Genomic DNA, 461,373 nt, shown 5'->3' on the forward strand with positions numbered 1-461,373 from the left:
CCAGGATCCGCGGCGTTCGCTCACCACCCGGCTCGCCGATCGGAAACTTCTTGCCGTAGACATGACGAATGACGCCGGGCTCGACGATCTCCGCAGCCGGATAAAGCACGCACCCGATCGCACGCTCGGGCCCGAGGCGCACCCATTGCGTGCCACCCGGATCGACGCTCTCGAGCGTCGTGCCTTCGAACTCGCCCCCATGCCGATGGAAGTACCAATACGGAATGCCGTTGACGGCCGTGACGATGGCGGTCTTCGGGCCAAGCAAAGGCTGCATCGCCTCCACAACGCCCGGCACCGAATGGGCCTTGAGCGCCACGACCACGTAGTCCTGTTCTCCGAGCTCGCCCGGATCGGACGTCGAACGGACGTTGACGGTCCGCTCGCCCTCCTCCGTCCGCACCCGCACGCCGTTTTTTTGCATGGCGGCCAGATGGGGGCCGCGCGCGATGAAGCTGACTTCCGCTCCGGCTTCGGCAAGCCGGGCTCCCATGTACGCGCCGATTGCTCCAGCGCCATAAACGCATATCTTCATAGGGCTTTCCTTGGATGGTGAATCATGAAAGGGTCAAACCCGGCGGGCGGTCCGGTCCGGCTGGAAAGCGAATCCGGCGACAAGGCGCAGTGCCGCGCCATCGATTCGCGGTCCCAAATGGTGCAAACGATAGTGCGCGAGCCGATGTATCAGTGAAAGTCAAAGTTTTTTATCGTATGCATTCACGATCATCGATGTCGGCGGACGACAACCGTCTGGCGCAAGACAGGGTGCCGTGCCGGCGGTGCCGCCTCAGACCGCCAGGCGCTGCGGCACATGAATCTGGCGGTACAGGCCCCAGATCAGATCGAGCTGGCTGATGGTGCCGACGACGCGCCCCCGCTCGTCGACGACGCCTACGCGATCGCACGCATGATCGCGAAAATGCGGGGCCAACTGGGTGATCGGCGCGCCAGTGCCCACGGTGCAGGCGCACTCCCCCGTCTCGGCCCGAGCCGCGCGCGCGAGCGGCGCCATGATGTCGGCGCAGGTCAGCTCACCGGTGTCGGCGGCAAAAACAGCGGCCAGGCTGCCCGGCATCGGGCCCTCCACATCGCCTTCGCGCGGCGGGGTGCCATCGGCCCAGCCCATGCCCGTGAATGCGCCCGCGTTGCGGCGCCTGTCGAGCATGCGGCCGAGCCAGCGCCGCACGGACTGCTCCGCGCGCGTGATGTGATCCGGGTGGGGATAACGATGCCCCATGACGAAATGGAACATCAGCGCCGCGCCGAGCAGCGCTGCCGATTGCAAGGCGATCGGTATCACCGCGAAGCGGTAGCCGAGCGCGTGGATCGCAGGCCCGCCAAGCACGGCCGTCAGAGCGACGGCGCCGGAAGGAGGATGTACGCAGCGCAATGCGAGCATCAGGCTGATGGCCAGCGCGACAGCCGTGGCGGCGGCGAGCGCGGGCGCGCCGATCAGTTGCGCGCAGGTGACGCCGACGATCGCCGCCACGAGATTGCCGCCCATGATCGACCATGGCTGCGCGAGCGGGCTCTCGGGCACGGCGAACAGCAGCACGGCGGAGGCACCCATCGGCGCCACGAGCAGCGGAACCTCGGCCGAGGCACCCAACGCCAAATGGGCCACCCCGCTCGTGAAAGCGATGCCGAACAAGGCACCGAGACATGATCGAAAGCGCTTGCCGCTCGTGGCCGCTCCATTGCTCATCCAGGTCGCTCGTCGGAAATCGGGTTTGTCGGCGGCACGTTGTCGAGCCGCGCCTGCCTGTCACGCGAGGATACGAATGGGGCTCGGATTCCGACAGTCAAAGTTTTTTTTCGTACCGATAACGTGCTGCTTATGGCCCATAGGCGCTCGGCTCGTGCCGAACCGCTCGCCGTCGCCGAGTGTTGATTGACTCAGGTCAATCAAGCCTCCCGTCCTCTTCGATAACCTCAGTCGATATCCCGATCCTCTGCGGCCAACGCCGACACGGATGAGCGACTCTCTTTTTTCACGATCGACGGCGGCACCCCGGCCAAGCGTCGCGCTGCGAGCCGCGCCTTTCCGGGCCATCGTGGCGATCGCACTCGCCGTGACGCTCGGCGGCTGCATCTCGCTCGCGCCGCACTATGCCCGGCCGGCCATGCCCGTGCCCAACGCATGGCCGGCCGACGCGCCCGACGCACCTGACCGGAGCGCCACCGCAGCACCGCCCGATTGGCGCGAGTACTTCACCGATGCCACGCTGCAGCGTCTCGTCGGCAAGGCGCTCGAAAACAATCGCGATCTGCGCATCGCGTTGGCCCGCGTCGAGGAGGCGCGCGCGAGTTACGGCCTGCAGCGCTCCGCGCAGTTCCCGACGATTGCGGCGAGCGCCTCGTTTCTGCGCTTTCGCACGCCGGGCGGCCTGCTTATGCCGAATTCGATGACTGGCAGCCTCGTCAATGCCGGTTTCGCCGAAACCAGTTGGGAGCTCGATTTCTGGGGCCGCGTGCGCAATCTGAAGGAAGCGGCACTCGATGAATTTCTCGCGAGCGACGACGCACGCCGTGCCGTGACGGTAAGCCTGATCGAGCAGGTTGCCGATGCTTATCTCAGGCTTTGCGAATACGACGAGCGGATCGCGCTTACCCGCGCCACGGTCGAGAGCCGCGCCGAGTCGTTGCGCATTTTCCGGCACCGCTACGAAGTCGGCGCCATCTCGCGGCTCGATCTGACCCAGTCAGAAACGCTGCTCGAACAGGCGCAGATGCTCGCGGCTCAGCTCGAACAGGCGCGGGCGTCCGAAGCGCATGCGCTTGCGATACTGGTCGGTACCGACGGCGTCGAGCGCGAGCCGCGCGTGCCGGGACGACTCGACGATGCCGGCGCCATGCGCGAGATCTCCGCGGGCCTGCCTTCGGATCTGCTGACGCGCCGGCCGGACATCGTCGCCGCGGAGCGCCGCCTGCGCGCGGCGCACGCGAACATCGGCGCGGCGCGGGCTGCATTCTTTCCGCGCATCACGCTCACGAGCTCGATCGGCACAGGCAGCACGAGCCTCGACGGCCTCTTCCGATCCGGTACGGGCTCGTGGGCATTCTTGCCGAATCTTTCGCTGCCCATCTTCGACGGCGGGCGCAACATCAGCAACCTCGATCTCGCCAAGGCACGGCGCGACGAAGCGCTCGCTCAGTACGAAAAAACAATCGAATCGGCGTTTCGCGACGTGTCCGATGCGCTGTCAGCCAAGCAGTGGCTCGCCGCTCAGGTAGAGAGCGCTCGCGGCATCGTCGCTACGCAATCGGAGCGTGCCCGCCTCGCCAAGCTGCGCTACGACAGCGGCGCCACCCCGTTTCTCGAGGTGCTCGACGCGCAGCGCGATCTGCTCAATGCGCAACAACAGCTGATCCAGATGCGGCGTGCCCTGCTCTCGAGCCGAGTCGCGCTCTATGCCGCGCTCGGCGGCGGCGCCACGGCCACCGCGCCGGAGCACGCGCAAACCGCCGCCGCACGTTCACCCGCGACTTCAGACACCCCGCTGCCATGAGCCCTCACATCAAAAAATGGTTGCCCGCCCTGGCCGTGGCCGCCCTCGCCGCCGCGCTCGGCTATTTTGCGTACGTCCGGCTGCACGACACAGGGCCGGGCACCGCCTTCGCAAGCGGCAACGGGCGCATCGAGGCAACCGAGATCGACGTCGCTACAAAACTCGCCGGACGCATCGAGCATATCGACGTCGACGAGGGCGACTACGTGAAAGCCGGGCAGCGTGTCGCGCAAATGCAGGTTCAGGTGCTCGAGGCGCAGCTCGCCGAGGCCAAGGCGCAGCAGGCCAGAACGGTCAGCAGCGCTGCGAGTGTCGATGCGCAGGTCGCGCAAAGGAGAAGCGACAAAGTGGCAGCCGAGGCGGTGGTCGCCGAACGCGAAAGCCAGCTCGACGCTGCCATGCGCAAGCTCGCGCGCTCGGAGACGCTCTCGCGCGAAGGCGCGTCGTCGATGCAAGAGCTCGACGACGACCGGGCGCGCGTGCGTAGCGCACGGGCCGCCGTTGCTTCGGCAAAGGCGCAGGTCGGCGCCGCACAGGCCGCCATCGACGCCACGAGCGCGCAGCTCGTAGCCGCGCGTTCGGGGATCGAGGCCGCGCAGGCCACCGTCGCACGCGTCGAAGCAGACATCGACGACAGCCAACTGACGGCGCCGCGCGACGGCCGGGTGCAGTATCGCGTGGCCGAGCCCGGCGAGGTTCTCGGCGCCGGCGGCAAAGTGCTCAATCTCGTCGATCTGTCGGACGTCTACATGACCTTCTTCTTGCCGGAGACCACCGTGGGCAAGGTCGCGCTCGGCGCGCAAGCGCGCATCGTGCTCGACGCCGCACCCGAGTATGTGATTCCGGCCACGATCTCGTTCGTCTCGGCGACGGCGCAATTCACACCGAAAACCGTCGAGACCGCCGCCGAGCGGCAGAAGCTGATGTTTCGCGTCAAAGCCAAAATCAGCCGCGAGTTGCTGCTCAAACATCTGAAGCTCGTCAAGACGGGGCTGCCAGGCGTCGCCTGGGTGCAGCTCGATCCGAACGCGACATGGCCCGCGACACTTTCGATCAAGCTGCCGCGCTGACCGGGGCACAGGCCGGCGCGCCTGCCGTCGTTCGTCTGAGCGGCGTAAGTCTGCGCTACGGCAAGACGGTGGCGCTCGACGACGTCACGCTCGACGTGCCAGCCGGATGCATGGTCGGACTTATCGGCCCCGACGGCGTCGGCAAGTCGAGCCTGCTCTCGCTCATCGCGGGCGCGCGGGCGCTGCAGCAGGGGCACGTCGAGGCACTCGGCGGCGACATGGCGGCCGCGCGGCATCGCGACGCCGTGTGCCCGCACATCGCCTATATGCCGCAGGGGCTGGGCAAGAATCTTTATCCGACGCTTTCGGTGAGCGAGAACCTGCGCTTCTTCGCGCGGCTGTTCGGTCATTCGCCCGAGGAAGGTCGCCGGCGCACGGAAGCACTCACGCGCGCCACCGGCCTTCATCCGTTCCTCGACCGCCCGGCCGGCAAGCTCTCGGGCGGCATGAAGCAAAAGCTCGGCCTGTGCTGCGCACTCATCCACGACCCCGACCTGCTCATACTCGACGAGCCGACCACGGGTGTGGATCCGCTTTCGCGCGCACAGTTCTGGGACTTGATCGCCCGCATTCGCGGTGCGCGGCCCGACATGAGCGTCGTGGTCGCCACGGCCTACATGGACGAAGCGCAGCGCTTCGACTGGATCGTCGCGATGGACGCGGGCCGCGTGCTCGCGACGGGCACGCCGGCGCAGTTGCTCGAGCGCACGCGTTGCGACAATCTCGAAGCGGCCTTCATCGCGCTCTTGCCCGAGCAAAAGCGCGCGGGGCACCAGCCCGTGCGGATAACGCCGCTCGCCGCATCGGGCGATGCGGCCATCGCCATCGAAGCGCACGACCTGACGATGAAGTTCGGCGAATTCGTTGCGGTCGATCACGTCAGTCTGCGCATCCGCCAAGGCGAGATCTTCGGCTTTCTCGGCTCGAACGGCTGCGGCAAGACGACGACGATGAAGATGCTCACCGGCCTGCTGCCGGCCACGGAGGGCAGCGCCACGCTCTTCGGGCGCCCCGTCGATTCGCGCGACATTCACACGCGCACGCGCGTCGGCTATATGTCGCAGGCGTTTTCGCTCTATACCGAACTGACGGTCCGTCAGAACCTCGTCTTGCACGCACGCCTCTTCCACGTACCCGAAGCCGACGTGCCCGCACGGGTGCAGGACATGACGGCGCGCTTCGGCTTGCAAGACGTGCTCGACGCTCTGCCCGACAGTCTGCCGCTCGGCATGCGCCAGCGCCTGTCGCTCGCGGTGGCCATGGTGCATCGGCCCGAGCTGTTGATTCTCGACGAGCCCACCTCCGGCGTGGATCCGATCGCGCGCGATACGTTCTGGCAGTTGATGATCGATCTCGCGCGGCATGACCGCGTGACGATCTTCATTTCCACGCATTTCATGAACGAAGCGGAGCGCTGCGACCGCATTTCGCTGATGCACGCGGGGCGCGTGCTCGCGAGCGGCGAGCCGGCCGAGCTCGTTCGCCGCCGCCACGCCGCGACGCTCGAAGAAGCGTTCATCGGCTATCTGGTCGAAGCGGAAAACGCCTCCGCGGCACCGGACGGCCCGGACGGCGGCGCGGTGTTGCCGGTCTCGCCGCCGCACACCGCCGCCCAAGAGCCGCCGCATCGTGCCTTCAGCCTCGCCCGCGCCCTCACTTACACTTGGCGCGAATCGCTCGAGCTGCGGCGCGATCCGGTGCGTGCGGCACTCGCGCTGCTGGGCTCGCTGATTTTGCTGTGCGTAATGGGGTTCGGCATCAGTCTCGACGTCGAGGACCTGCGCTTCGCGGTGCTCGACCGCGATCAGACCGTGCTAAGCCAGGATTACGCGCTCAACCTGGCCGGGTCGCGCTACTTCATCGAGCAGCCGCCGCTCGCGGGTTACGCGGATCTCGACCGACGCATGCGCAGCGGGGAAGTATCGCTTGCCGTCGAGCTGCCGCCGCATTTCGGCCGCGACGTCGAACGCGGCGCGCCGGTCGAGATCGGCGTATGGATCGACGGCGCGATGCCGCAACGCGCGGAAACGATTCGCGGCTATGTCGTGGGCATGCACCAGTTATGGCTGCTCGAGCAGGCCAGGCACCGGCTCGGCGTCACGCCGCAGGCCCGGGTCGACATCGAAACGCGCTACCGCTACAACCCGGATGTCAAAAGCCTGCCCGCGATCGTGCCGGCCGTCGTGCCGATCTTGCTGCTGATGCTGCCGGCCATGTTGACGGCGCTCGCCGTGGTGCGAGAAATCGAGCTGGGCTCGATCGTGAACCTCTATGTCACGCCTGTCACGCGCACCGAGTTCCTGCTCGGCAAGCAATTGCCCTATGTCGCGCTCGCCCTCGTCAATTTCGTCTCGATGGCCCTGCTCTCCCGATTCGGCTTCGGCGTGCCGATCAAAGGCGACCTGCCGACTCTTGCGCTTGCGGTGCTGATCTTCAGCATCATCTCGACGGGCATCGGCCTTTTCGCGTCCACGTTCACACGCAGCCAGATTTCGGCGATGTTCTTCACGATGATCGGCACGCTCGTGCCCGCGGTGCAGTTCTGCGGCATGCTCAACCCCGTTTCGTCGATGGAAGGCAGCGCGCGCGCAATCGGCATGCTGTACCCGGCCACCTACATGCTGACCATCAGCCGCGGCGTGTTCGACAAGGCACTGGGCTTCTCGCAGCTGCAAGCCGAATTCTGGCCGATGCTCGCAGCCGTGCCCGTGATTCTGGGCGCCACGATCGCGCTCCTCAAGAAGCAGGAGAAGTAGCCATGCGCGCGCTCTCGAACGTCTACCGCCTCGGCGTGAAAGAACTCTGGAGCCTGCTGCGCGACCCGGTGCTGCTCGTGCTGATCGGCTACACGTTCACGGCTTCCGTCTACTTCGCCGCGACTGCGGAGCCCGATACGCTGCACATGGCGCCGATCGCGATCGTCGACGAAGATGCCTCGCCGCTTTCCGCGCGCATCGCGGCCGCATTCTTTCCGCCGCAGTTCAAAACGCCGCAGCTCATCACCCATGCGGAAGTCGACCGCGGGCTCGATACCGGCCGGTACACGTTCGCGCTCGATATTCCGCCGGACTTCCAGCGCGACGTTCTGGCTGGCCGGCCGGCACAGGTCCAGCTCAACGTGGACGCGACGCGCATGAGCCAGGCGTTCACGGGCAGCACCTACATTCAGCAGATCGTGAGCGGGGAAGTGGACGAATTTTCGCGCCGCTATCGCAGCAACGCGGCCTTGCCCGTCGATCTCGCGCTGCATACGCGCTTCAACCCGAATCTGGAGCGCGCGTGGTTCGGCTCGGTCATGGAGATCATCAACAACGTCACGATGTTATCGATCATTCTGACGGGCGCGGCACTGATTCGCGAGCGCGAGCACGGCACGATCGAGCATCTGCTCGTCATGCCCGTCACACCGGGCGAGATCATGGTGGCGAAGATCTGGTCGATGGGATTCGTCGTGCTGCTCGCGGCAGCTCTCTCGCTCGCCCTGGTCGTGCGGGCGGCACTCGACGTGCCGATCGAAGGGTCGGTTGCACTGTTCATGGCCGGAGCCGCGCTGCATCTGTTCGCGACGACCTCGATGGGCATTTACATGGCGACGCTTGCACGCAGCATGCCGCAGTTCGGCATGCTCGTCGTGCTCGTCATGCTACCGCTCGAATTGCTTTCGGGCAGTCTCACGCCGCGCGAAAGCATGCCGCGGATCGTGCAGGACATCATGCTCGCGGCACCGACCACGCACTTCGTCGAGCTGAGCCAGGCCATCCTGTATCGCGGTGCATCCTTCGGCGCCGTCTGGCAGTCGTTCGTCGCGCTGCTCGCCATCGGCTCCGTGCTGTTCCTGTTGTCGTTACGCCGTTTTCGCTCCGCGATCAGGCAAATGGCGTAACGATCCTCCGGCCGGAGCATTCTTATCCGCATTTATCCGCGCGCCTTCCTTTGTATCGGGTCGAACGACGGCGAAAAGGGTCGGACGCGTGACTTCAACTCGCGTATTCCCCGTTCAAGGGATTCCGATTCGCGACGTAAACAGAAGTAGAGCGAATTTTTCGAGCAAACTTCACCGTGATTCCGGCCCTTTTGCCGAAGCTTGGCGCACGCCTGCGCCAAGCTTCGTCCCGTTTCGACGTGAAGCGCGCGATCGGCTTTCATTGGACCTTTCCGCTATTCTCGGCAGTACTGATCGTGCTCGTCTGGGCAGTCACGCTTCATCTTATCGGGCTCGATCGCGCGCGCGCGTCGAATGCCGCGCGCGATTCGACGCGCATGCAGGCCGACATCTATGAAGCGCAGTTCACGCACAAGCTCGGCGCAATCGACGGGAAGCTAAAAACGATCCGCTATGCAGCGGCACTCAAGGGTGACAACGGCGCACTCGTCGATCTGACGCGTCAGCGGCTTTTACCGACCCAGCCCGAATTCGCAATCGGCATTGTGGACCGCAACGGCCGCCTCGTGGCAAGCACGCAAACGCATGCGATGGACGATCTCACGGGCCGGCCAGCGTTCGAGCGCCTGCGCCACGACGAAGCCGACCGCATCGTACTCGCCTACGAATCGGCGCGCGCCCGGCTGCTTTTCATGCGCCGTCTCACCGCCGACGGTTCGTTCGCCGGCGCAGCCGTCATCTCGGTTGACGCGCGCTATTTCGTGGGCGATTACGACGCGGCCCGCTTCGGTCGCGCCGGCATGCTGGCGCTGGTCGAGACGGACGGCACGCTCGTCATCGAGCGTGTCGGCGAGCGCATGCGTTCCGGCGTTCATGTGAACTATGCCGAGCTGGAAGAACGTATTGGCCAAAGCCCGCAGGCGCGCGACGCCCCGTGGATCACACCGTGGGACGGCATCGTGCGCTACGCCGACGTGCGGGCCGTACGGGGGCTGCCCCTCGCAATCGCAGTCGGCCTCTCGCGCGACGAGCAGCTCGCCGCCTGGCGCAGAAACTCGCGCGGGCGGCTCGAGGCAGCCGTCACCGCGAGCCTCATTCTGGCGCTCGCCGGCTGCGGACTCGGCCTGCTGACCTGGCAGCTCGCGCGGCAGCGGCACCGCGCACAGCGCGCGCGCGAAGCCTACCACGCAGCTTCCGAAGCGAGCCTCGACGCATTCTTCGTGCTGCGCAACCTGCGCGACGCGACGGGCCGCATTACCGATTTCGAACTCAGCGAGATCAATCGCCGCGGCATCGAACTGTGCGGCAAATCGAAGCAGACGCTCGTCGGCAGAACACTGAGCGGACTGCTGCCGCACGGGCGCGGGAATCCCGTCTTCGAAGACTGCCTCGGCGCGGCGCACGACAAAAGTGCCAGGGAGCGCGAGTGGGAAGCTTCGGGAAAGCGCACACACAAATGGCTCTATCGGCAGGTCGTCGGCGTCGAGGACGGCGTCGTGGTCATCGTGCGCGACATCACCGAGCGCAAGCGGGCCGAACTGCTCCGTACCGCGCAAGGCCGCGTGCTGGAGCTGATTGCCACGGGCACGCCGCTGCCGCTCATCCTCGCCGAACTGATCCACTTGGTGGAATCGCAGACGCACGAGATGGTCGGAGCGGTGCTCTTGCCCGACGCCGATACGCAGCATTTTCGCATCGCGGCCGGGCCTCACCTGCCGGCCCAGCATTCGCGCGCGCTCAAGACGCTCCAGTTCGGCGCCCACGCCAGCCCTTGTGGCCTCGCGCTGGCGAGCTTCGCCACCGTCGTTGTGGAGGACCTCGCGTGCGAGCAGCGGTGGCAGGATTATCGGGAACGGGTCACCTCGCTCGGACTGCGCGCGTGCTGGGCCCTGCCGATCATGTCGCAACTGGGTATTCCGCTCGGCGTACTGGCGATGTACGCGCGCCGCGCGTGCCGTCCGGCCGACACGGAGGCACAACTGCTCGCCGTCGCCACGCGCATCGCCGGCATCGCCATCGAGCGCGAACAGTCGGAGGAACGCATCCGCCATATGGCGACGCACGACGCGTTGACGGGGCTGCCCAACCGCACACTGCTCGGCGACCGTCTCGAGCAGGCGATCGCCCACGCGCAGCGCTACGCGCGGCAAGTGAGTGTCGTGTTCGTCGATCTCGACAACTTCAAGCTCATCAACGACAGCCTGGGCCACCAGGCCGGCGACGCACTGCTCGCCGCGGTCGCCCAGCGCATGCAGGCATCGCTGCGGGCGACCGATACCGTCGTGCGTTTGGGCGGCGACGAATTCGTAGTCGTGTTGTTCGACCAGGAACGAGGAGACGAATCGGTCGCACAAGTCCTCGAGCGGCTGCGCGCCAACATCGAGCGACCGCTCGAGCTCGGCGCGCAGACCGTATGCATGGCCTGCAGCATGGGCGTGGCCACCTACCCGCGCGACGGTACGACCTTACAGGCGCTGCTCGTGAATGCCGATGCGGCGATGTACCGCGCGAAGGAGGTCGGCCGCAACAATACGCAGTTCTATGCGCCGTCGATGAATGCCCAGTCCGGGCGCAAGCTCGTGCGCCTGGAAGCATTGCGCAATGCCGTGTCGAACGGTGAGCTCGTGCTGCTCTATCAGCCGCAGTTCGATTTGCGGTCGCGCCGCATGTTCGGCGTCGAGGCCCTGATCCGCTGGAACCACCCCGAATGGGGTCTGCTCCCGCCCGATCAGTTCATTCCGCTTGCCGAGGAAAGCGGACTCATCGTGCCGATCGGCAACTGGGTACTGAGCACGGCATGTCGCCAGAACAAGGTTTGGCAAGACGCCGGATTCCCGCCGATCACGATGTCGGTCAACATATCGGCTCGGCAGTTCCTCGAGCGCGATCTGGTCGAACGCGTCCGCCAAGTGTTGGACGAGACCGGGCTCGAGGCGAAGTACCTCGAACTCGAGCTGACCGAAAGTCTGCTCATGAGCAATCTCGACGATGCGATAGTCGCCATGCAGCGGCTACGCGACATCGGCGTCAATCTCGCCATCGACGATTTCGGCATCGGCTATTCGAGCCTCAGCGCGCTCAAGCACTTTCCCGTCGGACGGCTCAAGATCGACAAATCGTTCGTGCGCAATCTGCCCGAGGACGCGGACGACCGGACAATCGCGTTGTCGGTGATCTCGCTCGGTCACAAACTGAATTTGAAAGTGGTGGCGGAAGGCGTTGAAACGGCCGAACAGCTCGCATTCCTGCAGCACAACGAGTGCGATCAGATGCAGGGGTTCTTGCTGAGCAAGCCGATCGAGGCGAGCGAGGTCGTCAGGCTCTTCGCGGCCGAGCCGCTCGACCACGCGGCGCAGCCGGCCGGCGATGCGCTTGCGCCGTGAAGCCGTGCCAAGGCCAAGGCCAAGACCAAGACTGCGAAGCTGCGAAGGCGCCTGGAGCGAACCGCAGGGGAAACGGCCGCAGAAAAAAATAAAGCCCTGATTGCTCAGGGCTTCATTCTATTTTTCTGAACTGCTCGCCAACTTCGATTGGTTGGTGGTGGAGGTAAGCGGGATCGAACCGCTGACCTCTTGCATGCCATGCAAGCGCTCTCCCAGCTGAGCTATACCCCCGTTGCAGTACAGAAATGAGATTATAGAGAGCTGCTCAGACCTTGTAAATACCCTTTCTTCACTTTTCGGTCGATGCGCGAATCTCATACGTTCCTCGCGCATCGACGATGCGTCGACATCAGCCGGCGAGCCCTTTTTCGATCCGGCCCACGACGACCTCGCGCGGCAAAAGCGCGAGCACCGCGTCGATCGACGGTGTATGCGTCGTGCCGACGACGAGCAAACGAACCGGCATCGCGAGCTGCGGCATCTTGAGCTTGTGCGTACCCAGCGTCGCCTTCAACGCGGCGGCGATGCCTTCCTTGGTCCACTCCGCGGCGGCAAGCGCGGCAGCCAGCTCGGTGAGCGCGGGCCGTGCGGCATCGGTCAGATGCTGAGCGAGTGCCTCGGGCTCCGGTGCCGGCACGCGATAGAACATCGCCGCGTTCTCGACGATCTCCTTGATCGTCGAGGCGCGATCCTTCATCAGCGCGATGACGCCGTCAAGCGCGGGCCCGTTTGCGAGCGCGGCCTCGTCGATACCGAGCTCGGCGAAGAACGGCCGGGCAAGCTCGGCGAGCCGCGCATTGCCGGCTTCCTTGATGTAGTGATTGTTGAGCCAGTTAAGCTTGTTGTGGTCGTACTGCGCCGGCGACTTGCCGAGGTGTTCGAGGTTGAACCACTCGACGAATTGCTCCCGCGAAAAAATCTCGGCGTCTCCATGCGACCAGCCGAGCCGTGCAAGATAGTTGAGCACGGCCTCGGGCAGGTAGCCGGCATCGCGGTAGCCCATGACGCTCATGGCGCCGTGGCGCTTGCTCATCTTCTCGCCGGCTTCGTTGAGCACGGTCGGCAGGTGCGCGTAGACGGGCGGCTCGCCGCCAAGCGCACGCAGAATGTTGATTTGCCGCGGCGTATTGTTCACGTGGTCGTCACCGCGGATCACGTGCGTGATACGCATATCGAGATCGTCCACGACCACGCAGAAGTTGTAGGTGGGCGTGCCGTCGGGCCGCGCGATGACGAGATCGTCGAGCTCCTCGTTCGAGATCTCGACGCGGCCCTTGACCGCGTCGTCCCACGCCACTACACCCGTCAACGGATTCTTGAAGCGAATGACGGGCTGCACGCCCGCGGGCGGCTCGGGCAACGTCTTGCCCGGCTCCGGGCGCCACGTTCCGTCGTAGCGCGGCTTCTCGCCGGCCAAACGCTGCCGCTCGCGCAGTGCATCGAGTTCCTCGGTCGACATGTAGCACGGGTACGCGAGGCCCGCATCGAGCATTTGCGCCAGCACCTCGCGGTAGCGATCCATGCGCTGCATCTGCCGGTACGGGCCTTCGTCGAAATCGAGGCCGAGCCACGCCATGCCATCGAGGATCGCCTGCACCGCCTCCTCGGTCGAACGCTCCACGTCGGTATCCTCGATGCGCAGCACGAACGCTCCCTTCATCTTGCGCGCGAATGCCCACGGATAAAGGGCCGAACGAATATTGCCGAGATGGATGAAGCCGGTCGGGCTCGGTGCGAAGCGGGTACGGACGTTGGACATGAGCAGGTGTCAGGTGTCGCGCGGCAAGCGCGCAAGCGGGCGGACGAAAACGAAACCGCAATTATAACCGCCCTTAACCGCCCGGCCGGCGGCTGCCGCGGGCCGCCGTGCGCGGCCGCCCCGCCGCCCACCGACTCGCGGCCCCGTACGAAACGAAGGCATCCTCACCGCCGGCGCACTCCGTTTGCCTTATGATGTGCGCCGCGAGCCCGGCCTGCCGCCAGCCGTGTCGACCTGCAACGAGCGCAGCTGCCCGGCTTCGGCCCGCGCCGTCTCGGGCAGCACGCGCCCCAGCATGCGCGCACCTCGGGCATCGCATCGCTCTCGGAGATATCGTTGAAACCCTCTTCCCCTCGCCTGTCCCGCCGCAGCTTCTCCATCGCCTGCGCCTCCGCGCTCGTGAGCGCCTGCGCCTCGCCATCGAAGAACGGCGGTACGACCACCCCGGCCACGCCGCCCGTTGCCACCACGCCCGCGCGTCCGCTGCGCATCGCGTTCGCGCTCGGCGGAGGCGCCGCACGCGGCTTCGCGCATATCGGCGTCATCAAGGCGCTCGAAGCGCGGGGCGTGACGCCCGATCTGCTGTGCGGTACGAGTGCGGGGTCGGTCGTCGCCGCGCTCTATGCATCGGGCATGAACGGCATCGCCATCAACAAACTCGCACTGACGATGGATCAAGCGTCGATCAGCGATTGGGCCATGCCGTTTCGCGCCCGCGGTTTCCTGCAAGGCATCGCGCTGCAGAACTACATCAACACGACGCTCGGTAACCGCCCGATCGAGAAGATGGCGCGGCCGCTCGGCATCGTGGCCACCGATCTGCGCAACGGCCAGCCGATCCTCTTTCAGCGCGGCGATACCGGCACGGCCGTACGCGCCTCGTGCAGCGTGCCGTCGATTTTCGAACCCGTGAAGATCGGGGGGCATGAGTACGTCGACGGCGGGCTCGTGAGCCCCGTGCCGGCCGCGTTCGCGCGCAAGATGGGGGCCGACTTCGTGATCGCCGTCGACATCTCGGCGAACCCCGAGGCCGCGCTCACGCAAAGCTCGTTCGATATCCTGCTGCAGACGTTCACGATCATGGGTCAGACGATCAAGACCTACGAACTCGAGAAGTATGCCGACTTCGTCATCAAGCCGAATCTGGCCGCCATGAGCGGCAGCGACTTCTCTCAACGCAACGCGGCCATTCTGGCCGGCGAGGAAGCCGTCGCGCGCGTGTTCGGGCAACTCGAGCAAAAGCTGGCGGCCAGCCGCGCCCGCGTCGTCTGAAATGCCGAACAGCCGAACGCCGACAAGCCGTGTGCGCGGCCACAGGCCGCGCCGCTGCCGGGCGAGCGGGGGCGCCAGCCGGGCAAAGTCTGGCCCTGGGCGAATAACGCAAAAAAACCCGCCGCGTGAGTTCACACGCGGCGGGTTCGATCGTTCTTACCCTTGAAGACGCCCGAGACGGCTCAGTTGCCGGCGGTTGCGTCCATCGTCGCGCTTACGCGCTGACGCAGTTCTTCCGGTTTGAGCGGAACATGCGATTCGATACGGCGCGCGCCGGTGAAGCGCTTTTCCCAGTAGCGGTCGTCCATGTCGTCGACGCGAATCGTGCTGCCCGTCGAGGGCGAATGCACGAACTTGTTATCGCCGATATAAATGCCCACGTGGGAGAAGGTGCGGCGCATCGTATTGAAGAACACGAGATCGCCGGGCTTGAGTTCGCTCACGCGAACCTTCTCGCCCACACGGCTCATCTCTTCAGCGCGGCGCGGCAGCGCGAGGCCGAGCGTGTCCTGGAACACGTAGCGGACGAAACCGCTGCAATCGAGCCCGGAATCGGGGGAGTCGCCGCCCCAGCGGTAGCGCACGCCGATCATGTTGAGTGCGCCCACGACGACGTCGCCCGCCTTGCCAGCCATGCCCGAGAAAAAGGCCTTGGCACGACCGCCGCTCGTGGTCGGTGCGGTAGCAGACGAAGTATCGGAGGGCGAAACAGAGGAAAACGAGGTCGATTCGGCGCGGATGGCGGTGGCTGAGCTTTGCGACAACGTGTTCGCTTCATCGGCGAACGCACCGGCTGCTGCGCTCATCAAGACGCCAACGAACATTCCGGTGACGACGCGCGCGCAGGCCTTGGCAAAGTATCGGTGCTGCATCGGTCGGTAGGATTTGCTTAAGAATCAGGGGTTAAGCGAAAAGTTTGGACGATACTAGCCAGGATGTAACCAGTTGTCAAAACAAATTAAAAAAAACAATCGGGGTACCGTCATAATTGCTGCGAAACCCCTTGCATGCTGGCCGCGACGAGTCGTCGCGTATACGGATGCGATGGATCGGAGAATATTTTTCCGACGTCGCCTGTTTCCACGATCGCCCCCTCCTGCATGACCGCGACGCGGTGCGCCATCGCTCCGATCACCGCCAGGTCGTGGCTGATGAACACGAACGCCAGATTGTATTTGTGCTGCAGCGTGCTCAAGAGCGCAAGCACCTGCTGCTGGATCGACACGTCGAGCGCGCTCGTCGGTTCGTCCAGGACGAGCATGCTCGGCTCGAGCACGAGCGCTCGCGCGATGGCGATCCTTTGGCGCTGCCCGCCCGAGAACTCATGCGGATAGCGCGCGAGCGCCGAACGGTCCATCCCCACTTCGCGCAACATCGCGATCACCTTCTCGCGCCGGGCCGCCGCGCTCATTTGGGGCCGGTGCAGCGCCAGCCCTTCTCCGACGATGCGCTCGATGGTCTGGCGCGGCGAAAGGGAACTGAAGGGATCCTGAAACACCACCTGCATGTGCGAGCGCAGCGCACGCCGCTCGGCGCCCTGATAGCCATCGAGCGGCTTGCCCTGGAACGCGATCTGGCCGCCTGCCGTCCGCTGCAGGCCGAGCAGCGCCATGGCGAGCGTCGATTTACCCGAGCCCGATTCGCCGACGATGCCGAGCGTCTCGCCCTGTCGCACGGTCAGGCTCGCCGCCGAGACGGCCATGAAGCGGCCAGAGCGGAACCAACCGGCGATACCGGGCAGCGGCGTCGGATACGCGACGCTCACGTCGCGCGCCTCCAGTACGACCGGCGCGATCGGCAACACGGGTTGCACGGTCCGGCGCGGCCGGCTTTCGATGAGCCGTCGCGTATAAGGGTGCTGCGGGTCGCTGAAAATTTGCTCGGTGGGGCCGCTTTCCACCAGCACGCCCTGCTCCATGACAGCCACGCGCCCGGCAAAACGGCGCACGAGATTCAGGTCGTGCGTGATCAGCAGCACGGCCATGCCGCGCGAGCGCGCCTCTTCGCGCTGCAATTCCAGCAGCAGGTCGACGATCTGCTCGCGGATGGTCACGTCGAGCGCTGTCGTCGGCTCGTCGGCAAGCAGCAGACGGGGCCGGCAGGCGAGCGCCATCGCGATCATCGCGCGCTGCCGCTGGCCACCCGACAACTGATGCGGGTAGCTTTGCGCCCGCTGGGCGGGTTCCGCGATGCCCGTGCGCTCGAGCAACGCTACCGCGCGGCGGCGCGCCTCGGCCACGGCCACACCGTCGTGCGCGACGATCGTCTCCGCGATCTGCTCGCCCACGGTGTAAAGCGGATTTAACGCCGTCATCGGCTCCTGGAAGATCATCGCGATCTGCGAGCCCCGCAGCCCACGCATCTCGCGCTCGCTGATCGCGCTCAGATCCGTGCCTGCAAAGCGAATCGCCCCGCTCACCTCGGCATCGCGCAAAAGGCGCAGGATAGCCAGCGCGGTCACCGTTTTGCCGGAGCCCGATTCGCCGACGAGGGCCACGCGTTCGCCCCGAGCGATCTCGAGTGTGGCGTCGCGCACGGCCACGTGCTCGCCGAAGGCAACGCGCAAGCCCTCGATCGACAGCAGCGGCTCGGACGAGGTATCGCGCTCGGGCACGCCTGGCGGCATGGCGGCGGCGCTCATTGGTTGCCTCCGGCGCGCATGGCATCGGCGATGCGTGTATCGAGCGCATTGCGCAGCGCATCGCCCATGAATGTAAGCAGCAGCAGCGTGGCGACGAGCACGCCGAACGTCGAAAGCGATATCCACCAGGCGTCGAGATTGGCCTTGCCTTCGGCCAGCAATTCGCCGAGGCTCGGCGTGGGCGGCGGCACGCCGAGGCCGAGAAAATCGAGACTCGTCAACGCGAGGATCGACCCGCTCATTCGGAACGGTAAAAACGTGATGACGGGCGTCAGGCTGTTCGGCAAGACGTGTCGCCAGATGATCTGCCAGTTGTTGAGCCCCATTGCACGCGCGGCGCGAACGTAGTCCTGGGTCCGGTTGCGCAGGCACTCGGCGCGCACGTAATCGGCCAGGCCAATCCAGCCGAACAGCGAGAGCAGCACGATGAGCAGCAAGAAGCTCGGCTCGAAAATCGAGGCGAAGATGATGAGCAGATAAAGCTCGGGCATCGCGCTCCAGATTTCGATGAGGCGCTGCCCCACGATATCGATGCGTCCGCCGAAATAGCCCTGCACTGCGCCCGCCAGAATGCCGAGCACGCTGCCGATCAGCGTGAGGATCAGCCCGAACTCCACCGAGATGCGAAAGCCGTAGAGCAGGCGCGCGAATACGTCGCGGCCCTGCTGATCCGTGCCGAGCCAGTTCTCGCGCGAGGGCGGCGCGGGGTTCGGCGCCTTCGAGAAATAGTTCAGCGTGTCGTAGTAATAGCGGTTGGGCGGATAGAGCGCGAAATTGCCCGGCAGTTCGAAGCGGCGGCGCACATCCGGGTCGAGGTAGTCGGCCGGTGTCGGGAAGTCGCCGCCGAACGTCGTTTCGGCATACGTCTTCACGAGCGGGAAATAGAATGTGCCGTCGTAGCGCACGACGAGCGGCTTGTCGTTCGACCAAAGCGGCCCGGCGAGGCTCGCGGCGAACGCCACCAGGAAAATGACGAGGCTCGCGAAGCCGAGCCGCTGCGCGCAAAAGCGCCGCCAGATGCGGCGCATGGGCGACGGCGAGGCAAACGCATCGGCAATGTCGCCGCGCGGCTCGGCGTCGCTTCCCGTATGCGGACGGGCTCGGCTCATCAGCGCTCCAGTTGTTCGAATTGAATGCGCGGATCGACCCAGACGTAGCAGAGGTCGGAGACCAGCTTCGTCGCGAGCCCGATCAGCGTGAAGAGATAAAGCGTGCCGAGCACGACCGGATAGTCGCGCCGCACGACCGACTCGTACGACAGCAAACCAAGGCCATCGAGCGAGAAAAGCGTCTCGATCAGCAGGCTGCCCGTGAAAAAGGCGCCGATGAACGCTGCCGGGAAGCCGACCACGAGCGGCAGCATCGCATTGCGAAAGATGTGCTTCCAGAGCACCCGCTTTTCGCTGAGCCCCTTGGCGCGTGCCGTCAGCACGTATTGCTTTTTGATTTCGTCGAGAAAGGCGTTTTTCGTGAGCATCGTGACGACGGCGAAGCTGCCCACCACCGAGGCCGTGACCGGCAGCGCGATGTGCCAAAGATAGTCGGCCACCTTGGCGAGCGGCGAGAGCTGCGCGAAATTGTCGGAAACGAGGCCGCGCAACGGGAAGATCTGCAAAAAGGTCCCGCCGCCGAAGAGCACGAGCAGCAGCACGCCGAGCACGAAGCCCGGAATGGCATAGCCGACGAGCACGACGAGGCTCGAGGCGACGTCGAACGGGGAGCCGTTGCGAACGGCCTTGGCAATGCCGAGCGGGACCGATATCAGATAGGTGAGAAAGAACGTCCACAGGCCGATGCTGATCGATACGGGCAGCTTCGAAACGACGAGCGACCAAACGCTGCGATGATGGAAATAGCTCTGGCCGAGATCGAAGCGCGCGAAACGCGCGAGCATGAGTCCATAGCGCGTGAGCGGCGGCTTGTCGAAGCCGTAAAGCGCCTTCAACTGGGCGATCTGCTGGGCATCGACGCCGTTGTGCGCGCGCAGGCCGAAGGGCGGCGACTGCCCTTCCTGCGCCGCGCCCTTGCGCAGCTCATAGGCGGCCTGCTCCACGGGGCCGCCCGGCACGAACTGGATAACGACGAAAGTCACCGTCAGTACGCCGACGAGCGTCGGAATCATCAGCAGCAGCCGTTTGAGAATGTAAGCCCACATCAGCGTCTCGCCTCGTCGATTGCATGGTCGTGCGCACTCATCGTGCATTCACCGCGCGTTCACCGGCGCACCTGCCTGCGAAGCAGCGGGCGGCGCCCACCACCAGGTCGATACGATCCAGTCCTCGGCCGAATAGTACAGCGGGAGCCTGCCCGGGTAGCGCAGCTCGCGCTTGTAGGCCACGCGGTGCGTGGTGCTGTACCACTGCGGAATGATGTAGCAGCCGTTGATCAGCACGCGATCGAGTGCCCGTGCCGCGCTCACGAGTTCGTCTTTCGTCTGCGCGTGCACGAGCGAGCGCAGCAACGCGTCGACGGCCGGCGACTTGAGGCCCGACATGTTGTCGGAGCCCTCCTGGTCCGCCGACTGGCTGCCGAAGCGGGACACCTGTTCCACGCCCGGCACCTGCGTGCCCAGGTACCGCATGATCGTCATGTCGAAATCGAAGGCGTCGTAGCGCTTTTGGATCAGCGCAAAATCGACGACGCGGTACGACGCGCGAATGCCGAGCTTGGCGAGGTTGCGCATATAGGCCGTGATGACGGGCTCCATGGCCGCGCCCTGCCCCGAGTCCTCGAGGATCTCGAATGCGAACGGCTGGCCCTTCGCATTGCGCAGCGCACCGTCGCGGTAAGTCCAGCCGGCTTGCGCCAGCAATGCGCGCGCCTCGATCAGATTGGCGCGCAACGAGTTCGGCGGATCGGTGCTCGGCTGTGCCGGCATGGGCCCGAACACGGCCGGATCCAGTTGCGCACGCAACGGTTCGAGCCGCGCGAGCTCGCCCGGCGTGGGGCTCCCCTTCGCCTGCAGTTCACTGTCGGCGAAATAGCTGTCGAGCCGCGTGTACGCACCGAAGAAAAGCCTGCTGTTGAGCCACTCGAAGTCGAATGCGAGGTCGAGCGCGCGGCGCACGCGCACATCCTGGAACAGCGGCCGGCGCAGATTCATGACGAAGCCCTGCATCCCCGCGCCATTGTGCTGTCGAAACTCGCGCTTGACGAGCTCGCCGCTGTCGAAGCGCTTGCCGACATCGCGCCGCGCCCAGTTGCGCGCGATGTACTCGACGAGCGCATCGTACTCGCCGGCCTTGAACGCTTCGAGGCGCGCCGTGCCGTCTCCATAGAGCTTGTAGACGATGCGCTCGAAGTTGTTGGTGCCGACGCGCACGGGCAGCGCCGCGCCCCAATAAGACGGGTCGCGCCGGTAGGTGATCGTATGGCCCCCATCGTAATGCTCGATCAGATAAGGGCCGCTGCCGATGGGCGTCTCGAAGGCGAGCTGATCGAACGCAACGTGCGAGCCATCCGGGCGCAGCCCCCACTTGCGCGAGAACACCGGCATGCCGCCCGCGATCAGCGGCAACTCGCGGTTGGCCTGCCGGAATTCGAAGCGGATCGTGGCACGGTCCACCGCGACCGCGCGCACGATGTCGGCGAAGTAAGCGGCATACTGCGGCGCGGCCTTGCGGCTTTTCAACGTGTCGAAGGAATACTTGACGTCGTCGGCCGTCACCGGGTCGCCGTTCGAAAACCGTGCACGCGCGTTGATGTGGAAAGTGACCGACAGTCGGTCGGGCGCGATGCGGATGTCGTCGGCGAGCAACCCGTAAGCCGAGGCCACCTCGTCCGAGCTACCCGTGGTCAGGCTTTCGAACAGCATCCCGATACCCGGTGCGACGTTGCCGCGCATCGTGAACGGATTGAATTTGTCGAAGCTCGTCAAACGGTTCGGGTTGGCCAGCACGAGCGTGCCGCCCTTAGGGGCGTCGGGGTTGACGTAATCGAAGTGCTTGAACCCCGGCGGGTATTTCGGCGTGCCGAATTGCGCGATCGCATAGGCGGCATGGGCCGGTGACGGTGCACCGAACCAGCACACGCAGCATAGGGCAAGCAGCGCACGCAGCGTGGCGGTCCGTCGCGAAGGTTTCAGCATGGGCTCGTTCAGTCGGTCGGCAGTGGCATTGTCGCGATTCTAACGAAAAGCGACTCGTTGCCAACCCGCGTGCGCCCACGCTGGCCGCTAGAGTTCCCAGTCCTGCGGCAAATCGATCTGGCCGCGCCATCGTTCGAGGTTATCCGGGTCGCTCGTCTCCGACCTCGTCATCTCCTTCGCGATGAACTTGTGGATGGTCGGCACGCCGTTCCGAGTCTCGAGTACCTGTGTGGCCCGCACTCTGGGGCTGCCGCCGGAAAAGCCCAGGTCGAAATGAACGACTCGCCGCCGGCTCGGCCCCACCGCCAGACTTTCGCCGGCGCCGCCCCGGTTGCCGCCGCGCACGCCCATGCCCGGTCGGTCCGCGATGCGAGAATCCCACTCGAAGCCGTTGCGGGCGATCCAATGCTTCGCGTCTTTTTCACTCGCGGTGCGACGCAGATCGACGGGTGCCTTCCTATCGTCCTTCGCAGCGGTATGACGAAACTCGTTCCAATCCCTGAACGTGCGCGACGCTCGATGCCTTTGATACATGTCCGCGATGACATCGCCCCGATGCCTCCATCGATCGTCGAGCGCGTCGTACTCGAACCACTCGATCCGTTCGTTCCACTGCAGCGTGGGGCAATCGATGCCGTCGTCGGACGCGGAGCCAAACCCGCGCGACAAGACCTTGACCCGGGCGACAAACGCGAATACATGCCCGAATGGGCTCTCATTCGCGTTGCCGTACGGCTTGATATCCCCGATCGCGGTCCGCACAACCGTCATTCGCGCTTTCATCGCACTCCCTGAAGGGCGCCGCCGACGCATCCGTCCGCTTGTCGGCATGCCATGCCCGGCATGCTCTCGTTCGCTTCCGGCTGCGTCAACTACAAAGCCTGAACACGACCGGGCCGCGAGCGCACATACCGACCGAAAGCGGGCATGTGGATGGGCATGGGACGCATGGGTGGCAGGCATGTTACCCGCGCCCCACCGGAGGCTGGCTCTGGAGGTCTGCTAAACTGGAGCGTTATGCGTATTCGTACGCGCCCTGTTGTCAAGTTGCCACGATCGCCAGGACCGGAGCCGTTCCGGGTCCTGCACGGCGCCCCACACGCGAGTCGCGTCGGCCGTGCACGGCACCGCTCACATAGGAGAATTCATGGGCTTTCTCGCTGGAAAACGCATTCTGCTGACCGGTCTGCTCTCGAACCGCTCGATTGCTTACGGTATCGCGCAAGCCTGCAGGCGCGAAGGCGCCGAGCTCGCGTTCACGTACGTGGGCGAGCGCTTCAAGGACCGCATTACCGAGTTCGCCGCCGAATTCGACAGCGAACTCGTCTTTCCATGCGACGTCGCCGAGGATGCCCAGATCGAAGCGCTCTTCGCTTCCCTCAAAACGCATTGGGACACGATCGACGGGCTCGTGCACTCGATCGGCTTCGCGCCGCGCGAGGCGATCGCAGGCGACTTCCTCGACGGCATGACGCGCGAAAACTTCCGCATCGCCCATGACATCTCGGCATACAGCTTCCCCGCGCTTGCGAAGGCTGCCCTGCCGATGCTCTCCGACAACGCGTCGCTTCTTACGCTTTCTTACCTCGGCGCCGAGAAGGTCATTCCGAACTACAACACCATGGGCATCGCGAAAGCGGCGCTCGAGGCCTGCGTGCGCTACATGGCCGGCTCGCTCGGCGCGCGCGGCGTTCGCGTGAACGGCATTTCGGCCGGCCCGATCAAGACGCTCGCGGCGAGCGGCATCAAAAGCTTCGGCAAGATCCTCGAGTTCGTCGAGCAGAATGCGCCGCTCAAGCGCAACGTGACGATCGAACAAGTCGGCAATACCGCCGCATTCCTGCTCTCCGATCTGTCGAGCGGCGTGACGGCAGAGATCCTCCATGTCGACAGCGGCTTTCACGCTGTAATCGGCGGCATGACGGCAGGCGCAACGGAGTAAGGCCAGCCGATCCAGGTTAGCGGGATACGAAAACGCCCACCGGTCACAACAACCGGCGGGCGTTTTTCCATGTTCGGCAATGGCAGCCCGGCCTTGACGCTGATGCTATGTAGCCTGGACGCCGAGGACCCGGCGCCTGTTGCGCCGTATCAGTGCCAGCCGCGGCCGTGGCCATGTTCGTGACCCGGCGGCGGCCCCCAGCCCGGGCGGCCATGATGACGATACCAATCCTCGCGCGCCCAGTAGCGGCGCCCATCCCAGTACCGGTCGCCATACCAGCCCACGACAAGCGCGGGCGCGGGTGCGTAGACGACGGGCGGCGGGGGCGGCGGTACATAAACCGGCGCAGGTGCGACGTACACGGGCGCGGGTACGCCGATGTTTACTCCGACATTGACGCCGGCCATCGCCGCGCCCGATACACCGAACGCGACGGCCGCGGCCAGACCAGAAAGAATGCGTGCGTGTTTCTTCATGACAACGTATCCGTCCAACGGTAATTCGTTGGAGCGAATGTTACCGCAGCATCGATTCCGGCATATTTCATACTTGTAACTGTTGCTGCACGATATGGCAGCCCCCGTACGTAGCGGCCCAAAGTCCTGTCAGGCAACCGCAGGGTCGCCAAAACGCGCCTAGCCGGCAATGAAGCGCTCGTCGAGCGCCGCCAGCGCAAAGCGCCTCACATGCTCGACGAACGAGCGTGTCAGCAGCGCCGGCGGCCGTTGGGAAGGTGTCAGCACCGAGAAATCCGTCACGAGCAGCGGTTCGAAAGGCTTGAATACGACGCCACGGCCCCGATAGCTCCAGGCGGTGATCGCGTCGATCAGGGACACGCCCGCCCCCGCCTCCACGAACGCGCAGATCGACTGCGATACCTGCGTCTCCAACTGCAGTTTGACCGGCACCCCATGCGCCGCGAAAAGCGCATCGATCTGCAGCCGCGAATCGAGCGTGCGCGGGTGTGCCACGAAGCGTTCGCCCGCAAGATCCTGCGGGCGGATCGTATCGCGCGCGCATAGCCGGTGGCCCACCGGCATCGCGCAGACCATACGCGTCGAGATCAGCCGCTCCCCATGCGCGCTCGGGTGATTCATCGCCAGAATCGCGATCCCGACGTCGCAGCGCTGGCCGACCACCATGTCGACCACCGTGCGCGACGAATGAACGAGCAGCGAAACGTTCGCTTCCACATGCGTGCCCAGGTAATCGGCGATCGCATGCGGAAGGAACGCCAACGCAATGGCGGGCGCAGCCGCCACCTGCAGCGTGCCGCGCTGCAATGCACGGATTTCGTCCGCCGCGCGCGCAATGCGATCGAGGCCGACCAGCGAGCGCTGCACTTCCTCGTAAAGCGCCTGCGCCTCGACAGTCGGATGAAGCCGCCCCTTCACGCGCTCGAATAGGGCAAACCCCAAGGACTGCTCCAGATCGGCGATGAGCCGCGTCGTGGCGGGCTGCGAAATATGCAGCATCTCGCTTGCGCGCGTGACGGTCTGGCAAAGCATGACGGCGCGAAACGCCTCCAACTGACGCAGTTTCATCGCAGAACACTCCATAACGGAATGTTATTGTCTTCCCAAAAAAAACGATTTTCCAACTGTTTTTGGTCTTTCTATCGTTCGATTCAACCTGAACGCCCAGGCCATACGCGTGCCGCGAACGCATAGCGTTTTGTGTTCGCACAGGCGCCCTTTTCGATCTTGCAGGCAACCAGGAGCGCAACTTGAAGAAGACCAGTCCTGCCGCCGCGGCACTCGCGGCCGCGTTGGCCCTCGGGGTATCGAGCGCGTCGGCGCAACCCACGCTTTATGTCGGTTCGTATGGCGGCTCGACGCAAGCCGCGTTCGAGAAAAGCATCATTCCGCAATTCGAAAAGACGCACGACGTCAAGATCGTCTACGTGCCGGGCAATTCGACGGACACGCTCGCGAAGCTCCAGGCGCAAAAGGGCAAACAGGAATTGAACGTCGTGCTCCTCGACGACGGCCCGATGTACCAGGCCGTGCAATTCGGCTTTTGCGACAAGCTGGCCGACGCGCCCATCTATCGAGATCTCTATCCGATCGCCCGTATGAGCGATCGCGCCGTCGCGCTGGCCGCCGTGGCGACGGGCCTCGCCTACAACGCGGATGCGTTCCGAAAAGCGGGACTGCCGCCGCCTGCGTCGTGGGAGGTGCTGACCGATGCGCGCTACCGGCAGAAGATCGCAATACCGCCGATCTCGAACACCTACGGCCTGCAGACGCTGATCATGTTCGCGCGGCTCGCCGGCGGCGGCGAAACGAATATCGCCCCCGGCTTCGACGCGATGATCAAGCGCGTCGCGCCGAACGTGCTGGCCTGGGAACCCTCGCCGGGCAAGATGACCGAACTCTTCCAGAACGGCGACGTGACGCTGGCCGTGTGGGGCAGCGGCCGTGCGCAAACGCTGCAGCAAACGGGCTTTCCGATTCGTTTCGTCTACCCGAAGGAAGGCGCGATGGCGCTGCTCACGGCGGCCTGCCCGGTCGCGCAAAACAAGGAGCCGCAGCTTTCGCAGCAGTTCGTCCAGTACCTGCTCACGCCGGAGGTCCAGACCGTGCTCGCCGAAACGCAGGCATGGGGGCCGATGAACAGCACGACGAAACTGCCGCCCGCCGTGGCCGCGAAGGTGCCCTACGGCTCCGAGCAGATCGGCAAGCTCGTCAAGACCGACTGGGCCATCGTCAACGAAAAGCGGGCCCAGTGGACGAATCAGTGGAACCGCCAGGTCGAGCGCTGAAGTTCGCGCGCACGCCCTCCATTCCTTCACTGCCTCTCGATAACGGCGCCATGCCATGACATTTCTGCATCTCGAGAACGTTTCGAAGCGCTACGGCGAGTTTCACGCCGTCCAAGGCCTGTCGCTCGACGTCGAGCGCGGCGAATTCGTCTCGCTGCTCGGACCGTCCGGCTGCGGCAAGACCACGACGCTGCAGATGATTGCCGGCTTCGCCGCTCCGAGCGAAGGGCGCATCCTGCTCGATGGGCACGACATCACTTCGCTCGCACCCGAAAAGCGCGGCATGGGGGTCGTCTTCCAGAGCTACGCGCTTTTTCCCCACATGACCGTGGCCGAGAACGTCGGTTTCGGGCTCGAGATGCGCAAGATGCCGCGGCCGCGACGCGCCGAGCGCATTCGCACGGCGCTCGCCATGGTGCACCTGAACGGCCTCGAGGCCCGCTACCCGCGCGAGCTGTCGGGCGGCCAGCGGCAACGCGTCGCGATCGCGCGGGCGCTCGTGATCGAGCCGCGCGTGCTGCTGCTCGACGAGCCCATGTCGAATCTCGATGCGAAGCTGCGCGAAGAAATGCATATCGAGCTGCGTGCCATACAGCGTCAACTCGGCATTACGACGATTCTCGTCACGCACGATCAAGTCGAAGCAATGACGATGAGCGATCGCATCGCCGTCATGCACGGCGGGCGAATCGTACAGATCGCCGCACCATTCGATGCCTACGAGCGTCCGGTCTCGACCTTCGCCTCGACGTTTCTCGGCCGCACCAACGCGCTCGAGGGGAAGGTCGTCGAGCGGCACGGCCGTTGCTGCGTCGTGCGGCTCGGCGCCCAGCTAGCGCGCATCGCACACGGCGAGCGCGCATTCGGCGAGAACGTTCACGTCTATGTGCGCCCCGAGAAACTGCGGTTCGCATCGAACGGCGAAGCGGCGCTCGACGGACACGTTCGCACACGCCTCTTCCTCGGAAACCATTGGATGCTCGAAATCGACAGCGCGCTGGGCGTGTTCCGCATGAGCCAGCCCAACATCGGTCTGCCGCCGCCGATCGAAGGCGAAGCCGTTCGCATCGCCTGGTCCGACGAAGATCTACACATGCTCGACACGGAGGTCTCCCATGGCTGAACTCGCCCCGCGGGCCAATGCGCCGCACGCACGAGTGCACAACGCCGCAGACCTCGCCCGCGCGCGCGAGGCGCGCGCACCATGGCTGCTGGCCGCGCCGGCCCTGCTGCTCTTCCTGGGCCTGCTCGTCGTGCCGATGGCGCTCGTCGCGCTGCTGTCGTTCAACGCGTTCGACGGCACACTCGGAATCTTGCCGGCACATACCGCGGCCAACTATGTCGAGGTCCTGGGCGACCCGTATTACCACACGATCTTCGCACGCACGGCAGGGCTCTCGCTGCTCGTCACGGTGCTGTGCGCGGTGCTCGGTGTACCCGAAACGCTGATCCTCGCGCGTATGCGCGCGCCGTGGCGCGGCATCTTCCTGCTCGTGACCCTGGGCCCGCTTCTGATCTCGGTCGTGGTGCGCACCCTCGGCTGGGCGATCCTCATGGGCCGCGAGGGGCTCGTCAATCAGGTGCTCGCGGCGCTGGGCCTCATCGATTCGCCGCTGCAACTGCTTTTCACGCTCACCGGCGTCACGATCGCGCTCGTGCACGTGCTCGTACCGTTCATGGTGATCTCGGTTTGGGCGTCGATGCAAAAACTGGACTCGCAGATCGAACATGCTGGCCTGTCGCTCGGCGCCTCGCGCTTGACCGTGTTTCGCCGGGTCGTTCTGCCGCAACTGCTGCCCGGCGTGCTGTCGGGAAGCATCATCGTGTTCGCGCTCGCGGCCTCCGCGTTCGCCACGCCCTCGATCATCGGCGGACGCAAGCTCAAGGTCGTCGCCACCGCCGCCTACGACGAGTTCCTGAGCACGCTCAACTGGCCGCTCGGGGCCTCGATTGCGGTTTTGCTGCTGATCGCGAACGCCGCGATCATCCTCGGCTGCAATCGGCTCGTCGAAAAGCGTTTCCGCGCCGTATTCGAATCGTGAAAGGAGCCAACCCCATGCGCAGGAACGGAACGCTCTCGCTCGCTTATCACGCGCTTTTCATCGTATTCATGCTCGCGCCGCTCGTCGTCGTCATCGCGGTCTCGTTCACCGGCAAAGGCTTCATATCTCTGCCGACAGGCGGGTTTTCGCTGCGTTGGTTCCGCGCGCTGCGACACGCGGACGACTTCCTCTCCGCCTTCTGGCTGTCGATGAAGCTCGGGGCCGTGGCGGCAACCGTCGCGACCGCCCTCGCCGTACCCGCGGCGCTCGCGCTCACGCGCTATCGCTTCACCGGACGCAGCGCGCTCACGAGCTTCTTTCTGTCGCCGCTGATGATCCCGTACGTGGTGCTCGGCGTCGCCTTCCTGCGCTTTTTCACCCTCGCGGGGCTGACCGGCTCGTTCTTCTGGCTCATGCTCACGCATGTGGTGGTCGTCATGCCCTATGCGCTGCGGCTCGTTCTCGCCGCCGCCACCGGTCTCGATCGCGACGGCGAACGCGCGGCGCGCTCGCTGGGTGCACACCGCTTCACCGCGTTTCGCCGCATCGTGCTGCCCATGCTGTTGCCGGGCGTCGCGGGCGGCTGGATCCTCGCTTTCATCCAGAGTTTCGACGAGCTGACGATGACGATATTCGTCGCGACGCCGGGTACGACCACGCTGCCCGTTGCGATGTATAACGCCATCGCGCAGAACATCGACCCGCTCGTCACTTCTCTGTCGACCGTGTTGATCGCCGGCACGGTGTTGCTGATGATCGTGCTCGACCGGATGGTGGGGCTCGACCGTGTGCTGGCCGGCAAAGCTTGAACCGGATGACCATGACTGATGACGACGTGATCGTGGTGGGGGGCGGCCTGGTCGGCATGGCCCTCGCATACGGCCTTGCGCGCAGTGGCGCGGCCGTCACCGTGCTTGACGAGGGCGACGATGCGTATCGCGCCTCGCGTGGCAACTTCGGCCTCGTATGGGTACAAGGAAAGGGCTACGGCCTGCCCGAGTATGCGCGCTGGACGATGGCGTCGGCCCGCGCGTGGCCACACCTGGCCGCGGCACTGCTAGAGGAAACCGGCATCGACGTCCAGTTGCGGCAGCCGGGCGGATTCCATTTCGTCTATTCGGAGCAGGAAGCCGTCGAGCGCGAAGCGCGGCTCGCCTGGCTGCGGGCGCGGCTCGACGGCGACTACCCCTATCGAATGCTCTCGCCGGAGGCCCTGAAGACGCAGTTGCCGGCGATCGGCCCCGAAGTGCACGGCGCGAGCTACACGCCGATGGATGGCCACGTGAACCCGCTCAAGCTGCTGCGCGCACTTTACGCGGCCTGCGCCGCACGCGGCGTGCGCTGGGTACGCAACGAGCGCGTCCGGCAGATCGGAGAGGACGGCGGCACCTTCGTCGCCCACGGAATCGCGGGGCGCTGGCAAGCCCGCAAACTCGTGCTCGCGGCCGGCCTCGGCAACGCAACGCTTGCCGCGACGCTCGGACTGCATGCTCCGGTGCGCCCGAACCGGGGCCAAGTGCTGATCGGCGAGCGCACGCAGCCGTTCCTCGAATATCCGACCACCTACGTGCGACAGACCGACGAGGGCACGATCCAGCTCGGCGACTCGATGGAGGACGTCGGCTTCGACGATACGACGACGACGCGCGTTCTCGCGTCGATCGCGCAACGCGGCATTCGCAGCTTTCCGGTACTCGCCGGCCTGCGGCTCGTGCGCGCATGGAGCGCACTGCGCGTGCTCACACCCGACGGCTTCCCGATTTATCAGGAGTCCTCACGCTTTCCAGGCGCCTTTGTCGCCACCTGCCACAGCGGCGTCACGCTCGCGGCCGCGCACGCCCTGCGCGTGGCGCCGTGGATCGCGGGCGGCGACGCGCCCGATGAACTCGCCGCCTTCACCGGCGACCGCTTCATAAACCATCCAACGACTTTCGACCATGCCCACTAGCAGCCTCTTTCGCCGCCTGCAGCCGCAGGCCGGCACCGATCTGCCGCGCGCGACGATCGAACTCGACGGCGCCGTGCTCACCGTTCCGGCGGGCTGCAGCGTGGCTGCCGCGCTGTTGGCCGCCGGCGTCACGCGCTTTCGCACCACGCCCGTGACGGGCGCCGCGCGCGCGCCCTATTGCATGATGGGCGCGTGCTTCGAATGCCTGATGGAGATCGACGGCGAGCCGAATCGCCAGGCGTGCCTCGTGGAGGTGCGCGACGGCATGTCCATTCGCACGCAACACGGGGCGCGCAATCTCGCCTGGCACGCGGAGGTCGATCATGCGCGCTGATTTCGCCGATATCGTCGTCGTGGGCGGCGGCCCCGCCGGAATGGCCGCCGCCACACAGGCCGCCGCACTCGGCGCATCGGTCGTACTGCTCGACGAGCAGCCCACGCCCGGCGGCCAGATCTATCGCGCGGTGAAGGAGGCAAGCGCCGCGCGGCTCGATGTGCTCGGCCCCGACTATGCGGCGGGCCGTACGCTCGTCGACGCGTTCGAGCGTTCGCAGGCCACCCATATCGGCCGCGCGGCCGTCTGGCAGATCACCGCGCAGCGCACCGTGCACTACCTTCGCAACGGCGAGGTGGCGACGCTCAAAGCCGGGCGCATCGTGCTCTGCACCGGTGCGATGGAGCGCCCGTTTCCGATCCCCGGCTGGACGCTGCCGGGCGTGCTGACGGCCGGCGCAGCCCAGATTCTGCTGAAGACGGCCGATACGGTGCCGAGCGCCCCGGTCGTGCTGGCGGGCTGCGGCCCCCTGCTCTACCTGCTAGCCTCGCAGTATGTGCGCGCGGGCGTGCGAGTGGCAGCCATCGTCGATACGACCGACGCGGCCGACAAGCGCCGCGCGCTCTCGCATCTCGGCGGCGCGCTGGCTGGCTGGCGCTACCTTGCCAAGGGGCTTGCGATGATGCGCGAGCTCAGGCGTGCGGGTGTGCCGTTCCACCAGGGCGCGAGCGCGCTCGCCGTCGAGGGCGACGAGGGCGACGAAGGCAGCCGAGACGAAAAGGTCGCACGCGCATTGAGCTTCGTCGCGAACGGACGTCGCGAGCGCATCGAAAGTCCTGTGATCCTGCTGCATCAGGGCGTGGTGCCGAACACGCAGTTCACATGGTCGCTGCGCGCCGCGCACCGCTGGAGCGACAGCCAGTTGGCTTTCGTGCCCGTTACCGACGCATGGGGCGAACTCGATGTGCCGGGCATTCACGTGGCCGGCGATGGCGCCGGCATCGGGGGCGCTATCGCGGCCGCGCTCGGAGGCCGTATCGCGGCTCTCGGCGCCGGTTGCGCGCTCGGCCATGTCGATACACACATGCGCGATCGCCTGGCCGCCCCGCTGCGTCGCGCGCTTGCGCCGCATCTGCGCGTGCGGCCGTTCCTCGAAGCGCTTTATCGCCCCAAAACGGCGAACCGCATTCCCGCCGACGGCGTCGTGATCTGCCGTTGCGAAGAAGTGACGGCGGGCACGCTGCGCGAGCACGTGAGCCTCGGCTGCACCGGCCCCAATCAGGCGAAGTCGTTCGGACGCTGCGGCATGGGGCCGTGTCAGGGCCGGCTGTGCGGCCTCACGGTCACCGAAATCATCGCCGATGCACGCGGCGTTTCGCCGTCCGAAACCGGCTACTATCGCATCCGCCCGCCGATCAAACCGATCACGCTCGGCGAGCTGGCGCGCGAAGCATGAGCACGCGGGCGCCACGCCGGGGACCCGGCGGACTCGCCGACGGAGCCGACGTCGTCGTCATCGGCGGCGGTTTTCATGGCCTTTCGAGCGCACTGCATCTCGCGCGGGCCGGCGCTCGCGTGACCGTGCTCGAAGCCGAGTACTGCGGCCGCCACGCGTCGGGCGTCAATGCCGGAGGGGTCCGTACGCTCGGCCGCCATCTGGCTGAAATTCCACTCGCGCTCGAATCCCGGGCGTTGTGGCACCGGCTGCCCGAACTCGTCGGCGACGACTGCGGCTTCGTGTCGAGCGGCCAGCTGAAGGTGGCCGAAACCGACGCCGAACTCGGCACGCTGCGCCAGCGCGTGCACGATCTGCGCACGCGCGGCTACACGCACGAAACGCTGGTGGACCGCGCAACCGTGCGCGCATTGCTGCCGGCCGTCGCGCCGCACGTCACGGGCGGCATCTGGGTGCCCGACGACGGCCACGCGCTGCCGTTTCGTGCCGTCATGGCCTTTCGCCGCGCGGCTCAACGATCGGGCGTGCAAATACACGAGCAAACGCGCGTCGCAGGACTGGAGCACACGGGCGAGCGATGGCGGGTGAGCGCGGGGGAGCGCCGTTTCGAAGCGGAATATGTCGTCAATGCGGCCGGCGCGTGGGCCGGCGCGTTCGCCGCACAGGTGGGCGAACCCGTTCCGGAGGAGCCCGTTGCGCTGCTGCTCACCATCACGCACCGGGTGCCGGCTTTTTGCTCGCCGGTCGTCGGCGCGACCGGACGGACGCTCTCGTTCAAGCAGTTCGACAACGGCACGGTGCTGATCGGCGGCGGCCTGCGCGGACGAGTAGATGACCGGGCCCGCGCGGGCGATGTCGACTTCGGCCAACTCGCCATCAATGCACGCACGGCGCTTGCCCTCTTCCCGCATCTGCGCGGTGTTGGCATCAATCGTTCGTGGGCCGGCATCGAGGGCTTCATGCCGGACGGCATTCCCGTCATCGGTCCCAGCCGCCGCGCGCCCAAGCTCGTCCACGCGTTCGGGTTCTCGGCCCATGGATTCGAGCTTGGCCCCGTCGTTGGCCGTATCGTCTCGGAACTGATCACGGCGCGCGAATGCAGCTTGCCGATCGCACCGTTCGCAATCGAGCGCTTCGCCAGCACCGCCACCGCCTCACCCATCGTAAAACCGCAATCCTGAACGAGGAGCCTTGCATGACCGCAATTCACCGATATCAATCGAACGCCCGGCTGAGCCGGATCGTCGTGCACAACAACGTCGTCCATCTCGCCGGCACGACGGCGGGCGACCGCACCGGCGATGCCGAAGCGCAGACGCGCGATATTCTCGCGAAAATCGACGAATATTTGGCGAGCGTCGGCTCCAGCAAGTCACGGCTGCTGACGGCGCAAGTCTGGCTTCAGGACATCGATCGCGATTTCGCCGGCATGAACGCGGCGTGGGAAGCGTGGGTCGACCGTGAGGCCGTGCCCACGCGCGCCACCTGCGAAGCCCGGCTCGCCGCCTCGGACATCCGGGTGGAGATCATCGTTACGGCCGCGCTGAGCTGACGTCTCAGCGCGCGGACGGCCGCTCGCCGCGTGCGAGCGTCGCCGCATCCGGCTCGGGCGCCAGCTGCTTCGCGCCGCTCGTGCCCGCATCGGCAACCGCATCGGCAACCACATCGGCGCTCAGATCGCGCCCGCGCGTCTCGGGCAATATCCAGGCCGCGACCACGACGAGCAAATACGACACGCCCGCACACAGGCCCATTGCGGCGGCAAGGTCGAGCTTGGCGCTGAGCACGCCCACCATCGTCGGCATGATTGCGCCGATCGCGCGGCCGGCGTTACCGCACAACCCTTGCGCGGAGCCGCGAATCCGCGTGGGAAACAATTCGGCGATATACGCACCGGTACCGGCGGCCGTGCCCGATTGCAGCGTGCCGAGCACGAAGCCGAGCGCGAGCGTCATGCGCAGATCGATCGGCGCCAGCGTATAGACCGAAACCGCGATGGCCTGACAACAGGCAATGATCATGAAGGTGCGGCGTCGACCGAACGCATCGGCCATCCAACCGTTCAGGAACGCACCTGCGAACGAGCCGAGGATGTTGACGACGAGGTAGCCGCCCACGTTGCTGATCGACAGATGCAGCGCCATTTTCAGGTAGGCGGGCAACCACGTGATCATCACGTAATTGCCGCCGTAAATGCCGAATGTGAGCAGGATGGCCTTGAGTGTCGTCGTGCGCTGCGGCCCCGTAAAGACCTCCAGGATTCGAACCTTACCCGCATCGGCGGCTGCGGCCGATCGCGCCTTTGCAAACACCGGTGCTTCCTCGATGTTGCGACGAATCCAGATGACGAGGATGGCGGGCAGCACCCCGAGGCCGAAGAGCACGCGCCAGGCCCACGCGGGCTCGACATAGTTGAACAGCAAGGTGGAAAGCAATACGGCGATTGCATAGCCTACGGCCCATCCGGCCTGCAGCGCGCCCACTACCCGCCCGCGCACGTTGGGGCTGATCGTCTCGCTGATCAGCACCGCGCCTACGGCCCATTCGCCGCCGAAGCCGAGCCCCTGCAGGCTGCGCGTGAACATGAGCTGCCAAAACGAATCCGTGAATGCGGAAAGCAGCGTGAAGAACGAGAACCAGGCAATCGTCAGTTGCAGAATCCGCACACGTCCATAGCGGTCCGCCAGGATACCCGCGGCCCAGCCACCGAGCGCCGCCATCATGAGCACCGTCGTACCGAGCAGGCCCGCCTCGCCACGGCTCATACCCCACAGCGCGATCAGCGTGGGAATCGCGAGCGCGTACATCTGCGTATCCATCGCATCGAGCCCCCAGCCGCTGAAACAGGCCCAAAAGGTGCGCTTCTCGGGCTTCGACAACTGGGTGAACCACTTCAGCATCTCCTGTCTCCTCGTTTTCTTCTTGCGTATCCTCACGCGCGGCGGTGCCACGCGCACACTGAAATCGATTCTATGCGCCGGCGTGCCGAAGCCTCGTGCCATCCACTATTCGCGGCGTTCTCTTTTGTTTATCGGGGCATACGCCGGGCGCGAAAACGGGGTGTGCCTGCTCCGGGCACAGGGCCCGCTCGCGCTCACCGCAGAAAGCGGCTACCCTTATGACTTCGATGAATCCCGCTCTCAGATGATGGTCACCGATTCGCTCGGCGAACGATTGAAGGCGTCTGCGCGATGAACGGCGAACGCCTTGTCTATGTGATGGGCCCGTCGGGTGCCGGAAAGGACACCCTGCTGGAACATGTGCGCGCGTACACGCCGGCGCCCCGCGTGCTCTTCGCCCATCGCTATATCACGCGCGCGCGCAACCATCACGAAAACCACATCGAACTGAGCGAAGTCGAATTCGAGGCCCGCTCCGCGCTCGGGCTCTTCGCACTCGAATGGTCGAGCCATGCGCTGCGCTATGGCATCGGTATCGAGATCGATGCGTGGATGGACCGGGCATGCATGGTCGTCGTCAACGGCTCGCGCGCTTATCTTCCTGAAGCGCTCGCGCGCTATCCGCGCATGGCGGTGGTCCACGTCACCGCCGAACCACCGGTGCTCGCGAGACGGCTCGCCGCGCGCGGCCGCGAAACGGTGGATCAGATTCAAGCACGCCTTGCGCGCAGCGTGCCATGGGCAGTGCCCCCCGGCGCCACGCTCACGACGATCGACAACTCGGGCGCGCTCGACGATTCGGCTGCCGTTTTTCTCGACTTGCTGCGCAGGCTGGCTTAGGCCGCCCGCGTGCCGCCAGTCCTCGGCGCGACTCTAGCCGAGGTGCCGCTTTGCGCGGCGTTCGCAGCGAACCGCCGGCGCGTCCGCCTCATGCGTCGACGGCGCCGCGAGCGAGCGAAGTCGATGCCCGGTCCGGCTTGCTGCGAAACGCACGCCGATATTGCTGAGGCGACGTACCGACGACTCTCGCGAACCGCTCTCTGAACGTCGTGACCGAGCCGAACCCGGCTTCGCTCGCCACGCGCTCGATCGAGAACGAGGTGGTTTCGAGCAATTGCTGCGCCGTGCGGACCCGCGCGGTCTGCAGCCATTGCAGCGGCGAAGTGCCCGTTTCCGCGTGAAAGCGCCGCGTAAGCGTGCGCACGCTCATTGCACCGTGCCTTGCGATCGACTCGAGCGTGAGCGGCTGCTGGAGGTTTTGCTGCAGCCACTGCATGAGCGCATGCAACGCCGGCCCCCCGCGCGGCAACTCGCGCTCGGCGTACTGCGCCTGCCCGCCCTCTCGGGCGAGCGGTACGACAGCCCGGCGCGCCGCGTCGAACGCTGCGGCGGCGCCGTAATCGGCGCGAATCATATGAAGGCAGAGGTCGAGGCCGGCCGACGCACCGGCCGACGTGAGGATCTGGCCATTGTCGACGAAGAGCACGTTGGCATCCACGCACACACGTGGATAACGGCGCGCAAGCTCGGCTGCCGCCAGCCAGTGTGTCGTCGCCCGCAAACCGTCGAGCAATCCGGCGGCAGCGAGGACGAAAGCGCCCGAGCAGATCGAGGCGATGCGGCAACCGCGTGCGGCGGCGTCGCGCAACGCGGCCACGGTACGAGGCGAAAGCGGCATCGCCGGATCGAGCGTACCCGGCACGACGACCGTATCGGCCTCGCCCAGCGCACCGAGACGCCAGGCGGTATGAAGCTCGAAAAAACCACTGCGCACGACCGGACGCTCGCTGCAGACCCGTACGCGGTACGGGGCGGCGACGTTCTCGACTCGAACGTGCGAAAACGTATCGCAGGCTACGCCGAGGTCGAACGGGACGACATCGTCGAGCGCGAGAACGGCTATCGTGTGCATGGCGCGGGAGAGCGGTGGCCGGAATCCGTCGAAGTTTGGCATTCTAGCCAATGGACCGCCCACGCGCGAGCCGCCAGAATCGCCAGCATTCGCACGAGGTCCCCCAATGACGAAAGACGACGAAAAATCGCTGCGCATGCTGCAATTCGGTTCTATTCTCGAAGCAACCACACTGGCCGTGCTCGTGTGCGTTGCCGTTCCGCTCAAGCACGCGGCCGGCTATCCCATGGCCGTTTCGGTCATGGGGCCGATACATGGCATTGCGTTTATTGCGTACATCTGGGCGATCATCGTGACGGCTTCGGCCGGACTCTGGCGCCCGGCGGAGGTCTGGCGCCTCGTATTGTCGGCGCTCGTGCCCTTCGCGGGCTTCGCCAGCACGCAATGGATCGCACGCAAACGGAACTCGCGATGATCTATCTGCTCGTGAAAGTCGTTCACATCTCATCGGTCATGACGTTTGTCGGCGGCCTACTGGCGCTGTCCGTCGGCATTCGCGTGCAAAGCCTCCCATTGCAGCGCGCCCTGGGACGGTGGGATCGGAACGTCACTTCGCCGGCGCTTGGCCTCGTATGGGCGACGGGCATCGCAATGGTCGTGCTCGGCCATTGGTTCGGCGACGTCTGGCTTACGATCAAGTTCCTGCTGGTCACCGCACTCTCCGCTTTGCACGGAATACTTTCGGGAAAGTTGCGGCGCATCGAGCACGACGGTACCGGCGCAGTGCCACCGGCGTGGGCTGGCAAGACCGGGCTGCCGATCATCGCGGCTATCGCGGCCATCGTCGCGCTGGTCGTTTTCAAACATGTCTGAACCGATATCGATCGAATTCGGACTAATTCGAGCAACGCCTATTCCCGCATAAGAATTGACGGAATTGCCGATCAGAAAATCCTTACATTATCCCTGCCAGTTGACGTAGTACGCACGGCAATATGCATCGGAAGACCGGCGTACCGTGGCACGCCCGGCAACGGCGCTGGCGCGGGAGGGCCACGCATATGCCCGCCATGGAAAAATCGATCCGATGCGCAGCTTTTCTTTCCAAAAACCCTGGGATATATTTGCCGACTCTCGCGCTGTGCAGTTTCAACAGCCGATGAACCGTCCTGATGACCCATGTTTCATCGGGGATTCATAAAAACCGATAACAAAATTCCGCGGATCGATATGACTCCATTCAATTTGAAAGCCCTCGCGTGCACCGGCCTCGCCCTGCTCGCCAGCCAGGCGGCCTATGCGCAACATGATGAAGTTCTGCTGCGTCCGCTCGTCGAAAGCGCGGCTCAGCGGCTCGCCATCGCCCATGATGTCGCGTTGTCGAAATGGGATAGCGGCACGAGCGTGGAAGACCCGGCACGCGAAGCAGTGGTGATCTCGAAGGCCGTGGCCGAGGGCGGGCAAAGCGGGCTGCCGGCCGACGACGTCACGCGCTTTTTCAAGGCGCAGATCGAGGCAAACAAGGTCGTGCAGTACGGGTTGCTTACCACGTGGCGGCGCATCGGCTATGCCCCGCAGCATGCCCCGATCGACCTCGTGGGCACGATCCGGCCCGAACTCGACAGCCTGCAGACGAAGCTCATCGCCGAACTCGTCGAGGCCAGGCCCGTGCTCGAGGGTAAGGACTGCGCAACCGAGGTCGCCCACGCGGTCGGCCGCTACGCATTCGAGCATCAATATCACTTGAGCAATGTGCCGCTGATCGCGCTCGACCGCGCAATGGCGGGCTTTTGCCGCATCTACTGATGCATCTGGCCGCGCGACGCGCCCCTCGTCGGGCGCTCGGCGGCCAGAACCTCGGCGGCCCGTGCTCAGCGGCCCGTGCTCAGCGGCCCGTACAATAAGCGGCGAACGGCTTGCTCGTGACCTCGCAGGCCTTCGCGCCTTCGGCATGAATCGTCACGACCTGGCTCGTGCCCTCGTACCGGCAAACGAGGTACGGGTCCACGTCGGTCAGATCCCAGCGATCGGCGGTCTTGCCCGATATGGGGATCAGATCCACCTGCTTTTCCGGCGGGCCGTCGAATAGCGAAGCGTTGTCGAGCGCGTGTTCGTGCCCTGCCACCTTCAGCGAAGACGGACACTCGAACTTGTGCTTCGGGGCGGCACATGCCGCGGTGGCGAGCACGGCCCCGGCCAGGGCGGCCAGAACTTTACTGGACCACATGGTATTGGCTTCCATCGTCGACCGCGGAACCTTTGCCATCGCGAAAACGAATCGTCCGCTGATGCGGCGGCTGTTTCGTGCGCCCGTTCCATTGATCGAGCACGACAATGCCATCCGACGTCTGATATAGATAAACGGCCGCGTGACTCGTGCCATTCGTATGGTTTCCGTAATGACCGCTTTCGTCGAACGTCGCGATGATCGTACCGCGGGCCAGGCCGGCACCGCCCTTGACTTCGTCGCCGCGGCGCCATGCCGCGGTGGACGGGATAGTGACAACGGCATGCACGAACGTCACGCATTGGCCATTGCCGACGAGTCGCCCTGCGGTAACGAGATCGTTGGCCTTTTTTAAATCGGCAACGTACGGCATCGACTCCTCCTTGTTTCCAGCCGATTGCTTTTTGAAATTAACGTGCGCCGTATCGTATCAGCAATCGAATGACGATTGCGAGGCGGCGCGACGACACGACGAGGCCATTTAGAAGCCGGGGGAATGGACGTACCGGTCTTCTCTTGCATCGCCCATGCACCGCGAAACGCAGGGCACGATCGAATCGTTGCTCAGTTTTTCGCACTGCTCAGAAAGGTATCGCGGTGATCCGGAACGCCGGCGATGACGGTACTCCGGCAAGCGTCGCACAGGCCTGCCTCGCAAGAGGTCGCGACGGCAATCGCCTCGAGCGCGCTCATGAATCCTGCCCGTCCGCAAAAGCCCGGGTCGCTGCATAGCGAGTGTTTGCGCGAGAGTCCATCGCGCAGGTGAACATCGATATGCGCACCTGCCTCGCGCGCCGGCAGCGACGCCCCCGCCACCTCGCTTGCGAGCCGCAGCGAGACGACGGCGGATGCGGTGCGCTCGCGTGCGACCACGCGGGCCGCGACGAAATCGTCTTTCATTCTTTACGATCCGATTCGCGCGGTCAAAGAAAGCCGATCACGCGCCACCACAGCGCATTCACCGGCAACACGAAGAGCACGCCCAGCAAGGCGGTCCAAAGGCAATACCTGATTGCGGATGCGCGGTCCAGCCCTGCCATCTCGTTGCCGAACACGATCGGCGGAGACTGATAGGGAACGAACGTCGTGGCGTAGCCCATCACCTGCGAAAGCAACCCGGCTTTCAACTGCGCACCGTGTCCCAATACGCGCGATGCGAATGGAACGAAGATAGCGGGCTCGGCATTGGACGTGACGACGAAGCACAGCAAAATGGACGTCGCGCTCAATCCCAGATAGCCAACGAACGGGTTGTCCCGCAGCGACTCCAGCTCCGATGCGCCTGGAATACGAACGTCCAGGTGATTGACGAGCGCAGTGATGCCGATGATCGCGGCGATGAACCACAGCAAGTCCAGCTTCAGCGTGGCGGTAAAGCGCGCGAGGAGGCCCCTCGGCGAAGTCAGAAAATAGACGAGTGCGAAACCAAGCCCGACCCATCCGGGTGCAACGTGGTGAATCGAATCGGCGAACCACAGCGACAACGTGAGGCCAAGCAGCAGCATGACGTGAAGCTCCCGCTTCGATAACGGCTTTCGCATCTCCGCCTCACTCGCTGCGCCCACCGAATCGGCGAAGATCCGGTGAGAGACGAACACGAGTATCGCGCCGCGCACGATCGCGCCTGCCGGCAGGAAATACAGCAGATACTCGGAGAAGCTGAGGCGAATGCCATGTGACTGCTCGAGCACCCCGGCCATGATCACGTTGGGCAGATTGGCCGGCAACACGGCTGCCGCAAGCTCGTACGAGCCGACGATCACCAGCAGCAAAATGCCTCGCCGCCCGTTAGCCGACTGAGCCAGACGCACGGCGTCGCAGTAGCCGGCCGCGATCGGCACGAGGATAGCCACGCGCCCGAACGTCGACGGCATCACGAGCGACAGCAGAAAACTCAGCGCGGCGAAAGCAAGCAAGGCGCGCAGATACGAACTGCCGATGCACCGCGCGAGCAAGCTGCCGACGCGCGCGCTGAGACCGCTATCCTTGAGCGCAAACCCGATAACGGCACCGCTGAAAACGAGCCAAAACGCGCTCGACGCAAAACCGGAGAAGATCTCCGCCGCGGGCACGGACGTTATCGTGGCGGCCAGAAAAAAAAACAGCAGCGATACCAGCGCGCCTTCGATCAGCGACGTTGCCCACAGCGTGATGCAGACGAAGACGATCGCGACAATGCGCGCATCGTGCGGGGATAGCGCCCCGCGAAAGCTCAGCGCCGCGATCGCCGCGAGCCCTGCCGCGAGCAGGGCCACGATCGAGGCGTTTCGCTTGGGGAGACATCCGTACGTCGCGCTCAAGTCCATTGCGGAATCCGTCTGTTCAACCGCGCATGACCGGCGAGGTGGCCGGAATTCATCGTTCTTCTCCTGCGGCCGAGCGGGCCGGCAACCCCGTTTTCGTATGAAGCGCGCAGATGCCACTCGCACACTCCCTCTCTCCGGTAACAGAGCAGGCACCCATCATCCGTCTATTTATATAGACAACATGGGGCGCCGCCGACATCGATCGCGATGCCGGCATGTGCGCCCGCGCGTTCTTGGCTTGTTGTCCGTCGCGGGCCGAGTTCTCTCAGGTTCTACCGTTTGCGCCACGATACACGATACAAAAAAATAGACAAGAATTTCTTTATACGTCCGAGATCCCTCGAACGAGACCTCGACGGAGAGACGTTAGCAGCGCGGAGTATACTTATCTAAACAACGGAGGTTGCGAGCGTGACGAAACCCACCACGCGGAAAAAGCGGCCTCGCGGCGCGCGCTTCGATTTCGAAAGCATCGGCGAGCGGCTGCGGGCTTACCGGATGGCTGCGCAACTGCGCAGCGAGGAGGTGGCGGAGAAGCTGAATATCTCGCGCGCCGCCGTCTACAAACTCGAACGCGGCGAGATCGTCAAGATCGACACCCTCGAGCGCCTGGCCGCGTTATTCGGCGTATCGCTCGCGAATCTGCTGGGCGTGGAGGTCGAATATCACGATTCGGCGGTGAGCTACTTCGAACGAATGCGGCAACTCGAAAGCCGCTCGGCGCGCATCGTCGCCCATTTCGATCCGTTCTCGTTCCTGCTCACATCCGACGACTACGAAGGCTGGCTCAGAAAGATGCTCGAGGAGAGCGTTCCCCCGTCCGTCGACGATGCGCCCTGGCAGCAGACGCTCGAGCGCGTGATGACGATTCTGGCGGAGCGCAAGACCGCGTTCAGAACGGCCCGGCCCAATGTCACGAGCCTTATCGGCTTGCGTCAGATCGAGCAGTTCCTGCACCACGGGCTCGTCGGCCGGCTCGGCCTGCCGTCTGGCATTCAGCTCGAACGCAAATTGGCGGCCCGCCGCGAGGTGGCACAGATCGCCGAGATGCTCGAACGAGATCGGGAAGGCATCCGAATCGGTATCGTCAACGACAACATGCCGAGCGAGACCTTCCAGATTTTTGAAGGCGACGAGGAAACGTACGTCGCGGCCTCGCCTTTTCGGCTCGGCGAGTTGCCCAACATCCGCACCGGCATTGCCACGATCACGACGGCGCCCGACGCGCTCAGCATGTATCGCAAGATGATCGATCGCCTGTGGGCCGATGCGGCCAAAGGGCGGCAAGGCGCTGCGCTCCTGCGGGAGCTGCTGGATAAGGTCTGAGCGAGCCCGGAGAATACGTTCGCCGGGCCGTCATGCCGCCGTATCGCTTATTTCGCGACCGGCATCGTGAATTCGGCGCCCTTCGCGATACTGTCCGGCCAGCGCTGCATGATGCTCTTGTATCGCGTATAAAAGCGCACGCCCTCCTCGCCATACGCGTGATGATCGCCGAAGAGCGAGCGCTTCCAGCCACCGAAGGAATGCCACGCCATCGGCACGGGAATCGGCACGTTGATGCCGACCATGCCCACCTCGATTTGCCGGCCGAACGCGCGGGCGACGCCGCCATCGGTCGTGTAAAGCGAAACGCCGTTGGCGAACTCGTGCGCGTTGATCAGTTCGACCGCGCTGGCGAAGTCGGGCACGCGGATCACAGCCAGCACCGGCCCGAATATCTCCTCCTTGTAGATCTTCATATCGGTACGCACATCGTCGAACAGCGTGCCGCCTATGAAGAATCCGTCATCGTCGTACACGCGGTGCGCGCGGCCGTCGACGACGAGCTTCGCTCCCTCCTCCACGCCCGAAGCGATATAGGCGGATACCTTCGCTTTGTGCTCGGCCGTGACAAGCGGGCCCATTTCCGCGTCGGGGTTTTCGCCATTCTTGATGACAAGCGACTTGATGCGCGGGATCAGTTTCTCGATGAGCTTGTCGCCCGTGTTGCCGACGGCCACGGCAACCGATATGGCCATACAGCGTTCGCCGGCCGAGCCGTAGGCGGCGCCGATGAGCGCGTCGACGGCCTGATCGATGTCGGCATCCGGCATGACGACGAGATGATTTTTCGCGCCGCCCAGCGCCTGCACGCGCTTGCCGCGTTTCGAAGCTTCCGTGTGGATGTATTCGGCGATCGGCGTGGAGCCGACGAACGAGATCGCCGCGACGTCCGGATGCTCGATGAGCGCGTCGACAGCCACCTTGTCGCCGTTGACGACGTTGAATACGCCGTCGGGCAGGCCGGCTTCCTTCAGCAGCTCGGCGAGGCACAACGAGGCCGACGGGTCGCGCTCGGAGGGCTTCAGCACGAACGTGTTGCCGCAGGCCAGCGCGACGGGGAACATCCACATCGGCACCATCACCGGGAAGTTGAACGGCGTGATGCCGGCAACGACGCCAAGCGGCTGGCGCAGATTCCAGTTATCGATGCCGCCGCCGATCTGATCGGTGAAGTCGGTCTTGAGCAGGTTCGGGATGCCGCAGGCGAACTCGACCACTTCGATGCCACGAACGACTTCGCCCTGCGCGTCGGTGAATACCTTGCCGTGCTCGCGCGTGATCATGAGTGCCAGTTCGTCGTGATGCTGATTCAGCAGCTCCTTGAACTTGAAGAGTATGCGTGCGCGCTTGAGCGGCGCCGTTTCGCTCCATGCCGGAAAGGCTGCCTTGGCGGCTTGCACCGCGCGCTCGACCTCGTCGACCGAGGCCAGTGCGACCGAACCCGCCACCTGCCCCGTCGCCGGATTGAAGATGTCCTTGAAGCGATCGTTCGCCGGTGCGACGATTTGGCCGCCGATGAAATGACCGATCTGCTTGATAGCGAGGTTGCTGTTTTCGTTTGCTACGTTCATTGGGATACTCCGAATGCTTGTGTGTCCCGTCGGGACGGTCCATTCAATTCAGGCAACGTGACGCAGCGCGTCCCTCACCGTCGAGAAGATCTGTGCGATCTGCTGCTCGTCGACGATGAGCGGCGGCGAGAAAGCCAGGATGTCGCCGGTATAGCGCACGAGCACGCCCGCCTCGAAACATTTGAGGAACACCTCGTAGGCACGCGCGCCGGTTGCACCGGCGCGGGACTCCAGCTCGACGCCGGCCACGAGCCCCAGATTGCGGATGTCTTTTACGTGCGGGGCGCCGTGCAACTCGTGCACGGCGTCTTCGAATGCACCCGCGAGTTCGCTTGCGCGCTCGAAAAGTCGATCGCGCTTGTAAATGCCGAGCGTGGCGATGGCCGCCGCCGCCGCCGCGGGATGCGCCGTATAGGTATAGCCGTGAAAGAACTCGATCGCGTTCTCGGCGCCAGCGCCGATCACCGTATCGTGCACGACGCGGCTCGCGGCAACGGCCCCCATCGGCACGGCCGCGTTATTGATGGCCTTGGCCATCGTGAGGAGGTCCGGCGTGACGCCGAAGTATTCGCTGGCCGTCGGTGCGCCAAGGCGCCCGAATCCGGTAATCACTTCGTCGAAGATCAACAGAATGCCGTGCTTCGTGCACAGTTCGCGCAGCCGCTGGAGATAGCCCTTCGGCGGCACGATTACGCCCGTGGAACCCGCGAGCGGCTCGACGATGACAGCCGCGATGGTCGATGCGTCGTGCAACGCGACGAGCCGCTCGAGTTCGTCGGCGAGATGCGCGCCCCAGGTCGGCTGCCCGCGGGTAAAGGCGGCCTCGGCCACGTTCAGCGTATGAGGCAGGTGGTCCACGTGGGGCATCAGATTGCCGGAGAAGGTCTTGCGGTTCGCGAGGATACCGCCGACAGAGATGCCGCCGAAGCCCACGCCGTGATAGCCGCGCTCGCGCCCGATGAAGCGCGTACGCTGACCCTCGCCGCGGGCACGGTGATAAGCGAGCGCCATCTTCAATGCGGTGTCGACCGACTCGGAGCCCGAGTTCGTGAAAAAGATGCGATCGAGCCCCGCCGGCATGAATTCGGCCACCTTGCTGGCCGCTTCGAACGCGAGCGGGTGTCCCATCTGGAACGTGGGCGCGTAGTCCATCGTTTCGAGCTGCTCGGCCACCGCCTTCGCGATCTCCGAACGGCCGTGACCAGCATTGACGCACCAAAGCCCGGCCGTGGCATCCAGCACGGTCCGGTCATCGACCGTCGTGTAATACATGCCCTTCGCAGACTTGAAGAGCCGCGGTGCCGCCTTGAATTGCCGATTCGCCGTGAACGGCATCCAGAAGTTGGAAAGGTCGAGGCTGCTTTGCGTGTTGCTCATGACGTGGCTCCTTGAATATGGAGCCGACTCTATCGGCTTCGGGCGCTACAATCACTGGACAGAAAAAAGCTCCCCGTCAAACCGTGCTGACTTTCTCCTTCCAACTGTGTTGAAATGTTCAAGCTGAAGCTCTCTCGCTCCCGGAAGAACGAGGGCACGCTCGTCGATCAGATCGTCGCATCGATCAAGGAAGAACTCCGTCACGGAACCTATCCTGCCGGCACCGCGCTGCCTTCGGTGCGGGCCTTCGCCAAATCGCACGGACTGAGCACGTACACCGTTTCGGAGGCGTACCAGCGCCTCGTATCGCTGGGGTTGCTGATCGCCCGCGCAGGCGCCGGCTACCGGGTCGCGGCGCGTCCCGCCGCGGAGCCGGCGGCGCCAGCCTGGAATGCGCCGGCGCTGAACGCGGCCTGGCTTCTATCTGACGTATTCGCCGACCAGTCGGTGCCCATCAAGGCGGGCTGCGGCTGGATTCCGAACGACTGGGTCAACGAGAGCGGCATTCAGCACGCGCTGCGCGTCGTGAGCCGCGTGCCTGGGTCGCGCATCGGCGGTTACGGCCACCCGTACGGGCTCGCGATACTGCGCGAGCTGATCGCGCATTCGCTGCGGCGTTACTCGCTCGCGGTCGGCACGGCCGACGTGCTGCTGACGCAGGGTGTCACTCAGGCACTCGACCTGGTGGTTCGCACGCTGCTGCGGCCCGGCGATACGGTGGTGGTCGAAGACCCGTGCTACTGCAATCTGCTGCAGATTCTCAAGGTGGCATTCGTCGACGTCGTGAGCGTTCCGCGCACCGAGAACGGAATCGACTGCGCGCAGCTCGAGGAAATCGTCAAGCGGCACGGCCCGAAAGGCATCTTCGTCAACACCGTTCTGCAGAATCCATCCGGCACGTCGCTCACCGCGCAATCGGCATTTCGCCTGCTGCAGATTGCCGACCGGGAGGGGCTCTGGATCGTCGAAGACGACATCTCGCGCGAGCTCGCGCCGCCTGGGGCGCCCTGCCTGGCCGCGATGGAGGGGTTGCAGCGCGTCATTTATCTGTCCGGGTTTTCGAAGACGATCACACCGGCTATGCGCGTGGGCTATATCGCGGCCAACCGCGATCTCGTGGCCCGGTTCGCGCTGACGAAGATGGCCGTGGGCCTGACGTCCTCGGAAGTCACTGAGCGTGCCGTCGCCAACGTGCTTGTCGACGGCCACTACGAGCGCCACACGGCACACATTCGCGAGCGTCTTTTCAATGCGCACAATCGTGTCACCGAAGCGATGGCCGCCTCGGGGCTCGAGGTTTTTCACAGGCCGAATGCCGGGCTCTTTCTTTGGGCGAAGCTGCCTATCAGGCCCGAAGACAGCATTGCGGTGGCAAGCGATGCGCTGAGCCAGGGCATCTGGCTTGCGCCCGGCTCCTACTTCCGCCCCGGCGAGCGCGCATCGGAGTGGTTCAGGTTCAACGCGGCCACCTCCGATGTGCCGGCACTATGGGACTTCATGAAAGGGCTCGCCGGCCACGCGGCGGGCTGAAGGGCATTCCCGGTCCGGGCGAACTGCCGGGCCGCCAGCCGCGTCAGTGCAGCACTTTGGCGAGAAAATCGCGGGCGCGTTCGGATCGCGGCAGGTCGAAAAAGCGGTCCTTCTCGCAGTCCTCCACGATCGCGCCCGCGTCCATGAAGAGGACACGATCGGCGACCTTGCGCGCGAAGCCCATTTCGTGCGTCACGCAAACCATCGTCATGCCTTCTTGCGCCAGCTCGATCATCACGTCCAACACTTCGTTGATCATTTCGGGATCGAGCGCCGACGTCGGCTCGTCGAACAGAATGGCCGCCGGGTCCATCGACAACGCGCGTGCGATGGCCACACGCTGCTGCTGCCCGCCCGACATCTGCCCCGGGTACTTGTGCGCGTGCGATGCGAGCCCCACCCGTTCGAGCAGCATCATCGCCTTCGCATCGGATTCCTCGCGGGAGCGGCGAAGAACCTTCATCTGCGCCAGCGTGAGGTTCGCGAGAATGCTCATGTGAGGAAACAGTTCGAAATGCTGAAAAACCATCCCAACTCGCGTGCGCAATGAAGCGAGGTCCGCTTTCGATCGGCCAACGCTCACGCCATCGACGGTGATCGCCCCCTGCTGAAAGCCTTCCAGGCCATTGATGGTCTTGATGAGCGTCGATTTCCCCGATCCCGAAGGCCCACAGACGACCACCACCTCGCCTTTTTGAACGGCCGTTGTGCAGCGATCCAATACGCGATGCTGGCCGTACCACTTCGAAACATTGTCGATGTCGATCATGTTGCATTACCTGACAATAAAAGTTGCCCGACGGCGCACAGCGGCTCTCGTGCCGCCTAGTGACGACCCTGCAAGGCGAGGCGTCCTTCCAGCCGATTCTGAACCGCCGCCAGCAGCGAGCTCAGCACCCAATACAGCGCGGCCGCCGCGAGGTACAACGGCAACGGCTGAAACGTCGTTGCAATCACCTCCTGCGCGGAGCGAAGCAACTCCGTCACCGTGATCACGGAAACCAGCGACGTATCCTTGATCAGGCTGATCAGCGTATTGCCCATGGATGGCACCGCAAGACGCAGCGCCTGCGGGCCGACCACATATCTCAGCGTCTGGAAATAGGTCAGCCCCAGGCTATGCGATGCACTCCATTGGCCGCGCGGGATGCCGAGAATCGCGCCGCGCATGCTCTCGGAAAGATAGGCCCCCGCATTCAGCGTCAGTGTCAGGATGCCCGCAGTCGTCGGCGACAGCGAGACCCCGAGATCAGGCAAGCCGTAGTAGACGACGAACATCTGAACCAGAAGCGGCGTGCCGCGCATCACACTGACGTATGCTTGCGCGAGCCGGTCCAGGCCGCGATTGCCGCTGATTCGCAGTACCGCGGTGAACGCGCCTGCCGCGAGCCCGAAGGCCATCGCCGCAACCGCGAACTTCACGGTCAAAAGTGCCCCCATCATCAACACAGGGGCCGAATTGACCACCAATCCGAATCGATCCATCTCTCATCCTCCAGCGTACGACGCGCCTCTGGCTACCCAGCAATTCGTTAGTTACCCGCCGGACGACTGACATCCGCGCCGAACCACTTTTTCGAGATCGCGGCGAGCGTGCCATCGTTTCGCATCGACGTCAGCGCCTCGTTCACCGCGGCGGAGAACTTCGGATTGCCCTTTCGGAAGGGAATCCCGATTTCATCGCTGGTGTGCTTCAAAAGGCCGCCGCCGCGAATCGGTACGTTCGAGGTCTTGATGAGGTAAGGTACGAACAGGCGGTCGTTCAGGTAGGCATCGGCTCGGCCGCCCACGAGGTCGCTGAGCGCTTCGGACATGCCGGGGTAGGTCTGCACGATGATGCCGGGAACCGACTTGGCCAGGTCTGCGAAGTTCGAGCCGAGCGTGACCGCCACGCGCTTACCCTTCAGTTCTTCAAGACTTTGATACTCGGCCTTGTCGCCCTTTCTCTCGAGCACCTGAACTGCGGAGTATGCATACGGGGGGCTGAAATCCAGGGATTGACGGCGCTGCTGCGTAATGGTCACCTGATTCACCACCACATCGAATTTCCCGGCCTGCAAGCCGCCGATCAACCCCGATCACTCTCCCGTGTAGAACTCCGGCAAGACGCCCAGCTTTGTGGCCAGCGCCTTCGCGACATCGACGTCGAAGCCCTGCAGTTTCCCCTGCGAGTCGCGATAATCGAACGGAGGATACGTCCCCTCCATTCCGATCATCAATGTGCCGCGCGCCTTCACGACGTCGAGCAGGTCTTCTGCACAGGCAGCGAACGACGCGCACGCCGCCGATACCGAAAGGGCCGCGAAAAAAATCGCTTTCCGGATCTTCATGATTTTGTCTCCAACGTTATATGAATTGCACACTGGACAGACGAGCAACAAAATGCGTCCATCCGTGTGCGGTTACCACCGACACCCCGTCAAACGCTCGCATACCCGGTGATGCGTCGCGAGCGCTTCCCTTCGGACAACAGCCCCCTCACGAATCAATGCCGTGACCGTACACGGACGGCAGCCTGCCGCGCGGCAACGGTCAAACGCCGTATTCCTGCGCCCTTCCCTCAGCGCTCAGCCTTCCGTCAACGCCGCGGCGAGCCGGTTGATCGCCTCATCGACCGTGGCGCGAGGGCAGCCGAGATTGACGCGCATATAACCATGCCCTTCGATGCCGAACTTCTGGCCTTTGTCGAGCCAAAGCCTCGCCTTGGTCAGCATGAATTTGTCGAGTGCCTGGGCATCCAGCCCCAAGCCGCGGCAGTCCATCCAGGCCAGATAGAGCGAGTCCGCCGGCAGCACCTTGACCTTCGGAGTCATCTCGTTGACGGCTCGGCGAAAGTGAGCGTGGTTCACGCGCAGATAGCCCAACATCTGTTCGAGCCAGGGTTCACCGTGCGCATAGGCGGCCTCGGCCGCAACCATGCCGAGCGTATTCACCAGCGGGAACATGTTCCTGTCGTACTGGCGCAGCAGTTCGGCTCGCAAACGCCGGTTCGGCACGAATACGTTCGCGCTTTGCAGACCCGGCAGGTTGAAGGTCTTGCTCGGCGCCGTGCAGGTGATGCTGTTTTGTGCAAACGTCTCGCCAAGCGAAGCGAACGGTATGTGTTTCTTTGCCGGATTGACTATCAGGTCCTGATGAATTTCGTCGGATATGACGAGCACGCCATGTCGCAAACAGATCTCGCCCATCGTGCGCAATTCGCCCTCGGACCAGACGTTGCCCGTCGGATTGTGAGGATGGCTGAGGATGAAGAGCTTCGTGTTGTCGCGGATCGCCGCTTCGAACAGCTTTTCGTTGAAGCGGTAGCCCGTCTCCGTTCGTTCCAGCGGGGCGAACGTCAGATGACGTCCGTTCATCAACACGTCGTTATGGAAATGGGCATACACCGGAGGCTGGATCAGGACCGTGTCGCCCGGCGAGGAAAACGCCTGCACGGCAGTCTTCAACGTGGTGATGATGCCCGACGTTTGCACCACCCATTCCTTCGCGACGTCCCAACCGAACCGCTTGGCTTGCCAGCCGACGACCGCATCGAGATAACTGTCGGTTGCGCCGCCGGGGTACCCGAAGATGCCGTGCTCCATGGCCTCGTGCAGCGCGTCGATCACGGGCTGAGGCGCGCGGAAATCCATATCGGCGACCCACATCGGCAAGGGATCAGCCGCAGCTTCATCCGCCGAAAGCAATTTTTCCGCAATTGCCCATTTCATCGAGTTCGATTGCTTGCGATCGGCCACCTGATCGAATACGCAAACACTGCCTCCGGTCGAAGCGTCGTTTTTCATCTCTGCGGAGCATGCTTTAACGTTCACTATTTCTTCCTCGTCCGATATGAAGGCGCGCGCCGGGCGCGGCCTTGAATTCCGGTCAGAATAGCAACGCTTTTCCATGAGCATAAATGGTATATTTTCATCGTTCGATGAACGGAGATCATGAATGCTGGATCGCCAACAACTGGCCGTGCTGCTGGAAGTCGACCGGCTGGGGAGCGTCACCGCAGCCGCGGAGCGACTCAACGTTACCCAGTCGGCCCTCTCGCATATGGTTAGAAAAATGGAGGAGCAGCACGGCGTCCAGATCTGGACCAAGAACGGCCGTGCGCTTCGCTTTACCCAGGCCGGGGAATACCTGATCGCTTTGGCGCAGCGCGTGTTGCCGCAGATCGATCACGCCGAGCGCGTGCTCGTCGATTTCGCGCAGGGCCGGCGCGGCGCGCTGCGCGTGGGCATGGAATGTCATCCATGCCAGAAGTGGCTCTCGCGATTGACGCCCCGTTACCTCGCCGCCTGGCCGGACGTCGACTTCGATGTGCGCACGGCCTTTCGCTTCGACGGCGTTGCCGCACTCGCAGGCCATGAAATCGACTTGCTCGTGACGCCAGACCCCGTCGACTTGCCCGACATTCGCTTTACGCCCGTTATCGACTACGAACTCGTGCTCGTCGTGCATGAAGCCCATCCGCTCGCGGCACGCGCCTTCGCTCAGCCCCGCGATCTGCTCGGCGAGGAGCTGATCACCGTTCCCGTCAGCGAAGACAGGCTCGACATCTATACACGTTTCCTCATCCCCGCCCATTGCAAGCCGAAGAGCCACAGGACCGCGGAAGCGACCGATCTCATGTTGCAACTCGTCGCGGCGGGACGTGGTGTTTCAGTACTGCCCGATTGGCTCGTGCATGAAGAGGGGGCCGAGCTGCCGATTCGTGCGGTGCAGCTCGGCAAGCGCGGCATCGGCAAGAGCATCAATCTTGGGGTGCGCCGCGGCGAAGAAGCTATCGCGTACATTGCCGGCTTCGTGGCAATCGCGCGGGAGATGGGGGTCAGTCGGGCGTAATGGGCGTAATGGACATAATGGGCATGATGGGCGCGCTCCGCTGCAGCGGGCGTGCTTGCCCCGGCCGTCGTGGCCGAAACCGTCGATATCGCGGCCGCGCCACGGCCTCGGAGGGGACTAGGCGTCTTTTCTCATGACCAGCACCATCCGGAACTTGACATCGCCTCGCTTCACTCGCTGATAGGCAGCAAAGGCTTCTTCCAGTGGCATCGTCTCGATCATGGGCCGCACGTCTGTCAGTACGCTGAATCTCAGCGTCTTCTCGCTTTCATAGGGCGACCCCGTCATCGACCCCATGACGCTGCGTTCGCCGCGCACGAGTTGGCCCGTTGCGACCGGCAACGGGTCTTTTCCGGTACCGAGCACGATCAGCCTGCCTTGAGGCGCAAGGCCGCCCATCACGGCCGACACCGTCGCCGTATTGCCTATCGTCGTGACGATTGCCTGTGCACCGCCCATTTCCTTGAGTTTCGCCGCGCCGTCATGCTCGTTCGTATCGATGTAAGCATGGGCACCCAGCGCCAACACATCTTCCTCGATATCCTGACCGCGTCCGACCGCCACCACCTTGAAGCCCATTTTGCGAGCATATTGCACGGCCATATGCCCGAGTCCTCCAACGCCGAGTATCGCCACGAGATCGCCGGGCTCCGCGCCGGACTTCTTCAGCGCATTGAAGGTGGCCAAGCCGGCGCACAGGATGGGCGCGGCCTCCTGGGCATGGAGTTCGTCCGGAACGGAAACCAACCCTGTGGCGCGTGCCACCATCATCTCCGCATAGCCTCCGTCGCATGTCGCGCCCAGCACCGGCTGGTTAAGGCAAAGCTGGAATTGCCCGCGCCGGCATGCGTCGCATTCGTTGCAATGGCCGCCAAGGCGGCCCACGCCCACTCGCTGCCCTACGCTCCAGATTGCGGGCACCCCAGCGCCTATTGCGGCGATTCGGCCCACGACTTCATGGCCCGGTACGCGTGGCGTTGCCAACGTCGGATCGGCCCGTTCTATATCGGACGCATCGGCACCGCAAACGCCGCATGCTTCGACTTCGATCAAGACTTCACCCTGGCCAGGGGCCGGTATGTCACGCTCGACCAACTCCAGCTCGCCGGGCCTCGCCACCTGCATGGCCCTATAGGTACTTTTCACGTTCGATATCTCCGCTATCGTTTGTCCTGCAAGCCCATCCGCTTTTTTCGTACAGCATGCGGGCGATCGCATTACCGATGGGCCGCAATCGCATCGAACGAGGCAAGACCCGGCAACGCGCTCATGCCCGTGCTCGCCGCATCGATGGCGCCTGCCACATAGCCCGGAAACCGCAGCGACCACTCGCTTGCGACGCCGATCAGCACATGCCGCCAAACACCGGACTCGGCCATTGCCGCCGGCGCGGCCGGATGTTCAGGTCCCACGTCCCGATCGCTCCCGGTCGCTGTCAGCGGGTCCTCCGCCCAATCCTTGACGATTTCCACGCGAGGGTGCGACGCCTGTGCACCGAACATCCGCGCCAACTGCGCCCGGCATTGTTTGCGCAGTTCGTCGTCACTCAGGCGCCCGCGCGTTCGAGCAGGCAGCCCCAGAAAGCCAAATAGTGCCGCGTCGCCGCCGGGCATCGACGCGTCGTGAATCTCCGCCAGCGGACCAACGGCGCTTCGCGCCTCGCCGGAGAGGCCCCGATCTCGCCAGAACGAAGCGTCGTAGACGGCCACGTACTTGGCGTGGGGTGCCATCCACGTTGCAGTGTCGGTCCAGCCGCGCCACAACGCACTCGGCAACGCGGGCACGAATTCGATGGTGGCCGTCGCGAGCCGCGGCGGTATGGCAAGCAGTACCGCCGCGGCTCGATGAGTCGAGAACCGCCCTTGAGCATCCTCCGCGTCCAGTTCGATATGGCGCTCCATGCGGCGCACCTGCCGCACGTTCCGGCCGGTCACGAGCCGCCCCGGTGTCAGCGTCCGCTGCAAAGCAGCGATCAATGCGCCCATGCCCCCCTTGAGACGCATGGCGCGAGGCGACGATGCGTAGCCACGCATGCGCAAGGGCGGATCGTGCGGCGTGCGCTCGACGAGCATGTCGCCTTCCTCGTACTGCTCGAATCGTTCCAGGCCCAAGTGCGTCACCAGGCGGTCGAGCCTGGGTTGCAGATCCGGCCAGAACCATGCCGCCCCGAGGTCGAAGCGATTGAAGTCGTTCGACGCCGCCTCTGCCGCAAGCGGCGCCTCCGTGAAAGATGCCGAGACGATGCGCCCCCCCGTTCTCGCGCGAGCCTCCAGCAACATGTAATTCCGTATTCCCTGCTGCTCGAGGAGATAAGCGGCGTAAAGGCCGCTCAGACCTGCGCCCACGATGGCGATGCTGGTTGTCCCCATGCCTATGCTCCGAGTTCCTGGTCAACCACTTCGGTTGTCTTCAGATAAAGCGTGGCGCCGCGTGCGCCGGCCGAGATCATTGGCTGCGCCCCTCTTGGCGACCTGATCCAGCTGCCGCGCCCGTAGGATGCCGCCCCGATCAGCGCCTCTCCGGCCAATACCAGCAATTCGGTGCGGCGCCGCGAATCGGGCAACACGATTTCTCCGGGCGCCAGGCGCCGAAGGCAAACATGCTCCAGGTCGTTCGAGAACAACAGGCAGACGTCCTGGCCATGCGAACGCCGCCACGATGCCGGATGACGCGTATCGATCCGGACACTGCGACGCTCGTCGGGCAGCATTTGTCGAAGCTTGACGAAGATGACGGCGCCCTCCTCGCTGGACGGGCGATGACTCGATCCAGGCGGATTGCGTAGATACCAGCCGGCTGGGTAATGCGTGTCGCCCTCGGAGAAGACACCCGACAGAACCAAAACCTCCTCGCCCTCAGGATGGTTGTGCTGAGGAAAATGCGAATGAGGGAGGTAACGCACGATGCTGGTCGCGCGGGCCTCCTCTGTGCCGACGCGCTCCAGCATGACGCGTTCGACTCCCTTCTGTGGGGAGGCGATCCATCGGTATTCGCGCGGCGTAACGATCGCCCAGCGCGAGAAATCTGTGTTCACCAGCACGGCTGTCTTTGCCCGGAATGTCATGCGTCAAGGTCAGGGGCCGCTACTCGATTTTCCAACCGCCGGCAGCCGCCCCATTCCCGCTTACGAACCGGCCAGTTGCGCGTGCGCCTCAAGCACTCTCGCCGAATAGACCAGTGCGGGACCTGCGTTCAGCGCGATAGCCACGCCCAGCGCCTCGGCGATCTCCTCCAACGTGGCACCCTGCTCGACGGCCTTTTTCGTATGCACGGAAATGCAGCCATCGCATCGCGTGGTGACAGCCACCGCGAGCGCGATCAGCTCATGTACCTTCGGTTCCAGCTTGCCGCTCTTCGCCGCGGCGTTTTCGATCGTTGCGAGGCCTTGCACCACGTCCGGGTTCTTCCCCGCATATTCGCCTATCCGCCCGAGCAACGCGGCTCGGTAGCTGTTCCAGTCTTGCATCATTGCAGTGTCTCCTCGCGAGATCGATAAAGCTGTGTACGCCAACGACACTCCGCACGAGAGATTGGGCCACTAGATGGAGGCCTCGTGGCACGCGCCCGACACATCACAGGGAATATCGAAGGTCCAGAAGTAAAACTATCCGGCTGTGCAGCTACGCAGTAGACGTATTGCCAGACATCGCTTGCGGGATCGAATCAATCCGGCCGAACGATTGCATTTTTCGCGCGTCCCCGCCGCACGGCAAACCAGATAAAGTATCAGCATCGCAAAGAAAATCTATTCTGCCTATGAAATCCCCGGTTCATCTGAATGCGTTGCGGGCATTCGAAGCCAGCGCCCGGCATCAAAGCTTTTCCGCCGCCGCCGCGGAATTGAACGTCACGCCCGCCGCGGTGGGGCAGCTCGTGCGCACCCTGGAGGAATGGCTCGGTACAACGGTATTTCATCGCACGACAAGCGGGCGCAATCGCCTGATCGCTACCGAGGCGGCCGAGCGCGCTTTGCCCGACATCCGCGCGGGTTTCGACAGGCTCGCGATCGGGCTCGAGCGGCTCAAGGAGGGATCGGCCAGCGGGATGCTCACGGTGGCGGTCAGCCCCGCATTCGCTGCGAAGTGGCTGCTGCCTCGCATCGAGAGATTTCAGGCGGCGTGGCCCAACACGGACGTGCGTCTCGATACGAACCTGAAGCCTGTGGATTTCGTGGCTCAGCGCGTCGACATCGGCGTGCGCTACGGCACGGGAAGCTGGCCGGGACTGACCGCGGTCAGGTTGATGAGCGAGGAAGTCTATCCGGTGTGCTCGCCCAAGCTGTTGCTGAAGCGCGGCCGCCTACAAAAGCCAAATGGGCTCGCCCGCGAAACGTTGATCCACGATCTCTCGATGGACAGTCATACGGACTTTCCCACGTGGGATATGTGGCTGCAAAAAGCGGGGGTGACGAGCGTGGACACTAAACGTGGCATGAAGATCAACAACTCCGCCGCAGTCTTGCAGGCCGCCATCGAAGGCCATGGCGTGGCGCTCGCTCGCAGCGTGATGGCGAACGACGATCTCGCAACCGGGCGGCTCGTCCGGTTGTTCCCCGAGATCGAGTTCGCCTCCCCCATGGCGTATTACGTCGTATACCGCGCCGATTGCTCCGGCTTGCCGAAGCTCGTCGCCTTTCGCGATTGGCTGCTCGACGAGGCTGCCGCGTTACCGGGAGAACGCTCCCATTGAAAGCCCAAGTGCCGAACAGGATCGGCCCCCACTCCGGATATGGGCAGATCGTTTTCGTTCACAGAGTGCGATGCATCTTCCAGCGAAGCTTGATGCTCGCATACCGCGTTGCCTTACCTCGGCGGCCAGAAAGCGCTCCAGTTCTTCGCAGCCAGGCGGCAGCCCGGGTATCGGGCTGCCGCTCGAAGTTCGAGCGGCGTTACGCCGCAATGACTCGGGACACCTACTCGCTGCCAGAGAACGATCCGTTTTTGGCACGTAGCGCCGCCACCTCTTTCATCAAATTCGGGTCCGTGACGGGCGCGCTTCCAAAATACGGCATCTGCGAGAGATCTTGGGGCTTGCGCACACCTTCATGATGGACCGATGTACCGCCCGTCTGCAGGGCTTCCATATATCCAGGGCCATGATCCGTGCTGGTCAGACTTCCACCTGATTGGGTCTGATGCGTCGAGACGATCTTGGGCGACGGGAAGAGCGCGACCGTCTGCGTTTTTCCGTTCTTGACGCGCTCTTCGATCAAGGAAAACTCTTTTGTGCTGGCTGGAAGGCTCTCTGCCATCGTGTTTATCTTGTGAAAGGAGCCCGACTTTTTAAGTTGACTCAGTTGCGTTCGCAGTGCATGGATTTGAGGAGCGTGCATGAATAAATCCGCACCGAGCGGCGCGAAGTGCTTCCCGTTGTATAGCAGTTTGCTTAGGCCTTTTTTCATTGACTTTCTCTATCGGAAGGTAGCGAATCGGTAGAAAACGCGCGCCCGCTACCCGAAAAGCACGCGCTCTTGCAGGCGGGGAGGTTTCCATCGCGATACAAGTTTCGTGCCCGCGAAAGGGCATGGCAGAGTCCCTTGCGGAGCATATTGCAGCACGCGATGCATGCTCGCGGGTGGGGGCGAATTCACCCACCACGTGCAAGCGAAACTGCCCAGGGAAACCCTGCGATCCGCCTTTGCGGCAGGAGGCGCGAAGGATAGGAGGCGTTGGGGCGAACCGGCCCGTACGGGCGGATTTCTGCAAACGACCGTTTATAGCCTCAAAGCCGCCGTCAGCGATTGGCTACCTTCTCGCGCATCATGAGGCTCATCGCGACGAGCCCGGCGCAACCAAGCCGCGGCGCGGGACGGGAGTGGAGAAAACAATCGACGTGCGGGTCTCGCCGTAGCCGTTGATGGAGCCAAGAAAGCGCTCCAACTCTTCGAGGCTGGGAGACACCACGGTCACGATGTAGGAATCGGCGCCGGCGACGTGATGACATTCCAGCACCTCCGGGGCGCGGCGCAGCTTGTCCAGGAACGCCTTCTTGCCGGGTTGCTGTACGGTAATGCCAACGATCGCGCGCACGTGGTAGCCGGCCAGCTCGGGATCGAGTTCGGCGCCTATCGAGCGCACCACGCCGGACTCTTTCAACCGCTTGAGCCGCTCCACCGTGGCGGGCACTGACAAGCCGGCTGCCTGTGCCAGTGTCTTCAGCGGTGCGCGGCCATCCTCCTGCAACGCCATCAGCAGTGCCCAGGCTTTGGCATCGAGTTGAAGCGGTTCGGTCATGACGGCCTTTCACCTTAAAAATCGAAACCGGAATCGATTTTCGTTTGGCATTTCATTCTGTGCAAGCGAGATATGCAACAGGATAATCTCGGCATGGATACCATTTTGCCAACCCCTTTGCCCACGCTGTTCGGCCAATCGCTACTGATCGGCCTATCGATCGCGGCGCCTGTCGGACAAATCGGATTACTAGCGATCCAGCGCACGTTGCAACGCGGCCCGCGTGCCGGGCTGGCCACGGGCTTGGGTGCCGCATTCGCGGATGCCGTGTACGGTGCCATCGGGGCCTTCGGCGTCACCGGACTGATCGGCTGGCTGCTGAGCCTGAGGCTGTGGCTGGGGCTGTTCGGCGGCGCCTTTCTGCTATGGCTGGCCTGGCGCATCGCTACGCAGCCGGCCGCGCGCGGCATGGGCGACCACGCGCCGCCCGGCACCCTGCTGCACTACGTCGCGGGCACCTTCGTACTGACGCTGTCGAACCCCACCACCATCCTGTCGTTCATGGCGGTGTTCGGCGCATTGGCAGGACACGCGCCTACCACCTCGCCCTGGGTCATGATCGCGGGCGTTCTGCTGGGCTCCGCACTCTGGTGGTTGATCCTCTCGAGCTGCGTGGGCTGGTTGCGCGAGCGTTTCGACGCGCGTTGGCAACGCGCCGTCAACCTTTGCTCGGCCGGGATGCTGGCTGGTTTGGGGTTATGGCAACTCGGCCAGATCCTCGCCTGAAAGAAGGAAAATTCACCCATGTCGCCTCGTGTGCACGCCAGCCACCGGATCGTCGTCGACGCTCCGGTCGACAAGGCCTTCATGTTCTTCACGCCGGCGGGCGAAGAATGGTGGGTCGACGGCTGGAAACCAGCCTATGTCTACCCGCCTGACGGCCGCACCGAATCCGGCATGGTGTTCACCACCGGTGAGGGCGACGCGTTGACGATCTGGAGCCTGATCGACTTCGACCTCGAAGCGCACTGGTCGCGCTATTCGCGCTGCACGCCTGCGTCGCGCACGAGCATTGTCGACGTTCGTTGCGTCGCGCTCGACGACTCGCGTACGGCGGTGTGCGTGAGCTATACGGTCACTGCGCTCAACGCCGCGGGCAAAGCGGCGTTGAAAGATTTCGAAGGCGAGCGGTTCGCGGCGATGATCGACGATTGGGCAGACAAGATCGGGAAATGCCGCGAACGGCTGCTCGCCGCTTCGATCCGCTGAATCGTTCCGCCCCGGGCAGCGAGCAAGACAAAAACAGGGACGGGCCATGTCCCTGAAGCCGGAGCGACATGCTGCTAAGCTGGCGGCTGACTTCGAGAGGGAGCGAAACGATGTCGCAAAATCCGACGATTGCACTCGTTGGGCCAGGCGCAATCGGCACAACGGTGGCAGCAGCACTCCATGAGGTCGGACGCACACCGGCGATTTTCGGCCGCTCGCCGCTCGAACGCCTGGAACTTCGGTTCGATGGCGGCAATATCGTCGTGCCGGGGCCCGTGAGAACTGATCCATCCAAGGTCGAAAACACCTTCGATCTGGTTTTTGTTGCGGTGAAGTCGACACAAGTGGAGGCGGCCGCAGCCTGGCTTTCCGCTTTGTGCAACGAAACGACGGTGGTCTGCGCGCTGCAAAATGGCGTCGAACAGAAAACGCTTTTTGCGCCGTACGTGCCGGGCACCGTCCTACCCTCGGTGGTGTGGTTTCCCGCCGAGCGCGAACCTGACGGCTCGGTCTGGCTCCGAAGCAAAGCGCGCCTTACGCTGCCTGACACGCCTGAAAGCCGCATGGCCCTCGCGGCGTTGAGCGGCACACGATGTTCGGTGGATATCGCGGTGGATTTCACGTCTGTCGCGTGGCGCAAGCTCTTGCAAAACGCTGTCGCGGGTTTAATGGTTCTCGCCGGCCGCCGCGCGGGCATGTACTCGCGAGCGGACGTTGCTCAATTGGCGCTCGCCTATTTGCAGGAATGTCTCGAGGTTGCTCGCGCGGAGGGTGCAACCCTGGGTGACGAGGTCCCTCGACAGATCCTCGATGCATTCCGTGGTTATCCGGCCGATCTCGGCACCTCGATCCTCGCCGACCGACAGGCAGGCCGCCCGCTCGAATGGGATAGCCGCAACGGGATCGTGCAGCGACGTGGTCGATCTCACGGTATCCCTACGCCGATCAGCGATCTCGTCGTCCCGCTTTTAGCCGCGGCGAGCGACGGCCCGGGCTAAGATCGCTCCCGTCGATGTAATGGCGTTTTCGTTAAAGCACCGCGCCTATCCCGGAGTGGGTTATCCGCGCGCGCACGGCAGGTACAGACGCGCGGACTCCATGAACGTCCTGACTTGTCTATTCAGCACTACCGCTATTTAATTCATCCGACGAGCGTAAATCAGCGCCGGGCGAAAACGATCCCCGATATCTGAACGAATAACCGGCCTCCGACCGCGAGCGCCAGGCGCCCAATGCCTATCGAGAATTCCGGAGAATTACGGCATCCGCCCCACGGATCCCGGCTCTTCACGGGTCAATTAAACTCCCCATCGCGGTTATCAAAACCCGATCCAACATTTCAAAAAATCCTAAGTTCGAGGTTTTTTCCATGCTATGTTGTCTCGTCTCCGAGGGGCCGCATTCGCCGGACCATCAATGACTCGAAACGAATCCGGGTGCCGATGAGCATCCGGGTCGCCCCTTTTTGTTACAGCGCCAATCCCCCATCGCCCTGATGCAGTCCTTCGGCCAAGCCCAATAAAAAAGACGTCGTTTTTCACAGCCGCTAACGGAGTATGAAATCATGCGCATTTCCCCGCTCCCTCCGCTGCAGTGCCTGATCGCATTTGAGGCATCCGTCAGGCATGCCAGCTTTACGCGTGCCGCCGTCGAACTCAATCTGACGCAAAGTGCCATCAGCCGGCAGATCGGCCAGCTCGAGGAATTTCTCGGTCGAACCTTGTTTCTGCGCGAGCCGCGCGCCTTGCGGCTCACCGTCGCCGGCGAGCGCTACGCGAGCCGTGTCCGAACGCTGTTGGAGGAATGCTCCGAGGCGACGTTCGAAATCATGAAGCGCTATGGCGACTTCGACCTGTCGGTCGCCTGCTCGTCCGGCATCGGTATTTTGTGGCTGACGCCACGGCTCTGTGCGTTTCGCGCAGCCCATCCGAACGTCAACCTGCGCCTGATCGTGCGCGACAGCCTCGCCTCGCTTGCACCGTCCGAATTCGACGTCGGGCTCTACTATCTGCGCGACCGTTGCGAATCGCATCTGGATGCCGAGCGCCTGATCGACGAAGAGGTATTCCCGGTCTGTTCGCCCGACTACCTCGACGGCCGTCTGGTGTCGCCGGCAGAACTTCTCGAACACACGCTGCTGACTCATGAGGACCGCCAGCGGCCCTGGATGTCATGGGACGAATGGCTCGAACTAAACGGCGTGATCATGGCGAAAAAACCGAAAATCATCGCGGCGAACCACTATCCGCAGCTGGTCCAGATGGCTGTTTACGGTCAGGGCATCGTCCTCGGCTGGAACCGGCTGATCGATCAATACCTCGAGAAGCGGCAGCTCGTCAGGGCCACCCGCGAGACCGCTACCCACGGCGGCGGGTATTACATCGTCACGCCGCACGAACGCACCATGAATCGGGCCGCCACGTTATTTACGCGTTGGTTGGCACAGCAGCGCGCACCGGACGATCTGCGTATCAGCGCGTGACGCACGCATGCATCGAGCGCATGCCCCGATGCGAATTTTTCGTTTCGTTCCGAGTCCCCGCTCCACTACTATCGACTCTGAATTTTTCGTGACTCCGTCGCCCGCCTGCCGAGGCACCCGCTCCCTCGCGTGTGACAGCAGGCGCGGTGCACCGCACGCCGTAAATTCAACAGGAACGCCCGATCATGCGTGGAGCCCTTCTGACCGGCCAGCCGCATTTCGCGCAACGTGCGCAGGGGCCGCGCGCAATCGCGGCGGCGGCGCTCGGCAACGCATTCGAGTGGTTCGATTTCACCCTCTACGGATTCTTCGCGCCCATCATCGCGACGCTGCTGTTTCCAGCAGCTGACCGGCTGACGGCGCTGCTGCTTGCGGTGGCGACGTTCGGCGTCGGCTTCGTGATGCGTCCGATCGGCGGCATCGTGCTCGGGACCTTCGCCGATCGCAGGGGGCGCCGCCCCGCGCTGGCGCTGACTGCGCTGCTGATGGCGATCGGCACCGGCATGATTGCCTGCGCGCCCACCTACGCGCAAGCCGGCATCTGGGCACCGATAACCGTCGTGATCGCCCGGCTACTGCAGGGATTTTCGGCGGGTGGCGAAATGGGCGGCGCGACTGCCTACCTCACGGAAATCGCGCCGCCTGGAGCGCGCGCCTACTACGCAAGCTGGATCCAGGCTGGCGTCGGCCTCGCGATTCTGTGCGGCGCGCTGCTCGGTACGCTGATGACTACCGTACTCTCCGCCGATGCACTGCATGCGTGGGGATGGCGTGTGCCATTCCTGATAGGCGTACTGATCGGTCCGATCGGCTATGTGATCCGCAGCCGGCTCGACGAAACACCCGCGTTTTCCGCAATGGTCGCGCGCGCGCGCATGCACTCGCCGCTGGCCGACGTCGCGAAGCGCTACCGCCGCGAGACGCTCGTCGGCTTCTCGCTGGTGTTCCTCTGGACCGTCTGCTCCTACGTGCTGCTGTTCTACATGCCGACCTACACGTCGCAAGTCCTGGGGCTTGCCCCTTCTGCCGGGTTCGTCGCCTGTCTCGCCGGCGGGGCGACCTTGATGAGCGTCGCGCCGCTGGCAGGGCGACTCGCCGATCGTCATGGCGGCAAATGGATGATGGCCGGGGCCGCGTTCGCGATTCTCGTGCTCGCCTATCCGATGTTCGCATTCATCCACCGTACACCCACGATCGCCGCGCTGCTGGTGTTTCAGGTCACCTTTGGCGTGCTGATCGCCAGCTACACCGGCCCGATCCTCGCGGAATTCGCCAGGCTCTTTCCGACTGAGGTGTTGTCGACCGGGCTGTCGGTCGCCTACAACCTCGCCGTCATGCTGTTCGGTGGTTTCGCGCCGTTCTTCATCACCTGGCTGACTCATGCGCTCGATAACGCGCTTGCCCCCGCGTTTTACGTCATGGCTGCGGCGCTCGTGAGCTTCGCCGGCACATTGATGCTGCGCAAGCCCGCGTCAGATGCGACGCACGCCGGAGGCCGTTCATGGCTCTGATCGTTATTCGCGGCGGCAACGTACTCGACGTGGCGCGCGGGGAGTGGCTCCCCCACCACCATGTGGTCGTCGAGCGCGAGCGCATCGTCGAGGTGACGGACCGCGAGCCGAACTTCAGGGAGGCGCACGTCATCGACGCGCGCGGCAAGACTGTGATGCCGGGGCTCATCGACTGTCATGTGCACGTGCTCGCATCGCACGCGGATCTCGGCGCCAACGCGGCGCAACCCAACCTGCTCGCGGCAATGCGCGCGCTGCCGATTCTGCGCGCGATGCTGATACGCGGCTTCACGAGCGTTCGCGACGCGGGCGGCGCGGATGGCGGGCTTGCACGGGCGATCGCCATGGGTCTCGTGCCGGGCCCTCGCCTGTTCCCGTCGGGCAAGGCCCTCTCGCAGACGGGTGGCCATGGCGATTTCCTCGCGATGGGCGAGGCGGCTGCTCCCTGCAGCTGCCATGCGCGGGCGGGGGCTATAGCCCGCGTGGTGGACGGCGCCGACGCCGTACGACTCGCCGCACGGGAGCATATCCGCGATGGCGCCACCCAGATCAAGATCATGGCATCGGGGGGCGTTGCCTCGCCGGCCGACGAGATCGGTCACAGCCAGTATTCGGAAGCAGAGATTTGCGCGGCAGTGGAAGAAGCGCGAGCGGCCGGCACCTACGTGATGGCCCACGCCTACACCGGCGCGGCTATCGCACGCGCCGCCCGCTGCGGCGTGCGAACGATCGAGCACGGCAATCTCGTCGATGCGGCGGCGGCACAGACGATGCGCGAGCACGGCGCATTCGCCGTACCGACACTCGTTACCTACGAGGCAATCGCACGCAGCGGCGGGAAGGATATGCCCGCATCGGTACTCGACAAGCTCGCGACGGTACGCGACGCAGGACGGGCATCGCTGGAAATCTTTGCTCGCGCTGGTGTGCCGATGGGATTCGGCACGGACCTGCTCGGAGACATGCATCACCTGCAAGGCGAGGAGTTTCGGCTGCGCGCCGACGTACTGGGCAATCTCGAGGCGTTGCGCTCGGCCACCACGGTGGCGGCGCGCATCCTTGGCCGCCCGGAGACGCTCGGCACGATAGCGGCAAACGCGCAGGCGGACTTGTTGGTAGTGGACGGAGACCCGCTGGCGGACGTCGGCGTGCTCGCCGGCAACGGCGAGCGGATCGACTACGTGCTGCATGACGGCCGGGTGCAACGACACGGCGTGCCAGTGGAAGTCGATTGAAGGCCCGGGCAGCGCAAGCGGGCCGCTCAGAGACAAGGCGCGATGGACCGAAACGGGCCCATCGCGCCGGCAGGGTCCCGGCACCGCAGGCCCCCGCAGGGCGGGTCGGCGGTGCCAGGTCGGGCGGATTGCCGGGCTTCCCCCAGGGAAGATTGGGCGATCCTATTTCAGCGTCATCCTTCAAGGAGAAAGTCATGCGTATCAAGCGTTCGAAGCGCGTGTGTCTGATGAACGACGGTCTGTAATTCCGGCGTCTTCATCTTCCGCCCGAGCCGTCTCGCCGCCAGGCGAGCGGCTCCCACTCCGTACCGGCCCGCGCGCAGCGGCGGCCGCGCCCGAATGGAGAATCACCGTGATGCACATCACACGCCCCATGTTGCGCAGCGACAGTGCGATTCGCCGACTCGACGACCGCCTCGTCGTCACCTATCTCGACGAAGCCTACGAAATCGAATTCGACGATCCGGCTTCACTGCCGGCGACCGAGATTCTGCTGAGCCGCCTCGACGGCACGCGCACAGTCGACGAACTGTCTCGCGAAGCCGACGGCCTGCGTCCCGATCAGATCTCCACCACGCTGTCGATGCTCGACGGCAATTTTCTGCTCGGCGAGGGTGACAAGCCCGGCGCACCGATGTCCGGCCTCGCATTCGCACTGCATCTGGAAGACCTCTACTACAACCGCTGGATGGGACAGGACGGGGAGACCTCCCTGGTACGCGCGGTATTCGACGGCGAAGCCTCCCGTGACGTGCTGATCGGATGGGGCTTCGAGTGCTACCACGTGACCTCGCGCGCGCACGACTGCCTCGCACCGATCATCGCCCGCATGCACGGCGCACTCAAGCCGCTCGCGATCGACTACGTGCTCGACGAGTACCGCCACGACAAGTTGCTGATGAAGTCCCTGCTCGCACTCGGCTATCCGCGCGAAGCGATCGAACACTCGCTGCCGCTGCCGTACACGCATGCGGTGATGAACCTGCTCGCCCGCTGGTCGAACACCGACCTGCTCAGCTTCATGGGTTGCCTGTTCGTATTCGAGGGCACGCAGGATATCGGAGACGCCTACATCCACCAGCTCGAGCAATACGATCTGCCCGCGGAGTTCCTGCGAGGCCAGTCCGTGCACAACGATGTGAACAACGCCGGCGATCACGGCGCCGTCTCGCGGCTCTTCTATAGTCAGTTTCCTTCGATCGGCGCTGACGATCAGGCGCGCGTGACGCGAAACCTGCGCATGCTCTACGACGCTCAACGTCGCAAGCACCGGAACGTGCTCGATTATTACAGCCAGCCGGAGATCGGCATTCCGCGCACGCTTGCGCGCTGAGTGCCTGCCGCTGCGAACTTGCCCGAGGAGACCATCGTCATGACATCCGTCCAAACCGCGCTGCTGAGCTCGCTCGCGGAGCGCCGCGAGCAGATCGGTTACCTGCATGGTCGCATTACCGAATCGATAGCCAATGCCGTCGACAAGATCCGGCCGCTCGACGCCCGCTATGCACTGACCAACGCGATGGTCCGTCATGCCCGTGCGCTGCTGCTGCGCGAACGGGAGCGTATCGAGATCGTGCCGCTCCCTGCCACCGAGGCGATCGCCAACCAGTTCTTCGTGCTCTCGCTGAACGACCCGCACGTGTTCGTCCACCTGCTGCTCACCTTTTATCGAAGCGAGGTTCCCATGGCAAGCTATCTGCACGATCGCGGCACCAAGGATGCGCTCCATTTCGACGACGCGGACACCCGCTACTTCGAGGCAGTTGCCGATATCGCCGATTTCGAGGCCTGCGCATCGGGTCTGCAGCTCGATGCGCACGACAAGGAGCGGCTGTTCGCGCAGCATCATCTGCTCGGCGAAACGATCCGCTACCTGGCGGAAGAACTCGTCGATCCGCATCCGCTGCACGCCTGACGGAGCCGATCGTGTCTTCGAACGTCGGCCGCCGCGTACTGGGGTCGCTGCCCGGCGCGGCGGAGCGCTTCCCCGCGGTCCATGCCACGCTTGGCGACGGCGCCACGCCGCTGCATCTGAATGAAAGCCCCTACCCGCCCTCGCCGCGCGTGCTCGCGGCCCTCCAGGATGCGTTCACGAACCTCAACCGCTATCCCGAGCCTCACCCGGCGGCGCTGATCGCGACGCTGGCACGGCTTAACGGGGTGGCGGACGATACGGTGCTGATAGGCCCGGGCAGCGACGATCTGCTGCTGACGATCGCGCTTGCCTTCCTCGAACCGGGCGACGTCGCATTGATGCCGGCGCCCAGCTTCGGCAAGTACCACAGCGCTACGCTCGTTGCCGGCGGCCAGCCGGTCGATGTGCCGCTCGATACGCGCGGCGCAGTCGATTTGCGCGCGCTGGCCGCGCAAATCGGCTCTTCCACGCGGCTCGTATTCGTACCGACGCCGAACAATCCGACCGGCGCCGGCGTACCGGGTAACGAAATCGCCGCGTTCGCCGCCGCGCTGCCGGACCACGTGATCGCAGTCTTCGATCTCGCGTATCACGAATTCGCGCTGCGCTCCGGCGGCGCGGACGTGCCGCGAATCCTGGCCGACAGCGGGCGCCGCTGGATCTGTCTGCGTACGTTGTCGAAGGCGTACTGCCTCGCTGGCCTGCGTCTCGGTTACGCGATTTGCGGCGACGCGGAGCTTCAGTCGATGGTGCTCAAGATCCGCTCCGTGTTCAATGTCGGCTCGCCGGCCATTGCGGCCGCGCTCGCCGCGCTCGGCGATGCCGAGCACGTCCGCTCGGTGGTCGACACGGTCGTGAGCCAGCGCGAGCGATTGCGCGAAGCATTCGAGCATATGGGCCTGGCCGTGCTGCCGAGCCAGACGAACTTTCTCGCGGTTCGCCTCGGCGCGCGCCGCGATGCAGTACTCGAGGCGTTGCGTGCGCGCGGCATTTTCATCGCGAAGATCTCTCATCCGGATTACGCGCAATACGCGCGGGTCACGATCGGCACCGCCGACGAGAACCGTACCCTGCTGGCCGCGCTGCGCGAGTGCGCGACCGCGCCGGACGCATCGCCGCCCCATCGCTGAAGCGGAGGCTCCCATGAATTTCTCGGAATACGTAGTCGGCAAGGCGCTTTATAACCAGTGGGCAAACGAGAAGATCATCGAGGCCGCAGGCAGCTTGCGCGCCGAACAGCGCGACGAGCCGCTGATACCCGGACTCGATTCGATCTACGCGGTGCTCAATCACGTGCTGGTGGTCGATCGCATCTGGGTAGCCGAGGTCGAGGGCAGCGAGTTCGATACGCCGACCACGCGCACGCTGCTGCATCATGACTGGGACGACTACCTCGAAGACCGCCGCCGGACCGACGCACGCATGCTCGAACTCGTCTCCGGGTTCGGCGAGGCCGAATTGACTGCAACGCTCTATTGCGACGAGGAGATCCACTCGGACCTGCGCGAATGGCCTTTCGCCAGCGAGATCGATCACATCTTCCGGCATCAGGCCCATCATCGGGGGCAAGTCGTGCTGCTGATGGAGGCGACGCCCGTCGGCCGGCTCAAGATCGACGGCCTCTTCGTGCCGGTCGTGCCGGTCGTGCCGATCGTGCCGCCGGGCACCCGCGTCGACACCGCGCGGACTGGATCATGACTCTGCTGATCGAGGCCGGCCCCGATGCCGCGCGGCACTGGCAGCACGTACTGCGAGCGCGCGACGCGGCGCTCGACATCCGTTTGTATCCCGACCTGGGAGACCCGGCCGAAATCACTTCGCTGCTGAGCTGGAAGCCACCGCTCGGCCTGCTGCCGCAGCTCGGCTCTCTACGGCTGCTGCAGTGCAGTGGCGCGGGGGTGGACCAACTGCTCGACCATCCCGACGTCACGGGCTGCCTCGATCGCGGCGTACAGATCGCGCGGCTCGTCGATCAGGGCCAGGCGCACGACCTCGCCACGTACGTGCTGGCCGCCGCGCTTGGCTGGTACCGGCGGATGGATACCTACATCGAGCAGGCGCGGCGCGGCCATTGGCAACGGCACTTTCCGCATCCCTGCAGCGCCGCGGGCCGCGTCGGCGTGATGGGGCTTGGCGTGATGGGCGGCACCATCGCGCGCGCGTTCGCGGCGTGCGGCTTCCAGGTGGCCGGATGGGCCGCGCATCCCGCCCGGTTCGATGGAATCGAGACCTACGCCGGCCGCGAAGCGCTGGCCGATTTCGCGGGGCAATGCGGCGTGATCGTTTGCGCACTGCCGCTTACACCGGATACCCAGGGGATTCTCGACGCCGCGTTGTTCGAGCGTTTGGCGCAGCGCGCCTGCCTCATCAACGTAGGGCGTGGCGGCCACCTCGACGAAAGCGACCTGCTCGCCTGGCTGACGAGTTCGCCCGAGTCCTCCGCCGTACTCGATGTTCATGCCGCCGAGCCGCTGCCCGCGACGCACCCGTTCTGGCGCCATCCACGCATCGTCGTGACGCCGCACATCGGCGCGTTCGCCTCGCCGGAGCGCGTAGCCGACCAGATACTGTCGAACCACCGCGGCGCAATGGCCGGCCGCGTGCCCGAGCATCGGATCGATCTGCGGCGCGGCTACTGATCAGCGTATGAACGAGCCCTCCGCCGCCCGCCAGCTGCGCATCGATCTGGCCGCCTGCTATCGCCTGATCGATCGCTTCGACATGAGCGATCTGATCTTCACGCACATCACGGCGCGCAGCCCCGATCGCGACGATGCCTTTCTGATCAACCGTTACGGTCAGTTGTTCGGCGAGATTCGCGCCAGCGACCTCGTGGAAGTCGACGCCTCGGGCCAGGTACTGTCGGGCGACGGCCCGATCAATCCGTCCGGCTTCGCCATCCATGCCGCCATTCACCGCGCGCGCCGAGATGCGCTGTGCGTGATTCATACCCACAGCGTCGCGGGCATCGCCCTGTCCGCATGCCGGTCGGGCCTGCTGCCACTGAGCCAGCATGCGATGAAGTTCCACGAACGTATCGGCTATCACGATTATGAAGGCATCGTGCTCGGCGAGGACGAAGGCCGGCGCCTCGTGCATGCGCTCGGCACGCACTCCGCCGCAATCCTGCGCAATCACGGCCTGATCGCGATCGGCCGCACCATAGCGGAAGCGTTTCACGTGATCTATCACCTCGAGATTGCCTGCCGCGTACAAGTGCGCGTGCTCGCCGCCTGCCGCGATTCCTCGGATATGCTCATGGCTGCGCCGGAGATCGCGGAACGCGTCGCCCGGCAATTCGAGGCGTTTCCGCAGCCGCTGGGGCGACGCGAGTGGCCCGCCCTGATCCGTCTGCTGGACCGCACTTCGCCAGACTACCGGGAGTGACCGTCATGCAGGCCCAGCCCAATGCCTACCCCAACCCCGTGACGCGCGGCGTGCTTGCCTACGCGCTCGGCATATTCTGTATGGCGCTCGTCGATGCGAGCGGCAAGCACCTGTCGCGCGCCTATCCGCTCGCCGAAATCATTTTCTTTCGCTCCGTGCTCGCGGCCGTGCCGCTCGGCATCGCCGCGGGGCGAGCTGGCTGGTCCACGCTGCGCACACGCCACCCCGTGCTGCACGTGGTACGCGGGCTGACCGTACTGTTCACCCTCGGCTTGTTTTTCTGGAGCCTGCGCTATCTGCCACTCGCCGACGCGACGGCGCTGAACCTGACATCGCCGATCTTCACGACGCTGTTCGCGGCCTGGTTCCTTGCCGAATCGATTCCACGCCGCTACTGGCTCGCCCTGCTGATCGGCATGGCTGGAGTGTGGCTGGTGATGGCGCCTACCGATGCGACGCTGCGCGTGGTCGCGCTCATCGCGGTCGCATCGGCGGCCGCCTATGCCGGCACCAACATCGTCACGCGCATTCTGGTTCGGACCGACAGCAGCTTGTGCTGCACGTTCCATTCGAATACGGTCTTGCTCGCCGTCACGGCCTTCGCTGCGCTCGCGCACGACTGGCTTCCGTTCACATGGCGCGACGGGGCGGTCGTGTTCGTGATGGCGATTGCGAGCACCGCACTGCAGATGCTGGCCGGCTACGCGCTGAAACGCGTGCCTGCCTCGCGGCTCGCGCCGCTCGACTACACGTTGCTGATCTGGACGGTGGGCATCGGCGCATTGGTCTGGCACGAATGGCCACGTCCCGCCGTCTGGGCGGGCATGGTGCTCGTCTGCGCGAGTTGCTGGGTGATCGTGCGGAGCAAGGCTGTGCGGCCCGCGCCGGTTTCGTCCGCCAAGCCCGAAACGCTCGCCTGACAGCCCCGCACCTCGCCGTCATCCTTACAGGAGTTGCCCGATGCGCCGTCGCCAGATGATAGGAACGAGCATGGCGGCTGCCGGTCTGGCCGTTGCCGCCCCTGCTGCGCGGGCGCTGCGGGGCACCGCGCTACATGCGCTGGTGCAACCGGAGCCGCCAGGTCTCATGCTCGGCCTCTACCTGAACACGCCCACTCAGTTGATCGCGGGCAATGTGTACGAGAGTCTGCTCCGCTTCGACGAGCAACTCACGCCGTTGCCGTCGCTGGCACGCGCCTGGACGGTGAGCGCGGACCAACGACGCTACACCTTCCACCTGCAGCCGGGTGTGAGTTGGCACGATGGGAAGCCGTTCACGTCTGCCGATGCGGTATTTTCCGTCGATGTTTTCCTGCGCCATACGCACGCACGCCTGCGCGCAAATCTGGCCGTCGTGGAGAGCATCCGTGCACTCGACCCGCTGACAGTGGAGTTCCGGCTGGTCCGCCCTTTCAGCGCATTTCTGAACCTGTTCGAGGTCGGCACGATGCCGATGGTGCCGCGTCATCTCTACGAAGGCACCGACTTTCGCACCAATCCGGCCAATGCCGCGCCGGTCGGCACCGGCCCATACCGCTTCGCGCGGTGGGAACGCGGCGCCTATATTCAACTGACACGCAACGAACGTTACTACCGCCGCGACGAACCGCACATCGACAACGTCTACTTCCACGTGATCCCCGACGCTGCCGCGCGCGCGGTGGCATTCGAGACCGGACGGATCGACGTGGTGCCGGGCGGTGCCGTCGAATATTTCGACGTGGCGCGACTGGGCCGGCTGCCGGGCGCGCGAATCACGACGCACGGCTGGGAGTTTTTCTCGCCGCTATCGTGGCTTTGGGTCAACCATCGCCGCCCGCCGCTCGACCGGGTCGCGCTGCGCCGGGCGCTCGCCTGCGCGATCGACCGCGAAGCGATCGCGCGCATCGCCTGGCAAGGCTTCGCAAAACCGGCGAGCGGCCCGTTCAACAGTCACGTCCGCTATTTCAGCCGCGACGTCGCACAGTATCCCTACGACCCTGCGCGCGCGAGGGCGCTCGTCTCCGCATCCGGTTATCGTGGCGAAACGCTGCGCCTGCTGCCGTTGCCTTACGGCGAAGTGTGGTCGCGCACGGCCGAGATGGTGCGTCAAAACCTGCTGCAGGCCGGGGTGAAGGTGGTGATGACGCCGACCGACGTCGCGGGATGGAGCGCGCGGCTCGGCCAGTGGGACTACGATCTCGCATTCACCTATGTCCATCAGTTCGGCGATCCGGCGATCGGCATTGCTCACCACTACACCTCGGACAATATCGCGCAGGGTTCGCCTTTCAACAACGTCGAGGGGTACCGCAATCCGAAGGTCGACGCCCTGTTCGCAGCCGGCGCGCGTGAAACGGACGACGGCAAACGCGCGGCGATTTACGCTGAAGTGCAAAAGGTTCTTGCGGACGAGGTGCCCAATATCTGGCTGCACGAGCTCACGTTTCCCACGCTCTACCGGAGCAGGGTCAACAACGTGGTGAACTCCGGCATCGGCCTGAACGACAGTCTCGGCCGCGCCTGGCTTGCCTGATGGACGAATGCCCGTGGAACTCACCCGACACTTGCTCGCGCGGCTGCTGCAGGGATTCGTCGCCATTGCGCTGATCGCGATCGTCAACTTCTGCCTGATCCACGCGGCACCCGGCGATCCGGCCAGCGTGATGGCCGGCGAAGCCGGCGCAACGGACGCGCGGTATGTCGAGCAATTGCGCAGCCAGTTCGAACTCGACCGGCCGCTTCCCGCGCAACTCGCGAGCTACCTGTCGCATCTCGCCCGCTTGGACCTCGGCTATTCGTATCGCCAGCAGCAAAGCGTGGCGCGGCTCATTGCCGATCGGCTGCCGGCAACACTGATGCTGACGGGCTCGGCGTTCCTGCTCTCGCTGTGGCTCGGCATCACGCTCGGTGCGCTCGCCAGCCGGCGCCCCGGCGGCTGGCTCGACAGCCTGATCTCGGCATGCGCGACGCTGTTTTACGCCACGCCGCTCTACTGGCTCGCACTGATGGCGGTGTTGCTGTTCTCGGTGCGGCTCGACTGGCTCCCGGCGTTCGGCTACAGAAGCGTCGAGGGCGATTCGCAGGGCCTTGCCGCCGCTGCCGACATAGCAACGCATCTGATCCTGCCGGTCGCCACACTGTCGTTGTTCTACATGGCGGTGTATGCGCGGATGACGCGTGCGGCGATGCTCGACGCGGCGCGCATGGACTTCGTGCGCACCGCCTGCGCACGTGGCGTGCATCCGCGTCGCATCCGTCGCGCGCATATCCTGCGCAACGCATTGCGTCCGATCGTCACGCTCGCGGGCATGCAGGCTGGCGGGCAGATCGGCGGGGCGATTCTGACCGAGACGGTATTCGCGTGGCCGGGGATCGGGCGCCTGATGTTCGACGCACTGATGCAGCGCGACTACGCGGTGCTGCTCGGCTGCCTGCTCGTCACTGCGGCCATCGCCGTCTGCATGAACCTGCTGACCGACTACGTGGCCCTGCTGGTCGACCCTCGTATCGCAGCGGCCTGAAGGAGATCGCCATGCGCCCCGCCTCGATCCTGCGACGATTGCTGCACCACCGGGGCGCCCTCCTCGGGCTGCTGATGCTCGCTACCGTGGCGGTGTGCGCGCTGTGCGGCCCGTGGATCGACGACAACGATCCGTGGGCGATGGTGCAGCAGCCGTTCCTGCATCCGCTGGCACGGTCCGGCCTGCCGCTCGGCACCGATCTGCTCGGCCGCGACCTCTTGGCCGGGCTGCTGCACGGCGCACGCGTGTCGCTGCTGATCGGTGCCGTCTCGACCGCGGCCGGCCTGTGCGCCGGCGTGCTGATCGGGGGGATCGCCGGTTATGCGGGTGGCTGGACCGACCTTGTGCTGATGCGCTTCACCGAACTGTTCCAGTCGATACCCGGCTTTGCGTTCGCCATCGTGCTCGTCTCGATCTTCGAGCCGTCTCTGGCATCGATCGTCGGCGCCATTGCAGCCGTCTCGTGGCCACCCGTTGCCCGGCTCGTGCGCGCCGAATTCATGTCGCTGCGGCAACGAGACTTCGTCCTTGCCGCGCGGCTGTCTGGTCGTGGCGCATGGCGCATCGCGTTCGGCGACATCTTGCCTAATGCGAGCGCGCCGATCGTGGTGATGGCCTCGATGATGATCTCGACGGCCATTCTGCTGGAGTCGAGCCTGAGTTTCCTCGGGCTCGGCGATCCGAACCTGATGAGCTGGGGCTATATGGTCGGCGCCGCGCGCACCGCGCTGCGCGACGCCTGGTGGATGGCCGTGTTCCCGGGCCTGGCGATCGTACTGACCGTGCTCGCGCTGAATCTCGTCGGCGATGGGCTGAACGATGCGCTCGATACGCGCCTCGAGGATCGCACGCGATGAGCGATACGTTGCTGGAGATCGACGGGTTGGATATCAGCCTGCCTGCCAGCGCGAGCCGGCGTCACGCCGTGCAGCGGATATCGCTGCGCCTGCCGGCCGGGCGCACGCTGTGCGTCGTCGGCGAATCGGGCTCGGGCAAGTCCATGCTCGCGAATGCGATTATCGGCTTGCTGCCGGCACCGGGTATCGTCCCCACCGCTGGGCGCATCTTGTTCGAGGGCGAGGATCTGCTCACGGTAGACGATACGCGCATGCGTGCGGTGCGCGGCCGGCGTATCGGCATGGTCTTCCAGGAGCCGATGTCCGCGCTCGATCCGTTGATGCGGATCGGCGGGCAACTCGGCGAGGCGCTCGACGCGCACCTCTCGCTGTCCGACCGGCAACGTCGCGCGCGCATCGTTGCGGCGCTTCGCGAGGCAGGCCTCGACGAACCCGAGCGCGTGCTCGAGTGCCACCCGTTCCGGCTCTCGGGCGGCCAGCGCCAGCGCGTGCTGATCGCCGGCGCGATGGTGCTCGAGCCGGCGCTGCTGATCGCCGACGAACCGACTACCGCACTCGATACGACCACGCAGGCGCAAATCCTCGCGAACCTGCGTGCGATGCAGCGCCGCCGCGGCACGGCGATCCTCTTTATCACCCACGATCTCGGCGTGGCCGCCGCGATAGGCGACGAAATCGCGGTAATGCAGAACGGCGAGATCGTCGAGATCGGGCCACTCGCACGCGTATTGTCCGCACCGGCCCACGCCTATACGCGCCGCCTCGTAACGGCGATGCCGAATGGCGCGCGCCGCTCGCGCTCACCGTACTCGCGCAACGAGCGCGTGCTCGAAGTATCCGGGCTGTGCAAGGCCTATCGCGCGAGCGTCGGGCTGTGGCGCCGCCGCGGGCCTGTCGATGCGGTACGCGCCGTCGGATTCGAGTTGCATCGCGGCGAAACGCTCGGCCTGGTCGGCGAATCGGGATCGGGCAAGTCCACGGTCGGTCGTTGCGTGGCCGGCCTGACCCGATTCGACGCGGGCCGCATCGTATTCGCGGGCCGGCAGCATCCTGCCGGGGGGCTCGCGGCCGGAGCGAACGGCCGGATCCAGATGGTATTCCAGGATCCGCAGGCTTCGCTGAATCCACGGCGCACCGTGGGCGCATCGATCGCGGCAGGTCCGATTGCGCAAGGTCTTCCCCGCCAGGAGGCGGTACGCCGCGCCCTCGCGCTGCTGGAACTCACCGGGCTGGACGCCGCGGCGGCCGCACGCTACCCGCACGCATTCTCGGGCGGCCAGCGGCAGCGCATCGCAATTGCCCGCGCCCTTGCCACCGAGCCCGAGTTACTGATCGCGGACGAAGCGCTTTCCGCGCTGGACATGCCGGTGCAGGCCCAGATCCTGGCGTTGCTGGCCGAAGTGCAGGCTCGCTTTCGGTTGTCGATGCTCTTCATCACGCACGACCTGCGCGTGGCCGCTGCCGTCTGCGACACGCTCGCAGTCATGCGGCGCGGCGAAATCGTCGAATACGGCGAGACCGGACGTGTCCTGAACCACCCCGCGCACCCGTATACGCGCTCGCTGATCGATGCCATGCCGGCCATGCCGACGTTGCGCGAAGCGCAGCAGGAGAGTTCGAAATGAAAGCTGTCTACAGCACCGCGCATCTCCTGCACGATCCGCAGCTTTTTCTGGTGCGAGGCAAGCTCAGGCGTACTCACGAACGCCCCGAGCGCGCGATGCGGCTCCTGACCGCCGCACTCGCCGACGGCCACGAGCTGGTCGCCCCGCCCGACTATGGCGTCGAGCCGATCGCCGCGATTCACGCTCCGGCCTACCTGCGCTTCCTGGAAACCGCGCACGTACGCTGGTCGATGCTCGACGATCCGTCCGAAGAGGCCATGCCGAACATCCACCCCTTTCCCGGCGAGCCGGTCACCTATCCCGAGAGCGTCATCGGTCAGGCCGGCTACCACCTGGGCGACTGCGCGTGCCCGATCGGCGCGCATACGTGGGAGGCGGCGCGGGCATCCGCGCAGGTGGCCATCCATGCCGCGCAATTGGTGGCCGACGGCGAGCGCGCGGTGTATGCCCTGTGCCGGCCACCCGGTCATCACGCGTATGCGGAGCGTGCCAACGGATTTTGCTATTTGAACAATACGGCGATCGCCGCCCAGACCCTGCGCCGCTCGCATGCGCGAGTGGCGATCCTGGACGTCGACGTGCACCACGGCAACGGCACGCAAGGCATTTTCTATCGGCGTCGCGATGTCCTGACGGTTTCTCTGCATCGGGACACACGCGACTTCACGCCATTCTTTACCGGCCATGCGCATGAGCGCGGCGAAGGACAGGGCGAAGGCTACAACCTCAATCTACCGCTTCCCCAAGGCACTCGCGACGACGCGTATCTGGCCACGCTGCGCGGCGCTTGCTCCCGCATCCGCGAGTTCGCACCGGGTGCCCTCGTGGTGGCGCTGGGCCTCGACGCTCACGAGCACGACCCATATCGTGCACTCGGGATCACCACGGAGGGTTTTGCCCGCATCATGGCCGAAATCGCCCGGCTCAGATTGCCGACCGTACTCGTCCAGGAGGGAGGCTATCTCTCGGACAGCCTCGGTGCCAATCTGTCGAGCGCGCTGCGCGGCTTTCTCGGCGCGGCCTGATACGGCACGCGGTACGTGCGCCGCCACGCAAACGCTTCGGTCCGCTCGAAACGCAGGTGTATCGGGGCGAAACTCAGATATGGAAAATCTGCGCGACCAGTGCCGCGCCGAGGAACGTGCCGGCGTTCGCCACGAACGACACCAGCACGATGCGCCAGCCGAGCCGGCGAAACGCCGGAATGTCCTTGGCGATGGACAGGCCGGCGAAGGTCAGCATCGGTGTGACCACACCGAGAAAGTCGTTCCTCGCGCTCATTGCCGCGATTTGAGGTGCCCACGGGCACAGCGGCGAAGTCATAAACATCGCGACGATCGACACCCAGCACACCGCCGGAATCTTGCGCCGAAAGACGGTCGACAACGCATCGCCGATCACGGTGGCGGCCACCATGAAGCACATGCCCGGCAGACCTTGCAGCGGCGTGGTGCCGTGCGTGATCCAATCGCACACGAGAGAGAACACCGCCGTGAGCCCCCATGCCGCGATCTTGCCCGAATAGCTGAGCGAAGGCGCTTCGGTCCGGACATCGCCCAGTTGCGGACGCGTTGCATCGAAGGTTTCGGATGCGCTCGACGCCTTCGTCGTGCGCCCGATGAGCGGCTCGAGCACGCGATAGCCGAACACCGCGAGCGGCAAGGAAATGAACAACGTGAAATACGTGCCGATGGTGGTCGTGATCAAATTGCTCGCCGCAGCGAAGGTCAGCACGTCCTTTGCCACCTCCGGCGACTGTTGCGCGGCCGCGATCGCACCGGATGCGGCGGCCATCATGCTGCCCGAGCCGACGCCCGCGCCCATCGCGAGCGCCAGCGGGTGAAAGATGTTCAGGCTCGCAACAAAACCCGCGAAAATGGCGATGAACACCGCCCCGAACACTGTGCCCGTCAGATATTCCGCCAGCACGCCACGGCCTTCCGCGGAGTTCATGCCGTACTTCTCGCCGATGATGGCGAGACTCGGTTCACGGCCCACCGAAAAAGTCGCGCCGATCGCTTCGCGCTTGATGCCGAGAACCAGCGCAAGCGGCAAACCCAGCAGAATGGTGCCGACGAAGTGACCGAGCTCCTGAAAGGCGAGCGCCCAGCCCGCCGCGGCGAGCTTGGGCAACGCGCTGCCGACCATCAGGCCGAGCTTCGATACGAAGAGCAGCAACGCCGGTTGCAGCACGGCGGCGGCGAGAAACTGCGTCTTCACATCGAGCCGCAGGTTGCTGCGCCAGCGCTCCGACACCAAGCCCAGGGCGCCGCCCATCAGCAAGGCCCAGACCATCGGCAGCAGCACGACCTTGCCCGGTCCCACGCTGAAGCTGAATGCGCCGATAAACTGCGCGATCATCAGGATCGCCGCCGCATAGATCAGCAGCTTTGCACCCAGAAAGCCGTCTCTTCCTGCGCTGTCCGTCGTCATCGTATGTTCCATGCTGCTCTCCGCCCCAAGGTTCGATGGTCTTTGTCAACGTTATCGACTCTTGACGTCTTCGCCGAAAGAGTCATTTCCTTACCGCATCAACCGCCTGCGACACAATGCACCGCGACGCAGGCGGACACCCACTTATAGATAGCCGAATGCAGCCGACGGCGCTTTCGCGGTTTCGACCCACACGCTCTTGGTCTGCGTGTACTCGTACAACGCCTCGACGCCGCTCGAACGGCCATAGCCGCTCATGCCATAACCGCCGAACGGCGAAGCCACGTTGATGGTCTTGTAGCCGTTCACCCAGAACGTTCCGGCATCGATCTGCGCCGCCACGCGATGCGCGCGCGCCACGTCGTTCGTCCACACCGCGCCGGCCAGGCCGAAATCCGTGTCGTTGGCGATGGCAATCGCTTCTTCCTCTGTATCGAACGGAATCGCGACCACCACGGGTCCGAAAATCTCAGTGCGGGCCACATCCATCTGATTGTTCACGTTCGCAAGCACCGTCGGCGCAACGAAGTAACCGCCGGCCGACTTCTCGGCCGTTCCGGCCATGAGCGTGGCGCCCGCTTCCACGCCGCTCGCGATCATCTTCATCACGTGGTCGTACTGGGTGCGATTGCAGATCGGCCCGACTTCGGTGGCATCGTCGGTCGGTGCGCCGACCTTGATCTTCTTCGCGCCCGCCGACACCATCGCAACGAACTGATCGTAGATGGAGCGCTGCACCAGCAGCCGCGAGCCCGCGACGCAACTCTGGCCTGCGCCCGCGAAGATAGCGGCCTGCGCGGTGAGCGCCGCGCGCTTCAGATCCGCATCCTCGAAAACGATGTTGGCCGACTTGCCTCCCAGTTCCAGCACGCAGGGCAACACGCGCTTCGCCGCGGCTTCCGCGATCCGCGCACCGGTCGCGGGGGAGCCTACGAATACGACCTTCTTGATGACTCGGTGCGCGATTGCGGCTTGTGCGACGGTGTGGCCGTAGCCAGCGAGCACATTGATCAAACCCTTCGGCACGCCGGCCCGCTCCGCGAGCATGCCGACCGCGAGCGAACTGAACGGGGTGAGTTCCGATGGCTTCAGGAGTACCGCGTTGCCCATCGAGATGGCGGGCGCGAGCTGCCAGCCGCAGGTGAACACCGGCGCATTCCACGGCGTAATCTGAAGCACGGTTCCCGCCGGCTCGCGGCGCGTGTAGTTCAGGTGCGAGGTTGGCACCGGAATCACTTCGCCGTAAAACTTGTCGGCCCAGCCGCCGTAGTACTCGAACATTTCGGCTACCTTCGCGACTTCCCCGCGGCAATCGCGGATCGGTTTGCCGGAACCCAGCGATTCGAGGCTCGCCAGTTGTTCGGCATGCCGGCGAACTTCGCGCGCCACGTCGAACATAGTGCGTCCTCGCGCGGCGTGCGTGAGCGACCACCATTGCTTCTGCGCGCTCTGCGCCGCCGAGGCCGCCAGTGCGACGACTTCCCCGCCGCCATCGCGGTAAGCGATGCTCTTCTCGCCGGTGGCCGCGTCGTACAGCTGGATGGTTTCACCCTGCCCGTCGACCAGTTCGCCGTTCACGTACGAACCAATGGTTTGCGCACCCGGAAAGAAGTGTTGAAACGCCTTGAGCAAGTTGTCTGCGATGCTGCCTTTCATGACCTGTCCTCGTTGTATTCCGTGAGCACTTACTGTTTGTCGACGAACTGAACGATACGATTGAAATCCTCCGCGTCGCCGATCGATTCCTCGCTCTTCGCCCAGAGACGGCCCGCTTCCTTCGCGACCGGCGCGCTGACGTTCTGGCTGTGCAGCAGCTCGAGCGCGAGGCGCATGTCCTTGCGCATCAGTTTCATCGTGAACCCCGAGTCGAATTTCTCGTTGAGAATCCACATCGGGTAATTGGTCAGCGTCGCGCTGTTCTTGCCCGAGCCGCCGCTGAGGGCTTCGATCAGACGTGCTTTATCCACGCCCACTGATTCGGCCGCCCGAACCGCCTCGCTCGTCACCAGCAGATGAACGCCTGTCAGGAGGTTGTTGAGTAGCTTCGTGACATGGCCCGCGCCTACCGGACCGACGTGAACCTGCTTCGCGCTGATCGCGCAGAGGATCGGCTGCACGGCGGCGATGTGTTCGTCGGCGCCGCCCAGCACCATCGTCATCGTCGCAGTCGCCGCGCCCTTCGGGCCACCGCTCACAGGGCCATCGACGAATGCGATGCCGCATTCCGCTAGTGCGGCCGCAACCTTGCGCGTGCTGTTCGGATCAGCGGTGGTCGTGTCGATCACTATCAAGCCGCGTTTCGCATTCGACGCCACCCCGCCTTCCCCGAGCACGACCTGTTCGACGATCGCAGACGTCGGTAACGAGAGAATCAGTACGTCGACCGCACCGGCGATCTCGGCGATCGATGCACACGGCCGCACGCCCTCTTCGACCAGCTTTCGTGCACTGTCTAGATCGGCATCGAATCCCAGCACGTCGAAACCTGCCCGCTTCAGCGACAAGGCCATCCCGCGCCCCATGTTTCCGAGTCCGATGACGCCTACCGTTTTCATTACCACGCTCCTGATCCGTGCATTGAAATGCCCGGGCGGATTTCGCGGCCCGCTCCGGTTGTCATCGATCTTCGATCCATTGACCCTTTCAACCAATAAGTGCCAATATTGAAACCGTTCTAATATTTCGAACAGTCGTCATGGCCAACAGTCTGACCGAAAGCCGAATCGCCTATTTTTTTGAAGCGGTGCGATGCGGCACTATTCGCGCGGCCGCCGACTGGCTGGACGTCGCGCCATCCGCAGTGAGCCGCCAGATCACCTTGCTGGAAGAGGAATTGAATGCCCCATTGATCGAACGCCACGCGCGCGGCGTGACGCCGACCGAAGCCGGCCAGTTCGTCATCCAGTATTTTCGTGAGCAGCGCGCGCATCGCGAGGACTTGCTGTCCCGCCTGCAGGCGTTGCATGGCCTGCGTTCGGGCCACGTCAGCGTGGTGCTAGGGGAAGGATTCGTGTCGGACATGCTGTCCGGACCGATGCAGCATTTCTGCAAGCGGTACCCGAACATCAAAGTCAATCTCGACCTGGGCAGCACGAACGACGTGATGACGAGGATCGCGGAGGACGAGGGCGACATCGGCCTCGTCTACAACCCGCCGAACGAGCCGCGCATCGTGTCTCGCGCCTTCCGCAAGCAACCAATGATGGCGATCGTCGGTATCAAGATGGCGCGCGCGATCAAGCGCAAGAGTCTGACCGTGCAGGATCTGGCGTCCTATCCGATCGCCGCGCCGCATGCCACCTACGGCACCCGGCAGATGCTGCAGGCAGTCGAGTTCGCCGAGAAGGTCAGTCTGGAGCCGGTCGTCACAACCAACTCGATCAACATCATGAAGCAGTTCGCCCGGTCCGAACTGGGGATCGTCGTGCTGCCGGCATTTGCCGTCGCGAGCGAACTGAAGGCGGGCGAACTGAAGGCAATCCCCGTCGAACATCCGATTTTCCAGAACGCCGAAGCGCATCTCGTGACGCGCGTGGGGCGCACGCTATCCGTTGCGTCCAACAAGATGCTGCAGATGATGTCGTTGCAATTGAACGCCTTTCGTTAGGTGTCAGCTCGATCGCCGGCACGGCAAGATCCCGCCGTTCAGCCTCCGCCTCCCGCAACCTGCCCCGCCGGCGCCCTACAGGCCAACGCTCGCCGATCGGCAGGCCGATGAGCGCAACAAAAGAAAAAGCCCCGTAAGTCCTTGAACTTACGGGGCTTTGTCACCGCTTATGGCGGAGACGGAGGGATTCGAACCCTCGATCCAGGTTTTGGCCCAGATGCTCCCTTAGCAGGGGAGTGCCTTCGACCTCTCGGCCACGTCTCCCAAAATCGTCGTTAGCGCCGGGAGGCAGCGCAACGAGTCGGAGATATTAGCGTGAAGTATCGCGCCCGTCAATTTCCGCAGTGCAATTTTTTCACTGCGGGATCGACGCCCGCGCCTGCCCGAACGAACGCCCCGCAAGGCGGCCCGCATTCACGCCATATCGGCGCTCAAGCCTGATCGAGCTCGAACGCCTTGTGGAGCGCACGCACGGCGAGCTCCATGTACTTCTCGTCGATCAGCACCGAGATCTTGATTTCGGAGGTCGAAATCATCTGGATGTTGATCCCTTCTTCGGAAAGCGTGCGGAACATCTTGCTCGCAATGCCGACGTGCGAGCGCATACCCACGCCGACCACCGACACCTTCGACACCTTCGGGTCGCCGACCACTTCCTCGGCCTGCACGTGCCCTTTGACGTGATTGACGAGAATATCCATCGCGCGGTTATAGTCGTTGCGCGCCACCGTGAACGTGAAGTCGGTCTTGCCCAGCACGCTCTGGTTCTGGATGATCATGTCGACGTCGATGTTGGCGTCGGCCACCGGGCCCAGGATCTGATAGGCGATGCCCGGCTTGTCGGGCACGCCGCGCACTGCGATGCGGGCCTCGTCGCGCTGGAACGCGATGCCGGAAATGACTGCTTTTTCCATGGTCTCGTCTTCTTCAAAAGTAATCAGCGTGCCGGACTTCATTTCGTCTTCGAGCGCGATCATCGGATCGGTCAGGCTCGAAAGCACACGCGTCTTCACGCGATACTTGCCCGCGAACTCCACCGAGCGGATCTGCAGCACCTTGGAGCCCAGGCTCGCCATCTCGAGCATTTCCTCGAAGGTCACGCTGTCGAGCCGGCGCGCCTCTTCCACCACCCGCGGGTCGGTCGTATAAACACCGTCCACATCGGTGAAAATGAGGCACTCGTCCGCCTCGAGCGCAGCCGCGATAGCCACCGCCGAGGTATCGGAACCGCCGCGGCCCAACGTCGTGATGTGCCCTAGCGGATCGACGCCCTGAAAGCCCGTGATGACCACGACCTTGCCGGCGTCGAGATCGCGCATGATGCGCTCGCTATCGATCTCGCTGATACGCGCCTTCGTATACGCGCTGTCCGTTTTGATCGGCACCTGCCAGCCCGCGTAGCTCACGGCCTCAACGCCCGCGTCCTGCAACGCGATGGACAGCAGGCCAACGCTGACCTGCTCGCCCGTCGCGGCAATCACGTCGAGCTCGCGCGGGTCGGGCTGGCTCGAAATCTCTTTGGCGAGCCCGAGTAGCCGATTCGTTTCGCCGGACATCGCCGAAGGCACGACGACCATCTTGTGCCCCGCCCTGTGCCACTTCGCGACACGCTTGGCGACGTTCTTGATGCGCTCGACCGAGCCCATCGAGGTACCGCCGTATTTATGTACGATGAGTGCCATTGTCGTTCTGAACTTGAGGAGTAACCGTGCCGACGCGCCACGAGCAACAACCGCGGCATGCCGTTCGGTCACGCGGCCTCGTGAGCGCTGGACGACGACGGTAAATGGCGGCGGGGGCTGATTCGGGCGCGGATGTGCGTCGCACGCGCCGCCGCACGGCAATTTGCAGCGAATTGCGGAAAATAGCGCACAAACGGCTGCAGGAGCGGGTCGGACAAGCGTTCGAGCGTACTCGATCGAGGCACAAAAGACAAGCGCGGGATGCTCACGCAATCGTCAGATCGGGCCGCCATTCCAGGCGTCTGCAAGCGCCGCCCTGTGCCCCGCCGCCGCGCTCGAGTACGCCGTTCACGCCGAGAAACGGTACGTAAAGCAAGGTGTCGCCGACGTAAAAAAGCGGTACGTCGCGCTGCCACGCCGGCACCCCCGATTCCTGGAACAGATTCTTCAGGGTGCGCGAGGGCGCGCCCGGCGCGCGGCGCATGCGTTCGCCGCCCGTTCGCGGCCTGGCCGACAAAGGCGCGCTCGCGAGCAAGGCTTCGTCGACGGTATCGGCATCGTCCTCGCCCGGTACGGTCGGAACGAACACGAGCGAGCCGCGCCACTGCGGCAGGCGCCAGACCTCCTGGCCGCGCCAGACGAGCGTCGTCGACTCCTTGATCGCCACCGCCACCCGGCGATCGAGCAGCGCGGGACGCTCCGCGCTTTCCCAGTAAATGGCGTCGCGATAAAGCCGCAGCACCCGGCCCGCGTGCACGACGCGCAATGCGTGCTCCGCGCGCGCCTCGCGCAGTTGCCGCAGCATTTCCGCGAGGCGCGCAGCCGAGGGCGCCGCCAGGCCGGCTGTTCGAATCCACCAGCGCATCGCATTGGCCGCGCGCACGTCGTCGAGTGCGAGCAATGCCTCGCGCGAAAGCGCCCGCCCCTCGTCGCGCACGACGTTCTCGAGATCGATGCGCGCGAGATCGTCGAGCAGCCGCTGCGCATTCGCCGCGTGCGCCGCGGTACGCGCGAGCGCATCGCGGAAACCCGGGAAATGCACGGTCAACGCCGGGATGACATCGTGTCGCAGCGCATTGCGCGCATAACGCGTGTCGGCATTCGATTCGTCGTCGATCCAGCGCAACTGGCGCGAGTGCGCATAACGCTCGAGCTGCGCGCGCAGCAGATGCAGGAACGGACGCACGCGGACGATCGCCGCAGCGCCGTCGACACGGTGCGGCGCCATCGCCGCGAGCCCGGCCACGCCTGCGCCGCGCAACAATTGCAGCAGCACGGTCTCGGCCTGATCGTCGGCATGGTGCGCAAGCCATAGCGCCGTGACATCGTGGCGCACGCACAGGGCGTCAAGGGCGCGGTAACGGGCCTCGCGCGCCACGGCCTCGATGCTCTCGCCACTTTCGCGATGCAGGTCTACGCGCGCGGCGTCGAATTCGACATCGAGCGCGCGCGCTGTCGTTTCGCAATGGGTGAGCCACCGCTCCGCATTCGGGCTCAAGCCATGATGTACATGCAAGGCAATGCAGCGCGTGGCGCCGGCCACGCGTGCGGCCGCATCGAGCAACACGCTCGAATCGAGGCCGCCGCTGAACGCGATCGCGATGCGCGTCTCGCGCGGCAGGCTCGAAAGCACACCGCCGAGCGCATCGAGAACGATGCGCTCGGCGGAAGGGTCGACCGAAAGCGTCATGGGATCAGTCCGCGTTCCGCGCTGCCCCGCGGCCCTTTACGAAAGACCGCGCGTGGCTGCGCGCATCGAACGGAGATACACTCATCGAGCGATATAGCCGGCATCAAACGCCCGGCACCGTCTCCTTGAATTTGCCGTAGGACATCAGCCGCTCGAAGCGGCGTTCGCGCAGATCCTGCACGCTCATGCCCTGGAACTGCCGCAGCGAATCGGCCAATGCGCGGCGCAACAGTGCGGCCATGCCCTTCACGTCGCGGTGCGCGCCGCCGAGCGGCTCGTTGACGATCTTGTCGATGAGGCCGAGCGCCTTGAGTCGGTGCGCCGTCAAGCCGAGCGCCTCGGCCGCTTCGGGCGCCTTTGCCGCGCTCTTCCAGAGGATCGACGCGCAGCCTTCCGGCGAAATGACGGAGTAAGTCGAGAACTGCAGCATCAGCACGCTGTCCGCCACGGCAACCGCCAATGCGCCGCCCGAGCCGCCTTCGCCGATCACGGTCGCGATCACGGGCGTCTTGAGTTCGGCCATTACGTAAAGGTTACGGCCGATGGCTTCCGACTGCCCCCGCTCCTCGGCACCGACACCGGGGTACGCGCCCGGCGTATCGATGAACGTGAAAATCGGCAGGCCGAATTTTTCGGCCACACGCATGAGACGCTCGGCCTTGCGATAGCCCTCGGGCCGCGGCATGCCGAAGTTGCGCGCGGCGCGCTCCTTCGTGTCCCGCCCTTTCTGATGGCCGATGATCATGCACGGGTGGCCGCTGAACCGGGCGAGGCCGCCGACGATCGACTGATCGTCCGCGAACGTCCGGTCTCCATGCAGTTCGTGGAAGTCCGTGAACAGCTCGTTCACGTAATCGAGCGTGTACGGCCGCTGCGGATGCCGTGCGATCTGCGAAACCTGCCAGGGCGTCAGGTTCGCGTACAAATCCTTGGTCAGTTGCTGACTCTTCTTCGAGAGTCGTTCGATCTCTTCCGAGATATCGACGGCCGAATCGTCCTGCACGAAACGCAATTCTTCGATTTTTGCTTCGAGCTCCGCGATGGGCTGTTCGAAATCCAGAAACGTCGTTTTCATAAGTTCCAATCCTGGGGGCTTCGGCAGCGCGTATTCTAACCGTCGCCGCGCGCGTCAAAATCGACTGAAACTATCGACGCAAAGCAGCGATAGTTTACTGTGCGGGCGCAGCATCCAGGCTGCGCCACATATACCATGTGGCGACGGTGCGCCATGGCTCCCAATTCGCGGCCACTTCGCGCGCTTCGCTGCGCGTGACGGGCTCGCCGCTGAAATAGTTGACGCTGATCGCACGGATCAGCCCGAGGTCGTCGAGCGGCAAAACGTCCGGGCGCGACAAATTGAAGATGAGGAACATTTCCGCGGTCCAGCGCCCAATCCCGCGAATCTGCGTGAGCTCGGCGATGACCGCCTCGTCGTCCATCGACATCCATTTGTCCACATGGAGCGCTCCCGATACGAAGTGCTGCGCGAGGTCGATCAGATACTCGGATTTGCGCTTGGAGAGCCCGCAGCCGGTGAGCCTCTCGATGCCCGCCTTCGTGAACTGCTGCGGAGCGAGCTTCGGGCACGCGAGCTCGATACGCTCCCATACGGCCTGCGCTGCGGGCACCGAAATCTGCTGTCCCACCACCGCGCGCGCAAGGGTGACGAACGGATCGCTGCCGTTGATCAGATGCACGGGGCCGAACTGCGGAATCAGGCGCTTCAGAATGCGATCGCGCCTCACGAGATCGGCGCAGGCGCGGTCCCAGTAGGCCGGCCGCGTCACCTCGGGTGTAAGCCCGCCAATCTGTACCGGCACTGCGGCTTTCGCACTGCTGCCCGTGCGCGCTTTGCGCACCATTTCGCCTTCGTGCACCGGGTCGGCGACCAACGTGCGTTCGTCTGCACCGGCATCGGGCAGCGCGCCGTTACCCTTCGCTTTACTGCCGCGTGCCGCCGGTGCCTTGGGCTTCGCGCCCGCGGCGCCGTTCGACACGCGCCTGGCCGCTGCCGAGCGCTTTTTCGAAGCTTCGTCGTCGATGCCGTTGCCGCTCGCGGGCGCGGTTGCGCCGCGCCCGCGAGCCGTTTTCGTTGCCGCCGCAAACCGTTGCGGCGCGGCCCTTTTTGCCGGTGCCTTCCTGGCCGTTGCCATCTTGCCTCCTGCCTGGCGAGTCGATCAGCGCGAGACGCGATGCGCGCTCATACGCGGCGCCACTCGGTAAGCCCGCCCGGTTTGTCTTCAAGTGCAACCCCGGCTTCGAGCAACGCTGCGCGAATCCGGTCTGCCTCGGCATAGTTTTTCGCCGCCTTCGCGGCGGCGCGCTCGGCAATCTTCGCCTCGATGGCCGCTTCGTCGAACGCGCCATGCGCGTCGCCCGCGGCCGCCTGCAGGAACAGGCGCGGCTCGCGGCCGAGCAATCCGAGCGTGCACGCCAGCGCGCGCAGTTGACGCGCGAGTGCGCCATCGCGCGTGCGGTTGACGACGCTCGCAAGTTCGAACAGCACCGCGACTGCCACCGGCGTGTTGAAATCGTCGTTCATCGCCGCGCGAAAACGTGCCGCATGGTCCTCGCTCCAGTCGAGCGCGAGATCGTCGGGCGCGGCATCCTTCAGCGCGGTGTAAAGGCGCGTGAGCGCGGCGCGTGCGTCATCGAGGTGCACGTCGCTGTAGTTGAGCGGCGAGCGGTAATGCGCACGCAGGATGAAAAAGCGCACGACTTCCGGGTCGTATTTCGCGAGCACTTCGCGGATCGTGAAGAAGTTGCCGAGCGACTTCGACATCTTCTCGTTGTCGATCTGCACGAACCCGTTATGCATCCAGTAGTTGACGAACGTCTGCCCCGTCGCCCCTTCGCTTTGCGCGATCTCGTTCTCGTGGTGCGGAAACTGCAGATCCTGCCCGCCGCCGTGCAGATCGAAGTGCTCGCCGAGCAACGCACAGCTCATCGCCGAACATTCGATGTGCCAGCCAGGGCGGCCGCGCCCGAACGCGGAGTCCCAGCTCGACTCGGCCGGCTCCGCGGGCTTCGCACGCTTCCACAGCACGAAATCGAGCGGATCTTCCTTCGCCTCGTTCGCGGCGACGCGCTCGCCCGCGCGCAAATCCTCGAGCGATTTGCCCGACAGCGCGCCATAGTGCTCGAACTTGCGCACCGAATAGTTGACGTCGCCATCCTTCGCCCGATAGGCGTAGCCGTTCGTCTCGAGCTTTTCGATCATGCCGAGCATCTGCGGGATGAATTGGGTAGCACGCGGTTCGATGTCGGGACGCGCGACGCCGAGTGCGTCGGCGTCTTCGTGCATCGCGGCGATGAAACGGTCCGTCAGCGACTTGATCGTCTCGCCGTTTTCCACCGCGCGGCGAATGATCTTGTCGTCGACGTCGGTGATGTTGCGTACGTAGGTCACGCGAAAGCCGAGCGCACGCAGCCATCGCTGCACGACATCGAACACCACCATCATGCGCGCGTGTCCGATGTGGCAGTAGTCATAGACCGTAATGCCGCAGACGTACATCCGCACCTCGCCCGCCTGGCGCGGCACGAAGTCTTGCTTGTCACGCGCGAGCGTGTTGTAGATGCGCAGTGATTCCATAGAGACGATGCGTGAGCCCCGAGTCATCCGCGCTTGAGCGAGCCGCGCTCGGCACCACGCGAGAAGGTACGAAACACCTCCGCGGCGGCACGGCCTGCCGCGAAAGCCTGTTTCGCGTTGTGCCGCTTCAGGATGCGATCGAGGCGAAGACGGCCACGACTGGCGAAAAGACAGTCTGCCGTTCGAGGAAACGAGCAAACGTTTTGTTAGAATGGGCCGGAGTATAACACCTCGAACTGAGCCTATGAAACCTTCCTGCGGCCGCATCCAGCGCATCGCGGCCCTTGCTGCAAGCACCGCGATCGGCCTTGCCCTCGCGGCATTGCCGCCTGCCACGGCGCATGCACAAACCGCGCGCACGAGCACCGACGGCACGCCGCAAATCGACGCATCGATTGCCGCGCGAAATTGGAACGCGGCCCTCGCCGAGCTCGACGCGCGCATTGCCTCCAACCCGCGCGACGCGCAGGCGAAGTTCAAGCGCGGCACCGTGCTCGCGCGCCTCGGCCGCGACGACGAAGCGATTCGTCAGTTCGTCGAGCTCACGCAGCTCTACCCCGAGTTGCCCGAGCCTTACAACAATCTCGCGGCGCTCTATGCGAAAGCCGGCCGCTACGAGGAAGCGCGCGCGGCGCTCGAAACAGCCGTCAAGGCCAACCCCGGCTACGGCCTCGCATACGACAACCTCGGCGACCTTTACCTCCGGCTCGCGGCCGAAGCTTACAAGCGCGCACAAAAGCTCGGCACGTCGAACCCCACGAGCGCGCGGCGGGCGGCCGCGATCGACAAGCTCGTGGCGGCCGGCAACCTTCCACCCGCGCGACGTGCCGCCGCTCCCGCGCGGATGCGCCCTTCCGTGCCGATGCCGGATGAGCCGGCGCTCGGCACCGGCTCGGGTGTGCCGCTCATGTCCACACCTTACGTCGCGCCCTCGAATTGAGGGCGCCCTTCGCTTTCTTCCACGCATGAGGATGCTCATGAAACGCTTCTGGCTGGCGCTCGGTGGCGCCGCGCTGATTGCGAGCGCAAGCGCGTTCGCGCAAACGGCTTCGAATGCTTCTGCAAACCCGCAGGTGCTGCTGACGACAACCGATGGCGACATCCGCGTCGAGCTCTACCCCGACAAGGCCCCGAAAACCGTGGCCAACTTCCTCGATTATGTGAAATCCGGGCAATACAGCGGCACGATCTTTCACCGCGTGATCCGCGGCTTCATGATCCAGGGCGGCGGCTACACCGCGAGCTACCAGGAGAAGCCCACGCGCGCGCCGATCCCCATCGAAAGCCGAAACGGCCTGAAAAATGCGGCGGGAACGATTGCAATGGCGCGCACGAGCGATCCTAATTCCGCCACGGCGCAGTTTTTCATCAACACGGTCGACAACGCGGGGCTCGACTACCCGAATCCGGACGGTTACGGCTATGCCGTGTTCGGCAAGGTCGTGTCGGGCATGGACGTCGTGAAGAAGATCGAAGCGACGCCCACGACGACGCGCGGTCCGATGGCCGACGTCCCGCAAAAGCCGATCGTCATCGAATCGGCGCGCATCGTATCGAAGTAACGCAACACGCCTAACCCTCCGGCGAGCGCCCTCTTTCCCGGGCGCCGCTCTTTTCACGCGAAGGAATCCATCATGGTCGAACTGCATACGAATCACGGCGTCATCAAGCTCGAACTGGACGCACAAAAGGCGCCGAAGACGGTCGAGAACTTTCTCAACTATGTGAAGAAAGGCCACTATGACAACACCGTCTTTCACCGTGTGATCGACGGCTTCATGATCCAGGGCGGCGGCTTCGAGCCCGGCATGAAGCAAAAGCCGACCGATGCGCCGATCGAAAACGAAGCGAACAACGGCCTGAAGAACGAGAAAGGCTCGATCGCGATGGCCCGCACGAACGATCCGCATTCCGCCACCGCGCAATTCTTCATCAACGTCAACGACAACGACTTCCTCAATCACTCGTCGCCCACGCCGCAAGGCTGGGGTTACACGGTGTTCGGCAAGGTCGTGGAAGGAATGGACGTGGTCGAGCAGATCAAGAAGGTGAAGACGGGTTCGAAGGGGTTCCACCAGGACGTCCCCACCGACGACGTCATCATCCAGAAAGCGGTCGTCGTCGATTGAACACGAGCGTCTTGCGCGATGTGGGGATCACGGCGCGGCGAGACGCGCCTCCCCCCGGCCACGAGTCGACCGTGCCGTACGAGCACGGGCACACGCGCGCGCATGCGCCCCGCCCGCTGCTGTTCATCTCGGATCTGCATCTGAGCCCGGCGATTCCGCGCACCGTCGACGCATTCGAGCACTTCATCCTCGTCACGGCCGACAGCGCCGATTCGGTGTTCGTACTCGGCGATCTTTTCGAATACTGGATCGGCGACGACACGCTCGGAGTCGATCCGTTCGCCGCACGCATCGCGGCACTTCTACACACGCTCACTGAACGCGGCATTGCGCTCTACCTGATGCACGGCAACCGCGATTTTCTGCTGGGCAAACGGTTCATGCGCGCGGCCGGCGCGATCTGGCTGCCCGATCCGTTCGTGATGACGGCCTTTGGCTCGCGCATCGTGCTGGCGCACGGCGACGCGCTTTGCACCGCCGATCACAAGTACCAGACGTTTCGCCGCTTTGCCCGCTGCCGGCCGTTCCAATGGCTTTTTCTCGCGTGGCCGCTCAGATGGCGGCAAGCGCTCGCCGAGCGCATGCGTTCTTCGAGCGAGGAAGGCCGGAGCCGGCCGCCCTCGCCGCTTTACGACGTGACGAATGAAGGTGTTTCGCGGCTATTCAAAACGAGCCGGACAGCCACGATGATTCACGGGCATACGCACAAGCCCGCACGCCATCAGGAAAAAGACGGCACGCGTTGGGTGTTGCCCGATTGGGATCTCGATCACGGCACGCGGCGCGGCGGCTATCTGCGGATCGACGCCGAAGGCATTCACGCCCTGCCGCTCGACTGAAGCGGGCGGGCGCTGCCGTTTGCTGCTCAGGACTGAGGGACTTTGCCTTCTATCGCCTCCGACAACCGGCGCAGGTCCGTGAGTGCGCCATCGGCGCCATGCAAGGCTTCGAGCCGTTCGCCGAGCCGCTCGAGCGCGGCGACGATATCGTCCACGCGCTGGCTTTCCTTCGCCGCGTGGTCGATCAGCCCGTGCAACGCGAGCGAAACGGGGTCTTCCGCATTGGGCGTGATGCCGTACGCGCAAAAGGCGGCGCGCTCGGGCGTACGCTTCGCATCGGCCGGCATGATCACCCGCGCGGGGTTGCCGACGGCCGTTCCCCCGGCCGGCACGGGCTTGACGACGACCGCGTTCGAACCGATCTTCGCCTCGGCTCCGATCGTAAAGCCGCCGAGCACCTTCGCACCCGCGCCGACAACTACGCCGCGCTCGAGCGTGGGATGACGCTTGGCGCCACGCGTGAGCGCGGTGCCGCCGAGCGTCACCCCCTGATAGATCGTGCAATCGTCGCCCACCTCGGCGGTCTCGCCGATGACGATGCCCATGCCGTGATCGATGAAGACGCGCCGGCCGATCGTCGCGCCGGGGTGGATCTCGATGCCGGTCATGAAGCGCCCGAACTGGGAGATCATGCGCGCAAGCCAGCGGCGCTCAGCCCGCCAGCATGCGTGAGCGAGACGATGGAGCACGATCGCATGCAGCCCCGGATAACAGGTCAGGACTTCCCAGGCATTGCGGGCGGCAGGATCGCGCGCCCGAATCGCGGCAATGTCTTCCCGAAGTCTCGTGAACATGATGGTGGCTCGCTCAAAAACGCCCGTCACCCGAGGTGGCGACAGCGTCGAATCGATATGAGAAGCGGCGATATGCATATCACCGCGAGTAGATTGTAGAAGCAATGGGCCGACTCTGCTCGCGCCGCCCGTCCGCCCCTGAACCGATAAGGGCTATTGGCGATGTGCCAGGGAACGCCCGCGAGCGGAGCGGCGCGCCCCTGTGCGCGCGGCGCCACCGAACCGGGCGGCCCCTCAATCCGAGCGCTTACTGCCTTCTGGCGGCACTTTCAGGAGGATGTGCTTGGCAATGCCGCGCACGATATTGACCTCCTCGCGCTCGAGCCCCGCCCGCGCAAAAAGCCGCCTGAGCCGCGACATCAGCTTCTTCGGGTTGGCTGGATCGAGAAAATCGAGCGCGATCAGCGCGTTTTCCAAATGCACGAACATCCGTTCGATTTCGTCGCCGGCGGCGAGCGCTGCCCCCGCATCGGCCTGCGCGGCCTGCGCGGCCTCGGGCCCGGGCTTGGTCTCCTCGCCGAGATACGCGAGGCGCAATTCATAGGCGAGCACCTGTACCGCCTGCGCGAGGTTCAGCGAACTGTAGGCCGGGTTGGCGGGAATATGCACGAGTGCGCTGCAGCGTTCGACGTGCTCATTGGACAGGCCAGTCCGCTCGTTGCCGAACACGAACGCCACGTCGCCGCGCGCGGCATGCCGGCAGGCCATGTCCGCCGCGGCCCGCGGCGCGCGCTGCGGCGGGCCGTACTCGCGCGAGCGCGCGGTCAGCGCCACAGACCACTGCACCCCCGCCAACGCGTCGGCCAGCGTCGGCACGATGGTGGCCGATGCGAGGACATCGTCAGCGCCGCTTGCCATGGCCACGGCATCCGGGTCGGTCTTCACGTGCGCAACGCGCGGTGCGACGAGCACGAGCCGCGAAAAGCCCATCGTCTTGAGCGCCCGCGCGGCCGCGCCGACATTGCCGGGATGGCTCGGCTCGACGAGCACGAACACCGTCGACGTGAACCCGCCATGCGGGCTTGCAGCAGCGGCTTCGCGCGGCGATGACGGTTGGAAAGGCGAGAAATTCAAGATCGGCGAAAAAAACGGAAAGAAAATTCAGGCAGCGGCGTGCGGTATGGCGCTATGGTAGCGCCAAGTCCACCCGGCGGTACGACGCCCCGCCGCGCTCAATGCCCCCCACGCGCGTGATACGCCGATTACGCTCTTGATCGGGCCGCAATCGGGGCCGCAATCGGGGCCGCAATCGGGGTCGCAATCGGGACCGCAACCGGGCCACAATCCGGGCCGCAATCGGCATCGCGGTGGCCGGCTGACGCCAGCACCGTCGCCGCGGGTCGCGATTATACGGCCGGATCGGGGCCTGTGCGGCGCTCGCCGGCCATCGGTCGCGCCGCGCATGCCCGGACTCGGGTAAAATCCTGCCTTGGTCGCGCGTCCAGTACGCGCATTGCTCTTCTTCAATTCGTTTTCGTCGACGGAAAGCACCGCCGCCCGGCGCTTTCCGGGCGGTTTTCGGCCCATCGGCTTTTGGACCATTGTCGTGGCAGCACCGGCTGTTGCGCGGCACAAGGAATCGGCTCATGCATCCCATGCTCAATATCGCTGTCAAGGCCGCTCGGCGCGCCGGGCAGATCATCAACCGCGCATCGCTCGATCTGGATCTGGTCCAGGTCAGCAAGAAGCAGCACAACGATTTCGTGACCGAAGTCGACAAAGCAGCCGAAGCCGCCATCATCGATACGCTCAAGACTGCCTACCCCGACCACGCGATCCTCGCCGAGGAGTCGGGGCGCTCCGAAAACGAATCCGATTATCAGTGGATCATCGATCCGCTCGACGGCACCACGAACTTCATCCACGGCCTGCCCTATTACTGTGTCTCGATCGCACTTGCGCATCGCGGCGTCGTGACACAGGCCGTCGTCTACGACCCCACCCGCAACGATCTCTTCACCGCCTCGCGCGGCCGCGGGGCCTACCTGAATGACCGCCGCATCCGCGTCGGCCGCCGGGATCGGCTGGCCGATGCACTGATCGGCACCGGGTTTCCGTTCCGTGAAAACGACCGGCTGGAGGCCTACTGCCGGCTCTTCGCGGAAATGACGCGTGCCTGCACGGGCCTGCGCCGGCCGGGCGCGGCGGCGCTCGATCTCGCCAACGTGGCGGCGGGCCGGCTCGACGGCTTTTTCGAGCAGGGCATCAGCGCATGGGACATGGCTGCCGGCAGCCTGCTGATCACCGAAGCGGGCGGGCTCGTGGGCAACTACACCGGCGATTCCGAGTTTCTGCATGTGGGCGAGATCGTCGCGGGTAACCCGAAGATCTACGCGCAGATGGTGCCGATCCTCGCGCCGTTCACCCGGCTTGCCGAAAAGAGCTGACGAACGGGCCGGCAGGCGAACTGAAGGACGGGGCGGCTTCGGCCGCCCCTTTTCGTTTGGCGGGGCCGTTGGCGCCCCGAACCCATGAGGTCATGAAAAAAGGCTTCTATACGATCATCGCGGCCCAATTCGTTTCATCGGTTGCCGACAACGCGCTGCTGATCGCGGCCATCGCGCTGCTCGCCGGCATACACGCGGCCGGCTGGTTCACGCCCCTTTTGCAGATCTTCTTCACGGTATCGTACGTGGTGCTTGCGCCCTTCGTCGGCGCATTCGCCGACGCCTTGCAAAAGCGGCACGTGATGTTCGCCGCCAATGCGGCCAAGGCGCTCGGTTGCGCGCTGATGATCGCAGGTGTGCATCCGATCCTCGCTTACGGCGTGGTCGGCTTCGGCGCCGCCGCCTACTCGCCGGCCAAATACGGCATCCTCACCGAACTGTTGCCCGCCGAGCGGCTCGTGGCGGCGAACGCCTGGCTCGAATCGGCCACGGTCGTCTCGACGATTGCCGGTACCGCGCTCGGCGGAGCACTCGTCAGCCACTACGTCGAATACAGGGTCGCACGCCTGCATTTGCCGCTGATGCATCACGCGCCCGAGTTCGCGATGCTGGCCGTCATGCTTGTTTATGTGCTGGCCGCGCTCGTCAACGTGGGCATCCCCGACACGGGCGCCCGCTATCCAAACCGACTGCGCGAGCCGGGCCGGCTCGTCGCCGACTTCATGCACTGCTTCGACACGCTGTGGGCCGACAAGCTCGCGCAGATCGCGCTATGGGTCACGACGCTGATGTGGGGCGCCGCCGTGACGCTGCAACTGCTCGTGCTCAAATGGGCAAGCGCGAACCTTGGCCTCACGCTTTCCGAGGGCGCCCTGCTGCAGGGTGTTACCGGCATCGGCATCGCGCTCGGTGCGGCGTGGGCCGCGGCCCGCGTCCCGCTTGCAGGCTCGCTGCGCGTATTGCCGGTCGGCATGGTGGCGGGCATCGTCACGGGAGCGCTGGCCTTTTACGACAAAGACCTCTTTCCGGCCGCACTGGGGCTGCACGCAGCGAACGCCTTCGTTCCTGCCTATCTCCTGCTTGCCTACCCGATCATGGTCGGGCTCGGCGCCTTGGCGGGCTTTTTCATCGTACCGATGAACGCACTGCTGCAGCATCGGGGCGCCACGCTGATCACGGCCGGACACTCGATCGCGGTGCAGAACTTCAATCAGAACGTTGCGGTACTCCTGATGCTCGGCACCTATACGCTGTTACTGGTAGCCCGCCTGCCGATAAGATGGATCATCGTCGCGTTCGGCGTTTTCGTCTGCCTGATGATCTGGCTGGCAAAGCGCCGCTCCGACGCGAACATTACGGCGCTCGATCGGCAGGCGTTGACAGACGAATGACCGCGAAACGAAAGCGAGACACCGATGCCGACATCATCCTCCTCCGTCGCCGGAACCGCGGGCTACGTCGACAAAGCTCACGCGCCGGCACTGGCGCAGCAGTACGAGAACATTCGATTCGACCAACTGCATCGCGACGTGCTGCCGGTCTTTCCCCCGCCTCCGGCCGACGTGCTCGATATCGGCGCGGGATCGGGGCGCGATGCGGCGGAACTCGTGAGGCGCGGCTATCGGGTGACGGCCGCGGAGCCGGCCGAAGCCTTACGCCTCGAAGGCCAGCGCCTCCATGCCGATGTGCCGATCGAGTGGATCGACGATGCGCTGCCGCCACTCGCGAAAGTCCACGCGCTCGGGCGGCACTTCCACCTTGTCCTGCTCACCGCCGTCTGGATGCATCTCGATGCGCAGGAACGCGCGCAAGGGATGCCGGCCGTTGCGTCGCTGCTCGCGCCGGGCGGCGTGGTCGTAATGTCGCTGCGGCATGGTCCGGTGCCGGCCGGGCGCCGAATGTTCGATGTTTCGGCCGAAGAAACTCTTGCACTCGGGCGATCCGTGGGGCTCGCCGAGCGATACCGCGGAACGCGCGCCGACGTGCAACAAAGAAGCGACGTCAGTTGGAGCGTCGTGGCGATGATGAAGCCGGCGTGAGCCCGGCCTTGCACGCTGTCCGGACACGGACGGCCCGCCGCGCGCTCAGCCGGTCCGTCTCCGTCCCTCACCTTGCTGCCTTGCGCTGAGCCATGTGCGCCAGATAGGCCACGATCAGATCGATCTCCCGGTCGCTCAACTGATCCGGCGAAAAGCCGGGCATGGTCCGGCCGGGCCAGTCCCGCACCGACGCAGGATTACGCAGATAACGATGCAAGGCCGCCGGCTGGAAGTACTCGGTCGGATTCATCGGCACGCCAAGGTCCGGCCCGATCGAAGCGCTGCCCGCACCGTTGAGCCGGTGACAAGCCAGGCACTGGGCAACGAAGAGGCTCTGCCCGGCGCGCACGGAATCGGTTGCCGGCAGCGCGGGATCGACGGCAAGGGCGGGCCAGCGCCTGGCGGGCGACGGCTGCGTCGCGAATTGCGCAATCTGATAAGGCCATTGCTCGCTGCGCACCGACCCGGCTTCGGCCCCCACCCACACCAGATAGAACGGCCCGGCGCTAACCGTTTTACCGGGCAGATTCGGCCATGGATGCGCGGGATCTTCCACGGCGAGCCACGCAACGGCGTGCGCCGGATCGCGGTTGCGCACGAGGTCCATCGGCAACTGCGCGGCGAACCCATCGCTCGCTCGTGCCTCGAGCACACTGTCGGCCGGCAGCGCCGTGCCTTCTAGCAGGCCGGCGAGCGGCACCGCCCGGTAGCTGGCCTGCGTTCCGTAGGCCACATCGTGCGGCAAGCGAATCTCGGCCGCATCCGAGCGGGAGAGCAAGGCCTGCCACGTGAACGAACGGCTCACGCCACCCGTCGTCAGCGCGAGAGTGGGTTCGGCGGCCGCCCTCTGCACGCCGATCATCATGAGCAGCATTGCAAGCACGACCAGCATGGCTGATTTACGCATTCGTTCTCCCAATCGTCGTTCCTCACTGTGTTCCGAGCGGATCGATTCGGCTCGCCGGCTTACGCGGGCGCCTGCCGTCACGGCAGCGACGCTTCCCCGCCGGGCACCGTAGGGGCGCCGCTCTGCTTGATGAAATCGATGAATGCGCGCAGTGGCGCCGGCACGAGACGCCGCCCGGGATAGTAAAGGAAGGGCCCTGAAAACGGGCGCCACCACGGCTCGAGCATGGGCTCGAGCGCACCGGTCGCCAAATGCGGCCGCAGCCAGTCCTCGAAGAGATGGATCACGCCGACGCCGGCAACCGCCGCGTCGATCATGAGCTCGACGGCACCGCCGATCTGAACCACGAGCGGCCCCGACGGATCGAGATGGATCACCTCGCCCCTGCGCTCGAACTCCCACGGGGACATGACGCCGCTTTCGAAACGGCCCCGCAGGCAGGCATGATCGAGCAACTCCCGCGGATGGGCCGGCCGGCCGCGTCGATCGAGATAAGCGGGGGCCGCCGCGGTCGCACAGCGCTGCGAACGCGGCCCGATCGGCACGGCGATCATGTCCTGCTCCAGGCGCTCCTCATAGCGGATACCCGCATCGCATCCCGCCGCCAGGATATCGACGAAGCGCTCCTGGGCCATCACTTCGAGGCGGATCTCGGGATACGCGGCCAGAAACGGCGGCACGATGGCCGGCAACACCAAACGGGCCGCGCTGAGAGGCACATTGAGCCGAAGCGTGCCGGCAGGCCGCTCCCGGAAACCGTTGACCACGTCGAGCGCGGCCTCGACCTCCGACAGCGCGGGCCCGAGCCGGGCGAGCAGGCGCTCGCCCGCTTCAGTCGGCACGACGCTGCGGGTCGTGCGATTGAGCAGCCTGACGCCGAGTTGCGTTTCGAGTCGGCGCACCGCTTCGCTGAGCCCCGACGCGCTTACGCCGCCCATTCGCGCGCCTTCTCGAAAGCCCTTGGCGCGTGCAACCGCCACGAATGCGTTCAAATCGCCGAGATCGATTTGCATTGTTCGTTTTTTCGTATAGCCCGTGCGGATTATGACCCATTATCGTGCAGGACGATCGAGCTTAATCTCGTGTCTCCCACTCGCCCAAGGAGCGCGACCATGTCTTCCAGCATCACCCGAGCCGGTACCTTTCACCTCGGCAGCCGCACTGTCCACAGACTTGGCTACGGCGCCATGCAACTCGCGGGGCCGGGCGTCTTCGGTCCGCCCAAGGATCGCGATGCCGCCCTCGCCGTGCTGCGCGAAGCCGTGGCATCGGGCGTCGATCACATCGACACGAGCGATTTCTATGGCCCGCGCGTAACGAATGAGCTGATCCGCGAAGCGCTGCACCCGTACCGGGACGACCTCGTCATCGTGACGAAGATCGGCGCCGCCCGCGGTGAAGACGGCTCATGGTTGCCGGCCTTTTCCGCGCAAGCGCTGGCGCAGGCGGTGCACGACAACCTTCGTAATCTCGGTCTCGAGGTGCTCGACACCGTCAATCTTCGAATCATGTTCGATGCGCATGCGCCTGTCGAAGGATCGATCGAGGCACCGCTGACGGCATTGGCCGAGCTTCAGCATCGAGGACTCGTCCGGCACATCGGCTTGAGCAACGTCACGCCGGCGCAAATCGCGCAGGGGCGCCGGATCTGCGAAATCGTCTGCGTGCAGAACCACTACAACCTCGTACACCGCACCGATGACGATCTCATCGATGCGCTGGCAAGCGACGGCATTGCATACGTGCCCTTCTTTCCGCTGGGCGGCTTCAACCCGTTGCAATCCTCCTCGCTCAGCAACGTCGCCACGCGGCTCGGCGCGACGCCGATGCAAGTCGCGCTCGCCTGGCTGCTGCGCCGGTCGCCGAACATTCTGCTTATTCCCGGAACATCGTCCGTTGCACATCTGCGGGAAAACCTCGCCGCCGCGGCCATCGCCTTGCCCGACGATGCGGCGCGCGAACTCGACGGCATCGCAACCATCGGCTGAGTGCATCCGTGTCGCACGGCGCACACCGTTCGGCACGCGGGTTCGCGCGGTCGCGGCCGGCCGTCGCTTCGCGTGCATTGCCCGCGCGAGCGCAGTCAATTCCTGTCGCGCGGCGAGGAAATGTGGCCCTGTCGGCAACGCACGGGGTTTTGTACGATGAGCCATCCTATCTGGCAACCAACCCGAGAAGCGAACAGCCGACATGAAACTTCCGATCTACCAAATCGACGCCTTTGCAGACAGCGTCTTCAAAGGGAACTACGCAGCGGTGGTTCCGCTCGACGCATGGCTGCCGGGGGCGTTGATGCAAGCGATCGCAACCGAGAACAATCTGTCCGAAACGGCGTTTCTCGTGCGCAATGCGACGGGCGTATTCGACATCCGCTGGTTCTCGCCGATCACCGAAATTGCGTTTTGCGGACACGCCACGCTCGCCAGTGCCTTCGTGCTCTTCCAACGGCAGCCTGAACTTCAGCGGATCGACTTTCACGCGCCAGCCGTCGGCTCGTTCACGGTCCACCGCCGAGCGCAAGGGCTGATCGAAATGGACTTTCCGCAACGGCCCGTCGAGCGCGTCAGCGAAGTCCCCGAGGAAATCGCGCGCGGGCTATCCATTGCCCCCCGCGAAGTGTTCGTGAATCAGCAGGCTTATATCGCGGTGTACGACGACGAGGAACAAGTGCGCGCCGTCGTTCCCCATCTGCCGGTCATTGCGCGGCTCAGCCCGCGCGACGTTGCGGTGACCGCCCCGGGTAACAGCCACGATTTCGTTTCGCGCTATTTCTGGCCCGCGAGCGGCGGCGACGAAGATCCGGTAACCGGCTCGATCCATACCGCACTCGCGCCGCTGTGGGCCGCGCGGCTCGGCAAGACGAAGTTGCTGGCACTCCAGGCTTCGAAACGCGGCGGTGTTCTCCATTGCGAAGTCGATGCCGGCCGCGTACGTATTTCAGGCCATGCCGTCCAGTATCTGGCGGGCACAATCGACGTTCCTGACGCGTGACCGCACGCGGCCGCACTCAGATCGACGTCGCCGTCCTCGATGACGGGCACCATACCGTTCCGGTTCAACGACAGGAATGCGGGCGTCTGCATCGATTGAAAACCCGATCCCCAATCCTCGCGTTGGAATGGCAGATCGAGTTCGGCGCAAACCCAGAGCACCTTGCGGACGTTGATCGACGACGCTTTTCCCAGGATCTTCAGCATGGCGGGGGCCAGAAAGCGCGAATCGGGCTACTCTAAGCCGTCTCGTCGGTCAGGTTCAATGTGCAGTTCATTGCACGGCTACCGTTTCGGTATCGGCCGCGGCTTTGCCCTGCGCATCGTCAAACCGGATCAGGCCGCATCCTCCAGAAAATCCGTGATTGCATCTCGGCTGGGCGTGAGCCCTCTCAACTGGAGCAAGGCACCGGCATTCCCGCGATGGTAAGTGCCATGCAGGCAAACATGCAGGATGATTTCGCTTCGTTGCATACGTGCGGGCTTTCCACTCGTGAAAACGAAATCGACCGTCTCGTCGAGGTCCCGCTCGCTCAGGCCTTCGACATACGAGGCGTACCAGTCGTCAATTCGCTTTATGCCCTCGCTCAGCGCCTCGAGTGCCGGCATGCGCTCGGATCGCGCGGCGCGAAAATCGTGCGGCCGCCCTTGCAAATGATGCTGGAAGATTCTATCGACCACATGAATGTGATCGAGGACACGAAGCATGAGCGAGCCATCTTCGGCCGTCATCCGGTCTAGATTCGCGGTGACGGCATCACAAAGACCGCGATCGGCCCATCGTTTGACGGCGATGAGTTTCGAATAAGGCTCACAGGCCATGAAACGCCTCCTTGCGCATTGAAGTCTCGGGGTAGATCCGATCGACATCGACCACCCCATTGCATGCCGACCGTCCGCATGCATAATACGAGTAATTACTCGCATTCATCTACTCGCATTCCGAGCGTGGACGATGGCACGCAAACCGCTCACGAAACCCAGGAAGTACGCCACACAGGAACGATCGCGCGTAACGGTGGATGCGCTGATCGAGGCAACCGCTCGCATTCTCGTGGCGGACGGCTACGACAAGGCGAGTACGAACCGCATCGCCGCGAAAGCCGGCGTGAGCGTCGGCTCGCTCTATCAGTATTTCCCCAGCAAGGAGGCGCTCGTGGCGGCGGTCGCCGAGCGCCATGGCCAGGCGCTCACGCAGCTCATGCACCACGCATTGGCGCAGGTCGAGACGCTGCCCATCCGGGAAGGCGTGCCGAAGCTGGTAGCGGCAGCCATTGCCGCGCATCGGCTCGACCCTCAACTGCATTGCGTGCTCGCAGAGCAACTGCCGCATACGGGGCGGCCCGAAAGCGGGGAGTATCTGGCTCGCGACGTGCATCTGTCGTTCAGGGCCTACCTGGAAGCGCATCGCGACGAAGTGCGGATCACCGACCTCGAGCTGGCTACGTTCGTCTGCGCGACGTCCATCGAGGCACTGACGCATACGGCCGTTCTGCGCTATTCGGACCGCCTCTCCGACGCAGCGTTCGCTCTGCTGGTCGACGAGGCTTCCCGGCTCATCGTGCGCTATCTTCAGTAGTCAGGTCGTATCCCTCGTCGAGCCACCCGGTGACGCCGCCGATCATGATCTTCACGGGCCGCCCCAGCCTCGCGAGACGTATGGCGCCGCGCGTCGCACCGTTGCAATGCGGCCCCGCGCAGTAGGTGACGAAGAGCGTATCGAGCGGATAGCCGGCGAGCTTCGATGCGACGACCTTCCCGTGCGGCAGATTGACGGCCTGAGGCAAGTGACCTTGCGCGAAGAGCGCGGGGCTGCGGACGTCGAGCAGCACGAATCCCGGCGTCGCGCTGGCAAGTGCAGCCGCCACGTCGGCGCAATCGGTCTCGAATTGCAGCGATGCCTCGAAATGCGCGAGCGCGGCGGTACTGTCGGCTGCGGGTATGGCGATAACGGCATTGTTCGGGTTTGTCGTCGACATTCTTTTTGGTCCGTATGAGTGCGATCCGAGTTTGCCCCGGGGATCTGTCCCGGGTGTGCTTATTCTGTCTTCGGCGCGCCCATCGCATAAGTGGCGTAATCGTCGATTTTCGGTAACATCACGCCATGAACCTTCATCTCGTTGTCGCGCTTGCCTACGATCGCCTTTGCACATTCGAATTCGGTTGCGTGACCGAATTGTTCGCGCTCGAACGCCCGGAGTTGGGCGTCGATTGGTATCGTTTTGCGGTTTGTGCGGCGGAGCCGGGCCCGCTGCGCGCGGCAGGCGGTATCACGGTCGCCGCGCCCTATACGCTCAGACTGCTCGACCGCGCCAATACGATCGTCGTGCCGGGCTGGCGCGACGCGGATGAAGTGCCACCCGAGGCGGTGCTCAAGAAGATCCGTACGGCTTACCGACGAGGTGCGCGCCTTTGCTCTATCTGCTCCGGCGTATTCGTGCTGGCGGCGGCCGGCGTGCTCGACGGCAAAACCGTGACCACGCACTGGCGCTATGCAGCCAAGCTGCAGCAACGGTACCCGCAGTTGCGAGTGCAGGCGGATGCACTTTATGTGGACGAAGGGCAGATCATCACGTCGGCGGGATCGGCCGCGGGGCTCGATATGCTGCTGCATCTGATTCGACGCGATTTCAGCGCCGCAGTGGCGAACCGGATCGCGCAGCGGCTCGTGCTGCCGCCGCATCGCGAAGGCGGACAGGCGCAGTTCGTACCGCGCCCAATGGGGCCGGACGAAAACGGCCGGCTGGCGAAACTGATGGATTGGGTGCGCCAGCACCCTGCTTTGCCGCACACGCTGCGCTCGCTCGCCGCGCGGGCGGCGATGAGCCCGCGCACGCTGCAGCGGCAGTTTCGCGACGCCACCGGCATGGCGCCCTATGAGTGGGTCGTGCGCGAGCGCGTGGCCGTGGCTCGGGAAATGCTCGAGGCGCCGGAGCCGTTGCCTATAGCGCGCGTTGCCGAGTTGGCCGGATTTGGCTCCGAGGAGTCGATGCGCAGGCATTTCCGCCGGATCGCGCTGACGAGTCCGGCTACGTACCGTAGGCGGTTCGGGCAGGATGCGCGGCGGGAGACCATCGGTACAAGAGGCCAAGACAAACCGATCCACCTCTAGCGCGAGGGAAATAAACCAAACCTGCGGCTACAGCTGGTACGCGGACAACGAGCTCGAATGAGCAAGCGCGGTTACGGCAGCCCCGGCGCATCAATCATCTGAACTTTTCGGCACGCCTGCCGTCCATCGTTTGATGGAAAACCGACGTGCGGCTTCCCGTCCCCGGCAGCATCTCCAGCACAGGATCGATCGATGTCTCCAGACGCCTCATTTGGTTGCGCGTGCTGCAGTCCCCATCTGATGTTGTCGGCTGTTGGCCCCGACGACACCTGGCAGGACGACCTGCTCGACGCGATCAAGCAGTTGCCCACGCCCAAGCCACCGGAATCCGTGGTGTTCCATAGCGGCAACATCTACCCGGACCCCAACGACACCAGCCTGCGTGTCGAGGCGATCGGCATCGCCAATCATCGCGTGGTGGCCACGGGCCCGCTGCCGGAGGTGCGCGAGGCGATGACAGCGCAGGGCATCACGTTCCGCGAGCAGCAGCTCGAGGCGGAACAGACGCTGCTTCCCGGCTTGATCGAGCCGCACGCGCACATGGTGCCGAGCGCTCTGATGACCACCTGGACCGATCTGTCCGCGTTCGATGAACAGTATCTGAACTACAAGTACTGCATCGAGAGCATCGCCGCGAGGCTCGAGGCCGCTATCCGCAATGCCACGCGCGCCCCGACGGATCCGTCCAGGCCGGTGTGGATTTGCGGCTACGGCATCGATCCGTCTTTGATGGAGGTCTGGACCGACATCGACAGAAAACAGCTCGATGGCATCGTCGCCAGGACCGACAGCAAGCCTCCGGTGGCCGTTTTTCTGCTCAACGCCTCGGGGCATATCGGATACGCCAATACCGTCGCGCTCCAACAGGCCGGGCTGCTCGAGAGCTATCCCGACGGCGTATTGACCGAGTTGCAGATCCGCGCGGTGACGTCGATCGTGCCGCAGCCTTCGCTTCTCGCGCTGATCAACGGCCTGCGCAAGGTGATGGAGGCAGCGAACGCGTGCGGGATCACCACGCTGTTCGATGCGGGGCTGGGCATGACGATGGGGCCGCTCGAGGTGCTCGTGATGCGTGCACTTGCCACGACCTCGTGGATGACGGTGCGCGTGGGCGCGGCGCTATTCGGCAACGGCGACAATCTCGCCCAGTGGCTGGCGACCTATCGTCCGGAGTTGAACAGCGCGCCGGAGGTGCTGTTCTCGCTGCGCGCGATCAAGCTGGTGGCCGACGGCTCGAACCAAGGCCTCACGGGGTTGCAGAGCACGGACTACAAGTGCTGCCGCGAGCATACGGTGCCCGGCGTCGGTCGCCGCGGCCTGTTCAATTTCGATCCGGCCTTGCGCTTGTCGGCGCTCATGCAGCAGATCGCCCATTTCGGTTGGCCGATGATGACGCACGCCAACGGCGACGCCGCAATCGCCAACGTGCTGGCCGCGTATGGGCTCGCACTGAATGTAGTGCCGCCACCCGGCGAGCCGCCGCAACCGGAGCCCGTCGACGTCCCGCCGGCGTCGCGCCACCGGATCGAACATGCGTCGCTGTTGACCGACGAGTCGATCGACGCCATGAAGCGGCTCCATATTTCGCCGAGCTTCCTGATCGGTCACGCCGGCTACTGGGGGAAAACGTTCAGCGAGACGATCCTCGGCAAGGACCGCGCGGATCTGTTGGACCGCTGCCGCTCGGCGGCCGATGCCGGCCTGAAAATCAGCCTGCACAGCGACCATTTTGTGACGCCGCTCGGCCCCCTGCGCAACATGGAGCAGGCGATTGGCCGATGGATGGAGGGCTACTGGAAAGACAAGGCAGTGCATCCGAGCCGCGTCTACCCGGTGCTTAACAAGGCCGAACGCTTGAGCACAGATCAGGCGTTACGCGCCATCACGATCGATGCCGCCTGGCAATGCAATCTCGACACGCAGATCGGCTCGCTGGAAGCGGGCAAGCAGGCCGATCTGGTGATTCTCGCCAGCGATCCGCTGACGGCGCCGATCGGCGCGAAATTGCGCGACATAGACGTAATCGAGACCTGGGTGAGCGGGCGCAAGGTATTCCACGGCCCGGTGCTACGATCGACCGCGTGAACTCGGGTCCGTCGAGCCTACCGCGTAGATGGTCCACTCGCCGTTCGGCGCGAGTGGAAGAAGGGGTTGTCACTGCCCATGTTCGGCCGCCGTTACCTCTTCCGATAGGCCACCAGGGACTACATCCACTGCATCAGTAGCTGTAACGGTACACCTATCTCCGCATTCAACGATTGGCTTGATTTGCAGCCCTGTCCATTGGCCGGACGTCGATTTCGTGCGAAACCTGAACTTGATGCCCCGCGACATTCATGCGACATGCCGAACACGTCGCATGATGATCGCCGACTCAGCATTTCCCATTAGGACAAACCGGCCTGAAGCTTGCGACAACGCCGTTCTTAAAATCGATTATCGCGCCATATTCTGGCTCATGCCCTGCAACTGCATTGCCCGCCCCACCCATGGATGGCAGGTGATTCAGAAGCAAGCTAAATGCACCGCGCGATGTATCATTCGAGTAAACCCATCGACCGTTCGGATCTTCCATATAGGTATCCGTGCGCTGCGGTTCGCCATAAATCCGCTTCACGTCCGCTTGCTTGGTCTTGCCGACGACGAGGTTGGCCTTCAGATTGGCCAAACTATACTTGTCTCGACCAAAAGCGGTGCCGACCGGCGCCGAGCCCATTGCCGAGTCGGACATCGTGTTGCAACCGACGGCCATAAAGCAAAGCGCAATAATGGTGATTATCTTGAACACGTAGCCCCCATCTCTCTTAGTTTTTTGACGAAATGATGTCCCTCTGGACACCTTATCATCATCTTTAGGCTTCTGTCCCGCTCTGCTCAGACGAACCCGAGGCGATAGTACAATGCTCGGTCCACGTCCGCAAGGCGGTCGCGATTACTGCTACGGGTATCAGCTGGGATGCATCGAGCGTGTACCGTCCACGGTTGCGCCGGCTCAGCGAAGTTCGCTGCCGTGCTGCCATCGGTGAGGCGACGAACGACAGACTCGGTCAGCGCAGAAAGGAAACCCACAACCGGTCGAGCATCGTGTAGCTGAAACGATCCCTACGACGACACGCCGAGGCGATCCGCCCGGACCAGCGTCGGCGCCACGAAAATGAGCTTGCGCAGGCCATGCTGCGGACCATACGGCTGCATGCGCATGTGCCCGCGTCGCCAGTGGGGCGACATTTCTCCGCCTGTCGGCCGCTCGATATGCTCGGGGCCGACGATGATCCGGTTATAGCGACTCGCCAACTGTCGCTCAATGCGCGACGCCTTCCGATTGCCGACGCGCGCCATTCGCTCCATGGTGTCGTCGGCGCGCATATCATCGATCCGAACGGCACCGGCAGTCTGCAGGTAGAGCATCACCTTGATGCACATCTCCATGACCGGCTTGAGCTCCGCTGCGGACAGGCTGGCCCCTGCGGACATATTATTGGCCACATGCGCCATCAACGACTCGTTCTCGTCCCGAAAAATCAGTTGAACCATGACCGGCTGGTCGCACTGGCCGGGTTGCGTGCGCCTGCCCACCCCCACCGGTACGAATAGCAAGTCACGTCGCGCTCCGACGCGGGTATCGAATATGTACACACCCACGGTGATAGCGTCTTCGCCCGTGTGGGCCCACAGCGGCTCGTCGATCGCCCCGGCCATCGCCGGGCCGAAGCGCACGAATACGGCTGGAAACGGCAACTGGAATAGCGAAGCGGGAACATCACCGCCGATGTCGGTGCGCACGAGCCAGTCCTGCAAAGCCGCAGTGGGTTCGATCACGGCGTGGGGCCTCGCAAGGTAGAGGCCGGCCGCCATGCTCAGCGTCGCCATCTTCTGCGCTTCCCATGGTTTCAGGCGGTCGAGATGAGCCGGATTGTTGACGCGGACGGCCTCGATCAGCAGCTTCATGACCGCGTCTCCAGCAACGGGCGGGCCATAGTCGCTGTCGGCACGCGGGACGAATCCCGCCGGCACTTCGCCGTCTCGCCGACGCAGCGTATCCACCCACGCTCGCCAAGCGGGAAGCAAGCCCACCTGCGCCGCCCGCGCGGGCGGCAGTGCCCGACTGGTTCGCATGGTCGAGTCGACCGCTATCAGAAAATCGCGAGCGCGACGCTCGAGTTCCGGGCGCTGCGTTCCGTTCATGAAGTGCCACCGCGCTTGTTCAGGCGATCGCAGTAGAACGTACAGGCCGTCGTTTCTTTCACGGCATTCATGTCATTTCGCCCGTATCACTAGCCGTCGCAGCAAGAGCGAGTTTGCGACGCGGCGGATCTCGTTCATTTCGAGGGCGGCGCCATGTCGACATGATTGCCCGACACCACGAGGGTGACCGGATCGGTTTTCTTCCACTGGGACTTCGGAATCACGAGCTGCCATTGCGCATGCGTCTGATCCCGAAAAAACGCCACGATACCCACGTCTTGTGCCGAATCGGGCATCGTCTCCGACAGTCGGATGGTCGCGCCGGGATCGAGCGTGATCTCCATGCGACCGACGAGATCGGTTTTCAGGACATCACGGTCGTCGGCGAGCAGCGGTCCATAGCCGGCCTTCTCGAACCCCTTTGCATCCTTGAGCTGATAGATGCGCATCACGACCGGCAGCGACTGCCCCCGGTCATTCTGATTCAGCGCCGCGCGGCTCGCGACCACGAGGTTCATCTGGTCGACCTTTGCGACGAATATCGCGCGCGTCGCGTCGACGGTTCCGTTCTTGACCGACTGCCAGGCGCCGCAGCCCGACAACGCGCTCGCCAACAGGCTGGCGGCGATCCATCGTTGCTTACGAACCGCGGTTATCTCTGCGCTCACAGCCAACCTCCCGTCTTGACCGATTTGGGATAGCGCCGGATCGGGCCACCCACGCCCTCATACAACACCAGTCGTATCGAGAAATGAACGTCGGCGTACCGGCTGACGAAGCGGCTCAGCACGTCACCGAACAGCGCCACGTCCCCGGGACCGGCAAAGCCGGAGGGCTCGATTCCGACATTGAAGTTCACGAGATCCATCGCGCTTGCACCCACGACTTCTGTCTCCCTATCCAGCCACACGTAGTGAATCGCCTCGATGCGCCGCTGATTGTCGTCATGCAGTGTCCAGTCGTACAGCGAGAGGACGCCGCGCAGTACATCGGCGTTCATCATGCTCAGCTCGCTCGCCCCGCCGGCACTAAAGTGCGACATCACCTTCCAGTCGTAGTCCCCCCCGCGCGGCGGATACAGCGGCATGGTCGGCGCGGTGAGATTGCGGACCCGTTCGACACCGGCGAACGACGATCCTGGGCCAGTAATCGTCGACTCACGTAGCGCCATACGCGGCAGACGGGCGTTGCTCGCCAGCACGCGGACCGTCACGTGCCTGTCCGGCACGCTGGCCGGCTCATCCCATAAATCACCGCCTAACGTCACCCACATCTCCCGCCGGCCCGTCACGCCGGCGCGGATTGACGTGTGGTAAAGGCGACCCGGCGACTCGTAACGCATCATCCCGCCGCGATGCCGGAACTCCGCGAAAGACCGGTATTCGAAGCGAGTGGCATTTTGCGGGTCGGCTGCGGTGACCGACAGGGCATCATAGGGCTCGACGTGCTCACCGGCATAGGCAGGCGGCAGAACCGGATAGTCGCGCTCGTGCGCGTTGGGCCGGATTGCCTGCGCGTCCAGCTCGAAAAGATTGATGACCGGCGTACAGAACAGACGGACATTGCCCGCGCCGAACGCGATGTCCCCCGGTAACCGATCGCGCATGACGATCTCGAATTCGAGGCGAGTCTCCCCCGGGGGCACGATCTGTGCGTCGAAACCGCACAGATCCACGAAATGAAACTTCTCGGGAAACGCGAAGTATTCGAGCATCGTCGCTTCGCGGTCGTGGCGGGCATCGCGACCTTCGTGATCGACGGGCCACAGGCGCGTGTCCGGCCCAAAACCGGCCCCCTCGAATGCTATGCGCGGCTGCGGCTGCAACCGGCCATCCAGCACGCGTGGCATGCGCACCCCGATCGTTTCGACTTGCCGGGTCAATGCAGCGTAGAGCGCCGAGGCTGTCGGCCGGTCGCCGTGCAGGTACAGGCGGATGCGCGACAGATCGTCGAGCAGGCGTTGTTCACGATGCCGCAGCGCGAACGCAAGGCGAAGCACCGTGCGGCCGTCCTCACGCATGCGTACCCCCGCCTCGCACACGTCAAGCGGCAGCAGACGCACCGGCTGGGTGGTACGAAAGACGCACACCGTGCCATCAGGTCCGACTGGCGTCGAGTGCACCTGAAGGCCGGCTGGCAGCGTCTCCAGCATACGCGCGTCGTCTGCGCGCGGCACACACTCGAGAATCGCGAGCGACGGAATGGGGCGGCACATGTGCGGCCACAGGTGATCGAGCAACGGATCGGCAATTTCCGGGAAACCGTCGTCGAGCTTCATCCGCAGGCGAGCCGAGAGGAAAGCGAATCCCTGGAAGACCTGCTCGACGCTGTCGCGGCGCGCACCCGGGAGGGTGAGCCCCAATCGGCGGGCCCCCTCGGGATGCACCTCGGCGAATTCTCTGCTGGCCTCGCGCAGATAGCGCATTTCCGCATCGAAATAGCGCAGGAACGGATCGTCGTTTTGATCGACGCTCACTGTGCCATCCCTTCGGGAAGCGGCGGCAAAGAGGGCGGCACGCCCGCCTTGCCGACGATGAAGATCCGCTCGGGCATACGGAAGCCGCGCAGCTTCAGCAGTTCGACGGGGCCCGCGCCAAGCTGCGTGCGCATCACGTAGCTCAGCGGGGCACCGTTCGCCGCGTTCCACGTCATCTGGTAGCGCGTGCTGTCCAGTTGCTTCACCTCAGCCTTGGCCAGCAGACGCAGGAAAGCCCAGTCACCCGTCGAGTCGAATGTCTGACGCAACCCGGCATCCACCGTCTGCCAGGTGAGTCCCGCGTGCCCGTTCAGTCCGTTGCCTGGCCATGCAAGTGGCGTCCAGCTTTCTTGCTGGTTGAAGTACACGATTTGTTTGCCGTCGACCGACAGCTCGGAGCGTGTCACGTTCGGGGTTGGCAGTGCCATCATCTCGAACTTCTCGCCCGCGTCGCCCTGCACGTAAAGCTGTGCGCCGATGGTTGAGAGCTGCCGGAGGCCGGCGAGGAACTTCGGGTCGAACTGCAGCGCCTGCGGCGCCAGTTCGTTCGGCACCCACTGGTCGGCTTGAGGCTTGAGCACACCGCCGAGCTGCGTCGACATGAAGCGCGCGATCAAGCCCGTATCGGGGCGCACGAAGCGGCCGAGTTCGGCGAAGGACGCATCCGCCTGGGTGTCAAAGAATGGGTAGCGGCCGTTCATCGCCGCGTTGAACGGCGCGGCAACGCTCGCTCGCCACGCCTCGTTCAGGCTCGCTGCCGCCGGCTGCAGAATCGTCTGCCAGGCGGCCTCGAGAGGCTGCGCGAACGCGGCCTCGCCAAACCCCGACCACGCGGAGCCCAGACTCGCGGCCGTGAGGGCCGCATCGTCGCGCGCCTGCGACAGGTCCGAGAGCTTGCCTTGGAACACCGCTTGTGCGAGCGCGCGAGCCATCGCCTGCGCATCGTTGCTTGCCTGGATCTGCTGCAGCTTCAGGCGCATCGTCGTGACCGCCGTCAGGTAGCGCGACAGGCTCACGCCGGTCAGCGCGACATTCGCGGGTGCGCCACCTTTGCTCGTACCGCCGTTCGTCCCGACACCGGCATCGCCCATCAACGTGAGCAGCGGCCCGAATGGCTTGTCGAGCGGGTTGACGGCAGGTGCGTTCGGCGGGTCATCATTGCCGATCAGGCTCTGCGCCTTGCGCACCAGCGTGTCGGTCAGCGCCTGCGAAGGCCTGCCGGCCTGCGCCTGCAGTTGCACGCATTTCATCAACGCGATCAGCGGCGAGGTCTGCGCGTCGGCCAGGCGCGCCAACTGTTCGACCGCGCCATTCAGGTTCGACGCCGGCCGCCACTGGAGGCTGTTCAGCATGCGCTGCCACGCGGCCGTGTATTCGGCGAAGTAGCGTGCCGTGAGGCGTTGTTTGAGATCATCGGCGGAGCGCTTCTCGTCGATTGCCATCCCGGTACCGACGGCGCCCCGAGACAGCGCGTTACCGGCGTTGCCCGGTGGTTGCGCACCGGTCAGCACCCAGTCGCTGCTGACCCGTCGTTCGGCGGACGCCTTGTCGATGGCGTCTGAAATCATGCCGTCCCAGGCCGCCCGCGTGTAGATGCCAGGCACGGTCTGCGACGTCGTGAACAGGCCCTGCGCATCGGTGCCGCTCAGCAGCGTGCCGAGCGACGCGTCCGCGTACTTGCCGCTGGCGTCGTCAACGATGCGCTGGTACACCGTGTCGGCGGCCGACGCGAGCCCCGTTTGCGTGACCAACATGTTGCGGGTGGCCGTCACAAGGCTCGCGTCCGGCGTGATTCGCCAGTCGGGGTGCGCGGCAAGATGACCGGCATAGAATGCGGCGAGCCGCTGGCCGGTGTCGTCGCGCTCACCGATCGGCATGTCGACTTGCCGCGGCCACAGCATGACGAACTGGCGTGTCAGGAACGCCGCGTCGGCGCGCGCCGGATCACCCAGCATCAGATAGGTTTTGAGTGCGTCGTAGGTGGTGCTGCGCGCGGCCTGCGATTGCAGTGCATCGGCGCGCGCCTGGCTCGCCGTCTCGAGCAGCTCGCCGATCGTCTGCACGACCGGCGTTTGCAGATTGCGGGTCGCGGCGATCCGGTAGGGTTGCCACAAAGTGGCCAGGAGACCGTCGTTGCGCGACAGGCCCGCGCGCAGGTACCACGGCACGCCGTGCTGCTCGCGATATTCGAGCTTTTCGATCAGGTGTTGCAGCGCGAGTTGGGCACGCCAGGACTGTGCGGTTTGTGGGCGCTCGTCGACGGCGGCCTCAGCAACGGCGTGCCCCTCCCGAATCAGTTGCCGGTTACCGATAGCCGATACGATCATCCAGGCACACCAGGCCATCAGCGCGATGGTGACGAGCCACGCCAGCGCATGGGGCCAATAGAAGCCGACCCGCCGGCCGAAACCGCGCCGGCACGCGATCGACTCCCACGCGGGCAGCAGCGCGCGCGGCTGACGCGGATAGCGCTCATCCGCGGCGTGAGACGCGGCCTGGGTCGCCCGCCCCTCCATCGGCACAGGGACAGCCGTCGTAGTGCCCCCCCGATCCTCGACTACGGGCGCGAACACGACCCCGGCGAGCGTCGCTCGCAGCCACGGCGACAAAAACAGAGCGTTCCAGTTGATGACGATACGCTCACGCTGCTGGCCGATATACCGCGAAACCTGCGCCAGATACTGAAGGCGTGCGGGCGAGGCGATCAGCTGCATGCCGGTATCGGCTGTGTTTATCTCGATGATCCCAAGCTGGTCGTGCAGGTCGGCGGCGGACTTCGCTGCGTTACCTCGGAAATCCGGATAGGCGCCAATCGCCCTGAAAGTCTCAGGCAGGTTACCTTCAACCGGTACCGCATGCAGGAACGTGACGGGCGCGGCCCAGCCGAGATCGATCGCTAGCATCGCCAGGGTTTGCGGCAGGTCGGACTCATGCTCGTCTGCATGGGTCACATGCACGACGCCGTCGACCGGGCGCCAGCGCCGCAGGCGGCGAATCTGCCGACGCCACACGCTCGCCGCGATGCCGTGGGGCGCCGCATGCACGAGCACCCGGTTCTCGACCAGCAGCACGCCCGCGCGCGTCAGGCCTGGTGCGACCTGTTCGACGCGCGCGTCGGAACCATGGATCAGCAGCCACGGCGCCCGGTAGCGCCAGCGCCAGCCGTGAGAAACAGCCAGTTCATCGCGCAGCAATTGCAGGCGCGCATCGCGTGCCGGCTCCCGTTCGTTTTTTGAGGTTTTCGACCCGGCGCCGCACCTTGCCCGGAAAGTCACGCCAGCGATCTCGTAAGCCCCCAATCGCGAAGCGAACGCATGCAGCAGAACGATGCCCAGCATCACGCCAACAATCCATAGGCTGGCCGTCTTCTTCGCATCCGTCGACGGCGGCCCCCATGCTGCCCCGTTGACCCAAACAATCGCCAGCGCGAAGGCCCCTAGAATAAAGACGAACGCAGGCAAGCCCCACCCCGCAAGCGGGCGCGGTTTCGGGGAAGGTTCTGCGATGCTCTCCGGGGTGATTGTCGGTTCCGTTTTCATGATTTTCGGGGCGGATGAGCTCGCACAATGGCTGCCTGCATTGTCCGCGCGCGGTTCAGTATGAGTTGCGGGCGTTCCCCGCCGTATTCGGCGGCCGCCGTAACGGCCAGCCAGCCGGCCGCATTGCCTGCATGGCCGACGACACGGTCTTGGTTGAATCGTGACTCATGGGTAGTCAGGCGCTCCAGTCCCGTACGGCGGCACGCTACGCCGATCAGCGCATGCTGGTCTTCCGCGAACCCCGTCACCCACGCCCGCTCCACCGATGATGGTGCAGCCTTCCCCCAGAGCAAGGAGAGCGCAACACCTTCGCCAAACTCGTCGGCAGGCCGTGAGACGGGACGGTGAATCGTTGCGCATGAGACAAGCTCGCTGGGAAGACGCAGAGTTTCCGGCGCCAGCAGGATGGCAACGCCCCCCTCGGTGCTTTCCGCTGGAGGCACATCATGCAGTGCGGCCGCCATGAGTAGTAGCGGGCGGGTCTCCTTCGCGTCTAGCCATGCGTCAACCGGCATCAAGCCATCGCAGCCGGGAATTACCCTGCACTCGAGTGCAGGAAGGTGAAAGGCGCCCAGCACGACGCGGATCTGCTGCAGCGCCTGCCCGGGGGGCACGTCATCGTCTACCATCAATCGAACCGCTGGCAGTACACCCGAGACAGCAAGCCCATCAATAATGTCGAGCAACGGAGCCAGCAGCTGCGCATAGAGCTTGCCTTCGCGCGTAAGCGACGACTGCGCAAGCACCTGCCTCAGCCTCGGATCGACGACATCGGATTCGTCATCTTCGGGCAGGAGAAGATGACGCACTATCGTGGTTCCGTCTCGTAGCGGCTGCGCCTTCAGGAGGCTCATTCCCTTCGCGACCGTCTGGGCAAATGTCCCACACTCCAGCGGAAGACGATACGCATACCCGAATACCTTCAAAGACTGCTGCCCCTCCTCGACCAGTTCCATGCGTCGGCGCTCGCGATGGTCGTTGTAATACAGCACACGCAGATGCCTGCTCTCGTAGTCCGCCCGGTTCAAGGCCACAAGCGCAACGAACACCGCGTTGGGTAGCCCTGCGATCAGCAGCCAGAACAACGCACCGTGCGCTGGCAAGTCCTTCGGCCACAACAGCAGCACCGCGCCATCGACAGACAGCACGCATGCGACCCATACAACGAGCCATATACGGAGCCCCGGCCCATGTGACGGATACTGCCTGGGCGGTCCGATCTGCATGAGCTCAACCGGCATCGTCGCGCAGCGCGGGTGCCGCGTTCGCGGCCTTATGAATCGAACGGTCTGCCAGCATTGCTTACGTCCCGGAAAACGAGTTGGTCTGCGACGGAATCAACACCGGATACGGCTGGCATTCGCACAGGCACAGGTCGTCGGCAAGGGCCGGTCGTTTGCCGCCCGCACCAAATTCCGGCAGTCGCGCTCCGATGCAGCCGATACGGCCATAGGTCTGGCACTTCGGGCACCAGATCCGATCGTCCTCGTAAGCCGCGATGCGACCATCGAGCATATCGTTACGCTCAGGCGTTTCGACCTGACCGCCAACGCTGGTCCGATCTCCGTTCCGGATATAGGGGCGTCGACTCATGGGTTCCTGTTCTCGAAGATGAGAGACGGCGCAACTGTGTTGTGATCCGGGTCGAGCAGCATCGTTGCGTCGCCCGGCAACCGATTCACACAGATATGCGCTATTCCTCTGTTATCCGTCCGACCACGGTAAAGTTCTCTTTTATCGCGATCGTAAATTGCATAAGGCGTATCGCTCGCAGGCGGTTTGCCAGGAACCGCCCACGTGGACGCGATTTCAAAGCAGGTCTTGCCCGTCTTTGCGTGCGTCCATGCCGGCAACCCGGACATGGCGGCAACCAGCACGAGAGGTGACTTAGAACGAGCGTTTCTTGAGCGTGTAGGCATAGAGCGCGTACTGGGCGTTGGTCTGCGGGTCGAACCAGCCTCCTTGTCCGATACCGTCGTCGATCTCATTCCATGATTTGCCGAAATCGCGGCTATAGAACGTATAGTCGTGCGGCGCACCTTCACGCTTGTCGTCCGTCGCATAGACGAGGAGCACTCCTTTTTTCCCCGCGCTCAGGCCGTCGAGCTTGTAGCGCGGATCGAATGTATGCAGTTGTTCGACCTTCGGCTGCTCGTAGCTCGCCCATGTCGAGATTGCACCTGTGCGGTCGCCCTTGTCGCTTTGATCCTGGTAGTTGCGCGGCGCTCCAAGCTGTGACAGCGCATAGATCGAGTAGGTGTGCCCGGGCGCCTCGTCGGCCGTAGCCAACTGAACAACGACCTGGTCCGGCAACACAACATCCCGCTCGAACTGAGGCGCGTCCCACCGCAGCCGATATACCACGCTCGACAATTGAACCTTGCCAAGCATCGGTACGTAGTAGGCCACACGCAGCACGCCGTCCGGCCCCAAGTCCACCGCGCTGAACGTCTTGCGTGGTTCACGCGAGTCGGTCGCCATCGGCGGCAGTGAAACCTCCTGCCAGGACTGCCCACCGTCTGCCGTGCGCCACACCTGCGGCCCCCAGCCAATCGCGTAGCCTCGCCGCGCATCCACAAAGAAGAGCCTGTCGATATTGCGATTCTCTGGCCAGGAAAGCCGCGTCCATGTCTTGCCACCGTCGACCGATCGCCACAGCTTGGTGATCTGTGGCGACAAGCCATCCTTCGGAGTGGGCAACTTGTAATCCATCCATCCGGTGCTGACGTATTGTGTCACCCAGTCTTTCGAATACCACCAAGCGGTATCCTGCGCGGGTTGTTGGAAAGAGCGCACCAGACCGCTCTCTATGGTTCCTCGAAGAAAGGTGACCGTCGATCGATTAAGCCGTTCAGCTGAATTATTCATCCACGCCTCAGTCGGCTCAGCAACCTGAGGATCTTTCAGTTGCTCGGCAGGTTTAAACGTGATCACCGGATCAGCAAGCTTGAGCGTCATCACATCGTTGCCGCGCAAACGGAACGCGCCTCCTCCGTAGGGCTTGTCGTTATTCATGAAGCCGGTGGTAACCGTTGTCCATTGCGGTATCGTCATCGTTCGATATCCATAGCCTGCGGCGGCCAGCACGATCAGACCGCCAAGAAGAATTTTCCAGCGCATGAGCCTGTGCACGATCACTTCGCCATCAGGAAATCAATTGCTCGACTGACTAGATCTTCGGTGCCAGTAGAAACCGCATCCGCGCCGTCACCGACCCATGTCTTCACCGAGCCCCAGCCGGTCTTGCCCACCTGCTCAAACGTACCCCAACTGCCCCATTCCTGTAGACGGGGTTGGCGCATGATGTTGAAGAGATCCTCGGGTGGAAGATGAGCGATTCCGCCGTCCAGGTAAGCCAGCGGATGCGTCTTGAACGCAAAGTCCTTGAATTTCTCTTCGTTCAGCTCGAGCTGATATTGCTGAACAATCATCTGGAAATCTCCATTTCCCGGCTTCGCGCTACTTTCCTTGATCACGTTTCTTTTCATGTTCTGACTAAGGCCATCCTCCATATTCTTCTGCAAATACCACCTGGCGCTCCGCAGCCAATCCTGTCCGGCGGCGCTCAGCTTGGGAAAGAGTTCGGCACCATAGTGCGAGCAATAGTAGTAGCCATAGCTGACGTAGTAAGACGGCGGCTTGTGCCCACAGCCGATGTGCCGCATCATGAAGTTGCTGTGGCGCGACCAGTCCGAGTCGGTACAGTTCGGCGGAATCAGTTGCTCCCGGCGATAGAGAAGGCGGTGAACAAGCTCCTTGTCAGTCCACGGATTCCATGAGGTCGCGAAAGCCTTGATGGTCACCCACGCGCTCGAAGTACTGACTTTCTCGACAGTCTCCGTATAAGCGCAGCCCAGCGGGCGATAGTAGTACTCGCAATGACCAATCATCGAATCGGCCGCAGGCGGCACGATCGAGTCGCATCTCGTGCGTTCCGCGTCGGCACGTTGCGTATAGCCCGACGGCGTCATGTAGGAATGGAAGACGCCTATCACCCCGGGGTTATCGTTTTCGGCCATGTTTCAATCATCCAGAAGCTTGAGCACCGCGTCCTGCGGGACATGACTTTGCGCCAGCGAAGTCTCGCCCTTGTCGGTAGTAACGCCTTCAGCGATTAGCTTCCCTTCGGAAAGCAACTGGTACTTCGTGTTGCTCGCCGGAATCTGCGTACCGCTCCAGCGCACCACGAACGCCTGATCAAATGCACCGGCCGTCGACGGCAACGCGGGAATCGCCGCCGATATACCCTGTGGCCCGAGTTTTTGGTAAGAAGCGGAATAGATGGTCCGGTCGCCACGCGTGCCGTCTTCGATACCACTCGGCGTGATGCGGAGATATGAACCGCCGCATACAAGCAGGATCTCGTCCTTGGCAGTAATCGTGACGCGGCCGTTCGCACTCGCCACGCTCATCCCTTCGTGCGATATCAGGTTCATCGCGCCGTGCTGCGCCTGAACATCCACTGCGCCGTTTGCGGCCAGCGCCTTGATTCCGTTCTGGTTGGCAAACAGCGAAACGGCTTCGCCCGATGCCACCGTGAAATTACGGCCGACGCTCAGATCGGCATTCGCTCCCGCCGTTACGGTCAGATGCTCGCCCCCCGAGAGCTGAATGCTCTTAGGCGTGACAGCACCAATACCGTCAGGCGCCGACAGCAGCAGGACCGCCTTCTGCAGATCCCTGAAATGGTCCTCCAGTTGGGCTTGCTGGGCTTTGACATCGGCCAGTTCCGCCGTGGCGCGCCGGGCAACCGTTCGCATCGATTCGGCTTCGGCCAGAGCGGCCCGAAGCTGCGTCAGCGCAGCCTGCATCTCCAGATGAGGGGCGTCGGGATTTGAGAACGGATCGGCCGAAAAGAACAGCCCCTTCGACGCACGCAGCGTGCCCCAGCCCTGAGTCGCGACTTCGAAACCCTCGCCGCGCTTGTGCTTCTGGCTGTCGACCAGATACCCCAGGCTGACCGACGACTTCATGTACACCGTCGCGAACTTGCCGCCTTCCTGTCCCTTGCGGTCCTCGAGCCGAATATCGGCACCCAGCAACGGCGAGCGCCAGACGGCCCGGCTGTCCCAGCCCGACAACCCATGGACCGGGTCGGGCCGCTTGAAATCATTCAATGCACCCGCGATGTAGATGCGATCGACGTCGCCATGCTCGCATTGCAGTTGCACTTCCGTGCCCGGCAACAGCGGCGAATGAAACCCGCCTTGGTACGAGGCCGAAGGCTTCATCAGCCGTAACGCCAGCAAGTCGGTGCCGCGTGTACTGCCGTTGCGCAGGAACAATGGCCTCACCGGATACCGGCCGTGCTCGTCCACGGGCGCATACGGGCTCTTGCCATACGGCTCAACCACGGCCGGAATCGTCCCCGTCACCCAGCGCCAATGCTTGGCCGGAATGTACTCCGGCCGCCACGTCAGGTGCGCAGGCGTGGCCTCGAATCGGTTGAATGCCGGCTGGACACGACCCGCCTTCGTCTCGACTTTCGTGACCACCAGGCCGTAGGGTGCCTCGGGTAACTCGTAATTGGTGAGCTGCACAACCATCCCCGGCATCAGACCGGGGATGTTGCTCGTGCCTTTGAAGGTCGTCTGCCGGGCGACCTGCTCGTCCCGACGCGCCGTGACAAGCATCTGACCGACATCCGCATCCCGATGGTGCTCAATGCTGCGATTGACGCTGCCGTAGACCGAACGATCCTCCTTCGCCACATCAGCCTGCACTTCAAGCGAATTGTCGGGCGTGCGATAATTGTGGTCCCAGAGTTGAATCGACGCCGGCACGAGATCGCGCACGGCTTCGATGCTCAGAACCGCCTTGCTCCAATCACGGCTCAGGCCCGAATGGGGTTCGTAAGGCACCTTCACCGAACGAACGTAAGCGCGCGGATTGTCGCCGAAGACGATAGTCTCCCGCTTCGGCCTGTCCTCCTCGGTGGCTTGCTTGAAATACCAAAAAATGCCGGCCCGTCGGCAATGACGACCGGCAAAATGGAGCAACGATTCCTCGTAGATGACGGTCTGCTCGAATTTCTCGCGCGCATCCTCGAGCGCAAATTCGACATCGAACGACTCGATGTTCTGGCGGTCGATAAACAGCTCGCTGATCAGGTCCTTCACCGACTTGTCCCGAAACACGCCGGAGTCGATTACCCGGTCGTACAGCGCGACACGTGGTTCAATACGCAGCTTGTAGGTTGCTTCGTCGCGCGTGACCTTGATGCGCTTCCACCGTGTGATGACGCCGTGGACGATCAACTCGGGGATGACGGCGGGATCGTAGAGCCCCGGCACCGAGGGAACGGAGGCCTCCTCTTCGAGCGTGAAGGTGGCCCGACGCCCCACCCACTGCGCACTGTCGATCTCCCTGTCGGCGGACGTCACGACAAGGCTTAAACGATAGGGTTCGTTGAATGCCGCGGTAAGCTTGCTCTTCACGACCGAGAGCGACGTGGCATAGTCGGCGACCTTCAGGCGCAGCAACTGCCGCAGCCGAGCGCTCGGGTGCTTGAGAATGGCATCGATAGTCGTCTGCATGGCCCTGCCGGATCACCTCGTGCGAGTTGGAATAGGGACAGTATCAGGCGCCGAATAGAGAATCCACGGTTCAGCCCCGGATTTGACGATATTTGACTTTTCGCGCTGCCCACCGGCTCATGAGCCTGGAGGACGGTTTAAGCGCTGATTCACGGCGCGTTTCCAGCGGGACAGGAGCCTGGAGCGCAAGCGCAGAGCCCTGTCCGTTGGACGACGTGGATTCCATGCAAAACCCGAACTTGATGTCCGACGACAACTTGTTCAAAGGATTGCCCGAATACGCGAATGGCTCTATGCCTGCTCAGCCCACGACAGAACCGTCCGCTCCGATATGTTGTCGTTCGATAGCCTCGCCGCGCTGACAGTTCGATCCGTGGCCGAGTCATGTTCGGTTGCCCTGCTCCACAAAGCAGCGCGGCAAGCCTCAAACAAGAACAAGACAAACTGGTTGCCATCTTCTTCATCCCGCTCCCCGTATAAATGCCCCGATGCAGGCAGGGCCGCGAGAAGATAGCGATTTAGATATTGAAGTCGATCCCCGACGGAGAATTTTCGGACGGCATTACCGGCACGCGGCACTCGAGTCGGGCTCGCGGATGGTCGGGCAAAGTGGATACCTCAGCATTCAGCCGCCAGTGATCCGCCGTCTTCAGCCGAGTTCGCAAACGACGCATCTCGCCCCCATACGTCCCCCGTTAGCCGTTCGGCCGACTGCCCAAACCCGCCGCCGAGGTACACTCTCGCCCTGTACTCGCAAGCACCAAAGAACACGACGATGGGCACTCCAACCGAAGCTCCCGGCGATATCGCCATTGCCGCTCACACGCCGATGATGCAGCAGTACCTGCGCATCAAGGCTGAACACCCCGGCACGCTCGTCTTCTATCGGATGGGCGACTTCTACGAACTCTTTTTCGACGATGCGGAAAAAGCCGCGCGCCTGCTCGACCTCACGCTCACGCAGCGCGGCGCATCGGCCGGCAACCCGATCAAGATGGCCGGGGTGCCGCACCACGCAGTCGAGCAGTACCTCGCGAAGCTCGTCAAGCTCGGCGAATCGGTCGCCATCTGCGAGCAGATCGGCGACCCGGCCACCTCCAAGGGGCCCGTGGAACGCAAGGTCCTGCGCGTCGTCACGCCCGGCACCCTGACCGACGCAGCGCTCCTTTCAGATAAGAGCGACGTATTCCTGCTCGCGCTTTGCCCGGCCCACAACAAACGCGGCGGAGTCGCGTCGGTGGGCCTCGCATGGCTCAATCTGGCCAGCGGCGCGTTGCGTCTTGCCGAAGTACCGCCCGGGCAACTCGACGCGGCGCTCGAACGCATCCGTCCCGCGGAAATCCTCGTGTCGGACATGCTGTCCTCCGAGACGCTGCCGTCCGCGCCCAGCGGCACCCTCACGCGCGTACCCGGCTGGCACTTCGACGTCACGTCGGGCAAGCAGCGGCTTTGCGACCAGCTCAACGTCGCGAGCCTCGACGGCTTCAGCGCCGAAACGCTCACGAGCGCCTGCGGCGCGGCCGGTGCGCTACTGCTTTACGCCTCCGCCACGCAGGGCCAGCAACTGCGGCACGTGCGCAGCCTCAAGGTCGAATACGAGTCGGAATACATCGGCCTCGACCCGGCCACGCGCCGCAATCTCGAGCTGACGGAAACCTTGCGCGGCGCAGAATCGCCGACGCTGTGTTCGCTGCTCGATACCTGCTGCACGACGATGGGCAGCCGGCTGTTGCGCCACTGGCTCCATCACCCGCCGCGCGACGCCTCACGAGCCCAAGCGCGGCAGCAGGCGATCGGGGCGCTCATCGAAGCCCCCGCCCATGTGGGGCTTGATGCGCTGAGAACCACCTTGCGGCGCATCTCCGACGTCGAACGCATCACGGGCCGCCTGGCGCTTCTTTCGGCCCGGCCACGCGATCTCTCGAGCCTGCGCGACACATTCATCGCCCTGCCCAGCCTGCGTACCCACGTCGAACAAATGGCAAACGGCAGCCCGGCACTCGAGCGCATCGCCGCCGATCTCGAGCCGCCGGCCGCATGCGTCGATCTGCTCCGGCGCGCAATCGCTGAAGAACCCGCGGCCATGGTGCGCGACGGCGGCGTGATCGCTCGCGGTTATGACGCGGAGCTCGACGAGTTGCGCGACATCTCCGAAAACTGCGGCCAGTTCCTCATCGACCTCGAGGCTCGCGAACGCGCGCGCACCGGCATCGGCAATCTGCGCGTGGAATACAACAAGGTCCACGGCTTTTACATCGAAGTCACGCGCGGCCAAGTCGACAAGGTGCCAGACGACTACCGCCGCCGGCAAACGCTCAAGAACGCCGAGCGCTACATCACGCCGGAGCTCAAGGCCTTCGAGGACAAGGCCCTGTCGGCACAGGAGCGCGCATTGTCGCGCGAGCGCTCGCTGTACGATACGGTGCTTCAAGCGCTGCTGCCCTTCATCGCCGATTGCCAGCGCGTTGCCTCGGCACTGGCCGAGCTCGACTTGCTCGGCGCCTTCGCCGAACGCGCGCGCGCACTCGACTGGGTCGCCCCCACCTTCTCACCGGAAATCGGCATCGATATCGAGCAAGGCAGGCATCCCGTTGTCGAAGCCCAAGTCGAACAATTCACGGCGAACGACTGCCGGCTCGACACGGGCCGCAAGCTGCTGCTCATCACCGGCCCGAACATGGGCGGTAAGTCGACGTTCATGCGCCAGACCGCTCTCATCGCGCTGCTCGCCTACGTGGGCAGCTACGTGCCGGCGCGGCGAGCTTGCTTCGGGCCGATCGACCGCATCTTCACACGCATCGGCGCAGCCGACGACCTGGCCGGCGGCCGCTCCACCTTCATGGTGGAAATGACCGAAGCGGCGGCGATTCTCAACGACGCGACGCCGCAAAGTCTCGTACTGATGGACGAAATCGGCCGCGGTACCTCAACATTCGACGGTCTCGCACTCGCGTGGGCCATCGCGAGGCACCTGCTCGGCCACAACGCCTGTCAGACGCTCTTCGCGACACACTACTTCGAGCTCACGCAGTTGCCTGCGGAGTTCCCCGAAGCTGCCAACGTGCATCTGTCCGCAGTCGAGCACGGGCACAGCATCGTCTTTCTGCACTCGGTCGACGAAGGCCCGGCCAGCCAGAGTTATGGGCTGCAGGTGGCGCAGCTCGCCGGCGTTCCGTCGCCTGTCATCCGCGCCGCGCGCAAGCACCTGGCATGGCTCGAACAGCAATCGGCCGGCCACGGAACACCGCAGTTGGACTTGTTCGCCTCGCCCGCCATGGCAGAAGATGCGCCCGACGACGATCCGCCAGAGCCGGTTCCACACGCCGCCGTGGAACGGCTGCGCGCCATCGATCCGAACGATCTGCGGCCACGCGACGCACTCGAGCTCCTCTATGAGTTGCACGAACTGGCGAATGCGGACAAGAGCGAGCGCCACTGACGCACGCACGCGAGGACGCGCGGCAGCTTGGCTCGCCGCTGCCGCGCTCGCGCTCGTCGTTTCGTATGCTGCGCCGGCAGCCGCGGCGCGGCCGCACCTCGCCTTCGCCGTAATCGGCAACACCCTCAGGACGAGTGCGGACGAAACAGCCACGCGCCGGCTGCTCGACGCCATCGCACTCGACGGCCAGATCGCCTTCGTTGCCTATGACGGGAACCTCAAAGGCTCCGCAGAAAATTGCTCGGACAGCCTCTACGCTCAACGGCAACAGTTGCTCGATACGTCGCCGCTGCCGCTCATCGTCGTGCCGGGCGAACATGACTGGTCCGCTTGCGGCAGCGCTCGAGCCGGCGGCTACGACGTTACCGAGCGCCTGGATCTTTTGCGACAAACGCTGTTCGGGAACAACGTGTCGCTCGGCCAGACTTCCCTGCCGCTCAAGCGCGAAAGCGAGGTCGCACGTTTTCGCGCGTATCGCGAAAACGTGCGATGGGAGTTCGACGACACGGTGTTCGTCGGACTCAACGTCGTAGGCGGCAACAACCACTATTCAACAGCGGGCGGGCGTAACGGCGAGTACGACGATCGGGCGATCGCTACGAGCTTCTGGCTCGAGCACTCGGCCGAATATGCTCGGCGCCGCAACGCGGGCGCGCTGGTCGTTTTCGTCGAAGCAGACCCGGAATTCGAGCGCTACGAGCGGCCCGAACGCTTCGCCTGGTTGAGGCTCGGCAGCGGGCGCACGCGGGACGGGTATCTCGAGTTCAAACGCAGCCTTGTGAAAGCGGCACGCACGTTTCGCGGCCCGCTGATTGTCATTCATGCGGCCCACACCTCGTTGCCGCGCGGCTTCGCCATCGATCAGCCGCTGTTCGACGACAAAGGCGCACGCATGACGAACGTGACGCGCATTGCCATCGCGCCGCGCGAGCGCGATCTGCAATGGGTAAGAATCGATGTGAATTTCGCGAAAGCGCCGCCGTTTCACGTGAGCGTACGGCGCATACCACCGAACGTGACGGCGAGCACTCCGCAGCCTGCACAGGCATTGCCGCCTGGGGCTACATCGGCCGCGTCGGGCTCGATACCCGGTCTGATGCCGGCGCCGGCGCCGAGTTCGTTGCCCAGCTATTTTCCGGCATCCGAGATTCCGGCGTCGGAACCGCCTTTGCTGCCCGAAAGCCGCACCGCGCCCGCTCCCGCGCCGGCCGTCCCGCCGCGCCCAGCGTCAGTGCAAGGTGGGAGTTGAAGGGCCGTCCTTGTCGTCGGTGTCGTCTTCGTCGTCCTCGTCGAGCACGTCGATGCCTTCCGCGCCATGCACGTGCGCATGCTCGATTTCATCCGCGGTGGCTTCCCGCACTTCCTTGACAGTCAGAGCGAAACGCAGCGCCATGCCTGCCAGCGGGTGATTGCCGTCCAACACCACTTTGTCTTCGGCCAAGTCGGTCACCGTATAGATGAGGGCGTCGATTTCGTCGTCGCCATCCTCGGGCGTGCCCTCGAACTGCATGCCGACCTCGAGCGGCTCCGGGAAACGGCTGCGCGGCTCGATCTTCACGAGCTCGGGATCGTACTCGCCGAACGCGTCCTGCGGTTCCAGCTGAATCTGCGTCTGGTAGCCGGGCTCGTGCCCGTCGAGCTCTTCCTCGATCTTGGGGAACGTGCCATCATAGCCGCCGTGCAGATATACCATCGGCTCCTCGCTCTCCTCGATGAGATTGCCTTGGGCGTCGGACAGCTTGTAGGCAACCGAGACGACGGTGTTTTTCACAATTTTCATTCAAACTCTCCCAAATTCGGTCCCATTATACGATGCCCAAGCGGCCCTCCGACCACCCGCTCCCCCCCGCCGCTCCCGCCGATTTCCCCGTATCGCCCCCGCCACCGGACGTACCCACACCGCTGCTCGGCAACATCACGCCAGCCGAATTCATGCGACGGTACTGGCAGAAGAAGCCCCTGCTCGTCCGCCAGGCGGTTCCGGGCATCGGCGCGCCCGTACCGCGCGACGCGCTTTTCGACATCGCCGCGAGCGACGACGTGGAGGCGCGGCTCATTACGCATTTCAAAGGCGCCTGGCGGCTTGCTCACGGCCCGTTCGAGCGTGCAGACCTGCCGAGCCTCAAACGCCGCGAATGGACGCTGCTGGTACAAGGCGTGGACCTCCACGACGATCGCGCCCGCGCATTGCTCGAGCGTTTTCGCTTCGTCCCGGATGCCCGACTCGACGATCTGATGATCTCTTACGCCACCGACGGCGGCGGCGTAGGGCCGCATTTCGATTCGTACGACGTATTCCTGCTGCAAGTGCAAGGCTCAAGACGCTGGCGGATCTCGGCTCAGCGCGATCTGACGTTGAAAGACGGCCTTCCTTTGAAAGTTTTACAGCATTTCGAACCGGCGCACGAGTGGGTTCTCGAGCCGGGCGACATGCTTTACCTGCCACCGCATATCGCGCATGACGGCGTGGCCATCGGCGAATGCATGACTTGTTCGATCGGCTTTCGTTCGCCCTCGGTCAACGAGCTGATCGGCCAGTTCCTCTATTATTTGGCCGAGCGCGGCGCGGTGACGCAGCGCGCGCGCGACGACGAGCGTTATCGCGATCCGCGCCAGGGCGCCGTTACTCATCCGGCGGAGCTGCCGGCCGCGCTCGTGGAGCAAGTCGGCGCGATCCTTGCTCGCATCCGCTGGGACGAACGCGACATTGCATCGTTTCTCGGCAGCTATCTGAGTGAGCCGAAAGCGAACGTCGTGTTCGACGCGCCCGCCCGGGCAGCCAGCGAGGCGGCATTCGCCAAGCAGGCCGCACGCGACGGCGTGAGGCTCGACAGGAAAACTGCTCTGCTCTACAGCGAACGCAGTTATTTCATCAACGGTGAAGAGCAACGTTTGCCGCAGCGCAAAAAATGGCTCGTCGAATTGGCGGATACTCGACAGATCGAGGGGAAACGGTTTGTAACACTCTGCCGAGATTCGTCGATGACAGCGCTGCTGCACGAGTGGTATCTTGCCGGCTGGCTACGGATAGGCGCGTTGGCGTGACGTGGTCGCCCCCTATTGTTCAAAAACGTGAAATTTTGTATGGGAAAGGCAACGTATTGACCCTGCTTTGTCGACGGTCGGTACGAAAGTGCATATAATTTCCGCCCAAGCCGTGTGGGGAAGATTCACGCTTAGATGTGTATCCCGCCAGCGGCTCAGGTTGGTGTTGGAGCACATTACCGGTATTATTTCGCGCTGTTGCTTACCTTTAACCATAAAAGGACGTGATCATGAAGAAATCCCTCCTCGTAGCATCCCTGCTCGCTGCTGTCGCCCTGGCTGCTTGCAACAAGAGCAGCGACCAAGCCGCCGCCCCGGCGAGCGACGCGGCGGCTGCTTCGGCGCCGGCTGCTGCTGAGGCATCGTCGGCTCCGGCCGCTGCTGCGAGCGAAGCCGCTCCCGCACCGGCTTCGGACGCTGCTGCTGCCCCGGCTTCGGACGCTGCTGCTTCGGCCGCCGCTCCCGCTTCGGGCGCCAGCCAGTAAGCTTCGAGCTGCTACAAGGCAAGAAAAAACCGGCCTGCGAGCCGGTTTTTTCTTGCCTGGAACCAAACGGGGAGCAGCCGCGAACCAACGCGCCGTCAACCCTTTCGATCCCGTGCGCTCACCTCCCTGCCCGCACCGCCACCGTCATTGCCCGCCTAACGCCAGCCACGCGAAACCGTCCGCTTGTGACGCCACGACGACGTCATGGTGCTGCGCGTTCAAAACGTCGGCCAACGCTGCTTGAGCAAGACCCGCCTGATTGTTCTGCTGGCTGAGATGAGCCGCGACGATATGCTGCAGCCGGCTGCGATCGAGCGAGGCCAGGATACCTGCGGCCGCCTCGTTGCTGAGATGCCCATGATTACCGCCGATGCGCGCCTTCAGCGATTGGGGATAGCGGCTTGCGGCAAGCATCGCTGGGTCGTGGTTGCATTCGAGCACGAGCGCATCGCAGCCATCGAGCATCGACGTGATATGGGGCGTGGACGTGCCGACGTCGGTGAGCACACCTAACCGGTGGGCGCCGTCCGAAAAAACGAACTGCAGCGGCTCGCGCGCATCGTGCGGGACAGTGTAGGGAGAAAGCTGCAAATCCCCGATCGACGCCGTTTCATCGCCCCACAGCACATGCAGCTCGACGTCAGGCGCGCAATCGGCGCCCACAGCGCGAGCGGTGCCCCAGCTGGTATAAAGCGGAATCGACCATTTGCGCGCGACCGTCAGCGCGCTGCCGATATGGTCGCTATGCTCGTGCGTGACGAGAACGGCATCGAGCATATCGATCGTGCAATCGAGCCGGGCGAGGCGTCGCTCGAGCTCCTTCGCGGAGAACCCGCAATCGAGCAGCACGCGGGTGGTCGTGCTGCCGCTGCGTGCCTCGACGATCAGGGCATTGCCTTCACTGCCGCTGCCGAGACTGGCAAAGCGCATGGCCCCAATCAACGCAACTGCGCGTGCAGCAGCGAGAGAATCTGCTTCGCTTCGGCCGACTTGTCGATCTGCCCCTGCGCGTCGAGGATGGCAACCTGCGTCCGGTTTTCGCCGCTGGCGCGGACGTTGACGAGGAACTCCTGCCCGGCCTTCCGTTCACTGGATTTGCGCGTGAAGAGCTTGCCGAGAAGACCCTCTCCCTTGAGTTCCTGCATCGAATCGGCGTACCGAACGTAATAGATGCCTTTCGTCCGGTCGCGGTTGTCGACCGCGAAGTTCGTCCGATCGAGCGCGAGCCCGACGCGCAGCCACGCGCGATCGAAGGACTCTTGCAGATCGAGTGTCGTCTCCCCGCCGGCCATGTCGATCTTCGCGGGCGGGGTACCGGGCCGCGCGCTCGAGATCAGATCCTTGGACTGCGCCTCCGTGAGCCCGAACTTCTGCATCAGCTTCGAGAGGAACACTGCCTCGAGCACGGGATTGCGCGGGCGCTCGACCCAGCGTGACGAGTCCTTGTCCTGCCCCGTCAGCACTTCCTCGAGCGCGCTATGCGTGATCGAGATGTCGGTTGCGCCGTTCGGCCCGCGCTCGACAAGCGTCACGAAGCGGTCGCGCGTGCCCGAGGAGTAGGCGAAATCGATGACGCGCCCGATCGTGCGTCGGAACCAGTCATCGGGGATGCTCGCGCGGTTTTCCGCCCAGTCAGTCGCCATGATGCCGGTGGCCGGCGCGTTCGTCTTCAGCGAAAAGCCGTTTTCCTGCCAGAATTCCTGCAACTGCGGCCACAGCTGATCGGGCGAGCGTCCGTCCACGACGAGCCAGCGCCGATCGCCGTCACGCTCGATATGCATGCCGAGCGGATCCTGCGCCGAGGGCACGCCCTCCGACAAATTGCCCGCGGATGTCTTGTTGCGGTCAGGTGCGCCACCCAGTGCCAGATTGGCCGGCGGTGCCGTGTATTGCGGCTTGCCCGCCACCGCGGACAGGTCGCCCGGCACATTGAGCGCCGGCGCGGAGCGCGTGGATTTGTAGTCGACCTTGTCCGACGAGAACCAGTCGTTGAGCGTATCGCAGCCGGCAAGCGAACTCAGCGCAAGCACGAGCGCGGCCGCGCGAACGGCGTGGAGGGAGGATGCGGAACGTTTCATGGAGCCCTTCGTGATGCAAACGCCTGCCTGCAACGGATGCCGGAGCGTGGGTCGAAAATCGACGTTAATGACAAACGACGTGGGTGCAGCCGCGAGGCGGCACCCCACATGAACGCGTGCTCAGCGCAGTACGCCGGCTTCGCGCATCGCCGCGCGCACGGCTTCGTGATAGCGCGCATCGAGCGGCGTCAGCGGCAAACGGATGCCGCCCGCGATGCGCCCCATTTCCTGCAGTGCCCATTTCACCGGAATCGGGTTCGATTCGATGAAAAGCGTCTTGTGCAGCGACAGCAGACGCATGTGAATCTCACGCGCCGTTTTCGCATCGCCAGCCAGCGCGGCCTTGCAAAGCTCGCTCATCGCGCGCGGCGCGACGTTGGCCGTAACCGAGATGTTGCCGTGGCCGCCGAGCAGCATCAGCGCGATCGCGGTCGGATCGTCGCCGCTGAAGATGCTGAAATCGGCCGGCGCAGCCTTGATCAGCTGGGCGGCGCGATCGATGTTGCCCGTTGCGTCCTTCACGCCGACGATACCGGGCACCTCGGCGAGGCGCAGGATCGTTTCGTTCGACATGTCGGCCACCGTCCGGCCGGGCACGTTGTACAGGATGACGGGCAAGTCGACTGCCTCGGCGATCTTCGCGAAATGGCGGTAGATGCCCTCTTGCGTCGGCTTGTTGTAGTAAGGGACGACCTGCAGCGTGGCGTCGGCACCGACGGATTTCGCGCGCTGCGTGAGTTCGACCGCTTCGGCCGTGGAGTTGCCGCCCGCGCCCGCGATGATTGGAATCCGTCCGGCCGCGTGCTCGACAGCCGTCTCGATCATCAGAACGTGCTCCTGCACCGACAGCGTGGCCGATTCGCCGCTGGTACCCACGACGACGAGCGCATCGGTGCCCTCTTCGATGTGCCAGTCGATCAGCTTGCGAAACGCAGCCAGATCGAGACCGCCGTCTTCGAGCATCGGCGTGACGATTGCGGGAATGCTGCCGCGAATGCGCACGCCGTTGCGCGCGCTGCTGGATGTGCCGTTAGCCATGAAACGCCATGAATTTCATTCCGAAAGCGCGATTGTAGCGGATCGGCGAGCGTTCAGGCCAACCTGCTCCGGCGCGAAAACCCTTACCGTCACCGCCCCTCACCGCCGTCAAGCGCATAGCGTGGCGGCGCCTGGTCACCCGGTCGCTCCCTGAGCGCGCAAATCCGCTGAACGAATGCCGGGCGCGGCGCGGCTTCGAAGCCATCCTCGAAGGCGACCACTCGCAGCGCGGGCCGCACGGCATCGAGCAATTCGCCCGGCGCCAGCAGGAACGCGGGATTCGACGGCCGGCCAACCGTCTCGTTACCGTGCGCGAACGTTTCATACAGGAGTACGCCGCCCGGCGCGAGCAATGCGGCGAGCCGCGGCAAAAGCGGCCGATGGAGGTAGCGCGTGACGACGACTGCGGCAAACCGCCGGCTACCCGCAAGCGGCCACGGGCTGCCGTCTTCGAGATCGGCCTGCACCGGGGTGACGGCGGCGATGCCCGCGAGCGTCGCCAGCGCCGCACCGTCGCGCTCGAGGGCAACGACGCGATGGCCGCGCCCCGCCAGCCATCGCGCGTGACGGCCATGTCCGGCCGCGATATCGAGCACCTCGCCGCCCTCGGCGATCAAATGCGCCCAGCGCACGACCCAGCCCGACGGCGCATCGTCTGCTCGAACAACCGCACCGGGCGGCATGGGACCCGCGGTCATCATGCTCAGGAGTACGAAAGGCCCATCGCCTCGCGCACTTCCCGCATCGTCTCCGTCGCGAACTTGCGCGCCTTGTCGCAGCCGTCCGCCACGATCGCGCGTAAAAGCGTCGGGTCGTCCATGTACTTCTGCGCTCGCTCGAGCATCGGTTGCTGCTCGCGCAGAATGCCTTCGATCACGGGCTGCTTGCATTCCAGACAGCCGATTCCGGCCGAACGGCAGCCCTGCTGGACCCACTGGTGCGTCGTCTCGTCGCTGTACACCTGATGCAGTTGCCAGACGGGACACTTGTCCGGATCGCCCGGATCGGTGCGTCGCACGCGCGCGGGGTCGGTCGGCATGGTGCGGACTTTCTTCGCAATCGTTTCGGCATCCTCGCGCAGACCGATCGTGTTGCCGTAAGACTTCGACATCTTCTGCCCATCGAGGCCCGGCATGCGCGACGCCTTCGTCAAGAGCACCTGCGGCTCGACGAGAATGATCTTGCGCGCACCCTCGAGATAGCCGAAAAGCCGCTCGCGGTCGCTCATCGAAAGGCTTTGCGACTCCTGCAGCAGCGCACGTGCTTGCTCCAGCGCTTCGTCGTCGCCCTCTTGCTGATAGGCGTTGCGCAGTTCGTGATAGAGCTTCGCCCGCTTGCCCCCGAGTTTTTTCGCCGCCTCGAGCGCCTTCTCTTCGAAGCCCGGCTCGCGGCCGTAAAGATGGTTGAAACGCCGTGCGATTTCGCGCGTCATCTCGACGTGCGGCACCTGGTCTTCGCCCACCGGCACGAGCGAGGCGCGATAGAGCAGGATGTCGGCGGCCATGAGCACGGGGTAGCCGAGAAAGCCGTAAGTCGAGAGATCCCGGTCCTTGATCTTCTCCATCTGCTCCTTGTAGGTCGGCACGCGCTCGAGCCAGCCGAGCGGCGTGCTCATACCGAGCAACAACGAGAGTTCCGCATGCTCGGGCACGCGGCTCTGGATGAAGAGCGTGGCCTGCGCCGGATCGATGCCAGAGGCCAGCCAGTCGATCAGCACTTCCCAGACGTTGTTTTCGATAACGTCCGGCGTCTCGTAGTGAGTCGTCAGGGCGTGCCAGTCGACAACGCAGAAAAAGCACGGGTACTCGGACTGCAAGCGCACCCAGTTCTTCAGCACACCGTGATAGTGGCCGAGGTGGAGCGAGCCCGTGGGTCGCATGCCGGAGAAAATGCGGTCTGGAAACATGGTTTCAGTTCAGGAGCGAGGCAAAAGGAGTCAACAGCGCGGTCAGCGCGTCATAGCCGAGCGAGACGAGCGGCGTCAGCCAGATTTTGGTCAGCACGCCCGTCATGATGAGCGCCATCACGATGAGAAAACCGTACGGCTCGATGCGCGCGAAGCCGATGGCCTGCCGCGCCGGCAGCAACGCCGTGAGCACACGTCCGCCGTCGAGCGGCGGCAGCGGAAACAGATTGAGTACGCCGAGTACGAGATTCACGCCCACGCCGGCCGCGGCCATGCGCGTGAAGAACGGTTCGTCGATGCCGGCGAGCGCGAGCCCCACGCCGACGAGCCCCCACACCAGGGCCTGGGCGAAATTGCAGGCGGGACCCGCCAGCGATACCCAAAGCCCGCCCCAGCGGGGATTGCGCAGATTGCCGAAGGCGACCGGCACCGGCTTCGCGTAGCCGAACATCAATGCGCCGCCCGTCGCGAAATAAAGCAGCAGCGGGATGGCGATCGTGCCGAGCGGATCGATGTGACGCATCGGATTGAGCGACACGCGCCCCAGCACGTAGGCCGTGTTGTCGCCAAGAAACCGCGCGGCGTAGCCGTGCGCGGCCTCGTGCAACGTGATGGCGAAGATGACGGGGAGCGCGTAGACCGCGATGGTCTGAATCAGGGAAGAATCCATAGCGGGCTATTGTAGCAAGGGGGCCGGCGCGCGAGGCCCCTCGAACGGCTTTGCGCGCATACCGCCCGATGCGGCGCTCACGCCGCCAGCCCGAACGGTTCCAACGCGCCCCGCCCCTTGCGCACGAGCACGGGCTCGTCGGCCGTGAGATCTATCACGGTCGAGGGCTCGCGCGGACACGCGCCGCCGTCGATGACGAGGTCGATCTGCTTTTCCAGTCGTTCGCGAATCGATTCGGGGTCGTTGAGGGGATCCGTTTCAGGCGGAAGAATCAGCGTGGTCGCGATCAGCGGCTCGCCGAGCGCCTCGAGCAGCGCGAGCGTGATCGCATGATCGGGCACGCGCAGCCCGATCGTCTTGCGCGACGGATGGGACAGGCGCCGCGGCACTTCTTTCGTCGCCTGCAGGATGAACACGTAGGGCCCCGGTGTCACCGACTTGATGAGGCGAAACTGCCGATTGTCCACCATCGCGAAGGCAGCCAGCTCCGACAGATCGCGCACGAGCAGCGACAGGTGCTGCCTTTCGTCGAGCCCGCGAATGCGCCGCAGGCGAGTCACCGCGTCCTTGTCGTCCAACCGGCATGCGAGCGCATAGCTCGAATCGGTGGGCAGCGCCAGCACGCCGCCGTCTTTCACGATCTGCACGGCCTGGGCAATCAATCGCGGCTGGGGGTTTTCGGGGTGGATCCTGAAATATTGGGACATGAGTGGGCGGGTCGATAAGGGGCGGCCGACGATCAGCCGATGCAATGCGAGCGCCGCGCCCCGCTGGCGGCAATGCGCTCGGCCACCGCCGGGCGCGCAGCAGGCCGCGTCAAAGCAGGCGCTCCCAGACGGGCTTCAGATCGGAAGGCAGATCGGGCAGGCTGCCCAGCTCGACGCGGGCTTCGCCCGGCGAGTGAAAATCCGAGCCGCGCGATGCTTCGAAGCCGAACCGGCGCGCGACATCGGCGTACTCGCGGTACTGATCGGGTGTGTGGCTGCCCGTCACGACCTCGATCGCCTTACCGCCGAGATCGATGAACTGCCCGAAAAGCGCGTCGAATTCGAGCTGCGTGTAGCGATAGCGGCCAGGATGGGCCAGCACCGCGGCGCCGCCGGCCGCCTGAATCCAGCGCAGCGCATCCTCGATCGTCGCCCACCGATGCGGCACGTAGCCTGGCTTGCCTTCGCCGAGAAAGCGATCGAACACATCGGGCGTCGACGCGGCCAGCCCCCGTTCGACGAGAAACCGCGCGAAGTGAGTACGGGAAATCAACTCGGGATTGGATACGTAGCGCAATGCGCCTTCGTAAGCGCCCTCGATCCCGATGCGCCCGAGCGCTTCGGCGATCGCGCGTGCGCGTGCCGTTCGGCCGTGGCGCGTGGCGTACAGCCCTTCGACGAGCGCCGGGCACTCGGGATCGACGCCGAGCCCGACGATGTGCACGGTTCGGTTCGCCCAGGTCACCGAGATCTCGACGCCGCTCAGGTACTGCATTCCCAGCGCCTCGGCCGCCTCGCGGGCCTCGGCCTGACCGCCAATCTCGTCATGGTCGGTCAACGACCAAAGCGTGACGCCGCCGGCGTGTGCGCGGCGCGCGACGTCAGCGGGCGCGAGCTGGCCGTCGGAGACGGTGGAATGAGAATGCAGATCGGCGTTCATGCGGAGGCTGGGGAGAACCATGCGCTATTTTACTGCAACGCGACGCGCCGCTCCGGATGGCGGGCCGCGTAGCGCAGCCACGGCAACAGCCGCCGCACGCGTTCGCGCTCAGCAGCAAAACGCCTCGATCAGCGCGGCCACCTGCTCCGGCTGATCGTGGTGGACCATGTGGCCCGCATCCTCGATCAATTTTTCGCGCCAGTCGGGAAATGCCTCGAACCGCGCCTTGAATTCATCGAGCGGAATACGGCCTGCGAGCATCGCAAGCGTCGGCGAGGCGACAGCCTCGACGTGCAGCACCTTCGCGCGCACCCTCGCCCAAACCGCCATGATCTCGTCGAGCCGATAAAGCAGCGGGCCATGTAGCTTGTGCGCGGGGTCCGCCAGCAGACGATAGCTGCCGTCGTCGTCGCGCCGGGCCCAATGCTCGGCAAGAAAGCGCGCGCGCTGCGGCGCGAGGCGCGGATTCGTCTTCACGAGCCGCGCCTGCACCTCTTCGAGCGTGGCATAAGGCCTGAGCGACGACGGCTCGCGCAAATCGTCGAGCCACGCCGCCATGCGGCCCGGAGCCTGGTCTGCGCGGGCTGGCGCCAGGCCGAATCCCTCGAGATCGACTACGCGGCGCACCCGCTCGGGGCGCACGCCCGCATAGAGGCAGACGACGTTCGCGCCCATGCTGTGGCCCACCAGATTGACCTGCCCCGTCGGCGCATAGTGGTCGAGCAGTGCCTCGAGGTCGGCAAGGTACTCGTGAAACCAGTAATGGCCGCCGCCGCGCTCGGCCACCGGCCAGCCGGAGAGCCCGAAACCGCGCGCATCGGGCGCAATCACCTGCCAGTCGCCGCCAAGCGCGTCGACGACGAACTGGAACGAGGCCGATACGTCCATCCAGCCGTGCAGCATGAAAAGCGTCGGCGCATCCGGCGCACCCCAGCGCCGTACATGCAGCCGGACGCCACGCACGGTGACGAATTCAGATCGCGGAGTATTCATGGGCTCGCAAAAAAAGAACGAATGATCGTTTTATTATAAAGAGTCTCGGAAGAATTTGGGCAGTGCCGAATCGGTCCTCCAGGAGGCGCGCCACCGGCACCCCACTCTGAACGGCCGCCGCTTGCCGGGGCCGGATCAGGCCCCAGCCGCGGCATCGCGAGCGGCCAGCGCCGCGAGTTCGTCTTCGTCGAATCCCGCGTCGCGGCGCGCCTCGAAATTGAACGGACCGCGCAGGCGCGGCGCACGGTATTGCTCCGCCAGATGCAGGTAAGCGGCATGTGGATCGAGCTCGCGCGCTGCGCACAGCTGGCGGAACCAGCGATTGCCGATACGCACGTGGCCGATCTCGTCGCGCAAAATGACATCGAGGATCGCGGCCGAATCGAGATCCCCGGCCTGCACGAGACGGGCCCGGATCGGCGGCGAGGCGTCGAGCCCGCGTGCTTCAAGCGTGCGCGGCACGAGCGCCATCCGGGCCAATACGTCCTCCCTGGTGCGCTCGCACATCTCCCAAAGCCCGTTGTGGGCCGGAAAGTCGCCATACCGATGCTCGAACTGAGCCAGCCGCTCGGCGAGCAGCGTGAAGTGATACGCCTCCTCGGCGGCCACGCGCAGCCAGTCGGCATAAAACGCCTCCGGCATGCCCGCAAAGCGCCAGACGGCATCGAGCGCGAGGTTGATCGCATTGAATTCGATATGGGCGAGCGCGTGCAGCAGTACCGCCCGCCCTTGGCGGGACTGGATGCTGCGATGCCCGAGCGCGCGCGGCTCCACGAGCACCGGGGCGTCGGGCCGCCCCGGCAGGCCGGCAGGCTCGGCAATCGGAGTCTGCGGCCGGCAGACGGCATGGCCGCCGAGCCAGCTCGCCTGCAAGGCGCGCGTTGCCGCGGCCTTCGATGCGGGATCGCGCTCGAGCAGGATGATCAGCGCCGTTTGGCGGATGCACGCGTCGCCCGCAGAGGCGATTTCATGAAGAGAACACATCGACGTAAGAGCAGCAAAGCGCCCGCGCGCCACGGCGCAATTGCCGCGCCCGCTGGCTGGACCGTTTACAATATGCGATTCGATACCCCGCGCGTTTGCCGACGCGCCGTGCCGAGCGGAAATTGTAACCGTCGCGGCACCGCCCGGCGCAGTCCGATACGTGCCGACAGGAGACAAAGTGGCGCTGTACAAGCTGGGCGAGCATGCCCCGACGATTCACGAAAGCGTCTTCGTCGCCGATTCCGCGACCATCATCGGTCGCGTGACCCTCGAGGAAAACGCGAGCGTCTGGCCCGGAGCCTCGATCCGCGCGGACAACGAACCGATCGGAATCGGGGCCGGCAGCAATATCCAGGAAGGAGCCGTGCTCCATACCGACCCTGGCTACCCGCTCGTCATCGAATCCAACGTCACCGTGGGCCATCAGGCCATGCTTCATGGGTGCACGGTTCGCGAAGGCGCCCTCGTCGGCATTCAAGCGGTGGTCTTGAATGGTGCGGTCATCGGCCGCAACTGTCTGGTTGGTGCGGGCGCCGTCGTGACGGAGGGCAAAGTCTTTCCCGAGCGCTCGCTGATTCTGGGCGCACCCGCGAAAGTCGTGCGCGAACTGAGCGACGAAGAGGTCGCCCGCCTCGCCCTCAATGCAAAGGGCTATATCGAGCGCCGGGCGCTCTTCAAAGAACAGCTCGTGCGCATCGGCTGACGAACGAGCATGGCGGTACACCGCCTCATCGATGTGTGAAGGAAAGAAGTCGTGGACGATCATTTGCAAAAATTCATGTTCAGCACCGCGCCCGTGCGAGGCGAGATCGTCTCGCTGCGCAACACATGGCAGGAGGTGCTGCTTCGCCGCCAATATCCCGCGCCGGTGCGGGACATCCTGGGCGAGATGATGGCCGCCTGCGCGCTGCTATCGGCGAACCTGAAGTTCGACGGCACGCTGATCATGCAGGTGTTCGGCGACGGGCCGATCAAGATGCTTGTCGTCCAGTGCGATTCGGAATTGAAGATGCGTGCGACAGCCAAGTTCACCGCCGAGCTCGACGGGCAAGAAACAGCGGGCCAGCCCATGCCGTTCGCCGAACTCGTCAACGCGAGCGGCCATGGCCGCTGCGTCATTACCCTCGACCCACAGGGTCGTCAGCCGGGGCAACAGCCGTATCAGGGGATTGTTCCGCTTGCCGGCGAAACCGGTCCGCTGCAGTCGGTCGCCGAGGTGCTCGAGCACTACATGCATCATTCCGAGCAGCTCGATACGCGGCTGTGGCTCGCGGCCAATACCGAGCGTGCCGTCGGCATGCTGCTGCAACGGCTGCCGGGGGACGGCGGCATTGTTCCGCATGCGGGGGAACATGACGCCGATACATGGGAGCGCGTCTGCGTGCTCGGCTCCACGCTTTCGCAGGACGAACTGCTCAAGGAAGAGCCCCAGACACTCTTCAAGCGTCTCTTCTGGCAGGAGAACGTGCAGCACTTCCCGCCTGCCCTCGCCCATTTCGAATGCAGCTGTTCGCGAGAGAAAGTCGGCTCGATGCTGAAGATGCTCGGGCGCGAAGAAGTCGACAGCGTGCTCGACGAGCGCGGACACGTCGAGATTCACTGCGAGTATTGCAACCAGCGCTACGAATTCGACCCCGTCGACGTGGCACAGCTTTTTGCCGCGGTCGACGCATCGGTCGGCGTGACACCGGCTGCGTCGCAGCGTCACTGAGCGCCCGGCCGCGCGTGCTGCGCGAATGGTCGATGCTCGAGCTCCACTGGAAGAGGCCCGCCATGAATGCCCCAAAACGCCTGACCGGCTTGCTCGGCGCGCGAGTGCCGCGTGTTGCGGCGCTCGCTGCCGCGCTTGTTTTGGCGGGATGCGTCGTTGCCCCGCCGCCCGGTCCGATCCTGAGCCGTCTGCCGCCCGGTGCGCCCGGCGCCGCATCGTCGGCGCAGCCGCTCAGCGACACCGAAAAGAAGCGCTACGACGAGATCGACAAGCAAGTTCAGCGCGAACAGAACGCGGCCATGGCGGTCACGGTGTGGGCACGCAGCTATGCGCCCTACTATTACTCGCCGCCCGTCATGTATGGCGGCTACTACAGTGGTTGGGGGCTCGGATATTACAGCCCCGGCTTCTACCCAGGGTGGTGGTGGTAAGTTCGCACGGATGAGCGGATGAGCGGTGTCGCCCGGCGGCTCAGCGCTTGTTCTTCTCTTTTTCGGCGCCGCCGTGCTTCTTGCCCGGCTTGTCGGATTTCACGCGCGAGACCGGGTTCGGTACAACGCTCACCGGCGCGGCCGACACCTCGCCACGCGTCGACGTGTTACTCGCCGGCACCGGCGTCACGGCGCTCGCAGGCGTGTTCGGCGAGACGAACTGCACAAAGACCTCGCCGTCCTTCACCATCCCCATCTCGTAGCGCGCACGCTCTTCGACCGCCGCCGTGCCCGACTGCAGATCCTGCACTTCGCCTTCGATGCGCTGGTTGCGCAGCTTCGCGTCGCCGTTTTTCTGCGCCTGCGCGGCCAGCGCTTCGCGCAATTCGTGCACGCGCAGCCAGCCGCCGTGTCCCCACCAGAGCGGATACTGGATCAGCACGAGCAGGACGACGAGAACGACAGTGACGAGCCGCATGCGAATGACGCCGTAAATTCAAAGCCGCCCCGTGTTCGGATACACGGGGCGGCGGGCAAAACGAACGAGAAAGGGGAGCGGCTTCGTCAACGCAGGTTGTAGAACGTCGACTTGCCCGGGTAGCTGGCGATATCGCCGAGATCCTCTTCGATGCGCAGCAACTGGTTGTACTTCGAGATGCGATCGCTGCGCGAGAGCGAGCCGGTCTTGATCTGCCCCGCGTTAAGGCCGACCGCGATATCGGCGATCGTCGAATCTTCCGTTTCGCCCGAGCGGTGCGAGATCACGGCCGTGTAGCCCGCGCGCTTGGCCATTTCGATCGCGGCGAACGTCTCGGTCAGCGTGCCGATCTGGTTGATCTTGATGAGGATCGAGTTGGCGATACCCTTCTCGATACCTTCCTTCAAAATGCGCGTGTTCGTCACGAAAAGGTCGTCGCCGACGAGCTGGATCTTTTTGCCGAGCCGATCGGTGAGCAGCTTCCAGCCATCCCAGTCGCTTTCGTGCATGCCGTCTTCGATCGAGACGATCGGGAATTTGTCGGCCAGCGTCGCAAGATAATCGGTAAACTCGGCCGACGACAACTGCAGGCCCTCGCCCGCCAGTTGATACTTGCCGTCGTGATAGAACTCGCTCGCCGCGCAGTCGAGCGCAAGCAGCACATCCTCACCCGCGCGATAGCCGGCCTTCTCGATGGCCTGAAGGATCGTCGAAAGGCATTCGTCGTTGCTGCCGAAGTTCGGCGCGAAGCCACCTTCGTCGCCCACCGCCGTGCTCATGCCACGGTCGCCCAGGATCTTCTTGAGTGCGTGAAACACCTCGGCACCACAGCGCAGCGCTTCGCGGAACGTCGGCTGGCTCACCGGGACGATCATGAATTCCTGGATGTCCAGGCTGTTGTTCGCGTGCGCACCGCCGTTGACGATGTTCATCATCGGCACCGGCAGTTGCATCGCACCCGAGCCACCGAAGTAGCGATAAAGCGGCAAGCCGGCTTCCTCAGCGGCGGCCTTTGCCACCGCCATCGAGACGGCCAACATCGCGTTGGCGCCGAGGCGCGATTTGTTGTCGGTGCCGTCGAGTTCGAGCAGCGTCTTGTCGAGGAACGCCTGCTCGGACGCATCGAGGCCCATGATCGCTTCGGAAATCTCGGTGTTGATGTGCTCGACGGCTTTCAGCACGCCCTTGCCGTTGTAACGGCCCGTTTCGCCGTCACGCAGTTCGATCGCCTCGCGCGAGCCCGTCGATGCGCCCGACGGCACCGCCGCGCGGCCCATCGTGCCCGACTCGAGCAACACGTCGCATTCGACGGTCGGATTGCCTCGCGAATCCAGAATCTCACGGCCGATGATGTCTACGATTGCACTCATGATTTCCTCTAGAGATGACGTTGAATTCCGCTTGTTCCGCTTGTTCTCGTTATTGTCGCGGCGCCGGCCCACGGCGCGGCGCCTTACGGCCCCGCGAACATCGGGACGCGCCCGCAGTCAGTCAGGTCAGTTGAAATTGTTTTCCAGCAACGGCGCGCGCTTCACCACGCTATCGAACGCGACGAGCGTCTCGAGCAGGTCGCCCATGCGCTTGAGCGGCACGGCATTGGGGCCGTCCGAGAGCGCGCATGCCGGATCCGGGTGCGTCTCCATGAACAGGCCCGCCACGCCTACCGCCACGGCCGCGCGCGCGAGTACCGGCACGAATTCCCGTTGCCCGCCCGAACTCGTGCCTTGCCCGCCCGGCAATTGCACCGAATGCGTTGCGTCGAAAACGACAGGGGCGCCCGTCTCGCGCATGATCGCAAGAGAACGCATATCGGACACCAGATTGTTGTAACCGAACGAAACACCACGCTCGCATGCGAGGAACCGGTCCTCCGAGAGGCCCGCCTCGCGGGCGGCATCGCGCGCCTTGTCGATCACGTTTTTCATGTCGTGCGGCGCGAGGAACTGCCCTTTCTTGATGTTGACGGGCTTGCCCGAGCGCGCGCAGGCATGGATGAAATCGGTCTGCCGGCACAGAAACGCCGGAGTCTGCAGTACATCGACGACGGCCGCGACCCGCTCGATTTCGTCGATCGAGTGGACATCGGTCAAGACCGGCACGTTCAGCTGGCGCCTCACTTCGCCGAGAATGCGCAGCCCCTCGTCCATTCCCGGGCCGCGAAACGACTTGCCGGAACTGCGGTTGGCCTTGTCGTACGACGATTTGTAGATAAACGGGATGCCGAGCTTTGCGCAGATTTCCTTGAGCGCGCCGGCCGTGTCGATCGACATCTGCTCCGACTCGACGACACAGGTCCCAGCGATCAGAAAGAACGGCTTGTCGAGGCCGACTTCGAAATCGACGAGCTTCATGCTTTCTCCTCGACGCGTGCCTGCCGGCAGGCGAGCGCCGCTTCCACGAACGACTTGAAGAGCGGATGACCGTCGCGCGGCGTGGAGGTGAATTCGGGGTGGAATTGAACGCCTACGAACCAGGGGTGCATGTCGCGCGGCAGCTCCATCATCTCGGGCAGGTCCTCGCTTGGCGTGCGCGCGCTGATCACGAGCCCGCCGCCTTCGAGTTCCGGCACGTAGCGGTTGTTCACCTCGTACCGGTGGCGGTGACGCTCGTTCACGTCCTTGCCGTAGATCTCTTCGGCCATCGTACCGGCCTTGATCGGGCAGCGCTGCGAACCGAGGCGCATCGTCCCGCCGAGATCGGACTCCTCGGTGCGTTTCTCGACACGGCCTTCGCGGTCGTACCACTCGGTGATGAGCGCGACGACGCGGTGCGGCGTGTGCGGATCGAACTCGGTGCTGTTCGCATCATCGAGGCCGACGACGTGGCGCGCGAATTCGATGACGGCGAGCTGCATGCCGAGGCAGATGCCGAGATACGGCACCTTCGCCTCGCGCGCATAGCGGATCGCGGCGATCTTGCCTTCGGTGCCGCGCCGCCCGAAGCCGCCCGGCACGAGCACGGCATCGAGATGCGCCAGGCTCGCGACGCCCTCCTGCTCGATCTGCTCGGAGTCGATGTATTCGATGTTGACGCGCGTGGACGTATGCACCGACGCATGACGCAGCGCCTCGATCAACGACTTGTACGATTCGGTCAGGTCGACGTATTTGCCCACCATGCCGATCGTCACTTCGTGCTTCGGGTGCTCCAGCTTGTCGACGATGCCGGACCACATCGAGAGATCGGCCTCCTTCGGCGAAAGCCTCAACTCCTCGCAGATGATCTGGTCAAGCCCCTGATCGTGCAGCATCTGAGGGATCTTGTAGATGCTGTCCACGTCCCATACCGAGATTACGGCGTCTTCGGGCACATTCGAGAACAGCGAGATCTTCTGGCATTCGTCGTCCGGAATACGGCGATCCGCGCGGCACAACAGCACGTGCGGCGAAATCCCGATCTCGCGCAGCTTCTGCACGCTGTGCTGCGTGGGCTTCGTCTTCAGTTCGCCCGCCGTCGCGATGTACGGCACGAGCGTGAGGTGCACGAAGCAGGCGCTGTTGCGGCCGAGCCGCAGGCTCATTTGCCGTGCGGCCTCGAGAAACGGCAGCGATTCGATGTCGCCGACGGTACCGCCGATTTCCACGATCGCCACATCGGGTTCGCCGCAGGTCGCCGATGCGGCGCCGCGCTCGATGAACGCCTGGATTTCGTTCGTGATGTGAGGAATCACCTGCACCGTCTTGCCGAGATAATCGCCGCGGCGCTCCTTGCGGATCACCGACTCGTAGATCTGGCCCGTCGTGAAGTTGTTGGCCTTGCGCATCTTCGTGCTGATGAAGCGCTCGTAGTGGCCGAGGTCCAGATCCGTCTCCGCGCCGTCTTCCGTCACGAACACTTCGCCGTGCTGAAACGGGCTCATCGTGCCGGGATCGACGTTGATGTAGGGATCGAGCTTGAGGAGGGTGACTTTGAGGCCGCGCGATTCGAGGATCGCGGCGAGAGAAGCGGCGGCAATGCCCTTGCCGAGGGACGACACTACGCCGCCGGTGACGAAAACATATTTGGTCATCGCTGAATGCTCGCGGGAAAAACGGATTATACCGTAAAGCCCCGCTCGATCCGCATCGTGCGATGCCTAGCCACCGGCGCGCAGCAGGCGCAGCATCCTCTGCACGGCGCGTGCCGTTTCGATCGGTTTTTCCATCGGAAAGAGGTGTGAACCCTCGAGCCATTCGAGCCGCCCGAGCGCCGCGCGGCGCGTCGCCTCGAGGCCGACCTGCCGGATCTCCTTCGAGCGAGTGCCCGCGACGAAACCGACCGGCACGGGCGCGCCGTGCGCAAGCCGCGCCCCCAAGGTGCGCGGCAGCGTCCGATAGATCAGATATTCCGTCTGGCGATCGAACGCGAGCGTACGCGTGCCGTCGGGCGCGACCTGAGGAATGCCGAAGTCCACGTAATCGGACAGGACACGCTCGTCCCAGCGCGCGAACGCCGGCTTCGTGCGGAAATGGCGCCACGCTTCATCCCGGCTCGCCCACTGCGTGCGGCGCTTGCGCGTGGCCGCAGCCGGCGACAGCCGCTCGTCGAGCCCGGTCCACTGCGATACGCGCAGCACGTTCGCACGCCAGCCCGCAACGACAGGCGAATCGAGCATAACCACACCGCGCACGCTCTGCGGCCGCTTGAGTGCCGCCATCAGCGACAAATAGCCGCCCAGCGAATGGCCCACGAGCCACACAGGCGCCTCGAAGCGGCGGTCGATGTCCTCGATCAGTTCCTCGACCAGATGGGGCCAGTCGTTCGTGACCGGGTAGCGCGGATCGTGGCCGATCCGCTCGATGAAACGCACCTCGTAGTCGTCGGAAAGCTCGGCGAAGATCGTCCGGTAAGTCGATGCCGGAAAACCGTTCGCATGGGAAAAGTGAATCACCTCTTTCACGCCTGGCTGCCTCCTGGTTCGCTCGACCGGCGCGGCACGCGGCCGGCCTCGTTCGTTTCGTTCTCCCGGCCCTCCATCCAGTACCGTCGGTGCGTATCGCGGTGGCGCTCGAGCGTCGGCCCGTGCGGCGCGACTTCGACGCGCACGGCGCCGTCCCGATCGGTTCGCGCGAGCTCGATGCCGCGCGCGGCAAACCTCGACCATACGGCAGGATGGGGATGGCCAAAGCGATTGCGATAGCCTACCTGAAATACCGCGATGCGCGGCTTCACCGAGTCGAGGAAAAGCTCGGTCGACGATGTCTTGCTGCCATGATGCGCAACGATCAGCACCTCGGCTTTCAGTGCGTCGGACGCGCGGGCGACGAGCCTGCGCTCGACAGCGGCATCGATATCGCCCGTCAACAGCGCCCGCCCGCCGGCAGCCTCGACCTTGAGCACGCAAGACTGCGCGTTGGCCTTGCCCGGCAACGGCCCGGCTTCGGGCCACAGCACGGAGAAGTCGACCCCGTCCCAGCGCCAGCGTTGTCCGGCCACGCAGCGCAACGCGTCGGCTCCCCACGCGCGCGCCTCGCGCCACAACGTGCTCTCCGGCGGCAGCCCGCCCATCAGTTGCAGCACCTGCGCGTCGGCAAGGACCGCCGGCACGCCGCCCGCGTGATCGGCATCGCCGTGGCTCACGACGATCGCGTCGAGCACCGGTACGCCGTTCGCGCGCAGATAAGGCGCAACGATGCGCTCGCCGGCGTGCGTCGACTCCGGTCCCGGCCCCGCGTCGAACAGCAATGCGTGACGCGCCGTTTCGACGAGGATGGCCGAGCCCTGCCCGACATCGAGGGCGGTCAGCCGGAAGGCGCCATGCGGCGGCCCGGACGGCACGGGCCAGACGAGCGGCAGCCAGGCGAGGGGTGCCGCAATGCGCAGCGGCCAGCCGCGCGGCATCAGGACCCAGACGACGCCGAGCGCCGCCAAGGCCATCGCCCACACGGACGGCCGCGCGATCCGCCACTGCGCCCATGCCGGCTCGGCGAGCCGTTGCAACAACCGCATCAACGGCGCGAGCAGCGTATGCGCGAGCTCGAACGCCGCCGCGTCGAGCGGTGCCGGCAGAATGACGGCGACGATGACGAGCGGCGTCACGAGCGCGCTGACCCACGGCACAGCCAGCGCATTCGCCGCCGGCCCGAGGAGTGGAACTTCCGAAAACCAGTAGGCCGTCAACGGCGCCAGCCCGATCGTCACCGCGTATTGAGCATGGCATGCCGTGGCGATCCGCTCTCGCATCGTGGCCGCATGCCGACGCGCGAGCAGACACCATCTGCGCCACCACTCGCCATCGGTGCGCGCTCCATCACCCATATCGTCGGCATCGAACCCGCACGCACCTGCGAGCTCGCCAGCACGAGCGGACCGCATTCTCGTTTGCAACGCGAACGAGATGACCGCGACCGCCCCGAACGACAGCCAGAACCCCGGGCCGAGCACGGCCCAGGGATCGACGAGCAGCACGAGCGCCGCGGCCCATGCGAGCACGACCGACGGTACGACGTTGCGCCCGAGCGCGAATGCGGCCGCGACGACGCAGAGCATCCAGAACGCCCGCTGAGCAGGAACGTTGAAGCCCGCGAGCGCCGCGTAGAACGCCGCGCAGAGCGTGCCCGCCAGCACTGCGACGAGCGGCACGGGAACGACGAGCGGCCATTCGAGCGCCGAGCGGCGTGCGAGAAAGCGGCCGATCAGGCACGAGCGGCGCCACAGCCATGCCGAGACGCCGGCGGCGATGCCGGCCACGAGCCCGATATGCAGACCGGAAATAGCGACGAGATGACTGGTGCCCGTGCGCCGCAGCGCGGCGCGGTCTTCCGCGCCGATCGCCTCCTGGGCGCCGATCGCAAGCGCCGTCACGATGCCGCGATGCGCGGCCTTGCCCAGCACGGCGTCGATGCGTTCCGCAAGCGCCATGCGGCGGCGGTCGATCGCGGACGGCAGCCCGCCCTCCCCGCCCGCCAGACGCCGCGCCGCCGAAGGGGCGACGACAGCCCCCGCGGCACGTACGCCGCGCGCGAAGAACGCTGCCTGAGCATCGCGCCCACCGGGGTTCGCATTGCCGTAAGCGCGCTTCAAACGTACGGTCAACTGCCAGCGATCGCCGGGTACGAGCGGCGGTGCGAGACCCGCCCGCTGCGGCCAGCTCAGTTGCACGCGCCGCGGAAAATGCGGCAAGCCGGTGCGCCGGCGCGCGTCCTCGACGTCGACCGCCAGCACGAATCGTACATGGCTGCGCTCGCGCACCGGCAGCCCCCGCACATGGCCGACAAGCACGAGTTCACGTCCCTCGAGCGCCTCCGGCAATGCGTCGCGCATGCGCAGATCGGCTCGCCATGCCGCGTAGCCGTAACCGGCCAGCGCAGCCGCAGCGGCGAACGCGGCAAACGCGGCGAGCGGTGCCGCCGAGCGCATCGCCCCGAGCACGCCGCGCGAGGTTTCGCCCCACGGGTGCCGTCTCCGGCAGAGTGTATCCACCGCGCAACCCGCGGCCACCAGCGCAGCGAACGAAATCGCGCCCAGGCACCACGCGAGCGTGCCTGGCAGCGTAGGTTGCTGCTGTAACAACACGACACCGAGCGCGAAAGCGCAGAGCACGAGCCGCATTCATCCCCCGTTCGCAAGCACCCGTTCGCGGGCGCCGTGGAGCGGACGATTATGCGGACGAAACGGCGAGCCGCGGCAATGCGGCGAGCGCGTTGGCCGTCGTGCCGACGGCCAACTGGCCGACTGTGAGGCCGCGCAGTTCGGCGATCACAGCGCCGATCGCGGCGGTCTGATCGGGCGTGTTGCGCGCCTTGTAGCGCCAGGCGGGCGGAATATCGGGCGAGTCGGTCTCGACGACGAGCGCCTCGAGCGGCAGCTCGATCGCAAGCCGCCTGATCTGTCGCGCGCGCTCGAACGTGACATTGCCGCCAAAGCCAAGGCGCATGCCCTGATCGATGAACGCGCGAGCCTGCTGGAAGCTGCCGTTGAACGCATGGGCGATGCCTTGCTTCACGCCGGCCGCGCGCAAGCCCTTGAGCACGAGGTCCTGCGATTTGCGCACATGGCAGATGACGGGCAGCTCGAACTCGCGCGCGAGCGCGAGCTGGGCTTCGTAGAAAAACCGCTGACGCGCATCGTCGACGTCGGGCATGAAGTAGTCGAGGCCGATCTCGCCGATGCCGACGAAGCGCGGGTCCTCGAGACTGCCCTCGATTTCGCGCCGCAGCACGGCGAGATCGTCCTCATGCGCATCGCGCGTGAAGAGAGGATGAATCCCCAACGCATACGCACCGCCCTCGATACGATGTGCGAGCGTGCGAACCGAGCCGAAATTCCCGCGCCCGACAGCCGGAATCACGATGCGCGACACGCCCGCCTGCACCGCGCCGCGCGCGACCGCGTCGCGGTCGGCATCGAACTCGGCGGCGTCGAGATGGCAGTGCGTATCGATCCACATGGCGCAAACTCGCTTGAAGGCCGGCTGCCGCGTCAGACGGGCACCGGCGGGTCCTCCCGCAACACCCCGTCGCGCAGCCGCAGCGTACGGTCGCAGCGCGCGGCGAGTTCGGGATCGTGCGTAACGATGACGAAGCTCGTCTCGAGCTTTTCCGACAACTCGAGCATCAGGTTGAAGACCGTATCGGCCGTGCCGCCGTCAAGGTTGCCGGTAGGCTCGTCGGCCAGCACGCAGGCGGGCTTGGCAACGAGCGCGCGAGCGATCGCGACCCGCTGCCGCTCGCCACCGGAGAGCTCTCCCGGACGGTGTTTCGCGCGATGGGCGAGGCCCACGCGCTCGAGCATCGCTAGTGCATCGCGTCGCGCGTCCTCCGTCGGCAGGCGGCGGATGCGCAGCGGCATCGCCACGTTGTCGAGCGCGCTGAACTCGGGCAGCAAATGGTGGAACTGATAGACGAAGCCGAGCGCCCGGTTGCGCAAGTCGTTGCGTTCGCGCTCGGCCAGTTGCGTGAATGGTTTGCCCAGCAGGGCTACCCGTCCCGCGCTCGGCTCGTCGAGCCCGCCGAGCACGTGCAGCAGCGTGCTCTTGCCCGAGCCCGACGCGCCGACAATCGCGACCTTTTCCCCGCGGCGCACGGACAGATCGGCGCCGCTCAGCACCTGGACGTTCAGGCCGCCCTGGACGAACGACTTGGCGATGCCGGTGGCCTCCAGCACGCTCGCGCCAGCGCCCACCTCTCCCGGCCGTGCCGAGCCGGCCGCCATTGCTTGATCGGTCATGAGCTCACTCATAGCGCAGCGCCTCCGCCGGACGGACCTTCGCACCGCGCCAGCTCGGATAGAGCGTGGCGAGCGTCGACAATACGAAGGCGATGAGCCCTATCTTGATGACGTCGCCGGGCACGAGCTCCGACGGCAGTTCGCTGATGAAATAAACGGATGGCGGCAGAAACTGCACGCCGAGCAAATGCTCGATCATCGGCACGAGCCACGGAATGCTCCAGGCGATCAGCGTGCCGAGTGCGACGCCCGTTGCCGTGCCCGCGAAGCCGATCGTCATGCCCTGCACGACGAAGATCTTCATGATCGAGCCCGGGTGAGCGCCGAGCGTACGCAAGATGGCGATATCGGCCTGCTTGTTCGTCACCGTCATCACCAGCGAGGACACGAGATTGAACGCCGCCACTGCGATGATGAGCGTCAGTATGATGAACATCATGCGCTTTTCGATCTTGACCGCCGAGAACCACGTCTTGTTCTGCTGTGTCCAGTCACGGATATAGAGTTCGCCCGACAACGTGTGCGCCAGCTCCTGGGCAACGCGCGGCGCCTGCTGCATGTCCTTCAGGCGCAGCCGCACGCCCGTGGGCGCGCGCAGCCGGAAAAGCGCCTCGGCATCGTGGATGTTGACGAGCGCGAGCGAGCTGTCGTACTCGTAGTGGCCCGACTGGAACACGCCCGCCACCGTGAACTGCTTCAGGCGCGGCAGCATGCCCGCCGGCGTCATCGAGCCCTCGGGCGCGACGAGCGTAATCCTGTCGCCCACGGCGACGCCCAGGGCATCCGCGAGATCGGCGCCGAGCACGATGTTGAACTGGCCCGGCACGAGATCCGTGAGCCGCCCTGCCTTCATTTCCTTGCCGATATCCGACACCTGCGGTTCGAGCGACGGCTCGACGCCGCGCAGCGCCACGCCACTCACAGCATCCTGGCGCGTGAGCAGTGCCTGCGCATCCACGTACGGTGCGGCGCCTATCACCTCGGGGTTGCGGCGCGCCTCCTGAGCCGTCAACTGCCAATCGGGCATCGCGCCGCCCGGCGAGAAAATCTGCACGTGCGCGAGCACCGAAAGCATCCGGTCGCGCACTTCCTTCTGGAAGCCGTTCATGACCGACAGCACGACGATCAGTGCGGCCACGCCGAGCGCGATGCCCGACATCGACACGAGCGCGATGAACGAGATGAAGCCGTTGCCGGTCGTGCGCTTGCCGGCGCGTGTGTAGCGCCAGCCGATTTGCCATTCGTAGGGGAGTTTCAAGCGAGTCCTTAAATCCGTTGCTGGCCAGGCAAGCCCCGCGTTGCAATGCGCATGCCGCATGTCGGCGGGAGTGAGCGCTTGCGCGGCCCCCCGCCCCATGGCGATCGACGAGGGCGCGCAAACGCCCGCCCCGATTCTCGCCGCCCGTCGGGTGTTGCCTGACAAGGGCGCAGTTTGCCATACAATGCGCACCATCATGCACGTCAACCGTCTTCACCTGCTGCTGCCGTTCGCGCTGCCCGCCGCCGCCGACGCGGCAACCGCGCTGCACAACCTGCAAAGCCCCGCGCTCGACAAGCTGCTCGCGCGCGCCGCACTCACGGAACGCGTGGCCGGCGAGGATTTCCAGCGCACCCTGCCCCACGAGCGCTGGATAGCGCGGCAGTTCGGCGCCGTCGACCCAAATGCCGTCGACGAAGCGCCGCTTGCGCCGTACATGCTGCTCGCCGACGGCGGCTCGCCCGGCGACGCCGTCTGGGCCTGCGTGGAGCCCGTCCACGTACGCGTCGCCCACGACCATCTCGTGCTGATCGATCCGGACGCGCTCGGGTTGGCCGACGATGAGGCTGCCACGTTGCTCGCCCTGGCCAGACCGCTCGTCGAGGAACTCGGCGTCCGCATCGAGGCGCCTACGCCCAAACGCTGGTATCTGTCCGGCGAGGCGCTCGGGCGGCTCGCGAGCGCTTCGCCGCTGCGGGCGAGCGGCCGCAGTATCGAGATCTGGCTGCCGCACGACGCTCATACCGGGGCTCGCTCGCGCGCCTGGATGAAGCTTCAGAACGAGATCCAGATGACCTGGTTCGAGCACCCCGTGAACGAAGCGCGCGAGACGCGGGGGCTGCCTGCGGTCAACTCCCTCTGGCTGCACGCGCAAGGCGCCGCCGCGCGGTTGCGCAGCCCGTTCGCACGCGTATTCTCGGATGCCCCGGCCACGCGCGGGCTTGCGCACGCGGCGGGCGTCGCGCTCAGCGGTGCGCCCGCGACCTTCGATGCACTGCGGGCGGCGGAACCCGGGAGCGGCGCGACGCTCGTCGAACTGGAGCGCTTCACCGCACCTTTCGTGCGACAGGACTGGGCCGGCTGGAGCGATGCGCTCGCCGCGCTCGAGCGCGAATGGTTCGCGCCGGCGCTCGCGGCGCTCGAGGCGGGTCAGATCGGCACACTCGCCCTCACGCTCGCGGGCGACCATGGCTCGGCCACGCTCACCGCCGCACGCGGCGACCTGCGCCGGTTCTGGCGCCGCCGCGTACTCGCCTCGCTTTTCGAATGATCCGCGATCGCGTCCCCGCCATACCGTTCGCTGCGAGCGGCGGCGGCGTGCAATCGCCCCGTGCTTTTCCGAGTTTTCCATGACACGAATCGTGACCCGCGCGTCGTCGCCCGCCGACGTCGCCGCGCTTATCCGCCACGGCCTGCACCCTGTACTGGCGCGGCTATACGCCGCGCGCGGCGTGCGCATGCCCGCGGAAATCGAGACGGCGTTCACGCGTCTGACACCGCCCGTGGCGCTCAAAGGCGCTAGCGAGGCGGCCGAACTGTTGGCCGAGGCAATCGAACAAAAACGCCGCCTGCTCGTCGTGGCCGACTACGACTGCGACGGCGCGACGGCCTGCGCCGTGGCGGTGCGCGGCCTGCGCATGTTCGGCGCCAATGTCGACTTCCTGGTGCCGAACCGCTTCGAGTACGGCTATGGCCTCACGCCCGAGATCGTCGAGCTGGCGGCCAGGCGCTCGCCCGATCTGCTCATTACCGTGGATAACGGCATAGCCAGCGTCGACGGCGTCGCAGCCGCCCGCGCGCACGGCATCGACGTGCTGGTAACCGACCACCACCTGCCCGGCGAGGCACTGCCGGCAGCACGCGCGATCGTCAATCCGAACCAGCCCGGCTGCACCTTTCCGAGCAAATGCATCGCCGGCGTCGGCGTCATGTTCTACGTACTGCTCGCGCTGCGCGCGCATCTGCGGGCTCAGGGCGCGTTCGAGACCGGGCGTATGGCGGAGCCGCGGCTCGACGGGCTGCTCGATCTCGTCGCGCTCGGCACGGTGGCCGACGTCGTCAAGCTCGACGGCAACAACCGCGTGCTCGTCGCGCAAGGACTCGCTCGCATTCGACGTGGCCGCATGCAGCCCGGGGTGGCCGCGCTCTTTCGCGCCGCGGGCCGCGAGGCGCGCGTCGCCTCGGGGTTCGACCTCGGTTTCGCGCTCGGCCCCCGCCTGAACGCCGCGGGACGGCTTTCGGACATGTCGCTCGGCATCGAGTGCCTGCTCACGGACGATCCGGGCCGCGCCTGGGAGCTTGCGCAGCAGCTCGACGCGATGAACCGCGAGCGGCGCGAAATCGAAGCCGGCATGCAGGAACAGGCGCTCGTCGATCTCGCCGCGCTCGATCCCGACGGCTCGACGACGATCACGCTTTTCAACCGGGAATGGCACCAAGGCGTGATCGGCATCGTGGCGAGCCGGCTCAAGGAAAAATTCCACCGCCCTGCCTTCACGTTCGCGCCGGCCGACGCAAGCGGCGCGTTGGCGCGAGGGTCGGGGCGCTCGATCGCGGGCTTTCATCTGCGCGATGCGCTCGATCTCATCGCCAAGCGCGAGCCGGGCCTGCTCGCGAAGTTCGGCGGGCACGCGATGGCGGCGGGCGTCACGCTCGCGGCGGCGGACGTGCCGCGCTTCGCGGCTGCTTTCGAGGCGGTCGGGCGCGAACTGCTCAGCGACGACGCACTCGCGCGCATGGTCGTGACCGACGGCGATCTCGAAGACGCCTACTTCACACCCCAGGTGGTGGAGATGCTGGAAGCGGCGGTCTGGGGCCAGGGATTTCCGGCGCCTACGTTTTCCGGCGATTTCGAGGTGGCCTCGCAGGCCCTCGTGAAGGACAAGCACCTGAAGCTTCAGCTTTTACGCGGCCGACAACGGTTTCAGGCGATCTGGTTCAATCACACCGAGCCGTTGCCGGCGCGTGCGCATATCGCCTACCGTCTCGCAAGCGACAGCTGGAACGGCGTTGCGCGCGTACAGCTCATCGTCGAGCATGCGACGGAGGTCGCCGCCGCATGACATGACGTAGCGGCGGCGCCAGAGCGCGGGATTCCGTGCGCGACGTGTCGATCGGCTATAATTTCCCCTTTTGGCGAAGCAAAAGCAGATCGACATGGAAGCGGAACGTCTGAACGCGATCGAAAGCTCTATTGCGGACCTGCGCCGGCGCGCGGGCGAGCTACGGGGGTATCTTTGACTACGACGCCAAAGCTGCGCGTCTAGCCGAAGTCAACAAGGAACTCGAAGACCCGAACGTCTGGAACGATTCCAAGCACGCCCAGGCCCTGGGCCGTGAAAAGAAGATGCTCGAGGGCGTCGTACTGGCCCTTTCCTCGCTCGACAACGACCTGCGCGACGCGCAGGATCTGTTCGACATGGCACGCGAAGAAAACGACGAGGACACGCTCGTTGCGTGCGAATCCGACGCCGCCGCGCTTGAAACGCGCGTTGCCGACATGGAATTCCGCCGGATGTTCGCGAATCCGGCCGATCCCAACAACGCGTTCCTCGACATTCAGGCCGGCGCGGGCGGCACGGAAGCCTGCGACTGGGCCGCGATGCTGCTGCGCCAATACCTGCGCTACTGCGAGCGCAAGGGCTTCAAGGCCGAAGTGCTCGAAGAGTCCGAAGGCGACGTGGCCGGGATCAAGAACGCGACGATCAAAGTCGAGGGCGAATATGCCTACGGCTTCCTGCGTACGGAAACGGGCATTCACCGGCTCGTGCGCAAGTCGCCGTTCGATTCGTCGGGTGGGCGTCATACGTCGTTTTCGTCCGTGTTCGTCTACCCGGAAGTCGACGATTCGATCGAAGTCGACATCAACCCGGCGGACCTGCGCATCGATACCTATCGCGCTTCCGGCGCGGGCGGCCAGCACATCAACAAGACCGACTCGGCCGTGCGCATCACGCATATTCCGACGGGCATCGTCGTGCAGTGCCAGAACGACCGCTCGCAGCACCGCAACCGTGCCGAAGCCATGGCGATGCTGAAATCGCGCCTTTACGAAGCCGAGCTGCGCAAGCGGCAAGCCGAGCAGGACAAGCTCGAATCGAGCAAGACCGACGTGGGCTGGGGCCACCAGATCCGTTCGTACGTGCTCGACCAAAGCCGCGTGAAAGACCTGCGCACGAACGTCGAAATCAGCAACACGAAAGCCGTGCTCGACGGCGATCTCGACGAATTCATCAGCGCGAGCCTGAAGCAAGGCGTTTAAGCGCCGAGTGACTCATTCGCCGGCAGGGGCACCGTGCGGCAAGTGCCTCGCCCCTGCCGGCACCGGGACGGCGCCACGGCCGACCGCCCCTTTCGCATGGCAGATATCATGACCGAACAGACCCTTCCGAGCCTGGACTCGAACGCCGACGAGAACAAGATCATCGCCGAGCGGCGCGAAAAGCTGCACGCGCTGCGCGAGTCCGGCATCGCCTATCCGAACGATTTTCGTCCGACCCATCATGCCGGCGATCTCCAGTGCGAGTACGCCGATGCGGACAAGGACGCGCTCGAGGCGAAGGCGCTCGACGTGGCCGTCGCCGGCCGCATGATGCTCAAGCGCGTAATGGGCAAGGCCAGCTTCGCCACGGTGCAGGACGTCTCGGGCCAGATCCAGTTCTTCGTGACGCCGGCCGACGTCGGCGCCGAGACCTACGAGGCTTTCAAGAAGTGGGACCTCGGCGATATCGTCGCCGCCCGCGGCGTGCTCTTTCGTACGAACAAGGGCGAGCTGTCGGTGCGTTGCACGGAGCTGCGGCTGCTCTCGAAAGCACTGCGCCCCCTGCCTGACAAGTTCCACGGGCTGGCGGACCAGGAAATGCGTTACCGGCAACGCTATGTCGACCTGATCGTCACGCCCGAAGCGCGCAAGACGTTCGTCGGCCGCACGAAGGCGGTCTCGTCGATCCGCAAGTTCATGGCCGATGCCGAATTCATGGAAGTCGAAACGCCGATGCTGCACCCGATCCCGGGCGGCGCGGCGGCGAAGCCGTTCATCACGCACCACAACGCGCTCGACATGCAGATGTTCATGCGCATCGCCCCCGAGTTGTACCTCAAGCGGCTCGTCGTGGGCGGCTTCGAGCGCGTGTTCGAGATCAATCGCAATTTCCGCAACGAAGGGGTGTCGCCACGGCACAACCCCGAGTTCACGATGCTCGAATTCTATGCGGCGTACACGGACTACCGCTGGATGATGGACTTCACCGAACGCTTGATCCGGCAGGCCGCGATCGATGCGCTCGGCACGGCAACGATCACCTATCAGGGCCGCGAACTCGATCTGGCAAAGCCGTTCCATCGCTTGACGATCACGGAGGCGATCCGCAAGTACGCGCCCGAATACACCGATGCCCAACTCGCCGACGCGGCATTCGTGCGCACCGAGCTCAAGCGGTTCGGCGTCGATCCGACACAACCCGCGTTCCTCAATGCCGGCATCGGCGCGCTGCAGCTCGCGCTGTTCGAAGAGACGGCCGAATCCCAGCTTTGGGAGCCGACCTTCATCATCGACTACCCGGTCGAAGTGTCGCCGCTCGCGCGCGCCTCGGACAGCGTGACCGGCATCACCGAACGCTTCGAGCTCTTCATCACGGGCCGCGAGATCGCGAACGGCTTCTCGGAGTTGAACGATCCCGAGGATCAGGCCGCCCGCTTCAAGAAACAGGTCGAGCAAAAGGACGCCGGCGACGAAGAGGCGATGTATTACGACGCCGATTACATCCGCGCGCTCGAATACGGCATGCCGCCGGCCGGCGGCTGCGGCGTCGGCATCGATCGACTCGTCATGCTGCTCACCGACAGTCCCAGCATTCGCGACGTCATTCTGTTCCCGCATTTGCGGCGCGAAGACTGAACCCGCAAAGGCGCCGCACGGCGCCTTTCGCTTTTGTAACCATCGGTAAAAGCTGCCGCTCGCGGAAATCCCGCGGACTCGCTGCAGGCCACCCCCCTCTCCTTCGAAGGCCGTCAGCCGAACCTGCTAGCCATATTCGGCGGGTGGCACCGCCACGGCTCGTGCGCGCCGGCCCTCGACGCGCGTTACAAATTGAAACGTAGGCCACTCGCCTTTGTCGGACACTGTGGCGGTAAGAAAAACCAAACTCGTTCGACGAGGTCCATCATGAATCAACCCGCCACGTCGCCGCGCCGCCTCCATCCACTCATCGCCACGGCTGCGGGCACCGTGATCGTTGCGAGCCTTGCTGCCACTGCGGCGATTACGGGGCTGTTCCCGAAAGCCTCCAGCACCGGCGCGCAGACGGATCAGACCCAGTCCGCACAGGTAGCCAATCAACCCGTCGTCGATACGGCCGCGCCGGCTGCGTCGAGCTATGGCCAGCAGCAGCAGGCAGCAAGCGGGCAAACGAGGCTGCCTCAGGCCGCACAGCAGGCACCGGGCGCGTCGGCGCAACCGCAGCAGTACGCCACCACCGGCGCGGCACCTGCGCCAGCGCCTGCGTACGGGCAGCAGCAGTACGCTCAGCAGCAGTACGCTCAGCCGTCATCGTCATATGCACAGTCTGGCCAGTCCTCGGCTCAACCGCCGCAGCAACGACAATACGCGGCCTGCGCCACTTGCGGAACCGTGGAGTCCATCAGCGCGATCAGGCGCGAGGGCCACGGTACGGGCGTCGGCGCGGTCGGCGGCGCCGTGGCAGGCGGCCTGATCGGGAATCAGTTCGGGGCCGGCACGGGGCGCACAGCCATGACCGTCCTCGGCGCGGTGGGAGGCGGATTTGCGGGCAATGCCGTCGAAAAACGCCTGCGCAGCGAAACGGATTACCAAGTCCGCGTCCGAATGGATAACGGGCGTACTCGGTATTTTACGTACCGCCAGACGCCACCGTTCGGGCAAGGACAACCCGTGCGCGTCGTCAACGGCGCGCTCGTCGCTCGCTGAATGTAGCGAACAGCACGCTCGCCGGAACATACGGAAAGCGGTTCGAACGGATCGCTTTCTCCGGCAACCCCCATCCTCCACCTGCGCTCATTGCACCCAACCCGCCGCGGGCACGTCTGCCCATCATCCGCGCGCTGCTGGACGGCGGCGTCAGCGACCGGGAATAACGGTTGATTCCCCCCGCTATTCGAGCGATCGGAAATTCTTCCGCCCTTTAGACTGCATTGCACATCCCTGCTTCGCCGCACCCATGCGTGCAGGACACGGCAGGCGAAATAACGGATGACCCATCGACGGGGCTCGCCCGCGCCGATGCCACGCACCGAGCGCGAGGGGCTACCTTAGGGGCAATGGCGGAACAGTGGACACAACGGACATCAGCATCATCGTTTTGACGACGGGCGACCTGACGCGCGCCCACCGCGTCATGGAAGCCTATTCGGCCTCCCCCGTGCGTGAAACCTTGCGCGCACAATTCATCTATCTGGTGAATCGCAAGGACCTGTCCTTTCCGCCCACTCAGACGACCGTCGCGAATCGCGACGGCATCGACGTGGTGTATATCGGCAATGATCGCTATTTCGGAAGCTGCGAGGAGAATCTCTTTCGGATCCGCGACGTCATTGACATCGTCAAGCCGCTCGCCTTGATCATCGGCGAGAGCGACGAGATCAATTGGCCGAACCTCGCCGAGGCCGCCCGCATCGCTGCCGAGGAACGACTCGACGCGATGCTGATCAATGTCCAGAACATCCAGAACCGGCGCTCGGGCGGCACTTCATCGATATTCGCGGCGTGCAATCTGCCGGACGAAACGCCGCAGAACAGGTTCTTCCGGGCGCTCGTGGCCGGCCGTACGCTCAGCAGCAACGTGGCATGGCCCGCAACCGTATCGATGTTCGGCCCGGTCGACTGGTTCGCGTTCATCGGGCATCAGCTCTACAGCCGCCATGCGCTGCGCGGCCTGCTCAAGTATCGGTTCACCGAGCACGTCTACTCGTTCGTCTACATGCAGGCGCTCTATTTCAGCAGCAGCCGGCGCCGGTATCGCCTGTTCATGCCGGAAGTCGTCAACCGCATCAGCAACGACTTTTTGAGCGAGCATGCAGGCGGGGCGGACCGCGATCTCGGATGGTTGCGCGAACATCGCGTCGTGCATGGCCAGGCGCGAACGCTGTGGATAGCCAATGTGCATCATCTGCTGCAGATCGAAGACGATGCGCTCTTCTCCGTGCTGGCGATGAGCTTGACGGTTGCGCATCGCCCTTCGGGAAGCAACGACGAAATCTCGCTCCTGCGCGATACGATGCTGCGGCAAATGATTTTCTGGATCGCTTCGGTGCTCGGCGAGAAGGCAAATGGTCAAAGCTACTACCTCGGAACGCCGGGCCCCCGCAGGCTCGATGACGAATTCTGGGCGTGCCTGCGCTTTCTCAAGCGCCTGCACAACGTGCTGCGACAGTATGAAGGCGAGGCCGTTGCCCGCTGCGCAGAAGGAGCCGAACAAGCAGCGATGTATCTCGCGCTGTTCTTCGACGACGTCGAGGGCACCGAGCCGATGATCGCCGAGGCGCTCGCCGCACTCAACGTGGTGTTGTCCACGCTCGACGAGGCCACGCTGCGGTATCTGCAGGAAACGTCGTTCAAGCGCTATATGCAGGCGCTGACCGCCTGAGAAGGCCGACATGGTCCGCATCCTCATGACGGGCGCAACCGGCTACCTGGGCAGCCATTTGCTCGAACGGCTGGCCGCGTCGCCGGATCGCTACGACGTGACAGTCATCAAGCGTTCGTTCTCGTGCGACGCGCGAATTCGTCAATGGCTGCCGCATATTCGCGTGTTCGACATGGACAAAGCCGAATTGGCGAGTGTATTCGACGGCCGCGGCTACGATCTCATCCTGCACGCGGCCACCGATTACGGCCGCAAGGCGAGCACGCTCGCCGACATCCTTCAGCCGAACCTGCTGCTGCCGTTGCGCCTGCTCGAAGCCGGCATCTCGCACGGCGTACGGACGTTCGTCAACACCGACACGATGCTCGACAAACGTGTCTCCGGCTACAGCCTTTCGAAGCGTCAGTTCCGCGAATGGCTGGAAAGCCTTTCCCATCGCGTGGTCGCAGTCAACGTGTCGCTCGAGCACTTCTATGGGCCCGGCGACGACGACTCCAAATTCGCGAGCTTCGTTGTCCGCTCGTTGTTGCGCAACGTCGAATCCATCGCACTGACCGAGGGCACGCAACGGCGCGACTTCGTTTATATCGACGACGTGGTCGACGCGTTCGTGCGCGTCATCGAGGCACATGCCGAATCGGCCCCAGGCTATCGGCACTACGAAGTCGGCTCGGGCGTACCGGTTCCCGTGCGCCAGTTTGTCGAAACGGCGCGCGCGCAGTGCGGCAACACGGCTACGCACCTGCGCTTCGGTGCCATCCCGCTTCGCGAGAACGAGGCGATGGACGTATGCGTCGATATCTCGGGCCTGCAGGCGCTGGGCTGGACACCCAGGTGGACGTTGGAAACCGGCTTGGCACACACGATCGAATTGGAACAGGAAAGCATTCTCGTATGAACTACCTGATTACCGGCGGCTGTGGCTTCCTCGGCTCGAATATCGCAGCCCAACTGATCGCCAACGGCCGCCGCGTAACGATTGCCGACAATCTCTCGCGCCACGGCTCGGCCGCCAACCTGCAATGGCTGCGCTCGCTGGGCGCTGTCGAGTTTGTACATATCGACGTGCGCAACCGCAATGACGTGGACACGCTGATGCAACGCGTGAAGCCCGATGCGGTCTTTCATCTGGCGGGGCAAGTCGCGATGACGACATCGCTGCAAAACCCGCGGCTCGACTTCGAAGTCAACGCAATGGGCAGCCTCAATGTGCTCGAGGCCGTGCGCCATTACTGCCCCGACGCGCGGGTGATCTATTCTTCGACGAACAAGGTCTATGGCGATCTGACGCATTGCGTCGCCACCGAACATGAAACGCGTTACGTGCTCGACGATTATCCGAACGGGCTACTGGAGACCATCGGGCTCGATTTCAGCTCGCCCTACGGCTGTTCGAAAGGATCGGCCGATCAATACATGATCGACTACGCACGCGTCTACGGATTGAAGACAGTCGTATTCCGGCATTCGTCGATGTACGGCGGCCGGCAGTTCTCGACGATCGATCAAGGCTGGATCGGTTGGTTCTGCGAACAGGCGGTCCGGCAGGCCAGCTCGAACGCCACGTCCTTTTCGATTTCGGGCAACGGCAAACAGGTGCGCGACATTTTGCATGCGGATGACATGGTCGGCCTGTATCTGAGCGCCGCCGAGCACATCGACAATGTCCGCGGGCAGGCATTCAATATCGGCGGCGGGCCGGGCAACAGCCTGTCGATCATCGAATTGCTGCATGAACTAGAAACGCTGGTCGATGCGCGGTTGAAGTGGCATCACATTCCCGCGCGCCAAAGCGATCAAAAGGTGTTTGTCGCGGACATCGCGAAGATCACGCGCGCACTCCCCTGGACCCCGAAGGTCGACAAGCGCAGCGGCCTGACCTCGATGGTCGAGTGGGTCCGCACGATGAACGGCTGAGCAAAAGATGCGCGTGCGGTGCCGGCTGGGATAACCCCGGATGCCTGATGCACGCCCCGAATGGGGATGGGATACCGGGAGAGTCGAACCAGGCGCGCCAACCCGTTGCGCACGATGGCGTCCTGCGAGCGGGCAAGTACTCGACCTTGCCCGCATTCACCCGTCACTCTTCGGCGTCTTCGATCCAGGCCAGTTGAATCGCCTCCAGGATTTTTTCGTTCGATCGCTCTGGATCGTCGTCGAATCCGTCCAGTTCCGTCACCCACCGATGCAAGTCGGTGAAGCGCACGTACTGCGGGTCGATATCGCCGTGCTTGTCCGTGAGCGCCATTGCGATTTCTTGTACGTCCGTCCACTTCATGGCGAATTCCTCCTGATCAGTGGTTTTCCTTCGCATGGTTGATCGAATAGCGCGGGATCTCGACAACGAGATCTTCGCCCTCGGGCACGAGCGCCTGGCACGAAAGACGCGAAGTCGGCTCGAGCCCCCATGCCTTGTCGAGCAAATCGTCCTCGCTCTCCTCCGACGGCTCCAGGGCGTCGAAGCCTTCTCGGACGATGATATGGCAAGTCGTGCATGCACAGGACATTTCGCATGCATGCTCGATCTCGATGCCGTTCTCCAGCAGCGTTGCACAGATGCTCTTGCCCGGCTCGGCCTCGATTACGGCGCCCTCGGGACACAGTTCGACGTGAGGCAGTACAACGATTTGCGGCATACGAATTTCCGTTCGGTCAATAAAAGGCGGCGGCAGGCGACGTCCGACGAATGCAGCCGGAGCCGCACCGACGCTTGGCTCCGGCCCCATGCAGAGGCCTTTTCCCAGCCCTGAGGCACATTGTACGGTTGGCCGGCATCGCTCGTCCGCGCTCAGATCTCGTCGAGCTTGCGGCCTTGCAGGGCCGCGCGAATGCTCTTGTTCATGCGACGGGCGGCAAACTCGTCCGTCTCGGCGGCGAGCGCCTTCGTTGCTGCTTCGATGACGTCGGCATCGGTGCCTTGGGCCGAAGCGCGCAGCCGGCCGAGTGCGGCATCGACACGCGCACGCTCGTCGGCCGCCAGCAGTTCGCCGTCCGCCGCAAGTGCGGCTTCGGTCGCCTCGGCGAGCCGCTGCGCCTCCACTTGTGCTTCTCGCAGTGCGCGAGCACGCATATCGACTTCGGCCGACTGGAAGCTGTCTTCGAGCATCCGGGCGATGTCGTCGTCGGCCAGGCCATACGACGGCTTGACGACCACCGAGGCTTCCACACCCGAAAGCTGCTCGCGCGCGACGACAGAAAGCAGCCCGTCGGCATCCACTTGAAAGGTCACGCGGATGCGCGCCGCCCCAGCTGCCATCGGCGGAATCCCTCGCAGCTCGAAGCGGGCGAGCGAACGGCAGTCGGAGACGAGCTCGCGCTCGCCCTGCACGACGTGGATCGCCATTGCGGTCTGCCCATCTTTGAATGTCGTGAACTCCTGAGCGCGCGCGACGGGAATCGTCGAATTGCGCGGCACGATCTTCTCGACGAGCCCGCCCATCGTTTCGATGCCGAGCGACAGCGGAATCACGTCGAGCAGCAGCCAATCGTCGCCGCCACGGTTGCCCGCAAGCAGATCGGCCTGGATCGCGGCACCGAGCGCAACGACCTGATCGGGATCGAGATTCGTGAGCGGCGGCTGCCCGAAGAACGCCTGCACGGCGCGGCGCACGACCGGCATGCGCGTTGCGCCCCCGACGAGTACGACACCCTTGATTTCCTGCGGCGTGACCTTCGCATCGCGCAGCGCCTTTTTCGTCGGGCCAAGCGTGCGCTCGACGAGGGCGCCAACGAGCTCCGCAAACTGCGCCTCGCTGATCGACAGCACGACAGCGGTGCCGTCGGACAACGTGACGTCGAGCGCGGCCTGCGGCTGGCTCGAAAGCGCCTCTTTGAGCGTCCGCACGCGATCGAGCAGCAGCCGCACGTCCTCGGCCGCCAGGCTTTGGGGCGCGAGGCCCGCCGCTTTCAGCACGTGCCGATAAAGCGCATGATCGAAATCGTCACCGCCCAGCGCCGAATCGCCGCCCGCGGCCAGCACTTCGAACACGCCCTTTGTCAGCTTCAGAATCGAAAGATCGAACGTGCCGCCGCCCAGGTCGTACACCGCATAGAGGCCTTCCGCGCCATTGTCGAGACCGTAGGCGATCGCGGCGGCCGTGGGCTCGTTGAGCAACCGCAGGACGTTGAGGCCGGCCAGGCGCGCGGCATCCTTGGTCGCCTGGCGCTGCGCTTCGTCGAAGTAGGCGGGCACCGTAATGACCGCGCCGACGAGTTCGTCGCCAAGCGTATCTTCCGCGCGCTGACGCAGTGTCGCGAGGATCTCGGCCGACACCTCGACCGGGCTCTTGATGCCGGCCACCGTACGGATCTGGACCATTCCAGGCGCATCGACGAAATCGTAAGGCGCGTTTTCGGCCCCTTCCACATCGGCCTTGCCGCGCCCCATGAACCGCTTGACCGAGACGATCGTGTTGCTCGGATCGATCACGGCCTCGTTTTTTGCCGTATGGCCGATGCGCCGGCCGCCCTTCTCCAGATAGCGCACGACGGACGGCAGCAGCACGCGGCCGCCTTCGTCGGGTAGCGCGTCAGGTACGCCGTTGCGCACCGCGGCGACGAGCGAGTTCGTCGTGCCGAGATCGATACCCACGGCAAGCCGGCGCTGATGCGGCGCCGGCGCCATGCCGGGTTCGGAGATTTGCAGTAAAGCCATCTTGTGATTGTCTTTAGGGGACGTTGCCCGTCATTATCCGCGTTGCGAGCCGATCGAGGGCTGCGCGCACGTACGGCGCGAAGCCGGAACGCACCGGCTCACCCCCAGCGCTCCGGCGCAGCCCATCGAGCAGGCGCAGTCGATTGGATGCTCAATGCTCGAGCCTCTCGATCTGAACCCCGATCTCGGCCGCCACGCGCGCGATGAACATCAGTTGCCGCACGGCTTCGGCGGCAGCCTGATCGGCGCCCGAGGCGAGCAGGCTGCCAAGCCGCTCGAAGCGCACGCGCTCTTCGTCGCGCAGCTCCGACAGCAGGGCCTCCAATTCGGCCACGTTCCGTGCGCCGGCCGCATCTTCCACGCGCTCGCGCCATTCCATCTGCTGCATGAGGAAGGCCGGCTCCATGGCCGTATTGTTCTCGACGCCCACGTCGACGCCGCGCAGCGAGAGCAGATACGTCGCCCGTTTGAGTGGGTCGCGCAGCGTCGCATAGGCCTCATTGGCCCGCGCGGCCCACTGCATCGCTACGCGCTTTTGCGCGTCGCCTGCCGCGGCGAAGCGGTCGGGATGAACCTGCGCCTGGACCGTGCGGTAGGCGGTGTCGAGCGCCTGAGCATCGAGTGCGAACTGCACCGGCAGGTGGAACAAGTCGAAGTGGCTTTGCTGGATCGAGGCCATGGAAATCGATCGTCGATGAAAGGTACGGCGGCGCAAACACTGCCGGCCCGGGGCAGATCAACAAAAAGGCGGCCTCGGCCGCCCTTTGTCCGCTCGAGGCGGGCTCAAACGCGAAACGACTCGCCGCAGCCGCACTCGTCCTTGACGTTGGGGTTGTTGAACTTGAAACCCTCGTTCAGCCCTTCGCGCGCGAAGTCGAGCTCCGTGCCGTCGATATAGGCAAGGCTCTTCGGGTCGACGATGACCTTGACGCCATGAGTCTCGAAGACCTGATCCTCGGGCTCCAGTTCGTCGACATACTCGAGTTTGTACGCAAGCCCCGAACAGCCGGTCGTACGCACCCCGAGGCGCAGGCCGATACCTTTGCCGCGGCGCGTCAAATACTTCTGGACCTGCTGAGCGGCCTTGTCGGTCAGTGTGATTGCCATGACTCGCTCAAGCGGCTTGCTGTTTCGCTTCGTCCGCGGCTTCGTCGCCAGCGCCGTGGCGTTGCTTGTAGTCGGCCACCGCAGCCTTGATTGCGTCTTCAGCGAGAATCGAGCAGTGGATCTTCACCGGTGGCAGCGCCAGCTCTTCGGCGATGTGCGTGTTCTTGATCGAGAGCGCTTCGTCGAGCGTCTTGCCCTTGACCCACTCGGTGACGAGCGAACTCGAAGCGATGGCCGAGCCGCAACCGTAGGTCTTGAACTTGGCGTCCTCGATCACGCCGTCCGCGCCGACGCGAATTTGCAGCTTCATCACGTCGCCGCAGGCGGGCGCGCCCACCATGCCGGTGCCCACCGCATCGTCGTCCTTCGCGAACGAGCCGACGTTGCGCGGGTTTTCGTAGTGGTCCAACACTTTGCTGCTGTAAGACATGATCACAACTCCTTGATTCGTTTCTTGCCGTCGACCGGAGCCAGCGCTCCGAAGACACCTTCCGGCCGCGTGCAGACCCAATGCGTTCGCGTTACCTTTTCTCTTCGCGCGCCGTCGTTCAGTGCGCGGCCCACTTGATCGTCGACAGATCGATACCGTCCTGGTGCATCTCCCACAGGGGCGACAAATCGCGCAGCTTCGCGATCTTGCCCTTGAGCAGATCGACGACGTAATCGACTTCCTGCTCCGTCGTGAACCGGCCCACCGTGAAGCGGATCGAGCTATGCGCGAGTTCGTCGTTGCGCCCGAGGGCGCGCAGCACGTACGAGGGCTCGAGCGACGCCGAGGTGCAAGCGGAGCCCGACGAGACAGCAACGTCCTTGATCGCCATGATCAGCGATTCGCCCTCGACGAAGTTGAAGCTCAGGTTCAGGTTGTGGGGAATGCGGCGCTCCATGTCGCCGTTCACGTACACCTCGTCCATTTCCGAGAGCCCGCGCAGCAAGCGGTCGCGCAGCATGCGGACGCGCTCGTTTTCGGTCGCCATTTCCTCACGCGCGATCCGGAACGCTTCACCCATGCCGACGATCTGGTGCGTCGGCAGCGTGCCCGAACGCATCCCGCGCTCATGCCCGCCTCCGTGCATCTGCGCTTCGATACGCACGCGCGGCTTGCGGCGAACGTAGAGCGCGCCGATACCCTTCGGACCGTACGTCTTGTGCGCCGAGAACGACATCAGATCGACCTTCAGCCGGCCGAGATCGATTTCCACCTTGCCCGTTGCCTGCGCCGCGTCCACGTGAAAAATGATGTTCCGCTCGCGGCAGAGCTCGCCGATCGCCTCGATGTCCTGAATGACCCCGATCTCGTTGTTGACGAACATGATCGACACGAGAATCGTGTCGGGCCGCAGCGCGGCCTTCAACACGTCGAGATCCAACAACCCATCGCTCTTCACGTCGAGGTAGGTGACCTCGAAGCCTTCGCGCTCCAGCTCGCGGCATGTGTCCAGCACGGCCTTGTGCTCGGTCTTGAGCGTGACGACGTGCTTGCCCCGGCTCTTGTAGAAATGCGCCGCGCCTTTGATTGCAAGGTTGTCCGACTCGGTCGCCCCCGAGGTCCAGATAATTTCGCGCGGATCGGCCTTCACGAGCGCCGCCACCTCCTCGCGCGCCTGTTCGACGGCACGCTCCGCGTCCCACCCGTACGAGTGGCTGCGCGAAGCCGGATTGCCGAACTGCTCGCGCAGGTAGGGAATCATCTTGTCCACCACGCGCGGATCGACCGGGGTCGTCGCGCTGTAGTCCATGTAAATGGGCAGGTGGGGCAGTTGGTTGCTCATCAATCGCTCCGGGGAAATCATTGTTTTGGGTCAGGCGCCGCTCTGATGGCGGCACGCTTCAATTCGTTTCTAACGGCAAGACGCTACGAACTCGCGATGTTGAACACCGAGTTCGGCCCTTTCGGCGCCAGGCGCGGCGCCTCGACGGCGGCCGACTCGTTGCGGCGGTCCTTCAACACGCTGCCGCTGCCTTCGCGCGAGCGCTGCTGATCGACGAGATCCTGTAGCGACACCGAATCGAGATACTCGACCATCTTCTGGTTCAGCGTCGACCACAGCTCGTGCGTCATGCAGTGGCCATCGCTTTGCTTCGTACCTTCGCACGAGCCCTTGCCTCCGCACTGGGTGGCATCGAGCGGCTCATCGACGGCGATGATGATGTCTGCCACCGTCACCTCTTCGGCGCGGCGCGCAAGGTTGTAACCGCCACCCGGGCCGCGCACCGATTCGACGATTTCGTGGCGACGCAGCTTCCCGAACAATTGCTCGAGGTAAGACAGCGAGATGCGCTGGCGCTGGCTGATGCCGGCAAGCGTCACTGGACCTTGATCTTGGCGCAGTGCCAAGTCGATCATTGCCGTGACGGCGAAGCGGCCTTTCGTGGTGAGTCTCATGATTGCGGGGGACCGGAATTCTCGACGATTTTTGTCAAGTATAAATACATGACGTTTTTAGTCAAGTATCCCTGTCATCAATTTGGTTATCGGTGTGCGCTCGCAGAGCAGCAAAACGATCCGGGCCGCCACGGGCATGGCGTTGCGCCGTTCGAACGCCACTCGATGAGGCGGGGCGGAGAGCGGTTTCATGCCGGCTCGCGCGCGGCCAGCACGCGCAAGTGATCAAGCAGACCGCGGCAGGCCGCCTCGCACTGGTCCAGCACGCGCTCGAAGCCGTCTTCCGCGCCGAAATAGGGGTCCGCAACTTCACGCACGTCGGGCTCGCTGCCGAACTCCATCAAAAGCCGAAGCTTCGCCTCGAGCCCGGGGGGACAAACGGCGCGCAGCTGCGCCATATTCGCACGATCCATTGCGACGATAAGGTCGAACCGATCGAAATCGTCAGGCCCGATCTGCCGCGCGCGCAGCGGTGCAAGGTCGTAGCCTCGCAACTGCGCCGCCGACTGCGCGCGGGCGTCCGGCGCCTCGCCGACGTGCCAGTTGCCCGTGCCCGCCGAATCCACGACGATGCGCGCCTCGAGTCCGGCTGCCGCAATCTGCGCACGCAGCACCGCCTCGGCGGTAGGCGAGCGGCAGATGTTTCCCAGGCAGACGAAGCAAATGGCAACGGGTTTCATTCGGCGTCCGAAGCGATCGGCTCGGTCGGGGCCGCGGTCGCGGCCGATCCGGCATTATAGGACCGCATCCTCAACCTTGCTTACGAGGCGCGCGGAAGCTCGACCGCCGGCCCGGGTTGCACCGACGACGCCTGCTTCGGCTCGGCCCCGACCAGTCCGTACGAGACGGCGCGGGCCAGTTCGTTCGAAACCTGCGCCGCGGGCAGCGGCGCATGCCGTTCGTCACCGCCGTAGGACTTCAGCGCGGCGAGGACGGCCAGCGTCAGCGCGGCAACCAGCGGCCAATAAACACCCAAATACACCGTTATTCTCGTTTTCATCTCGTGCCCCTTTGCATTGACGCGCCCTCGGCGCGCAGCCTTGCACCGCTACATAGGCGCATTCTATAGAGTGCGTCTATCGAGACAAAGACGGGAATAGCGAATTCAGCGTTGCGCCAGGATAAACAATCGGCCGCGTAAAGAGAGCAAGGACTACTCGCCGATCAGCCCCGGTGGCTGCGCTGCGCCGCGTACAGCTCACGGAACGTGCGGCCGACGGGCGCAGGCATGTCGCGGGTTGCGGTCCAGCCCTGGCCGAACGGCAGGCGGGTGATCGCGCGACGGCGCCCGCCCAGACGCTCGAGCAATCGCACGCCGAGTTTCGTTGCGAGCGCGTAGAGCGCCGGCCGTGTGGCGATGAAGCCCCAGACGGCCAATGCTGCGCGCTCGCCGAACGGGCGCAGATGGCGCTCCATCTGCTTTTCGCGCAGCTTGCGCAAAAGATCGGAAATGGGGATGCCGACGGGGCATACGCTGTTGCACTCGCCGCACAGCGTGGCGGCCTGCGGCAGATCGAGCGCCTTGTCGAGCCCGACATAGCTCGGCGTGAGGACCGAACCCATGGGCCCCGGGTAGACCCACCCGTAGGCATGCCCACCGACCTTCTGATAGACCGGGCAATGATTCATGCACGCGCCGCAACGAATGCAACGCAGCATTTCCTGGAACGCGCCGCCGATAAGCCCGGTGCGCCCGCCGTCCACGAGCACGACGTACATGTGTTCGGGCCCGTCGCCCTCGCCCGCGCCTCGCACGCCCGTCAGGAGCGAGAAATAATTCGACGTCGTCTGCCCGGTGGCCGAACGCGGAAGCAAACGCATGGCCACGGCCAGGTCCTCGAGCGTCGGCAAGACTTTTTCGATGCCGGTCACGGCGACATGCACGCGCGGCATGACGGTACACATCCCCTCGTTGCCTTCGTTCGTGACGATGGCGACCGAGCCGGTTTCGGCGATGATGAAGTTGCCCCCCGTCACGCCCATATCGGCCGACATGAAATGCGGGCGCAGCACTTCGCGCGCCTCGCGCGTCATCTGCGGGATCTCGGTCAGACGCTCGCGGGCGTGCGTCCTTGCGAAGAGATCGGCGATCTCCTCTTTGTCCTTGTGCACGACGGGCGCGATGATGTGGCTCGGCGGCTCGTTGCCGTTGATCTGCAGAATGTACTCGCCGAGGTCGGTCTCGATCGACTCGACGCCCATTTCGCCGAGCACGGCGTTGAGCCGCATCTCTTCGGACACCATCGATTTCGTTTTGATGACCTTCTTGACGTCATGCTTGCGCGCGATTTCGCCCACGAGCCGCGCCGCGTCGCGCGTCGTCTCGGCGAAGAGCACGGTGACGCCGCGGCGCGTGGCCTCGCGCTCGAAAGTCTCGAGCCAGACGTCCAGATTATCGAGCGCGCGATTGCGCCGCGCCTTCAGCTCCGCCCGCGTGGCCGGGAAATCGATCGCCTCGATGGCGAGCGCGCGCGCCGTCACGAATTTGGTCGAGAGTTTCGTCAGATTCTGCTGGAGGCGCGGGTTGGCCAGATTCTGCCTGGCGCGCGCCTTGAAGTGCATCGATTGGACTTGCATGGGCGATTCCGTCTCAAAGGCCTTGGGCGAGCACTTCGGCGATATGGAGCACGCGCGTGGTGGTATCCCCCGTGCGGCGCAGGCGCCCCTCGATGTTCAGCATGCAGCCGAGATCGCCCAGCACCACGGCACCGGTACCCGCCTCGCGGATGTTCGCGCATTTTTCGTCGACGATGGCCGTCGAGATATTGCCGTACTTGAGCGCGAACGTACCGCCGAAACCGCAGCAATGCTCGCACCCCTTCATTTCTGCCACCGCCACGCCCTTTTGCGCGAGCAGGGTGCGCGGCTGCTTCTTCACGCCGAGTTCGCGCAGGCCCGAGCAGGCGTCGTGATAGGTGACCGGGCCGGCGAACTCGCCGGGCGGCAGTTCGAGCCGCGCCACGTTGACGAGAAAATCGGTGAGCTCGTACACCTTCGCGCGCAGATTGCCGTATCGGCCCATGAGCTCGGGATCGTCGCGAAAGAGATCCGCGTAGTGAACGCCGACCATGCCGCCGCAAGAGCCGGACGGTATGACCACGTAGTCGAATTGCTCGAACTCGCGCAGCATTTTTTCGGCGAGATCGCGCGCGATGCCGCGCTCGCCCGAGTTGTAGGCCGGCTGGCCGCAACAGGTCTGGGCTGGCGGCACGACCACTTCGTAGCCGGCTCGCTCGAGCAGTTTGATGACCGAAAACCCGATCTCCGGGCGCATGAGGTCGACGAGACACGTGACGAACAATCCGACTCGCATGACGGCTCCGATGGAAAAACGTCTGCCATTATGCGTCGTTTGCCGACCGGCGCGTCGGCCAGCAGGACAAAAATTGGAGTCGAAGCCCGGTTCGAACGCCGTTCGCTTTTTTCACGATACGAGATACAATGTTTTTTTGCTTTGCGTCATTCGATTCACGATGAGCGACACGAACCAGGACTCCAAGACGTCCATCCAGGTCATCGAGCGCATGATGCGGCTCCTCGACGCGCTGGCCGACCACAGCGATCCGGTCAGCCTGAAGGAGCTTGCGCTGCGTACGGAGCTCCACCCCTCGACGGCCCACCGCATCCTCAACGACATGGTGACCTGCCGGCTGGTTGACCGGTCGGATCCGGGCACCTACCGGCTCGGCATGCGGCTGCTCGAGCTCGGCAACCTCGTGAAAGCGCGGCTTTCGGTGCGCGATGCCGCGCTGATGCCGATGCGCGAACTGCACCGGCTCACCGGCCAAACCGTCAACCTCTCGGTACGGCAGGGCGACGAAATCGTCTATATCGAGCGCGCCTACTCGGAGCGCTCCGGCATGCAGGTGGTACGGGCGATCGGCGGCCGCGCGCCGCTGCATCTCACCTCCGTCGGCAAGCTTTTCCTCGCGGCGGACGAAGCCTCGCGCGTGCGCGCCTATGCCACGCGCACCGGGCTCTCGGGGCATACGCAAAACAGCATCACGGACCTCTCGCGCCTGGAGCGCGAACTCATGCAGGTTCGCCAGCAGGCATGCGCACGCGACAACGAAGAGCTCGAGCTCGGGGTGCGGTGCATTGCCGCGGGTATATACGACGACAGCGGCAAGCTCGTAGCCGGGCTGTCGCTTTCGGCGCCCGCGGACAGGCTCCAGGATGCCTGGCTCGCCCATCTGAGCCGCACGGCGTTCGTGATCTCGGAAGCACTCGGCTATCACCCCGAAGCGGCGGCCGCCCAGGTCGACGCAGTCAAGGCGCGAACTGCCTGAGCGCAGGCTGCCGCCCGGCACGCCACCGCGCCCGGGCGATAGCCGGCCGTCTACCGCGCGCCCGCGTTGCCGCGCGCCAAAAACGAAGCCCCGCCGAGGCGGGGCTTCTTGCATAGACGGGCCGAACGAGGTGCGCGACTCGATGGGGCCGGCTCAGGTGCCGCGGCCGCCGGCGTCCGCACTCGTAATACGCTCGCCGCCGCCATTGTCGATCCACGTGCGCAGGCGCGCCGCGTCGGCAAAGCGCGAATACTTGCCCGCGGAATCGAGCAGTACCATGATGATCGGCCGATTCTGGATCGTGGCCTGCATGACGAGGCACTCGCCCGCTTCGTTGATGAAACCTGTCTTCTGCAGGCCGATCTCCCAACTCGAGTTGCGCACGAGCGCATTCGTGCTGTTATAGGCAAGTTCGCGCCGGCCTGTATCCACCGTGTAGCTGCGATCGGTCGAGAACCGGCGGATCAGCGGATACTGATAGGCCGCATCGACCATCTTCACGAGATCCCGTGCAGTAGAGACGTTGCGGCTCGTGAGGCCCGTCGGGTTTTCGAAATGCGTGTCGGTCATGCCAAGCGTGCGGGCCTTGGCATTCATTGCCGCGATGAACGCGTCGCGGCCGCCCGGGTAGTACCGCGAGAGCGCAGCCGCCGCCCGATTTTCAGAGGCCATGAGCGCGATGTGCAGCATATCTTCGCGTGACAGTACCGAACCGACGGCCAGGCGCGAGCCCGTGTGCTTCTCGTAGTCGCGATCGGCGTCGGTCACCTCGAGTTGGTCGGTGAGCGGCAGATTCGCGTCGAGCACGACCATGGCCGTCATCAGCTTCGTAATCGAGGCGATCGGCACCACGGCGCGCGAGTTCTTGTCGAACAGCGCCTCAGCGCTGTTCTGATCGACCACATAGGCGACGTTGGAACGCAGCACCAGCCCTTCGGGGCTGTCCTGCAGACCAAACGGCTGCCCGGCAACGGGCGAGCGCGGCGCGAAGGCGACCTTGCGCACGCCATTGTGGCCATGGCGGCCACGCACCGTGTAGGTCACGCGCTTCTTGCGCGAACGCTCTTCGGTGATGGCTGCTGTTTTCTCCGCTCGAACAGCTTGCTTGGCGGAGGCTTTCTTCGTGGATTTTTGCGCTTTTTTAGTGACGGCAGACTTGCCCGAAGCCGAATCGGTCGTGCTTGACGCGGCGAGCGCGCCAGCGGGTGCCGCGAAAATCGCGGCAGCAAGCATGGAAGCAGTAACCGAGACGACTCTCGCAAGCGCCACGCCGTGCCTCACTTTGAGCGACGAAAACAGTGCGGTTTTCATTGGTGTTCTTGAAAACGGGGGTGGCGAGAGACGGACTTTGACGGCAAGTGTAGTAAAGCTACTAAAAATTAGCAATCAGAAGCACTTACCGAACGTCCTTGAACCAAATTTGTAAGAGTGATGCCGCAGGCGGCGACGCGTGCCGCGACCTTTGCATGTTGCGACAAAACGCTGCACCCCAGTGGGGCCATGACCACATATCGGCGCACCTCGCGCAAACTTGAGAGGTGGCCGGGGTGCGGCGATGAGACCTTGATAACGGGTTCGCGCCGCCGGGCGTTGACAACAGAGGAAGGCCGCCATCGAAGGGTCCGTCGCCCTTTCAGCGCGACGCAGCAAAATCCATTCCAAGCGCCCTTCGCCGCTGCCCTACCATTCCTCGTAGCACCTTGTTTTTATGCAGAATCCTTTGAATTAGACAGAATTGTGCATCGCACCAAACAGCGCTTGACTTTTGTGCACGACGGCATAGAATAGGTCTCGATGTTGCGACGCACAAAAGGCGTCGGGCATACGACGCGATTCGAAGCTTTGCCATTAACCTATGCGATCTGCGCCAGACAGGTCGATTTTCAGGAGCGAAAACATGACTCTGCTGACACCTGAGCAATTCGCCGCAGCACAGAAAGCCAACCTCGAAGCGCTCTTCGGTCTGACGAACAAGGCGTTCGAAGGCATCGAAAAGCTCGTGGAGCTGAACCTGCAAGTCGTCAAGTCGACGATCGCGGAAAGCCAGGAAAACGCACAACGTGCGCTGTCGGTGAAAGACGCGCAAGAGCTGCTCGCGCTGCAAGCCAGCCTCTCGCAGCCCGTCGCGGAAAAGGTTCTGTCGTATGGCCGCCATCTGTACGAGATCGCGTCGGCCACGCAAGCTGAATTCGCCCGTGTGGCCGAAGCCCAGTACGAAGAGCAGAACCGCAAGGTACAAGCGCTTGTCGACAACGTCGCCAAGAATGCGCCTGCCGGCTCGGAAACGGCCGTCGCCGTGATGAAGTCGGCGATCACCGCCGCCAACACGACCTACGAAACGGTCCACAAGGCCACGAAGCAAGCGGTCGAGATCGCCGAGAGCAACTTCAACGCCGCCGCCACGGCCGCAACGAAGGCCGCTCAGCAGGCAGCGACGCAAGCTTCGCGCGCGGCTGCCAAGAAGCCGGCTGCCTGAGCGACGACACGCACCTCTCGCCGAACGTAAAACGGCGCGCTTCGAAAGAAGCGCGCCGTTTTTGCATTTGCAGCCAGTTCATGGACAGGGGGCGCTACGGGCGGGGCTCCGACATCGACGGCCCTCCGCCCCCCCGCCTTTGTCCCGCCGCCAGGGCGGGCTGCCCTACTACTTCTTTTTCTGCGGCGGCAGATCGGTACAAACGCCTTCGTACAACTCGGCGGCCATGCCGATCGATTCGCCGAGCGTCGGGTGCGGATGGATCGTCCGCCCGATGTCGGTGGCATCGGCGCCCATCTCGATGGCGAGGCATACCTCGCTGATGAGATCGCCGGCGTTCAGGCCGACAATCCCGCCGCCGATAATGCGGTGCGTCGCTTCGTCGAAGATCAGCTTCGTGAAGCCCTCGTCGCGCCCGTTGGCGATCGCCCGGCCCGAGGCCACCCACGGAAACACGGCCTTGCCATACTTGATGCCTTCGGCCTTGCACTGGTCCTCGGTCTTGCCGGCCCAGGCCACCTCGGGATCGGTATAGGCGACCGACGGAATCTGCATCGCGTCGAAATAGGCCTTTTCGCCGTGCGCCGCTTCGGCGGCGACGTGCCCTTCGTGCACGGCCTTATGGGCGAGCATCGGCTGGCCGATGATATCGCCGATCGCAAAGATATGCGGCACGTTGGTACGCATCTGCTTGTCGACCTCGATGAAGCCGCGATCGGTGACGCGCACGCCCGCGTTCTCGGCGCCGATCTTCTTGCCGTTCGGACTACGGCCGACCGCCACGAGCACGAGGTCGTAGCGCTGCGGCTCGGCCGGCGCCTTCTCGCCCTCGAACGTCACATGGATGCCATCGGCCTTCGCCTCGGCCGACATGGTCTTCGTCTTCAACATGACGTTGGCGAAGTGCTTGGCGCTGTACTTCTGCCAGACCTTCACGAGGTCGCGGTCAGCGCCCATCATCAACCCGTCGAGCATTTCGACGACGTCGATCTTCGCGCCGAGCGTCGCGTAGACCGTCGCCATCTCCAGGCCGATGATGCCGCCGCCGATCACGAGCATGCGTTGCGGGATCTGGCGCAGTTCGAGCGCGCCCGTCGAATCGACGACGCGCGGGTCGTCGGGCATGAACGGCAGCTTCACCGCTTGAGAGCCTGCCGCGATGATCGCTTGCCTGAACTTGACGACCTTGTTCCCGCCCTCCGTCTGCACCCGCATGTGATGCGGATCGACGAAGGCGCCGACGCCCGTCAACACCTCGACCTTGCGCGCCTTCGCCATGCCGGAGAGGCCCGTCGTCAATTTGTTGACGACGCTCGCTTTGAACGCGCGCAGCTTGTCGAGATCGATCTGCGGCGCGCCGAACGTGATGCCGTGCGAGGCGAGCGCAGCCATTTCATCGGTAATGAGCGCCGTGTGCAGCAGCGCCTTCGATGGGATGCAGCCGACGTTCAGACACACGCCGCCAAGCGTCGAATAACGTTCGACGAGCACGGTCTTCATGCCGAGGTCGGCCGAGCGGAAAGCCGCCGAATAGCCGCCGGGACCCGCGCCGAGCACGAGCATGTCGCACTCGATGTCCGCCCCGCCGGCGTAGCTGGCCGCCTGCGCGGTCGGGGCGGCCGGTGCCGCGGGGGCCGCGGGGGCCGCGGGGGCCGCCGGCTGCGCAGGTGCGGCAGCCGGCGCGGGCTTGGCCGCAGCCGCGCCTTCCGCGGCTTCGACGAGCGCGATCACCATGCCTTGCGACACCTTGTCGCCGGCTTTGATCTTCACTTCCTTCACCGTGCCGGCCGTATCGCTCGGCACTTCCATCGACGCCTTGTCCGACTCGAGCGTCAAGAGCGACTGCTCTTTCTCGATGACGTCGCCCGGCTTGATGTTGACCTCGATGACATCGACGTCCTTGAAGTCGCCGATATCCGGCACCTTTACTTCGACGAGACTCATTCACGTCCCCTTGTTGTTCGTGTCGACGGTCACAGGATCACACGCCGGAAGTCGGCGAGCAGCGCGGCGAGATAGGCATTGAAGCGTGCGGCCTCGGCGCCGTCGATGACGCGGTGGTCATACGACAGCGACAGCGGCAGCGTGAGGCGCGGCGCAAACTGTTTGCCGTCCCACACCGGCTTCATCGCGCTTCTCGACAGGCCGAGGATGGCCACTTCGGGGGCGTTGATGATCGGCGTGAAATGCGTGCCGCCGATGCCGCCGAGCGACGAGATCGAAAAGCAGCCGCCTTGCATCTGGTCGGGCTTCAGCTTGCCCTCGCGCGCGAGCCTGGAGAGCTCGGCCATTTCCTTGGCGATCTCGATGAGGCCCTTCCTGTCGGCATCGCGAATGACCGGGACGACGAGACCGTTCGGCGTGTCCGCGGCGAAGCCTACGTGGTAGTACTGCTTGAAGACGAGCGTGTCGCCGTCCAGGCTCGCGTTGAACGTCGGGAATTTCTTCAGCGCCGAGACGACGGCCTTGATCACGAACGCCAGCATCGTGACCTTGACGCCCGCCTTCTCGTTTTCCTTGTTCAGTTGCACGCGCAGCGCTTCGAGCTCGGTGATGTCGGCTTCGTCGTTGTTCGTGACGTGCGGGATCATCACCCAGTTGCGATGCAGGTTCGCGCCGGAGATCTTCTTGATGCGCGAGAGCGGCTTCGCTTCGATCGGGCCGAACTTCGTGAAGTCGATCTTCGGCCAGGGCAACAGGTTCAGCTCGCCGCCGCCCGCCGTCGCGGACGTACCGGCCGGGGCACCCGCCAGCGCGCGCTGGCCCGTCATCACGCCCTTCACGAACGCGGTGACGTCGTCCTGCGTGATTCGGCCCTTGGGTCCGGTACCCTGCACCTGCCCAACATCGACGCCGAGCTCGCGCGCGAACTTGCGCACCGACGGCGACGCATGACTCGGCCGGCGCACACCGCCCTCGCCCGCCGGGATCAACGGCGCCTGCGCGAGCGCGGACGGCTGGGCCGGCGCGGGCTTCGCCGCTTCCGTGCGCGGCGAATCGATCGGCGGCTCGACCTTCTTCTGCTCGGACGCCGCGGCCGGCGCCGCTTGCGCGGGTGCCGCGCCCGCAGCCTCGAGCAGCACGATCAGCGTGCCCTCGGAAACCGTGTCGCCCACCTTCACCTTCACGTCCTTGACGATACCGGCCGCGGGGCTCGGCACGTCCATCGTGGCCTTGTCCGACTCCAGCGTGACGAGCGACTGCTCCTTCTCGACGCGATCGCCCACCTTCACGCCCACTTCGATGACCGGAATATCCTTGAAGTCGCCGATGTCCGGGACCTTGATCTCCTGCACACCGCCGGCAGCTGTCGCGGGGGCGGGAGCCGCGGCCGGCTGAGCCGTGGCGGCCTGCGCCGGCGCGGCCGCGCCGTTCGCCTGGGCGGGCTTGGCCGCGCTCGCCGCGGCCGCGCCGTCGAGAATGACGATCAGCGTGCCTTCCGACACCGGATCGCCCTGCTTCACTTTCACTTCCTTGACCGTGCCGGCCGCGGGGCTCGGCACGTCCATCGTCGCCTTGTCCGACTCGAGCGTGATGAGGGACTGCTCCTTCTCGACCGTATCGCCCGCTTTCACGAGGATGTCGATGACGGGGATGTCCTTGAAATCGCCGATGTCCGGCACCTTGACTTCGATCGCTTCACTCATTTGTTGGTGTCTCCAGGGCTCGCGCGCACGTCCGCCGCGCGAACGGCTGGACGTGCGCGGCATGGCCGCACGCGAAGGCGATGCCTTAAACGGTCATCGGGTTGGGTTTGTTCGGGTCGAGCTGGTACTTGGCCAGCGCGTCGGCGACGAGCTTGCGCTCGACCGTGCCCTCGTCGGCCAACGCGTTGAGCGCCGCCACGGTGACCCAGTAACGATCGACTTCGAAGAAGTGGCGCAGCTTTTCTCGCGTATCCGAACGGCCGAAGCCATCGGTACCGAGCACGACATAGCGTTGCGGCACGTAGCCGCGGATCTGCTCCGCAAGGGCGCGCACGTAGTCGGTCGAGGCGATCACGGGGCCTTGCGCGTCCTTCAGCAGCGTCTCGACGTGCGACAGCTTGCGCGGCTCGCTCGGATGCAGCAGATTCCAGCGCGAAACGGCCTGGCCTTCGCGAGCAAGCTCGGTGAAGCTCGGCACGCTCCAAAGGTCGGCTTCGACGCCCCAGTCGTTCTTGAGCAGGTCGGCGGCCGCGATCACTTCATTGAGAATCGTGCCCGCCCCCATGAGTTGTACGCGCGGCGCCTTGGCGGCGGCGTCCGCCTTCTTCAACGAGTACATCCCCTTGATGATGTGCTCGGCCACGTGCTCGCCCTGCGGGATCGCGGGGTGCTCGTAGTTCTCGTTCATCACCGTGATGTAGTAGAACACGTCCTCCTGCTCCTGCACCATGCGGCGCAGGCCGTCCTGCATGATGACGGCGAGTTCGTAACCGAACGTGGGGTCGTAGTTGACGCAGTTCGGCACCGACGACGCCCACAGCAGCGAATGGCCGTCCTCGTGCTGCAGACCCTCGCCGTTGAGCGTCGTACGGCCCGCCGTGCCGCCAAGCAGGAAGCCGCGCGAGCGCATGTCGCCGGCGGCCCAGACCAGATCGCCGATGCGCTGCAGGCCGAACATCGAATAGAAGACGTAGAACGGCACCATGATTTCGCCGTGCGTCGAGTACGACGTCGCGGCCGCGATCCAGTCGCACATGCCGCCGGCTTCGTTGATGCCTTCCTGCAGGATCTGGCCCGTCTCGGATTCCTTGTAGAACATCAACTGGTCGGAATCTTCCGGCACGTACTTCTGGCCGTCCTGGTTCCAGATACCGATCTGGCGGAAGAGACCTTCCATGCCGAACGTACGCGATTCGTCGGGCACGATCGGCACCACGCGCTTGCCGAGCGCCTTGTCCTTCAGCAGGATGTTGAGGATCCGCACGAACGCCATCGTCGTGGAGATCTCACGGCCCTCGCCCGTGCCCTTGAGCAGCGGCTCGAACGCCGCCAGCGCCGGCACCGGCAGCGACTCGGCTTTCTGGCGCCGCGCCGGCAGATAGCCGCCGAGCTCCTGGCGGCGCGCGCGCATGTACTCGAGTTCCTTCGAGCCTTCCTCGAACGTCAGGTACGGCACGTTGACGATATCGTCGTCGGAAATCGGCAGGCGGAACTGGTCGCGGAACACCTTCAGCTGATCCACCTGCATCTTCTTTTGCTGATGGGTGATGTTCATCGCCTGGCCCGCCTCGCCCATGCCGTAGCCCTTGATCGTCTTCGCGAGGATGACGGTCGGCTGGCCCTTGGCCTGCGTGGCTGCCTGGAACGCTGCGTAGATCTTGTGCGGATCGTGGCCGCCGCGGTTCAGATTCCAGATGTCCTCGTCCGACCAGTCGGCGACGAGCGCCTTCAGCTCGGGCGTATTGAAGAAGTGCTCGCGCACGTAGGCGCCCGACTCCGACTTGTACGTCTGGTACTCGCCGTCAACCACCTCCATCATGCGGCGCATCAGCGCACCCGTCTTGTCGCGCGCGAAGAGCGCATCCCAGCGGCTGCCCCAGATGACCTTGATCACGTTCCAGCCGGCACCGCGGAACTCCGACTCCAGTTCCTGGATGATCTTGCCGTTACCGCGCACCGGGCCGTCGAGACGCTGCAGGTTGCAGTTGATGACGAACACGAGGTTGTCGAGCCGCTCGCGGCCGGCCATGCCGATCGCGCCGAGCGATTCCGGCTCGTCGGTCTCGCCGTCGCCGAGGAATGCCCAGACCTTGCGGCCCTGCGTGTTCGCGACACCGCGCGCGTGCAGGTACTTCATGAACCGCGCCTGGTAGATCGCCATGATCGGGCCGAGGCCCATGGAGACGGTCGGAAACTGCCAGAAATCGGGCATCAGCCACGGATGCGGATACGAGGAAATGCCCTCGCCGCCCACTTCCTGGCGGAAGTTGTCGAGTTGCTTTTCCGTCAGGCGGCCGAGCAGGAACGCGCGCGAGTAGATGCCCGGCGACGAGTGGCCCTGCACGAAGACGAGATCGCCGCCGTGCTTGTCCGACGGCGCATGCCAAAAGTGATTGAAGCCGACGTCGTAGAGCGTGGCAGCCGACGCGAACGAAGCGATGTGGCCGCCGACGTTCGTATGCTTGCCCGCGCGCAGCACCATCGCGATCGCGTTCCAGCGCGTGTACGAGCGGATACGGTGCTCGATGTCCTGGTCGCCCGGGATCTTGGCCTGACCCGACACCGGGATCGTGTTGATGTACGGAGTGTTCGCCGAGAAGGGCAGATGCTCGCCGTGCACGCGCGCGAATTCGATCTGCTTTTCGATCAGGTAGTGCGCGCGCTCGGGACCCACCGTCGACAGCACGCCTTCGAGTGCCTCGAGCCATTCGCCGGTTTCCTGGGGATCGTCGTCTCTTTCGGCGGCGACATATTTCATGACTTCGTCGGGCACAGCGGACATTCTCGTCTCCTGAATAGAGAAATGCTCTTTGAACAGACGACGCGGGCCAGCTCACGGCGCGCGGCAGTTGCGCGATTTTAAAGAGGCCTCCATGCTGCGCGCAATCAATTTTTCGAATGACGAGATCATTTCTCACGATATGAAATATTGCTGCGCCGCACAGTACCCGGTGGGCACGGGGACGCACCGCCGCGAAGCGCGCGAGGGCACCGGTTTACCCTTGTTTTACGCCAATTGGCGGGCCGGCGCTGCGCTACAATTCGAGCCATGTTGACCGATCGGCTTTTCGCACGTTCGGCGCGGCCACCCGGTCTCCGGGCGGATTCGTCGCCGTCCCGCTGGCACCACGGACCCTGGTGGTCGAATTCCTATTTGCTGACGCCGCTGCTGTCGATCCTGGTATTCCTGGTCGTCATGAGCCTGATTCTGTGGAGCCTGAATCGGCGCGAGCAGCAGCAGCAGGAAGACACCCTCTATCGCAATGTGGCGTGGGCGCAGCAACAGATCCGGCTCTCGATGACGGGCGCGCAGGAACAGTTGCAGGCGCTCTCGCGGGATCTCTCGGCCGGGCATGCCGACCAGCGTTCGTTCCAGATGTCGACCACCGACATCATGCAGGCGCACCCCGAAATCCTGTACATGAACTGGTACACGAGCCAGAAGCAGCCGCGCTGGCCCGATACGGCGCTGCCGCTCGCCGGGCAGCGCTTCGCGCGGCTCACCGATGCTCAAATGGAGCTCGCCGTGGCCGCTGCCTTCGGCGAGGCGCGCAGCACGCGGCGGCAGGTGTACTCGCCGCTCATCTACGACGATCTCGGCAACGGCTATCTGACGCTGCAAACGCCGGTCTATCGCGATCGCGAGTTTCTCGGCTCGATCTCGGCGGTGTTCTCGATCGAGGGCGTGCTGAAGTACGACATTCCGCCCGAGCTCTCGGCCAAGTACAAGATCTCGCTCATCGACGCCAACAACCGCGAGTTGGCCACCACGTCCACGCGCCCGCGCCTGCCGCGCGATCTCTTTTACGATCTGCCGCTCGATCCGCCCGGTCAGGGCCTGACCGTGCGCGTCTACGCATTCCCGCAGCTCACGAACTTCACGAACAACACGCTCGTGTGGCTCGTGGCCGGCCTGTCGTGCTTCGTGCTCTGGAGCTTGTGGAGCCTTTGGAAGCACACGCGGCAACGCTTCGAGGCGCAGCAGGCGCTCTACGCGGAAGCGTTCTTCCGGCGCGCAATGGAAAATTCGGTGCTGATCGGCATGCGCGTGCTCGACATGCACGGCCGCATCACGCACGTGAATCCGGCGTTCTGCCGGATGACGGGCTGGGACGAAAGCGATCTCGTCGGCAAGACGGCGCCGTTCCCGTACTGGCCGCGCGATGCCTACCCCGAGATGCAGCGGCAACTCGACATGACGCTGCGCGGCAAGGCGCCTTCGTCGGGTTTCGAGTTGCGCGTGCGCCGCAAGGACGGCTCGATCTTCCACGCGCGCCTTTACGTTTCGCCGCTCATCGACAGCTCCGGCCGGCAAACGGGCTGGATGTCGTCGATGACCGACATCACCGAGCCCAAGCGCGCGCGCGAGGAACTGGCCGCCGCGCACGAGCGCTTCACGACGGTGCTCGAGAGCCTCGATGCGGCCGTGTCGGTCCTGGCTGCCGACGAAGCGGAGCTGCTCTTCGCTAACCGCTACTACCGGCATTTGTTCGGCATCCGCCCCGATGGCCACCTCGAGCTTGCCGGAGGCGGCTTCGATTCGACGCAGGCATCGTCCGATTCGATCGACATGGTCGATACCTATGCCGGGCTGCCAGCCGCGGCGCTGACCGAGAGCACGGCCGACGCGCAGGAAGTCTACGTGCAGAGCATCCAGAAGTGGTTCGAGGTACGGCGCCAGTACATCCAGTGGGTGGACGGCCACCTCGCCCAGATGCAGATCGCAACCGACATCACGACGCGCAAGCAGGCTCAGGAGCTCGCACGCCAGCAGGAAGAAAAGCTGCATTTCACAAGCCGCCTGATGACGATGGGCGAGATGGCCTCCTCGCTCGCACACGAGCTGAACCAGCCGCTCGCGGCGATCAACAACTACTGTTCGGGCACCGTCGCGCTCGTCAAAGCCGGGCGCACGACGCCCGATACGCTGTTGCCCGTGCTCGAGAAAACGGCGCAGCAGGCCGTGCGCGCCGGCATGATCATCAAGCGCATCCGCGAATTCGTGAAGCGCAGCGAGCCCAAGCGCCAAGCCGCGCGCGTGTCCGACATCGTCGCCGACGCGGTTGGCCTCGCCGAAATCGAGGCACGCAAGCGCCGCATCCGCATCCTCACCGAAATTCGCTCGCGCCTGCCCGTCATCTACGTCGACCCGGTGCTGATCGAGCAGGTGCTCGTCAACCTGCTGAAAAACGCGGCCGAGGCCATGCACGAGGCACGGCCCAATGCAGTCGATCCGGTCATCCGCGTCGTCGTCAGGCTCGAAGCCGGATTTGTCTGTATCAGCGTGGTCGATCAGGGCCCCGGTGTCGACGAAGCGGCGATCGAACGCCTGTTCGAGCCGTTTTACAGCACCAAGTTGGACGGCATGGGCATGGGGCTCAACATCTGCCGCTCCATCATCGAATCGCACCGCGGCCGGCTGTGGGTCGTCAACAACGTCGACGCCGGCGGGAAGATCACAGGCGCCACTTTTCACTGTAGTCTGCCGATCGGCGAGCCTGCCGATTCGGGCCACCATGGCGGCGGCACCGAGGCACACAAACCGCAAACCGTTACGGGAGAGTTATGAGTAGCCCAGTCACCACTCAGGAAACCGTCTTTGTCGTCGACGACGACGAGGCCGTACGCGATTCGCTGCGTTGGCTGCTCGAGGCAAACGGCTATCGGGTGCAGTGCTTCTCGAGCGCCGAGCAGTTCCTCGAAGCCTACCAGCCCGCGCATCAGGCGGGGCAGATCGCCTGCCTGATTCTCGACGTGCGCATGTCCGGCATGAGCGGGCTCGAGCTGCAAGAGCGGCTCATCGCCGAGAACGCTTCGCTGCCGATCATCTTCGTGACCGGCCACGGCGACGTGCCGATGGCCGTATCCACGATGAAAAAAGGCGCGATGGACTTTATCGAGAAACCGTTCGACGAAGCCGAGTTGCGCAAGCTCGTCGAGCGCATGCTCGACAAGGCCCGCAGCGAGAGCAGCACCGTGCAGCAGCAGCGCGCCGCGGCGGAACGGCTTTCGAAGCTCACGGCGCGCGAGCATCAGGTGCTCGAGCGCATCATCGCGGGCCGCCTGAACAAGCAGATCGCCGACGACCTCGGCATCAGCATCAAGACCGTCGAGGCCCACCGGGCCAACATCATGGAAAAGCTCAACGTGAATACGGTCGCCGATCTGCTGCGCCTCGCCCTCTCGAACAAGCCGCAACAGTAGGCAATCGGCGGCAAAGCGGTGCGCGACGCGGCGCGGAATCGGGCCGCGGGCGGCGCCCCCACCGCCCCCACCGCCCCTCTCCCAGCGCGCCGCAGCCTCGCGGCGCGCCGCAGCGGTATAATTGCCGCTTGCGCATAAGCGGCCGGCACCCGGCCGTGGCATGTCCTGCGTACGGCGCAGCACCGGCGCCGCACCCCCTCCGCCCCGCGGCCTTCGAGGCCCGCGCCGCTACCTGCGCCACCGCGTCGCCACTCTCTACATCCACCGAATCATGACAGCCAAACTGATCGACGGCATCGCCCTTTCCAAGACCTTGCGCACCGACGTGGCCACGCGCGCAGCCGCGCTCGCGGCTCGCGGGCGCAAGCCGGGGCTCGCCGTCGTGCTCGTGGGCGACAACCCCGCCAGCGCCGTCTATGTGCGCAACAAGATCAAGGCTTGCGAAGACAACGGCATCCACTCGTCATGCGACCGCTATCCGGCCACGCTCTCCGAAGCGGAACTGCTCGCGCGCATCGACGCGCTCAACCGGGACCCGGGCATCCACGGCATTCTGGTTCAGTTGCCGCTGCCGCCGCATATCGACAGCCACAAAGTGATCGAAGCCATCGCGCCGGAAAAGGACGTAGACGGTTTTCACGTGGCCAATGCCGGTGCCCTGATGACGGGCAAGCCGCTGTTCCGTCCCTGCACGCCATACGGCGTCATGAAGATGTTCGAAGCCTGTGGCATCGATCTGAAAGGCGCCGAGGCCGTCGTGATCGGGCGCTCGAACATCGTCGGCAAACCGATGGCGCTGCTTTTGCTCGAAGCGGGCGCCACGGTCACGATCTGCCACAGCAAGACGCGCGATCTGGCCGCGCACACGAAGCGTGCCGACGTGATCGTCGCGGCCACCGGCAAGCGCCAGCTCGTGACGGCCGATATGGTCAAGCCCGGCGCCGTCGTCATCGACGTGGGCATGAATCGGGACGATGCGGGTAAGCTCTGCGGCGACGTGGACTTCCCCGGCGTATCGGAAGTCGCCGGCTTCATCACGCCCGTGCCCGGCGGCGTCGGGCCGATGACGATCACGATGCTGCTCGTCAATACGATCGAGGCCGCCGAGCGCTGCGCCGCACAAGGTGCGTGACGGCTCCGGCCGGAAGTGAAAAAGCGTAACGCCGGTTGGAAAAAGCGCATAGCGTCCCAATACTGTGGAAAACGGGCGCATGATGCCCGTCAGTCCGATCAACGATCACAGGAAGCTCCATGGTCCAGAACACGTCCGATACGCTCTCTCCGTCCGCGTCCGGCGCGTCGCCGCAAACAGGCAACCCGCTGCTCGACTTCTCTGGCCTGCCCCGCTTCGGCGAAATCCGCCCCGAGCACGTTACGCCGGCGCTCGATGTCCTGCTTGCCGATGCGCAAGCGGCCATCGACCGCGCACTCGATGCGCGAACGCCGGCCACCTGGGCCGACGTCGTCGATGCCACGGAGCGCGCGACGGAGCCGCTATCGCGTGCATGGGGCATCGTCGGTCACCTGAACGCCGTGGCCGACACGCCCGAATTGCGCGCCGCGTACGGCGAAAATCTGCCGCGCGTGACCGAGTTCTGGTCGAGCGTCGGGCAGAACCTCGCCCTCTTCGAAAAGTACAAGGCCATCGCGACCGGCCCGGAACTGGCCTCGCTCAGCGTCGAGCGCAAGAAGATCCTCGATAACGCGCTGCGCGACTTCCGCTTGTCGGGCGCCGAGCTGCCCGAAGACCAAAAGCCGCGCTTCGCCGAACTGCAGGAGCACCAGGCGGCCCTCGCGAAGTCGTTTTCCGACCATGTGCTCGACTCGACGAACGCTTACGCGTACATCGCGAAGGCCGAAGACGAACTCGCCGGCCTGCCCGAAGACGTCGTTCAGGCCGCGCGTCAGGCGGCACAGAGCGCCGGGCTCGAAGGCTGGAAGTTCACGCTGCACTTTCCTTCCTACTTTCCGATCATGCAGTACGCCACGCATCGGCCGATGCGCGAAGCCATGTACCGCGCATACGTCACGCGCGCCTCGGAGTTCGGCAGCCTGTACGGTGCGGGCAAGCCCGAATGGGACAACACGGACGTCATCGCCGAGCTTCTGAAGCTGCGGCGCGAGGAAGCCCGGATGCTCGGCTACCGCAACTTCGCCGAGGTTTCCCTCGTGCCGAAAATGGCCGACTCGCCGGAGCAAGTCGTTGCGTTCCTCGAGGATCTCGCGCAGCGTGCGCGCCCGCATGCCGAGCAAGACTGGCAGGAACTGCGTGACTTCGCGGCGCGCGAGCTCGGACTGGCTCAGCTCGAGCCGTGGGATATCGCGTTCGCGAGCGAGCGGCTGCGCGAGAAGCGCTATGCATTCTCGGAAAACGAGGTCAAGCAGTACTTCCCGGAGCCGGCGGTGCTGGGCGGCCTTTTCAAGGTCGCCGAAACGCTCTTCGGCGTTCGCATTCGCCGCGACGAAGCCCCTGTCTGGCACCCTGACGTGCGCTTTTTCCGCGTGGAGGATCGCGACGGCACGCTCGTCGCCCAGTTCTATCTCGACCTCTACGCGCGCGAAGGCAAGCGCGGCGGCGCCTGGATGGACGACGCCCGCTCGCGGCATCGCAGGCCGGACGGCGGCCTGCAAACGCCGGTCGCCTACCTGACCTGCAACTTCTCGGCCCCGGTCGGCGGCAAGCCGGCGTGCTTCACGCACGACGAAGTCATCACGCTTTTCCATGAATTCGGGCATGGGATCCACCACATGCTCACACGCGTGGACGAACTCGCGGTGGCGGGCATCAACGGCGTGGAATGGGACGCCGTCGAGCTGCCCTCGCAGTTCATGGAGAACTTCTGCTGGGAATGGGACGTGCTCGCCGATATGTCGGCGCACGTCGATAGCGGCGCCCGACTGCCGCGCGAGCTCTTCGAGAAAATGCTCGCGGCGAAGAACTTCCAAAGCGGACTCGGCACGATGCGCCAGATCGTGTTCTCGATGTTCGACATGCGCTTGCATGTCGACTTCGATCCGGCCGGCCCCCTCAGCGCAAACGACCTCGCGCGCGAAATCAACGGACGCTACCAGGTGGTGCCGCAAGCCTCTTTCTCGCGCTGGCCGAACACATTCAGCCATATCTTCGCGGGCGGCTACGCGGCCGGCTACTACAGCTACAAGTGGGCCGAGGTGCTGTCGGCCGATGCCTATGCCGCGTTCGAAGACGCCGCACACACGAGCGGCAGCGTGCTCGATGCGGCGACGGGCCAACGCTATCGCCATGAAATCCTCGAGGTAGGCGGCAGCCGTCCGGCGATGGAGTCGTTCAAGGCCTTCCGCGGGCGCGCGCCGACCATCGATGCGCTGTTGCGCCACAACGGCATGGCCGGTACCACAGCGCACTGAAACCGCTGGCCCGCCCGTTAAAACGGCGCCGCCGCCATCGAGGCGCGGCGCCGTTTTCGTTCGTTCCTGCCGTCGTCGATCCCCCCCTGGCATACGCCGCAGTACAGATAGCGCCCGGTCGCGGGTTTGCCTGTTCAGTGACGATTCGGCAGTTTGAAATCGACGCGGCTCGGCCGGCTGTCGATCGCAAGCGTCGCGTCCGCAGCCGGCGTGCGCGCAATGACCTTTCCACCGCGCACCACGGCGAGCCGCGTCGCGCGCAGGCGAATCGCCTCGACCGGATCGCCCGCGTCGAGCAGCACGCAGTCCGCCCGCCGCCCCACCGCGATGCCGTACTCTTCGAGCCCGAGAATGCGCGCCGGGTTGACCGTCACCGCGTCGAAGGCCGCACGCATCGCGGCCAGCCCCGTCATCTGCGCGACGTGCAACCCCATGTGCGCCACCTCGAGCATGTCAGCCGAGCCCAGGCTGTACCAGGGGTCCATCGCGCAGTCGTGACCGAACGCAACGTCGATCCCCGCCGCGATCATCTCAGGCACGCGCGTCATGCCACGCCGCTTCGGATAGGTATCCGCGCGCCCTTGCAGCGTAATGTTGATGAGCGGATTGGCAATGGCGGCCACGCCCGATTCGCGCATCAGCGGCAACAGCTTGCTCACATAGTAGTTGTCCATCGAGTGCATGGACGTCAGATGCGAGCCGGCCACGCGGCCCCCAAGGCCGAGCCGGTGAGCTTCGGCGCAAAGCGTCTCGATGTGGCGTGAGAGCGGGTCGTCCGATTCGTCGCAATGCATGTCGACGGGCAAGCCTTTTTCGGCCGCGAATTCGCAGAGCAGGCGCACCGATGCGGCGCCGTCGGCCATCGTGCGCTCGAAGTGCGGAATGCCGCCCACGACGTCGACACCCATCGCGACGGCCCGCTTCAGGTTGTCGAAAGCTCCCGTGCTGCGCAACACGCCGTCCTGCGGAAAAGCCACGAGCTGCAAGTCGAGATATGGCGCCACACGACGCTTCACTTCGAGCAGCGCCTCGACCGCGAGCAGCCGCTCGTCGCAGACGTCGACGTGCGAGCGGATGGCGAGCAGTCCGCGCGCCGCAGCCCAGTCGCAATAGGCCATCGCGCGCTCGACGAGCGCATCCTGCGTCAATTGCGGCTTGAGCTCGCCCCAAAGCGCGATCCCCTCGAGCAGCGTGCCGGAGGCGTTCACGCGCGGCAGCCCGTACGACAGCGTGGCATCGAGATGAAAGTGCGCATCGACGAAAGGCGGCGTCACGAGGCGCGCCGCCGCGTCGATCTCCTCCACTGCCGTCGCCGCGAGGTTCGGTTCGATGGCCGCGAAGCGGCCGCCCTCGATGCCGATATCGACCGGAAGGTCGTGCCCGGCAATGTGGGCCGGCAAGGCGGCGCGGCGAATGATCAAATCCATCGACGGGTCCTTTCGTTGGTCATGAGGCATGAGGCGGAAAGCGGAAGCGCGAGGCGTGGCGCAGGAGCACCTGCCATTTCCCGCCGCGGGCTGCGCATCGCCCGGACTGCTGCCGATTCTATCGAGTCGGCGGCCGGCCGACGGCATTTTCGTCGTCGAAGAGCAAAAACTGGCCGGTGGACTGGCCGTCGTCCTCCTCGAGCCGAACGCCGACGCCCAGCAGACGCACGGGCCTGTTGCGCCGTGCGAAGCCTTTTTCGAGCAGCGCGACGAACGTGGGCAAATGCGTGGCGTCGGCCACGCACTCGACAGTCGTGCGCTGAAAATCGGCGAAACGGACTTTTACGAACAGCTTGCGAATGGCGGCGGCGGCACCCGCGCGCACGATGCGCGCGTCGAGTTCCCCCGCGAGCCGGCCGATCTCGGCCGCGCATTCGTCGAATGTACGCAAATCCGTAACGTAGGTCGTTTCGACGCTGATCGACTTGCGTTCACGGTCGGCCTTCACCGTGCGGTGATCGATGCCGCGCGACAGTTCGTAGAGCCGCTTGCCGAATACGCCGAAAAGTCGATGGAGATCGACGAGCGACCATTCGCGCAGATCGCTGCAGGTCGCCACGCCGAGTTTCTCGAGCTTGGCGGCGGTCACCTTGCCCACACCGAAGATCTTGCGCACGGGCAGCGCGGCAACGAACGCATCGACCTCGTGCGGGCGCACGACGAAGAGCCCGTCGGGCTTGTTCCAGTCCGAGGCGATCTTCGCGATGAACTTGTTGGGCGCGACACCCGCGGACACCGTCACGCCGACAGTCTCGCGAACACGCGCGCGGATCTCTTCGGCCATCAGCGTCGCACTGCCCTTGCAACGCGACGAATGGGTGACGTCGAGATACGCCTCGTCGAGCGAGAGCGGCTCGACATCGGCCGTATAGTCCCGGTAGATCGCCATGATCTGCCGCGAGGCGATGCGGTACTTTTCCATCGCCGAAGGCAGGATCAGGAGATCCGGGCACTTGCGCATCGCGAGCGCCGACGACATCGCGGAATGCACGCCGAAGCGCCGCGCCTCGTAATTGCACGTCGCGATCACACCGCGCTGCTCCGGGCGCCCTCCGACGGCGAGCGGCCGGCCGCGCAGGCCCGGGTCGTCCCGCATCTCGACGGAGGCATAAAAGCAGTCGCAATCGCAATGGATGATTTTGCGCGGCACTGGCGCGCGGTCGTCCATCGCCCCGATGGGGGCGTCTGTCGAATCGGCAAGGAAGGGCGCGCGCGGGCTCAAAATGGCATTACTGTACAAAAACACAGTGTCCATTTCAAGATGGCGCGCACCGAAACATCGGTGGTCACACCGAGGAAGAAGGCGGCGCAGCGTCACACGCCGGTCCGCCCGCTCCCATATCGGTTCCACCCGGGCGTACGGGTGCGCCGGCCTCATCGAACGGCTGGGCCGGCGTCAGGCCGCGTGCATGCCCTCGACGCGGAAGAATGCGACAGCGCCGCTGAGCTGGCGCCCCTGCTCGTCGAGCGACTGCGAGGCGGCCGCCGCTTCTTCGACCAGTGCCGCGTTTTGCTGCGTGACTTCGTCCATCTGCGTGATGGCAACGCCGATCTGCTCGATCCCACGGCTTTGCTCGTTCGAAGCGGCTGCGATTTCGCCCATGATGTCGGTCACGCGCGCGATCGCGTTCGTCACCTCGCCCATCGTGTTGCCGGCTTGGCCGGCGAGCACCGAGCCCTCCTCCACCGTCTGTACCGAGGCGGAGATCAGATCCTTGATCTCCTTGGCCGCGCTCGACGAGCGCTGCGCGAGGCTGCGGACTTCGCTGGCGACCACGGCAAAGCCGCGCCCCTGCTCGCCCGCGCGTGCCGCTTCCACGGCGGCGTTCAGCGCGAGGATATTGGTCTGAAAGGCGATACCTTCGATGATGCCGGTAATGTCTGCGATCTTCGTCGAGCGATCGCTGATCTGCGACATCGTATCGACCACGCGGCCCACCACTTCGCTGCCTTTTTGAGCAACGCCCGCCGCATTAGCCGCCAGCGTGCTCGCCTGTTGGGCGTTCTCGGCGTTCAGCCGCACCGTGGACGTCAGCTCCTCCATGCTCGATGCGGTCTGCTGCAGCGATGAAGCCTGCTGCTCCGTGCGCGTGGACAGATCGAGGTTGCCTGAGGCGATCTGCGAACTCGCCGTGGCGATCGTTTCGCTGCCGACGCGTACCTGCCCCACGACCTTCTTGAGGCTTTCGCTCATATTGCCGAGCGCTTCGAGCAGCTGGCCTGTTTCGTCGCGTGCAACGACGCGCACGCGGCCCGTCAGATCGCCCTCGGCCACGCGCCGTGCGAAGCTGACCGCCTCGGCGAGGGGGCCCGTGATCGAGCGAGCGACAAGCGAGGCGAGCACGAGAACGGCGACGAGCACCGCGACTGTCGCACCCGCCTCGAACCACTGCGCGCTCGAGATGATTTGCTGCGCGTCGCTCGCCCCCTGTTTGCCTTGCGCCTCGTTGTAGGCCCGATGCGCCTGGACCGCGGCGCTGAGCCGTTGCGCGGCATCGGCCAGACGCGTGCCCACGAGTTCGTAGGCTTCCGCCTTTTTACCATCGCGAGCAAGCGCGATGGCTTGCATGCGCACCCGATCGGCTTCCGCCATCAGCGCGCGGTCGGCCGCAAGCAGCGCACGGTCCTTATCGTCGGACAAGAGCCCCTCGTATTCCTTGAACGCGGCATTGACGGCTTCGGTCTCTTTCGCGATCGCGTCCTCCGCGGACTTGGCGGCCTGCGGGTCCGTGCTCGCGAGGTACTTGTTCGTGAGCGTGCGTGTAGCGCTGAGCGCATCGCTCGCCCTGTCCAGCACGAGCAGGCTGGGCACCGTATTTTCGGTGGAATAGCTGGCCGCTTCGTACACGCGGCGTGTCTGGTAGATGCCAAAGCCCGTGATCGCAAAAAGCGCAACCGCAGCGACCAGATTCAACAGCATCAATCGGCGGGCGATCTTCAGGCTGTAAAACCAATTCATGATATTTCCTCGATGAGTGTTGCCTCGGAACCCGTCCCCGCGTGCCGATCGGCCGCGATTCCTTAGGAGTCCGAACTACATGGCAGCGCCTGACGGCACTCGTCATCGAATGAGGGCTTGCTGCCCACAGATGGATGGCTATGGATTGAGGGTCGAAAGGGCGTCTTGCGGCGCCATTGACGTCTGCAATGGTTGACCGTGTTATCGGCGCATGCGGCGAGCGGCTTTAGGGCAGTGAGAACCCCGACCGTCGGGCGACGTGACATGCAAACCCGCGGCCCATACAAACCGTAAACGACAAAACCCGCCGTTAAGGCGGGTTTTTCGATTGGTTGCGGGGGTAGGATTTGAACCTACGACCTTCGGGTTATGAGCCCGACGAGCTGCCAGACTGCTCCACCCCGCGTCAGAGAAAAAGATTATATGGGGTTTTTAGCGCCGCGTCAAATATCTCATCGCGTGAGCTTCATGGCGCGGGGGTGAATGCATAGATTCGGTCGTCCGCGGCCACGTAGAGGCGCCCGTTTCCCGCCGCCACCGTCGCGAAATGGCGCAGCCCTTCCATCCGATCGCTGCCCCCGCCGCCATCGAACACGGGCTCGCCGTCTTCGGCGCGAAAACCATGCAGCCGGCCATCGCCCTCCGCTCCGACGATCCAGACGATGCGATCGGCCCGGCCGTCGCTGGTCGTCGTAGCCGGGCTGCCTCCGCCATCCAGGCGCCGGCACCAGGCGGGCTTGAGGCCGCCTTTGCCCGGGGTGTCGATGCGTACGACGCTCAAGGCCGAATGGCCGCCGCTGCCGCGGCACGGCGGCGAAGGGCGCATATCGCGAAACGCCACGAACGCCGCGTCGGGCGTAGACCATGCAGCGGGAGCGCCGACGATCGGCGCACTCGATACCTCGCGTGCATCGAGTGCGCCGCCGATGCCGCCGAGGTTCTCGCGATCAAGCAGGTATGCCTTGCCATCCTTGCCGAGCGCCACCATGAGCCGGCGTCCGCGCAAATCGATAGGCACAGCGTTCGCGCCGCCGAGATCGAGATCGTCCTCGTCGAGCTGCCGCCAGTCGGCGGGAGCGAAAAAGTCGCGGGTATCGTCGGCTCGCGCGAGCTCCGGCGTGAGGCGGATCACGGCCTCCCCGTCCGACCAACCGCGCGCGCCGTGGGTGTTGCCCGTCGTCACGAACAGGCGTTCGCCCACGACGACGATACCGCCCGGCGCCCAGATGCCTCCCTTCACGCCGCGCGTCTGCCATGCGCCGGCCACCCCGGGCTTGTCGATCTCCACACCGACGACCCAGCCGCGATAGTTGCCGCAATCGCCGGTATGGCCGCCGTAGGGCACGAACAGCCGTCCGCGCACGAGCGCGAGCGCGGCGCGCTGATTCTGCACGCGCGCATCGAACGACATTCCCCGCGCCTTCAGGCCTGCCGCGATATCGACGGGCCAGCCGGGCAGCACGCTGCCGTCGCGCATCGACAAGCCATAGACGAGGTGCTTGAGCGCCCCGCCCTCGGCCACCATGGCGTCGAGATAGAGCGTGCCGCTCGCCGGGTCGATGACGGGCGTGCCGGTAATGCCGAGCGGATCGATGTTGCCGCACGGCAGCATCTCGCGTGCGACGGGTGCTCCGAGCGCGCGTCGCCAGACGATCCGCCCTGTCGTCGCATCGAGTGCGTACACGGTGTTCGATTCCGTTGCGGCGACGACCAGTGCGGAAGCGGCACCCGGCGGGTGCCAGTAAAGCGGCTGCGCATAGATGTGGCCCTCGATGCGCCCATCGAAGCCGGCATCTCGACGAAGCCGCGACGCCTTGGCGAAGGTGAGGCCGGGTACCACGTACTGGCCCGTGCGATCGCCGGCGCCATGGTAGCCGAGCACGCCCGCGCCCCTGCCCTGCCCGCATGCAATGCCTACGCGCGCGACGACGAGGACGACGAACGACACGAGCACCGCAAGCGGCAGAATCACCTTTGTCCAGACCGGCGGCAACCGGCGCGACGCGCCGCTGCCCGCCTCAGCGTTCCGAGTGGATGTGTCCACGGCATGCTCCTGACGGGTCGCACCGCGCCATCATGCCGCAAAATTCCTGACGCCATCCGCCACGCCGACATGGCGCCTCCCCGTATGCCGCACCGGCCCGTGCTCCCGTCACTCGCCGGACCTGCCTGTACGTCCCCTCAATGCGAGTGGCGCGGGTCTCCGTGCGTCTCGATCACCTTCAGATAGAGCGTCGCCGGTTCGAGGCAGCCTCCCGTCGAAAGCTGCCCGACGAACTGGCGATAGATCTCCTGCCACGGCGTTTGCGACGCCGGCACCGAGAGTACCGCCGCACCGCGCCGCCGCTCGAGTTCGGAGGCGTCGACGAGTACGTCGACGCGCCGTGCGTTCAGATCGACGCGAATCCGGTCCCCCGTGCGCAGCAGCGCGAGCCCGCCGCCGACGGCCGCCTCGGGCGACATGTTAAGGATCGACGGGCTCGCCGACGTGCCGCTTTGCCTGCCGTCGCCCATGCAAGGCAGCGAATCGATGCCACGTTTGACGAGCTCGGCGGGCGGCGCCATGTTGACGACCTCGGCGCTGCCCGGATAGCCGACGGTGCCGCAGCCGCGAATCACGAGCATGCAATGCTCGTCGATCTCGAGCGACGGATCGTTGATGCGCGCGTGGTAATCCTCGGGACCGTCGAAGACGATCGCCCGCGCTTCGAACGTGTTCTCCGCGCCCGGCTCGCTCAGGTAGGTGCGCGCGAACGCTTCGCCGACCACCGACATCTTCATGATGGCGCTGTCGAAGAAGTTGCCCGACAGCACGATGAAGCCCGCGCGATGCTTGAGCGGCGTATCGCAGCGCCGAATCACCTCGCCGTCGGCAGCCGGCGCCGCGGCGGCGATCTCGGCGATCGACCGGCCCGAAACCGTGGCGCACCGTCCATGCAGCAGGCCCGCTTCGTCCAGTTGCCGCAACACGGCCGGCACGCCGCCCGCGCGATGAAAGCCTTCTCCGAGGTGCTCGCCGGCAGGCATGCAGTTGACGATCAACGGCACCGCTTCGCCGAGCCGCTGCCAGTCGCCAAGATCGAGCTCGATGCCCATGTGGCGCGCAATGGCGATCAGATGCGGCGGACAGTTCGTCGAGGCGCCGAGCGCGGACGCGACGACGATCGCGTTTTCGAACGCCTCGCGCGTCAGGATCTTCGACGGACGCACGTCCTCGCGCACGAGATCGACGATGCGCTTGCCCGTTGCATAGGCCATTTGCCCGCGCTCGCGATAGGCAGCCGGAATCGAGGCACAGCCCGGCAACGACATGCCGAGCGCCTCGGCGAGGCTGTTCATCGAGAGCGCCGTGCCCATCGTGTTGCAATGGCCGATCGACGGCGATGCGGCCACCGTCAGGTCCATGAACCCCTCGTAGTCGATCTCGCCCGCGGCGAGCAGATTGCGCGCGTGCCAGATGACCGTGCCCGAGCCCACTCGCTTGCCCTGAAACCAGCCGTCGAGCATCGGTCCGCCCGAGAGCACGATGGCCGGCATATCGACGGTTGCGACCGCCATCAGGCAGGCGGGCGTGGTCTTGTCGCAGCCCGTGGTGAGCACCACGCCGTCGAGCGGAAAGCCGTGCAGCACTTCCACGAGCCCGAGGTAGGCCAGGTTGCGGTCAAGCGCCGCGGTCGGGCGGCGCGACTGTTCGGCGAGCGGATGGACGGGAAACTCCATCGGAATGCCGCCCGCATCGCGAATACCGGCCTTCGTGCGCTGCGCGAGCTCGATGTGATGCCGGTTGCACGGCGCGAGATCGTTACCCGTTTGCGCGATGCCGATGATCGGTCGCCCCGATTGCAGTTCCTCGCGTGTGAGGCCGTAGTTCATGAACCGCTCGACGTAGAGCGCGGTCATGTCGGCATGCGCCGGATCGTCGAACCACTTCTGACTTCTGAGCTTTCGTGCCTGAGATGAGGGCATGGCGAAAATCGTCTCCGTTATCGTTGCAGCAGGCATTCGAGGCGACGCGCCGCGAGGCTGGCGGCCGGCAGCCCCGCCACCGGCGAGCGGAACATGAAGAGCCCGCCCGCGAGCGGCTGGCGCTTGCGCGCCTCGCGCGAGAGGCCCTTGCATGCCGTCGTGGCATAGACCGTGCGGCCGTCGTTGCCGCCGAATGCGAGCTTCGTCACGTTCTCGCATGGGAACGCGACAGTCTGCGCGAGCACGCCTTGCGGGGAAAACCGCTCGATGCGTCCACCCCCGAAAAGCGCTACCCAGACGAACCCGTCGGCGTCCACGGCCATGCCGTCAGGATAGCCGCTTCCCTCGATGGTCGCGAATACGCGCTTGCGCGAAAGCGCGAGCGTATCGCTCACGTCGAATGCATAGATCGTGCGGCGCAAGGTGTCGGTGTGATAAAGCGTGCGGCCATCCGGGCTCATGGCCGGGCCGTTGGTGATCACATAGCCGTCGTCGCAGGGATCGACCGCGCCCTCGTCGGTCAGCCGGTAGAGCCGCCCGCTCGGCGCTTGCTCGGCATCGTCCATCGACCCGAACCAGAGCCGTCCGCCCGCGTCGACGAAGCCGTCGTTCAGCCTATTGCCGGGCCGGTCCGCTTCCACCTCGACGAGCAGTTCGAACACGCCGTTGTCCGCACAGAAGCGATAAAGCCCTCCCTGCATACCGCACAGGAAGGCACCGTCGTCCACCGCGGCGATAAAGCCCGGCTGCCGCGGCGCGAGCCAGCTGCGGCGCTCGCCCGTCGCGGGCGAGAACCGGTTCACCCGCCGCGCTTTGATGTCGACGAAATAAACCGCCGCTTCGCGCGGCACCCACAAGGCGCCTTCGCCAAGCTCGGCGCCGAGCGGCCAGACGCATTCGGGCATATCCGCCTTCATGACGCGCCGTACCACCCGGCATCGACAAAATACTCGCGCCCCGAACAGCGCTCGCCGTCGTCCGATGCGAGGAAAAGCGCCATGCGCGCGACGTGCTCGGGCTCGATCCGTTGCTGCAGGCATTGATCGGCAACGAGCTTCGCTTCGCTCTCGGGCGACTGCCAGAGCTTCATCTGCCGGGGCGTCTTCACCGCGCCCGGCACGATCGCGTTGACGCGAATGCCGCTGCCGCCGAGGTCGCGCGCAAGGCCGCGCGTCATGCCTTCGATGCCCGCTTTCGCCGTCATGTAGATGGAAAGATTCGCCAGCGCGAGGTGCCACGAAATCGACCCGAGATTCAGGATCACCCCCTTGCCCGCGCGCTTCATCGCCTGCGCCGCGCGCTGCGCGCAAAAGAACTGGTGGCGCAGGTTCACGGCGATCCGCTCGTCCCAATACGCGGGCGTGACGTCCGCGAACGCGTGGCGGTCGTCGTTGGCTGCATTATTGACCAGGATGTCGATGGCGCCCGCTGCCGCGTCGATTTCGCCGAAGGTGCGCTCGATCGACGCGACATCGCGCAGATCGCAGCGATGAAAGCGCGGGACGTGCGCGCACTCGCGCAGCGAGTCGACGAGCGCGAGCGCATCCGCCTCGGCCACGTCGACGAACGAGACGCGGGCGCCTTGCCGCGCGAACGCCTCGACCATCGCCGCGCCGATGCCGCTTCCGCCCCCCGTCACGATTACCGACTTGCCCGCAAGGCTCGGGTAGATTGCATACGACATGCGTATTCCAGACATTGCAAATGAAATGGTTAGTGATACCGACGAACAGGCGGCGCCGCGCCCGCTCACCGCCGGTTCGATCCCGACACGACGTCGATCCACACAGCGAGCACGAGAATGCTGCCCTTCACGATCATCTGCCAGTAAGCGTCCACGTCGAGCATCGACATGCCGTTATCGAGGCTCGCCATCACGAGCGCGCCGATCAACGCGCCATACACGGTGCCGGAGCCGCCGCGCATCGAGGTGCCGCCGATGAAGCAGGCCGCGATCGCATCGAGTTCGCCCATCGTGCCGGCCGACGGCGAGCCGGCCGCGAGCCGCGCCGTATTGAGGATCCCCGCGATCGCGCACATGAGCCCCATCAGCGCGAACACGGCGAGCTTGACGCGGTCGGTATCGACGCCCGAGAGGCGCGTCGCTTCGAGGTTCGAGCCCACCGAGTAGATGCGCCGGCCGAATACGGTCTGCGTCGCGATCCAGGTAAACACGCCGAGCAGCGCGAGCACGAGCAGCACAGGCAGCGGAATGCCGCCGTAGTCGTCGAGCACCGCGACGAACACGGCGATGACCGCGCCCGCACCGACGATCTTCGCGCCGTCCTGCCACAGCGGCAGCACGGGCAACTCGTAGCGGCGCCGGTTCGCCCGATGCCGCACGGTCAGCACGGCGAGCAGCGCGAAGAGAAGCACGGCGAGCGCGTCGCCCGCGAGGCGCGGCAGGTAGCCCTGCCCGATGAAGACGAAGCGCTCGGACACCGGCGCGATCGTCGCGCCGCCAGTGAGCCCCAGCAGCACGCCGCGGTAGGCGAGCATGCCGCCGAGCCCCACGATGAAAGACGGCACGCGCCGATAGGTGGAGAGCCATCCATTGAAAAGCCCCGCCGCCACGCCGAGCGCCAGCACGGCCGGCACGGTCACCCCGATCGGCCACTGCCGGTTCATGTCGAGAATTGCCGCGACGCCGCCGAGCAGCCCGAGCAGGGAGCCGACCGAGAGGTCGATCTCGCCTGCGATGATGACGAACACCATGCCGCAAGCGAGCACACCCGTGATCGACATCTGGCGCAGCAGGTTCGAGAGATTGCGCGGTGTCGTGAAAGCGCCTTGCGTCAGCACCGAAAAGAACACCCAGATCGCGGCGACGGCCAGCAGCAGCGCCAGGATCTTGTAGCGGGCGAACAACTGCTGAATGCGCTGCGAGCCGGCGAGCGCGCCGGGCGACGCCGCGCCGTTCGAGCGGGAGGAAAGCGTATCGGGAGTCATGCTGCATTCGCCTCTGGTGAAGCCGCCGCGTGCCGCACGGGCTGGATCGCTGCGGTCAGAATCGTTTCCTGCGTGAGCCCTTCGTTGACGAAATCCCCGCGCAGCTCTCCTTCGCCGATCACGAGTACGCGGTCCGCGAGCCCGAGTACTTCGGGCATTTCCGAGGAGACGACCACGATCGCCATGCCCGCTTTCGCAAGCTCGAAGATCAGCTTGTAGATCTCGTACTTCGCTCCGACGTCGACCCCTCGAGTGGGCTCGTCGAGAATCAGCACCTTGGGCTCGGTCAGCAGCATGCGTGTGAGCACGGCCTTTTGCTGGTTACCGCCCGAAAGGTTCGCGATCGGCAGCATCGGGTGCGCCGCGCGCACGGAAAGCCGCTTCATTTCCTTGCGGATCGTGTCGAGCTCCGCCGCGCCGTCCAGGGCACCACGCTTCGCGAAGCGCCCGAGCACGGCCAGGGTGATGTTGTGCCCCACGCCGAGCAGCGGCACGATGCCGTGCCGCTTGCGGTCTTCTGGCACCATGGCGATGCCGGCGCGGATCGCATCGGCGGGCGCGCGAATCGCGAGCGGCCGGCCTTCGAGCACCACCTGCACGTGGCTTGCGCCTGGATAGGCACCGAAGATCGCCGACATCAATTCGGTGCGGCCCGAACCCACGAGCCCTGCCATACCCAGGATCTCGCCGCGTCTCACCGAAAACGACACGTCGTCCACGCGCTTGCGCCGTGGGTTCGTGACGTCGAAGCAGGTGACGTTGCGCGCCTCGAAGACGACTTCGCCGATCTCGTGCGGCACGCGCGGAAAGAGGTTCGTGATTTCACGGCCGACCATCATCGCGATGATGCGATCGGTGGAGAGCGCATGCATCGGCTCCGTTGCGACGTGCCGGCCGTCACGGATGACGGTGATCGTGTCGCAGACGGCCTCGACCTCGTCGAGCTTGTGCGAAATGTAGACGCAAGCCACGCCGCGCCGCTTCAGGTCGCGCACGATGGCAAGCAGGATCTGCGTTTCCGCGGCCGTGAGCGATGAAGACGGCTCGTCGAGGATGAGCAGCTTCGCCTGCTTGTTGAGCGCCTTGGCGATCTCGATGAGCTGCTGATGGCCCCCGCCGTAGTTCATGACGGGCTGTGCCACGTTAATGCCATGAATGCCGAGACCGCGCAGCAGTTCGTCGGCGCGGCGGTACATCGCCGCATAGTTCATGCGCCCGCCCGGCAGCGTGATCTCGTTGCCGAGAAAGATGTTCTCGGCAACGGACAGCTCCGGCACCAGCATCAGTTCCTGATGGATGATGACGATGCCGGCGCGCTCCGTATCGCGCACGTTCGACGCCACGAGGGGCCGGCCTTCCCACAGGATCTCGCCTTCCCAGGTGCCGTGCGGGTAGACACCCGAGAGCACCTTCATCAGCGTGGACTTTCCGGCGCCGTTCTCGCCGCACAGACCGACACATTCGCCGGGCGACACGTCGAGCCCGATGCCGTCGAGCGCCTTGACGCCGGAAAAAGCTTTGACGATGCCCTTCATCGTCAACAAAGGTTGCGTCATTCGATTTCACTCGCTCGAAAGGCGCGCGGCCGCTCTCGACGGACTGCGGGAAAACCGCCGCGCGCGCGTTCGCTCATTGGCTCGACAGTTGTGCCTGCGTATAGAAGCCGTCCTTTACGACGACGTCGACATTGCCCTTCGTCAGCAGAACCGGCTGCAAGAGAACCGTATCGACCTTCTTCCTGCCATTGTCGTATTGCGCGTTGTACGCCGGCTTTTCACCCTTGGCGAGTTGCACCGCCAGCTTCGCCGCCTCGCCCGCGATCTGCCGGATCGGCTTGTAGACCGTCATCGTCTGCGTGCCCGTCATGACGCGCTTGACCGCCGCCAGATCGGCGTCCTGCCCCGAAATGGGCACCTTGCCCGCCAGATGTTGCGCGGCCAGCGCCTGGATCGCGCCGCCCGCCGTGCCGTCGTTCGACGCGACCACCGCATCGATCTTGTTGCCGTTCGCCGTGAGCGCGTCTTCCATAATGCGCATCGCCGTCGACGCACTCCATTCGGGCACCCACTGCTGGCCGACGACCTTGATGTCACCGCGATCGATCGCGGGCTTGAGCACTTTCAATTGCCCTTCGCGCAGCATCTTCGCGTTGTTGTCGGTCGGCGCACCGCCGAGCAGGAAGTAATTGCCCTTGGGCTTGGCGTCGAAAACGCCCTTCGCCTGCAGTTCTCCTACCTTCTCGTTGTCGAAGGAAATGTAGGCGTCCACGTCGGCATCGAGGATCAAGCGATCGTACGACACGACCTTGATCCCGGCCTTCTTCGCTTCCGCGATCACATTGCCGAGCGTCTTCGAATTGAACGGTACGATGACGATCACGTCGACACCGCGCGAAATCAGATTTTCGATCTGAGAGATCTGGCGCTGCTCGCTCGCATCGGCCGACTGCACCGACACCGTGGCACCGAGCTTCTTGGCCGCGTCGACGAAATAGTCGCGGTCGCGGGACCAGCGCTCGACGCGCAGGTCGTCGATGCAAAAGCCGATTTGGGGATGATCTTTGCTCGCGTGCGCAAGGGGGGCAAACACGGAGAAAGTGGCGAGTGCCGCTCCGCACAGGAGCGAACTCAAAAACGAACGTCGCGGTGCTAACCTCATGTCTCACTCCTTTTTATATTGGCTTTTCGATCCGCTTCGACGCGCCGGGCACCGCTCACCGCGTGCCCCGGTCCGCGAAGTGAGGCCATACTGCCGCGCGCCTCGCGCCGCGGCAATTACGAAATTGCGCACCGGCACTAATGTTTCTTGCCGGTGCGCAGCAAGAGCGCTGACGCGCCCGGCCATTCCCGCCTAAAATCGCCGGAACGCACGGAACGTACGGAACGCACGAAGCGAAACCCGCGCCGGGGCGCAACCGCCCGAGCGTTTCGCATGCGACAGGAGACGAGCATGCCCCACGAGAGCCGCACAGCGGCGCCCGAGAGCCGATGACGAAGCAGCCTGCACTGCAGAAGACGCAAGCCGCGCATCGCATCGCGCTGCTCTTCAACGCCAACAAGGTGTACGACCGCGAGATCATCACGGGCGTCGGCAGCTATCTGCTCTCCACGCGCGTGGGATGGAACGTCTTTCTCGAAGAGGATTTCCGCTGCCGGCTCAGCGGTATCGAACGGTTCGACGGCGACGGCATCATCGCCGACTTCGACGATCCGGCCGTGGCCGAAGCACTGCAGGGCTGCCCCCTGCCCGTGGTTGCCGTGGGCTCGTCATATGAAGATCCGACGCTCTACCCACCCGACGTCCCATATATTGCGACAGACAACGCCAAGCTCGTCTCGCTCGCCTATACGCATCTGATCGGCGCCGGCCTCGCCCACTTTGCGCTCTACAGCCTCCCGCCGTCGCCGAACCATCGTTGGGCGCGGCAGCGCGAACTGGCGTTCGCTCAATCGAGGGCCGCCGACGGCCGCTCGCACGACGAAATCGACGCCGAGATCTATCGCGGGCTGTCGACGAGCGCGCCCACCTGGAATCAGGCCATCGAGCAGCTTACGCAATGGCTGCACGCGCTGCCGAAGCCCGTCGGCATCATCGCGGTGACCGATGCGCGCGCGCGCCAACTGCTGCAGGCGTGCCTGATCGCCGGCATTCCCGTGCCCGAGGAGATCGCGATCATCGGCATCGACAACGACCCGCTTGCGCGCACCCTCACGCGCATTCCGCTGTCGTCGGTCATTCAGGGCACCGAGGAGATGGGGCGTACGGCCGCGCACCTGCTGCATCAGATGCTCCACGGCGCGCGATTTCCGGGGCGGCGCATCCTCGTGCCGCCCGTCGGCATCAACGTGCTCGATTCCACGCGGCATCGCCCGGTCGCCAGCCCCTATGTCGCGCGGGCGCGCCATTTCATCCGCCAGTACGCGTGCCAGGGCATCCGCACCGAACAGGTGGCCGATTACGTGGGTGTCTCCCGCTCCTCGCTCGAGGAGCATTTCCGGCGCGAGCTGCACTGCACGATCCACCAGGAAATCCTTCGGCAGAAGCTCGACGCTGCGAAAGCCCTGCTGGCCCGGCGCGACGTGGCGAGCGCCGAGGTGGCCATCCGCTGCGGGTTCAGCTCGCTGCAGTACATGCACGCAGTGTTTCGCCGCGAACTCGGCTGCACCCCGCGCGAATTTCAGGAACGCGCGAACGCGCTCGAAAGCTGACTCGCGTCACTCTGTGATTTCTCCATTTTTCGATACGCCATGACGATGAGCACTGCAACACTGTCCGCTGAACCCTGGGGCCTGCTGCCAGGAGGCGAACCCGTCCATCTCTTCACGCTGCGCAACGCGCACGACATGAAGGTGACGATCAGCGATCTGGGCGCCACGCTCGTGTCCTGGCACGCCCCCGACCGTGCGGGGCGGCTGCAGGACGTGCTGCTGGGACACGATACGCCAGCGCAGTACCACGCCGGAACGGCCTATATGGGAGCCATCGTCGGACGCTGGGCGAACCGCATTGCCGGCGCACGCTTCACGCTCGACGGCATCGAGTACGTGCTCGATCGCAACGAGGGCGACAACCTGCTGCACGGCGGCGCAACCGGGTTTCACCGTGCGCGTTGGGAGGCCGGGCAGGAGGACGGCGCGCTCGTGTTCAAGCTCGAGTCCGAAGAAGGCGATGCGGGTTTTCCCGGAAACGTATCGGTGCAGGTCCGCTATACGCTCGACGACGACGGTGCGCTGACGATCGACTACACGGCGCACACCGATGCGCCGACACCATTGAATCTGACGAATCACGCCTACTTCAACCTGGCGGCCGATGCCAGCTCGGACATTCGCGGGCACGTCATGACGATCGACGCCGATCGCTTTTTCGAGGTCGACGCGGCCCTGATTCCCTGCCGGGCATCGCCGGTGGCCGGCAACGCATTCGATTTTCGCCAAAGCGCGCCGATCGGCGCCCGGCTGGACTGGCCGCATGCACAGCTCACGATTGCGCGCGGTTTCGATCATTGCTACCTGCTGCATGGTGCCGGCGCTGATCCAGAGGCGAGCCACGCGGACCACGCGGGGCAATTGCGGCGCGCGGCACGTGCCTACGACCCGACGAGCGGCCGCGAGCTGACCGTGTCGACCGATCAACGCGGCCTCCAGTTCTATACGGGCAATTATCTGGAAGGGGTACGGGGACGCAACGGTGCGGTCTATGCACGCCATGCAGGCTTTTGCGTCGAGGCTGGCGCGTTTCCGAACGAGATCAACATGGATGCGCGCGAGCACCTGATCGTGCGACCGGGCATGCCCTACCGCCAGGTGACGCGCTATCGGCTCGGCATCGGCGGCTGAACCGGACGGCCCGGCGCGTCGGCCGATGCCGGCAATGCCGACCAGGCACCCAGCGCCCGCTAGTAGCCGTAAAACTCCTCGCTGCGAATCGCGGCGTCGGCCACACCGATATCGGTCAGCGTCTCGCGTATCGCCTCGACCATCTTCGGCGGGCCGGCGAGGTAGTAGACGGGATCCGCGAGGTTGCCCGCCACCTGCCGCAGCAGCGCTTCGTCGATCGGGCCGTTCGCGCCGTTCCAATGAATGTGCGACTTGCCGGGCTGCGTCATCGTCGCGACGAGACGGAAGTTCGAGTTCACGCGCTCGAGCTGGGTCAGCTCGGAGAGAAACGGCGCGTCCTCGGGGCGGCGGTTCGAATAGACGAGCAGCAGATACTGCGGCGACTGGTCGTGAGCAGCCTGCCGGATCATGCTCAGGAACGGCGTAATGCCGATTCCGCCCGCGATCAGCACGGCCGCGTGCCGGGTTTCCTTGTGCAGGGTGAGCGAACCGAACGGGCCTTCGATGCGCGCCGGCGAACCTGCCATCAACATGCGCAGTGCCCGCTTGAACGGCGTGTCGCGCATGCGCGTGGCAATGGCCACCTTGTCTTCGAACGGCGCGCTGACGATGGAAAACGTGTGGCGGGCGTCCGGTTGCCCCGATTCGGGAAGGATCAGATCGATGGCCTGACCAGCCTTGAAATCGAAGCCGTCCGGGCGCGCGAACTCGAACGTCATCGTATCCGTCGCGACGATGTCGCGTACAACCACCTTCGTATCGTACGTGCCCATGGCGGCCCCCGTCAGTGACCTTGACGGCATCATCCTGCAATGTGGGCCGCGCGTCCAGTGGGGGCGCAACGGCCGCCGGCGCGCCCGCTCAGTCGTCGAGTCCATCCCAGCGCGGATCGCGGACTTCGACGAAGCCCGCTTCGATGCGCACCGGAAACACCGGCACGTCCTCGTATGCGGGCGGCGTGAGTGCCTTGCCGGTTTTCACGCAAAACCGCGCCCCGTGCCGGGGGCAAACGACGACGTCGCCCTCCAGGCCTCCGCCTGTCAATTGCCCATCGTCGTGGGTGCAGCGGTCTTCGATCGCATGCAGCGTGCCGTCCACGTTGAAGACCGCGATGCGCGTGCCTTCGGCTACCACGCTGCGGCATTGCCCCGGGCCGAGATCGGCGGCCAATGCCACGCGTGTCCAGCCGGCCATGATCAGAGCAGCCCCAGTTGCAGGCGCGCTGCTTCGCTCATCCGCGCCTGCGACCACGCGGGCTCCCAGACGAGTTCGACCGAGGCGGCATGCACGCCCTCGACCGACGCGACGACTTCCCCGACCACCCCAGGGAACGTCTGAGCAACCGGGCAGCCCGGTGCCGTAAGCGTCATGCGGATCGCGACATGGCCTCCCTGCTCGTCCACGTCGAGCCCGTAGATAAGCCCGAGATCGTAGATGTTGACGGGGATCTCGGGATCGAACACGGTGCGCAGCGCCTCGATCACACGTGCCCGCAGATCGGGCGCCGCTATCGGCGCTGTCGGCGCTGTCGGGGTCGCCTCGCCGAGGCGGCCCGCTTCATCGAATGCCTTCATCGTTGCACCTTTCATTCCGTCGAGATGGTGCCGCCTTCGTCATGCAGCGCGGCATGGAAGGTATGCCAGGCGAGCGTCGCGCACTTTATGCGTGCAGGGAACTCGCGCACGCCGCCGAGCGCCGCGAGCTTGCCGAATGCTTGCGCATCGGGCGCGGCCGCACCGGGCGGCGCCGTCACCATTTCGTGAAAACGAGTAAAGAGCGCATCGGCCTCCGCCAGCGTTCTGCCTTTCAACAACTCGGTCATCAACGATGCAGAGGCTGTGGCAATGGCGCAGCCGGCACCTTCGAAACGCACGTCCTCGACGACCCCGCCCTCGAGTCGCAGCCGGACCGTCACCTGATCGCCGCAAAGCGGGTTGTACCCGTGCGCCGCATGATTCGCATCGGGCAGCGCGCCTTGATTGCGAGGATGACGGTAATGGTCGAAGATCACTTCCTGATAGAGTTCGCGCAGATCGCTCATCGACCGAACACCTCCTGCACTTTCGCCATGCCGTCGAGCAACGCATCGATCTCGGCACGCGTGTTGTAGAGGGCAAACGAGGCACGCACGGTAGCCGGCACGCGGAAGCGCTGCATGACCGGCATCGCGCAATGATGGCCCGCACGGACGGCCACGCCGCAGCGGTCGAGAATCGTGCCGATATCGTGGGCATGCACGGCGTCATGGACGAACGACAGGATGCCCGCCTTGCGGGCGGCCGTGCCGACCAGGCGGACTCCGGGGAGCGCCCGCATCGCATCGGTGGCGTAATCGAGCAGCGCGGCCTCGTGGGCGGCAAGCGCATCGATGCCGATGGCGTCGACGTAATCGAGCGCGGCGGCCAGCGCGATGGCGCCGGCGATATTCGGCGTGCCCGCCTCGAACTTCCACGGAATCGCGTTGTATTCGGTCTTCTCGAACGTCACCGAGCGGATCATGTCGCCGCCCCCCTGCCACGGCGGCATGGCATCGAGGCGCGCCGCCTTGGCATAGAGCACGCCGATACCGGTCGGGCCATAGATCTTGTGGCCGGAAAACGCGTAAAAATCGCAATCGAGCGCACGCACGTCCACACCGAGGTGGGCGACGGCCTGCGCGCCGTCCACGAGCACCGGCACGCCCCGGGCATGGGCGAGTTCGATCAGTTGGGCAACCGGGTTGATCGTGCCGAGCGCATTCGACACGTGCGCGAGTGCGACGAGGCGCGTGCGCGCGCTCAGCATCCGTGCATACGCATCGACGTCGAGCGATCCGCTGTCGTCGATCGGCACGACTTTGAGCGTTGCTCCCGTCTGCATGCAGACAAGTTGCCATGGAACGATGTTCGCGTGGTGCTCCATGGCCGTGATCAGGATCTCGTCGCCTGCCTGCACGCGCGGGCGCACGTCGCTCTGCGCGACGAGGTTGATCGCCTCGGTCGTGCCTCGCACGAACACGATTTCTTCGGCGCGTGCCGCGTTGACGAAGCGCGCCACGCGCGCGCGCGCCGCCTCGTACGCCTCCGTCGCGCGCTGCGAGAGCAGGTGCACGCCGCGGTGCACGTTCGCATTCGTCGTCAGGTAGTAGGCGCGCTCGGCCTCGATGACGGGAAGCGGCTTTTGTGTCGTCGCGCCGTTATCGAGGTAGACGAGCGGCTTGCCATGCGCGGTGCTTTCAAGAATCGGAAAATCGCGGCGCCAGCGCGCGACGTCCGCGTCGCCGCGCATCGTCAACGGCTCGTACGGGTTCATGGCCGACTCCATCCTTGTTGTGCGCCGGGCATGCGTGCGAGCAGGATCCCCGTCAGCTTGTCGCGCAGCCGCTCATTGCTCACACGCTCCAGCACATCTCGCGCAAACGCCTCGAGAAGACAGGCGCGCGCGGCGGCCTCGTCGATACCGCGCGCGCGCAGATAGAAAAGCTGGTTCTCATCGAGGCGCCCCACGGTGGCGCCGTGCGTGCACTTGACGTCGTCGGCGTAGATCTCGAGCTGAGGCTTCGTGTCGATCTCGGCATCGGCCGACAGCAGCAGATTGTGATTCGACTGGTGAGTGTCCGTGCGCTGCGCGTCCTGATGCACGACCACGCGGCCGTTGAAGACCCCACGCGACGCACCGTCGAGCACGCCGCGATAGTACTGGCGGCTCGTGCCGCGCGGGTACTCGTGATCTATCCGGGTGTGATGGTCCGCGTGCTGCCGTCCTCTCAGGAAATAAAGGCCGTCCAGTTCGGCGTACGCATCCGCAGCCGCGAGATCGGCGTCGATTTGCACACGCGAAAGCGCGGCGCCGAATGCAAACGAATGAGAGACGACGCGGCTCGCCCGCTGCCCGACGATATCGAGATGCCCGATGTGGAAGCTCCGCTTGGCCTCGTGCTGGATGCGGCAGTGCTCGATTTGCGCCTGCTCTTGCGCGACGATGCGCGTAACGACGTTCGTCAGATAAGCATCGTCGGCCACGCCGGCGAACTGCTCGACGACGGTGCACTGCGCCCCGGGCGCGGCGAGCACCACGTTACTCGGGTGCATGGCGAGCCCCGCCTCATCGGTCACGAAAAGCATCTGCAACGGCTGCTCGAGGCGGCAATCGCGCGGCAGCACGACCACGTAGCCGTCGCTGACGAACGCCGCATTGAGGGCCGCGAAGCCGTCCTTGGGCGTTTCGTGCCCCATGGCGGGCTCGAGCTGCTCGGGGATCTCGCGCAGTGCGCGCGTCAGGCTGCCGACGAATACGCCATCGGGCAAGGACTGCGCGCGAGAGAGCTTCGGGGCGTGACGGCCGTTGACGAACACGAGGCGTGCCGCCGTCTTCTCGACGACGAGTTCGTCGACGATCGACGACACATCGGCATCGTCGCCGCGCGGCGAGGTGAAATGCCAGGCCCCCCCTGCTATCGCCGCGACGTCCGTGTACTTCCAGTCCTCGAGGCGCGTGCCCGGAAAGCCGAGCTTTTCGAAGCGCTCGAACGCGCGGCGGCGGGCCGCGCGCAGCCATGCGAGTTCCGCGCCCGGCAGCGTCCTTGCCAGCGAATGGAATGCCTGTCGATAGAGCTCGAGCGTCGATTCGCTCATTGCGATGCCTCCTGACATGAAGCGTTCGGAGTAAAGCCCGCGCTCAAGGCGATGGCGGCGGGCCGTCCTCCGGGGTGCCGCTTTCCTGCGCGGCAAGCCAGCCGTAGCCCCTGCGCTCGAGCTCCTCGGCCAGTTCGCGCGTGCCCGATTTGACGATGCGCCCCTGCGACAGCACATGAACGTAATCGGGGGCGACGTAATCGAGCAAGCGCCGGTAATGGGTAACGAGCACGATCGCGCGATCGGTGCTGCGCATGCGGTTCACCCCGTCTGCCACGACTTGCAGCGCATCGATATCGAGGCCGGAATCGGGTTCGTCCAGCACGGCAAGCCGCGGCTCGAGCACGGCGAGTTGCAAAATTTCGTTGCGCTTCTTCTCTCCGCCTGAGAATCCCTCGTTGACAGCGCGATAAAGCAGGTCCTCGTCCATCTGCATAAGCGCCATCTTGCGTTTGACGAGCGCGAGAAACTCCATCGCATCGAGTTCGGGCTCGCCGCGATACCGCCGTTGTGCATTCAGTGCGGCTTTGAGCAGATAGACGTTGCTCACGCCCGGTATCTCCACCGGATACTGAAACGCGAGAAAGAGGCCCTCTCTCGCGCGCTCCTCGGGTGACAGCGCGAGCAGGTCGCGATCGCGATATCGAACCGTGCCGCCCGTTACCCGGTACTGATCGCGTCCGGCGAGTACCTGTGCGAGCGTGCTCTTGCCCGAGCCGTTGGGCCCCATGATCGCGTGGACCTCGCCCGCCTGCACGCGCAAATCCACGCCGCGCAAAATCGGCTTGCCCTCGATTTCGACGCTGAGGTTGCTGACTTCCAGCATGTTCTCGCTCCTCGTTATCCGACGCTGCCCTCAAGACTCACGCCGAGCAGCTTTTGCGCTTCGACGGCGAACTCCATCGGCAACTCCTTGAAAACTTCCTTGCAGAACCCGTTGACGATCATGGAAACGGCATCCTCCTCCGAGAGCCCTCGCTGCTGGCAATAGAAGAGCTGGTCCTCGCCGATGCGCGAAGTCGAAGCCTCGTGCTCGACGCTCGCACTCGGATTCCTGACCTCGATGTACGGGAACGTATGCGCGCTTGCGCGATTGCCGAGCAGCAGGGAGTCGCACTGCGTGTAGTTGCGCGCGCCGTCCGCCGTACGCGCCACCTTCACGAGACCGCGATAGGCATTCTTGCCACGCCCCGCGGAGATCCCTTTCGACAAAATGGTGCTGCGCGTGTTGCGGCCGAGGTGGATCATCTTCGTGCCCGTATCGGCCTGCTGGTGGTGATTCGTGAGGGCGACCGAATAAAATTCGCCCACCGAGTTGTCCCCGCGCAGAATCACGCTCGGGTACTTCCATGTGATCGCCGAGCCCGTCTCCACCTGTGTCCAGGAAATTTTCGCGTTGGCCTCGCGGCAGTCCCCACGCTTCGTGACGAAGTTATAGATGCCGCCGCGCCCGCGCGCATCGCCGGGATACCAGTTCTGCACCGTCGAGTAGCGAATCTGCGCATCCTCGAGCGCGACGAGCTCGACCACCGCCGCATGCAGCTGATTCTCGTCGCGCATCGGCGCGGTGCAGCCTTCGAGATAGCTGACGCTGGCACCGCGGTCAGCCACGATCAGCGTGCGCTCGAACTGGCCTGTGTTGCGCGCATTGATACGGAAGTAGGTGGACAGCTCCATGGGGCACCGCACGCCAGGCGGGATGTAGCAAAACGACCCGTCGCTGAAAACCGCCGAATTCAGCGCGGCAAAAAAATTGTCGGTATGCGGCACGACGGAGCCGAGGTACTGGCGTACCAGTTCGGGGTGCTGTTCGATCGCTTCGGAGAACGAGCAAAAGATGATGCCGAGCGCGCCCAACTGCTCGCGAAACGTCGTGGCCACCGATACGCTGTCGAATATGGCGTCGACCGCGACACCCGCGAGCAATTCGCGCTCCTGGAGCGGCACGCCGAGCTTTTCGTAGGTGCGCAGCAGCTCAGGGTCGACCTCGTCCAGACTCTTGGGGCGATTCTTCCGATCGAATGGAGCCGAATAATAGGCAATGTCCTGATAGTCGATAGGCGGATGACGCACGGTCGACCATGTCGGCTCGGTCATCGTAAGCCAATGGCAATAGGCGGCCAGTCGCCATTCGAGCATGAACCCGGGCTCGTTCTTCCTGGCCGAAATGAGACGAATGACCTCCTCCGACAGACCGCGCGGCAGCGTGTCCGATTGCACGTCGCTCTCGAACCCGTGTTGGTACTCGCGGCTCATCAGTTGGTCGAGGGGGGATGTCGTCGCGTTCATGAATGCCCTCCCGGATCGATGCTGGCGCGGCAAGTCAGTGCATCGCGCCGCGCTCGCCCATACCGGAAATTACATAGGAGTCCTAATCAGTACCTTTTCGGTCTCTGATCGGTTTGCGGCGTTTCCGTAAGGTAATTTGCGAAAGCGCAGCGATGGCACAACTGGAATTGATTGTAGACCCGTCGGCAAAACCCTGTCGCATGCATGGATTGCATGCAATCCATGCCACTACTGCCGCCAATCACGCGCCATGGCGCGCACAGGGGGACACACAGGGGGACACACAGGGGGACACACAGGGGTTTGCGGGGCTACGCCGATGAATATCGCCGCCCGCGCCTTTGATTTTTTCTTGTTCAGGCGCTGAGCGCGCCCGACGCGGGCAAAAAAGCGCGCGGAGTAACGCGCGCCAGGATGAACAGCAAGAGCAGGCAAGCTAGTGAAGAAGCACGCGCGCCGCGATCTGTGCCGCCGTAGCGATGACGCTGAGGCTCACCAGCCACACGATGGTCGAAACCTTCGACTTCGCGATTTCGGTCATCATATCTCCGCGGGTCTTGGCCAACTCGGTCCTCAATTCGCCGCGCAATTCGGTCAAGCCGATTTTCAGATCCGTACGCACGCTCTCGATTTCAGCCGTGATTTCAGCCTTGAGCGTCGATTCTGTGTTCTTGAGATCCTGCTTGGTTACCAACGTGCCTTCGATCGCACCGGCAAGTGCCTCGGCCTGCGTCACCACCGTTTCGCGCGGGACACCACCCTGTTCAAGCCGGCGGACATACGCCAACGCGTCAAAAGCAACGACCATCATGCATTCCCCCTCGCAACTGGCATCGATTCTACGTCAGCGCACCGGCGCCGATACTGTGTGACTGTACAGTGGAGCTTCTCTCAAAAAAAGCGGGCGGCCGCGAGCCTGATAGACTCCCGGCTGTTCGGCAGGCCGAGCGGGCGCGAGGCCCGGCAGGTGGGCCGGCCACCGGAACGTGGGTAGCCAGACGAAGGGGCCGTGCGCGCAATCGCCCGCTACTCTGAAGCAACGATGCGAGAAAACATGAAGATTGCCACGTGGAACGTCAATTCTCTGAAGGTCCGTCAGCAGCATGTGATCGACTGGCTCGAGCTCTCGGGCGTCGACATACTGTGTCTCCAGGAACTGAAGCTGCCCGACGAGAAGTTTCCGCATGCCGAGCTTGCTGCCAAGGGCTATCGCAGCTGGTGCGCCGGACAAAAGACCTACAACGGTGTGGCGGTACTCGTGCGCGAGGGGCTGAAAGTCGACGAAACCGATATCGTGCGCAACATCCCGGGCTTCGACGACGAGCAACAGCGTCTGATCGCACTCACCATCGGCGGCAATCGCATCATCTCCGCCTATTTCCCGAACGGCCAGGCGCCCGGCACGGACAAATTCGCCTACAAGCTGCGCTGGCTCGATGCGCTGGCCGCGTGGATCGGTGCCGAAATGGCCCGCTATCCGGCGCTTGCGCTACTGGGGGACTACAACATCGCGCCCGAAGACCGCGACGTGCACGACCCGCAGGCGTGGCAAGGCCAGAATCTCGTCTCCCCCGAAGAACGCGCCGCGTTTGCCAAGCTCGTGGGGCTCGGCCTCGTCGATTCCTTCCGCAAGTTCGAACAGCCGGAGAAGACGTTCACCTGGTGGGATTACCGCATGCTGGCGTTCCGCCGCAATGCGGGGCTGCGCATCGATCACATCCTGCTCTCGCCCGAGCTCGCGCAGCACTGCTCGCTGTGCGAAGTCGACAAGACACCGCGCAAATGGGATCAGCCGTCGGATCACGCGCCCGTCATCGCACAGATCGGCTGAATCCACGCTGACGTCGGCGCTCAAACCGCCTCGGCGGCATTTGCGCCGCTCAGCTTGAATTCGCCAACGGCCTGAGCCAACTTCGCCGCCTGCTCGCGCAGCATTTGTGCGGCGGCCGCCGATTGCTCCACGAGCGCGGCGTTTTGCTGCGTCGTGTTGTCGAGCTGCGCGAGCGCCTGGTTCACGTGGCCCAGTCCTGTGCTTTGCTCCGTTGCCGCCGCGGAAATCTCGGCAATCACGCTCGTGATGCCTCGCACGCCCTGCACGATTTCGTCCATCGTCGATCCGGCCGTCTGCACCAGTGTCGATCCGGCTTCTATCCTCTCGACGGAGGAGCCGATCAACTGCTTGATCTCCTTGGCCGCCTGAGCACTGCGTTGCGCAAGGGCACGCACCTCCCCCGCCACCACGGCAAAGCCTCGGCCGTGCTCGCTCGCGCGTGCCGCTTCCACGGCGGCGTTGAGCGCCAGGATGTTGGTTTGAAACGCAATGCCGTCGATGACGCCGATGATGTTCGCGATCTCGGTCGACGCCTTCGTGATGGCATCCATCGTGGAGACCACGTCCCCGACCACGACTCCGCCGCGCGTCGCAACGTCCGACGCGGATTGCGCAAGGCCGCTCACTTTCGTTGCCGCGTCAGCCGAATTGCGCGCCGTGCCGGCGATCTGTTCGAGCGCGGAGGCGGTCTGCTGCAGGTTGGACGCGGCCAGTTCGGTGCGGCTCGAGAGATCCTGATTGCCCTGTGCGATTTCAGAGCTGGCGAGGTTGACCGATTCACTGAAATCGCGGATATGCAGCAAGATTGCGCTGATCTTGCCCGCAAACAGATTGAATGCGTGCGCGATCTGTGCCGCTTCGTCACTGCCGTTGGCGGGCAGCCGCCTTGCGAGGTCGCCACTGCCGCTGGCGACGTCCGTCAGCGCGTCGCGCACTAGCAATATGCGCTTGAACGCCGCCTGGGTGATAGCGCCCACGAGCGCGGCCGCGACAAGCGCCACGACGATGATCGCCAGGAACGTCGTCGTGGCCACCGCGCGCATGCCGGCCGTCACGTCCGCCTTGTCCAGTGCAAGTACGAGGCTCCAGTCTGTGCCCGTGATCGGCTGCGCGCGCAGCAGCTTTGTCTTGCCGTCGATCAGGACGGCAAGCGGCGCGGAGGCCGTCGCTATCGTCTTGAGCGCGTCCGGCGTCAGTCCGGGCGCCATCTCGGAGGCCGGCTTCATGATGAGCTCGGTCTTGGCACTCGCGATGACATTGCCGGCATCGTTCACGAGAAACGCAAAGCTGGCGGGCGTCGGATGCACAGCGGTCACGATTTCGCTCACACTTTGCATGAAAAGACTGGCGGCCATGACGCCTTTCACGCTGCCGTCCCGGATCAGCGGGACGGCGAACGCAAACGCGGGCTTCCCGCTCGAAGCGTCACGATAGAGTGCGGTCACCACGAGATGGCCGGCCCCCACCGCCTGCTTGTACCAAGGCCGCGCCGTGGGATCGTAGCCCGGAGCGAGGGGGACGTTGGAAAACGCGGTCTTGTCGGGCAAGCCGAGTGTCATGACTTCGAAGCCGCCCGATCTGGCGAGGAGCTTCAATGCCGGCAGCGGGTCGCCTTCGCCAATCGCCAGCGTGTCGGCGAGTGCCTGCGTCTGCCGCGCGCGGCTCTCTATCCAGCCGTTGATGGCGAGGGTATGTCCCGTCAGAATCGACTTGAAGTCCTGGTCGATGGTCTCGTCGTTATGGATCTTCACCACGTAGTAGACGAGCCCGCCCGTCACCGCAAGCGCGGTCACGACGATCGCCACGCTGGCCGCGAGAATTCGACCACGAATCGTTCCAGGCATCATGCTGACTTTCCCCGATAGATAGAAGAGACGCTCTGGCCGCAGACACGTCGTTCAATAGATAACGACGGCTCGCGGAGCGAACTTGAGACGGAGTAACGCTGAAATCCGTCTCATCGGGGTTAAGCACAGGCTGAATATCGTGTAAGGAAACCCTTAACGCAGGACGAAGGTCTCGCGTTTTTCGTTCGGGCGTGTTTTCATCAGCGATGCCGAGCCAGCCGCAAGCGGCTGGCTCGGTCAAGGCTCCAGATGCAGCTCCTGGATCTTGCGCGTAATCGTATTGCGCCCGATGCCCAGGCGCTCGGCCGCCTCCACCTTGCGCCCTCGCGTGAAATCGAGCGCCTCGCGAATGACGGCTGCCTCGAAACGGCGCGCCAGTTCATCCATGACGTCGGCCATGTTCTCGCGCAGCATTCGTGCGACCTCCGCGCGCAGCCCGCTCTCCCATATGCTCACGGGCAGGTTCGGGACACCACCGATCGCGCCCGGCACCGACATGCCGTTGCGCTCGCCTTCGAGCGGTGCGGCCGCCGCGGAACCCATCGCCACGCTGGCCGCCGCCTGCGCGCCGGCACTCGGTCCTGCCACGATGTCGCCCGATACTTCCGCCGGCTGCTGCGGAACGAGGTCCGGCGGGAGATCCTTGATTTCGATCGTCTGCGCAGGCGCCATGACGGTCAGCCAGTTCGCGAGGTTTTCGAGCTGGCGCACGTTGCCCGGAAACGGCAACGAGGCAAGATAGGCCAGCGTCGCATCCGATACGCGCTTGGGTTCGACACCGAGATCGCGCGCACTCTTTTGCAGGAAGTGGCGTGCGAGCAGCGGAATGTCCTCCTTGCGTTCGCGCAGCGGCGGCAGGCGCAGCCGGATGACGTTGAGCCGGTGATACAAGTCTTCGCGAAAGAGCCCCTGCCGCACGCGGGACTCGAGGTTCTGGTGGGTCGCCGCGATCACGCGCACGTTCGCGCGCAACGGGCTATGGCCGCCGACGCGATAGAACTGCCCATCCGAAAGCACGCGCAGCAGCCGCGTTTGCAGATCGAACGGCATGTCGCCGATTTCGTCGAGGAAGAGCGTACCGTTTTCGGCCTGCTCGAAGCGCCCCTGGCGCATCGCCTGCGCGCCCGTGAACGCGCCGCGCTCATGTCCGAAGAGTTCCGATTCGAGCAGGTCTTTCGGAATCGCCGCCGTGTTGAGAGCGATGAATGGACCGTTTGCACGCGGGCTGTGCCGGTGCAGCGCCCGCGCCACGAGTTCCTTGCCCGTACCGGACTCCCCCGTGATGAGCACGGTGGCCGAGGAATGCGAAAGACGCCCGATCGCCCGGAACATGTCCTGCATCGCGGGCGCCTGACCCAGCATTTCCGGCGCGTCGGCCAGTGTGGTTTCGGCCGCGTGCACGCCGCGCAGGCTTTCGTCGACGGCGCGATGAATGAGTTCGACCGCACGGTCGATGTCGAACGGCTTCGCCAGATATTCGAATGCACCACCTTGGAACGCGGCCACGGCACTGTCGAGATCGGAGTAGGCCGTCATGATGATGACGGGCAGCTCGGGCAGCCGTTCGCGAATCGCCTGCAGCAGCTCGAGACCCGACGGCCCCGGCATGCGGATGTCGGATACGAGCACCTGCGGCGACTCGTGCTCGAGCGCGGCCAGCGCCTCGCGCACGTTGGCGAAGCTGCGCGTCGCCAGGTTCTCGCGCGCCAGCGCTTTTTCGAGCACCCAGCGGATCGATTGGTCGTCGTCTACTATCCAGATCGGCTTCATAGAGTGGTCGTTGGTCAATTGTCGAGCGGCAACAGAATCTGAAACTCGGTGTGTCCGGGCCGGCTTTCCACTTCGATGACGCCGTCGTGCTGCTGCACGAACGTTTGCGCGAGCGTGAGCCCAAGACCGCTGCCATCCTCGCGCCCGGACACGAGCGGATAAAAAATACGATCGCGGATCTCCGGCGCAATGCCGGGACCGTTGTCGACGACACGCAAGTCCAATGCCAGTTTGCACAAGCGCTTCGCGATCGTGATCTTGCGTGCCACGCGCGTGCGTAGCGCAATACGTGCATCGCCCTGGCTGATGCGCTCGCGCAGCGCCTGGGCCGCGTTGCGCACGATATTGAGGAGCGCCTGGATCAGTTGCTCCTTGTCGCCGCGCAGCTCCGGCACGCTCACGTCGTAGTCGCGCTCGATCGTGAGGCCGCGCGGAAACTCGGCCATGATCACGGCGCGCACGCGCTCGCATACCTCGTGAATGTTCACATCGCCCACGATGTGCGGGTGACGGTGCGGCTCGAGCAGCCGATCGACGAGCGTCTGCAGGCGATCCGATTCCTTGACGATGACCTGCGTGTACTCCCGCAGTTCGTGTCGCTCGCGCGCACCGAGTTCGAGTTCGAGCAACTGCGCGGCGCCGCGGATGCCGCCGAGCGGGTTCTTGATCTCGTGAGCGAGATTGCGGATCAGTTGCTTGTTGGCGACCGTGAGATCGTGAATGCGCTCCTCGCGGTCGGTGCGCAGATGGCGCTCGTTCTCGAACAACTCGAGCAACACGTAGTCGGGCGCGCTTTCGAGAAAGCCCACCACCACATGCACAGGCAGAGCCTCGCGCGGCGGGCGTTCGAACACGGCATCGAGATGCGTGGCATGAAAACGGTGCTCGGCGATGGCGGCAATCGTCTCGACGAGTGCATCGCCGTTGGCAAAGATCTCGGGCCACGACATCTGCATCAACTGCCGGCGCGAAAGGTCGAGCATCGATTCGGCCGACGGGTTCGCGAAAGCGACGCGCAGCGTGCGCTTTTCGAGCACGAGCACGACGGTAGGCAGCGCCTCGAAGCCCGGCAGCAGGCCCGACGCAGCCAGCGAGGCATCGTTCGTCAGGGGTTCCGATTGCCCCTTCTTCGTCTTGATCAGGTTCTTGAGCACCATCGTCTAGTCACAGCCGCGGGAGCAGGTATTTGCGACGAATAAAAAAGGGACGGCGCCGCCGTCCCTTCGAGACCGATCGCAAGCGTGATGGCGCCGCGCCCATGACGAAACACAGGCGAAGCGCATCGGCTGCTTACAGCGAGTAGTACATCTCGAACTCGATCGGATGCGTGGTCATACGGAAGCGCTGCAGTTCGCCTTCCTTGAGCTCGAGGTAGGCGTCGAGCATGCTGTCCGTGAACACGCCGCCGCGCGTCAGGAACTCGCGGTCCTTGTCCAAGGCTTCCAGCGCCTGATCGAGGCCTGCGCAAACGGTCGGGATCTTCGCGTCTTCTTCGGGCGGCAGATCGTACAGATTCTTGTCCGCGGCTTCGCCCGGATGAATCTTGTTCTGCACGCCGTCGAGGCCGGCCATCATCAGCGCCGAGAACGCGAAGTACGGGTTCGCCATCGGATCGGGGAAGCGCGTTTCGATGCGGCGGCCCTTCGGATTCGACACGTGCGGAATACGGATCGAGGCCGAGCGGTTGCGTGCCGAGTAGGCAAGCTTCACCGGTGCTTCGAAGTGCGGCACGAGACGCTTGTACGAGTTCGTCGTCGGGTTCGTGATCGCGTTCAGCGCACGGGCGTGCTTGATGATGCCGCCGATGTAAAAGAGCGCGAATTCCGACAGGCCGGCGTAGCCGTTACCCGCAAACAGGTTCTGGCCGTCCTTCCAGATCGACTGGTGAACGTGCATGCCCGAGCCGTTGTCGCCAACCACGGGCTTCGGCATGAACGTCGCCGTCTTGCCGTAAGTGTGCGCCACGTTGTGGACGATGTACTTCAGCTGCTGCGTCCAGTCGGCGCGCTGCACGAGCGTCGCGAACTTCGTACCGATCTCGTTTTGGCCTTGGCCCGCCACCTCGTGGTGATGCACTTCGACCGGGATGCCGATTTGTTCGAGCAGCAGGCACATTTCCGAGCGCATGTCCTGGAACGAGTCGACCGGCGCGACCGGGAAGTAGCCGCCCTTCACGCCCGGACGATGGCCCGTGTTGCCGCCTTCGAATTCCTTGCCCGCCGACCACGGCGCTTCTTCCGAGCCGATCTTCACGAAGCAGCCGGACATGTCCGTATTCCACTGGACGGAGTCGAAGATGAAGAATTCGGGTTCCGGGCCGAAGTAGGCCGTGTCGCCCAGGCCGGTGCTCTTGAGATAAGCCTCGGCGCGCTTTGCGAGCGAGCGCGGATCGCGCTCGTAGCCCTTGCCGTCCGCGGGCTCGACCACGTCGCAGGTCAGGACGAGCGTCGGCTCTTCGTAGAACGGGTCGATGAATGCCGTATTGGGGTCCGGCACGAGCAACATGTCCGACGCTTCGATGCCCTTCCAGCCGGCAATCGAGGAACCGTCGAACGCATGGCCGCTTTCGAACTTGTCTTCGTCGAACGCCGACAGCGGAACAGAGACGTGCTGCTCCTTGCCGCGCGTGTCGGTGAAGCGAAAGTCGACGAACTTGACGTCCTCGTCTTTGACGAGCTGCATGACGTCGGCCACGTTTTTACTCATATCCTCTTCTCCATTTAATAGATTCGGCGGTTCTTCACTTCGCGGCCGCCTCAGCCAGGAAACAGCTCTGACCGAACGCCGCCGGCAAGCGATCGCCGCCGGTTAGAGCAGCTTTCGTGCCAGATTCGACACGAATCGTTGGAAGCGCGACCACCCCGGCGGGTAGCCGCGCCCCTCATTGGAACGCCCCGTTGCCCCCGGGCACGCATCGCAAGCGCGTCCGGCCTCACTTCGGCACCAATCCGGTGCATGCGGCTGGGATCACGAGACCCAGCGTTCAATGTTGGTGCACGCACATTCATTGTGCACCAACAGAGTTCATTGCGCGGCACCGCCCTCGCTCGCGGCCAGGCGCGCGCTAAAATACACGTTTCCTTCGAGGAGGCAAGCAGATGAGCACGCTCGAACAAATCCTGGCTCAAGCCGACAAGCGGCGCCAAGAGCAGCAACTGCCCTACAAGGGCGCGCTCGCGCCGGCCGAGGCATTCGAGTTCCTCGAACTCGATCCGAACGCCCGGCTCGTCGACGTACGCACCCGCGCCGAGCTCGACTGGGTCGGCCGGCCTGTCGTGGGCGACGGCCGGTACGTGCATATCGAATGGACGCGGTACCCGGGCGGCGTGCCCAACCCCGAGTTCCTGGATACGCTGCGCGCGGCCGCTTCGCCCGATACCCCGGTGGTCTTTCTGTGCCGCAGCGCCGCCCGCTCGAAGCTCGCGGCGGTAGCCGCCGCGCAGGCGGGCTTTACACAAGCCTATGATCTGCTCGAGGGGTTCGAAGGGGGCAAGGACGGCAACGGACACCGCAAGACCGTCGATGGCTGGTGCTATCGCGGCCTGCCCTGGATCGGCGCCTGAGCTTCGCGCCTCGAGCGGCCGCGCGCGCATTCAGCCGCCCGTCTGAGCATCGGCGCCCGGCTCGACGATATCGCCGCCGAGCAGGTGTACGCCTTCGCGCAGTTTGACGAAAGCAGCAGCGACCGCTTCGGGCTCCCCTTTCACACCGAGGTCGATATGCCGGCGCGCGTAGACGCCCCCGCGCTCGGCGTCGCCAACGCTCGGCAAGCTGAACACGCGCACGCCCGGGAAGTCGGCCTCGATCTTCTCCATCAGCGGCGTGAGCGTCGATTCCATCAGTTCGAAGACGAGCAGCGAACGCTCGGCATGGGCCACCTGGTGGTGCAGATGTGCGTATTGGTTGTCGAGCACCCATTCGATCATGGGCCACGCCATGACGGGAAAGCCCGGCACGAAATGGTGGCTGCCCACTGAAAACCCCGGAATCTTGTTGTAGCCGTTGGGGATGATCGATGCGCCGCGCGGAAAGACGCCCATGTTCAGGCGGTGGCGATTTTCGGGGGACTCGAGCTCGAGCGGGAGCGCGCCGGCGGGCTGCATGTCGCGAATACGCTGACGAATTAGCTCCGCCGCCTCCGGATGCAGTTCGAGCGGCACGCCAAGCGCACGGGCCGCGCACTGTCGCGTATGGTCGTCCGGCGTCGCACCGATACCGCCCGTCGAAAAGACGATGTCGCCCGAAGCGAACGTGCGCGCAAGGGTTGCCGTGATCCGCTCGGGATCGTCACCGACGTATTCGGCCCAGGCGAGCGCCAGCCCCCGAGCGCCGAGCAGCTCGATGACCTTCGGCAAATGCTTGTCCGCACGCCTGCCCGACAAGATTTCGTCGCCGATGATGATGACGCCAAATGCCATGACCGCCTCGCATTGATTGGGAGGCGCTCATGGTCGCCGATGATCGTGACGATCGCAAGTGCCGGACTTTCGCACCCACCGCACGCGCTCGCCGGCGGTGGGCCCGCGCGTCGGTGCTGTCGGCCGGCATCGGCTGCGGGCGACGATCCTGTCGATCTCTTGTCGATCTCCACACCGGGGCACGCGGATTGCTGGGGTCGGTTACCAGCACCACTCAGCCAGGGAGAAGACACATGGCACGACTCATCTCGCTCATTTTGCTGTTAGCCACCGTCACGCTGACGGCCTGCCACACGGTTGCGGGCGCGGGCCAGGATATCTCGCGGGGCGGCAACGCCATTACCAACTCGGCCGAGAAACACTCCGAATAACGGCCCGCCTGCTGCCGGCGTCGCGCTCACGCCGCCGGCAGCAGGCGGTCGCCGTCGCCACCGCGGCCGTCGCCACCGCGGCCGCCCCCGCCGCCCCGCCCCTCTTCGCGCATGCGCGCGAGGGCATCGAGGCAATAGTGGCCGAACCACAGCGCCGAGAAGACGAGAATCACGGCGTAGAGCCAGATCGTCGCGGCCGCGATCACCGGAAAAAGCACGACGAGCCAGAGCGACCATGCCCACAACAGGGTGGGCAGCGTGCTCATCAGGCCGCTCGCCACGCCGATGGCCAAAAGCGGCGCCCGGTAACGGCGCATGAGCGCCAGCCGCTCTTTCCGACTCGCGTGCAACGCGAGTGCATCGTAGGTCATCACCCGATAAGTGAGCCAGCCCCAAAGCAGAGGCGGGATCAGCGCGAAAAGCGGCGGAATCAGCCAGAGCGGCATCGTCACGATGGTCAGCGCGAGGCAGATGAATGTCGTGGCGGCCGCATAGGCGATGCTGCCGAACCACGTGCCGCCGCGGCGCACCTCGAGGGCTGCGAAGCGGCGCGACGAAAGATGGCGCACGACGCTTGGCATCGAAAGGGTCGCGATCAGCAGCAGCACGGTGACGACAATGAGCGGAATCGCGAGCGCCACGACGACGAATGGCGCGACGGCCGCATGGAGACCGGAGAGGCCGACCCAGTCGAAGGCTCTATAAAGCGTAGCGCCGAGTCCCGACGCATCCAACGCACCGCGCACGGCGCCGACGAGCGCCTGCCACTGGAACCAGAAAAACGCGCCCCACCCCGCCGCGGCCACAAGAAATGGCCAGAACGTGAGCCAGAGCATGCGCGGATGCGCCATGCTCGCGACGGCGCGGCCGAACGCGCGTACGAGTTCGTTCATGCCGCCCGCTCCGCGTCAGAGCACGGCAGCGTCGCCCCGCGATGGATCTTGCGCGCGCCGCGCGACCACGCGACGGACGATGCGCACGAACGCCAGCCAGTGCTGGGACACCAACCCTTCACCATACGACTCTCCCTCCAGTTGCTGGCGGATACCCGTAGGCTCGAGCGTGCGATTCCACGACGCCGTCCTGAACAGCATGTCCCACCAGGGGAACAGCACCCCGAAGTTGCATCCGTAGGACGTGCCCTCATGACCGTAGCCGATCGCATGATGCCGGCGATGGAACGCCGGACTCACGACGAGCCGCTCGAGCACCCGCCCGTAGCCGAGCCGTATGTTCGCATGTTGAATGCTCTGCAGGAAGTTCGTCACGGCGGACAGGACGACGAACTGCGTCGGCGGCACGCCGATCGCAAGCGCGATCGCAGCGAAGAACGAGGCCTGGAGCACGTCGTCGAGCAGGTGGTTGCGATCGTCGGACCAGAGCGACAGCTGACGCTGGCTGTGGTGCACCGCATGCAGTTCCCACCACCAGCCGAAGCGGTGCTGCCACCGGTGATACCAGTAACCGGCAAAATCGAGCGTCACGAGGTAGATCGCGAACGCCGCCAGCGGCTTCGAACTGATGCCGGGCGAGAGGTGATCGAGATTGAAATTGACGATGCCGCGATAGCGCAGCCATGCCTGAAAGCCGTCGAACAGCGGCTGGAACGCAACGAAGAAAAAAAGATTGAACAGACCGAGCTTGGTGATCCACGTATAGAGGACGTCCACCCGCACGGCCTTGCGGTCGGTCCACCGCTCGGCCGGAAACAGTGCCTCGAGCGGGCGCAGCAGCGCGTAGGTCCCTGCGATCGTCAGCAGGCCGACGATGACGGGATAAAGGGCGTCATACGAATCTTCGTCGTAGTCCATCCAGCCGAGCTTGAACAGCAACGGCTGGACGACGTGCACGTAGGCCCAGGTTTGCAGCGTCGAAACGACGGCGTCGAGCGAAGCGGAGATCAGATGCAGCATGTCCGGCTGGCCTTGGCTCTCGGTCCTGGTCAGGCTCCGTTGCGTGCCGTCACCGGCGCGCGATCGAAGAAATAGATGCCGTGCGGCGAGCGGCCGACAGCCACCGTCTTCACGAGCTTTCTGGCCTGCAGGTCGATCAGCCCCACATGCCTGGCGAAGCGGAACGTCACCCACATGTAGCGCTTGTCCGCGCTGAGTTCCATGTCGTCGGGCCCGGGCATCAAACCGGTGATGTCGCCAACGTTCGCGAGCGCCTCTTCGTCGATGATGCTGATGGTATTGGCCACGCGATTGCTGACCGCAACGTGCCGGCCGTCGTCGAGCGAACGGAAGTTGTGGGCGCCCTCGCCCGTCTTGATGCGTTTGACGACGGTGCGCGTGCGCCAGTCGACGACCGCGACGTCGTCCTCGCCCGTCATGCCCACGAGCAGGTATTTGTCGCCCGGCGTGAGCCAGAGCCCCGCCGGCGTCTTGCCGACCGGCATTTTCCATAGGACCGTCTGCGTCGGCAGGTCCACCGCGGCGATCTCGCCCGAAACCTGCAGCGTCACGAATACCGTCCGGTTGTCCTTCGTGAAGGCCATATGGCTCGGCATCGTCGCCAGCGGCAACCGCCTCGCGAGCGTAACGCCGTTGGTCGCGGCTTCGCGGCGGTAGATGTCGAGCCGGTCGAGCCTCAGCCCCGTCGTCACAAACCATTTACCGTCCGGCGAAAAGCCGAGCTGGTAAGGATCCTCGATCCCCTCGAGCCGGCTTTGCGGCTTGCCCGTCTTCGGATCGACGAACATGAGGTCGTTCGAGACCGAATCTGCCACGATCAGTGACTTGTTGTCGGGCGTCGGCATCAGGTGATGCGGTTCCTTGCCCGTCGGCACCACGCCGACCACCTGATGCGTGGTCTCGTCGATCAGCGAAAGCGTTGCTTCGGCCGAATTGAGCACGATGATGTTGTTGGCCCGCGCGGCAGGCGCGAACGCGCCGGCAAGCACGGCAATGGCCACCGTCGCGATGGCGCCGCTCAGGCCATTCGTGCGGGAAAGAGAAAACTTGGGCATGGGAACTCGTAAGGAAAGGCCGACGCTGTGCATAAAACGTTTGCGGCCACTGCCCGGTTGACCATCTCGAAATAAATCGCCGAGCATCCCGCGTTCAGCGCTGCATCGACTCCCACACCTTGTAAAGCCGCTTGACCGACACCGGCATGGGCGTACGCAGTTCCTGAGCGAAAAGCGAAATGCGCAGTTCCTCCAGCAGCCAGCGAAATTCGGCGAGGCGCGCATCGGCCACGCCGCCGCGCGCCGAGCTGGCACGCTGGTATTGCTGTACGAGCGGCTGCAAATCGGCGGCAAGCCGCGCATCGCGAGCCGGGTCGGCTTTCAGCTTGTCGATGCGCAACGCCATGCCCTTCAGATAACGGGAAAAATGCGTCAGCTGCGCATAGGGAGTATCCACGATAAAGCGCTTTCCGATCAGACCCTGTAACTGCTGCTGCAAATCCGCATAGGCCGCCGCATAGGGTTTTGCCTGCGCAAGCTTCTTCGTCACCGCCGCGTAGTCCGCCAGAATCTGCCCGACGAGCCGAGCGATTTCCTGCGCAAGCAGCGACAGGCGTCCCTTGCCTTCGTCGCGGCGCGCATGAAAGCTCGCATCGTCATCGGGCAATGGTTCCTGCAGGCAGGCACGGTCGAGCGCCATCTCGATCAGCTGATCGCGCAGCGCCTCTTGCGTACCGAGCGGCATGAACTGGAGCGCCATTTCGCGCAGGCCCGGCAGATTCTTTTCGAGATACTTGATCGGCTCGCGCAGTTGCAATGCGAAGAGGCGCCGCAAGCCCGAGCGATGCGCCCGCGCGGCGTCTTCGGGCGAATCGAATACCTCGACGTCGCAATGGGTCGTGCGATCGACGAGCGCCGGGTAGCCGAAAAGCGTCTGCCCGCGGCGGCGGATTTCGAGCAGCTCCGGCAGCTTGCCGAAATTCCAGGTCGTCAGGTTCTCATAGAGCGCGGTCGTCTCGGCGCCACCGCCCGCCTCGCCGGGTGCGCGCGCCGGCGCCTGCTGCAGCCGCGGCCCGCCCTGGCCGGGCGCGCCGCCCGGCGCAACCGGCGCAACGGATGCAACCGGCGTGGCCGCCGCAGCCGGCTTCGCCCCCGGCTCCCGGGTACTTCCCGCGCCGGCTGCAAGCTTCTGGAATTCGCGCTGGGCGTCGGCGCCGAGCTCGGCGCGCAGTTGCGCGAGGTTGCGCCCCATGGCCAGTTGCCGGCCGTGCTCGTCGATCACCTTGAAGTTCATGAACAGGTGTGCCGGCAGCGTCTCGAGCTTGAAATCGGTGGTTTTGAGTGCGACTTGCGTCGCCGCGCGCACGTCGGCGATCAACGCCTCCAGGAGCCCGCCCTCGCCGCGCAGCGATTCCCCCTGAGCGACGCCCGCGCGGGCGCTTGCCGCGCGCGCCTCATGCCGTTCGACAAAGGCGGCCGCGTACTCCGGCAGCGGCACGCAGTGGCGGCGCAGCTTCTGTGGCAGCGATTTCAGCAGCAGATGCACTTTTTCCTTCAGCATCCCGGGCACGAGCCATTCGGCGCGGCGGGCGTCGACCTGATTGAGCGCATAGAGCGGCACGGCGAGCGTCACGCCGTCACGCGGCGAGCCCGGCTCGAAGTGGTAGGCCAGCCCCATTTCGACACCGGCCATCGACATGCGCTTCGGAAAGAGATCGGTCGTGATGCCGGCCGCCTCGTGCCGCATGAGGTCATCGCGCGACAGAAAAAGAAGCCGCAGCTTTTCCTCGGGCTGGCCGCTCGCGCGCACCTCGTTGCGGTACCAGCGCTCGAACGCGGCACCCGTATGGATCTGCTTCGGAATCGCCTGATCGTAGAACGCGAAAATGAGTTCGTCGTCGACGAGCACGTCCTGCCGCCGCGACTTGTGCTCGAGCTGCTCGATATCGGCCAGAAGCTTGCGGTTGTGCGCAAAAAACGGGAGCCTGGTCTCGAATTCGCCCTCCACGAGCGCGCCCCGAATGAAGAGATCGCGTGCGCGCCGTGGATCCTGCTGGCCGAACGCCACGCGCCGCCGATGGTAGACCGGCAATCCGAACAGCGTCGCCCGCTCGAATGCGACTACCTGGGCCGCGCGCTTTTCCCAATGCGGCTCGGAGAGCTGCTTTTTGAGCAGGTGCGCGGCGACCTTTTCGATCCATTCCGGCTCGATCTTTGCAAGACAGCGCGCGTAAAGCCGGCTCGTCTCGACGAGTTCGGCCGCCATGACCCAGCGGCCGGCCTTCTTCGCGAGCGTCGAGCCGGGCCACAGAAAGAACTTGATCCCGCGCGCACCCAGATAGTGCGGCTCGTCGTCGGCCTTCAAACCGAGGTTGCCGATGAGCCCCGTCATCAACGCCAGATGGATCTGCTCGTAAGTCGCTTCGCTCTCGTTGATGCGCCAGCCCTGCTCGCGCACAACGGTCAGCAACTGCGAATGGACGTCGCGCCATTCGCGCAGCCGCAGGTGCGACAGGAACTGCTCGCGGCAAGCATCCACGAGCTGCCGGTTCGACTTCTTGTGCGCCACCGCTTCGGTGAACCAGCGCCAGATCTTGAGCCACTGCAGGAACTCCGAGCGCTCGTCGGCAAAACGCCGATGGGCCTGGTCGGCCTGATCCTGCGCTTCGACGGGCCGATCGCGCGGATCCTGCACCGACAGCGCGCTCGCGATCACGAGCATTTCCGCGAGCGCATCGTGCTCGCGCGCGGCCAGAATCATGCGTCCCACGCGCGGGTCGAGCGGCAGGCGCGCGAGTTCGCTGCCGAGCGGCGTGAGCGCATTGCCGTCGTCGACCGCGCCCAGCTCGGCGAGCAACTGGTAGCCGTCGGCGATCGCGCGCCCCGGCGGCGGCTCGATGAACGGAAACGTCTCGATGTCGGTCAGGTGCAGCGATTTCATCCGAAGGATGACCGCCGCGAGCGACGAGCGCAAAATTTCAGGGTCGGTAAAGCGCGGCCGGACCTGGAAATCCGTTTCGCCATATAGCCGAATGCAGATCCCGTCCGCCACCCGCCCGCAGCGGCCCGCACGCTGATTGGCGGCCGCCTGCGAGATCGGCTCGACTTGCAGTTGTTCGACCTTGTTGCGATACGAGTAGCGCTTCACGCGCGCCAGGCCCGTGTCGACGACGTAACGGATGCCCGGCACCGTCAGCGAGGTCTCGGCGACGTTCGTTGCGAGCACGATGCGCCGCGCGTTCGACGGCTTGAAGACGCGGGCCTGCTCGGCCGCCGAGAGGCGCGCGAAAAGCGGGAGGATCTCCGTGTGCGGTGGATGATGCTTGCGCAGCGCCTCGGCCGCCTCGCGAATCTCGCGCTCGCCGGGCAGGAACACGAGAACGTCGCCGCCGCCCTCCCGGCAAAGTTCGTCCACGGCATCGACGATCGCATCCATCAGATCGCGCTCGGCCTCGCGTGCGCCCTTCATGCGCTCGCGGGCGGGCGGCGTGCCCTGGGCGGCCCTGATCGCCGGGCTCGTCTCCTCGACCGGCCGATAGCGGATTTCCACTGGATAGAGCCGCCCGCTCACCTCGATGACGGGCGCGGGCTTCGCTTCCGTGCCGAAATGGCGCGCGAAACGCTCGGCGTCGATCGTCGCAGAGGTCACGATAAGCTTCAGATCGGGCCGCTTCGGCAGGATCTCCCTCAGATAGCCGAGCAGAAAATCGATATTGAGGCTGCGCTCGTGGGCTTCGTCGATGATCAGCGTGTCGTATGCACGCAAAAGCGGATCGGTCTGCGTCTCGGCGAGCAGGATGCCGTCCGTCATCAGCTTCACCGACGCGCCCGGCGCGAGATTGTCGTTGAAGCGCACCTTGTAGCCGACGACCTCGCCGAACGGCGTGCCGAGTTCCTCCGCGATACGCCGGCCCGTGGCGGAAGCCGCGATCCGGCGCGGCTGCGTGTGGCCGATGAGGCCGCTGCCGCCGGCCCCCCGCCCGCGGCCGAGCGTGAGGCATATCTTCGGCAACTGCGTGGTTTTGCCGGAGCCGGTCTCGCCCGACACGATGACGACCTGATGGTCGCGGATGGCACGCGCGATCTCCTCGCGCCGGCCCGTGACGGGCAGCGCGGGCGGAAACTCGATCGGCGGAATCGGGTTGGGCGGAATCGGCGATGCGCGCGGGCCGTCCCGGCGCGGGCGGGAAGGTTTTCCGCGCCCGCCCTCATCGGCGGCCGGACTATTGGGTACGTTCGACATGGGGGCGCATTATAATCGCGGCATGAATGCTCATTCCGACCTTCTCCCCGCCCAGGAACCCGTCGCCAACCGGCCGGCGGCACCCGAGCCCGTTTCCCACCACGCGCAGTTCGTCGACTGGATGCGATCGGTCGCGCCGTACATCCACGCGTTCCGCAACAAGACGTTCGTGGTCGGCTTCGGCGGCGAGGTAGTGCACCAGGGTCTGCTCAATGCGCTCGTCTCCGACATCGCGCTGCTGCAGGCCATGGGTATCCAGATCGTGCTCGTGCACGGCTCGCGCCCGCAGGTCGAGGAGCAGATGAACCTGCACGGCGTGAAGTCGGAGTTCTCGCACGGCATGCGCATCACGGATGCGCGCGCGCTCGAGTCGGCCAAGGAGGCCGCGGGCGAAGTGCGCCTCGACATCGAGGCCGCGATCAGCCAGGGCCTGCCGAACACGCCGATGGCCCACGCGCACATCAGCGTCGTGTCGGGCAATTTCGTCACGGCGCGGCCGGTCGGCATTCTCGACGGGGTCGATTTCCAGCATACGGGCGTCGTGCGCAAGATCGATGCCGAGTCGATCCGGCACTCGCTCGCGAGCCGCAAGCTCGTGCTGCTCTCGCCGCTCGGGTTTTCGCCGACGGGCGAGGCGTTCAATCTCTCGATGGAAGACGTCGCCTCCGCCGCGGCCATCGCGTTGCGTGCCGACAAGATCATCTTCCTCACCGAGACGCCGGGCGTCATGGAGGAAGGCAACCAGCTCGTGCGCGAAATGTCGCTCGACGAAGCGTACCGGCTGCACGAGAGCGGTGAAATCAAGGGCGACGCCGGCTTTTATCTGAAGCACGCCGTGCGCGCCTGCCGCGGGGGCGTCCCGCGCGCCCACATCATTCCCTACGCGCTCGACGGCAGCCTGCTGCTCGAGCTCTTCCTGCACGACGGCGTGGGCACGATGATCTCGTACGAGAACCTCGAAAGCCTGCGCGAAGCGACGCCAGACGACGTCGGCGGCATTCTCACGCTGATCGAGCCGCTGGAATCGGACGGTACGCTCGTCAAGCGCGGGCGCCACCAGATCGAGCGCGACATCGATCATTTCTCCGTCATCGAGCACGACGGCGTGCTCTTCGGCTGCGCGGCGCTCTACCCGTACCCGCAGGAGCGCATCGGCGAGATGGCGTGCCTGACGGTCGCGCCCGACGCGCAAGGCTCGGGCGACGGCGAGCGTCTGCTCAAACGCATCGAGCAGCGCGCTCGCGCGCGCGGCCTCACGCGGATCTTCGTGCTGACTACGCGCACGGAGCACTGGTTCCTCAAGCGCGGCTTCGTGAAAGTTTCGGTGGACGACCTGCCCGAAGACCGCCGGCGCCTATACAACTGGCAACGCAAATCGCTCGTGCTGATGAAGCAGCTCTGAGCGCAGCCGTCTGCCTCCCCACATCGATCACCAGGAGAAACCCACGATGACTCGCATGGTTCAATGCGCGAAGCTCGGCAAGGAAGCCGAAGGCCTCGATTTTCCGCCGCTGCCGGGCGAGCTCGGCAAACGCATCTACGAAAACGTGTCGAAAGAAGCGTGGCAAGAGTGGCTCAAGCATCAGACGATGCTCATCAACGAAAACCGGCTGAACATGGCCGATCCGCGCGCGCGCCAGTATCTGATGAAGCAGACCGAGAAGTTTTTCTTCGGCGAGGGCGCCGATCAGGCCTCGGGCTACGTGCCCCCGCCCGCGCAAAGCTGATCGGGCTCATCCTCGCGCGCGTCCCCGCGTTTGCGACACCCCGAAGCGAAGAAGCCGGCCCGTGACGAACGGCCGGCTTTTTATACATTCATCCGGCTGTGCCGCCGGCAACGAGCGTGTGCAATTGCGCCCGGGCGCGTCCGTCCTCGATCACGAGCATGCCTGCCGAGATCGGGAGCCTGAACCGCCGCGGCCCGGCACTTCCCGGGTTGACGAACAGCACGCCCTCGCGCGTTTGCACGAGCGGCTTGTGGGAATGGCCGCTCACGACCACGTCGATGCCCGCCTCGCGCCAATCGGCGCGCAGATCCGCGAGGTCGTGCACCACGTGGATCGCGACGCCGGCCATGCTCAGCGCGGCCTCCACGGGCAATTGGCCGGCCCATGCACCTTTGTCGTTGTTACCGCGCACGGCCGTGACAGGGGCAATCCGCGCAAGCGCCTCGAGCACCTCCGGCGTGCAGACGTCCCCCGCATGAACGATCGCTTCGCTGCCCGCAAGCCACGCCAGCGCTTCGGGCCTCACGAGGTTGTGCGTATCCGAGATCAGACCGATGCGCACGGTCCGCCCTCCCTCACAGCGCCACGGCCGCGTGAGCGCGGTGCGCGCCGTGAAAGAGGCCGCGCGAGCGGTGCAGTGCCGCCCTCGCCCCGCGCGTGGCAACGATCGCGCCAACCTGGCTCAGATTGAAATCGTGCGACACCATCAACTCCATCAAGGCGACCATCGGCAGCACGACGGATGGACTGTAGATCTGGCGTTCGATGAGGGCTTTCATGGCGGCTTCCTTTGTTGCGGCATCGCCTGATGCGAGGGGCTGCCGGCTTTTCCAATGAAAGCCATTCTAGGCAGCCGCCCCCGCGCGATAAATCCGCAAAACCAGAAGTCACTTGTCCACCGGCACGAACAATCCCGGGCTCATTCGAGCGGCGCGGCGACGAAGGCCGGCAGCGCCTCGGCGCGCGCCGAAAACGCGGCCAGCGCCGGATGGCGCGCCGCATCGACCTGGCCGGGCAGCATATGCTGCGTGAAGCGCCACGCAACGGCTACCGTGACGTCCGGCTGCATGATGCGCTCGCCCGTCAGCCAACCGGTGCCGCCGCCAGCCGCGAGTTCGCGCTCGAGCAGACCGTAGGCGGACGCCAGTTGCCCCGTCACGCGCTCGACCCACGGCTCATACTGCTTGTCGGCCGGGCGCAGATTGCGCTCGTAGGCAATCTGTACCGTCTTTTCGCAAGCCGCCAGCGCGAAGCCGATCAGATGCAGGGCGCGCCGGCGTTCGGCCGCCTGCTGCGGCATGAGGCGCCGCTCGGGCGCGACCCTGTGATCGAGGTAGTCGACAATGAGGCTCGAATCGATCAGTTGCGTGCCGTCGTCGTCCACGAGCGTCGGCGCCTTTACGACCGGATTGATCGCGGCGAAGGTATCGAAATGCCGAAACACCGACACCGCCCGATGCTCGAACGGCAGATCGAGCAGCGTCATCGAAATGGCCACACGGCGCACGTACGGGGAGTCCAACATGCCAATCAGTTGCATCTTCGCCTCTCGTCGTTGGAAAGATCGGCCCCGTACTTTATCAGCGACCGGCCCCGCGCACCACGGTGCAATACGGCGCGCCGCTAAGCGGCCGAGCGCACCGGCACGCGCTCGACGAGCAGTGTGGTGTCCTCGGGGCGAAACGCATGACGAAATCGAACGCCTCCGGGCACGCCCAGAGAGCCGCAGCGTCACGATGCCAAGGCGTTCGATCGTTCATGCATCTTTCATCGGCCACGGGCGACGCTCGGTGAAATCGCCAATGGTGCCCGCCGTCGGTCTGCTACTCCCGTTCGCGCAGGATGTAGCCGAGCCCCCGCAGAGTCATGATTTGCGCGCTCGATTCCGCAAGATGTTTGCGCAGACGGTGAATATAGATATCGATCGCATCCGTGCTCGCATCGTCGTCGAGGCTGTAGACGCTTTCCATGAGGTCGGTCTTCGATACGGTCTTGCCTTGCCGCAGCATCAGCGTTTCCAGAATCGCATGCTCGCGGCGCCGCAGCGGCAAGGGTGCATCGCGATGACAGAATTCGCGCGTATCGGTGTTGTAGCGCAGATCGCCGCATACGAGCGTCGTCGATTTGCCGCCCGACTGGCGCCGGATCAGCGCCTTGATACGCGCCACGAGTTCGCGCGCATCGAACGGCTTGACCACGTAGTCGTCGGCCCCCGCGCCGAAGCAGTCGACCTTGTCGTCGACCGAGCCGTGCGCCGTGAGCATCAGCACGGGCACGTTGTCGCCACGCCGGCGCAGGCGCGCGAGCACGTCCTTGCCGCTGATGCCCGGCAAACGCATATCGAGCAGCACGACGTCGTAGCGCTGCGTCGCAAGAATGGCGTCGGCCGACTCGCCGTCCGGCGCGCAATCCACCGCGAAGTTTTCGCCGCGCAGCAGATTCACGATCCAGTGCGCGAGTTCGGCGTTGTCTTCGACGAGCAGCAGTTTCATTGGAATCCTCGTGGCCTCTATGCTTCCAGCCGTTCCTGCCAGGCCGGCAGGCGCACGGTCGCCACCAGTCCCACGCGCTGCGGCCCCGGAGCCAGCGTCACGCCACCGCCGTGCGCCTGCGCGATCCGGCGCACGATGGCCAGCCCGAGCCCCGTGCCTTCCACCTCGGTCTTGCCGCGATAGAACCGCTCGAATACGTGCGCCCGGATCTCGGGCGGAATGCCCGGGCCATCGTCGATCACCTCGATGACGACTTCATCGCCCTCGCGCCGGCAGCGGGCCGTCACGCTGCCGCCCTCGTGCGTGTAGCGAATGGCATTGTCGACGAGATTGGCGACGAGCGCACTCAGGAGATTGTCCCTGCCGGCCACGACGAGCCGCTCGCCCAGCTCGGCGCCGAGATCGATGCCGCGCCGCTCGGCGGCCATGACCAGGTCCTCCAGCACGGACGATACGACCTGCGCCATGTCCACGGGCGCGCGCGCCGTCTCCGGCGCGGCCGATTCGGCCTGTGCGAGCAGCAGCAGCTGATTCGTCATTTCGATCATCTTGCGGCTCGCGCGGCGGATGCCGGCAAGTGCGTCGCCGAGCGCCGGGTCGCCGGGCTTGCATTGGCAGGCGTATTGGATCTGCATGTCGAGCAGCGTAAGCGGCGTGCGCAACTGGTGCGCGGCATCGGCGATGAACTGGCGCTGCCGCGTGGCATGCAGTTTGAGCCGTGCAATGCATTGATTGATCGCATCGACGATGGGCCGCAGTTCCGAGTGCAGATGCTCGACGCGGATCGGCTCTAGCTGCATCGGCTCCCGATCGGCCACGTCGTCCTTGAGTTTCATCAGCGGCTTGAGCTCGGTCGTAAGGCCGATCAGAACGAACGCGACGGCAAGCGCCAGCATCATTGCCTGACGAATCAGCTGCGGCCGCCAAAGCGAGCGCAGCATCGCCTCGCGCGATGCCTCCGTCTTGCCGACGATCACCGTTACGGTATAGCTGCGGCCGGAGTCGTAGAGCTGGCGCTGAAAGGCCACCGCGCGAATCGGCTGATCGGCGATGGAAGTGTCGTAAAAGCGCGGATAGCGGCCCGCGCGCTCGGGCAGAGGCAACTCCGGCGAGCCACCGAGGAGGCGCTCGGCCGTCATGACGCGGTAGTAGACGTGATCTTGGTACGGTGACTCGAACAGTTCGAGCGCCGCCGGCGGAATCTCCGAAACGAGCGCGCCGTTTTGCCATTGAACGTCTTCGGCGATCGTGCGCGCCGACGCAATCAGCGCATTGTCCTGCACGAGTTCGGCGGTCTGCCGCGCGGCGTCGTAGGCGAGCGAGCCCGTCACGAGCATGAAGGCCGCCAATGGCAGCAGCACCCACCAGAGCAGGCGCGCACGCAGGCTCATCATCGTTCGCTCCCGTCGCGCCCGCTCATACGACAACGCGCGCGGCGGGCACGATACCGTGCCGTCGCCGCGCGCGTGCGATACGTTGCGTCGCCAGTCGAGCTCAGAAGGCGGCGGGTCTCCATTTCAGCAAACGCTTTTCCAGTGCAGTCAACAAATAGTCGGTCGAAAGCGCGACCACGGCAAGCACGATCATCGCCGCGAACACGCCGCTCGCGTTGAACGCGCCTTGCGCCGTCGAGATCAGCAGGCCGATGCCCTGCTTCGAGCCGAGAAACTCGCCCACCACGGCGCCGACGAGTGCAAAGCCGAAGCTCACATGCAGGCTCGCGAGAATCCACGAGAGCGCGGACGGGATCACGACCGAGGTCGTCAGCTGCCGCTTCGAGGCGCCGAGAATCTGCGCGTTCGCGATCATATACCGGTCGGCCTCGCGTACACCCTGGAACGCGTTGCCGAACACGACGAAAAACACCATGACGACGGCAAGCGCGACCTTCGAGGCCATGCCGAGGCCGAGCGCGATCACGAATACCGAGCCGAGCACCACGCGCGGTATCGAGTTTGCGATCTTGATGTAGATGCTGAAGACGTCGGACAGGAGCTGGTTGCGCCCGAGTACCACGCCGCAAACGATACCGCCCACGGCGCCGATCAGGAAACCGAGCATCGTTTCCTCGAGCGTCACCCACACCTGCACGAGCAGCGGCCCTTGCGAGGTACCGTTGACAGACCAGTCGACGATCTGATCGAAGATCAACGAAGGCATGGAGAAGAAAAACGGATCGATCCACTTGAGCCGTCCGGAAAGTTCCCAGCCGCCGAGCACGACGACGAGAACGAGCAGGCGCAACCCGATTACGAGCGCGTGACGCTGACGCAGCTTGCGCTGCGCCGCGCGTTCGACTGCGGCCAGTGCGGACGGGGAAAGCGCCGCTTGGGCATGTTCAATGGTAGCCATCTTCGATGTTCCCTGTAGATGTCGTGGCGGTGGCGGTCAGGCGATCTGCACTTCTTCGCGCAGGTCGTGCCAGATGTCGCGCGAGATTTCGATGAAGCGCGGCTCGTAGCGGATTTCCGAGGTGACGCGCGGGCGCGGCAGATCGATCTCATAGACCTTCTTGAGCGTGGCCGGGCGCGCCGTGAGCACGAAGACGCGGTCGGCCAGCGCAATCGCCTCTTCCAGGTCGTGCGTGACGAAGACGACCGAGCCGGCATTGGCCGACCAGAGCTGCAACAGCTCGTCTTGCATCAGCGTGCGCGTTTGCATGTCGAGCGCCGAGAACGGCTCGTCCATCAGCAGGATCTCGGGCTTGTTGATGAAGGTCTGAGCGAGCGCGACGCGCTTGCGCATGCCGCCCGAAAGCTGGTGCGGATAGTGATGCTCGAACTTCTCGAGGCCCACGCGGCGCAGCCAGTCGCGCGCCTGGTCGTAAGCCGCCGCCTTGGAACGGCCGCGAAAGAGCGGTCCCGCCGCGACGTTGTCGATCACCGAGCGCCACGGAAACACGGCATCGGCCTGGAACACGAAGCCGATGCGCGGATCGATGCCCGTTACCGGCGCGCCCATCACGCGCACTTCGCCCGTGGTGGGCTTGAGCAGGCCCGTGATCATGCTGAGCGTCGTCGATTTGCCGCAGCCCGTCGGTCCGACGATCGCGACGAACTCGCCCTTGGCCACGGCCATGCTGAAATCGCGCAGCGCGATGGTCGCTTTGCCGTCGGGCGAAATGAAGCGGCACGACACCGAGCGGAACTCGATCGCCGGTACGTCTTTGGAAACCTGGTTCATGGCTTAACGTCCAGAAGAGCGCCCGATGCCGCATCGGCGGCACCGCGGCGAAAAGTACGAGAGGCGCGAGTGGCGCGGGGCGGGATTACTTCCCGCTCACGTAGTCGTTCGAATAGGTACGGGCCAGCTCGACATGTTTGCCCTTCACCGACGGGTTGAACGCCGAGAGGACCTTCAGCACCGTGTCGGGGCCATCGGCCGGCATCTTGCCGTCGGCCGTAAACATCGGCAGCGACGCCTTCAGCGCGTTCACATAAAGCGCCTTGTCCTTCTGATAGTCGGCCGGCATCTTCGCCGCGATTTCCTCTGCGCTATGCGTATGGATGAACTGCATCGTGCGCACGAACGCGTGAGCGAGCTTCTTCGCTTCGGCCGGGTGCTTTTCGACCCACTCGGAGCGCACGTAGAGGCTCGATGCAGGGTAGGTGCCGCCAAGCGCAGCCTTCGTGCCGTCCATCGTGCGCATATCGACGAGCACCTTGGCATCGCCCGACTTCTCGAGCGCCGAGACGGTCGGCTCCGTCGTCATGCCCGCGTCGATGCGGCCTTGCTTGATGGCGGCGATGAAGCTCGCGTCGGCGCCCACGGGCAGCATCGTGTACTGCGACGACGCAATGCCCTTGCTCTGCGCGAGATACTGAGTCAGGAAGCTGGTGGACGAGCCGAGCCCCGTCACGCCAAGCGTCTTGCCCTTCACGTCGGCCATCGACTTCAGCGAAGCGGCCGCCTTGGTCGACACCATCTCGACCTCGCCCGGCACCTGGCCGAAAACGACGATGGCCTTCACTTCCTTGCCCTTCGTCTGAAGATCGATCGTGTGATCGTAAAAGCCGACCACGGCTTGCACGGCGCCCGCAAGCAGCTCGTTTTCGGCGTCCACGCCCGCCGGCTGCGAGAGCAGCTCGACATTCAGGCCTTCGTCCTTGAAGTAGCCAAGCTGCTCGGTCAGCTTCGCCGGCAGATAGATGATCTTCGTGATGCCGCCGACCATGATCGTGATTTTCCCGTCATCGGCCGCCGCCGCGTGCTGCGAGGCAAAACCGGCTGCGAGCGCGGCCGCCAACGCGAGGGAGCGAAGTTTACGCAAGGTCGGATACATCGACAGTCTCCTTTGTTATCGCGGGCGCGGGATGCAGCCCTGGACTTGATGAGGCGATTCTAGGGAAGCGAATCTTTCCCCCGCCTTTCACGGGGAGATGCCGGGCATCGGGGATTTCCATGATGGCAGGCCCGTGCTACGGGCCGTTGAGCGCGGCGACACGTTTCGCGAGCTGGCGCAACTGCGCGCGCAGCGCCCCCGGTTCCACGACCCGGACGTGCGGGCCGAGCCGCAGCAACTGCATCGCCGCCTGGCCCGTGTCCTCGATCGGCACGCTGACTTCGCTCCAGCCCTCGCCGTCGAACGGGCCGCATACCGCCTGCTCGGCCGCCGCCGCCCCCAGATGATGCAGGGCGGCCATGCCGTCGCGCGTGACGCGCAGCGTGGCGCGCCCCTTCAGGAGCCCGCGCTCGAAACGGTCGACCTCCTCCGTCCAGATGCGCCGCAGATCGAAATCGGCCGGCCGCTCGAAGCGCTCGTCGAGCACCTCCAGTGCGGTCATCGCCGCCACCTTGAAGATGCGCAGGCGGGCGCCGAGCGCGGCGACGAGGTACCAGTTGCCGGCTTTGAGCACGAGCCCGAGCGGATCGCAGCGGCGCCGGCTCACCGTCTTCCAGCTTGCGTACTGCATCGCAATGCGCCGTTGCTCGAAAACGGCGTGTGCGAGTTGCGGCAGATGCGCAGCCGGCTGTGCGCGCCGGTACCAGTCCACGGGGTCGATATGCAGCCGCGAGCCGATGCGCGAACCCTGAGCGCCCGCATCCGGCAGGGCCGCGACGAGCTTCAACTGAGCCGTGCGCAGCGCCTCGGTCAGCCCGAGTTCGCTCGCCGCACCCGCCAGCCCGCCGATCTGCAGCATCTCTGCCTCGGCGCGCGTCATGCCGGTGAGGTCCGTACGGTAGCCGCCGAGCAACGTAAAGCCACCGCCGGGCCCTCGATCGGCATAGACCGGGATGCCCGCCGCGCTCAATTGGTCGATGTCGCGGTAGACGGTGCGCACGGAGACTTCGAACTCTTCGGCGAGCGCTCGAGCCGTCACGCGGCCGCGCATCTGCAGCAGCAGCAGCGTCGAAATCAAGCGGCTCGTGCTCAAGGCGTCTCCTGTTATTTTGGGGTCGCGCGAAAAAGCGTCGCGCGGGAAATCATGACATCGGATGTCAGCTATCGGGGATTATAAAGAGGCATGCGCGGCGTCAGCCCCGCTCTCCCGATTCCGCGTCTTCACCACCGAGCCAACCGTATATGCGCTTGTCGCCCTTTCCGACTTCCGTTCCGTCTCCGGTTTCGATCCTTTATCGCGGGAGCGGATCCACTCCCGCCGGGAGGCTCGCATGAGCCGCGCGGCCGGCGAGCGGGCGCCGCACGGTAGCCTGACAGTCTGGCAGGGGGCGGCACTTTACGTGGGCGCCGTACTCGGCACCGGCGTCATCGCGCTGCCGGCGCTCGCCGCGAAGGTGGCCGGGCCGGCATCGCTCGTCGCGTGGTTCGCGCTCGTCGTGCTCTCCGCACCGCTTGCGGCGACCTTCGCCGCCCTGGGCGCCCGATATCCGGATGCGGGCGGCGTGTCCACCTACGTCCGCCATGCATTCGGCGCACGCGCATCGGCCATCGTCGGCTGGTGTTTCTACTTCGCGGTGCCGGCCGGTGCGCCCGCCGCTGCGGTATTTGCCGGCGCCTACGTGGCCGATGCGATCGGCGGGGGCAGCCAGACGGTATGGCTCACCTGCGCGGCGCTCATCGGTGCGGTCAGCGCCGCGAACGCGCTCGGCGTCACCGTGTCGGGCCGGCTTCAGGTCATCCTCTCGAGCCTGCTCGTGGCATTGCTCGTCGCGGCCGTGGCCGTCTCGGTGCCGCACGCAAGGCTCGAACACTTACGCCCGTTCGCACCGCATGGCTGGGCAGCCATCGCGCCGGCCGCCGCGCTGCTCGTCTGGAGCTTCGCAGGCTGGGAAGCCATCACGCATCTGGCAGGCGAATTCCGCAACCCCGCGCGCGATCTTCCGCTCGCCTCCGGCATCGCCGTGATGGTCGTCGGCGTCCTTTATCTGGCTGTCGCGGGCGCGAGTGTGCTCGTGCTCGGCCCGTCGGCCGGCGAGGCAGGCGCGCCCCTTGCGCAGTTGCTCGTGATCGGCATCGGCGGGCAGATCCGGATCGTCGCGGCGCTCGCGGCGCTGCTCCTGACGCTCGGCACGATGAACGCGTACTTCGCCGGCGCGGCCAAGCTCGGTGCCGCGCTGGGCCGCGACGGCGCGCTGCCGTCATGGCTGGCCGCGGGGAGCCGGGCCGGGGATGTGCCGCGCCGCAGTCTGGCAGTGATTGCGGGATTGTCGGCGCTCGCGACAGCCGTCGTGGCCGTTGCGAACGTGGGGCCGCAGCCGCTCGTCATGCTGACGACGGGCTCCTTCGTCACGGTCTATGCGCTGGCCACGGCCGCGGCGCTGAGGCTGCTGCCGCGCGGCAGCGGCGCATACTACTGCGCGCTCGCCGCACTGGTGGCGGTGATCGCTCTATGCGTGGCAACGGGATGGTTCCTGCTGTGGCCGCTCGCGATGAGCGCCTGCGCCCTGCTCTATCTGCAATGGGCGAAACGTCGATCGAAAGCGAGCGACGGCTGCGACGGTGCTACGCCGGCACCGGCGCCCCTTGCGGCACGAGACCTTCCTCCTTGAGCGCCTGCCAGAATTCGCGCGGAACCGGCGCCGTCATGGCCGCGCAGTTCTGCCGCACCTCATCGGCATTGCGGGCCCCCGCAATCACGCAGGCCACCACGCCCGGCGCCTTGCAGAACTGCAGCGCGGCGGCCTTCAGATCGACGCCGAATCGTTCGCAGTGCGAAAGAAGCCGTGCACGACGCGCGAGCATGGCCGCATCGGCCCGTGCGTACTCGAACGTGTCGCCGCCCGCGAGCAGGCCCGAGTTGTACGGCCCGCCGACGACAAGACGCGCTCCGCGCGCCTCGCAGGCCGGAATCAAGGCGTCGAGCGCCGTCGTATCGAGCAGCGTGTAGCGTCCGGCGATCAGAAAGACATCGGGATCGGCATCGGCCAACGCCATCAGGCATGGCTCGACGCGGTTGACTCCGAGCCCCCAGCCGCCGATCACGCCTTCGTCGCGCAAACGCGAGAGCGCCTTCATCGCGCCGCCTGCCGCCGTGCGATAGTGCTGCCGCCACAGCGGCCCGTGCGTATCCTCGGCGACATCGTGGATATAAACGATGTCGATGCGGTCGAGCCCGAGCCGCTCGAGGCTCGATTCGATCGAACGCCGGGCGCCGTCGGCCGTATAGTCGTATTCCACGCGATACGGCAGGCCGCCCACATAGCCGTGCTGCGTTTCGGGCACGGAATCGTCGGCTATCAAAAGACGTCCGACCTTCGTCGATATGACAAACGCATCGCGCGGATACGATGCGAGTGCGCGCCCGAGCCGCCTCTCCGACAATCCCATGCCGTAAAACGGCGCCGTGTCGAAATAGCGAATGCCCGCGCCCCATGCCGCGCTCAACGTCTCCTGCGCGGCTTCGTCGGTCACCCTCGAAAACAGGTTGCCGAGCGGCGCGGCCCCGAACCCGGCCGGCCCCGGTATGGCCACACGCCGCCGGAATTGCTGCAACGAATCTGTACTCACGTCCGATCGCCTCGCATCGTTATCGTCATCGACTCTCGACTGCCCTGCTTCACGCGTGCGACAACTGCGCGGGCTTGGCCCCACGGGCCGCCTTCGCGCGCTTTGCCCCTGAACGCGCCCCATCGGCCGGCGCCGCACACGACTGCCGAATCACGAGTTCGGGATCGAATACGACGTGGCGAGGCGTGGTCTGCAATCCTTCGATACGCTCGACGAGCATGTTCAACGCCGCGCCGGCCATTTCGTCGACGGGTTGGCGCACCGTGGTGAGCGCGGGCGAGAACGCCGCGGCCCACGGAAAATCGTCGATGGCGGCAACCGAAATATCGGCCGGGCACGACAGACCCGCTTCGGCGATCGCGCGCATGGCGCCGATCAGCATCTGGTTGTTCGTGGCGAAGATGGCCGACGGCCGTTGCGCCATGCTTACGAGCGCCTGCGCGGACGCATACGCGTCCTGCTCGCCGAACGCGCCTTCGCGCACGAGTTCCGGCACCGGCTCGAGGCCTGCCCCGCGCAATGCCTCGACAAAGCCGGCAAGGCGGTCGCGCCCCGGTACGAGATACTGCGGCCCGGACAGAATCGCCACGCGCGTATGCCCCAGCGCCAGCATGTGCTCCATCACGACGCGCGACGCGGCCACGTTGTCGAGCACGACCGAATCGTAGACATCGGGTCGGATGATGTGGTCGACCGCGACGATCGGCATGATGCCGACGTCGTTGCTCAAATCGTTGTAGCTCTCGTCAGGGCCGGCGGCGCAAATGATCGCGCCGACCGCGAGATGCGCACGCAGCATCTGCAGATACCGCCGCTCCTGCTCCAGATCGCGCTCGCTGTCGCACAGCAGCACCGCGTAACCGAGCGCCCGCGCGCGCTTTTGCACCGAATGCACGAGCTCCGTGAAAAAAGGGTTGGTGATATCGGGCACGACGAGACCGATGAGTTTCGTCGCACCTTTTTTCAGACTGCGCGCAACGCTGTTCGGCGCATAGCCGAGGGCCGCGACGGCCTTGTGCACGCGGTTGGTCAGATCCGGGCTCACATAAGCCGAGCCCGATAGCACTGCCGACACGGTGGCCAGACTGACTTCCGCCAGCCGTGCCACATCCTTCATCGTTGCAGCCACGTTCAGTTCCGGTTTCGATAAGCGGGAGAAGCGCCGCGCGAGCGCGCCGTCGAGCGGTGCGCGGACGCAATGTGCTGCGATGATAGCCGCATTCGATCCGTTCTGGCAAAACGTTTAGCAAAACGTTTCGCTGGCTGCCGCGCCATGGTTAACCCGCAACTGCCAGCAATCCTGTTGACATCGAAATGCGTGCCATCTAGGCTCACGCCGAAACGTTTAGCGAAACGTTTCGTCCGCGGAGCCGACGAGCTCTGCCCGGCAAGCGAAACACGAACCGGATGGCAGACATGAGTGAGACAGACCGCCACCCCGGCGAGGCCGCCGCCCGCCCGCTGGTGTCGATCCGCAATTTGAGCAAGTCATTTCCCGGCGTGCGTGCGCTCGACAATTGCCAGTTCGAGCTGCTGCCCGGCGAGGTGCACGCGCTGATGGGCGAAAACGGCGCCGGCAAGTCGACGCTGATGAAAGTCCTGTCCGGCGTCTACCAGAAAGACGAAGGCGAGATCCTCGTCGATGGCAAGCCCGTCGACATCCCCGATCCGCGCACGGCGCAGGCGCTCGGCATTGGCATCGTTCATCAGGAATTGAATCTGATGAACCACTTGAACGCCGCCCAGAACATCTTTATCGGACGGGAGCCGCGCACGGGCTTCGGCCTGTTCATCGACGAGCGCGAACTCAACCGCCGCGCCGAAGCCATCTTCGCGCGCATGCACCTGAAGCTCGATCCGCGCACGCCCGTCGGCGAACTTACCGTCGCCAAACAGCAGATGGTCGAGATCGCAAAAGCGCTCTCCTTCGATTCGCGCGTGCTCATCATGGACGAGCCCACCGCCGCGCTCAACAACGTCGAGATCGAAGACCTCTTTCGCATCATCCGGCAGTTGCAGGGTCATGGTGTCGGCATCGTCTACATTTCGCACAAGATGGACGAGTTGCGGCAGATCGCGAACCGCGTCACCGTCATGCGCGACGGCCAGTACGTGGCCACGGTGCCCGCCGCCACCACGCCCGTCGACACGATCATCGGCATGATGGTCGGCCGGCAGTTGGACAGCGCGCCGCGGCATCCGAGCCACAGCTCCCAAAACGAAATTGCGCTCGAGGTGCGCGGCCTCACGCGCGGTACCGCGCTGCGCGACGTCGGCTTCACGCTGCGCAAGGGGGAGGTGCTCGGTTTCGCGGGGCTCATGGGCGCCGGACGCACCGAAGTCGCCCGCGCGATTTTCGGCGCCGATCCGCGCGAAGCCGGCGAAATCTTCGTGCACGGCAAACGCGTATCGATCAGGACACCCAAGGATGCCGTGCGGCACGGCATCGGCTATCTGTCCGAAGACCGCAAACACTTCGGGCTCGCAACGGGCATGGACGTAAAGGCGAACGTCGCGCTGCCCAGCATGGCGCAATTCACCGCGTTCGGCCTCTTCCTCGATCATGCGGCGATCTCTCGCGCCGCCACCGATTACGTCAGGCAGCTGCGCATCAAGACGCCGTCCGTCGACCAGCAGGTGCGCCTGCTTTCGGGCGGCAATCAGCAGAAGATCGTCATTGCCAAGTGGCTGCTGCGCAACTGCGACATTCTCTTTTTCGACGAGCCCACGCGCGGCATCGACATCGGCGCGAAGACCGAAATCTACAAGCTCATCGACGCGCTCGCCGCCGAAGGCAAGGCCATCGTCATGATCTCCTCCGAACTCCCGGAGATCCTGCGCATGAGCCACCGCGTGCTCGTCATGTGCGAGGGCCGCGTAACCGGGGAGCTGACGGCGGCCGAGGCCACGCAGGAAAACATCATGCAGCTCGCCACTCAGCGCGAGTCCGTAGTCACCGAATGAACCGACGGAAGCGACCATGGCAAATACCCCACATCCGATGCCCCCGGCCGAGCCGGCTCTGCCGATGACGCGCGAGCGGCCGCTCGCGGCCTTGCGTGCAAGACTCTTTCATGCCAGCGCGCGCCAGAAGGTGCTGGCGTTCGCCAGCCTCGTCGTACTCATCGTCTTTTTCGGCTTCGCATCGCCACAGTTTCTGCAGGTCGACAACCTCGTCAGCATTCTGCAGGCAACCGCCGTCAACGGCGTACTCGCGATCGCCTCCACCTTCGTCATCATCACCGGCGGCATCGATCTGTCGGTCGGCACGCTCATGACCTTTTGCGCCGTGATGACGGGTGTGGTGCTCACGAACTGGGGCATGCCGCTCTACCTCGGCGTCCTCGCCGCGCTCGGCTTCGGCGCGCTTTGCGGCTCCATTTCGGGCTTCCTCATCGCGAAGCTGCGCATCCCGCCCTTCATCGCCACGCTCGGCATGATGATGCTGCTCAAGGGACTCTCGCTCGTGATCTCGGGCACGCGCCCCATCTACTTCAACGACACGCCGGGCTTCACGAGCATTTCCCAGGACTCGCTGATCGGCAACCTCATTCCGTCGCTGCCGATTCCGAATTCGGTGCTGATCCTGTTCGTGCTTGCCGTTCTCGCGGCGGTCGCGCTCAACAAGACGCTGTTCGGCCGCTACACGTTCGCGCTCGGCAGCAACGAAGAGGCGGTACGGCTGTCGGGCGTGGCCGTCGACGCCTGGAAGATCGCCGTCTACACCGTTGGCGGCGCCATCTGCGGCATCGCCGGACTGCTCATCGCCTCGCGTCTGAACTCGGCGCAGCCAGCCCTCGGCCAGGGTTACGAACTCGACGCGATCGCCGCCGTCGTGATCGGCGGCACCTCGCTTTCGGGCGGCACCGGCACGATCACGGGTACGATGATCGGCGCGTTCATCATGAGCGTACTCGTCAACGGGCTGCGCGTGATGTCGGTCGATCAGGAATGGCAGATCGTCGTCACCGGCGTGATCATCATCGCAGCGGTCTACCTCGACATGCTGCGCCGGCGCAAGCAACGCTAATCACCACCGCGCTCGCGGTAGCGGTAGCAGCAAGCGGCACGGCCGCGCGGCGCAAGCCGACGCGGCCGTCCATTCAACCAGAGAGGAGACGTGAAGATGACGAAACCACGATTGATCGGCGCGGCGCTCGGGCTCGCCCTCGCAGTCGGCTTCAGCACCGGCGCATCGGCTGAAGAGCCCTATATCCCGCTGATCTCGAAAGGCTTCCAGCACCAGTTCTGGCAGGCCGTCAAAAAAGGCGCGGAAAAAGCCGGCGAGGAGTATCACGTGAAGGTATCGTTCGAGGGCCCCGAAACCGAAGCAATGGTCGACAAGCAAATCGACATGCTCTCGGCCGCGCTCGCGAAGAAGCCCGCCGCGATCGGCTTCGCCGCGCTCGACAGCAAGGCCGCCATTCCGCTGCTCAAGAAGGCCCAGGCCCAGAAGATTCCCGTCATCGCGTTCGACTCCGGCGTCGACAGCGACATCCCGCTCGCGACGACCGCAACGGACAACAAGAAGGCCGCCTCGCTCGCCGCCGACAAAATGGCGGCGTTGATCGGCGATGCAGGCGAAGTCGCGCTCGTCGTTCACGATCAGACGAGCCGTACCGGCATCGACCGGCGCGACGGCTTCGTCGATCAAATGAAGGCGAAGCATCCGAAGGTGAAGATCGTCGATATCCAGTACGGCGGCGGCGATCAGCTTAAATCGACCGACATTACCAAGGCACTGCTGACCGCTCATCCGAACTTGAAGGGCATATTCGGTGCCAACGAGGGCTCGGTGATCGGCGTCATTCACGGCGTGAAGGAGATGAAACGCAAGGTCGTGATCATCGGCTACGACTCGGGCAAGGAGCAAAAGGAAGCGATCCGCTCCGGCATCGAAGCGGGTGCGATCACGCAGAACCCCGGCGGCATCGGCTACGAAACGGTCAAGGCCGCCGTCATGGCGCTCAAGGGGCAGAAGCTGCCGAAGGTCATCGATACGGGCTTTTACTGGTACGACAAGTCGAACATCGACGATCCGAAAATCGCCTCGCAACTCTACGACTGAAGCCAGTCAGGCGCACGGGCTCGCGCGAGTCCGTGCGCGCGGGCAAAGCCTCGTGCCCTACGCCAAGCCCCCCATTCGGCTAGCAACGCGCACGATCGCGGTCGCGATCTGCTTTTCGCGGCGGGCGTCGAGCCGCGCGAGCGGCACGCTGGTGCTGACGGCCACCCGCTTGCCGAGCGGCGTCACGCCCACATAGGCCGCAAAACAGGTCAACCCGAGGCTCACCTCCTCCCGCTCGACGGCCAGCCCGCAGGCGCGTATACCGGAGAGTTCGCGCAGCAAGACGGCGCGGCGCGTCGTGGTATTCGGCGTCATGGCTGCGAGCCGTTCGGGCAGCAACGCGATAACCTCTTCGTCGGAGAGGCTTGCCAGCAACGCCTTGCCGAGCGCGCAGCAATGCGCGGGCAGGCGCGAGCCCAGATCCGAGACGAGCCGCACCGGCCGCTGCGCATCTTCGCGCGCGATGTAGACCACCTGCGCGCCGTCGAGCACCGCCAACTGAACGACCTCATTGTGTGCCGCGACGAATGCCTGCGCCTCTGCCCGAAACGCCGCCTGCAGCCCGTCGTGCCGCACGTAGGCGCTGCCCAGCTCGAACAGCTTCAGGCCGATGATGTAGCCGTCCGCCCGCTTTTCGATCCAGTGACGCTGCGCGAGCGAATCGAGCAGCAGATAAAGCGTGCTTCGCGAAAGTCCCGTGGCCTGCATCAGCGCCGCCGCGCGCACCGGCCGCGACGCCTGTGCAAGCAGCTCGAGCACTTCGTGCGCGCGCCGCAACGCGGGCACCTCGTACGCTTCGCTCACTGCCGGCCTCCTTCCCGCTCGTCTTGCGATGGTTGCGATTGTCCAATAGGTTGAACATCTAATCAATATCGTGGACACACCGCCGGAGCCTGACTACGATCGACGCACCTCCAACATCCGACATGCCGCAGATCCCGACCATGCAACCGACGCCACGCTCCTGCCTGCCGCAAGACCTCGACGACGCCACCCTGATCGGGCGCGTCTGGCGCCCCGCCCCCCACGATGGCCCGTCCGTCGTCGCGATTCGCCGGAAAGAAGTGTTCGACATCACCGCCACAGTGCCCACGACCGCCGACCTTTTCGATCGGCCGGATGCGGTGGACGTGGCACGACATGCGCCAGGCGAGTCCCTCGGTCCCGTCGAACCGCTGCTCGAAGCCAGCCTCGCGAACGGCCCCGTCTTGCGGCTGCTGGCACCTTGCGACGTCCAGGCGATCAAGGCCTGCGGCGTGACGTTTGCCGTGAGTCTGCTCGAACGTGTCATCGAAGAACAGGCAGGCGGCGACGCCAGCAAAGCGGACGAGGTGCGCAAGCTCATGGTGGAGCTGATCGGCACCGATCTCGCCAGGATCAAGCCCGGCTCCGAAGGCGCCATGCGGCTGAAAGCCGAACTGATCCGGCGTGATGCCTGGTCGCAATACATGGAAGTGGGCATCGGCCCCGACGCCGAGGTGTTCTCGAAATCGCAACCGATGTCGGCCGTTGGTCTCGGCGCACCCGTCGGCCTCTATCCCACTTCGAACTGGAACAATCCCGAGCCCGAGATCGTGCTCGCCGTCAACAGTCATGGCGGCATCGTCGGCGCGACACTCGGCAACGACGTGAACCTGAGAGACATCGAAGGCCGCTCCGCGCTGCTGCTGGGCAAAGCCAAGGACAATAACGGCTCGTGCGCGATCGGCCCGTTCGTGCGCCTGTTCGACGAACATTTCACGCTCGATACCGTGCGCCGGGCGAGCCTCGCGCTGCGCATCGAGGGAAGTGACGGGTTCGTGCTCGAAGGGGTGAGCCATATGACGGAGATCAGCCGCGACCCAACGGACCTCGTCGGCCAGACCTGCGGTGCGCACCATCAGTATCCCGACGGGTTCGTTCTCTTTCTCGGCACGATGTTCTCGCCGATCAAGGACCGGGACGCGCCGGGTGCCGGCTTCACCCATCACATGGGAGACACGGTGACGATCTCGACGCCCTCGCTCGGCGCGCTCGTCAACACGGTGGCGCGCAGCGACGAAATCGCACCCTGGACGTTCGGCGTACGCGCGCTTTACCGCAATCTCGCGCGGCGCGGCTTGCTGCAGGCTTGACGAGCGCGCTCGTGCGTTGCTTGTGAACCGCGCGCGACGGCGGTCCCGGAATCGGGGAGAATGCCTCGATGAACGCACATGACCTCGAGCGGCTCGTCACCGTGGCGATGCCCTACGGCAAGTACAAGGGCCGGCTCATCGCCGATCTGCCCGGGTACTACCTGAACTGGTTCGCCCGCGAGGGCTTCCCTCCCGGCGAAATCGGCCGTCTCGTCGCCCTCATGCAGGAACTCGACCACAACGGCTTGCGCAGTCTGCTCGATCCGCTGCGCAAGCCGCGCTAACGCACGTGGCCCGACCGCCCCCGAACATCCGGCTGGGATTGCCGTGCCTGCGGCACGGCAATTCGCTTTTTTGCCCCGAATTTAAACGGTGGCATAATTTCAAACGGCGGATGCGGCGTTCACCGCGGCCCGAGTTTTCTCGGGCATGCAATTCCAAAATTTCGACGAGTGTGTCTTTTATCTGCCCGGGCGGTTTCGTGCAGCGGATCCAGTTATCCCTCCAATAATTCAATATATGAGTCCGGATACTCTACTCACCATTTGCATACCGAGCTACAACCGCGGCCCGCGGGTCTACTCACTGGTGTTGTTTCTCGCCGGCATCCTGGGTGACAGACTAGGGACCGACGTCGAAATCCTGGTTGCCAACAATTGCTCGACCGACGATACCGAAGCGTTGCTCGCGCCGCTGTGCCGCCCGGGCCTGCGCGTGCACACGCATGCGGCACACTACCCGAGCGCGGAGGAGAATATCTTCAACTCGCTCGAGTTGTGCACGGGGCGCTATGTCTGGTTTCATGGAGACGATGACATACCGACCGCCGAGGGCATCGAACTGCTGATGGATAATATCCGCTCCGATGCCGCGGATATCTTCTGCTTCAACTCCGCCATGATCAATTCATGGGGCGAAGCGGTGAACTCAGGCATTCTTCCGATCAATCGACCATACCTCGACGTCGACGCGGCCGCGTCGGCGCAGGTTCTGGGTTTTACGTTTTATATGGCGGGAATTACCAATCTGGTGTTCCGCCGTGACATCGTCGACAAGGAAACCGCTTACCGGGCATATCGCCTGCAACCCATCTACTCGCATGTGGCCTGGGTATATGTTTCCTTTCGCGGCAAACGCATGCGGATCGTCAACTATCCACTCGTGCATTACCGGATGAGCGTGCACGAGACCGTCGACCACTTCCGGAATTACGCGAAGAAGCACAACATCAGCGATCACATGATCTGGGGCTTCGGTATGGTCCGGCTTCTTGCTTTCATGGTGGATGAAGGAGCATTGACGCCTGCCGAAGTCGGGCGAATCGTCGACCTCAGGCCGGACGGCTCCCGCGTCAGCCTCGTCGTCGCGACGATGCAACGAATGTACGAGCAGTTGATGGCGAGCGTGGCAAGGGCGGAAGAACGCAGCAAGGTCCCGTACGAGGAGTTCGTGCGGGCACGCGATTTTCTCTATCGCGTCGATCCGATGAGTTTCGACCTGCTCCGCGTTCTGGAGGAGCTATACCGGATCGGCGAACATCCGAAGAGCCGTGCAAGAATCGCGGAAATCCGCGAGTCCTTTTGCCGGATGCTGCATGCGCAAGATCGGGAGGTACTCTACCGTCTGTTCTTTGCGGGCCAAGCTTACGGCTATCACATCTATCGCTGCCTCACCGGCTATGTGGCGATCTCGCCGCAGCGGCTGCGGGAACGCGAAGAGATACTGCGCTGGGCGGACCCGCTGGAGAGCGTACCTTACGCATTCTGCGATGCCGACCGCAATGTGCTGATCGCGCGGATAGAAGCGTACGTCAAAGCTCGCGGCAATGCGGCAGAGAGCGATCCGACCGATCGAAACCCCGAGGCGGCACATCTGCTGCACTCGATTTCCTCGACACTGCACGGGATAAATCACACCACGCATAGCGCGGTAGAAATATATCGCCAATCATCGGCCGCATCGCGCGTCCTTTGGAAGGTGTTCGCGCGCATCGTCCGCAAACTGCGCCGCCTCGGATGACGCGGTTCGCCGCGCGCCGGAAGTCGACCTGTTTGCCGGCTCACGCAAGAGAGCCGGCGGCTGCGAGACTCGCCGAGTCAGGGAACGACGGGGTACCCACGCGTCGTCTTGGAGGGGGTACCTGCATCGAAGGATATGACCGCTCGCGACGGATCGCTGAGCGCAAGACGGTTGTCGAAAAATTGCCTTTCGTATTCGATCAGCGCCCGCGTATACCGCTCGATCATGCGATCCATTCTTCGCAACAATATATTCGACACGATCCACAGCCGGAGCCTCGTCAACGCCCGACTGCCGGAAAGCGCCCAAAAAGCATAGACCAAAGGCCGGGACGGCTTCCTTTCCAACAGCGCCAGTAGCCCCGCCAGGATGGACCGAAGACCGCGGTCCGTTTCCGGCACAAGTGCGGCAATACGCCTCATATCGGCAAGATCGAACAGGACAGGCGCGGACGCTTGTCGGACATTGTCGATATACACCCGGATCTGGTTGATCAGCATCCCGCAGATAAAGGCGCCCAAGACGCTATGCTTGACCTGCCAGTTCGTCTTGCTGATCTCGAGTTCCTCGAACGTCAGCAACTCCGATAAAGCGACACCCGTCTTGCGCGAGCCTTCGGCCAACAACGCCGCGAGGCCGGTCGTAAAAGGAAAAAATACGGGCTTGGCCTTCGCAACGCTGACATGCTCGAAGCGCTCCAGCTCCTCGTCGAGCGTATTGCTGTTGTAGATGATGACCGGCTCGGGCATGAAGGCCACCGGGCGATCATGATACGCAGCAAAAAAACTCACCGAATGGCTGTAAATCGACGATATCTCCTGAAACCGTCGCCAATCGACACTCATGATCCTCGTCTTACGGAAGCACAGGCACGAAACAGTGGTCGTCGCACTGATCAAGCCGAAATCGCGGAACATGTCCAAGCCTTTCTTGTAGCCGATCAGAGGCGATGGACTGTGACAATACCTATACTCCCGGCTCTCGATCTTCCCACGCAGGTTCATGAGAATGAAATCGAATTGCGCCTGCTCGAGAATAGGCAGAAGACGCTCGAAGGCATCGTCGATGACGATGTCATCGTCTCCCAATGACCAGACGTAATCGGCTCGGGCATACTGCAGCGCGTTGAAAAGGCTCTCTTCCGCCGTAAGGTATTCCTTTTGATGAACCTGATAGCGGACATAGCTCAGGGTCCGGACATACTCCTCGGCCACCGCCTTCGTATCGTCGCGCGAACAATTATCGACACAGACGATCTCCACCCCCGCTTCGCATTGCGCTCGCTCCACGGCTCGTCGCAGGGACTGCAACAATTCGCGAAGACGCGCCGCTCGGTTCCTGGTGGGGATGACAATGGAGAGAATGGGCATCTTAGTAGACTTATAAAGGCCAGTAAAAAACCAGACGAGCTGATTGTTTTTGGCAAACGGCTACCTGTGCCTCCCCGGAGAACATCGCGCTGCGGTATATCGGCACTCAACCGGAGAAAAAGGAATGTGTCGCATTCCGGGCTTGCTCGAGCCCGACGCGGCGCCGTAGCGGTAACAGTAGCGGCAAGGGGTCGTACGAGCCGCCAGGCGGCTCCGATCAGCGGGCCGCATGCGCCAGGAGCCCGCAATGCCGTTGTTTGCGAAATCTGCCTGCGCGACCGTCAATGGTGCGCGCCCCGAGCAGAATCCCCGTGGTCCGACGTTCATCCCCATATATTCCCCGCGTTGCTCTATAGAGCGACCGACTTTCAGAGGTCTGATATTTTTTCTACATCGTTACCAAATATTACACGCCGCCGATGACAACGCAAGGCCTACTGTAAAAATAGAGCTTTCACCCAATACAGGCAGCGCTCCCGATCGCCGAAAACGGGGCGCTCCTTTCAAATATTGAGCAAGTGCTTGGTTTCAGTTGCAAAGCAACGGCGCCAGCCCCGTTGCTTCCGGGAACTGGCGCCGCCGTGTGCGAGGGGGATTACTTGGACTCGCGTTTCGCCTTCAGCCGGCCTTGGTAATGCATCGGACGCCGGACGACAGGCTCCAGCGCCGACGTATCGAGCCGCAGCATCCGCAGCGCCACGCTCGGCGCCACGTTGATCGAATCGATGGCAGTGGCGCGCGACTGGTCGGCAAGACCGTTGTCGACGAGCAGATGCGTGCCGAGCTTGAGATTCGTCAGACGAGCCGGATCCTGCAGCGCGCTCGCTTGCGACAGCAGTTGCGTCCAGGCGTTGTCGCCGTAATTAACGACGTAGTAATCCTGCCCGGTCGGGTCCGCGAGCACCGCACCGCATCCCGGGAGCCGCACCTGCATGTCGGTGCCTTTCATGGCGAACATCGAACGGCTCGCAAGATTATCGCCATAGGCGAGCGTCAACGGAATCGTCCATTGCGTGCCCGGATAACGGTTCTGGTTCGGGAACGGCTGCTGTTTGAGCGTAACCACCGTTTGGTTCGTCGTCAGATCGCATAGGGTGTTGAGCGAAATGAGCGGAACGCCCGTCTGCCGCACGAAACTATCGCCGATCGCCGTCATCGACTGACCGCTCGCGCGCGAGAGCTCGTCCCACAGCCGTTTTGGCGTAACGTTGCCGAGCGCATAATCGGCCAGGTACTGTTGAAGTCCGCTGCGCATGACCTCGTCGCCCAGGTAGCCCTCGATCATCTTCAGCACCTGACCACCCTTGTCGTAGACGAAGGTGCCCGCATCGATCACGAAGTCGTTCGAGGCCCAGGCGTTGAAATTCGGCTGCACCGGGAACGAGGTCGACTTCAGGTCCGCCGCGATGACGCGGTACTTGTTCTTGACTTCGCTCTCCCAACTGAAGCGATCGGGGAAGAAGCGGATTTTCGTCTTGTTCTCGAAGAACGTGGCGAACGACTCGTTGAGCCAGACGTCATCCCACCAGTCGAGCGTGACGAGATCGCCGAACCATTGGTGCGCGACTTCATGCGTGATCACGGTCACCCCGTAGTTCGACATCGGCGAGCCCGGCTGCGGCAAAATGTCGTCCGCGAACTCGAGAATGGCCCCCCAGTTCTCCATGCCGCCGAAGTTCAAGTCCTTCTCTTCCTTGAAGGCGTCGTTGGCGGCCACCGTGTCGAACTTCGTGAGGGGCAGCGGGATGCCCGTATAACGATAGTAGTAATCGAGCGCCTGCTTTGTCTGTTCCATTGCCGGCTTCGCCCAGTCGCGCATGCCCGGCGGCGTGAAGACGCGCAGGTGCAGCCCCTTGCCGTCGGGCAGCGGGCTCGCAAAATCATCTTCGAGCACATCGAACTTTCCGCCACCGAAAAAGAGCAGGTACGACGGCATCGGCGGCGTCTTCTCGAAAGACACGCGCTTGTAGCCACTATCCACATTCACCGACGGCCGCTCCGCCGCATTCGAGACCACGCGCCAGGCTTGCGGCACATCGGCGCTGACCTCATACGTCGGACGGAATGCGGGCTCGTCCCAACCGGGGAACCACTGCCGGGCAAGATCGGATTCGGCCTGCGTCAGAATCGCGCCGCTCGTCGTACCGTCGGTGCTCTTCAAATCGACGCGGAAAATGCCCTCCGCAGCGGAGCAGCCAGGGTATGGATCGTTCCCGCAACTGCCGCCCGTCTTCGTGACCGGATCGTCGTAGCTCTTGAAGTTGATGATCCCGCGCCATTCCATGTGCAGCGAATAGGTGCCCGCCGCGATCAGTCCGCTCGCGGGCCGCAACTGATAGTAGTCGCCGTCGTCCTGCGGCGTGGCGATCAGCGGGACGTTGCCCGGCTGCAGCGCGATCGTACCGTTGACGAACTGCAGCCGATGCGCCGCGACCACGATCGACGTCACCGGCTTGAGCACCTTGATCTCCACATCCGCCCGCCCGTCGAATGCGGAGAGATCGGCGTTTGGCCGGAACCAGAGCCTGTAATTGACCGGCATGACCGTATCGGGCATCTCCACGGGCGAGACCGTCTTGTCCACGCCGGGCGTTGCCGCGACCGTCGTCGCCGGCACGATCGCCGACGGTTGCGCGGACGACGTGCCACCGCTCGCGCGCGAAACAGCTGTCTGCGAGCCGTCACCGCCGCCGCATCCCGCAAGCGCAAGCAGCGCGGCGATCGATATGCAACCTATTTTCCATCCGAAATGGGAGCGCATAGAAATCCTTGAATGAGAAAGTAGATGACGTTGTTCATTTGCGATTTCTTGTTATCTCTCTCACTCGCCGGCGGACAAAACGACGCCGCGCAAGCAAACCCGTAGCTCGCGACACAGAGGCTTAGCCCCTGGACTGCCATCCATCGATAACGATTAATCCGATCCTTCGCCCATCAATTAGGATTACTAAAAATATGGACTACGAATATCCGCACTACCAGAAATACTGGGTGCGGCATTTGAGACGGAGTTCACCACGCGGCCGACGGGCGCGCGTGCAGCGCCCCCCTCGTTCGCTCGCCGCATGCGCGGCGATGTACGCAGATTAGATGGAGTTTTGTTGTGCTGTCAACTTTCTTTCAAATCATTTCGGATTGACCGAGCGCATCCTCGAACAACGGATCTACGCATCGATTATCCGCACCTGCCGCAATGCCCGTTTATTACTTATCGCGCGAATTTCGCATATAAATTTTTCCGCCACCTGCCAAAAATAGGAGCCCCGGTCGCATCGGCCCCGGCGAGAAACATTTGCTCACAATTATTCCCGACTTATTGCATATCGAATAAGCTGGACAAACCGTTTTGCCGCATCCATGCCTGGTCGCGAGATAGGCGGGCGGGGAGGTATTGCCTTCCCCCGGCGCGATTCAGGCGTCAAGGCAGCTGCGCAGTGTCCGGGCGAGACGGCCGGCATCGCGCGCATCGCCCACGTTGGCGAAACCCATCACGAGGCCGCGCGGCGTGCGGCGCGCGCGGCTGTTCGCGTACCAGGTCGAAAGCGGCAGTACGTACAGTCCGGCCTCGCGTGCCCGTGCCGCGACCGCGACGTCATCGACCGGTCCGTCGGGTCCCTCGGTAAACGTCACCGCAAACTGAATGCCGCCCGAGGGCGGATCGACGTCGAGCCGTGTGCCGAAGGCTTCTTTCAACGCATTCACGATCAACATGCGCCGCTCTCCGTATAGCGCGCGCATTCGCTTCAAATGCCGCGCAAAATGGCCCTGCCCGATGAAATCCGCCGTGGCGGCCTGGAGCAGCGTCGGCGAGCCGGCATTCATGCTGTGAGCAACGCGCGCGATGCGCTCGATCGCGCGCCCGGGCACGACCACATAGGCGAGCCGCAATCCCGGGAACATCACTTTGCTGAAGGTGCCGCAGTAGATTACGCGGTCATGGCGGTCAAGGCTTTTCAGTGCCGGCAATGGCCGGCCCAGATAGCGGAACTCGCTGTCATAGTCGTCTTCCAGGATCCAGCTCGACGATCGCTCGGCCCAATCGAGCAGCGCGATGCGTCTCGCGAGAGAAAGCGTATGCCCGAGCGGGCTCTGGTGCGAGGGCGTCACCAACGCGAAGCGCGCCTGCGCGCAGAGTTGCTCGCCCCGCTCGACATCGATGCCTTCCTCGTCCACCGGCACGGGAACGAGCTCCATCCCCGTCTCGGACAAGAAACTACGCGCAAGCAAATAGCCGGGATCCTCGAACCACATGCGGTCGCCGGCACTCGCCAGACTGCGCAGCACGAGTTCGAGCGCCGCCCGATAGCCGGCGGTGACGAACACCTGCTCGGGCAGGCAGCTCACGCCGCGCGACAACCCGAGATAGGTCGCGATATGCTCGCGCAGCGGCGCATGGCCCGCGGGATCGGGGTAAGCCAGCGCCGCGCGCTCGCCGCTGCGCGCCCGGAACGAAACGAGACGATTCCAGACTTTGCGCGGGAACGCATCGAGCGCCGGCAGACCCGGCTGCAACAGACCGGGCTCGCCGCTCATCGCGACAGCGAGGGCTTGCTGCCGCCGTGCGGGCGGCACACGGTGCGAGATGTCCGGTGCAGGCGCCTCGCCCGCGGCGGCGCGCGGGCGCGCGCTTTGCCCGCGCGGCCCGCGCATCACGGCCTGAGGCAACGAGGGCGAGACGAACGTACCGGCCGCGCCGCGCATTTGCAGGTACCCCTCGTCGACGAGAATCGTATACGCCAGTTCCACGGTGCCGCGCGCCGTATTGAGCTGCGTGGCAAGCCCCCGCAGCGCCGGAACCCGATCGCCGGGGCGCAGATGCCCCGCCGCGATGGCGGTTCTGAAGCGATCGCAGATCTGAAGATAGATCGGCAACTGGCGTTGCCGATCGATTTCCATCGTCAATTCGGGGGGCTGGACGGTCATGGCGGCCTCGGCGCTGCGCGCTCAACGTTACTTGGACTAGTCGAGTTTCCAAATCTTGGCACTTATCGGTAGTCCATCATTCTTTCACAATAGCCTCACGCAATGCGACGAAGGCGAACGCTCTCGCGCGAAACCGGGCCGTCAGCGCTGCGCGCCATCATTCACTGCCAGTGGGAGAACATGCCATGAAGATTGTCGTAATCGGTGGTTCCGGATTGATCGGCTCACGTCTCGTGACGCTGCTCCGGGAAGCGGGCCATCAGGCGGTTGCCGCATCGCCGCGCACCGGCGTCAATACGATCACGGGCGATGGTCTGACGCCCGCGCTTGCCGGCGCCGATGTCGTCGTGGACGTGGCGAACGCGCCAGTGTGGGAACCCCAGGCCGTGCTCGAGTTCTTCCGCACTTCCGCGCGCAATCTTGGCAAGGCCGAAGTAGCGGTGGGCGTGCGCCATCATGTCGCGCTGTCCATCGTCGGCACCGACCGCATGCCCGACAACGGCTATTTCAGGACCAAGGTCGCGCAGCAAGAAGCCATCGTTGCCTCCGGCGTACCCTACACGATCGTGCGGGCAACGCAGTTCATGGAGTTCATCGGCGGGATTGCCGATGCGGGAACGGAAGACGGCGCGGTACGCATCGGCGACGGGCTGTTTCAGCCGATCGCCGCCGGCGACGTCGCGGCGATACTCGCGCAAGTCGCGCTCGCCGAGCCCCTCGACGGCACGATCGACATCGCCGGGCCGGATCGCGCGCCGTTTGCCGACATCGTCGCCCGTTATCTGAAGGAGATGGGCGACGCACGTACCGTCGTCACCGATCGCGAGGCCCGCTACTTCGGCGGCCGGGTGGAAGCGCTATCGCTCGTGCCGCTCGGCGATGCCCGGATCGGGCGTACCGACCTCGGCCAGTGGCTTGCCCAAGCCGGACGCGCGGCGTGAAAATTGCGTGCATCCGCGCCTGCAAGTGCGGATGCACCTCACGCCACGGGGCGCAAAGATGCGCCGCCTGCCCGAGCCCTCGGGCAGCGTCGGGCCTCCGATGGGCGGCAGTGCTAAGATGCCGCCAACGCTTCAGGAGGTTCCGATGCGCGAGAGCAAGCGCCAACAGTTGGTGGACAAAGCCAGCGAACTCTTTTCCAAATACGGCTTCCACCCTGTCGGCATCGACTGGATCATCGACGAGTCGAAAGTCGCGCGCATGACGCTCTATCATCACTTCTCGGGTAAGGAAGATCTGATCCGCGAGGTATTGGAACAACGTTACACGCTGATCATGGACAGCATCGCCGAAAACCTCGCGCCGATGCCCGATGCCACTGCCCGCCTGAAAGGCATTTTCGACTGGTACGGAACCTGGTTCCGCACACCCGAGTTCTCGGGCTGCCTGTTCGAGCGCGCACTCGCCGAATTCGGTGCCTCCGCCCCCAGGGTGACGGAGGTCGCCATACGCTATCGCGCCGACCTGCTGGCCATGATCGAAAAGCTGCTGGACGAGATCGTCCCGTCGGCTGCGGCGCACCGGCTGGCGGGCGTATACGTGATGCTGCTGAGCGGGGCCACGGCCGATGCACGCGCAGTCGGCGATCCTCGCGCCGCCTCGCATGCATGGCATGCAGCCGAAGGGCTGCTCGAGCAGGCAAAAGCCGACGCGCAGACAACGCGCGAAGCGCGCTAAAAAGCGACTGCGGCCCGTCACTCCAGTGGCTTGAGCGCCTTCGGAATCGAATAGCCCGCACCGTCGCATACGACACGGTGGGTCGTGCGCGCCGCATGGTCCTGCCGCTCGTCGCACTGGCCGTCGTTGCCGGCGGTGGCTGTCGACAAAGACGACGTTTGTGCAACGAGAATGTCGGTGTCGGACGCGGAGAAGCAACGCCAGGCCGAAACGCTCGGCCATCTCGCGATGCTCGCGAAAGCTGCGGAGCGGGACCTCAAAGCACGAGGCGATCAAACCGGTCTCACCCGGCTTCGCGAGGACGTTCGACGCAGCGCCATCAAAACGATCGGCGTGGACGTCGAAGGCTTGCGTCTGACGGCCAACGGGCTGGGGCGATAAACCGGTCGCGCGGTTGCACCGCCGTTCGACGCGCGCCACTCGAAACGCCGCGCAAACAGCGCGTATTTCAACGCGCTGCGCGACGGAAGATTGTTGACACGGGTTGAATGCCGTTTCCAACGCACGCCATTTATCGACCCGTCGCCGCCATCGATAATTCCTGCTCCGGACTCGCCGACGCCGCGCCCCGATTGCCGGCAATGGAGCATTCGACATGAAACGCAATCCCTTCACCGCTTCCACCCGCGATTCCGAAACCCGGCAGCGCCTGCTGTTTCCATTCATGGTCAACGTCTACGAAGCCGCCGAACCCTTCCTGTATGCGGCGCTCCGTTGCGGATTCGGCCTCATCGTTTTCACGCATGGCCTGCCGAAATTGTTGGGCACGTCGCACGGGTCCATGGCGGACCCGATGCAAGGTTCGATCGATCTGATCCGAAACGCCATGGGGTTGCCCTTCGCACCGGAACTCGCGTTCCTGGTGATGCTGCTCGAAACGTTCGGCGCGCTTTTCCTTGCGGCGGGCCTCGTCGTGCGCCCCGTTGCCCTCGCGATCATGCTGGAGATGGTGGGAATCAGCTACGCATTGGGCCCCCGATGGCCGTGGATAGACCGGGGTATCGAATACCCCGTGCTGATGGCCCTCTTGGCCGCCTACATCGCTGTGCGCGGCGGCGGCACCTACGCGCTGGACAAGCTCGCGAAACGGGAATTCTGAAACCGGATGCCGCGTCCGCCCACCAGCCTGGAACCCTCGGGGTACGCCCCAGCTTGACGACGCCTGAACTCGAATGGCCCCTGCTATGCCGATAGAAGCGGTGCGTCCGATAGCGTCCCATTTAGTGGGTAGCGCTATCTTATGCCTTGACAGGCCGAATGCCGCTCGCCCAGACTCTCCCCGTCGGAGTATGGCGTTCATCTGGTCAATCAAGGAAGATCAATGAAAAGCATGCTGAAGATTCTGCGTCCCACGGCAGCGGGAATGTTGATATCGGTCGCGTTGTCGACGCAGGTCTCGGCAGCCGGTCCCAAGACCGTGAGCGGGCCGGGCACCGATCCGGGCTGCTTCAAACCCGAATCCGCCAGCACGAAATACTTCCAGTGGCCCGCCAAACAGGGCCCCTACCGCATCGCGCTCGTCAACGGATTCATCGCCAACGACTGGCGCGTCCAGATGATCCGCGTCGCCAAAGCGTACGTGGCGCAGCCCGCGGTGAAAAAAGACATCAAGGAATTCAAGGTCGTCTCCGTCGGCCAGGACATCTCCGCACAGATCGCGGCCGCCAATAACTTCATCGACCAGGGCTTCGACGCGATCATCGTCGACGCCAACAGCGCCGCGGCGTTCAAGGGCGTCGTGCACAAGGCCAACGCCAAGGGCGTGGTCGTCGTGTCCTTCGACAATGTGATCGACAGCCCCGATCAGATTTCGGTCAACGTCAACCAGATCGGCCTCGGCGAGATAGCCGCCTCCTTCTTGCTGAAGGAGGCCAAAAAGACGGGCGATCTGACTTTCCTGCACGTGCGTGGCCCGTCCGGCCAGCCCGTCGATCTCGCGCGCGACAAAGGATTTCACGGCGTGCTCGACAAGTCCGGCCGCAAGGTAAAGGTGGTCGACGTGATCGGGAACTGGGCGCCGGGCGACTCGCAAAAGGCCACCGCCGACGCGATTTCCGCCGGAGGCGTCTTCGACGGCATTTATGTCCAGGGCGGATCGCAAGGCGCGGTGCAGGCCATGCTCGATGCCGGCAAATTCAAGGCACCGGTTTCGGGCGAAACCGAGAACGCTTATCGCATGCTTTGCGACAAGGCCAAACTCACCTGCCAGTCGGGCGGCACAGGCCCCGCACAGAGCGCCGTGGCAATCAAGACCGCGCTTGCCGCACTGCACGGCGACGTGATTCCGCAAAGCGTTGCGCTGCCCACCTCGATCGACTATTCGCCGTTCACGCCGGGCAAGGACGTCTTCCCCAGCCTGCCGGGAAGCTTCTTTGCAGGCAATAACTTCCCGAGCTGCAACATCGGCTTCTCGGCCGAGGAAATCGCCACGCAAACCGGCACGAACAACTGAACCGAACGCAGCGGCGGCGGCCAGACCGCGCCGGCAGGAGGAGACGCAAAGCGATGGTCGAGCAGACGTCCGGCGCACCCCCTCTGTTGCGCGTGGAGGGTGTGTCCAAGCATTACGGCGGCGTTCGGGCGCTGGAGAACGTCCAGTTCTCGTGCCGCGCGGGTTCGATTCACGCGCTCATCGGCGAAAACGGCGCGGGCAAATCCACTTTCATCAAGATTCTTTCGGGCGTGGTGCAGCCCGACAGCGGGCGCATCTTCCTCGACGGCGTGCCGGTCGGCTTCGCCACGCCCGGCGCGGCGGCCGACGCCGGCATCTCGTGCATCTTTCAAGAGCTTTCGCTGCTGCCCGATCTGAGCGTGGCGGACAACATCGGCATCACGCACCCACCGCGGCGCTTCGGGCTCATCGACCGCGCCGCCCAGCGGCGGCGCGCGGAAGAAATGCTCGCCCGCATCGGCGGAGAGGACATCCATCCCGCAGCGCCCGTCGGCACCCTGCCGCTCTCGCGCCAGCAAATGGTGGAAATTGCCAAAGCGCTCGCGCGACGGCCCAAAGTCCTCATTCTCGATGAAGCGACCTCGGCATTGACCGCGGCCGACGTGGCCAAGGTGTTGACGCTTCTGAAACAGCTGCGTGCCGAGGGCATGGCGATCATCTACATCTCGCACCGGATGCACGAGATTGCCGAACTGGCCGACGACTGCACCGTTTTTCGCAACGGCCGCTACATCGAAACGTTCAAAGCCGGCACCAAATCGGACGAAGCCATCGTCGAGATGATGATCGGCCGGGAGTACTCGAGCGTTTTCCCTGCTCTCGGCGGCACGAAGCGCGATGGCAAACCGGCGCTGGCGGTGCGCAATCTGTCCTGGTCCAGCGAGTTGAAGGACGTGTCGCTCGACGTACACCCCGGCGAAGTGGTCGGCCTCGGCGGCCTCGATGGCCAAGGCCAGCGACAGTTCCTGCTCGCGCTCTTCGGTGCGCTCATCGGTGTGGGGGGCGAGATCGAATTAGCCGGCCGCCCGGTAAAAATCACGAGCCCGCGCCACGCGAAATCGCCTGAATTGGGGCTTGCGCTGATCCCCGAAGATCGAAAGAACGAAGGGCTGATGCTGCCGATGACGGTACGCGAAAACCTGTCGTTCGCCGCACTCGATGCGGTGAGCCGGTTCGGACGCATCGACCGCCGGGCCGAAGCGCAGCGCGTGGATGCGCTGATGCGGCAGCTCTCGATCAAATCGAACGGGCTGGACGGCCCCGTGGCCGCGCTCTCGGGCGGCAACCAGCAGAAGGTCGTGATCGGAAAATGGCTGATGACGAAGCCGCGCATCGTCCTGCTGAACGACCCGACGAGAGGCATCGACGTGGGCACGAAACAGGAGATCTATCAGTTGCTGCGCCGGCTGGCCGAAGAGGGCACCGCGATCCTCTTCTACTCGACCGACTACGACGAGTTGATCGGTTGCTGCGACCGGGTGGCCGTCTTCTACGACGGCACTGTCAGCCGCATGCTGGAGGGCGCCGAATTGACCGAGCACAACCTGATCGGCGCCGCGCTGAATCTGACATCGACGGCCGAGCGGTCCGCCTCCAACGTGGCAAGGTAACCCGATGAAAACGATCGAGACACAGGCGCCTGCCGTAACGGGTACCCGTCGCCCCGGCTATTGGCGATACTGGTTGGCGGCGCAGCGCGGCCCGCTCGTTGCGGTGGCGATCTTCGTTGCCATGTTCGGCGTATATGGCGCGGCTCAGCCAATCGGGCTCAGTGCCGACATCATCAACACGGCGGCGAACAAAGGCGCGCTGTTGGCGCTCGTGGCAATGGCTCAGACGCTGCCGGTATTGACGGGCGGACTCGATCTGTCCGTCGGGATGATCTTCATGCTGGCCAACTGCCTCGCATCCACCCTCGTCACGGGCGATGCGCTCACGAGCGCATTCGGCGTGGCGAGTGTGCTGGCCGCCGGGCTGCTGTGCGGCCTCGTCAACGGGTTGATCGTCGTCTATGGCCGGCTGCAGCCGTTGATCGCCACGCTCGCGACGAGCGCCATCTATTTCGGTATCGCACTCGCCTTGCGCCCGCAGCCCGGCGGCGACATCAACGGCGACCTCGCCGAGCTGATGACGCGTTCCACCTATGGCATTCCCTCCTCCGCTCTGCTGGTCTTCGCCGCCGTCGTCTGCGTCTGGCTGCCCTACCGGCGCTCCACGCTCGGACGGGCCGCCTACGCGGTCGGCTCCTCCGAGCAGGCGGCCTACATGTCCGGTGTTTCGATCGCACGGGCAAAGCTCGGCGCCTATACGCTTGCGGGATTCTTCGCGGCGCTGGGCGGCCTTCTTCTCACGTGCATCACGTTCTCCGGCGAAGCGCGCGCCGCACTCGGCGGCGACTACACGCTGAACTCGATCGCGGCGCTCGTGATCGGCGGCACATCGCTCTTCGGCGGGGCGGGCGGCGCAGTCGGCTCCATCTTCGGCGCATTCGTGATGCGCACGGTGGGCGATCTGCTCATCGTCTTCAACATCAATCCCGTTTTGCAGCCGCTCTTCGTCGGGCTCGTATTGCTCTTTGCCGTCAGCCTCGGTTCGCTGCGTCTGCTGCGCGTTCGCAACAAGCTGGACCTCTACCGTTAGTGCCCGCCATGGTTCGCTCCTTGCCCAAGATCGACACCGCGACGCTCGTCGCCTTCGGCTGCATCGTGCTGCTGCTTTCACTGGGTGCCGCGGCCAAGCCCGGCTTCCTGTCAGTCGAATATCTCGCCCAGCAACTGCAGGTTGCCGCCTTTCTCGGCACGATCGCAACGGGGCAGATGATCGTCATTCTCATGGGCCAGATCGACCTCTCGATTCCGTGGACGATCGCGATCGGCGGCATGATGGCCACCGGTGCCTCCGGCGTATTGGGGCCCACGCTGGGCGTGCCGCTCGCGATTCCGTTCGGGATTTTTTGCGGTCTCGTCATTGGCCTGATAAACGGTTTCGGCGTCGCTTATCTGCGTGCGCCTTCGATGATCTTCACGCTCGGCATGAATGCGGTCGCGCAAGGGCTCATGGTCTATCACACCGGCGGCTTCGCACCGCAGGACCGGGCCACCGGCCTCATGATCTCGCTCGCGAGCGGACAGTTGATCCCCGGCGTCGCCAATCCGCTGCTCGTCTGGATCGCCTTGGGGGCAAGCACCACGTATATGCTGACGCGCACCCGACTCGGCCGGCAGATCTATGCGATCGGCAATCGCGAGCGGGCTGTGTTTCTTTCGGGTGTGGATACCCGGCGCGTCACGCTGATCGCGTTTGCGTTTTCCGGCGCCTGCGCCGCGGCTGGCGGCATCCTGCTCGCCGGCTGGGCGAACCGGTCCTATCAGGCCATGGGCGATCCCTATCTGCTGCCGACGATCGCGGCGATCGTGCTCGGCGGCACGCACGTGCTCGGAGGCCGGGGCACGTATGTGGGCACCGTTGCGGGCGTCATCCTCATTACGCTTTTGCAGTCGATCCTATCGGTGCTGCAGCCGCAGAATTACTTTGCCCAGATGGGAATCAGCCTGCCGGCCGACGTGTTTCGGCAGGTCGTTTTCGGACTCGTGATCATCGGGATGATGATGCTTTACGGACGGGAAAAAGTCGTTCGGTGACAGCGGTCGCTGCAGAGCCGGCGGCGGCCTTCGCCGACCGGCTCCGGCCGCGCGAGACGAGCTTCGGGAGCGACTGCTGTTCCCGGATGATATCGATCAACGTCAGCAGCGCCGGATGTTTATACCGGCGGCTGCTGTAATAGATATGAAACGGGTCCTCCGGGTAAGCGTTCCTTTCCAGCACGATCCGCAGTTCTCCGCGCGCCAGTTCGTCCGCTATTCGGGCTTCGAGTACGTAGGCTATGCCCAGGCCCGCCTTGCACGCGCTGATGGTGGTCGCCGTGTCATTGATCGTGAGCAGGCCCGGGACGCGCAGGCGGCGAGGCGCTCCATCGGCTCGCACCTCCCAGCGATAGCTGGAATTGTCGCCGAGCAACAGCTGAAGACAAACGTGCTCGGCCAGATCATCGGGCAAGCGCGGCGGGCCATGCGTATCCAGATAAGAAGGCGACGCCGCCATGACCCAACGCTGCGCACCGGTGAGCGGAACCGCAACCATGTCTTCGGGGACGTAGTGGCCATACCGAATCCCCGCATCGTAGCCCTCGGCCACGATGTCGATGGGCCTGTTTTCAACGACGACCGTCAGCCGCACGTCGGGACACAGTCGCACGAACTCCGGCAGCGCAGGGGCAATCAGCAGATGCGCGGCATCGGCAAAAACGTTCAGGCGAATCTCGCCAAGCCGCGCGGCGCCCGGCGCGTCGAAAGTCTCGAGCGCCGCGCCGATTTCGTTGAAGCCGTTTTCCAACCGCTCGGCCAAATCATGGCCCGTTGCCGTAGCCGAGACCGCCCTGCTCGACCTGTTCAACAGTTTCGCGCCGAGGCGGTCTTCCAGACGCCGCATTGCATGGCTGACCGCCGAGGGGGTCTGCCCAAGCTCGATGGCGGCGAGTGTGAAGCTGCGGCATCTGACGATGGTCAGGAACGTCTTCAGATCTGCGAAGTCGATGCGATCCGTCTTTGCCATGATGAATAAGATTCAATACCTCATTGAATTCTGCTCATTCTATACCGTGCAATCATTCGTACCGGTCGAGGTAAAGCCGGCACGCGGCTCGCCGAGCCTTCGGCGACACCCCAAGCCCTTGGGCGCTTCCTATCCGGAGAAATCCATGCCCTCTTTCGAGCAGATCCGCATTGGCGAGCTCAACGGCACGAAGGTTCTCGTCACTGGCGGGTCCACCGGCATTGGGGCGGCGGTCGTTCGCGCCTTTGCCGCGCAGGGTGCCTACGTGGTGGCTCACTACAACGAGAGCGAGGCGGCGGCCCAGGCGCTGCGCGCCGAATGTCCCCAACAGATCCGGCTCGTCCGGGGCGACATGAGCGAAGCGGGCTGCGCCGCACACGTCGTAAAGGCTGCGGCGGACATGCTCGGTGGCCTCGATGGGCTCGTCAACAACGCCGGCGGCATGTTGGGGCGTATCAAGACCACCGAAATGCCTGAAGGTCATTTCGATCGCGTCGTCAGCCTCAATGCCCGCTCGGTCTGGGATGCCACGCGGGCCGCTCACCCGTTCCTCAAGGAAACGAGGGGCTACGTCATCAACACGTCGTCGGTGGCCGCGCGCACCGGCGGGGGCGCGGGGGCGGTGCTTTATGCGGCTGCCAAGAGCTTCGTCAGCAGCTTGACGCGCGGCCACGCGAAGGAATTCGTTCAGGACGGCATCCGGGTCAACGCCGTGGCCCCCGGACTCATCCAGACACCGTTCCACGACAAATACACACCACCCGATGTGCAAGCGGCGCAGACGGCGTCGGTGCCGATGGGCAGAGCGGGGTTGCCGGAAGAATGCGTGGGCGCATTCCTCTTTCTGGCGTCTCCCGCAATGTCGGGGTACATCACCGGGCAGGTGATCGAAGTCAACGGCGGGCAACTCATGCCATGAAAGAGGAAAGCAGATGAATCAGCGGATGTTTGGACAAACCGGAAAAGCCGTTTCGGAGATCGGGTTCGGCGCATGGGCAATCGGCGGGTCATGGGGCGACGTGTCCGAGAACGACGCAAAGGCCGCGCTGCATGCGGCGCTGGATAGCGGCACGACGTTCATCGACACGGCCGATGTGTACGGCGATGGGCGCTCCGAGCGCATCATCGCAGCCGTGCTGAAAGAACGAGGCGGCCCGCGGCCGTTCGTGGCCACCAAGGCGGGCCGTCGGCTCGAGCCGCATGTGGCCCAGGGCTATACGGCCGCCAATCTGAATGCCTTTGTCGACCGGTCGCTGAAAAACCTCGACACCGATTGCCTCGATCTCGTGCAGCTCCATTGCCCGCCAACAGCGGTCTACTACCGGCCGGAGGTCTTCGAGGCGATGGATCGCATGGTCGCCGCGGGGAAGATCCGCAACTATGGCGTATCGGTGGAAAAGGTCGAGGAAGGGCTCAAGGCTATCGAATACCCGGGCGTGAAGTCCGTGCAGATCATTTACAACATCTTCCGACAGCGGCCGGCCGCGCTTTTCATGCGCGAAGCCAAGAGCCGGGACGTTGCGGTAATCGTCCGTGTGCCGCTGGCGTCAGGGTTGCTTACGGGGAAGATGACTGCCGATACGGCGTTCGCCGCCGATGACCATCGCCATTTCAATCGCGAGGGGCAGGCTTTCGACAAAGGCGAAACGTTTGCCGGCGTGCCCTACGACGTGGCCCTCGGGGCAATCGACAAGATTCGCCCGCTGGTTCCGGAAGGCGTCACCATGGCGCAGTTCGCGTTGCGGTGGATCCTGATGAATCAGGGCGTGACGACAGTCATTCCTGGGGCCAGAAACGCCGCACAAGCGAAGGCGAACAATGCGGCGAGCGACTTGCCGCCCTTGACGGACGCTGCGATGTCCACGTTGCGCGAGCTCTACTTGCAGACGATCGCCCCGTTTGTTCACCATCAGTGGTGACGGCCGTGCCGGGCAACGACACCCGGCACGGCGGTTCGTGAGCGCAATCGCTCGTCGCCCGGATCGCACTACCCTCGATCGTCTACGCCGGCGGGCGGTGCGGCCTCGGCCACGCACGCACGAAGTGCCGACGCGACCCGCTCGGTGAGCCGGTCAGCCGGCGCACCGCCCGTGCCGTAAAGCGCCTGCTGTACGCTGACTACCCGCCCGGGCAGATAGCGCCTTGCGCTGCCGATAGCCTCCTCGAAGGCATTGGCACGCTGGTTGATTTCCACGGGATCAGCGGTGACGAGCAGCACAGCGTGCGCCAGCACCACGTGCAGCGGCGCCGACGACGCTTGCGACGCGTTCATGCGGCGCCAGAATTGCGCGGTACCGGCGATCTTGCGTGCGTCGCCCGCCGGCCCCCAGGCCAGATTGAAACGGCCGTCGCAGAACGAGCCTTCCACCGCCTGGCAATGCGTCCGCAGCCCCAGCGTGCCAAGTGCGTTGCCGAGAATCTCGCACAGGTGTCGATAAACACCCTCGGAAAGCTCGCCCACGGTGCCCCGCACCGGATAGGCCAAGCTCAGATTGAGAATGCCCGGCCCCTGCGGCACGAGTCCGCCGCCGGACAGGCGCATAAAGACCGGGCAACCGCGCTGGGCGAACTCGGCACGCGCGCGCTCCAGCGCTGCGAAGCGCTGGTAGCTGCGCGGCACGACCAGCGAGACCGGCGCCTGCCAAAGATGCGCGACGCTTCGGCCGGAGCCCGCCAGCGACAGCAGATCGTTCTCCGCGGCGAGGGGATCGGCGGTGCCGGCAGCGAAATCGACCATATCGAATGACATAGGCATAAGCATAAGCACTGGAAATCGGACATCGGCCCGCTCGATCGGGGCTAGCCGTCTGTCACGATGGCCGACTTTGGGCGCCAAGAGGAGCCAAGTCAATATGCGGTCTTGCCTCCTCGGGCGTTCTCGGGTCCCGTCAGGCCGCCACCATCTCGCCAGGCGAGACGATGATCTTGACGTTGTTTTCCTTGTGGTGAACCAGTTGTTCGAAGCCCTTATCGACGATGTCTTCGAGTTGAATACGCCCGGTGATGAACGGCGTCACGTCGATACGGCCATCGGCGATGAAGGCGATGACATCGGCAAATTCGCCGTTGTAGGCCAATGAGCCGATCACGCGCTTCTCGGTGGATACCAGATCGAAGAAGTTGAAGCTGCTGGGCTCCTCGAAAATGCCGACCATCACGCAGGTGCCGGCCTTGCGGATCGTGTCGATCGACAACTTCGCCGTGTCCTTGTGGCCGATGCATTCGAAGCTGACGTCGGCCCCCAGCCCGCCCGTCACGCGGCGCACTTCGGCCAGCGCGTCGCAGGCCGACGGGTCGATCACGTGACTCGCGCCAACCGCCTTCGCCCGCGCCTTGCGCGCCTCCGACATCTCCAGCGCGATCACTTGCGCCGCGCCGGCGGCCCGCGCGCAAGCGATCGTACATAGGCCGATCGTGCCGGCGCCCACCACGACCACGTTCTGCCCCAGCAGGCTGCCGGCCTTTTTCACCGCATGCATGCCGACGGCCAGCGGCTCGATCAGCGCACCGGCTTCGGTGGGGAAATTGTCGGGCAGCGCGTAGAGCAGATTGGCCGGCACATTGACCCGTTCCGCAAAGGCACCGTTGTTCATCAAGCCCGTGAAGGCCAGGTTCTCGCAGATGTTGTACATCCCGTGGGCGCAGTAGTAGCAGTGGCCGCAATGCTGACAAGCGTCCGCGGCCACGCGCTGACCGACCGCAAAACCCTCCACGCCGGCACCCACTGCGGCGATCTCGCCACAGAACTCGTGCCCCAGGATGCACTGCCCCTGAATGCCGGTGAGCGGATGCGGCGCATCCACGGGGATGAAGACCGGCCCGGCGAGATACTCGTGCAAGTCGGAGCCGCAGATCCCGCACCAATGGACGCGGATCTGAACCCAGCCTTCGGGCGGCGCGGGCGGCAACGGAACGGTTTCGACGCGAATGTCGTGACGGCCGTGCCAGACGGCCGCGCGCATCGTGTCTCGGCTATGGGCGGCAGGGGAAGCCATGGCAAATCTCCTTTCAGTTGGTATTGCGCAAAACACCGCAATGAATGAGATGAATACGGGAAGAGACGAAGTCCGGCCGCCAACGCGCGGCCGGACGCGCTCAAGCGGCGGACAAGTGTCGCTGCAGCGCGGCGTTGACCTCGCTGGCTCTTTCGAGCATGGCCATATGGCCGGTGGCATCGAACAGAATCACCTGCGCGTCCGACGGCGCCCGGGACGCCTGTTCCACCGGAATCACGCGGTCCTCTTTGCCCCAGAACACGAGCACGGGCTTGCCCAACCGTTGCAACTCGCCCGCCAGCACGGCCGATTGCCTGCCGTCCTTGAAGAGCGCCGCCCCCAGTTCCGCGAGCCGTTCCTCGATGCCGTCCATGCGCTTGAATTTGAGCATGTCGTCGATCATCTGCCGGCTGACCAGTTCCGGGTCGGCAAACAACTGCTCGAGCACGGGCCGCAACTCGCGCCGCGACTGCGCGTTGACAAAACCGTCCGTATAGTCGGTATTGATCGCGACATCGAAACCGGCCGGGCTGATCAGCGCCAGGCTGGCCACATGCGCCGGCGCGTGCTCAGTCATCTGCATCGCGATAGCACCGCCCATCGAGTGGCCAACGACGTGTACCGGCTCGCTCACGCCAGCGGTATCGAGGAACTTCAGAACGAAGGCCGCCAGTGCCGCTATGGACGCGCCCGGCAAGCGGGCCTGACTCTGGCCGTGCGCCGGCAGATCCAGTGCGATCACCGGATGTTTCTCCGCCACCGCATCGAGATTGAACAACCAGTTGTTGAGGTCGCCGCCGAAACCGTGGATGAAGAGCACCGGTGTGCCGGATGCGGGCCCGCGCCGCGCATAGCGCACGCGGATACCGTCCACTTCGGCGAAGTCGAATGCCGGGCCGGCGTCTTCGTCATCGCTGTCGATCGACGGCACCTCGAAGGCGGCTACGTAGGCGTCGATCTGCGCATCGCTCACGTCCGGCTCCGCCAACACGGCGAGCAGCGCTTTCACGGGCAGCGTCTCGCCGCTTCGCGCGACGATGCGGCGCAGCAGTCCGGCGTCGGGCGCCTCCACGGCGTTGGAGATCTTGTCCGTCTCCACGTCGACGAGCGCCTGCCCGACTTCGATCCGCTCCCCCTCGCGCACCAGCCAGTCCTGCACGATGCCCTCGCGCATCTCCAGGCCCCACTTGGGCATCACGATCGGAATGATCTCGGCCATCAGTGCCGTCCTCCCTTCATCGTGCGGCGCACGGCCTCGGCGATCTGCGCACCGCTGGGGATATACAGATCTTCCAGCGTGGGCGAAAACGGCACCGGCGTATGCGGCGGACAAACCATCTCGATGCCGGCCTGAAGCGCGCCGAACGCGTGCTGCGCGACCTGTGCCGAAATATCGGTTGCGATGTTGCAACGCGGGCTGGCTTCGTCCACCACCACGAGACGGCCCGTGTTCTCGACCGATTCGAGCACGGTGTCGATATCGAGCGGCGACAACGTGCGCAGGTCGATCACCTCGGCCTCGATGCCCTCCTTCGCAAGCGTCGCCGCGGCTTCGAGCGCGCGATGCACCACCAGGCCGTACGCGACGATCGTCACATGCTTGCCGTCACGCACGATGTTAGCCTCGCCGAACGGGATCGCATACGAACTTTCCGGCACGTCGCCTTCGAGGCCGTAAAGGTTCTTGTGTTCGCAGAAGATCACCGGATCGTTGTCGCGAATGGCCTGGATCAGCAGCCCCTTGGTGTCGTATGGCGTGGACGGACAGACCACCTTGAGGCCGGGGATATGCGTGAAGAGCGGCGTCAACATCTGGCTGTGCTGCGCGGCCGCACGAAAGCCGGCGCCGACCATCGCGCGGATCACGACAGGCGTCTCGGCCTTCCCGCCGAACATGTAGCGGAACTTTGCCGCCTGGTTGTAGATCTGGTCGAAGCACACGCCCATGAAATCGATGAACATCAGTTCGGCAATCGGCCGCATGCCGCACGCCGCCGCGCCGATGGCCGCGCCCACGTAGGCGGACTCGGACAGCGGCGTGTCGAGCAGGCGGTCGCCGTGCTTCGCGTACAAGCCCTTCGTCACGCCGAGCACGCCGCCCCAGGCGTCCTTTTCGCCGTTCGCGCCGGCACCGCCGACGATATCCTCGCCCAGCATGATGACGCTTGGGTCGCGCGTCATTTCCTGATCGATCGCTTCATTGATCGCCATCTTCATGGTCAGTTTTCGGGCCATGGTAGTTCTCCTGATCGGTGATAGGGATGTGGTGTAGCGCCGCGACGTCAATAGCTGGAGTAGACGTCGGTGAGCAGATCGCCGGGGCCCGGTAGCGGCGCCGCCTTCGCCTCCTGAACCGCACGCTCGATCAGCGCCGCGACTTCGTGATCGATGGTGTCGAGCGCACCGCGCGATACGAGATCCGCCTGCATCACGATCTGCGCGAATTTTTTCAGGCAATCCCTGTTCGAGCGGATGTCGTCGAGTTCGCCCGGTGCGCGATAGGTCTGCGCATCGCCTTCGAAGTGGCCGTAAAAGCGCACCATCTTGCATTCGAGCAGCGACGGTCCGCCGCCTTCGCGCGCGCGCCGGATCACTTCGCCCGCTGCTTCGTGCACGGCGAAGAAATCGGTGCCGTCCACCGTCACGCCCGGAATCCCGAACCCGGCTGCGCGGTCGACATAGCTGTCGACCGCCGTGGCATATTCGCGCGCGGTCGATTCCGCGTAACCGTTGTTTTCGATGACGAAGATCACCGGCAGATTCCAGACCGCCGCCAGATTCAGGCTTTCGAGAAACGTGCCCTGGTTCGATGCGCCGTCGCCGCAAAACGTGATGCCGACTTCGCCCTTACCGCGAAACTTCGCGGCAAGCGCCGCGCCGCAGATCAGCGGCGCGCCGGCACCGAGAATGCCATTGGCGCCCATCATTCCCTTGGACAGATCGGCGATATGCATCGAGCCGCCCTTGCCGTTACACGAGCCGCCCGTGCGCCCGTAGATCTCCTTCATCATTGCGATCGGGTCGACGCCCTTGGCGATGCAGTGGCCGTGCCCGCGGTGCGTGCTCGCGATGCGGTCGCCGTCACCCAGGTGGTGCAGAATGCCGACCGCCGCTGCTTCCTCGCCGGCATACAGGTGAACGAAGCCGGGAATATCGCCACGGCCGAAATCGACGTGCAGGCGCTCCTCGAACTCGCGAATCGTGCGCATCTTGCGATAGACGGTGAGCAGCGTTTCCTTGTCGAGCGGCAATACGCGCTGCTCGGCTGCGATGTCTGTAGCCATGTCTGTCTCCTTTGGATTGGCTTGGTGAGGGTGCGGACTTCGAATCTGCTTTTACGTATCGGATGCAATTGCGTGGCGACGAGCAGGCACGCTCGCCCCGTTGCGCATCAGCCGAGCGAGCGCCGCATGACGCATGCAGGCGGCCACGTCGATGCTGTGAAACGCGTTCTCGCACAAGGTCACCGAGACCTCGTCGTGCGGACCGAACGCCAACTCGCGCTCCCCGTCGAGCGCGACGATGCCGGCACGCTGCCGCATGCGCTGCGGCACGCCGTGCTCGATGCGCCGCCAGTCGACGATCGGCACGGGGCGCAGCAGGCCGGGCGCAATCGGCACGGTCAGCTCGAATTCGCAGGCGCCGGGCGTGCCGAGTTCGACGGCCACGCCGCCGGGCTCGCGGCGGCCGACCGGCTCGAGCAGACCCGCGATCGCGGACAAGCCGATCGCTTGCGGGTCGGCATAGGCAACGTAGACGGCAGCCAGCGTGTCGGCTTTCCAAACCGCGCGCGCGCCGATGTATTGCTCGCGCGAAATCACCGCGTCCACCAGCGCGATATCGTGCGTCGCCGTTCCGTCGGCCCTGCGGATCGTCACTTCCAGGTATTTGTTCGCGCTCAGTGCCGATGCGGCCGGAATGCGTCCACCCGCGAACAGGCCCACTGCGAGCCCGGTGATGGTGGGCTCGCGCATGTCGGGAAAGGCATTGTTGGTACCGGTGGAGATCCCGGCGATCGGTACGCCGTTGCACTCGCGCACGACCGCGCGATGCGTGCCGTCACCGCCGAGCACGACGATGGCCGCGACGCCGGCTGCGTGCATCGCGTGTGCCGCACGCAGCGTATCGTTCACGCTGCCGGTGACCGGCAGATCGAGGTAATCGACCGCCGCCAGCGCGGCGTCCGGTCCCTGCCTGCTCGCCAGATGCCGCGTCAGCATGACCCGGAGGCCTTCCCGGTCCGGCATCATCAGCGCACGGTCAACCCCGCATGCCGCCAGCGCAGCCAGCAGCCGCAGCACGATATTGACGCGGTCGGCCAATTGCAGACTGTTCGCGTTGGCGATCACGCGGCGGATGTCGCGCGCCGAAATGGGATTGGCGATGATGCCGACCAGCGGGGGCCGAACCTGCGCAGGTTCCCGCATGCCTGTCTCCTGATATCTTTGTCGAGACAGGTTGACTGCAGCAACCGTGCCAGTTCGGCACGCCCTCGGCGGAACGAAAAAATTAGGGGATTACCCAGAGAAAAGCGCCTGAAACAGCGCGGGCGGCCACGCGTTGCCGTGACAGGTGCCACAGAGGCAACTGCATCGCGCTGGACAGGTGTATCGGTCGACCACGGGCAATGAGGCAATGGGGCAATGCCCCGTCAGTCATCAATGCGACGGATCGTCGATGCCGCCGGTACGGGAATCCCAACGATTAGGCGATTGGATGCCGTAGCGCGCCATGCGGCGGTACAGCGTCATTCGACTGATGCCGAGCCCGCGCGCGACCGCGCTCAGATTCCAGCCCGATGCGCGAAGGTGCTGTACGAGCACCCGGCCTTCGGGGGGCAACGCATGCGGCTCCGGCGCAACGGCAGGATGTGCTTCCAGGGTCGCCGCCACGGCTGCTCCAATGCCTTCGGGCAGATCGTCCGCTTCGATATGGCGATCGCGGCAAACCGCGCGGGCATATTCGAGCGCATTGCGCAGTTCCCGCAGATTGCCTGGCCAGCGGTAACTACGCAGCCGCTCTCGCGCCTCGTCGGCAATCGTGAAAGCCGGCTCGCCCGCCGGTACGGCCAAGAGCTTGTGCAGCAGCCAGTCGAAATCGGTGCGCTCGCGCAGCGGCGGCAGCATGAACCGCGCGCCGTTGAGGCGGTAATACAGATCCTCCCGAAACCGCCCCGTTGCGATCAACTGCTCCAGCGGCTGATGCGTAGCCGAGATCACGCGGACATCGACCGGTACCGGACGCGAAGCGCCGATCGGCAGCACTTCGCCTTCGGCCAACACCCGAAGCAGTCGCGACTGCAGCTCGCGCGGCATGTCGCCGATTTCGTCCAGGAACAGCGTGCCGCGATCGGCTTCCTGGATCAGCCCGCGTTTCGGCTTCGAACCGGCGCCCGAGAAACTGTTGGGCAAATGCCCGAACAGTTCGCTCTCGATCAGCGTTTCGGGAATCGCCGCACAGTTGACCGCTATGAACGGGCCGTCCCGGCGCGTGCCGGCCCGATGCATTGCCCTCGCGAAATATTCCTTGCCGCTGCCGGTTTCGCCGTTGACAAGCAGGTTGATCGGCGCGTCTATCAGTCTGGACGCACGCTGCAATTGCTGCTGCAGCGCCGCATCCCCGCCGGATAGCGCCGCCAGCTCGGCCGGCAGCGGCGTCTGCGCGCTATCCTGCATCCCGGCGGGCAAACGCAGCACCGGCGGCATGACGCTGAGATAGAGCAAGGTTCCGCTGCAGTTGAGCCGCACGACACGCTGCTCGCTGGGCCGCGAATAGACGAAGCGGCCCAGTTCCTCGGCACGCGCGTCGAACAGCGAGTCGAAGCGCGCCCCAAGCACGGACGTTCGGGTCGAGCCGGCGCCCGCCTCGGCTATCAGCAGTTGCTGCGCGCGGCGATTATGCCCAGCGATGCGGCCCTGCGCGTCAAGTGCGATCAGATACTCGGGATTGACGTCGAGAAACTCGGGCGCCGGGCTCAGCTTCAGGATCCAGTCCTGCCGGTGCCGGCGCAGAAAATACGCATCTTCGATCCGGCTTGCATACATGCGCACCAGTTGCAGCGCCAGCATCTGGCTCTCTTTGGCCCGCGGCGAACTCAATGCCGAGATGTCGAGAATCGCGTTGAGCTCGCCGCGTGGATCGAACAGCGGCGCCGCGGTGCAAGTCAGCGGGATATGGGTGGCATCGAAATGATCGGCCTGATGGACCGTCAACGCCTGCCCGGTCGCAAGCGAGGTGCCGACAGCGCAGGTGCCGGCGCCGTTCTCGCTCCATTCCGCGCCCAGGTAGAGGCCAGCCCGGCGCAACGCGGCATCCGCGCCGGCATCGCCGAGGTAGTCGACGGTCACGCCGTCAGCGTCCGTCAGCAGCACCACATAGCCGAGCCCCGCCACCTGGCCATACAGCGTTTCCAGGCCGTGGCGCGCAATCCGCGCGAAATCGTCGATGCGTTGCTGGTGCTCCCGCAGCCGCGTGCGCGGGAGGATCCGCGCCTCCTGCATGCGGGCCGGATCGAGGCCGTATTGGTCCACGCAGCGCCGCCAGGAGCTCCGGATGATCGCATCGTGCATCCCTGCGGTTGCCGGCAGCCGGCCGCTGGTCGTCAGGACTACGGTTTCGATGTGTTCGCGTTGCCGCACATCCATCGTCGTCTCCTAAGTCCGCAGCGCCTCGCGTGGGGCACGGCGGTATCGGCACGCAGGCCTGGCCGCGCTTGCGGGCACGCCAGTACATCCGCGGTTGGATCACTAATGTAGCCGACGGCGTCCGGATCGTGCAAACCCGTGCGGCGAGCGTGCACTCCTCAGATCAAATGCATGCAACCCCGGATTTCTTCCCCCCGGACGCGCTGCCCTGGCTCAGCGCGTCCGCTGCGCGTGCGCCCCTCGCCGTGAACGCAGCGCCGTGAGAATGCCGCTCAAGAGATCGATCGGCGGTGGCGGGCAGCCCGGGATGGCGACGTCGACCGGAAGCAGGCCTGACAGCGGCCCGCACACTGCATAGCTGTCGCTGAAGATGCCGCCCGTACATGCGCAATCGCCTGCTGCGACCACCAGCTTCGGGTGGGGTGTCGCGTCCCAGGCGCGCCGAACCGCTTCCCTCATGTTCAGCGCGAGCGGACCGGTGACGAGCAGCATGTCCGCATGGCGCGGACTCGCAACGAATTTGATGCCGAGACCCTCGATGTTGTAGTACGGGTTGGTCAGCGCGTGAATCTCGAGTTCGCACCCGTTGCACGAGCCCGCATCGATCTGGCGAATGCACAGCGCGCGGCCGACCACGTCGAGAATCTCGCGCTGGATCTCCTGCTGTCGCGCCGTGCTCCACGCATCGTTCGTTTCCGGAACGGAGCCGGCCGGCGTGTCCGTCCGTGCGATCTGTTTGAGAAGTTGCCACATTACAGGTCGTGTCCCGCGTAGTTCAGGTTGAACGATTTGTTGATCAGCGGAAAATCGGGAACGATATTGCCGATGATCGCGTGCTCGAGCGCAGGCCAGTTGTGCCACGACGGATCGTGGCAGTGGCACCGCGCAATGGTCCCGTTTTCGCCGGTCTCGATTGCCACCAGCACATCCCCACGCCAGCCTTCGATCCAGCCGACGCCGTACGATGGCGGCTGGCCCGCTTCCATCGACTCGACCGGTTCGACGACGTCGCCATCGGGCAAACCGTCGAGAAACGCGCGAATCAGCCGCAGTGACTCGTAGACCTCGTTGAACCGCACAGCCACGCGGGCGGCCACGTCGCCCCTGTTGTCGCACGCGATCCGGGGTTGCACCTCGAGATACGGCGCATAGGGATGATCGACGCGCACATCGATGCCCAGCCCGCTCGCTCGCGCTGCCAGGCCGCACACACTGAAATGCCGGGCCACCAATGCCGAAAGCTTGCCCGCCCCCGTAAAGCGGTCCTGCAGGCCCGACTGCTCTTCGAAAATGCGTTGCATCGTGCGGACCGCTTCTTCGGTCCGTTCGCATTGGCGAGCGACAGACTCGATGACATCCGCGGCAATGTCGCGCCTGACACCGCCGGGCACGATCTGGTCCATCAGATAGCGGTGCCCGAACATGCGGTCGTTCAAACGCAGCCAGTCCTCCTTCATCCGCGAGAACTGCGCGAGCCCGAAGGCAAAGCCGGCGTCGTTGCCGAGCGCACCGAGATCGCCCAGATGATTGGCGACACGCTCGCGCTCGAGCATCAAGGCGCGCAGCCACTGCGCGCGCGGCGGCACCAGGACTTTCAGCGCGCGTTCGACCGCCATGCAATAGGCCCACGAAAAGGCGACCGTCGTATCGCCCGCAATTCTTCCCGCCACACGATGGCCGAGCAGCAAGGGTGTGTGCACGAACAGTCGCTCGATGCCGCGATGCGCATAACCGAGCCGCTCTTCCAATCGCAATATCTTTTCACCGACGACCGAGAAGCGAAAGTGCCCCGGCTCGATAATGCCCGCGTGAATCGGTCCCACCGCGATCTCATGAACGCCGTCGCCCGCCACCTGCACGAACGGATAATCCGCTTCCTCGCATTCGAAGCGCTCGTTTCCCGAGGACTGGCTGCGAAGCGGAAAATAGTCGGCCGGCCAGTTGCCGTGATTCAGCCACGGCCGCGTATCCGCCGCCCCGGTCGCGCGCAGCCCGAGCAGATCGTAGACGGCTCGCTGCATGCGCGACGCGCACGCAAAGATGCGGGACAGATCCGGATAGCCTGCCGCGCCGTCATCGCCCGTCGCGGCAGGTATTCGCACCCACAACAGGCCGTCTTCCATCGCATAGGCGGCGGACATGACGAAGGTGCCGCTGGCCGTTTCCGTGCCCCACAGCGATATCAGCCGGTTACCGTGCTCGAATGCCGCGCTGGCAACTCGGACCCATGTCGCGGCATCGGTATCCGCCAGAAAAACCGACGCCCTGCCCGCAGGCGCCGATAGCGGAACGAGGCCGGAAAGTCCAAGCGCGTCGATCCGCATGCGTCACCCCGCGATCATCGCTGCCGCCTGGCGGTACCACGTGGCCAGATACGGTGGAATGTAAAGTCCCAGCATCAGGCCGAGCCCCAGGTGAACGAACACCGGCACCAGTGCCGGCCGGTGCTCGAGCGGCTTGGCCGTCGTCGTTCCGCCGAGCACCATCCCCTGCACGCGTGCGAAGATCGCCGCAAATGCGACGGCGAGCCCGAGCAGCAAGAGCGGAGCGGTCCATGGCAGCACGTTCATTGCGGTCGTCAGGATCAGGAACTCGCTCGCGAATACGCCGAACGGCGGCAAACCGAGAATCGCGAGCGTACCGAGCATCATCCCCCAGCCGACCGTCGGGCTGACCTGCAGCAGCCCGCGAATGCCATCGATCGCCTGCGTGCCCGCCTTCTGCGCCGCGTGGCCGACCGCAAAGAAGATCGCCGATTTGACGAGCGAGTGAACCGTCATATGGAGCAGGCCGGCGAACGTAGCGATCGGGCCGCCGAGCCCGAATGCGAACGTCATCAGCCCCATGTGCTCGATCGACGAGTACGAGAAGAGCCGCTTCACGTCCTTCTGCCGGAACAGGGAGAACGACGCGATCAGCACCGACACCAGCCCGAACCCGACGAGCAGCGTGCCCGGCAGGCCATTTCCGAGCGCGCCGTCGGCCAGCACCTTGCAGCGCAACACCGCGTACAGCGCAACGTTCAGAAGCAGCCCGGACAGGACCGCGGAGATCGGCGTCGGGCCTTCGGCGTGCGCATCCGGCAGCCAGCTATGCATCGGCACGAGCCCGACTTTGGTGCCATAGCCGACGAGCAGAAATACGAAAGCGATCGATACGATCGTCGGATCGAGCTGGGTCTTGACCGCGGCAAGGCTGGTCCAGAGTAGCGCATCGCCGCCGGTCAGTTGCCGGCTCGCCGCGAGGTACAACAGGATCGTGCCGAACAGCGCCTGTGCGATACCGACGCCGCACAGAATGAAGTACTTCCACGCGGCCTCGAGGCTGGCGGCCGTCCGATAGACGCTGACGAGCAACACCGTGGCAAGCGTGGCGGCTTCCATCGCGACCCACAGCACGCCCAGGTTGTCGGTGAGGAGCGCGAGCAGCATCGCGAACATGAAGAGCTGGTACATGCTGTGATAAAGGCGCATCCGCGCGGCCGTCATACGGCCGCGCGCTTCCTCGACCTGCATGTACGGCCGGGAAAACAGCGATGTCGTCCAGCCCACAAACGCGGTCAGCGCGACCAGATAGACGTTGAGCGGATCGACGAAGAACGCCTGGCCGAACGCGAAAGAGCCGTGTTCGACGGTGCGTGCCGCGAGCACGAGCGTCGCCGCGAACGTCAGCAGGCTGATGCCGGCGTTCAGGCTGCGCGCGACGCGGCTCGGCCGCACGCATGCGAGGCATCCGGCTCCCACGAGCGGAATGCCCAGCACGGCGAGCACGACGTAGGCTTCATTCATCTTTGAGTTTCTCGAGATGATGGATGTCGAGGCTGTCGAATTGCTCGCGAATCTGGAACATGAACACGCCCAGAATCAGGATGCCGACCAGTACATCGAGCCCGATGCCGAGCTCGACGATCATCGGCATGCCGTTGGTGGCGGCCGTGGCCGCAAAGAAGAGCCCGTTCTCCATCGAGAGAAAGCCGATAACCTGCGGAATGGCTTTCGCTCGCGTGATCATCGCCATGAACGACAGCAGCACACACGCGAGCGCGATGCCGAGCGTGCCGCGCGCGACCGACGTCGCGAGCTGGCTGATGGGCGAGGCAACGTTGAACGCGATGATCACGAGCACGATGCCGATCAGAAGCGTCGTCGGGATATTGATGAGCGGCTCGACGTCGGCCTGAACGTCGAGCTTGCGCACGAGCCGATACAGGATCCACGGAATCAGGCCGACCTTCAACGCGAGCGTGAGCCCGGCCGACACGTACAGGTGCGCGTCGCCCGTGACGAAGCCGAGAATCAGGTTCGCCGACACGAGTGCGATGCCCTGCAACGTGTAGAGGTGGATCAGCGACCAGATCCGGCGCTGGCTCAGCATCGCGAACGACAGCAACAGCAGGACCGCTGCGAGGAAGTTGATCAGTTGCGCCGCGTAACCGTGCATCATGCCCCCAACAGCAGGTGGACGAGCATGCCGATCACGGCCAGAAGAAAGGCGGTCGCCAGGAATTCAGGCACGCGGAAGATGCGCATCTTCGCATTGACCGTCTCGACGAGCGCGAGCGCGGCACCGCCCACCAGCAGCTTGACGAAGAGCGCCGGCACCGCCACCACCAGCGCGAGCGGATTGCCCGCATTCGCGATGCCCCACGGCATGAACAACGCGAGGCCAATGCACGAATAAGCAAACAGCTTGAGGCTGGCTGCCCACTCCATGAAAGCGAGGTGCCGCCCCGAATATTCGAGGATCAGCGCTTCGTGGATCATCGTCAGTTCGAGATGGGTGGTCGGATTGTCGACCGGCAGCCGTGCGTTTTCGGCAAGCGATACGAGTGTGAACGCGATACCCGCGAAGGCCAGGCTTGGATAGATCGCAAACTCGCCGTGGCCCAGCGTTGCGACGATGCTTGTCAGCAGCGTCGAGCGCGTGATCAGCGAGGCCGACAGCAGCACCATCAGCAGCGCCGGTTCCGCGAGGAAACCGATCAGCATCTCGCGGCGAGCGCCAAGCGTGCCGAACGCCGTGCCGACATCCATCGCGGCGAGCGAGAGCGCGACGCGACCGAGCGCAAAGAGGCCGACGAGCGCGATCGCGTCTGCGGCGGGCGACAGCGGCAACTCGATCGACAGCGTCGGCACGATTGCACACGCAAGCGTCATCGCCGCCCAGACGACGTACGGTGCGCCGCGGAAGACCGGGCTCGCGGTATGCGCGACGACCGACTCCTTGTTGAACAGCTTGTGGAGCATCCGGTACGGCTGCCAGATGGAAGGCGCGCGCCGGTTCTGCAACCACGCGCGGCATTGGTTGACCCAGCCCGTGAGCAGCGGCGCGGCGGCGAGCGCCATCACGATTTCGAGGGTCTGCGATATTACGCCGGACAGTGTCACCATCGTCTCACCAGCATCAGGAGCATGATCAGCACGACGAAACTGTAAGTCAGGTAAACGGCGATCCTGCCCGTCTGCAAGCGGCCCGCCCAGTCGGCTACGCGCTGCGTCAGCGCTGCGACAGGCGCGTAGAGCGCGGACCAGGTGCGATCGGTCACCGACATCCGGTAGGACGGTTGCGCGTCGAACGGTGACGGCAATTGCCGCTCGATGCGCAGCAGCGGCGTGAATATTTCGCGGATCGGCTGCCCGAACCCTTCCGCCGTGTCCTGCATCCGCGCGCTCGTGAACGGAAAGCCGCAGCTCCACGGCGCCGCGCGGCGTAGACGACCGTGGTAGAGGCGCCTCACCGTCACCCATGCCAGCCCGCAGCACGCGATGAAGAACAGCATGAACACAACGGGCATGTAGCTCGCCCGCGCGGTGGACACGGGTACGAACAGCAGCCAACCATGATTGTCGGCGCCGATACCCGCCCCCACCAGCGCACGCGTCACGCGGTCCAGCAGTTTGACGAACTGCGCAGGCATCAGCCCGAGCAGCACGCTTGCGGCCGCGAACCAGCAGAAGGCGAACCGTTCCCAACCGTTTGCGTCACGCGCGCGATTCAGCTTCGCCTCTCGCGGTTGCCCGAGGAACACGATGCCGAAGAACTTGACCATCGTGTAGCCCGCCAGCGCGGCCGACATGGCGACCAGCGCCGCCACGATCGGCACCGTCATGGCCAGCACCGAGTCCGGCATCCCGGGCGTGAAAAGGAAACTCTGCAGCAGCAGCCACTCGGCGACGAAACCGCTCAGCGGCGGCAACCCCGCGCTCGCCGCAACGCCTGCGAGCACCGCCCACGCGGTCCATGGCATGAAGCGGATCAGCCCGCCAAGCCTGCCGAGGTTGCGTTGGCCCGTTGCGTGGAGCACGGCACCCGTGCCGAGGAACAGCAAACTCTTGAACGCCGCATGCGCAACGATCTGGTAGAGCATTGCGGTCATTGCGAGCGCGGACAGGCTCGACATGCCGTACACGTTGAACAGGACTGCGAGTCCGAGCGCGGCGACCATCAGGCCGATGTTGTCGATCGACGAATACGCGAGCAGGCGTTTCATATCGACCTGGATTGTGCTGAACACCACGCCGAGCAACGCGGTGCCGATACCCACGACAAGCAGCACGACTCCCCACCAGGCGATCTGCAGGTGCAGCAGATCGAATAGGGTGCGCAGCAGGCCATAGAGGCCGACTTTCAGCACGAATCCGCTCAGGAGCGCCGACACGGGCGATGGCGCCGCCGGATGGGCCTCCGGCAGCCACACGTGGAGCGGGAAGATGCCTGCCTTCGCGCCGAATCCGACGAGCGCGAACAGGAACGCGAGCGACGCCCGGAATGCGTCGAGCGACTGCGCCCGCATGTTGGCAAAGGTGTAGTCGCCGGTACGCGCCTGCAGGGTGCCGAAGCACAGCAGCAGCGCGAGCGCGCCGACGTGCGAGATCAGGAAGTACAGATAGCCCGCGCGGCGGATCTCGCCGATCCGGTGGTTGGTCATCACGAGAAACGTCGCGGATAGCGTCAGCGCTTCCCAGGCGACCATGAAGACATAGGCATCGTCCGCGACGAGCACGAGCGCGATGCTCGCGAGACAGACATGGTATTCGAAGCAGATGAGCCCTGGCGCGGCCCCTTCGCCCTTGCGGAAATAGCCTGCCGAGAACGCGCCGATTCCCGTGCTGACAAGACCGAGTACAAACAGGAAATAGCCGGACAAGCGGTCGACGCGCAGATGAAAAGGCAGGCCGGGCAGCCCGATCGGCAGCACCGCCGTGGAGGGCTCGGCGAAGAGGCCGGCGAGCCCCGCCGCGCCCAACAGCAATCCGCCCAGGGCGCCAAGCGGAAACAGGCCATGCGCGACGAGCCGCGTGCGATGCAGAACCCCGAAGCCCAGCGTACCGATCACGAGCCAGGCGGCAACGACCAGCAGAACCAAATGGACGACAGGCACGGATGCCATCCGGAATGCCTCCAGTACGCTCGGGCGGACGACGTGTATGGAAAGGCCGCAGATTGAAGCCGCATTTTCGAGCGCACTATGACGCCGAAAGACACGTCGAAAGACCAATCCAGATAACAGGGTATAGTCATACCGTTATCATGTAAACCTCATGCGTGCCGAATCCGTTGCGCATGCGGCGGCTTGCCTCGATGCCGGGTCCGGCGTCGCCTGCCCTGTCCTTGACGCCGACGGGAGGCACGTGATGACCGTGTGCGCTCGCGCGGGCACCCGTGTTCCCGCAGGCCGTCACACTTGACGAAGTTGAGGCGGTTCAAGCGCTTGCAGGCTGATGTATTATAATTTCGTTATCATATCCGCCGACTCTCCTGGCAATGGAAACGAAAACCGCGCGTCTGACCATCCTGATCGATCCTGCCAAGAAAGAGGCGTTCGAAATGCTCTGTGCGGCGCAGGATCTCACGTCGTCACAAGTCGTGCGGCAACTGATCCGCGAGTATCTCGAGCGGCACGGCGTGAGCTATAAGACGAAAAGCCCCCTCGGCAAGCGAGTCAAGCCAGGCGAGCGCTAAGCCAAAACCCGAGCCCGGACAGATCGCACGCCGATTCCCCGTGCGCACGCCCTGGCGCGTGCCAGTTCAACCGTCTCGGATCGACACGGGCAAGCGCCCGCGGCAGACGGCAAAGAATCGATATCCACGCCACTGATCCGGCATTCCTTCCGCGACGAGCACTCATGCGCGTCCGGGTGTCGTCCCGCGGCAAGTCGCCCTCGCCGCGCGAACTACTTCAGCCATGCATTCGTCGACGTTCGGTACTCGCGTAGACGAATGCGCCGTCGCGCCCCCTGCTCCGCAGCGGGTATTGAGCGGGTATTGAGCGGGTATTGAGCGGGTATTGAGCGGGTATTGAGCGGGTATTGGTCTGCACACATGGCATTACAATGAAATACACATGGCATCAGGCTCTGGACTATAATGTCTCGTTCGCCGCATTTTCGCCGGAATTGCGGGCGGATCTGCGGAGGTAGTCGACATGTTCGATCTGGATGGGATGCTGCTGTTGCCCGATCGGCGAGCCGCGTCCCTGCTGGAAATCGCGGGAAGCCGGGGGCTCATCGTCGTAGGCGTCGGGCGCGGGGGTGAACGCGGGTTCCAGATGCTCCACCGCTTCCATCACGTGGGGGAACAGCTCGCGGCAGCAGGTACCCACCTGGCATTCGTTTATCCGGCGGAATCGGCCCGGCACGTCATGGATTCGATCTCGGTTTCCAGTGCGCGGTTTCGGCACCATCCTCGCTTGCTCCTCGATGCGGATAGCTGCTGCTTTCGGCACGGCGTCCCCCCGCGGCTGCTGAGCGCCGTGCACCTGAGTTGCGAAATGAAGCGACGCGCTGGCATCGATGTCGATGTTCGCGACCCGGCGTGGGAAACCGAGTTCCTGGCGTTTCTGATGGCCTGCCAAATCACCCTCTCGGACTGAACCGTACACCTGCTCCGAGGCGCTGACAGGGAACATGGCGACCATCGTCTGACGTAATGGCATTGCACGCCGATGTCGAACTACGCGTATTTTGGAGAAACAATGAACGGCAACGACACGTCAAACGCCCGAACCATTTCGGGATCGGCAATCTGCGCACTGGAACGCCTTGCGGAAGCGCGCTACGGCCGGGTTTCCGCAGCGCCGGGGTGGTCCATCACCCGCGAACTCGTCAGCGCGGGATTTGCGAGCTATGCCACAAGCGGGCGCTCGGGCATCGCTATTACCACTGCGGGGCGAACGTTCCTTAAGAGCCGGAAATAGCCGGTACCATTCGGCGGGACGTTCCGAGGAATGTCACGCATATCATGGAAAGAGACAAGCGTCTCTCACTGCCTGGATGCCGGCGTTGCTCGACGCAAGCTTCGCCGGATTACTACGAGCGGGTCCATAACTCGTTCGGCGTGGTCCCGGGGCGTGCGCGGGACAGGAGCACACGACATGCTCACGCAAGCCCGGTCGATCGAGCGCGCTGCGCGATGTGATCGATTACCTCGTCAAGGCGCGAGCGCGTAATCCAAGGGCCAACGTTTCCGCAAAAAGTCGATGATGTTCATATCGAGCCCAGGCGATCCGTAGGTCCAGAAGACCCCCACTGGATCGAGCTTGCTCAGCTTCTCGCACCGAATACCCGCATACGTGACCGGCAAACTCCGCATGCGATACCATTCGACGTCGGCTGCGGCCGCCGTGTCGTCGCAGTAGAACAACCACTCGGCCGCGAATGCGCCTTGTACGCGTTCGAGCTCATGACTTACGTCCTCCGGCACCGGCGAGTGGCGGCCCGCATCGATTTCCAACGGCGGATACGCGAGCACCCAATCGCTGCGGACGTCGTTTTCCACGCTGTGATAAAAAGCGGTCTCATGCGTGGAGTAGTAGCGATCGAGCACGAAGTACGCAGCAGTGAAATTACCGCCGGCCGGCCCTGTGTACCAGCCGTAGACGTTGTCGCCCTCGACGATGAGCGTCACGGCGCAGATGAGCCCCTGCCCATCCGGCTGGTACGCCAGAAAGCTGAAAGGTTCGATCATTCTCTTTCTCCTCGAACCCGATCGGCGTAAGCAGGCTCGGGTGATTTGCAAAGAAGTATTGATTCGCACGCGTGCTGGGAGACGTCTGCGGTTTCAGCCGCGCAGTGCCAGCGTTGGTCCACGCCGCGGCGCAGCCTGTCAAAACGGCACCGGCCGTGCGCCTCGGTATAGCGGCACCTGTCTCCCATCGAACATTTTCACGCTCAGCGTATGACAGGTAACGCCGATCGAGTTGACCTGCATCAACGGACGAATTCGACGGCACGCCTCTTCGTGCGGGCAGGCGCGCATATGCTGCCCGGCACCCGGCACCCGGCATCGAAGATGTTCCGAGCAGTTCTCGGTGGGTTTCCACTTTGGCGATCGTAGCCTCCTCCGCCGCTCTCGGCACAGCACCGCTCATGAACGTGCTCGCAGAGGGCCATTGCGGACATACGTCGCGCATCCGCGCCGCTTTCCGTCTGCTCTGCGCAAGCTATTTTCTTAGCGCTCGAACATCTGCCGCGATCTTCTCGATTTCGTTTGTCAGTATCCCCCCCCGAATAGCCGGTCGGTAAGCGATGAAGATCGTTGGAAGTGTCAATGCCAGTGGAAAAATCCCCGCCGGTGTAAGGGCCGATGACGAAGACGGCGCTGCCCGCCCTCGACATGCGAGCGAGAAACCGATTGGGCCATCTTCAATAAAGCCGTAGGGGATGCTGTGTCATGGCTCATGATTGGTGATGCCTTAGTTTCCCTGCTCTTTCAAGCCGCACTAACGAGGGCCCCCGAAAGCAAAATCATCCGAATGCTGACATCATCGACAACGGTCACGATCCTGACATTTGCTTCATTTGTTTTGTTGCTTGGAAATTCCGTCATTTCTGTTTTGTTTTCGCTGCTTGCGTTCTCAGTTTCCCAAACCATAATCGCGCCGTTACTTTCTGCGATCCCGCTCGGTCGCGACAGAGGGACTACCCGGCAAGTAAGTATATTCGCATTCGCGACTACCGTTGAAGCAGCAGGGACCGCTGCTGGCCGCGTACTGTGTGGCTTCGCGCTCGATCACATTAAAAGCGGATTTAATGTTCCAGCATCCGCTGGCGCTTTCCTCTTGCTGTTGATGCTAATGTGGATTTGCAAGGGTTTGTTTCTCTACAGGAGATATGATGAGGCAAAATGAAATGGGAACACCAATCCGGGACTACGCGATCATTCCTGATTTTACGCCGAAGCAAAAAAACTTCGCGAATGCTACGACGAAATCCACAGTACGACCTTAGCGCATCCGGTGCCGCAGAGCAGATTCTGCTGGGATTACTGGAGCATACCGGGTAATTTTCTGTACTACCGAACACATGCCTCTTCGTTTTTCGGTCCTGAATTGCATGACCCGTTTTTCCAATTTTTAAGTGAATGGGGTCTGAAAAATCTCGGCACTGCCAACATCAATACCAACTGGATTAGTTTCTATATCGATGGCTGTTATCAGCGACTACATATCAACAGAAGTCAAGGCGCATGGGCTTTCGCCTATTCGCTCTCGATGAATGACGCGAAGAAATTCATGGGTGGCGAAACGCTCTTTCTTCAACCACAATTGCTCGACTATTGGGAATCGAACATATCCGGCCCGGACATTTCGACGGGCGGAATATACGCAAAGGTCCCTCCCCTCTTCAATCAGATGGTTATATTTGACGGACGCATTCCGCATGCTGTCCAGATGGTTGAAGGAACAAGAGACCCGCTAGAGGCCCGAATTGTCATGCACGGCTGGTTTGACAGGCCGTCGCTACGGTCGGACGGCGCACTTTCTCTTTTTGAAGTAAAGCCAGTTATGGACAATTTTTGCGCGTCCGATCTTGCAGCCTATTTCGAAAATGCGAGCGGAAAGGGGATCATGACTTATCGAATTGAAATAGAATCGACGGGAACTCCGTCATCAGTCACGTGCCTGAGTGATACGCTGGTTCTATCGCGCGCCTCTGAATCGAAGCTTGGAAGCGTTGCCGCCAGACAGCGCAACGTCGCGGAAATGCTAGCGGCACTCAAATTTCCCGATGCGGATGCCGGAAGTACGATTATCTTTCCAATTGAAGCAATAGGATAATCTGCGCAGAGACTGGATACGTCCAGACGGCTTGCCTGCCGGAAAAGACGTTCTCGGGCAAGCCGTCGTGCTGCGCACCATCAATGCTTTAAAAATATACCAACCCAAGGGCGCGCTTCAATTCCGCGACCGTTGCCCCTGCAACAGTTCGCGCCTTTTCTGTTCCGGCTTTCAGGGTACGAAGTACTTCGCCCTTGTCTTTTGAATAGTGTTCCCGACGTTCGCGAATGGGCGTCAGCAGCTCGTGCAGGATGTTTTCGAGCCTGCCTTTGACGATGCCATCGCCCAAGCCGCCACGGCGATACGCCGCCTTCAATTCTTCGACCGCCTGCGTGTCCGGATCGAAGGCATCGAGATAAGCGAACACGACGTTGCCCTCAACCGTTCCGGGGTCGCTCACTTTCAAGTGGTTCGGGTCCGTGTACATTTTCTTCACAGCCGCCTTGATGTCCGCAGCCGACGCGCCGAGGTTGAGCGCATTGTTGAGCGACTTGCTCATTTTGGCTTTTCCGTCAATGCCAGGCAGTCTGCCCGTTTTCGGTGTGAGGGCTTCACACTCCGTCAGCACAGATCGATCCAGCAGACCGTTGATACGTCGAACCAGTTCGTTCGTTTGCTCGATCATCGGAAGCTGGTCGTCACCCACAGGTACGAGCGTTGCCTTGAATGCCGTGATGTCAGCAGCCTGACTGACCGGATATGTCAGGAATCCTGCGGGAATATCACGCTCGAATCCACGCAGGCGAATTTCTTCCTTGATCGTGGGATTGCGCTCCAGCCGCGAAACCGTCACGAAATTCAGAAACAGGTTGGCGATTTCCGTCAATTCCGGGACTTGCGACTGAACGAAAATCGTGCTTTTTTCTGGATCAATTCCCACAGCCAGATAATCAAGCGCAACCTCAATGACGTTATCCGTCACCCGTTTAAAGCGCTCCGCGTTGTCGGTTAGCGCTTGCAGATCGGCCAGCAGAATAAACTGAGTGTTGGATTCCTGTAGTGCGATTCGCGTTTTGAGCGAGCCGGCATAGTGACCTAGATGCAGCGGCCCGGTAGTCCGATCACCCGTAAGGATGACCTTGCCTTCGTGTGTTCCCTTCATGTTGTGACTTGCCCTTGTGCGTGATCGTGACCCTGTACAGCCTCTCGGCTGAACTCTCATCCTACAGCTTCAAAAGCTGGCTGTGTGCATCGCTCAAAATGCAAAAACCGGCGCTAAGGCCGGTTCTGTCGTCACGTGCTTGGCGCGATGGACGTTAGGTGTGTTTCAGTTCAATCTGAATCAGCCCCTCTCGGCCGTCCGGCTTCGTATACCGGAACTGCCAATATTTCAGCCCATTTGGTTTGACCTGAAAGTGAAGGCCCCCGCCATCGTTGAGCCGATAAACGGTCGTCCGGGCTTTGGCCGAACGGCACTGAAGATCGCGAAGAAGACTCTCTGGCATTGACGAAATACCGCCGCAAAAAGTACCCGCCATTTTGGGCGATTTCGTGGGTTTTGGCGAGACCTGATGGGACTTCGTATGCGCCGCAAAGCCTGTACAGTACTGGCTTTGCGGGATTTTTAGGTGCTGCGTGGGAGGCTATTCTGGCGGAGAGAGGGGGATTCGAACCCCCGATAGGCTGTTAACCTATACACGCTTTCCAGGCGTGCGACTTAAACCGCTCATCCATCTCTCCGAGAGCCGCAGATTATAGCAGAGTTCGTGCGCGCGTCGAGCCCCGCCCCAACAGCGCCGCTCCGACGGCCGGGCCCTGCCCTTCAAGGATGCCGAATATAGTCGACGAGCGCGCGCGTATAGGCGTCGGGCTTACGATCGAACAAGCTGACGACGATGCTGGCGACGAACCCCGCAGGCACACCGAACACGCCGGAACTGATGGGCTCGATCCCGAACCACCGCGGCCCCGCCACGCCGGTCAGCTGCGCGAAATACGGATGGGTCGAGACGATGTAGTAGACACACACGCCGAGGCCCGCCAGCATCCCTGCAACCGCCCCGCGCTTGGTCACCCGCTTCCAGAAAACGCCGAGCACGAGCACCGGAAAAAGACTCGACGCCGCGAGCGAAAACGCCGCGCCCACGAGGAACAGAATATTCCCGGTATTCAACGAAGCCACATAGGAAGCGAACAGCGCCACCCCGAGCAGAAGAATCTTCGAAAGCGTCACGCGCCGCTGAATCGTCGCGTTCGGGTCCATCATGTGGTAGTAGAAATCGTGCGACAGCGCATTGGCGATCGTCAGCAACAACCCGTCCGCCGTCGACAACGCCGCGGCCAACGCACCTGCCGCCACGAGCCCCGACACGACGTAAGGCAACCCCGCAATCTCCGGCCCGGCCAGCACGACCATATCGGGCTGCATCTGGATCTCGGACCAGCGCACGATGCCGTCACCGTTCGTATCCATGATCTGGATCATGGCGGGCGCAAGCCGCTGCCACTGAACGAACCAGTTCGGCAAGTCGGCAAACGAGCGCCCCACCAGATGCGTCATCACCTCGTATTTGATCAATACGGCGAGCACCGGCACGCTCAAGTAGAAGAGCGCGATGAAGAACAGCGTCCAGCCGACTGACCGGCGCGCCGACGCCACGGAGGTCGTCGTGTTGTAACGCACCAGAATGTGCGGCAAGCTCGCCGTACCCAACGAAAGACAGAGCAGCAACGACAGGAAATTGCGCTCATGCACGCGCCGCGCTTCCTCGCTCGTCGCGGAAAACGGCTCCTGCATCGGAACAGGGTCCATCGCGCGCTCGAGCATGTCGTTGCGCGCCTGTGCCCAGCGCACGCGCGCCGCCGCCGCATCGCGAGGAAACGCGTCGAGTGCCGCTTCACGTTCATGAATCTCGCGCAGCGGTCCGTTGTGCCTTCGCATCTGCTCGAGTTCCCGCGTGAGCCGCGCTTTCTCCTCCAGATACGACTGCGGAAGCAGCGCAATCTGTTCATCGATTTGCGCGGCCTGCTCCCGGTACCAGCTGCGCACGCTGCGCTCTTCGCGCGCATCGCGCGCCTGCCGCTCGAGCGATTCCATTCGCGCCATCAACCGGCCGTACGTCACCTGCGGCACGGGCCCGAGTCCGTTCTTGTACGCAATCAGCGAAATTGGAATCAACAGCGCGCTGATGAGAATGACGTATTGGGCGACCTGCGTCCACGTGACCGCGCGCATGCCGCCGAGGAACGAACAAACGAGGATGCCAGCCAGCCCGCAGGCAATGCCGATCGCAAAGTCCACACCGAGAAAGCGCGTGGCAATGAGCCCTACGCCCTGAATCTGCGCAACGAGATAGACGAACGAGCAGAGTATCGCGGCTACCGCGGCAATGCCGCGCACCGTGTTGCTCGAAAACCGTGTGCCGAGAAAATCAGGAATGGTGTAGCGCGCGAGCTTGCGCACATAGGGCGCCAGCAAAAAAGCGACGAGGCAGAACCCCCCGGTCCAGCCCATCAGATAGGCGAGGCTGTTATAGCCGGTGGCATAGAGCGAGCCGGCAAGGCCGATGAACGATGCAGCGGAGAGCCAGTCCGCTGCCGTTGCCATGCCGTTGAATATCGCCGGTACGCGCCTGCCGGCCACGTAGTACTCGACCACGTCGGACGTGCGCGACAACAGACCGATCACCGCGTAAACCGCGATCGGTATGAATAGAAATACGTAGCCGACCCACGCGCCAGCGCCCGTCGCACGCTCGATGCGCCACATCGAATAGACGAAGAGCAGAAAGCCGAACGTGTAGACCGCGTAAGCCCGCGCGAGGCGATTCACGAGTCTCATGGCGTCGCCGCGCGCGCCGTCTCAGCCGCCTGCTGCGCCGCGGCTCGCCGCAGCTTGCGGTCCGCGATTGCCATCAATCCGATATACACGGCAATGAGCGCGAGATAAACGAGCACCGCCCCTTGTGCCCCGAGGTAAAACGGCAAACTGAAACCGGCGAAAGCAAAAGCCGAAAGCTCGCGCGCAAACAATGGAACGACGAACGACACGCAAAAGCCGATCGTCATCAGCACCGCAATAAGCCCCACATTGAAATGCCAGTAGCGGCGATGCGCGCGCACCATCTCGTCCGAGAGCGTTAATGGCTCGGGCATCGAAAGCGGTGTGGATTGGGCGGGGCGTCGCATGACCATGCGCCTATGTATCAAAAAGGCGGCGCGCCGGCAATCGGGATTGCCGCGCAGCACCACGAGTATCGACGTACCGCCATCGAGCGCAGGCTGCCGTTTCCGCTCGCGCGGAACATGACGCATCAGCGGCTCTTATACCGCCGCAAACCCGCGAGAGCCGCGACCGTTTCACGCTATTCAATTCCGGCAACATTCTGTAGCATCTCGATCCCATTACATTACACTTACACAACCACGCTCATGGCCGGCCGATTCCGCAAACTGACTGCCTGGATGGGCATGCTTGCGGTCTGGTTGGCAACCGTCGCGCCGCTCGTGTCGCAGGTACGCGCACAGCCAGCCGGCGCCGGCGCAATGGTCCACGGCAGCGGGCCCCCTGGTGGCGCAGGCGCGGTATGCGGCGCATCGCCCCGTGCCCCGCGCGACGGCGCAAGTCATGCGCTGCATCTCGACGTCTGCGGATACTGCTCGTTCTTCACGCATAGTCCGGCAACCAGCTGCGCCGCTCCAACATTCGTATTCGCACACGCGGCGGCTATCCTGCCGGCCGCTCTCCCGCACCCTCTTGCTCTGTCACTCGAGCGCTACCCGCACGCCTATCCGCGCGCGCCGCCGAAAGACGCCTGAACGCACAAGTTCGTTCCCGCATTCACGCATTCCCGTTCATGCAGCCCCAGCATCCATTCGATCCTCGGATCGCGCGGAGGGGCACCTTTCGACTCGAGATTCATGACATTCCAAACCCTTCGTCCCGCGCACACCGCGCGTGAAGCGCGTGCACGCCGTCGGCGGCGCGCGATCGGCCTGACCGTTCCCGCACTCGCGATGAGCGCCTTTCATCTTGCTCCGGCCGTTGCACAGTCGAGCGAGCCCGGGCACCGGCACGATACGGCAGCAACGAGCACAGCACCAACCGGAACAACGGCCGACACGACGACCACCGGCTCTCCGGACGCGCCCACCTTGCCGACGATCGAAGTCGTCGCAGCGCCCGAAGCCACGCCGCTCGTCGTCGTGACCGATCCGAAAACGCCGCGTCAACCGCTGCCCGCAAGCGATGGTGCCGATTATCTGAAGACGATTCCTGGTTTCGCATCGATCCGCAGCGGCGGCACGAACGGCGATGCGGTATTTCGCGGCATGTTCGGTTCGCGCCTGAACATTCTTGCCAACGGTATGCCGACGCTCGGCGCGTGCCCGGGCCGGATGGATGCGCCAACGTCCTACATCGCCCCCGAGAGCTACGACAAGGTCACGGTCGTGAAAGGACCGCAAACCGTCTTGTATGGTCCAGGGGCCTCCGCCGGCACGGTATTGTTCGAGCGCGTGACGCCCCGCTTCAAGACGCCAGGCATGCGCTTCGAGGGCAGCCTCGTCGGCGGATCGTTCGGGCGCAATGATCAGAACGTCGATCTGACAGCCGGTACACCGGACTTCTACGGCCGAGTGACCGCGAATCATGCGCACTCGCAGGATTATGAGGACGGCAATGGCCGCACGGTGCCGTCGCAGTGGGACAAGTGGAACGCGGACGCGACGCTCGGGTGGACGCCCGACGACAACACGCGGCTCGAGTTGACGGCGGGCACGGGCGACGGCTACGCGCGCTATGCGGGACGCTCGATGGACGGTGCGCATTTCCGGCGCGAGACGTTCGGCCTCAAGTTCGAGAAAAAGCACATCGGCGAAGTCCTCGATCGGATCGAGGCGCAAGTGTTCTATAACGAAGCCGACCATGTGATGGACAACTACACGCTGCGCATGCCCGATCCGACGAGCAGCATGCCGATGCGCATGGCCTCGGAGGTGCGTCGCCGCACGCTCGGCGCGCGGGTTGCAGCGACGTTTCGCTTTGCCGATGCGTTCAAGCTCGTAACGGGTGTCGATGCGCAGTCGAATCGTCTCGATTCGCGCGCGGCAATGGGGATGCAGAACTATGGCGACAAGCCGTGGAATCCGCGAGCGAACATGTGGAATGCGGGCGTGTTCGGCGAACTGACCTGGTACGCGAGCGAAGCTTCACGCGTGATCGGCGGCGCTCGGATCGATCAGGCGAGCGCGCGCGACAAGCGCGCCACCGCGGGCAGCACGAGCAATCCCACGTTCGACGATTCGCGCTCGCGTACGCTGCCAAGCGGCTTCGTGCGCTACGAGCGCGATCTCGCCTCGCTGCCGCTCACGTGGTACGCCGGTATCGGTCACACCGAACGTTTTCCAGATTATTGGGAGCTGTTCTCGCCCACCAGCGGGCCGGCCGGCTCGGTCAACGCCTTCTCGGCACTCAAGCCGGAGAAAACGACGCAATTGGACATCGGCACCCAATACAAGAGCGAGAAGCTCGATGCCTGGGTGTCCGCTTACGCCGGCTACGTGCAGGACTTCATTCTGTTCGATTACGCTACAGGGCCGATGGGGCGGACGACCCAGGCCACCAACGTCAATGCGCAGATCATGGGCGGCGAGCTTGGTACATCGTGGCGCCCATTCTCGCCGTGGCGCATCGAGACCTCGCTCGCTTATGCCTGGGGACGCAACGTGCAAAGCGGCGCCCCGCTGCCGCAAATCCCACCGCTCGAAGCACGCTTCGGCGTGGAGTACACGCGCGGGCCGTGGTCGGCGGGCGGGCTATGGCGCGTCGTTGCACCCCAGCATCGTTATGCATTGAACGAGGGTAACGTCGTCGGCAAGGACTTCGGGCCCAGCGCCGGTTTCGGGGTGCTGTCGCTGCACACGCAGTACAAAGTCAGCAAGACCGTGGAGATCTCCGTGGGCATCGACAACGTGCTCGACAAGGCTTATTCGGAGCACCTGAATCTCGCGGGCAACGCCGGCTTCGGCTACGCGGCCAGCGTGCCGGTTACTGAGCCCGGCCGCACAGCGTGGATTCGCCTGAGCACCAAGCTCTAGGCTCTCGCGGGTCCGCTTCGTTAATCTGCTTCGTTAATCTGCTTCGTCAGCCCGCATCGCAATCCGATTCTGCGATGCGGGCCGTCGATCGCGCCGTCGACCCGTTCGGCGGTGGGCGCCCCGCGACACTTCGACGCGGCGGCAGACGTCGCTCGGTCTGCGTAGAGCACAAGCGCAGCCCCCCGGCGAGGCGGCCCCTCAGCGCGCCTCGGCGAGTTGCTCGAGGATGGCGGGGTTTTCGAGCGTGGAGACATCCTGCGTGATCGCCTCGCCCTTGGCCAGCGAGCGCAGCAGCCGCCGCATGATCTTGCCCGAGCGCGTTTTCGGCAGGTTCTCCCCGAAGCGGATGTCCTTCGGCTTGGCGATCGGCCCGATCTCCTTGCCCACCCACGCACGCAGTTCGTTGGCCAGCTTCGCCGCCTCCTCGCCCTGCGGCCGCGCGCGCTTGAGCACCACGAACGCCACCACCGCCTCGCCCGTCGTATCGTCCGGCCGGCCCACCACCGCCGCCTCCGCCACCAGCGGATTGGACACCAGCGCCGATTCGATCTCCATCGTCCCCAGCCGGTGGCCCGACACGTTCAGCACGTCGTCGATGCGGCCCATGATCGTGAAGTAACCCGTCTGCTTGTCACGCACCGACCCGTCGCCCGCCAGATACAGCCGCCCGCCCAATTCCTCCGGGAAGTAGCTCTTCCTGTAGCGCTCCGCATCGCCCCAGATCGTGCGGATCATCGCCGGCCACGGCCGCTTGACCACCAGAATCCCGCCCTGTCCGTTCGGCACGTCCTGCCCCGTCTCGTCCACGATCGCCGCCATGATCCCCGGCAGCGGCAGCGTACACGAGCCCGGCACCAGCGGCGTCGCCCCCGGCAGCGGCGTGATCATGTGCCCGCCCGTCTCCGTCTGCCACCACGTGTCCACGATCGGGCAGCGCGAGCCCCCCACGTTCTCGTGGTACCACACCCACGCCTCCGGGTTGATCGGCTCGCCCACCGTGCCGATCACCCGCAGCGTCGACAGATCGTAACGCTTCGGATGCACCTTCTCGTCCGCATCGGCCAGCTTGATCAGCGAGCGGATCGCCGTGGGCGCCGTATAGAAGATGCTCACCTTGTGACGCTCGATCATCTGCCAGAACCGCCCGCCGTCCGGATAGGTCGGCACCCCTTCGAACATCACCTGCGTCGCGCCGCACGCGAGCGGCCCGTACGCGATATAGCTGTGCCCCGTCACCCAGCCGATGTCGGCCGTGCACCAGAACACATCCGACGGCTTCAGATCGAACGTCCACTTCATCGTCTGCGCCGCCCACAGCAGGTAGCCCCCCGTGCTGTGCTGCACGCCCTTGGGCTTGCCCGTCGAGCCCGACGTATACAGCACGAACAGCGGATGCTCCGCGCCCACCCACTCCGGCTCGCACGTCTCGGCCTCGCCCTGCGTGATCTCGTGCAGCCACACGTCCCGCCCCGCCTGCCACTGCACCGCCCCGCCCGTGCGCCGGTACACCACCACGCTCTTGACCGCCTCGCAGCCGCCCATGGCCAGCGCCTCGTCCGCGATGCTCTTGAGCGGCAGCGCCTTGCCTCCGCGCATCTGCTCGTCGGCCGTGATCAGCGCCACCGCCCCCACATCCACCAGCCGCTCGTTGAGCGACTTCGACGAGAACCCGCCGAACACCACCGAATGCGTCGCCCCGATGCGCGCGCACGCCTGCATCGCCACCACGCCCTCGATCGACATCGGCATGTAAATCACCACCCGATCGCCCTTGCCGATCCCGCGTGCCTTCAACGCGTTGGCCAGCCGGCACACGCGCCCCAGCAACTGCGCGTAGCTCACCTGCGTGAGCGTGCCGTCGTCCGCCTCGAACACGATCGCCGTCTTCTCGCCCAGCCCGCTTTCGACCTGACGGTCCAGGCAGTTGTACGACGCGTTCAGCTCGCCGTCTTCGAACCACGTGTAAAACGGCGCACGCGTCTCGTCGAGCACCTTCGTGAACGGCTTGTTCCACGCCAGCGTCTCGCGCGCAAGCTTCGCCCAGAACCCCTCGTAGTCCTGCTCCGCTTCGGCCATCAACGCCTGATAGGCGGCCATGCCCGAAATCGTCGCCTGCGCCGCGAACTCCGCGGGCGGCGCAAAGACGCGTTTTTCCTGAAGGACTGATTCGATCGCAGACATCGACAACTCCCATATCGAGAAAATGGAACGCGCATCCAGCGCTGTATCGCCGGCAGCCCAGGAGCGCCGCCGCTGCGTGCCGGGCACGAGGCAACGATTGCTCCGCTCGCGCCCGCGATGCGGCACCGCAGCATGCCGCCGCGGCTTCGACGCGCAAAAGCGGTATCGCGTATCAGAATATTCCTTGCGCCCTAATTGCCGCAACTGACGGCTTCCCGACGTCTCGCGCGCCGCTTGCCGCGCCATACCGGTTCGACCTGACCGCCCGCCTTGACGCAAGGCCGGCGCCGACGGCACCCAAAACCGCCGAAAGCCATGCCAGCTTTACGCACGGCCGCGCCCGCGCCTAAAATGCCCGCTTAACGTTCGCCGCCCGGAAGACAGTTTGAATCGATACGCCTGGTTTCTCATTGCCGCCATGTTGCTCGTCGGCAGCAACGTCGGCATCGGCAAGTCGATCGTTTCGTTCGTTCCCGTCGAACTCTTCGCCACACTGCGCTTCGTCATCGCGCTGGCCGTACTGTGGCCGCTGCTGCGCCCGAGCAAGATGCGCCGGGTCACGCGCGGCGAATGGACGAATCTCTTTCTTCAGGGGCTCTTCGGCACGTTCGGCTTCACGCTGCTCATGCTCAACGGCGTGGCGCGCACGAGCGCCGTCGCCGCAGGCGTCATTACGAGCACGATTCCCGCCGTCGTCGCCCTTTTTGCGTGGCTGTTCCTTGGCGAGCGGCCCGGGCTGCGAGCTCTCGCGTCGATCGTGCTCGCGATGGCGGGCATCGTCGTCGTGAACCTGTCGCAAGCGTCGAGCGCGACATCGGCCGCGCCCACCACGAGTTCGCTCGCCGGCAATCTGATGGTGCTCGGCGCAGTGTGCTGCGAATCGCTCTACGTGATCCTTTCGCGGCGCCTGACGCAAACGCTCGCTCCCATCGACATTTGCGCCTATACGCACCTGATCGGACTCGTACTGATGCTGCCTCTGGGCGCCGGCGCACTCGCACGATTCCACTATGCCACCGTACCGACCGACGTCTGGGCGCTGCTCGTCTGGTACGCGCTGTCGGCAAGCATCTTCTCTTTTTGGCTCTGGATGAAGGGCATCCGGCACGTGCACGGCAGCCTCGCCGGCGTATTCAGCGCCGTGCTGCCCATCGCCGCAGCCGGGTACGGCATCCTGTTCCTCGACGAACGCCCCACGCTCGCGCACGGCATTGCGCTCGCCTGCGTCGTGGCGGGCATCGCACTCGCCAGCCTCGACGGCAAGCGGGTGCCGCCCGTCACCTCCTGACGCCGCCGGCCCGTGCGTGGCGCAGGCACCCGGGCCGCCCGGGACGGGGCCTTTCGCGGCGCGCTACAATAGCGCGCTTTATCCGCGTTTTTCGGCGCCGCGATCGAACCGTCGCCGCTTCAGTCCCCACAAGCATCCAAGCCATGACAGTCATCAAACAGGAAGACCTGATCCAGAGCATCGCGGACGCGCTGCAATACATCAGCTACTATCACCCGCTCGACTACATTCAGGCACTCGGTCGCGCGTACGAACTCGAAGCGAGCCCGGCGGCGAAAGACGCCATCGCCCAGATTCTGACCAACAGCCGCATGTGCGCCGAGGGTCACCGGCCGATCTGCCAGGATACCGGCATCGTGACGGTCTTCGTCAAGGTCGGCATGGACGTGCGCTGGGGCAGCGCAAGCGGCGCGGCCACGATGAGCGTGACCGACATGATCAACGAGGGCGTGCGCCGCGGTTATCTGAACCCCGACAACGTGCTGCGCGCATCGATCGTCAATCCGCCCGAAGGCGCCCGCAAGAACACGAAGGACAACACGCCGGCGGTGATCCACTATGAGATCGTGCCGGGCGACAAAATCGACGTACAGGTAGCCGCGAAGGGCGGCGGCTCCGAGAACAAATCGAAGTTCGCGATGCTGAACCCGTCCGATTCGATCGTCGACTGGGTACTCAAGACGGTCCCGACGATGGGCGCGGGCTGGTGCCCGCCGGGCATGCTCGGCATCGGTATCGGCGGAACGGCGGAAAAAGCGATGGTGATGGCGAAGGAATCGCTGATGGATCCGATCGACATCCAGGAAATCATCGCCCGCGGCCCGCGCGACTGGATCGAGGAGCTGCGCGTCGAACTGCACGAAAAGGTCAATGCGCTCGGTATCGGCGCACAGGGGCTCGGCGGCCTTGCGACCGTGCTCGACGTGAAGATCATGGCCGCGCCCACGCACGCGGCGTCCAAGCCCATCGCGATCATCCCGAACTGCGCGGCCACGCGCCACGCCCACTTCACGCTCGACGGCTCCGGCGCGGCGAAGCTCGAAGCGCCGCCGCTCGACGCCTGGCCCAAGGTTCAGTGGGTCGCGAATACCGAGACGAGCAAACGCGTCGATCTCGATACGCTCACGGCGGAAGAAGTGGCCAGTTGGAAGCCCGGCCAGACGCTGCTGCTCTCGGGCAAGATGCTCACGGGCCGCGACGCCGCGCACAAGCGCATCGCCGACATGCTGGCCAAGGGCGAGAAGCTGCCCGTCGACTTCAAGAACCGCGCGATCTACTACGTCGGCCCGGTGGATCCGGTGCGCGACGAGGTAGTCGGCCCGGCGGGCCCGACCACGGCCACCCGCATGGACAAATTCACCGAAATGATGCTCGCGCAAACGGGGCTCATTACGATGATCGGCAAATCGGAGCGCGGCCCGGTGGCCATCGAGGCCATCAAGAAGCACAAGGCCGCCTACCTGATGGCCGTGGGCGGCGCGGCGTATCTCGTCTCGAAAGCGATTCGCAGCTCGAAGGTATTGGCCTTCGAAGACCTCGGCATGGAAGCGATCTACGAGTTCGAAGTGAAGGACATGCCGGTGACCGTGGCCGTCGATTCGTCCGGTACTTCGGTGCACGAGACCGGGCCGAAGGAATGGCGCGCAAAAATCGGCAAGCTGCCGGTCGTGCCGGCGTGACCGGCACGGTTTGATTGCCCTTTACGTCCATGCCGCACATGCGAGCCGGGCTTTCGAGCCCGGCTTTTTTCTGCTGCAAATGAGAAGCAAATACGAAAACGGCCAGTTGACCCCTGGCCGTTAGGCAACCTTGGCTTTTGCGGTGTCAGCGTTTATCGTTGGCATCAATGCCCCACAACGAAGGAAAGACTATGCAAGGCGATCCCAAAGTCATCGAATACCTGAACGCGCAACTCAAGAACGAACTGACAGCGATCAATCAGTACTTCCTGCATGCGCGCATGTACAAGCACTGGGGCCTCGAGAAACTGGGCAAGCACGAATACGACGAATCGATCGGCGAGATGAAGCATGCCGACATGCTGATCGAGCGCGTCTTCATGCTCGACGGCCTGCCGAATCTGCAGGATCTGCACAAGCTCCTGATCGGCGAGGAAACGCGCGAGATTCTCGAATGCGACCTCAAGCTCGAGCAGATCTCGCAAGCCACCTGCAAGGAAGCGATCGCCTACTGCGAATCGGTACGCGATTTCGTCTCGCGCGGCATTTTCGAGACGATTCTCGACGACACCGAAGAACACATCGACTGGCTCGAAACACAGCTCGATCTCATCGACAAAGTGGGCATCCAGAACTATCAACAATCGGCGATGGGCTCGACGGAGTCCTGAGTCCCGGCCGGCCACGCGCTCGCCCGGCGATTGCGCTATATTCGCGATCCATGACGCCCCTCTTGCACGACACATCCACGAATCAGCCGGCCGACGCTTGCGCCTCCGCCCCGGTCGGAATCTTCGACTCGGGCCTGGGTGGCCTGTCCGTGCTGCGGGCCGTTCGCGCCGAGTTGCCCAACGAGTCCGTACTCTACGTGGCCGATTCGCGCTACGCGCCATACGGGCAGCGCAGTAACGCCTATATCGTCGAGCGCACGCTCGCCATTGGCGAGTGGCTCGTGTCCCAGAGCGCGAAAGCACTCGTCATCGCGTGCAATACCGCGACGGCGGAAGCCATTGCCGTGGTCCGCGAGCAGCTTCCCATCCCCGTAATTGGCGTGGAACCCGGCGTCAAGCCCGCGGCGGCGCAGTCGAAAACGCGCGTAGCCGGGGTGCTGGCCACGCAGGTCACGCTCAATAGCGAGCGATTTCGCAAGCTTGCGCAACAGCATGCAGCCGATTGCCGCTTCATCTGCCAGCCAGGCCACGGACTCGTGGAGGCAGTGGAACGCTGCGACACCGATTCGCCCGAACTGCGGGCGCTTTTGGCCAGCTACATCGAGCCGATGCTTGCGTCCGGCGCCGACACCCTCGTGCTCGGCTGCACCCATTTCCCCTTTCTGGACAAGACCATCCGTGAAATCGCCGGCAGCCGGCTCGCGCTGATCGACACGAGCGTTGCGATCGCGCGCCAGCTCGCGCGCGTACTCGATGCCAGAAAACTCCGCGCAACGCCGGGCGTCGGCACGCCGAGCCTGCGCCTGTGCTCCACGAGCGACGGTGCCCACTTGCGGCAACTGGCCGGCGCGCTGCTCGGGCTCGTCGACGTCCCGGTCGAACAGGTCGTCATTCCGGCGCGCACCACCCATCGCCCGCCCGAAGCGGCCTGACACCCCGCGAGGCCAAGGCCAAACACGCGGCGTGGCGTCCGGCGCGCCCGCTTGTTCTCCCCAATTCGACGCGCGCCCTGCCTCGCTCGCTGGCGACAGCAAAAAGGGTTGGATGCGTCGATCTGTCGTGCCTCGATGTTACAAAAAAGCCGACGCAGCGCTTGCCAAGCGAGCCCATCGAAATGATAATAGTTCGCATTAACGTTCGCTATCGCATTAGCCATGATCGTCTGCGTATGCAAATCGGTTTCCGACCGGAAGATCCGCGCCTCCATTGCGGAGGGCATCGATTCGTTCGACGAGCTTCAATTCGAACTCGGCGTGGGCACGTGCTGTGGCAAGTGCGTGGAGTCGGTGCGCGACGTCATGGCGCAGTGTGGCGTTTGCGAATCGCGCTGCGGTGTGAAACACTCGCCTGCGCACCCCGTGGAAGTGACGTTTTACGAGCGTAAGGCCGCGTGAGCCGGAAGGCTCTGCGCCGTTCAGCCTCTTTTTCGTCGGCACGCCAGTACTGCAAGCCGCCAGCAGCCGCTCGTTTTCCTCGGAGGAGCCGAGATGGAATTGCTCATTGGTTTCGTGACGACGCTTTGTATCTCCTTACTGATCTTCCGCCGATGATGTGCCCAGGCTTTACCCGCACGGCCGGTCGCGGCGGTGCCCCGTTGCGCTAGCATGCAGACTTCGTTCAATTTCCCGGCCGGTCTGGAACCGGTTACGCCGTCGCCGAGGCGCGTGCGCGTCGCCTCTACGGTTGGCGTCGTCGCATTGATCCATGCCGTGCTGATCGCTGCCGTCCTGCGCGCCACGGAAAAGCCCGCCCGGCCGCCTGCGCTCGAGTCCGTTGTCATGACGGCTCAGCTCCTGAGCCCGGCACCCGCGCCCGCCGCACCTGCCGCGGTGCAATCGACTCCCACACCGCCCGAGCCGCGCCCCGTCGTCAAGAAAAAGGTCGAGCCGCGTCCCGCACGCGTGGCGCCCGCGCCAATGCGCACGCCCGCCCCGAATGCGCCTGCGGCGCCGCCGGCTCCGGCACCCGAGCCCGCGCAAAGTACGCCCGCCCCTGCGGCGCCGAGCGATGCCGCCAACCATGCGGCACAACAGCAGGCCGCGGCCCCCGCCGTAGGCCGCGAAACGCTGGCCATCAGCGCACCCAAAAACGTCTCGCATCTGGACTGCCGCATCGTCAAACCCGACTACCCAGCCCTCTCGCGTCGGCGCGGGGAGACCGGAACGGCCGAGGTGCGCTTCGTCGTGGGGCTCACCGGCGCGATCGAAAGCATCACACTGGCGAAGAGCAGCGGCTATCCGCGCCTCGACGACGCTGCAATGGCAGCGATGCGCTCGAGTTCATGTCGTCCGTACCTGGAAAACGGCTCGCCCGTGCGGGCGGCCTATACGCAACCCTTTGCGTTCGCATTCGACGACTGACCGTCAGCCGATATCAGACAGTTAAGCAAAAAGAGGAAAACCATGCAGAGCTATGGAGTAGCCCACGTCTGGGCGCAGGGCGATTTCGTGACACGGGCGATCGCGATCGCGCTGCTGGCAATGTCGCTGCTATCGTGGAGCGTCATGATCGTCAAAGGGTGGAATGTCATTCGACTGCGGCGTCTCACGAAAAACGCCGAGCGCGACTTCTGGCATTCGGACGATCTCGCAAGCGGCATCGAGAAGCTCAGCGAATCGGCAAACAGCCGCACCGACAATCCGTTTCTCGCGCTTGCCCTCTCCGGTCAACAGGCCGCCGAACACCACAAGCGTACGCGTCCTCATCTGCACGATCAGCTCGACGTATCGGAATGGATCTCGGGCTGCCTGAAAGACACGATGGACAACCGTGTGGCCCAGTTGCAAAGCGGGCTCAGCGTGCTCGCGTCGATCGGCTCGACGGCGCCGTTCGTCGGGCTGTTCGGCACGGTATGGGGCATTCATCATGCGCTGCTGTCGATCGGCGCAAACGGAGCGACCTCGATCGACCAGATCGCCGGGCCCATCGGCGAGGCACTCGTCATGACCGCATTCGGCCTCGTGGTGGCGATCCCCGCCGTACTCGGCTACAACGCCCTCACCCGTTCGAACAAGGCGCTCGTCGGCAGCCTGCGCCGCTTCGCGCACGGTCTGCACGCCTACTTCGTCACCGGCACGCGCCTTGGCTCGGCGGCGAACCCGGGCTTGCGGCTCGCCGCAGCCGCGCAGTAACGGAGCGAATTCACGATGGCTATGCAAGCGTTCGAGGACGACGACGACACATTGATGAACGAAATCAACATGACGCCGCTCGTCGACGTCATGTTGGTTCTGCTGATCGTATTCATCGTCGCGGTACCCGCGATTCAGCGCGCGATCAAAATCGATCTCCCTCAAACGGGCGGCGACAGGCAATCGCAAACGCCGGCTCACGTCAACGTTGCGGTGCGCGCCGACGGCTCGCTCTTCTGGAACAGCGAACCCGTCTCGGAACAAACGCTCTATGCGCGTCTGCGGCAGACCGCGCACGACAATCCGCAGACCGAGTTGCACCTCGAGGCGGATCGCAAGGTCCCGTACGAGCGGGTAGCCGACGTCATGGCGGCCGCGCAGTCGGGAGGCATGGCGAAGATCGGCTTCATCACCGAGCCCAAGCCAGAGGCGCAAACGAAGTAAGCACGAAGCACGCGCAAACGTGCCCGACCGCCGCGCAAAATAAAAGGCCCTCATCGCCGGACGAGGGCCTTTTTTCATGCGCACGCGGCGCCTTCGGGCGGCGGACTCGCTCGCCATCGGGGTAGCGGGAGACCGCGATACCGGCGGCCGTGTTCTCCACGGACCGCACCATCACGCCCTATCCGGCTTGCTATGAGAGCAGCCGCCTGAGTCCGAGACGGACACCTCCGTCACGGAAGGGATTTCACTATAGGCTTCGTCGGCGAGCCGTTCAAGCGAACGGCCATAGAAACTACTGATCGTCGACGACGCTTAAATGACGAAAGCGAACACCGCGGTCAGGCGCTGCGCTCAGGCGTCGTGGCCGACGGGTTCGGCGCTTTCCGAACTCGCGGCCGGCACCGCTTGCACGCGCTGTTGCAAAGCGACCACCTGTTGGTGGGTCGGGCACTCGATTGAAGTCTGGCCGCCACCATCGAGCACTTCCACCAGATAGTCGACGAATGCGCGGACAGCCGGCGCTAGTCCTTGACGCGAAACGAACACGGCAAAGAGCTGCGGCGCCGGCAGGGTCCAACCCGGCATGACCGGCGAGAGCTGCCCGGCCCGCATCGCCGCGCCGTACATCATGACGGGCAGCGCGGCAATGCCGACGCCCGCCATGACGGCCTCGCGTATCGTCCCGAGATCGGCTGTCACGACGCGCGGCTCGTGTTCGTGGAGGTAGCGTTGCCCATCCGGCGCGATGAGATGAAAAACATGCCGGCCGTCGCCGCTTGGCGTATCGAGTGTCTGAAAGCGCGCGAGATCCGCCGGGACCAGCGGAGGCGCATGCTGGCTCAGCAGATTCGGCGCGCCGACAAGCATCTGCTCCGTCCGCCACAGCGGACGGGCGACGACGTTGGCGCTGTCGGGCGGCTCGGAGCGCACGCGCAACGCCACGTCGATCGAATCCTCATAGAGGTCGATGACGCGATTCGTGACCCGTACGGATACACGCACCTCGGGATAGCGCAGCAGAAATTCCGGCAGCACGTTCGAGAGCATCGTCTGGGACACCGTAACAGGCACACTCACGCGCACCGTGCCGCGGGGCGCCGCGCGCAACTCCTGTACGGCATTCATTGCGGCCTGCGCTTCGGAAAGCATCGCCTGGCAGTGCGTATAAAAGCGCTGCCCAGCCTCGGTGAGCGCGAGCTTGCGCGTCGAGCGTTGCAAAAGCCGTACGCCGAGCGAAGTTTCGAGCTCGGCGACGCGCCGCGACAGGCGCGACTTCGAAATGCCGAGCACACGTTCAGCGGCCGAAAACCCGCCGTGTTCGACCACTTGGGCGAAGTACATGAGGTCGTTGAGGTTGTGGGCATCGAGCATGTCGTCGTTCCATCAATAGGACAATCCATTGCCGCGGCGCGGGCTAAACGGTTGAAGACCGGTCCATATAATAGCCTTCAAGTCAAACAGGCGACGCGCACTTGCGCAGTCGGAAATTGCCATGCCCACGATCCGCAGCATCAAGTACACGATCCCCGCCACGCGCGCAACCGAAGGCGGCGGCTTCGTCGTGCATCGCCCGTTCCCTACCCGCGCGCTGATGGACTTCGACCCGTTTTTGCTGCTCGATGAAATGGGCCCCGTCGATTACGCGCCCGGCGAGGCCAAGGGTGCGCCCGACCATCCGCATCGCGGCTTCGAAACGGTGACCTACGTGCTCGAAGGGTGCTTTCGTCACAAGGATTCCGCCGGTCACGCCGGCGTGCTGCGTCCGGGCGACGTACAGTGGATGACAGCGGGCGCAGGCGTCGTACATAGCGAGATGCCGGATCCCGATTTCGCGCGCGAGGGCGGCCGCGTTCATGGCTTGCAGCTCTGGGTGAACCTGCCGCGCCGCGACAAGATGATCGCGCCGCGCTATCAGGAGATCGCGGCCTCCGGCATTCCGTGCGCAACGTCGCCGGACGGCAAGGTGCACGTGAAAGTGATTGCCGGCGAAGCCCTCGGCGTATCGGCTCGGATCGAGACGCGCACACCGATTCTTTATCAGCACTTCACGCTGCAGCCGGGCGCATCGATCGAGCATCCGGTGCCCCCCACGTTCCGCGTGTTCGCTTATCCGCTCGCCGGAACCGGCCGATACGGTCCTACACGACAAGCAGTCGCGGCGCAGCGCATGATCGTTTTCGACGACGAAGGGCAAACCATCGCGCTCGCCGCCGGTAACGAGCCGCTCGACGTCCTGTTGATCGGCGGCGTACCGCTCAACGAACCGATCGTGCGCCATGGGCCGTTCGTCATGAATACCGAAGACGAAATCCGTGAAGCCATCGTCGACTATCAGGCGGGGAGAATGGGTCATATTGCGGCGTGATGCCCAGGCCCTGCCCAACCGGTGCCGACGCGCCCGCGCCCTGATCCCGCCACAGACTGCACGCAAAAGGCGAGCGCGGCAGATTTGCGTCACAATAACCGCTCGTGCCATCGACGCCGAGGTTGCCCGGCAACCCCGGCGGGCGAACGGCGTCGTACTGCCGAGGCACGCCCTCGACTTCGGAGCCTATTGCATGAGCGAACGCATCGTCAACGCCAAGACCGGCGCGACCAACTATCAAGTCACCTTCGATGACGGTGCTCATCTGTGGCACGCCGACGAGCCGGTCGCGTTGGGCGGCGGCGATCGCGCCCCCACTCCGGTATCGCTGCTGTTGTCGAGCCTCGGCGCCTGTACCTCGATCACCCTGAAAATGTACGCTCAGCGCAAAGGCTGGCCGCTCACGGACGTCCACGTCACGCTCTCGCTCGAACCAGCGGGCGACGGCAACACGATCAATCGCACGATCGTGCTCGATGGCGCGCTATCGGACGAGCAACGCGAGCGCCTCTTGCAGATCGCGAACGCGTGCCCGGTGCACAAGATCCTCACGCGTCCGATCGGCATCCACACGGGCCTCGCTGTGGTGCCGCCCGCAGTGGAGAGCGCCCCCTGAGCGTACGCCCGCATAGGAAGCACACCCTTGAATTTCGAACACCTGGTTCAAGTCAACGATCCTCTCAACCCGCTCGTCGATACGCTGAGCCGCGACGAGCTATGGGAAGGCCTCGTGCTGCGCGCCGAGCAGCCCCAGCTCTTCGTGATCGGTCTCGACAGCTGCACGATCCTGTCGCGCGGCGATCGCACATTCGAGCGGGAGCTGCACTACGGCCCCGCGACCGTGCGCGATCGGGTCACGCTCACGCCGAACGAGAGCGTGCGCTACGACATCATGGCAACCGAGGCCCACGTAGGCGGCTCGCTGACGATGACGATCGAGCAGCCCGACGAGATGCAGCTCTTCGTTCGCTTCGAATACACCACGACGCTGCCTGCCGCACAGACGGAGGACGACCGTCGCACGAGCGAGATCGTGAAATCGGCCTACCGGGAAGCGGACATCGACACCGTCAGGCTGATTCGTCAGTACGCGCGCACGCCGAAATCGCCTGATTCGCTGCATTGACGAACGGCTCTGGGCCGTCTGCCCTGTCTGCCCCTTCGAGTGGTGGACGGCCCGCCATGGTTCGGTGACGGAGTTCGCCCGGGTCGAAGCTGGCCCCAAGAGAGAACTCGCGCCCTGTTGCGCCCGCCCCCCATATCGGGCGCGACATGAACCGAGCCTATCGGCGCCCTATCTCGATCAAAATGTTTATTGCTATCGATAATGATTCTCATTTATACTGCTTCTCATCGAATCGACATTCGGATGCACTAAACATCAATGAGCGAATTCAACCGTTCTTCCACCTTGACCTTGCGAGGCTCGACGAACACCGCATTGCGGCAGCGTCGAATTGAAAGACCGCGGGCAAGCGCGAGTTCCGCGCCTCATGGTCTGCCGGCAGCAAGTGCATCCGCACGCGAACAGCGTGTAGTCGGCAGTGATGCGCTATTGCAAGGACAAACCCATGTGCTGATTGCACATAACGGCGAAACGTACCAATTGCGCGCTACGCGCCTCGGCAAGCTGATTCTGACGAAGTAAGCGCCGATCACCGAGTATTGTGGGGACCACCTCTCCGAGAGGTGTTTGGCAGTAGCCAGCAGCGACGGCCCGCACGCTAGTCTAGACCCCTTCGTGCACACCATTCAGCATCCGTCCGAGCAAGCCATGCCGCTTTTTTCAGGTCCCGCCCGTTCAAGCCTGTAGCAGCGCATCCGCGCTCGATCAGGCGCCCGACAGGGCATCCCTTCGAAGCACTACGCGTCACACTCGCCGCAGCATGCGCGGCGAGCCGGCACAGGGCCGGACAAAGCCGGCTGCCGGCCTATTCGCGGCGGCCGCGCGGCCACCACGAACAGGCGGCGCGCCACGATTACCTCATCAGTGCGAGAAACCCCAGAACATCAGCCACCACGCGCTATCGGCCACCGCCAATGCGGCGACGAAGAGCAGCATCGCCGCAACACGCGCGACGGCACGCGCGTCATAGCGGCCGAGCACGCGCCAACCAAGCCAGGCACTCCAGGCGTTCGCGATGCAAAGCACCGCAATGCGGACATCCGCCGCCCACTCGAGCGGCACGTGCTCGGCCCGCAGCAGAGAGAGCGTCGTGGCCGAAAGGCCGAGAAACACGCCTGCGCCCGCGATCGGGATCAACGATTGGGCCAGATGATGCAGGCGTGGCCACTCGAAGCGCCCCTGCATGCGGGTGGCAGCAGCGAGCAACGCGAGCAACGCCGTACCGTAGACAACGCCAGTCACCACGATATAACCGACGACGAGTGCGCCATCGAGCCAGGAAAACACATCGTTTTGCGCGGGATAGTGCGTGAGCAAAAACCACGGTGCATTGGTTTCGAGCGGCCACGTGATGTCGTGCTCGATGAGCCACATCGCGAGCGACTGCTTAAGCTGCACGAACCAGGGGCTCACCGTCCAATGAAAAGCGCCGATCGCGACACCGAGCAGGCCATAGAGAATCAACGCCGTATCCCACCCGCTCGCCGCGGCACGGCCCAGGTCGACCACCTCTTCGGAAGGCGAGCGCCATGTCAGCTCGATGGCGTCACGATGCCCGCTGCATCGGCCACACATGTGGCATGCCGAAGCGCCCTTCATGTTGCGCAGAGGTACGAGCGGCGCGCAGTTGATAGGAATGACACGGTGACCGTGCTCGCCCGACTTGTATGAGCGCCGCCATGCCTGCTCGTCGACCTTGTAATGGAACGGCGCGAGCCGGGCCAGCAGTGCGAATACGCCGTTGACCGGGCAAAGATAACGACACCAGACGCGTTTTTCGCGGCCATACAGAAAGCCGATGACCATCGCCCCGAGCGTCGAGCCGCCCAATACGAGAAGTACCGCGAGCGGATACTGATAGACGCTGACCATCTGGCCGTAGATGGTTGTCAGCCCGAACGCCACGAACGGCCAGCCGCCCCAGCGCACCCAGCGCGGAATGGCGAGCCCGCGCCCGTGGCGGCTCGCGAATTCCGACAAGGCCCCTTCCGGGCACAGCACCCCGCACCATACGCGGCCGAGCAGCACCATCGAGAGCAGCACGAACGGCCACCAGATACCCCAGAACACGAACTGCGCAGCGAGCGTCAGGTTGTTCCAAAGGTGCGCCGTATCGTCAGGCAGCGGCAGGCATACCGGAACGATGATCAGAAACGCGTAAACGGCGACGACCGCCCATTGAATGGCGCGGATCGCCCCCCCATGCTTTTGCATCCATGCGCCGACCAGGGCGAGCCGCCCTGGCGCCGGCGCCACATCGACACCGCAACTCATACGGCGCTACTCGCCGCCGCGGCCGGTGCCCGGTTCGCCCGGCGCAGGAGCCAGGCGACGAACACCCAATACAGCACATAGACCGTGAGGTTCGTCAAGGAAGGATGCGCGCGATAGCCCGTCAACGCGGCTACGAGCGAGCCCACGGTGCTCGAATCGTCAAGGATTCTGGAGCTGTCCCAGAGCTGGGAGATGCCGAGCGGCAGGATCTCCTTGTCGATGAGCTTATCGACTCCCGTTTGCAGCAGGCCAGCCGCGAGCAGCAGCAGCATGATCTCCGTCACGCGGAAAAACCGCCGCCAGGAAAAGAACCGCCCGCCGAGTTGCAGGAGGTAGAAAGTCAGGAACGCCAGCGCAAGCCCGATGACGATCGCGAATACGTCCGACGCGCTCACGTGGCCCGACTGCCCGAATCCTAGGCCGTAGAGAAAAATTACCGTCTCGCTGCCCTCACGGGCGATGGCGAGCGCCACGAGCACGGCCACGCCCCAGCGGTTTCCGTCGCGCGTGCGCTCCTGCAGCGAGCGCTCCATGTCGCGTTTCAGCGTGCGCCCGTGTCGCTTCATCCAAATGACCATCTGCACGATCAGCACACAGGCGATCAGCACCATGGCGGTCTGGAAATAATCGGCCGCATCGCCCGAGAGCACCTCGGTGAAGCCGACGAGTGCCGCGCCGAGTACGACGGCGGCGAGCAGGCCAATGCCGACGCCAGCCCATAGGAACGGCAATCCGCGCCGCGCCGCGGCGTCGCCGTTCTTCAACCATGCATAGAGAATGCCGACGACGAGCAGCGCCTCGACACTCTCGCGCCAAACGACGAAAAGTACCTGACCCATCCAAACTTCTCCACGCGCGCGCCGGACGCCTTTCGGCCCGCGGCGCGCGCAAGTGCCGCTACTTGGCGACGATCAAACCTTGTGCCGCTTGATGAAAATCGTCGAAGAACTTGTATTCCCCCGGCGACAGCGGCGCAATTACCACAAACGAATCAGCCCCGGGCGCAAGCACCTTCTCCTTGCGCAACTGCACGCTCTCGAACTCCACCGCACCCTTGCCGGCATTGCGGATCTCGATCTTGATACGCTTGCCGGCCGGCACCTCGATGCGGGCCGGCGTCAGCTTGCCGTCCGCCATTTCGAGCTTGAACGTCGGCAGATCCTCCGCATGCACGCCCGCCGCCGCAACGCCCAGCGACGCCGCGACGAGCCAGGCCAGCTTTCGATGACGCTTCATTTGCGGCTCCTCTCGTTGCGGGCTCAATAGCCGCCCTTCTTGCCGATGCCCGCGAACGGGAAGTCGTATTCGATCGTGATGGGCTTGAACCACGGGCCAACACCCGTTTCCTTGTCGACGTGACGGCCGAACGCCATATGACCGGTTTGCATCGGCGGATTGATCACGAGCTTCAGGTGGTACTTGCCGGGGCCGGCCAGCTTGACGTTGTCGCCATAGTGCGGGCCGTCATCCGCCACCATCGCCATCAGGTCGCCCTTGGCCGAAAAACTGGAGCCCGGCTTCGTCAGCTCGTACGTCACCTGCAGGTACGGCATCCAATCGCCCTCGGCGAAACCCGTCGGGTTGTTCTTCACCGCGTGGATATCGGCCTCGAGGTGGACGTCCGAGTCCGACGCCTTGCGCATCATGCCTTCCGGATCCATCGTGATCGGCTGAAGATAAACGGCGCCAATCTCCATGCCGCCTGCGATTTTTTGTTTGCCGATCGGGTATTCAGCGGCCGAAGCCGTCATCGCGACCGTTGCCGCCGCGGCCACGAGGCCGCCGCGAATCCAGAAAGAACGCTGCATCGAAACTCCTTCGTAGAAAAAAGCGTCGTGAGCTTTGCGCACGCACGCCGAGAACCGTCTTGACAATGGTTCGCGGCAATATAAGACGAACGCAAATGCGAACGATTATCAATTGCGCATAAGTCTAGCACTGATCCGCCTGGCAAACAAATAGTGGACGGGGGTGCGGCAAAGTGCGGCAGCGTCGCTCAGCCCGGACCGGCGAGCGAATCTCCGACGTTCGCGCCGAACGCGCGCTCGCGCAGGACGGACAGCTGGTCGCGCGCCTGCGCGGCTTTCTCGAATTCGAGGTTTTTCGCGTGCTCCATCATCTGCTTCTCGAGGCGCTTGATTTCCTTGGCAAGCTGCTTCTCCGACATGTCCTCGAACTTCGCGCGCTGCTGCATCTCCTTGAGCTCGGCGCGCGCCTCGTCGGCGTTGTAGACGCCATCGATGATGTCCTTGATCCGCTTGACCACGCCGCGCGGCGTGATGCCCATCCGCTCGTTGTAGGCGATCTGCTTCGCTCGACGCCGCTCGGTTTCGTCGATCGCCCGGCGCATCGAATCGGTCATCCGGTCCGCGTAGAGGATCGCGCAGCCGTTCACGTTGCGCGCCGCGCGGCCGATGGTCTGGATCAGCGAACGTTCGGCGCGCAGAAAACCCTCCTTGTCCGCATCGAGGATCGCGACGAGCGACACTTCGGGGATGTCGAGCCCCTCGCGCAGCAGGTTGATGCCCACGAGCACGTCGAATGCGCCCAGGCGAAGATCGCGGATGATCTCCACGCGCTCGACAGTGTCGATATCGCTGTGCAGATAGCGCACCTTGACGCCGTGATCGGCGAGAAACTCGGTCAACTGCTCGGCCATGCGCTTCGTCAGCACCGTCACGAGCACGCGCTCGTTCGCCGCCACGCGCGTGTGGATCTCCGAGAGCACGTCGTCGACCTGCGTGCTGGCCGGGCGCACGACGATCTGCGGATCGACGAGGCCCGTCGGCCGTACCACCTGCTCCACGACCTGCCCGGCCGTCTTGCGCTCGTAATCGGCGGGCGTGGCGGTCACGAATACGGCCTGGCGCATCTTGCGCTCGAACTCGTGGAATTTGAGCGGCCGGTTGTCGAGCGCCGACGGCAGGCGAAACCCATACTGGACAAGGTTTTCCTTGCGCGCGCGGTCGCCGTTGTACATGCCGTTCAACTGGCCGATCAGCACGTGCGACTCATCGAGGAACATCAGCGCGTCGGGCGGCAGGTAATCGACGAGCGTCGGAGGCGGCTCGCCTGGCGCCGCTCCCGAGAAGTGCCGCGTGTAGTTCTCGATGCCCTTGCAAAAGCCCAGTTCCTGCAGCATCTCGAGGTCGAAGCGCGTGCGCTGCTCGAGCCGCTGCGCCTCGACGAGCTTGCCCTCCTGGTGGAAGAACTCGAGCCGCTCGCGCAGCTCCGCCTTGATGGTTTCCACGGCGCGCATGACCGTCTCGCGCGGCGTCACGTAGTGCGACGACGGGTAGACCGTGAAACGCGGGATCTTCTGCCGCACGCGGCCCGTGAGCGGGTCGAACAGCTGGAGCGATTCCACCTCGTCGTCGAACAGCTCGATGCGTACCGCCATCTCGGCATGTTCGGCCGGAAAGACGTCGATGGTGTCGCCCCGCACTCGGAATGCGCCGCGCTGGAAATCGGCCTCGTTGCGTGTGTACTGCATCGCGATCAAGCGGGCGATCACGTCGCGCTGCCCGAGCTTGTCGCCCGTGCGCAGCGTCAGAATCATCTGGTGGTATTCGGTCGGGTTGCCGATACCGTAGATCGCCGAAACGGTTGCCACGATCACGACGTCGCGCCGCTCCATCAGGCTTTTCGTGGCCGACAGCCGCATCTGCTCGATGTGCTCGTTGATCGACGAATCCTTTTCGATGAAAAGGTCGCGCTGCGGCACATAGGCTTCCGGCTGGTAGTAGTCGTAATACGAAACGAAGTACTCGACGGCGTTGTGCGGAAAAAACTCCCGGAACTCGGAATAGAGCTGTGCCGCAAGCGTCTTGTTCGGCGCGAACACGATGGCCGGGCGCCCGAGCCGCGCGATCGTGTTCGCCATCGTGAACGTCTTTCCCGAGCCCGTCACCCCGAGCAAGGTCTGGAAGGACAGGCCGTCTTCGATGCCTTCGACGATCTGGCGAATGGCCTCGGGCTGATCACCAGCCGGCGGATAGGGCTGGTAAAGACGGAACGGAGAGCCCTCGAATTCGACGAATTTGGATTCGTCGAGGGCGTCGGCAGCATCGGCCGCCTGAGACGGTTGTTCGGACATGAGGAGGCGGGCGTCCTTCGCCGACAAAAACACTATTTTAGCGTCTCACGGCCACGCGAGTCGCCCACCCGCCGCGCCCGCCGGCGCGTCTTTTCCGCTCGATGGCCGAAAACGGCACGAAGCCGCCGTCGGATTCGTTACAATTATGCTCTGCGCACTCGCCGCCGGCGGGGCCGCCCGTTAGCCGCAAGCGTGACGGAGCGCGTCGCCCACGCTCGCCGTCGCGAGGCAATCCGCCCGTTTCTCACTACGCCGATACACACCATGTCCCTGTTTTCCGCTGTCGAACTCGCCCCTCGCGATCCGATCCTCGGCCTCAACGAGGCGTTCAACGCCGACCCGCGTCCGACCAAGGTCAACCTCGGCGTCGGCGTCTACACCAACGAAGAAGGCAAGATTCCCCTTCTGCGCGCGGTGCGCGAGGCGGAAAAGGCGCGTGTCGACGCGGCGCTGCCGCGCGGCTACCTGCCGATCGAAGGCATCGCCGCCTACGATGCGGCCGTGCAAAAGCTGCTCTTCGGCGAGAATTCGCCCCTCATCGCGGCCGGCCGCGTCGTGACGGCGCAGGCCCTCGGCGGCACTGGCGCGCTCAAGATCGGCGCGGACTTCCTCAAGCGGCTCAACCCGGGCGCGAAGGTGGCCATCAGCGATCCGAGCTGGGAAAACCATCGCGCGCTGTTCGAAGGAGCAGGCTTCGAAGTCGTCGCCTACCCCTACTACGACGCGGCAACGCACGGCGTCGATTTCGCGGCGATGCTCGACACGCTCAACAGCTACGCGCAAGGCACGATCGTCGTGCTGCACGCCTGCTGCCACAATCCCACGGGCGTCGATCTGAGCGAAGCGCAGTGGAAGCAGATCGTCGAAGTCGTGAAGGCGCGCAACCTTGTGCCGTTCCTCGACATCGCCTATCAAGGCTTCGGCGACGGCATCGACGCCGACGCCTTCGCCGTGCGCCTGTTCGCCGCGGCAGAGCTCAACGCATTCGTCTCGTCGTCGTTCTCCAAGTCGTTCTCGCTCTACGGCGAACGCATCGGCGCACTGTCGGTCATCACCGGCAGCAAGGAAGAAGCCGCCCGCGTGCTCTCGCAGCTCAAGCGCGTGATTCGCACGAACTACTCGAACCCGCCGACGCACGGCGGCTCGATCGTGGCCACGGTGCTCGGCACGCCCGCCCTGCGCGCCACGTGGGAGGAAGAGCTCGGCGAAATGCGCGACCGCATCCGCGCGATGCGCAATGGCCTCGTCGAGCGCCTGAAAGCCGCCGGTGTCGCGCGCGACTTCGGCTTCGTGAATGCGCAACGCGGCATGTTCTCGTACTCGGGCCTCACGGCCGCGCAAGTGGATCGTCTGCGCGAAGAATTCGGCATTTATGCGGTCGGCACGGGGCGCATTTGCGTGGCCGCGCTCAACACGCGCAACATCGACGTGGTCGCGAACGCGATCGCGCAAGTGCTCAAGTAACCCGCATTCCGCCGTGCCGCCGCGCGAATGCGGCGGCACGGCGGCCGCAAACAAAAAAAGCGGCACTCATCGTTCGTCGATGGGTGCCGCTTTTTCGTGTTGACGCGCGCCGCTCGGAACCCGCCTCGCGCCGCCGAGAGGCTGCGCCGCGATCCATGGCCGCTTCGATCGCCCGCCTTCGCATCGGCGCCCCTGCGCTCGACAGACGGAGACGGCAGGCATTCAACGGGAATCGCGATGAATGTCGTGCGTGACGAAACCTGCGTCGTTATCGGGGATATCGAGCCAGCCCGGCTGCGCGAGGCTCGCGCGGATGTCCTGCAACCCGCTTTTCCAGTGCAGGCGCATTGTCGAGAGACCGAACTGGTAATCCTTGAAATTCCCCTCGAATTCCTTGTTGCGATAAATGAGGTGAAAGACGTTGTAGCGCTTCGACGTCGAAAGCTCTTCGGCGAGCTTGCACCACGGATCCGCACGATGCTCGGGGGCGATGCGCTGCAGCAGCTCGCGCAGGACGTGCCGATAGCGCTGCGAATGCTGAAGCACGTCGGTCACGAGCCGCGTACGGCTCGAGTACTGGATGTCCTTGATACGGCCCTGCACGTCGGTGATATTGTCCGGCACGGGCCCAATCGCGCTCCAGAGGTCCACCTGGAACGCGAGCGTATCGCGGCGCGGCGAAGCCTGCACGACCTCCCAGAGCGGCGTGTTGGACATCAGCCCGCCGTCCCAGAAATACTCGCCGTCGATCTCCGTTGCGGGAAACCCGGGGGGCAGCGAGGCCGAGGCGATGATGTGCTCGGCCCGCAACGTCGTGCGCATATTGTCGAAATACGCGAAGTTGCCCGTGCCGACGTTGACAGCCGCAACCGATACCCGCATTTCCTTCGAGTTGATCCGGTCGAAGTCGCACAGGCGCTCGAGCGTGGCCTTGAGCGGTGCGGTGTCGTACCAGCTGACCGTCTCGGGCTTGCCGATGGTAAACGGCAGCGGAGGCGGCAGTCGCGGCACGAAAAAGCCCTTCTGCCCTTCCACGAGCGCGCTCACCGCCTGCATCGCCGTGAAGGCCGTGCGCACCATCTCGTTCGATTCGAAGAATGCGCGCTCGATAGAGGGCGGCAGCGTTACGCCGTGCGCCGGCTGGCAAATCGTTTCCCAGAACTCGCGCAGCTTCGGGACGCGATCGGCCGGCGCGTTGCCGGCGATGACCGCCGTATTGATCGCGCCGATCGATATGCCCGCCAACCAGTTCGGCTCGATGCCCGCTTCGTACAGGCCCTCGTAGACACCGGCCTGATAGGCGCCGAGCGCCCCACCGCCCTGCAGCACGAGCGCAACCGACTCATAAGGGGGCAGCACGATGCGTGCATTCGCCGGCGCGGCCGAAGCGTCGCCGGCAGCTGCTCCCGGCGACGCTTCGGCCCGCATGGAGGCGCTGCGATGCTCGGCCATCGTCGGCCTCCTTCGGTTATTGCATGTACCAGCCGTGGCTCACGACGACCGATTGCCCCGTAAGCGCCGCGCTCGGGAATGTACAGAGAAAGAGTACCGTTTGCGCCACATCCTGAACGGTGGTGAACACGCCGTCGACGGTCTGGCCGAGCATCACGCGCTTCACGACCTCCTCCTCGCTGATGCCAAGCTCCTTTGCCTGCTCGGGAATCTGCTTGTCGACGAGCGGCGTGCGCACGAAGCCCGGACACACGACATGTGAACGAACGTTGTGCGCGGCGCCCTCTTTTGCGAGTACGCGCGCCAAGCCGAGCAGCGCGTGCTTGGCCGCGACATAAGCGGACTTGAGCGGCGAGGCCTCGTGTGAATGCACCGAGCCCATGTAGATCACCACACCGCCGCGATTGTCGCGATACATGTGCTTGAGCGCCGCCTTGGTGGTCAGGAAGGCACCGTCGAGATGGATGGCCTGCATCTTCTTCCAATCGGAAAACGCATAGTTTTCGATCGGATTGACGATCTGGATGCCGGCATTCGACACGAGGATGTCGACGGAGCCGAACTTCTCCGCCACGGTATCGATGCCATGGGTCACCGACGCTTCGTCGGTCACATCCATGGCAACCGCGATCGCCTTGCCGCCCGCCTTGGCGATTTCGTCGGCCACGGTCTGCGCCGCGGCCAGGTTGATATCGGCAATGGCAAGCGCCGCGCCTTGTGCCGCAAGCGTCAGCGCGATCTCCTTGCCGATGCCGCTGGCCGCACCGGTCACGACCGCGGCTTTGCCGTTCAAGCTGGTGTTCAACGAGGACATTGAATATCTCTCCATCGATTCGAGCACAATGACACCATGGCGCCATGCCCCAACACAAGCTGGCCATACGGTATATGCCATTGAAGCATGACGCCTCGGCGCCCGCTTCGATCCCAGCCTGCCGCGCCATGACCGACGCCGCTATTGTGCACGAACGGCCGGCGCGCGTCGCGCACCCCCGCACGCCGCCCGGCGTCACGCGTCACGCCGGGCGAACGCCGGGCAGCGCTTCGTGCAATGACGCCGAGGGCTTCGGAGCAACCGGCAACGCGCGATCGCTCGCGTACAATACCGAGCCTTCGCCTGCCGGGTGCCGCATCGGCTCCCGCACCGCGCCCCGCTCACGCTTTAACCCGGGCTCGACATGCTCAGCTACCGCCACGCGTTTCATGCCGGCAATCATGCCGACGTTCTCAAGCACACGCTCGTCGTGCAGTTGCTGCGCCACCTCGCGCAGAAAGACAAAGCGTACTGGTATGTCGATACACATGCCGGGGCCGGCGTGTACGCGCTGACAGAAGGGTATGCGGCCAAAACGGCCGAGTTCGAAACCGGCATCGGCCGGCTGTGGCAACGCGACGATCTGCCCGCTGCGCTCGCCGACTACGTCGATCAGGTGAGCGCGCTCAATCCCGACGGCGCGCTGCGCTATTACCCCGGTTCGCCCTATCTGGCGTGGCGGCTCATGCGAGAGCAGGATCGGATGCGGCTGTTCGAAATGCACTCGACGGAAATCGACGTCCTGCGTCACAACTTTCGCGACGCCGGGCGCCGCGCAATGCTCTACGCGGGCGACGGCTTCGAGGGCATCAAGGCACTGCTGCCGCCCCCGCCGCGCCGGGCACTGGTGCTCGTAGACCCGTCCTACGAGGACAAGCGCGACTATGCACGTACGATCGCCTGTCTCGAAGGGTGCCTGAAGCGTTTCGCCACCGGTGTGTACGCGATCTGGTATCCGCAGGTCGTGCGGCCCGAATCGCAGCGCTTTGCGGAACAATTGAAGCGGCTGCAGCAAACCGACTGGCTGCACGTCACGCTGACGGTCAGCCGCCCGCCCGCCGACGGCTTCGGTTTATACGGCAGCGGAATGTTCGTCCTGAACCCGCCCTACAAGCTCGCGCAGACGATGAAGGAAACGCTGCCCTATCTCGTGCAAGCGCTGGGGCAGGATAGCGAAGCGAAGTTCAGCGTGGAATCGCGCATCGCCTGAGCGAGATCACTGGCCGTTCGTGCGCGGACGGTAGACGGCGCGCGGCACCGAAGCGCCGCCACCCATGTCGATATAGGGCGAGACGATGATCGGCGGCTGGGCCGCCGGGGCGTATTCCGGCAGTGTGGCGGCCGTTGGCGCGGCTACCATCGGCTGACGCGACAGCGGCGCGTTTTGCAGCACGATGCCGCTGTGCCCATCGTGAATGCCCGTTTGGGTGTCGAGCACGACGGGCGGCCGATCGGAACCGGCGCGCGCAAGGCCGGCCTGCAGCAGCAGCAGCAACAGCAGCAGCAGCATTACGGCCAAACAGCGGAAAGAGGAAAAACGAGAGCGCATGGGAAAACGTCCACGGGCTGCGCGAATGCGCAGCTCAACGTTCACACCTTAGCGCGAGCGGAGCATTCCCGCCAGTCGGGCTTGCCGCTTCGGCATGACCCGACTCGGGACGAATCGCGGCGAGCGCGGCATGCCGGCTCGCGGGGGGTTCGCTACCCGGCGGATTCGGCCGGCGCGCGATGACTATTACTGCGTGTAGCCGTTGCTTTCGAGCGCGCGCAGGCGCCGTTCGAGATCGACGATATCCGTCGAGGAAGCCAGATAGGCTTCGCGACGACGACGTTCGGCCGCTTCGAACCAGTTGCTGAGCTTTTCGAGGATGTAGGCAAGCATGACGTTCTCCAGGGGCGGGAACCCTCGTCGCTTCGACTAGGGATTTCCCGTAAAAGGGTTAACCCGGATTATAGTCATCTGCCCCAGAAGCGCCAGTGAAATGCTCGAATGCAGGGCATTCCGCTTTGGAATGGTGCAGCGGCACCCGAAAGCGCCGCAGCAATGCACCATACTTGTGCAATTCCAGCAAACCCTTGTCGCAGAAGGGTCAATGGCAGGCGGCCGGCCCCTCCGAGCCGGCGAGCCGCTCGAGAATCGGGCAATCGGGGCGCTCATCGCCCCCGCAATGCGCCGCGAGATGTGCCAACGTGTCGCGCATTTCTGTCAGCTCGGCGATGCGTCGATCGAGTTCGGCCACGTGCCCGAGCGCGATCGTCTTTACTTCGGCGCTGGCGCGCGAACGGTCCTGCCACAAGGCAAGCAGCTTGCGGATGTCGTCCACGAGAAAACCCAACCGCCGGGCCTGCCGGATGAATCGCAGCGTATGGACCTCCGGCGTGCCGTAGACGCGATAGCCGGCTTCCGTCCGCGCGCGCGGCGCCAGCAGGCCGACACTTTCGTAGTAGCGGATCATTTTCGCCGTTACCCCGGATGCCCGGGCAGCTTCGCCAATGTTCATCGATGAGTCCTTTCGAGCATGCACTTCGATGCGCCCAGCGTATACCTTCCCACCGTGGCAACGTATACGCTGATCATCTCAGAAGCGCCGGAACCGTGCTCGGGCGCCGGTATACTCACCTCCCAAGGAGAAAACGATGATCGAATTCCAAGTCGAAGGCATGAGCTGCCAGCACTGCGTCGGCGCCGTCACCAAAGCGATCAAGGCCATCGACGCCCACGCCGACGTGCAAATCGAGCTCTCGAGCGGCATCGTGCGCGTCGACTCCGACGACACGCCCGAACGGTTCGGCGCGGCCATTTCGGACGCGGGCTACGACGTCAAGCGCGTCGCCCGCAGCGCGTGAGCCTGCGATGTTTCGCGTAGCCGTCATCGGCGCATCGGGTCTTGTTGGGCGCGCGCTCATGCGCGAACTGCAAGCCCGGCCCGACTGGGCCGTCGTGGGTACGGCCCATCGCCGCATTCGGGGCGCGCTGGTCCCGCTCGACCTGCGAGACGCGGCGGCGATCGAGGCCTTTTTCGCCCGGCACACGCCAGATGCGGTGGTCATCGCGGCGGCCGAGCGCCGGCCGGATGTCTGCGAGCAGGACCCGGCCAGCGCGCGCGCGCTCAACGTCGATGCGGTGCGGCTCGTTGCCGCAGCGGCACGGACCAGCGGCGCCTGGGTCCTGTCGATTTCCACCGATTATGTCTTCGATGGCACCCGCCCGCCGTATCACACGCACGACGCGCCGAACCCGCTGAACGCTTATGGGCACAGCAAACTCGACGGCGAGCGCGCACTGGCCGACGCGACCGATTTCGGCTGCGTTTTGCGCTTGCCACTGCTTTACGGAGAGATTGCGGATTGGCATGAATCGGCCGTCACTTCTCTCGTACCCGCCGTCGTCGTCGCCGGCAAAGCCGGGGCGCCGCCCGCCGTCATGGACGCCTGGGCCACCCGCTACCCTACCTTCACCGGCGACGTCGCGTGCGTGATCCGGCAAATGCTCGAGCGTGCGCAAGCGGGCAACGCCCTGTGCGGCATCGCGCAGTGGTCCGGAGACGAGCCGATGACGAAGTTCGACATCGCGAACCGCATCGCACGCATTCTCCGTATCGACGCCAAGGTCGTCCCGCAATACACTCCCGCAGACTCCACGCCGCGCCCGAAAGACTGTCACCTCGATTCGAGCCGGCTCGAAGCGCTCGGCGTCGGCCGTCGCACGCCGTTCGACCAGGCGCTGACAGAGGTGCTCGCATTCGGCCAGCGCGCCGGCCACCTTCCCGCGCTGCCCTGAAGCCCGTACCCCCGCGCACGGCAGCGGCGGCGGCGGCGCGCAATCGATTAGGGCTGCCAATCAAATTCTGAATTCCGAAAGCACCGATCGCGGCGCGACGCGATCGATTGTGCTTGCGCGTAAGGGCATCGCCGCGCGTGCCCAGCGGGAATACACAGGGAAAACCCGCTGCTGCGCACCCCTCTCGTTTGCCCGCATCGTCTCAAGATTCATGGGGATTGGCCGATAAATAATCTGGCGCACATTCGCTTGTGGCCCGCCTGATGAATCTGCTCCATGGTCCAGCCAACCCCTTGCCGCGCGTGCGTGTCCCGCCTTATTCGCTGTGTCGTTGCCGTTGTGTCGTTCGCGGTCGGAGCGCATGCGGGCTGGGCTGCCGCCGCCGACGGTGGCGACGTTCCTCAAGCTTCGAACCTGTCGACGTCCGCACTTGCCTCGATGCCGCTCGAATCGCTCATGCAGGTCAAGTTCGTCACGACTGCGTCGCTTTTCAAGCAGCGTGTCGCCGATGCGCCGGCCGCCGCCGTCGTCCTGACGGCCGACGATATCCGCAACTTCGGCTGGCGCACGCTCGCAGACGCGCTCGCATCGCTGCCCGGGCTTTACACCTCGTATGACCGCACCTACACGTACCTCGGCGCACGCGGCTTCCGGCGTCCCGGCGACTACAACAGCCGCTTTTTGCTGCTGATCGACGGTATGCGCGTCAACGACGCCGTCTACGACCAGGCCGCCATCGGCACCGACTTTCCGCTCGACCTCGATCTCGTCGAACGCATCGAGTACGTACCTGGTCCCGGCTCGGCCGTCTACGGCTCGAATGCGCTTTTCGGCGTGATCAACGTCGTGACCAAGAGCGGGCGCGATTTCAACGGCGCCCAGGTCGCGACGTCGGCAGGCAGCTTCGGAGAACGCCGGGCCCGGGCCACTTATGGCTGGCACGGCGACAACGGGGCCGATCTTGTCTTGTCGGCCACCTCGTACGCCCGTAGCGGGCAGGATCTTTACTACCCGGAATTCGATACGCCCGAACAGAACCACGGCGTCGCAAACGGGCTCGACTACGATCGCGCGCAATACCTGTTCGCGAAGCTCGCCTACCGCGGCCTGACCATCAGCGCGGGCTACGGCAATCGCACGAAAGGCGCGCCGAACGCACCGTACGATGCCGTCTTCAATGCGCCGTTCAGCACGACCGACACGCACAGCTTCGTCAATGCGAGCTATCGGCACGCCGTTTCGAGCGAGCTCGAACTGGCCGCGCAGGTCTTCTGGGAGCGCTACGACTATCGCAGCCGCGCGTTCTATGGCGATCCGGCCGCGCTCAACGTGGACGGCGACAAGGCCATCTGGTACGGCGCCGATCTGCATGCGACGTGGACGGGGCTGCGCGGGCACAAGATCGTCGCGGGCGTCAACGCGACTCGCGACGCCAGCCGCACGCAATACAATTACAACGTCGATCCGTACGAGCAGATCCTGGACGACCATCACAGCGCCAATCGCATCGGCATCTACGTCGAAGACGAAATACAGCTGTCGCGGCGCTTCACGTTCAACGCAGGGTTGCGGCTCGACGACGAAAGCATATCGGGCGTGAATCTGAGCCCCCGGCTCGCCCTCATCTACAAGGCGACCGACCGCGATACGGTGAAGCTCGTCTATGGGCAGGCGTACCGCGCGCCGAATGCGTACGAGCTCTACTACACGATCCCGGGCGCCGACGGCCAGCAAGGCAACGCTTCGCTCAAGCCCGAGCACATCACGACGGTCGAGCTCATCTACGACCGGCAGCTCGGCGAAGCCGGCCATGCGACCGCATCGATCTTCCATTACCACGTTCGCAATCTGATTTCCGAAATGCCCAACGCATCGGGTGTCGAGCAGTTTCAGAACGTGAATCGTGCGAACGCGAAAGGCGTCGAGCTGGCCTACGAGCAGCGCATTGCCGGCGGCGCGACCGTTCGCGCGAGTTACACCTGGCAGATGACGCGGGACGAAGATAGCGGACTCATTCTGCAGGACTCCCCTCGCCACCTCGCCAAACTCAATGTCGCCGTGCCGCTCTTCGGCCAGGCCGCGCGCCTCGGTACCGAGTTGCGCTGCGTCTCCTCGCGGCTCGCTCAGGGCGGCGCCGCGGGTGGCTACTGCCTTGGCAACGTCACGATCGGCACCGCGCGGCTGATTCCTCACGGCGACCTCTCTTTCTCGGTCTATAACGTGACCGACAAGCGGTATTCCGATCCGGCCGGCCCCGGTTTCGCGCAAAGCGCGATCGTGCAGCAAAGCCGGACGTTTCTCGCCAAACTCGTCGTGGGATTCTGACGGGCGCGGCATGAAGAAAATACGATACGCCACCGCCGCACTTCTCGCCCTTGCGTGCTACGCACGCGATACCGTGCATGCGCAGGTCGATTTCTTCTCGCTCGAGGCGGCCTACATCTACAACTTCACGGCGTTCACCGATTGGCCGGCGCCGCGCCTGCATCCGTCGCAACTCTATGTCTGCGTGAGTCCGGGCCACGAGCTCGCGTCGATGCTCGCCAAGCTAGAGGGCCGTACCGTTGCCTCGCGCAGCTGGCACGTCCGCCCGCTATCCGACAATGGCGATGCATCGGTTTGCGACGTGCTCGTCATCGATGCGGCAACCGCCGCCTCGACGTCCGTCAAGGCCGCGCTCGCATCGGACTGGCCATTGCTCATCGTGCGCACAGCCGATGCCGCCGAAGGCCCATACGTCATTCTGCTCGTGCTTCAAGGCGACCAGTTGCGCTTCGACATCGACCACAGCGAGGCGAACCGGCGCCATCTGGGGCTCAGTTCGAAGCTGCTCCGGCTGGCAAGGAAGCTCACATGAAGCCCAGAAAGCGCGAAAGCCGGAGCCCCACGCAGGAGATGACGCGGATCAAGATGCTGCGCGTCATCGTGGCGCTCATCGTCTCGAGCGTGGTCCTGCTCGGCTATCAGGCCGTCACCCTGCGCACGTCGCTCACCGAAAGCGCCAATGCGCAATCGGAAATGATCGCCGACAACTTGGCCGCGTCCGTCCTGTTCAACGACAAGGCGGCCGCCGGCGAGATTCTTCATTCGTTGCGCAAGATTCCATACGTCGAAAGCGTCACCGTGTACACGAGCGACGGCACACCATTCGCGAGCTACGCAAAGCCCGGCCTCGACGAGTTCGAGCAGGCGGAGGGCACGCCCGACAATGCGCATACGCACGCGAGCCCATGGTCGCTCAAGGATGTCTTCGTGGTTTCGTCGATCAGCCTCAAGGGCAAGGCGATCGGCGAAGTGGTGCTCGTTGCGCAAACGGATCAGATGCTGCTCGAGCTGCTGCATTACACGGGCTTCTTGCTGGCCGCGTCGACGGCGGCCATCTGGGTCGCGTTCGCGGTCACGTCGCGCATGGGCGCGCGCGTCGCCGAGGCGGAGAAGGAGCTCGAGTACCTCGCCTCCACGGACCCGTTGACCGGGCTGCCGAACCGGCGCGAGTTCTACGACGAACTGCACGAGCGGCTGCATCGCGGCGGCCCGAATCCCACGCGCATGGCGCTGATCCTCGTCGATCTCGACAATTTCAAGGCCGTCAACGACACCCTCGGCCATGGCGCGGGCGACGAACTGCTCAAGCGTGTGGCCGCCGCCCTGCGGCGATCGGTGCGCGCCACCGACATCGTGAGCCGCATCGGCGGCGACGAGTTCGCCGTGCTCCTCGAGATTGCCGAGGACAAGGCGGAAGGCCACGCGGCGGCCACGCGCATCGCCCATGCGCTCGCACGTCCGTTCACCGTCGAGCGCACGAGCGTCACCGCAACGGCGAGCGTTGGCGTCAGTATCTATCCCGACGACGCAAGGGAAGCGGCCGCACTCGTGAGCAGCGCCGACATCGCGCTTTACGCGGCCAAGAGCAAGGGCAAGAACAACGCTGTCGAGTTCCACCCGCGTATGACGGTAGAAGCACGCAGGCGCGCGCGGCTCGAGGCGGAGCTGCGCAAGGCGATCGAGTCGGACGCGCTTTCGCTCGTCTATCAGCCGCAGTTCGATTGCCGCACCGGCGCCCTGATCGGGGCCGAAGCGCTGGTTCGCTGGGTTCATCCGTCCGATGGCGCCGTATCGCCGGCCGAGTTCATCCCGATCGCCGAAGACAGCGGGCTCATCGTCGCGCTCGGGCGGTGGGTACTGCGTCAGGCCTGTGCCGACGCTGCACGCTGGAATGCGCGCTCGCCAACGGGCGTGCATGTAGCCGTCAATGTTTCCGCCGGGCAGTTGCGGCAGGAGAAATTCAACGAGGACGTGAGGACCGTGCTCGACGAAAGCGGCCTGCCGTCGCATCTGCTCGAACTCGAGCTGACCGAAAGCCAGATCATGGCCAACATGGATGTGGGCGTCGAAGCGATGCAGCGGCTACGCGCGTTCGGCGTGCGCCTTTCGCTCGACGATTTCGGCACTGGCTACTCGTCGCTGTCGTACCTTCAGTCGTTCCCGGTCAACTGCCTCAAGATCGATCGCAGCTTCATCCATCCGCTCCCCGACTCGGGCCAGCCGATCGTAACGGCCATCATCTCGATGGCGCACAGCTTCGGCATCGCCGTAGTCGCCGAGGGCGTCGAGGAGCCCGACCAGCTCGCATGGCTCGCCGAAGCCGGATGCGACATCGTACAAGGCTTTCTGACCGGACGGCCGATGTCGTTCGAGCACCTGACGGCACTGCTCGCGCAGCAACGCGCCGCGGCTGAACCCCGCCTCGCCGTCGCGCCGCGGCTCGCCACGGACTGAACATCGGGCCTCCGATCCGGCGGTTTCGCGAAGCCGACCGTCAAATCGCCGATAATGCGGCATTCGGCGCAGCATCGGCTGCACCGCCTGACTGTTATTTGACGGCTACTTTTCAGACGGTCGACCTTCATGGAAGAACTGCTTGCTCATTACGAGCGCGAGCTCGCGCTGCTTCGCCGCTCGATGCAATCGTTCGCGGCCCGCTATCCGAAAATCGCTGCCCGGCTCGCAATCTCGGGCGAGCATTCGGAGGACCCCCACGTCGAGCGCATGCTCCAGTCGTTCGCGCTGCTGGCCGCGCGAATCGACACGAAGCTCGAGGACGACTACCCGGAGCTCACCGAGGCGCTCGTCGACATTCTCTACCCCCAATATCTGCGCGCGTTTCCGGCAAGCGCGATCGCTCAGTTCAAGACGGACGCGTTTCACGACAAGCTGACCGCACCGGCCACGGTCGAGCGCGGCACGGCCCTCATGGCGAAAGCGGCCGACTGCCGCTTCCGCACCGTCTACGACGTCGTGCTCGCGCCGGTCCATCTCGCGCATGCCGGCTATCGGCCAACGCCGTCGGCACCGCCCGGCATCACGCTGCCGGCCGAGACGACCGCCGCGATCTCGATCGGCTTTGCGTCGATCGGTCAGGCCAGCCGGCTCGACAAAGTGGCGCCAGGCGTCATGCGCGTGCATTTGAGCGGGCCGCGAGAGGTCGTCGCCGCGCTTTCGGATGTCGTGCGGCTCAAGGCCGCGGCAGCCTACGTGGAAGCGGACGGCTCGGGCCGTTGGACGCCGCTTGCAAAGATACCGGTCTCGTCCGTTGGCTTCGGCGAAAACGAATCGATGGCCGGCCGCCTGGGCGATGCCCCGCCGGCCTTCCGCTCGTTGATGGAATACTTCGCGTTTCCCGAGAAATTCGATTTCCTCGATATCGACATGGCCGCGCTGCTCGCCGCGGCGGGTCCCTGCCAGAGCGTAACGCTCCATCTGGCCATCGCCGAGCTGCATCCCGATTCGCGCGCGGCCCAGCGCATCGCGAAGCTCGATGCCGGCACCTTCAAGCTCTTCGCCACGCCCGTCGTCAATCTGTTCGAGCGCGACACCACGCCGATCAAGATCGCGCCGGATACGAAGCATTATTCGCTGTTCGCGAACGTCGACGACATGTCGGTCTGCGAAGTCTTCTCGATCGACGCGGTGTACACGAACGACCCGGCCCCCGCGCGCAACGTGACGATTGCGCCGATGCATTCGCTGCGCCACGGAAGCACCGCGGCGCTCGACGGCCCGTACTGGACAGCCGTTGTCGACCGCTGGAGCGCGGACCCGCAACGCCGTACGCGCCCGGAACTCGTCTTCGTCGGGCTCGACGGCGCGCCCATCGTGCCGCCCTTCGGCCAGGTCGCAGTCGACATGACCTGCACGAACGGCGAGTTGCCCGCCTCGTTGCCGATCGGTCTGCCCGGCGGCGACCTCGAAAGCGAGACGAGCGAGCTGGCACGCGATGTGGCGCTGCTCACGCGCCCCACGCAGCCGTTGCGTCTGCCTCGCGGCAACGGTGCGCTATGGCGCCTGATCGCGCAGATGACCCCGCACTCGCTCGATCTCGATGCGGCCGGACTGGAAGCGCTCAAGGAATTGCTGCGCGAATTCGCTGCGCTTTCGCCGTCCCGCTCGCCGCAGATCGAGGGCATCGTCTCGCTCGCCGCGCGCGCAACGATGCAGTGGCTCACGATGGAGCCGTCGCCCGCGTTCGCGCGCGGACTCGAGATTCGCGTGACCGTCGACGAGCACGCGTTCGCCGCGAGCAGCCTCTACACGTTCGCGGGCATCATGGATCGTTTCTTCGCGCCCTATGCACCGGCCAACAGCTTCGTGCAGATCGTGCTCGTTTCGAAGAACTACGGAAACGAGATCGTGCGCTGCGCGCCGCGCCCGGGCGACAGGCCACTCATCTGAGGACGCGGCACGCGAGCGGTGCCGCGGCCGAGCGCCGCCTAGCCTTTGGTCGCGCCGAACGTGAGGCCCGCCACGAAGTGCCGCTGCATCGCGAAGAACATCAGCACCGACGGCAGCGCAGCCAGGACCGAGCCGGCCGAGACGAGGTTCCAGGCCGTCGTCCATTGCCCCTTGAGTGCCGCCACGCCCACGGTGATCGGCGCGGCATCGTCGCCCTGCGTCAGGCACAGCGCCCAGAAGTAGTCGTTCCAGACGAACGTGAAAACGAGAATCGCGAGCGCGGCCAGCGCCGGTCGAATGAGCGGCAGCACGACGCGGTAGAACACCGCCCACTCGCCCGCCCCCTCCACGCGCGCGGCCTCGATCAGCTCGAACGGCAGCTGCTTGATGAAGTTGCGCAAAAACAGCGTGCAAAAGCCGGTTTGAAACGCGATGTGAAAGAGCGCGAGCCCTTCCACGGTGTTGTAGAGGCCGAGCCGCAGCGTCAGGTCGCGCACCGGAATCATCAGCACCTGAACGGGCACGAAGTTGCCGGCCACGAACGTGGCGAACAACAGCGCATTGCCGCGAAAGCGATACGTGGCTAGCGCGAAGCCCGCCATCGATGCGAGCGCGATCGAGCCCGCCACGGTCGGCAGCGTGATCAGCATACTGTTCCAGAAGTAGTGCAGCATCGGCGAGGTCGTCAATGCCTCGCGGTAGTTGGCAACCAAGGTCAGGTGCTTCGGCCACCCCCAATAATTGCCTTCGCTGAGTTCCTCCGAGGAGCGCATCGACGTAACGAGCACGGCGATCATCGGCAGTAACCAGATCAACAGCGCGATGGGCACCGAAAACTTGTAAAAGCGCCTCGGAAAAGGCTTCCATTTGTCGATCGGCAGCGGGTACATGGGCTCTCCTACTGCTCGGCACGCAGCGTGCGCCGCAGCTGATAGACGATATAGACGAGCATGATCGCGAACAGCACGACGGCAATCGATGCCGAATAGCCGAGGCGGTAATACTTGATCGCCTGGTCGTACATGTAATAGGCGAGCACGGTGGAACTTTCGAACGGCCCGCCACCCGTCATCACCGCGATGAGATCGAAACTGCGCAGCGCGCCGATCACCGTGACGACCACCGCCATGAATGTCGTGGGCCGTAACTGCGGCAGGACCACGTGCCACAGCAGCGACCAGCCGCGTGCGCCTTCCATGCGCGCCGCCTCGATCTGCTCGCCGTTGAGCGTGGTCAGTCCCGTGAGATAAAGGATCATGCAGTAGGCGGTTTGCGCCCAGAGTGCCGCGGCAATGATGCCGAACGTCGCGTAGCGCGCGTCGCCGAGTACCGGTATGCCATGGCCGATCAGCAGCGCCAGCAGCCCGAACGTCGGATCGTAGAACCACGAGAAAACGAGGCCGACAACCACGCCCGACAGCACGAACGGCGCGAAGAACAACGACTTCACGATCCGCATGCCGGCCACGGCCTGATTCAGGTAGAGCGCGACGGCCAGCCCCGCCGGCGGCGCGAGCAGAAAGAGCGCGAGCCAGATGACGTTATTTTGCAGCGCCGTATAGAACGTCGGCGCATGCACGAGCTCGATGTAGTTCGCCAGGCCGACGAAACGTTTCTCGCCCATGCCATCCCACTCGTACAAGCTCAACGCGATCGTGGAAAGAATGGGCCAGATCACGTAGATCGCGACCATCGCGCAGGCCGGCGCGAGAAAAAGGAGCGCCGCGCGCCGCTGCCGCCGCGCCGTGGGCGACAAGCGGCGCACAGGCTTCGGCGCGCCGCCGCGCATCGGCGGCGGCGGGGCGTGCCGCGGTTCGGGCACCGGCGCGTCGCCCGGCGCGGCGCGCAGATTCGGAGGCGTGGCGGACTGCGGCACGGCGAACTCTCCCACTGTCTCGTTGGGGCTTACTTCTTGTAGATTCGCTTGCGCGTCTGCTCGAGCTGCGCGAGGATCTCGTCGAGCTTGGCCGGCTCCGCCATGAAGCGTTGCATACCCTTCATGCCTTCGTCGGCCATCTCCTTCGTCATGTCGCGATCATAGAACTGCGCGATCCCGCCTTTCGTGTTCGAGAGGATCTGAAAACCGATCTTCGACACCGGATCTTCCGGCTCGGGCGATTTGCTGTTCGCCGAGAGCGAGCCGAGCCCCGCCGCGAGCTTCGCACCGATCGCCGGCGTCTCGGCGAAAGCCAGGAACGCCCGTGCCTCGGCCTTGTTCTTCGCGCGCGCCGGAATGTTCAGCGTCTCGACCGGGCCATCCTCCGCCGTCGGCACGTTGGCATCGATGATGGGAAAGCGGAAATAGCCCATCTCCGGCTTCACGTTCGGCGGAAATCCCGCGGCGATGAACGTGCCCATCAGCATCATCGCGGCCTTGCCCTGGAAGAGGAACGGCTGCGCGGCATCGAGATCGTACGAAAGCGCGTTGTCGACGAAGACGTGCTCGTCGATCAATTGTTTCCACGTCGTGTAGACCTTCTTCACGCGCGCATCCGTGTAGGGCACCTCGCCCGCCATCAATTGCTGATGGAACGCGTTGCCGTTCAGGCGCAAGTCGAGATAATCGAACCAGCCCGCCAGCGTCCAGGCATCGCGTCCGCCCACGGCAACCGGCGCAATGCCCGCGGCCTTCAGCTTGCGGCAAGCCTCGAGAAACTCGGGCCACGTTTTCGGCTCGGATGCGATGCCCGCCTTCTGGAACAGATCCTTGCGGTAGAACATGCCCCACGAGTAGTAAACGGTCGGCGCGGCATATTGCTTGCCCTGGTATGACGAGGCCTCCTTCGTCGACGCATACATCTCGTTCCAGCCGTTCTTCTGCCAATCGGCGCTCAAGTCTTCGAAGAGCCCGCGCTTCGCGTAGTAGGCCATGCGCTCGCCATCGTGCCAGTTGACGATGTCGGGTGCGACCGTGGTCAACCAGTTCGGCAATTGCACCTTGTAGGCCTCTTCGTCGACGAACGATACCTTCACGTCGATATCGGGGTGCGCCTTCTTGAATTCGTCGAACGTCGACTGCCAGACCGCGCGCTGGCTCCCGCCCTTGTAGGCGATGTTGACGTTCAGCGTGCCGGCGCGCGCCTCGTCGGCATGCCAGGTTCCAAGTACGGCCGCCGTCAGAAGAACGGCGGCCATGCCGATGCGAATACGGATCGCGGGTTGCTTCATGCCTGTCTCCTTGTCTGCCTGATGTTATGGTCCGTCGTCACTGCCTTGCACTGCAAGCCGGCGGCGTTGGCGCGCCGGCACCTGTCAAGCCGGGCGAGTCAAGCGCTGCGAGTCAAGTGTTGCGATAAGCCGCTACGCCCCGCGGCTCCACACTCGGCCCACCGATCACGAATGCGTCCGCCCCTGCTTCGGCTGCGTCGATTCGATAGGCCTCGTCCTCGTAGTTGAACACATAGGTCAGCCCGCCGCGTCGGCTCACGCGCACGCCGTCCGGCAACCTCATCGTCTCGAGTTGCGCGCGCGCCGCGATCGCGGCAAACCATTCGCGCGTCAGTGCTTCGTCGAAAAGGCTCGTGAGGTAATGCATCGCGCCGAACCGCACGTAAGCCGGATGGCCGTCATCAAAACGCGCGACGACTTCGTGCGCGGCCTCGTCTCGCAACTCGACGAGGTCGCGCCAATGGCGGCCGTAGCCGGCCGGCGTGGCGCCAGCCTGTGACGTTTCCGATGAATGAACCGGCATGCGCACGCTCGGGCGCACCGATTCCACGCGCCACACGCGCATCGGCATGCATTGCGCGAGAGGGCCCGGCGGCAGGTTCGCGGGAATCTGCAGATCGGCCGTCTTCGAGCCCGTGCGCGGACCGACCACCACTTGCGCGCCCGAACGGGCAAGGCGTGCCGCGAAATCGTCAGGCACGATCGGCAGCGGCGGCACGACGATCATGCGATATCCGTCGAGCGGCGCGTCGGCGGGAACCACGTCCACGTCGAGCCCGAGCGCGCGCAGAGCCGAGTAATACTCGAACGCGAAGCGCGGGTAATGGAAGTCCGCGCCTTGCGGATGGATTTCGAAGAGCCACTTCGCCGGGTAATCGTAGACGAGCGCGACGCGGGCACGCACGCTCGCACGGGCCTCGGCGTGCGCCTGGTCGAGCGCGCGGATTTCGTCTGCCACGCGCGCGGCCTCGCCGCCGCCCATGTCGAGCCGGTTGTCGGGCGTATTGAGGCCCGCGTGCATCTGCTCCTGCGCGAATGGCGCCTGCCGCCAGCGGAAATACGATACGCAGCCCGCGCCGTGCGCGAACGCTTCCCAGCTCCAAAGCCGCACCATGCCCGGCAGGGGCGACGGATTCCAGTGCGCCCAATTCACCGGCCCCGGCTGCTGCTCCATCACCCAGAACGGTTGCTTCGACATTCCGCGATAGACGTCATGATTGAACGAAGCGAAATCGGGATGCCCGGTGCGCAGCCAGCGACCTTTCACCTCGGCGTCGAACCATTGCTCCTCGAGCGCACCGAGCGGATAGCTGTCCCACGCGGCGATGTCGAGATCGCTCGCCACCGCATAGTGATCGAACTCCGTGAAAAGCTGCATGAAATTGTGCGCGATCGGACGGCCCGGCGAATGGGCGCGGATGATCTCCACTTGCATGCGGTTGAACCGCGCCACCTCGTCCGATGCAAAACGGCGATAGTCGAGCCGATGCGAGGGATGCGCCTCCGTCACCGTCGCGACGGGCGCGTCGATTTCGTCGAAGCTGCGATACTCCATGCTCCAGAATACGGTGCCCCAGGCGCGATTGAGCGCCTCGACGTTTCCGTAGCGCGCACGCAGCCATTCGCGGAATCGCGCCACGGCTGCGTTCGAATAGCTGACGACCGTCTGATGGCAGCCGTATTCGTTGTCGGTTTGCCAGAACGCCACGCCGGGATGGTTGCCGTAGTGGGCCGCCACGGCCGTGCAGATCGCGCGCGCGGCTTCGTAGTACGACGGCGAGGAAAAATCGTAATGCCGGCGCGAGCCGAAATGGCGCGCGCGCCCATCGGCGCCGACCGGGAGGATATCGGGGTGCCGGTCGACGAGCCACTTCGGCGGCGTGGCCGTCGGGGTGCACATGACGATCTGGAGTCCAGCCCGATGGAGCGTGTCCACCGCGCGATCGAGCCACGCCCAATCGTATTGCCCCGGCGTGGGCTCGATGCGGCTCCATGCGAACTCCGCAATGCGCACGCGCTCGATGCCGAGCGTCTTCATGCGCCGCGCGTCTTCTTCCCACATCGTTTCCGGCCAGTGTTCCGGGTAGTAGCAGACTCCCAGGTGCATCCCCCCTCCCCTTATGCGTGATGTTCGATCGATGAAAGCGGTGCAACGGCGAAGCCGTCGTCCGTAAACAGATGGCAGGCGCTTGGCGGGGCGCCGATTGCGATGCGCTCGCCGGTGCGGCAGGCGGCATCGCCCGGCACCTTGGCGATCAGCGCGACGCCGTCCGGCTCGTCGAGATGAACGCAGGTCTGCTCGCCGAGCCGCTCGATCAGATGGATCTCGCGCGTAAGCCGGAGCACCGATGCGCCGCCACCCTCGTCCGCGCTCCCCGTCGGGGCGACGAACGACAGATGCTCGGGCCGCACGCCCAAGGCCACGGGCTGCCCCGCCTGCAACGCCGTGCCGTCGAGCGGCAGCCGCACTGCCTCCGCCGTGCGCGCGACGGCGACCGTGACGCCCGCCGCGTCGACGGCAACGACCTTCGCGGGCAGAAAATTCATGCGCGGCGAGCCGATGAAGCCCGCCACGAACCGGCTCGCGGGGCGATGGTAAAGATCGAGCGGCGCACCGATCTGCGCGATGCTGCCGTAACGTGTCGTGTCTTTGCCCGCATGCAGCAAGACGATCTTGTCGGCAAGCGTCATCGCCTCGGTCTGATCGTGCGTGACGTATACGACGCTCGCTTTTGCGAATTGGCGATGCAACCGCGCGATCTCGATGCGCGTTTGGCCGCGCAGCGTCGCATCCAGGTTCGAAAGGGGTTCGTCGAAGAGAAAAACGCCGGGCTCGCGTACGATCGCCCGCCCGATCGCCACGCGCTGCCGCTGACCGCCCGAGAGCGCCTTCGGCCGCCGATCGAGCAACGCGTCGAGTTGCAGGATGCGGGCCGCCTCGCGCACGCGGCGCTCGATGTCGGCTTTCGGCGTCTTGGCGAGCTTGAGTCCGAATGCCATGTTCTCGAACACGGTCATGTGCGGAAAGAGCGCATAACTCTGAAAGACCATGGCTACGCCGCGCTCCGCGGCCGGCACGTCATTCACCACGCGCCCCCCGATGCGCACCTCGCCCGCGCTCGGGTCCTCGAGCCCCGCGATCATCCTCAACAGCGTGGATTTGCCGCAGCCGGACGGCCCGAGGAAGACGCAAAACTCGCTCTCGCCGATATCGAGGTCGACATTGCGCACGACGGGCGCCGCGTCGCCGTAAGCTTTCTCCAGACCTTTCAACGAAATGCTCGCCATACCTCACGCTCCATGATCTAATCGCGTCGATTGCGGAGGTTAAGCGCTTAATCAGCAGACCAAAAAGAAAATCGATCGCGTGTCGATCGATCGGTGCGGCCTGCCGCTGTCTCCGAAATCGTTGATCTTTGCAGCGCATAGTGCCGTCAGTTTCGGCTCGCTGCAAACTTTGAATGGCCGTCCCACATTTTGAACGAATCGATCCAATGGCCACCATCAACGAAGTCGCCCGGCTGGCTGGCGTCACCCCGGCGACCGTATCGAACGTGCTCCGCAATCGTGGCCGCGTGGGCGAATCCACACGCCAGCGCGTGCGCGAAGCGATCGACACGCTGGGCTACCGGCCGCATCTGGCGGCGCGCGCGCTTGCCGAGGGCCGTGCGCCCACACTCGCGCTGATGGTGTCGAGCATCGCCAATCCGTTCTATCCCGAGTTCGCACTCGCCGTGGAAAGCGAAGCGCGGGCATCCGGCCACTTCGTTATCATCTGCAATACGAACAGCGATCCGGCGATGGGCCGCGCGTATCTGGAGCAGATCGGCGGCACGCTGTCAGAAGGCGTACTCGTCATGAATGCGAACCTCGATTTTGCCGACCTGCATGCCACGCAGGCGCGCGGCGCGCCGGTCGTGCTCTGCATGTGGGAACGTCCGGACGAGCCGCCGGGGTTGCCCTGCGTGGCCGTCGATTTCGTATTGGCGGGCCGCATCGCCGGCCAGCACCTGCTCGGGCTGGGCCATCGCCGCATCGGCGCAATCGTCGGCAGCAAAGCATCGGGGATTCATACGCCGCGCCATGAAGGGTTCGTGTCGGCGATGCAGGCCGCGGGGCACGCCTTCGATGAACGCCTGACGCACCACGCGCCCGATACGATCCAGGGCGGCTACGATGCGGCGCACGCGCTGCTGAGCGAGCACCCCGACCTCACGGCCCTCTTCGCGACCAACGATCTGCCCGCGCTCGGCGCGATTCATGCGGCCGCCGATCTCGGGCGCGAGGTTCCTCGGGATCTGTCGGTCGTCGGTATCACCGACATTCAGCTGGCGCGCGAATCGCGCCCGGCATTGACGACCGTCGCGGTGCCTACCGAGGAAGCCGCACGAGAGGCCGTGGCGTTGCTGCGCAGCCTGATCGCCACTGGCGCATCAGATCCCGCGCAGGGTGCGGCGGTGTGCCGGACGTCCGCACCGCAACTCGTCGTGCGGGGATCCACGGCACCGCCTGCCGGACACGGTGCGCGCAACGGGACGCGACGGTCGCCGGGCAACTGATACGCCCTTCGTCTCTGCGCCAACGCGGCACACGCCTTGCTCGCCACTGCAATGTTCGCGCCGTCGCCCGCCGGCGGCGTCCCATCCAGCCTGCGGCCAAAGGAGACACGAGATGCATGCGTCGAAAAAGCACCCCCTGTCTGCGCAAAACGCCGAGACCGTACCGAAATCTTCGCTGCCCGCCTACCCGGGCGGACATCCGGTCACGCGCGCCTTCGATAGCTTCGCGAGCACCATCACACGTTGGGCAGGCTCGCCGATCGCATTCGGGCTCGCGGTGATCGTCGTCCTCACATGGGCCGTCACCGGCCCGCTCTTTCATTACTCGGACGCGTGGCAACTCGTCATCAATACGGGTACCACGGTTGTCACGTTTCTCATGGTGTTTCTCATTCAACAAAGCCAAAACAAGGACAGCGTTGCCATTCATCTGAAGCTCAACGAGCTGGTGGCCGCCAATCGGGCGGCCAACAGCGAACTCATCGGCATCGAGGACATCTCGGAAGAGGACCTGCGCAAGATTGCCGATGCCTACCTCGCGCTGGCGAAAAAAGCCGATGCGACGAAGGCCGAGAAGCAGGCAGTCGAGCAATCGGTCGACGAAGCCAAAAGCCGGCCTGGCGGCAAGGCTAAGCGGTAGGCTCGCGCGACTCGGGAAACGGCGCCGTCACGGTTGCGCGCGCCGACCCTGCAACCCCCTCGTCGTAGGCGTCGATGTAGCGCCGGCCGTAATAGCTGTCGAGCAGCAACTGCCGCAATTCCGACATTAGCGGATAACGAGGGTTGGCCCCGGTACATTGATCGTCGAATGCATTGCCGGCGAGTTCGTCGAGTCGCTCGAGAAAGAGCGTCTCGGGAACGCCGGCCTCGCGAATCGACGCCGGAATGCCTAGCGTCGCCTTGAGGGCTTCGATCCAGCCAATCAGCGCATCGACTTTCTCGCCGTCGTTGCGCCCGCCGAGCGCGAGCGCGTCGGCGATCTCCGCATACCGACAGCGCGCTACCGGCCGGTCGTACTGGCTGAACGCTGTCTGTTTGGCCGGCACGTCGGCCGCGTTGTAGCGCACGACGTTCGAAATCAGCAGCGCATTGGCGAGCCCGTGCGCGAGACCGAACTCGGCGCCGAGTTTGTGCGCCATCGAGTGACAGACGCCGAGAAATGCATTGGCGAACGCGATGCCGGCCAGCGTCGCCGCGTTGTGCACCTGCTCGCGCGCTTTCGGATCCGCCGCGCCGTTCAAATAGGCCGAAGGCAGATGCTGCTGCAGCAACCTGAGCGCCTGCACGGCCTGCGCGTTCGAATATTCGTTAGCCATGACGGACACATATGCCTCGAGCGCATGCGTGACCGCGTCTATGCCGCCAAACGCGGTAAGACTTTTCGGCATGTTCATGACGAGGTTGGCGTCCACGATGGCCATGCCGGGCGTGAGCGCATAGTCCGCAATCGGGTATTTGGTGCCTGTGGCTTCGTCGGTCACGACGGCAAAGGGCGTCACCTCGGAGCCCGTGCCCGAAGTCGTCGGAACAGCCACGAGTTCGGCCTTCGCGCCCATCGCAGGGAAGCGGTAGATCCGCTTTCGGATATCCATGAAGCGCAGGGCCAATTCCTCGAAGCGAACCGTCGGATGCTCGTACATCACCCACATGATCTTGGCCGCATCCATCGGGCTACCCCCGCCGAATGCGACGATGACGTCGGGCCGGAACGCCTCCAGCGCGGCCACCCCTTTGCGCACGATAGCCAGCGTAGGGTCGGCCTGAACCTCGTGAAATACTTCGACATCGATGCCCTTGCCTTCCAGCAGACGAACGATTTCGTCGACACGGCCATGATTGAAAAGGTAGGCGTCCGTAACGATCAGCGCGCGCTTTTTTCCCGCCAGATCGTCGAGCGCAAACGGCAGGCAGCCGCGCCGGAAATAGATACTTCGCGGCAGTTTGTGCCACAGCATGTTTTCGGCTCTCTTGGCCACGGTCTTCATATTGATCAGATGCCTCGGGCCGACATTCTCCGAAACGGAATTGCCGCCCCACGAGCCGCATCCGAGCGTGAGCGACGGCCCGAGCTTGAAGTTGTACAGGTCGCCGATACCGCCATGCGACGCCGGCGTATTGACCAGGATTCTCGCGGTCTTCATGCGCTCGCCGAAATAACGGACGCGATCGTTCCGCGCATCTTGATCGGTGTAAAGCACCGAGGTGTGGCCGATGCCGTCAAGGGCCACGAGCGCTTCGGCGCTCGCCACCGCCTCATGAAAGTCGCGCGCGCGATACATGGCGAGCGTTGGCGAAAGCTTCTCGTGAGCGAAGGCTTCGTCGGCACCGCATGAACTGACCTCGCCTATCAGCACCTTGGTAAAGGGCGGCACCTCGATGCCCGCCATCCCGGCGATCCGCACGGCCGACTGCCCGACGATGTCGCCGTTCAGCCTGCCGCCCACGACGAGAATCCTGCGCACGGCGTCGCGCTCCTCGTCGTCGAGCACATAGCCGCCCGCGCGTTGAAATCGGGCCCGGGCTGCTTCGTATACCGCATCGACGATGACGACCGATTGCTCCGACGCACACACCACGCCGTTATCGAACGTTTTAGACATGAGCACGGAAGCGACCATCCGCTTGATGTCGGCCGTTTCATCGACGACGACGGGCGTGTTCCCTGCGCCGACGCCGATCGCCGGCTTGCCCGACGAGTAAGCCGCCCTCACCATGCCGGGCCCCCCGGTCGCGAGAATCAACGCGATATCGCGGTGGTGCATGAGATGGTTCGTCAGCTCGACCGACGGCTGATCGATCCAGCCGATGATGTCGCGCGGCGCGCCGGCAGCCACGGCAGCCTCGAGCACATGGCGCGCGGCTTCGCAGGTGCAGCGCCGCGCGCGGGGGTGCGGGCTCAGGATCACGCCGTTGCGGGTTTTCAACGCGATCAACGCCTTGAAGATTGCCGTGGACGTCGGGTTCGTCGTCGGCACGATGCCGCAGATCACTCCGAGCGGTTCGGCAATCGTGATAGTCCCGTGCAGGTCGTCTACCGCGACGATGCCGCAGGTCTTTTCGTCTTTGTAGGCGTTGTAAATGTACTCGGACGCGAAGTGATTCTTGATGACCTTGTCTTCGAGCACCCCCATGCCGGTTTCCGCCACGGCCATCCGGGCCAGCGCGATGCGCGCATCGGCGGCGGCCAGCGCCGCGTGTCTGAAAATCTCGTCGACCCGCGCTTGCGAGAAGCCGGCGAATATCCGCTGTGCCGCGTTCACGCGCGCAACGAGATCGTCGAGCGCGTCAATGTTCGTTACCGCCATCGTTGACTCCTTCTATTGAAACTGCTTCGTCGGCTTCACGCGACGTCCTCGGCGCGACGTCGGCCGACATGGCGACGGTTGTGGGTGTCGACGAACAAGTAATCATGATTTCGCCTGCTGAAACCGGCATTCAAAAGCGTGTATGCATGCCGACTCGCACGACGGCCTGCGACGCGTCGCTCGACGCGTAGGCGGTGCTGTTCATTCCGCTCAGTTGCGCCGAGGCACCTGAATTGGCCCGTTGATAGACGCCGAGCAGATACACGCTCGTACGTTTGGACAAGGCGTAATCTAGAATCCCGGCGAACTGATGCGCGTGGTTGTTATCGACGACGTCATTGCCCTTCATGTACATGTATGACGCGCCAGCGCTGAGCGCAGGCGCGAAGTTGTAGCGTGCGCCAATGGATCCTTCATAGACGGATCCTCCGTTGGCCGAGTTGTGCACCGTCGTGAACAACGCATTCGTCATCCAGGCGCCGAAGCGATAATGCGTGCCGATGCCCCAGTTGCGCACGCTGACCTGCGGCGATCCGCTCGTGTATGTCTTGATGTTGGTGTAGGCCGCATCGATGCCGAACGGGCCCTGCGCATAGTCGAGCGCAAAGCTCTGCGAATTGCCGGCGCCGACCGAGCCGGCCACGCCGCCGAAGCCATACATCGCACCGAAACTGAACCCGCCGAACTTGGGCGAGACGTACTTGACCGTATTCGAAACGGCCTCGCCGCTCATGCGGTCCCAGTCGAACGCGCCGGTGGGATTGCCCGGCAAGGCGAGCTTCTGAAACGGCCCGGCCCTGTAATCGTAAAAGTGGCCGGCGAGTTCCGCCGGATCGTCGCCCGAAAAGAAGAGCGAATCCGACATGAAATCGTATTGATTACCGAATGTGAGCTTGCCGAAGCGGTCGTTGTCGAGTCCCACGTAGGACGTACGCGTAAAGAGGCTCTTGCCCGACATGAACGAGCCGTCATCGACATGAAACTGATTGACGAGCGAGAAAATCGCCTTCGTTCCTCCGCCGAGATCCTCGGTGCCACGGATACCCCAGAGGTTCGGGCCATTGACGCCGTCGTCCATTAGCAGATTGTGCTTGCCGCCTTCGTTGCTGACGTAGGACACACCCGTATCGATCTGGCCGAAGAGCGCGATACTGCTTTGCGCGTGCGCCAAAGTGGCCAGGCATGCGCCGGCCGTAACCGCTGCGATCGCCGCGTGCTGCTTTCTGACTCGCATTGCGTAATACCTTTATAAATTTAGTTGTCCTAATTGATTCCACGACTCGAAAAGACCGATCCTCCGCCGGGGCAACCGCGTCCCGTTCCTTCGCGTGCGCGGGAACGGCTTCGATCGTCAGGCCGGCACCCTCACCGCGGGTGCCGGCCTGACGATCCGTTGCCAATGCGACTTCTGGGCAAAGACGAGGCGGTTATCGGTGAACTTGACGTCCTCCAGGCGCAGGCGCCAGAGATCGGTCGTTCTGAGCCGTGCAATCGGATGACGCGCGAGATAGAGACTCGACGCGGCGCGACGCTCCGCGCCCGTCAGACACTCCGCCCACGCCCCGAACTGCACGCCGCGTATGTCGCGAATACGCTCCGGCTGCGCGCCGATCGTTCCCGCCACGGCCGGCGAGTCGCGCATCGCCATACCGTGGCGCGTCTGAACGCTCGTCATGACGATGAGGCTCGCCGCCGGCTCGTCGAACGCGTAAAAGCAACTCGCGGCCCACGGCATGCCCCGGTCCACCACCGCCAGACCGAGCACATGGTGCGCGACGATGAATTCGGCTATCGGTGCAGGTAACCGGGACATGGAGAACCCCCTCTCGCTATTTATCGGCAAAGTGGACCGCAAGGTCTTCCGAAACACATACCGTCATGCGTTCAATGCACGTAGGTCGCCCACAGATGCGAGAACGGCATCACGAGCAGGAGCGCTGGCAGCATGTTGGCCACGGGGAAAGGCTTCACGCCGCAGATCCGAAACCCCGTCGCGAGCATGATGAGACCGCCTGCCGCGGAGAAGTCGGCCATCATCTCGGGCGTCGTCATCGGCAGGATCTTGACCGCGAGCACCGCCAGCGCCATCTGGATCGCGAGCTGCGGCACCGCGATCGTCGCAACGGCATAACCGAGCGCCGTCGCGAAGATCGCCGAGGTGAAGAGATCGAGAATCGTCTTGATGTAGAGAATCGACGGGTCGCCCGTCATGCCCTCGTGCATCGCGCCGAAGATGCCCGTACCGCTTGCGCAAAACAGCACGAGAATGGCCACGAAGCGATTCGTGAACTCCTCGTGACTGAGCTCCCCCTTCGACGGCAAGTAGCGTTCGATAACGCCGCGCGTCACACCAGCGGCGGTGCCGATCCGCTTCTCGAGCTGGATGATCTCCCCGAGTGCCGCACCGAGCACCATCGCCAGCACGACGGCGGGCATGAACTTGACCTTCACCACGAGCATGATGCCGAGCCCCATCGAGCAAAGCCCGAAAGTCTGCGGCAAAGCAACGCGCAAGCGCTCCGACAATCGCTGGCCGAGAAAGGCGCCCGCAACCCCACCTGCAATAACGGCAGAGCCATTGAACCAGGGTCCGATGAACATATCCTTCTTCCTTGAGTTTTCCTAACTGTTTTGTCGCGCCGGCCCCGGGAGGGGACCAGCGAAGTCAAGCCGCCAGTTCGCGCCAGCGCGGCAGCGAGGGCACTTCGAGTTCGAACAGATCGAGTGCCCGGCCCACGCTGTGGGTCAGGACGTCGTCGAGCGTCGCCGGCCTCTGATACAGCGCCGGCACCGGCGGAAACACGATGCCGCCCATCTCCGTCACGCGCCGCATGTTGTCGATGTGCGCGAGTGTCAGCGGCGTCTCGCGCGCCATCAGCACGAGCCGCCTGCGCTCCTTCAGCACGACGTCCGCCGCCCGGGTCAGCAGATTGTCCGAGCACGCATGAGCGATCGCTGCGAGCGAGCGCATCGAGCAAGGCGCCACCAACATGCCTATCGTCTTGAACGAGCCACTCGAGATCGATGCGCCGAGGTCGGACGCCGCATGCACCTGATCGGCAAGCGCATGCACCTGGTTCCGGTCATATTCGGTTTCGAGCGAGCGCGTCAGCTCCGCGCCACGCGAGAGCACGAGATGGACTTCGATATCCATGAGCCGGAGCAATTGCAACGCTTTGACGCCGTACTGAAAGCCGGTTGCGCCGCTGATCCCGACGATGATGCGCTGGCGGTTCATGCGGTATCCCCGGTAAAGTCGGGCAGGAATCGCCGGACGTCGACCTCCTTGAATTTAGACCGCTGGAAATGCGCCTTCAGATGGAACGGCACGGTGCAGTCGAAAATCGTCTTGCAGGACGTCCCCTGCTGCGGAATCGTCGGGCTGAACTCCGGAACTTGCGACGGATCGAGCGGGTGGCAACGCACGCCCGGAATCGTGACGGTGCTCACGTCACCCTGGTAGCGCGTTTGCATCGCCCAGAGAATGTCGTCCGTATCGAAGATGTCGACGTCCTCATCGACGAGAATCACATGCTTGAGCTCAGGGAACGCCGCGAACGCGAGCAATGCGGCCTGCCGCTGGCGCCCTTCGTCGACCGGCGCGGATTTCCTGAACTGCAGCACGGCAAGCAGCTTGCCGCCGCCCGCGGCATGCGCATTGACGTTGAGCAGCCGGCCCGGCATCGCGCGCTCGACCATCTGCAAAATGCTGGCCTCCGTCGGAATGCCAGCCATGTTGACGTGCTCCTCGCCCGGGCCGACGGTGGTCTGCAGGATCGGATTGCGTCGATGCGTCACGGCCTTGACCTTGATGACCGGCAGCGCCGCCTTGGCTTCGCCCGTGTAGCCCGGGAACTCGGGCATGGCTTTGCCGGTATCGGTATTCTGGTCTTCGCGCAAACGCACGTTGGGCAGCAGTTCGCCCTCGATCACCACCTCCGCGTGAGCGATGGCGCGCGCGCCCACGCTCACGCAATCGGTCAGCTCGACCGCGCGACCACGGATCGCACCGGCGACATTGAGCTCGTCGAAGCCCTGCGGCGTAGTGGGCGGCTCGAAGCAGGCTGCGATTTCGATTGCGGGGTCGACGCCGATGCTGATCGAGATCGGCAGTGCCTTGCCCGCCTTTTCCGCCTTCTGACGGAATGCCTCGATATGACGCCCGGGCGTGAGCCACATCGAAAGTTCGTCGCGGCTTTGCACGCAGAGCCGATGGATCGTAATGTCGGACTCGTTCGTCTCGGGGTCGGACGCGTAGCAAAGCCCCATCGTGATGTAAGGGCCCGCATCCTCCTCGGTATTGGTGGGCGCCGGCAGGAGCGTACGCAAGTCGAAGTTCGGGTCCGTCGCGAGGTGAACGACTTCCTGGCACTGAGCCTTGTCCTTTCCCACAACGACCGGCGGAATCGGATTCTGCACCGCGTCCTTCAGCAGGAAGCCCAGTTTCTGCGGCTCGCAGCCCAGCAGCTTACCCACGCGCTTTCTCGAACCCACGAGACCGATCGTCACGCGAAAGCCTGGAAAGCCCTTGACCTTGTTGAAGACCATCGCGGGGCCGCCCCGGCGCGTCGGACGCTGGCATGTGCCGCCCGCGCCCACGTAGCGATAGACGCCCGAAAGCTCGGCGGTGGGATCGACTTCGGTGTCCGTTTGTACCAGCTCGCCCGGAATATCGGACAGCAGTTGCAACGCCGAACGCAGATCGTATACCTGCGACTTATTTTCGCGCTTCATATCTCGCATCGTTTTCTCCAGAAATTATCGGATGTGGTGCGAGACACAATATAGGCTCGGGCGTTAGCGCATGAGAATTACCGTTTTGGTACTCGAAGCCAACCAAAAAGATATCGCCGAATTCAATTGATCCAGATCAAAACCGGACTGGCGATTGCGAGATACGATCGGCCGGTATGCTGGAGATACTATGGATTTGAAGCGCCTACGTTACTTTTGCGCGGTGATCGAGCAGGGCACCATCGCCAAAGCGGCACGTGTGCTCAACATCTCCCAACCTCCGCTCAGCAAGAGGCTTCAGGAACTGGAAGAAGAGATCGGAGCACCGCTCTTCTCGCGCGGCACCAAGAAGGTCGAACCCACCGCCGCGGGACATCACCTTTATCGGCGTGCCTGCGAGATATTGCGCGGCGTTGAAGACGCAACCAGAGAAACGATCTCCCTGGCAAGAACCGAGACACGAACATTACGCATCGGTTTGACACATCTTTATCAGAATTATTTCCAGAATTTCATGCTTGAGTTAAACAAGAGAAATCCTGGAATTCAGATTGGTGTTTCAATTTCAGACTCGAGTCATCTGGAAAGGCTGTTGCAGAACAAGCTGATCGATATTGCGTTGATTCAACACCCGGAGCACGTGGATGGATACAGCTGCATCGATCTGGAGCCCGTGAGGCTCGTTGCCGTCGTCGGGCGCGCCTTGTCGGGCGTCGCGCCCCGCGGCGCCGCGACGCTCGCGGAAGTCGGCCATTGGCCCCTGGTGCTGCTCAGGCGTGCGGAAGGGCTCGGCACTTTCGATCGCCTGCAACATAAACTACGTGAGGTCGGCATACGGCCCAACGTAGTGCACTACATCTCGCAGCCGGGCGTCATACTCAATCTGATCGAATCGGGTCTGCCGGCAGCGGCGTTGCTGCCGGCGTCCGAAGTCGATCCGGGCCGCTGGCCTCAATGCGAGGTAATCGAAATCGAGCCGCGCGTCGACGTGTTCTACCCATCGATCGTCAAGCTGACCGCTGCACCTCACGTGCCAGAAGTGATGGACATCGTCGACGAGGGATATCGGTTCTCGGAAAAGGAATTCCGCTGCTAGGTGCCGGTACTGGCGAAGCTTCCTCCAAACAACCACGCATCGAGCTGCGCGAGCGACCGGACGACGAGATCCGGCTCGGGCGTACACGGCTCGCCCCGGTCGTTCAGCAAAATCGTCTTTCCGACGCCGGCCGCCCTGCCCGCCGCTATGTCGCTGGGCTTGTCGCCCACGAGGGCCGAACGGGCCGGATCGAGCCGAAGATCGCTGCACGCGCGCACGATCATGCCGGGGTTCGGCTTGCGATCGCACGACTCCGTCTTGTAGCGACCGAGCCCGTGCTCGGGGTGAAACGGGCAGAAGTAGACAGCATCGAGCGTCACGCCATGCGCGGTGAACCGGCCGCGCATCCACTCCGTCAGATCGTGGAATTCCCGTTCGGTGTAATAGCCGCGCCCGATCCCGGCCTGATTCGTCACGACGACGAGCGCCATGCCCGCCGTCATCGCGTGCGCGCACAGATCGAAGATGCCTTCGACGAATTCGAAATCCTCTCGCCGATGGACGTAGTGCTTGTCGACGTTGATCACGCCATCGCGGTCGAGAAACAAGGCCGGCCTCGCCATCGCCGTCACATCGGCCGAAAAAAAAGCGCCTCGATGCGCTCGCGCGACGGCCGCTCGAGCACCCCCTTCTCCGTGATCAATGCCGTCACGAGTTCCGCCGGCGTCACGTCGAACGCCGGGTTGCGCACCGATACCCCCTGCGCCGCCCATCGGCATTCGCGGTATCCGGTCACTTCGTCCGCCGCGCGCTCCTCGATCGGAATGGCCGCGCCATCGGATACGGTGCGGTCGATCGTCGACAACGGGCAGGCCACGTAAAACGGAACACCATGGCGTTGCGCCGCGAGCGCGACCATGTAAGTGCCGATCTTGTTGGCCACATCCCCATTGCCGGCCACGCGGTCCGTACCGACGATCACGGCATCCACCTCGCCGCGGCTCATCATGAACCCGGCCATGCCATCGGTGATCAGCGTCACGGGAATGCCCTCCTGAACCATTTCCCACGCGGTCAGACGTGCGCCTTGCAGGAACGGGCGCGTCTCGTCGGCAATCACCGAGATCCGCTTTCCGGCATCGCGCGCGGAGCGGATCACGCCGAGCGCCGTGCCGTGGCCCGCCGTGGCGAGCGCGCCGGCGTTGCAATGCGTCAATACGCGACTGCCATCCGGGAGCAGATCGGCGCCATATGCGCCCATCGCGCGGTTGATCCGGACATCCTCAGCGGCGATTTCGTGCGCGAGCGCGAGCAATTGCGCCGCGATCTCGGCAGGCGGCTGCGATGCGATGCGGGCCCACCCCGACCGCATGCGCTCGAGCGCCCAAAACAAGTTCACGGCCGTCGGCCGGCTGGCCGCGAGCAGATCGAACCCCTCGTCGAGCGCGCGTGCGAACCGGTCCGAGCCGGCCCGCGCGAGCCGCAGCGCCTCGAGTGCGACGCCATATGCCGCCGCGCAGCCAATGGCCGGCGCACCGCGCACGACCATCGTGCGAATTCCCTCCGCCACGCCGGCCGCGCTGTCGTAGGCCAGATACTCGATGCGCGCCGGCAACACGCGTTGATCGATCATCTCGAGAAGCCCGCTGCGCCACCGCAGCGTCTGCACGCCACGGGACTCTTCGTCGTTTTGCATCGTCAATCACCTTCGAGTGCAAATGGAGAACATCTTGCGTGCCACGTGCGGCACATACCGCCTCAATCGCGCGCCGCCCGCCGGCCGTAATGCCGGAATTTTTCGACGACCTCGCGCATTTCGTCATCGCTCAGGCACCGCGGCGTGCCGATCTGCAATGCGCGCCAGTACTGCTCGCATAGCGCCTCCACTTCGACGGCGACAGCCAGCGCGTCGCCGAGATCGTCGCCGAGCGCGATCATGCCGTGGTTGCCGAGCAGACAAGCCTTGCGCCCCTCGAGCGCGGCGAGCGCATGGTCCGACAACTGCTGCGAGCCAAAGAGCGCGTACGGCGCGCAACGGATCGTCGAGCCGCCCGCCACGGCGATCATGTAGTGAAACGGCGGCACTTCGATGCCAAGGCACGCGAGCGTCGTGGCGAACGGCGAATGCACGTGGATCACGGCGCCGGCTTCGGCACGCGCGTTGAGGATATCCAGATGAAAGCGCCATTCGCTCGAGGGCCGGCCGGCACTCGTCACGGCGCCCGCGCGATCCATCGTCACGAGAGCCTGCGGCGCAAGCAGCTCGGCCGGCACACCGGAGGGCGTGATCAGCAACCCTTCTTGCGTACGCACGCCAACGTTGCCGGAGGTACCGCGGTTGAGCCCCAGGGCGACCAGCCGACGCGAAACGTCCACCACTTCGCGCCGCAAGGCATCGTTCGCGCACGCGTCGGGGCCGACTGGGACAACTGGGGGCTGGGGCGTCATATCGGTGATCGGCTTCATGGCTCAGCGCGCGAGCACCCGTCCCGCTACCGCGCTCAGCCGTTCCAGCATGCGCGGATCGCGAGCCTGCGGTGAGGTGATAATCGCATGCTCGAGTGCGCTGCGGCACGCGCACGCAGCGGCATGCCCATCCGCCCCCGCGCGCGGCGCGGCGCTCCTCACGAGGCTACGCGCCTTGTCCGCGTTGCCCGTAAGCACACTGACGATCTGCGCGACCGTAACGTCATCGTGCCCGGGATGCCAGCAGTCGTAATCGGTCACCATCGCCACCGTCGCATAGCACATCTCCGCTTCGCGGGCGAGCTTGGCCTCCGGCATATTGGTCATCCCTATCACGTCGCAGTTCCATGTGCGATAAAGCTCCGACTCGGCCAACGTGGAAAATTGCGGTCCTTCCATGACCAGATACGTGCCCCCCCGTACCGCCTCGATGCCGAGATCGACCGCGGCCGCCTCGATATGGTTGCCAAGGCGCTCGCATACCGGGTGAGCCATCGAAACGTGGGCCACGAGCCCGGTGTCGAAGAAGCTCTTGGCGCGCGCGAACGTCCTGTCCACGAACTGATCCACGATCACGAACATGCCGGGGCGCAGATGTTCGCGCAGCGAACCGACGGCGGACACGGAAATCACGTCGGTGACGCCGGCCCGCTTGAGGGCGTCGATGTTCGCGCGAAAGTTGATCTGACTCGGCGCGATGCGATGCCCGCGTCCGTGCCTTGGCAGGAACACCATTCGCCGTCCGTCGAGTTCGCCCATCATCAGTTCGTCGGACGGCTCGCCGAAGGGCGAATCGACCTTCACCCAGCGCCGATCGCGCAACCCATCGATGTCGTATACGCCGCTGCCGCCGATAACGCCGATCACAGGCACCTGCCCCACTTGGTCCATGATGTCTTCCTCGGTATGCGAAAGAACGACCGGCCGTGCTACGGCTGCCGGATGAAGTGTCGCAACGCGCCGTGCGCCGCGGCATATCTGCCCAAAAACCAGTACCAGAGATACAGACGCCGGCGTAACGGGAGTTCGTTGTCGAACAGGAACTGCCGCGCGAAGTACGCGCTTGCCAACAGGCTGTTGGTCGGCACGACTTCGCGGTATTGCCGCCGCTGAAACTGATCCGGCCGTCGCCCCTGCAGAGCGTCGATGAGCCGTCTCGCCGCCTCGCGGCGTCCCGGCGCGAGCGCGATGAACGTCGGGTCGTCATCGAAGCGGCCGCGCTTCAGATAGGTCGCGTCGGGCGCGGACTTGCCCACCCGGAAATGCATATGCTCGAAAACGACGTCCTCGAGGTACCGGGTTCGATCGAAACCGGCATGGCTCAGCCGCTGAAAGATGTCGAAGATATGAACGTCGATGAACGCACCACGGTATTGCGCCGGATAAGGATCGACGAGCAGCTCGCAGGTGCGGCGCGAGAGCACGGGAAACGTGCTGAGCCCGCGCTTCTTGTTCAAGTCGTTGCCGTAGGCAAGATAGATGCCGTCGGGAAATTCGTCGTTCACGGTCAGCAGCCGTTCGTCCCAGCGCGGTGTGCGCACGATCATGTCGTCGTTGGCGAGGACGACGATGCCGCCGCTGGCCCGGTCGAGGCATGCGCTGTTGTAGCTGCCCATCGATCGCGCCGGCCCGATGATCCGGTGTACCGCAATATCGTCGCTGTCGAGATCGTGGCTTTCGATGTCGTCGTCGTCGACATAGACGATCACCTCTACGCGGTCCGGCCGGGACACCGTCTCGGCAATGCTGCGAAAGAGGCGTCTCGCCAGTGCGGGACGGCCGCGCGTGGGCAGCAGAAGGGAGATCGAGGGCGCGCTCACCGGCTCGACCACCGAAGCGTGATCACGTCGTCGCCCTCCATTCCGTGCTTGCGCGAGAAACAGCCGGTCGATGGCCGAGGCGGTCGGTCATCGCCCAGAAGTCGAACAGGTCGTGCGGAAAACGGCGCTCGCGCTCGAACGAGTCGGCCATGTGCGCGTAATCCTCGAACGCCGTCCGATACAGGGTCCGCCATTGATCGACATGCGCTCGCAGCACGGATGTCCAATCATCGCGCGAAATATCGATCTGGTACGTGCACGCGGCGATCTTCGATTGGTCGCACGTACCCAGCGAGACGGTCGCGCGCCCGCACCGCAGCGCGGCGACGATGCGCATGAGCGACAGCCAGCGCCAGTCCTTGCGCTGCGGCATGTTCAGGATGACTTTGGCGGAGCGATTCAGCGCATCCCGGGCCTTGCGGGAAACAAACCTTTGAGGGAATGCTACGGAGAATTCGCTTCGTTTCAACTGCGCATACAGCTCGGCACGAAAGTCGGTCATGACACCGGTAAACAGGAGATCCCCCGGCGGTTCGAACGCGATTTGCGCGTCATCGACCGGATCGAGCCGGGGGAAAGGAATCGCACGCACGTCGAGGCCCGGAAGCATCTCCGAGATGTTCTTCAATTCGGGCAGATCGCCGAGAACGAGCATGCACCGAATGTAGGGCAGGCAATCGAGCAGGCTCACGATCCGCCTGACCTGAACCGTCGGATGCATATAGTCGTTGTCGCTCCAGAGCGGGGCGCCATGGATGAAGATCTCGCCCTGGTCGAAATCCAGATGCTCCGTCATGATGACAGCCACCCTTTTCTTTGTCGCCCGACAAAATGCAATCAGCACGTCGCACGTCTCCGGCGAGAAATTCTCGATGACGACGTTCAACGCACCGACGCTCGGCTTGCGTCCGACCGTAACCGGATAGCCGTTTTGCGTCAGCATCGCGACGAAGAACTCGACCTGATCGCTGATACCGTAGAACGGGTGGTTATATATCCACAGATGGATTGAAGGTTTGTTCGACATATTTCCGGCGCCATCCCCTCCGCTTGGGCGGATTCGAAGCAATGAACGAAAGAACGATCTCCTTCACCTCCTCGGCGGATCGGCCCGAAAACAGGCATCGGTATCCGTTGGACATCGCCTTATCCAGCCGAAAAGCGCCATCGCGCTGCAAGATGGCGTAAAACGTGGCATCGACCCGCACGATGTTGAAGCCATGCAACCCCTCGACCACCAACTCCACGTGAGCCTCGCGTTTGACGGGAGCGGGCTGCCGCCGCCTGGCGACGGCAACGGCCAGTTGCTGCAAGACGTCCTCGACCGAGCTGCCGCTCAAGCACGATGAATACGCCCCCGCCTTGACCTTTTCCGGCTCGAATGCGCCCTCTCCCTGAGGAATGGCGTAGTACCCGCGGGCGTACCGGATCACGTTGAATCCGTGCACGCCCTGCCGCATCAGTTCGATGTCCTGGCCGCCGTCCGGCACGATGCCGGTCGCCGGCGCGGGACGACGATGCCGGCGCACGAATCCGAGCACACGCGCGGCGAAACTATGCAGCCCGGGCAGCGGCATCAGCGCGCGCGAGACCGCATCGACGAGCCAATGGCGGCCGACTCCCTCTTGCGCGAGTTCGCCTTGCGCCAGGTATTTGCCGCGCAATTCAGGCAGCGTTTCGGCGAAGGTGGTGGGCTGTGCATCGGCGCTGTAATACTGCGCCACGGGCGACCAGTCGTTCTTCGCCATGCGGGGGCGGCCATACGTGTGCACGAATGCGCCTCCATATTCGAACACGGAACTGTGCCCGGTATAGATCCGGCGCATCGGGCGGGTCACGCTTTCGAACACGGCCGCCCAGCGGTCGCCTTGCAGCGTGCACTCGGAGAGCGCCTCGCTGATGGGACTGGGCGCCTGTGGCTCACTCTCCCCTTTTGCCGCACTCATGCGGTACTGTCCGTACAAATCGTTCAGCGCGCCCCAGAATTGATCGCTGAACGCTTCGCCGGAAAACTGCCGCCTCGCGTGCGCACAGCACCGGGCGCGCAGGTGCAGGTAGGCCTGCGGTGCGTCGAGCAGAGCGACGATGCGGCGCATGAGCTGCTCGACCAGCGGCGGCTCGAGCTGGCGGGTATCGCCGTATGAATCGACGAGTGCGCCGGTATTCGGATCCGGCTGAACGAGCGCGTCCCGCACCCCGCGCAGGACGATGCCCGTTTCGTCGTCCGTCACATAGACGGACGTGCCGACCGTGTCGGTCACGATCGGCACGGCGCCCGCCGCCATCGCCTGCATGATCGACACCGAATGCAAAGACAGCCCCGGCAGCAGAAAAAAATGCGCGCTGGCCAGCAGTGCATTGAGTTCGTGACCCGCGAGATAATCCTGCGCCCAAAACACACTGCGCCCCGTCTCGGCGGACAGGAACGCAAGATCGACGCCGTGCTCCTTCAAGGCCGCATCGTCGGGCTTCGCGCAACGCAGCAGCAACGTGCCGTCCCGCCCGCTTTGCTTGAACGCGTGCCAGAAACGAAGCACCAGATGCCCGCCGCGCAGGAAAAAGTTGCGCCCGTCCTGGTGAGCCGAATTGATGAACAGGAATCGCGGCCGCTCGAGCGCCGCCGCGTCGGGTTCATCGGCATGAACGGCCATTTTCCCGCTGATCCCGATACGCGAGCTATGCAGGCGCCGATCGATTCCGGCGTCCGCAAAAAAGCGGCTGAGATTGTTCAGCGTCTCGGGAATGTGCGAAAAAATGCCGAGGCACAACGGGTGAGCCAGAATGCGCCGATAGTGTTCGCGCAACTCGTCGGGCCGCGCGAACGCGCCGCTGCCCTGCCCGGCAAACGGCAGGAAGACCGGCGCGAACGATTCGCAATGAAACACGAACGGCCGGCTCAGCGACGGAAATGGCGCGGTGTGGTGGAACTCGATGTCCCCGCCCAATGCCTCCGTCAGCACCTGATTCGGCGGCCAGAAGTGGTCCCGATAGGCGCGCGCGAGCGTTTCGCTTCCGAGCGCGCAATCCCTCTCGTGCTGCAGGCTCGCGGCCTTCAGCAAGCGATCGCGAACCGCATCGTCGGCAGCCAGCCGGTCGTGCAGCTTGACGTTGTCCCATGCGTTCAGCGCCACATCGCGCGGCGCGTGGTCGACCAACGCCCGATATAGCGGGTGAAAACCGTTCAGCGGGATGTAATGGCTCAGACTCCAGGGGACGGCCACGCTCATCGATGTCGCTATCACGTTCTCCCCCTCATCACGCGCGTCACCATCCGTGTAAAGCGCACAGCCCAGCTCGATTCGAGCATCCGCATCCGTGCCTCCAGATCGGCGCTGCGGCATGCGAATGCCGCCTGTCGCTCCGCCAGTTGGCCAACCGCGGCTACCCCCGACTGCACCCGCTCCACGCGGGCCTCGAGCGACGCAACATCGGCCCTGAGCGCCGCGATGCATTCGTCCTGCGAAGAAAGGCGCTCTTCCACCCGGACGAACCGCCGCTCGAGCGCATCGAGCCGGGCGAGCAACTGCTCGTGGCCCGCCATCGACTCCTTTCTCGTGCGCTGAGCAGTGGCCAGCCCGTCGATTTCGACGCGAAGTTCGGCAAGCGTCGCGCAGACCACGACGTCCTCGGGCGCGAACCGCTCGATCACGCCACGCATATCGCCCGAGAAATCTATCTCGCCGAGCGATTGCCGTAAACCGAAAAACAACCCGCGATAAGCCACCACATTGAACCCGTGGTAGACCTCGATAACGGCCGGTTTGATACGCTCTTCCCAATAACGGTCGATGCAATGCGGCTCGTTGCCCCGCACACGCTCGGCGAGCTGCGTCAATGCCTGCGTCACGGCCGTGAGGCCGGAGCGGCCGACAAGCAGCAGCGACTTGAGTTCGCTGACCGACCCTGCGCACGGTAATTCGGCACGTATCGCCGCGGGTAACCGGTCGAGCGCGACAGTGCCGGCCGCTCTCGGAATCGCGTAGATGCGGTTATCGTATCGCACCAGGTTGCAGCCGAGAAAGTCGGCCTCGATCGTCACGGGTATGCGATCGCTCTCCACCTGGGAATAGACGATTGGCCGGTGCAGATACTCGTCCATGCGCGCCGGCAAGCCGAGCGAGCCATCGGTCGGATAGCCCAGTTGCGCGAGGATGTCGGCGTTACGCTGCGACCACCCTGCAATCGCCTCGGGCCGCAGCTCGCTCCGGTATGCGCCGATCTGTCCCGCGCGAAACGTCTCCGAATGCGGATTGAACAGGCTCGCGGCAATCGCGTCGGTGTTCCCGGGCGCCTGCAGCTTCAGTTGAATCGACCAGATCAGATCCCGCTGGCACACGTCGCTTCCGCCACCGGCCGTGCCGATCAGTTGTTCGAACGATAACGGAACGACATTGGGAAAATCCATCCACGGCAGGTATCCGCCGATCCGATCTCGCAGCGATCCAAGAAGCCAGTTGTCGTTGCACAAGCGCTCGATGCGCTCGTCGAAATCGTACTGGCTCAACCAGCCGGAAAACGCCGTCTTCCCGTCGCGATGATAGTAATGCGCCTCCGACACGAGGACATCCAGCGGATGCCGATACATGAAGAGCGTCGGCGAAGACATGAAGCGATGATGGCGGTTTCCGTACGGCGCATGTCTCACGGTGTCGACAAAAAAATCTTTCGCCACCGTATGCGAATTACTGTACTCCACGCAGTACCAGGTTTGTCCTTGCGGGAATTCGGGGCACTCGATACCCGCCTCGTAGCCGAGCGCCGTCGCCAATTCGTAAAGCAGATGCGTCCCGGCTTTCGGAATGGAAACGAGGAAGAGCGGCTTTCGGCTGAAATGCCGGTCGGTTATCGGGGCGACGACCGCAACGTCGTCAAGCGCAATGCACCCCATGAGTTCGTCCGCAAGCTTGCCGCCGTCGGTCTCGCCGAACACCACGGCGCGCGGCCTCGGCACGCTTGCCGGCGCCCGCGGATCCGTCAGGCGCTGCGACGCCATCCCTCGCTCGCTCAAGGCCGCTTCCAGCGCCGCCATCCACGCTCCGTCGCCCATCAAGCCGATACAACGAACACCCTCGTCCCACAAGGACCTCAGGTAATCGCAATAGGCTTCGATACTGCAAGGAAGGAAATCCAATCGACGCATCGCATTCATCCCGCAGCCAGTTTCGTCAAGACATCGGACAGGCTCGAAGCCACCAGCACACCGGGCAATGCCGTCGCGTCCTGAACGTGGAAATCGACCGGCCCCAACGATTGCGGCAAGGCGTAGTAGCGTGAGTCAAACTCGACGATATTCGTGCTGCCGACGCTTTGCAACAGAACGGGCTCGCTCGGCCGCACTCGAGCCGGCGCGCAAGGCGGGCGCTGCATCGGGGAGTCGCGCGTGCCTTCCTGCTCGAGCGCTGCCGACATCGCGCGCCGCCACTCGTCGAGCGCCTCGCCGCCGTCAAACAGCGGCGCGACGATAGCCGCCATCGTTTCCACCGCCGCCCATCGGTCGGCCCGCGTTCCCTCCCGGCACACCGCGAGCCAACAGGCCAACGCTTCGTTCACCGTCGCGCAGGCCTGCTCCGCAGCGTCCCAGACAGCCATGACCAGACTGTCGTCGGTGCACGAGGAACGCTCGATCCGCGTGTGCCGTCTCCAGTCGTAGTGCTTGAAGCCGAAGCGGGCCCAATCGAGGTTCGACTTGTTGAAGGCGTAACCGAACAGGTCATCGTCCTCATATTCGCGCAGCACCTCGCCGCACGCGATCGCGTCGGCCAGTTTTCGTTGAAACGGCGTGTATGCCGCTTCGTCGAAGCGCTCGACGGGACCGTATCCGTACCGCCGCGCCAAGCCGTCGAGGCCATAGTCGCGGATCATGTCCAGGTGCGTATTGGTCAGCCAGCGCCGCCAGCCGCCCACGACACCGTGACCGGAACGGTAGTTGTGCCGGTGAGCCCCAGTCAGGTTCACATGGTCGAGCCGGCGCCATATGTCCGCCACCTCCGCGTCCTGCAACGTCACGCCCATCGCGCTTGCGATGTCGCGAATGGTCGCGCCGGGCTGCTCGATCAAATCCTCCCACCGCATCACGTGGTAGCGCTCGGCGCAAGCGGAAAACGCTTCGAGGTAGGCTTTGAACGGCCCCAGCAACGCCTCGAAAAAGTTAAGATCCGATAGCTTGTACAGCGCAAGTTGCTGGCGCAACCGATCGTCGTCGGCCTCGGCCGGCACGAAGCGCTGGATATATTCGCTTGCCAGCGCGTTGATCGAAAAACACGCCGAAGCGAGCGCGCCCGCCGGATTTCTGATGGATGCGAAGCGGCGATGATCCGCATAGGCCGGATGCATGCTCCAGTGCTGCGGCCCGACATGCGAATGCACGATATCGTAGTAATCGAGCGTCTCGCGCGGGTGCGACGTAATCAGCGTAAAGTCGCCCTTGCCGCGGACCCCGATGTACTTTCTGAAGCACGCGATCCCGTCTTCCTCCTCTTTCAACCACTTCGGTCCGCCCGCCATCTCGCGAAAGTTGCCGTTGTAGAGCAGATCGGCCGTCAGTGACCGGGATCGGAAAACATCCTCTATCCGCGCGGATATCCGCATACCGGCAGTTTCGCAGAATGTCCTGAGAACCTCGCGGCGCGGCCCGACGGGCGGCCCGTATTTCCCGATTTCAGCAATCACGCTGATCAACAGCGTGAACCCTGTACGGGGATAGCCCACCACCAACGGAGGCGACACCTTCATGCGGCACCTGCGAAAGAAGTACGGGCTTCGATCACTTCGTGGCTCACGCCGAGATCCACGAAGCCGACCACTCCCGGGGTCTGCGCGGCCGTGATCCGGGCCACCGAACGCCGCACGTCGACGAACGCGTCTTGCCCATCTGCGAGCCGGTTGCAGCCAATGTTCAGGAAATATTCGCCGCCTGCCAGATGCGACGTAAACCGAAATCTGACGGCTACGCCCTGGCCTGCCTCCACGTTAAGCAACGGCGCGTTCATCATGGCCAGGTTCGTGCCGAAAACATACGTTCCGTCCACCGTCACCAAAGCGAAACCCACCGACACGTTGTCAAGCGCCGTGCCGAACGACAGCCTGACGACAAGGTCCACGGCCGCGCGCGCCGGCATTTCCGGCGGATTCGGCTCGCCGTCGACCACCCAGTCGAAGTCGACGATTTTCGCCATGCCGTTGCCGAGCCGCGTTTCGTGCTTGTTGTAGTAGGGATGCTCGAACACCTTGTCGCGCATGTCCCCCGACAGTGCGTCGACCCACGCGTCGTGGCGGGTCGGCCGGGCCGATGGCGGCGCGCCCGCACCGGGGCGCGGCCGCTCTCCGGTCACCGACGTCCCGAAGAGAAGGTTCTGATAAAAGCTCACCGCGCTTGCAATAGGACCGATGTGCCGCAGCGTTCCCTGGTCGAGCACGATCCCACGGTGGCAGATGCGCAACAGCGTATCCGCGTTGTGCGAGACCACCAGGATCGTCTTGCCGTGATCCATGAACTCGCGGATACGCTGGAAGCAGCGGTGCTGAAACTTGGAATCGCCGACACTGAGCGCTTCGTCCACCACCAGTATGTCCGGGTCGACGTGGATCGCAGCCGCGAAAGCCACACGCACGAACATGCCCGACGAATAGGTCTTCACCGGTTGATCGAAGAAAGCGCCAATGTCGGCAAACGCCTCGATGTCGGGCATCCGGCGCAGCATTTCCTGCCGGCCGAGGCCCATGATCGAGCTGTTGAGCAGGACGTTGTCACGCCCGGTGAACTCGGGATTGAAGCCTGCCCCCAGTTCCAACAGGGCCGAGATCCGCCCGTTGACCGCCACTGTTCCCTGCGTTTGCCGCATGACCGAGCAGATAATCTGGAGCAGGGTCGATTTTCCCGAGCCGTTGCGCCCGAGAATACCGACGATTTCTCCGCGATAGACGTCGAACGAAACGTCGCTCAGCGACCAGAACTCGCGATGGTAGCGCTTGCGAAGCGGATGCAACGCCTCCGCCAACCGTTCTTTCGGCGAGTCGAAAAGACGAAATTTTTTCGAAACCCCGCGAACGGATATCGCGACGTCCGAAGCGGTGGCCAGATCACATGACATCGACGAACTCCGGCTTCAGGCGGCGAAACGCATAAGCGCCGCCTGCGACGATCAGGCAGTTGATCGCCCAGAAGTACATCGTCTGGTGCACATCCGGCCACTGGAGCGCAGGGTAGATCAGCAGCCCGCGATAGCCTTCGACGATGTAATAGACGGGATTGAAGAAAAAGACCCAGTGATACTTTGCGGGCATGATCTGTTGCGCCCAGACAATGGGTGTTCCCCAGAACCAGAGATTGAGGATGATCGTCAGCCCCTGCCCGATATCGCGAAAGAAAACCTGCAGCGACGAAAAGAGCCACCCAAGGCCGAGCAGCAGGACGATGCCGCAGCCGAGGTAATAAACGATCAAGAGCCGCCCGGCCTGCAACGGCACATGAAACGATACGAGCATCGCGCCGAGGATCAGCAGAAAAATCGCGTGCGAAAAGAGGCCCGACACCACGTGCACCACGGGCAGCACTTCCGTCGGAAAGACCGTCTTCTTGACCAGATGGGCATTGCCGGTGATGGAGTTCGTCATGGCAAGCAGCGTGTCGTTGAAATAGAACCAGGGCACGAGGCCGCAGACGAACCAGAGAATGAACGGTGCGTTGCCCGGCGCCTGCGATTTGAAGCCGACGGCGAAAACGAAGTAAAAGACCGTGATGATCGCCACGGGGTGGGCAAACGCCCATAGCGTGCCGCCGAGCGTGCCTGCATAGCGACTTTGCAAGTCGCGCCAGGCCAGCGCGAGAATCACGGCCCGGTGGCGCAGTATCTGGCCAGCCATATCGGCGGGCGCAAGCTTGGAAAGCAACATCCTCATCGCTCCGAAACCTCTGGTCTACGACACGCCGAAGCCGCCTGGCCTCACACGTTGCCGTACAGCGTGTTCTTGATCATCGTGAAGCCCTTGATCAACTCGTGAATGCCGCGATCGAGCGAGAAGTCCGGCCGGAAGCCGGTCGCCTCGATCTTGGCGTTCGACACGATGTAATCGCGCTGGTCCGGATCCTTCCCGACTGCCGCCTCGACGAATACGAACTGCGGGCACTGTTCCTTGATGCGCTCGCAGAGCTCCTTTTTCGACACGTTGGCGTCCGACAATCCAACGTTGTAGATCTGCCCCCTCATCGCCTCGAACCGGTCGATGCCATGCTGGAACACCCGCGAAACGTCGCGTACGTGGATGTAATTGCGTTTGAAATGACTCTCGAAGAGCACGACGAAGCGGTCATGCACGGCGCGGTACGTAAAATCGTTGACGAGCAGATCGATGCGCATGCGCGGCGACATGCCGAATACCGTCGCGAGCCGGAAGCTGATTGCATTCGGATGCGCCATCAGCATCTTCTCGACCGCCACCTTTTCGACGGCGTACTGCGATATCGGCCGAAGCGGCGACTCCTCGGTGCAAAAGTGGTGTTCGTCTCCGGTGCCGTACGCACTGTTCGTCGTCGGCATCAGTACCCGCTGCTCCTTCGAAAGGAGCTTGAGCATCATCGCGATGGCGTCATGGTTGGTCGTCGTTGCACCGATCGGGTCCTGCGCACACAGCGGCGCACCGACGAGCGCGGCCAACGGGATGATGACGTCCGCCTCCTTCAGGAGCGGCGCCACCACGGCCTGCACGCGCACGTCGCCTTTCACCACGGAAAAGTTGGGGTGATGACAAACATGATTGAGGCTGCTCTGCCTGAATAGAAAGTTGTCGAGCACGGTGACCTTATGGCCGGCTGCGAGGAGATCGGGCACCATCGTCGAACCCAGGTAACCGGCACCGCCCGTCACAAGAACGGAGTAGGACATCAGTATTCTCCCTATGAAACCTATGAAAAGTTCCACCTCATCACCGCTGCCACGCGCGGCATGACCTGTTCCTCACCGCGGCAGAATGTCGGCCGCGGAAAAATAGTCGTTCGGCACGCCGATGTCGACGAAGCGGCCCGTGCATTCGAAGCCATACACCGCGACACCCGCCGCAGCGAGCGCAGGCAGGATGTCGTCCTCGAGCGAGATGCGCTCGCCGTTGGAAAAGCGAAGACGGCTCACCGTATCCGGCGCGATCAGATAAGCGCCGCCATTGACAAGCCCGCCCGTTTGGCCCAACCCCGACCGCAGCGACACGATCCTCCCGTCCGGCTCCATGCACATGCCCATATAGCGGCCCGACTCGCCGGCGCGAACGAGCGACATCGTCCATCCTGAGCGGCGTTCGGCGTGAAATCGACGCAGCGCCGCCAGATCGAGTTCGATGAACGTATCGCCATTGAGCACGAGGAACGGCTCATCGAAGCGCTTTTCGCGCGCCGCCTTCAGGAAGCCGCCGCCTGTGCCCATCGGCGAATCCTCGATGGCATAGTCGACGGGCACGCCGCGGTAGCTCTCGCCGAAATGGTCGACAATGGCTTCGCGCCGGTAGCCGACCGACAAGATGTAGCGCCGCACGCCCTGCCCGATCCAGTAGTCCATCTGATGCTCGAGAAACGGCCGGCCGTTGACGGGCGCCATCGGCTTGGGAACGTCTGGCACGACGTGTCGCAAGCGCGTGCCGAGGCCGCCCGCGAGAATGATTGCCGTCGTCATCGCCGTCAGTCGACCGAGTTCAGGATTGCACAGACCGCATCGACCTCCTCGTCGCGCAAATCCGGGAAGTTGCCGATATAAAAGCCATAGAAGTGAATATGCTCGGTCCGAGGAAACTGCCGGTGAAAGCCGTCTGGCAGCACGCCTTTCAAATACGGCTGCCGCAGCTGATTTCCGCCGCCGGCGCTACCCCGCCGGAATTCGATGCCCGACTCGCGCATCGTCGACATCAATCGCTGTGCAAATCCATCGTCGGCGTCCTTGAGAACGACGTTGAACGCGTAGTTGCTCGAGCCCTCGGTCTTGAAGTCGGTACGGTACTTCGTGGCATCCAGCCGGCTCAAAAACCGGTGCAGATTGGCCGTGCGGCGCCGGACATTCGCGTCGAGGCGCTTGAGCTGGCTGCGCCCCAGAATGCCGCCTATCTCCGTATTGCGGACGTTGTATGCCGGGAACGCGAAAATGAAGTCGGGGTTCAGCTCGGGGTTGGCGGCCTGCCAGTTCGCGCGCATCGCCGGATCGTCGACCTCGCGCACCATGCCGTGCGAGCGCAGCATGCGCGCCTGCTGATACACCTCCGGATCGTCGGTGCAGATCATCCCGCCCTCGATCGTGCTCATGTGATGCGCGTAGTAGAAAGAGAAGTTCGATACCCAGCCGAAGCTGCCGAGTCTGCGCCCGCGATGCGTCGCACCGTGCGATTCGCATACGTCCTCGATCAAGGGAATCTCGCGGCGCCGCAACTCGTCGAGTAGCGTATCGGTCAAGCCGTCGAAACCCTGGGCATGCGTGAGAAACACGGCGCGCGTCTTGGCCGAAAGCTTGGCGATCACCTGGGCGGGGTCCATGGCCAACGAGTGCGGATCGATATCGACGAATACGGGCGTGAAGCCGTTCTGCAATACGGAGGCCACATCGGAAACCCAGGTCAGCGGCGGCACGATCACTTCGCCGTCCTGGGGATGACGCAGCTTCAGGATAGCCATGGTCAGCAGATTCGCCGAGGCACCCGAGTTCACGAATACGCTGTATTTGACGCCCAGCCATTCGGACCACTCCCGCTCGAACGCACGGACGTTGGTGCCGTGCGTCAGAATGGGATCGTCCTGCTTCAGATGCTCGATCACGGCGTCGAGGTCTTCGCGCAGAATATTGTTGCGCATCAACGGAAATCTCATGGCTTCTCCGGGAATCGATTCACGCGTTCGGGAGAGATCGTTCACAGCGACTCGTCGAACTCGCTGACGCTTTTGACTACGGCGTGAAGGCCGATACCGACCTTCTCGTGCAAATCGGCACGCGTGCCCAACTCGAACCGATAGCCGCCGTCCGCGCCGAGGTTCAGCACCTTGGCGGGCAATGCCTGCCTTGCGACGAATTCGAACAACATGGCGTCCATGCCGCCGCGCCCGCGGAAACCCTCCTCCAGTGTGACGATGCCGGCATACGGCGCCAGCGCGTCATGAAGCGCCGCCGCGTCGAAGCGCGCGAGGTCGAACAGGTCGATCAAGCCGACCTCGCAGCCCCGCGCCGCCAACTCGGTTGCCGCCTTCAGCGCCGTGTGCAGCATGTAACCCGTGGCCACGAGGCAAATCCGCCGCCCATGCCGGTGGACGTGAAAACCGCGTCCGACGTCGGGCGGTGCCTCTTCATAGACAACGGGGAGCACCTGTGCGTCGAAGCGCAGGTATTTCGGCCCGAGCGTGCCGACGCAGCCATCGAAGAGCGCAGCCGCGCTCACGTGGTCGGCCGGCGACAGCACGCGGAAGTTCGGCATCGCACGCATGAGCGTGATGTCTTCGTAGCATTGATGCGTCGGCCCCGACACCACGTAGCTGTAGCCCGCCCCTACGCCGATCAGGTTCACGTTCATCGGCCGAACCTCGGACAACAGTGCAAGGCTCACGCGCACCTGCTCGTAACACCGCATCGTGATGAACGGTGCGATGGCATACGCGAAGACCGTGAAGCCCTCGAGCGCGAGACCGGCCGATACGTTGATCAGATTCTGCTCGGCCACACCGACGTTGACGAACCGCTCCGGAAAGCCGGCGCGAATCTTGTCGAGCACGGGTGAGCCGAAATCCGCGCAAGTGAAGAACACGCCGTCGTCGGTGGACATGGCCGCCAAAATACGCTGCAAAAACGCATCGCGCATGGCGATCGGCTTGAGAGGCTCGCTCATCGCGACTTCTCCAACAAGCCGTCGAGCAGGTCGGGCTTCGGATTGACGATGTGCGAAAGCGGCGCATCCTCGAGCCCTGGGACCCCGTGCCCTTTCAACGTTCGCGCGATCAACGCCTTTGGCCTGCCCGCCTTCGATGCCTTTTGCTCCCGCAGCGCCGCTTGCACCGCGAATACGTCGTGCCCGTCAACCGTGCGGCAGTCCCATCCGAACGACGTCAGGCGGCCGGCAAAACCGTCATGCGTCACGATGTCGTCGGTATGGCCGAGCATGCTGATGCGGTTGTCGTCGATGATCAGATGGAGGTTGTCGAGGCGGTGCTGCGCGGCGAACATGATCGCCTCCCAGTTGGCGCCCTCGTGCAGTTCCCCATCGCCGCACACCACGAATACACTGCGATCGCTCGCCTTGCGCCCGAGCCCGAGTGCCATGCCGGTCGCCACGCCCAGGCCGTGGCCAAGCGATCCGTTGACAGTCTCGTAGCCAGGAATGACCGGATCGGGAATGCCGCCGAGAAAACTGCCGGGCTCGCAAACGTGCGCGAGTGCCTCCATCGGAAAGAAGCCGAGATCCGCCAGGATCGGGTAGAGGCAGATCGACCCGTGCCCCTTGCTGACGATGCAGCGGTCGCGCCCCTCCCAGCGGGGATCGGATGGATCGAAACGCAGCACTTGGCCGTAATACAGCGCGACGAATATCTCCACCGACGAAAGCGAGGAGGCGAGCCGCGTTTCCGGCGCGCGCCGATGCACCGCAAGCGTCTCGCGCCATACCCAGTGCGCTTTGGCGCGCAAGTCGGTGGCCCGATCGTCGATGAGGGGGTCTTCAGCTTTTTCGATTGTCTGCATGGTCGACATACCAGCGATAAGTGTCTGCCAGGCCATCGTCGAGCCCGATGCTCGGCTGCCAGCCCAGCGCGCGGATGCGCGAGCTGTCCAAAAGCTTGGCGGGCGCGCCGTCCGGTTTGCCGGCGTCCCAGGCGATATCGCCCTCGTACCCGACCACGCGCGCAATCTTGTGCGCGAGTTCGCGAATCGAAAGATCGCTTCCCGTGCCGATGTTCAACGGCAAGTCCGTTTGCATCGTGCCCGCCGCGAGCAACATCAGGCAAGCGCTGGCGACATCGTCGCCATGAACGAATTCCCGGCGGGGCGCGCCGCTGCCCCAGAGCGTCACGCACGGCGCGCCCGCCGTCTTCGCTTCGTGAAAACGCCGCATCAGCGCCGAAAGAACGTGACCGGAGCGCGGATCGAAATTGTCGTTCGGCCCATACACGCTGTTCGGGATGACGGGAATGAAGCGCTGCTGCCCATACTGCTGGTTGTAGGCCAGGCACATCTGCATGCCGGCGAGCTTCGATACGGCGTAAGCCATGCTCGTCGGCTCGGGGGCACCTGAGAGCAGCGCGCCCTCCGCCATCGGTTGCGGGCATTCGCGCGGGTACATGCACGACGACGCGAACAGAATCAGCCTGGCGGCGCCCGCGCGGTGCGCCGCGCGCAAGACGTTCAGCTGGATGGCGAGATTCACGTTCATGAAGTCGGCGGGACACGACTGGTTCTCGACGATTCCACCGACGCGTCCGGCCGCGAGCACGACGTATTGCGGCGCCGCCTGCGCGAAAAAGCGATCGACCGCGACGGTGTCGGTCAACTCGAGATCGCCATGGTTTACGAGCAGCAGATTATCGAAGCCGGCTTCGCGAAGCTTGCGCACGACAGCGGAGCCGATCAGCCCGGTATGGCCCGCCACATAGATAGGCGCCGTTCTTTCCATGGGGTTACAGACCATTGGGTTGATAAACGACGACTCGGCTGCCGGAGTCCTCGAAGTCGAACGGCACGTGAACCAGATGCTTGAGGCGCTCGCGAATGGCAGCCTGGCGCTCGGGCTTTGCAAAAAGCAACAGGAAGCCGCCGCCGCCCGCGCCGAGAATCTTGCCGCCGGTCGCACCGGCCGTGAGTGCGGCATCGTAGATACGATCGATTTCGGGTGTGGAGACGCGATCCGAGAGGCGGCGCTTGTATCGCCAGCTCGCATCCAACAAGGTGCCGAACTCGTCTATCGAGCGCCGCGGGTCCTGCAGGATGGCGATACCTTCGTCGACCATCTCCCGCATGCGCTTGAGCTCGGTCTCGCGGTTCTTCATGTTGTCGATCTTCGACTTCGCGACCTCGCACGCGAGCCGGGAAAAGCCGGTGAAACAGAGCATCAGATGACTGCGCAGTTCGTCGCGGCGCTCCGGCGGCATCAGCACCGGAACGACCTCGAAGGAGCCCTGTCGATGGAACTCGATACGGTTGAAACCGCCAAAAGCGGCCGAGATCTGATCTTGCGAGCCGACATGCTCGCCCATCACCTGCTGTTCGATGAAAATGGCATCCTTGGCCAACTCGTCCTTGTTGACCATGCGGCCGCGCAATCCGTAAAGCGCATGAACCAGGCCGACCGTGAACGACGAACTGGAACCCAGACCGGAACGTGCGGGCAGATCGCCGTCATGATGAATCTCGAGGCCGTCCTCGACCCTCGCCCAGTTCAGCACCGCGCGCACGGCGGGGTGCTGGATTTCGTCGTTGTGCACGACATTCTCGATTCGCGAATAGACGACACGGTGCTTGTGCTCGAAAAACGGCGGTAATCGACGGCAACTGATATAGCAGTACTTGTTGATCGTGGTGGCCACCACCGCCCCGCCGTGCTCCTGAAACCACGCGGGATAGTCGGTCCCTCCGCCGAGAAACGAAATTCTGAAAGGCGTGCGCGTGATGATCATGGTGTCCCCTCAATCGCCAAGCAGTTTGCGCTTCAGAGGAATACTCGCCATCGCTTCTACGTTCTGCCGTTGCTGCAAGCCGAACTTCCGCTCGACGAGATTCAGATAGGCCGGCCGCGTGAAATACGTCTTCCACGCTTCGTCGCGAAACCGGAGAACTTCCGCCGCGCTCAGGTGCCTGGTCGGCAACGGCTGGCTCTCGTACGAGAGGAAGGCATACCCCTCGTACGAGTCCGGCAAGGCCCAGCCGTTTTGCTTCGCCATGTGAAACATGGGGCTTCCGGGCAAGGCCTGACAGGGGTACATGTTGGCCATCTCGGTGTTGAGCTCGAGCGCGAGATCGAGCGTCTGCTGCATCGTCTCGGCCGTGTCGTCCGGGAAGCCGAAGATATAGTTGCTGATGATGTCGATATCCGCATCGTTGATGGTCTTGCAGACATCGCGGATGTTGATCTCCTTGAACGAGCCTTTCGACACCTCCTGACGCACCGTCTGGTTGCCCGCTTCGATACCGAGTGCGAGCCAGTTCACGCCTGCCCGCTTGAACAGATCGAGCGCATCCTTGCGCACGGTGTCGACACGCGAATAAGTCCACATGTTGAAGCCGAATTCCTCGTCGATCGCCTGCTGCAATACAGGGACGTAATACTTGCGATTGAGGAAGAACATTTCGTCGCTGATGCGCAGCGTGGCCACCCCCAGATCGGCAAGCTTGCGCATCTCTCGTGCGACCCACTCCGGGCTCCAGAAGCGCATGCCGCGCGAATCGGCCGCGCTGATGCCCTCCGCGTTGTCCGCACGGTTGACGATGTTGATCATGCAGAAGTCGCATGCGAACTGGCAGCCCAGCGAAGTGTAGATCGCGGCAAACGGCGTACGCTGCGCATGATCGAATCGCGCATGCCAGAAATGCGCGCGATACAGATCGAGCGGCTTGTCCTTGCAGGGCAAGAGATCCCACGCATAGCCGGGCAGGTCCTCATCCATCCGCTCCTGCGGCACGACGCATTGCGGCGGGTTCAGTACAGGTATGGCAATCCCTCCGGGGCCCCGCCTCTTGTATCCGATGCCCTTGATATGCGGAAAATCGCCATCGAGATTGCTCCGCAAGAGGTTGTGCAACGCATACACGCCCTCATTGAGCAACACGAGGTCGACGCACGGGTGCGAAAGTACGTCCATCGGCAGCGCACTCGCGTGCGAGCCCACAAAGCAGATCTTGTGCTCCGGGGCCGCTTCCTTGAGCGCCCGGGCAAGCGCGAGCGCGCCGATCATGCTCGTGGTGCCGGAGTTCGGGTTCTGTCCATACAGGACGAATACGGCAAGCCTCGGCTTCGCGTCCTCTATACGGCGCACCGATTGTTCGAGCGTCAGGCGTTCGGCGTCGCAATCGAGAATGCCGACGCCGAAACCCTTGGCGCGGCAGGACTGGGCGAGCAACAGCGCCCAGGTGGGCGGCTCGATGGCCGAATACACCTGCGCCAGCCCCTGATAAGCCTTCGCCGAGGAATCCGGATTGACAAACAATGCGTCCATGAGTCCTTTCCTAGCCTTGCACAGTGCTTCCCGTCAAATCGGCGGGTCATGTGGCCGGCGCAGCCGGCCGGGCTGCGGCGGCGACTTCGGGCTGCGGCACCGATGCGCCCAAAGCTCGCTGCCATGGCGCGACGTACGATCGATGCTCGATTTATGAATCGGGGCCGGGCGTTCCTCGGGAAAGGGACGCGGTAGCTTGCGAGGCATGCGCCACGCAGGGCGATGCCGTCACGGTCGACGTTCGGCACCAATGCAATAACTGGGCGACGGAACTTCCATGTGCCTTCGTTTCGAGACCACAAGCTGGTTCACTCATGAGGAGCCATCTCAAGTGTGTCGGAAGGGGAAATCCGATAGAACGAGGGCTTATTGTACGTCGTACCGCGGCATAAGCAACGCATAAAGAAATATATGCGACGATACGGCATCAAACCGCATAAAATTCCTGTCGCGCGCGGCCCGGACACTAAATTCGACATTTCATCGGAATTTTCGTACGATCAACGATCCCTATACCGCGCATGTCTGTCCCCGGGGTACAGCGCTGTGTTGGGCCCCTTATTTGATTTCGAATCAGGGTGCCCCTGCACGGGTGTAAATCCGACACCCATTGAACGAGTGCGAATGTGGCAGGGGTGTGATGCGTATCGATTACCGCCTTGGCCGGGAATAAACGGGGCATTTATGCCGATTAAGCAGTTCATTAACATGCCACACGGTATATGACTCCATGCCGTAAAGGCACGTTGGGTGCACGGAGGCATCGCGGCGCCGTGTCGCGTGCGCCACTGTCGCGGCGTTGCTGCCCGCCCCGCAACGGATCGAACTGAACGCCAGCGATAAGAGGACTTACGTATGGGTCTGATACGCGTGTTTCTCGCTCTGTCAGTTGTCGTATGGCACGTGCACGGTGCCCCTCAAAAGCTCCTGAACGGCGCAGTGGCGGTACTACTGTTTTTCGTAATTTCCGGCTTCTACATGGCGATGGTCATCAACGAAAAGTATGCGACACGGGATAACTTGCGATGGGTACCCGGGTTTTACGCCGCCCGCGCCTGGCGGTTGTACCCTGCGTACTGGGTTTCGTTCATCGTGGCAGTCGCCTGGTATCGAGTAACAGGCAACCTCGATATCTTCGACTTCTCGACGCCGGGCGCACCGATCAAACATATCGCGACCATCTTTTCCAACTTATTCATTTTGGGCCAGGACGTTCACCAGTTTCTGGTCAGAGTGCTCGTAGAACACGCCGGGCCACCCGCGCTCGTCGCCCGGCTGGGTGCGCATGGCGGCGGGATATTGGCGGATTACTACATGATGGTCGGCCAGGCCTGGTCGCTTTCGAGCGAACTTTGGTTCTATGCCATCGCGCCTTTTATCGTGACTTCCCGCCGAAGGACGCTGATTTGCCTGGCGATCGCGCTTGCGCTGCGCTTTTTCCTGCTGACCATTTGCGGGCAGCGCAGCGGCATCTGGGGCATGTTCTTCTTCCCGGGCGCGGCGTGCATGTTTCTGCTCGGCAGTGCCGCTTACCATTTGCGCAAGATGCTGCCGCGACCGGAGTGGCATCCGTGGGTCGGCCTCGTATGTTTGCTCGCGTTCTTCACCTGGGTGATCCAACTCAAGTCGGCCGAGCCGATCATTCTGGCATCGCGCGCGGACTGGTCTGTCGACGAGCCTCGCTTCTGGGTGCTTTATGTGTTGTTCGCGCTGGCCGTGCCTTTCATTTTCCAGTTCTCGAAGAACTCGAAGATCGATCGGCAACTCGGCGACCTTTCGTATCCGCTCTATCTTATTCACGGTGTCATCGTGGGGATACTGCTGTGGTGGAAAGTGCCGTTCGGTGCCGGGTATCCGAGCAATCTAGTCATTGCCTCGTTGCTTTGCCTGCTGGCCGCCTTCGCGCTCAACAAAGTAATCGAAGCGCCGGCCGAGGCGTTGCGTACCCGGCTCAAGCGCCCGCTTCGAGCGCGCGGCGGTACGGGCGGCGAGCTTCCATCGACGCCCGGCACGGACGCCGCCAGTTCATGAAGCGCTGCGGCACCCAGGCAAGAAGCGCCCATTCGCAACGGCGTCGTGAACGAACGAGGCGGGACCGCACGCATGGGCCGGCATTCGGGCAAGCCGCCAAACCCCGGCTAATCGGAGCGCGTCGTTACGCAAACGAGGCTGGATCAGCATTGCCGCCGCAGATCACCACGGCTATTTTCTCGCCCGGCGAGCGGGCATAAACGCCCGAAACGAGCGCAGCAAAAGCGGTTGCGCCGCCCGGCTCCGCCGCGATCCTGAAATTTTCCCAAAGCGCCCGCTGCGCGCCGCGAATCTGCTCGTCGGACACCAGCACGGTGTCGCGTACGGTCGGAAGCAGAATCGAAAACGGCACGTCACCGATACGCCGGCACCCGAGAGAGTCCGCGGCAATGCCTGCTGTATCGACGTCGACCGGCATGCGCGCCAGCAACGCGCGATTCAACGTTGGACATTGCGTCGGTTCGACCGCTACGACCTTGACCCGCCCGCCAAACCACGCCGCGATGCCGCCAATAAAGCCGCCGCCCCCCACGGACACCAGTACGGTGTCGACGTCCGGCACCTGCGCGTCGAGTTCGATCGCAAGGGTGCCTTGCCCCGCGACCGTCGCCGCATGGTCGAACGCATGCACGTTCAGCGCGCCCGTTTCGGCGGCCCGAGCGTCGCTGGCCGCGAGCGCCTCGACATAGTTGTTGCCGGCAACGACGACCCGCGCACCGAGCTCCGTCAGTATCTTGCGTTTGAGCTCGGTCGCAAGGCTCGGCACATAGATCTCGGCGCGTGCGCCGAGTTTTTGCGCGGCATAAGCGATGGCGATCCCATGGTTTCCACCGGATGCCGCGATGACGCCCGCTGCGGGAAGACGCTCGCTAAGCAGGCGATTAAACGCACCGCGCGGCTTGAACGAACCGGTGACCTGAAGAGACTCGAGCTTCAGAAACGTTTCGCCGGGAACGCCGAACCACCCGTCCTCCAGCCGAACGACAGGCGTGGTGCGAATGTACGGGGCGATGCGCTGCGCGGCCATACGGATAGCTTCATGGGTAATCATTTGGGCGAGTCCTCACAATCGACTTGATGTTGGCTCACCGCAGGAATGACGGTCACCGGCACCTGACGACGCTCGTCGACGGTGAGCCGAAAAATATCCGGGCGGCTGTAATGACCTGTCACGTCGAAATCGAACTTGCCGCGCGCGATATTCCGCAGATCCACTTCCGCTGTGAGAATGGCTTCTTCGCCGAACGCCGGACCCGCCAGAATCTTTCCAAACGGGTCGACGATGCAGCTCCCCCCTGCCTGAACCACCGCTTCGCGATCGTCTCCGAACAGGCTCGCATACGTATCGGGGAAATCGCCTCGGCGAAGAAACTGATTGCTGGCAAACACATAGCATCGACCTTCGATGGCGATGTGCTGCATCGACGCGACCCATGTCGGCCGGGAATCGGCTGTCGGCGCGCAGTAAAGCTGGACTCCCTTTGCATACATGGCCGTGCGCATCATCGGCATGTAATTCTCCCAGCAGATCACGGCGCCGAGTTTTCCCAGCGCAGTGTTCAGAACGGGCATGGTCGAGCCGTCACCGCAACCCCAGATCAAACGTTCCGAGCCCGTCGGCATCAACTTGCGGTGTTTGCCGAGAAACTCCCCGGCCGGCCCGAAATAGAGCACACAACAATAGAGCGTGCCCGCGTCGCGTTCGATCACGCCGATCACCATATGGACGCCGTGGCGCGCCGCAATGGAGGCAAGTTCGTCCACGCATGGCCCCGGTACGTCGATCGCCGCTTCCCAATACTCGCGATAGGCGTCTCTTCCCTCGTCGCTGCGTCCTCCAACATACGAGCCAAACGCGTGCCCTTTGGGATAGCCGCCCACGAATGCCTCCGGGAAAACGACCAGTCTGGCGTTTCGGGATACAGCGGAGGCAACCAGGCCGTCGACTTTTGCCAACGTTCGACGCTGATCGAAAGGAATCGGCGTTCCCTGGATGACGGCCGCGATCCACGGCCCCTGGATGTTCGTGTCACTCATTGCCCCTCCTTGTGTATCTATAGTGAACATGTTAGTATCAATTTTGAACATGCTACTTGCTTGCCCACGATTCGGCAAGCAGCGCGTGTTCGTCTGCGTCCACAGTCGAGGGGAAAGGCGATGGGAGAGATTGCGACGGTCAACAGCGTCGAGCACGCCATCCGTCTTGTCGAGTTGATGGCCGGTTCGGAGCATGCGCTTGGCGTGAGCCAAATGGCGCAGTCTCTCGATCTGCCGCGCGCGACGGTTTATCGGCTGCTCAGGACATTGGCCCAGCGGGAATGGGTCATTCAGGACGACAAGACATATCGCCTCAGCTTTCACCTGACGGGGCTTTTTCGTGACGCCAGCGCGGGGGCCGAAGCGGGGCTCGCCGAGCGGGTGACGCCGCTATTGCATCAGTTGGTGAATGAAACGGGGGAAACGGCTCACTTTGCCGTGCTCGACGGCGACCGGGTCGTCTATCTTGCGAAAGTCGATTCTCCGCATCCGATTCGGATGTTTTCCCAAGTCGGCTGGCGTGGCCCTCTTCACGCAACGGGCGTGGGCAAAGTGCTGCTCGCTTCGGCAGACGCGAAATTCGTTTCACGAATCTGCGCGGAGGGACTGGAACGGTTCACGCCCAATACGATCGTGAAGAAAGAGCCGCTCCAGGCAGAACTGGCGCAAGTCCGCAAGCAAGGATATGCGCTGGATGCCGAGGAGTTGATTGCCGGCCTGACTTGCGTTGCGGTGCCGGTAGCCAGCGGAGAACAGGTTCGCGGAGCGATATCCGTTGCCGGCCCAACAGCCCGACTTGGCAATCCCCAAGCATTGGCGAAGATACTGAAAGCAGCCGCAAAAACGTTGCCGGCGTCCTTGTAGGGGCCTTGGGCGATTCTATGAACGCCCTTACCCCCCGCCCCGCTCGATCCTCGTTTAGGCAAACGTGTATCGGTGCGTCCACAAGAGCCACGCGTGGTCCGCACGTGCGAGGCTACAACGGCGAGGTTGAAGCCGCACCTCGCCGGACGTCGCAAGAGCCTCTGTATGGAACGGAGCAAGAAAAGAAAAAGGACTTACGGCCGAAACCGCAAGTCCTTAATTCTTTGGTCGGGGCGAGAGGATTTGAACCTCCGACCACCTGCACCCCATGCAGGTACGCTACCAGGCTGCGCTACGCCCCGAAAGCGTGAAAGTATAACAGACACTTTCACCGATTAGAACCACTCTTTCGCATCTAGCTCCGCAAAAGCTTCACAACGGCAAGAAGCTCTTTGCGCAGCTGCTCGACGTCCACATCGGCCGTGACACCAGGCTGCACCGCAGCCACCGGCAAAACCTGCGTTTCCTGCCGCTCCTCGGCCGCATCGACCACATCGCCGCGCGCGTCGAGCCGATTGCGCGCGCCGTTGATCGTGAACCCCTGCTCGTACAGCAACTCGCGAATGCGTCGGATCAGCAGCACTTCGTGATGCTGGTAATAGCGGCGATTGCCGCGGCGCTTCACCGGACGCAACTGCGTGAACTCTTGCTCCCAATACCGCAGCACATGGGGCTTGACGCCGCACAGCTCACTCACTTCACCGATGGTGAAGTAGCGCTTTGCCGGAATCGGAGGCAAGACGACTTTCTCGACCGTCGCTGTCATCGTCCGTTAACCGTCGTGGTGAGAGACACCGCGGGCCGCGTACTCGCCCGTCAGCGTGGGAAACTGGCCTCGGCGCCGTTCTCCACGAGCGCCTTGAGCTTCTGGCTCGCGTGAAACGTGACGACGCGGCGTGCCGCAATCGGAATCGCCTCGCCCGTCTTCGGATTGCGGCCAGGCCGTTGAGGCTTGTCGCGCAACTGGAAATTGCCGAAGCCCGACAACTTGACGCTATCCCCGCTTTCGAGCGCATCACGAATCACGTCGAAAAACGCTTCGACCATGTCCTTCGCCTCGCGCTTGTTGAGCCCGACATTGTCGAACAGCAACTCGGCCAGCTCGGCTTTCGTGAGCGTGGGCGTTTCGGTCGAAACGCTCGCAGGAGGTGTCGGAATCTCGCGAATCATGGCGCCACGCTGCGCCGAAAGAAGGGCTTCGAAATCACTCGAGTTCATTTCGTTCATGTCTAAAAACAGCAGCCTTTCGATGCCGGCGCTTTCCGCCGGCATCTGTCCGAAGCTGTTTGCGCTTCACCCCCGCAACCGCGCACCGTAGACTCGAGCCAAGCGCTCCACCAGGATCTTGACGGCCGCGTCGACCGTCTCGTCCTGCAGGGTGCCGCCAGTATCTTGCAGCGTTACCCGGAAGGCAAGGCTTTTCTCGTGCGCGGCCAGGCCGCCAGAAGTGTTTGATTTTGCACGAAATTCATCGAAGAGCGCAACCCTTTGCACGTACTTGCACGGGCCTTCGCCGAGCACCTGCGCCATCTCGTCCAGGAGCGCCTGCACCGTCACCTTCTGGTCGACCACGAGCGCGATATCGCGCCGCACGGGCGGGAATTTCGACACTTCGGACGTGCTCGGCAATGCACGCGCCATCAAGGCTTGCGCATCGATTTCGAAGACGATCGGCGCGTGCGGCAAATCGTACTTCTGCATCCAGCGCGGATGCAGTTCGCCGATCCAGCCCACTTCACGCCCGTCGAGTTCGATGCGGGCGCTGCGCCCCGGATGCAGCGCCGGATGCTCTGCCTTGACGAAACGCGCCACACGCGGCGCGAACAGCGCATCCACGTCGGCCTTCACATCGAAGAAGTCGACCATGCGCGTGGCAAGGCCCCATTGCTCGTCCGACGCCGGGCCGTACGCGAGCGCGCCGAACCGCTTGGGCTGCGCATAGCCCTCGACGGTCAGCTCGCCTGCCGCGAGCGCCGGGTCGCGCAGGAATACGCGGCCGACCTCGAACACGCGCACGCGCTCCGCGCGGCGATTCAGGTTATGGCGCAGCACGTTGACAAGGCTGCCGACGAGCGTCGTGCGCATCACCGACATCTGGCTCGCGATCGGGTTGAGCAGCCGCACCGGGCTGTCGTTGCCCGCGAAGTCCTGCTCCCATGCTTCGTCGACGAAGCTGAAGTTGACCGTCTCCGCGTAATCGCGGGCGGCAAGCGCATGGCGGATCGTATGGATCGACCGGCACGTCTCGTTCGTTGCGCGCATTTCGTTGCCGGCAACGGGCGGGCGCGCGGGAATCTTCTCGAAACCGTAGATGCGCGCCACCTCTTCGATCAGGTCCTCTTCGATCTCGATGTCGAAACGATACGAGGGAGGCGTGACGGAGAACGCATCGCCATCGAATTCGAACGCGAGGCCGAGCCGCGTGAAAATCTGGGCCATCTCATCCGCCGGCACCGGTACGCCGATGATGCGCTGCGCACGAGCCACGCGCATCGTCACGGCGTCGCGCTTCGGCACGTTGACGATCTGGTCGTCGACGGGGCCGGCTTTGCCGCCGCAAATATCGAGGATGAGGCGCGTCAGATATTCGATGTGCTCGACCGTCGTCGCATAATCGACCCCACGCTCGAAACGATGCGCGGCATCGGTCGAGAAGTTGTACTTGCGAGCGCGGCCTCGGATGCTATCGGGCCACCAGAACGCGGCTTCGAGGTAGATGTCGGTCGTGTCGAGCGTGACGGCCGTGCTGTCGCCGCCCATGATGCCGGCGAAGCTCTCTACGAGCCTGTCGTCGGCGATCACGCCCACGGTTTCGTCGAGCTCGACGGTATTGCCGTTCAGAAGCTTCAGCGATTCGCCGCGGCGCCCCCAGCGCACGTCGAGGCCCCCATGAATCTTCGTGAGATCGAACACGTGCGACGGCCGACCGAGTTCGAGCATCACGTAGTTCGAGATATCGACCAGCGCCGAAATGCTCCGCTGCCCGGAACGCTCGAGGCGCTCGACCATCCATTGCGGCGTCTTGGCGCGCGCGTCGACGCCGCGGATCACGCGCCCCGAAAAGCGGCCGCAAAGCTCGGGGGCCGCGATCTTCACGGGCAGTTTGTCGTCGAGCGCAACCAGCACGGGCTCGAAGACGGGCGTGCGCAAAGGCGCACCCGTGATCGCCGCCGTTTCGCGCGCGATGCCGAATACGGACAGGCAGTCCGCCTTGTTAGGCGTCAGCTTGATTTCGAAGATCGTATCGTCGAGGTTCAGCGTCTCGCGGATGTCCTGGCCGATCGGCGCGTCCTCGGGCAGAACCAACAGGCCGCTGTGGTCTTCGGAGAGTTTCAGCTCCCGTGCGGAGCAGAGCATGCCCTGGCTCTCGACGCCGCGCAGCTTCGACAGTTTGATCGCGAACGGCGCACCGCCCTCTTCGGCCGGCGGCAACTGCGCGCCGACGAGCGCCACCGGCACCTTGATGCCGGGTGCCACGTTGGGCGCACCACAAACGATGTTCAGCGTCGCGCCGGTACCGGCATCGACCTGACAGATGTTGAGCTTGTCGGCGTCGGGGTGCTTGGCGACCTCGAGCACGCGGCCTACGACGATCTTCGATGTGGCCGGCGCGGCCGGGCGCAGCGATTCGACCTCGAGGCCGGCCATCGTCAGCGCATGCGACAGTTCGTCCGTCGTCAGCTTGGGATCGACGAAGCTTCGAAGCCAGGATTCAGGGAATTGCATGAGTGTCTACGTTCGAATGAAGGGGTCCACGCCACGTTCGGCCAACGAAACGGCTGCCTTGTGGCCTGGGCCGGGGCCGGGGCCGGACATCGCTCTCGCGGCGCACGAAGCGCCGGCATGCCGATGCCTTACGCAAATTGCCGCAAAAAGCGCAAGTCGTTTTCGAAAAAGAGCCGCAAGTCCTGCACGCCGTAACGCAGCATGGTGAGGCGTTCGAGGCCGCTGCCGAACGCGAAGCCGATGTAGCGCTCCGGGTCGAGGCCCATGTTGCGGATCACGTTAGGGTGTACCTGACCGGAGCCAGAAATTTCGAGCCACTTGCCCGCGTTCTTGCCTTCCTCGAACTTCATGTCGATTTCGGCCGACGGCTCGGTGAACGGGAAATACGATGGACGGAAGCGCACGGCGATGTCGTCGCGCTCGAAGAACTTCCGGAGGAAGTCCGTATAGACGCCCTTCAGATCGGCAAAGCTGATGTTCTCGTCGATCCAGAGTCCTTCGACCTGATTGAACATCGGCGAGTGTGTCGCGTCGCTGTCCACCCGGTAGGTGCGCCCCGGCACGATCACCTTGATCGGCGGCTTGTGGCTGCGCGCATAGCGCACCTGCATCGGGCTCGTATGCGTGCGCAGCAACAGCGCGCGGCCCGTCGCATCGGAGCCGTCCACATAGAACGTGTCCTGCATCGAGCGCGCCGGATGGTTCTCGGGGCTGTTGAGTGCCGTGAAGTTGTACCAGTCCGTTTCGATTTCCGGACCATCGGCCACATCGAAGCCGATCGAGCCGAAAATCTGCTCGACACGCTCCCACGTATGCATCACCGGGTGCAGGCTGCCCGCGCCGTTGCCGCGGCCCGGCAGCGTGACGTCGACCGCCTCGGCGGCAAGGCGCTGATTCATGAGCGCTTCGGCGAGCGCCTCGCGGCGTGCCGTGAGGGCGGCTTCGACCTGCTGCTTCGCTACGTTGATACGCGCGCCTTCGGTCTTGCGCTCCTCGGGCGCGAGCTTGCCCAACCCCTTGAGCAGTTCCGTCAACACGCCCGCCTTGCCGAGAAAACGCGCTTTCTCGTTTTCGAGCGTGACGCCGTCCGCGGCGTCGTTGAACGCCTTTTGCGCGTCGGCAACAATCTGGTCCAGGTCCATTGATCCCATCATTTCAACGTCGATGAATGTTTTCGAGAAAAGCGCTCGACCAACAAAAACGGGGGCTCGGTGAGGAGCCCCCGTTTTTGTTGCGGCGATACCGGTTCGAGAACCGATCTCGCCGCGACGAACCACGCAGTGCTAATTGATCAATTAGGCTGCGACGACGGCTTTCACCTGCTTCACGATCGCGGCAAAAGCGGCCTTGTCGAACACGGCCATGTCGGCCAGCACCTTGCGGTCGAGTTCGATCGACGCCTTCTTGAGGCCGTTGATGAACACGCTGTACGTCATGTTGTGCTCGCGCACGGCCGCGTTGATACGCGTGATCCACAGTGCGCGGAACACCCGCTTCTTGTTGCGGCGATCGCGGTAGGCATACTGGCCTGCGCGCATGACCGCCTGCTTGGCGATGCGGAAGACGTTGTTGCGGCGGCCGCGGTAGCCCTTCGCAAGGGTGATTATCTTCTTGTGGCGGGCACGTGCCGTAACCCCACGTTTGACTCGAGGCATGTTTCTCTCCTATGAGTTGGCGGTTGAGGGTTAGGCGAACGGCAGCATTGCTCGCACGGACGCCAGATTGGTGTCGTGCACAGCCGCGGAACCACGCAGATGACGCTTGTTCTTCGTGGTTTTCTTCGTGAGGATGTGGCGCTTGAAGGCCTGACCGCGCTTGACGGTACCGCCCGGGCGAACCACGAAGCGCTTGGAAGCGCTCTTCTTGGTCTTCATCTTAGGCATGACGAACTACTCCGTTTATTAGATGGCGATGGGTGTGCGGCCGGCAAAAAAGCCCCTGATCCGCCCTTCGAAACCCAGTCCACTTGTTTGCGGCGCACCTTCCGGCGCGCTCGCGCTTTCAGGAAAAACGCCCTTGACGCACGGCGCTTCTCCGAAACCTGCTCGATACCTTGCGGCGTGCGGCTCCGCTGGTCATCGGCAGGAACCGGCACCTGCGTGCCCGCTTCCGCCAACGGCCGGCCAGCCGCTCGCACACGACGCCGCAATCACTTCTTCTTTTTCGGCGCGAGCACCATGATCATCTGGCGCCCTTCCATCTTCGGCATCTGCTCGACTTGGCCAACCTCGTCCAGATCGCCGCGCAGACGCTCGAGCATGCGCATGCCGATTTCCTGGTGCGCCATTTCGCGCCCGCGGAAACGCAACGTGATCTTCGTCTTATCGCCGTCCTCGAGGAAGCGGATGAGGTTGCGCAGCTTGACGTTGTAATCACCATCGTCGGTACCCGGGCGGAACTTCACTTCCTTGACCTGGATGACCTTCTGCTTGAGCTTGGCCTCGTGCTGCTTCTTCGCCTCCTGGTACTTGAATTTGCCGTAATCCATCAAGCGGCAAACCGGCGGGACAGCCTGGGGCGCGATTTCCACCAGATCCACGTCGAGCTGTTCCGACATGCGGAAAGCGTCAGCCAGTTTTACGATGCCGAGCGGTTCGTTGTCGACTCCGACCAGACGCACCTCAGGTGTCGTGATCTCACCGTTGATGCGATGCGACTTTTCAGTAGCGATGTTCCGTTTCCTCTAAAAATTAAAAAAACGAGCCGCGCTGCCGGGTGGCTTCATTTGAAGGCCTGGACGTCCTGACGCAGGCGCTCAATGAAGGCATCGATCGGCATGACGCCCAGATCGACACCGCCACGGGCACGCACGGCTACCGTTTGCGCATCCCGCTCTTTGTCACCAACTACCAGCAGGTATGGCACTTTTTCGAGCGTATGCTCGCGTATTTTATAGCTAATTTTCTCGTTGCGCAAATCGGCCTGAACTCTAAGCCCTTGTTTTTGCAACGATTGAACTACGCCAGCCGCATACTCCGCCTGGCTCTCGGCGATATTCATCACCACCGCCTGCATCGGCGCGAGCCAGGCCGGCATGGCGCCAGCGTGGTGTTCGATCAGTATACCGAGGAAGCGCTCCATCGACCCGACAATCGCCCGGTGCAGCATCACAGGGCGGCGGCGGCCGTTGTCCTCAGCCACGTACTCGGCACCGAGCCGCTCGGGCAACACCATGTCGAGCTGGAGCGTACCGCATTGCCAGGACCGGCCAAGCGCATCCTTGATGTGATACTCGATTTTGGGGCCATAAAAGGCGCCCTCGCCCTCGAGCTCTTCCCATTCGAGGCCGCACGCGCGCAACGCTTCGCGCAGCCCCTCTTCGGCGCGATCCCAGATCTCGTCGGTGCCGGCGCGCTGCTCCGGGCGCAACGAAAGCTTCACATCGATGTTGTCGAAGCCGAAATCGCGATAGACGCTCATCGCGAGGGTGTTGAACTTGATCGACTCGCTGATGAACTGATCTTCCGTGCAGAAGATGTGCGCGTCGTCCTGCACGAAGCCGCGCACGCGCATGAGACCGTGCAGCGCGCCGGATGCCTCGTTGCGATGGCACGAACCGAACTCGGCATAGCGCAGCGGCAAATCGCGATACGAACGCAAGCCGTGCTTGAACACTTGCACATGCCCGGGGCAGTTCATCGGCTTGATGGCGTAGTCGCGCTTTTCCGACTCCGTCGTGAACATGTTCTCGCGATAGTTCTGCCAATGGCCCGACGCCTCCCAAAGCGAGCGGTCCATGATCATCGGCGTCTTGATCTCGAGATAGCCATCGGCGTTGACGCGGCGGCGCATGTACTGCTCCACCTGCTGCCAGAGCGTCCAGCCCAATGGATGCCAGAACACCATGCCCGGCGATTCGTCCTGGATGTGGAAGAGATCCAGCTGGCGGCCGAGCTTGCGGTGGTCGCGCTTTTCGGCCTCCTCTAGCATGTGCAGGTAGGCGTCCTGCTCTTCCTTCTTCGCCCAGGCCGTGCCATAAATCCGCTGGAGCTGCTCGTTCTTCGAATCGCCGCGCCAGTACGCGCCGGCCACCTTCATGAGCTTGAAGACCTTGAGCTTGCCCGTGGACGGCACGTGCGGCCCACGGCACAGATCGGTGAAGCCGCCGTGCGAATAAAGCTTGATTTCGTCGCTGGCCGGAATCGACTCGATGATCTCGGCCTTGTACTTCTCGCCGATGCTCTTGAAGTAGTCCACCGCCTCGTCGCGCGACACCACGCGGCGCGACACGGGCTCGTCCTTCTTCGCGAGTTCCTGCATCCGCTTTTCGATCTTCTCGAGATCTTCCGGCGTAAAGGGGCGGTGGTAAGCGAAGTCGTAGTAAAAGCCGTTGTCGATGACCGGCCCGATCGTGACCTGCGCCTCTGGATAGAGATCCTTCACCGCATAGGCGAGCAGGTGCGCCGCCGAGTGACGGATGATGTCGAGCCCGTCGGCGTCTTTGTCGGTAACGATGGCGAGCGAAGCGTCGTGATCGATCAGCGTGGAAGTATCGACGAGCGCGCCGTCCAGCTTGCCGCCAAGCGCGGCCTTCGCGAGCCCCGGGCCAATGGATGCCGCCACTTCGGCAACCGTGACCGGATGATCGTACTGTCGAACCGAACCGTCAGGCAGGCGTATCGAAACCATAGCGTTCTCTCCGGTAACCGCCACGCGGCGGCTCAAAACATCGATTGATCGCGATCAACTCGACAACTTTGCAAAGCAAAAAAAATGCGGCCCCGCTTTCGAGGGGCCGCATTCACTTTTCACAAACCGCTAAGAAAAACAGGGCGAAAGAGGTCCTCGACTAGCGTCGTTCCGAAGTAGTTTCGGTCAACGTTCGCGGTGTCATAACCGTTTCGCCTTTGAGCCCCGAAGGACTTGTTCCGCCTTGCGTCGAAAACCCGGCGAACCGGGCTTTCATATTCGTTGGTAGGCTCGATTGGACTCGAACCAACGACCCCCACCATGTCAAGGTGGTGCTCTAACCAGCTGAGCTACGAGCCTGAAGAAGCTGAGATTATATGGAGCTCCTCAGGGGTTTGCAAGCCCTTTTATGCATGCGCTTGAAAAAATCTCCCGGTCGCCTTCATGCCTTGCGCGCCGCGCGCACCACGCCGTTCACTTCGCCGAGCAGCGTGCATGCGCGCTGTACCTGCGTAGCGTTCTGCACTTCGACCGTGAACTGCATGAAAGCCGTGTTGCGATGGCTCGTCGTCTTTACGCCGACCACGTTCATCTTCTCGCGCGCGAACACTTCGGAGATGTCGCGCAAAAGCCCCTGCCTGTCCTGCGCTTCGATCGCGAGATCCACGGGATAGACCGAGCCGCCGCGGCCGCCGAGCACGTCGGCCGACCACGCCGTCTGCAGCACCCGCTCGGGCGCGCGCGCCGCCATGCGCCGGAACATCGGGCAGTCGTTGCGATGGATCGACACACCCTTGCCGCGCGTGACGAAGCCGCTGATCTCGTCGGGCGGCGCGGGCCGGCAGCAGCGCGCCAGCTGCGTGAGCAATGCGTCGACGCCAACCACGAGCACGCCGGCCGATGCGCCATGCGCTACGCTCGCGCCGCTGCTGCGCTTTTCGAACTGCGCGGGCGCCTCGGGCTGCGGCTCCGGCGGCGGCGTATCGGAGAGCGCCTGCTCGATGGCGCGCAGGCTCAACTCGTCCTTGCCGACCACGGCAAAGAGATCTTCGGGGGACTTGAAGCCCAGCTTGGCCGCGAGCTGATCGAGATTGACCGAGGTCTTGCCCTCGCGCTGCAGTGTCTTTTCGACGACCGCACGTCCGTTCGCGACGTTTTCCTGCAGCTCGATGGCGTTGAACCATGCCCGCACTTTCTGACGCGCCCGCCCGCTTTGCAGGTAGCCGAGCTGCGGGTTGAGCCAGTCGCGCGACGGCCCGCCCTCCTTCACCGAGACGATCTCGACGGTCTGACCGTTCGAGAGCGGCGTGTTGAGCGGGACCATCGCCCCATCGACGCGCGCCCCCCGGCAGCGATGGCCGAGCTCGCTGTGCAGGTGATAGGCGAAATCGACGGGCGTAGCGCCCTGCGGCAGCGCGATCACGCGCGCCTGGGGCGTGAGCACGTAGATGTGGTCGTCGTCGAGCGTGGCCTGGCGCAATTGCTCCCAGGGCTTGCTGGCACCCGGTTCCGCTTCGGCCACATCGTCTTTCCAGGCGAGAAGCTGGCGCAGCCACGCGATCTTCTCGTCGTACTTCTCGCTTGCGCTGAACTGGCCGCCGTAGCCCCGCGTGCCGGCCTCCTTGTAGCGCCAGTGAGCGGCCACGCCATATTCGGCGAAACGATGCATCTCGTGCGTGCGGATCTGCACTTCGAACGCACGGCCGTCGTCGCCGATCACAACCGTGTGCAGCGACTTGTACCCGTTCGGCTTGGGCCGCGAGATGTAGTCGTCGAACTCCTTCGGCACGGGCTGCCAGAGGTTGTGCACGATGCCGAGCACCGTGTAGCAATCCTTGATGTCGGGTACGATCACGCGAAACGCGCGCACGTCATAGAGTTCGGCGAACTCGAGCGCCTTGCCGCGCATCTTGCGCCAGATGCTGTAGATGTGCTTCGGACGGCCGCTCACCTCCGCGCGAATGTTGGCCGCCGCGAGTTCGTGCTGCAGCCGCTCGATCGCCTGCGCGACGTAGCTCTCGCGCTCCACGCGCTTTTCGTCGAGCAGCCTGGCGATGCGCTTATAGGTATCGGGATCCTGGAAGCGGAACGCGAGATCCTCGAGTTCCCACTTCAACTGCCAGATGCCGAGCCGGTTCGCGAGCGGCGCATAGATGTCGAGCGTCTCGCGCGCCACCTCGATGCCCGGCGAGGTCTTCGTCGCCGCGTAGTAGCGCAGCGACTGCAGCCGCGACGCGAGCCGGATCAGCACCACGCGGATGTCCTGCGCGAACGCGAGCAGCATCTTGCGCAGCGCCTCGATCTGCGCGCGGCGTTCGGCCTGCGCATCGCGGCCGGCCTCGGGCAGCGCGTTTTGCGCCGCGCGCAGGCTGACCGTGCCGAGACGCAGCAGCTTGCGCACGTCGCCCACGAGTTGCGCGACTTCGTCGCCGAAACGCTCGGCGATGCGGCGCTCGGGATCATCGAGGCACGGTGTCAGCGCAAAGAGCGCCGCCGCGAGCACGGCGGGCGGATCGACATTGAGCCGGCGTACGATCGCCGCCGTTCCTTCGGCGTGATCGGCCAACCGCTCACCGGAGGGCAAGCGCGCGTCGCCCGCGTGCTCGCGCACGAAGGCAAGCGCATCCTCGAAGGAAGGCAAGGCGGCGGTGTCGTTTTCGGCAATCATGGTGAACTAAAGCGCTCGCGCAGCGAGCAATGCGGACCCCGCGCAAACATCAGGCGGGCTTCAGCTCTTTTGCGCAGCCACCACGACGACTTCGACGAGGCATTCGGGGTTGGCCAGCTTGGCTTCGACCGTCGCGCGCGGCGGCGTGTGGCCCTCGGCGACCCATTCGTCCCAAACCGCGTTCATGCCCGGAAAGTGGGCCATGTCCGACAGATAGATCTGCACCGAGAGCAGTTGCGTCTTGTCGCTGCCGGCTTCGGCGAGCAGGCGATCGATGTGGCCCAGTACCTCGCGCATCTGGCCCGTGATGTCCTCTTTCGTCTCTTCGGCGATCTGGCCCGCCAGATAGACCGTGCCGTTGTGGATCGCGATTTCGGAAAGACGCTTGCCGACGTGATGACGAATGACTGCCATGTGAAATCCTGTTCGATGACGGGTTGATCGATCGGCGCGCCCGGCCGCCGCAGCCTTCGCGCCGCCGGTACGCAGACGTCTATTATGACGCGTCCCCGTCTCCCGCGAAAAAGCGCCGCGCGATCCCGATCTGCTCCGGGTCGACGAAAGCCGGCGCGTGGCCGACTCCGGGCACCTCGATGCTCGTCACCGCCCGCCCGCGCTCGATCATCTGCGCGACGGTATCGCGCGAAAGCAGATCGGAAAGCGCGCCGCGCACGATCAACACAGGGCATGCGATCGCCTCGAACAGATGCCAGAGCATCGCCTCCCCGGCCATGTTTGCCTGCACATCGGCCGCCGCGAACGGCATCGCGATGCCCGGATCGTAGCGAAACTCCCAGGCGCCGTCCTTGCGCTGGCGCAAGAGCGGCGTATTGATCTCGCGCCACTGTTCGTGCGTAAGAGGACCGAACGAAGCTGCCAGCAAAGCGGCGTGATCGATCCCCTCCTCGAGCGATTCGAACCGGGCAGGCTGGCCCACGTAAGAGCCGATGCGGGCGAGCGCTTCGGGTTCGATGTGCGGACCGATATCGTTGACGAGCAGCTTGCGAATCGGAGTGCCGGTCAGACCGGCGAGCGACATGCCGATGAGCCCGCCCATCGAGGTGCCGAACCAGTCCACCGTCTCCACGCCGAGCCGCGCGATCAGCGTCACCATGTCGGCCACGTATTGCGGAACCGCATACCGGGCGGGATCGGGCAGCCAGTCCGACAGGCCGCGGCCCACCACGTCCGGGCAGACAACGCGATAGACATCCGCGAGCGCGCGGGCCACGCGATCGAAGTCGCGTCCCGAGCGCGTGAGACCGTGCACACAGACGAGCACGCGCGGGTTGTCGGGATCGCCCCATTCCGTATAAGCCATGCGATGCAGGCCATTGGGGTTCGCGCACTGCACGAAGCCCTGGCGCGGGCGGGCAAGCGGCTCAGGCGACGTATTCATCAAACGCTCCTCGTTGGCAAGACCGGGCGCCGCGGCGCACGGCTGCGCGGCTCGTGCGCCGATTGTAGCGGCACATGCGCGCGAGCCGCCCGCCCGCGCGCACCGCCAACAAAAAAAGGGCGGAGCCCATGCCCCGCCCATCGCCTCTCGCGACAGCCCGTCGGCCGTCGCCGCCCCGTAGCAATCAGTGCAGCGCGCTCGCGTCGAGCGCCGCTCCAGTCTTGGCCTTGATCTCGTCCACCGTCACGCCGGGGGCGAGTTCCACGAGCTTCAGCCCCGCATCGGTCACGTCGATCACGCCGAGATCGGTAATGATGCGATCCACCACGCCCACGCCCGTGAGCGGCAGCGTGCAACTCTCGAGAATCTTGTGCTGATCGCCCTTCGCAACGTGCTCCATCAGCACGACGACGCGCTTGACACCCGCCACCAGGTCCATCGCGCCGCCCATGCCCTTGATCATCTTGCCGGGAATCATCCAGTTGGCGAGATCGCCCCCCTTGCTGACCTGCATGGCGCCGAGGATCGCGAGGTTGATGTGGCCGCCGCGGATCATCGCGAACGAGTCGGCCGAGGAGAAGATCGACGAGCCCGGCAAGGTCGTGATCGTCTGCTTGCCGGCGTTGATGAGGTCAGCGTCGACTTCCTCGTCGGTCGGCGAGGGTCCGATGCCGAGCAGACCGTTTTCCGACTGCAGCCAGACCTCGATGCCGGCCGGCACGTAGTTGGCCACGAGCGTCGGCAGGCCGATGCCGAGATTGACGTAGAAGCCGTCTTGCAGTTCTTGCGCCGCGCGCGCGGCCATTTGCTCACGAGTCCATGCCATCTCAGTCTCCCTTCGCGCGCACGACGCGTTGTTCGATGCGCTTTTCCGGATGCGCGTTGAGCACGATCCGCTGCACGAAGATCCCGGGCGTATGGATCGCATCGGGATCGAGTTCGCCCACTTCGACGATTTCCTCCACCTCGGCCACGGTGACGCGGCCCGCCATCGCGCACATCGGATTGAAGTTGCGCGCCGTGCGCCGATAGACGAGGTTGCCTGCCTTGTCGGCCTTCCAGGCCTTCACGAGCGCGACGTCCGCGGTGAGCGAATGCTCGAGCACGTAGTGGTTCTCGCCGAACTGCCGCGTTTCCTTGCCTTCCGCGATGATCGTTCCGTAGCCCGTGTTCGTGTAGAAAGCCGGAATGCCCGCGCCGCCGGCGCGCAGTTTTTCGGCGAGGGTGCCCTGCGGGGTGAATTCGAGCTCGAGCTCGCCCGCCAGGTACTGGCGCTCGAACTCCTTGTTTTCGCCGACGTACGACGAAATCATCTTTTTGATCTGGCGCGTTTCCAGGAGCAGTCCGAGGCCGAAGCCGTCCACACCCGCGTTGTTGCTGATGCAGGTGATGCCCTTCGCACCGGAATCGCGCAGCGCACCGATGAGCGCCTCGGGAATACCGCACAGCCCGAAGCCGCCTACGGCGAACGTCTGCCCGTCCTTGACGATGTCTTCGAGCGCGGCGGCCGCGCTTGGATAGACCTTGTTCATCTGATGTCCCTTCCAGTTCCAGATTGGAGTTCGCGAAACGGGTCTTTGGCATGCGCCTCTACCCATCGCGGCGCTCGATCATTCTAGTCACGGCAGCCGGAATCGGCAGAAAGCAAGCGCGCCCGCGCCCGTTTTCGGATGGTCGAAAGGGTAAGATGGGCGGCGCTTGCGGCACAATACGCAAAAATACATAAGCAAAACGCCCACCCGCGTATGCCGCGGCGCATGCAGACTATGGCCCAACTCGACTATCAAACCGCTTTTCATCTCGCCCCGATCGGGCTCGTCCTCTCGCGTGAGCGCGTGATCGAGGATTGCAACGATGCCGTGGCCCGGATCTTTCGCTGCGAGCGCGCCGCACTGATCGGGCAGTCGTTTCGTGTGCTCTATCCGTCGCCCGACGAGTTCGAGCGTATCGGCGAGCGCATCGCGCCGATCATGATCGCGCAGGGAAGCTATGCCGACGACCGCATCATGAAGCGTGCCGACGGCGAGCTGTTCTGGTGCCACGTCACGGGGCGTGCACTCGAGCGGTATGAACCGCATGCGGCGGGCGTGTGGACCTTCGAAGATCTGAGCGCGACACGCCGCGTGGCCGTGGAGCTCACGCCGCGCGAACGCGAAGTGGCCGCGCAGCTCGCCACGGGCAAGACGAGCAAACAGATCGGCCGCGCGCTGGCGATCAGTTCGCGAACCGTCGATATCTATCGAGCCCGCCTGATGCGCAAATACGGCACCGGTAATGCCACCGAGCTGCTGCAACGGCTGCTCGGGCACTAAAGCCGGCGCGCGGTCAGCCCGTGCTTTCCGAGGTGGCCTGCTCGAGCACGTCGCGCAGCCGCATCGGCAGCGGCACCGATTTTTCGGCGGCGTAGTCGATCCAGACGCAGCGCGCCTTGCCGCGGGCATAGACCGTGCCGGCGTCGTCGGCACGCAAGAGTTCGAACGCCGTATCGATACTGCTGCGGCCCGGCTTCGCCACCAGCATGCGGCCGATGATGTCGCCCGGGTAGCGCAACTGCCGGAGAAACTCCATCGACGCATTCACGACGACGGGCCCCTGCCCCGTATGCGTACCGTCCGCAAGCCCGAGATGCTCGAACCAGCTGATCCGCACCTGCTCCATATAGCGGAAATAAACGGTGTTGTTGACATGTCCGAAAGCGTCCATGTCGCCCCAGCGAATGGGCATGGCCATTTCGAACACGGGCCGGTAATCGTTCGTCGTCACGTCTCGTTCCTGCATGAAAAAGCGGTGAAGCGGCAACCGAGCACGTCAGGCGAGCGCGAAACCGTCGTCTGCCGCGATCACCGCCCCGTTGATGAATTGCGACTCGTCGGCCGCGAGCAGAAGCAGCAACCCGTCCAGGTCCTGGGGCTGCCCCACGCGCCGCCGCGGCAGCATCGCGAGCAGCTTCTGGCCCTGCTCCGTTTGCCAATGATGGTGGTTGATCTCGGTATCGATGTAGCCAGGGCAGATCGCGTTGACGTTGATGCCGAGCCGGCCCCATTCGAGCGCCATTGCACGCGTCATCTGCACGACAGCCGCCTTGCTCATCGAATAGAGACCGATCTGCGGCAATACGCGCAGGCCCGCGACCGAGGCGATGTTGATGATCCGGTACGCCGGCTTGGCCGCACTGCCGCCCGAACGCATGAGCATCCGCTTGGCCACTTCCTGTGCGACGAAGAATGCGCCGCGCGTATTCGTATCGAATACATACTCGAAATCCGCGGGCGTGACCTCGGTCAGCTTCTGCATGGTGGACACGCCCGAATTATTGACGAGGATGTCGATCGTCCCCGCTTCGGTTTCGGCGTGCGCCACCGCCGATTTGATGCTCTGATAGTCGGTCACGTCGAGCGACACGACGTGCGCGGCACCGCCCGAGGCTTCGATTTCCGCGCGCAGTTCCTTGAGCAGTGCAACGCGGCGGCTCGCCAGCACCACCTTCGCGCCGGCTTGCGACAATACGATCGCAAAACGCTTGCCGAGCCCGCTGGATGCGCCCGTAATGAGCGCCACCTTGCCTTCCAGATTGATCGAACGGCCCATTTCGTTCCCTTGATCGATAAGTTGGTTGTTTGCAGCGACGTGCAAGCAGCAAAGTGGCGGCCAGAAGAGGCGCCACTCTATCACACAAATAGAACGATCGTGCTAATCTCGACCCATTCGGTTGCAGCGCCACCGGCCTTCGCTGACAATACGAACCCGAAAAAAAGCCCATTCTAACGGCTAAGGAGCCCCCATGACCCCGGAAAGTCTGATCGCGCAGTACGGCCCGCGCGAATCGATGGAGTATGACGTCGTGATCGTCGGCGGCGGCCCCGCCGGCCTGTCCGCGGCGATCCGCCTGAAGCAGCTCGCGCGGGAAAAAGGTGTCGAAATCGGGGTCTGCGTGCTGGAAAAGGGCTCCGAAATCGGCGCGCATATTCTCTCTGGCGCGGTCATGGATCCGCGTGCGCTCAATGAGCTGATTCCCGACTGGAAAGAAAAAGGCGCGCCGCTCGACGTTGCCGTGACCGAAGACCGGTTCCTGTTTCTGACCGAAAAGTCGGCGATCAAGACACCGAATTGGGCGCTGCCGGACAATTTCAAGAATCACGGCAACTACGTGGTGAGCCTCGGCAACGTCACGCGCTGGCTCGGGCAGCAAGCCGAAGCGCTCGAAATCGAGATCTTCCCGGGCTTCGCCGCAGCCGAGGTGCTCTACAACGACGACGGCTCCGTCAAGGGCGTGGCCACCGGCAACATGGGCATCGGCAAAGATGGCGAGCCCACCGAGAATTTCCAACTCGGCATGGAGCTGCACGCCAAATACACGCTCTTTTGCGAAGGTGCGCGCGGGCATCTGGGCCGGCAACTCATGGCGAAATTCGAGCTCGACAGGGACGCCGATCCGCAGGTCTACGGCATCGGCATCAAGGAGCTCTGGGAAATCGATCCGGCCAGGCACCAGCCCGGGCTCGTCATCCACACGGCCGGCTGGCCGCTCGATACGCAAACCTACGGCGGCTCGTTTCTTTACCACGCGGACAACAATCAGGTCATCGTGGGCTTCGTGGTCGGCCTCGGCTACTCGAACCCGTATCTGTCGCCCTTCGAAGAGTTCCAGCGCTACAAGACGCACCCGGCGATCCGCCAGTTCCTCGAAGGCGGCAAGCGCGTGTCGTACGGCGCGCGCGCCATTACGGCAGGCGGCCTGCTGTCGCTGCCGAAGCTCGTGTTTCCCGGCGGCGCGCTCGTCGGCGACGACGCGGGCTTTCTCAACGCCTCGCGCATCAAGGGGAGCCACGCGGCCATCAAGACGGGCATGCTCGCCGCCGAAGCAGCGTTCGATGCCGTCCAGGCCGGCCGCAGCGGCGACGAGTTGGCCGCCTATCCCGAATCGTTCAAGGCGTCGTGGCTGCATGCCGAGCTGAACCGCGCGCGCAACTTCAAGCAATGGATGAGCAAGGGCCTCTACCTCGGTACCGTCATGGTCGGCATCGAGCAGAAGCTTTTCGGCGGCAACGTCCCGTGGACGCTCCATAACCGGCATCGCGACAACGAGATGCTCAAGCCCGCCTCGCAATGCACGCCGATCGCCTATCCGAAGCCCGACGGCAAACTCACGTTCGATCGTCTCTCGTCGGTCTTCCTCTCCAATACGAACCACGAGGAGAACCAGCCCGCACACTTGACGCTGAAAGATCCGTCGGTACCCGTCGACGTCAACCTGCGCACTTATGCGGGCCCTGAGGGCCGCTATTGCCCGGCGGCCGTCTACGAGTTCGTGAAGGACGACGACGGCGGCGATCGGCTCGTGATCAACGCGCAGAACTGCGTGCACTGCAAGACCTGCGACATCAAGGATCCGACCCAGAACATCGTCTGGGTCACGCCCGAAGGCGGTGGCGGTCCGAATTACGCAAACATGTAAGCGGCGCGGTCAGTGTGCGGGCGCGGCCCGCGCGCAGCCGAACAAAACAAAACAAAACGGGCGCGGTTTGAAACCGCGCCCGTTTTGTTAAGCATTACAGCCGGCCTGCCATACCTGCTTCGTCAGAGCGCGCTCGGCGGGATCTTCGGCGTGGCCACGCGCACGTCGCCGCACTGCGCGCGATGGCGCAGCGCATGATCGATCAGCACGAGGGCGAGCATCGATTCGGCGATTGGCGTTGCGCGAATGCCGACACAGGGATCGTGCCGCCCGAAGGTTTCCACAATCGCGGGCTCACCCGCCTTGTCGATGGAGCGGCGCGGCGTGCGAATGCTCGATGTCGGCTTGATCGCGATCGAGACGGTGATGTCCTGCCCGGTCGAAATCCCGCCCAGGACGCCACCTGCGTGGTTGCCGACGAAACCCGCCGGCGTCAGTTCGTCGCCATGCTCGGAGCCGCGTTGCGCCACACTCGCAAAACCGGCCCCGATCTCCACGCCCTTCACGGCGTTGATACCCATCATCGCATGCGCGATATCGGCGTCGAGCCGGTCGAAGAGCGGCTCGCCCCAGCCGACGGGCACGCCGCTCGCCACGACGTTGATGCGCGCGCCGATCGAATCGCCATCCTTGCGCAACTCATCCATATACGCTTCGAGTTGCGGCACGATCTCGGCATTCGGCGCGAAAAACGGATTTTCCGGCACATGGTGCCAATCGACGAACGGAATGTCGATCGCGCCGAGCGCCGCCATATAGCCACGTATCTCCACGCCATGGTGCTCGCGCAGCCACTTCCTGGCCACGGCGCCCGCCGCCACCGTCGGCGCGGTCAGCCTCGCCGAGGAGCGCCCGCCGCCACGGTAATCGCGAATGCCGTACTTGTGCCAGTAGGTGTAATCGGCATGGCCGGGACGAAACGTGTCGACGATGTTGCCGTAGTCCTTGCTGCGTTGGTCGGTGTTACGAATCAGGAGCGCGATCGGCGCGCCCGTCGTAATGCCCTCGAACACGCCGGACAGGATTTCGACCTTGTCCTCCTCTTGCCGCTGCGTGACATGGCGGGAGGTGCCGGGCTTGCGGCGATCGAGCTCGCTCTGAATGTCCGCTTCCGTCAGCGCCATGCCCGGCGGGCAGCCGTCGATGACACAGCCAATGGCGGGGCCGTGCGATTCCCCGAACGTCGTAACGGTGAAAAGCGTGCCGAGAGTGTTGCCGGACATGACTTGGCCTTACGAAATAAATGCGGAAAGACCGATATTATGCCCTGCCTGCGAACGCGTGCTGCCCCCTCAGCGGCACCCCTCAGCGGCAGGGCTTTGCGGCAGCGGTGCTATTTGCGCGGCCCGCGCAGCTCCGTGACGATCTGCTGCAGTACCTCGGGGGTGGCCGCCCCCGGCTCGAGCGGCTCGCCGACAGCCAACGTCAGCCGGCTCATGACGCCCTTGCGAATGGGCCGCGGCCAGCGCGCATCGGCGTGGCGCGAGAACACGCTGCCCCACAGGCCCCGTAGGGCGACCGGGATGACCGGCACGGGCGTGCGCTCCAGAATGCGCGACACCCCCTGGCGAAACGGATTGATCTCGCCCGTGCGCGTGAGTTTGCCCTCCGGGAAGATGCAGACGAGATCGCCCGCCGCAAGCGCCGAGGCGCACGCGTCGTAGGCTCGCTCGAGCAGCGCCGCGTCTTCGTGCGCCGGCGCGATCGGGATCGCCTTGGCGTGCCGAAACAGCCACCCGACGAATGGCGTACGGAAGATTCGATGGTCCATGACGAAGCGGATCGGCCGCGGGCTTTGCGCGACGATGACGAGCGCATCGACATAGCTGACGTGATTGCACACGAGCACCGCCGCGCCGACATCGGGAATCCGCTCGGGGTGCACGAGCCTGATACGGTAGAACGTATGAACGAGCATCCACACGACGAAGCGCAGCAGGAACTCCGGCACGAGCGAATAGATATAAACCGCCACGACGACGTTCAAAAGCGCCGTCACGAGGAATATGCCGGGAATGCTCACGCCCGCCGAGGTCAAGGCCACCGCCATCAATGCCGAGGCGATCATGAACAACGCATTGAGGATGTTGTTGGCGGCGATGATCCGCGCGCGATGGGTCGGCTGGCAGCGGCTCTGAATCAATGCATAGAGCGGCACGCTGTAAAAGCCGCCGAACATCGCGAGCAGGAAGAGATCGGCGAGCACCCGCCAATGCGCCGGCATGGCGAGGAACTCCCCAACCGTCAGCAACTGCGCCGGCCGGGGCAGCGCATGGCTCGCGAAGAACAGGTCGATCGCGAAGACGCTCATGCCGATCGAGCCGAGCGGCACGAGCCCGATCTCCACGCGCCGCTTCGAGAGCCGCTCGCAGAGCAGTGAACCCAGGCCGATGCCGAACGAGAACGTGGCGAGCAAAACCGTCACGACATCGGCGTTGCCCGACAGCACATCTTTCGCGAAGTTGAAAAACGAGGTGAGAAACGTGGCGCCGACGAACCAGAGCCAGGAAACGCCGAGCAGACTCAGAAAGACCGTTCGGTTGGTACGGGCAAGCGCGAGATTGCGCCAGGTTTCGGAGACCGGGTTCCAATTGATGCGCAGTTGCGGCTGCGACGACGGTGAAGCCGGCACCGCGCTCGATACGGCGCGGCCCGCGAGCGCAACGCCGACGCACAGGCTGGCCAGTACAGCGGTGCCGGCCGACTCGAGGCCGGCCGCCGCACCGCCGATGATCGTGCCAATAAGGATTGCGAGGAAGGTTCCCATTTCCACGAGCCCGTTGCCGCCCACGAGTTCGTGGTCGTCGAGGTGCTGCGGCAAATAGGCATACTTGACGGGACCAAAGAGCGTCGAATGCACGCCCATCAGGAACGTGCCCAGGTAGAGCAGCGACGCACGGTGCAGCAGGAAGCCCGCTGCGCCGACGAGCATGATCGCGATTTCCAGCGTTTTCACGAGGCGGATCAGCACCGCTTTATCGTATTTATCGGCAATCTGCCCCGACGTCGCCGAAAATAAGACGAAAGGCGCAATAAAAATCGCCGAAATCAGAAAAGCGGCCGTTGCGGCATCCACACCTGGAAAACGCGCGGTTTGATAGGTGACAAGCGCCGAAAAACCGATTTTGAATACGTTGTCGTTGAGCGCGCCGAGAAACTGCGTCCAGAAAAATGGCGCGAACCGGCGCTCGCTCAGCAGGCCGAACTGCGAATGTTGGGCGCGACGCTTCGGACGCGCGGCGGGAGTCATGGAAACAGGCTGGTCACTCATTCGATCGGGGCGATGTCTCGCTCATGGGGACGATGCCTCGGGCCGTCCTGGCGGGCCGAGCAAACCGGAACGACGAACTCGCGCAGCGCGCGCGTGCCCGTCGCATTCCCCCGGACAAAGGAGGCGGCGAAAGAAAGGTCCGGGGTTCGGCTCCGGGCGATGCTGGCGAATGTGCGCGACGCGCGTCGCGTCAGCGCAGGCCGCGCACGTCGCCCTCTTCGGGCCAATCGCGGATGTACGCCTTCAGCATGCGATTTTCGAAGCTCTGCTCCTCGACAACGGCTTTCGCCACGTCGTAGAACGAGATCACGCCCATCAGCATGCGGTTTTCCACGACCGGTAGATAACGCACGTGATGTTCGAGCATCATGCGCCGAATTTCGTCGAGTTCCGTTTCCGGCGTACAGGTGACGGGGTGGTCGTCCATGACCTTGCGGATCGTGGCCGTGCCCACGCTGCCGCCGTTCGCCTTCAGCGTCATGATGATTTCGCGAAACGTCAGCATGCCGACGAGTTCGCCGTATTCCATTACGACGAGCGAGCCGATATCGCGCTCCGCCATCGTATTCACCGCCTCGGTAAGCTGAGTATCGGGTGTGACCGTATACAGCGCGTTGCCCTTGACCTTCAGGATGTCGCTGACTCTCATGGCTGCCCCTCCTGGTAAAGCCTGAATCGATCGGACGATGCTATCGGAAAGCCCTTTAAAAGGAAAGCCGGAGCGCGTGTCCGGACGAACGGAATATATTCCCCGCATTGTGCGCCGCACGCGCGCCAACCGGCTACCCAGGCGCGCGCGGTGATACGATGACCGCCACGCCAACCCTCGCCGGATGCGCGTCCGGCCTGTCACTGATGTCCGCGAACCGATTCGATACCCTGGCCGTGCATGCGGGAGCCGCCCCGGACCCCGCCACCGGCGCGCGCGTCACCCCCGTCTATCAGAGCGCCGCCTTCGTCTTTCGCGATACCGACCACGCCGCCGCCCTCTTCGACATGGAACGAGCCGGCCATGTCTACTCGCGCATTTCCAACCCCACCGTGGCCGTTTTCGAGGAGCGCGTCGCCGCGCTCGAAGGCGGCGCGGGCGCAATCGGCGCCGCAAGCGGGCAGGCCGCGCTGCATCTGGCCATCGCCACGCTGATGGGCGCCGGCTCGCATATCGTCGCCTCGAACGCGCTCTACGGCGGCTCGCATAATCTGCTCAGCTATACGCTGCGCCGCTTCGGCATCGAAACCACCTTCGTGCCGCCGCGCGACATCGACGCCTGGCGCGCCGCCCTGCGGCCGACGACGCGCCTCGTCTTCGGCGAGACGCTCGGAAACCCCGGCCTCGACGTGCTCGACATCGAGGCGTTGGCCGGCATCGCGCACGAGCACGGCGTACCGCTGCTCGTGGATTCGACCTTGACCACGCCATGCCTGCTCAAGCCCTTCGAGTACGGCGCCGACCTCGTTTATCACTCCGCCACGAAATTCCTCGGCGGCCATGGCACGACGATCGGCGGTGTACTCGTCGACGGCGGCACGTTCGATTTCGTCGCTTCGGGACGCTTTCCGGAGCTGACCGAGCCGTACGAGGGTTTTCACGGCATGGTCTTCGCCGAGGAGAGCACCATTGCGCCGTTCCTGCTGCGTGCGCGGCGCGAAGGGCTGCGCGACTTCGGCGCGTGCCTGCATCCGCAGGCCGCCTGGCAGTTGCTTCAGGGTATCGAAACGCTGCCGCTGCGTATGGAGCGCCACGTCGCCAATACGCGCCGCATCGTCGAATTCCTCGGCGCGCACGAGGCCGTGGCCTCCGTGGCCTACCCGGAACTCGACGCTCACCCCGACCACGCGCTCGCCCGCAGGCTCCTGCCGCGCGGCGCGGGCGCGGTCGTGAGCTTCGATCTGCGCGGCGATCGCGCCGCTGGGCGGCGCTTCATCGAAGCACTCACGCTCTTTTCCCATCTTGCGAACGTAGGCGACGTCCGTTCGCTCGTCATCCATCCGGCTACGACCACACATTTCCGCATGGATGCGCGCGCGCTCGCCGCGGCAGGCATTCGCGAGGGCACGATCCGCCTTTCGATCGGCCTGGAGGATCCCGACGATCTCATCGACGACCTCAAGCGCGCGCTGAAGGCCGCCACCCGGGACACGGCCCGCGCACGGGCCGCCGCGCCCTCTTCCGGCAAGGAGCCCGCATGATCGTCGACATCGACGGCAAAGCCGTCTATGCATACACGGGCGGTCAGACGCTCGACGCCGCACGCCCCACAGCGGTCTTCGTGCACGGCGCCCAGCACGACCACAGTGTCTGGGCGCTGCAAAGCCGCTACTTTGCCCATCACGGCTTCAACGTCCTTGCCGTCGACTTGCCGGGGCACTGTCGCAGCGCGGGCCCGGCCGCGAAAAGCATCGGCGCCCTCGCCGACTGGCTCGCCGCACTGCTCGACGCCACGGGCCTGCCGGATGCGTTCGTGGCCGGACACAGTATGGGCTCGCTCGTCGCGCTCGAGTTCGCCGCGCGCCACCCCGCACGGGCGAGCCGGATTGCGCTGGTGGCGACAGCCGTGCCGATGCCCGTGTCCGAAGCGCTGCTCGAGGCCGCACTCGAGCGCGAAAGCGAGGCGATTTCGCTCGTCAATCGATGGTCGCACGCGACGATTGCCGCGAAACCGTCCTGCCCCGGGCCTGGCTTCTGGCTGCACGGCATGAACGAGCGGCTCATGCAGCGCGTGGCTGCGCGCGGCGAACCGCGGCTGTTTCATACCGACTTCACGGCGTGCAATGCATACGCCGACGGGCTCACGCAAGCCGCCCGGGTGCGTTGCCCCGTGCGCCTCGTACTCGGCGCGAAGGATCTGATGACGCCACCGCGCGCGGCGCGCCCGCTCGCGGATGCGCTGGCGGCGGCCGGCGCGCAAGTCGACGTAATCACGCTGGACGCCGGCCACGCGGTCATGGCTGAGCAGCCGGACGCGACGCTCGACGCGCTCTTCACGTTCGCGCGCCCGCTGCTCGCCCCGCTGCTCGCCCCGCCACCGGCCCCGCCCGGACCGCAATCGACAGGCCGAACCGAACGATAACGCCAACGCCCGCCGGGCACCACTCGGCCGAATGGCCGGGTTGCAGGCACCGCCCGTTGCTCGCAGAATAGGCCGTCGGGCTGCACCCGTCTCGCGATGCCGGCGCCGGCGTCGCGTACCGGCTATCGGCGGGCCGCATCGAAAGCAGGGAGGCAATCATGGCTCACGGCACTCATCCGGCTCACTTCGCGAGCTTTGCGCAGTTCTATCCGTATTACCTCGGCGAGCACCGCAATCGGATCTGCCGGCGGCTTCATTTCATCGGCTCGCTCGGGGTCATCGGGTGCGTGACGATGGCGCTCGCCACAGGCAGTTGGCTGTGGCTGCCGGCTGCGGTCGTGTGCGGCTACGGGTTCGCGTGGGTCGGGCACTTCTTTTTCGAAAAGAACCGGCCCGCCACCTTTCGCCACCCGCTCTACAGCCTGATGGGCGACTGGGTGATGTTCAAGGACATCTGCACGGCAAAAATTCCGCTTTAGCCCGTCGCCAGTCGGCTCAGCCCGCGTGATGCGGCGCCGCGGGCTGCGGCCGGACGCCGCCACCGGCCGAGAACGCCCGGCGCGCGTCGCGCGCGGCGAGCAGCGTCGAAAGCGAAACATCGAGTTTGTCGTTGCGCAGCGTATCGAGCAGCGTTTCGCCATCCACGCGCGTGGAGTCGAGTTTCAGTTGGTACTCGAGTTCGGCCCGATCGATCACGAACACGTCGAAAAGCCGCGCTACCGTGATCTGCGCCGGGTTCGCCAGCAGTGCATAGCGCGGCATGCCGTCGCCCCCCACCTCGTCGTGAAGCCGCGTGAGCCATTCGCGCCGCGCGAGCCTGCCCACGAGCCGCTGTGTCGTGTCGAGATCGCAACGCAGCGCACGGGCGAGTTCCATGACGGTGAGCCCCGGCTTGCCCGCTTCCCGCGCGTCGTGCAGGCGGGCGAGGATCTCGAGGGCATCGAGCAAATCGCCACCCGCGTAGACGCGGCGATGAAACTGGCCGACGCGGATGGCCGGCAGTACAGCAGCTATGGCCGCACCGGCCAGCGTGATGAACCAGCTCAAGTAGACCCAGAGCAGAAACATCGGCACGGTGGCGAAGGCGCCGTACACGGCTGTGTAGGTTGGAATGCGGCGCACGTAAAAGCCGAAGCCGCGCTTGGCGAATTCGAACGCGATCGCGGCGCAGATGCCGCCCACCGCCGCATCGCGCCATTGCACGCTGCAATTCGGCAAATAGACATAGAGCATCGTGAATGCGAGGCCCGTCAGCGGCAGTGCGGCCCCCGCGAGCGTCCAGTCGATGAGCGGCGAGACGTACTCGAACGGGCTCGATTGCGTGAAAAGGTGCGAGGTGATCGAGAGGCTCACGCCGATGAGAAGCGGGCCGAGCGTAATCACGGCCCAATAGACGAGCACGCGCTGCGCGAACGGTCTCGGCTTCGGTACACGCCAGATCAGGTTGAACGCGGACTCCACCGTCATCATCGTCATGACGGATGTGACGAAAAGCACGATCATGCCCGCCGTCGTCAAACCCTTTGCCTTCGACGCGAACTGGTTCAGGTAGCGGAAGATCTGGCTGTTGATCTGGTCCGGCATCAGATGCTGCGCGAGAAACGTCTGCAACGACGCCTGAAACGTCGAGAAGATCGGAAACGCGGTGAAGAGTGCGAACGCGACCGTCGCAAGCGGCACGATCGCGAGCATCGTCGTGAACGTGAGACTGCCCGCCACTTGTGCGATGCGATCCTCACCGCTGCGCAGCGCGGCGAAGCGCGCCAGACGCTTGAGCGTGTCGAAGTCGAAACTGAGCTGCTTCGGCAAGAAAATCCCTCCAGATTCAGAAGATGCGATGCGCACGAGCAGGCACACTGGGCGCGCGCGGCGCCGCCGTCCGCCTGCCGGCGCCCATGACCCTATAATAAGCCGCTCACGCACCAGGCCCATGAAAGATATCCTCGTACTCTATTACAGCCGCCATGGCGCCACGCGCGAACTCGCGCTGGCGATCGCGCAAGGCATCGACAGCGTGCCCGGCATGCAAGCCCGCATTCGCACCGTGCCGGGCGTCTCGAGCGTCACCGAGGCGACCGAGCCCGCCGTGCCCGCCGATGGCCCGCCCTACGCGGAGCCGCGCGATCTCGAAGAGTGCGCAGGGCTGGCACTCGGCTCGCCTACGCGCTTCGGCAATATGGCCGCCTCCCTCAAGTATTTTCTGGACGGCACGACGCCGCAGTGGCTGAGCGGCGCGCTGGCCGGCAAGCCGGCCTGCGTGTTCACCTCCACGGGCAGCTTGCACGGCGGCCAGGAAACGACCCTGCTTTCGATGATGCTGCCGCTTTTGCACCACGGCATGCTGCTCGTGGGCATTCCCTACACGGAAACGGCGCTGTCCGCCACCCAAAGCGGCGGCACGCCGTATGGCGCATCGCATGTGTCGGGCGCCGGTGCGCGCGAATCGGCGCTCTCGCCCGACGAGAAGTCGCTGGCCGTGGCGCTCGGCACCCGTCTCGCGCGAACCGCCTCGATGCTCGCCGGCCGGCCATGACGGAGCCGCTTCGCACCGTGGCGCAAGCGCCGCGTCGCCCGACCGAGGCCGCCGCAACAGACGGCCTGCCCGGCTCGGAAACCGTGCAAGCGCACCGCATCTACGCGCTCGGCGCCGCTGTGGCGCTCGTGGCCCTGGTGGTGCTGACCGTCGCATGGGAACGGTGGCTCGCCCCTCTGCGCCCGGGCGGCTCGGCGTTGATATGGAAAGCGCTGCCGCTCGCCGCCGCCCTGCCCGGCGTACTGCGCCGGCGTCTCTACACGTTCCAATGGGCGTCGATGCTCGTTCTGCTCTACTTCATGGAGGGCATCGTTCGCGGCATGAGCGATGCGGGGCGTTCGGCATGGCTCGGATGGCTCGAAACAGGGCTAGCCACGCTGTTTCTCGCGTGCGCGCTCGCGTATGTCGCCCCATTCAAGCGGGCAGCGCGGCGCCGCTTGCGAGCCGGTGCCGCCAGCACGGAGCATCAGCAGGGGAAGCCGCCGTCATAGTCTTTATCGCGCGCATTGCCGCTCTTTTCGCCCAGATCGGCTGTGCCCCGCCGTCTGCGCCGCAGATCCGCCGCCCACCATGACATCATGAACGATTCCGCTACTCTCGCCGCCTTTCTTGCCGCTTGCCGCGAAACGCTCGGCGCGGCACACGTTTTGACCGATCCGCACGACACCGCCCCCTATCTGACCGACTGGCGCCGCCGCTACACGGGGGCCGCGTGCGCGGTCCTGCGGCCGGCAAGCAGCGAGGAAGTGGCTGCGCTCGTGCGCCTTGCTGTCGCGCATCGCGTTGCGCTCGTGCCGCAGGGCGGCAACACGGGGCTCGCGGGCGGTGCGACGCCTGACACGAGCGGCACGCAGGCCGTCGTGAGTCTCGCACGGATGAACCGCGTGCGCGCCATCGACACGCACAACAACACGATCACGGTCGAAGCGGGCGTCGTGCTCGCGCAAGTGCAAGCGAGCGCGCTCGAAGCCGGGCGCCTCTTCCCGCTGAGCCTCGCGGCGGAAGGCAGTTGCACGATCGGCGGCAACCTCGCGACGAACGCGGGCGGCACAGGCGTGCTTCGCTACGGCAACACGCGCGAGCTGTGTCTCGGACTCGAGGTCGTCACGCCCCAGGGCGAGATCTGGGACGGCCTGCGCGGCCTGCGCAAGGACAACACGGGCTACGACTTGCGCGACCTTTATATCGGGGCGGAAGGCACGCTCGGCATCATCACGGCGGCGGTCATGAAACTGCACCCTCTGCCAGCCGCGCGCGTCACGGCCCTGGCAGGCCTTGCATCGCCGCACGCCGCGCTCGACTTCCTCGCGCTGGCCCAGCGGTACGCGGGCCCGCTGTTGACGGGCTTCGAGCTGATGTCCGAGTTCTGTCTGAAGCTCGTCGGCAGACACTTTCCGCAACTGCGCTATCCGTTCGACGCCCCGCACGCGCAGACGGTCCTGCTCGAGCTGTCCGACAGCGAAAGCGAAGCGCATGCGCGCAGCCTCTTCGAGCGGATGATGGAGGCCGCCATCGAGGAAGGCCTCGTCGAGGATGCCGTGGTCGCCGAAAATCTTTCGCAAACGCGCGCCTTCTGGGATCTGCGCGAGCACATTCCGCTCGCGCAAGCCGAAGAAGGGCTCAATATCAAGAACGACATCGCCGTTCCGATCTCCTCGATCGGCCGGTTCATCGAGGAAACCGATGCGGCCATTGCCGCCGCCGTACCGGGCGCGCGGATGGTAACGTTCGGACACCTCGGCGACGGCAACCTCCACTACAACGTACAGGCGCCCGAGGGTGGCGACCCGAAGGCGTTCCTCGCGGCGCACCAGTCGGCACTGAACCGTATCGTCAACGACAACGTCCACCGGCATCGCGGCAGCATCAGCGCGGAACATGGGCTAGGCCAGTTGAAGATCGACGAGGCGGCGCGCTACAAGTCACCCGTGGAAGTCGCGCTGATGCGCGCCGTCAAAACAGCGCTCGACCCGCTCGGACTGATGAATCCGGGCAAGGTGCTACGCTAACGCGAAGCCCGCATATTCGAAGAGGCACGCCGTGAAGATCCGCATACTGTCAGACCTGCATCTCGAGTGCGACGAACCCGAGGCGATCCCGCACGCCGATGCCGATCTCGTCGTACTCGCGGGCGACATCCATAATCACGCCGAGGGCCTGCGATGGGCGGCCGAGACGTTCGATACGCATACACCCGTAATCTACGTACCCGGCAATCACGAGTATTACGACGGGGAGTTCGGCGCGCTCGAAGCAGCGATGCGCGACGCGGCGGCGAGCGTCGAGAACGTCCACTATCTCAATCATGACGCGCTCGTCGATCCCGACGGCCACTGGCGCGTGCTCGGTGCGACGCTCTGGACCGACTTCGAGCTGTTCGGCGCCGACCCTGCCTCGTTCGAACAATCGGTCGCGGCGGCGGAGAAAGTCATGGTCGACTTCCGTGGCCCGATACAAGTCGCGTCGTGGTCCGGCAGCCCACAGGCATCCGGCGCCGGCGCGCCGCGCACGTTCACCGTGGCCGATTCGCTTGCGCTGCACCGGCGCGCGCGCGCATGGCTCGAGACCGAGCTCGCCAAGCCGTTCTCAGGCAAGACGATCGTCGTGACGCATCACGCCCCTCACCGCGATAGTCTCGCGGCACGCTACGCCAATGACCCCGCATCGGCCGGGTTCATCAGCCATCTGCCCTCGCTCGTCGGCCCGCCGGTCGCACTCTGGATACACGGGCACACGCATACGGCCTTCGATTACGTTGCCAACGGCACGCGCGTTGTCTGCAACCCGCGCGGGTATGTGAGCCGGCGCAGCGGGCGTCTGGAAAACGAGCAGTTCGCGTGGGACCGGATCGTCGAAGTGTGAAGAGCGAAGGGTGAAGCGCGCATCGCCACGGCGCGCCGCTACGACGCCGCCGGCTCCTGCGTCGCCGGTAGCGGAATAAGAACTTCGATGGCCGTACCCTGCCCCGGCGCGGACTGAATGCTGATCCGGCCTTCGACGAGATACGCCCGCTCGCGCAGCCCCGCCAGGCCGAACGAGCTCGGCTTGCGCCGGGCGGATAGATCGAAACCCAGACCGTCGTCCCGTACCCTCAGCACGATCTGCCCATCATGTCGCACGAGGTCAATGCCAACGTGCGACGCACGCGCGTGGCGCGCGACATTGGTCAACGACTCCTGAACGATGCGATAGGCCGTCGTCGCGTAAGGTTCATCGAGCTGCAGGTCTTCCGGGTCGATCTCCACCGTGCATTCGAATCCGTAGCGCTGCCTGAATGCCTGTGCAAGCCATTGCACCGCTGCCACAAGGCCCAGATCGTCGAGCATCATGGGCCGAAGATCCGCCGCGATGCGGCGCGTGGAGGCCACCGCGTCGTCGACGAGCACGCGCATGTCCGCGACTCTCGCTTCGGCCGAGGCCGTCCCGGCCGGCACCTGTTCGGCCAGCCGGTCGAGTTCGAGCCGCAGTGTCGCAAGCGTTTGAGCCAATTCGTCGTGAAGTTCGCGGGCGATACGGCGCTTTTCCTGCTCGCGCGCCGAGGAGCTGATCGACGCCAGCTCGCGCAGTTCGGCTTGCGACTGTCGCAGCGCCCCTTCGGCACGCTTGCGCTCCGCCACTTCGTGCAGCAGATCGCGGTTGGATGCGGCGAGCGCCGCTGTGCGAGCGGCCACGCGCTGCTCGAGCAGCGCCTTGGCTTCGTTCAACTCGGCCGTACGCTCCTGCACGAGCCGGCGCTCGGTACGCTCGCGATCGAGCGCCGCCACGATGCGCGCATAGAGCTTGATGTTTTCGAAGGTCAGAGCAATGAGAACGAAGCTGGCGGCCAAGAGGCCATAAGCGCGGCCCGCGAAAAAGCCAAGGTCGAACCGCCGGTGGTTGAGCGCCGCCGCCAGCGCGATGTCGAACAACCACGCGAACATGACGACCATCAGCCAAAGATCGAGCATGGACTGAGGCCGCAAACGCCACAACCGAAGCAGCGCCGCGCCCGTCAGGCAGCATACCGATGTGATCGCCGCGATGTACGCCGGCGTATACAGCTCGTGGTCGAGAATGCGTGGCAGGCGATCATGCCCGACCGTCGTCAGGACAGCGAACGCGATCACCAACGCCAATACCGATCCGATGCAGGTCACGACGGCCACGGCGGCAGGCCCGGCCGGCCGGGCGCCGGTTTGCTCCCGCGCGCGCAGCCAAGTGTAGGCGATGACGGCGAGGGGGAAACCCGCATGCCAGAACATATAGAGCCACGCGGTCGTTTGCGGCCCCGCGCCAAGCAGCCCCTGCGGCGCGAAAAGCCCGGGGAACGACAGCATGTGCACGGTGGCCGTGGATGCCGTGAGCAGATAACCGCCCGCCAGTACGAGGATGGCGCGCGAACGCAGGATGTTGTACTGGCCGATGAGCAGGGCCGCCGTCAGCAGATCGCTGATGATCATCGCCGATTGATAAATCGGGACAAATGCCCAGATTCGCGGCAACTGAATCTTCGCGAAGGGGACCGCCGCGACAAACAGTGCGATCGAGGCCACGACCACACCGAGTGCGAGCCGCCGCTGGCCGCGCTCAGGGGGCAACGTCGAGAGAAATACCCTTGCATCGTCCGTCATCGCTTCCAAGCTGACCCCCGCGCGAACGTGGATCGGGCGCGCCCTCACGCCCGACGTTTCCTATTATGGAATCACATCGCGATAGTGGAAAGGCGTTCGACGAAAGAGTCCCCGGCGCCAGGAGAGTGCCGGTTGCACTGGGGGCATGCGGCCGCGGCAGCATCGACGATATGCCGCGCGGGTCATGCCTTCAGGCTGCCATTCCCGCCCGTTCGCCGAGGATCGCAGCAGGAACGCCGTCAATGCTCGGGACGACGCTCCGCGCAATGCCACGGCCTACCGCGTCGCCGCACGCTTGAGCGTTTGCGACGGGGTTTCGCCGAAGCGCAGCTTGTAGTCGCTGGAAAAGCGGCCGAGATGCGAGAACCCCCAGTTCATCGCAATGGACGAAACGTTGCGCTCTGAGCCGTCCGAGAGCATTTCGCGGCGCACCGCCTCGAGCCGATGCCGTTTCAAATAGGCCATGGGCGCCAGCCCGAAGTGCTGCCGAAAACCTTCGAACAGCTTGTAGCGCGACACGCCGGCCGCGCGCTCGATGTCTTCGAGCGCAACGTCTTCACGCGCGTTATCTTGGATGAACTGCTTCGCGCGCAACAGATAGTGCGGACATGACGAGTCCACCGCTCCGGCGAGCGCCTGCGAGTAATTGTGCGGTTGACAGAGCAACAGCCCCTTGATCAAAGCCTGCTCGAGATTCCCCGCCATCTGCTGGTGATCGAGCAACCGCGCGGCCTGGCCCATCTCGGTCAGCAGGAATCTGACCATACGCCACCACGCGGCCTGATCGCCGTCCGCGGCATTCATCTGCGGCTCGAACGTCACCGGGGCATGCAGGGGCCGTTGCAGAAGTCCTTCGAGTACCTGACGCAGCGCCTGGCCCTGAATGGCGACGATGATCTTCCGGCAGTTGCCCATGATGGTCAGGTCCTGCCTCTCGTGCGGCGACAACACGAGGCTCCGGTCCTGATCCGACACCCACAGCCGCCCCCGCGCAGACAGCTCCTGGTATCCGGTGAGCGGCAGACTCACGCTATAGCAGTTGAGCGGCGTCTCGTTGTGCACCGAAACGGTGACGTCGGTGCCATATTCCACGTATCCCAACGTGCTCGCCATGGACCGCAGCACCGTGCCCGAATGGTGGAACTGCAATTTCTTCGGGCTCCGAGCCCGCAATCCGTGCGGCCCGCAAATCGACACCATCCATTCTCGTGCGCCTTCGAGATCGTGACGCACCGCGTCGATACCTTGGTTGGCATTGACGGCGGACGTGTGCATGGCGTGTCACCGGGCGGTTGATCGTGGCTTGATGGTAAGCCCGCCATGCGCGGACAAAAATATACAAAAAGACCCTGAATGCGCGCCGGGGGCGCACCTTATGCGCCCTTATGCGATCTGTTGCGCGCTGTTGCTCTCCCCGAATTTCTCGTAGTAGAGGCGATGGTCGTTCACGCGCTCTCTAACAAGCCACGCCTTGATGGCCTCCACCATCGGAGGCGGCCCGCATACATACATGTCGAACGGGGCTGCAGTCAGCATGTCACGGTCGAAATGCTCGGGAATGAGCCCCGTCTTTCCCTGCCATCCTTCCGAGGCATTCATCACCACGATCTCGCACGCGAAGTTCGCGATGCGCTGCCCGTAGGCTTTCAAGCGGTCCAGCTCGCACAGATCGCGAGCATTCGTCACACCGTAGTAGAGATGCACCTGCTGAGCGCAGTCGCCCTTGCGTGCAAAATCGTCGAGCATGCCGAGAAATGCCGAGAGACCCGTGCCGCCCGCGACCATCACAAGCGGCCGTTGCGCCTCTCGCAGATAGAAGGTACCGAGCGGCGCCTCGAATTCGATCGTCTGATCCGGCGCGCAGCGCGCGCGCAGGTAGTTGCTCATCACGCCATCAGGCAACAGACGAATCAGGAACTGCAACTGATTGTTGTCGTCGGGCCGATTGGCGAACGAATAGGAACGCCACACGTCCGTGCCCGGCACTTTCAGCCGGGCGTACTGCCCCGGCAAAAAATCCAGGCGCCGCTCATGGGCGCTCGCGTCCAGATGCAGGATTGCTGTCGTCTCGGATACCTGACCGATTGCCGCGACCCGGCCCGTCAGCAATCGCGTTCCTCCCTCGCTGCACAGGCTCGAATCGAAATCGAAGTAAAACGACGCATCGGACTGTACCCGCGTCTGGCACGACAGGATCTTGCGCGCGGCGAGATCGGCCGGCGACAGCGCTTCCTCGTCGACATAGTCCTGCGTATAGCGGCCCGACTCGCAGCGTCCCTGGCACGTCCCACATACGCCTTCGCGGCAGTCGAGCGGAATGCTCATGCCGTTGCGAAGCGCGGCGTCGAGAAGAAGCTCGCCTGAGCGGACGTCGAAGAAAACGGTCTTGCCGTCGGCAAAGCTGAAAGCGACCCTGTGACTCATTGCACGGCGCTCCCGCTTACAGATGGTAGAAATCGAGCACGGCGTTGATCGTGTCGTTCAGCAACAGTACGTGCTTGCGCGCAATCTTCCAGCTCTCGCCGTGCGGGCGAAGCTGGTAAGTCGCGCGTCCGAAGAAATACTCGGCCACGCCGTGACGGGCGTAAAACGTGGCCCAGTTTGCTTTCACTTCCAGTTCGCCCCGGTCGCACGCCGCAATACGCACGTTGGTGATCTGATGCAGCGTGCGCGGCAGCGGCGTGGAAGCCGCCGATTTGCCCGTACGCAGCCTGAACACGCGATCTTCGAGCCCCGTGCGGTTCGCGTAGTAGATCAGCGACATACCGCGCTTCGGGTCGGTCGTGTACACGTGCTCGGCGTCCCATTGAGGCACGTGGAATTCGCTGTTTTCGTCGAAGAGGTCGAGATACTCGTCCCAGCTCTGGGCGTCGCAAAGCTCGGCCTTGCGATACAGAAACTGCTCGACCGATTGTTGCAACGTATGCGTGAGCGCCATGATTCAAGCCTCCTTCCCGGCGTTCGATTGTTGTGCAAGGCCCTTCATGAGAAACGCCTGCCAGGCGCCATGCTGGTTGACGTAAAGCCCTTCGTGGGTCAACTCCGTGCCGCACAGCACAGGGGCGATACCGAGCAAGCGCGTGTTCGCCGTTTCCCCCGCCACCCATTTGTGGTGCCCGCGCGAAATATCGCTCCAGCGCTCGAGGCGCGCCTGGAAGCCACGCTGCTGCTCACGAAACTCCACGAGATCGTCCGGCGTGCCCATTCCCGAAACGTTGAAGAAGTCTTCGAACTGGCGAATGCGGCTTTCACGGTCGCGGTCCGACTCGCCTTTCACGCCGACGCACTGGCTGATGACCTCCGTCTTGTTCCAGGCAATCGGACGCACGATACGCAATTGCGAGCTGATCTGATCGATGAAAAAAAGGCTCGGATAGACGTTCAGGTTACGCAGCCGATGCATCATCCACTCGGCTTTCTGCTGACCGTACGCCTCGACGAGGCGCGGCATGACGGTGGCATAACCGGGGCGAACACCGGGGTTCGGCATGTCGCTGAACAGCACGCTATGGCCGTTCCTGAAAGCGAACCAGCCGTCGTCGGTATCCGCATCGCCCGCGCCCAGTTTGCTGTAGTCGAGCGTTCCGCCGATCGAGCCGCCCTTTCGCGCGTTCGTTTCCTGGCGGTGCTGCACCGTGGCGACATAGTTGTAATGCACGGTGCTCACGTGATAGCCGTCGAGGCCATTCTCGTTCTGCAGCTTCCAGTTTCCGTCGTAGGTGTATGTCGACTTGCCCGGCAACACTTCGAGTTCGCCCGTGGGCGATTGCGCCACCATCATGTCGAGGAATACGCGAGCGTCGCCGAGGTAGTCCTCGAGCGCGTCCGTGGCCTCCACGTCGAGGCTCACGAACACGAACCCCTTGTAGCTTGCGATGCGCGCCTTCTTGAGGCCGCGCGTGGACTTGTCAAAGTCGTCGCAGTACTCGCCCGCCGCCTTGACCTTCACGAGGCGTCCGTCGCTCTTGTAGCACCACGCATGGAACGGACACGTGAAGGTCGACTGATTGCCCTTGCCCATGCGCGTGAGCGTCGCTCCCCGATGCTGGCAAGCGTTGACCATGGCGTTGAGTTCGCCGTTGCCGCCACGCGAGACGATCAGCGGCTGGCGGCCCGCACGCATGGTGACGAAGTCGTGCGGTTGAGGAATCTCGCTTTCGTGACATGCGTAAATCCAGTTCTTCTCGAAGATGAACGCCATCTCCAGATCGAACAGTTGAGGCTCGGTGAACATCTCTCGCGCAATGCGGTAGACGCCCTCGGCCGGACGGAAATCGAGGCATCCGCTAATGAATTCCCGCCATTGCGACGTAACGTTTTCTGCACTCACGATGGGTTTTCCTCCTGCCGTTCAGCGGCCTTGCGACCGGGTCCGTGATGGGCTGGATTGAATACCCGAAGCAGGTCGGGCGCTATCCGTCTGGTCGCCGTTCGCTATCCGCTTTTTTTGCTCCTGCGCGCGACCTGCCGTGGCCGCGCCGGAAAAAACGGATAGCGAACGTCCAGTAGTCGGATAGCGACAAGTGGAGACAGTAATCATGAACGCAAAGGTATTCGAAACGAGCGAAGTGCAGGCGCTGCTCAAAGCTGCCGCGCACGATCGAAGGCCCTCTCTACGTGGCCGGCGCAGCGGCACGCGAAGGCGTTTCGCGGATCGACGTCGATGCGGATGCGGACGCTGGTCCGCTCGTCATCCACGGCACGGTGACGGGCGCCGACGATGAGCCGGTTGCGGGTGCCCTGGTCGAATGCTGGCACGCGAATTCGAAGGGCTTTTATTCGCACTTCGATCCGACCGGCGCACAAAGCGAGTTCAATCTGCGCGGCGCGGTAAAAACAGGCCCCGACGGCAAATACGAATTTCGCACGCTGATGCCCGTGGGCTATGGCTGCCCGCCGCGCAGCAATTGCTCAACGAGGTTGCGCGGCACGGCCGACGCCCCGCGCACGTGCATTTCTTCGTAACGAGCGAGGGCCACCGCAAACTGACCACCCAGTTCAGCATCGAAGGCGATCCGCTGATCCGGGACGACTTCGCCTACGCCACGCGCGAAGAGCTGATTGCGCCGGTCGCGGAAAAATCGGGTGGCACCGCATTGGGCCTGAAAGCAGACCGGTACGAGGATATCGAGTTCAACTTCGCATTGACGCCGCTCGTGCAAGGACAGGACAACCAGCGGGTCAACCGCGTGCGTGCATCAGTTGCGAAGTAATGCCTGGAGCCAACGGCGGCGTGGCCAAAGCGCTACCGCCCCGGAGCGGCAGATCTCAAATCGGTTCGCGAATTGCCCTCCACGCTGAAGCCGACGCCCCCTGACATCGCGCTTGAAACAGACTCCTGAGCACGGTCAGCCCGCATGCTTATTCCTTTGAACAACGTCGCATTCACAACCACGGACGCAAAAAGCAAAAGGGGTTACAGGCAAAAGCACTGTAACCCCTCGATTTTCGTGGTCGGAGCGATAGGATTCGAACCTACGACCCTCTGATCCCAAATCAGATGCGCTACCAGGCTGCGCTACGCTCCGACGAGCCGCGGATTGTAGCCGTTTCTGCCCACCGCGGTCAATGCGAACCTGCCGCCTGAACCGGCATCGCGCTTGCGCGGTCTCACAAAGCCCGGAAGACGGGTAAAAAGAGGCCAACATGAATCTGATTCTCTGGCGTCACGCCGAAGCAGAAGACGTTGCATCGACCGATCTCGCCCGCCAGCTCACCGGGCGGGGCCGCAAACAGGCACAGGCCGCAGCCAAGTGGCTCCGGGCACGCCTGCCCGACGATGCCCTGATCCTGGCCAGCCCAGCCGCGCGCACGGTGCAAACCGTCGAAGCGCTCACGGATCAATACCGCATCGAGAAAACCGTCGCGCCGGGCGCCTCGGCCAACGAACTGCTGAATACAGTCGGCTGGCCCGATGGTATTGCCGAGACGGTCGTCGTCGTCGGCCACCAGCCCACGCTCGGCCTCGTTGCGTCGCTGCTCGTCGGCGGGCAGGCCGCCCACTGGACGATCAAGAAAGGCGGCGTCTGGTGGATCGAGGGCCAAACGTGCAAATCCGATACGCGCGTGCTCATTCGAGCGGTCATTTGTCCCGATCTGGCCTAGAATCGATATCGCCGGTCAATATGCAGACAAAATGGTGAAACTGCCATGTCGTATCCGCGACATGTCATCGCATTTACACAGGTTTGCCATGCGAACGTCACCGCCGGTTACTACATTGGCAAAAACGCAGTATTCCTACTTGATCAGGAACCATTTATGCGAGACCTGCCGACGCCCACCTTGCCCCTCGCTTCGATCCCCCCCGATTCGCGCCGCCGTCTGCCACTGGCCGAAGAGACGATCACCGCTCAGCACCGCCTCCAGGTGGCTTGGGCCCGCACGGACGAAGAACTCCGCGAAGCGCAGCGACTGCGCTTTCGCGTTTTCGCCGAGGAAATGGGCGCGCGCGTGGCCGGTCCGGCAGGCCTCGATGTCGATCCTTTCGACGCCTACTGCGATCATTTGCTCGTACGCGATCTCGATACCTTGAAAGTCGTGGGCACCTATCGCGTGTTGCCTCCGCATCAGGCGGCGCGCATCGGGCGCCTCTACGCCGAGAGCGAATTCGATCTGTCGCGGCTCGCGCATCTGCGCTCGAAAATGGTCGAAGTGGGCCGCTCCTGCGTACACGCGGACTACCGCAGTGGCTCGGTCATCATGTCGCTCTGGGGCGGCCTCGGCGCTTACATGATTCAGAACGGCTACGAGACGATGCTCGGTTGCGCGAGCGTGCCCATGGCGGACGGCGGTCATTTCGCCGCGAATCTCTATCAGTCCCTGCGCGAAAACGCCCTCACCGCACCCGAATACCGCGCCTTTCCACACACGCCGCTGCCGGTCGAGGAACTGACCACCGGGGCGCGTGTGGCGCCGCCGCCACTCGTCAAGGGCTACCTCCGGCTCGGCGCCAAGATCTGTGGCGCGCCGGCCTGGGATCCCGATTTCAATTGCGCCGACTTTCTGACGCTTTTCCGCCTCGCCGAAATCAACGAGCGCTACGCGCGTCACTTCCTCGGCTGAAGGATGGCTTCACCGCTGCCGCCACTCGGGGGCGGCAGCGGCGCAATACGGCCAGCGCCGCCGTTTCCCGATCACTCGTCGGTATAAACGACGCGATAGCGCATGCCGACCTTCTCCCACTCGGCCGCCTCCTGCACGAGGCTGTAGTCGGTGAGCGGGTTATTGGCCACCCATTCGTTCGGAAGCCGCACGTCATATCCATTGTTGGTGCGGGAAACGCGAATGCCGGGTAGCCCCACGTCCGTGCGCCGGCGCGAGAGCAACGCCGCAAGCCGCAGGCAGAACAGCAGCGGCCACTCCACATCGCGCGCCTGGGCCAGCTTGCCCAGCTTGCCTGCGTGCCCCAGCACGAGCGCCGCAAGGCGCGCCTGATCGGTGCGCGAAAACCCTGGCATGTCGGCATTGCTGGCGATATAAGCCGAATGCTTGTGATAGGCACTGTGCGAAATGGACAGCCCGATCTCATGCAGCGCCGCAGCCCACGCGAGGAAGATGCGGTTTTCCTCGGCGCGCTCGTCATCGCGTTCGCCGAGCTGATCGTAAAAACCGATCGCCAGATCCCGGATGCGCTCGGCCTGCGCGCGATCGACGCCGTACCGGCGCGTGAAGCCCTCCACCGTCACAGCACGCATGTCTTCGTGCTGCGTACGACCGAGCAAGTCGTAAAGCACGCCGAGCCGCAACGCGCCGTCGGTCGTATCGACATAGTCGATGCCGAGCTCCTCGAACACCGCCAGCATGATCGACAGGCCGCCGGCCAGCACCGGCACGCGGTCGGGCTTCAGCGCAACGAGCTTCAGCCGGTTCACGTTTTCGGCCTTGATCAGCGCGCGCTTCAGGCGCTCGAGGCCGCCGCGCGAAATCCCGTGCGAGATCCCGGCGTCGTTGAAACCGTTTGCTTCGACGAGTTCCGCCAACGCGCGCGCCGTGCCGGACGAACCGATCGCCTGGTCCCAGCCAGCCTGCTTGTATTCGCGCGAGATGATCTCGATTTCGCGCTTGGCCGCGAGTTCGGCCTGCCGCATCGTGTATTCGTCGACGTTGCCGGCCGGAAAAAACTGCCGGCTGTGGCTGACGCAGCCGATATAAAGGCTCTCCATGACGAGCGGCGTGTAGTGAGAGCCGATGATGAACTCGGTCGAGCCGCCGCCGATATCGACAACGAGCCGCTTGCCCGCGCACGCGGGCACCGAATGCGCAGCCCCCGCGTAAATGAGCCGCGCTTCCTCCCGCCCCGCGATGACTTCGATCGGAAAGCCAAGCGCGCTTTCCGCTTCGGCCAGAAACTCTGGGGCGTTCTTGGCCACGCGCAACGTATTCGTAGCCACCGCCCGAACGTGATCGGGATGGAAGTCGCGCAGCCGTTCGCCGAAGCGCTTGAGCGCGTTCCAGCCGCGCTCCTGCGAGGCGCGGTCGAGCATCTTGTCCGGTGAAAGGCCAGCGGCGAGCCGCACCGGTTCGCGCAGTGCATCGACCTGATAGATCTGGCTACCAGCCGGCGTTTCCTCGATACGTCCGACGATAAGCCGAAAGCTGTTCGATCCGAGATCGACGGAAGCGAGCAAGTGGGGCGTGTTGGGCATGAATGAAAACGATTTCGGTTGCGTGCGCGCCCCTGCTCGCCGGCTTCCGACAGGTGCGGGCGCAACGGTGTTCAAAGTCGCCATTTTAAGCGCATACCTTCGACCTCCGGGTGAGATCGCCGATGGGCACGCCTGCTCGCCCCGGCCCACGTCGCCGTAACGTCCCGAAATTAACGCAAATACTCGTAGAATTGATGACAACGAAAAAATTCATTGCGATGACATCGAACTGTGAGAATTTCCGAGCGACCGTTTGTTTCCCCTCCCGACCCTTCTCATTCCCCATTGCCGATGTCGGTTCGCTACCCTCTGCTCAACCGTGAGTTGGGCATCCTCGGTTTCAACGAGCGTGTACTTGCGCAAGCGGCAGACCCGTCCGTACCGCTGCTCGAGCGCCTGCGCTTCATTTGCATCACGAGCAGCAATCTCGATGAGTTCTTCGAGATCCGCATGGCCGGCCTGCAAGAGCAGATGCGCGACAACCCGGGCGCCCTCGCGCCCGACGGCATGTCGCTGCAACACGTCTATGACCTCGTGGTCGAGCGGGCGCAAAAGCTCGTGCACCGGCAATACCGGCTGCTGCACGAAACGGTACTGCCGGCGCTCGAAGAAGAAGGTATCTACTTTCACACGTCGGAAGGCTGGAGCGAGGCGCAGACCCAATGGGCGCGCCGCTACTTCAACGACGAACTTCTGCCCGTTCTGACGCCGATCGGCCTCGACCCGGCTCACCCGTTCCCACGCGTACTCAACAAGAGCCTGAACTTCGTCGTCGAGCTCGAAGGCAGGGATGCGTTCGGCCGGCAGGCGGTAATGGGCATCGTACAGGCCCCTCGGGCGCTACCGCGCCTCGTGCGCATGCCGCAGGAACTGTCGGGCTTCGAGCATGGCTTCGTGCTGCTGAGTTCGCTCATGCAGCGCTTCGTGGGCGAACTCTTCCCCAACCTCACGGTACGCAGTTGCAATCAATTCCGCATCACGCGCAACAGCGAACTCTTCGTCGACGAAGACGAAATCACGAATCTGCGCGTGGCGCTGCAAGGCGAGCTGCCCGCGCGGCATCTCGGCAATGCGGTGCGGCTCGAAGTCTCGGCGCAAACGCCTGCGCATCTCGTGCAGCGGTTGCTCGACGAAAGCGGGCTCAGCGACAAGGATTGCTACCGCGTGAACGGCTCGGTCAATCTCGTGCGACTGATGCAGTTGCCCGAACTCGTCGACCGCCCCGATCTCAAGTTCATGCCGCACGTGCCGGCCACGCCCGAGCGCATCGTGAATTCCGCCAATCTGTTCGAGACGATCGACCAGGGCGACGTGCTGCTGCATCACCCCTACGAAAGTTTTCAGCCGGTGCTCGAGCTGCTGCTGCAAGCGGCACAGGACCCGAACGTCGTCGCCATCAAACAGACCATCTATCGTACCGGCACCGATTCGCCGCTGATGGACGCCCTCATGCAGGCGGCGCGCAACGGCAAGGAAGTCACGGTCGTCGTCGAGTTGCTCGCGCGCTTCGACGAGGAAACCAACATCAACTGGGCTGCGCAGCTCGAGGCGGTCGGCGCTCACGTCGTGTATGGCGTGGTCGGCCACAAATGCCACGCGAAAATGATGCTGATCGTGCGGCGCGTGACCGAAAACGGCCGTTCCATGCTGAAGCGCTACGCACATCTCGGCACCGGCAACTATCATCCGCGCACGGCCCGCCTGTACACCGACTTCGGGCTGATGACGTCCGACCAGATCGTCTGCGAGGACGTGCATTATGTCTTCCAGCAGTTGACCGGCATCGGCGGCGAACTCAAGCTGCGCGAGCTCTGGCAATCGCCCTTCACGCTGCACCCGCGACTCGTCGAAGCGATTCGCGCGGAAGCCGAAAATGCCCGCGTGGGCAAGAAAGCGCGCATCGTCGCGAAGATGAACGCACTGCTCGAGCCCACCGTCATCGGCGAACTCTATGAAGCGTCGCAGGCAGGCGTCAAGATCGATCTCATCGTGCGGGGCGTCTGCTCGCTCCAGCCGGGCGTGCCCGGCCTGTCGGAGAACATTTCCGTGCGCTCGATCGTCGGCCGCTTCCTCGAGCACCACCGGATTTTCTACTTCTTCGCGGGCGGCGACGAAAAGGTTTATCTGTCGAGCGCGGACTGGATGGACCGCAATTTCTTCCGGCGCGTGGAAGTCGCGTTCCCGATCAGGGACCGACGCTTGAAGCGCCGCGTAATCGCCGAGGGCCTCTCAGCTTTCTTGGGGGACAACCTTTCGGCGTGGCTCATGCAAAGCGACGGACATTACCGCCGAGCACGCCCGGGCAAGACCTCGCGCAACGCGCAACTGGGATTGCTGGCGAAATTCGGCTGCTGAAGCCGCGGGCCCATGGGCCCGCGTTCACTTCCACTTGACAGCGAACACACGCCCGGCGGCGCCACGCGCCTTATGCGTGGGTGGCCTCCCGCCGCACCGTGCGCTGCACGGGAAAGCGCACGCTGAAGGTACTGCCTCGCCCTTCCTCGCTCATGACGTCGAGCACCGCATCGTGCCGTTGCAAGACGTGCTTGACGATGGCAAGGCCGAGGCCGGTTCCACCGGTGTCCCGCGAGCGGCTGCGGTCGACGCGATAAAACCGCTCGGTCAAACGCGGAATATCGGCTGCGGGGATGCCGTAGCCCGTATCGGTCACGGAGAACACGGCGCTCTGCCCCGCCATTTTCCACTCCACGCGAATCGAACCGCCATCGGGCGTATAGCGGATCGCGTTCGTGACGAGATTGCCCAGCGCGCTCATGATTTCGGTTTGCGCGCCGGTCACGCTGATGCTTTCATCGGCATCGAAAGCGATCTTGTGGTGTCCGTTCGAAAGCGTCTGCGCGTCGTCACGCAGATGCCGCAGTACGGCATGCATGTCGATCGCATGATCGCTCGGCGGCCGGGTGTCGCCCTCGAGCTTCGCCAGCACTAAAAGGTCGTCGACGATATTGCGCATGCGCGACGCCTGCTGCTCCATCAGTTCGAGGTAGCGCGCGCGCTCCGCTTCGGGAAGCGGAATTTCGCGCAGCGTTTCGAGGAAACCCGAGAGCACGGTCAGCGGCGTTTTCAGTTCGTGCGAGACGTTCGCGACGAAATCGCGGCGCATCGCATCAGTGCGCTCGAGCTCCGTGATATCGGCCGACAGTACGAGCTTGCGGTTCTCGCCGTACGGAAACACCTGTACCGACAGCACGTTCTGGCGCTTCTCGCCCATGCCGCGCATGACGAGCATTTCTTCGTAATGGTGCGAGTTCAGATACCGCACGAACTCGGGATGCCGCACGAGATGGGTAATGTGCTGACGCAGATCGCGCTTCGCGTCGAGCCCGAAATGCTGCTCGGCAATAGCGTTGCACCACTCGATCTGATCGTGATCGTCGAGCATTGCCACGCCGTTCGGCGACGCCTGTATCGCCTGAATGAAGCGCGAGTGCTGCTGCTCGACCTGGCGCACCTGCGCATGCCAGCGCTTGGCCAGTTTGTGCAGCCGATAGTAAATCTCGCCCCATACGCCCGGCGCGCTCGGCACCTGGCCGTATACCGGCGCATCGAGCAACCGCCAGAGCCTTTCCGTGTGATACGTACTGAAGAGTTGCTGCGCGACAAGCGCTATGAGGGCGAAGAAAAGCGCCGCCTCGATACCGGCGGCGGCGCCGATCGCCGCGCTTGCGATCGCCAGCAACGCGAGGGCGACGAGCGAGCGCGCCCAGATGATGTTCATGGCGCCACTTACCTCAGGCTCGAAAAGAAAAAACGCGCAGGCGGCGATCTATCAGGCGCTCTTCGCGAGCCGGTAGCCGCTGCCGCGAACCGTCTCGATCATAGCATCGCAGCCAGCTGGCTTGAGCGCGGCGCGCAAACGCTTGATATGCACGTCCACGGTGCGCTCCTCGACGAATACGTGATCGCCCCAGACCTGGTCGAGCAACTGCGTGCGGCTGTGCACACGTTCGGGATGCGTCATGAAGAAATGCAGCAGCCGGAATTCGGTTGGCCCGAGATCGAGCTTGATCTCGTTGCCGTCCGTGTGCGCCGCGACACGATGTGTAGCCGGATCGAGTTTCAGCCCGTTGATCGCCACGACGTCCTCGGTGAGCTGCGGCGCGCGCCGGCGCAGCACTGCCTTGATACGCGCCATCAACTCCTTCGGTGAGAACGGCTTCGTGACGTAATCGTCCGCGCCGATCTCGAGACCGAGCACCTTGTCCTGCTCATCGCCGCGCGCGGTCAGCATGATGATCGGAATATGCTTCGTGCGCTCGTTGTTACGCAGATCGCGCGCGAACGCGATGCCCGACTTGCCCGGCAGCATCCAGTCGAGCAAGACGAGGTCCGGCAATACGTCGCTGATCAGCGACTGCGCCTGCTCCGCATTGTAGGCGCGGATCGGACAATGGCCCGCATGCTGCAAGTTGATCGAGATCAGTTCGGAGATCGCGGGCTCATCTTCGATGATGAGAATGCTGCTCGGCATCGTCACCTCTTGAAACGTTAACTAAGCGCTTCGCGTTCGAGCGTGTCGCGCGATTTGTGACGCACGTCCGTGCCCTTCACGATATAGATGATGAACTCGGCAATGTTCTTCGCATGATCGCCGATGCGCTCGATCGCCTTCGCGATGAACAAGTACTCGAGGCCCGCGGAAATCGTGCGAGGGTCTTCCATCATGTAGGTGACGAGCTTGCGCACGAATGCGCGGAATTCCTCGTCGATCGCCTTGTCGTCGCGCACGATCTGTGCGGCTGCCACCGTATCGAGGCGAGCAAACGCATCGAGCGCGCGACGCAGGATCGACACCGCCATCTCGCCCGAGAGCTTGATCTCGGCGATGTTGACGGTGCGCGAGGCGCCGTCCTCCATCAGGCGCTTCACACGCTTGGCGATTTTCTCCGCTTCGTCGCCGGCACGCTCGAGGTTCGTGATCGTCTTCGAAATCGCGAGCAGCAAGCGCAGGTCGCGCGCGGCCGGCTGCCGCCGCGCGATGATGTTGCTGCATTCCTCGTCGATGACGACTTCCATCGTATTGACAGTCTCTTCGGCTGTGATCACCTGATCGGCGATGGCAGCGTCGAAGTTGTTGAGTGCCTCCATCGCATGCTTGATCTGCGATTCGATGAGGCCGCCCATTTCGAGCACTTTCGACGACACGAGATTCAGATCGGCATCGAACTGGCTGGACAGGTGCTTATCGGACATCATTGGCTCCTTCTCGGTTCATCAGCCGAAACGGCCGGTGATGTAGTCCTCGGTTTCCTTGCGGACCGGCTTGATGAAGATCTTTTCCGTATCGCCGAACTCGATCAGCTCCCCGAGATACATGTAGCCCGTATAGTCGGAGCAACGCGCGGCCTGCTGCATGTTGTGCGTCACGATCACGACGGTGTAGTCGTTCTTGAGCTCGGCGATCAGCTCTTCCACGCGCCCCGTCGAAATGGGGTCGAGCGCCGAGCACGGCTCGTCGAGCAGCAGCACTTCCGGACGAATGGCGATGCCGCGCGCAATGCAGAGCCGCTGCTGCTGGCCACCGGAAAGCCCATACCCGCTCTGCCCAAGCTTGTCCTTCACCTCATTCCACAGTGCCGCTTTCGTAAGCGCCCACTCCACGCGGTCGTCCATCTCCGAGCGCGAGAGCGACTCGAACATCTTCACACCGAATGCGATGTTGTCGTAGATCGACATCGGAAACGGCGTCGGCTTTTGGAACACCATGCCTACGCGCGCACGCAGGAGCGAAATGTCGCGCGTGCTTTCGAGCAGATTTTCGCCGTCCATCATGATGGCGCCTTCGGCACGCTGTTCCGGATACAGTGCGTACATCTTGTTGAACGTCCGCAGCAGCGTGGATTTGCCGCACCCCGACGGGCCGATGAACGCGGTCACCTTGCCCTCGGGAATCTGCATGTTGATGTTCTTCAGAGCGTGATACTTGCCGTAGAAGAAGTTGAGGTTCTTCACCTCGATTTTCGGCCGCGCCGGAGCAAGCGAAGACTCGCCCGTGGCGGGATCGAAGCCGGCGGGCGCCGCGGGGCGCTCGATGGGGTTCAAGTGACTTTCTGCCATGTTCATAGGTGCGCTCCGCCGTTACTTCTTGCCGAACATCGCGCGCGCGAGGATGTTCAATCCGAGCACGCCGAGCGTAATCAGGAATACGCCGGCCCACGCGAGCGATTGCCACTGCGGGAACGGGCTCATTGCAAACTTGTAGATCGTGACCGGCAGGTTTGCGACCGGTTGCGACATGTCGAGCGAGAAGAACTGGTTCGACAAGGCGGTGAAGAGCAACGGCGCCGTTTCACCGGCAATACGCGCAACCGCCAGCAGCACCCCCGTCATGACGCCCGCGATCGACGCCTTGAGCGTCACGGAGAGAATCATGCGCCATTTCGGCACGCCGAGCGCGAACGCTGCTTCGCGCAACGCATTCGGCACGAGCCGGAGCATGTTTTCCGTCGTACGAATCACGATCGGGATTTCGAGCAGTGCAAGCGCGATCGCCCCCGCCCAGCCCGAAAAGCGGCCCGACTGCGCCACAACGAGCGCATAAACGAAGAGGCCTACGATGATCGACGGTGCCGAAAGCAGAATGTCGTTGATAAAGCGCGTCACACGTGCGAGCCAGCCCTTCTGGCCGTATTCGGCGAGATAAACACCCGCGAGCACGCCGATCGGCGCACCCACTACGGTGGAAACGACGACGAGCAGCAAGCTGCCGACGATCGCGTTGGCAAGGCCACCGCCGTCGGTGTTGGGCGGCGGCGTCGAGGCCGTGAAAAGTTGCAGCGACAGGCCGCCTACGCCCAGGCTCAGCGTGGTGTAGAGAATCCAGACGAGCCACAACAGGCCGAACGCCATCGCCGCGAGCGAGAGCGTCAGCGCTGCGGCGTTCACGCGGCGGCGCTTGCGCTGCAAGCGATCGCGCGTGGCCTGGAAGATTTCCGGGCTCGCTGAGCCCGGTACCTGGAGCGCGGGGCGCGTCATTTGGACCCCTCCGTTTTTTCCATGCGCAGCAGCAGCAGTTTCGAAATCGTCAGGACGATGAGCGTAATGACGAAGAGAATGAGCCCCAGCTCCATCAGCGCGGAAGTGTGCAGGCCCGGCGTTGCTTCGGCAAACTCATTGGCGAGCGCCGAGGTGATGCTGTTGCCGGGGGCGAACAGCGACACGCCGCCAAACAGATTCGTATTGCCGATAACGAACGTCACGGCCATCGTCTCGCCGAGGGCACGCCCGAGACCGAGCATGACGCCGCCGATGACGCCGCTCTTGGTGTAGGGGAGCACGATCTTCCACATGACTTCCCAGGTCGTGCAACCGATTCCATAGGCCGATTCCTTCAGCAGGACAGGCGTCACCTCGAAGACGTCGCGCATCACGGAGGCGATGTACGGGATGATCATGATCGCGAGGATCACGCCGGCGCAAAGAATACCGATTCCGATCGGTGGCCCCTGGAACAATGCGCCGATGATGGGCACGGTGCCGAGCACCTGGCCGATGGGCTTCTCGAAGTACTGCGCGAAGATCGGCGCGAATACCAGCAGCCCCCACATGCCGTAGACGATCGACGGGATCGCCGCGAGCAACTCGATGGCGATGCCCAGCGGCCGGCGCAGCCACGTCGGGGAGAGTTCAGTCAGAAAGAGCGCGATGCCGAAGCTCACCGGAACCGCGATCACGAGCGCGATGATCGACGTGACGATGGTGCCGTAGACGGGCACGAGCGCGCCGAACGTATCGTTGGGGGGATCCCAGTCAGCGTTCCATAGAAAGCTCAGGCCGAACTTCTGGATCGTCGGCATCGAGGCCACTATGAGCGACACGATGATCCCGCCCAGCAGCAGCAACGTGACGATCGCAGCCAGGCACGCGAGATTTCCGAAAACGATATCGCCGAGGCGGCTCGGCGCGCGTTGCGCAGCCTCGCCGGGCGATCTCGATACGACGTTGATGTCGGACATGTGAGCCCTATCCTTTGCCGCGCAGACCGCTCCGCACGGCAGGTAGCAAAGCCCGGACTGGCAGCGCGCCTGTCCGGGCATCTCTCGAGCCGGCTTACTCAGCCAGTGCCTTGCCCGAAGCGTCCTTCACCTTCGACTTCCACTGCGTACGGATTTCCGAAACGACCGACTCCGGCAGCGAGATGTAGTCGAGATCGTTCGCTGCCTGCGTGCCGTTCTTGAACGCCCAGTCGAAGAACTTGAGCGTTTCCTTACCCTGCTCCGGCTTGTCCTGCGCTGTGTGCAGCAGCACGAACGTCGCGCCGACAACCGGCCACGCTTCCTTGCCCGGCTGGTTCGTCAGGATCTGATAGAACGACTTCTTCCAGTCCGCGCCGGCAGCGGCGGCCTTGAACGTTTCCGTCTTCGGCTCGACCACCGTGCCCGTGCTGTTCTTCAGCGCCGTGTACGTCATGTGGTTCTGCTTCGCGTACGCCCATTCCACGTAGCCGATCGCGCCCGGCAAACGCTGCACGAACGCGGCAACGCCGTCGTTACCCTTGCCGCCCGTACCCGTCGGCCAGTTGACGGTCGTGCCTTCACCGACCTTCGACTTCCATTCCGGATTGACTTGCGAGAGATAGTGCGTCCAGATGAACGACGTGCCCGAGCCGTCCGCACGGCGCACGACGGCGATGTCCGTGTCCGGCAGCTTGACCTTGGGATTCAGTGCGGCGATCTTGGGATCGTTCCACTTCTTGACCGTGCCGAGATAGATCTCGCCGAGCACTTCACCCGACAGCACGAGTTCGCCCGGCTTCACGCCCGGCACGTTGACGACGGGCACCACGCCCCCGACCACCGTCGGAAACTGGAACAGGCCGTCCTTGGCCAGATCGTCGTCCTTCAAGGGGGCGTCGGAGCCCGCGAAGTCGACCGTCTTGGCGATGATCTGCTTGATGCCGCCCGAAGAGCCGATGCCCTGGTAGTTGACCTTCGCACCGCCCGTCTTCTGGTATGCGTCAGCCCACTTGGTATAGATGGGTGCGGCGAACGTGCTGCCCGCGCCGGTAATGTCGGCGGCTTGCGCGGAAAGCGCGAAGAACGCGGCGGCGACGCCGGCGAACGCAGTCTGCATCAATTTCATGGATTAACCCCCAGTGGTGTGGTCGTGATTGCGACACCGCGAAGATTAGGTCCGTATTGTGACAGTAATATGACGCGAAACCCGATACCGGTATGCCCGGAAAAGCGTATCCGCGAAAGATGGCCGATGTTAGATTAATTTACGGCCAACTTGCGCGGAATAGGCTCAAATTTTCAATGACGCAAATGTGACAGCGGCCCGGAAATTATTACGCGGAAAAACGTGGCGCAGGGCGCGTTTTTTTCCGCTAGCGTCACTTGAGTTACTTGCAGCCTGAAGGTCAGGCCGTCTCCTGCTCCACCACCCGCGCGATTTCCTGCGCACACCGAGTGGCCGCCTCGCTCTCCCGGGCTTCCACCATCACGCGCAATACCGGCTCGGTTCCGGACGCCCGAATCAGCACGCGTCCGTTTCCGTCGAGCGCGCGCTCCGCTTCGCTCACCGCCGCGCGGATCGCGCCGCTGGCCTTCCAATCCGCGCCTGGCCGCATCCGCACGTTAATGAGCTGCTGCGGAAAAAGGGAAACGCCCTGCAACTGCTGAGCGAGCGTTCGCCCGCTACGCTTGATGGCCGCAAGCACGAGCAGCGCGGAAATGATGCCGTCGCCGGTCGTATGCCGATCGAGCGACAGGATGTGGCCCGAGCCCTCCGCACCCAGTTGCCAGCCGTGTTCGCGCAACTGCTCGAGCACGTAGCGATCGCCGACAGCCGCCCGTACGAATTGCACCCCTTCGCGCTCGAGTGCCACCTGTACGGCCATGTTGGTCATCAGCGTGCCCACTGCGCCCGCGACCCCCCCGTCGGTGACGATGCGGTCTTTGACGAGCACGTAGAGCAGTTCGTCGCCGTTGTAGAGGCGTCCTGCCGCATCAACCACCTGCAGCCGGTCGGCGTCGCCGTCGAGCGCGATGCCAAGATCGGCGCGGTTGGCCCGCACGGCGCGGATCAGCGCATCCGGCGCGGTTGCGCCCACACCATCGTTGATGTTGAAGCCATTGGGCGCGACGCCTATCGAAATGACATCGGCGCCGAGTTCGTGGAAAACGTGAGGCGCGACGTGATAGGCCGCACCGTGTGCGCAATCGACCACGAGCTTGAGCCCATGCAGATCGAATGCGGCCGGGAACGTGCTCTTGCAGAATTCGATATAGCGGCCCGCCGCATCATCGAGCCGGCGTGCCTTGCCGAGGCGCTCCGACGGGGCACAGTCGAGCGGCGCATCCAGTTGCCCCTCGATCTGCAGTTCCACTTCATCGGGCAGCTTGTTGCCGTCGGCGCTGAAGAACTTGATGCCGTTGTCGTAGTAGGGATTGTGGGACGCGCTGATGACCACACCCGCCGCGAGACGCAGCGCACGCGTGAGGTAGGCAACGCCGGGCGTCGGCATCGGCCCCGCAAGCATCACATCGACACCGGCAGCGGAGAACCCCGCCTCGAGCGCAGCTTCGAGCATGTAGCCGGACACGCGCGTGTCCTTGCCGATCAGCACCGTGGGCCGCGAGCCCCCCCTCGCCCAGCGGTCTGCGCCGGCCAGCACCTTGCCGGCCGCATAGCCCAGACGCAGAACGAAATCCGGCGTGACAGGCGCTTCGCCGACCTTGCCACGAACGCCATCGGTACCGAAATAACGACGTGCCATCCTGTTGATTCCTTCGTTTTCGAGTAGTTGGGTTGTTGACGGGCGGGGCGCTCGAGCGCCCCGCCGTTGCTCGCTCAACGAGCCTATGAACGGTCTTTTCTCGCCGCCTCGCGCACAGCGGCCCAGACCTTCAACGCATCGACCGTCTCGGCCACATCGTGCACGCGCACGATCGCGGCACCGCGCTCGACGGCGCACACGGCACCCGCGACGCTGGCCGCCACACGTTCCGCCGGCGTGGCCCGCCCGGTAACCACGCCGAACATCGACTTGCGCGACATGCCGGCCAGGATAGGATACGGCGCCACACCACGCGACACGCGCGGCGCGGTGTCCGCCAGATGAGCAAGCAATGCGTAATTGTCCTCGAGCGTGGACTTGCCGAAGCCGAAGCCGGGATCGACGCTCAGGCGCCCGCGCGCAATGCCGGCCAGCATCAGCGCCTCGACGCGCTCGGTCAGGAATGCGCGTACGTCGGCAACCACGTCGTCATAATCGGGCTTGCCGCGCTGCATTGTCTGCGGCTCTCCGAGCATATGCATGATGCAGAGCCCGCACCGGCTCTCGCGCACGGCATCGACCGCGCCCGGCCGCCGAAAACCCCAGACGTCGTTGATGAGATCGGCCCCCGCCGCAAGCGCGGCGCGCATTACTTCGGGCTTGTACGTATCGAGGGACAGCGGCACGCCCACATCGCGCAACGCCTCGACGATGGGAATCACTCGAGCGAGCTCTTCGTCGAGCGGCACGGGCGGCGCACCCGGACGCGTCGATTCCCCGCCGATATCGATGATATCGGCGCCGTCGCCGAGCATGCGCTCGGCCTGCCGCAACGCTTCGTCGCGCGCGACATAGCGGCCGCCGTCGGAAAACGAGTCAGGTGTGACGTTGAGAATGCCCATCACGCGCGGGCGCTCGAACGTGAGCGTGAAGCGCCCGCATTGCAACGGTTCGGGCGTGAGATCGGAAGTGGAATCGGTGCTGGTCACGAGACGATTTGCGATGACGGAAACCGCGCGAAGCGGCGCGTGCGCTGGCCGCGATGAACGAAAAACGGGCCGGTGCGATCCCGCACCGGCCCGTTTTTCGCTGCAGGCGGTCGTTATGCCGGTGCAGTCGCGTTACCCGGCTTCACTTCGGCCCCCGGACTGCCGCTGCTGCCCGAGGAGGTATCGATCGACGAAACGTTCTTCGGCGAGCGCGGCGGGCGGCCGGCCATGATGTCGTTGATCTGATCGGCATCGATCGTCTCCCACTCCATCAGCGCGGCGGTCATTGCTTCGACCTTGTCCCGGTTCTCTTCGAGCAGACGGCGGGCAAGGCCGTACTGGTCGTCCAGCACGCGGCGGATTTCGGCATCGACCTTCTGCTGCGTCGCTTCGGAAATCGTACGCGTAAAGCCGCGGCCGAACGGCGAGCCTTCGTTGTCGTCGTCCGCGTAGACCATCGGCCCCAATGCGTCGGTCATGCCGAAACGCGTAACCATCGCGCGCGCCGTTTGCGTCGCCTTGTTGAAGTCGTCCGACGCGCCCGTGCTGATCAGATTCAGGAACAGTTCCTCCGCCACGCGGCCGCCGAACAAAATGGCGAGGCGATCGAGCAGATATTCCTTCGAGTACGTCTCGTTGTCGTGCTCCGGCAACTGCCAGGTCACGCCCAGCGCCCGACCACGCGGAATGATCGTGACCTTGTGCACAGGATCGGCCTTCGGCAGCAGCTTCGCCACCACGGCATGCCCCGCTTCGTGGTAGGCCGTGGCGCGCTTCGCCTCTTCGCGGATAACGGCCGACTTGCGCTCCGGACCCATGAAGATCTTGTCCTTCGCGTCTTCGAAATCCTGCATTTCGACGATGCGCTTGCCGCGTCGCGCGGCGAAGAGCGCCGCCTCGTTGACGAGGTTCGCGAGATCCGCACCCGAAAAGCCCGGTGTGCCACGCGCAATGACGGCAGCGTCTACGTCGTTCGCGATCGGCACCTTGCGCAGATGCACCTTCAGGATCTGTTCGCGGCCACGGATATCCGGCAAGCCCACGTACACCTGGCGATCGAAACGGCCGGGGCGCAGGAGCGCCTTGTCGAGTACGTCGGAGCGGTTCGTCGCGGCAATCACGATCACGCCCGAATTGGCCTCGAAACCGTCCATCTCCACAAGCATCTGGTTCAGCGTCTGCTCACGTTCGTCGTTGCCGCCACCCATGCCGGCGCCGCGATGGCGGCCGACGGCGTCGATTTCGTCGATGAAGACGATACACGGCGCATGCTTTTTGGCCTGCTCGAACATGTCGCGCACGCGCGCAGCGCCCACGCCCACGAACATTTCGACAAAGTCCGAACCGGAAATGCTGAAAAACGGGACCTTTGCCTCGCCGGCGATGGCGCGCGCAAGCAGCGTCTTACCGGTACCCGGCGGGCCGACGAGCAGCACGCCGCGTGGAATGCGGCCACCGAGCTTCTGGAACTTCTGAGGATCGCGCAGGAAATCGACGAGTTCGGAGACTTCCTCCTTCGCCTCGTCGCACCCGGCGACATCGGTGAAGTTGATGGCGTTGTTGTTCTCGTCGATGAGCCGCGCGCGCGACTTCCCGAACGAGAACGCCCCGCCTTTGCCGCCCCCTTGCATCTGCCGCATCATGTAGAACCAGAAGCCGATGATGAGAATCGTCGGCCCGAGGTAATAAAGTGCGGAGACGAGCGCGTTCGGCTCCTCGTCGGCCTTGCCGCTCACCTGAACGCCATACTTCATCAGATCGCCGACCATCCAGATATCGCCGGGCGATACGATCTGATATTTTTGACCATCAGCAGGAGTGACCGTGAGATTCCGCCCCTGGACGACCACGCTCTTGACCTTGCCGTCCTTCGCGTCCGCCATGAATTGCGAATAGGAAACGCCTTCCTGAACGCGGGGCTTGTCGAACTGCTTGAACACCGTAAACAGCACCAGTGCGATCACGAGCCACACTGCTGCCTTCGAAAACATATTGTTGTTCAAAGCACCACTCCTTCACATAGACGGGCGCCTACATTTACCTTGCGGCACCACGAAAGCATTCTAATCCAGTCCGTAGGCCCCTGCCATAACGTTTCGCTACCGCGGAAATAGCGTTTGGCCGGGTGTCAAGCCGGCATTTCGGCGCCGGCATCGGACTTTTTTCACCGCCCTCGTCAGCCGGGGTGCTTCAGAACCTTGCCCAGGATGAAAGTTTCGGACGATTTGTCGCGCGAAGCTTTCGGCTTGCGCGCGGCGACGGTTTTAAACTGGCGCTTGAACTTCTCCACGATCTGGCTGTAGCCGCTGCCATGGAAACATTTGACGAGGAGCGCCCCCTCCGGTTTCAAATGGTTCTGCGCGAATTCGAGCGCGAGGTCGCAAACATGCTCGATCCGTGCGGCATCCGCCACGGCCACCCCCGAAAGATTGGGTGCCATGTCCGAAATTACAAGGTCGACCCGCCGGCCCGCCACGACTTCTTCGAGTTGCGCGAGCACGGTGTCCTCGCGAAAGTCGCCCTGAATGAAGTGGACGTCCGCGATCGGCTCCATCGGCAGCATATCGAGCGCGATGATCGTGCCGTCGATGCCGCCCTCGCGCGCAGCGTCGCGCCGGGCGCTCTGCGCGAGCTTATTGCGCGCGTATTGACTCCAGCTGCCCGGCGCCGAGCCGAGATCGACGATGATCTGCCCCGGGCGGATCAGCTTGTCCTGCTCGTCGATTTCCTTCAGCTTGTAGGCCGCCCGGGCGCGGTATCCCTCGCGCTGCGCAAGCTTGACGTAAGGATCGTTGATATGGTCGTGCAGCCACGACTGGTTGAAGCGGTTTTTTGCCATTGAAAGAGAGTTACTGCGTCGCGCCGCACTTTTGGCGGATAATACGCGTTTTGCCGTTGTCATTGCGGGCGTCGCATCGTTGCTTGCGCGCGGCCGCCCACATTCTAGTCGAGTTGTCGATCTTCCTATGTCCGCCCTGAAACTTTCCCCCGCTCGCCGCGCCGAATTGCGCGCCCTGGCTCATGCGCTCAAACCGGTCGTGCTCATCGGGGCCGAGGGGCTGACTGACGCCGTCCTGGCCGAAATCAAGGTCCACCTCGACGCGCACGAGCTGATCAAGGTTCGCGTGTTCGGCGACGAACGCGACGAGCGCGTCGCCATTTACGATCAGATCTGCGATGCGCTCGACGCCGCGCCGATCCAGCATATCGGCAAGCTGCTCGTGATCTGGAAGCCGAAAAAGACCGAACGCGCGGTTCCGGCCAAAACCGCGGGTGCTCGTCGCGGCACGGCCGCGCCCAGCGCGCGCGAAGCAGCCGCTGCCACGGCGACGGCCACGGCGAAACCCGCCGCCAGGCGCGGTGCCGCCCCACGTCTCGTCAAGGTCGTCAAGCCGACAGATAACCCCACGCGCCGGCCGAAACCCCAAACCGTGGTCGTGCGCGGCAATGAGCGCGTCACGGCCGGCGGCACGGTCAAACGCGCCAAGAAGCGCCAGACGAGCGCCAAGCGCCAGCATCAAGCAGTGAAATAAGTGTGAGGCGGCGCGGGAGCAACGGGTAATAGCCTTCTCTCTGCGCCGATCAGGCGCAAGCAGCCGCGCCCCGCATCCTCTCAGACACCGCGCGGCGCGGCTCCGCCTGGAGGAATCACGCCGCCCACCGGCAAACGCCAGACCAGCACGAGCCCAAGCAGGCTCTCCACGAGGTAAAAGGCACTCGAAAGTGCGTGCAACAACCCGAAGCGCGCAGCATACGCGGAGTGTCCCACATCGACGCCCGCCTCGAGCGCCGCTGCACGCAGCGCATCCATGAACGGCTGCAGCGAGAAATATCCGACGATCACGCAGGCCAGCATCCCAACGAGCAGCCAGCGCAGCCGCCGATAAGCCACAGCGCCACGCCGCACGAGCAGGTTACCGAGCGCCAGCGACAAAACGCCGCAGAAAACACCGATGATCGCCTCGATCCGAAAAAGCCGGGCCGCCACGGCGCCCGCGGCTACACGATCGAGCGTTGCGAACAACGTGGGGGCGGCGGCATAACCGATCGTCACGAGGCTGCCGACCCAGATGACGACGAGCAGCCTGAAAAGCCTCTGCGGGGTGAGGGACACGTTGCGCAGCCTATCTCGAAGATCAGACGTAACGAACCTCGATGATTTCGTACTCGCGCACGCCGCTCGGGGCCTGCACCTCGGCCACATCGCCCTCGCTCTTGCCGATAAGCGCACGCGCGATCGGCGAACTGACGGAAATCAGGCCGTGATCGAGATCGGCTTCGTCGTCGCCGACGATCTGGTAGGTGACGATGTTGCCGGAGTCGAGATCCTCGAGTTGCACCGTCGCGGCGAATACCACGCGGCCATCGGCGTCCACCGACGACGGGTCGATTACCTGGGCCGCGGCCAGCTTCGATTCGATTTCGGCGATCCGCCCCTCGATGAAGCCCTGTTTTTCCTTCGCCGCGTCGTACTCGGCGTTCTCCGACAAATCGCCCTGTGCACGCGCCTCTGCGATCGAGTTGATGACGGCCGGCCGCTCGACGGACTTCAGCCGCTGCAGTTCGTCACGCAGCTTGTCGGCGCCCCGCCTCGTCAATGGAATGGTGCTCATAGACAGTTCAGTAAGCAAAAAACGACTTTAAAAAAAGCGCCGCGGTTAAGTGCATCCCGTCAGGCGCGCATCGCCACCGGAGGGGACGCCGCTTAACCGCGGCATCTGGGGTCGAAGCCGACCCCGCTCAGTTCTGATATCGAACGATTAGTTTAGGCGACCATGTAGTCCTTGTAAATCATAGACTTCGAGGTCCTTCAGATAGCGCAGACCTTCGACGGCCGCCCGCGCACCCGACATCGTCGTGTAGTAGGTGACCTTGTTCGCCTGGGCGCTCATGCGGATCGAGCGCGAATCGGCGATTGCCGCCCGCGTTTCGTCAACGGTCGTGAAGACGAGCGCGATCTCGCCGTTCTTGATCATGTCGACGATATGGGGCCGGCCGTCCTTTACCTTGTTGACGACCTTCACCGGCACACCCGCCGATGCGATGGCCGCCGCGGTACCCTTCGTCGCGACGATCGGGTAACCGAGCTCGTGCAGCATCCGGGCGACCTCGACGGCCTTCGGCTTGTCGGCGTCCATCACCGTGAGAAGGACCGTACCCGATGCCGGCAGGCGCGAGCCCGCCGCGAGCTGCGACTTGAAGAGCGCTTCGCCGAAGGTCTGGCCCACGCCCATCACCTCACCCGTCGAACGCATTTCAGGCCCGAGCACCGGGTCGACCGTCGGGAACTTCACGAACGGAAACACCGCCTCCTTCACGCTGAAGTAAGGGGGCTCGATCTCCTTCGTCACACCCTGCTGCTCGAGCGGCTGGCCAACCATTGCCCGTGCGGCGATCTTCGCCAGCGCCAGGCCCGTCGCCTTGGATACGTACGGCACCGTGCGCGATGCGCGCGGGTTCACTTCGAGGACGTAGATGACGTCCCGCAGCGAGCCGTCGTTTTCGCGGACCTGCTGAATCGCGAACTGCACGTTCATCAGGCCGACGACGTTCAGCGCACGCGCCATCGCGGCGGTCTGCCGCTTGAGCTCGGCGATGGTCTCCTTCGAGAGCGAATACGGCGGCAGCGAACACGCCGAATCGCCCGAGTGCACACCGGCCTGCTCGATATGTTCCATCACGCCGCCGATGAACACGGCCTTGCCGTCCGAGATGCAGTCGACGTCGCATTCGATCGCATCGTTGAGGAAGCGGTCGAGCAACACCGGCGAATCGTTCGACACCTTCACGGCCTCGCGCATGTAGCGCTCGAGATCGCGCGGCTCGTGCACGATTTCCATCGCGCGACCGCCGAGCACATACGAGGGACGCACCACGAGCGGATAACCGATCTCGTCGGCCAGCGCGAGCGCTTCGCTTTCCGCACGCGCCGTCCGGTTGGGCGGCTGGCGCAGTTGGAGGTCCTTCAGCAGCTTTTGGAAACGCTCGCGGTCTTCCGCTGCGTCGATCATGTCGGGCGAGGTGCCGATGATCGGCACGCCGTTCGCCTCGAGATCGAGCGCGAGCTTCAGAGGCGTCTGGCCGCCGTATTGCACGATTACGCCGAGCGGCTTTTCCTTGTCGACGATTTCGAGGACGTCTTCAAGCGTGAGCGGCTCGAAGTAGAGGCGATCGGACGTATCGTAGTCGGTCGATACCGTTTCCGGGTTGCAGTTGACCATGATCGTCTCATAGCCGTCCTCGCGCATCGCGAGCGCCGCGTGCACGCAGCAGTAGTCGAATTCGATGCCCTGCCCGATCCGGTTCGGGCCACCGCCGAGCACCATGATCTTCTTGTTCGACGTCGGCTGCGCCTCGCATTCCTCTTCGTAGGTCGAGTACATGTAGGCCGTCTTCGTCGCAAATTCGGCCGCGCAGGTATCGACACGCTTGTAGACGGGCCGCACGGCAAGCTCGATGCGGCGTGCGCGAACCTCGGCCGGCTTCGCGCCGAGCAGCTTGGCGAGCCGCCGGTCGGAGAAGCCGCTTTGCTTCAAATAGCGCAGTTCGTCCTTCGTAAGGCTCGCGAGCGTACGGCCGGCAAGCGCCCGCTCCTTGCGCACGATCTCTTCGATCTGGGCCAGGAACCAGGGGTCGATCGACGTTTCCTCGAACACTTCGTCGAGCGTCATGCCGATACGGAATGCATCGCCCACGTACCAGATCCGGTCGGGGCCCGGCTCGCCGATCTCGCGCACGATCTCGTCGCGATCGCTCGATTTCTCGTCGAGACCGTCCACGCCCACTTCGAGGCCGCGCAGGGCCTTTTGGAACGATTCCTGGAAGGTCCGGCCGATCGCCATCACCTCTCCCACGGACTTCATTTGCGTCGTCAGGTGCGGATCGGCCTCGCGGAACTTCTCGAACGCGAAACGCGGCACCTTCGTCACGACGTAATCGATCGTCGGCTCGAACGAAGCCGGCGTCTGGCCACCCGTGATCTCGTTCTTGAGTTCGTCGAGCGTATAGCCGACGGCGAGCTTTGCCGCCACCTTGGCGATCGGGAAGCCTGTTGCCTTCGACGCAAGCGCGGAGGAGCGCGACACGCGCGGATTCATCTCGATCACGATCACGCGGCCGTCGCGCGGATTGATCGCGAACTGCACGTTCGAGCCGCCCGTGTCGACGCCAATCTCGCGCAGCACGGCGAGCGATGCATTGCGCAGGAGTTGATATTCCTTGTCGGTCAGAGTCTGCGCGGGCGCGACGGTGATCGAATCGCCTGTGTGGATGCCCATCGGGTCGAGGTTCTCGATCGAGCAGACGATGATGCAGTTGTCGGCGCGATCGCGCACGACTTCCATCTCGTACTCTTTCCATCCGAGCAGCGACTCTTCGATCAGCAATTCGCGCGTGGGCGAGAGATCCAGACCACGCCGGCAGATCTCTTCGAACTCCTGCCGGTTGTACGCAATGCCGCCGCCCGAGCCGCCGAGCGTGAAGGACGGCCGGATCACGACGGGGTAGCCCTGTCCGCCCGTTTGCGCCGCGATTTCGGCCTGCACCGTCAACGCCTCTTCCATCGAGTGCGCGACGCCCGATTTCGCCGAGCCGAGGCCGATCTTCGTCATCGCGTCCTTGAACTTCTGACGATCTTCCGCCTTGTCGATGGCCTCGGGCGAGGCGCCGATCAACTCCACGTCGTATTTCGCCAGCACGCCGTGGTGGAACAGATCGAGCGCGCAGTTGAGCGCCGTCTGGCCGCCCATCGTCGGCAGGATCGCGTCGGGGCGCTCCTTGGCGATGATGCGCTCGACCACCTCCCAGGTGATCGGCTCGATATAGGTCACGTCGGCCGTGTTCGGATCGGTCATGATCGTGGCCGGGTTGCTGTTCACGAGAACGACTTTGTAGCCTTCCTCGCGCAATGCCTTGCAGGCCTGGGCGCCCGAGTAATCGAACTCGCAGGCCTGGCCAATGATGATCGGCCCCGCGCCGATGATGAGTATGCTTTGGATGTCTGTCCGCTTGGGCATAACGCTCTCGCTTGTCTAATCTGTGTGCTCTGTTCCTGGCCGGGCCGCGGCGCCATCTTTCGGGCGCCGCGCCGGGTCACGCCGCCGCGTTGCCGCGCTTCGAATCCATCAACGCGGTGAAGCGGTCGAACAGGTAGCCGATATCATGCGGACCGGGCGATGCTTCGGGGTGACCCTGGAAGCAAAACGCGGGCTTGTCGGTCAACTCGAACCCCTGCAGCGTGCCGTCGAAAAGCGACACGTGCGTCACGCGCGCGTTGGCCGGCAGCGTGGCCGCATCCACCGCGAAGCCGTGGTTCTGCGACGTGATGACGACCCGGCCGTCCGCCAGGTCCTTCACCGGGTGGTTGGCGCCGTGGTGGCCCGTTTTCATCTTCATCGTTTTCGCGCCCACCGCGAGGCCCATGATCTGGTGCCCGAGGCAGATGCCGAAGGTCGGAATCCCGCGCTCGATGAAGGCCTTCGTCGCCTCGATCGCGTAATCGCACGGCTCGGGGTCACCCGGGCCGTTCGAAAGAAAGATGCCGTCCGGATTCAGGGCGAGTGCGTCGGCCGCGCTCGATTGCGCCGGCAGCACCGTTACGTGGCAGCCCCGCTCGGCCAGCATGCGCAGGATGTTGTACTTCACGCCGTAATCGAACGCGACCACACGGTAGCGCGGCGCGCGCTGCGCACCGAAGCCGGTACCGAGACGCCACTCGGTCTGCGTCCACTCGTACGGCCTGGTCGCCGACACCACCTTCGCGAGATCCATCCCCGCGAGGCCCGGGAACGACCGCGCGAGCTCGATCGCACGCGCTTCGTCGTCGCCGCCGGCCAGAATGCAGCCGTTTTGCGCGCCCTTGTCGCGCAAGATGCGCGTGAGGCGACGCGTGTCGATGCCGGCAATGGCGACCACGCCTTCGTCGTTCAGATACTCGGCGAGCGTGCGCTGCATGCGGAAGTTCGAAGCGCGCACGGGCAGATCGCGGATGATGAGGCCTGCGGCATGGACCTTCGTCGATTCGACGTCTTCGCCGTTGACCCCGACGTTACCGATGTGGGGGTAGGTGAGCGTCACGATCTGACGGGCGTAACTCGGGTCGGTCAGGATTTCCTGATAGCCGGTGATCGCTGTGTTGAAAACCACCTCGCCGATCGTATGACCGGCCGCGCCGATCGAATAACCGCGAAAGACCGTGCCGTCGGCGAGAGCAAGCAGAGCGGGAGGAAATGACGGCAACACGGGGAAGCTCCTTGGGAACACCCTGTTGCCGACCTGTCATCCGCCCTGAAAAGGGCACGCATCCAGCCGCGTCGCGACCGATGGGCGCCTCGTGTCGCGCTTCGCGTCGCAAGCCCGGCGAGGGTGCCACGGCGTGCCACGGCGTGCAATTCGCCTTGGCCAGCCTGATTCAGCCGGGTGCGCCACGCGAGACATCGAGCGGCGGATGAACGGGAGGAGGAAGGTAGGCGCTAGGGTGCGGGTTGAATAGTGCAAACTTTCAAATTATAGCGCGAAAGCCCCTTCCCTACAATGGACATACCGATCGGCCAACCCTTGCGACGACCGCCGCAGCGGCCATCTGCCCGATGCTACACCCACGCCCCGCACCGGCAAAGTGCTCGGAGGAACAACCGGCACAAAATGAAAACGCCGCCCGTAATCATGGCGGCGTTTTCCGAAAAACGTGGCAGCGGGCCTACTGCTGCTCTCGAGCACTCTTGCGCGAGGCAACGGTCGTCGATTTGCCGCTCGCTTCCTTCGTCGCCTTTTTAGACGACTTCGAGGCCGTGGCCTTCGGCGCCGGCGCAGCCTTGGCGTTCGTACGTGCAGCCGTCTTCACCGCCTTGGTCGCGCCCTGCTTGCGTACCGACGCCTTGCCGGCACGGGAAGCTGAAGGGACGTCGGTAGCGCGCGCGGATACCTTCTCCGGCTTGACGTCCGCGGGCATCGCCGTGGCCAGTTTCTGCGGGCCCGGTTCAGCGGGCAGCGCTCTACCCACCGGCACATGCAGCACGATCACCTGACCGGGCAGCAAGGTGTCGCGCCGGGTCTTGTTCCACGACTTCAACTGACCGACCGACACCTGATAGCGCGCCGCCACGGCTGCCATCGACTGCTTGCGGCGCACGCGAATCAGCATCTTGCGCGTGTCCGGCACGTCGGGCTCCATTGCGAGCACCGCGCTTTCCGCCACATCGGCGCTGATGTCCTCGTCATCGTCGTCGTCGCGCGGCACGAGCAGCGTCGAGCCCGGCTTCAGACGCATGCCGGCGGGAATCTTGTTGACGGCCATCAGCGTCGCGGCATCGACACCGATCTTCTCTGCAAGCGCCGCCGGCCGCGCGCGCTCGGTCACCGTGTAGGTGGTCCACGACGAGAGCTGACCGTCGTAGCGCTTGAGGTTGCGCTCGAACGCACTCGCGTTGTCGAACGGCAGCAGAATCTGCGGCTCGGTGGCACCGAGGATCACGGGTTTCTTGAATGACGGATTGAGCGCACGGAATTCGTCAGCCGACATGTTCGCAAGCTTCGCGGCCATTGCCACGTCGATGTCGTGCGACGTCGTGACGGTCACGAAGTACGGATGGTTCGGAATCGACGGCAGCGCCAACCCGTAAATCTGCGGATTCGCGACGATGTTCTTCACGGCCTGCAGCTTCGGCACGTAGTTGCGCGTCTCGTTGGGCATGCGCAGGCTCTGATAGTCGGTGGGCAGCCCCGCCGCCTGATTGCGCGCGATGGCGCGCTGCACGTTGCCTTCGCCCCAGTTGTAGGCGGCAAGCGCGAGGTACCAGTCGCCGAACATGTCGTGCAGCCGCGAGAGGTAATCGAGCGCGGCACCCGTCGATGCCAGCACGTCGCGGCGCTCGTCCTGCCACATGTTCTGCTTGAGGTTGTACGTGCGGCCCGTGTCCGGCACGAACTGCCACATGCCGGCCGCCTTCGCGACCGACAGGGCCTGCGGGTTGTACGCCGATTCGATGAACGGCAGCAGCGCGAGTTCGGTCGGCATATGGCGCGACTCGAGCTCTTCGACGATGTAATAGAGATACTTTTGCGACCGCTCCGTCATGCGCTCGACGTAGTCGGGACGCTGGGCATACCAGTTCACCTGCATGTCGACGAGGTCGCTTTGCAGATCGGGCATCTGGAAGCCGCGGCGAATGCGCCCCCACAGATCGGAATCGGCACTCGTCAGTTGATCGACCGAGCTTTTGTCGACGTCGATCGTCTGTTTTGCAGTGACGGCGCGCAGCGTATCGGTGGCGGCTTGCGCGTTGGAAGCCTCTGAGGAGGAGGAGGAGGCAGAGTTCGCCCCGGGCCCCTGACTCGCGCACGCGGCGAGCATGAGAACCAGTAGCGTACTGAGGAAAAATCGCATGAACGTCTCGGCTTCCAAAGCTGGAAATTGCACGCGATAGTACGAAAGCATACCGCTCCCGTCAACAGAAAATAAGAAAAAAACCTGACAAATCCGAGGCTTGGCGTGTGTCGTGAGATGTTTTCACGAAACTCTGCCGGCCCCGCCCGCCTCTATCGGAAGCGGTTTTTCCACTCCCGCATCAATGTGAACGAGGTGAGACGGTCGGTCACGGGTTCGCGCAGCTGCTCGGCCAGGGTTTCGCGGATCGCCTGCGAATCCGCGCGCAGAAACGGATTGACTGCGCGCTCGTGTTCGATCGTGGTGGGCAGCGTCGGCTCGTTGCGCGCCCGGCGGGCGGCAGCCTCCTCCTGCCAGGCAACCAGCGCCGCGTTGTCCGGCTCGCAGGCAAGCGCGAAACGGATATTCGACAGGGTGTATTCGTGTGCGCAATGGACCTGCGTGGTGCCCGGCAGTGCCGCGAGCGCATCCAGCGAGCCCAGCATTTGAGCGGGCGAGCCCTCGAACAACCGCCCGCAGCCGCAGGCGAAGAGCGTGTCGCCGCAAAAGACGTGCGGCGCGGCGCCGCCTTCGGCCGCCTGAAAATAGGCAATGTGCCCGCGCGTATGCCCGGGCACGTCGATGACTTGCAGGGTCATTGCGGGCGCGGCGAGATGGACGCGGTCACCGCCGGCAACGGGATGCGTGACCTCGGCGATCGCTTCCGCCGCGGGGCCATAGACGGGCACGCCGGCCTCGCTGACGAGATCGGCCACTCCGCCGACGTGGTCGGCATGATGGTGCGTGAGTAAAATAGCGCTCAGCCGCCAGCCCTTTTGCGCGAGATACGTGCGCACCGGCGCGGCTTCGCCCGGGTCGACCGCGACCGCATCGCGCCCGTTCGACACGAGCCAGATGTAGTTGTCAGCAAACGCCGGCACCGGCACGTATTCGAGCGTTTTCATAGGCGCGCATTCATCACGATGTCTGATCGATCGATTATAGACTGGCCCGCCTGGACCGACTCCCCGCCCGGACGCTACGTGCTCGCGTGGGAGCAGGCACAGCTCGACCGCGTCGTGTTCAACGCGTTCGGCTACCACGCGCTGCAGCTCGGCCTGCCGCAGCTCGACGCGCTGCGGGAAAACCGCATGCCTTGCCGCGCGCTCGTGCTCGATGCGGCGAGCGGCGCAAGCGCGCCCTACCGCTGCCCGCCCGCCGGGCTCGAGCAGCCGATGCCGCCGGACGCGCCGTATGCGCCGAGCGACGCCCATGCGCCGGACGGCCGCACGACCGTCTGGTGCGATCTGCTCGATTTGCCGTTCGAGGCGCAAAGCGTCGATCTGATCGTCATGCCGCACACGCTCGAATTCACACGCGACCCGCACCGGCTGCTGCGCGAGGCCGAGCGCATCCTGATGCCGGAGGGGCAGCTCATCATCCTCGGCTTCAATTCGCTGAGCCTGTGGGGCGCGCGCCAGTCGTTCGGCAAAATGACGGGCCAGCCGTTCGTGCCGGCCGCCCATGATCTGATCGCGTTTACGCGGATCAAGGACTGGATCAAATTGCTCGGATTCGAGCTTGAACGGGGGCGCTTCGGCTGCTATCGTCCGCCCCTCGTCGGCGAAAAGTGGCTCGACCGCTTCGGTTTCATGGAGCAGGCGGGCGATCGCTGGTGGCCCATTTTCGGCGCGGCCTATATGGTCACGGCCGTCAAGCGCGTGCGAGGCATGCGGCTCGTCGGCTCCGTGCGGGCGAAAAAGCCCGTGCTGGCGCCGGGGCTCGCCGCAGCCGCAACCCATAAGACACACAACCCGAGAATATGAAGTGACTGACGTGACTGATGTGACGCCCGAGTTCATCGAGATCTTTACGGACGGTGCCTGCAAGGGCAACCCCGGCCCTGGCGGATGGGGTGCGCTGCTGCGCTACGGCAACCAGGAAAAGGAACTCTTCGGCGGAGAGGCGGCCACGACGAACAATCGCATGGAGCTGATGGCCGTGATCGCCGCGCTCGAAGCACTGAAACGGCCTTGCAAGGCGGTGATCCATACGGACTCGCAGTACGTGCAAAAAGGCATCAGCGAGTGGATTCACGGCTGGAAGAAGAAGAACTGGATGACGGCGGCAAAAACGCCGGTGAAGAACGCCGATCTCTGGCGGCGCCTGGATACGCTCGCCGGCACGCACGAGATCGAATGGCGCTGGGTGAAGGGCCATGCCGGGCATCCTGGGAACGAGCGGGCCGACGCTCTAGCCAATCGCGGCGTGAGCGCGCTGGCTCGATAGCAAGCGCCGCCTCACCTCAGCTTTTTTCAGAACGCCTCGAGCAGAGAGACACCGAATATGCGCCAGATCGTCCTCGATACCGAAACCACAGGCCTCAACGCACGCACAGGGGACCGCATCATCGAAATCGGCGGCGTGGAAATCGTCAACCGCCGCCTGACCGGCAGGAATCTACATTTTTACGTCAACCCCGAGCGCGACAGCGACCCGGGCGCGCTGGCGGTGCACGGCCTCACGACCGAGTTTCTCAGCGACAAGCCGAAATTCGCCGAAGTCGCCGACGCGGTGCGCGACTTCGTGCACGACGCGGAACTCATCATCCACAACGCGCCGTTCGATCTGGGCTTTCTCGAAGCCGAGTTCGCGCTGCTCGGCCTGCCCCCGTTCCGAGAGCATTACGCGAGCGTGATCGATACACTCGTGCAGGCCAAGTCGATGTTCCCCGGCAAACGCAACTCGCTCGACGCGCTGTGCGACCGCTTCGGAATCAGCAATGCGCACCGCACGCTGCACGGCGCCTTGCTCGACTCCGAGTTGCTGGCCGAGGTGTATCTGGCCATGACGCGTGGACAGGAAACGCTCGTCATCGACATGCTGAGCGAAACGGCGGTACAGGCGGATGCGGGCTCCCCTCGTGTGTCCATCGCGCTCGAATCGATGGCCCTGCCCGTGATCGCGGCCGACGAGGCGGAACTCGGGGCGCATCAGGCCGTGCTCGACGATATCGAGAAACGCAGCAAGAGCACGAGCGTGTGGCGGCGCGAGCCGGAGCCCGCAACCGGGTCCAGTTCGGACGTTGCGCAAGCCGCTTAAAAAAGGCTTTACGAGCCGCGATCGGTCTGCCATAATTCGAGGCTCTTCGGGTGGTTAGCTCAGCGGTAGAGCACTGCCTTCACACGGCAGGGGTCACTGGTTCGATCCCAGTACTACCCACCAGATTCATGGGTACGTAGGAAGCCCGAAGAACAAAGGCCCTCAGGCGTAAGCCGAGGGCCTTTTTCTTTGCCTGCCTCGCAAGGCCGCACTGGATCACTCCTCCTGGCCGCACACCGCGTGCTCGATCGCCTCGATTGTCGAATCCGGCGGAATGTCGCGATAGGTCTGGGCCGACAGATCCGGCTGCCCGAGATTGTTTCCTTGCGGGTCGTACAACTGCGCGGACAAGACTTTGATGCGATCCATCCCGCAGTCGATCGAGTCGCGCTCGACCATGACGGTGGCGGTCACACCGCTTCCCGGATCGACGAGCGGATGCTTCGTGTAATCGGACATCACCCAAACCAGCCGGTATCCATGGGCGTCGCGCTTGATTCGATCCAAGTCCACATAAACCGTATGCTCGGCGTCCTCGAAAACAGGTGTCCAGCTCGCCGCCCGTGCAGCCCCGAGTACGACGAACAAGCTCAACCCCACGGCAATTCCACTTGCGATCCTCACGACGCATCCCCGCAGATTCGGTGGATGCGATGATAAAAGCGCCCGGACACTTACGCCAGTGCGCGCCGGCTCGCATCCGCGCACGCCGAGACGGCGCACCCCGCGACTTCGCGCCTCCAACCGCCGAGACCGTTCCCGGCTCCGCAGCCCTGCAGGCCAGCCCGCGATGAGCCGGGCGCGGCGCCTTCGGCGGCCGCGCTCACCACACTCAACCGCGCAGCCCATCCTGCCCAGGCGCCGTCGATCCGAGCTCGGCCCCCGTCTCCGGATCCGAGGTCCGGTCGGACTTCAGCCGCAGCTTCATCGCATCGAGCGTCGCGCGCTGCTCGGCGCCCAACTTGACCGACGCGAGCCCATCGCCGCCATCGACCGCCGGCGATGGCTTCTCGACCAGATCCAGCCCGCGCCCTTCGTTCCAGGGCCCGAGCTCGGGCGGCTCGCCTTGCGACATCTTGTAATAAGCATTTGCGTATTGCGGGTTCGGCGGCAGCTTGCCCGGCGGGAAATTGCCGACGATCGAGTACAGCGCTTTTTCGAACGACTTCTGATGCGAAACCTCTCGCGTCATCAGAAAACCCAGCGCGTCGCGCACACCCGGATCGTCGCTCACGTTGATGAGCCGCTCGTAAATGATCTTCGCACGCGCTTCGGCTGCGATGTTCGAGCGCAGGTCCGCGGTCGGCTCGCCTATCGTATCGATGTACGCCGATGTCCACGGCACACCGCCCGAGTTGGTCAGCGGGTTGCCCGCGCCATAGAGAACCTGCGTCACATGGCTGTCGTTGCCGGCGCCGTTGATCTTGCGATACAGCTCGGCCTGCGTATCCACCGCCTCTGCCAGTTCGCCCTTCGCGCCACGATTGAGCATGGCGACGAGCGAGCCGATGATTTCCAAGTGGCTCAACTCCTCGGTCGCGATGTCGAACAGCATGTCGCGGCGGCCAGCGTCCTCCTCGCTTACCGCCTGCGTGAAGTACCGCATGGCGGCCGCGAGCTCGCCTTGCGGCCCGCCGAACTGCTCCAGCAACAAGTTGGCGAGCCCCGGCTGGGGCGCGCCAACACGAACCGTGTACTGCAAACGCTTGTTGTGTACGAACATGGGACTCTCTCCTATTGATCTCGCGAGCTTTCGTCGCACGGTCCGCTGGCGCAACGGCCGTTCCCGGACCGGTTCCTCGCGCCCTTTGGCGCCTTCGCACCGAGATGCTTGACTTTGTATCTTTAGATATATATCTTTAGATACACACAAACACCTAGGAGCCGCAGATGCGACACCCTCGCTTTCATCCCTTTTTTTCCGATCACGTGCACGGCAGCCAGGCAAGGGGCTTTGCGGAGCGCGCATTTGATCGCTTGCATCGCACCTTCCATCACGAGGGGCATGCTGGCCGTTTCGAGGACCCTTCTTTTCTGCACAGTTTCTGGCACGCAATCGGGCGGCACCGTCATCGCCACGGCGGCGGCGCGTTCTGGGGCGGCGGCCGTGGCGAGCGGGGCTTCGGCGACGACGACGGCTTCACGCGTGGCCGCAAGTTCACGGGCGAGGATTTGCAGCTCATGTTGCTCGCGCTGATCGCCGAGGGGCCGCGCCACGGCTACGAATTGATCAAAGCCCTGGAATCGCGGTCGAATGGTTTCTATACGCCAAGCCCGGGCATGGTCTATCCTGCGCTGACCTATCTCGAAGAACTGGGCTATGTCACGGTTCAGCAGGAAGGTAATCGCAAGCGATACGAAATAGCCGAGGCCGGTCGTGCCTATCTCGGAGCACACCGCGATCAGGTCGACCTGATCCTTGCGAAGCTCAGCTTCGTCGCGAGCAAAATGGAATCGATGCGGCGCGCGTATGCGGCCGACGACGACGCCGGAGAACCCGGCCGCTGGCATCCAAAACTGCTGCAAGCCCGCTATGCACTCAAGCTTGCCGTTGTGCGGCGCGCAGACGCCGGAGAGGACGAGCAACGGCGCATCGCCGATATCCTCCTGCGCGCGGCAGCCGAAATCGAAGGGAATGCCGCTCCAGCCGCCGGGCCGTCCGAGCCCGTGTAGCCGTTCATGCGGCGGGCCGAGCCGGCCCGCCTTTGTTTTTACCCAAGCAAGCGTGCCCGATCATAAGGACTCCAATACATGTACACGCTGTCTCCCGCCCGCGAACGCCGAATCATCTGGCTCCTTGCCCTCGTGCAGTTCACGGTCATCATGGACTTCATGGTGATGATGCCGCTCGGCCCGCAGATCATGTCGGCGTTCCGCGTTTCGCCATCCGCATTCGCCGCCGCCGTCTCGGCTTATTCATGGTGCTCCGGCCTTTCGGGGCTGCTCGCGGCTACCTACATCGACCGTTTCGACCGCCGCAAGCTGTTGATCGCCGTCTATGCGCTCTTCGCGCTGTCCAACGTCGTCTGCGCGCTCACCTCCAGCTATTCGCTGCTGCTCGTGAGCCGCGCCTTCGCCGGCATCACCGGCGGCGTCCTCAGCGCCGGCGTCATGGCGATCGTCGCCGACATCGTTCCCGTTGCGCGGCGCGGTGCGGCCACCGGCATCATCATGACGTCGTTTTCGCTCGCGGCCATTGCCGGGGTACCCGCCGGGGTCCTCCTCGGTGCGCATTTCGGCTGGTCGGCACCCTTTTGGCTGCTGGGCACGCTGAGCGTGCTCATCGGATCGACAGCACTCGGCGTCGTGCCCTCGCTGACGGAGCATCTGAGCGGTCAGCGCACCCGTGTTGCCGAAGCGTTGCCCGCTCTCGTACGACTGCTAACGCGCGCCCGGCACGCCAAGGCATTCGCACTGACATTCTCGATGATGGTCGCGCACATGCTCGTGATCCCCTTCATTTCGCCGATGCTCGTCGCCAATCACGGCATTGCCCCGGGGCGGCTGTCATGGCTTTATATGGCCGGCGGTGCCGCCACGTTCTGTACTTCGCGTGCGGTCGGGCGTCTTGCGGACAGGGTTGGCCATCGCGTCGTCTTTCGCGTGTTCGGGGTACTGGCCATGGCCTGCATTCTGGCGATGACACATCTGCCCGCCCTGCCGTTCGCCGCGCTCATGGCGTTTTTCGCGGTCTTCATGGTAGTGGGTTCCGGCCGCATGGTCCCGATGCAGGCCATCCTCACGACGGTGCCCGAGCCGCGCGAGCGCGGCGCGTTCCTCAGCGCGAACGGTGCCGTGCAGGCACTCGGCACGGGTTGCGGTGCATGGCTCGGCGGGTTGCTCATAACGAACGACGCAGCCGGGCATCTCGTCGGCTACGGCACGATTGGCTGGCTGTCCGTGTCGCTGTCGGGGCTCGCGCTCGTTTGGATCGGCCGCGTGACGAGCGCACCGGCCGGTATCGGGCAGCGCGAAAGCGGCGCCGTCAGGCTTGCCGACGTGCGCTCCGCCGGCAAAGAGGCGCCGGCGCTCGCGCCGGACGCCTGAGCGGCACACGTACGCTGCTCACGCAACGTGCGCCGGTTTCGCCTGATGTTTCGCCTGATGTTTCGTCTTTTCCGCGGTGCGGGCGAGCACGGGCGCCAGCGAGGCACCCGTATGGCTTTCCCGCACGCGCACGAGCGATTCGGGATCGGTGGCCGCCACCACTGTTCCGCCCCCCGCCCCACCCTCGGGACCGAGGTCGACGATCCAGTCGGCCTCGGCAATCACGTCGAGATCGTGCTCGATGACGACAACGCTGTGCCCCGCATCGACGAGCCGGTGCAACACGCTGATGAGCCGCGCGACGTCGGCCATGTGGAGCCCGACCGTCGGCTCGTCGAGCACATATAACGTGTGCGGCGCCTTCTGCCCGCGCCTCGTCACGTCGTCGCGCACTTTCGCAAGCTCGGTCACGAGCTTGATCCGCTGCGCTTCGCCGCCCGAGAGCGTGGGCGACGGCTGACCGAGCGTCAGATAGCCCAGCCCCACGTCCTTCATCAATTGCAACGGGTGCGCGAGGTTCTGCATCGCCGAGAAGAACTCGACGGCCTCGTCGATTTCCATCGTCAAGACATCGCCGATGTTCTTGCCGCGCCAAGTCACCGCCAGCGTTTCGGGGTTGAAGCGCTGCCCGTGACACACGTCGCAAGGCACCTTCACGTCGGGCAGGAAGCTCATCCCGATCGTGCGCACGCCTTGCCCTTCGCAGGCCGGACAGCGTCCGTTGCCCGTGTTGAACGAGAACCGCGATGCCGTATAGCCGCGCGCCCGTGCTTCCAGTGTATCGGCGAAGAGCTTGCGGATCGTGTCCCAGATTCCGACATAGGTCGCGGGGCATGAGCGCGGGGTCTTGCCGATCGGTGTCTGATCGACTTCGAGCACGCGATCGATCGCCTCCCAGCCCGAAATCGAGCTGCACCCGCGCCACCGATGCTCGACGACGAGCGGCGTGCTCGCGCGCGGCCGCACGGACGAGCGACGCGCCGGCTGTGCGGCCTGCGCCGCCTCGGCCGAGCGCCGCGCGCGCCGTGTCGCGGGAGACGACAACACTGAACGCCCCACCGCATCGAGCAGGTTCGTCATCAGCACGTCGCGCGCGAGCGTCGACTTGCCCGAACCGGATACGCCCGTGACGGCCACGAGGCGCGCCAGCGGAATATCGACCGTGACGTCGCGCAAGTTGTGCATGTTCGCGCCATGTACGGTGAGCCAGCGCTGCGATTCGTCCGCATCGCCCGCCGCCCCCCCCTTGCGCACGCCGAGCACCGGCCGCCGCGGATGGAGCGGGTGCACGATCGGCTGTGCGAGAAACCGCCCCGTCAGCGAATCGGCTTGCGCGGCCAAATCGTCGACCGTGCCCTCCGCGACAAGGCGCCCGCCACGCTTGCCCGCACCGGGGCCGATATCGATGATGTGGTCGGCGCGCCGGATCGTATCTTCATCGTGTTCGACGACGACGAGCGTGTTGCCCTTTTCGCCCAACTGACGCAATGCGTCGAGCAGAATACGGTTGTCTCGCGGATGCAGCCCGATCGTAGGCTCGTCGAGCACGTAGCACACCCCCTGCAGGTTGCTGCCGAGCTGCGCGGCGAGCCGGATGCGCTGCGCCTCCCCGCCCGAAAGCGTCGGCGCCGCCCGATCCAGACTCAGATACCCGAGCCCGACCTCCTCCAGGAATGCCAGCCGGCTCGCGATCTCGCTCACGACGTCGCGCGCGATCTGCGCGTCGCGCCCGCCGAGTTCGAGCGAATCGATCCAGCGGCGCGTGTCGCTCACGGTCCACCGGCCAACATCGACGATCGACCGATCCGCGAATGTCACGGCACGCGCAGCCGCGTTGAGCCGCGTGCCGCCGCAGTCCGGGCACGGCGTTTCGCCGATGCCTTCCGGCTCGACCTCCTCGCTCGGCAACGTCTGCTCGCGCCCGCGGTCGTCGGCACTCAGCGTCGTGTCGTCGAATGCGGCGCGCTGTTCGCGCGTCAGCGCGATGCCCGTGCCGACGCAGCTCGAACACCAGCCGTGCTTGCTGTTGTACGAAAACATGCGCGGATCCAGCTCGGGATAGCTCGTGCCGCAAACCGGGCACGCGCGCTTGACCGAGAACACCTGCAGCGTACCGACGTTCGCGTGCGAGCCACCGGACGCGAGCGACGCGGCCAGCCCGTCGAGCGGCGCGAGCAGATGCATCACGCCCTTGCCGAGTTCGAGTGTCGCTTCCAGCGCGCGGCGCAGTTCGGCTTCGCGCTCGGCCGAAACCACGAGATCGGCCACGGGCAGCTCGATCGTATGTTCGCGAAAGCGTTCGAGCCTGGGCCACGGATCGACGGGCAAGAACTCGCCGTCGACGCGCAAATGCGTGTTGCCGCGTGCCTTCGCCCACTTCGCAAGGTCCGTGTAGACCCCCTTTCGGTTCACGACGAGCGGTGCGAGGAGGCCGACATGCTGGCCGGCGTAGTCGCGCAGCAGTTGTGCCGCGATCGACTCGACGCTTTGCGGCGTGACCGCCGCGCCATCATGCACGCAGTGCTGCACGCCGAGCTTCACGTAGAGCAGGCGCAGGAAGTGCCAGACTTCCGACGTCGTGGCGACGGTGCTCTTCCTGCCGCCGCGCGAAAGGCGCTGTTCGATGGCAACGGTCGGCGGAATGCCGTAGACCGCATCGACCTCCGGCCGCCCGGCCGGCTGCACGATCGAGCGCGCGTACGCATTGAGCGATTCCAGATACCGCCGCTGCCCTTCATGAAACAGGATGTCGAATGCGAGTGTCGATTTGCCCGAGCCCGACACGCCTGTCACCACGTTGAATTTGCCGTGCGGAATATCCACATCGAGCGCCTTCAGATTGTGCTCTCGCGCGTTGACGATGCGGACCACGTCCTCGCCTTGCACCGCGCGGCGCGCGCGAGCCGCCGCAAGCGCCGCTTGCAGCGGTGCGCCGGCCTCTTCCTCCCGTTCGCCCAAAGGTTCGGCGCGCGATGCTTCGCCGAGCGCATCGTCGTATTGCCGCAGCGCACGTCCCGTGTGCGAGGCGGCGCATGCCTTGACCTCGTCCGGTGTGCCGGCAATCACGACCTCGCCGCCGGCATCGCCGCCCTCTGGACCCAGGTCGACGATCCAGTCGGCCACTCGCACGACGTCCAGGTTGTGTTCGATGACGAGCAGCGAGTGCCCGCGCGCGAGCAGCTTGCCGAACGCGCGCATGAGCTTCGCGATGTCGTCGAAGTGCAGGCCCGTCGTCGGCTCGTCGAACATGAAGAGCCGGCCACCCGGCGTGGTTTCGGCGCCGCTTTTCGTCGCCGTCTCGGCGAGGAAGCCCGCCAGTTTGAGCCGTTGCGCCTCGCCGCCCGAAAGCGTCGGCACCGGTTGCCCCAGCTTGACGTACTCGAGGCCCACGTCGACGATCGGCTGCAGCACACGCAATACATCGGCGTCGTTGGCGAAGAGCGCGACGGCCTCGGCAACGGTCAGCTCGAGCACATCCGCAATCGACAGCGCACGAGCCGGCTGCCCGCGCTCGATCCTGGCCTCCAGCACCTCGGCACGATAGCGGCGCCCGTCGCAGTCCGGGCAACGCAAGTAGACGTCCGAAAGAAACTGCATCTCGATGTGCTCGAAGCCGGAGCCACCGCAGGTCGGACAACGTCCGTCGCCCGAATTGAAGCTGAACGTGCCGGCCGTGTAGCCGCGCTGCTGAGCAATGGGCGCCTTCGCAAACAGCTTGCGAATCTCGTCGAACGCACCGACGTAGCTCGCCGGGTTCGAACGCGCCGTTTTGCCGATCGGCGACTGATCGACGAATACGGCATCGGCAATGAGATCGACGCCGGAAAGCCCCCGATGCGCGCCCGGCGTTTCCGTCGCGCGCCCGAGTTGGCGAGCCAGCGCCGGGTAGAGAACGTCCTGAATGAGCGTGGACTTCCCCGAACCCGACACGCCCGTCACGCAAACGAGGCGGCCGAGCGGAATCTCGACGCTCACCTCGCGCAGATTGTGCTCGCTCGCACCTTCGAGCACGAGACGCGGCGTGGAAGCATCGACGGGGCGCGCGGCCCAGTGCGTGGCATCCGCCACATGGCGGCGCCCGCCGAGATATTCGCCCGTCAGCGTCGGGGCGCGGCGAATGGCGTCGGGCGTGCCGTCGTAGACGATCGTGCCACCGCGCTCGCCGGGGCCCGGGCCCATGTCGATGAGGCGATCGGCCGCGAGCATCACGGAAGGGTCGTGCTCGACGACGACGAGCGTGTTGCCGGCATCGCGCAGCCGGCGCATGGCCTCTACGATGCGTTCGAGGTCGCGCGGATGCAGCCCGATGCTCGGCTCGTCGAGCACGAAAAGCGTCTTCGTAAGCGACGTGCCGAGAGCCGTCGTCAAATTGATCCGCTGCACTTCGCCGCCCGACAGCGTGCGGCTTTGACGATCGAGCGTGAGATAGCCGAGGCCGACGTCGCACAAATATTTGAGGCGAGTACGCACTTCGGCGATCAGAAGCTTGAGCGCGTCATCGAGCAACGTGCTCGGCAAGGTCAACCCGTCGAAGAAACGCCGGATCCGTTCGATCGGCAGCAGCATCAGATCGTGCACGGTCAGGCCCGGCAGCGCCTCGAGCTGCTCCCGCCCCCAGCCCGTGCCGTTCGGCATGAAACGCGCCTGCGGCGCGAGCACGGCGTCCGCGTTGTCCTTCGTTCCAAGGCGCCAGAGCAGCGACTCGGTCTTGAGCCGTGCCCCGCCGCAGGTAACGCATGGTGTGTAGCTGCGGTACTTCGAGAGCAGCACGCGGATGTGCATCTTGTAGGCTTTCGATTCCAGATAGCCGAAAAAGCGGCGCACACCGTACCACTCGCGCTGCCACTCGCCATCCCAATCGGGCGAGCCTTCGATGACCCATTCGCGCTCGGCCTCCGTCAATTCGGACCAGGGCACGTTCGTTCGCACGCGCGCGCGGGCCGCATAGCGGATCAGGTCGTCCTGGCACTCTTTCCAGGCCGGCGTCTGCATCGGCTTGACCGCGCCACCCGCCAGCGTCTTGCGCACGTCGGGAATCACGAGGCCGAGATCGACGCCGATCACGCGCCCAAAGCCCCGACACGCATCGCAGGCACCGTATGCGGAATTGAACGAGAACAGGCCCGGCTGCGGATCGGCGTAGCGCAGATCGCTCTCCGGACAGTGCAGCCCTGTCGAGAAGCGCCAGATGCGGGGCTGGTCTTGTGCGGTCGCCTCTTTTTGCGCCTCTTTTTGCGCCTCTTCCTGGCCCGCCTCGGCGAGCACATATACGTCGACACGCCCGCCGCCGCGCTTGAGCGATGCCTCCAGCGCCTCGATCACCCGCGCTTTTTCGGCTTTTTGCAGCCGGAAGCGGTCGGCCACCACATCGAGCACCTTGCGCACGCTGCCATCGGCCGCGCGCTGCTCGCGCTCCGCCTGCACGCGCGTGTAGCCGCTTGCGGAAAGCCAATCGCTGATCTCGGCAGCGCTGGCGCTCTCGGGCAATTCGACCGGAAATGTGACGACGAGGCGCGGATCGTCTGCCGCCGTGCGCTCGAGCAGTTCGGCGTAGATCGTCTCTGGCGTGTCGTGCCTGACCGGGCGCGCCGTGATCTTGTCGAAGAGCTGCGCGGCGCGCGCGAACAGCAGCTTCAGATGGTCGTTGAGCTCCGTCATCGTGCCGACCGTCGAGCGCGAGCTGCGCACGGGGTTGGTCTGGTCGATGGCGATGGCCGGGGGCACCCCATCGACACGATCGACCTGCGGCCGGTCCATGCGGTCGAGAAACTGACGTGCGTAGGCGCTGAACGTTTCGACGTAGCGGCGCTGGCCTTCGGCGTAAAGCGTGTCGAAAACGAGGCTCGACTTGCCCGAGCCCGACGGCCCCGTCACGACGGCAAGTTCGCCCGTACGCAAATCGAGGTCGATGTTTTTGAGATTGTGCTGACGAGCTCCGCGAATGCGGATGACTCCGGATGTCATGGAACGGTCCCTCTATTTCGCTTTATATGCGCTGATTCGATCGCTGCGAGCCGTCATTTCGAGAAAAGACGACGCACCAGGGGTGCAATGATAGTCCCGCCGCCGGCCGCGCGCCGCGTCCGCCGTGGAGGTTTTTGCGTTTGTTCCGGTCCCCGCTCGCCGCAGCTCGACCGCATGCGGATTGATCGGGCACGGCGGCTAATCGGCGCGGGCGCCGCGCTCGCCGAGGACGGCGGCGATGCGCTCCCGGAGCACCGGCACCAGTTCGCGCTCGAACCATGGGTGATGCTTGAACCAGCCCTGATTACGCGGAGACGGATGCGGCAGCGGCAGACGAGCCGGCCCATAGTCGCGCCACGCCGCAACGGTTTCGGTGAGCGTCGCGCGCCGCTCGCTCCCAAGGAAATGCGCCTGGGCATACGCACCGACGAGCAGCGTCAATTCGATGTGCGGCAATTCGGCCAGCACACGATCGAGCCAAAGCCGGGCACATTCGGGCCGCGGCGGCAAGTCACCCGACGTGCCGCGGCCAGGGTAGCAGTACGCCATCGGCAAAATCGCAATTTTGCCGGCATCGTAGAACTGCTCCGGCGTCACGTCCATCCAGGCCCGCAGTCGTTCGCCGCTACGATCGTTCCACGGAATGCCCGTTTCGTGCACCCGGGCGCCGGGTGCCTGACCGACCACGAGCACGCGCGCCTCGCGCTCCGCTTGCAGCACGGGGCGCGGGCCGAGCGGCAAATGCGCCTCGCAGGCACGACATGCGCGAATTTCGGCGAGCAACGCCGGCAATCGGAGACTTGCGGAACGACTACGGCTCATCGAATCAAGCGAAAAACAAAGGGGACTCAGCGGAGGTGAATCTTGTCGGCCAGATACTCTCGCAGCACGACCGCCTGATTATGCTCGCGGTCGCGCGCGCCATAGACGAGCGTCAGCGTGCCGTGCGCCGCTGCGACCGCCAGCGGCTGCCAGGCGGCCTCGTTCGCATCGAGTTCCGCGCGGTAGCGCTTGGCGAACTCGTCCCAACGCCCCGGATCGTGCGCAAACCAACGCCTGAGTTCGGTACTGGGCGCCACGTCGCGCAGCCAGGCCTCGATACGCAGCACGTCCTTCGTGATACCGCGCGGCCAGACACGATCGACGAGAAATCGCTTCCCGTCGTCTTGGCCCGGCGCGTCGTAAGCGCGCGAAAGGCCGATTTTGATTGGCTTCATCGTGGTTCTCGCAACGCGTGGTACCCCGCGGCGCACGCGTCAGGCCTCGAACAACGCTCACACCTGCCTGAGCGTCGCGTCGAGCGCGCGCGCGGCGGCCCGATCGCCCTCGGTCGTCAACGTGACGCGAAAGACGATCTGGCGATTGTGCCCGGCCGCGGCAGGGGAGTCCCATAGAAGTTCCACATGCGAACGCCGTGCCCGCTCGCGCCCGCCCTCGCGCGGGGCCCGCGCCGCCGCGCCCGGCCCGCGGCGAAACGAATCGAGTGAGGCAGCGGGAGGCGGAAGCTCTGCGGCAGCCAGCACATGGGCGTGTTCGAGCGCCTCGGCTGCAGGCCACCTCACGGATAGCTCGCGGGCGTCGTACTGGCCCAGCTTGCGGCTTTCGACCCAGACAACGACCGTTCGTGTGCTGCTGTTGAGCGCGATCGCATAGCGGCCGATTGCGAACCGCCGCGCCGCAACGTTGGTACGCCACAGCGCGCGGGGCCGGCAAATCCAGAGCACGGCCGCGTACAGCGCTGGCCCGACGACAAGCCAACCGTTGGTTTCGGCAAGCGCATGGACCGTGCGCCGCCAACCGGCGGCCCAGACGAAGAGGCCGATGGTCCATAGCGCGAACAACAAGCCGACAAACGCGAAGAGCCTCAGCGCCTGACGCAGCCACTGCGGCAACGGATGAAAGGGTCTATCCGCACGCGCATGCGCCCCGGGAAGGACGATCAGCAGGAACAGAAAAACGATGTTGATGGAGGCCCAGGGCGAGGATGTCATCGCCGAGAACGACGCGCCATAGCCCATCTCCGACATCGAGTAGAGCCAGCGCGCGAGCAGCACGAGACCGACCGCGCGCAGCGCGAAGATCGTACCGGCGCCGGGCGCCGGGTGCTCCCCCTTGGGGTTCGCTCTCGTCAAAACACTCTCCTCGAATCGACGGCCTCATAAAAACGCGAACGCCCCACCTGCCGCTGGGCAGACGGGGCGTGGAAAGCGGCGCACGGCCCGCCGGCCGCCGGAGAACCGGCAGCCGGGCACGGCCCGCGGTCAACCCGCCGCGACTTCGCGCAGAACGGTGCGACGCTTCTGGCGCAGCAGTTCCTCGTAGCCGGCGACGTAATTTTGCGCCATCACCTTCGAGGTGAAACGTGCCTCGAACGCCTTGCGGACCGTTTCGCGCGGCAGCGTGTGCAGGCGATTGACGGCCGCCACGGCCGACAGCTCGTCTTCCACCACGAAACCCGACACGCCGTTTTCGATCACCTCGGGCACCGAGCCGCGCTTGAACGCGATCACGGGCGTACCACAGGCCATCGATTCGATCATGACAAGGCCGAACGGCTCCGGCCAGTCGATCGGGAACAGCAACGCGTGCGCGCCGCCGAGGAAATCGGCCTTCTCTGCTTCGCTGATCTCGCCGATGTATTCGACGTGCGGCAGGGACATCAACGGCTTGATGTGCTCTTCATAGTAGGCACGGTCCGCTTTGTCGAGCTTCGCGGCGATCTTGATCGGCATGCCCGCCTTCTCGGCGATACGGATGGCCGTATCGACGCGCTTTTCGGGCGAGATGCGGCCGAGGAACGCAAGATAGCCGGGCTTGACGTCCGTGCGCGGCGTCAGCAGGTTCTCGGGCAGACCGTGATAAACCGTCGACAGCCAGTTCGCCTGGGGCAGCGGCGTGCGCTGGTTATCCGAGATCGAGACCACGGGGACGTTGTTGAACGTATTGAAGATCGGCTGCAGCTCGGGCAAGTCGAGACGCCCATGCAACGTGGTCAGATGCGGCGTGGGCTGGCGCGAGAACAGCGAGAACGGGTAATAGTCGATATGGAAATGCAGGACGTCGAAATCCTGTGCCCGCCGGTGCACTTCCTCGAGCAGCAGCATATGGGGCGCCATCGTGTCGCGGATCGAGGGATCGAGGCGCAGGGCCTGGGGCCAGAACGCTTCGAGCTTCGCCGAAGTCTTCGAATCGCCGCTCGCGAACAAGGTCACGTCGTGTCCGAGCTCGACCAGCGCTTCGGTCAAGTAAGACACCACACGCTCCGTGCCGCCATAGAGCTTCGGAGGAACCGCTTCATGCAAAGGAGCGATTTGAGCGATCCGCATAGATGAACTCCCAATAAAAATTCAGGCAAAAATGACTGCTGCTTGTCAAAAGCGAATCGCCCGCAAGCGGCTGAGCCCGACTCGAATCCTGCCGGTCCCGCCGGGTCTTTCCCAAAAACACGTGCGGTGGTTCGCCTGGTCTGGAACACCCCGTCACACCGGTTGTCGCAGATATCGTTGCGTCGCGCACCAGCCGTGCACTCCGTAGTGCACATATAAACGCGCGAACCGAAACAATCGTTGACGCCCGGGCGGAGCCCTCCTAGGGGGTAACCCTGAGACGATTATCGGATCGCCTCCATGCTGCACCGCAGAGCCTTTCAAAAATTTTACATTGTTACAATCAAGAAACACTCTGTCAATCTTGATTCCAGGCACCTCGCCTACACTGGGGCACTGTCGCTTTGCCCGCGCGTCTTGCCCGCACGCAGACAGGAAGGCACGCGTGGCTCGCTTTGCCGGTGTAGAGGCGTGCGGGGCAACCACGCACGACATAAGCGAACCTGCCATTGTAACCCGTACCCGGCGGCACTTTGGGCCGTCTTTTCGGGGCGGGCCGTCGCCGGCAAGACCGGACGGCGAATTTCGATGCAGTGCGGCATTGCACGTTGCTTGCATCCAACGCTTGGCAGCCGATGTCCGCCGAACCCACGCACAACTACGTGGATGTTTACAATGGCGGCTGGCCAAACCATCTCAATATTGGCTCGCGGTGCGCCATCCGCAGACTATCCTTTTCATGACTTCACCCGTATCGCGTACACCGCACGACACATTGGAACACTTGACCGTCGCCGAGCGTAACGCCCGCAACGCCAGGCTTTCGAGCTACGCCGAGCGGCCTCTCGCGTTCTTGTTGAGCTACATCCGCCGTCACCCCCTCGCGCACGCCATCGTGCTGGCGAGCGTGTTCGCCGCCGTCGGCTGCGCGCTCGCCTCGCAGTACGCGATCAAGCACCTGATCGACGTGCTCGGTGCCGGGCGCAACCATCCGGGGCCGCTGTGGACGGCCTTCGCGATCCTGGTCGGGCTGATCGCGGCAGACAACCTGCTGTGGCGGGTCGGCGGCTGGGTCGCGGCGCACGCCTTCGTCAACGTGACGGGCGATCTGCGCCGCGATTTGTTCCAGTATCTGAGCGGGCACTCGCCCACCTATTTCGCCGAGCGGCAGCCAGGTACGCTCGCGAGCCGCATCACGGCTACGTCGAACGCCGTCTACACGTCCGAGAACACGATGGCGTGGAACGTGCTGCCGCCATGCATCGCCGTGCTCGGTGCCATCGTGATGATCGTGACCGTGAACCCGGTCATGGCCGCTTGCCTGATGGGCTGCTCCGCGATCCTCGCCATCGTGCTGTTCAAGCTCGCCGGCCGCGGCTCGTCGCGTCACCAGCATTTCGCGGCAAAAGCCGCCGCCGTTGACGGCGAGCTCGTGGACGTCATCGCGAACATGGGCCTCGTGCGCGCGTTCGGCATGACGTTTCGCGAGCAGCAACGTTTCGGCGCGACGGTCAAGGCGGAAATGGACGCACGCCAGCAAAGCCTGCTATACCTCGAGCGATTGCGGCTCCTGCATGCCGTCATCACCGCGTTCCTCTCGGCAGGGCTGCTCGGCTGGGCGCTGTGGCTGTGGAACCAGGGGCGGGCAACTTCGGGCGACATCGTGCTCGTGAGCTCGCTCGGCTTCACGATCCTGCATGGCACGCGCGATCTTGCCGTGGCGCTCGTCGACGTAACCCAGCACGTCGCGCGGCTCGCGGAAGCCGTAAAGACACTGCTCGAACCGCATGGCATGCCGGACCGCGAAGACGCGACCGAACTCAGAACGAACGGCGGAGAAGTGGCATTCGACGGCGTCACGTTCGCCTATCCGCGCCGCCGCCCGATCCTCGATCATTTCGATCTTCGCATCGAGGCGGGCCAGCGCGTGGGCCTCGTCGGCAAATCGGGAGCGGGCAAATCCACCGTGCTGGCGCTGCTGCAGCGCTTCTACGAACCACAAGGCGGCGCCATCCGGATCGACGGGCAGGACATCGCGGGCGTCACACAGGAAAGTCTCAGGCATTCGATCGCACTGGTGCCACAGGACATCGCCCTGTTCCACCGGACGGTGTACGAGAACATCGCCTACGGTCGCCCCGATGCTTCGCCGGAGGAGGTCCACGCGGCCGCGCGCGAGGCGCGCTGCACGGACTTCATCGAAGCGATGCCGGACGGGTTCGACACGATCGTCGGCGACCGCGGGGTCAAGCTCTCGGGCGGCCAGCGCCAGCGCATCGCCATCGCGCGCGCAATTCTGAAGAACGCGCCGATTCTGCTGCTCGACGAAGCCACCTCCGCGCTCGACAGTGCCTCGGAGGAAGCCATTCAGCAGGCGCTGGACAGGCTCATGGTCGGCCGCACGGTGATCGCGATCGCACACCGGCTCTCCACGCTGCAGAACTTCGACCGGATCATCGTCATGAGCGCCGGCAAGGTGATCGACGACGGTTCGCCCGAAGCGCTGCGCAACCGCCCCGGCATCTACCGCGATCTGCTGACGAAGCAGCACGGCAAAGGTATGCAGTTGCATACCGGCGGACGCAAGATCGACGAGCACGTCGCCTGACACGCGCGGCGAACACCGGGCTCACGCAAACGCGCGAAGCCCGGCCGTGCGGCTTCCTGGACTTTTCGACCACCTCTGGCCTTCAAGCCGTGCGGCCGGCGCCGAATGCCGGCGCGCGTCCGCCGGCTCAGGCCTCGACCGCCTTGCGCGCAGCCCGGGCCCGCACCGCACGCCGCCTGGTTTCCCCCGTGCCCTGCAAATCGCGCAGGAAGTTGTCGCGCCAGACCGATACGTTGTTCTCGCGCAGCTGCGCGATCATGTCGCGATAACGGGCGCGGCGCTCGGCAAGCGGCATCGACAGCGCCTGGGCAAGTGCGTCGGCCATGCCGTCGACATCGACCGGGTTCACGATCAGCGCGGCCGTCAGCTCCTCGGCCGCACCGGCGAACTGGGAAAGCACGAGCACGCCGGGATCGTCCGGGTCCTGCGCCGAGACATATTCCTTTGCCACGAGATTCATGCCGTCGCGCAGCGGCGTCACATATCCCACATGCGATTGACGGAAGAGCGCCGCCAGCACCTGCCGCTCGTACTGGCGGTGGATGTAGCGAATCGGCGTCCAGTCGAGCTCCGCGAAACGCCCGTTGATCCGTCCGGACTCCGCCTCGAGCCGCAGACGGATGTCCTGATAGGCGTGCATGTCGGCGCGTGTGGGCGGCGCGATCTGGACGAACGAGACCTTATTGCGATAGGCGGGCGAGCGATCGAGCAGGCGTTCGAAGGCGCGGAAACGTTCCACGAGCCCCTTCGAGTAGTCGAGCCGGTCCACGCTCATGATCAGCTTGCGCTCATGCAGCGTGGCTTTCATCTGCTGCACCGATTTACCACGCGCGCCCGACTTCGCAAGCTGCGAGATTTCATCGGGGTAGACGCCGATCGGGTAAGCTGCGGCGCGCAACGCGCGGCCGAACCCGCGCACGAGCGCCGGGGCCCCGGCCTCGCGCTCGACCGTCCCGCCCGCCTCATGCACCAGGTAGTCGCAAAACGCCCGCAGGTCGCGCTCGGTCTGGAAACCGAGCAGATCGAACGAGCATAGCGCTTCCACCAGCTCGCGATGCGGCGGCACCGACAGCAGCACCTGGGCTGCCGGAAACGGAATATGCAGAAAGAAGCCGATGCGGTTGTTGACGCCGGCGGCCCGCAGCGCCTGTGCAAACGGGATCAAATGGTAATCGTGCACCCAGATGACGTCGTCCTCCCGCAACAGAGGGACGAGCTGTTGGGCAAGCCAGGCATTGACGCGGCAGTAGCCTTCGAAGTCCTGCCGATCGTACTGGATCAGATCGGCGCGATAGTGAAACGCCGGCCACAGCGTCGCGTTCGAGAAGCCCCGGTAGTACTGATCGTAGTCGCGCCGCACGAGGCCGATGGTCGCGAAGGTGACAGGGCCCTGCTCGGTCAGCTGAATCTGGGGCTGGCCGGACGAGACGACGTCGCCGCTCCAGCCGAACCACATGCCGCCCGTTTCCTTGAGCGCATCGAAGACGCCGATCGCGAGGCCGCCGGCTGCCGGGCCGCCCTCGGAAATCGGGGCAACGCGGTTCGAAACGATAATGAGGCGGCTCATGAATCGTCGCGCGCGCAAGCGACGATTGCGGCGAGCCACGCCAGGAAAGCTTCGACGGAATCGACGCGTGTATGCGCCGCCGTCTCGCCCGAACCGACCTTGATCGAGAGGCCGCCGCGCGCGTTGACGACGGCAAAGCCTTTTTCGTCCGTCAGATCGTCGCCGGCGAAGACGGGCCTGCGCCCCGCGAACGGCGGCTCGTCGAGGAACGCGGCCAGCGCGCGCCCCTTGTCGACGCCTTTGGGCTTGATTTCGTACACCATCTTGCCGGGCTGGAGGACATAGCCGTCGGCATGCTCGCCGACGAGCCGCTCGGCCGCTGCGCGTGCGATGGGCTCGGCGAGCGGCGCATTGCGAAAGTGCAGCGCGAGCGAAGCGCCCTTGATCTCGAGCAGCATGCCCGGGTTGGCGCGCACGACTTCCGCGAGCACTTCCTCCATGCGCAGCAGCCGCGGATCATCGAAGCCGAGACGCACCGTGTCGCCGCTCGCGTCGCGCCGTTCGGCGCCATGAAGCCCCGCCACCGGCAGATCGGGCATGCCGAGAAAGCCATCGATGCTTTCGATGCCACGCCCCGAAACCACGGCTACCGCACCGTTCGAGAGACGGCGCAATCGCGCAAGCGAATCGATCAGCAGCGGGGAGACGATCACGCCATCGGGCGTGGGGGCGATTTCCACGAGCGTGCCGTCGAAATCGAAGAAGAAGGCGGTCTCGCTCGGAGACAGGAAAGCCGGTAAGGATTGCATCAGCGGCATCAGCGTTTTCGCAGTACGGTTGGCAGACGGCGCGGCGCCGCGCCAACCGGGAGGGTTTGCGCATCTTACCGCGCATCGCGGTCGATTTCGAGCGATGGCGGGGGCATGAACAAATGGATAATCGCCGCCATCCCTCCCCTTGCTGCGGCAAATTGTCTCGCGACGCCGCGACGCGTGCCCCGCGACCGAACGCCCGCCCGGCTTTTGCGCTATAGTCGCAGCCGCCGCGCCGGCGTCCCCGCCCAAACGAGCGCCGGCCCCAAGCGCCCGCACGACCGCAATTCGAGTTACGGATGCCGATACGTCTTCATGCCGCCCATTCGCCGTCCCGCGAACCGAGGTCCCCGAATGCCACCGCCCTGCCTGCCGACGGCCGTCGTCGCTCGCCGCTGCACTACGCCGGTGCGATATTCGCCGCCGCGGCGTTCGCGGTGCTTGCCGCCGGCTGCTCGCAAAGCGGTCCGCCCTGGCAGTTGACGAATGTCTCCGGGCATCTGCCCGATCTGCAATTCACGCTCACGGCGGACGACGGCAAGCCCGTGGACGCGTCCCACTTCAAAGGCCAGACGACACTCGTCTATTTCGGCTACACGCACTGCCCCGACGTATGCCCCGAGACAATGGCGCGCTTGATGCAGGTACTGGCGAAGCTCGGTGAGAAGGAATCCGAGCGTGTGCGCATCCTGTTCATCTCGGTCGATCCCGCGCGCGACACGCCACAGGCGCTGCACGACTACGTCGGTGCATTCGATGCGCGCCATGCGCGCGGGCTGACCGGCACGGACCGTCAGATCGAATCGCTCGCGCGGCGATACCGCGTGGCCTATCAGATGGAAAAACGCGATCCGAGAGGCAACTACGAGGTGACGCACAGTTCGGCCGTCTACATTTTCGACGCGCAAGGCCGCGCGCGGCTGCTGGCAACGGACAATGACTCGCCCGATGCGATTGCGCACGATCTGCGCCGCGTCATCGCGACCGCTTCCTGAAACCCTTTCGATTCGCTCATGGAGCCGACTCAGCCAATGAAACGTCTACCGTTCACTCTCCGGGCCGCCGCCGGTGCGCTCTCGTTGCTCGCCTTCGCCACCGCCGCGCACGCGGCCGCCGTCAGCGCAGCCGACGCCTGGGTGCGCTGGTTGCCCAACAAGTTGCCGGCCGCCGGCTACGTCACGCTGACGAACACGAGCGACAAGGACGTCGACCTCGTGCAGGTCTCGAGCCCCGACTACGACAGCGTGATGCTGCATCGGACGATTTCGAACGGCTCCACTTCCCAGATGGTCATGGTGGACAAAGCGACGATTCCGGCGCACGGCACGTTGAAAGCAGCGCCGGGCGGCTATCACTTCATGCTCGAAGAGCCGAAGCACAACGTTGCGCCCGGCGATACGGTGCATCTGAAGATGAAGTTCTCGGACGGAACGACGCTCGATACGTCATTCCCGGTCAAATCACCCGCGCAAGCGCAGAGCAAGTAGCGAGGCGATCGTTTTCCTATGCAGTGGCTGATCTGGCTCGAACCGTGGGAGCCGTCGCCGACGGTCGTCGTCGCCATCGTCGGTGCGGCGATTCTCTTTGCACGCGGCGTGCGGCATGCGCGCGTGTCGCTACCGCGACAGGCCGCATTCTGGTTCGGGCTGATCGCGCTTTATGTCGCGCTCCACAGCCGGCTCGATTACTACTTCGAGCACGAGTTCTTCATGCACCGCCTGCAGCACCTGGTGCTTCATCATCTCGGGCCGTTCTTCATCGCCTGGTCTTACCCGGGTGCCGCGCTGCGCGCGGGCATCCCGTTCAGTTGGCGGCAACGCTTGTTCAAACCGGCCATGGCGGCGAAGCCCGTACGGGCGACGCTCGACATCCTGTTCCACCCCGTCGTCGCCGTGGTGCTTTTCGTCGGGCTCATCTATTTCTGGCTGCTGTCGCCGATTCACTTCAAGGCGATGCTCGACTGGCGGCTTTACCGCGTGATGAACTGGAGCATGGTGATCGACGGGCTGCTCTTCTGGTGGCTCGTGCTCGACCCGCGCCCCGCGCCGCCTGCGAGGCTGTCACCGGGGCGGCGCATCATGATCGTCGTCGCGGCCATCCCGCCGCAGATCCTGCTCGGCGCCCTGATCTTCTTCACGCCGCATGAGCTTTATCCGATTTATTCGATCTGCGGCCGCGCCTTTACCTGGCTAAGCCCCATACGCGACCAGCAGATCGGCGGGCTGCTGCTCTGGATTCCGGGTTCGATGATGAGCGTGTTCGGCGCGTTGATCGCGCTGCGTCACTGGATGCGGCTCTCCGCGCGCAGCCGGCTGATCGACGAACGTTCCGCGCACTCGTCAAATGCCGAGCCGGCACGCTGATCGCCGCATCGATCGACTGCAGGCAAGCGCCGCAAGTACGCCGGCCAGCCGATAGGCCGGGGCCGCGCCTTTTATCGCATGTCAGCTCGAACGCATCCAGACGTGCGCGATGCCGTCCTCGTCGTGGATCTCGGATACGGGGCGAAAGCCGAACGCGCCATAGAACTTCTGCAAGTGAGCCTGGGCATGCAAGCGGATGGGCACGCCGGGCCACTGTTCGTCGATGTGGTTCATCGCGCGGGCAAGCATGGCATTGCCCAGGCCGATACCACGAAAGGCAGAGGTGGTCAGCACCCGCCCGATCCTTACGTCAGGCTCCGCCGCATCGGGCAACAGCACGCGGAGGTAGCCAGCGAGGTTCGTCCCGCCGCGCTGACAGGCGAAGAGATGCCATGCGGACTTGTCGAGATCGTCGATGTCGCCATAGACACAGTCCTGCTCGACGACAAAGACTGCGCTACGAGCAGCCAGAATGTCATAGACCTCGACGGAGGTGAGTTCGGCGAATGGCTTCCAATACCATTCGAGGTCGCCGAGCGCGGCAAACGTGTGGTCGGTCATTGGATACGTTGTGGTGTACGAAGGCTTGGATTATCGCTCGAAGCAGGTGCATCGGTGCGCCCTGCCATCCACACGCGCAGGACGGCCGCCTCGACGAGCGCGCCGTTCATGGAAGCAACCGCCTGCGCTGCATTCTGACGACGGCGGTATCGTCGTCATAAATTATCGCAGCGTCATGCGAATAATGCGGCCGGCGAGCGAGACCGATCTGATGCCTGAATGCGTTCTCGGATAACGCTTCCTGGCTGAAGGAACCCAGGCCAACCGTCCTCGCTTCCTCATGCAGCAACGCTGGCCAAAGCGGATTTTGCGCGTCGTTCGGCGCCACTCTTATCCGCTCCCCGAGAAGATTGTGGAAGACATGGACCAATTCGTGGAAGAGCACCGCGGCGTCGGATTTCAGGCGATCGGCCGAGGAAACACCCGGACTCTGCGCGACAGAGAAATTGCAATGCAATTCAGAACCCGTTCCTTTACCGTTGTCCGCATCTTTCTGAACGTGCGGGATAACGCCAAGTAGATGCCCATCGAGAAAAACATCCACCCGCTGACGCTTGAGTGTCGCGGTGGCGTCGATGCAATCGAGGAGGGTTCGCCCAACAGGCGCCGACTCGACGATGCCCAGCGCGGCTTCGAACTGCTCGAACGCCGCTGCATCGCTGCCTTCGATGAACACATTCCGGCTCTCTCGCAGCCACTTAACGCGGGAACGCCTGCGAGCATCCTTCAAATCGATTCGAGTTTCCTTGCGTTTAAACATGAGCCGCAAGCCGAGGTTCAATCCGAGATCGGGGCGTCGGTCCCCAGGGGGGTCAGTGGTCTCCGGTACCGCTTCCGGACCGACAGTGGAGCCGGAGCCATAAGTCAGCGGCGGCATCAGGCGAACGGCATCGAGGTGGGTGGCCTGTTCGTGATCGCCGCGATCCGAAAGAACCTGGGGGGCATCAGCTTGCATCGATTGCCGATCGCCTTGCGCCTTCTGTAAGCGGGGCCGAAACATTCGCTTTCCTAGCGAGAGGGCCACGTCTGCACACGCCGTTCTCGCGAACTGTCGGATGGTGACGAACCTGCTGCAACCATTCGCGAAGACTCCCCACGAGGCCGCATGTTTGCCGACCTGAAACGGAACGTTTGTTGGCTTCGTCAGGAGCGCGAATCATTCTGGTGAGCAACGGCATTTCTACATACCGCGACGGCGTTTACCACTCTCACTTCTGCCAGGTGCGCGCGTGGCGCCGCGCGCAGCCGCCGATCCAACTCAAAGATAAAAAGCAGATTCGCAAGCTTGCTGGCTGCATAGCGAGGCATCCATTTGTAGGGATGCGCACCAGTGTCCAGTCCAGGTCCGAATTGGCGACCAATTCGCCAGTCGCCTTGATGTCCTCATACCCCTTGCGCGCAATAACCTTGAACAACAGCGCGATGTTTTTTCCGGGCCGTGATGTCACGCAGCCTTCGCCAATAAGGCTTTGATGGCCGTTTCGGTGTTGGCGATTGCGGCCTTCGCCGCATCCGGGCCCAAAACCGTGCCTTCGACACGCACCACTTCAACGTCGGTCAAGCCGATGAAACCGAGCAGATGCAGCAGATAGTTGGTCTGAAAGTCGAACGGTGCCCAGGCACCTTCCGAGAACACGCCGCCGGCAGCGGTAACGAGATAGACCTTTTTGCCGGTCAGCAGCCCCTTCGGCCCCGTATCGCCGTAGCCGAAGGTGACGCGCGGCCAGGTGACGTGATCGAACCACGCCTTGAGCTGCGAGGACGGACCGAAGTTGATCATGCCCGAACCGAGCACGATCACATCGGCGACCTTCAACTCATCGACCAACTCTTGCGCGACCTTCACCGCCTCGCCCTGTTCCGGTGTGCGATCTTCGGGCGACGTGATCCGGCCTTGGATGTAGGCCGGCGTGATGTGCGGCGGCGGATTCGCGGCGAGGTCGCGCACGGTCAGCAGGCCGCCGGAGCGGGCCTGGATGCCTTCGGCGATTTCGGTGGCAAAGCGGGTGGAAAGACTGTCAGCCCCGCGCGGGCTGGTAGTGACAAGCAGGGTGTGGCTCATGGTAGCCCCTAGGTATAAAATAAGTACCAGGTAATAGATATATCCTGACTTACTAGCTAATACGAAGGATGGTATTGTTCCTGCCGTTTCCCCACAAGAAGGCACACGCATGTCACTTAGTCACACTGAGCTACCTGCCGATATGCCTGCACCTGACGCTGGCGGCTGCCTCGCAACCCGTGAAATCCTGGATCGCATCGGCGACAAGTGGAGCCTCTACATTGTCGCCATGCTGGCTAATGGCCCGCGGCGCTTCAACGAATTGAAGCGTGGCATCGACGGCATTTCCCAGCGGATGCTGACGCTAACCTTGCGTGGGCTGGAACGCGATGGACTGGTAACGCGAACGATGTATCCGACGATTCCTCCGCGTGTCGATTACGAACTCACTGACATGGGAAGAACGCTGTTGAAGCCGGTCATGGCGTTGGTCCACTGGGCGAACGAGAATCAAGTCGCCATTGCCGAGGCGCATAAACGTTTTGACGAGGAGCCGGAGCCAGATCAGGTCTTGGTTCAGGGCGTTGTCTACCAGCGTCGATAACCGAGCCTAGGCTGTAGGCTTGTGCAAACACAGCGACGAAATCCATCCAACTGACGGCTCGCGTTGGACCTGTTCCAATGGGCACGTCGACGGCGTCGAAGAACCCTATCGATTCACCGGCCCGGAAGCACTGATCCGGGAGTTCATCGCGGAAGTCACACGCAGGAGGGCAACGTGAAAACCGCCACTATTCGCATCCGTCGGGACACAGCAACCGCGCTCGCGGAGATGGGCGAGCATTTCATCAGAGCCTGACACGAAGGCAAGTCCGACACGGATACATTCGAATTCGAATCGCCCAAAGCGCTGTTTTCCGTGCTGACGCCGAAGCGCTGAGAATTGATGGAGCGTCTACAGGCGCTTGGCAAACGGGTTCCGATGAACGAACGCTACACCGCTTGCTCAGACAAACAAAAGCCCCGACGGCGCAAACCGTCGGGGCTTCGATATTTGGAGGCGCGAGCCGGAGTCGAACCGGCCTAAACGGCTTTGCAGGCCGCTGCATAACCGCTTTGCTATCGCGCCGTAAGCGGATTTATCGCACCGTTGCCGCCACACGGCCACAACGATTGCGGTTTTTGTCGATTCAGCGCCGGTCTCGGCTCTCGGCTGCCAAATACTAAACAAAAAGGGAAGCTCAGCTTCCCTATCCTGGAGCGGGAGACGAGTCTCGAACTCGCGACCTCAAC

The 461,373-nt window shown here is 64.3% G+C and carries 407 protein-coding genes, 10 tRNA genes and 4 pseudogenes (2 of these 421 only partly in view); 158 read left to right on the forward strand and 263 right to left on the reverse strand.

Annotation, left to right across the window (positions count from 1 at the left end):
* Together U0034_RS02040 and U0034_RS02045 are read right to left on the reverse strand one after the other, a co-directional pair.
* A protein-coding gene (locus U0034_RS02040; RefSeq protein WP_085225982.1) for a 2-dehydropantoate 2-reductase crosses the window boundary here: on the reverse strand, positions 1–535 show its 5' portion. 500 nt of this gene lie to the left of the window's left edge; 535 of the gene's 1,035 nt are visible here — the first part of the coding sequence; the start codon lies at positions 533–535; the stop codon falls past the left edge of the window.
* Between the two features lie 252 nt (positions 536–787).
* On the reverse strand, positions 788–1,705 hold the full coding sequence (locus U0034_RS02045; protein ID WP_102622969.1) for an HPP family protein: 918 nt from the start codon (positions 1,703–1,705) through the stop codon (positions 788–790).
* Positions 1,706–1,973: 268 nt separating this feature from the next.
* On the opposite strand from U0034_RS02045, the gene U0034_RS02050 reads away from it, so the two are divergent.
* From U0034_RS02050 to U0034_RS02070, 5 genes are all read left to right on the forward strand, one after another.
* Positions 1,974–3,509: an efflux transporter outer membrane subunit gene (locus tag U0034_RS02050; RefSeq protein ID WP_085225978.1), complete on the forward strand. Its 1,536-nt coding sequence runs from the start codon at positions 1,974–1,976 to the stop codon at positions 3,507–3,509.
* Positions 3,506–4,579, forward strand: coding sequence for an HlyD family secretion protein (locus tag U0034_RS02055; protein WP_085225976.1), 1,074 nt, complete (start codon positions 3,506–3,508; stop codon positions 4,577–4,579). Before U0034_RS02050 ends, U0034_RS02055 begins: the two co-directional genes overlap by 4 nt.
* Entirely contained in the window at positions 4,543–7,335 is a 2,793-nt protein-coding gene (gene rbbA / locus U0034_RS02060; protein ID WP_085225974.1) for a ribosome-associated ATPase/putative transporter RbbA, read from the forward strand. The genes U0034_RS02055 and rbbA overlap by 37 nt, the downstream gene beginning before the upstream one ends.
* A gap of 2 nt (positions 7,336–7,337) precedes the next feature.
* On the forward strand, positions 7,338–8,462 hold the full coding sequence (locus U0034_RS02065) for an ABC transporter permease (protein ID WP_085225972.1): 1,125 nt from the start codon (positions 7,338–7,340) through the stop codon (positions 8,460–8,462).
* Positions 8,463–8,638: 176 nt separating this feature from the next.
* On the forward strand, positions 8,639–11,845 hold the full coding sequence (locus tag U0034_RS02070) for a bifunctional diguanylate cyclase/phosphodiesterase (protein WP_085225970.1): 3,207 nt from the start codon (positions 8,639–8,641) through the stop codon (positions 11,843–11,845).
* Between the two features lie 155 nt (positions 11,846–12,000).
* On the opposite strand, the gene U0034_RS02075 is transcribed toward U0034_RS02070, so the two are convergent.
* Positions 12,001–12,076 (reverse strand) — tRNA-Ala (locus U0034_RS02075).
* Positions 12,077–12,194: 118 nt separating this feature from the next.
* A complete protein-coding gene (gene gltX / locus U0034_RS02080) occupies positions 12,195–13,604 on the reverse strand; it encodes a glutamate--tRNA ligase (RefSeq protein WP_085225968.1) in 1,410 nt (469 codons plus the stop codon).
* A 336-nt stretch (positions 13,605–13,940) separates the two neighbouring features.
* Here gltX and U0034_RS02085 point away from each other — a divergent pair, with 336 nt between their 5' ends.
* Positions 13,941–14,876, forward strand: a complete 936-nt coding sequence (locus U0034_RS02085) for a patatin-like phospholipase family protein (RefSeq protein WP_176072606.1) — start codon at positions 13,941–13,943, stop codon at positions 14,874–14,876.
* 182 nt (positions 14,877–15,058) lie between these two features.
* Here the strand turns inward: U0034_RS02085 and U0034_RS02090 are convergent, their stop codons facing one another.
* The 6 genes from U0034_RS02090 to U0034_RS02115 all read right to left on the reverse strand — a co-directional run bounded on the left by U0034_RS02090 (position 15,059) and on the right by U0034_RS02115 (position 22,375).
* Positions 15,059–15,748, reverse strand: coding sequence for a C40 family peptidase (locus U0034_RS02090; RefSeq protein ID WP_085225964.1), 690 nt, complete (start codon positions 15,746–15,748; stop codon positions 15,059–15,061).
* Positions 15,749–15,858: 110 nt separating this feature from the next.
* Positions 15,859–17,517, reverse strand: a complete 1,659-nt coding sequence (locus U0034_RS02095; protein ID WP_085225962.1) for an ABC transporter ATP-binding protein — start codon at positions 17,515–17,517, stop codon at positions 15,859–15,861.
* Positions 17,514–18,626 carry an ABC transporter permease gene (locus U0034_RS02100; RefSeq protein ID WP_085225960.1) on the reverse strand — a complete coding sequence of 371 codons (1,113 nt, stop codon included), beginning with the start codon at positions 18,624–18,626 and terminating at the stop codon, positions 17,514–17,516. Before U0034_RS02100 ends, U0034_RS02095 begins: the two co-directional genes overlap by 4 nt.
* Positions 18,626–19,672 carry a microcin C ABC transporter permease YejB gene (locus U0034_RS02105; protein WP_085225958.1) on the reverse strand — a complete coding sequence of 349 codons (1,047 nt, stop codon included), beginning with the start codon at positions 19,670–19,672 and terminating at the stop codon, positions 18,626–18,628. Before U0034_RS02105 ends, U0034_RS02100 begins: the two co-directional genes overlap by 1 nt.
* A gap of 48 nt (positions 19,673–19,720) precedes the next feature.
* A complete protein-coding gene (locus U0034_RS02110) occupies positions 19,721–21,604 on the reverse strand; it encodes an extracellular solute-binding protein (protein ID WP_085225956.1) in 1,884 nt (627 codons plus the stop codon).
* Between the two features lie 87 nt (positions 21,605–21,691).
* Positions 21,692–22,375: a hypothetical protein gene (locus U0034_RS02115; protein WP_085225954.1), complete on the reverse strand. Its 684-nt coding sequence runs from the start codon at positions 22,373–22,375 to the stop codon at positions 21,692–21,694.
* Between the two features lie 376 nt (positions 22,376–22,751).
* On the opposite strand from U0034_RS02115, the gene fabI reads away from it, so the two are divergent.
* The gene (gene fabI, locus U0034_RS02120) at positions 22,752–23,546 is read left to right on the forward strand and encodes an enoyl-ACP reductase FabI (protein ID WP_085225951.1); all 795 of its coding nucleotides are present in this window, start codon (positions 22,752–22,754) and stop codon (positions 23,544–23,546) included.
* A gap of 149 nt (positions 23,547–23,695) precedes the next feature.
* Here fabI and U0034_RS02125 read toward each other — a convergent pair whose 3' ends face one another.
* Both U0034_RS02125 and U0034_RS02130 read right to left on the reverse strand, forming a co-directional pair.
* Positions 23,696–24,022, reverse strand: a complete 327-nt coding sequence (locus tag U0034_RS02125) for a hypothetical protein (protein WP_085225949.1) — start codon at positions 24,020–24,022, stop codon at positions 23,696–23,698.
* Positions 24,023–24,181: 159 nt separating this feature from the next.
* On the reverse strand, positions 24,182–25,090 hold the full coding sequence (locus U0034_RS02130) for a LysR substrate-binding domain-containing protein (protein WP_085226460.1): 909 nt from the start codon (positions 25,088–25,090) through the stop codon (positions 24,182–24,184).
* A 182-nt stretch (positions 25,091–25,272) separates the two neighbouring features.
* Between U0034_RS02130 and U0034_RS02135 the strand changes: the two genes are divergently transcribed.
* Genes U0034_RS02135 through U0034_RS02175 form a run of 9 tightly spaced genes read left to right on the forward strand, consistent with a single transcriptional unit; the run spans position 25,273 to position 33,582 of the window.
* The gene (locus tag U0034_RS02135) at positions 25,273–26,310 is read left to right on the forward strand and encodes an ABC transporter substrate-binding protein (RefSeq protein WP_085225947.1); all 1,038 of its coding nucleotides are present in this window, start codon (positions 25,273–25,275) and stop codon (positions 26,308–26,310) included.
* 55 nt (positions 26,311–26,365) lie between these two features.
* Positions 26,366–27,433: an ABC transporter ATP-binding protein gene (locus U0034_RS02140; RefSeq protein ID WP_085225945.1), complete on the forward strand. Its 1,068-nt coding sequence runs from the start codon at positions 26,366–26,368 to the stop codon at positions 27,431–27,433.
* Positions 27,426–28,352, forward strand: a complete 927-nt coding sequence (locus tag U0034_RS02145) for an ABC transporter permease (protein ID WP_085225943.1) — start codon at positions 27,426–27,428, stop codon at positions 28,350–28,352. Before U0034_RS02140 ends, U0034_RS02145 begins: the two co-directional genes overlap by 8 nt.
* A 14-nt stretch (positions 28,353–28,366) precedes the next feature.
* A complete protein-coding gene (locus U0034_RS02150; protein ID WP_085225941.1) occupies positions 28,367–29,161 on the forward strand; it encodes an ABC transporter permease in 795 nt (264 codons plus the stop codon).
* 11 nt (positions 29,162–29,172) lie between these two features.
* Positions 29,173–30,300 (forward strand): NAD(P)/FAD-dependent oxidoreductase, encoded by a 1,128-nt coding sequence (locus U0034_RS02155; protein WP_085226458.1) that lies wholly within the window; start codon positions 29,173–29,175, stop codon positions 30,298–30,300.
* Entirely contained in the window at positions 30,290–30,634 is a 345-nt protein-coding gene (locus tag U0034_RS02160; protein WP_085225939.1) for a (2Fe-2S)-binding protein, read from the forward strand. Before U0034_RS02155 ends, U0034_RS02160 begins: the two co-directional genes overlap by 11 nt.
* Entirely contained in the window at positions 30,624–32,030 is a 1,407-nt protein-coding gene (locus U0034_RS02165) for an FAD/NAD(P)-dependent oxidoreductase (protein WP_085225937.1), read from the forward strand. Before U0034_RS02160 ends, U0034_RS02165 begins: the two co-directional genes overlap by 11 nt.
* A complete protein-coding gene (locus U0034_RS02170) occupies positions 32,027–33,211 on the forward strand; it encodes an NAD(P)/FAD-dependent oxidoreductase (RefSeq protein WP_085225935.1) in 1,185 nt (394 codons plus the stop codon). Before U0034_RS02165 ends, U0034_RS02170 begins: the two co-directional genes overlap by 4 nt.
* Before the next feature lie 14 nt (positions 33,212–33,225).
* Complete coding sequence (locus U0034_RS02175) at positions 33,226–33,582, forward strand: RidA family protein (protein WP_085225933.1); 357 nt, start codon at positions 33,226–33,228, stop codon at positions 33,580–33,582.
* 4 nt (positions 33,583–33,586) lie between these two features.
* On the opposite strand, the gene U0034_RS02180 is transcribed toward U0034_RS02175, so the two are convergent.
* Entirely contained in the window at positions 33,587–34,930 is a 1,344-nt protein-coding gene (locus tag U0034_RS02180) for an MFS transporter (RefSeq protein ID WP_085225931.1), read from the reverse strand.
* On the opposite strand from U0034_RS02180, the gene U0034_RS02185 reads away from it, so the two are divergent.
* On the forward strand, positions 34,914–35,225 hold the full coding sequence (locus U0034_RS02185; RefSeq protein ID WP_085225929.1) for a hypothetical protein: 312 nt from the start codon (positions 34,914–34,916) through the stop codon (positions 35,223–35,225). The two genes, U0034_RS02180 and U0034_RS02185, sit on opposite strands and share 17 nt — an antisense overlap.
* Positions 35,222–35,770, forward strand: coding sequence for a phosphonate metabolism protein/1,5-bisphosphokinase (PRPP-forming) PhnN (gene phnN, locus U0034_RS02190; RefSeq protein ID WP_085225927.1), 549 nt, complete (start codon positions 35,222–35,224; stop codon positions 35,768–35,770). Before U0034_RS02185 ends, phnN begins: the two co-directional genes overlap by 4 nt.
* An 88-nt stretch (positions 35,771–35,858) precedes the next feature.
* On the opposite strand, the gene U0034_RS02195 is transcribed toward phnN, so the two are convergent.
* Positions 35,859–36,842 (reverse strand): GlxA family transcriptional regulator, encoded by a 984-nt coding sequence (locus U0034_RS02195; protein ID WP_085225925.1) that lies wholly within the window; start codon positions 36,840–36,842, stop codon positions 35,859–35,861.
* A gap of 106 nt (positions 36,843–36,948) precedes the next feature.
* Between U0034_RS02195 and U0034_RS02200 the strand changes: the two genes are divergently transcribed.
* The 3 genes from U0034_RS02200 to U0034_RS02210 all read left to right on the forward strand — a co-directional run bounded on the left by U0034_RS02200 (position 36,949) and on the right by U0034_RS02210 (position 38,588).
* Positions 36,949–37,257, forward strand: a complete 309-nt coding sequence (locus U0034_RS02200) for a DUF3817 domain-containing protein (RefSeq protein WP_085225923.1) — start codon at positions 36,949–36,951, stop codon at positions 37,255–37,257.
* Positions 37,254–37,655: a CopD family protein gene (locus tag U0034_RS02205; RefSeq protein ID WP_085226455.1), complete on the forward strand. Its 402-nt coding sequence runs from the start codon at positions 37,254–37,256 to the stop codon at positions 37,653–37,655. The genes U0034_RS02200 and U0034_RS02205 overlap by 4 nt, the downstream gene beginning before the upstream one ends.
* Before the next feature lie 357 nt (positions 37,656–38,012).
* Positions 38,013–38,588: a chorismate mutase gene (locus U0034_RS02210; RefSeq protein ID WP_085226452.1), complete on the forward strand. Its 576-nt coding sequence runs from the start codon at positions 38,013–38,015 to the stop codon at positions 38,586–38,588.
* 79 nt (positions 38,589–38,667) lie between these two features.
* Here the strand turns inward: U0034_RS02210 and U0034_RS02215 are convergent, their stop codons facing one another.
* From U0034_RS02215 to U0034_RS02230, 4 genes are all read right to left on the reverse strand, one after another.
* Positions 38,668–39,009 carry an STY0301 family protein gene (locus U0034_RS02215; RefSeq protein WP_139831131.1) on the reverse strand — a complete coding sequence of 114 codons (342 nt, stop codon included), beginning with the start codon at positions 39,007–39,009 and terminating at the stop codon, positions 38,668–38,670.
* Positions 38,996–39,382: a BPSL0067 family protein gene (locus U0034_RS02220; protein WP_085225919.1), complete on the reverse strand. Its 387-nt coding sequence runs from the start codon at positions 39,380–39,382 to the stop codon at positions 38,996–38,998. Before U0034_RS02220 ends, U0034_RS02215 begins: the two co-directional genes overlap by 14 nt.
* Positions 39,383–39,573: 191 nt before the next feature.
* Positions 39,574–39,909 (reverse strand): ferredoxin reductase domain-containing protein, encoded by a 336-nt coding sequence (locus U0034_RS02225; RefSeq protein ID WP_233211925.1) that lies wholly within the window; start codon positions 39,907–39,909, stop codon positions 39,574–39,576.
* Between the two features lie 23 nt (positions 39,910–39,932).
* Positions 39,933–41,315 carry an SLC13 family permease gene (locus U0034_RS02230; RefSeq protein WP_085225917.1) on the reverse strand — a complete coding sequence of 461 codons (1,383 nt, stop codon included), beginning with the start codon at positions 41,313–41,315 and terminating at the stop codon, positions 39,933–39,935.
* Between the two features lie 411 nt (positions 41,316–41,726).
* On the opposite strand from U0034_RS02230, the gene U0034_RS02235 reads away from it, so the two are divergent.
* The gene (locus tag U0034_RS02235; RefSeq protein ID WP_085225915.1) at positions 41,727–42,641 is read left to right on the forward strand and encodes a helix-turn-helix domain-containing protein; all 915 of its coding nucleotides are present in this window, start codon (positions 41,727–41,729) and stop codon (positions 42,639–42,641) included.
* A 47-nt stretch (positions 42,642–42,688) separates the two neighbouring features.
* Here the strand turns inward: U0034_RS02235 and U0034_RS02240 are convergent, their stop codons facing one another.
* Both U0034_RS02240 and U0034_RS02245 read right to left on the reverse strand, forming a co-directional pair.
* Positions 42,689–44,212, reverse strand: a complete 1,524-nt coding sequence (locus U0034_RS02240) for a CoA-acylating methylmalonate-semialdehyde dehydrogenase (RefSeq protein ID WP_085225913.1) — start codon at positions 44,210–44,212, stop codon at positions 42,689–42,691.
* A 48-nt stretch (positions 44,213–44,260) separates the two neighbouring features.
* Complete coding sequence (locus tag U0034_RS02245; RefSeq protein ID WP_085225911.1) at positions 44,261–45,589, reverse strand: aspartate aminotransferase family protein; 1,329 nt, start codon at positions 45,587–45,589, stop codon at positions 44,261–44,263.
* A 114-nt stretch (positions 45,590–45,703) separates the two neighbouring features.
* On the opposite strand from U0034_RS02245, the gene U0034_RS02250 reads away from it, so the two are divergent.
* Entirely contained in the window at positions 45,704–47,119 is a 1,416-nt protein-coding gene (locus tag U0034_RS02250) for an aminotransferase-like domain-containing protein (protein WP_085225909.1), read from the forward strand.
* Positions 47,120–47,162: 43 nt separating this feature from the next.
* On the opposite strand, the gene U0034_RS02255 is transcribed toward U0034_RS02250, so the two are convergent.
* The 4 genes and pseudogenes from U0034_RS02255 to U0034_RS02270 form a co-directional block, all read right to left on the reverse strand.
* Positions 47,163–47,888 (reverse strand): amino acid ABC transporter ATP-binding protein, encoded by a 726-nt coding sequence (locus U0034_RS02255; RefSeq protein ID WP_085225907.1) that lies wholly within the window; start codon positions 47,886–47,888, stop codon positions 47,163–47,165.
* A 56-nt stretch (positions 47,889–47,944) separates the two neighbouring features.
* On the reverse strand, positions 47,945–48,604 hold the full coding sequence (locus tag U0034_RS02260; RefSeq protein WP_085225905.1) for an amino acid ABC transporter permease: 660 nt from the start codon (positions 48,602–48,604) through the stop codon (positions 47,945–47,947).
* A gap of 47 nt (positions 48,605–48,651) precedes the next feature.
* Positions 48,652–49,449: pseudogene (locus U0034_RS02265) on the reverse strand (transporter substrate-binding domain-containing protein).
* A gap of 237 nt (positions 49,450–49,686) precedes the next feature.
* On the reverse strand, positions 49,687–50,904 hold the full coding sequence (locus U0034_RS02270) for a MalY/PatB family protein (protein WP_085225903.1): 1,218 nt from the start codon (positions 50,902–50,904) through the stop codon (positions 49,687–49,689).
* Between the two features lie 151 nt (positions 50,905–51,055).
* Here U0034_RS02270 and U0034_RS02275 point away from each other — a divergent pair, with 151 nt between their 5' ends.
* The gene (locus U0034_RS02275; RefSeq protein ID WP_085225901.1) at positions 51,056–51,952 is read left to right on the forward strand and encodes a LysR family transcriptional regulator; all 897 of its coding nucleotides are present in this window, start codon (positions 51,056–51,058) and stop codon (positions 51,950–51,952) included.
* 117 nt (positions 51,953–52,069) lie between these two features.
* Here the strand turns inward: U0034_RS02275 and U0034_RS02280 are convergent, their stop codons facing one another.
* The 5 genes and pseudogenes from U0034_RS02280 to U0034_RS02295 form a co-directional block, all read right to left on the reverse strand.
* Entirely contained in the window at positions 52,070–53,098 is a 1,029-nt protein-coding gene (locus tag U0034_RS02280; RefSeq protein WP_085226450.1) for an alcohol dehydrogenase, read from the reverse strand.
* A 71-nt stretch (positions 53,099–53,169) separates the two neighbouring features.
* Positions 53,170–54,024, reverse strand: coding sequence for a flavin monoamine oxidase family protein (locus U0034_RS02285; RefSeq protein WP_407702972.1), 855 nt, complete (start codon positions 54,022–54,024; stop codon positions 53,170–53,172).
* A gap of 63 nt (positions 54,025–54,087) precedes the next feature.
* Positions 54,088–54,321 (reverse strand): annotated as a pseudogene (locus U0034_RS29205) (NAD(P)-binding protein); the annotation flags it as partial.
* Between the two features lie 2 nt (positions 54,322–54,323).
* Complete coding sequence (locus U0034_RS02290; protein ID WP_085226448.1) at positions 54,324–54,992, reverse strand: cupin domain-containing protein; 669 nt, start codon at positions 54,990–54,992, stop codon at positions 54,324–54,326.
* An 84-nt stretch (positions 54,993–55,076) separates the two neighbouring features.
* A complete protein-coding gene (locus U0034_RS02295) occupies positions 55,077–55,421 on the reverse strand; it encodes a carboxymuconolactone decarboxylase family protein (RefSeq protein ID WP_085225897.1) in 345 nt (114 codons plus the stop codon).
* Positions 55,422–55,708: 287 nt separating this feature from the next.
* Here U0034_RS02295 and gcvA point away from each other — a divergent pair, with 287 nt between their 5' ends.
* The gene (gcvA, locus tag U0034_RS02300) at positions 55,709–56,641 is read left to right on the forward strand and encodes a transcriptional regulator GcvA (protein WP_085225895.1); all 933 of its coding nucleotides are present in this window, start codon (positions 55,709–55,711) and stop codon (positions 56,639–56,641) included.
* A gap of 223 nt (positions 56,642–56,864) precedes the next feature.
* On the opposite strand, the gene U0034_RS02305 is transcribed toward gcvA, so the two are convergent.
* Both U0034_RS02305 and U0034_RS02310 read right to left on the reverse strand, forming a co-directional pair.
* A complete protein-coding gene (locus tag U0034_RS02305) occupies positions 56,865–57,353 on the reverse strand; it encodes a hypothetical protein (protein WP_085225893.1) in 489 nt (162 codons plus the stop codon).
* 367 nt (positions 57,354–57,720) lie between these two features.
* Positions 57,721–58,185 carry an Lrp/AsnC family transcriptional regulator gene (locus tag U0034_RS02310; protein WP_085225891.1) on the reverse strand — a complete coding sequence of 155 codons (465 nt, stop codon included), beginning with the start codon at positions 58,183–58,185 and terminating at the stop codon, positions 57,721–57,723.
* Positions 58,186–58,278: 93 nt separating this feature from the next.
* On the opposite strand from U0034_RS02310, the gene U0034_RS02315 reads away from it, so the two are divergent.
* The 18 genes from U0034_RS02315 (at position 58,279) to U0034_RS02400 (ending at position 76,933) form a co-directional block, all read left to right on the forward strand.
* The gene (locus U0034_RS02315) at positions 58,279–58,911 is read left to right on the forward strand and encodes a LysE/ArgO family amino acid transporter (protein ID WP_085226446.1); all 633 of its coding nucleotides are present in this window, start codon (positions 58,279–58,281) and stop codon (positions 58,909–58,911) included.
* 18 nt (positions 58,912–58,929) lie between these two features.
* Positions 58,930–59,394: a hypothetical protein gene (locus tag U0034_RS02320; RefSeq protein WP_085225889.1), complete on the forward strand. Its 465-nt coding sequence runs from the start codon at positions 58,930–58,932 to the stop codon at positions 59,392–59,394.
* A gap of 110 nt (positions 59,395–59,504) precedes the next feature.
* Positions 59,505–60,392, forward strand: coding sequence for an oxidoreductase (locus U0034_RS02325; protein ID WP_102622974.1), 888 nt, complete (start codon positions 59,505–59,507; stop codon positions 60,390–60,392).
* 566 nt (positions 60,393–60,958) lie between these two features.
* A complete protein-coding gene (locus U0034_RS02330; RefSeq protein ID WP_085225885.1) occupies positions 60,959–61,876 on the forward strand; it encodes a LysR substrate-binding domain-containing protein in 918 nt (305 codons plus the stop codon).
* Between the two features lie 185 nt (positions 61,877–62,061).
* Positions 62,062–63,387: an MFS transporter gene (locus tag U0034_RS02335; protein ID WP_085225883.1), complete on the forward strand. Its 1,326-nt coding sequence runs from the start codon at positions 62,062–62,064 to the stop codon at positions 63,385–63,387.
* Positions 63,378–64,622, forward strand: a complete 1,245-nt coding sequence (locus U0034_RS02340; RefSeq protein WP_085225881.1) for a metal-dependent hydrolase family protein — start codon at positions 63,378–63,380, stop codon at positions 64,620–64,622. Before U0034_RS02335 ends, U0034_RS02340 begins: the two co-directional genes overlap by 10 nt.
* A 355-nt stretch (positions 64,623–64,977) precedes the next feature.
* Complete coding sequence (locus U0034_RS02345; RefSeq protein WP_233211932.1) at positions 64,978–65,955, forward strand: iron-containing redox enzyme family protein; 978 nt, start codon at positions 64,978–64,980, stop codon at positions 65,953–65,955.
* Between the two features lie 39 nt (positions 65,956–65,994).
* Positions 65,995–66,537: a hypothetical protein gene (locus U0034_RS02350; RefSeq protein ID WP_085226444.1), complete on the forward strand. Its 543-nt coding sequence runs from the start codon at positions 65,995–65,997 to the stop codon at positions 66,535–66,537.
* Positions 66,538–66,548: 11 nt separating this feature from the next.
* A complete protein-coding gene (locus U0034_RS02355) occupies positions 66,549–67,667 on the forward strand; it encodes a pyridoxal phosphate-dependent aminotransferase (RefSeq protein WP_085225876.1) in 1,119 nt (372 codons plus the stop codon).
* A 13-nt stretch (positions 67,668–67,680) separates the two neighbouring features.
* Positions 67,681–68,235 carry a DinB family protein gene (locus U0034_RS02360; protein ID WP_085225874.1) on the forward strand — a complete coding sequence of 185 codons (555 nt, stop codon included), beginning with the start codon at positions 67,681–67,683 and terminating at the stop codon, positions 68,233–68,235.
* Positions 68,232–69,176, forward strand: coding sequence for an NAD(P)-dependent oxidoreductase (locus tag U0034_RS02365; protein ID WP_085225872.1), 945 nt, complete (start codon positions 68,232–68,234; stop codon positions 69,174–69,176). The genes U0034_RS02360 and U0034_RS02365 overlap by 4 nt, the downstream gene beginning before the upstream one ends.
* Positions 69,177–69,183: 7 nt before the next feature.
* Positions 69,184–69,924, forward strand: coding sequence for a class II aldolase/adducin family protein (locus U0034_RS02370; protein WP_085225870.1), 741 nt, complete (start codon positions 69,184–69,186; stop codon positions 69,922–69,924).
* Between the two features lie 5 nt (positions 69,925–69,929).
* A complete protein-coding gene (locus U0034_RS02375) occupies positions 69,930–70,844 on the forward strand; it encodes a DMT family transporter (RefSeq protein ID WP_233211926.1) in 915 nt (304 codons plus the stop codon).
* 40 nt (positions 70,845–70,884) lie between these two features.
* Positions 70,885–72,438 carry an ABC transporter substrate-binding protein gene (locus tag U0034_RS02380; protein ID WP_085225866.1) on the forward strand — a complete coding sequence of 518 codons (1,554 nt, stop codon included), beginning with the start codon at positions 70,885–70,887 and terminating at the stop codon, positions 72,436–72,438.
* A gap of 7 nt (positions 72,439–72,445) precedes the next feature.
* Positions 72,446–73,426: an ABC transporter permease gene (locus tag U0034_RS02385; protein WP_386092030.1), complete on the forward strand. Its 981-nt coding sequence runs from the start codon at positions 72,446–72,448 to the stop codon at positions 73,424–73,426.
* Between the two features lie 11 nt (positions 73,427–73,437).
* Positions 73,438–74,283 carry an ABC transporter permease gene (locus tag U0034_RS02390; RefSeq protein WP_085225864.1) on the forward strand — a complete coding sequence of 282 codons (846 nt, stop codon included), beginning with the start codon at positions 73,438–73,440 and terminating at the stop codon, positions 74,281–74,283.
* The gene (locus U0034_RS02395) at positions 74,280–75,908 is read left to right on the forward strand and encodes a dipeptide ABC transporter ATP-binding protein (protein WP_085225862.1); all 1,629 of its coding nucleotides are present in this window, start codon (positions 74,280–74,282) and stop codon (positions 75,906–75,908) included. The genes U0034_RS02390 and U0034_RS02395 overlap by 4 nt, the downstream gene beginning before the upstream one ends.
* Positions 75,905–76,933: a histone deacetylase family protein gene (locus tag U0034_RS02400; RefSeq protein WP_085225859.1), complete on the forward strand. Its 1,029-nt coding sequence runs from the start codon at positions 75,905–75,907 to the stop codon at positions 76,931–76,933. The genes U0034_RS02395 and U0034_RS02400 overlap by 4 nt, the downstream gene beginning before the upstream one ends.
* Before the next feature lie 73 nt (positions 76,934–77,006).
* Here the strand turns inward: U0034_RS02400 and U0034_RS02405 are convergent, their stop codons facing one another.
* The 3 genes from U0034_RS02405 to U0034_RS02415 all read right to left on the reverse strand — a co-directional run bounded on the left by U0034_RS02405 (position 77,007) and on the right by U0034_RS02415 (position 80,896).
* Positions 77,007–78,353 carry a DUF3100 domain-containing protein gene (locus U0034_RS02405; RefSeq protein ID WP_085225857.1) on the reverse strand — a complete coding sequence of 449 codons (1,347 nt, stop codon included), beginning with the start codon at positions 78,351–78,353 and terminating at the stop codon, positions 77,007–77,009.
* A 132-nt stretch (positions 78,354–78,485) separates the two neighbouring features.
* Positions 78,486–79,997 carry an aldehyde dehydrogenase family protein gene (locus tag U0034_RS02410; protein ID WP_085225854.1) on the reverse strand — a complete coding sequence of 504 codons (1,512 nt, stop codon included), beginning with the start codon at positions 79,995–79,997 and terminating at the stop codon, positions 78,486–78,488.
* A 29-nt stretch (positions 79,998–80,026) separates the two neighbouring features.
* Positions 80,027–80,896 (reverse strand): NAD(P)-dependent oxidoreductase, encoded by an 870-nt coding sequence (locus tag U0034_RS02415; protein WP_085225852.1) that lies wholly within the window; start codon positions 80,894–80,896, stop codon positions 80,027–80,029.
* Positions 80,897–81,036: 140 nt separating this feature from the next.
* Here U0034_RS02415 and U0034_RS02420 point away from each other — a divergent pair, with 140 nt between their 5' ends.
* A complete protein-coding gene (locus tag U0034_RS02420; RefSeq protein ID WP_085225850.1) occupies positions 81,037–81,948 on the forward strand; it encodes a LysR family transcriptional regulator in 912 nt (303 codons plus the stop codon).
* 170 nt (positions 81,949–82,118) lie between these two features.
* On the opposite strand, the gene U0034_RS02425 is transcribed toward U0034_RS02420, so the two are convergent.
* From U0034_RS02425 to cysS, 6 genes are all read right to left on the reverse strand, one after another.
* Positions 82,119–82,212 (reverse strand) — tRNA-Ser (locus tag U0034_RS02425).
* 167 nt (positions 82,213–82,379) lie between these two features.
* The gene (locus U0034_RS02430) at positions 82,380–83,630 is read right to left on the reverse strand and encodes an aspartate kinase (RefSeq protein WP_085225848.1); all 1,251 of its coding nucleotides are present in this window, start codon (positions 83,628–83,630) and stop codon (positions 82,380–82,382) included.
* A 265-nt stretch (positions 83,631–83,895) separates the two neighbouring features.
* Entirely contained in the window at positions 83,896–85,320 is a 1,425-nt protein-coding gene (gene tilS, locus U0034_RS02435; protein ID WP_085225846.1) for a tRNA lysidine(34) synthetase TilS, read from the reverse strand.
* Between the two features lie 103 nt (positions 85,321–85,423).
* Positions 85,424–86,395 (reverse strand): acetyl-CoA carboxylase carboxyltransferase subunit alpha, encoded by a 972-nt coding sequence (locus U0034_RS02440; RefSeq protein WP_085225844.1) that lies wholly within the window; start codon positions 86,393–86,395, stop codon positions 85,424–85,426.
* Positions 86,396–86,489: 94 nt separating this feature from the next.
* Entirely contained in the window at positions 86,490–87,473 is a 984-nt protein-coding gene (locus U0034_RS02445; protein ID WP_102622975.1) for a DNA-3-methyladenine glycosylase family protein, read from the reverse strand.
* A 47-nt stretch (positions 87,474–87,520) separates the two neighbouring features.
* Entirely contained in the window at positions 87,521–88,915 is a 1,395-nt protein-coding gene (gene cysS, locus U0034_RS02450) for a cysteine--tRNA ligase (RefSeq protein WP_085225842.1), read from the reverse strand.
* Positions 88,916–89,159: 244 nt separating this feature from the next.
* Between cysS and U0034_RS02455 the strand changes: the two genes are divergently transcribed.
* The 4 genes from U0034_RS02455 to U0034_RS02470 all read left to right on the forward strand — a co-directional run bounded on the left by U0034_RS02455 (position 89,160) and on the right by U0034_RS02470 (position 91,883).
* Positions 89,160–89,855 carry a tetratricopeptide repeat protein gene (locus U0034_RS02455; protein ID WP_176072605.1) on the forward strand — a complete coding sequence of 232 codons (696 nt, stop codon included), beginning with the start codon at positions 89,160–89,162 and terminating at the stop codon, positions 89,853–89,855.
* 37 nt (positions 89,856–89,892) lie between these two features.
* The gene (locus U0034_RS02460; RefSeq protein ID WP_085226437.1) at positions 89,893–90,477 is read left to right on the forward strand and encodes a peptidylprolyl isomerase; all 585 of its coding nucleotides are present in this window, start codon (positions 89,893–89,895) and stop codon (positions 90,475–90,477) included.
* 72 nt (positions 90,478–90,549) lie between these two features.
* Complete coding sequence (locus U0034_RS02465) at positions 90,550–91,044, forward strand: peptidylprolyl isomerase (RefSeq protein WP_085225838.1); 495 nt, start codon at positions 90,550–90,552, stop codon at positions 91,042–91,044.
* A gap of 71 nt (positions 91,045–91,115) precedes the next feature.
* Entirely contained in the window at positions 91,116–91,883 is a 768-nt protein-coding gene (locus U0034_RS02470) for a UDP-2,3-diacylglucosamine diphosphatase (RefSeq protein ID WP_102622978.1), read from the forward strand.
* Positions 91,884–91,909: 26 nt separating this feature from the next.
* On the opposite strand, the gene cysE is transcribed toward U0034_RS02470, so the two are convergent.
* Positions 91,910–92,677, reverse strand: a complete 768-nt coding sequence (gene cysE, locus U0034_RS02475; RefSeq protein WP_085225836.1) for a serine O-acetyltransferase — start codon at positions 92,675–92,677, stop codon at positions 91,910–91,912.
* A 234-nt stretch (positions 92,678–92,911) separates the two neighbouring features.
* The gene (locus U0034_RS02480) at positions 92,912–93,751 is read right to left on the reverse strand and encodes an RNA methyltransferase (RefSeq protein ID WP_085225834.1); all 840 of its coding nucleotides are present in this window, start codon (positions 93,749–93,751) and stop codon (positions 92,912–92,914) included.
* 512 nt (positions 93,752–94,263) lie between these two features.
* Between U0034_RS02480 and U0034_RS02485 the strand changes: the two genes are divergently transcribed.
* The 3 genes from U0034_RS02485 to U0034_RS02495 all read left to right on the forward strand — a co-directional run bounded on the left by U0034_RS02485 (position 94,264) and on the right by U0034_RS02495 (position 97,103).
* Positions 94,264–95,064: an inositol monophosphatase family protein gene (locus tag U0034_RS02485; RefSeq protein ID WP_085225832.1), complete on the forward strand. Its 801-nt coding sequence runs from the start codon at positions 94,264–94,266 to the stop codon at positions 95,062–95,064.
* Between the two features lie 92 nt (positions 95,065–95,156).
* The gene (gene lplT / locus U0034_RS02490; RefSeq protein WP_085225830.1) at positions 95,157–96,455 is read left to right on the forward strand and encodes a lysophospholipid transporter LplT; all 1,299 of its coding nucleotides are present in this window, start codon (positions 95,157–95,159) and stop codon (positions 96,453–96,455) included.
* A gap of 24 nt (positions 96,456–96,479) precedes the next feature.
* Entirely contained in the window at positions 96,480–97,103 is a 624-nt protein-coding gene (locus U0034_RS02495; protein ID WP_085225828.1) for a class I SAM-dependent methyltransferase, read from the forward strand.
* Positions 97,104–97,170: 67 nt separating this feature from the next.
* Here the strand turns inward: U0034_RS02495 and U0034_RS02500 are convergent, their stop codons facing one another.
* Positions 97,171–98,010, reverse strand: a complete 840-nt coding sequence (locus U0034_RS02500; protein ID WP_085225826.1) for a c-type cytochrome — start codon at positions 98,008–98,010, stop codon at positions 97,171–97,173.
* Between the two features lie 77 nt (positions 98,011–98,087).
* Positions 98,088–99,023 (reverse strand): LysR family transcriptional regulator, encoded by a 936-nt coding sequence (locus tag U0034_RS02505; protein ID WP_085225824.1) that lies wholly within the window; start codon positions 99,021–99,023, stop codon positions 98,088–98,090.
* A gap of 99 nt (positions 99,024–99,122) precedes the next feature.
* On the opposite strand from U0034_RS02505, the gene U0034_RS02510 reads away from it, so the two are divergent.
* Both U0034_RS02510 and U0034_RS02515 read left to right on the forward strand, forming a co-directional pair.
* A complete protein-coding gene (locus U0034_RS02510; protein WP_085225822.1) occupies positions 99,123–99,998 on the forward strand; it encodes an aldo/keto reductase family oxidoreductase in 876 nt (291 codons plus the stop codon).
* Between the two features lie 202 nt (positions 99,999–100,200).
* Positions 100,201–101,001: a PhzF family phenazine biosynthesis protein gene (locus U0034_RS02515; RefSeq protein WP_085225819.1), complete on the forward strand. Its 801-nt coding sequence runs from the start codon at positions 100,201–100,203 to the stop codon at positions 100,999–101,001.
* Between the two features lie 17 nt (positions 101,002–101,018).
* Here U0034_RS02515 and U0034_RS02520 read toward each other — a convergent pair.
* Both U0034_RS02520 and U0034_RS02525 read right to left on the reverse strand, forming a co-directional pair.
* Positions 101,019–101,207 (reverse strand): annotated as a pseudogene (locus U0034_RS02520) (glutathione S-transferase N-terminal domain-containing protein); the annotation flags it as partial.
* Between the two features lie 129 nt (positions 101,208–101,336).
* Positions 101,337–101,822, reverse strand: a complete 486-nt coding sequence (locus U0034_RS02525; RefSeq protein WP_085225817.1) for a DinB family protein — start codon at positions 101,820–101,822, stop codon at positions 101,337–101,339.
* Positions 101,823–101,955: 133 nt separating this feature from the next.
* Here U0034_RS02525 and U0034_RS02530 point away from each other — a divergent pair, with 133 nt between their 5' ends.
* A complete protein-coding gene (locus tag U0034_RS02530; RefSeq protein WP_085225815.1) occupies positions 101,956–102,579 on the forward strand; it encodes a TetR/AcrR family transcriptional regulator in 624 nt (207 codons plus the stop codon).
* Here the strand turns inward: U0034_RS02530 and U0034_RS02535 are convergent.
* On the reverse strand, positions 102,557–102,979 hold the full coding sequence (locus tag U0034_RS02535) for a rhodanese-like domain-containing protein (RefSeq protein WP_085225813.1): 423 nt from the start codon (positions 102,977–102,979) through the stop codon (positions 102,557–102,559). The genes U0034_RS02530 and U0034_RS02535 overlap by 23 nt on opposite strands.
* Positions 102,980–103,104: 125 nt before the next feature.
* Here U0034_RS02535 and ftrA point away from each other — a divergent pair, with 125 nt between their 5' ends.
* Together ftrA and U0034_RS02545 are read left to right on the forward strand one after the other, a co-directional pair.
* Positions 103,105–104,112, forward strand: a complete 1,008-nt coding sequence (ftrA, locus tag U0034_RS02540) for a transcriptional regulator FtrA (protein WP_085225811.1) — start codon at positions 103,105–103,107, stop codon at positions 104,110–104,112.
* Positions 104,113–104,304: 192 nt separating this feature from the next.
* The gene (locus U0034_RS02545) at positions 104,305–106,197 is read left to right on the forward strand and encodes an amidohydrolase (RefSeq protein WP_085225809.1); all 1,893 of its coding nucleotides are present in this window, start codon (positions 104,305–104,307) and stop codon (positions 106,195–106,197) included.
* A gap of 289 nt (positions 106,198–106,486) precedes the next feature.
* On the opposite strand, the gene U0034_RS02550 is transcribed toward U0034_RS02545, so the two are convergent.
* From U0034_RS02550 to U0034_RS02595, 10 genes are all read right to left on the reverse strand, one after another.
* On the reverse strand, positions 106,487–106,900 hold the full coding sequence (locus U0034_RS02550; RefSeq protein ID WP_139831130.1) for a hypothetical protein: 414 nt from the start codon (positions 106,898–106,900) through the stop codon (positions 106,487–106,489).
* 314 nt (positions 106,901–107,214) lie between these two features.
* Complete coding sequence (locus U0034_RS02555) at positions 107,215–108,060, reverse strand: hypothetical protein (protein ID WP_139831129.1); 846 nt, start codon at positions 108,058–108,060, stop codon at positions 107,215–107,217.
* Between the two features lie 371 nt (positions 108,061–108,431).
* Complete coding sequence (tssJ, locus tag U0034_RS02560; protein WP_176072604.1) at positions 108,432–108,965, reverse strand: type VI secretion system lipoprotein TssJ; 534 nt, start codon at positions 108,963–108,965, stop codon at positions 108,432–108,434.
* On the reverse strand, positions 108,962–110,722 hold the full coding sequence (tssF, locus tag U0034_RS02565; protein ID WP_085226433.1) for a type VI secretion system baseplate subunit TssF: 1,761 nt from the start codon (positions 110,720–110,722) through the stop codon (positions 108,962–108,964). The genes tssJ and tssF (U0034_RS02565) overlap by 4 nt, the downstream gene beginning before the upstream one ends.
* Before the next feature lie 47 nt (positions 110,723–110,769).
* Positions 110,770–114,312 carry an ImcF-related family protein gene (locus U0034_RS02570; RefSeq protein WP_085225801.1) on the reverse strand — a complete coding sequence of 1,181 codons (3,543 nt, stop codon included), beginning with the start codon at positions 114,310–114,312 and terminating at the stop codon, positions 110,770–110,772.
* The gene (locus U0034_RS02575; protein ID WP_139831128.1) at positions 114,309–115,460 is read right to left on the reverse strand and encodes a hypothetical protein; all 1,152 of its coding nucleotides are present in this window, start codon (positions 115,458–115,460) and stop codon (positions 114,309–114,311) included. Before U0034_RS02575 ends, U0034_RS02570 begins: the two co-directional genes overlap by 4 nt.
* 154 nt (positions 115,461–115,614) lie before the next feature.
* Positions 115,615–115,827: a PAAR domain-containing protein gene (locus tag U0034_RS02580; RefSeq protein WP_233211927.1), complete on the reverse strand. Its 213-nt coding sequence runs from the start codon at positions 115,825–115,827 to the stop codon at positions 115,615–115,617.
* Between the two features lie 372 nt (positions 115,828–116,199).
* Positions 116,200–117,432, reverse strand: a complete 1,233-nt coding sequence (locus U0034_RS02585; protein ID WP_327197038.1) for a WD40/YVTN/BNR-like repeat-containing protein — start codon at positions 117,430–117,432, stop codon at positions 116,200–116,202.
* A gap of 14 nt (positions 117,433–117,446) precedes the next feature.
* On the reverse strand, positions 117,447–118,331 hold the full coding sequence (locus U0034_RS02590; RefSeq protein ID WP_085225795.1) for a hypothetical protein: 885 nt from the start codon (positions 118,329–118,331) through the stop codon (positions 117,447–117,449).
* Positions 118,332–118,334: 3 nt separating this feature from the next.
* A complete protein-coding gene (locus U0034_RS02595) occupies positions 118,335–120,794 on the reverse strand; it encodes a type VI secretion system Vgr family protein (protein ID WP_233211928.1) in 2,460 nt (819 codons plus the stop codon).
* Between the two features lie 829 nt (positions 120,795–121,623).
* Between U0034_RS02595 and mutS the strand changes: the two genes are divergently transcribed.
* Both mutS and U0034_RS02605 read left to right on the forward strand, forming a co-directional pair.
* The gene (gene mutS, locus U0034_RS02600; protein ID WP_085225791.1) at positions 121,624–124,287 is read left to right on the forward strand and encodes a DNA mismatch repair protein MutS; all 2,664 of its coding nucleotides are present in this window, start codon (positions 121,624–121,626) and stop codon (positions 124,285–124,287) included.
* On the forward strand, positions 124,262–125,536 hold the full coding sequence (locus U0034_RS02605) for a hypothetical protein (RefSeq protein ID WP_085225790.1): 1,275 nt from the start codon (positions 124,262–124,264) through the stop codon (positions 125,534–125,536). Before mutS ends, U0034_RS02605 begins: the two co-directional genes overlap by 26 nt.
* Here U0034_RS02605 and U0034_RS02610 read toward each other — a convergent pair.
* Positions 125,516–126,067, reverse strand: a complete 552-nt coding sequence (locus U0034_RS02610) for an FKBP-type peptidyl-prolyl cis-trans isomerase (protein ID WP_085225789.1) — start codon at positions 126,065–126,067, stop codon at positions 125,516–125,518. The genes U0034_RS02605 and U0034_RS02610 overlap by 21 nt on opposite strands.
* A gap of 32 nt (positions 126,068–126,099) precedes the next feature.
* Here U0034_RS02610 and U0034_RS02615 point away from each other — a divergent pair, with 32 nt between their 5' ends.
* Both U0034_RS02615 and U0034_RS02620 read left to right on the forward strand, forming a co-directional pair.
* Positions 126,100–127,332 carry a cupin domain-containing protein gene (locus tag U0034_RS02615; protein WP_085225788.1) on the forward strand — a complete coding sequence of 411 codons (1,233 nt, stop codon included), beginning with the start codon at positions 126,100–126,102 and terminating at the stop codon, positions 127,330–127,332.
* 230 nt (positions 127,333–127,562) lie between these two features.
* Positions 127,563–127,817: a hypothetical protein gene (locus U0034_RS02620; protein WP_085225787.1), complete on the forward strand. Its 255-nt coding sequence runs from the start codon at positions 127,563–127,565 to the stop codon at positions 127,815–127,817.
* Positions 127,818–127,961: 144 nt separating this feature from the next.
* Here U0034_RS02620 and U0034_RS02625 read toward each other — a convergent pair whose 3' ends face one another.
* The 10 genes from U0034_RS02625 to U0034_RS02670 all read right to left on the reverse strand — a co-directional run bounded on the left by U0034_RS02625 (position 127,962) and on the right by U0034_RS02670 (position 137,133).
* Positions 127,962–128,747: an MBL fold metallo-hydrolase gene (locus U0034_RS02625; protein WP_085225786.1), complete on the reverse strand. Its 786-nt coding sequence runs from the start codon at positions 128,745–128,747 to the stop codon at positions 127,962–127,964.
* 8 nt (positions 128,748–128,755) lie between these two features.
* Complete coding sequence (gene bamC, locus U0034_RS02630; RefSeq protein WP_085226430.1) at positions 128,756–129,895, reverse strand: outer membrane protein assembly factor BamC; 1,140 nt, start codon at positions 129,893–129,895, stop codon at positions 128,756–128,758.
* 120 nt (positions 129,896–130,015) lie between these two features.
* On the reverse strand, positions 130,016–130,933 hold the full coding sequence (dapA, locus tag U0034_RS02635; RefSeq protein WP_085225785.1) for a 4-hydroxy-tetrahydrodipicolinate synthase: 918 nt from the start codon (positions 130,931–130,933) through the stop codon (positions 130,016–130,018).
* An 89-nt stretch (positions 130,934–131,022) separates the two neighbouring features.
* Complete coding sequence (locus U0034_RS02640; RefSeq protein WP_102623159.1) at positions 131,023–131,616, reverse strand: methyltransferase domain-containing protein; 594 nt, start codon at positions 131,614–131,616, stop codon at positions 131,023–131,025.
* Between the two features lie 20 nt (positions 131,617–131,636).
* The gene (locus tag U0034_RS02645; RefSeq protein ID WP_085225784.1) at positions 131,637–132,839 is read right to left on the reverse strand and encodes a tryptophan--tRNA ligase; all 1,203 of its coding nucleotides are present in this window, start codon (positions 132,837–132,839) and stop codon (positions 131,637–131,639) included.
* 4 nt (positions 132,840–132,843) lie between these two features.
* Complete coding sequence (locus U0034_RS02650) at positions 132,844–133,509, reverse strand: site-2 protease family protein (RefSeq protein WP_085225783.1); 666 nt, start codon at positions 133,507–133,509, stop codon at positions 132,844–132,846.
* 77 nt (positions 133,510–133,586) lie between these two features.
* Entirely contained in the window at positions 133,587–134,216 is a 630-nt protein-coding gene (locus U0034_RS02655; protein ID WP_085225782.1) for an L-threonylcarbamoyladenylate synthase, read from the reverse strand.
* A gap of 109 nt (positions 134,217–134,325) precedes the next feature.
* Positions 134,326–135,156 carry a 3',5'-nucleoside bisphosphate phosphatase gene (locus U0034_RS02660; RefSeq protein WP_085225781.1) on the reverse strand — a complete coding sequence of 277 codons (831 nt, stop codon included), beginning with the start codon at positions 135,154–135,156 and terminating at the stop codon, positions 134,326–134,328.
* Between the two features lie 108 nt (positions 135,157–135,264).
* The gene (locus tag U0034_RS02665) at positions 135,265–136,149 is read right to left on the reverse strand and encodes an alpha/beta fold hydrolase (protein ID WP_085225780.1); all 885 of its coding nucleotides are present in this window, start codon (positions 136,147–136,149) and stop codon (positions 135,265–135,267) included.
* Between the two features lie 135 nt (positions 136,150–136,284).
* Entirely contained in the window at positions 136,285–137,133 is an 849-nt protein-coding gene (locus U0034_RS02670) for a ferritin-like domain-containing protein (protein ID WP_085225778.1), read from the reverse strand.
* A gap of 178 nt (positions 137,134–137,311) precedes the next feature.
* Between U0034_RS02670 and U0034_RS02675 the strand changes: the two genes are divergently transcribed.
* The 3 genes from U0034_RS02675 (at position 137,312) to U0034_RS02685 (ending at position 139,275) form a co-directional block, all read left to right on the forward strand.
* Positions 137,312–137,836, forward strand: a complete 525-nt coding sequence (locus tag U0034_RS02675; RefSeq protein ID WP_085225776.1) for a gamma carbonic anhydrase family protein — start codon at positions 137,312–137,314, stop codon at positions 137,834–137,836.
* 51 nt (positions 137,837–137,887) lie between these two features.
* Entirely contained in the window at positions 137,888–138,844 is a 957-nt protein-coding gene (gene hslO / locus U0034_RS02680; protein WP_085225774.1) for an Hsp33 family molecular chaperone HslO, read from the forward strand.
* Positions 138,845–138,906: 62 nt separating this feature from the next.
* Positions 138,907–139,275, forward strand: coding sequence for a hypothetical protein (locus tag U0034_RS02685; protein WP_085226426.1), 369 nt, complete (start codon positions 138,907–138,909; stop codon positions 139,273–139,275).
* A 40-nt stretch (positions 139,276–139,315) separates the two neighbouring features.
* Here U0034_RS02685 and ftsB read toward each other — a convergent pair whose 3' ends face one another.
* From ftsB to U0034_RS02730, 9 genes are all read right to left on the reverse strand, one after another.
* Positions 139,316–139,753: a cell division protein FtsB gene (gene ftsB / locus U0034_RS02690; RefSeq protein ID WP_085225772.1), complete on the reverse strand. Its 438-nt coding sequence runs from the start codon at positions 139,751–139,753 to the stop codon at positions 139,316–139,318.
* An 86-nt stretch (positions 139,754–139,839) separates the two neighbouring features.
* Positions 139,840–141,123, reverse strand: coding sequence for a phosphopyruvate hydratase (eno, locus tag U0034_RS02695; protein WP_085225770.1), 1,284 nt, complete (start codon positions 141,121–141,123; stop codon positions 139,840–139,842).
* 126 nt (positions 141,124–141,249) lie between these two features.
* Positions 141,250–142,104, reverse strand: coding sequence for a 3-deoxy-8-phosphooctulonate synthase (gene kdsA, locus U0034_RS02700; RefSeq protein ID WP_085225768.1), 855 nt, complete (start codon positions 142,102–142,104; stop codon positions 141,250–141,252).
* The gene (locus U0034_RS02705) at positions 142,101–143,762 is read right to left on the reverse strand and encodes a CTP synthase (RefSeq protein ID WP_085225766.1); all 1,662 of its coding nucleotides are present in this window, start codon (positions 143,760–143,762) and stop codon (positions 142,101–142,103) included. Before U0034_RS02705 ends, kdsA begins: the two co-directional genes overlap by 4 nt.
* 66 nt (positions 143,763–143,828) lie before the next feature.
* Positions 143,829–144,632 carry an alpha/beta fold hydrolase gene (locus tag U0034_RS02710; protein ID WP_085225764.1) on the reverse strand — a complete coding sequence of 268 codons (804 nt, stop codon included), beginning with the start codon at positions 144,630–144,632 and terminating at the stop codon, positions 143,829–143,831.
* Complete coding sequence (locus U0034_RS02715; protein ID WP_085225762.1) at positions 144,629–147,283, reverse strand: DNA internalization-related competence protein ComEC/Rec2; 2,655 nt, start codon at positions 147,281–147,283, stop codon at positions 144,629–144,631. Before U0034_RS02715 ends, U0034_RS02710 begins: the two co-directional genes overlap by 4 nt.
* A gap of 49 nt (positions 147,284–147,332) precedes the next feature.
* Entirely contained in the window at positions 147,333–148,121 is a 789-nt protein-coding gene (locus U0034_RS02720) for a TatD family hydrolase (protein ID WP_085225760.1), read from the reverse strand.
* A 32-nt stretch (positions 148,122–148,153) separates the two neighbouring features.
* Positions 148,154–148,885, reverse strand: coding sequence for a lipoprotein-releasing ABC transporter ATP-binding protein LolD (gene lolD, locus U0034_RS02725; RefSeq protein WP_102623146.1), 732 nt, complete (start codon positions 148,883–148,885; stop codon positions 148,154–148,156).
* Between the two features lie 19 nt (positions 148,886–148,904).
* Positions 148,905–150,158, reverse strand: coding sequence for a lipoprotein-releasing ABC transporter permease subunit (locus tag U0034_RS02730; RefSeq protein ID WP_085225756.1), 1,254 nt, complete (start codon positions 150,156–150,158; stop codon positions 148,905–148,907).
* Positions 150,159–150,342: 184 nt separating this feature from the next.
* Between U0034_RS02730 and U0034_RS02735 the strand changes: the two genes are divergently transcribed.
* The 8 genes from U0034_RS02735 (at position 150,343) to U0034_RS02770 (ending at position 160,693) form a co-directional block, all read left to right on the forward strand.
* Positions 150,343–151,428: a regulator gene (locus U0034_RS02735; protein ID WP_085226424.1), complete on the forward strand. Its 1,086-nt coding sequence runs from the start codon at positions 150,343–150,345 to the stop codon at positions 151,426–151,428.
* 79 nt (positions 151,429–151,507) lie between these two features.
* The gene (recJ, locus tag U0034_RS02740) at positions 151,508–153,220 is read left to right on the forward strand and encodes a single-stranded-DNA-specific exonuclease RecJ (protein ID WP_085225754.1); all 1,713 of its coding nucleotides are present in this window, start codon (positions 151,508–151,510) and stop codon (positions 153,218–153,220) included.
* A gap of 94 nt (positions 153,221–153,314) precedes the next feature.
* A protein-coding gene (gene prfB / locus U0034_RS02745; protein WP_102623145.1) for a peptide chain release factor 2 occupies positions 153,315–154,419 on the forward strand; the annotation gives its coding sequence in 2 pieces (ribosomal slippage) (positions 153,315–153,395 and positions 153,397–154,419; 1,104 coding nt in all).
* A gap of 108 nt (positions 154,420–154,527) precedes the next feature.
* On the forward strand, positions 154,528–156,054 hold the full coding sequence (gene lysS / locus U0034_RS02750) for a lysine--tRNA ligase (RefSeq protein ID WP_085226422.1): 1,527 nt from the start codon (positions 154,528–154,530) through the stop codon (positions 156,052–156,054).
* A 267-nt stretch (positions 156,055–156,321) separates the two neighbouring features.
* Positions 156,322–157,101 (forward strand): outer membrane lipoprotein, encoded by a 780-nt coding sequence (locus tag U0034_RS02755; RefSeq protein WP_085225752.1) that lies wholly within the window; start codon positions 156,322–156,324, stop codon positions 157,099–157,101.
* Between the two features lie 361 nt (positions 157,102–157,462).
* The gene (locus U0034_RS02760) at positions 157,463–158,776 is read left to right on the forward strand and encodes a hypothetical protein (protein WP_085225750.1); all 1,314 of its coding nucleotides are present in this window, start codon (positions 157,463–157,465) and stop codon (positions 158,774–158,776) included.
* A 10-nt stretch (positions 158,777–158,786) separates the two neighbouring features.
* Positions 158,787–159,674: an NAD-dependent epimerase/dehydratase family protein gene (locus U0034_RS02765; RefSeq protein ID WP_085225748.1), complete on the forward strand. Its 888-nt coding sequence runs from the start codon at positions 158,787–158,789 to the stop codon at positions 159,672–159,674.
* A complete protein-coding gene (locus U0034_RS02770) occupies positions 159,671–160,693 on the forward strand; it encodes an NAD-dependent epimerase/dehydratase family protein (RefSeq protein ID WP_085225746.1) in 1,023 nt (340 codons plus the stop codon). The genes U0034_RS02765 and U0034_RS02770 overlap by 4 nt, the downstream gene beginning before the upstream one ends.
* A 163-nt stretch (positions 160,694–160,856) precedes the next feature.
* On the opposite strand, the gene iscX is transcribed toward U0034_RS02770, so the two are convergent.
* The 12 genes from iscX to U0034_RS02830 all read right to left on the reverse strand — a co-directional run bounded on the left by iscX (position 160,857) and on the right by U0034_RS02830 (position 170,236).
* Positions 160,857–161,054: a Fe-S cluster assembly protein IscX gene (iscX, locus tag U0034_RS02775; protein WP_085225744.1), complete on the reverse strand. Its 198-nt coding sequence runs from the start codon at positions 161,052–161,054 to the stop codon at positions 160,857–160,859.
* A 16-nt stretch (positions 161,055–161,070) separates the two neighbouring features.
* A complete protein-coding gene (gene fdx / locus U0034_RS02780) occupies positions 161,071–161,412 on the reverse strand; it encodes an ISC system 2Fe-2S type ferredoxin (protein ID WP_085225742.1) in 342 nt (113 codons plus the stop codon).
* Between the two features lie 152 nt (positions 161,413–161,564).
* A complete protein-coding gene (hscA, locus tag U0034_RS02785; protein WP_085225740.1) occupies positions 161,565–163,430 on the reverse strand; it encodes a Fe-S protein assembly chaperone HscA in 1,866 nt (621 codons plus the stop codon).
* Between the two features lie 151 nt (positions 163,431–163,581).
* Positions 163,582–164,109 (reverse strand): Fe-S protein assembly co-chaperone HscB, encoded by a 528-nt coding sequence (gene hscB, locus U0034_RS02790; RefSeq protein WP_085225738.1) that lies wholly within the window; start codon positions 164,107–164,109, stop codon positions 163,582–163,584.
* Positions 164,110–164,213: 104 nt separating this feature from the next.
* A complete protein-coding gene (iscA, locus tag U0034_RS02795) occupies positions 164,214–164,537 on the reverse strand; it encodes an iron-sulfur cluster assembly protein IscA (RefSeq protein WP_085225736.1) in 324 nt (107 codons plus the stop codon).
* A 7-nt stretch (positions 164,538–164,544) separates the two neighbouring features.
* Complete coding sequence (iscU, locus tag U0034_RS02800) at positions 164,545–164,967, reverse strand: Fe-S cluster assembly scaffold IscU (protein WP_085225734.1); 423 nt, start codon at positions 164,965–164,967, stop codon at positions 164,545–164,547.
* A 118-nt stretch (positions 164,968–165,085) separates the two neighbouring features.
* Entirely contained in the window at positions 165,086–166,309 is a 1,224-nt protein-coding gene (locus tag U0034_RS02805; protein WP_085225732.1) for an IscS subfamily cysteine desulfurase, read from the reverse strand.
* An 83-nt stretch (positions 166,310–166,392) separates the two neighbouring features.
* Positions 166,393–166,923 carry a Fe-S cluster assembly transcriptional regulator IscR gene (gene iscR / locus U0034_RS02810; RefSeq protein WP_085225730.1) on the reverse strand — a complete coding sequence of 177 codons (531 nt, stop codon included), beginning with the start codon at positions 166,921–166,923 and terminating at the stop codon, positions 166,393–166,395.
* Positions 166,924–167,111: 188 nt separating this feature from the next.
* Positions 167,112–167,603 (reverse strand): low molecular weight protein-tyrosine-phosphatase, encoded by a 492-nt coding sequence (locus U0034_RS02815; RefSeq protein WP_085225728.1) that lies wholly within the window; start codon positions 167,601–167,603, stop codon positions 167,112–167,114.
* A gap of 80 nt (positions 167,604–167,683) precedes the next feature.
* Positions 167,684–167,923 (reverse strand): hypothetical protein, encoded by a 240-nt coding sequence (locus U0034_RS02820; RefSeq protein WP_085225726.1) that lies wholly within the window; start codon positions 167,921–167,923, stop codon positions 167,684–167,686.
* Between the two features lie 164 nt (positions 167,924–168,087).
* Positions 168,088–169,500, reverse strand: a complete 1,413-nt coding sequence (locus tag U0034_RS02825; protein ID WP_085225724.1) for a lactate utilization protein B — start codon at positions 169,498–169,500, stop codon at positions 168,088–168,090.
* Positions 169,501–169,513: 13 nt separating this feature from the next.
* A complete protein-coding gene (locus U0034_RS02830; protein WP_085225722.1) occupies positions 169,514–170,236 on the reverse strand; it encodes a (Fe-S)-binding protein in 723 nt (240 codons plus the stop codon).
* A 160-nt stretch (positions 170,237–170,396) separates the two neighbouring features.
* Between U0034_RS02830 and U0034_RS02835 the strand changes: the two genes are divergently transcribed.
* Positions 170,397–171,212, forward strand: coding sequence for an IclR family transcriptional regulator (locus tag U0034_RS02835; protein WP_085226419.1), 816 nt, complete (start codon positions 170,397–170,399; stop codon positions 171,210–171,212).
* Positions 171,213–171,365: 153 nt separating this feature from the next.
* Here the strand turns inward: U0034_RS02835 and pbpG are convergent, their stop codons facing one another.
* On the reverse strand, positions 171,366–172,523 hold the full coding sequence (pbpG, locus tag U0034_RS02840) for a D-alanyl-D-alanine endopeptidase (protein ID WP_085225720.1): 1,158 nt from the start codon (positions 172,521–172,523) through the stop codon (positions 171,366–171,368).
* Between the two features lie 586 nt (positions 172,524–173,109).
* On the opposite strand from pbpG, the gene U0034_RS02845 reads away from it, so the two are divergent.
* Positions 173,110–173,688 carry a phasin family protein gene (locus tag U0034_RS02845; protein WP_085225718.1) on the forward strand — a complete coding sequence of 193 codons (579 nt, stop codon included), beginning with the start codon at positions 173,110–173,112 and terminating at the stop codon, positions 173,686–173,688.
* A 168-nt stretch (positions 173,689–173,856) separates the two neighbouring features.
* On the opposite strand, the gene lpdA is transcribed toward U0034_RS02845, so the two are convergent.
* From lpdA to aceE, 3 genes are all read right to left on the reverse strand, one after another.
* On the reverse strand, positions 173,857–175,632 hold the full coding sequence (lpdA, locus tag U0034_RS02850; RefSeq protein ID WP_085225717.1) for a dihydrolipoyl dehydrogenase: 1,776 nt from the start codon (positions 175,630–175,632) through the stop codon (positions 173,857–173,859).
* Between the two features lie 29 nt (positions 175,633–175,661).
* Positions 175,662–177,335 carry a dihydrolipoyllysine-residue acetyltransferase gene (aceF, locus tag U0034_RS02855; RefSeq protein ID WP_085226417.1) on the reverse strand — a complete coding sequence of 558 codons (1,674 nt, stop codon included), beginning with the start codon at positions 177,333–177,335 and terminating at the stop codon, positions 175,662–175,664.
* Positions 177,336–177,420: 85 nt separating this feature from the next.
* Positions 177,421–180,117: a pyruvate dehydrogenase (acetyl-transferring), homodimeric type gene (aceE, locus tag U0034_RS02860; protein ID WP_085225715.1), complete on the reverse strand. Its 2,697-nt coding sequence runs from the start codon at positions 180,115–180,117 to the stop codon at positions 177,421–177,423.
* Between the two features lie 91 nt (positions 180,118–180,208).
* Here aceE and U0034_RS02865 point away from each other — a divergent pair, with 91 nt between their 5' ends.
* The 5 genes from U0034_RS02865 to U0034_RS02885 all read left to right on the forward strand — a co-directional run bounded on the left by U0034_RS02865 (position 180,209) and on the right by U0034_RS02885 (position 186,926).
* Positions 180,209–180,391 (forward strand): hypothetical protein, encoded by a 183-nt coding sequence (locus U0034_RS02865; protein ID WP_085225713.1) that lies wholly within the window; start codon positions 180,209–180,211, stop codon positions 180,389–180,391.
* Complete coding sequence (gene fixL / locus U0034_RS02870) at positions 180,385–182,904, forward strand: oxygen sensor histidine kinase FixL (RefSeq protein ID WP_085225711.1); 2,520 nt, start codon at positions 180,385–180,387, stop codon at positions 182,902–182,904. The genes U0034_RS02865 and fixL overlap by 7 nt, the downstream gene beginning before the upstream one ends.
* A complete protein-coding gene (fixJ, locus tag U0034_RS02875; RefSeq protein ID WP_085225709.1) occupies positions 182,901–183,539 on the forward strand; it encodes an oxygen response regulator transcription factor FixJ in 639 nt (212 codons plus the stop codon). Before fixL ends, fixJ begins: the two co-directional genes overlap by 4 nt.
* A gap of 271 nt (positions 183,540–183,810) precedes the next feature.
* Positions 183,811–184,671: a bifunctional methylenetetrahydrofolate dehydrogenase/methenyltetrahydrofolate cyclohydrolase FolD gene (folD, locus tag U0034_RS02880; protein WP_085225707.1), complete on the forward strand. Its 861-nt coding sequence runs from the start codon at positions 183,811–183,813 to the stop codon at positions 184,669–184,671.
* Between the two features lie 119 nt (positions 184,672–184,790).
* Positions 184,791–186,926 (forward strand): M3 family metallopeptidase, encoded by a 2,136-nt coding sequence (locus tag U0034_RS02885; RefSeq protein ID WP_085225705.1) that lies wholly within the window; start codon positions 184,791–184,793, stop codon positions 186,924–186,926.
* A 134-nt stretch (positions 186,927–187,060) separates the two neighbouring features.
* Here the strand turns inward: U0034_RS02885 and U0034_RS02890 are convergent, their stop codons facing one another.
* The 11 genes from U0034_RS02890 to xylF form a co-directional block, all read right to left on the reverse strand.
* The gene (locus tag U0034_RS02890) at positions 187,061–188,353 is read right to left on the reverse strand and encodes an amidohydrolase family protein (RefSeq protein WP_085225703.1); all 1,293 of its coding nucleotides are present in this window, start codon (positions 188,351–188,353) and stop codon (positions 187,061–187,063) included.
* A gap of 118 nt (positions 188,354–188,471) precedes the next feature.
* Positions 188,472–189,659: a DNA polymerase IV gene (gene dinB, locus U0034_RS02895; protein ID WP_386092231.1), complete on the reverse strand. Its 1,188-nt coding sequence runs from the start codon at positions 189,657–189,659 to the stop codon at positions 188,472–188,474.
* Positions 189,660–189,809: 150 nt separating this feature from the next.
* The gene (locus U0034_RS02900) at positions 189,810–191,372 is read right to left on the reverse strand and encodes a methyl-accepting chemotaxis protein (protein WP_085225699.1); all 1,563 of its coding nucleotides are present in this window, start codon (positions 191,370–191,372) and stop codon (positions 189,810–189,812) included.
* 329 nt (positions 191,373–191,701) lie between these two features.
* Positions 191,702–191,778, reverse strand: a tRNA-Met gene (locus tag U0034_RS02905).
* Between the two features lie 60 nt (positions 191,779–191,838).
* Positions 191,839–193,416: an outer membrane protein assembly factor BamB family protein gene (locus tag U0034_RS02910; RefSeq protein WP_085225697.1), complete on the reverse strand. Its 1,578-nt coding sequence runs from the start codon at positions 193,414–193,416 to the stop codon at positions 191,839–191,841.
* Between the two features lie 137 nt (positions 193,417–193,553).
* Positions 193,554–195,338, reverse strand: coding sequence for an IlvD/Edd family dehydratase (locus U0034_RS02915; RefSeq protein ID WP_085225695.1), 1,785 nt, complete (start codon positions 195,336–195,338; stop codon positions 193,554–193,556).
* 17 nt (positions 195,339–195,355) lie between these two features.
* Complete coding sequence (locus tag U0034_RS02920; protein WP_085225693.1) at positions 195,356–196,255, reverse strand: SMP-30/gluconolactonase/LRE family protein; 900 nt, start codon at positions 196,253–196,255, stop codon at positions 195,356–195,358.
* Positions 196,252–197,022, reverse strand: coding sequence for an SDR family NAD(P)-dependent oxidoreductase (locus tag U0034_RS02925; protein WP_085225691.1), 771 nt, complete (start codon positions 197,020–197,022; stop codon positions 196,252–196,254). Before U0034_RS02925 ends, U0034_RS02920 begins: the two co-directional genes overlap by 4 nt.
* 65 nt (positions 197,023–197,087) lie before the next feature.
* Positions 197,088–198,287, reverse strand: a complete 1,200-nt coding sequence (locus tag U0034_RS02930) for a sugar ABC transporter permease (RefSeq protein ID WP_085225689.1) — start codon at positions 198,285–198,287, stop codon at positions 197,088–197,090.
* Positions 198,284–199,843, reverse strand: coding sequence for a D-xylose ABC transporter ATP-binding protein (gene xylG / locus U0034_RS02935; protein ID WP_085225687.1), 1,560 nt, complete (start codon positions 199,841–199,843; stop codon positions 198,284–198,286). The genes U0034_RS02930 and xylG overlap by 4 nt, the downstream gene beginning before the upstream one ends.
* Positions 199,844–199,916: 73 nt before the next feature.
* A complete protein-coding gene (gene xylF, locus U0034_RS02940; protein ID WP_085225685.1) occupies positions 199,917–200,945 on the reverse strand; it encodes a D-xylose ABC transporter substrate-binding protein in 1,029 nt (342 codons plus the stop codon).
* Positions 200,946–201,274: 329 nt separating this feature from the next.
* Between xylF and U0034_RS02945 the strand changes: the two genes are divergently transcribed.
* A complete protein-coding gene (locus U0034_RS02945; RefSeq protein ID WP_085225683.1) occupies positions 201,275–202,495 on the forward strand; it encodes a XylR family transcriptional regulator in 1,221 nt (406 codons plus the stop codon).
* Between the two features lie 45 nt (positions 202,496–202,540).
* Positions 202,541–203,626 carry an aldose epimerase family protein gene (locus U0034_RS02950; RefSeq protein WP_085226415.1) on the forward strand — a complete coding sequence of 362 codons (1,086 nt, stop codon included), beginning with the start codon at positions 202,541–202,543 and terminating at the stop codon, positions 203,624–203,626.
* A 59-nt stretch (positions 203,627–203,685) separates the two neighbouring features.
* Here the strand turns inward: U0034_RS02950 and U0034_RS02955 are convergent, their stop codons facing one another.
* From U0034_RS02955 to U0034_RS02995, 9 genes are all read right to left on the reverse strand, one after another.
* A complete protein-coding gene (locus U0034_RS02955; RefSeq protein WP_085225681.1) occupies positions 203,686–204,399 on the reverse strand; it encodes a ferredoxin--NADP reductase in 714 nt (237 codons plus the stop codon).
* Positions 204,400–204,487: 88 nt separating this feature from the next.
* Positions 204,488–204,820 carry a non-heme iron oxygenase ferredoxin subunit gene (locus U0034_RS02960; protein WP_085225679.1) on the reverse strand — a complete coding sequence of 111 codons (333 nt, stop codon included), beginning with the start codon at positions 204,818–204,820 and terminating at the stop codon, positions 204,488–204,490.
* Positions 204,821–204,822: 2 nt separating this feature from the next.
* Entirely contained in the window at positions 204,823–205,200 is a 378-nt protein-coding gene (locus tag U0034_RS02965) for an SUF system Fe-S cluster assembly protein (protein WP_085226413.1), read from the reverse strand.
* A gap of 11 nt (positions 205,201–205,211) precedes the next feature.
* Positions 205,212–205,667 carry a Fe-S cluster assembly sulfur transfer protein SufU gene (gene sufU / locus U0034_RS02970; RefSeq protein ID WP_085225677.1) on the reverse strand — a complete coding sequence of 152 codons (456 nt, stop codon included), beginning with the start codon at positions 205,665–205,667 and terminating at the stop codon, positions 205,212–205,214.
* Entirely contained in the window at positions 205,664–206,917 is a 1,254-nt protein-coding gene (locus U0034_RS02975) for a cysteine desulfurase (protein ID WP_085226411.1), read from the reverse strand. The genes sufU and U0034_RS02975 overlap by 4 nt, the downstream gene beginning before the upstream one ends.
* Positions 206,914–208,239: a Fe-S cluster assembly protein SufD gene (sufD, locus tag U0034_RS02980; RefSeq protein WP_085225675.1), complete on the reverse strand. Its 1,326-nt coding sequence runs from the start codon at positions 208,237–208,239 to the stop codon at positions 206,914–206,916. Before sufD ends, U0034_RS02975 begins: the two co-directional genes overlap by 4 nt.
* Before the next feature lie 43 nt (positions 208,240–208,282).
* On the reverse strand, positions 208,283–209,065 hold the full coding sequence (gene sufC / locus U0034_RS02985; protein ID WP_085225673.1) for a Fe-S cluster assembly ATPase SufC: 783 nt from the start codon (positions 209,063–209,065) through the stop codon (positions 208,283–208,285).
* Positions 209,066–209,079: 14 nt separating this feature from the next.
* On the reverse strand, positions 209,080–210,528 hold the full coding sequence (gene sufB / locus U0034_RS02990; protein WP_085225671.1) for a Fe-S cluster assembly protein SufB: 1,449 nt from the start codon (positions 210,526–210,528) through the stop codon (positions 209,080–209,082).
* Positions 210,529–210,964: 436 nt separating this feature from the next.
* Positions 210,965–211,339, reverse strand: a complete 375-nt coding sequence (locus U0034_RS02995; RefSeq protein ID WP_085225669.1) for a CCDC90 family protein — start codon at positions 211,337–211,339, stop codon at positions 210,965–210,967.
* A 243-nt stretch (positions 211,340–211,582) separates the two neighbouring features.
* Between U0034_RS02995 and xth the strand changes: the two genes are divergently transcribed.
* On the forward strand, positions 211,583–212,359 hold the full coding sequence (xth, locus tag U0034_RS03000; RefSeq protein WP_085226409.1) for an exodeoxyribonuclease III: 777 nt from the start codon (positions 211,583–211,585) through the stop codon (positions 212,357–212,359).
* Positions 212,360–212,379: 20 nt separating this feature from the next.
* Here xth and U0034_RS03005 read toward each other — a convergent pair whose 3' ends face one another.
* The 4 genes from U0034_RS03005 to glnA all read right to left on the reverse strand — a co-directional run bounded on the left by U0034_RS03005 (position 212,380) and on the right by glnA (position 218,682).
* Positions 212,380–214,203, reverse strand: coding sequence for a methyl-accepting chemotaxis protein (locus U0034_RS03005; RefSeq protein ID WP_085226407.1), 1,824 nt, complete (start codon positions 214,201–214,203; stop codon positions 212,380–212,382).
* 240 nt (positions 214,204–214,443) lie between these two features.
* Positions 214,444–215,976: a nitrogen regulation protein NR(I) gene (ntrC, locus tag U0034_RS03010; RefSeq protein ID WP_085225667.1), complete on the reverse strand. Its 1,533-nt coding sequence runs from the start codon at positions 215,974–215,976 to the stop codon at positions 214,444–214,446.
* 14 nt (positions 215,977–215,990) lie between these two features.
* A complete protein-coding gene (gene glnL / locus U0034_RS03015; RefSeq protein ID WP_085225665.1) occupies positions 215,991–217,133 on the reverse strand; it encodes a nitrogen regulation protein NR(II) in 1,143 nt (380 codons plus the stop codon).
* A gap of 133 nt (positions 217,134–217,266) precedes the next feature.
* A complete protein-coding gene (gene glnA / locus U0034_RS03020; RefSeq protein WP_085225663.1) occupies positions 217,267–218,682 on the reverse strand; it encodes a type I glutamate--ammonia ligase in 1,416 nt (471 codons plus the stop codon).
* 392 nt (positions 218,683–219,074) lie between these two features.
* Between glnA and U0034_RS03025 the strand changes: the two genes are divergently transcribed.
* Complete coding sequence (locus U0034_RS03025; protein WP_085225661.1) at positions 219,075–219,539, forward strand: rhodanese-like domain-containing protein; 465 nt, start codon at positions 219,075–219,077, stop codon at positions 219,537–219,539.
* A 30-nt stretch (positions 219,540–219,569) separates the two neighbouring features.
* Here the strand turns inward: U0034_RS03025 and U0034_RS03030 are convergent, their stop codons facing one another.
* Positions 219,570–220,394 carry a competence/damage-inducible protein A gene (locus tag U0034_RS03030; RefSeq protein WP_085225659.1) on the reverse strand — a complete coding sequence of 275 codons (825 nt, stop codon included), beginning with the start codon at positions 220,392–220,394 and terminating at the stop codon, positions 219,570–219,572.
* Between the two features lie 233 nt (positions 220,395–220,627).
* Between U0034_RS03030 and U0034_RS03035 the strand changes: the two genes are divergently transcribed.
* Positions 220,628–220,765: an entericidin A/B family lipoprotein gene (locus tag U0034_RS03035; protein ID WP_085225657.1), complete on the forward strand. Its 138-nt coding sequence runs from the start codon at positions 220,628–220,630 to the stop codon at positions 220,763–220,765.
* A gap of 26 nt (positions 220,766–220,791) precedes the next feature.
* Here the strand turns inward: U0034_RS03035 and U0034_RS03040 are convergent, their stop codons facing one another.
* From U0034_RS03040 to hrpA, 4 genes are all read right to left on the reverse strand, one after another.
* Entirely contained in the window at positions 220,792–221,658 is an 867-nt protein-coding gene (locus U0034_RS03040) for an EI24 domain-containing protein (RefSeq protein WP_085225655.1), read from the reverse strand.
* A 15-nt stretch (positions 221,659–221,673) separates the two neighbouring features.
* Positions 221,674–222,678, reverse strand: a complete 1,005-nt coding sequence (locus U0034_RS03045; RefSeq protein ID WP_085225653.1) for a sterol desaturase family protein — start codon at positions 222,676–222,678, stop codon at positions 221,674–221,676.
* Between the two features lie 29 nt (positions 222,679–222,707).
* Entirely contained in the window at positions 222,708–223,733 is a 1,026-nt protein-coding gene (locus tag U0034_RS03050; protein ID WP_085225651.1) for a YncE family protein, read from the reverse strand.
* A 94-nt stretch (positions 223,734–223,827) separates the two neighbouring features.
* Positions 223,828–227,916 (reverse strand): ATP-dependent RNA helicase HrpA, encoded by a 4,089-nt coding sequence (hrpA, locus tag U0034_RS03055; protein ID WP_085225649.1) that lies wholly within the window; start codon positions 227,914–227,916, stop codon positions 223,828–223,830.
* 22 nt (positions 227,917–227,938) lie between these two features.
* On the opposite strand from hrpA, the gene argA reads away from it, so the two are divergent.
* Together argA and U0034_RS03065 are read left to right on the forward strand one after the other, a co-directional pair.
* Entirely contained in the window at positions 227,939–229,318 is a 1,380-nt protein-coding gene (gene argA, locus U0034_RS03060; protein ID WP_085226405.1) for an amino-acid N-acetyltransferase, read from the forward strand.
* A gap of 46 nt (positions 229,319–229,364) precedes the next feature.
* Entirely contained in the window at positions 229,365–229,643 is a 279-nt protein-coding gene (locus U0034_RS03065) for an oxidative damage protection protein (RefSeq protein ID WP_085225647.1), read from the forward strand.
* A gap of 88 nt (positions 229,644–229,731) precedes the next feature.
* Here the strand turns inward: U0034_RS03065 and U0034_RS03070 are convergent, their stop codons facing one another.
* The 9 genes from U0034_RS03070 to U0034_RS03110 all read right to left on the reverse strand — a co-directional run bounded on the left by U0034_RS03070 (position 229,732) and on the right by U0034_RS03110 (position 237,510).
* On the reverse strand, positions 229,732–230,205 hold the full coding sequence (locus tag U0034_RS03070) for a metallophosphoesterase family protein (protein ID WP_085225645.1): 474 nt from the start codon (positions 230,203–230,205) through the stop codon (positions 229,732–229,734).
* Between the two features lie 13 nt (positions 230,206–230,218).
* Complete coding sequence (locus tag U0034_RS03075; protein ID WP_085225643.1) at positions 230,219–230,422, reverse strand: hypothetical protein; 204 nt, start codon at positions 230,420–230,422, stop codon at positions 230,219–230,221.
* Between the two features lie 140 nt (positions 230,423–230,562).
* Complete coding sequence (locus tag U0034_RS03080) at positions 230,563–231,183, reverse strand: glutathione S-transferase family protein (RefSeq protein ID WP_085225641.1); 621 nt, start codon at positions 231,181–231,183, stop codon at positions 230,563–230,565.
* A 283-nt stretch (positions 231,184–231,466) separates the two neighbouring features.
* Positions 231,467–232,135: a response regulator gene (locus U0034_RS03085; RefSeq protein ID WP_085225639.1), complete on the reverse strand. Its 669-nt coding sequence runs from the start codon at positions 232,133–232,135 to the stop codon at positions 231,467–231,469.
* A 17-nt stretch (positions 232,136–232,152) separates the two neighbouring features.
* A complete protein-coding gene (locus U0034_RS03090; RefSeq protein ID WP_085225637.1) occupies positions 232,153–233,529 on the reverse strand; it encodes a sensor histidine kinase in 1,377 nt (458 codons plus the stop codon).
* A gap of 100 nt (positions 233,530–233,629) precedes the next feature.
* Entirely contained in the window at positions 233,630–234,487 is an 858-nt protein-coding gene (locus tag U0034_RS03095; RefSeq protein ID WP_085225634.1) for an ABC transporter permease, read from the reverse strand.
* A gap of 36 nt (positions 234,488–234,523) precedes the next feature.
* The gene (locus U0034_RS03100) at positions 234,524–235,318 is read right to left on the reverse strand and encodes an ABC transporter ATP-binding protein (RefSeq protein ID WP_085225632.1); all 795 of its coding nucleotides are present in this window, start codon (positions 235,316–235,318) and stop codon (positions 234,524–234,526) included.
* Between the two features lie 85 nt (positions 235,319–235,403).
* Positions 235,404–236,417, reverse strand: coding sequence for an ABC transporter substrate-binding protein (locus U0034_RS03105; protein WP_085225630.1), 1,014 nt, complete (start codon positions 236,415–236,417; stop codon positions 235,404–235,406).
* Between the two features lie 136 nt (positions 236,418–236,553).
* Positions 236,554–237,510 (reverse strand): helix-turn-helix transcriptional regulator, encoded by a 957-nt coding sequence (locus U0034_RS03110; RefSeq protein WP_085225628.1) that lies wholly within the window; start codon positions 237,508–237,510, stop codon positions 236,554–236,556.
* 238 nt (positions 237,511–237,748) lie between these two features.
* Here U0034_RS03110 and U0034_RS03115 point away from each other — a divergent pair, with 238 nt between their 5' ends.
* Positions 237,749–239,086, forward strand: coding sequence for an APC family permease (locus U0034_RS03115; RefSeq protein WP_085225626.1), 1,338 nt, complete (start codon positions 237,749–237,751; stop codon positions 239,084–239,086).
* Here the strand turns inward: U0034_RS03115 and U0034_RS03120 are convergent.
* Both U0034_RS03120 and U0034_RS03125 read right to left on the reverse strand, forming a co-directional pair.
* Positions 239,040–240,044, reverse strand: coding sequence for an aldo/keto reductase (locus U0034_RS03120; protein WP_233212062.1), 1,005 nt, complete (start codon positions 240,042–240,044; stop codon positions 239,040–239,042). The two genes, U0034_RS03115 and U0034_RS03120, sit on opposite strands and share 47 nt — an antisense overlap.
* Before the next feature lie 49 nt (positions 240,045–240,093).
* Entirely contained in the window at positions 240,094–241,173 is a 1,080-nt protein-coding gene (locus U0034_RS03125) for a LacI family DNA-binding transcriptional regulator (protein ID WP_139831127.1), read from the reverse strand.
* A 287-nt stretch (positions 241,174–241,460) separates the two neighbouring features.
* Here U0034_RS03125 and U0034_RS03130 point away from each other — a divergent pair, with 287 nt between their 5' ends.
* The 3 genes from U0034_RS03130 (at position 241,461) to U0034_RS03140 (ending at position 245,112) form a co-directional block, all read left to right on the forward strand.
* Positions 241,461–243,008, forward strand: coding sequence for a sugar ABC transporter ATP-binding protein (locus tag U0034_RS03130; protein ID WP_102623099.1), 1,548 nt, complete (start codon positions 241,461–241,463; stop codon positions 243,006–243,008).
* 16 nt (positions 243,009–243,024) lie between these two features.
* A complete protein-coding gene (locus tag U0034_RS03135) occupies positions 243,025–244,074 on the forward strand; it encodes an ABC transporter permease (RefSeq protein WP_085225618.1) in 1,050 nt (349 codons plus the stop codon).
* A 96-nt stretch (positions 244,075–244,170) separates the two neighbouring features.
* Positions 244,171–245,112 (forward strand): ABC transporter substrate-binding protein, encoded by a 942-nt coding sequence (locus tag U0034_RS03140; protein ID WP_085225615.1) that lies wholly within the window; start codon positions 244,171–244,173, stop codon positions 245,110–245,112.
* Positions 245,113–245,169: 57 nt separating this feature from the next.
* Here U0034_RS03140 and U0034_RS03145 read toward each other — a convergent pair whose 3' ends face one another.
* On the reverse strand, positions 245,170–245,916 hold the full coding sequence (locus U0034_RS03145; protein WP_085225613.1) for an IclR family transcriptional regulator: 747 nt from the start codon (positions 245,914–245,916) through the stop codon (positions 245,170–245,172).
* 140 nt (positions 245,917–246,056) lie between these two features.
* Here U0034_RS03145 and U0034_RS03150 point away from each other — a divergent pair, with 140 nt between their 5' ends.
* The 3 genes from U0034_RS03150 (at position 246,057) to U0034_RS03160 (ending at position 249,245) form a co-directional block, all read left to right on the forward strand.
* On the forward strand, positions 246,057–247,226 hold the full coding sequence (locus U0034_RS03150; protein WP_085226403.1) for a fumarylacetoacetate hydrolase family protein: 1,170 nt from the start codon (positions 246,057–246,059) through the stop codon (positions 247,224–247,226).
* Positions 247,227–247,294: 68 nt separating this feature from the next.
* Entirely contained in the window at positions 247,295–247,510 is a 216-nt protein-coding gene (locus U0034_RS03155; RefSeq protein WP_085225611.1) for a DUF3820 family protein, read from the forward strand.
* Positions 247,511–247,655: 145 nt separating this feature from the next.
* Positions 247,656–249,245: a glycosyltransferase family 2 protein gene (locus U0034_RS03160; RefSeq protein ID WP_085225609.1), complete on the forward strand. Its 1,590-nt coding sequence runs from the start codon at positions 247,656–247,658 to the stop codon at positions 249,243–249,245.
* 77 nt (positions 249,246–249,322) lie between these two features.
* On the opposite strand, the gene U0034_RS03165 is transcribed toward U0034_RS03160, so the two are convergent.
* The 3 genes from U0034_RS03165 to pdxR form a co-directional block, all read right to left on the reverse strand.
* On the reverse strand, positions 249,323–250,615 hold the full coding sequence (locus U0034_RS03165; protein WP_085225607.1) for a glycosyltransferase family 2 protein: 1,293 nt from the start codon (positions 250,613–250,615) through the stop codon (positions 249,323–249,325).
* A 595-nt stretch (positions 250,616–251,210) separates the two neighbouring features.
* Entirely contained in the window at positions 251,211–253,376 is a 2,166-nt protein-coding gene (locus tag U0034_RS03170; RefSeq protein WP_085225605.1) for a M1 family metallopeptidase, read from the reverse strand.
* Positions 253,377–254,026: 650 nt separating this feature from the next.
* The gene (gene pdxR / locus U0034_RS03175) at positions 254,027–255,538 is read right to left on the reverse strand and encodes a MocR-like pyridoxine biosynthesis transcription factor PdxR (RefSeq protein ID WP_085225603.1); all 1,512 of its coding nucleotides are present in this window, start codon (positions 255,536–255,538) and stop codon (positions 254,027–254,029) included.
* Between the two features lie 185 nt (positions 255,539–255,723).
* Here pdxR and U0034_RS03180 point away from each other — a divergent pair, with 185 nt between their 5' ends.
* On the forward strand, positions 255,724–256,479 hold the full coding sequence (locus U0034_RS03180) for an SDR family oxidoreductase (protein ID WP_085225601.1): 756 nt from the start codon (positions 255,724–255,726) through the stop codon (positions 256,477–256,479).
* 145 nt (positions 256,480–256,624) lie between these two features.
* The gene (locus U0034_RS03185; RefSeq protein WP_085226400.1) at positions 256,625–257,215 is read left to right on the forward strand and encodes a TetR/AcrR family transcriptional regulator; all 591 of its coding nucleotides are present in this window, start codon (positions 256,625–256,627) and stop codon (positions 257,213–257,215) included.
* A gap of 17 nt (positions 257,216–257,232) precedes the next feature.
* On the opposite strand, the gene U0034_RS03190 is transcribed toward U0034_RS03185, so the two are convergent.
* Positions 257,233–257,364 carry a hypothetical protein gene (locus U0034_RS03190; protein ID WP_254902542.1) on the reverse strand — a complete coding sequence of 44 codons (132 nt, stop codon included), beginning with the start codon at positions 257,362–257,364 and terminating at the stop codon, positions 257,233–257,235.
* A 28-nt stretch (positions 257,365–257,392) separates the two neighbouring features.
* Here U0034_RS03190 and U0034_RS03195 point away from each other — a divergent pair, with 28 nt between their 5' ends.
* From U0034_RS03195 to U0034_RS03220, 6 genes are all read left to right on the forward strand, one after another.
* Positions 257,393–257,596: a DUF6683 family protein gene (locus tag U0034_RS03195; protein WP_139831126.1), complete on the forward strand. Its 204-nt coding sequence runs from the start codon at positions 257,393–257,395 to the stop codon at positions 257,594–257,596.
* A gap of 214 nt (positions 257,597–257,810) precedes the next feature.
* Positions 257,811–258,314: a DoxX family protein gene (locus U0034_RS03200; RefSeq protein ID WP_199187105.1), complete on the forward strand. Its 504-nt coding sequence runs from the start codon at positions 257,811–257,813 to the stop codon at positions 258,312–258,314.
* A 222-nt stretch (positions 258,315–258,536) separates the two neighbouring features.
* The gene (locus tag U0034_RS03205) at positions 258,537–259,667 is read left to right on the forward strand and encodes a substrate-binding domain-containing protein (protein ID WP_199187103.1); all 1,131 of its coding nucleotides are present in this window, start codon (positions 258,537–258,539) and stop codon (positions 259,665–259,667) included.
* A 53-nt stretch (positions 259,668–259,720) separates the two neighbouring features.
* Positions 259,721–261,277: a sugar ABC transporter ATP-binding protein gene (locus U0034_RS03210; protein WP_085225597.1), complete on the forward strand. Its 1,557-nt coding sequence runs from the start codon at positions 259,721–259,723 to the stop codon at positions 261,275–261,277.
* Between the two features lie 4 nt (positions 261,278–261,281).
* Complete coding sequence (locus U0034_RS03215) at positions 261,282–262,307, forward strand: ABC transporter permease (RefSeq protein ID WP_085225595.1); 1,026 nt, start codon at positions 261,282–261,284, stop codon at positions 262,305–262,307.
* A gap of 20 nt (positions 262,308–262,327) precedes the next feature.
* The gene (locus U0034_RS03220; RefSeq protein WP_233212061.1) at positions 262,328–263,308 is read left to right on the forward strand and encodes an ABC transporter permease; all 981 of its coding nucleotides are present in this window, start codon (positions 262,328–262,330) and stop codon (positions 263,306–263,308) included.
* On the opposite strand, the gene U0034_RS03225 is transcribed toward U0034_RS03220, so the two are convergent.
* On the reverse strand, positions 263,262–264,278 hold the full coding sequence (locus tag U0034_RS03225; protein ID WP_085225591.1) for a LysR family transcriptional regulator: 1,017 nt from the start codon (positions 264,276–264,278) through the stop codon (positions 263,262–263,264). The two genes, U0034_RS03220 and U0034_RS03225, sit on opposite strands and share 47 nt — an antisense overlap.
* Positions 264,279–264,423: 145 nt before the next feature.
* On the opposite strand from U0034_RS03225, the gene U0034_RS03230 reads away from it, so the two are divergent.
* Entirely contained in the window at positions 264,424–265,197 is a 774-nt protein-coding gene (locus U0034_RS03230) for an SDR family NAD(P)-dependent oxidoreductase (RefSeq protein WP_085226394.1), read from the forward strand.
* Positions 265,198–265,210: 13 nt separating this feature from the next.
* Positions 265,211–266,197, forward strand: a complete 987-nt coding sequence (locus U0034_RS03235) for an aldo/keto reductase (RefSeq protein ID WP_085225589.1) — start codon at positions 265,211–265,213, stop codon at positions 266,195–266,197.
* Positions 266,198–266,265: 68 nt separating this feature from the next.
* On the opposite strand, the gene U0034_RS03240 is transcribed toward U0034_RS03235, so the two are convergent.
* From U0034_RS03240 to hyfB, 13 genes are all read right to left on the reverse strand, one after another.
* Positions 266,266–267,027 carry a lipoate--protein ligase family protein gene (locus U0034_RS03240; protein WP_085225587.1) on the reverse strand — a complete coding sequence of 254 codons (762 nt, stop codon included), beginning with the start codon at positions 267,025–267,027 and terminating at the stop codon, positions 266,266–266,268.
* Positions 267,028–267,166: 139 nt separating this feature from the next.
* Entirely contained in the window at positions 267,167–268,240 is a 1,074-nt protein-coding gene (locus U0034_RS03245) for a 2,3-butanediol dehydrogenase (protein WP_233212065.1), read from the reverse strand.
* 133 nt (positions 268,241–268,373) lie between these two features.
* Positions 268,374–269,492, reverse strand: coding sequence for an acetoin dehydrogenase dihydrolipoyllysine-residue acetyltransferase subunit (locus tag U0034_RS03250; RefSeq protein ID WP_085225582.1), 1,119 nt, complete (start codon positions 269,490–269,492; stop codon positions 268,374–268,376).
* Positions 269,492–270,508, reverse strand: coding sequence for an alpha-ketoacid dehydrogenase subunit beta (locus U0034_RS03255; RefSeq protein ID WP_085225580.1), 1,017 nt, complete (start codon positions 270,506–270,508; stop codon positions 269,492–269,494). Before U0034_RS03255 ends, U0034_RS03250 begins: the two co-directional genes overlap by 1 nt.
* Positions 270,509–270,555: 47 nt before the next feature.
* Positions 270,556–271,557, reverse strand: a complete 1,002-nt coding sequence (locus tag U0034_RS03260) for a thiamine pyrophosphate-dependent dehydrogenase E1 component subunit alpha (RefSeq protein WP_085225578.1) — start codon at positions 271,555–271,557, stop codon at positions 270,556–270,558.
* Between the two features lie 51 nt (positions 271,558–271,608).
* Positions 271,609–272,700: an NAD(+)/NADH kinase gene (locus tag U0034_RS03265; RefSeq protein WP_085225576.1), complete on the reverse strand. Its 1,092-nt coding sequence runs from the start codon at positions 272,698–272,700 to the stop codon at positions 271,609–271,611.
* 231 nt (positions 272,701–272,931) lie between these two features.
* The gene (locus tag U0034_RS03270) at positions 272,932–274,917 is read right to left on the reverse strand and encodes a sigma-54-dependent Fis family transcriptional regulator (RefSeq protein ID WP_085225574.1); all 1,986 of its coding nucleotides are present in this window, start codon (positions 274,915–274,917) and stop codon (positions 272,932–272,934) included.
* Between the two features lie 213 nt (positions 274,918–275,130).
* Positions 275,131–275,670 carry an NADH-quinone oxidoreductase subunit B family protein gene (locus U0034_RS03275; RefSeq protein ID WP_085225572.1) on the reverse strand — a complete coding sequence of 180 codons (540 nt, stop codon included), beginning with the start codon at positions 275,668–275,670 and terminating at the stop codon, positions 275,131–275,133.
* Positions 275,670–277,241 (reverse strand): hydrogenase large subunit, encoded by a 1,572-nt coding sequence (locus U0034_RS03280; RefSeq protein WP_085225570.1) that lies wholly within the window; start codon positions 277,239–277,241, stop codon positions 275,670–275,672. The genes U0034_RS03275 and U0034_RS03280 overlap by 1 nt, the downstream gene beginning before the upstream one ends.
* A gap of 3 nt (positions 277,242–277,244) precedes the next feature.
* The gene (locus tag U0034_RS03285; RefSeq protein ID WP_085225568.1) at positions 277,245–278,705 is read right to left on the reverse strand and encodes a hydrogenase 4 subunit F; all 1,461 of its coding nucleotides are present in this window, start codon (positions 278,703–278,705) and stop codon (positions 277,245–277,247) included.
* Positions 278,698–279,357 (reverse strand): formate hydrogenlyase, encoded by a 660-nt coding sequence (locus tag U0034_RS03290; RefSeq protein WP_085226392.1) that lies wholly within the window; start codon positions 279,355–279,357, stop codon positions 278,698–278,700. The genes U0034_RS03285 and U0034_RS03290 overlap by 8 nt, the downstream gene beginning before the upstream one ends.
* Positions 279,357–280,307, reverse strand: coding sequence for a respiratory chain complex I subunit 1 family protein (locus U0034_RS03295; protein WP_085225566.1), 951 nt, complete (start codon positions 280,305–280,307; stop codon positions 279,357–279,359). The genes U0034_RS03290 and U0034_RS03295 overlap by 1 nt, the downstream gene beginning before the upstream one ends.
* Entirely contained in the window at positions 280,301–282,307 is a 2,007-nt protein-coding gene (hyfB, locus tag U0034_RS03300) for a hydrogenase 4 subunit B (protein WP_085225564.1), read from the reverse strand. The genes U0034_RS03295 and hyfB overlap by 7 nt, the downstream gene beginning before the upstream one ends.
* A 374-nt stretch (positions 282,308–282,681) precedes the next feature.
* On the opposite strand from hyfB, the gene U0034_RS03305 reads away from it, so the two are divergent.
* Entirely contained in the window at positions 282,682–282,879 is a 198-nt protein-coding gene (locus tag U0034_RS03305; protein ID WP_085225562.1) for a ribbon-helix-helix protein, CopG family, read from the forward strand.
* 400 nt (positions 282,880–283,279) lie between these two features.
* On the opposite strand, the gene U0034_RS03310 is transcribed toward U0034_RS03305, so the two are convergent.
* Positions 283,280–283,825, reverse strand: a complete 546-nt coding sequence (locus U0034_RS03310) for a hypothetical protein (RefSeq protein ID WP_158243577.1) — start codon at positions 283,823–283,825, stop codon at positions 283,280–283,282.
* A 66-nt stretch (positions 283,826–283,891) separates the two neighbouring features.
* On the opposite strand from U0034_RS03310, the gene U0034_RS03315 reads away from it, so the two are divergent.
* A complete protein-coding gene (locus U0034_RS03315) occupies positions 283,892–284,113 on the forward strand; it encodes a hypothetical protein (protein ID WP_085226389.1) in 222 nt (73 codons plus the stop codon).
* A 233-nt stretch (positions 284,114–284,346) separates the two neighbouring features.
* Here U0034_RS03315 and U0034_RS03320 read toward each other — a convergent pair whose 3' ends face one another.
* Positions 284,347–284,883, reverse strand: a complete 537-nt coding sequence (locus tag U0034_RS03320; protein ID WP_085225558.1) for a hypothetical protein — start codon at positions 284,881–284,883, stop codon at positions 284,347–284,349.
* A gap of 700 nt (positions 284,884–285,583) precedes the next feature.
* On the opposite strand from U0034_RS03320, the gene U0034_RS03325 reads away from it, so the two are divergent.
* A complete protein-coding gene (locus tag U0034_RS03325) occupies positions 285,584–286,045 on the forward strand; it encodes a hypothetical protein (RefSeq protein WP_139831125.1) in 462 nt (153 codons plus the stop codon).
* Positions 286,046–286,153: 108 nt separating this feature from the next.
* The gene (locus U0034_RS03330; protein ID WP_158243576.1) at positions 286,154–286,975 is read left to right on the forward strand and encodes a 2OG-Fe(II) oxygenase; all 822 of its coding nucleotides are present in this window, start codon (positions 286,154–286,156) and stop codon (positions 286,973–286,975) included.
* Between the two features lie 88 nt (positions 286,976–287,063).
* Here U0034_RS03330 and trpS read toward each other — a convergent pair whose 3' ends face one another.
* The 5 genes from trpS to U0034_RS03355 form a co-directional block, all read right to left on the reverse strand.
* Complete coding sequence (gene trpS, locus U0034_RS03335; RefSeq protein WP_085225554.1) at positions 287,064–288,077, reverse strand: tryptophan--tRNA ligase; 1,014 nt, start codon at positions 288,075–288,077, stop codon at positions 287,064–287,066.
* 154 nt (positions 288,078–288,231) lie between these two features.
* Positions 288,232–288,453: an Arm DNA-binding domain-containing protein gene (locus U0034_RS03340; RefSeq protein WP_327197042.1), complete on the reverse strand. Its 222-nt coding sequence runs from the start codon at positions 288,451–288,453 to the stop codon at positions 288,232–288,234.
* A gap of 111 nt (positions 288,454–288,564) precedes the next feature.
* Positions 288,565–288,655: transfer RNA gene (locus U0034_RS03345), tRNA-Ser, on the reverse strand.
* A gap of 82 nt (positions 288,656–288,737) precedes the next feature.
* Positions 288,738–290,756: a sodium:solute symporter family protein gene (locus U0034_RS03350; protein WP_085225550.1), complete on the reverse strand. Its 2,019-nt coding sequence runs from the start codon at positions 290,754–290,756 to the stop codon at positions 288,738–288,740.
* Positions 290,753–291,109, reverse strand: coding sequence for a DUF4212 domain-containing protein (locus U0034_RS03355; protein WP_085225548.1), 357 nt, complete (start codon positions 291,107–291,109; stop codon positions 290,753–290,755). Before U0034_RS03355 ends, U0034_RS03350 begins: the two co-directional genes overlap by 4 nt.
* Positions 291,110–291,346: 237 nt before the next feature.
* Here U0034_RS03355 and U0034_RS03360 point away from each other — a divergent pair, with 237 nt between their 5' ends.
* Positions 291,347–291,733: a DUF2946 domain-containing protein gene (locus U0034_RS03360; RefSeq protein ID WP_085226387.1), complete on the forward strand. Its 387-nt coding sequence runs from the start codon at positions 291,347–291,349 to the stop codon at positions 291,731–291,733.
* 102 nt (positions 291,734–291,835) lie between these two features.
* A complete protein-coding gene (locus tag U0034_RS03365; RefSeq protein ID WP_085225546.1) occupies positions 291,836–294,013 on the forward strand; it encodes a TonB-dependent copper receptor in 2,178 nt (725 codons plus the stop codon).
* A gap of 198 nt (positions 294,014–294,211) precedes the next feature.
* On the opposite strand, the gene acs is transcribed toward U0034_RS03365, so the two are convergent.
* The gene (gene acs / locus U0034_RS03370) at positions 294,212–296,194 is read right to left on the reverse strand and encodes an acetate--CoA ligase (protein WP_143795485.1); all 1,983 of its coding nucleotides are present in this window, start codon (positions 296,192–296,194) and stop codon (positions 294,212–294,214) included.
* Positions 296,195–296,579: 385 nt separating this feature from the next.
* Between acs and U0034_RS03375 the strand changes: the two genes are divergently transcribed.
* The 8 genes from U0034_RS03375 (at position 296,580) to U0034_RS03410 (ending at position 303,407) form a co-directional block, all read left to right on the forward strand.
* Positions 296,580–297,482: a DMT family transporter gene (locus tag U0034_RS03375; protein ID WP_085224330.1), complete on the forward strand. Its 903-nt coding sequence runs from the start codon at positions 296,580–296,582 to the stop codon at positions 297,480–297,482.
* Between the two features lie 143 nt (positions 297,483–297,625).
* Positions 297,626–299,161 (forward strand): fumarate hydratase, encoded by a 1,536-nt coding sequence (locus tag U0034_RS03380; RefSeq protein ID WP_085224328.1) that lies wholly within the window; start codon positions 297,626–297,628, stop codon positions 299,159–299,161.
* A 191-nt stretch (positions 299,162–299,352) separates the two neighbouring features.
* On the forward strand, positions 299,353–299,832 hold the full coding sequence (gene bfr / locus U0034_RS03385; RefSeq protein ID WP_085224326.1) for a bacterioferritin: 480 nt from the start codon (positions 299,353–299,355) through the stop codon (positions 299,830–299,832).
* 50 nt (positions 299,833–299,882) lie between these two features.
* On the forward strand, positions 299,883–300,764 hold the full coding sequence (murI, locus tag U0034_RS03390) for a glutamate racemase (protein WP_085224324.1): 882 nt from the start codon (positions 299,883–299,885) through the stop codon (positions 300,762–300,764).
* Between the two features lie 222 nt (positions 300,765–300,986).
* Positions 300,987–301,226, forward strand: coding sequence for a (2Fe-2S)-binding protein (locus tag U0034_RS03395; protein WP_085224322.1), 240 nt, complete (start codon positions 300,987–300,989; stop codon positions 301,224–301,226).
* 210 nt (positions 301,227–301,436) lie between these two features.
* Entirely contained in the window at positions 301,437–302,192 is a 756-nt protein-coding gene (locus U0034_RS03400) for an energy transducer TonB (protein ID WP_085224320.1), read from the forward strand.
* A gap of 42 nt (positions 302,193–302,234) precedes the next feature.
* The gene (locus tag U0034_RS03405; RefSeq protein WP_085224317.1) at positions 302,235–302,963 is read left to right on the forward strand and encodes a MotA/TolQ/ExbB proton channel family protein; all 729 of its coding nucleotides are present in this window, start codon (positions 302,235–302,237) and stop codon (positions 302,961–302,963) included.
* A 15-nt stretch (positions 302,964–302,978) separates the two neighbouring features.
* On the forward strand, positions 302,979–303,407 hold the full coding sequence (locus U0034_RS03410) for an ExbD/TolR family protein (RefSeq protein WP_085224315.1): 429 nt from the start codon (positions 302,979–302,981) through the stop codon (positions 303,405–303,407).
* Between the two features lie 351 nt (positions 303,408–303,758).
* On the opposite strand, the gene U0034_RS03415 is transcribed toward U0034_RS03410, so the two are convergent.
* On the reverse strand, positions 303,759–304,778 hold the full coding sequence (locus U0034_RS03415) for a LysR family transcriptional regulator (protein WP_085224313.1): 1,020 nt from the start codon (positions 304,776–304,778) through the stop codon (positions 303,759–303,761).
* A gap of 121 nt (positions 304,779–304,899) precedes the next feature.
* On the opposite strand from U0034_RS03415, the gene U0034_RS03420 reads away from it, so the two are divergent.
* From U0034_RS03420 to hemP, 4 genes are all read left to right on the forward strand, one after another.
* The gene (locus U0034_RS03420; protein WP_085224311.1) at positions 304,900–305,772 is read left to right on the forward strand and encodes a pirin family protein; all 873 of its coding nucleotides are present in this window, start codon (positions 304,900–304,902) and stop codon (positions 305,770–305,772) included.
* 193 nt (positions 305,773–305,965) lie between these two features.
* Positions 305,966–306,388 (forward strand): OsmC family protein, encoded by a 423-nt coding sequence (locus U0034_RS03425; RefSeq protein WP_085224309.1) that lies wholly within the window; start codon positions 305,966–305,968, stop codon positions 306,386–306,388.
* Positions 306,389–306,415: 27 nt separating this feature from the next.
* Positions 306,416–306,898: an SRPBCC family protein gene (locus tag U0034_RS03430; protein ID WP_085224307.1), complete on the forward strand. Its 483-nt coding sequence runs from the start codon at positions 306,416–306,418 to the stop codon at positions 306,896–306,898.
* 258 nt (positions 306,899–307,156) lie between these two features.
* Positions 307,157–307,420: a hemin uptake protein HemP gene (hemP, locus tag U0034_RS03435; RefSeq protein WP_085224305.1), complete on the forward strand. Its 264-nt coding sequence runs from the start codon at positions 307,157–307,159 to the stop codon at positions 307,418–307,420.
* 339 nt (positions 307,421–307,759) lie between these two features.
* On the opposite strand, the gene U0034_RS03440 is transcribed toward hemP, so the two are convergent.
* From U0034_RS03440 to uvrB, 5 genes are all read right to left on the reverse strand, one after another.
* Positions 307,760–309,172, reverse strand: a complete 1,413-nt coding sequence (locus U0034_RS03440) for a 4Fe-4S binding protein (protein WP_085224303.1) — start codon at positions 309,170–309,172, stop codon at positions 307,760–307,762.
* Positions 309,169–310,011 carry an FTR1 family iron permease gene (locus U0034_RS03445; protein ID WP_085224301.1) on the reverse strand — a complete coding sequence of 281 codons (843 nt, stop codon included), beginning with the start codon at positions 310,009–310,011 and terminating at the stop codon, positions 309,169–309,171. Before U0034_RS03445 ends, U0034_RS03440 begins: the two co-directional genes overlap by 4 nt.
* Before the next feature lie 58 nt (positions 310,012–310,069).
* On the reverse strand, positions 310,070–310,408 hold the full coding sequence (locus U0034_RS03450; protein WP_085224299.1) for a cupredoxin domain-containing protein: 339 nt from the start codon (positions 310,406–310,408) through the stop codon (positions 310,070–310,072).
* A gap of 23 nt (positions 310,409–310,431) precedes the next feature.
* The gene (locus U0034_RS03455) at positions 310,432–310,980 is read right to left on the reverse strand and encodes an iron transporter (RefSeq protein ID WP_085224514.1); all 549 of its coding nucleotides are present in this window, start codon (positions 310,978–310,980) and stop codon (positions 310,432–310,434) included.
* A gap of 188 nt (positions 310,981–311,168) precedes the next feature.
* Positions 311,169–313,268: an excinuclease ABC subunit UvrB gene (gene uvrB, locus U0034_RS03460; RefSeq protein WP_085224297.1), complete on the reverse strand. Its 2,100-nt coding sequence runs from the start codon at positions 313,266–313,268 to the stop codon at positions 311,169–311,171.
* 264 nt (positions 313,269–313,532) lie between these two features.
* Between uvrB and U0034_RS03465 the strand changes: the two genes are divergently transcribed.
* Positions 313,533–314,732: an amino acid aminotransferase gene (locus tag U0034_RS03465; RefSeq protein ID WP_085224295.1), complete on the forward strand. Its 1,200-nt coding sequence runs from the start codon at positions 313,533–313,535 to the stop codon at positions 314,730–314,732.
* A 222-nt stretch (positions 314,733–314,954) separates the two neighbouring features.
* Here U0034_RS03465 and U0034_RS03470 read toward each other — a convergent pair whose 3' ends face one another.
* On the reverse strand, positions 314,955–316,184 hold the full coding sequence (locus tag U0034_RS03470) for a DUF3734 domain-containing protein (RefSeq protein WP_085224293.1): 1,230 nt from the start codon (positions 316,182–316,184) through the stop codon (positions 314,955–314,957).
* Positions 316,185–316,200: 16 nt separating this feature from the next.
* Positions 316,201–316,998, reverse strand: a complete 798-nt coding sequence (locus U0034_RS03475) for a 3-hydroxybutyrate dehydrogenase (protein WP_085224291.1) — start codon at positions 316,996–316,998, stop codon at positions 316,201–316,203.
* Between the two features lie 364 nt (positions 316,999–317,362).
* On the opposite strand from U0034_RS03475, the gene U0034_RS03480 reads away from it, so the two are divergent.
* Positions 317,363–318,208: a 23S rRNA (adenine(2030)-N(6))-methyltransferase RlmJ gene (locus tag U0034_RS03480; protein WP_085224289.1), complete on the forward strand. Its 846-nt coding sequence runs from the start codon at positions 317,363–317,365 to the stop codon at positions 318,206–318,208.
* A 6-nt stretch (positions 318,209–318,214) separates the two neighbouring features.
* Here U0034_RS03480 and U0034_RS03485 read toward each other — a convergent pair whose 3' ends face one another.
* The 3 genes from U0034_RS03485 to cueR form a co-directional block, all read right to left on the reverse strand.
* The gene (locus U0034_RS03485) at positions 318,215–318,547 is read right to left on the reverse strand and encodes a hypothetical protein (RefSeq protein WP_233211987.1); all 333 of its coding nucleotides are present in this window, start codon (positions 318,545–318,547) and stop codon (positions 318,215–318,217) included.
* Positions 318,548–318,733: 186 nt separating this feature from the next.
* Positions 318,734–318,880 carry a DUF3563 family protein gene (locus U0034_RS03490; protein ID WP_085224286.1) on the reverse strand — a complete coding sequence of 49 codons (147 nt, stop codon included), beginning with the start codon at positions 318,878–318,880 and terminating at the stop codon, positions 318,734–318,736.
* Positions 318,881–319,088: 208 nt separating this feature from the next.
* The gene (gene cueR / locus U0034_RS03495) at positions 319,089–319,499 is read right to left on the reverse strand and encodes a Cu(I)-responsive transcriptional regulator (protein ID WP_085224284.1); all 411 of its coding nucleotides are present in this window, start codon (positions 319,497–319,499) and stop codon (positions 319,089–319,091) included.
* A gap of 136 nt (positions 319,500–319,635) precedes the next feature.
* On the opposite strand from cueR, the gene U0034_RS03500 reads away from it, so the two are divergent.
* From U0034_RS03500 to tssF (U0034_RS03525), 6 genes are all read left to right on the forward strand, one after another.
* Positions 319,636–319,845, forward strand: coding sequence for a heavy-metal-associated domain-containing protein (locus U0034_RS03500; RefSeq protein ID WP_085224281.1), 210 nt, complete (start codon positions 319,636–319,638; stop codon positions 319,843–319,845).
* 7 nt (positions 319,846–319,852) lie between these two features.
* The gene (locus tag U0034_RS03505; protein WP_085224279.1) at positions 319,853–320,779 is read left to right on the forward strand and encodes a dTDP-4-dehydrorhamnose reductase family protein; all 927 of its coding nucleotides are present in this window, start codon (positions 319,853–319,855) and stop codon (positions 320,777–320,779) included.
* A 306-nt stretch (positions 320,780–321,085) separates the two neighbouring features.
* Positions 321,086–323,104: a TonB-dependent receptor plug domain-containing protein gene (locus tag U0034_RS03510; RefSeq protein ID WP_407702969.1), complete on the forward strand. Its 2,019-nt coding sequence runs from the start codon at positions 321,086–321,088 to the stop codon at positions 323,102–323,104.
* 10 nt (positions 323,105–323,114) lie between these two features.
* On the forward strand, positions 323,115–323,636 hold the full coding sequence (locus U0034_RS03515; protein ID WP_085224277.1) for a YfiR family protein: 522 nt from the start codon (positions 323,115–323,117) through the stop codon (positions 323,634–323,636).
* Complete coding sequence (locus U0034_RS03520; RefSeq protein ID WP_085224275.1) at positions 323,633–325,558, forward strand: bifunctional diguanylate cyclase/phosphodiesterase; 1,926 nt, start codon at positions 323,633–323,635, stop codon at positions 325,556–325,558. The genes U0034_RS03515 and U0034_RS03520 overlap by 4 nt, the downstream gene beginning before the upstream one ends.
* Before the next feature lie 129 nt (positions 325,559–325,687).
* A complete protein-coding gene (gene tssF / locus U0034_RS03525; RefSeq protein ID WP_085224273.1) occupies positions 325,688–327,511 on the forward strand; it encodes a type VI secretion system baseplate subunit TssF in 1,824 nt (607 codons plus the stop codon).
* Positions 327,512–327,549: 38 nt separating this feature from the next.
* Here tssF (U0034_RS03525) and U0034_RS03530 read toward each other — a convergent pair whose 3' ends face one another.
* The 5 genes from U0034_RS03530 to U0034_RS03550 all read right to left on the reverse strand — a co-directional run bounded on the left by U0034_RS03530 (position 327,550) and on the right by U0034_RS03550 (position 333,967).
* Positions 327,550–328,401 (reverse strand): carbohydrate ABC transporter permease, encoded by an 852-nt coding sequence (locus U0034_RS03530; protein WP_085224271.1) that lies wholly within the window; start codon positions 328,399–328,401, stop codon positions 327,550–327,552.
* An 8-nt stretch (positions 328,402–328,409) separates the two neighbouring features.
* Complete coding sequence (locus U0034_RS03535) at positions 328,410–329,300, reverse strand: carbohydrate ABC transporter permease (protein WP_085224508.1); 891 nt, start codon at positions 329,298–329,300, stop codon at positions 328,410–328,412.
* Between the two features lie 116 nt (positions 329,301–329,416).
* On the reverse strand, positions 329,417–330,646 hold the full coding sequence (locus U0034_RS03540; protein WP_233211989.1) for an ABC transporter substrate-binding protein: 1,230 nt from the start codon (positions 330,644–330,646) through the stop codon (positions 329,417–329,419).
* A 145-nt stretch (positions 330,647–330,791) separates the two neighbouring features.
* Complete coding sequence (locus U0034_RS03545; RefSeq protein ID WP_085224266.1) at positions 330,792–332,786, reverse strand: beta-galactosidase; 1,995 nt, start codon at positions 332,784–332,786, stop codon at positions 330,792–330,794.
* Between the two features lie 11 nt (positions 332,787–332,797).
* On the reverse strand, positions 332,798–333,967 hold the full coding sequence (locus U0034_RS03550) for an ABC transporter ATP-binding protein (RefSeq protein WP_085224264.1): 1,170 nt from the start codon (positions 333,965–333,967) through the stop codon (positions 332,798–332,800).
* Between the two features lie 206 nt (positions 333,968–334,173).
* Between U0034_RS03550 and U0034_RS03555 the strand changes: the two genes are divergently transcribed.
* On the forward strand, positions 334,174–335,238 hold the full coding sequence (locus U0034_RS03555) for a LacI family DNA-binding transcriptional regulator (RefSeq protein WP_085224262.1): 1,065 nt from the start codon (positions 334,174–334,176) through the stop codon (positions 335,236–335,238).
* Between the two features lie 112 nt (positions 335,239–335,350).
* A complete protein-coding gene (locus tag U0034_RS03560; RefSeq protein ID WP_085224259.1) occupies positions 335,351–335,878 on the forward strand; it encodes a low affinity iron permease family protein in 528 nt (175 codons plus the stop codon).
* Here the strand turns inward: U0034_RS03560 and adhE are convergent.
* The 6 genes from adhE to U0034_RS03590 all read right to left on the reverse strand — a co-directional run bounded on the left by adhE (position 335,868) and on the right by U0034_RS03590 (position 343,277).
* Positions 335,868–338,543: a bifunctional acetaldehyde-CoA/alcohol dehydrogenase gene (gene adhE, locus U0034_RS03565; RefSeq protein WP_085224257.1), complete on the reverse strand. Its 2,676-nt coding sequence runs from the start codon at positions 338,541–338,543 to the stop codon at positions 335,868–335,870. The genes U0034_RS03560 and adhE overlap by 11 nt on opposite strands.
* A gap of 130 nt (positions 338,544–338,673) precedes the next feature.
* Positions 338,674–339,777 (reverse strand): porin, encoded by a 1,104-nt coding sequence (locus tag U0034_RS03570; RefSeq protein WP_085224255.1) that lies wholly within the window; start codon positions 339,775–339,777, stop codon positions 338,674–338,676.
* Between the two features lie 117 nt (positions 339,778–339,894).
* Entirely contained in the window at positions 339,895–340,356 is a 462-nt protein-coding gene (locus tag U0034_RS03575; protein WP_085224253.1) for a PNPOx family protein, read from the reverse strand.
* A 71-nt stretch (positions 340,357–340,427) separates the two neighbouring features.
* A complete protein-coding gene (locus U0034_RS03580; RefSeq protein ID WP_085224251.1) occupies positions 340,428–341,144 on the reverse strand; it encodes a DUF554 domain-containing protein in 717 nt (238 codons plus the stop codon).
* 64 nt (positions 341,145–341,208) lie between these two features.
* The gene (locus tag U0034_RS03585) at positions 341,209–341,781 is read right to left on the reverse strand and encodes a UbiX family flavin prenyltransferase (RefSeq protein WP_085224249.1); all 573 of its coding nucleotides are present in this window, start codon (positions 341,779–341,781) and stop codon (positions 341,209–341,211) included.
* On the reverse strand, positions 341,778–343,277 hold the full coding sequence (locus U0034_RS03590) for a UbiD family decarboxylase (protein ID WP_085224247.1): 1,500 nt from the start codon (positions 343,275–343,277) through the stop codon (positions 341,778–341,780). Before U0034_RS03590 ends, U0034_RS03585 begins: the two co-directional genes overlap by 4 nt.
* 190 nt (positions 343,278–343,467) lie before the next feature.
* On the opposite strand from U0034_RS03590, the gene U0034_RS03595 reads away from it, so the two are divergent.
* Complete coding sequence (locus U0034_RS03595; protein ID WP_085224245.1) at positions 343,468–344,373, forward strand: LysR family transcriptional regulator; 906 nt, start codon at positions 343,468–343,470, stop codon at positions 344,371–344,373.
* Here U0034_RS03595 and U0034_RS03600 read toward each other — a convergent pair.
* The 19 genes from U0034_RS03600 to U0034_RS03690 form a co-directional block, all read right to left on the reverse strand.
* Positions 344,370–344,921, reverse strand: a complete 552-nt coding sequence (locus U0034_RS03600; RefSeq protein WP_233211986.1) for a D-glycero-alpha-D-manno-heptose-1,7-bisphosphate 7-phosphatase — start codon at positions 344,919–344,921, stop codon at positions 344,370–344,372. The two genes, U0034_RS03595 and U0034_RS03600, sit on opposite strands and share 4 nt — an antisense overlap.
* Positions 344,922–344,941: 20 nt before the next feature.
* Positions 344,942–346,009, reverse strand: coding sequence for an S-methyl-5-thioribose-1-phosphate isomerase (gene mtnA / locus U0034_RS03605; RefSeq protein WP_085224243.1), 1,068 nt, complete (start codon positions 346,007–346,009; stop codon positions 344,942–344,944).
* A 62-nt stretch (positions 346,010–346,071) separates the two neighbouring features.
* Positions 346,072–346,779, reverse strand: coding sequence for a class II aldolase/adducin family protein (locus tag U0034_RS03610; protein ID WP_386092012.1), 708 nt, complete (start codon positions 346,777–346,779; stop codon positions 346,072–346,074).
* A gap of 3 nt (positions 346,780–346,782) precedes the next feature.
* Positions 346,783–347,670, reverse strand: coding sequence for an S-methyl-5'-thioadenosine phosphorylase (locus tag U0034_RS03615; RefSeq protein WP_085224241.1), 888 nt, complete (start codon positions 347,668–347,670; stop codon positions 346,783–346,785).
* A 38-nt stretch (positions 347,671–347,708) separates the two neighbouring features.
* Positions 347,709–348,599 carry a glycosyltransferase family A protein gene (locus U0034_RS03620; RefSeq protein ID WP_085224239.1) on the reverse strand — a complete coding sequence of 297 codons (891 nt, stop codon included), beginning with the start codon at positions 348,597–348,599 and terminating at the stop codon, positions 347,709–347,711.
* A 22-nt stretch (positions 348,600–348,621) separates the two neighbouring features.
* A complete protein-coding gene (locus U0034_RS03625; RefSeq protein ID WP_085224237.1) occupies positions 348,622–349,626 on the reverse strand; it encodes a hypothetical protein in 1,005 nt (334 codons plus the stop codon).
* Positions 349,589–351,826 carry a glycosyltransferase family protein gene (locus U0034_RS03630; protein WP_139831106.1) on the reverse strand — a complete coding sequence of 746 codons (2,238 nt, stop codon included), beginning with the start codon at positions 351,824–351,826 and terminating at the stop codon, positions 349,589–349,591. Before U0034_RS03630 ends, U0034_RS03625 begins: the two co-directional genes overlap by 38 nt.
* 11 nt (positions 351,827–351,837) lie before the next feature.
* Positions 351,838–353,628 carry a hypothetical protein gene (locus tag U0034_RS03635; protein WP_102623028.1) on the reverse strand — a complete coding sequence of 597 codons (1,791 nt, stop codon included), beginning with the start codon at positions 353,626–353,628 and terminating at the stop codon, positions 351,838–351,840.
* 116 nt (positions 353,629–353,744) lie between these two features.
* Positions 353,745–355,331 carry a sulfotransferase family protein gene (locus tag U0034_RS03640; protein WP_085224231.1) on the reverse strand — a complete coding sequence of 529 codons (1,587 nt, stop codon included), beginning with the start codon at positions 355,329–355,331 and terminating at the stop codon, positions 353,745–353,747.
* A complete protein-coding gene (locus U0034_RS03645) occupies positions 355,328–356,689 on the reverse strand; it encodes an ABC transporter ATP-binding protein (RefSeq protein ID WP_085224229.1) in 1,362 nt (453 codons plus the stop codon). The genes U0034_RS03640 and U0034_RS03645 overlap by 4 nt, the downstream gene beginning before the upstream one ends.
* Positions 356,679–357,491: an ABC transporter permease gene (locus tag U0034_RS03650; protein WP_158243545.1), complete on the reverse strand. Its 813-nt coding sequence runs from the start codon at positions 357,489–357,491 to the stop codon at positions 356,679–356,681. The genes U0034_RS03645 and U0034_RS03650 overlap by 11 nt, the downstream gene beginning before the upstream one ends.
* Positions 357,492–357,541: 50 nt before the next feature.
* A complete protein-coding gene (locus tag U0034_RS03655) occupies positions 357,542–358,480 on the reverse strand; it encodes an NAD-dependent epimerase/dehydratase family protein (protein WP_085224225.1) in 939 nt (312 codons plus the stop codon).
* A 72-nt stretch (positions 358,481–358,552) separates the two neighbouring features.
* Positions 358,553–359,257, reverse strand: a complete 705-nt coding sequence (locus U0034_RS03660; protein ID WP_085224223.1) for a nucleotidyltransferase family protein — start codon at positions 359,255–359,257, stop codon at positions 358,553–358,555.
* A gap of 5 nt (positions 359,258–359,262) precedes the next feature.
* Positions 359,263–360,435: a DegT/DnrJ/EryC1/StrS family aminotransferase gene (locus U0034_RS03665; protein WP_199187081.1), complete on the reverse strand. Its 1,173-nt coding sequence runs from the start codon at positions 360,433–360,435 to the stop codon at positions 359,263–359,265.
* A gap of 41 nt (positions 360,436–360,476) precedes the next feature.
* Complete coding sequence (locus U0034_RS03670; RefSeq protein ID WP_085224221.1) at positions 360,477–361,442, reverse strand: transketolase family protein; 966 nt, start codon at positions 361,440–361,442, stop codon at positions 360,477–360,479.
* Positions 361,439–362,290: a transketolase gene (locus U0034_RS03675; protein WP_085224219.1), complete on the reverse strand. Its 852-nt coding sequence runs from the start codon at positions 362,288–362,290 to the stop codon at positions 361,439–361,441. The genes U0034_RS03670 and U0034_RS03675 overlap by 4 nt, the downstream gene beginning before the upstream one ends.
* A complete protein-coding gene (locus U0034_RS03680; protein WP_085224217.1) occupies positions 362,268–363,218 on the reverse strand; it encodes a GDP-L-fucose synthase family protein in 951 nt (316 codons plus the stop codon). The genes U0034_RS03675 and U0034_RS03680 overlap by 23 nt, the downstream gene beginning before the upstream one ends.
* Before the next feature lie 4 nt (positions 363,219–363,222).
* Positions 363,223–364,218, reverse strand: a complete 996-nt coding sequence (locus U0034_RS03685; RefSeq protein WP_085224215.1) for a GHMP family kinase ATP-binding protein — start codon at positions 364,216–364,218, stop codon at positions 363,223–363,225.
* 9 nt (positions 364,219–364,227) lie between these two features.
* Positions 364,228–365,754: a B12-binding domain-containing radical SAM protein gene (locus U0034_RS03690; RefSeq protein ID WP_085224213.1), complete on the reverse strand. Its 1,527-nt coding sequence runs from the start codon at positions 365,752–365,754 to the stop codon at positions 364,228–364,230.
* Positions 365,755–366,609: 855 nt separating this feature from the next.
* Between U0034_RS03690 and U0034_RS03695 the strand changes: the two genes are divergently transcribed.
* Positions 366,610–367,785 (forward strand): acyltransferase family protein, encoded by a 1,176-nt coding sequence (locus U0034_RS03695; protein WP_085224211.1) that lies wholly within the window; start codon positions 366,610–366,612, stop codon positions 367,783–367,785.
* A 124-nt stretch (positions 367,786–367,909) separates the two neighbouring features.
* Here U0034_RS03695 and U0034_RS03700 read toward each other — a convergent pair whose 3' ends face one another.
* Positions 367,910–368,836: a threonine/serine dehydratase gene (locus U0034_RS03700; RefSeq protein WP_085224209.1), complete on the reverse strand. Its 927-nt coding sequence runs from the start codon at positions 368,834–368,836 to the stop codon at positions 367,910–367,912.
* Positions 368,833–369,822 carry a nitrilase-related carbon-nitrogen hydrolase gene (locus U0034_RS03705; RefSeq protein WP_102623027.1) on the reverse strand — a complete coding sequence of 330 codons (990 nt, stop codon included), beginning with the start codon at positions 369,820–369,822 and terminating at the stop codon, positions 368,833–368,835. Before U0034_RS03705 ends, U0034_RS03700 begins: the two co-directional genes overlap by 4 nt.
* A gap of 177 nt (positions 369,823–369,999) precedes the next feature.
* Here U0034_RS03705 and U0034_RS03710 point away from each other — a divergent pair, with 177 nt between their 5' ends.
* Positions 370,000–370,686, forward strand: coding sequence for an IclR family transcriptional regulator (locus tag U0034_RS03710; protein WP_244142493.1), 687 nt, complete (start codon positions 370,000–370,002; stop codon positions 370,684–370,686).
* Between the two features lie 225 nt (positions 370,687–370,911).
* On the opposite strand, the gene U0034_RS03715 is transcribed toward U0034_RS03710, so the two are convergent.
* The 15 genes from U0034_RS03715 to U0034_RS03785 all read right to left on the reverse strand — a co-directional run bounded on the left by U0034_RS03715 (position 370,912) and on the right by U0034_RS03785 (position 384,640).
* Positions 370,912–370,988, reverse strand: a tRNA-Pro gene (locus U0034_RS03715).
* Between the two features lie 53 nt (positions 370,989–371,041).
* Entirely contained in the window at positions 371,042–371,452 is a 411-nt protein-coding gene (locus U0034_RS03720) for a MerR family transcriptional regulator (protein ID WP_085224202.1), read from the reverse strand.
* Positions 371,453–371,502: 50 nt separating this feature from the next.
* Positions 371,503–371,913 carry an integration host factor subunit alpha gene (locus tag U0034_RS03725; RefSeq protein WP_085224500.1) on the reverse strand — a complete coding sequence of 137 codons (411 nt, stop codon included), beginning with the start codon at positions 371,911–371,913 and terminating at the stop codon, positions 371,503–371,505.
* Between the two features lie 66 nt (positions 371,914–371,979).
* Positions 371,980–374,412: a phenylalanine--tRNA ligase subunit beta gene (gene pheT / locus U0034_RS03730; protein WP_085224201.1), complete on the reverse strand. Its 2,433-nt coding sequence runs from the start codon at positions 374,410–374,412 to the stop codon at positions 371,980–371,982.
* A gap of 128 nt (positions 374,413–374,540) precedes the next feature.
* Positions 374,541–375,554, reverse strand: coding sequence for a phenylalanine--tRNA ligase subunit alpha (gene pheS / locus U0034_RS03735; RefSeq protein WP_085224199.1), 1,014 nt, complete (start codon positions 375,552–375,554; stop codon positions 374,541–374,543).
* A gap of 153 nt (positions 375,555–375,707) precedes the next feature.
* Entirely contained in the window at positions 375,708–376,067 is a 360-nt protein-coding gene (gene rplT, locus U0034_RS03740; RefSeq protein WP_085224197.1) for a 50S ribosomal protein L20, read from the reverse strand.
* Between the two features lie 30 nt (positions 376,068–376,097).
* A complete protein-coding gene (rpmI, locus tag U0034_RS03745; protein WP_085224195.1) occupies positions 376,098–376,295 on the reverse strand; it encodes a 50S ribosomal protein L35 in 198 nt (65 codons plus the stop codon).
* A gap of 266 nt (positions 376,296–376,561) precedes the next feature.
* Positions 376,562–377,083, reverse strand: coding sequence for a translation initiation factor IF-3 (gene infC / locus U0034_RS03750; RefSeq protein WP_085224193.1), 522 nt, complete (start codon positions 377,081–377,083; stop codon positions 376,562–376,564).
* A 50-nt stretch (positions 377,084–377,133) separates the two neighbouring features.
* On the reverse strand, positions 377,134–379,041 hold the full coding sequence (gene thrS, locus U0034_RS03755) for a threonine--tRNA ligase (RefSeq protein ID WP_085224191.1): 1,908 nt from the start codon (positions 379,039–379,041) through the stop codon (positions 377,134–377,136).
* 283 nt (positions 379,042–379,324) lie between these two features.
* A tRNA-Val gene (locus U0034_RS03760) sits at positions 379,325–379,401 on the reverse strand.
* 82 nt (positions 379,402–379,483) lie between these two features.
* The gene (locus U0034_RS03765; RefSeq protein WP_085224189.1) at positions 379,484–381,709 is read right to left on the reverse strand and encodes a RelA/SpoT family protein; all 2,226 of its coding nucleotides are present in this window, start codon (positions 381,707–381,709) and stop codon (positions 379,484–379,486) included.
* A gap of 60 nt (positions 381,710–381,769) precedes the next feature.
* Positions 381,770–382,123 carry a RidA family protein gene (locus U0034_RS03770; protein ID WP_085224187.1) on the reverse strand — a complete coding sequence of 118 codons (354 nt, stop codon included), beginning with the start codon at positions 382,121–382,123 and terminating at the stop codon, positions 381,770–381,772.
* Between the two features lie 82 nt (positions 382,124–382,205).
* Positions 382,206–383,108: an alpha/beta fold hydrolase gene (locus U0034_RS03775; protein ID WP_085224185.1), complete on the reverse strand. Its 903-nt coding sequence runs from the start codon at positions 383,106–383,108 to the stop codon at positions 382,206–382,208.
* 184 nt (positions 383,109–383,292) lie between these two features.
* On the reverse strand, positions 383,293–383,934 hold the full coding sequence (locus tag U0034_RS03780; RefSeq protein WP_085224183.1) for a CoA transferase subunit B: 642 nt from the start codon (positions 383,932–383,934) through the stop codon (positions 383,293–383,295).
* Position 383,935: 1 nt separating this feature from the next.
* On the reverse strand, positions 383,936–384,640 hold the full coding sequence (locus U0034_RS03785; RefSeq protein WP_085224181.1) for a CoA transferase subunit A: 705 nt from the start codon (positions 384,638–384,640) through the stop codon (positions 383,936–383,938).
* Between the two features lie 234 nt (positions 384,641–384,874).
* On the opposite strand from U0034_RS03785, the gene U0034_RS03790 reads away from it, so the two are divergent.
* Positions 384,875–385,420 carry a PAS and helix-turn-helix domain-containing protein gene (locus U0034_RS03790; RefSeq protein WP_085224179.1) on the forward strand — a complete coding sequence of 182 codons (546 nt, stop codon included), beginning with the start codon at positions 384,875–384,877 and terminating at the stop codon, positions 385,418–385,420.
* Between the two features lie 13 nt (positions 385,421–385,433).
* On the opposite strand, the gene U0034_RS03795 is transcribed toward U0034_RS03790, so the two are convergent.
* Positions 385,434–385,886, reverse strand: a complete 453-nt coding sequence (locus U0034_RS03795; RefSeq protein ID WP_386092009.1) for an acyl-CoA thioesterase — start codon at positions 385,884–385,886, stop codon at positions 385,434–385,436.
* A 30-nt stretch (positions 385,887–385,916) separates the two neighbouring features.
* Complete coding sequence (locus U0034_RS03800; protein ID WP_085224177.1) at positions 385,917–386,696, reverse strand: SDR family oxidoreductase; 780 nt, start codon at positions 386,694–386,696, stop codon at positions 385,917–385,919.
* A gap of 193 nt (positions 386,697–386,889) precedes the next feature.
* On the opposite strand from U0034_RS03800, the gene U0034_RS03805 reads away from it, so the two are divergent.
* Positions 386,890–388,563 (forward strand): electron transfer flavoprotein-ubiquinone oxidoreductase, encoded by a 1,674-nt coding sequence (locus U0034_RS03805; RefSeq protein ID WP_085224175.1) that lies wholly within the window; start codon positions 386,890–386,892, stop codon positions 388,561–388,563.
* 122 nt (positions 388,564–388,685) lie between these two features.
* Here the strand turns inward: U0034_RS03805 and aroC are convergent, their stop codons facing one another.
* From aroC to U0034_RS03820, 3 genes are all read right to left on the reverse strand, one after another.
* The gene (gene aroC, locus U0034_RS03810; RefSeq protein WP_085224173.1) at positions 388,686–389,786 is read right to left on the reverse strand and encodes a chorismate synthase; all 1,101 of its coding nucleotides are present in this window, start codon (positions 389,784–389,786) and stop codon (positions 388,686–388,688) included.
* 110 nt (positions 389,787–389,896) lie between these two features.
* Entirely contained in the window at positions 389,897–391,834 is a 1,938-nt protein-coding gene (locus U0034_RS03815) for an MFS transporter (RefSeq protein WP_085224171.1), read from the reverse strand.
* A 190-nt stretch (positions 391,835–392,024) separates the two neighbouring features.
* Positions 392,025–392,483 (reverse strand): CBS domain-containing protein, encoded by a 459-nt coding sequence (locus tag U0034_RS03820; protein ID WP_085224169.1) that lies wholly within the window; start codon positions 392,481–392,483, stop codon positions 392,025–392,027.
* 206 nt (positions 392,484–392,689) lie between these two features.
* Here U0034_RS03820 and U0034_RS03825 point away from each other — a divergent pair, with 206 nt between their 5' ends.
* The 3 genes from U0034_RS03825 to U0034_RS03835 all read left to right on the forward strand — a co-directional run bounded on the left by U0034_RS03825 (position 392,690) and on the right by U0034_RS03835 (position 395,384).
* Positions 392,690–394,024: an O-acetylhomoserine aminocarboxypropyltransferase gene (locus tag U0034_RS03825; RefSeq protein WP_085224167.1), complete on the forward strand. Its 1,335-nt coding sequence runs from the start codon at positions 392,690–392,692 to the stop codon at positions 394,022–394,024.
* Positions 394,021–394,905 (forward strand): alpha/beta fold hydrolase, encoded by an 885-nt coding sequence (locus tag U0034_RS03830; RefSeq protein ID WP_085224165.1) that lies wholly within the window; start codon positions 394,021–394,023, stop codon positions 394,903–394,905. The genes U0034_RS03825 and U0034_RS03830 overlap by 4 nt, the downstream gene beginning before the upstream one ends.
* 158 nt (positions 394,906–395,063) lie before the next feature.
* Complete coding sequence (locus U0034_RS03835) at positions 395,064–395,384, forward strand: Mpo1-like protein (protein WP_085224163.1); 321 nt, start codon at positions 395,064–395,066, stop codon at positions 395,382–395,384.
* A 16-nt stretch (positions 395,385–395,400) separates the two neighbouring features.
* On the opposite strand, the gene U0034_RS03840 is transcribed toward U0034_RS03835, so the two are convergent.
* A complete protein-coding gene (locus U0034_RS03840) occupies positions 395,401–396,720 on the reverse strand; it encodes a YihY family inner membrane protein (protein WP_386092227.1) in 1,320 nt (439 codons plus the stop codon).
* 115 nt (positions 396,721–396,835) lie between these two features.
* On the opposite strand from U0034_RS03840, the gene wrbA reads away from it, so the two are divergent.
* From wrbA to U0034_RS03860, 4 genes are all read left to right on the forward strand, one after another.
* Positions 396,836–397,438: an NAD(P)H:quinone oxidoreductase gene (wrbA, locus tag U0034_RS03845; RefSeq protein ID WP_085224159.1), complete on the forward strand. Its 603-nt coding sequence runs from the start codon at positions 396,836–396,838 to the stop codon at positions 397,436–397,438.
* Positions 397,435–397,929, forward strand: a complete 495-nt coding sequence (locus tag U0034_RS03850) for a DUF2069 domain-containing protein (protein WP_085224157.1) — start codon at positions 397,435–397,437, stop codon at positions 397,927–397,929. Before wrbA ends, U0034_RS03850 begins: the two co-directional genes overlap by 4 nt.
* 87 nt (positions 397,930–398,016) lie before the next feature.
* Positions 398,017–399,447, forward strand: a complete 1,431-nt coding sequence (locus tag U0034_RS03855; protein ID WP_085224154.1) for an FAD-binding oxidoreductase — start codon at positions 398,017–398,019, stop codon at positions 399,445–399,447.
* Positions 399,448–399,478: 31 nt separating this feature from the next.
* Positions 399,479–400,300 (forward strand): metallophosphoesterase, encoded by an 822-nt coding sequence (locus tag U0034_RS03860; protein ID WP_085224151.1) that lies wholly within the window; start codon positions 399,479–399,481, stop codon positions 400,298–400,300.
* Positions 400,301–400,338: 38 nt separating this feature from the next.
* Here the strand turns inward: U0034_RS03860 and U0034_RS03865 are convergent, their stop codons facing one another.
* The 5 genes from U0034_RS03865 to antA form a co-directional block, all read right to left on the reverse strand.
* On the reverse strand, positions 400,339–402,057 hold the full coding sequence (locus U0034_RS03865) for a sensor histidine kinase (protein WP_102623026.1): 1,719 nt from the start codon (positions 402,055–402,057) through the stop codon (positions 400,339–400,341).
* Positions 402,058–402,324: 267 nt separating this feature from the next.
* Positions 402,325–403,323: an AraC family transcriptional regulator gene (locus U0034_RS03870; protein WP_085224147.1), complete on the reverse strand. Its 999-nt coding sequence runs from the start codon at positions 403,321–403,323 to the stop codon at positions 402,325–402,327.
* A gap of 108 nt (positions 403,324–403,431) precedes the next feature.
* Entirely contained in the window at positions 403,432–404,472 is a 1,041-nt protein-coding gene (gene antC / locus U0034_RS03875) for an anthranilate 1,2-dioxygenase electron transfer component AntC (RefSeq protein WP_085224145.1), read from the reverse strand.
* 16 nt (positions 404,473–404,488) lie between these two features.
* Positions 404,489–404,986 carry an anthranilate 1,2-dioxygenase small subunit gene (gene antB, locus U0034_RS03880; protein WP_085224143.1) on the reverse strand — a complete coding sequence of 166 codons (498 nt, stop codon included), beginning with the start codon at positions 404,984–404,986 and terminating at the stop codon, positions 404,489–404,491.
* A gap of 3 nt (positions 404,987–404,989) precedes the next feature.
* Positions 404,990–406,378: an anthranilate 1,2-dioxygenase large subunit gene (gene antA, locus U0034_RS03885; protein ID WP_085224141.1), complete on the reverse strand. Its 1,389-nt coding sequence runs from the start codon at positions 406,376–406,378 to the stop codon at positions 404,990–404,992.
* Between the two features lie 260 nt (positions 406,379–406,638).
* On the opposite strand from antA, the pseudogene U0034_RS03890 reads away from it, so the two are divergent.
* Positions 406,639–407,261 (forward strand): annotated as a pseudogene (locus U0034_RS03890) (dioxygenase family protein); the annotation flags it as partial.
* A 238-nt stretch (positions 407,262–407,499) separates the two neighbouring features.
* Here the strand turns inward: U0034_RS03890 and U0034_RS03895 are convergent.
* Positions 407,500–407,576 (reverse strand) — tRNA-Pro (locus U0034_RS03895).
* 118 nt (positions 407,577–407,694) lie between these two features.
* On the opposite strand from U0034_RS03895, the gene U0034_RS03900 reads away from it, so the two are divergent.
* Both U0034_RS03900 and U0034_RS03905 read left to right on the forward strand, forming a co-directional pair.
* The gene (locus U0034_RS03900) at positions 407,695–408,153 is read left to right on the forward strand and encodes a SixA phosphatase family protein (RefSeq protein WP_085224139.1); all 459 of its coding nucleotides are present in this window, start codon (positions 407,695–407,697) and stop codon (positions 408,151–408,153) included.
* Between the two features lie 156 nt (positions 408,154–408,309).
* A complete protein-coding gene (locus tag U0034_RS03905) occupies positions 408,310–409,113 on the forward strand; it encodes a GNAT family N-acetyltransferase (protein WP_085224495.1) in 804 nt (267 codons plus the stop codon).
* A gap of 71 nt (positions 409,114–409,184) precedes the next feature.
* On the opposite strand, the gene ppx is transcribed toward U0034_RS03905, so the two are convergent.
* A complete protein-coding gene (gene ppx, locus U0034_RS03910; protein WP_085224137.1) occupies positions 409,185–410,696 on the reverse strand; it encodes an exopolyphosphatase in 1,512 nt (503 codons plus the stop codon).
* Between the two features lie 291 nt (positions 410,697–410,987).
* Here ppx and ppk1 point away from each other — a divergent pair, with 291 nt between their 5' ends.
* Positions 410,988–413,051 (forward strand): polyphosphate kinase 1, encoded by a 2,064-nt coding sequence (gene ppk1, locus U0034_RS03915; protein ID WP_085224135.1) that lies wholly within the window; start codon positions 410,988–410,990, stop codon positions 413,049–413,051.
* A gap of 70 nt (positions 413,052–413,121) precedes the next feature.
* Here ppk1 and phoR read toward each other — a convergent pair whose 3' ends face one another.
* The 11 genes from phoR to U0034_RS03970 form a co-directional block, all read right to left on the reverse strand.
* Positions 413,122–414,435: a phosphate regulon sensor histidine kinase PhoR gene (gene phoR, locus U0034_RS03920; RefSeq protein ID WP_085224133.1), complete on the reverse strand. Its 1,314-nt coding sequence runs from the start codon at positions 414,433–414,435 to the stop codon at positions 413,122–413,124.
* Between the two features lie 51 nt (positions 414,436–414,486).
* A complete protein-coding gene (phoB, locus tag U0034_RS03925) occupies positions 414,487–415,188 on the reverse strand; it encodes a phosphate regulon transcriptional regulator PhoB (RefSeq protein ID WP_085224131.1) in 702 nt (233 codons plus the stop codon).
* Positions 415,189–415,205: 17 nt separating this feature from the next.
* A complete protein-coding gene (gene phoU, locus U0034_RS03930; RefSeq protein WP_085224493.1) occupies positions 415,206–415,910 on the reverse strand; it encodes a phosphate signaling complex protein PhoU in 705 nt (234 codons plus the stop codon).
* Between the two features lie 21 nt (positions 415,911–415,931).
* Positions 415,932–416,780 (reverse strand): phosphate ABC transporter ATP-binding protein PstB, encoded by an 849-nt coding sequence (gene pstB / locus U0034_RS03935; protein WP_085224129.1) that lies wholly within the window; start codon positions 416,778–416,780, stop codon positions 415,932–415,934.
* A 15-nt stretch (positions 416,781–416,795) separates the two neighbouring features.
* On the reverse strand, positions 416,796–417,692 hold the full coding sequence (gene pstA / locus U0034_RS03940; RefSeq protein ID WP_085224127.1) for a phosphate ABC transporter permease PstA: 897 nt from the start codon (positions 417,690–417,692) through the stop codon (positions 416,796–416,798).
* Positions 417,689–418,672 carry a phosphate ABC transporter permease PstC gene (gene pstC, locus U0034_RS03945; protein ID WP_085224125.1) on the reverse strand — a complete coding sequence of 328 codons (984 nt, stop codon included), beginning with the start codon at positions 418,670–418,672 and terminating at the stop codon, positions 417,689–417,691. Before pstC ends, pstA begins: the two co-directional genes overlap by 4 nt.
* Positions 418,673–418,766: 94 nt before the next feature.
* Complete coding sequence (pstS, locus tag U0034_RS03950; protein WP_085224123.1) at positions 418,767–419,798, reverse strand: phosphate ABC transporter substrate-binding protein PstS; 1,032 nt, start codon at positions 419,796–419,798, stop codon at positions 418,767–418,769.
* A 280-nt stretch (positions 419,799–420,078) separates the two neighbouring features.
* Positions 420,079–421,437: a phosphoglucosamine mutase gene (gene glmM, locus U0034_RS03955; RefSeq protein ID WP_085224121.1), complete on the reverse strand. Its 1,359-nt coding sequence runs from the start codon at positions 421,435–421,437 to the stop codon at positions 420,079–420,081.
* An 83-nt stretch (positions 421,438–421,520) separates the two neighbouring features.
* Positions 421,521–422,339 carry a dihydropteroate synthase gene (gene folP / locus U0034_RS03960; RefSeq protein WP_162800999.1) on the reverse strand — a complete coding sequence of 273 codons (819 nt, stop codon included), beginning with the start codon at positions 422,337–422,339 and terminating at the stop codon, positions 421,521–421,523.
* Between the two features lie 200 nt (positions 422,340–422,539).
* Positions 422,540–424,429 (reverse strand): ATP-dependent zinc metalloprotease FtsH, encoded by a 1,890-nt coding sequence (gene ftsH, locus U0034_RS03965; protein WP_085224117.1) that lies wholly within the window; start codon positions 424,427–424,429, stop codon positions 422,540–422,542.
* 173 nt (positions 424,430–424,602) lie between these two features.
* Entirely contained in the window at positions 424,603–425,265 is a 663-nt protein-coding gene (locus U0034_RS03970; RefSeq protein WP_085224115.1) for an RlmE family RNA methyltransferase, read from the reverse strand.
* A gap of 127 nt (positions 425,266–425,392) precedes the next feature.
* Here U0034_RS03970 and U0034_RS03975 point away from each other — a divergent pair, with 127 nt between their 5' ends.
* Positions 425,393–425,959 carry a YhbY family RNA-binding protein gene (locus U0034_RS03975; protein WP_085224113.1) on the forward strand — a complete coding sequence of 189 codons (567 nt, stop codon included), beginning with the start codon at positions 425,393–425,395 and terminating at the stop codon, positions 425,957–425,959.
* An 80-nt stretch (positions 425,960–426,039) separates the two neighbouring features.
* Here U0034_RS03975 and U0034_RS03980 read toward each other — a convergent pair whose 3' ends face one another.
* From U0034_RS03980 to gloB, 6 genes are all read right to left on the reverse strand, one after another.
* Positions 426,040–426,549, reverse strand: coding sequence for a DUF4149 domain-containing protein (locus U0034_RS03980; protein ID WP_162801000.1), 510 nt, complete (start codon positions 426,547–426,549; stop codon positions 426,040–426,042).
* A gap of 13 nt (positions 426,550–426,562) precedes the next feature.
* On the reverse strand, positions 426,563–427,039 hold the full coding sequence (greA, locus tag U0034_RS03985) for a transcription elongation factor GreA (RefSeq protein ID WP_085224108.1): 477 nt from the start codon (positions 427,037–427,039) through the stop codon (positions 426,563–426,565).
* Positions 427,040–427,186: 147 nt separating this feature from the next.
* Positions 427,187–430,441 (reverse strand): carbamoyl-phosphate synthase large subunit, encoded by a 3,255-nt coding sequence (gene carB, locus U0034_RS03990; protein ID WP_085224106.1) that lies wholly within the window; start codon positions 430,439–430,441, stop codon positions 427,187–427,189.
* Between the two features lie 76 nt (positions 430,442–430,517).
* On the reverse strand, positions 430,518–431,666 hold the full coding sequence (gene carA, locus U0034_RS03995) for a glutamine-hydrolyzing carbamoyl-phosphate synthase small subunit (RefSeq protein WP_085224104.1): 1,149 nt from the start codon (positions 431,664–431,666) through the stop codon (positions 430,518–430,520).
* Positions 431,667–432,123: 457 nt separating this feature from the next.
* Entirely contained in the window at positions 432,124–433,809 is a 1,686-nt protein-coding gene (locus U0034_RS04000; protein WP_085224491.1) for a transglycosylase SLT domain-containing protein, read from the reverse strand.
* Between the two features lie 152 nt (positions 433,810–433,961).
* The gene (gene gloB / locus U0034_RS04005; protein WP_085224102.1) at positions 433,962–434,753 is read right to left on the reverse strand and encodes a hydroxyacylglutathione hydrolase; all 792 of its coding nucleotides are present in this window, start codon (positions 434,751–434,753) and stop codon (positions 433,962–433,964) included.
* 18 nt (positions 434,754–434,771) lie between these two features.
* Here gloB and U0034_RS04010 point away from each other — a divergent pair, with 18 nt between their 5' ends.
* The 4 genes from U0034_RS04010 (at position 434,772) to U0034_RS04025 (ending at position 437,013) form a co-directional block, all read left to right on the forward strand.
* On the forward strand, positions 434,772–435,614 hold the full coding sequence (locus U0034_RS04010) for a class I SAM-dependent methyltransferase (protein WP_085224100.1): 843 nt from the start codon (positions 434,772–434,774) through the stop codon (positions 435,612–435,614).
* 19 nt (positions 435,615–435,633) lie between these two features.
* Positions 435,634–436,077, forward strand: a complete 444-nt coding sequence (gene rnhA, locus U0034_RS04015; RefSeq protein ID WP_085224098.1) for a ribonuclease HI — start codon at positions 435,634–435,636, stop codon at positions 436,075–436,077.
* A 57-nt stretch (positions 436,078–436,134) separates the two neighbouring features.
* Positions 436,135–436,890 carry a DNA polymerase III subunit epsilon gene (gene dnaQ / locus U0034_RS04020; protein WP_085224096.1) on the forward strand — a complete coding sequence of 252 codons (756 nt, stop codon included), beginning with the start codon at positions 436,135–436,137 and terminating at the stop codon, positions 436,888–436,890.
* A 48-nt stretch (positions 436,891–436,938) separates the two neighbouring features.
* Positions 436,939–437,013, forward strand: a tRNA-Val gene (locus U0034_RS04025).
* Between the two features lie 93 nt (positions 437,014–437,106).
* Here the strand turns inward: U0034_RS04025 and U0034_RS04030 are convergent.
* A complete protein-coding gene (locus U0034_RS04030) occupies positions 437,107–437,514 on the reverse strand; it encodes a surface-adhesin E family protein (RefSeq protein ID WP_139831105.1) in 408 nt (135 codons plus the stop codon).
* Positions 437,515–437,722: 208 nt separating this feature from the next.
* Complete coding sequence (locus U0034_RS04035) at positions 437,723–438,613, reverse strand: manganese catalase family protein (protein WP_085224091.1); 891 nt, start codon at positions 438,611–438,613, stop codon at positions 437,723–437,725.
* Positions 438,614–438,780: 167 nt separating this feature from the next.
* Here U0034_RS04035 and U0034_RS04040 point away from each other — a divergent pair, with 167 nt between their 5' ends.
* Both U0034_RS04040 and U0034_RS04045 read left to right on the forward strand, forming a co-directional pair.
* Positions 438,781–439,563 (forward strand): PadR family transcriptional regulator, encoded by a 783-nt coding sequence (locus tag U0034_RS04040; RefSeq protein WP_085224088.1) that lies wholly within the window; start codon positions 438,781–438,783, stop codon positions 439,561–439,563.
* Positions 439,564–439,641: 78 nt separating this feature from the next.
* The gene (locus tag U0034_RS04045) at positions 439,642–440,937 is read left to right on the forward strand and encodes an MFS transporter (protein ID WP_085224086.1); all 1,296 of its coding nucleotides are present in this window, start codon (positions 439,642–439,644) and stop codon (positions 440,935–440,937) included.
* 18 nt (positions 440,938–440,955) lie between these two features.
* On the opposite strand, the gene uvrA is transcribed toward U0034_RS04045, so the two are convergent.
* The 5 genes from uvrA to U0034_RS04070 all read right to left on the reverse strand — a co-directional run bounded on the left by uvrA (position 440,956) and on the right by U0034_RS04070 (position 450,227).
* On the reverse strand, positions 440,956–446,901 hold the full coding sequence (gene uvrA, locus U0034_RS04050) for an excinuclease ABC subunit UvrA (RefSeq protein ID WP_085224084.1): 5,946 nt from the start codon (positions 446,899–446,901) through the stop codon (positions 440,956–440,958).
* A gap of 198 nt (positions 446,902–447,099) precedes the next feature.
* Positions 447,100–447,723 (reverse strand): uracil-DNA glycosylase family protein, encoded by a 624-nt coding sequence (locus tag U0034_RS04055; protein WP_085224082.1) that lies wholly within the window; start codon positions 447,721–447,723, stop codon positions 447,100–447,102.
* A gap of 26 nt (positions 447,724–447,749) precedes the next feature.
* Positions 447,750–448,118 (reverse strand): DUF488 domain-containing protein, encoded by a 369-nt coding sequence (locus U0034_RS04060; RefSeq protein ID WP_176072570.1) that lies wholly within the window; start codon positions 448,116–448,118, stop codon positions 447,750–447,752.
* Between the two features lie 57 nt (positions 448,119–448,175).
* Positions 448,176–449,033 carry a hypothetical protein gene (locus tag U0034_RS04065; protein WP_085224080.1) on the reverse strand — a complete coding sequence of 286 codons (858 nt, stop codon included), beginning with the start codon at positions 449,031–449,033 and terminating at the stop codon, positions 448,176–448,178.
* 129 nt (positions 449,034–449,162) lie between these two features.
* A complete protein-coding gene (locus tag U0034_RS04070) occupies positions 449,163–450,227 on the reverse strand; it encodes a glycosyltransferase family 4 protein (protein ID WP_085224078.1) in 1,065 nt (354 codons plus the stop codon).
* 739 nt (positions 450,228–450,966) lie between these two features.
* Here U0034_RS04070 and U0034_RS04075 point away from each other — a divergent pair.
* The gene (locus U0034_RS04075; protein WP_085224076.1) at positions 450,967–452,835 is read left to right on the forward strand and encodes an ABC transporter ATP-binding protein; all 1,869 of its coding nucleotides are present in this window, start codon (positions 450,967–450,969) and stop codon (positions 452,833–452,835) included.
* A gap of 127 nt (positions 452,836–452,962) precedes the next feature.
* On the opposite strand, the gene otsA is transcribed toward U0034_RS04075, so the two are convergent.
* Positions 452,963–454,402 carry an alpha,alpha-trehalose-phosphate synthase (UDP-forming) gene (gene otsA, locus U0034_RS04080; RefSeq protein WP_085224073.1) on the reverse strand — a complete coding sequence of 480 codons (1,440 nt, stop codon included), beginning with the start codon at positions 454,400–454,402 and terminating at the stop codon, positions 452,963–452,965.
* Positions 454,399–455,151 carry a trehalose-phosphatase gene (gene otsB / locus U0034_RS04085; protein ID WP_085224487.1) on the reverse strand — a complete coding sequence of 251 codons (753 nt, stop codon included), beginning with the start codon at positions 455,149–455,151 and terminating at the stop codon, positions 454,399–454,401. Before otsB ends, otsA begins: the two co-directional genes overlap by 4 nt.
* A 302-nt stretch (positions 455,152–455,453) precedes the next feature.
* On the opposite strand from otsB, the gene U0034_RS04090 reads away from it, so the two are divergent.
* The 3 genes from U0034_RS04090 to U0034_RS04100 are packed head-to-tail and all read left to right on the forward strand — an operon-like array spanning position 455,454 to position 457,517.
* Complete coding sequence (locus tag U0034_RS04090) at positions 455,454–456,149, forward strand: SCO family protein (protein WP_085224071.1); 696 nt, start codon at positions 455,454–455,456, stop codon at positions 456,147–456,149.
* 36 nt (positions 456,150–456,185) lie between these two features.
* Positions 456,186–456,641 carry a copper chaperone PCu(A)C gene (locus U0034_RS04095; protein WP_085224069.1) on the forward strand — a complete coding sequence of 152 codons (456 nt, stop codon included), beginning with the start codon at positions 456,186–456,188 and terminating at the stop codon, positions 456,639–456,641.
* A gap of 18 nt (positions 456,642–456,659) precedes the next feature.
* Positions 456,660–457,517: a cytochrome c oxidase assembly protein gene (locus U0034_RS04100; RefSeq protein ID WP_085224067.1), complete on the forward strand. Its 858-nt coding sequence runs from the start codon at positions 456,660–456,662 to the stop codon at positions 457,515–457,517.
* 81 nt (positions 457,518–457,598) lie between these two features.
* Here U0034_RS04100 and U0034_RS04105 read toward each other — a convergent pair whose 3' ends face one another.
* The 4 genes from U0034_RS04105 to U0034_RS04120 all read right to left on the reverse strand — a co-directional run bounded on the left by U0034_RS04105 (position 457,599) and on the right by U0034_RS04120 (position 460,140).
* Complete coding sequence (locus U0034_RS04105) at positions 457,599–458,078, reverse strand: GNAT family N-acetyltransferase (protein ID WP_085224065.1); 480 nt, start codon at positions 458,076–458,078, stop codon at positions 457,599–457,601.
* Positions 458,079–458,184: 106 nt separating this feature from the next.
* Complete coding sequence (locus U0034_RS04110; RefSeq protein WP_158243544.1) at positions 458,185–459,033, reverse strand: M91 family zinc metallopeptidase; 849 nt, start codon at positions 459,031–459,033, stop codon at positions 458,185–458,187.
* 253 nt (positions 459,034–459,286) lie between these two features.
* On the reverse strand, positions 459,287–459,526 hold the full coding sequence (locus U0034_RS04115) for an NAD(P)-dependent oxidoreductase (RefSeq protein ID WP_085224063.1): 240 nt from the start codon (positions 459,524–459,526) through the stop codon (positions 459,287–459,289).
* Complete coding sequence (locus U0034_RS04120) at positions 459,523–460,140, reverse strand: FMN-dependent NADH-azoreductase (protein WP_085224060.1); 618 nt, start codon at positions 460,138–460,140, stop codon at positions 459,523–459,525. Before U0034_RS04120 ends, U0034_RS04115 begins: the two co-directional genes overlap by 4 nt.
* Positions 460,141–460,249: 109 nt before the next feature.
* Here U0034_RS04120 and U0034_RS04125 point away from each other — a divergent pair, with 109 nt between their 5' ends.
* Complete coding sequence (locus U0034_RS04125) at positions 460,250–460,684, forward strand: winged helix-turn-helix transcriptional regulator (protein WP_085224058.1); 435 nt, start codon at positions 460,250–460,252, stop codon at positions 460,682–460,684.
* A 451-nt stretch (positions 460,685–461,135) separates the two neighbouring features.
* Here U0034_RS04125 and U0034_RS04130 read toward each other — a convergent pair.
* Together U0034_RS04130 and U0034_RS04135 are read right to left on the reverse strand one after the other, a co-directional pair.
* Positions 461,136–461,209 (reverse strand) — tRNA-Cys (locus U0034_RS04130).
* Positions 461,210–461,336: 127 nt separating this feature from the next.
* Positions 461,337–461,373 (reverse strand) — tRNA-Gly (locus U0034_RS04135) (it continues 39 nt past the right edge of the window).

The organism is Trinickia caryophylli (genome assembly GCF_034424545.1).
GTDB classification, from domain to species: Bacteria; Pseudomonadota; Gammaproteobacteria; order Burkholderiales; family Burkholderiaceae; genus Trinickia; species Trinickia caryophylli.

Bases quoted from the DNA above. Each gene is read 5' to 3' on its own strand.
- U0034_RS02045 (WP_102622969.1), bottom strand. From the start codon at position 1,705: ATGAGCAATGGAGCGGCCACGAGCGGCAAGCGCTTTCGATCATGTCTC.
- U0034_RS02050 (WP_085225978.1), top strand. From the start codon at position 1,974: ATGAGCGACTCTCTTTTTTCACGATCGACGGCGGCACCCCGGCCAAGC.
- U0034_RS02055 (WP_085225976.1), top strand. From the start codon at position 3,506: ATGAGCCCTCACATCAAAAAATGGTTGCCCGCCCTGGCCGTGGCCGCC.
- rbbA (WP_085225974.1), top strand. From the start codon at position 4,543: ATGGCCCGCGACACTTTCGATCAAGCTGCCGCGCTGACCGGGGCACAG.
- U0034_RS02065 (WP_085225972.1), top strand. From the start codon at position 7,338: ATGCGCGCGCTCTCGAACGTCTACCGCCTCGGCGTGAAAGAACTCTGG.
- gltX (WP_085225968.1), bottom strand. From the start codon at position 13,604: ATGTCCAACGTCCGTACCCGCTTCGCACCGAGCCCGACCGGCTTCATC.
- U0034_RS02090 (WP_085225964.1), bottom strand. From the start codon at position 15,748: ATGCAGCACCGATACTTTGCCAAGGCCTGCGCGCGCGTCGTCACCGGA.
- U0034_RS02095 (WP_085225962.1), bottom strand. From the start codon at position 17,517: ATGAGCGCCGCCGCCATGCCGCCAGGCGTGCCCGAGCGCGATACCTCG.
- U0034_RS02100 (WP_085225960.1), bottom strand. From the start codon at position 18,626: ATGAGCCGAGCCCGTCCGCATACGGGAAGCGACGCCGAGCCGCGCGGC.
- U0034_RS02105 (WP_085225958.1), bottom strand. From the start codon at position 19,672: ATGTGGGCTTACATTCTCAAACGGCTGCTGCTGATGATTCCGACGCTC.
- U0034_RS02110 (WP_085225956.1), bottom strand. From the start codon at position 21,604: ATGCTGAAACCTTCGCGACGGACCGCCACGCTGCGTGCGCTGCTTGCC.
- U0034_RS02115 (WP_085225954.1), bottom strand. From the start codon at position 22,375: ATGACGGTTGTGCGGACCGCGATCGGGGATATCAAGCCGTACGGCAAC.
- fabI (WP_085225951.1), top strand. From the start codon at position 22,752: ATGGGCTTTCTCGCTGGAAAACGCATTCTGCTGACCGGTCTGCTCTCG.
- U0034_RS02125 (WP_085225949.1), bottom strand. From the start codon at position 24,022: ATGAAGAAACACGCACGCATTCTTTCTGGTCTGGCCGCGGCCGTCGCG.
- U0034_RS02130 (WP_085226460.1), bottom strand. From the start codon at position 25,090: ATGAAACTGCGTCAGTTGGAGGCGTTTCGCGCCGTCATGCTTTGCCAG.
- U0034_RS02140 (WP_085225945.1), top strand. From the start codon at position 26,366: ATGACATTTCTGCATCTCGAGAACGTTTCGAAGCGCTACGGCGAGTTT.
- U0034_RS02145 (WP_085225943.1), top strand. From the start codon at position 27,426: ATGGCTGAACTCGCCCCGCGGGCCAATGCGCCGCACGCACGAGTGCAC.
- U0034_RS02150 (WP_085225941.1), top strand. From the start codon at position 28,367: ATGCGCAGGAACGGAACGCTCTCGCTCGCTTATCACGCGCTTTTCATC.
- U0034_RS02155 (WP_085226458.1), top strand. From the start codon at position 29,173: ATGACTGATGACGACGTGATCGTGGTGGGGGGCGGCCTGGTCGGCATG.
- U0034_RS02160 (WP_085225939.1), top strand. From the start codon at position 30,290: ATGCCCACTAGCAGCCTCTTTCGCCGCCTGCAGCCGCAGGCCGGCACC.
- U0034_RS02165 (WP_085225937.1), top strand. From the start codon at position 30,624: ATGCGCGCTGATTTCGCCGATATCGTCGTCGTGGGCGGCGGCCCCGCC.
- U0034_RS02170 (WP_085225935.1), top strand. From the start codon at position 32,027: ATGAGCACGCGGGCGCCACGCCGGGGACCCGGCGGACTCGCCGACGGA.
- U0034_RS02175 (WP_085225933.1), top strand. From the start codon at position 33,226: ATGACCGCAATTCACCGATATCAATCGAACGCCCGGCTGAGCCGGATC.
- U0034_RS02180 (WP_085225931.1), bottom strand. From the start codon at position 34,930: ATGCTGAAGTGGTTCACCCAGTTGTCGAAGCCCGAGAAGCGCACCTTT.
- phnN (WP_085225927.1), top strand. From the start codon at position 35,222: ATGAACGGCGAACGCCTTGTCTATGTGATGGGCCCGTCGGGTGCCGGA.
- U0034_RS02195 (WP_085225925.1), bottom strand. From the start codon at position 36,842: ATGCACACGATAGCCGTTCTCGCGCTCGACGATGTCGTCCCGTTCGAC.
- U0034_RS02200 (WP_085225923.1), top strand. From the start codon at position 36,949: ATGACGAAAGACGACGAAAAATCGCTGCGCATGCTGCAATTCGGTTCT.
- U0034_RS02205 (WP_085226455.1), top strand. From the start codon at position 37,254: ATGATCTATCTGCTCGTGAAAGTCGTTCACATCTCATCGGTCATGACG.
- U0034_RS02210 (WP_085226452.1), top strand. From the start codon at position 38,013: ATGACTCCATTCAATTTGAAAGCCCTCGCGTGCACCGGCCTCGCCCTG.
- U0034_RS02215 (WP_139831131.1), bottom strand. From the start codon at position 39,009: ATGTGGTCCAGTAAAGTTCTGGCCGCCCTGGCCGGGGCCGTGCTCGCC.
- U0034_RS02220 (WP_085225919.1), bottom strand. From the start codon at position 39,382: ATGCCGTACGTTGCCGATTTAAAAAAGGCCAACGATCTCGTTACCGCA.
- U0034_RS02225 (WP_233211925.1), bottom strand. From the start codon at position 39,909: ATGAAAGACGATTTCGTCGCGGCCCGCGTGGTCGCACGCGAGCGCACC.
- U0034_RS02230 (WP_085225917.1), bottom strand. From the start codon at position 41,315: ATGGACTTGAGCGCGACGTACGGATGTCTCCCCAAGCGAAACGCCTCG.
- U0034_RS02240 (WP_085225913.1), bottom strand. From the start codon at position 44,212: ATGAACGTAGCAAACGAAAACAGCAACCTCGCTATCAAGCAGATCGGT.
- U0034_RS02245 (WP_085225911.1), bottom strand. From the start codon at position 45,589: ATGAGCAACACGCAAAGCAGCCTCGACCTTTCCAACTTCTGGATGCCG.
- U0034_RS02250 (WP_085225909.1), top strand. From the start codon at position 45,704: ATGTTCAAGCTGAAGCTCTCTCGCTCCCGGAAGAACGAGGGCACGCTC.
- U0034_RS02255 (WP_085225907.1), bottom strand. From the start codon at position 47,888: ATGATCGACATCGACAATGTTTCGAAGTGGTACGGCCAGCATCGCGTA.
- U0034_RS02260 (WP_085225905.1), bottom strand. From the start codon at position 48,604: ATGGATCGATTCGGATTGGTGGTCAATTCGGCCCCTGTGTTGATGATG.
- U0034_RS02270 (WP_085225903.1), bottom strand. From the start codon at position 50,904: ATGAAAAACGACGCTTCGACCGGAGGCAGTGTTTGCGTATTCGATCAG.
- U0034_RS02275 (WP_085225901.1), top strand. From the start codon at position 51,056: ATGCTGGATCGCCAACAACTGGCCGTGCTGCTGGAAGTCGACCGGCTG.
- U0034_RS02285 (WP_407702972.1), bottom strand. From the start codon at position 54,024: ATGCTCGTCGAGCGCACGCCGCACGATCCGCCCTTGCGCATGCGTGGC.
- U0034_RS02295 (WP_085225897.1), bottom strand. From the start codon at position 55,421: ATGATGCAAGACTGGAACAGCTACCGAGCCGCGTTGCTCGGGCGGATA.
- gcvA (WP_085225895.1), top strand. From the start codon at position 55,709: ATGAAATCCCCGGTTCATCTGAATGCGTTGCGGGCATTCGAAGCCAGC.
- U0034_RS02305 (WP_085225893.1), bottom strand. From the start codon at position 57,353: ATGAAAAAAGGCCTAAGCAAACTGCTATACAACGGGAAGCACTTCGCG.
- U0034_RS02310 (WP_085225891.1), bottom strand. From the start codon at position 58,185: ATGACCGAACCGCTTCAACTCGATGCCAAAGCCTGGGCACTGCTGATG.
- U0034_RS02315 (WP_085226446.1), top strand. From the start codon at position 58,279: ATGGATACCATTTTGCCAACCCCTTTGCCCACGCTGTTCGGCCAATCG.
- U0034_RS02320 (WP_085225889.1), top strand. From the start codon at position 58,930: ATGTCGCCTCGTGTGCACGCCAGCCACCGGATCGTCGTCGACGCTCCG.
- U0034_RS02325 (WP_102622974.1), top strand. From the start codon at position 59,505: ATGTCGCAAAATCCGACGATTGCACTCGTTGGGCCAGGCGCAATCGGC.
- U0034_RS02330 (WP_085225885.1), top strand. From the start codon at position 60,959: ATGCGCATTTCCCCGCTCCCTCCGCTGCAGTGCCTGATCGCATTTGAG.
- U0034_RS02335 (WP_085225883.1), top strand. From the start codon at position 62,062: ATGCGTGGAGCCCTTCTGACCGGCCAGCCGCATTTCGCGCAACGTGCG.
- U0034_RS02340 (WP_085225881.1), top strand. From the start codon at position 63,378: ATGGCTCTGATCGTTATTCGCGGCGGCAACGTACTCGACGTGGCGCGC.
- U0034_RS02345 (WP_233211932.1), top strand. From the start codon at position 64,978: ATGCACATCACACGCCCCATGTTGCGCAGCGACAGTGCGATTCGCCGA.
- U0034_RS02350 (WP_085226444.1), top strand. From the start codon at position 65,995: ATGACATCCGTCCAAACCGCGCTGCTGAGCTCGCTCGCGGAGCGCCGC.
- U0034_RS02360 (WP_085225874.1), top strand. From the start codon at position 67,681: ATGAATTTCTCGGAATACGTAGTCGGCAAGGCGCTTTATAACCAGTGG.
- U0034_RS02365 (WP_085225872.1), top strand. From the start codon at position 68,232: ATGACTCTGCTGATCGAGGCCGGCCCCGATGCCGCGCGGCACTGGCAG.
- U0034_RS02370 (WP_085225870.1), top strand. From the start codon at position 69,184: ATGAACGAGCCCTCCGCCGCCCGCCAGCTGCGCATCGATCTGGCCGCC.
- U0034_RS02375 (WP_233211926.1), top strand. From the start codon at position 69,930: ATGCAGGCCCAGCCCAATGCCTACCCCAACCCCGTGACGCGCGGCGTG.
- U0034_RS02380 (WP_085225866.1), top strand. From the start codon at position 70,885: ATGCGCCGTCGCCAGATGATAGGAACGAGCATGGCGGCTGCCGGTCTG.
- U0034_RS02385 (WP_386092030.1), top strand. From the start codon at position 72,446: ATGCCCGTGGAACTCACCCGACACTTGCTCGCGCGGCTGCTGCAGGGA.
- U0034_RS02390 (WP_085225864.1), top strand. From the start codon at position 73,438: ATGCGCCCCGCCTCGATCCTGCGACGATTGCTGCACCACCGGGGCGCC.
- U0034_RS02395 (WP_085225862.1), top strand. From the start codon at position 74,280: ATGAGCGATACGTTGCTGGAGATCGACGGGTTGGATATCAGCCTGCCT.
- U0034_RS02400 (WP_085225859.1), top strand. From the start codon at position 75,905: ATGAAAGCTGTCTACAGCACCGCGCATCTCCTGCACGATCCGCAGCTT.
- U0034_RS02405 (WP_085225857.1), bottom strand. From the start codon at position 78,353: ATGGAACATACGATGACGACGGACAGCGCAGGAAGAGACGGCTTTCTG.
- U0034_RS02410 (WP_085225854.1), bottom strand. From the start codon at position 79,997: ATGAAAGGCAGCATCGCAGACAACTTGCTCAAGGCGTTTCAACACTTC.
- U0034_RS02415 (WP_085225852.1), bottom strand. From the start codon at position 80,896: ATGAAAACGGTAGGCGTCATCGGACTCGGAAACATGGGGCGCGGGATG.
- U0034_RS02420 (WP_085225850.1), top strand. From the start codon at position 81,037: ATGGCCAACAGTCTGACCGAAAGCCGAATCGCCTATTTTTTTGAAGCG.
- U0034_RS02430 (WP_085225848.1), bottom strand. From the start codon at position 83,630: ATGGCACTCATCGTACATAAATACGGCGGTACCTCGATGGGCTCGGTC.
- tilS (WP_085225846.1), bottom strand. From the start codon at position 85,320: ATGACGCTTTCGGTCGACCCTTCCGCCGAGCGCATCGTTCTCGATGCG.
- U0034_RS02440 (WP_085225844.1), bottom strand. From the start codon at position 86,395: ATGAAAACGACGTTTCTGGATTTCGAACAGCCCATCGCGGAGCTCGAA.
- U0034_RS02445 (WP_102622975.1), bottom strand. From the start codon at position 87,473: ATGGCAACGGCCAGGAAGGCACCGGCAAAAAGGGCCGCGCCGCAACGG.
- cysS (WP_085225842.1), bottom strand. From the start codon at position 88,915: ATGGAATCACTGCGCATCTACAACACGCTCGCGCGTGACAAGCAAGAC.
- U0034_RS02455 (WP_176072605.1), top strand. From the start codon at position 89,160: ATGAAACCTTCCTGCGGCCGCATCCAGCGCATCGCGGCCCTTGCTGCA.
- U0034_RS02460 (WP_085226437.1), top strand. From the start codon at position 89,893: ATGAAACGCTTCTGGCTGGCGCTCGGTGGCGCCGCGCTGATTGCGAGC.
- U0034_RS02465 (WP_085225838.1), top strand. From the start codon at position 90,550: ATGGTCGAACTGCATACGAATCACGGCGTCATCAAGCTCGAACTGGAC.
- cysE (WP_085225836.1), bottom strand. From the start codon at position 92,677: ATGTTCACGAGACTTCGGGAAGACATTGCCGCGATTCGGGCGCGCGAT.
- U0034_RS02485 (WP_085225832.1), top strand. From the start codon at position 94,264: ATGCATCCCATGCTCAATATCGCTGTCAAGGCCGCTCGGCGCGCCGGG.
- lplT (WP_085225830.1), top strand. From the start codon at position 95,157: ATGAAAAAAGGCTTCTATACGATCATCGCGGCCCAATTCGTTTCATCG.
- U0034_RS02495 (WP_085225828.1), top strand. From the start codon at position 96,480: ATGCCGACATCATCCTCCTCCGTCGCCGGAACCGCGGGCTACGTCGAC.
- U0034_RS02500 (WP_085225826.1), bottom strand. From the start codon at position 98,010: ATGCGTAAATCAGCCATGCTGGTCGTGCTTGCAATGCTGCTCATGATG.
- U0034_RS02505 (WP_085225824.1), bottom strand. From the start codon at position 99,023: ATGCAAATCGATCTCGGCGATTTGAACGCATTCGTGGCGGTTGCACGC.
- U0034_RS02510 (WP_085225822.1), top strand. From the start codon at position 99,123: ATGTCTTCCAGCATCACCCGAGCCGGTACCTTTCACCTCGGCAGCCGC.
- U0034_RS02515 (WP_085225819.1), top strand. From the start codon at position 100,201: ATGAAACTTCCGATCTACCAAATCGACGCCTTTGCAGACAGCGTCTTC.
- U0034_RS02525 (WP_085225817.1), bottom strand. From the start codon at position 101,822: ATGGCCTGTGAGCCTTATTCGAAACTCATCGCCGTCAAACGATGGGCC.
- U0034_RS02530 (WP_085225815.1), top strand. From the start codon at position 101,956: ATGGCACGCAAACCGCTCACGAAACCCAGGAAGTACGCCACACAGGAA.
- U0034_RS02535 (WP_085225813.1), bottom strand. From the start codon at position 102,979: ATGTCGACGACAAACCCGAACAATGCCGTTATCGCCATACCCGCAGCC.
- ftrA (WP_085225811.1), top strand. From the start codon at position 103,105: ATGAACCTTCATCTCGTTGTCGCGCTTGCCTACGATCGCCTTTGCACA.
- U0034_RS02545 (WP_085225809.1), top strand. From the start codon at position 104,305: ATGTCTCCAGACGCCTCATTTGGTTGCGCGTGCTGCAGTCCCCATCTG.
- U0034_RS02555 (WP_139831129.1), bottom strand. From the start codon at position 108,060: ATGAAGCTGCTGATCGAGGCCGTCCGCGTCAACAATCCGGCTCATCTC.
- tssF (WP_085226433.1), bottom strand. From the start codon at position 110,722: ATGCGCTATCTGCGCGAGGCCAGCAGAGAATTCGCCGAGGTGCATCCC.
- U0034_RS02570 (WP_085225801.1), bottom strand. From the start codon at position 114,312: ATGAAAACGGAACCGACAATCACCCCGGAGAGCATCGCAGAACCTTCC.
- U0034_RS02580 (WP_233211927.1), bottom strand. From the start codon at position 115,827: ATGCTCGATGGTCGCATCGCGGCTTACGAGGACGATCGGATCTGGTGC.
- U0034_RS02585 (WP_327197038.1), bottom strand. From the start codon at position 117,432: ATGCGCTGGAAAATTCTTCTTGGCGGTCTGATCGTGCTGGCCGCCGCA.
- U0034_RS02590 (WP_085225795.1), bottom strand. From the start codon at position 118,331: ATGGCCGAAAACGATAACCCCGGGGTGATAGGCGTCTTCCATTCCTAC.
- mutS (WP_085225791.1), top strand. From the start codon at position 121,624: ATGGGCACTCCAACCGAAGCTCCCGGCGATATCGCCATTGCCGCTCAC.
- U0034_RS02605 (WP_085225790.1), top strand. From the start codon at position 124,262: ATGCGGACAAGAGCGAGCGCCACTGACGCACGCACGCGAGGACGCGCG.
- U0034_RS02610 (WP_085225789.1), bottom strand. From the start codon at position 126,067: ATGAAAATTGTGAAAAACACCGTCGTCTCGGTTGCCTACAAGCTGTCC.
- U0034_RS02615 (WP_085225788.1), top strand. From the start codon at position 126,100: ATGCCCAAGCGGCCCTCCGACCACCCGCTCCCCCCCGCCGCTCCCGCC.
- U0034_RS02620 (WP_085225787.1), top strand. From the start codon at position 127,563: ATGAAGAAATCCCTCCTCGTAGCATCCCTGCTCGCTGCTGTCGCCCTG.
- U0034_RS02625 (WP_085225786.1), bottom strand. From the start codon at position 128,747: ATGCGCTTTGCCAGTCTCGGCAGCGGCAGTGAAGGCAATGCCCTGATC.
- bamC (WP_085226430.1), bottom strand. From the start codon at position 129,895: ATGAAACGTTCCGCATCCTCCCTCCACGCCGTTCGCGCGGCCGCGCTC.
- dapA (WP_085225785.1), bottom strand. From the start codon at position 130,933: ATGGCTAACGGCACATCCAGCAGCGCGCGCAACGGCGTGCGCATTCGC.
- U0034_RS02640 (WP_102623159.1), bottom strand. From the start codon at position 131,616: ATGCCGCCCGGTGCGGTTGTTCGAGCAGACGATGCGCCGTCGGGCTGG.
- U0034_RS02645 (WP_085225784.1), bottom strand. From the start codon at position 132,839: ATGTTTCCAGACCGCATTTTCTCCGGCATGCGACCCACGGGCTCGCTC.
- U0034_RS02650 (WP_085225783.1), bottom strand. From the start codon at position 133,509: ATGGATTCTTCCCTGATTCAGACCATCGCGGTCTACGCGCTCCCCGTC.
- U0034_RS02655 (WP_085225782.1), bottom strand. From the start codon at position 134,216: ATGTCCCAATATTTCAGGATCCACCCCGAAAACCCCCAGCCGCGATTG.
- U0034_RS02660 (WP_085225781.1), bottom strand. From the start codon at position 135,156: ATGAACGCCGATCTGCATTCTCATTCCACCGTCTCCGACGGCCAGCTC.
- U0034_RS02665 (WP_085225780.1), bottom strand. From the start codon at position 136,149: ATGAATACTCCGCGATCTGAATTCGTCACCGTGCGTGGCGTCCGGCTG.
- U0034_RS02670 (WP_085225778.1), bottom strand. From the start codon at position 137,133: ATGTGTTCTCTTCATGAAATCGCCTCTGCGGGCGACGCGTGCATCCGC.
- U0034_RS02685 (WP_085226426.1), top strand. From the start codon at position 138,907: ATGAATGCCCCAAAACGCCTGACCGGCTTGCTCGGCGCGCGAGTGCCG.
- ftsB (WP_085225772.1), bottom strand. From the start codon at position 139,753: ATGCGGCTCGTCACTGTCGTTCTCGTCGTCCTGCTCGTGCTGATCCAG.
- eno (WP_085225770.1), bottom strand. From the start codon at position 141,123: ATGAGTGCAATCGTAGACATCATCGGCCGTGAGATTCTGGATTCGCGA.
- kdsA (WP_085225768.1), bottom strand. From the start codon at position 142,104: ATGAAGCTCGTCGATTTCGAAGTCGGCCTCGACAAGCCGTTCTTTCTG.
- U0034_RS02705 (WP_085225766.1), bottom strand. From the start codon at position 143,762: ATGACCAAATATGTTTTCGTCACCGGCGGCGTAGTGTCGTCCCTCGGC.
- U0034_RS02715 (WP_085225762.1), bottom strand. From the start codon at position 147,283: ATGCGGCTCGTGCTCTGCGCTTTCGCGCTCGGTGTCGTGTTGTTACAG.
- U0034_RS02720 (WP_085225760.1), bottom strand. From the start codon at position 148,121: ATGTGGATCGATACGCACTGCCATCTCGACGCCGCCGAGTTCGATGCC.
- lolD (WP_102623146.1), bottom strand. From the start codon at position 148,885: ATGGCGGCCGGCTCGGCACGGCCGGGAGAGGTGGGCGCTGGCGCGAGC.
- U0034_RS02735 (WP_085226424.1), top strand. From the start codon at position 150,343: ATGCGCACCATCATGCACGTCAACCGTCTTCACCTGCTGCTGCCGTTC.
- recJ (WP_085225754.1), top strand. From the start codon at position 151,508: ATGACACGAATCGTGACCCGCGCGTCGTCGCCCGCCGACGTCGCCGCG.
- lysS (WP_085226422.1), top strand. From the start codon at position 154,528: ATGACCGAACAGACCCTTCCGAGCCTGGACTCGAACGCCGACGAGAAC.
- U0034_RS02755 (WP_085225752.1), top strand. From the start codon at position 156,322: ATGAATCAACCCGCCACGTCGCCGCGCCGCCTCCATCCACTCATCGCC.
- U0034_RS02765 (WP_085225748.1), top strand. From the start codon at position 158,787: ATGGTCCGCATCCTCATGACGGGCGCAACCGGCTACCTGGGCAGCCAT.
- U0034_RS02770 (WP_085225746.1), top strand. From the start codon at position 159,671: ATGAACTACCTGATTACCGGCGGCTGTGGCTTCCTCGGCTCGAATATC.
- iscX (WP_085225744.1), bottom strand. From the start codon at position 161,054: ATGAAGTGGACGGACGTACAAGAAATCGCAATGGCGCTCACGGACAAG.
- fdx (WP_085225742.1), bottom strand. From the start codon at position 161,412: ATGCCGCAAATCGTTGTACTGCCTCACGTCGAACTGTGTCCCGAGGGC.
- hscA (WP_085225740.1), bottom strand. From the start codon at position 163,430: ATGGCTTTACTGCAAATCTCCGAACCCGGCATGGCGCCGGCGCCGCAT.
- hscB (WP_085225738.1), bottom strand. From the start codon at position 164,109: ATGGCCTCGATCCAGCAAAGCCACTTCGACTTGTTCCACCTGCCGGTG.
- iscA (WP_085225736.1), bottom strand. From the start codon at position 164,537: ATGGCAATCACACTGACCGACAAGGCCGCTCAGCAGGTCCAGAAGTAT.
- iscU (WP_085225734.1), bottom strand. From the start codon at position 164,967: ATGTCTTACAGCAGCAAAGTGTTGGACCACTACGAAAACCCGCGCAAC.
- U0034_RS02805 (WP_085225732.1), bottom strand. From the start codon at position 166,309: ATGAGCAACCAACTGCCCCACCTGCCCATTTACATGGACTACAGCGCG.
- iscR (WP_085225730.1), bottom strand. From the start codon at position 166,923: ATGAGACTCACCACGAAAGGCCGCTTCGCCGTCACGGCAATGATCGAC.
- U0034_RS02815 (WP_085225728.1), bottom strand. From the start codon at position 167,603: ATGAAACCCGTTGCCATTTGCTTCGTCTGCCTGGGAAACATCTGCCGC.
- U0034_RS02820 (WP_085225726.1), bottom strand. From the start codon at position 167,923: ATGAAAACGAGAATAACGGTGTATTTGGGTGTTTATTGGCCGCTGGTT.
- U0034_RS02825 (WP_085225724.1), bottom strand. From the start codon at position 169,500: ATGCAAGTCCAATCGATGCACTTCAAGGCGCGCGCCAGGCAGAATCTG.
- U0034_RS02830 (WP_085225722.1), bottom strand. From the start codon at position 170,236: ATGCGAGTCGGATTGTTCGTCACGTGTCTCGTCGACCTCATGCGCCCG.
- U0034_RS02835 (WP_085226419.1), top strand. From the start codon at position 170,397: ATGAGCGACACGAACCAGGACTCCAAGACGTCCATCCAGGTCATCGAG.
- pbpG (WP_085225720.1), bottom strand. From the start codon at position 172,523: ATGAAAACCGCACTGTTTTCGTCGCTCAAAGTGAGGCACGGCGTGGCG.
- U0034_RS02845 (WP_085225718.1), top strand. From the start codon at position 173,110: ATGACTCTGCTGACACCTGAGCAATTCGCCGCAGCACAGAAAGCCAAC.
- lpdA (WP_085225717.1), bottom strand. From the start codon at position 175,632: ATGAGTCTCGTCGAAGTAAAGGTGCCGGATATCGGCGACTTCAAGGAC.
- aceF (WP_085226417.1), bottom strand. From the start codon at position 177,335: ATGAGTGAAGCGATCGAAGTCAAGGTGCCGGACATCGGCGATTTCAAG.
- aceE (WP_085225715.1), bottom strand. From the start codon at position 180,117: ATGTCCGCTGTGCCCGACGAAGTCATGAAATATGTCGCCGCCGAAAGA.
- U0034_RS02865 (WP_085225713.1), top strand. From the start codon at position 180,209: ATGCTGCGCGCAATCAATTTTTCGAATGACGAGATCATTTCTCACGAT.
- fixL (WP_085225711.1), top strand. From the start codon at position 180,385: ATGTTGACCGATCGGCTTTTCGCACGTTCGGCGCGGCCACCCGGTCTC.
- fixJ (WP_085225709.1), top strand. From the start codon at position 182,901: ATGAGTAGCCCAGTCACCACTCAGGAAACCGTCTTTGTCGTCGACGAC.
- folD (WP_085225707.1), top strand. From the start codon at position 183,811: ATGACAGCCAAACTGATCGACGGCATCGCCCTTTCCAAGACCTTGCGC.
- U0034_RS02885 (WP_085225705.1), top strand. From the start codon at position 184,791: ATGGTCCAGAACACGTCCGATACGCTCTCTCCGTCCGCGTCCGGCGCG.
- U0034_RS02890 (WP_085225703.1), bottom strand. From the start codon at position 188,353: ATGGATTTGATCATTCGCCGCGCCGCCTTGCCGGCCCACATTGCCGGG.
- U0034_RS02900 (WP_085225699.1), bottom strand. From the start codon at position 191,372: ATGAATTGGTTTTACAGCCTGAAGATCGCCCGCCGATTGATGCTGTTG.
- U0034_RS02915 (WP_085225695.1), bottom strand. From the start codon at position 195,338: ATGCCCTCATCTCAGGCACGAAAGCTCAGAAGTCAGAAGTGGTTCGAC.
- U0034_RS02920 (WP_085225693.1), bottom strand. From the start codon at position 196,255: ATGAAGGCGGATATGCCCGAATGCGTCTGGCCGCTCGGCGCCGAGCTT.
- U0034_RS02925 (WP_085225691.1), bottom strand. From the start codon at position 197,022: ATGTCGTATGCAATCTACCCGAGCCTTGCGGGCAAGTCGGTAATCGTG.
- U0034_RS02930 (WP_085225689.1), bottom strand. From the start codon at position 198,287: ATGACTCCCGATACGCTTTCCTCCCGCTCGAACGGCGCGGCGTCGCCC.
- xylG (WP_085225687.1), bottom strand. From the start codon at position 199,843: ATGACGCAACCTTTGTTGACGATGAAGGGCATCGTCAAAGCTTTTTCC.
- xylF (WP_085225685.1), bottom strand. From the start codon at position 200,945: ATGAGGTTAGCACCGCGACGTTCGTTTTTGAGTTCGCTCCTGTGCGGA.
- U0034_RS02945 (WP_085225683.1), top strand. From the start codon at position 201,275: ATGACGAAGCAGCCTGCACTGCAGAAGACGCAAGCCGCGCATCGCATC.
- U0034_RS02950 (WP_085226415.1), top strand. From the start codon at position 202,541: ATGAGCACTGCAACACTGTCCGCTGAACCCTGGGGCCTGCTGCCAGGA.
- U0034_RS02955 (WP_085225681.1), bottom strand. From the start codon at position 204,399: ATGGGCACGTACGATACGAAGGTGGTTGTACGCGACATCGTCGCGACG.
- U0034_RS02960 (WP_085225679.1), bottom strand. From the start codon at position 204,820: ATGGCCGGCTGGACACGCGTGGCATTGGCCGCCGATCTCGGCCCGGGG.
- U0034_RS02965 (WP_085226413.1), bottom strand. From the start codon at position 205,200: ATGAAGGCATTCGATGAAGCGGGCCGCCTCGGCGAGGCGACCCCGACA.
- sufU (WP_085225677.1), bottom strand. From the start codon at position 205,667: ATGAGCGATCTGCGCGAACTCTATCAGGAAGTGATCTTCGACCATTAC.
- U0034_RS02975 (WP_085226411.1), bottom strand. From the start codon at position 206,917: ATGAACCCGTACGAGCCGTTGACGATGCGCGGCGACGCGGACGTCGCG.
- sufD (WP_085225675.1), bottom strand. From the start codon at position 208,239: ATGAGCGAATCGACGCTCGAGCTCTATCGACAGGCATTCCATTCGCTG.
- sufC (WP_085225673.1), bottom strand. From the start codon at position 209,065: ATGCTGGAAGTCAGCAACCTCAGCGTCGAAATCGAGGGCAAGCCGATT.
- sufB (WP_085225671.1), bottom strand. From the start codon at position 210,528: ATGAACGCGACGACATCCCCCCTCGACCAACTGATGAGCCGCGAGTAC.
- U0034_RS02995 (WP_085225669.1), bottom strand. From the start codon at position 211,339: ATGATGGTCGTTGCTTTTGACGCGTTGGCGTATGTCCGCCGGCTTGAA.
- xth (WP_085226409.1), top strand. From the start codon at position 211,583: ATGAAGATTGCCACGTGGAACGTCAATTCTCTGAAGGTCCGTCAGCAG.
- U0034_RS03005 (WP_085226407.1), bottom strand. From the start codon at position 214,203: ATGCCTGGAACGATTCGTGGTCGAATTCTCGCGGCCAGCGTGGCGATC.
- ntrC (WP_085225667.1), bottom strand. From the start codon at position 215,976: ATGAAGCCGATCTGGATAGTAGACGACGACCAATCGATCCGCTGGGTG.
- glnL (WP_085225665.1), bottom strand. From the start codon at position 217,133: ATGGTGCTCAAGAACCTGATCAAGACGAAGAAGGGGCAATCGGAACCC.
- glnA (WP_085225663.1), bottom strand. From the start codon at position 218,682: ATGAGTAAAAACGTGGCCGACGTCATGCAGCTCGTCAAAGACGAGGAC.
- U0034_RS03025 (WP_085225661.1), top strand. From the start codon at position 219,075: ATGAGCACGCTCGAACAAATCCTGGCTCAAGCCGACAAGCGGCGCCAA.
- U0034_RS03030 (WP_085225659.1), bottom strand. From the start codon at position 220,394: ATGGCATTTGGCGTCATCATCATCGGCGACGAAATCTTGTCGGGCAGG.
- U0034_RS03035 (WP_085225657.1), top strand. From the start codon at position 220,628: ATGGCACGACTCATCTCGCTCATTTTGCTGTTAGCCACCGTCACGCTG.
- U0034_RS03040 (WP_085225655.1), bottom strand. From the start codon at position 221,658: ATGAACGAACTCGTACGCGCGTTCGGCCGCGCCGTCGCGAGCATGGCG.
- U0034_RS03045 (WP_085225653.1), bottom strand. From the start codon at position 222,678: ATGCTGCATCTGATCTCCGCTTCGCTCGACGCCGTCGTTTCGACGCTG.
- U0034_RS03050 (WP_085225651.1), bottom strand. From the start codon at position 223,733: ATGCCCAAGTTTTCTCTTTCCCGCACGAATGGCCTGAGCGGCGCCATC.
- hrpA (WP_085225649.1), bottom strand. From the start codon at position 227,916: ATGTCGAACGTACCCAATAGTCCGGCCGCCGATGAGGGCGGGCGCGGA.
- argA (WP_085226405.1), top strand. From the start codon at position 227,939: ATGAATGCTCATTCCGACCTTCTCCCCGCCCAGGAACCCGTCGCCAAC.
- U0034_RS03065 (WP_085225647.1), top strand. From the start codon at position 229,365: ATGACTCGCATGGTTCAATGCGCGAAGCTCGGCAAGGAAGCCGAAGGC.
- U0034_RS03075 (WP_085225643.1), bottom strand. From the start codon at position 230,422: ATGAAAGCCCTCATCGAACGCCAGATCTACAGTCCATCCGTCGTGCTG.
- U0034_RS03080 (WP_085225641.1), bottom strand. From the start codon at position 231,183: ATGCAACTGATTGGCATGTTGGACTCCCCGTACGTGCGCCGTGTGGCC.
- U0034_RS03085 (WP_085225639.1), bottom strand. From the start codon at position 232,135: ATGAAACTGCTGCTCGTCGAAGACAACGCCGAACTCGCGCACTGGATC.
- U0034_RS03090 (WP_085225637.1), bottom strand. From the start codon at position 233,529: ATGATGAGCCTGCGTGCGCGCCTGCTCTGGTGGGTGCTGCTGCCATTG.
- U0034_RS03095 (WP_085225634.1), bottom strand. From the start codon at position 234,487: ATGGCTACCATTGAACATGCCCAAGCGGCGCTTTCCCCGTCCGCACTG.
- U0034_RS03100 (WP_085225632.1), bottom strand. From the start codon at position 235,318: ATGAACCAGGTTTCCAAAGACGTACCGGCGATCGAGTTCCGCTCGGTG.
- U0034_RS03105 (WP_085225630.1), bottom strand. From the start codon at position 236,417: ATGTATCCGACCTTGCGTAAACTTCGCTCCCTCGCGTTGGCGGCCGCG.
- U0034_RS03115 (WP_085225626.1), top strand. From the start codon at position 237,749: ATGAGCCGCGCGGCCGGCGAGCGGGCGCCGCACGGTAGCCTGACAGTC.
- U0034_RS03130 (WP_102623099.1), top strand. From the start codon at position 241,461: ATGAGTGAGACAGACCGCCACCCCGGCGAGGCCGCCGCCCGCCCGCTG.
- U0034_RS03135 (WP_085225618.1), top strand. From the start codon at position 243,025: ATGGCAAATACCCCACATCCGATGCCCCCGGCCGAGCCGGCTCTGCCG.
- U0034_RS03140 (WP_085225615.1), top strand. From the start codon at position 244,171: ATGACGAAACCACGATTGATCGGCGCGGCGCTCGGGCTCGCCCTCGCA.
- U0034_RS03150 (WP_085226403.1), top strand. From the start codon at position 246,057: ATGCAACCGACGCCACGCTCCTGCCTGCCGCAAGACCTCGACGACGCC.
- U0034_RS03155 (WP_085225611.1), top strand. From the start codon at position 247,295: ATGAACGCACATGACCTCGAGCGGCTCGTCACCGTGGCGATGCCCTAC.
- U0034_RS03160 (WP_085225609.1), top strand. From the start codon at position 247,656: ATGCAATTCCAAAATTTCGACGAGTGTGTCTTTTATCTGCCCGGGCGG.
- U0034_RS03165 (WP_085225607.1), bottom strand. From the start codon at position 250,615: ATGCCCATTCTCTCCATTGTCATCCCCACCAGGAACCGAGCGGCGCGT.
- U0034_RS03170 (WP_085225605.1), bottom strand. From the start codon at position 253,376: ATGCGCTCCCATTTCGGATGGAAAATAGGTTGCATATCGATCGCCGCG.
- pdxR (WP_085225603.1), bottom strand. From the start codon at position 255,538: ATGACCGTCCAGCCCCCCGAATTGACGATGGAAATCGATCGGCAACGC.
- U0034_RS03180 (WP_085225601.1), top strand. From the start codon at position 255,724: ATGAAGATTGTCGTAATCGGTGGTTCCGGATTGATCGGCTCACGTCTC.
- U0034_RS03185 (WP_085226400.1), top strand. From the start codon at position 256,625: ATGCGCGAGAGCAAGCGCCAACAGTTGGTGGACAAAGCCAGCGAACTC.
- U0034_RS03200 (WP_199187105.1), top strand. From the start codon at position 257,811: ATGAAACGCAATCCCTTCACCGCTTCCACCCGCGATTCCGAAACCCGG.
- U0034_RS03205 (WP_199187103.1), top strand. From the start codon at position 258,537: ATGAAAAGCATGCTGAAGATTCTGCGTCCCACGGCAGCGGGAATGTTG.
- U0034_RS03210 (WP_085225597.1), top strand. From the start codon at position 259,721: ATGGTCGAGCAGACGTCCGGCGCACCCCCTCTGTTGCGCGTGGAGGGT.
- U0034_RS03215 (WP_085225595.1), top strand. From the start codon at position 261,282: ATGAAAACGATCGAGACACAGGCGCCTGCCGTAACGGGTACCCGTCGC.
- U0034_RS03225 (WP_085225591.1), bottom strand. From the start codon at position 264,278: ATGGCAAAGACGGATCGCATCGACTTCGCAGATCTGAAGACGTTCCTG.
- U0034_RS03230 (WP_085226394.1), top strand. From the start codon at position 264,424: ATGCCCTCTTTCGAGCAGATCCGCATTGGCGAGCTCAACGGCACGAAG.
- U0034_RS03235 (WP_085225589.1), top strand. From the start codon at position 265,211: ATGAATCAGCGGATGTTTGGACAAACCGGAAAAGCCGTTTCGGAGATC.
- U0034_RS03240 (WP_085225587.1), bottom strand. From the start codon at position 267,027: ATGTCATTCGATATGGTCGATTTCGCTGCCGGCACCGCCGATCCCCTC.
- U0034_RS03245 (WP_233212065.1), bottom strand. From the start codon at position 268,240: ATGCGCGCGGCCGTCTGGCACGGCCGTCACGACATTCGCGTCGAAACC.
- U0034_RS03250 (WP_085225582.1), bottom strand. From the start codon at position 269,492: ATGGCCGAGATCATTCCGATCGTGATGCCCAAGTGGGGCCTGGAGATG.
- U0034_RS03255 (WP_085225580.1), bottom strand. From the start codon at position 270,508: ATGGCCCGAAAACTGACCATGAAGATGGCGATCAATGAAGCGATCGAT.
- U0034_RS03260 (WP_085225578.1), bottom strand. From the start codon at position 271,557: ATGGCTACAGACATCGCAGCCGAGCAGCGCGTATTGCCGCTCGACAAG.
- U0034_RS03265 (WP_085225576.1), bottom strand. From the start codon at position 272,700: ATGCGGGAACCTGCGCAGGTTCGGCCCCCGCTGGTCGGCATCATCGCC.
- U0034_RS03270 (WP_085225574.1), bottom strand. From the start codon at position 274,917: ATGGATGTGCGGCAACGCGAACACATCGAAACCGTAGTCCTGACGACC.
- U0034_RS03275 (WP_085225572.1), bottom strand. From the start codon at position 275,670: ATGTGGCAACTTCTCAAACAGATCGCACGGACGGACACGCCGGCCGGC.
- U0034_RS03280 (WP_085225570.1), bottom strand. From the start codon at position 277,241: ATGCGGATCGACGCGCTTGGACTTTCCGGCCTCGTTCCGCTATCGGCG.
- U0034_RS03285 (WP_085225568.1), bottom strand. From the start codon at position 278,705: ATGAATGAAGCCTACGTCGTGCTCGCCGTGCTGGGCATTCCGCTCGTG.
- U0034_RS03290 (WP_085226392.1), bottom strand. From the start codon at position 279,357: ATGCACGGTTACGCGGCGCAACTGATCAACTTCCTCGCAGCGGTCCTG.
- U0034_RS03295 (WP_085225566.1), bottom strand. From the start codon at position 280,307: ATGGTGACACTGTCCGGCGTAATATCGCAGACCCTCGAAATCGTGATG.
- hyfB (WP_085225564.1), bottom strand. From the start codon at position 282,307: ATGGCATCCGTGCCTGTCGTCCATTTGGTTCTGCTGGTCGTTGCCGCC.
- U0034_RS03305 (WP_085225562.1), top strand. From the start codon at position 282,682: ATGGAAACGAAAACCGCGCGTCTGACCATCCTGATCGATCCTGCCAAG.
- U0034_RS03310 (WP_158243577.1), bottom strand. From the start codon at position 283,825: ATGTTCCCTGTCAGCGCCTCGGAGCAGGTGTACGGTTCAGTCCGAGAG.
- U0034_RS03315 (WP_085226389.1), top strand. From the start codon at position 283,892: ATGAACGGCAACGACACGTCAAACGCCCGAACCATTTCGGGATCGGCA.
- U0034_RS03320 (WP_085225558.1), bottom strand. From the start codon at position 284,883: ATGATCGAACCTTTCAGCTTTCTGGCGTACCAGCCGGATGGGCAGGGG.
- trpS (WP_085225554.1), bottom strand. From the start codon at position 288,077: ATGAAGGGAACACACGAAGGCAAGGTCATCCTTACGGGTGATCGGACT.
- U0034_RS03340 (WP_327197042.1), bottom strand. From the start codon at position 288,453: ATGGCGGGTACTTTTTGCGGCGGTATTTCGTCAATGCCAGAGAGTCTT.
- U0034_RS03350 (WP_085225550.1), bottom strand. From the start codon at position 290,756: ATGAGACTCGTGAATCGCCTCGCGCGGGCTTACGCGGTCTACACGTTC.
- U0034_RS03355 (WP_085225548.1), bottom strand. From the start codon at position 291,109: ATGGTCATGCGACGCCCCGCCCAATCCACACCGCTTTCGATGCCCGAG.
- U0034_RS03360 (WP_085226387.1), top strand. From the start codon at position 291,347: ATGGCCGGCCGATTCCGCAAACTGACTGCCTGGATGGGCATGCTTGCG.
- U0034_RS03365 (WP_085225546.1), top strand. From the start codon at position 291,836: ATGACATTCCAAACCCTTCGTCCCGCGCACACCGCGCGTGAAGCGCGT.
- acs (WP_143795485.1), bottom strand. From the start codon at position 296,194: ATGTCTGCGATCGAATCAGTCCTTCAGGAAAAACGCGTCTTTGCGCCG.
- U0034_RS03380 (WP_085224328.1), top strand. From the start codon at position 297,626: ATGACAGTCATCAAACAGGAAGACCTGATCCAGAGCATCGCGGACGCG.
- bfr (WP_085224326.1), top strand. From the start codon at position 299,353: ATGCAAGGCGATCCCAAAGTCATCGAATACCTGAACGCGCAACTCAAG.
- murI (WP_085224324.1), top strand. From the start codon at position 299,883: ATGACGCCCCTCTTGCACGACACATCCACGAATCAGCCGGCCGACGCT.
- U0034_RS03395 (WP_085224322.1), top strand. From the start codon at position 300,987: ATGATCGTCTGCGTATGCAAATCGGTTTCCGACCGGAAGATCCGCGCC.
- U0034_RS03400 (WP_085224320.1), top strand. From the start codon at position 301,437: ATGCAGACTTCGTTCAATTTCCCGGCCGGTCTGGAACCGGTTACGCCG.
- U0034_RS03405 (WP_085224317.1), top strand. From the start codon at position 302,235: ATGCAGAGCTATGGAGTAGCCCACGTCTGGGCGCAGGGCGATTTCGTG.
- U0034_RS03410 (WP_085224315.1), top strand. From the start codon at position 302,979: ATGGCTATGCAAGCGTTCGAGGACGACGACGACACATTGATGAACGAA.
- U0034_RS03415 (WP_085224313.1), bottom strand. From the start codon at position 304,778: ATGCTCGATGCCCACAACCTCAACGACCTCATGTACTTCGCCCAAGTG.
- U0034_RS03420 (WP_085224311.1), top strand. From the start codon at position 304,900: ATGCCCACGATCCGCAGCATCAAGTACACGATCCCCGCCACGCGCGCA.
- U0034_RS03425 (WP_085224309.1), top strand. From the start codon at position 305,966: ATGAGCGAACGCATCGTCAACGCCAAGACCGGCGCGACCAACTATCAA.
- hemP (WP_085224305.1), top strand. From the start codon at position 307,157: ATGAGCGAATTCAACCGTTCTTCCACCTTGACCTTGCGAGGCTCGACG.
- U0034_RS03440 (WP_085224303.1), bottom strand. From the start codon at position 309,172: ATGAGTTGCGGTGTCGATGTGGCGCCGGCGCCAGGGCGGCTCGCCCTG.
- U0034_RS03445 (WP_085224301.1), bottom strand. From the start codon at position 310,011: ATGGGTCAGGTACTTTTCGTCGTTTGGCGCGAGAGTGTCGAGGCGCTG.
- U0034_RS03450 (WP_085224299.1), bottom strand. From the start codon at position 310,408: ATGAAGCGTCATCGAAAGCTGGCCTGGCTCGTCGCGGCGTCGCTGGGC.
- U0034_RS03455 (WP_085224514.1), bottom strand. From the start codon at position 310,980: ATGCAGCGTTCTTTCTGGATTCGCGGCGGCCTCGTGGCCGCGGCGGCA.
- uvrB (WP_085224297.1), bottom strand. From the start codon at position 313,268: ATGTCCGAACAACCGTCTCAGGCGGCCGATGCTGCCGACGCCCTCGAC.
- U0034_RS03465 (WP_085224295.1), top strand. From the start codon at position 313,533: ATGTCCCTGTTTTCCGCTGTCGAACTCGCCCCTCGCGATCCGATCCTC.
- U0034_RS03470 (WP_085224293.1), bottom strand. From the start codon at position 316,184: ATGGCCGAGCATCGCAGCGCCTCCATGCGGGCCGAAGCGTCGCCGGGA.
- U0034_RS03475 (WP_085224291.1), bottom strand. From the start codon at position 316,998: ATGTCCTCGTTGAACACCAGCTTGAACGGCAAAGCCGCGGTCGTGACC.
- U0034_RS03480 (WP_085224289.1), top strand. From the start codon at position 317,363: ATGCTCAGCTACCGCCACGCGTTTCATGCCGGCAATCATGCCGACGTT.
- U0034_RS03485 (WP_233211987.1), bottom strand. From the start codon at position 318,547: ATGCGCTCTCGTTTTTCCTCTTTCCGCTGTTTGGCCGTAATGCTGCTG.
- U0034_RS03490 (WP_085224286.1), bottom strand. From the start codon at position 318,880: ATGCTTGCCTACATCCTCGAAAAGCTCAGCAACTGGTTCGAAGCGGCC.
- cueR (WP_085224284.1), bottom strand. From the start codon at position 319,499: ATGAACATTGGCGAAGCTGCCCGGGCATCCGGGGTAACGGCGAAAATG.
- U0034_RS03500 (WP_085224281.1), top strand. From the start codon at position 319,636: ATGATCGAATTCCAAGTCGAAGGCATGAGCTGCCAGCACTGCGTCGGC.
- U0034_RS03505 (WP_085224279.1), top strand. From the start codon at position 319,853: ATGTTTCGCGTAGCCGTCATCGGCGCATCGGGTCTTGTTGGGCGCGCG.
- U0034_RS03515 (WP_085224277.1), top strand. From the start codon at position 323,115: ATGAAGAAAATACGATACGCCACCGCCGCACTTCTCGCCCTTGCGTGC.
- U0034_RS03520 (WP_085224275.1), top strand. From the start codon at position 323,633: ATGAAGCCCAGAAAGCGCGAAAGCCGGAGCCCCACGCAGGAGATGACG.
- tssF (WP_085224273.1), top strand. From the start codon at position 325,688: ATGGAAGAACTGCTTGCTCATTACGAGCGCGAGCTCGCGCTGCTTCGC.
- U0034_RS03530 (WP_085224271.1), bottom strand. From the start codon at position 328,401: ATGTACCCGCTGCCGATCGACAAATGGAAGCCTTTTCCGAGGCGCTTT.
- U0034_RS03535 (WP_085224508.1), bottom strand. From the start codon at position 329,300: ATGCGCGGCGGCGCGCCGAAGCCTGTGCGCCGCTTGTCGCCCACGGCG.
- U0034_RS03540 (WP_233211989.1), bottom strand. From the start codon at position 330,646: ATGGCCGCCGTTCTTCTGACGGCGGCCGTACTTGGAACCTGGCATGCC.
- U0034_RS03545 (WP_085224266.1), bottom strand. From the start codon at position 332,786: ATGCACCTGGGAGTCTGCTACTACCCGGAACACTGGCCGGAAACGATG.
- U0034_RS03550 (WP_085224264.1), bottom strand. From the start codon at position 333,967: ATGGCGAGCATTTCGTTGAAAGGTCTGGAGAAAGCTTACGGCGACGCG.
- U0034_RS03555 (WP_085224262.1), top strand. From the start codon at position 334,174: ATGGCCACCATCAACGAAGTCGCCCGGCTGGCTGGCGTCACCCCGGCG.
- U0034_RS03560 (WP_085224259.1), top strand. From the start codon at position 335,351: ATGCATGCGTCGAAAAAGCACCCCCTGTCTGCGCAAAACGCCGAGACC.
- adhE (WP_085224257.1), bottom strand. From the start codon at position 338,543: ATGGCGGTAACGAACATTGACGCGCTCGACGATCTCGTTGCGCGCGTG.
- U0034_RS03570 (WP_085224255.1), bottom strand. From the start codon at position 339,777: ATGCGAGTCAGAAAGCAGCACGCGGCGATCGCAGCGGTTACGGCCGGC.
- U0034_RS03575 (WP_085224253.1), bottom strand. From the start codon at position 340,356: ATGTCCCGGTTACCTGCACCGATAGCCGAATTCATCGTCGCGCACCAT.
- U0034_RS03580 (WP_085224251.1), bottom strand. From the start codon at position 341,144: ATGTTCATCGGACCCTGGTTCAATGGCTCTGCCGTTATTGCAGGTGGG.
- U0034_RS03585 (WP_085224249.1), bottom strand. From the start codon at position 341,781: ATGAACCGCCAGCGCATCATCGTCGGGATCAGCGGCGCAACCGGCTTT.
- U0034_RS03590 (WP_085224247.1), bottom strand. From the start codon at position 343,277: ATGAAGCGCGAAAATAAGTCGCAGGTATACGATCTGCGTTCGGCGTTG.
- U0034_RS03595 (WP_085224245.1), top strand. From the start codon at position 343,468: ATGGATTTGAAGCGCCTACGTTACTTTTGCGCGGTGATCGAGCAGGGC.
- mtnA (WP_085224243.1), bottom strand. From the start codon at position 346,009: ATGCAAAACGACGAAGAGTCCCGTGGCGTGCAGACGCTGCGGTGGCGC.
- U0034_RS03610 (WP_386092012.1), bottom strand. From the start codon at position 346,779: ATGAAGCCGATCACCGATATGACGCCCCAGCCCCCAGTTGTCCCAGTC.
- U0034_RS03615 (WP_085224241.1), bottom strand. From the start codon at position 347,670: ATGGACCAAGTGGGGCAGGTGCCTGTGATCGGCGTTATCGGCGGCAGC.
- U0034_RS03625 (WP_085224237.1), bottom strand. From the start codon at position 349,626: ATGTCGAACAAACCTTCAATCCATCTGTGGATATATAACCACCCGTTC.
- U0034_RS03630 (WP_139831106.1), bottom strand. From the start codon at position 351,826: ATGAGCGTGGCCGTCCCCTGGAGTCTGAGCCATTACATCCCGCTGAAC.
- U0034_RS03635 (WP_102623028.1), bottom strand. From the start codon at position 353,628: ATGGCGGCGCTGGAAGCGGCCTTGAGCGAGCGAGGGATGGCGTCGCAG.
- U0034_RS03640 (WP_085224231.1), bottom strand. From the start codon at position 355,331: ATGAAGGTGTCGCCTCCGTTGGTGGTGGGCTATCCCCGTACAGGGTTC.
- U0034_RS03645 (WP_085224229.1), bottom strand. From the start codon at position 356,689: ATGTCATGTGATCTGGCCACCGCTTCGGACGTCGCGATATCCGTTCGC.
- U0034_RS03650 (WP_158243545.1), bottom strand. From the start codon at position 357,491: ATGTTGCTTTCCAAGCTTGCGCCCGCCGATATGGCTGGCCAGATACTG.
- U0034_RS03655 (WP_085224225.1), bottom strand. From the start codon at position 358,480: ATGTCCTACTCCGTTCTTGTGACGGGCGGTGCCGGTTACCTGGGTTCG.
- U0034_RS03660 (WP_085224223.1), bottom strand. From the start codon at position 359,257: ATGACGACGGCAATCATTCTCGCGGGCGGCCTCGGCACGCGCTTGCGA.
- U0034_RS03665 (WP_199187081.1), bottom strand. From the start codon at position 360,435: ATGAGATTTCCGTTGATGCGCAACAATATTCTGCGCGAAGACCTCGAC.
- U0034_RS03670 (WP_085224221.1), bottom strand. From the start codon at position 361,442: ATGAGCGAGCCTCTCAAGCCGATCGCCATGCGCGATGCGTTTTTGCAG.
- U0034_RS03675 (WP_085224219.1), bottom strand. From the start codon at position 362,290: ATGCAGACAATCGAAAAAGCTGAAGACCCCCTCATCGACGATCGGGCC.
- U0034_RS03680 (WP_085224217.1), bottom strand. From the start codon at position 363,218: ATGGAAAGAACGGCGCCTATCTATGTGGCGGGCCATACCGGGCTGATC.
- U0034_RS03685 (WP_085224215.1), bottom strand. From the start codon at position 364,218: ATGATCATCACGCGCACGCCTTTCAGAATTTCGTTTCTCGGCGGAGGG.
- U0034_RS03690 (WP_085224213.1), bottom strand. From the start codon at position 365,754: ATGGACGCATTGTTTGTCAATCCGGATTCCTCGGCGAAGGCTTATCAG.
- U0034_RS03695 (WP_085224211.1), top strand. From the start codon at position 366,610: ATGGGTCTGATACGCGTGTTTCTCGCTCTGTCAGTTGTCGTATGGCAC.
- U0034_RS03700 (WP_085224209.1), bottom strand. From the start codon at position 368,836: ATGATTACCCATGAAGCTATCCGTATGGCCGCGCAGCGCATCGCCCCG.
- U0034_RS03705 (WP_102623027.1), bottom strand. From the start codon at position 369,822: ATGAGTGACACGAACATCCAGGGGCCGTGGATCGCGGCCGTCATCCAG.
- U0034_RS03710 (WP_244142493.1), top strand. From the start codon at position 370,000: ATGGCCGGTTCGGAGCATGCGCTTGGCGTGAGCCAAATGGCGCAGTCT.
- U0034_RS03720 (WP_085224202.1), bottom strand. From the start codon at position 371,452: ATGACAGCGACGGTCGAGAAAGTCGTCTTGCCTCCGATTCCGGCAAAG.
- U0034_RS03725 (WP_085224500.1), bottom strand. From the start codon at position 371,913: ATGAACGAAATGAACTCGAGTGATTTCGAAGCCCTTCTTTCGGCGCAG.
- pheT (WP_085224201.1), bottom strand. From the start codon at position 374,412: ATGCAATTCCCTGAATCCTGGCTTCGAAGCTTCGTCGATCCCAAGCTG.
- pheS (WP_085224199.1), bottom strand. From the start codon at position 375,554: ATGGACCTGGACCAGATTGTTGCCGACGCGCAAAAGGCGTTCAACGAC.
- rplT (WP_085224197.1), bottom strand. From the start codon at position 376,067: ATGCCTCGAGTCAAACGTGGGGTTACGGCACGTGCCCGCCACAAGAAG.
- rpmI (WP_085224195.1), bottom strand. From the start codon at position 376,295: ATGCCTAAGATGAAGACCAAGAAGAGCGCTTCCAAGCGCTTCGTGGTT.
- thrS (WP_085224191.1), bottom strand. From the start codon at position 379,041: ATGGTTTCGATACGCCTGCCTGACGGTTCGGTTCGACAGTACGATCAT.
- U0034_RS03765 (WP_085224189.1), bottom strand. From the start codon at position 381,709: ATGATTGCCGAAAACGACACCGCCGCCTTGCCTTCCTTCGAGGATGCG.
- U0034_RS03770 (WP_085224187.1), bottom strand. From the start codon at position 382,123: ATGGCAGTCATTCGTCATCACGTCGGCAAGCGTCTTTCCGAAATCGCG.
- U0034_RS03775 (WP_085224185.1), bottom strand. From the start codon at position 383,108: ATGAATACGTCGCCTGAGCCGCTTGCCCGCCCGCGCCAGGGCTTCGTG.
- U0034_RS03780 (WP_085224183.1), bottom strand. From the start codon at position 383,934: ATGGCATGGACTCGTGAGCAAATGGCCGCGCGCGCGGCGCAAGAACTG.
- U0034_RS03785 (WP_085224181.1), bottom strand. From the start codon at position 384,640: ATGAACAAGGTCTATCCAAGCGCGGCCGCCGCGCTCGAAGACATCGTC.
- U0034_RS03790 (WP_085224179.1), top strand. From the start codon at position 384,875: ATGGCCCAACTCGACTATCAAACCGCTTTTCATCTCGCCCCGATCGGG.
- U0034_RS03795 (WP_386092009.1), bottom strand. From the start codon at position 385,886: ATGCAGGAACGAGACGTGACGACGAACGATTACCGGCCCGTGTTCGAA.
- U0034_RS03800 (WP_085224177.1), bottom strand. From the start codon at position 386,696: ATGGGCCGTTCGATCAATCTGGAAGGCAAGGTGGCGCTCATTACGGGC.
- U0034_RS03805 (WP_085224175.1), top strand. From the start codon at position 386,890: ATGACCCCGGAAAGTCTGATCGCGCAGTACGGCCCGCGCGAATCGATG.
- aroC (WP_085224173.1), bottom strand. From the start codon at position 389,786: ATGTCCGGCAACACTCTCGGCACGCTTTTCACCGTTACGACGTTCGGG.
- U0034_RS03815 (WP_085224171.1), bottom strand. From the start codon at position 391,834: ATGAGTGACCAGCCTGTTTCCATGACTCCCGCCGCGCGTCCGAAGCGT.
- U0034_RS03820 (WP_085224169.1), bottom strand. From the start codon at position 392,483: ATGAGAGTCAGCGACATCCTGAAGGTCAAGGGCAACGCGCTGTATACG.
- U0034_RS03825 (WP_085224167.1), top strand. From the start codon at position 392,690: ATGTCCGCGAACCGATTCGATACCCTGGCCGTGCATGCGGGAGCCGCC.
- U0034_RS03830 (WP_085224165.1), top strand. From the start codon at position 394,021: ATGATCGTCGACATCGACGGCAAAGCCGTCTATGCATACACGGGCGGT.
- U0034_RS03835 (WP_085224163.1), top strand. From the start codon at position 395,064: ATGGCTCACGGCACTCATCCGGCTCACTTCGCGAGCTTTGCGCAGTTC.
- wrbA (WP_085224159.1), top strand. From the start codon at position 396,836: ATGAAAGATATCCTCGTACTCTATTACAGCCGCCATGGCGCCACGCGC.
- U0034_RS03850 (WP_085224157.1), top strand. From the start codon at position 397,435: ATGACGGAGCCGCTTCGCACCGTGGCGCAAGCGCCGCGTCGCCCGACC.
- U0034_RS03855 (WP_085224154.1), top strand. From the start codon at position 398,017: ATGAACGATTCCGCTACTCTCGCCGCCTTTCTTGCCGCTTGCCGCGAA.
- U0034_RS03870 (WP_085224147.1), bottom strand. From the start codon at position 403,323: ATGCACACGTCCGCCGTCAATGCCAACCAAGGTATCGACGCGGTGCGT.
- antC (WP_085224145.1), bottom strand. From the start codon at position 404,472: ATGAGTCACAGGGTCGCTTTCAGCTTTGCCGACGGCAAGACCGTTTTC.
- antB (WP_085224143.1), bottom strand. From the start codon at position 404,986: ATGGCGCTCACGCATACGTTGCAACAATCGGTCGAGCAGTTTCTGTAT.
- U0034_RS03900 (WP_085224139.1), top strand. From the start codon at position 407,695: ATGAATCTGATTCTCTGGCGTCACGCCGAAGCAGAAGACGTTGCATCG.
- U0034_RS03905 (WP_085224495.1), top strand. From the start codon at position 408,310: ATGCGAGACCTGCCGACGCCCACCTTGCCCCTCGCTTCGATCCCCCCC.
- ppx (WP_085224137.1), bottom strand. From the start codon at position 410,696: ATGCCCAACACGCCCCACTTGCTCGCTTCCGTCGATCTCGGATCGAAC.
- ppk1 (WP_085224135.1), top strand. From the start codon at position 410,988: ATGTCGGTTCGCTACCCTCTGCTCAACCGTGAGTTGGGCATCCTCGGT.
- phoR (WP_085224133.1), bottom strand. From the start codon at position 414,435: ATGAACATCATCTGGGCGCGCTCGCTCGTCGCCCTCGCGTTGCTGGCG.
- phoB (WP_085224131.1), bottom strand. From the start codon at position 415,188: ATGCCGAGCAGCATTCTCATCATCGAAGATGAGCCCGCGATCTCCGAA.
- phoU (WP_085224493.1), bottom strand. From the start codon at position 415,910: ATGTCCGATAAGCACCTGTCCAGCCAGTTCGATGCCGATCTGAATCTC.
- pstB (WP_085224129.1), bottom strand. From the start codon at position 416,780: ATGAACATGGCAGAAAGTCACTTGAACCCCATCGAGCGCCCCGCGGCG.
- pstA (WP_085224127.1), bottom strand. From the start codon at position 417,692: ATGACGCGCCCCGCGCTCCAGGTACCGGGCTCAGCGAGCCCGGAAATC.
- pstC (WP_085224125.1), bottom strand. From the start codon at position 418,672: ATGTCCGACATCAACGTCGTATCGAGATCGCCCGGCGAGGCTGCGCAA.
- pstS (WP_085224123.1), bottom strand. From the start codon at position 419,798: ATGAAATTGATGCAGACTGCGTTCGCCGGCGTCGCCGCCGCGTTCTTC.
- glmM (WP_085224121.1), bottom strand. From the start codon at position 421,437: ATGGCACGTCGTTATTTCGGTACCGATGGCGTTCGTGGCAAGGTCGGC.
- folP (WP_162800999.1), bottom strand. From the start codon at position 422,339: ATGGGCATTCTCAACGTCACACCTGACTCGTTTTCCGACGGCGGCCGC.
- U0034_RS03970 (WP_085224115.1), bottom strand. From the start codon at position 425,265: ATGGCAAAAAACCGCTTCAACCAGTCGTGGCTGCACGACCATATCAAC.
- U0034_RS03975 (WP_085224113.1), top strand. From the start codon at position 425,393: ATGTCCGCCCTGAAACTTTCCCCCGCTCGCCGCGCCGAATTGCGCGCC.
- greA (WP_085224108.1), bottom strand. From the start codon at position 427,039: ATGAGCACCATTCCATTGACGAGGCGGGGCGCCGACAAGCTGCGTGAC.
- carB (WP_085224106.1), bottom strand. From the start codon at position 430,441: ATGCCCAAGCGGACAGACATCCAAAGCATACTCATCATCGGCGCGGGG.
- U0034_RS04000 (WP_085224491.1), bottom strand. From the start codon at position 433,809: ATGCGATTTTTCCTCAGTACGCTACTGGTTCTCATGCTCGCCGCGTGC.
- gloB (WP_085224102.1), bottom strand. From the start codon at position 434,753: ATGAAAACGCTCGAATACGTGCCGGTGCCGGCGTTTGCTGACAACTAC.
- U0034_RS04010 (WP_085224100.1), top strand. From the start codon at position 434,772: ATGTCTGATCGATCGATTATAGACTGGCCCGCCTGGACCGACTCCCCG.
- dnaQ (WP_085224096.1), top strand. From the start codon at position 436,135: ATGCGCCAGATCGTCCTCGATACCGAAACCACAGGCCTCAACGCACGC.
- U0034_RS04035 (WP_085224091.1), bottom strand. From the start codon at position 438,613: ATGTTCGTACACAACAAGCGTTTGCAGTACACGGTTCGTGTTGGCGCG.
- U0034_RS04040 (WP_085224088.1), top strand. From the start codon at position 438,781: ATGCGACACCCTCGCTTTCATCCCTTTTTTTCCGATCACGTGCACGGC.
- U0034_RS04045 (WP_085224086.1), top strand. From the start codon at position 439,642: ATGTACACGCTGTCTCCCGCCCGCGAACGCCGAATCATCTGGCTCCTT.
- uvrA (WP_085224084.1), bottom strand. From the start codon at position 446,901: ATGACATCCGGAGTCATCCGCATTCGCGGAGCTCGTCAGCACAATCTC.
- U0034_RS04055 (WP_085224082.1), bottom strand. From the start codon at position 447,723: ATGAGCCGTAGTCGTTCCGCAAGTCTCCGATTGCCGGCGTTGCTCGCC.
- U0034_RS04060 (WP_176072570.1), bottom strand. From the start codon at position 448,118: ATGAAGCCAATCAAAATCGGCCTTTCGCGCGCTTACGACGCGCCGGGC.
- U0034_RS04070 (WP_085224078.1), bottom strand. From the start codon at position 450,227: ATGCGGATCGCTCAAATCGCTCCTTTGCATGAAGCGGTTCCTCCGAAG.
- U0034_RS04075 (WP_085224076.1), top strand. From the start codon at position 450,967: ATGACTTCACCCGTATCGCGTACACCGCACGACACATTGGAACACTTG.
- otsA (WP_085224073.1), bottom strand. From the start codon at position 454,402: ATGAGCCGCCTCATTATCGTTTCGAACCGCGTTGCCCCGATTTCCGAG.
- otsB (WP_085224487.1), bottom strand. From the start codon at position 455,151: ATGCAATCCTTACCGGCTTTCCTGTCTCCGAGCGAGACCGCCTTCTTC.
- U0034_RS04090 (WP_085224071.1), top strand. From the start codon at position 455,454: ATGCCGATACGTCTTCATGCCGCCCATTCGCCGTCCCGCGAACCGAGG.
- U0034_RS04095 (WP_085224069.1), top strand. From the start codon at position 456,186: ATGAAACGTCTACCGTTCACTCTCCGGGCCGCCGCCGGTGCGCTCTCG.
- U0034_RS04100 (WP_085224067.1), top strand. From the start codon at position 456,660: ATGCAGTGGCTGATCTGGCTCGAACCGTGGGAGCCGTCGCCGACGGTC.
- U0034_RS04105 (WP_085224065.1), bottom strand. From the start codon at position 458,078: ATGACCGACCACACGTTTGCCGCGCTCGGCGACCTCGAATGGTATTGG.
- U0034_RS04110 (WP_158243544.1), bottom strand. From the start codon at position 459,033: ATGCAAGCTGATGCCCCCCAGGTTCTTTCGGATCGCGGCGATCACGAA.
- U0034_RS04120 (WP_085224060.1), bottom strand. From the start codon at position 460,140: ATGAGCCACACCCTGCTTGTCACTACCAGCCCGCGCGGGGCTGACAGT.
- U0034_RS04125 (WP_085224058.1), top strand. From the start codon at position 460,250: ATGTCACTTAGTCACACTGAGCTACCTGCCGATATGCCTGCACCTGAC.